The sequence below is a fragment of the Subsaxibacter sp. CAU 1640 genome, from assembly GCF_023156585.1.
Lineage (GTDB): Bacteria > Bacteroidota > Bacteroidia > Flavobacteriales > Flavobacteriaceae > JBPOFM01.
In genome coordinates this window covers 173,015-634,387 of sequence record NZ_JALNMI010000001.1, presented here as the reverse complement: position 1 = coordinate 634,387, position 461,373 = coordinate 173,015, and the positions used below count along the sequence as shown (strand labels likewise).

Genomic DNA, 461,373 nt, shown 5'->3' with positions numbered 1-461,373 from the left:
ATGGACAACAAATTTATAAAAGGAGGAAGGAAAAGTTCGAAAAGTGTTTATTTATTAGGGCTAATTTAACATTCTCTCAAAAATACAATTTGTGGATATTCTTTGAAAGCCGTAAAAATCTAATTAAATTTATATAAATCAATGTATCAAAACCACATGAAACGCATCATTGAAAAGCCCTTGAAAATCAAAAAAATGAAGCTATTACGCTTTGGAAGGGACTTCAAACCCGACCAAGAGGTCATTTTAAGAGATTATTTGGCGATTGAGCGTACTCGTCTTGCCAATGAACGCACCTTGCTTTCTTATATAAAATCATCTCTTTATTTGCTTTTGGGGGGAATTACAGTTTTGCAACTTAAAAATTACCCTGAATTGGAATATCTGGGAATAACAGCCTTGGTTTTTAGCGCCATCTTCCTGTTCATTGGCATCTATAGGTTTACATTACTCAAAAAGAGCCTCAAGCGCTTATATTATATGTCTGAAAATAACGAAAGGGAAGATTAGAACTATTTTTAGCTATGTATTCCAATCCTGTTATAGAAACAATAATATTTTTTAAGCACCCATACTCTCAAAAAAAACTTTACTATCTTTCAAAAAAATAAAACTAACTAATATATGCTGGAATTAGCAGGAATCATCATTTTGGGCATATTGGCACAATGGTTCGCTTGGAAATTTAAAATCCCTGCCATTTTACCATTGATTTTGATCGGTCTTTTGGTTGGACCTATAGCTGCAGAATACTTATCGGGAGACGGAACCAAATGGATTGAACCCATATGGAACGGTAAGGAAGGACTGTTCCCCGGCGAAAGTCTCTTTTATTTTGTATCTCTTGCCATCAGTGTTATATTATTTGAAGGCGGATTGACCTTAAGGTTCAAGGAAATAAAAAATGTTGGGCCAGTTATAACCAAATTGATTACAGTTGGTTCTATTGTCACTTTTTTCGGTGCTGCTGTGGCTGCCCATTTCATCTTCTATCTTACTTGGGAAATGTCATTTTTGTTTTCGGCATTAATTATTGTAACTGGACCTACGGTTATCTCTCCAATCTTGAGAAATATTCCATTAAAACCTGATGTTTCTGCGGTTTTGAAATGGGAAGGCATTCTGATTGACCCAATAGGAGCTTTGGTTGCCGTATTGGTTTTTGAATTTATAAGTGTTGAAGGAGGTGGCGAATTCACAAAAACCGCAATGATAGAGTTCGGAAAGATTGTCCTTTTTGGAACCACCTTTGGATTTACGTTTGCGCACGGATTGAATTTTGCTATCAATAAACGCCTCATTCCTCATTATTTATTGAACGTTTTTGCCCTTGCCAGCGTTCTTGGAGTGTTTGTATTGTCAGATAATTTCGCGCACGAATCAGGACTTTTGGCAGTCGTTGTTATGGGAATGGTGCTTGGAAATTCAAATTCACCCTATCTCAAAGAATTGCTTTATTTTAAGGAATCTTTGAGTGTGCTGCTGATATCAATCTTGTTTATTCTGTTGGCAGCCAACATCAACATGGAAGATCTCATGTTGATTTATAATTGGAATACCGCGGTGTTATTTGCTGTGGTCGTCTTTGTTTTGAGGCCCGTAGGCGTTCTGTTGAGCACCATCAATTCACCATTAAAGTTGAATGAAAAACTATTCATTAGCTGGGTAGGGCCAAGAGGTATTGTTGCGGCAGGTATAGCATCCTTATTCGGTTTGAAGCTTGCTAAAGAAGGCGTGGAAGGCGCTGAATACATTACACCATTGGTATTTATGATTGTTCTTGGGACGGTGTTGCTTAATGCTACTACTGCAAGGTTTTTTGCAATCGTCTCTGGTGTGTTTTTGAAAAAATCCAACGGAATACTTATTGTGGGAGCTTCAAAAGCATCTCGTTTGATTGGTAATTATTTAGAGCAAAATGGAAGACATGTGGTGTTGATAGATAGTAACCAGACGAATGTAGCAAAAGCGAATGAAATGGGACTTGAAGCCATCAATTCCAATATTTATTCTGACAGTTTGGGTGATAACATCGAGTTGAGCGATGTTGGTTATTTAATAGCGTTGACCGGAAATTCAGAAATCAACAAATTTGCCATCAATAAATTTGGAAAGGAATTTGGAGAGAATGGTACGTTCAGATTAATCACCTCCGACGAGCTGAATGATCCAAATCATAAGCCAAAGCAAGGCATTTTCATTCAAACGGATGATTTTATCTCACTTACAGAAACGACAAGAAAATACCCAGCTATTCATGAGATTGATATCGATAACAAGGAACATTATGAAAGCCTTATTGAGTTGAGTGAAAAGGAAAAGGACATCATACCACTACTTTTAAAAGATGAAGAGGGTGAACTTCACATCATAGCCAATATAGACAAAGAACAAGAGGAGTTTACAGAGGGTTGGAAATTGGTATATCTAGGAAAAGCCTTTGATATAGAGAAGCTTCCGAAGGAAAAACCAGAAAACAAAGAAGCCCCAAAACAAGTTTGAGGCTTTCGACTTGATTTAAAATCGATTAATTGATTACGGTTCCATGAGGAATTGTGGCGCCTTTTTTGACCACTACAATCCCATCTTTAATGACATATGTGTCGGTTTCAATATCCTTTGAATTGGCACTCCCATTAATTCTCACATCATTCCCTATACAACAATTTTTATCAATAATGGCATTCTTGATAAAACATCTCTCGCCAATTCCCATAGGAATTTTGGAAGTAGATACAACCTCACTCAAGGTCTGATAACTATCAGAACCCATAATGTAAGCGTTTATAATGGTGGATTCATGTCCTATTCTTGCTCTAATTCCAATGACGGAATGCTCAATTTTTGCGGCGTTGATTATGCAACCTTCTGCTATGACGGCCCTATTGAGTGTGGTGCCACTTATTTTTGTAGTTGGTAGCATCCTTGCTCTTGTATAAATTCGGTTAACGTTATTGAACAAATCAAATTGAGGTATTTCATCAGTCAGCCCCAAATTAGCCTCAAAAAAAGAATCAATATTTCCAATATCTGTCCAATAGCCTTCAAACTGATAACTTAAGGTTTTGTGTTTTTCAAGTGATTGAGGAATAATTTCTTTTCCAAAATCGTTAGTACTAGGATCATTCATTAAGTCAATCAACAAGTCTCTATTAAAAATATAGATACCCATGGAACCCAAATGATTTCTACCCTGCGCCTTCATTTCTTTACTGACATCAGATGTCCATTCAGGTAAGAGGCTCTTATCGGGCTTTTCAATGAATGATGTTATAAAATTGTTTTTGTCTGTCTTTAAAATTCCGAAGGAAGTGGCTTCTTTTTCTTTAACAGGCATCGTTGCAATAGTTATTTCGGCACCAGCATCGCGATGGGCTTCCAGCATTTTATTGAAATCCATTTGATACAATTGATCACCAGAAAGAATTAAGGCATACTCAAATTCATGACTTAAAAAGTGATGCATACTTTGTCTTACGGCATCTGCCGTTCCCTGAAACCATGTGCTGTTAGAAATGGTTTGTTCTGCAGCCAAAACATCAACGAACGCCGAACTAAAGAAACTAAAATGGTAAGTATTTTTTATATGTTTATTAAGAGAAGCAGAGTTAAACTGCGTCAATACAAACATTCTCTTAATATCTGAATTGATGCAATTGGAAATAGGAATATCTACCAAACGGTACTTCCCAGCAATAGGAACAGCTGGCTTGGAACGAGATTCTGTAAGAGGATATAATCGCGAACCTTGGCCGCCTCCTAGAATGATCGAGATAACATTGTCGTGGAACATAATTATGACTGTATTGAATGATATAAGTTAATATAAGTTTGAGCAGAAGCATCCCAAGAATGGTCTATCTGCATGATTAATTTACGATTTTTTTTGAAATGTTCGGTAAAACCAGTGAATTCAATGGCTCTTCCTACGGCATGAACAACCTCATGAACGTTTGGACCACCGTGCCTGATACCGAAGCCTTTTTCCCCAACATCGATAACTGTGTCTTTGAGTCCACCAACACTATTTACAATAGGGACCGTTCCGTAGCGTAAGGCATACATTTGATTGAGACCACAAGGCTCCACCCTCGAAGGCATCAATATGAAATCAGCTGCAGCATAAAGGATATGTGACAATTGCTCATTGTAACCAATGTAATTATTGTAATAGCCATTATGAGAGTTTTTAAGACTTTCTAACTGATTCTCTACATTTCCATCACCAGAACCAAGCATCATAATAGAAAGCTTTTTGGACCTCAACACCGAATCAAAAATATAGGGTAGTAAATCAGCTCCTTTTTCTCCAACGAGACGACCGATGAATATAAACAAAGGTAATTCTGGACTCAACCCAAATTTTTCACAGACCCAATCTTTATTGCCTTTTTTACCTGATTCAACAGATTGTGTTGTATAGTTCTTGACAATATAACCATCTGTTTTAGGATTCCAAACAGAGGTGTCAATGCCGTTTAAGATTCCAACGCATTTATGGCTTTCTGATTGAAGAAGGTGCTCAAGCCCATTGGCTGCATATTTTAGTTCCTCCATATAGCTTGGAGACACCGTTGTAACTTTCCAAGAACATTTAATGCCTGCCGCTAGGGGATTCACCATTTTGTTCCAGTCCAACAATCCAACATTATTGAAGTCGAAAGGAGGAATCAAGTGTACCAAATCGTGACCGAACCAACCTTGATATTGACCGTTGTGAATGGTGATGACGGATGGTGTAGATTTTAGCTTTTGAAACGCATAACATTGAGACATCATAAAAGGAACTAAACCTGTATGATGGTCGTGGCAATGAATGACATCAGGCTTTTCCTGTAATCGAACCAACCAGTCTAGTGCTGCAATTTGAAATGCCAAAAAACGACCTGTGTCATTGCTTGAATACACATAATCCTTATACAGCAAATAGGGAACATCCACAAAATAAATATCAAAGCCTAAATCATTGTCTTCCAATGTTAACATTCGGAAATCCATAGGCATTCCCAAATGCAATTTTCCACTGTAAACTGTTTTGAAGTTATTAGAACGCGTGAATTTGTTATCATAGAAAGGCATGATAACACTACTTTTTTCTCCGAGTTTATTTTGATATTTTGGAAGCGCGCCTACCACATCACCCAAACCGCCAACTTTGGCAATCGGGTAGCATTCGGCGCTCAAGTGAAATATAGTCATTTTGCAATTTTAGAGTCGTTTTAAAACTACAAAATATTTGACCATCTCACGTTACGATACTTAAAAATTTAAGAGAATTTTTGGCGATTAATCATTCAGTTTTAATACTGCCATAAAAGCTTCTTGCGGAATTTCGACATTACCAACTTGTCGCATACGTTTTTTACCCTTTTTTTGCTTCTCAAGAAGTTTTCGTTTTCTCGAAATATCACCTCCATAACACTTGGCTGTCACATCTTTACGTAGTGCCTTTATGGTTTCGCGCGAAATGATTTTAGCACCAATAGCTGCTTGGATTGGAATATCAAATTGCTGACGCGGAATCAATTCCTTCAGTTTTTCGCACATTTTTTTACCGATTTGCTGTGCGCTATCAAAATGGATCAAAGCAGAAAGCGCATCAACAGGTTGTGAATTTAATAAAATATCAACCTTAACCAACTTCGATTCGCGCATTCCGATAGGCGAGTAGTCAAACGATGCATAACCTTTTGAAACTGTTTTCAAACGGTCATAAAAGTCAAAAACGATTTCCGCCAATGGCATATCAAAAGTTAATTCGACACGTTCTGGAGTTAGATAGGTTTGATTGGTAATCACACCACGCTTATCAATACAAAGTGTCATCACATTCCCAACAAAATCGGCCTTTGTAATGATGGAAGCCTTGATGTAAGGCTCTTCCACTCGGTCTAGGCCAGAAGGGTCTGGCAAATCAGATGGATTGTTGACAATAATAGGCGCATCCGGATTTTTCTTGCTGAAAGCGTGATACGATACGTTAGGAACCGTAGTGATAACGGTCATATCGAATTCACGTTCCAAACGCTCCTGAATGATCTCCATATGCAACATTCCCAAGAAACCGCAACGGAATCCAAAACCAAGGGCTGCAGAACTTTCAGGAACAAAAACCAAGGACGCATCATTGAGTTGCAGTTTTTCCATAGAAGCACGCAACTCTTCATAATCTTCAGTATCTACTGGATAAATTCCGGCAAAAACCATCGGTTTCACATCTTCAAAACCTCCAATGGCATTTTTGGTAGGATCTTTAGCATCTGTAATGGTATCTCCAACTTTGACTTCTTTCGCCTCTTTAATCCCAGTAATAAGATACCCTACGTCACCAGCTTTAATTTCTGGACGAGGAAATTGTTTCAGTTTTAAGGTTCCGACTTCATCAGCATTATAAGTTTTTCCTGTTGCGATGAATTTCACCAATTGATTTTTTTTAATTGAACCATTGATGACCCTAAAATAAGTTTCAACACCTCTAAAAGGATTATAAACCGAATCAAAAATCAAGGCCTGAAGCGGCTCATCAACGTTGCCTTTTGGAGGTGGAATGCGTTTGATGATGGCTTCCAAAATGTTATCAACACCAAAACCTGTTTTTCCACTGGCGTGAATGACTTCAGAAGGATCACAGCCCAACAAATCAACAATATCGTCCGTCACCTCTTCTGGGTTGGCGCTCGGCAAATCGACCTTATTCAATACGGGAATGATTTCCAAATCATTTTCCAGAGCCAAATATAAATTTGAAATAGTCTGTGCCTGAATACTTTGTGCAGCATCAACAATCAGCAATGCGCCTTCGCAAGCCGCAATAGATCGGGACACTTCGTAACTAAAGTCAACGTGACCAGGAGTGTCAATCAGATTTAAAATATAGTGTTCGCCTTCAAAAACATATTCCATTTGAATGGCGTGCGACTTGATGGTAATACCACGTTCGCGTTCCAAATCCATATTATCCAAAAGCTGATCTTGCTTTTCTCTATCTGTTACAGAACCTGTAAAATCCAACAATCTATCGGCAAGTGTACTTTTTCCGTGATCGATGTGCGCAATAATGCAAAAGTTTCTGATGTGCTTCATAAGTCAATAACTACAACCAAATATTTTGCAAATATAATTGAATTATTATGCTTTGAATGCTTTTATTTTTTTAATGAAATTCCTTGAATTGAAGAAAAACCGTAAAAAAATTTCTAAAACTATTTATATATTGCAATAATTAACAAGAAACGATTTGAAACGACCTACTTTTTCTCTTCTAATTTTCTGTGCCCTGTTGTCAACAACTTTAGGTTTTGCTCAAGAACTTTCAATTTCTGGGTTTGTTGACGATGCACAAGGAGAACCAGTGACGTATGCCAATGTGCTTTTGATGAAGGCACCAGACTCTACAATTGTCAACGGTGTTTCTACTAACGAACAAGGTTTTTTTCTTTTTGATAAACTTTCAAAGGACAATTATCTTGTGAAGTTCAGTTTTTTGGGTTTTAAGGATGTCTATCAATCTGTGGAATTGACAGAAAATATTGATTTAGGTACTGTTGTTCTTGAAGAGGACTCTGAACAGTTGGATGAAATAAATATCATTGCCAGAAAACCAACGCTTAAGAAAGAAGCAGACCGACTGGTGTTCAACATTGAAAACACAGCGTTGATAGAAGGCAATATGATGCAGGTTTTGAAAAGCACACCAGGTATTTTGGTGCTGGACAATAGCATTCAGGTGAAAAACACCACTCCGACAGTTTACATCAATGATAAAAAGGTGCATTTGACCAATGATGAATTGGCACAGCTTCTTGAAGGCTCTTCAGCAAGCAATATTAAATCGGTTGAGGTGATCACAAATCCATCGGCAAAATATGATGCCGAAAGTGGTGCGGTCATCAACATTGTAATGAGTAAAAACCTTATAACAGGTTATCGCGGGAATGTATTTGGAAATTATACGCAGGGCGTTTTTCCAAGGTATGATGCCGGTATGAGCCATTTCTTCAAGAATGAAAAAATTGATTTTTTTGCCAACTATACCTATTCACACGATAAAATCAACCGAGACCAAGACAACACAGTTAATTATTTGGACCAAAACAATCAAATCACAGATATTTTTAAGTCGCGAATCAACAGAAATACTTGGTCGAACACTCATAATTTCAATTTTAATTTTGATTATGCCATTGATGATTCCAACACGTTGAGTTTGTCCTCGAATATGCTCGTGATGCCTTATTTTAAATATTTGGTAAAAAACAATACAGATATTCTTGATGGTGCCCAAAACCTTGACTCGTATCTGTTTACAAATAATGCTTCGAACGATACAAAACATAATCTTGGATTTGATTTGGATTATGTACATAAATTCAAGAAAGCAGGAGAGAGGATAAGTGCAAACGCACATTACACAACGTTTGATTACAACAGAGACCAAAATGTTTTGAGCAATTACTTTGATGCCGACGACACTTTTCTTCAAAGCACAGCATTTCGAACTGATAATAATCAACACACCAATATTTTTACTGGACAATTAGACTATGTTCTGCCTTTGAGCGAAACATCTGTTCTTGAAGTTGGCGCTAAAACATCCAATATCCAAAGTGAAAGTTATATTACGCAATTCGACATCAATAATGGAATAGAAACTGTTGACGTCAATAACACCAATGCTTTTGATTATGACGAAACAATCTTTGCGGGTTATATCAATTATTCAAAAGATTGGGAAAAGTTAAGCATGTCACTTGGTTTGAGAGCCGAACAAACAGACATTAAAGGTTTTTCTGTTTTGGACGATGTGACGAATAAACAAGATTATTTAGAGTGGTTTCCAACGGCAAGCTTAAGCTATACGGTTTCTGATAATTTTTCGTTATACACCAATTATAAAAGAAGCATTCAACGACCTGATTATCAAAATTTGAATCCGTTTCAGTTTTATTTGAATGATTTTACAATTGTTTCTGGTAATCCGACGCTTCAACCTATTTTAACGGATCACGCGGTAATTGGTTCCTCATTTTACAAGTATTTTACTGTTGAAGCCTATTACAAAAGATCGAAAAACAATATTTACGAATTACCTAGACAAGATAATTCCAGCAATACCATCACCTATTTGCCTTTTAATTTTGATACTACACGTGAGTTTGGCTTTGACTTTTTAGCCAATTTCTACGTCACTAATAAATGGTCGGTTTATGCTGTGACCTCTTTCTATAATATTCAAGACAACGCTGAATTTGATGATGTAAATGTGCAACAAGACCAATGGTCTAATTATAGTATTCTTCAGAATGATTTTACATTTTTGAAGGATGGAAGCCTTAATGCGAGCCTTACGATGCTATATGTTGGTAAAAACATTCAAGGCTACAGAATCATAGAGGATAGAATTGTTTCGATGTTATCAGTTTCCAAATCTCTTTGGAACAATAAGGCGATCATTTCGCTATCAGCTGAAGATATATTCAACACACAGGATTTTGACGAATCTACTAGATATTTGAACCAGTTTAGTTCAGCGCATTTAGATATGGACAACCGTTTTGTGAAATTGGGCTTCCGTTATAAGTTCGGAAACACCAATTTAGAAACTAATCAGCGTACCAAAGCACAACAAGAAACGGAGCGTTTGGAAATCAAAAACAACTAAAATTTAGTCTTGCCATTCGGCAATAAACAAATTGGTGTCTCTTCCGCCACCATTGTTTCTATTGGAAGAAAAAATCAACTTTTTCCCATCGTTTGAAAACACAGGAAACGCATCAAATGTTTCGCTGTGCGTCACGCGCTCAAGACCTTTTCCATCAATGCCAATCATATACAGATTGAATGGAAAACCACGTTCGGCCTCAAAATTTGATGAGAAAATAACACGCTTTCCATCTGGCAAAAAGAACGGACTCCAGTTGGCATTTCCAAGATTGGTCAATTGGCGCAAATCGCTGCCATCTGCATTACAGATGTACAGTTCCATTTCGGTAGGTTGTACCAATCCTTGACTCAACAAATCTTTATACTCTGCAATTTCAGCTTCGGTTTTAGGTCTTGAAGAGCGGAAAATGATTTTGGTACCATCAGGAGAGAAGAAAGCGCCTCCATCATAGCCCAATTCAAATGTGATTTGTTTGACATCGCTTCCGTCGAGGTTCATTGTATACAGGTCAATATCACCATTTCGTGTTGAAGTAAACACAATTTTATCTCCTTTTGGAGAAACGGTTGGTTCGGCATCATAACCCTTTTCATTGGTCAATTGGGCTGTGATATTGCCTTCCAAATCTGCCACAAAAATGTCGTAACTCTCATAAATTGGCCAAATGTATTTACCGTTGACTTTCATTGGCGTTTCTGGACATTCTTCGGCACCAAGATGTGTTGAAGCATAAATAATGTGCTTATTGTCCGGCAAAAAATAAGAACAAGTGGTACGGCCTTTTCCGGTACTGATCATTGGCGGAACTTTGCTTTCAAAGGTTTCGTCGGCATTCATCAAGAACATTTGATCGCAGCTCACATTCCATTTTGTATTATTGGATTGAAATACGATTTGTTGGTCGTCAAAGCTCCAATAAGCTTCAGCATTATCGCCACCAAACGTAATCTGTTTAAGAGATTTGAAATGTTTTTCCTCTGGAAAAATCAAGAAGTCTTTTGAGTCTGTTGCGACCGTTTCTGAACGTTTGTTTTGAGACTTCAATTCCTTTTCATTTTTACAAGACAGGAATGAAATGGCTAATACAAGAGAGAGAATATATTTCATATTGCGGAATAGGTTATTGCAAAAGGCTAAAACCTTGCGGGCTTATTTAAATAATGACTAATTTTGCGCAAAATTAATATATATCAAGATGAAATCCATATACCTATTGTTTTTTTTGGCGGTGTTCGTTTCCTGTAAAAAAGAGAACCAAAAAACCGATATTTCTATCAAAGAAGATGTGACTGTTTTATCCGCTGACAGCTATGAAGGCAGGGAAACTGGCACCAAAGGAGAACAGGAAGCGGCAAATTATATTTCAAAACGCTTTAAGGAAATGGGTTTGCAACCAAAAGGAACAGATGGATTCTATCAAACATTCAGTTTTAAGCCGAAAACAGATCCACATAGTGAAGTGTCTTTCACCACAATGAAAGAAGATGGAACCATAACTGGAACAAATGTTTTGGGCTATATCGACAACAAAGCGGAAAACACCATTATCATTGGTGCGCACTATGATCATTTGGGTTTTGGAAGCGAAGGCTCACTTTACAGAGGTGAGGAGAAGGCCATCCATAATGGCGCAGATGACAATGCCAGTGGTGTCGCCGTGATGCTGAATCTTGTCAATAAACTTAAGGATGCCAATAAAGGCAACAATTATCTATTTATGGCTTTTTCCGGGGAAGAAATGGGCTTATTGGGAAGCAATTATTTTGTGAAGAACCCGACATTCGACATCACAAAAGCTAACTATATGATTAATATGGATATGGTGGGACGTTTGAAAGCTGATAGTACTTTGGCAGTTTATGGCGTTGGAACCTCACCGCGTTTTAAACAGACATTGACAGCCAATAACAACAAGTTTAACTTAATTGAAAAGGAATCCGGTGTTGGCCCTTCTGATCATACCTCGTTTTATTTGAATGACATTCCTGTGTTACACTTTTTCACTGGTCAACACGAAGATTATCACAAGCCAACAGATGATTTTGATAAGTTGAATTTTGAAGGGATGGAATCCATTTCCAACTATATTTTTGACATCATTTCTGACTTGGACAAGGCAGGGAAATTGGCTTTTAGAAAGACAAAGAATGAAAGCGAAGAAGTTCCTCGTTTTAAGGTTGGTCTTGGAGTGATCCCTGACTATTTGTTTGATGGCAAAGGAATGCGTATTGATGGCGTCAGCGAAGATAAGCCAGCTCAAAAAGCAGGACTCCAAAAAGGTGACATTGTGGTAAAATTAGGCGATAGCACCATCGTCGATATGATGAGCTATATGCGAGCATTATCTGTTTTTGAAGAAGGTGATCAGACCAAAGTTATAGTAAATAGAAATGGCAAGGAAATAGAAGCGGATTTGAAGTTTTAGAGCATCATCATACTTCCGCAGACTCCTAGACTGATTAATAGATAAACAGCCGCAATTATAAAACATACTTTTGCTGTATATCTCCTTTTCTTAAAATTTGCCACACCAACAATTGTAAATAGAATTGGAGGACCAAACATTATACACAATACAATTACTATTATTCCAGTATAGTCGGCGTCAAGCATTGAAGTTCTCATCATTTAAAATTGTTGGTTAAACTATATAATATAGTGCCACAAATTCCCAAGCCAATCAAAAGGTAAACAACAGCTACAATATAGTAAACTTTCGCCTTTTTTTTATCGGTTTGATTGTTGCCAATAACCGTCAATACAATAGGTGGCCCGAACATTACAAGTAAAATGATTGCAATTAAATCCATCTAAACTTGATTTTGAAGTTTATGAAGAAACTCTTTTTTGTCATCTCGATAAAAGAGGTTCATCGTTTCAAAAGGTATGATTTTATAATCCTTATCCACAATATGCACACAAGATTTTTTGATGGCTCGCACATCAAAATTGTAGGCATCAATAAACTGCATAATAATCACCCTAAACAGGTTATCATAACCCAAGTTTGGCGCATCGATGTTTGGCAAACAGCACATAATCGATTTCAGGTTTTCTTCAGCAACTTCTACCGAGTTTCCTGTACTGAAAAGCTCAATCATTTTACCGTGTAGTACTTCATCCTGCTCATAAACAATTGTGTTTTTGCTGTTGTCCAATAAGTCGTTAGGGTTAATGTAGCGTGTCAAAGGATAAACCTCTCCATCTAGTTTCAAGGCATAACCCATTACCAAAGCATCTGGATTGCAAGGCACAGGCAATAAATCATCACTATTGAAAACAGAGGTTTGCTCTAAAATTTTTCGCCTCACTTCAGTTAAAGTGATACGGTCGGTTTCAGGGTTGAAATGGTCCAAGCGACCAGCAATTTGTGTGGGTTGAAAGGTGACACCTCTCACACATTTTTGCTTTAAGGCAAAATCGATGATTTTTCCTATTTCGTGGTCATTCAAACCTTTTTGAAGTGTTACCACAAGTGTTGTGGAAAGGTTCAACTCGTTTAAATTATCAAGTGCTTGCTGACGTATGTTTGCCAAATCTGCGCCACGCAATTCCCGGAGAACATTGTCTTCAAAAGAATCAAACTGAAGATAGATTTCAAAGTCAGGCGTATATGTTTTCAATTTTGCGGCAAATGTTTTGTCCTTTGCGATTTTGACGCCGTTGGTATTGAGCATCAAATGCCGAATGGGCAATGTTTTGACATAGTCCAAAATTTCAAAAAACTCGGGATGAATAGTGGGTTCGCCACCTGAAATTTGAACCACGTCGGGTTCCTTTTCATTTTTTACAATCGTATCCAACATCTTTTTGATTTCGTCCAACGTGCGATGCCTTCCATAGGTTGGCGACGAACCAGCATAACAGGTTGGACACGTCAAGTTGCAACGGTCGGTCACTTCCACAATGCTCAAACAAGAATGCTGCTCGTGGTCTGGACACAAACCACAATCATAAGGACAACCATAATGCGTTTTGGTATTGAATGTATAAGGCGTTTCCGATGGTTTGTTGTAATTGCGGATGTTTTTATAATAGTCGATATCATCAGCAATCAAAATCTTACTGTTTCCGTGTTCATTACAACGCTTCAACATATAAACCTTTTCATTTTCAAAAACAATTTTTGCATCTACACGTTTCAGGCATTCGTGGCATAGACTTAAGGTAAAATCATAGTATGTGTATTTTCTAACTGGCACGTTTCAATAGATTTAAAATTGTTGTTTGATAATATAGTAGACAAATTAGGCAAAGAATTTGAATGGTGCTCAATCCGATTACAAAAAAAGTATTTGGTTTTAAAAATTCAATTAAAAACCTGAAGCCGAAATACAGTATCATAAAATATTTGAAAATCATTCCATTCTCAAGTGTTTTTACCTTTTGAAGCCATTTCAAAAACCCAAAAAGGAGTAATAAAAATATCAATTCATAAAACGCAATAGGATGTCGTTTTAAACCATCGCCCAAATCCATTCCCATAAAAAAAGAAGTGGCTTTCCCGTAGGTAAATTCATTGATTCCTTGAAGGAAACAACCAATTCTGCCAATGAAAATCCCGAGAATAATCGGAAAAGTGAACAAATCTCCTGAAGATTGTTTTTCGCCTATAATCTTTTTGGAAATTTCTACCCCAAGCAAACCTCCGAACAAGCCTCCCATTATGGTTTTTGTGTTCAACACTTGAATAATGTTTTCCTTGCTAATTTGAATCAAAGGATTTTCCAAATACCCAATGAGTCGAGAGCCAATAAGTGCGCCAATGACTGCGCCAAGAATGATTGACAGACGATTCATTGTGTTGATTGGATCTTGGCTTTTCTTTCTCAAATACATATAATATCTAAAAGCCACGAAAAATGCCAAATATTCGAGTATCAAATGAGTATTTATGGGGACACCAAATGCGCTCGGTTCAAAAGGAATATTCAAAGAGTATCAATTTGAGTTTAAGTTTGATGAAGATACACAATTAGACAAAATAATGTAATTTTGCCTCAAAATAGAATCGATGCCAAAAATAGGTGACATACAACTTCCTGATTTTCCATTGCTTTTAGCGCCAATGGAAGATGTGAGCGACCCACCGTTTCGAGCGTTATGCAAGGAGCAAGGCGCTGACGTAGTATACACGGAATTTATCTCGAGTGAAGGATTGATTCGTGATGCTGCCAAGAGCGTTATGAAGCTCGATATCTATGAAAAGGAACGTCCTGTGGGTATTCAAATTTTTGGTGCCGAATTGGATAGTATGCTTCAAACGGTTGATATTGTTGAAAAATCCAATCCAGACATCATTGATATCAACTTTGGTTGTCCTGTAAAAAAGGTAGTTTGCAAAGGCGCTGGCGCAGGAATTCTTAAAGATATCGATTTGATGGTGAAGCTTACTGAAGAAATGGTAAAGCGCACCAAACTACCAATCACTGTTAAAACCCGATTGGGTTGGGATCACGATTCCATTAGAATTGTAGAGGTTGCCGAGCGACTTCAGGATGTAGGCTGCCAAGCCATCTCGATACACGGCAGAACAAGAGCCCAAATGTATAAAGGCAATGCTGACTGGAAGCCGATTGCAGAAGTGAAGAACAATCAACGTATGCATATTCCTGTCTTTGGCAATGGCGATGTGGATTCGCCAGAAAGAGCGATGGAGATGCGCGACGTTTATGGTTTGGATGGCTGTATGATAGGGCGTGCCAGCATCGGGAATCCTTGGTTTTTTAGGCAAGTCAAACATTTTTTCAAAACAGGAGAGCACTTTAGGCCGATTACTTTGGAAGAACGCGTAGATGCCGCAAGAAGGCATTTACAAATGTCTATTGACTGGAAAGGGGAGAAGCTTGGTGTTTTTGAAACCAGACGTCATTATACCAATTACTTCAAAGGCATTCCAAACTTCAAGGAATATCGAATGAAAATGGTGACCAGTGATGATTCTGTTGATGTTTTTGCTGCTTTCGATGAGGTGCTTGAGGCGTTTTCAGGATATGAATTTGCGTAAAATCAACTTCTAACCAAAGTTTCACTAATTCTGCTAGATGCGATTTTAGAAGCCAATACACCTAAAACGACAATTGTTATCAATACAATTGCTGCATTCACCAACTCTAATGTTACAGGATAGGGAAGAGAGGTTGTGAGCATTAACAATGAAAATTTCTGTTGAAGAAATACAACGATGATTCCCAACACCACACCAATGATTCCGCCCAGAATAGTCATCAAACTACCTTGAAGGAAGAAGATTTTTTTGATGTCCTTGGTTGTTGCTCCCAAATTAAACAGTGTGTGAAGCGACTGTTTTTTGTCTAAAATCATCATTATTAAAGCTCCAATAACATTGAATAACGCAATGATTATCACTAAAGTGAATATCAAATACACCGCAAGATTTTCGGTATTCAACATTTTATACAACGCATCATTGAGTTGCGCTCTGTTTTTAACAATGACTTTGTCACCAAGACTATTTTCAATTGCAGCGATGACTTCTGATTCGTCGCTATTGGGCATCAATTTTAATTCTATGGCGCTTACCTGGTCTTTATTGTAATTCATCAAATAACGCGCGTTCACAATATCAGTGAATACGTAGGTGTTATCCAAATCTTCATTTATTTGAAACACACCAATATTTAAAGCTGTTAATGAGTTGAAAGCCCCTTTTACAGAACTGATTTGCCCTTTTCCTGGCTTGGGCACATAGATGCGAGGGTTTTTGCCATAATCCAAAATTCCCATTGATAAATTATGGGCTATTCCCCATCCACTTACCATTTGACCCGAACCAGATTCAAACCAATTCCCCTGAATTATCATTGAATCTATTTTAGTCACATCTAGATAATTGGCGTCGACGCCTTTTAGTGTCACCAAGAGGTTTTTATTGTCAAATTCTACAATGACTCTTTCCTCAATTATTTTTGAAAAGGTTGAAATACCCTTGATATTGGCTAATGAAGCAGAATCTTTTTCCGTAAGCACAAAAGATTTGCCTTTTGCAGGAAGGATTTTAATATCAGGATCGACAACGGATGAAAATCCTAGGCTAAACTCTTTCAAGCCACCAAAACCAGACAATACGATGAACAAGGCCGCGGCAGCCACTACCACTCCAAAAGCGGCAATGATGGTCATAATGTTGATGGCATTGCTGCTGCTTTTTGTGAATAAATAGCGCTTGGCGATGTAGAGAGCGAAGTTCACTTAAGACTTTTTGCGTTTTTCGAGCAGGTCGTTGTCCTTAATAGGATCTTCCTCCCTTTTTAAGGATTTCTCAATTCTGTCAATATATTCAAGGGAATCATCAATAAAAAATTCCAAGTTCGGCATACGCCGCAATTGATTTTTAGTACGCTGCGCCAATTCGTGACGAATCAAAGGCGTGTTTGAACGAATTCCTTTGAGCAATTCTCCAGCCTCTTTATTAGGGAAAATACTCAAATATACTTTTGCAATCGACAAATCTGCCGTGACATTCACCTTGCTCACCGAAATGATGACCCCTTTCAGACCGCCTTTGGTGGCAGCGCCTTGAAGCACTTCTACCAAATCTTGTTGCAGTATGCCTCCTATTTTCTTCTGTCTTTGACTTTCTTCCAAAATATTCCAATTTTAATCAAACCAATCCATCAGATGTTTCAATTTAAAAAATAAACATCAATAATTGATTGTTCGTCACAAAAATAGAGCATATTTGAGGATTATCGTATTTTTGAAGAACAAAGTTGACAAGCTCTTCATTAAGAGTGTTTATTTGAACCGGAGATTTTGTTTAATTTAATGAGATTCCCGTTTTCACGGGAAGTTGGAATGAAAAAAATAGAACACATAGGGATTGCGGTAAAGAATCTAGATGAATCAAATCAATTGTTTGCCAAGTTGTTTGGCGAATCCCATTATAAAATAGAGAAAGTTGCGAGCGAAGGTGTCAAAACGTCTTTCTTTAAGTCAGGACCCAATAAAATAGAGTTGCTTGAAGCAACCAACCCTGAAAGTCCTATTGCAAAGTTCATAGAGAAAAAAGGCGAGGGGATTCACCACATCGCCTTTGCTGTGGATGACATTGAGGCCGAAATAGAACGGCTATCCGAGGAAGGGTTTGTAGTTTTAAATAGAACTCCAAAAAAGGGAGCAGACAACAAACTTGTGGCGTTTCTTCATCCAAAAACGACCAATGGCGTTTTGATAGAATTATGCCAAGACATAAAGCCATAAAATTGTTGTGGCATATTAAAATATATATTAGATTTGCATCCTCTTAACTGGTCCTATAGCTCAGTTGGTTAGAGCACCTGACTCATAATCAGGTGGTCCCTGGTTCGAGCCCAGGTGGGACCACAACAAAATTTAAGCCCTTCTTTTAGAAGGGTTTTTTGTTTTACTGCAAATTATCATTCATGCAATTTGTTTCTATGGTCAATCACCAATACAGGTTTGCGACTCCTTGCCGGAAATTGTAATTTTTGAATCGCAGCGATGTCGTGGAATTCAATGGTAGGTTTTACACGTAATTTTGCCCTAAAATGGTCTTGGACTTCCTGAAGAAAAGCTTCGGTAGGTTCGTGTGTAGCAATCTTGATGATGAGGTCATCGGTTCCGAGATCTGTGTGTTTTAACTCGATGACAAAAGATTCTATAGCTTCAAATTGATTTAATGCGTTCAAAAGCGCTGGTGGATAGAGGGTTGTACCTTTATACTTAATCATCTGTTGTTTTCGGCCTATGACTGAGCTTAAGCGCAGCGTATTTCTTCCGCAGCCACAAGGTTTTTGATATGCACGAACCATATCTCCTGTTTGGAAACGAAGCAAAGGCAACCCTTCAACCGCCAACGTAGTTATTGTGAGTTCTCCCAATTCACCTTCCAAAACAGGTTGGAAGTTCTCGTCAAGCACTTCAGCGATGATCAATTCAGGAATCAAATGACCGCCTTGTTGCGCTGAACATTCTGTGAATGCCGTGCTCATTTCAGTAGACGCATAGGTGGAGAATAATTCAATGTTCCAATCTTTGGTTATTTTTTGGCCCAAGGCGTTCAGTGAAAAATCCTCATTTCGAATGGGTTCACCGATGCAAATGGCTGCTTTAATCGAGTTATCTTTTAGAGAGATGGCGTGTTTTTTGGCGTGGTCAATCAATTTCAATAAAAATGAAGGCACTCCAATCAAATAGGTCGGATTAAACTTTAAAATTGAATCCCATTGCAATTCTGGCACACCTGCGCCAACTCGAATGATGCTTGCTCCCAATTTACGTGCGCCTAAAAAATATGCCAATCCTGCCATAAATCGACGGTCCATTGTTGTCATCAATTGAAGAATGTCATTGGAATCGACTCCCGCACAAGTGAACGACCTCGATTCGTTGTATGCCAAACGGTTCAAATCTTTGTCTGTCAAAGCAAACGTTACGGGTTCTCCCAAAGTTCCTGAAGTGGTGACATAATCGATGATGTCTTTCTTTGGCACGCACAAAAAGTCATCGTTGAACTGTTGTAAATCATCCTTGGTCGTTGTTGGGATTTTTACCAAATCCTCCAAAGTCTTGATTTCAGATAAATCAATGTTATGTTTTTTAAAAAGCTTTTGATAAAATGGAGAATTCTCCTGCAGATATCGTAACGCGATTGTTAACTGCTCTTCCTGATAACTTTTGATGTCTTGGATGGATTGTCTTTCGATATCGGGATTCATCAGTTTGCTTTTCGTTTTGATTTCTTGATGAATTTACGCAATTCTTTTTCATCTACAGCCGTAGTAACGACCTTGGAATTTGCCATTTCAAAGTTTTTCAATGCTTCTTTAAAGTTTTTATTTTGATAGTGATACTGACCAACCAAATTGTAGGCTTTCCAATAATCTGGATTTAATTTAATCAAAACCCTCAAGTCATCTTCATTAATATGCGATTTGTTTTCGATTGCCAGTTCCACTTTATGCTCCAATAGACGATATTGCTCATAATCTTGAAACGCTTTTGTTTGAACGAATCCATCTTCAGGAATATTCATTTCGGATATTGACAGACTTTTGATTGACGGATTATTTTCTCTGTTCTTAAAAACAACATTCAAATTATATGCTACAAATTCTCCCAATTGATAGGGATTTGAGGATACCCAAACCTTCAATTCCTCTGGTTTGAAAACAATGCCGTGATGTGCCAACAATTGATTGATGGCCTTTTCGTTGCCATAGCCAAGCACTTTATCATTCAATCCATTTTTGTTTCTTAAAATCTCTACAGCTTTTTTAGGCGTGAGTTTTTGTTCTTTGGATAGCAATTCTTCCATACGCTCATATCGATATTCGGAATGGCTATTTTCAATAGCTTTTTGATTGCGACGTTCGTCTTCAAACGCTTCACTCTGAAAATGGTTAGAGCAAATCAATTCATCACTGTTTTCGACTTCATACACTCCAAAGTTGTTCGGCGACACTTCAATCAGAATGGCTTTATGGTCTGCGGCACTTCCTATCATAATCGCTTCAGAAACAAAAACCTCACGCTTTTTTGCAATGGCGACGGCTTCGTCAATATTCGACGCATATTGTAAAATTTCCCTTGCTACGATTGAAATAGGCGTTTTTGCTACCAAAGGAATTTTGGATTTTCCAGCATTAATGGTAACTGTCAAACCTTTCTCATTCATACCAGACACCACACCAATAAATCCGCCCCAAGTAACGGACATAAAATCATAGCCTTCATCAGGATTTACAAAGGCGATAATTTTATTTTCCGCAAAAGCATCACCTGCATAAAAATCAAAATTTCTACCCAGAAGCAATTCGCCATCTTCTGTTTTTTCATCCCAAGCCGCGAACGATGTACAACCTACCAACGCCAAATCCTGCAAGGCGTGCCCAATGTCGTGCGCACCGTGAAGGTACAAAGAGCGTAAATAGGGCGTCGAAATAGTGTTAAAATCATCCGACGCATATCTAGATACGCCATAAATTTCAGATTTATATTCTTCTTGAACGTGCCGGTACATTTTGCGATTGTACCAAGACAGAAATTTGCGAAGGAACTTCTGTTTGCCTTCCGAAGGCACCAACTCGTTGATTTTGTCAAAAAAAACCTTTTCTTGGGTGTACATCAATTCTTGGGTCAAGCTTCCGGTCAGCAATCCAATTTCTAACGGGTCACCTTCTACGTACAGTTCCCATTGCCCTTGTTTGTTTTTGGTCAAAAAACTATTGCCAGCAGTATAAGTCGAATCATTGATTTTGATGCGCTCTGGAATGTTGGCATTATAGCCTGAAATATCCGGAAGGTTGTTGATGGACTTCTTGATGCCGCAGGAATTGAATAAAAAAAGGGCAACAAAAAGATGTGAAAAACAGACTATGTATCGTTTTTTAAGCACTTGGATGCTTTTTGTGATAGTTTTTGTTCATACGTTGCACCATCTTTTCCTCTTTGTAATCGACCCAACCTTGCCCAACAATACGACGCATCATATTTTCAAACGTTCGCATAAAGATGATATTTTTGAACAGTTTTGCCAATCGAAGCGGTTTTCTTGGAAACGCACGAAGCGTTATGGAAAATCCACCATCGTCATAGGTAATGTAATGCCAATAACCGCTTGGCATATACAATGCATCGCCGTGTTTCATCTTCACCGAAATACCTTCTGCCGATTGAAGCGCAGGATATTTCTCAAAATCAGGATTGTCCATATCAATCGTTTCCAGATTATGAACCGTAAAAGGCACTTTGTAAAGATGTTTGGCCTGTTCTGGAGCGAATAATGTAACGTGTTTATTGCCGTGAAAATGTACGTGGACCAAATCGGCCAAATCCATATCGTAATGAGCCAATACTTTTGAACCTTTTCCGCCAAAAAACATTACAGGCAGTTTTTTAAAGAAATTCAAACCAATGTCTGGGTAAGAAAAATCCTTTGTCAGTTCTGGCATTTTTTGAAGCACGTTGAAGAAAAACATTCGTAAATCGGTAGGTTGCGTTTTTAGAATGTCGATATAGTCGTAGAGCTTCATTTTTTTTGCAGGCACTACAGAGTTTTGTCGTCCTTTCGTGGGCTCATTGTTGTAAAGCGGCACGATTTGGTCGCCAGACAAACTTTGAATGTAGTCAAGATTCCACTTTTCATACGCTGGCCAATCCTTCGTTAAATCTTCAATCAATACAGGTTTTTGAGGCTTATAATAGCGCTCGATGAATTCCTGTTTGCTGATAGATTTAATCCGCTCAATCGGTATGGTTTTAATCGTTCCCATAAGTTACTGATGACGCTTCCTGTCAAAAATAAGAAGTTTAAACAATAATGGCTGAATTGTAAACGCAATTAACATAGCGATGATGATTCCTATCATAGAAACTACCGATATGGAATGTAGCGCAGGATGCTTGGCAAAAATAAGCACTCCAATGCCTAAAATAGTTGTCAATACCGATAGTAACACGGACGTTTTATGTGTCGCTAGTGTATTTTCATTTGCTTCTTGCTGTTGTTTTAGTAATCCATTGGTCATAAAAATACTATAGTCAACGCCGAGTCCAAAAATGAAAGAGGATATCAAGATGCTGAAAATGTTGAATTCTATTCCCAATAAACCAATCACACCAATAGTAATAAACCAAGTGATGATGATGGGAATCACAGTCACAAGCGTCAATTTGATATTTCGGTAGAACAGCAGCAATAACACAAGCACCACCATAAAACAATAGATGATCAAATGGTTGAAATCGGTTTTTAAATGTCCAAGTAAGGTCTCGTTGAGGTTTTGTCGGTCGATGACTATTACATTATCTTGGTTTTGAAAAGTTTTTTTGACTGCTTGAATGTTATCATCATCAACTTTCAAAATGGAAGTAATCGTATGAAAATCGCCTGAAGACGCCACAAAATCTTCCAATGGGATATTCGAAACCTTCTTAAACTCTTCCAAATCGAGCGGTTGAAATTCTTTGTTCAATAACCTATGAAATTCTTCAAAACTGTTCTGTTTGAACCCTTGAGTTTGTCCGCTAGCTCGCAAATCGCTTTCGGTTTGTTGAATTTTTTCAGATGTCCAAAAATTCTGCCAGCGATTGATTTTTTCTTTTTGGGACTTTTGGGAAGGCACAAGAGCTGCAATGGAATTAAAACTGATGATGTCCTTGCTAGTTTCCAATTCTTTTAACTGCTCGAATAACTCATCATTGGTTTCCAAAACGTTTTGAATCTCATTTCCATTGGCAATCACATACAATGATTTTGAGGTTTCATTGGTCAATTCGTCCAAATGTTGCTCGGCATCCTTCAGTTGTTGCGATTCATAATTTAGATTGGACAAATCATTATTGAAACCGACTTTGTTGTAGGTAAATGCACTTACTATAAGTAGCAGAACCAAACCACCTATCAACCATTTATTTTTATGAAAGGCATAATTGGAAGAACTATCAATAAAAGACCTTTTGCCTAAAGCCTTCGCAGCTTTTCCTTTATAAACCTGTGGAATGAACACCAATGCAAAAAGAGACGCTCCCAAAACACTAATAGCTGCAAATATTCCCAAATCTTGCAAGGCTTGGGAATCAATAAAAAGCAGACAAAGAAAGGCAAGCGCAGTCGTTAGGCTGCTCATTAAGATGGGTTTTGCGACATCAGCATACAAACGTTCGATGGTCTCATTGTTGCGGATGTGCGTCAAAATATGCAAGGAATAGTCCAAAGTAACTCCCAACAAAACAGCTCCTATTCCTAAAGAAATGGCTGAAATTTCCGTTCGAATCAAATACAAAATAGCAACCGATAACAATCCACCAAAAATTGTCGGAACCAATAAAATCAAGGGAATCGTCAGCTTTTTATAAAAAGTGATGAACAACACCAATAACGCAATCATTGCTATCGTCACGGTCCATTGGATGTCCTTTTTAATTTGTTGGGCATTCGCCACAGCAATCAAGCTTCCGCCAAAAGCCTCACTACTGATTTTGCCCTTATATTCCTGATTCAGATGTTCTTGAAATTGATATAATTGTTCAGCAAATAGTTCATTCTGATTGGTTTCACTCGATTTGAATTTTGGCGTGATGAACAAGAGAATATGGTTGCCATCCTTGCTGACCAAAAAACCATCTTTTAACTCAAAATCCTCATTAAAACCCAATTGTTTCAAATTCTGAACCGCCAAAATCGAAACACCAAGAGGGTCCTTGATGATAGTTTGTTTTGCAACGATTCCTGATGGTGATGCCAAGAGTTTGTAATTCGCTTCAATTGTGGCATCAATGGAATCTTTTTGTGTTTTGCGGACAAGGGTTTGATAATCACTATCCGTCAAAAACAGAGGTGCATTTTCGAATGCAAAATCCAAAGTCTCAAAAATGGTTTCGTCTTCAACTTTACCCTGAATATTTTTAATATAATTATTTGAATGCTCATTTAAACTATCCAATAATTGCTGTGCGTAATCCGTTAGGTCAACCAAATCAGCATCCTTCTCTTTTTTGATATTGATGATGATTTTGTCGCTGAATTGTGCCGTGTTTAGCACTTTTTGAAGTTGCGCATTGTCTTCATTTGAAGGAATCAATTTGGAAATATCCTCATCAAATTGAATTTTTGAAGCCACCCATATCAATCCAGAAAGCAAGAGCAATAAGCCTATGAGGTAAGCCTTCTTATTTTTTCGAATGGAATGAAATATTGAGTCGAACAAATTAGCCATAAATGACCCTTGTTTTTTTATCAAATATAGAAAATAGCATATAACTCAACACTCCAAAAACCAGCGCACTAGAGGTCGACAATGTGATGCTGCCAATAAGATAGGCCTTTAAATTTTCAAGAATATCAAAGTTTTTCAAGATTGTATCCAGTTCATAATGCGTTTCAATACCCAACACCCAATTTCCCGTTTGTAGACTTATCAGCAGTACAAAAGGTATAAATGGTGGTAAACTGATGTTTGAGCACGTAAAAGCAATCACTTTATTGAGATTCATTGCCAATGCACAGAACAGTACAATCACAGTATGAAATCCCCAAAGCGGCGAAAGACCAATAAAAACTCCCAAGGCAACGGATAGCGCTTTCTTTTTTGGCGAATCGTGATTTCTTAAGATGTCCTCCACTAAAAAACGTTTCAGTCCCTTTTTCCTAAAACTCCGATAGGCATCTCGAGGCATAATGACGAACAAACGCACCAACAGAAACCAAATATAAAGAATGACCATACGAGCGATGTCCATAAATGGCCTAAAATGCGACACGCGCTCTTTCATATCGTACAGCACCTGAATGGGCACGTGCACTACATCAATGCCTGCCCAATACGATTTTACAATCGCTTCAATCTCAAACTCAAACTTTTTGGTCGCATTCATAAAGTGAATACGATTCATTTGTTTGATAGGGTAAAGCCTAAATCCCGATTGGGAATCGTTCAATTTCAAGCCTGTTGCAGCTTTCATCCAATACGTGGAAACACGATTACCTTTGGCGCTTCTTGCCAAAACATCAGCCTCATTCATATTGCGGTCGCCAATAATTAGGATATTTTTGTTGTCGGAAGCATCAAGCGCAGCAATGAAATTGGGAATGTCTTCCGGAAAATGCTGCCCATCTGTATCCAACGTAATGGCATATTCATAGCCTAACGACACCGCATAACGAAATCCTGTTTTTAGCGCGTGACCCTTTCCAACATTTTTCGGCTGGTGTAACGTTATGATTTGAGAATATTCTTTTAAAATATCTGTCGTTGTATCTGTAGAACCATCGTTAACTACGATTATTTCAGAAGTGTAAACGAGAACGCCGTCAAGAACTTTTTTTAGCGTTTTTGGGTTGTTATATGTGGGAAGAACAACGCAGCAATGATAGGCTTTCAGTTTGGATTTGATGTCGGTAAGCTCCATTGCAGCAGTTCGTGGGATTTATTTTTTTACAAAGGTAGCATTACATTTCAATACCGAGCTTCCGTCTTTGAAAGAAGTATTGTTTTTGATTTTGATGCTTTCGTTTTCAACGGAATAATTTATAGTGAATATCAACATAGTTTGCTCATTAGGATTCACCAATTGCAAAAATTTGATGTTTGAAGATGACTGGAGCAGTAAGGATTGGTTGAGGTGTATTTCCAGACAGTTTTTGATGATTTGCAACATCGCTACACCAGGCGTGATGGGATAATTTGGGAAATGGCCTTTGAAAATAGAATGATTTTTATGGATGTCTACAGTAACATCCAGCGTGTGATGCTCGCTAGTTTTCAAGTCCAAAATTTTGTAAAAATCCTCAAGAACCATTGCTAATTATTAAAAACGGAGTCAGAAATTGAAACATTTGTCTGTTTGTTTTTGAAAATTATCGTTGTAAAATCTTTGTTGGGTTCCATCAATTTCACTTCAGAAACTTGAGCTGAAGACTTTTCAAATTTCAACTCAAACGCAGCAATAAATTTTTTCAAACGCTTGTCTTTTGGAACAAAATTTACCATATATCCATCGGAAATTCCGAAATAGGAAATGTCAAATTGTGTCTCATCAAACATATCTCCTTTGATACTATTGACAATCAAAGTATTCAAACTTCTAAAGAGACGGTTGGCGCTTAAATCCATTTCGTCTTTTTTACCCTCATTATTTACGAGAAGTTTATCATTTTTGAAAACAGCAACATTTTGAAAAGGCTTGATGTATTCCCATTTGACCAGATTTGGTGATTTGAAATACAATTTGCCTTCAGAAACCAATTCATTTTCCAATACGCTTAAGTGTTTGGTTTGAATGAAATCGCTTTGGATGCTTTTGGTGGATTGAGCAGCCTTCAACACCTTTTGTTTAAAGGCTTTTTGTTCGCTGTCGGATAACTTTGTTTGTGAATATCCAACCAAACCGAGCATAAAAATCAATATAAAAAACGCCTTATTTTTCATTCATAAGTTCATTTATGGTAACCATTTGATAGTCTTGTTTTTTCAGAAATTGCAACAACTGTTCCAAAACGATTTCGATGCGTTCGTGTTTGTCGTGCAATAGAATAACAGCTCCAGGTTTGATTTGTTTAGTAATTCGATTTAGAACGTTTTTTTGGTTTTTGATAGCCATATCATACGGTCGAATGTTCCATCCTATAACTTTATGTCCAGTAACTTTGATAGCCTTTGCCAAATGTGGCGTGGTCACACCATAAGGTGGGCGAAACAAGTCGGGCTTATGATTCAACACCTTGAAAATTGCTTGGTCCGTTTTTTTGATTTCGTCGAGCCATTCTTCCGTCGATTTAAAACCAATGGTGGTGCTGTGCGTAGAGGAGTGGTTGCCGATGACGTGACCTTCCGCGTATATGTTTTTTAAAAGTTCCGGATGTTTATTGATCTGTTTTCCAACACAAAAAAAAGTGGTCTTTGCATTATAATCTTTCAATAATTGCAACACTTTCGGAGTAAATATATCATTCGGACCATCATCAAAAGTGATGGCAATTTTTTTTTCTTTGATGGATGAATTGTGCGTGAATGCTTTTAAAAACAAACCCCAACTCATCGAAAAACTTCCAATAAGAATCACCCAAAAAAGCGCTAAAAACAATAGCACATACCACCAAACGGAGACATATACAAACGGTTCGCAAATGAGAAGAATTCCCAAGATGCCAAAAGCTGTTCCAAGAATGAATTTGAATTTTAGCATTGTCTCAAAAGAATAAAACTATGGTCGCGACCTTTAAACTGATTGTATAAAAGTATTGTTTTTAAGGATGTTTTTTGTGCTTTATGTTGTAATAATGTTTCGGGGATTTGCTGTGATTTTAAAATTTCACAACCTAAAAACAATCCGAAAGCGGATGCCGTATAAAATTCTCCGCAGAATTGCTTGTAAGATAAGTTTATGGTTTCCTGTGGAAATGCTTTGGAGGCTTCATCATAGTAATCGTCGAAACTATCGCCATTGTTTCCTAAAATGAGAACGTCGATACTGTCAGGTTTCAAATGATGATGACTCAAAAAAGCTATCAATTCATTTTGTAAAGAATGGATGGACAGTTTGCTAGAGGTTTTTATTCCCAATAATTCAACAACATTATGTTTCTTTTCGGAAGACAGCACAAAAAAGCTCGCTCCTTCGCCAATTGGCACTTTAATTCCATTTGGATTTTGGTCTTCCAGCATCCGAACGTAATCAACAAATTCAGTCCCCAATTCGTCAACGCCACCTACCAATACATTTTTTGTCTCTTCATTTTGAACCATCAAAAGACCATCCAACAATGCTGACTCAAAAGACAAGGCTCCGTGTACATAAGTGTTGTTATAGGCTTTGCATTGCAATCCCAATGCGATTTGGGCACCAACGGTATTATGCGTGGATTGAATAAAAGACGTTGGTGTCAAGAACTCTTCATCATTGGCAATGATACTGTTCAGGAATTTTTCCGTGTCTTCAATGCAGCCCATTCCTGTACCTGTCAAAATCGCGTTTGGCTTATCGATATTAGCATTTTGAAGCGCTTTTGAAGCAGCTGCAACACCCATTTTAACTCCAGTTGCCATACGACGCAATACCATCGGCGAAATATACTCTTTATAATTGGGAGCAATGGCTTCTACGTTTTTGCCTGAAATTTCAAAAAGTTCCAAGAATTCCAACTCAAAGCTATTTTGAGCTGAAATAGAAACGGCACTATGAATGTAACAGGAATTCATCGTTTTGAAAAAATCAAGGTGGAGCAATTTCCCCCAAACCCAAATGAATTGGACAATACATTTTGGATGTTTTTTGTTTTTAGAACGCTCGTTGGCTCCAATCCTGTTTCCTCTATTTTTGTTCTAAAATTAAGATTTGGCCAAACGGTCTGTTCTTGAAGCGCCATTACCGAAAACACAGCTTCAATGGCTCCGGCAGCAGCCAGGGTGTGTCCCGTAAAAGATTTCGTCGAACTAAAATCAGGCATAGGTTCTCCGAATATTCTGGTTAGGGCCATACTTTCGGACAAATCATTGTTAGGTGTTGCAGTGCCGTGTGCGTTTACGTAATTGATGTCAGAAGATTTTAAATCAGCAATCTGTAAAGCTTTTTGCATAGCGAGAAAAGCACCTTCACCAGTTTCTGATGACGCAGTTTGGTGAAATGCGTCGTTGGCATTTCCATAGCCTGTGAGGTAGGCCAATACGTTTTTGTTTTTAGTCATTTCATCCGATTCCAAAACCAAATATGCGGCAGCTTCACCGAGATTTAAACCTTTTCTATCCTCATCAAAAGGCGTGCAAACGTCATCAGACAAAATCATCAGGGTTTTAAAACCGTTGATGGTGAATTTGGACAAAGCATCCGTTCCACCAACAATAACGCGGTCTAATTGTCCGGATGTAATCATCCTCGCGCCTAGCATAATTGCGTTAGCTGCAGATGAACAAGCGGTACTAATTGTCGTCACAAAGCCATTGATTCCAAGTGCATCTGCGATTTTTTGTGTGCTGTCACCTGCGTGGTGACTCGATACGTATTTTTGGGTTTCTCTTTTTGACGGGAAATCTTTCAGGTGAATTTCGGTTTTATCCATTCCGCCAACAGACGTTGCAGAGATAAAACCCGTTTCGATAGAAGCATCTATCGAAATACCCGAATTTTTGACGGCTTCTTTGGCAGCGACCAAACCCAACAAAGCGGTTCGCGTAAAATTGTTGTCTTTAGGGAGATTGAGTTGGTCAATCAACTCGTCATTGGTCAATTTGACCTCTCCAACTTTAATTTGCGAAGCTTGTTTGGTTTTTATTTGTGTGACATCGCCAATTCCGGATTGTGAAGACAACAAGGATATTCTGTTCTCTTCAAGCGTGTTACCAATGGCTGAAATGATTCCTATTCCAGTGATGGCAACACCTTTACGGGCCTTATTTTTTTCTATGTTCGGCAATATAATCCGCTAAAACTGAAATGGATTTAAAGATTTCCTTGCCTTGCTTCGGGTCTGTCAGTTGGATCCCAAAGTCTTTGTCCAACATCACAATCAATTCCAGTGCATCGATGGAATCCAAACCTAATCCGTCCCCAAATAGGGCATCATTATTATTTATATCGGAAGGTGAAAGGTCTTCCAAATTCAAAATATCTATGATTTTTTCTTTTAACTCTTGCTTTAATTCGCTCATTGTGCCTACAATTTTGAACGGTATCGTCTTGAAATTTCATCAACCGTGTGTGCAATATTACCATTTTCTGAAACCAAATATAAGAAAGCTTCATAATTTTTATCATCAAAATCTACCCAACCACAAAGAACAGTTTCTGCCTTTTTATGATGCAAAAGATATTCCGTATTGCCGTGTAAATGCTCTGGGTTGAATTTATCAAAAACAAAAAAACAATTTTCAGAATGCAATTGATGCTTGATGCTGATTTCTCCCAAGCAAATATTTGGCAACGTATACACAAAAATAGAAGGGCTTGGATAGTAGTTGTTGGTATCTGAAATAGATGCTTGGTGCTTCCTGTCGGTGTCCAAACTTGAAGCTCTGTTTGAAAAAACAAGTGCTGTATCAGATTGGGCTTTTTGTTCAGATAATATCGCATCAGCTGCCAAAGAGGCCAGTTTGCTCAAATTATCCATTTTATACAATTTGGGATAACTCGTATTCAGATGTTTAGCTGCGGATTTTACAAAACCCGAAAAATCCTGTGAGTCATCTGAAAACAATACATTTCCATTGAATGAAATGGTATTGTTCTTAACGTGACAATAGGATGATATGAAAAGGTTTTTGCTCAACAATACTATTTTTTACAAACCAACATCGTGTGAAATTCTCCAACAGCAGTGTCCTCAACAATTGTCAGACCAGCTTTTGCGACAAGATTTTTAAACACTTCGGAATTATACATTTTGCTATTGCCGTTGGCCATTACCGTAAAATAAAGAGATGTTGCTTCCAAAACGAACTTGGCATTATCAAACTTTTGTCTGTCTGTGAAGGTTTCTATGATGATGAGTTCCGTTTCCGAATTCATTGAAGCGACACAGGTTTTGAGTATTTTTATGATTTCTGCTTCAGAAAAACAATCCAAAAACTGGCTCATCCAAATGACATCAGCACCTTTCGGAATCGACAGATTGTCGTGAAGCCAGTTGATTTCATAACCTTTGGCACGATGCTCAAATCCTGCTTTTTTGATGTTTGCCAAGGCTTTTTTAAGTTGGCCAGGCAGGTCGAAAATAGAAATGTTTACCTCGTTGTTATAATTCAAACAATGCTGGGCAAATTTGCCTGTGTTGCCTCCAATGTCGAAAAGTGTTTTCGGATGATTTTTAAAAACTCGAGTGAGCGCTTCTTCAAAAATGCCATCAGAATAGTGATGGTCAAATTCAAACCACGATTTTTGTACGTCTGGCGTAAGCTGTGACAAGCCATCATAAATTGTGTCCCAATCACCAAGTTCTTTCAACCCTTCTGGCTTGCCATTTTTTATGGCATCATTCAAATGAAATAATCCTTGATAACAGACATCATTTGTGAAATTTAAATTGACTTCAACCGTTCTGTTGTAATTCAAAAAGTAGCCCGTTTTGGTCAGTTCAAATCTGTTGTCGGTATCTTTCGAGACAATACCATAACTCTCGGCAATTTCCAACAATACACCAAGACCATATTCGCTGATGGAGAGTTTTTTTGAAACATCTTCAATGGAAATGCCGCCATTGGAACGCTCGTTAAATATCAAGTCAAAAACTCCCAATTTCCGCAACGACATTGTTGTCTGAAAAATAAAAGGCGCAAAGGCGATTTTTTGGGCATCTTGTAAAGCATCAACAGCTCGAATAGTCTTTTTTGTCATACGTTTACTTTTTTGAATATGGCAGCGGTGTTACATCCACCAAAACCAGAGGCTGTTTTAAGAAATATGTTTAAGTCGCTTTCTCTTGTCCTGTCAATGATATTGATAGGTTTTGAAACCCCTAAAGTGTCAAATCCTGACGAGGCAAATAAGGTGTTTCGATGCAATGAATGCATTCCGACGATGGTTTCCAATAAACCCGATGCCCCAAGAGTGTGCCCGAAATAGCCTTTTAGGCTATTGGTTGGTATGTGGTTTAAACGCAATCGGTCAAATGCAATGGCTTCCATTTCGTCATTAAATGGTGTTGCTGTACCGTGTGCGGAGATATAGTCAAGTTCATTCGCCGAAACCTTGGCTTCTTCCATCGCTTTTTTCACACTTTGATATAAACCTTCACCTGTTCGCGAAGGTCCGGAAATATGATTGGCATCATTTCTTGTGGCGTCGCCCAACAATTCTACGGATTCTTTTGTAAGTTTTTCTTTATCTGAAGTCACCAAAACGGATGCTGCAACTTCGCCTAAATTGATTCCGGAACGCTTGATGGAATAAGGCTTGCAAGGTTCATTGGATAAAGCTTGAAATGAATTGAAACCAGACACTACAAATTCTGAAATTAAATCACCACTAACGACGAACACATTATCATAAATTCCTTGGACAAGATATCTTTTTGCGACGGAAATTGACAAAAGCCCAGATACACAAGCATTGGAGACAATGATGGGTTCGTTTTTAAACCCGAAAACATCTCGAATGGTTTTTCCTAAAACACTTAAATAGGCACGTTCTGCTGGAAAAGGACTGCCTTTTTCAAGCACATCAATATTTCCTTTGGTTGTGGAAATGATGAGTCCAACTTTTTCCGTCAAGGGAATATTGGCAGAATGGATGACGTTGGTTAAAGACACTATCATCATTTTTTCCAACGTAGTGAAATTGCCCTCTACCTTTAAATTTTTTATGGCACGCTCCAGGTCTGCTGAATCTATCAAGGAACCATAAAACGAATTCATAAATCTAGAAGAATCATTTACTTTTTTAACCCCAGTTTTCCCTGATACAATGGCATCAATGACGTCTTCAGAACTAAAACCGAGCGAAGACACACTATTGTTGTATGAAAGGTAAACGTTAGTCATCCAGTAAGTTATATTTCTGCTTCCACTTCTTGAAAAATTCCGGATTGGTCAATGCCATTTCACCAGTTTCTATTGACGTAAAGACTTGAACTGTTTCACCTTTACAAACCACTTGATTTTGATGATTCTTGATGACATATTCAAAAATTATTTTTGCTGCTTGTGTATTCTTGAAAGCGGTTTCTATGATAGCTACATCGCCATATTTTAAAGGCAACATATGATCGGTTGAGGTTTTGACAATAGGCACCGCAAAGCCCTGTTTTTTGATGTCCAAATATGAGATACCAAAGGTTTTTCCGAATGCTTCACGCCCTTCTTCAAAATAAGAAATATAATGTCCGTGCCAAACAATGCCCAAGGAATCCACTTCATTGAATCGGATAGTAATTTGGTGTATTTCCTTTAATTCTTTCATTCATCTTCTTTTAAAACCAAGGTCATTTCGGCGGTTGCTACAATTTCACCTTTCACTTTTGATGAAAGATTGACCATCGTCATGGTTGCCACTTTGTATGTAACAGTAACTTCCGTTTCAACAATATCATTGACGTTTGGCAAGGCTTCAATCTTTAAATTCTTTATGGCTGCAATAAAACCTTCTTTGACAGGCAGGTTTTCGGATTGATGTTTGTAGCCCGTCAACAAAGCAGCGGTTTGCGCCATATTCTCAATCAATCCGGCTTCAAGAAACAAATTGTCTTCAACGAATATATTTGAATCCAATATAGTCAATTTAGAAATCGCTTTGGTACCATCAAAATATAGCAAACCATCTACCATTAGCATCGGCTCACGATGAGGCAAGAACTGCTTGATGGTTTCAAGTTCCAAAATTGGGTTTTCAAGTAAATTCTTATTTGGCATCTTCCCAAAAATCATAAAAATTAAACCATTGTAGCGGATATCGTTTCAACAACAATTCTAAATTACGTGTATATTTTTCCAATAAATCCTGTGCGTTTCGCGATTTGATTTCGACACGTCTTGCATATAAATGATAATGACGTTTCGGCTCGCGCATCACACAAACAAACAGCACAGGCACATTCAAGCGACTTCCCAAATGAAAAGGTCCCATTGGGAATTTGGCTGTTTTGCCCAAAAGTTCAGCCTCCATATATTTGGTGTTGTGCATATATCGGTCGCCAGCAATGCAAATGATTCTATTTTGAGACAAAGCCGTATTGATTTCAAAAATATGTGACAAATCTTCTTTGACGATGATGAATTGCATCTCGTCTTTTTTCAAATATTGATTGAGATAGTCCTTGATGTGTTGATGGTCTTGGTCCGTAATGACAATACTGATGGACGCTTCATTCAATCGACCTTTGAAAAAATATTGCGCTAATTCAAAATTGCCAACGTGAGCCGAAATCAAAATACCTCCTTTGTTCAACTTTAAGACTTCATGAATAAGATGTTCACCATCAAATTCATAGGTGTAATTACTTCGCAGGCCAGAGGAAATGGCGACTTTGTCAACAAGGGTTTGCCCAAATACATAGTAGGTTTTGTAGATGCTGACAGCCGTTTTGAACCAAGAATAATTCAAGCGCTTTCTGAAATAAAAGCGAAGCCCTCGCACATTTTTACGTGAGAAAAAACAAAAATAGGGAACAGGCAAATGCATCAAGTTGTAAGCTGCTTGAATACCAAAATTCTTGATGAAAAAGATAAAGACCTTAAACCCGAAAACTGTTCCTCGAGATTTCCCGTCCCATTCTGTTGCCATTGATGCGATTGAAATTATGCTTATTAGGTAAGCGATTAACTAAAATGTAAGGGTAAATTTAAGGTAAATCTATCAATTAATTCCGCCATTGATGTTGATGATCTCGCCGGTTATGTAAGACGCTTTTTCCGAAGCGAGAAACGAGACAACGTGTGCCACCTCTTCTGGCTTACCAAATCGATTTACTGGAATTAGTTTTTTCAGTTCCTTTTCATCAAAATCCTTGGTCATATCACTTTGGATAAAACCTGGAGCCACCGCATTGACCGTAACATTTTTTTTAGCGACTTCTTGCGCCAATGATTTTGTGGCTGCAATCACGGCGCCTTTGGCGGCAGAGTAATTGGTTTGCCCAGAAACACCTTTCAAACCAGAAACGGAAACAATATTGATGATTCTACCATATTTATTCAACAACATATCCTTAATCAAATGATTGGTAACGTTGAAAAAACCGTGAAGACTTGCGTTGATGACATCGTGCCATTCAGAGGATTCCATCCAAAGAAACAGATTGTCTTTTGTGATGCCTGCATTGTTAACAATTACTTCAATAATGGATGTATTATTATTTTTTTTCCAATCATCCAAAGCGGTCTTAACTTGTTCTGAATCACTCACATCAAATTGAATAATTTCACCAGAACCACCAGTGTTTTTGATATTTTCTAAAGTGATATTGGCTTCTTTTTCGTTTGAATTATAGTTGATGAGAATATGATAGTCAAAATCCTTTGCCAATTGAACGCAAATTGCCCTTCCGATACCTCGAGAACCACCAGTTACCAATGCACATTTTTGTTTCATCGGACTTTCTTGTTTTCGTTTGACATCAAAAATTCCTTGATTTTGTTGACATAAGGATACATCACTTCATCCTCTTTGAATTTTGGAAATAACTCACGGATATCTTCATAAACCTTTCTCGTTTTAGAAGATAAACTTTCATTGTCATCCAAATAGTCAATAGCTTGAACAATAGTCATCAACTCGATGGCGACTACTTCAAAACAATTTTCAATCACTTTTTTGGTAATCAATGCCGCATTGGTTCCCATACTCACAATATCCTGATTGTCATTGTTGTTGGGAATGCTGTGCACGTACATCGAATTTGAAAGCATCTGGTTTTCTGCCGTTGTTGAGGTGGCAGTAAATTGCACACCTTGCATTCCAAAATTTAGGCCCAATTTGCCAAGATTTACAAAGGCAGGCAATACGTTATTCAACTTCGGATTCAATAAATAATTGAGTTGTCGTTCGGCAAGCATACTCATTTTTGTCACCACCAATTTCAACTTATCCATTTCAAGGGATACATAATCACCGTGAAAATTTCCGCCGTGATAGACATTTTTATTCTCGACATCTACAATCGGATTGTCATTGGCAGAATTGATTTCCTCTACCAAAATCCTTTCGACAGTATTCAAAGTGTCCAAAATCGGCCCTAAAATTTGAGGCACACAGCGCAATGAATAATATTCTTGTACTTTATCCTCAAAAACCGATACATTTTTAGTGTCTGCATACAGATGATGTTCGCGTTTTCGAGTGCGAGCACTATCGTTAAGATGTTCTCGCATTTGTTCAGCAATTTTTCGCTGTCCTAAATGTTGCTTGGATTCATTCAATTCAAAAGATAAATGGTCGTCAAAAGCTTGCACAATTTCGCTGATGGCCGATGAACAAACAATCATCCAATCTAGAAGACGTCTGGTTTGTATGGTATTTACAATTCCTATTCCAGTCATTACCGAAGTGCCATTCATCAACGCCAAACCTTCACGAAGCTCAACTTTGATGGGCTGTAAACCTTCGGCTTCAAAAACCTTTTTTGTCACTCGCCTTTCACCTTTATAAAAAACCTCTCCTTCGCCAATGAGTGTTAATGCCAAATGCGCCAACTGCACCAAATCGCCACTCGCACCAACGCCTCCGTGTTCATAAATGACAGGAGTTATATTTTTATTGATAAGTTGAGCCATCAACTCAATAACGGAACTATGAACCCCAGATTTTCCCAGTGACAATGTATTGAGGCGAGCCAACATTGCAGCCTTAACATATAGTGGAGGAATGATGTTTCCCGTTCCAGAAGAGTGGCTACGAATTAGATTGTATTGAAGTTGAATACGTTCAGAATCCTTGATTTTGTACTGCGCCATTGGGCCAAAACCAGTATTCACTCCATAGATAACCTTGTTTTCTGAAAAAGATTTTAAAAAATCAAAGCTTTTTTGAACAACGATATTAGTTTTCTCATCTATTTCAATTGATTGTCCATCAAATACCACTTGACGAAACGATTCGATGTCCAATGTGCCTTTTATTGATACCATTTATTGTCTGTTCACAATATTTTGAATAATTTACAAAAACAAAAAGTAAAGTAGTTACTTTGGTGGCAAATTTAGAATATTTAATGGTTTAATATAGTGAGATGCTATGAACAACTTTGAAGTTGACGTTTTGATCATTGGAGCTGGGCCATCAGGTTGTGTAGCGGCTGCCTATTTGCAAAAGCAAGGTTTTTCTATTAAAGTGGTTGAAAAAAGTAGATTTCCTCGTTTTGTAATTGGCGAAAGCTTGTTGCCTCGCTGTATGGACCATTTTGAGGAAGTCGGTTTGTTGGACTGCCTGAATAGACAAGGTTTTGAAATCAAACGTGGTGCTCGATTCATAAGGGAAGATGTCATTTGTGAGTTTGATTTTAGTGAAAAGTTTTCTGATGGTTATGATTGGACTTGGCAAATTCCTCGGGCTGATTTTGATAATGTCCTAGCCCAAGAATTAATCAAAAAGGGCGTCGAAATCGCTTTTGAGCAGGAAGTAATTGACGTCAAATTTTCAGAAAATGGCACTTCAACAACTACTGTTAAGCCCTCAAATGGAGAAAATTACACTATTTCGGCAAAGTTTATCATCGATTCAAGTGGTTATGGACGCGTTCTTTCGAGATTATTGGAATTAGACAAGCCTTCAGAAATTCCAGAACATTCTTCCATATTTGCTCACGTCGAAGATTTAAATAGACCAGATGGAAGAGAGGGCACTCTAATAACATTTGATGTTTTGGATAAAGATACCTGGTTTTGGGTTATTCCTTTTTCAAATGGAAATACCAGTTTGGGTTTTGTGGGGAAAACGGATTATATCAATTCTTTTGAAGGTTCTCCTTCTGAAAGATTAATGCAGATGATAAAAACTTCGGATTATTATTCAGAGCGATTTCGAGATGTCGAATTTTTATTTGAACCTAAAATCATTCAAAATTATTCGACCTCTGTTAAACAATTATATGGGAAAGGCTATGCACTCACAGGAAATAGCGCTGAATTTTTAGATCCAGTATTTTCATCAGGTGTTACATTCGCAACAGAATCTGGATTGAAGGCTGCGAAATTGATTTCTGAAGAATTAAACAACAAGACTGTAGATTGGGAAAATGATTATTCCAATTATATGAAAGAAGGCGTCAATGTGTTTGCCACCTATGTAAAGGAATGGTATACAGGAAACCTACAAGCTATATTTTTTGAAAGCAAAATGAATCCCGAAATCAAAAAGCAAATTTGTTCAGTGCTTGCTGGATATGTTTGGGACAAGAACAATCCATTTGTGAAACATCATAATCGACTTGTAAAAACCCTCGCAGAAGTCATTAAGCTAGAAAATAAACCCGTCTCCTAATTATAGCATTGTCGACAGTAAAAGTGTCCCAACAACCAGTAAGATTATCGACAACATTCCACCAATAATGACAAAGTGTCTGAAACGATATGCGCCCGTACCATAAATCAGTGTATTAGTTTGATAACCCATTGGCGTAAAGAAACTGAAATTGGCAGCGAACATTACTGCAAGTATAAAAGGTTTGGCAGGCAAATCCAATCCCGCAGCTAAAGTAATGGCTATGGGCGTTACAATTACGGCAGTGGCATTATTCGAAATAAACCCACTCATCAACATTGTGATTGCGAACAAGACTCCAAGAATGATGATATGATTTTGCCCCATTAATAAATCCAATAGATGTTCTGATATCCACATGTCTGTACCAGAGTTGTTCATTGCTATGCCAAGCGGAATCATACCTGCCAATAAAAAAATGATTTGCCAATTGACTTTTTTATAAATTTTGGACAGATTGATACAATCGGTTATGAGCAGAATCGCAACTCCAGTAAGTGCGCTGGTTAAAATCGATAAAACTCCGCTTGCAGCAAGACCGACAACAGCGATCAGGGCAAAGAGACTGATGGCACGCTTGTACGGATTGATGTGGTAATCTTCTTCATGATGTCTCAAAACAATAGTGTTGTCCAATGAGTATAAGTGACTTATTTCATTTTTATTGGCCTTCAATAAAAGCTTGTCCCCAGCTTGAAGGTTTGTGTTTTTGATCAGTTTGGGAAGCTTGAAGCGCATTCCCTTCTTAAACTCTTGCGTATTTTGTATGCCCAGTGGTGTCGCTATGTTGTAGAGCAATATTTTGATTTCAGCAAAGGACTTATCAATAAATTCTGAGCCTGGAAGTATCAGCAGTTCAATATAGCTGAATGCATTTTTTTCTTTTTTTTCATCTTCATCTGCTGGCTCTTCAGAAAAAAACACTTCATTTTCGGCGGATAATCTAAAATCTTCCTTAGAAATACCGGCATAGGCCTTAACGTCGCTCAAGAGCACCAATTGATCATTAGCTCGAAGTGTTGTATTCGGTCCTGGAGAAGTGTTTACAATATCTTCTCTAATGAGTTTTAGAATTTTGATGTCGGGATTTTTGAAAAATTTCACTTCCGACATCGGTTTGCCAATCCATCTGGAATCGTCCTTTACGGTCAGTGTAAAAACGAAATTATTATCAACATAATTTTCTACAAGTTCATCATTGCTAGATTTTGGTAGCCATCTGCTGGCAAAAGTCATGAATATGATACCAACAGCAAGAAGAACCAATCCGTACATTGTAAATTCAAAAAATGTGAAGGCTTCCGCACCTAGCTTTTTTGAAACCGAATTCACCAAAAGATTGGTTGATGTTCCCATTAATGTACAGCTTCCCCCAAGAATACCGGCAAAGGATATTGGCATTAAAAGCTTGGGTGCGGAAAAATTGTATTTTTCGGAAAGTTGCGCAATTATTTTAATAAAAATGACGACAACTGCTGTCGTACTAATAAATGATGATATGGATGCCGCTACAAGCATGAAAGCTGGCACCATTAACAGCATAGGCAAAATTTTTAAACGCTTGATGGACTGCGTCAGCAAATCTATAACACCATTGTCTTCCAAACCGATGGATAAAATCATTAGCATTAGAATGGTAATCGTGGCTGGGCTGGAAAAACCGCTTATGGCTTCCTCTGGTGTTGTAAGACCAAGTAAAACCAAAGACACAATGATGAGAAATGCGATTTTGTCGATAGGAAGAAACTCGGTAGCAAACAACAAAATCGTCACACCTATTATAACAAAGACCAAAATGATTTCTAGACTCAAAATTTAAGGTTTATGCTTTATTTGAATTATTATATAGAATATAACATTCATTTAGAACAAAAAATAGTTCAAATAATGAAATAATCAAAGCAGCTAATGTATGATGTGTGATATTAGCTTTTTAACTTTTATAGAAACTTATTTAACTGAAAAACTGATTGTACTAAAAATTCGTAAATATTAAGGTTGATCGACTTAATATCACTATTAATAAATCTCTAATCCATAAATATTTATGGCCAAGATTAACAAATTGATAAATTCAAAAAAAACCGTGGCCAAAGCGTGTAGAGTGTTAGAAAAAACATATATTTGGAGAAATTAAGCAGACTAACAAGAAATTCATTAAGTGCATTTAACCGATGTTTTTTGCATTTCATGGATGTTTTTTTTGAAATATATTTTGTTAACTCGCTTTTTTTTATACATTTACAGCATAAATTTCGCAATGAGAATACAAAACAAGCAATTTTTAGCCTCGATCTTATTTGTACTAATAAGTTTTGTATGTGAAGCGCAAGGTGGTGTCAATCCGCCGCCGCCAATGCCTCCACCACCTCCTGGGTTACCTATTGATAACTCTATCTATATTCTTTTTATAGCTGCTTTAGTATTTGGTATAAGCAGAAAAATAAAGTTAGCAAAGAAATAACGATTCATCTTTGAAGCGATATAATTCGTTGTACATATTTTCCTAAAACATCAAATTCAAGATTAACTGTTGAACCTTTTTTCAACTGCTTTAGGTTTGTATTCTCAAATGTATAAGGAATAATTGCGACACTAAACTCATCTTTGCGAGAGTTGACAACGGTTAAACTTATTCCGTTTACAGTAATTGAACCTTTTTCTATAGTAATATTATTCAACGAGCTATCATATTTAAAAGTGAAAATCCAGCTGCCATTTTGGGATTCGATGGAGATGCACTCCGCAGTTTGATCAACATGTCCCTGAACTATATGGCCATCTAGCCGATCGCCAAGCTTCATGGCTCTTTCAAGATTGACGATGTCATTAATTTCAAGACCGCTTAAATTGGTTTTATCAAGGGTTTCTTTAATCGCAGTCACGGTATATTTATTACCATAAATTGCAACGACAGTGAGGCAAACACCATTATGGGAAACGCTTTGGTCGATTTTTAGCTCTGAAGTAAAATTGCATTTTAAAGTAAGGTGAAGATTGTCATTTTCATTTTTCAGATCGGTCACAGTGCCTAAATCTTCAATAATACCTGTAAACATAATGTCGAATAAATGGTTAAATTTGCATGCTTAATCATCACGATTTTTAGCGTGATACAAAGATAGTATATAATAATGAAGAAGGCAGAACTTATAAAAGTTGGTATTTCAATTGGTGATTTGAACGGGATTGGTTCAGAGATTATTCTCAAAACCTTTGAAGACTCTAGAATGCTTGAGTTTTGTACACCTGTCATTTTTGCGTCTATCAAAACCATGTCATTTTATAAGAAACATTTTGATAGCGCCATCAATTTTCATGGTATAAATGATGTCAATCAAATAGTTGAAGGCAAGGTGAATGTTCTGAATGTTTGGAAGGAAAATCCAACTATTGAATTCGGGAAAGAAGATAATGATGCAGGATTATATGCAGTTAAATCTCTAGAGAAAGCCACCGAAGCATTAAAAAACGAGACGATCGATGTCCTAGTCACGGCACCTATAAACAAACTGACCGTTCAATCAGATAATTTTAAGTTCCCTGGGCATACTAATTATCTTGCAAAGGAATTAGGCGGAACAAGTCTCATGTTTATGGTGACGGAAGAATTAAAAGTGGGCTTGCTTACCGATCACGTTCCAGTGAAAGATGTTTCCAGCAATATTACTTCAAAATTGATAATGGATAAGGTCGTTGCTGTTTATACTTCTTTAGTACAGGATTTTGGGATTAATAAGCCTCGAATCGCCATTTTGGGAATCAACCCTCATGCAGGTGATAGTGGAGTTATTGGCGCAGAAGATGATGAAGTTATGAGGCCTACTCTTGAAAAGATAAGAGAAAAAGGCAAATTGGTTTACGGACCATATTCTGCAGACAGTTTCTTCGGGTCTAAAAATTATAAAAATTTTGACGCTATAATTGCCACATACCATGATCAAGGCTTAATTCCTTTTAAAACAATTACTTTTGGGAGTGGTGTCAACTTTACAGCCGGCCTTAATAGGATTAGAACTTCTCCAGACCACGGAACGGCATTTGAAATTGCAGGCAAAGGAGAAGCTGATGAAAGTTCGTTTAAGGAGGCGGTTTTTATGGCAATAAAAATTTTCAACAACAGAAAAGAATATAAAAAACTTTCCAAAAACCCTTTAAAGCGTTCGCCAAAAAAGATATAAACAATTTTTGTTCATATCACTTTTCAATATAGAAAATATTTGTATATTTGCGGGCTCAAAATGAATGTGAGAATGAAGCCCTTAAAGGAATATACCATACAATTTGTTGGTTTAAAAACAGGAAAGCATCATTTTGAATATCAGATTGATAATAAGTTCTTTGAGCATTTTGAGTTTGATGAGTTTAACGATATCAATGTTAAGGTAGACTTGTTTTTTGAAAAAAAGACAACCCTTCTAGAGTTAAACTTTAAGGTGTCGGGTACTATAAACGTTAATTGTGATACTACCAATGAACCTTACGATCAAAAAACTAAAGGTTCTTTTGATTTGGTTGTGAAGTTTGGTGAGGAATATAATGATGAAAATGAAGATATTTTGATTATACCTCATGGGGAATATGAAATCAACGTGGCACAATATATTTATGAGTTGATTGTATTGTCAATGCCCACAAAAAGAGTTCATCCAGGCATCGCAGACGGAACCTTGAAATCAGACATACTTAAAAAACTTGAAGAGTTGAGTCCAAAAGGACCACAAGAAAAAGATAAGACGGAGGAGACCGATCCTCGTTGGAATACATTAAAAAAACTATTAACGGATAAATAATTATATAAAATGGCACATCCTAAAAGAAAAACCTCGAAAACCAGGAGAGATAAGAGAAGAACACATTACAAAGCATCTGTTCCAACAATTGCAACGTGTCCTGCTACAGGAGAAGCACATCTATTCCACAGGGCTCATTGGCATGAAGGAAAACTCTATTACAGAGGACAAGTGCTTATCGATAACTCTGAAAAAGAAGAGAATTTAGCATAACTATTATGCACGCATACAATAAAACGCTCAACCTTGAGCGTTTTTTTTATGATTAATTTTCGAAAGTCTTAAAAACAACTTAATTTGCATCATCTTTGGTCGAATTTTCACTAAATTGAAGGATAATTCCCTTTTTTTTACGCTTTTTGGTCATTTTTGAGGTCATTTTAATACACTATAATGAGTAAAATCACTGCTGCAATTACTGCCATTGGAGGATACGTTCCAGAATATGTATTGACAAACCAAATTTTGGAAACTTTGGTAGAAACTAATGACGAATGGATCACCACACGTACGGGAATTAAGGAACGAAGAATTCTAAAAGAAGATGGCAAAGGCACTTCATATTTGGCCATTAAAGCAGCTCAAAATTTAATAGATAAATCAGGGATTGATCCGAAAGAAATCGATTTGGTCATTGTTGCAACTGCAACACCAGACATGAAAGCGGCTTCAACTTCAGCTTACACCGCAACTCACATTGGTGCAACAAATGCATTTTCCTTCGATTTGGAAGCAGCTTGCTCAAGTTTCTTGTATGGAATGTCTGTTGCGTCTAGTTATATCGTTTCTGGGCGTTATAAAAAAGTACTTTTGGTAGGTGCAGATAAAAATTCTTCCATGATTAATTATAAAGATAGAGCCACTTGTATCATCTTTGGAGATGGTGCAGGAGCCGCGTTATTTGAGCCAAATCATGAAGGTTTCGGTCTTCAGGATGAATTGTTAAGAAGCGACGGTTCAGGCAGAGAATTTTTACAAGCAACTTATGGAGGTTCATCTTATCCTTCAACTCCAGAAGCTGTAGCCGAAGGAAAGCATTATGTTTTTCAAGAGGGAAAAACAGTATTTAAAAATGCAGTTTTTAATATGGCTGATGTTACGGTGAGAATATTAGAGCGTAATCATTTAAACAAGGAAGATATTGATTGGCTAGTAGCTCACCAAGCAAATAAACGTATTGTGGAAGCGACTGCAAATCGAATTGAACTGGATGAAGATAAGGTAATGATGAACATCCATAAATATGGAAATACAACTTCAGCAACGTTGCCTTTATTGTTAAATGATTATGAAACTCAACTTAAAAAAGGACAAAAACTGATTTTTGCTGCTTTTGGTGGTGGCTTTACTTGGGGCTCTATCTATTTGACATGGGCCTATAACTCATAACTAACCAACTAACTATAAATAATCAAACAAATTAAGTATTATGGATATAAAAGAGATTCAAAATTTGATCAAGTTTGTAGCCAAATCTGGTGCAAGCGAGGTTAAACTGGAGATGGACGATATCAAGATCACCATCAAGACCGGTGGTGAGGATAAAGGTGAAACCATGACCTATGTTCAGCAAATACCTATGAATGCGCCAGCCCCTCAAGCAGCGCAAGCACCAGCAGCGGCTCCTCAAGCGCCAGCAACGCCTGCGGCAGCTACAGATGACAATTCTAAATATGTCACCATCAAATCTCCAATTATTGGTACATTCTACCGTAAGCCATCACCGGACAAACCAGTTTTTGTTGAGGTTGGAAAAACGATCAAAGAAGGAGATGTGCTGTGTGTAATTGAAGCAATGAAATTATTCAACGAAATCGAATCCGAAATTTCAGGTAAAATCGTCAAGATTTTAGTAGATGATTCTTCTCCAGTTGAATACGACCAACCATTATTTTTAGTAGATCCATCCTAATCAATTTTAAAATTCCAAAAAACAAATCCCATTACAGGGAATTTGGAATTTGAGATTTTAAATTTATAAAGGTATGTTTAAGAAAGTATTAATAGCCAATAGAGGTGAGATTGCACTTCGAGTCATTAGGACTTGTAAAGAAATGGGCATCAAAACCGTGGCAGTTTACTCAACGGCTGATGCCGATAGTTTACACGTAAAGTTTGCTGATGAAGCCGTTTGTATCGGACCACCAGCAAGTAGCGCTTCTTATCTCAAGATGTCAAACATAATTTCTGCTGCAGAGATTACCAATGCAGATGCCATTCATCCAGGATACGGTTTTCTATCAGAAAACGCTAAATTTTCAAAAATCTGTGAAGAACACGGTATCAAGTTCATCGGAGCATCTCCAGAAATGATTTCTAAAATGGGAGATAAGGCCACAGCAAAAGCAACGATGAAAGCTGCTGGTGTGCCGTGTGTTCCTGGTAGCGATGGAATTATCAAAGATTTTGAAGAGTGCGAAAAAATAGCCAAAGAGACCGGATATCCTGTGATGTTGAAAGCCACGGCTGGTGGTGGAGGAAAAGGTATGCGAGCTGTTTGGAAACCAGAAAATTTAAAAGCAGCATGGGATTCAGCACGTCAAGAATCTAAAGCTGCTTTTGGTAATGATGATATGTATATGGAAAAGCTCATTGAAGAGCCTAGACATATCGAAATACAGATTGTAGGTGATTCTACAGGAAGAGCCTGCCATTTGTCAGAACGTGATTGTTCTGTGCAACGTCGTCATCAAAAATTGACAGAGGAAACACCTTCTCCATTTATGACTGACGAACTTCGCGATAAAATGGGTCTTGCAGCCGTAAAAGCTGCAGAATTCATCAATTATGAAGGGGCAGGAACCATTGAGTTTTTGGTAGATAAACACCGCAATTTCTATTTTATGGAAATGAACACGCGTATTCAAGTTGAGCATCCAATTACTGAACAAGTGATTGACTTTGATTTGATTCGCGAGCAGATTTTAGTGGCGGCAGGTGTGCCAATTTCAGGTAAAAACTATACACCAAACTTGCATTCCATAGAGTGTCGTATCAATGCTGAAGATCCTTATAATGACTTTAGGCCTTCACCAGGAAAAATCACAACCTTGCACGCTCCCGGAGGTCACGGTGTGCGTTTGGACACACACGTGTATGCAGGTTACACGATTCCGCCCAATTACGATTCTATGATTGCAAAACTGATAACCACAGCCCAAACGCGTGAAGAAGCAATCAATAAAATGAAACGTGCGTTGGACGAATTCGTCATTGAAGGTATCAAAACAACCATTCCATTCCATAGACAGTTGATGGACCATCCAGATTATTTGGCAGGAAATTACACCACCAAATTTATGGAAACCTTCAAAATGGAAGAACCATCTGAAGAATAATAGAGAACTCCGAAAGCAATTTCGGAGTTTTTTTATGGTGTTCACTTGCTTTTCTAACCAAAAGCAAGTGTCAGGCTATCCGTTCTATCTTTTTTGTGGAACAAAAAAGGATGCCACTACTATCCTTAACACAAAATCACTAATTTTACTATTACCAACAACTAACAACCACTGAAGATGAACCTTTCTTATTGGGAAATCAAATCATATCTATCCAATATCGACTTCACGATTATTGGAAGTGGAATAGTTGGCCTTAATTGTGCATTGAATCTTAAGGAACGATTTCCAGAAGCCAATATACTTGTTCTAGAAAGAGGTATGTTGCCGCAAGGCGCAAGCACCAAAAATGCTGGCTTCGCCTGTTTTGGAAGTTTAAGCGAAATCATAGATGACCTTGATTCTCATTCGGAAGAAGAGGTATTCGACCTTGTCAAAAAACGATTGGATGGGCTGAAATTATTACGACAAACACTCTCTGATAAAACAATAGAATATTATCAATATGGTGGTTGCGAACTTTTTGATTCAAACGATGATGAGTTTTATGACACGTGTCTTTCCAAACGAGAAGTCATTAATAAATTATTATTTCCGTTCTTCAAATCTGAAGCATTTATCTTGAAGGAAAATGTCTTTCAATTTAAGAATGTAAAAGAATATTATAGTTTCAGTCCTTTTGAAGGCCAATTAGATACTGGGAAAATGATGGTTGCCTTGACCAATTTGGTATTGAGTAAAGGTGTAAAAATCCTGAATTCCGTTTCTGTGGAAAGTTTTCAGGATTTAGGCGGATCAATTCACGTTAAAACGAATCATTTCGAACTTAAGACCAATAAATTGTTGATTGCCACCAACGGTTTTGCAAAACAATTGATGGATGAAGAAGTAAAGCCAGCAAGAGCACAGGTTTTGATTACAAAGCCCATTGAAAATCTTCATATCAAAGGAACATTTCATCTCGATAAAGGGTTTTATTATTTTCGTAATATTGACAACCGAATTTTGTTTGGAGGCGGAAGGAATCTGGACTTCAAAACGGAAGAAACGACAGTGATGGAACAGACCAGACTCATTCAAGATAAATTGGAAGAATTACTGAAGACAACCATTTTGCCGAAGACGCCTTTCGAGATTGAACATCGATGGAGCGGTATAATGGGTGTGGGAAATCAAAAAAAACCGATTGTCAAACAATTGTCAGGCAATGTGTATTGTGGTGTAAGACTAGGAGGTATGGGAGTTGCCATCGGGAGTTTAATAGGAAAAGAATTAGCAGAACTTTTGAATTGATATGGTAAAACGAATATTTAAATTTTTATTGAAGGCATTTTTATGGTTTTTGGCCATTCCATTGATTGCGGTGATTGTCTTCAAATGGGTTCCCGTGCCTGTTACACCATTAATGGTCATAAGAAGCTATGAACAATGGCAAGAAGACAAACCGATTGTGTGGGAACACGATTGGGTATCTCTTGAAGAAATTTCAAACCATTTAGAGTTGGCAGTAGTGTGTACAGAAGACCAAAATTTTCTAAAGCACAATGGCTTTGATATGGGAGCGATTGAAAAAGCTTTAAAGCACAATGAAAAATCGAAGAAAAAAAGAGGTGCAAGTACGATAAGCCAGCAAACAGCAAAGAATGTATTTTTATGGCCAGGCAGAAGTTGGGTGCGCAAAGGCCTAGAAACATATGTAACCTTTTTGATTGAGGTGTTTTGGTCAAAAGAGCGTATTATGGAAGTCTATCTCAATAGTATTGAAATGGGAGATGGCATTTATGGAGCAGAAGCAGCCTCACAACGATGGTTCAAAAAATCAGCTATCAAGCTCAATAAAAGCGAGGCAGCTGCAATAGCTGTCATACTTCCAAATCCAAGAAAATACAGGGCTAATCCTGCTACGTCGTATATTTCTGGGCGTAAGGCTTGGGTGATTAGACAAATGGGTTTTCATGGAGGAAAACTGGATTACGACAAAGTTTATAAAGATTGATTTTTGCTAAAAGAGATTTTACATAAACAATGCTCGGAATTTGTTGAAAATCGTTTCAGGACAATTAACAATTCGATTGATGAAGTTCAATCGGCATTGATGTCAGAAACCAAAAGTACCGCTGGAGATAAGCACGAAACCGGACGTGCCATGCTTCAGCTAGAACGGGAAAAATTGGGCAAACAATTGCTCGAGATCGAAAAACTACAGGAGATATTGTCTAAATTGGACAGCTCTACTTCTTCAAAAACCATCGGTTTCGGAAGCATAGTACATACAACCCAAGCGAACTATTTTATAGTCATTAGCGCGGGAATTCTGAAAGTCAACTCCAAGATGTATTATGCTATTTCTTCTACCACACCTATTGGATTGTTATTGATGGGAAAGCAGAAAGGAGACATCATTACTTTTAAAGAAGAATTTACAATTTTAGAAGTTCTATAACTGTTTTTCCAAAAACACGATGTTACCTTTTGTTAGAGCTTCATAATGTTTAAAAAACACTTTTTCATCATTCAAAAATGCCTCAATCAAATAATAGTCGCCTTTAAAGTAGGAATGATTGATTGTAACTTTCAAATCAGATTTTTCGACAAGTTTTAGTTGATGTGCGTAGATCAATTCTCCATTTATTGAATTGAATTCACCAAAAAAGGAGGCAATCAAAGGAGTATTTGGATTGTTGTATAGATTTTCAGAAGAATCATTGGCAACAATTGAAGCATTATCCAACACAATCATTCTATCAGCATAACCAAGGACGTCTTCAGAATCATGTGTGGCGACAATGCAGGCTATTTGTTGCTCTTTCAAATAATTGAACACATTCCTTCGAAGAGATTGTTTCTTAAAGTTATCAATATGGCTAAAAGGCTCATCCAAAAGCAATATTTCGGGCTTTTTTGCAAGTGCTCTTGCCAGTGCCACGCGTTGGTTTTGACCACCACTTAACGTTTTCACCTTAACATTCGCAAAATCTTCAAGCTCTACCACCTTTAAAAGCTCTTGTACGCGTTGTTTTTTTTCTTCTGGAAAGAAATTTGACAAATGTTTTCCCACATTATCGCCAACAGTGATGAACGGCATTAAATCAAACTCTTGTGCCACATACTTCATGAACTCATAGCCAACAACAAGGTTGAATTTTGGGCCTAAAATTTCGGTGTCCTTCCAAAATATCTGCCCTTCATCTAGATCATATTCGCCATAAATGAGCTTGAGCAATGTAGACTTTCCAGAGCCGCTTTCGCCAATCACCGAAATATGCTCGCCAGATTGAACATTAAAACTGACCCGTTGTAAAACAGGCGCACCATCATATTTAAATGAAAGATTTTGTACGCTTAACATAGAGCAAAAATACCATAAAAAAAGTCGCTCAAAATGTGAACGACTTTTTTATTATGTAATATGTGAAGATTAATTTTTGATGAACTTCTTTTGAACTGATGTTCCGTTTGATTCCAATCTTAAGAAATAAATTCCACTTTGAAGTGACGATACATCTATGGAATCATTCTCTAATTTCAAATTCAATACACGTTTTCCATTCACATCAAAAATGGTTGCAATTTTACCTGATAAACTAGCAGGAGTTGAAATTTGCAAGATGTTCTTTACAGGGTTTGGATGAATAATAACGCCTTCCAATGACGGGTCGGAAACATTTAAAGTTGCACCTTCCACGATTGTATGGGTGGTATTGATGTCAGGATCAATAACATTATCAACGATACCTGAAGGCCAATAAATGATTATGTTGTTGATCGCTGTTTGTGTTCCGATTCCAAAGTGAGTATTTAATGAACTCATGAACTCGAATCCTTCACCACTTCTTACGTCCCTAATTTGAACACCTGCTGACGTGTAAAGTTCAACTCTAGCACCTATACCATTGACGTTGCTTTGCACACCGACAGTATTGATTTTCACCCAATTATTTGGAGTTGTACCATTCATATAAATAACACCATTGTAATAGGCATCTACAAAACCATCATTATTTAGGTCTCCGAAAGAACCATTTTTATAGTTCAATTCATCTGAATCAACTTCTGTAAAAGTCAAATCACCGTTTCCATAGAGAATCACACCATTACAAGCAACGTCAAGGTTTCCATCATTATCAAAATCGTAGCTTACACTTTCATGGCCTAAAGTTGTAACAACACTAATTCCAGAAGTCGAAGTGACGTTTGTAAATGTGTTGTCGCCATTATTTCTCATGAGCTTGTGAGGATCTGAACTACCACCGATGAAAACATCCATATCTCCATCGTTGTCATAATCTCCCCATGTAGATGACCAAGTTTGCATAGGGTCGGCTAAACCTAAAGCAGCTGCATTTTCGGTAAAAGTTCCGTTTCCATTGTTTGTTAGCATGACATTGGTTCTTCTGGCTGTTTCTCCACCACATTTTGCAATGAACATATCTAAATCTCTATCATTGTCGTAATCAATCCAAATAGAGCCGTAGTTGCCTCCTGAAGGGTAATCACCTAATCCGCCTTGATTGAAAGTGAAATTACCATTACCGTCATTGATATAATAAACATTTGGTTGAACATCATGGCATACAAAAGCATCTAAATGGCCATCATTGTTGATGTCAGCAAAGTTTGACCTTTGAGAAAAAACATACTCACTACTCGATACTTGAGTAAATCCTGTTCCAGTTGCATTGGCTTTCATAAAAGTCACCCCACTTCCACTCCCGTATAATAAATCTGTATATCCGTTTCGATCAAAATCTGCCGCAGCCATGCTCCAGGTTGGTAAATAGTTGGCACTTGGAGTTGGCAATGAAACATGGGTAAAACCGCCACCATCTTGTTGATAGTAAACGTTGACATTATTGGATGAGGCCGAAACAATGTCATCTAAAAAGTCTCCGTTCATATCTACTACGGTAAGATCATAACTTCCAGCGACCGATATATTTTGTCTTATAAAATTTACCCTCGAAGGTGCGAGTGTTGTAAAATTTACGGGGCCAATCCAATTGCTAAAATCTCCACCACCACAATTTCCTCTTACATATACCTCATATGGTGTATTTTGTGCCAGACCAGTAAGTTGATGAGGATTATTGTCAAAGGTTTCTTCACCTGAACCTGTTGGTATACCGCCACCAGGAGACTGAACAACCACTTCCCATAAGCTCTCGTCGCTACCTGCTTGCCAAGAGACATCTGCGGTATTAACATTTACATTGGAGACGCTTAAACCGGTAATATTGGGACAGGCAGGTGGTGTTTGAGAGGTAACTGTTGGAGAATCTAAACAAAACCCCCAACCCCAGTTGCCATCATCATCATATAAAATTCGATACCTAAAACCACTTAATTGAGAGGCATTGAAAGGAGCAATATTCAAAGGCGCTACAACAGCACTAACCTTATTCCCACTACAATAATTATTATTTGGAGCACCAGTAGTTCCAGATAGTTCAGCACCCCAATTCAGCCAACTACCAGTTGATGTATCCCAATACTGAACTATCAATATTTCACTGACTCTATTATAAACATATAGACTGTTGAAAGATATCCAAGTTTCACCAGCTGTGTGCGCTGCCGTCAAATCGATTACGGGGGATTCTGCCGCAATTAGGTCAGAATGCCCATTTCCTGCATCGTCATCATCATATGCAAAATTCGAAGATGTAGTAGGGTTTGCTTCAAAAACATTTGTGTCTGTTAGATAACTTCCTGTTATCGACCAATTGGAATTAGGCCAGTTAGCCGGTTGATTCAAGACCTGCGCATTCAGGCTTTTTAAGGCGAATACAAAAAATAGTAGTAAGGTAATTTTTTTCATAGGAGTATAGTTAATTAATTACATTCATTAGTTAAAGAGTTAATCCATTCCTCGATTAAACGGACTCCTTCATCATGTTTGATGGTTCTGCCCAGAAGTGGCATTCTATACTGTTCTTCAGTTGTACTTATTCGAAAATGGAGAAGGGAAAGATCAGAATTATGTGGAACGATAATTTTTGTATATGGAGCAATCTGCGTTTCAGGATCTACACAAATGCCTTTATTGGTGTCGTCTGAATTTTCATGAAATGCAAACCGCATTGGCCTATACTCACAATAACTTTCTTCAGAATGACAATGCCCACAGTTAATATCTAAATATGATCTAACGCGCATTTCTAAAGGCTGAGATTCATCGTTCCAAGCAACAGTAGATGCAATGGATTGAGGGATGTTAGCATCAAGGTAACCTTCACTAATCCACTTGCTTAATTGATTCCTTGCGCCTTCTGTGTAAGAATAATTTCTATTTAAATTTTGAGGCTTAGGACCAATCGGGAGGGGAGTTCCAAATTTATTGTGGCAAGTAAAGCATTCTGCTTGTGACGGAATGCGGTAATTGGTGGTTTTCGTTTGGTTGCCTTCAATCCATGTCAAATTTACGAAAGAACCGGCGTTTGTGAACGTGGCTTCCGTTTGTTCTTCATTCCAAACATATTTTGCAAAATGCCAGCCATCATCCTTTTTGTACATGAGTCTAGTTTCCAAAATTTTGGTGGTATTGGATGGCTGAATATTTTCGTAATAAAAATTTTTAATCAATACAGCTCCGGTTGGAAAATTAAGTGGACTGTAATCATTATCGTAGGTTGCCTTCACATCATTGGGCATCCAGACAAAGCGCTTTTTGTGCGCATAATCACTGAAAAGGGAAGAATTCAAATCATAAGGCAGAACGCCAACAGCGGGTTCTAAATCTTTCAATTGACCGTTAAAAAAACCATATTTAGACAGAGAATCATAAGGCACTTCATTCAATTCAAAGTTAACTGGAGATGAAGGTTCTTCAACATACGAATCGTCTCCGGAATTACATGAGCTCATCATGTTAAAAAGAGCTATGAAAGCAACTAGATGTAAAACTTTTCTAACCGTCAAAATGTTTTATTCTTTGTATAGAATTTTAGTTCAGAAGATTTTAGGGGATGGAAATTTATGAAAATTTGACAATAAAACAAGCGTTTTTCATGTTGTTTTTCCTCATATAACAACTTAATCGTTAAAGTTCCTACCAAATATTAAGATTATGTAAAAAAAACCCACCATGATCTGGTGGGTTTTTTAATATAAATGTAAAACTATTTATTGCTTTATAAATTTCTGCGTTTTTATAGAATTGCCAGACATCAATCTCAAAATATAGTTGCCAGAGCTCAATTCAGAAACGTCAATAACGTTATTGGTCAATTTAGAATTTAATACTCTTCTTCCATTCAAATCAAAAACAGTATAAATGGCATCTGATAATAGTTGTGAAGAGTTTAAATTCAGAACTGATTTTGTCGGGTTTGGATATAAAATCAAATCGTCCACTAAAGTGTCATTCAAACTCAATGTCGCACCTTCATTAATTACTAAAAGTTCATTGATATTAGGATTAATGATATTATCAACAATACCTGAAGGCCAAGTAACTTTTACATAATTGATGGACGTATTAGTGCCAATGCCAAAATGAGTATTTAAGCTGTGCATGAATCTGAAACCTTCACCGCTTCTTACATCTCGAATTTGGATCCCAGAATCTGTGCTTATTTCTACACGGGCACCAATACCATTAATATTGCTATAACCTGGGCCAGTTTGACCTACAGTCGCAATTTTAATCCAATTATTACTGTTGCCACTATTAGTAAAAATACTTCCATAAAAGAAGTCTAAAAAGCCGTCGTTGTTGAAATCTCCTGTACAGCCTATATCTGGAATGGTAAGGGAATTATTTACTGTAAACGTTAAATCACCGTTTCCAAATAGAATCGAACCGTTGGAGTAAACGTCGAGATTGCCATCGTTATCAAAATCACCAGGTACATTTTCATGACCAATTTCAGCGGTACCAATATTAGCTGTCGAGGTGACATTGGTAAACGTATTGTCACCATTATTTCTCATAAGTTTATGATCATAGCCAGTACTCGAGCCGACATAGACATCCATGTCTCCATCGTTATCAAAATCTCCCCAAGCCGAAGACCATGTCTGGATTATATCAGCTAATCCAGCAGAAGCTCCTATTTCAGTGTAGGTTCCATTTCCGTTGTTTCTATAAAGTTGATTTGTTCTTCGAGCTTCATTACCACCACATTTAGCCATAAACATATCGATATCACCGTCATTGTCAAAGTCAATCCAAACAGATCCATAATTTCCACCTGTAGCGTAGTTTCCTAATCCGTTTGTGTTTTCAAAAATAAGATTATTGGACCCATCATTGACATAAGATACGCTTGGGGCGACATCATGGCATACAAATGCATCTAAAAAACCATCATTGTTTATGTCAACAAAATTTGAGCGCTGTGAAAACACATCTTCAGGTCCAGATATTTGAGTAAAAGCAGTCCCAGTAGAATTAGCTTTCATAAATGTCACACCATTTCCATCTCCATATAATAAGTCATTATAACCGTTTCCATCCCAATCACCGGCAGCCAGGCTCCATGACGGTTGATAGGTGGCCGCTGTAGTCGCGATATTTACATTATTAAATCCTCCTGTAGATAATTGATAATTAATATTGATGTTTGTTTGACTAATTGAAACCAAATCATCTAAAAAGTCTCCATTCATATCTACAATAGCTCTATCAGAACCAGTGGCAGGAATACTTGATTGAGTAAATGTTATAGGAGAATCTTCGGGAGCCACGGACTCATCCTCAACCAGAGTGAAGTCAAAATCACTGCTATTAGACCATTTGTTGTCCCACACAATATAGTAGGTCTGTCCAGAAAAAACATCGAAAGTGGCTCTTGAAAGATATGAGTTGCCATTGCTACCGGTGAAAGTTCCTGAATCATCATCACCTGAAACACAAGTCAATGAACCGCAGGTTCCAGTAAATACGTGAAACCTTGTGTCTTTGTCGCCATTAACGGAAAGGTCTGAACTAACAGTGACAGAAAAATCATCCGTTGGAATATATTTTATCCATTCGCCAGCAGTAACGTTGTTGCCATTCCCTCCATCGCAAAAACTTGGGGGCATATCACCATTTAAAGTTCCTACATGAAAAGTTCCGGCGGTGATTGTGGTAGACGCAAGTGCGTCTGAACACGAATCATAGCTCTGTGCATTCAGAGCGTAAGATGCTAAACAAATAGCAGTAGAGAGTAAAAATTTCTTCATAATTCAAAATATAATATTAATTGCAGTTTTCTGTTAAAGAGTTAATCCATTGTTCAATCAGTAATACTCCTTCATCGTGTTTAAGTGTTCTTCCCATCAAAGGCATTCGAAGCTCTTGAGCAACAGAATTCAATCGTACAGCCATGATTGACCTTTCTGAATTTCCTGGATTTACAATATAAGTCAATGCAGGATCAAATATTTCATGTGCTTGTACACACACCCCTAAATTTGTGATATCTGATGATTCATGAAAAGCAAATCTTACGGGTCTGTAATCACAATGTCTATTATCGGAATGACAATGGGCACAGTTAATATCTAAATAGGAGCGAGCTCTTATTTCTAGAGATTTTGTACCATCTTCCCAATCAACAACGGTTTCAATATTTGATGGATAACTATTTGATAAATATCCCATTTCCACCCATTTTTCCAATTGGTTCATGCTGCCATCAACATAAGAAAAAGATCTATTGAGATTTTGGGGCTTTACTCCAATAGGAGTCCCAATATCATTTTCAGATTTGTGGCAAGTTAAACATTGGGAACCCGAAGGTATGAAATAATTCACACTTCTTTGAGTATCATTATCTATAAAATCCAATGGCACATAGCTCCCGTTCAAATCGTAAGTCGCCTGTGTTTGATCTGGATTCCATTTATAATTGGCAAATACCCAACCGTCCTGCTTTTTTATCTGTAAACGTGTTTCAAGAATTCTAGTGTTTCCTTCTGGCTGAACATTGTCGTAATAAAAATTCTTTATCAGAACTGTTCCAATAGGAAAATCTAAAACCGAAAAATCATTAACATAGTCTGCACTAACCCCAGAGGGCATCCATATAAAACGCTTTTTGTGTGCATAATCAGAGAACAATGGAGAAATCAAATCATAAGGCAACACACCATATACAGGAATGAGGTTTTTAATATCTCCTTCAAAAAAATTATATTCTGTTAAGGTTTGATAAGGTACTTGATCAATTTCAAAAACTACTGGAGAAACAGGAGTAGGGTCATCATCTGTGACCGACACATAACCATCATCGTTGCCACATGAATAAATTGTCGCTATCAGTAATAGGCACAAAAATTGTACGTAATTTTTGAACATTAATAGTAAAATTTGGAGCACTAATATAGCTAATTAACAGCAATGTTAATCAATTAATTAGGTGTAAGACACAAATTTCTGATTAGATGAGCCTATCTACAGCAACCAAACGAAAAAATATTAAGTTTTATAACAAATTATTTTTCAAAAGATGTTCTGCAATCTGAACGGCATTTGTAGCAGCGCCCTTGCGCAGATTGTCACTGACTATCCATAGATTTAGGGTATTGGCTTGTGAGCCATCTCTACGAATACGTCCCACAAAAACCTCGTCTTTCCCGTTGGCATATAAAGGCATGGGGTATGTATTAGTGTCTGTATTGTCTTGAACCACAATGCCATCGGTATTACTCAATAATTGTCTTACTGCACTTATGTCAAAATCATTTTCAAATTCAACATTTACAGCTTCACTATGTCCTCCAGAAGTTGGGATTCTTACTGCGGTTGCAGTTACGGCAATGGTTCGGTCGTCTAGAATTTTTTGAGTCTCACGAACTAATTTCATTTCCTCTTTGGTGTATCCATTTTCCTCAAAAACGTCGCAATGAGGTATAGCGTTTTTGTGAATTGGGTAATGATAAGCCATTTCGCCTTTGATACCAGCAAATTCGTTTTCAAGTTGTTTGACGGCCTTTAGCCCGGTTCCTGTAATTGACTGATAAGTTGAGACAACAATTCGCTTAATTCTATATTTTTTGTGCAAGGGAGCCATCACCATCACCATTTGAATGGTTGAACAGTTGGGGTTTGCAATAATTTTATCATCCTTTGTAAGCTGCGAGGCATTGATTTCAGGAACAACCAATTTTTTGGTTTGATCCATGCGCCAAGCGGAAGAGTTGTCAATAACAGTTGTGCCTACTTCAGCAAATTTAGGCGCCCATTCCAAGGATGTTCCGCCACCAGCAGAGAACAATGCAATATCAGGTCGCAATGAAATGGCTTCGTTCAAACCAATGACCTTATAATCTTTGTTTTTGAAAGAAACAGTTTTACCAATAGATTTTTCTGAAGCTACCAAAAACAATTCGGTCAATGGGAAATTACGCTCTTCTAGAACTTTCAACATCACTTCGCCAACCATGCCTGTGGCACCTACAACTGCTACTTTCATTTTTTTGAAATTTGATGGTGCAAAAATAACGAATTCATCAAATCAAAGTTTTAAAATAAAGACAAAAAAAGAACCCGATTTTTTTGAAATCGGGTTTAGGTTAGAATATGTGTGTAACGGCATTTATTTTTTTAGTGCATCTCTGATTTCTTTCAACAAATCAATTTCGGTAGGACCAGGAGGTGGTGCAGGAGCTTCTTCTTTTTTGGCTCTTACCTTACCATAAGCCTTTACGATCATGAACAATACGAATCCAACAATAATCAAATTGATGATCGAATTGATCCATTTTCCATACATAATGGCATTTTCAGGAGTGGTAACGGTACCGTCAGCCGCAACAACTGCAGGTGATAGTACGTACTTCATGTCTGAAAAGTCAACGCCTCCAGAAACGGATCCGACAATTGGCATCATGATGTCGGTCACGAAGCCATTAACGACCATTCCGACAGCACCAGCCAATAATACCGCAACCGCTAAATCAATAACATTTCCGGTCATAATAAATTCTTTAAATTCTTTCCACATAATAGTTGTATTAAGTTAGTTATTAGAAATCTAATGTAAGAAAAATAAATAAATGTTAAAATATTCTTGTTGAAATTTATTTTTTCACAATTCGCTTTACCCTCTGCGACACTGCAGTGATTAATTCATAAGAAATTGTATTGGCATTGTGAGCTAAATCATTTGCTGTATGATCTGCATCAAATACAATCACCTCATCACCTTCTTCGCAATCAATACCTGTCACATTAACCATAATCATATCCATGCAAACATTGCCAACAAGGGGTGCCTTTCTACCATTGATGATAACATATCCTTTGCCGTTTCCATATATTCGACTGATGCCATCAGCGTGTCCTATAGGAATGGTTGCTGTCTTCTGCTCCGCATCACTTTTAAATGCTCTATTATAACCAACCGATTCCCCTTTTTCTATGTGGTGAATTTGAGAAATGACTGATTTTAATGATGCAATTGGTTTGAAATTTTTATCCTCTTCTTCAGAATTTCCAAACCCATAAAGACCGATGCCGCTTCTAACCATATCAAAATGTGCTTCTGGGTAGTTTAAAATGCCAGATGTGTTGCACATGTGGATCAAGGGAAGAAAACCAAAGAGCGATTCAAAATTTTCTATAATACTTTTGAAGGTAGAGATTTGATTTAAAGTGAAACTGCGCTCGTTTAAATCTTCGCTAGCCGCCAAGTGAGAAAACATCGACTTGATTTTTACTGTTGCCGTGTTTTCTATTTTGGAATGAATAGATTCCAAATCAGAAATACTGAAACCAAGGCGATTTAAACCAGTATTAAATTTTAAGTGGATAGGATAATTGGTCTGTCCTTCGTTCGTGGCCACTTCAATAAACTCACTTAAAACTTTATGGTTATAAATGTTGGGTTCCAAGCAGTTTTCAATTAAGGCTTTAAAACTGACTGGTAGAGGATGTAATACTAAAATAGGCTTTGTTACACCAGCTTTTCGAAGATGAATACCTTCAGAGGTGTAAGCTACAGCAAAATAATCTACGTTTAATTCTTGAAGATACAGAGCAATTTCTTCGGCATCGTTACCATAAGCAAATGCTTTAACAACGGCCAAAAATTTTGTACTTGAAGTAATTTTGGATTTAAGATAATCAAGATTGTGCTTAACTGCGTTTAAGTCAATCTCGAGAACGGTTTCTTGTGCTTTAGGCATCGGAATCTTTTGGTTTGGAAACAATTTCTTCGGCATCATTTACTTTCATGTTTCTTACCTTATCGCGTAACATGGCTTTATAGAATGCTGCCCTGCTTAAAGGTTCATATTCATCAACTTCCCCTAACAACACAAGTGCATCACTTTTAGATTTTCGATAACTGTATTGTGCCAAATTACCCGTTCTTGTGCAAATGGCATGAACCTTTGTAACATATTCCGCAGTTGCCATTAAATTAGGCATAGGGCCAAAAGGATTTCCCTTAAAATCCATATCGAGACCAGCGACAATCACTCTAACACCTTTGTTGGCCAAATCGTTACAAACCCTAATGATTTCGTCATCAAAAAACTGGGCTTCGTCAATTCCAACTACGTCACAGCCATCGGCCAATATAGGAATGTTTGCGGCAGCAGGAACAGGAGTTGAACGGATTTCATTGGCATCGTGCGAAACTACCATTTCCTCGTCATAACGTACATCAACGGCTGGTTTGAATATTTCAACCTTCTGTTTGGCAAATTGAGCTCGTTTGAGACGTCTTATCAATTCTTCGGTCTTGCCAGAAAACATTGAGCCACAAATAACCTCAATCCATCCAAATTGTTCTTTCGGATTTACTGTATTTTCAAGAAACATTTTGTAATTTTAACACTAAAACGAAGTCTATCTACGTTTTTATAAAGGTGGCGTAAATTTATTAAAAATCAAAAGCAATAATCGGATTTAAAGGTAAAAAAGTTATGAAGAAGAAGTTGGAGTCGGAATTGATGAGCATTGCTCACAGAATTTTGAAATTGAAAGGAAAGGAAGATGTATTAAAGATGCACACCGAGGTCAGTCAGCTTTATGAAAAGCTATCAGTCCTAAAGTTTGCACACGAAAATTTTGAACAGGGAATGCCAACCATTGGAAGTGATTCATCTTTTTTCGGTATGCTTGATGAAGCTTTCAATAATAAAATAAGTGACAATGTGGAGCGCGAAGGTAAAATCTATATCAATCTAGATGAGGTAGAAGATGATGGCATTATGGAGCCCGTTATGGAAAAGATTAAGGATATGGTTGCCCAAATGCCACAAGAAACACAAAAAATTGATGATTTTTTCAATCAGCCTATTCCCAAAACAGAATCAAAGAAACAAGATTTTGAAGAATTGACTGCTGACTTTAAGGATATTCCTGTCTTTGATCCTGTATCTACAACACAGCATGCAACGAGAGATGAAATCAAAAAGTCAAAATCGCTCAATGATAAGCTCAAAACAGGCGGTTTGAACATAGGTTTGAATGATAAAATCGCCTTTATCAAACATTTATTTGATGGAAGCCGTGAAGATTATGATAGAGTTTTGTCACAAATCAACACTTCGGATTCTTTCAAAGATGCTAAAAATCTTATTCAGAATATTATAAAACCAGATTACAACAATTGGAAAGGTAAAGAAGAGTTTGAAGAGAGGTTTATGGAAATAGTTGAGAGTAAATTCTAATAGTTGAGATACACCCAACCTACCATTGCTTCAGGAAATTCTGCAATTTCCATTATGTAATAATAAGTTCCTACTGGAAGCCGTTGTGAAATTTTAGGAAAACCCATATTAGCTTTGCCGTCCCATGTGTTTTGATAATTTTGGGCTTCATAAACTTGAACACCCAATCTATTGAAAATTTTCAATTTGTTATTTGGAAAATTTTCAATGCATGGAATAAAAAACACGTCATTCATACCATCGTTTGTCGGAGAAAATCCTTGAGGGATTTTTAAACAGTTACCAATCATTACTTCGGCCGAATCTTCATTGTTTGTTTCATCGCGATCAACTTCATTTAAATCTTGAAGAAAAGCAGAATTCAGCAAATTGTTTGAAGAAATAATTTTGGCTGTCACAGTAAGAGTTTCTGATTGGTTGGCATCTAATAGTGGGATGCTCCATTCGTTATTGACAATACTATAAAACCCGTTCGAAACTATCGAATTTACATATTCATAACCCATCGGAAGGCTGTCATAAATGATAACATCTGTTGCTTGGGTAGTACCAATATTGGTTATTGTAATGGAGAACTCTACTTCGTCTCCCAGATTCGCTTCTTCAGGAGAAACATTTTTAATAACCTCGATATCAACGTTGGTTGTGTCTTCTATCACATTCAAAACTGCAAAAGCTTGAGACGTATCAATATTTATTTGATCAGAAAAATTTTCATCAGCATTTATATACTGGCCAACACTGTTTGAAGTCACAGTAACTGAAAACGAACATGTAGCTGTTCCTTGAGGAAAGACTAAATCGGTGACACCAACAAAATCATCACCTGAAACTCCCAGAAACGTTGCGGTACAACCATTACTATTTACCCAATTTGGTTGACCAGTAAGAGTTAATCCTGCAGGCAGATAATCTGTAAATGAGATGTTATTTTGAGAAGGATTTGATGCCAAATTACTTATAGTAAAAGTCAACGTGGATTCTTCCCCAACATAAATAGTTTCTGGTGAAAAGCTTTTCATCAATCTTGGCGCAATGACTTGCACATTACTTATGGAAGTATTTGTTTCGGGAGTCAACTCCTCATTGTATTCGGTATTAGGAAAAGCATTGGCAGTATTATTGAAAGCTCCTCCAAAATTTGGTGCTGTAACTGGAATCCTGATTCTTACACTAGAGTTTGCCTGCATATGCGGGATGGTCGACGTAACCGTTGTGCCTGTAACGGTAAATGAATTGACACATGTAGCATTTCCAGTAACTATTTGACAAGTAGGTGTTCCTGTTATGACAAAATTAGGATCCAAAATACTTTCAAGGTCAATATTCACTGCATTTGAACTGGTGGCGCTGTTGCTAATATCAATAATCCAATCGAATGCTTGATCTACAAAAACTGCAGTAAATTGTGGATAAGTTTGAACAACCAAATCGACGCATGGAGCAAAATAAGTTATTTCAGTAGAGCGGTTGTTTGTGCTATTTGGATCTGTAACAGAAGCACTCGCATGATTAACACGCACACTATTTGTTGCAGGAATCGCACTCTCTGAACATTCGGGAAACCAATCAACTACAACTCTAAAAGTTACTGAACTTTGCGCTGGAAGCTGCCAATGGTCCTCAGGCAAAATTTCCCAAAACGTATCCAACAATCCATTTTCTACGACGCCATCCAATAATACGCCAACATATAAATGTTCAAGCGAAAAACATTGGGCAGTTCCGGTGGTTGAAACACATTCTACAGAGACCAAAGCTCCTTCAACCAATGGGTTAGCGCCTTGCGGAATATAATCATACAATTGTATTTCAGTATCCAACACTCCATTGTTGTAGACTGTAATTTCATAAGTAACTGGACCCCAAGCAGTGGGTTCTTGGTCGCTTCCTCCTTCAGGTAAAATGGGTTCAATCTGTACTTTGTTGACCGACAAATCAGTTGAAGGACAAGGTTGGCCAGGAGGTAAAGTCAGATAATCACTTTCAAAATTATTGTTGAGATTGCTGTCAATGATACTTGTAGTCAATATATTGGTCCCACTTCTTACATGTCCCGAATTGTTGTTTTGGGTAGAAGAACAACCAGGTTCAAGAAAAATAATTACGGACCTGATGGTAATCGTCGCTCCAACAGGCATTGTAAAATCATTTGTATTCCAAAATTGACCTTCATCATTCAATATAATATCGTTGCACGAAATAGCTCCTGTTGTTCCAATACATTCTATGGATATGATATCCCAAGGTATTCCGAGAGAAAGGTTCTGCAAATAAAATCGAATAGGAGCTTCCAATGGCCCACTATTGCATACTGTAGTTTCGAAAGTCACTTCCTCGTTCCAATTTATGAATGTTCCAACAGATGGATTTGTCTGAATGGTCTGAATGCAAATGTCTGTGAATTCACATAATTCTGCCATCAACAAATTAGTCAAAACATAGTTTGAGTCATTTGAAGAAATGTTGTCGTGCTGCAAATCAATGCTCACAAAACTGTTCACACTCATGGGTTGTAGTTCAATGCCGCAACGAGGCTCCAAATAGCGATAAGTTATCTGAAATGTCAAACTGGCATTAGGTGGAAAATCTATTTGTGCGCCAAACGTGAATACAGATTGGGTAGAGGTAAGGATAACTTGTGGGCCAGTAACTGCAGAAACATCAGGGCAATTTACCCCATTTGTTCCACCAATGCATTGAATGGCTTCTAATTGCACAACAGGTTTCCCATAATCAGCACTGGTGACCAATTCCAAATTGCCTGAAAAACCAGCTAATGGATAAGTGATAATACTATTATTGGTTATTGTGAATTCATAGGTGACCAAATCGTTCCAGGCACTGATTCCTGTTCCCTGAACTGGAGATATTTGTGAATGTTCTACAGTGAAATCAATGATCACATCTACAACATCAATAGAAATAATAGATTGATTGTTGGAAGGATTGGCGTCTTGAGTGCCTTGTGGTGGTGAGACAGACACCGAAGTCGCTATGCCTCCCAAAACTTGTGGCGCTTTCACAACAACCTTTACTTGAACACTTGAAGTATTTGGCAAATTTTGAATATTCCCTGTTAAAGTTGTTCCATTGAGAGTAATGTTGGTCACATCACTTGCACCTCCCGAGTTGTTTTGAGAGGTGTAGGAAATGACAGTGACGTTCTGGTTTAATGTTTGTGAAAATGTTGAGTTTGTGACGGTATTTCCTGAATTTATAATGGTGATTATATATTGAAATTCTTGATAAATTTGAACTTGAGAAACACCTGTGCCATTTAAATCCTGTGCTTCAACCACCACCGCCAAATCTGTTGTTTGTGAACTAACAACTGCCGAAGCCATAAAAAAAAGTACAAGCAGATAGATCTGTTTAATCATTAGCGGCCTTTAATAGATGATGCACAATAGTTTAAAAGGTTGCGTGAATTTACTTATAAAGATTGTAAATTTGATAATAAATCTAGCCAAATGAAACTTTACATCGTGCCAACACCTATTGGAAACCTAAAAGATATGACCTTTCGTGCTGTTGAGGTCTTGAAGTCGGTAGATTTGATTTTGGCAGAAGACACGCGCACTTCCGGAAAATTGTTGAAGCATTTCGAAATTGACACACCCTTGCAGTCGCACCATATGCATAACGAGCATAAAACGGTTGCCAATCTCGTCCAAAAGATAAAAAGTGGAACCAATGTGGCTTTAATCAGTGATGCAGGAACACCAGCCATTTCCGACCCAGGATTTTTATTGACACGAGCTTGTCTAGAAAATGAAATTGAAGTCGATTGTTTACCAGGAGCAACCGCCTTTGTACCAGCGTTGGTCAATAGTGGCTTGCCAAATGACAAATTTGTTTTTGAAGGATTTTTGCCGGTAAAAAAAGGCAGACAAACACGTTTGACTATTTTATCGGAAGAAACTCGAACGATGATTTTTTATGAATCGCCTCATAAATTGATTAAAACCTTGACCAATTTTTGCGACTATTTTGGGGAAGACAGACCAATTTCAGTTTCCCGGGAATTGACAAAATTATATGAAGAAACCATCAGAGGCACAGCTAAAGAGGTTTTGGAACATTACACTAGCAAGCCGCCTAAAGGCGAGATTGTGATTTGTGTTGGTGGGAAGAAGTAAATTTTCATTCAGAACTTGCTTCACAATCTTTTTTAATCTTTGATGGATTAACAATGTTCACTTGTGATTTAGATTTCTTCTCATAATTGCCTATTGCTTCAACTTTTGAATTATCAATGTGCTTTAAAAGTTTAATTCTCTTGCTTTTTTCTTTTTCTCTAATTATTGTTACCCAAACCCAAGCGATTGAATAAATTATACTTGAAATTCCTACAGAATAATATAGCTTCTCCATTGTTTTGTCTTTTTAGCTAAATTAAATCGGTCTAAAACGTTTTGCTGTGTCGTGACATGACCAAACAATCTAGCTGTCGTGCATGAACCAAAGCTATACCAAGGGTTGTTTAAAAAAAAGGACACTAAAAAAAAACCTCACCATTTCTGATGAGGTTTTGCATTTTAATAATTTGACATTCAATTATTTGAATATTTCCAAGTCGGAACCCTCAATCCAAGTTTTGTGTTCGTCTCCGTAATATAGATACACAGTGCTGGCAGGAGCTTTGTAGGTTCCTGCAATATCAGCTTTTAGGTCTAGACGGATATTTTTGGTTTCAGAAGGCCCAAATTCTTTCCAGTAGAACACCAAATAATTGTCGAAGACCTCATAATAAGCAAATTTGTTCTGTTCCAATAACTCTTTTAATTGCCAAGGTTGAGCTGTTGTTCCAGAAGGAATGCCGATAATTGCCGTAGCCATTCCCAAACGTTCATTTCTGACATTCGAAACTTCAATTGACATACTTACATTGTCTCCAACTCGATGGTCTTTTTCGGTAATTGTAGTTTTCAGATTAAGTAAACATTCATTTGAAGAATCAGGAACGTAGTTATCCCATTTAACATTCAAGGTATAGGGAAATGATGTTTTAGGGTTGGTAAATCTAACACTGACATTTTGCTTTCCAGAGTTTAATAAATCAGAGATTCCATCAATCGTTATAACGCCAAGATTGTTCAATTTTAAGGCTCTATTCAAAGCGGTTCCATTAATCGACAATTCTACGGAATCACTGCTGTTGATAATGACTTGCTTTTGCTGTTTGGTATATTCAATCAAGGCTTTTAAGGCCATCGCAGTTGATTGTGTAGAACCAAAACGATTATGTTGTCTTTGAGCCACCAAGTATTCAATGCCTTGCGCTACGAGTGCTACATTTTCCGAGCCTTCTTTCATCAATGCCAAAAGCGACAATGCATTGGTCTCAATGTTTTTAGCATTTCCATAAGACCTGGTAATAGTATTTTCAACTGGCAAATCTTTAAAGCCATAACGTTCTATATTCGCCTTGATTTTTTGAAGGAGAAGTGTTGCCTTTTGTTGTTTGTTGAGATTGTAACTTGCCAATGTCATAAGTGCCATTATGTAGGTGTCGTTGCTGTTAATGGCGTCGTTATAGGCAGTGTTGAATTCCAAATCGATGTCAATCTTTAGTTTTGCCTCACTTAATGCGTAAACAATGTAAGCATTCGCAACATCTACAGGAGAGCTGGCAAAACTGTCATATCCCTTTTCGCTTTTTTTGAAGCCACCTTTACCATCCTTTCTACTCAACAACCATTTGACTGTTCGGTCTATCATCTCTTGGTCCACACCACTGTAAATCTCTTTCATTTCAGTGAACTCCAAAATGCCGTAAGCGGTCAAAGTTTCGTGTGGTGGTGTATGTCCGAACCATTCAAAACCGCCTTCACGTGTTTCAAAACCTATCAATCTGTTGTAGCCTTGTTTGATAAAGTTCATAGCCTTGCGTTCAATTTCAGGATTGTTTTTTCCTGATTCTTTCAAATATTTCAAAACCAAAATATTTGGATAAGTTGTTGAAGATGTTTGCTCAAAACATCCATAAGGCTGACTTATTAGGGATTCAATTCCGTTCATAACGTCTCCGACAACATCGGTATAGATATTAAAACTAGTTTCAATGCTTCCTTTAACAGGATTATTGATTTCGAAATTGTAGAATTTCGATTCTGAACCAGAAAGAGACATTTGCGTTGGAAAATAGGGACTTAAAATAGTCACCTCTTTTTTGACAACATCTGAATAATCTTTAGATTGAAGACTCATCGATATTATCGCATTTTCGGTTTTTTCAATGGGAATGACTTTCACCGTTTTTAATAAAGTGCTGTTTGGAGCAATTTTTATAGTTGAATCGAGAGTTTCAGCAAGTTTCAGATGCTTTGGAAGCTCGATGGACAATTCGGCATTTATGTTTGAATCTGTTTCATTCGAAATGGTTACTGGCAATAGCACAACATCGTTGAGTGCCATATAATTCGGCGCTTTAAAGTCAAGATTCAACAGTTTTTTTGTCGCATAAGTTTCTTCCTGCCTGCCAACCAAACCGTTGTATCCAACACCTTCAGCAGTAATTTTAAATGAGGTTATGGCATCCGAATTATAAAATTCCAACTCTGCTTTGCCTTGCTCATCAGTTTGCACAACAGGATTCCAATAAATGGTCTGGCGAAAATCAGTTCGCTCTTCGGGCAAGTTTGAACCATCATATTGTGGAACATAAAACTTTTGCGCTGTGTAAGTGTTTATTTGTCTGTAGTAAGAGAATTGATGAACAGCGTAATTATTGTATTTTGCCTTGTTCAATATTTTTTTTCCGTAATTATAGATGTATGGAGCGTTTTTTGTGCTTACAATGATAACGCCATTTGAAGCCATACATCCATAAAGTGAAGTAGCGGCGGCATCCTTTAAAATCGATACAGAATTCACTTGACTGGCATCAAGGTCTGAAAGCATTTTTTGGTCAACTGGAACACCATCAACAACTATCAGTGGCTCATTGTTACCAGAAATTGAAGATACTCCACGTATGACTACAGTCGCATCAGTTCCAGGCCTTCCATTGTTTTGCGTCACTTGGACGCCAGCAACCATACCTTGAAGTGTATTTGGAATGGACTTTCCTTGTTGCATTATCTCTTCTGCAGTTACAACGCTAACGGCACCAGTAAGATTTGATTTTTTTTGAATACCATAACCTACCACGACTACCTCATCAAGTGCCGAAGCGTCTTCTGTCAAAGCAACAGATGCTACCGCCTTTTGTTTGATGGGCTGATTTACGGGAATTTCCATTTTAGAGAATTCTTTCACCTTCTCGTTGTTCGGTTTTGAAATCGCTGTACTAGCGGGAGAATATCGACCTTTAAGCACGTCGGTTGGCCTAATGCTTAACGAAGTTCCATCATCCCTGTAAGCCATAAGTATCAAGTTGTTATCATCAGAAAATTTAAAAGAGAATGTGCCATCATCTTTTGTGTCAAAGACCAATACTTTGTTGCCATATTGGTCAAAAAGAAGCAAATGTGCCTTGGTTGGATTACCTTTTTTATCGAAAACAACACCGTTTTGAACAGAATATCTTTCAGGTAAGAATTCTGCGATATCCAAAGTAATTTCTGGGCTGGAAACATACGTTCTCCAGCCGTGGGTCAACATTAAATAATCAATGGCAGTGATTGATTTTGGTTCTTTCGGATTGAGGTAAAAACTTGGCTTGTAAATGGAGCCCTTTAACTCTGAAGAAAGCAATAAATACGATAGAATATGGTCTTGTTTATCGTCTGCAAAAGACAGTAATTTATTATCCGCAACCGAAATAGATAGGTTTGATGGAATTGGGTTATTGTTTTCATCAGTAGTTGTAATTGAAAGTTTCACCTTCTCTCGGGTATTGTAAACTTCCTTATCTGATTGAATTTTAACTTTTAAAGTTTTGTTTGCATTCAAGAAAGCCAATCGTTCGGCCACAATAGCTCCTTGTTTGTTTTTCAAAGTGAATTTGGTGATGCCCATCGGAAATGCTTCCGTCTCCAAAACAACATCTTTCATCGGCTTTATGGACTTCTCCAAAAGAACTTTTGATGCATTCGATACCTCAAGAAATAAGCGTTCGTTATCGGTGGAAAATATAGATAACTTGGTTTTAAGGCTATCAGTATTCAAAGAAAATCTTGTGCCTGATGTTTGAACTGTTGGAAGTTTGATATTGCGTTCAGAACGAAATGGCTGCAAAATCCTGGCGTAATAGGTGGTGTTAGGTTGAATATTGATTTCAAAACTTCCCATTCCATCGTGAAAACTATCAAATGTGCTGACCACATTCATCTGTTCATCAAGTATCTGTCCGCTGACATCAACAGGTTTTGCAAATTCGCTCAATGCCTTAAAAGCGACAGTGTTTATAGTACCTGCAACAAGGTTTCCACTTTCTGGGAAAAATTGCAAATCAATGGTATCCAAAACCACAGGAACAGCTCTAGAAATGGATTCTGTGGTGCCTTGATAAGGAATTAGAATATTTAGCACCACGTCAGATGACTGTAAATCATCAGGCAATCGGAAACTTGGGTTTGCCTTGCCTTCATCGTCAGTGCGAAAGCTTTTTGTTAGAAATGGTTTGCCTTTAATGCTTACTTCAAAAGTCATTTCTTTATCAGCCAAAGGAAAATTCTTTAGGTCTTTAACTTCAAAATTCGCCACAACATCTGACGCTTTCCCGTAGCCTTCCTTTTCAAATTTCAATGTCATTAACAGATTGGGTTGCACCACTTTTTGAACAGTAATTTTCTTTGTGAAAAAAGACTCCTCACCATAATTCCGCATCCAGTTGGTGTAAACTTTAAGTGTGTAAATGCCTCCTACCCAATCTTCATCAATATAAAAATCGCCATAAGAATAGCCTTCTTTGATGGACAGATTTAAGGAAGAAACGACAGAGCCTTTTGGAGAAATAAGTTCGGCGTGCATAATGTCACTCAAATTAGAAACCGTGTTGTCTTGCTCAACAACATATGATTTAAACCAGATGGTTTCTCCAGGAAAGTAGAAAGGTCTGTCAGTCTGCGTATAGATGCTTTCTGAAGGCGTATTAAACCCGTTCATTATCTTGAATGAAACAAGAGAAATGAGCACAAAACTTCCTATTAATATAAGCGAAAGGTAATGTTTGAATGTTTTCATAATTATATTTTTAATGTGATGGTTAATCCGATTTCCGTCGCCATAGGCGCATTGAAAAAATTCAATCCTTGCCCAGAATGGGAATCATATAAACTGCTGTAGGGCGAAGCACCTCTGAATTGTGAAACTGTAAAAAGATTGTGAGCATACATCCCAACATCAAATTGTCTAAAGAAGCCTTTTGGATTTGTGCCTACAAAACTGTAAGAAACATCAATGGTTTTTAAGTTGAGGTAACTGGCATCTTCTATAGCGTCTTCAGCAACGCCATCAAATCCGTATTTAACAAAACGATTCGACTCCATTCCGTTTGAAGGATTATAAAAATCAACGGAAGTTGTATTTGTGTCACCTTGTTGATTAACGCCTTGAAACACAAAATTGGTAATGGTTCTTTGTTCTGCTGACTGTTGGGAAGTTCCAAAATAATTGAGCACGTTTTGAGTGCCATTCCAGACATCGCCACCATTTTGGTAATCCAATACAAAATTTAGTTTGAATCGTTTCCATTTAAGCTGATTTGAAAATCCAAAAGTGAAATTGGGCGTTGGGTCACCAATGATTTGCTGCTCATTGGAAACAATAGGAAAGCCAGTTTCATCAATAATCATATTGTTTTGTGCATCTCTTGCATAAGATGAACCCATAATAATTCCTGCCGGTTGCCCAACTATGAGATTCTTTGAAATGGTTGCAAATCCTGCAATGGCGACTCTTTCTTCTGGAACAAGAAGCTTCAGAACTTTGGTTCTATTGGTGGCAAAAACAATTTTTGAGGATATTTGAAATTCATTTGATGTGTAAAATGAATTTTCTAAACTCATCTCAAAACCACGATTTCTGATGTTAGCAACATTTTCCAATGAAAATTGCTCTCCATTGTTTATAGGGAAAACGCTCCCTTTGGTTTCGGTTTCAAAATAGTTGGCATCAAACTCAAAATATGTATCAAACAGCCTGAATCCGATGGACGCACCAATGGAGTAACTTTGTTTTTTCTCGAGTTGCAAAGCATCCGACAGAAAAAGGTCATTGTTGGCTGTATAAGTCAAACTTTGTGAAGGTGTTAATAGAAGACTGTTATGGCTTTGGTTGGTATAGAACAGCGGCATATCATTGATGTCAAATGATGTTGATGTGGTGAGATTGAAATGGTTGATATCATACATATTGAAAATATCATCCAAATTCAAGCGTAACTGAATGCTCGGTAGAAACCACTCATTTTTTTGTAGCGAAGACAGATAACTGTTATTGCCAAAGGTGATTTCAGAATTGACATCATTCCATTCAAAACTGAATTGATTCAACAGTCGAAAGGTATTTCGATTCATTTGATGCGAAACGGAAGTACTGTTTTCTGGTGATGAAAAACTGAAATCTTCAAAACCAGATGATTCTTTCAAGCGATATCTTAAGTCTTCAAAGGTGTAATTGACTATTGAATTGATTTTTAGTTCGTAATCATTCTTGCGGTTTTCAAAGTCAAATTTTATTAGACCATTTAAATTGTTTTTTTGAATATCCTTCTCGCTCAAATAGCCATCTTCAAAGCCAACGGTTTGAGTTACCAATCCAAAGTGTTGCTCATTTTTTGAATGATTATAATTAAGATTGCTTTCTAAATTGAAATCTCCTAAATCTATCTTATTTTGAACACTTCCGATAAGGTAATCATAACTTTCAGAATTACGATTGTTTTCCAAAAGCCATCGAGGATTGTTATAATTGTTAGGGCTAAAGCTACGTTGGGAACCATTGTCCAAAACCGCGCCTTGGCTGTTTTCAAAACTAGGTGGCGTAATCCACGTGTTGAGTAAAACATTGTTTTGAAAGCCATTGATGTTCGGTTGATTATCAGTTTTATTTGAATATTTTAAAAATGCATCCCACTCTAACTTACTTGTTTGGTAGTCTTTGTTATTAAAGTTGAGAGTGATATCATTTGACTTGCTGCGCTCCCTTCCAAAAACATCTTCATTGGTTTTGTGAGATATATTCAGGCCAACGAGCAGATTGTCCGTAGAGACATTAAAAAACATAGTATTGAATGTTTTTAAAGACGTTTCGAGAATGTTGTTGTCAAAAGTATAAGCACTATCGTCAAATTCTAGCGAAGCTATTTTTGGACCATATGAAAAAACGTTCCCTGTTTCAGGTCCGAGGAATGTCAATTCTCCGTTTTGAGAGGCCCCTTGACTGAATGTAGATTGTAATTTTGGTAGATTTGAGTTTTTTATGAATTGTAACGCAGTAGTAGATATATACCCAACCTCATAATGTAGGTCGCGATTGAAATAGTCCAAAACCACTTCATTCGGTTTTACTTTAATCGATTTAATCCGGTTATATTCAAAATAATTTTTTTTGTTGTAAGTGCGTTCAGAACCTTCCATAGTTGGGATGAAATGAAGCGTATCCTTGTATGTTTTCAAAGCTTTTTTGTAGGCATCATTTTGGATAGGCTCTACTGCATTTTTTTGAACCGAAAAATTGTTCGATATCTCACTGAACATATTTTTGGTCACCTTAACTTCTTTGTTTTGCATACCTACAAAGCTGAATACCAGAACATCACCTACTTGACATTTTATGCTGTAAAAACCATCAAAATCTGTTTGCGTGCCTTTGGTTGTACCTTTAATGATGACATTGACACCAGGAAGCGGGAATCCGTCTGTGTCTGAATTTAAAACTCCTGAAACGATTCCCTCTTGACAAAAAGCATATGTAGAAGTGAGAGTGAGAAATATAAAAAAGATGGTTTTTGATAGTTGATGTCTCATAGTTGGATGTTTTATAAATCCAAACCTAGCCCAATCATCTTTTTTTTAAAACCAAGAATTAGTGAACTCATTATTTGAATGAGTAAACTGGTAAAAAAACAACCCCACCATTTCTGATGAGGTCTTAAATTTTAAACTCACAAATTTCTGCCAACTGCGACTGAACACTGTCAACTATCAACTATGCTTCCCTTTATCCCAACCATATTTACCTAAATACTGATTGCCGCTTTGTACAGCGCCTTCTTCTATTGAAGTTCCCATTGAGTCATTCCAACGGTTCAAATAACCAAAAAGCGAAATCACGCCTAACATTTCCACAATTTCGCCTTCATCCCAATGTTGGTACAAACGTTTTTTGATGTTGTCATCAACAGCATTCGGCACTTGACTGGCAGCCAAACTAAAATCAAGTGCAGCCCTTTCGGCTTCACTGAAAGAGGGATGGGTACGATAATCCCAAATATTGTCCAATTGTTCCTGTTCTGCACCATAACGCTCTGCGGCTCTAATGGCGTGCGCCTGGCAATAGCGACAACCCGCGGCATTGCTGCTGACCCACGCAATCATTCGCTTTAAAGCAGAAGTCACTCTACCTTCATTAGCCATCACGGCTTTATTAAGGTTGATAAACGCTTTGGAAATGGCAGACCTTCTTTGCATAGTCAGTACTGAATTTGGACAAAACCCGAGGGTTTCATTGAAGAATTCTGCTAGTTTTTTCGTCTCTAAATCGTGGTCTGCAGATAAAGGCTTTACTAAAGGCATAATGTTGTTTTTTAGTATGAAAGTATTTAAAGTGCCTAAAATTATAAGTGTACTAAAGTTTAAAAATACTTAAAAACGAATACTTTTAGATATATCTTTGTTTTTTATAAGAAACACTAACTTTAAATACTTAAGACACTTACAACTTAAAACTTATAATAATGGCACATAAAGTAGTCACGCATTGGAAAGGCAATTTGCAGTTTGAAGCGGACAATCCTAATGGAAAAACGGTATTAATGGATACGACTCCTGAACACGGCGGCCATAGCTCGGGATTGAGTCCAAAAGCGATGATGTTGGGTTCTTTGGCAGGTTGTTCGGGCCTGGATGTTATTATGATTCTTGATAAAATGAAAGTAAAGATTTCAGATTTCAGAATCGACACTTATGGTGAATTGACCGAAGACCATCCTAAATATTACCATACTGTTTCGGTGGAATATCATTTCTATGGAGAAGATTTACCGGAAGACAAAATTAAAAAAGCCGTTGATTTATCCATTGAAAAGTACTGCGGTGTTATGGAAATGTTCCGTCGATTTGCCACTGTGAAAACGTCTATCCATTATCACGATAATTAGTGTATAAAGTGAACTAAAGTTAGAAGTACTTAAAGTTTATAATCACAAAACTTTAAGTACTTTAGACACTTTTAACTTACAACTTTTCTATGCGTTGGACCATCAAACCCAAACCAGAAGCTTCCAAAATAAAGACCTTGTCAGAAGCGCTTCAGATCGAAGAATCAATAGCGAAATTATTGATTCAACGTGGTATCGAAACGTTTGATGAAGCCAAACAATTTTTTCGCCCAAGCCTTGATGATTTGTACGACCCATTCTTGATGAAAGATATGGACAAAGCAGTGGACAGAATTGAAAAAGCCATTGCAGAAGGTGAAAATATACTTGTTTTCGGCGATTATGATGTAGATGGTACAACATCTGTGGCTTTGATGTCTTCCTATTTAAAAACACGGACGGAAACAGTCGCTACCTACATTCCAGATAGATATGAAGAGGGTTACGGAGTTTCCTATATGGGAATTGACTTTGCACACGATAATGATTTCACGTTGATTGTTGCACTGGATTGTGGTATCAAAGCCGTAGAAAAAGTAGTGTATGCAAAAGAAAAAGGCATCGACTTCATCATCTGTGACCATCACAGGCCTGGAAACGAATTGCCAAAAGCTGTTGCAGTTTTGGACCCAAAGCGAGATGATTGCTCATATCCTTATGATGAACTCTGTGGTTGTGGAATTGGTTTTAAACTGATTCAGGCATTGGCAATCAATGAAGGCAAGTCTGTTGAAGATTTAGTGGAGTATCTAGATCTTGTGGCAACAGCAATTGGTGCAGATATAGTTCCTATTACAGGTGAAAACAGAACACTTGCCTATTTTGGACTGCAAATTATCAATCAACAGCCACGACCTGGCATCAAAGCTTTGATTGCCCAAGTGAAGAAAAAAGAATTGACCATTACAGACGTCGTGTTCATTATTGCTCCTCGTATCAACGCTGCTGGTCGAATGAAACATGGCAATCACGCTGTAACGCTTTTAACAGAAACTGATTTTAATTTGGCAATGCGCTATGCGATTGACATTGAGCAATTCAATTCTGATAGGAAAGAAGCTGACCAACAAATTACTCATGAAGCATTGCAACAAATAGAAACCTGCAAAGAACAAGAGCGTTTTACGTCGGTTGTTTATAACGAAACTTGGCATAAAGGCGTCATTGGTATTGTGGCTTCACGATTGACGGAAACTTATTATCGTCCAACATTGGTCTTTACCAAAAGTGGCGATAAATTGGCAGCTTCAGCTCGTTCAGTCAGTGGATTTGATGTCTATAATGCCATTGAAGCTTGTTCGCAATATATTGAACAGTTTGGCGGACATAAATATGCTGCAGGCTTGACTTTGAAGGAAGAAAACTATGAAGCCTTCAAGCAAGCGTTTGAGGATGAGGTTTCAAAAACTATCGATAGAACCTTGTTGACTCCCGAAATCAAAATCGATATGCAAATTGATTTGAAAGACATCACTCCAAAGTTTTATAGAATTCTGAAACAATTCGCGCCTTTCGGACCAGGAAATATGACACCTGTTTTTATGACCGAAAATTTAAGAGACACTGGTTACGGCAAATGTGTAGGCGAAGATGATAAGCATTTGCGCGTTACAGTTACGCAACCCGATGCCGATAAAATTGTTGCCATTGGTTTCAATCTCGGAGATAAATGTGATTTGATAACGGATAGAAAACGATTTAAAGCTGTCTATTCCATTGATGAAAATGAATGGCAAGGCACTGCGAGTTTGCAATTGAAGTTGAGGGATATCAAAGAATAATTCAAAAACAAACCTCCTTTTTCACTATTTGATAAAAATCTTTTTTCTCGAAGTTAATTTTTGTTAAAAACAACATAACATGAAAGCATATCCTATTTTTGCATCAGATTTTAAACTCACGATTTTGTGTTTAAAATGAGCTAACCATATGGAAAAACCCATCAAAAAAGACCCTTACGCAGCACTTCGCTTTAGGGAATTCAACATATTTTTATTAGTAAGGTTTGCACTCGTTTTTGCTTGGTCAATGCAATTCATTGTAATCGAGTGGGAAGTCTATTCGCTTACTAAAGACCCTTTGTCGTTAGGAGTTATCGGACTTATGGAAATCATTCCAGCATTGTCAATGTCACTATTTGCTGGCCACATTGCTGACCAACGTGAAAAACGAAATCTATTGGCCATCTGTATTGCTGCCTTCTCACTGATTAGTTTTGGTCTATTCTTGTTGACTTGGCCTGCGATTGTATCAGATTGGTCTACAAAAACCATTTTGTATTGTATTTATGCATTGGTGTTTTTTGGCGGATTCGTGCGTTCATTTTTTGGGCCGACAATCTTTTCTTTGGTGGCACTCATCGTTCCCAAAAAAGCGTATCCAAATGCAGCTACTTGGAGCAGTTCCACTTGGCAGATGGCTTCGGTTTTGGGTCCAGCCTTTGCTGGATTTTCCATCAATTGGATAGGTGTACACTGGACGCTGTGTTTTATCTTCGGATTGGTGATGTTTTCGTTGATGGTTCTATTTAGAATAAAGAAAAAGCCAGTTCTGAATCCGAAAATTGGCGAACCGATTATGGATAGCCTTAAAGAAGGATTGAATTATGTGTTCAAAACAAAAGCTATTTTAGGAGCCATTACGTTGGATATGGTTGCAGTTCTTTTTGGTGGAGCAGTAGCCTTGTTGCCAGTTTTTGCACAAGATATTTTAAAAGTGGGACCCGAAGGATTTGGTGTGTTGAGAGCAGCGCCCGCAGTCGGAACTTTTTTAATGCTCATCCTCACCGCTTACATTCCAATCAGTAAAAACGCTGGTATGAAATTGTTGGCAGCCGTTTTTGGTTTTGGCGTTTCAATCATCGTCTTTGGACTTTCGAACATTTTCTGGATTTCTGTATTGGCACTGTTCTTTAGTGGATTGACAGATGGAGTTTCTGTAGTAGTAAGGCAAACCATCTTACAGTTGAAAACTCCAGACCATATGCGAGGTCGTGTTTCTTCGGTAAATTCGATGTTCGTTGGGTCGTCAAATGAATTGGGAGCGTTTGAAAGCGGATTGACAGCCAAATTAATGGGAACAGTTACAGCCGTTGTTTTTGGAGGTTCAATGACATTGCTTACGGTCATCACAACGGGAATCGTATCTCCTTCGTTCAGAAAACTAGATTTGAGAAAGGATATGGAAGAAAACGAGAAGGAAGACTAATAGGTTTTCAACTCAAAAGTTGCTCCATCAAAAACGCCGTACGTATAGTAGCCTATCCAGTCGCCAAGGTTGAAATAGGTTGAAGTGTCATTCAATTTGATTTCCAAAGGCAAATGACGATGCCCAAACACAAAATAATCGCGATGTTTTTCCTGAAGCTTTTTTCTTGAATATTGTACCAACCATTCGTTGTCTTCTCCCAAAAACTTGGCATCCTCATCACCAGAAATCAATTTGTTTTTGACACTCATATATTGCGCCAGTTTCACACCCAAATCAGGATGTAACCATCGAAAAAACCATCTTGAAAACGGGTTGGTAAATACTTTTTTCATCCGTTTGTAACCTTTATCGCCAGGTCCTAAACCGTCACCGTGGCCTATAAAAAAGGTTTTGTCATTAAATGTGAATTCTTTCGGTGAATGATAAACAGGGATATTGAGTTCTTCCTCAAAATACCCGTGCATCCACAGGTCGTGATTACCAACAAAATAATACACAGGAATTCCCGAATCAGTGATTTCGGCCAACTTTCCCAAAGTTCTTGTAAAACCTTTTGGAACAACTGTTTTGTATTCAAACCAAAAATCAAATAAATCGCCAAGCAAAAATATGGCTGCAGCATCTTTTTTTACGTCATCCAACCAAGCCACGAACTTCTGCTCTCTGGGACGAGAGGCTTCCGTTGTTGGTGCGCCCAAATGATTGTCGGATGCGAAGTATATTTTTTTACCAGCTGGAATGTTCATAGAGTAAATATAACAAATTCCTGCGCAGGCAGGAATCTAATAAAAGGTTCTTTAATTTTCTATAAAGGAAAGCATAAAAACAATGTTTTTACTGCCAAATGCTGCTGAATAATGCCTACTGATTATCCGAAGCATACCATTCAGCAAAACTCGTTTCGGTTTCCTGAAGTTTTAAGGAATACAGTTGAATATTTTCAGGTAAATGTTTCTTGATTTTTTCAGCAAAATCAACCACCATCATTTCACTGGTAGGCTGATAATCAACCAATAACACATTGTGACCTCTCTGCTCCAATTCATTTGCCAGCTCTACGTGAGGCGTATTTTTGTTGAACACCGTGGCGTGGTCAAACACATCAACTATCTCGATTTTCACAATTTTCTTCAAATCACTGAAATCGATGACCATCCCATATTTTACGTTTGAAGTATCTGTAATTGGAGACCCAATAACAGTGACCGATAATTTATAACTGTGTCCGTGCACATTCTTGCATTTGCCATCATAGCCATACAGTGCGTGGCCAGTTTCAAACGAAAATTGTTTTGTGATACGAATGGTATTCATTGTAATGTCATTTTCAGTACAAAGATAATTGTTTTGTAAAAGCAATCAGTTTTTAGATTACATTTGCGCACTTTTATCCAAATTGAACTATGAATCAGCTTTTTGAAGAAATTGAATTTGTCGAGAATTTGCAATATGAGCAAATCATTGAAGACGTCATTTCGAAGAAATATTCCATTGTTGAGGACTTTTTTTCTGCGGAAGAAGTATTGGCTTTGAGAGCTTCATTGTTGGAAAAACACGAAGAAGATCGTTTCAAAAAAGCTGCCATTGGCAATTACACCAATGAAATCATCCTAAAATCGGTTAGAGGCGATATCATTTTATGGATTGATGAACTAAAATCCAATACTGCCGAAGCACTTTTCTTCAAGAAAATCAATAGCTTGGTGTCCTATTTAAACAAAACTTGCTTCTTGGGGATTTTGCACAAAGAATTTCATTATGCATTGTACCCAACGGGAACGTTTTACAAGCGCCACATTGATACGTTTCAGAATGATGACCGTAGGAAATTGTCTTTTGTGTGCTATTTGAACGAAGATGGTTGGTTGCCAGAAAATGGAGGTGAACTGGTTTTATATCTCGATGAAAATGGACAAGAAGTGGAAAAAGTAATTTATCCGTTTCCTGGTCGCGTCGTTATTTTTGAGAGTCAAATCATAGAGCACGAAGTAAAGCCTGTGAATACCGAGCGATTGAGTATCACAGGTTGGTTAAAAACCAGATAGTTATCTGTTTTTTCTTCGGTTGTAGAAATAGACAATAATAAGTACGACGGCAAGCAGGAGAAAAAGGCCGTTTCCGCTTAAAAATTCCAAGAGATTCATAGATATTCGACTAAATGTTCTGTCGCCAAAGTTAATCGTTTTGTGCACTTGGCAAAAACAGACTTCTAAATTTTAATATCAACGGAATTCCTCTGGCAATAATCCACGCCGTAAACGCAATAAAAACAGCATAAAGTTTTAAATCCAAGCTATCAAGCCAAAACAGGAGAGGCACAAACACCAAAAAGGTTGAAATCAAAAGCAAATTCCGCAGATATTTCATCATTCCCAAACCCTTGAACATTCCGTCAAAAATGAAAGCCAAAGCACAAAACGGTTGCATTGCCAAAACAATCCAAAAGATTGAATAGAACTGATTCAAAACTTCTGGGTCATTGGAGAAAATAGTTCCTAAAGGATAATACAGAATCGCTCCGACAACCGCCAAAATCATTCCCACTACTATGCCATATTTAATGAGTTTGTTACTCAATTTAATGAGCAAATCAGGCCGATTTGCTCCTAAAAGTTTCCCCGAAAGTATATTTCCTGCACTCGCGTAACCATCCACAATAAAAGCACCCAAAAACCAAAAGTTAATCGCAATGGTATATGCTGCAATGTACTGTTTTCCGTAGCTGGTCGAAAAGGCGTTGGCATAATACAGCGTGACATTCAACGCCAAAGTTCTTACAAAAAGATTCAGAATCATCAGAAGAAAACGCTCAATTTCCTTGTTGAATGGGAATGTGCCTTTCAAAGGAATTTCGGTCTTCTTCAATAAATAATAGGCTGAAAAAATTGCCATCAAAGCTTGAGCGATAAGACTCGAATAGGCAGCACCTTTGATATGCATTGGCGATATAAATCCATCGATGCCATAGACCAAAACAACATCTAGAACAACATTGGTAAAAGTACCAATCAATGCAATAATCATAGGATAATAGGTGTTCTGCAGGCCGCGGAACGCTCCAAAAACAGCAATAGTGAACAGCGTAAATGGAAATCCGAGCACGCGAATTCGGTAATAATCCACGCAATTCTCAAGTATCAATCCACTTGCATTGTAAAGTTTAAAAATGGCTTCAGCAAAAGGGAATGTGCCTAAAATAATCAAAACACTCAATGAAGTAATGATGAAAATTGCTTGAGATGGGAGCGTTTTTACATCCTCCAATTGATTAGCGCCAACATATTGCGAAACGATTGAAGAAATGGCACTTCTGGTCTGGCCCAAAACCCAAATCAGCATCGAGATAAAAGCGCCCACAATTCCCACTGCCGCCAAGGATTCTGTGGCATTTACATCCATATTTCCTACAATTGCCGTGTCTGTGATGGAAAGTATGGGTTCTGACACGCCAGAAATCAATGCAGGTATGGCAAGTTTGTTAATATGTTTAAAGCTTATGGTCGAATTCACAATACGTATTCATAGCAATAAAAAGGATGTTCGCTTTGTTTGGGAAAATAAATGGAACCCAATCGCTTGTAGCCACGAAGTTCGTAAAATTTTTGGTTTCGTTTGTTTTGTGAGAAAGTATCCAGCCTAATCGAACATTTCTTATCGGTTTTGGCCTTCGTTTCGGCGAAATCCATCATACGCTGCGCCAAGCCTTTTCCTTGAACATCTGGATGCACTGCAAGTCGATGAATGTAAAGATTGTCTTGAGTTGGTGTCAGCCATTCCACAGAACGATATTCCTCATCCATAAAAGTTGAAATGACAATACAGCCAACGATTTTTTCATCGATTTCTGCCACATATAGCTCTTGCCTGTCAATATCATTTTCGAAAGCTGATTGATTGGGATAATGCTCATTCCATTGAAAAATTTCATTTTCAATCATATGCTTTGAGCACGCTTGAGTGAGTTTCAAAACACTTGTAATATCAGAGTGTGTGGCAACACGAATCATTAATATTGTTTATTTTTGCGTTAATTTTAGGTAAATTTAGTTTTAATTTTTGACGATGAAGAATATTTTAGTTCCTGTTGGTTCATCAAAAAATGCGGTTAGCCATCTGCAATATGCGGTTGATTTTGCGAAGGAATTTGGTGCAAAGCTTTATGTTATTCAAATATTTAATGTGTATACAAAAGCTGGGACGATGATGAAAGTTGACCATATTCTTGAAAGAGAGAGCTTGGCGTTTCTAAAATCGCACGTGGCAAATGTAGATACCAAAGGTGTTGAGGTGATTGTAAAAACATTCAAGGGGAAATTGATTGATACATTGGAATTGGTTTGTCAAGCAGCAGATATCGATTTGATTTTGATTGAACCAAGAACAACTTCCATCAAAGACGAAGTCTTTTTGGGAGAAACTTCCGGAAAAATCATCAAAAGAACCAACATTCCTGCACTAATTGTTCCTGAAGGTTATACTTATAAACCTGTAAGCAGTGTTTTAATGGCTCTCAAATCGGCTATAGTTAAAAAGGATGCCGCCTTAACGCCGTTGAAAGAGATTCAAAATCATTTTAAAGCAAAAATCAATCTATTGTTGGTGAAAACACCTTTTCACAACGAAGGAGATTTTGATGTCAATAAGGAACTTGCATCGATGGTTGAAGATATTATTTATACCGACAATCCAACCACCTATCAAGGGGTTTTGGAGCATTATAAAACCAATGATCCAGATTTGCTGTGTGTTGTTCGCCGTAAGCGAGGATTTTTCACCAAGTTATGGGAGAATAATACCATTCTGAAGAAAGAATTTTACACTACATTACCTGTTTTGGTTTTGGGTGGACTTAAATAAATGTTGATTTGTTTCTGTGTTTTTTCACAAAAGGAATGTTAAATGTGATGATGTTTATTTTTTTATTACTTTCGTCAAAATTTTGGGGATGTAGCTCAGTTGGCTAGAGCGTTTGGCTGGCAGCCAAAAGGTCGTGGGTTCGAGCCCCATCTTCTCCACATTGAAGCAACCAATCGGTTGCTTTTTTTATTTCCAGCCCGAAAAACATCGACAAAAAGCACAAAAATCAGATTAAAAATCATTTTTTCTGAAAAATTTTACTTTCAATCAGTTTTTATTCGTATCCTTGTATGTTTTAGTCCCCCAAACTATGAAACAACTAACCGTAATAGCTTGCCTGTTTGGCCTATTTTTGCACGCCCAAACACCTACTTATAATCCCGAAAACAGCAAGGGAGAACTTTTTGAATATGCTGAATTTATCGACGTAGGCGATAAAGATTTGGAGTTAGAAGAACTCCAAAATAATCATTCATATCATTATCAGCCTCTTGAGTCAGACAATCACAGTGTTGGCTTTACTACTAGCAATTATTGGGTAAAATTCAAATTGGAAAATTCCAGTAATCGCGTAAAAACCTATTACCTTGAGACAGCGAGACCAATCACAGATGTGGCCGAATTGTATCAATTGAAACCGAACGGAAGTCAGTTTTTTGAAAGTGGTGACCAAATTCCCTTTGAAAATAGACAGGTAAAACATCGTTCAACAGTTTTTAAGGTAGATCTTGAAGAAGGCAGTGTAAACGAATTCTATCTACATTTTAGTAGTGATGGCGAAACCATTAATATGCCATTAAACCTTTATAGTGAAGCCGATTTTTGGCAAACTAACTATAAACAACAGCTATTTTTAGGGCTTTTTTATGGATTGCTCTTCCTTGCTGGAGTCATTTATCTGTTTTTTTATACAAGCTTAAAGGAAAAATCATTTCTCTATTATGGTTTATATGTGTTTTCCATCGCATTTATGCAAGCTGCGTTAGATGGACTGATTTTTCAATATATATTTCCGGGAGGAGGCTTTTTCAATGATAGGGCAGTGATGATAACTGCTTTGTTTTCAAATTTTTTTCTACTAAAATATTGTGAATACTTCTTACAGGTAAATGATAGGTTGCCATCATTTCAAAAGCTATTTAAGTCTGTATATGTCATTCTAATAGGATTGTTTGCGATGGTGTTCATCAATTCCAAAACTCTTGAGCTGGTTTATCCTATTGCAAACCTTAATGGATTGATTAGTTTAATTTTAATACTTACGGTGGTGTTTGTAATGCGTTTTAAACAAATGAGAATTGACGCTTATTTCTCGATAGGTATTTTCTTTTTGGTAATCGGTCTGCTTGGTTTTGTAATGAATAATTTGAGTTTGTTGCCAAACAATTTTTACACACTCAACAGTGCCAAATTTGGTTCAGGATTCGAGGTGATATTTCTATCTCTTTCGATGACCAATTTGATTCGAAAATTAAGACTGGAAAAGGAAAAATCTCAAGAAGAAGCCTTGCAAAAATCGTTGGAAATAAGTGAGCTGAAAACCTATTTTATGTCGAATATGAGCCACGAGTTGCGAACTCCTATTAACGCCATTATGGGAATTGCTGAAATCCAATTGGCAGAACAGACAACGGTTGAACAACGAAAGCAATTTGAAATTATAAAGAATGCCTCTTTAAGCTTGTTAAGCAACGTCAATGATATTTTGGATTTCGAAAAGATTGAGAAAAATGAACTTCAATTAAAAAATGAAGACTTCAATCCTTCAATTGCGCTGCATCAAATCAGCAATAATTGGAAAACAGAAGCTGAAAACAAAGGCTTGCGCTATGATTTTGAAATGGATTACGAAATCCCGACCATTGTTAATGGTGATTCGGAAAGATTCTTGCAAATTATAAATAATGTATTGGGTAATGCAGTAAAATTTACTGTTGAAGGAGGCGTGTCATTCAAATTAAGATGCAATTCACAGCCTGGTGATATCTGTCGTTTTTCATTTCAGGTCATAGACACAGGAATTGGAATGAGCAAGGAAGCTCAAAAAAATGTTTTCGATAGTTTTAATCAAATGAGGCTTAATCATAAACGACAGTTTGGAGGTATTGGGCTTGGCTTAACCATCGTGAAGCATTTGGTGGAGCTTTTTGAAGGCAAAATCAGTATTGAAAGTACCGAGGGGAAAGGCACAGAAGTCTATGTAGATTTGCCATTGAAAGTAGTTTCAAAAAGCAGTAGCAATGCAAACATCAACACTAAAATTTCAACAGAAGTAAAGCCTTTACACGTATTGGTGGTTGAGGATAATTTAATGAATCAAATGGTAATGAAGAAACTTTTGAACGGAATGACCAACGTGAGTTTTGCGGTCGTCAATAACGGTTCAGAAGCGCTTGAAGCTCTCAAGAAAGATGTTTATGATATGGTGTTGATGGATTTGCAGATGCCGATAATGGATGGTTATGAAGCGACAAAAATCATCCGCAGTGGAGAATTGGGCAAGACCATTATGGAAATTCCAATTATCGCCGTAACGGCCGATGCAATGCAAGAAACAAGACAGCGCGTTCTTGACCTTGGAATGAATGATTATATGACAAAACCGGTAAACAAGGATTTATTGTCAGAAAAAATGTATCAATGCAGCGATAGCTTACTGAAAATTGCTTAAATAATTTAATCAAGCAGTTTTTCCACAAAATCAATTTCTGGATTACAGATTTCTGAAATCAATACTACTAGTTGTGTTTCAAACGCTGTTAGAATTTCGGAAGAGATTGCAAATTCCTTTTGCGCGCCGCGTCCAGACTTATCTTTTTTAGCAAATTTCAGAAAATAATCGCCCTGAAGATTTTTAAAGGATATAATTCCCGCTTCAATTGGGCTAGAAAAAGCTTCCATAGCATTTAATATGTAAGCGTATGTCAACACTTGGAAGCTTTTGGAGTACTTATCATAATCGGTCAGAATAGCTTCCCAATCAACAACCTCAACCTTATGCTGTTCAACCTTGCCGGTTTTATAGTCAATAATACGTTTTGTACCATTAAACTCATCTATCCTATCAACATTTCCCTTGATGGTTATTGGAAAATCGATGGCTGCTATTCGTATTTCGGTTTTAACCTCTTGTTCAAGCGCCAAAATCTTGATGCTGTTTCCAGCTTGAATGGATTCCAGTTCTTTATTCAAGAAATTATTCACATATCGTTTTGCAATTTCAAAAATGATAAGGTTTTTGCCTTTATTGATAGTTCCTTCCTTGTAATGAGCTTTAAAAAACTTCTCGACTGTTGTGTCGATAAAACTTTTCATTTCAATGATATGTTTCTCTGTGAGAATTTGACCGACAACAGGTTTGTAGAACTCTTCTAAAGTTTCGTGAATGATGGTTCCCAAAGTATTGTCAGCTACAGTTTCTTCTATTTCTTCATAGCGTTTGATACCAAGAATTTTTTCATAATAGAAATCTATCGGATTACGAATGTAATTGGTCAACGATGAAGGCGAAAACCCTTTTTCGGCAACAGATTTTATTTTTTGGAGAACATCGTCAGTTTTTTTTACCACTTTCAGCGAAGGTGAAATGGGAGGTACAATCGGCGCTACCATATAATGATTGATGTCGTGAAGCTTTTCGATTTCCAGTTGAGTTATAAATCTGCTCTTTTCGCCTCCATTCAACACATCAGGCTCTGTGTTATAAAGAATGTAAACATTTTTCGCTCGTTGCAGCAGTCGATAGAAATGGTACGTATAAACGGCATCCTTTTCTTTGTATGTAGGCAATCCGTTTTCAATCTTCACATCATACGGAATAAATGAATTATTGCTTTTTCCTGCAGGAAGAATCCCTTCATTAACAGATGATATGATGACTGTTTCAAAATCCAGGACACGAGATTCCAACATTCCCATAATTTGCAACCCTTGAAGTGGCTCTCCTTTGAAGTCCAATGTTTCGTTCTTTAAAAGTTCTTTGTACAAGCTCAAGAGTACCTGGATATTGTTTATATGGTGATGAGCTAAATTGAGTTGGTTCAGCTCATTGAAAATTTCGTTGAAACGATACAAATATTCCAGTTCCAAAAGATTTCTATCCTTTTGTATGGAAAGATTGTTTTTAATAGCAATGATTAACTCGGAACATTGTTTTATGGCTTTTTCAGGCAAATTATCCCAAGATTCAAATAGAAAGCTAATAATGTGCTTTTTTACGCCGCAGAGCTCTTCTAATTTATGTAGCGAGACGTAAACGATATTGTTCTTTAAAATATGGTTTATAATTTCGTCAGAGTAATTGACCGTTTCAGTCTGGAACAAAGGTTTGACGAATTGATGCGACAGAATGGACACTACGTCTTTATAATAAAATTCATTCTTACGATCATTTTTATGAATCAAGAACAACTCCTCAAATAAGGTTGCCAATGGAATCGATTTTAGAGGCAATCCCATCGTGATGTTGATAGCATCAATTTCAGCAGGAATACTGTTTAACAAAGGCAACAACAAGGTCTCATCACCCAAAACAATAGCAGTGTTTTCCAAACCAGTTTGTTTGGTGTGTAATTTATCTAGAAGTTCGCCTATGTATTTGACTTGCCCAATGTTCTTTGGAATGCCTACAACTTCAATATTCTTTTGTGATTGGTAATGTGTGTTTGTCCAATTAAATGGATGTTTTTCAAAGTACGACCAAGTAGCCTTATGATTACGCATAAATAATCCTGCATCGTGAATTGGATTTTTTATGAATGTCTCATCAATATCCCAATAAATATAGGCCAGCTCTTGCTGAAGTAATTCTTGAATGATAATTTCTTCGGCTTTATTGAGTGCATTAAAACCTACAAACACGTGCCTTTTGTTAGGATTATTCGCCACATAATGTTCAACGCCTTCGACAGCTTCGCGATACACAAGACCTTGGTAGCCCTTCTTTCTTTCAGTTAAGCAATCTTTAAACTTGAAATAAAAGGTTTGTATGTATGACCAAAAGGATATATAATTTTTGGTTGCATCCGTTTGATTTTCTGATAATGACCAATGATTTAGTTCCTTGATGGCTTTAAGATATTCAAAAATGTTTTCTGGTTCAATAAGATACCTATCAATCTCATTAAAATCTTGTAGAAGAATTTGAGCCCATTTTGAAAACTTGTCAAAGGGTTCTAGTTGCTCTTTTGGAATGACGTTGCTATAAACACCATAAAAATCAAACAGCAGTTCCGTATTAGTGGCGTATTTGAGTTCTGAAAGGTTTTCAACAAACTCTTCTATCGAGATAATTTCTGGAACAAAAATGGTCTTTTTAAGAGCTTTTGATAAACTATGGGTTAGGAATAGTCCAGCTCTCTTGCTAGGTAACACAAATATGAGTTGAGAAAAATCAACATCTTTTTTCTGAAGGTCTGCAATGACATCTTGAAGGAAACTTGTCATAGCATAAAATTAAAAAACGCCCCGAATATCGGAGCGTTTTTTATTATTTATTTGATAACTTCTTATTTAAGAAGTACCTCAACACGTCTGTTGTTTGTTCTTCCACCAGCAGTTTTATTAGAATCAATTGGCTTAGATTCACCAAAACCTCTTGCTTCTAATCTATCTTTGTCAATTCCATTAGCAATTAACCAATCTCTAACAGCGGTTGCTCTTCTTTCAGAAAGCAATTGATTAGATTTTTCAGAACCTACGCTATCAGTGTGACCATCGATGTAGAAGTCAGCTTTTGGATATTCTTTAAAGATTGCATTCATTGACTCTAAAGTTTGAATAGATTCTTTCTTGAAAGTAGCTTTTCCAGTATCGAACAAAATAGTTCTAGCGTACTCATTCAATTGCTTCATAACTTCAACAGTAGGCTTAACTTCAGGACATCCGTTGTTCGCAACAGTTCCTTTTTCGTTAGGACATTTATCATCTTTATCTAGCACACCGTCACCATCAGTATCTGGCCAAGGGCAACCTTTGTTAGCAGCAGGACCAGCTTGGTTAGGGCACTCGTCATCTTTATCAGCAACTCCATCACCGTCAGCATCAGGACATCCAGCCAAAGCTTTCAAACCAGCAACTGTAGGACAAGCATCTTGATTGTCTGGAACACCGTCGCCGTCAGAATCAGGACAACCGTTGAATTCAGCTAAACCAGCTTCGTTAGGACAGTCATCTTTAGCATCTTCGATACCATCACCATCAGAATCAGGACAACCATTGAAAGCTTCAAGACCTGGAACTTCAGGACAAGCATCATCTTTATCGTAAATACCATCACCATCAGTATCTTTTCCGCCAAATTTGATGGCTAATGCAACTGTGTGTTGGAAATGTTTTGCTAAATAGTCTTCAAATGCATGTTTGTAAGAAGACTGAACAGAAAGACCCACGTTTTCAGTGAACCAAAAATTTAGACCCACAGTACCATTCAATGTTCCAGCACCAATCTCATCAACCCAAGTGTAACCACCACCAACACCTAAATAAGGATCTAACCATGATTTATTTAGTAACTTACCAAAACTATACTTAATTGTACCATCAACGGCATAATATGATAAATCAGCAGCTGAAGCATCGCCCACTTTATCAATTTCATTAATCGTTCCGGCGGCAGTGAAGATAAATCCATCGCTTAAATATCTTGAAACTGAAATTGAAGACAAAGAAGGTAGAAAATTGTAATGGTCTGATAAATTAAAGTATTCATCAAAATACTCACCAAGTGGAGCATCCTCACCTACAGGGTAGAAGTCAACGGCATTGGCACCAACTCCTATAGCCCAAGGATTATTCTCATCCTGTGCATTAGCGTTGCTGAAGCTCAATAAAAGCAACGTTGCAATAAATAATCTGCTAAGATTTTTCATATTCTAATAATTTAATTTTAAGTGTTAATTGTAAGCAAAAGTAAGTTGTTAAATTCTATTAACAAAGACAAATATATAAAAATATTGATTATTTGCCCTAAAATGTGCGATTTTGGATTGATTTTAAATAATTTCCAAAGCCTTACCAACTTTGGTAAAAGCTGAAATGGCTTTATTCAAATGATCTTTGGTATGAGCCGCAGATAACTGAACCCGTATCCTGGCTTTGTCTTTTGGAACCACAGGAAAAAAGAATCCTATGACATAAATACCTTCTTTCAATAACATTTTAGCCATAGTTTGAGACAGTTTGGCATCATATAGCATTACTGGAACTATAGCAGAATCTCCATCTATGATGTCAAAGCCAGCTTTTTTCATTCCTGCTTTGAAATAGGCCGTGTTTTCTTCCAACGTATCTCTTAATTTTGTATTGTCGGCAAGCATTTCAAAAACCTTAATGGATGCTCCAACGATTGCTGGAGCCAAAGAATTTGAAAAAAGATATGGCCTAGAGCGCTGTCTCAACATATCAATGATTTCTTTTTTGCCGGTTGTATAACCTCCCATAGCTCCACCCAGTGCTTTTCCGAGGGTACCAGTAATGATATCAATTCTGCCCATAACGCCTTTGTCCTCTAGAGTTCCTCGGCCAGTTTCTCCTATAAACCCTGCCGCGTGGCACTCGTCTATCATCACCAAGGCATCATATTTGTCGGCCAAATCACAAATTTTATCCAACGGAGCGACCAGACCATCCATTGAAAACACCCCATCTGTCACGATAATCTTGAAGCGTGAGCCTCTATCGTTTGCTGCAATCAATTGTTCCTCCAAATCCTTCATATTGCTATTTTGATAGCGATATCGAGCAGCTTTGCACAACCGAACCCCATCAATAATCGATGCGTGATTTAAGGAATCAGAAATAATGGCATCTTCTTCTCCAAGAAGCGGTTCAAAAACACCTCCATTGGCGTCAAATGCCGCTGCGTAAAGGATGGTATCTTCTGTGCCATAGAAATCAGCAATCTTTTGCTCTAAAGTTTTGTGAATATCTTGAGTGCCACAAATAAAACGAACAGACGACATACCAAAACCGTGTGTATCCATCGCATCTTTTGCAGCTTGAATCACTTCTGGATGTGATGACAGGCCTAAATAATTGTTCGCGCAAAAATTCAATACCGTTTCACCAGTGTTCAGTGTGATTTCAGCCCCTTGAGGTGATGTGATGATGCGCTCTTCCTTGTAGAGACCATCATTTTTAATTTTTTGTAGTTCTTCTTGTAAATGTTGTTGTAGTTTTCCGTACATAGGTTTTTGAGTTTATTACAAATTTAGAATTCTTTTATTTGAATGTCCTCATTTATGTAAATCAATATTTTTTTTGTGACGTTAAAGCCCATTTCTTCCAAAACTGATTGGTAGCTCAAAAGTTGTTGAAAATGCGAAGGCTTTTCATTGCCAGTCTTGTAATCAATGATTGCTGTTTCTCTGTTTTGAGTTACAACAATTCGGTCTGGACGCAAAATTATGCCTTCTTTTGTGATGATATCTCTTTCATTGTAAATGATCAAATCATCAGCAAAAAACTGCTTTAAATTGTCACCTTCAACTATTTGGGCAATCGCCTTTGATAGTTCCTCAAACTGTTCTTCATTCAGTTTTCCAGATGAAACAAATTCATCCATCACAAATGGAGCATCGCTGACGGTATGTATCTGCGACATAATGTTGTGCACCAAATTTCCTTTTTCTTGTGCCTTTTCCTGTGCAGTGTCCCATAAATATCCTGAATTTGTAACAATGTTCAAGTTGTGGCTCTCTTTTGGAGTACAGATGAATTCTTTTTGAGTGACAGCAGTTTTCGATTCTTTTGAAGACAATTGCCTTTCCGGGTTGCCAAAAATATATGTGTTTTCAAGGTTATTCCATTGATTAATGGATTTTAGATAATTAATAAACAAACCAGAATAGAGGTTGAGTTTTTCATTTTGCTTAGCATCCAAATCCAATTCAGAAATAACGTAAAGTTGCTCTACTGCACGCGTCAAAACTACATACAACAAATTTATGCTGTCCAATTCCAATTCTGAACGATAATTGCTATAAATGCTGAAACCCAGCTCTCCAAATTCCTCAAGATCTTTGTTGAGATTGATGAACAAATTTGAAAAACCGCTAAAATCATCCTCACTCACAGGAAACCAAGTTTTTGGAGACATATCAAAATATATTTCCTGATTGGCATAAGGGAAAATAACGACAGGAAATTCCAAGCCTTTAGATTTATGTATGGTCATAATCTGAACGGCGTTATTGGCTTGAGGAGAAACTACGCTCAACTTATCTTTCTTTTTGTCCCAATGATTGATAAATCCGAGTAAACTTGAATTGTGTCGTTGTGAATAATCCAAAACTTCATCCAAGTAAAACTGCAGATAAGCATTTGATGCATCATTCAATTTAAAACTTCTGATGATGTTTTCAACAGCTTCATAGATAGGTGATTTCAGAAATTTGTTAAAATCAAAATAAAAATGGTGCAAAGCCAAAGCAGCGAACATAGAATTAACCTCCAAACGGTACAAACCATTGTAAAAGGAATGTTTATCTTCTAGTTGAAGCTTGAATTCTGCTAGGTAGGACAATACTTCGATTTTGAGTTGTTCGTTTTCTGGTTGGGTTGATAAACCGATAATAGCTGATATAAAACCGATTTCAGGAGAATTTTTGAGCAAAAGAGATTCTGAAGAAACAATAGGTATTTGATGCGAACTCAAATATTCTGCTATGGCAATACCTTCTTTTGATTTTCGAGTGATGACACAAATGTCTTTTAAATCGAAACCCTTTTGTTGAGCCTCTTGTATGTTTTCAAGTGTTTTTTGACAATGCAATAAATCTTTGCTATCGTTTTCTTCTAAATTTTTGACATCCAAAAATGATATTTCCACAAAACCATCAGCATCAACAGTACTGTCTTGTTTGCTCGCTTCATAAATGGCCTGATGTTCAGAGTTTGAAAACACGAAGCTAGATAGATGTTTAAAAAATGAATTATTAAAATTCACCACTTGCTTTGAACTGCGATAGTTTGCTGGCAAGTTTTTGACACACTTTTCAATGTAGAAAGGATTGCCATCCGTATACAGGTCAATGAATTGTTCTGCTTTGCCGCCTCGCCAACGATAAATGGCCTGTTTAGCATCGCCAACAATCATCGCAGAGCCTGATTCTCCCTTAAAATTCTCGCCAGAAAGTGCATTTCCAATCAGCGGAATCATATTTTGCCATTGCATAGTTGAGGTGTCCTGAAACTCATCAATAAAATAATTCTTGAATTTTTCACCAATGCGTTCGTAAATATAAGGCGCTGGCTGATTTTTTATTTCTCTGCTGATGAGCGCATTAAATTCAGATATCAATAACAGATCATCTTCGTCTTTGAGTTCTTGAAGTGATGTGTTGATTTCGTTTAAAACCGATAAAGGAGTTATGTTGTTCAGAACATTTTTAACGAATTTATATTGAATGACTTGTTGTTTTGTTTGATTGAAATTTTCCAGAAGTTTTGGTTGAATGGAATCAATCAAGGCGGCAGTTTCACTAGAAACTCGTTTAGGATAAAGTGTTGAACCATCCTCTAAATCTTCTTGCCATTTCAATCCAAAATTCACGTCAAAAGATCCATCGACCAACTTCTGAAAGTATTTAGGCAAGTAGCCGCTTGAGAAATCATTGAACTGTAAGCCGTAATTCACAATGAGCTCCAATGTTTCCCTTGCAGTATTAATTAATTTAGATTCGAGAAGTGTCATCGTTTTTGTTAGTTGCGATTTCAATTCTTTAAAATCTTCAAGGGTTTTTACTTTGAGCGAATCAATAAATCGCACATCATTTTCACTGATTAGCAATTGCGCAATGTTGTTAAAATCATACGACACGTCCCAACTCTTATCATTATCTGCCTTTTCAATGGCAAAGTCCACAAGCACTTTAGTAAGGTCTTTATTGGTGCCAGCCTTGTCGATAAGTTTGTCAACGGCCTTATGTAGTAGATTGATAGTGTCTAATTCAACCTCAAAATTGAGCGGCAACTTTAGGTCATAAGCAAAAGTTCGAATAAGCCTATGATTAAATTTATCAATAGTCGAGACATCGAAGGAGGCGTAATTATGGGCAATATTCAACAAAATGTGCTTTGACTTCTGATGTAGAGAAAGGGCATCCATATTTAACACTTTCTGCAATTCTTCAAACATTGGGTTTGAGCTGCTCAAAATTTGTTCATCAGAAAATTGCATAAGCATTTTCACAATTCGCTCTTTCATTTCGGCGACTGCCTTGTTGGTAAATGTGAGAGCCAGGATATTTTTAAAGGCCAAGTTTGATTTGGACTTACAAAGGATCTTTAAATATTCCATAACCAGAGTATAGGTTTTACCACTTCCAGCGGAAGCGTTATAAATCGTAAAAGCACACTCTTTTGACATCGATTAAAATTTCATACAAGATAAAAACTCTCTATGATTTAATAACAATTAATTATTTTTTAATGTGGCGTATTATCTGTATTATGAGTAAATTTGAAAGAAATTAATTATTAACACATAAAATCAAAATATTATGGCTTTCGAATTACCGAAATTAAAATATGCATACGACGCTTTGGAACCAAACATTGACGCTCGTACAATGGAAATACATCATACAAAACATCATCAAGGTTATACAAACAATCTTAACAGCGCTATCGAAGGAACAGATTTAGAAGGAAAGACCATTGAAAACATCCTTATTAATCTTGATATGGAGAATAAGGCAGTTAGAAATAATGGAGGAGGTTTTTATAATCATTCATTGTTTTGGGAAGTGATGAATCCTGAAAACAAAGGAAGACTTTCAGGTGAACTAAAAGATGCCATCGAGGCAAAATACAAATCGTTTGATGCTTTTAAAGATGAATTTAGCAAAGCTGCTGCCTCAAGATTTGGATCTGGATGGGCTTGGTTGTGCGTTCACAAAGGCGGAAAAATTGAAATTTGTTCAACACCAAATCAAGACAATCCACTAATGCCAGGGACAGGATGTGGTGGAACACCGATACTTGGATTGGATGTTTGGGAACACGCATATTATTTGAATTATCAAAACAGACGTCCTGACTACATTAATGCATTTTTTAATGTGATCAATTGGAACGAAGTTGAAAGAAGATACGCAGAAGCCAAATAAATAAGGTTGTATACTCTACTAGAAAAGCAAACGCGAAAGTGTTTGCTTTTTTTATTGTGTCAAACGCTGGGAATTGTTTTGAGATTCCTGTTTCCGCAGGGATGAAATGAAAAAAGGTGAACGAGTGTTCACCTTTTTTGCCCCAAATCTACCATAAACTTAACCTACTTATGTTATGGTTGAAGCAAATATATGATGAGTTAATTCGATTTGTTAAATTTTTTAGACAAACGACTTATAAATTAGGCTAAAAGAAATTTAATCGACGAACGGAAGTGTTTTGCGGCGTGAATCAATGAATAATTAAAAAAAGAAGTCCCAAATTACAGGTAGTGCAATAAAAAAAGGTGAACAAGTGTTCACCTTTTTTTGCCCCAAATCTACCATGAACTTAACCTACTTATGTTATGGTGACACTAAAGTATGCGGAAATTAGTTAAGAAGTTCAAAATATTAGACAAAATGCATTTTTATCCGATAAAAAGCTATTTTTCTAGGTGAAGTGAATTTTTGCAAGTTCTGAATATTCAATAACCCTTTGACTAATAGGCCCTTTCGTCGTTCCCTTCATAGAAATTAATGAATGCTCGATTAACAACTCGGTTTCCACCAATTGTTGGATAATCTCCCGTGAAATACCAGTCACCAAGATTTTTAGGACAAGCTTTATGTAAATTATCCACAGACTGAAATATAGTTTTCACCTCTGCTTTAACTGAAAAATCAGAGATAAGTTCTGCGATTTTGTCTGAGATTTGCTCGTCTGTAAATTCAGCGTAAAGTTCTTTCACATAATTATGAACGTCTTTATCTTCAAAATCTACTTGAGCTTTACATTTTTGATAAACTTCTTCTACCAAATGATATTTGTTGTTTTCTTTTAGCAACTCCAGCATCGCTCTAAATGCAATTAATCCTTCAAGACGCGCCATATCGATGCCATAACAATCAGGATAGCGTATTTGGGGCGCAGATGAGACCACGATAATTTTCTTTGGCTTTAAACGGTCCATCATTTTGATGATACTTTTCTTCAAGGTTGTTCCACGAACAATGCTATCGTCAATGATCACCAAATTGTCGGTAGGTTTAATGACGCCATAAGTAATGTCATAAACGTGGGCGACCAAATCATCTCTACTGCTGTCTTCTGTTATGAAAGTTCGCAGCTTTACGTCCTTGATGGCGATTTTTTCAATACGAGGCCTTTCGGATAGAATTTGGGTTACTTTTTCAGCAGATAGTTTGCCATTGCCATCAAGAATGGCCTGTGTTTTCTTTTTGTTTAAATGATCCTCTACAGTTTCAATCATTCCAAAAAAAGATGTTTCAGCCGTATTTGGAATGTAGGAGAAAACAGTATTTTTCGTATCGTAATCAATCTCTTCCAAAACTTTTGGCATCAACAATTTACCCAGTTGCTTGCGCTCTTGATAAATTTCAGCATCGCTTCCTCTAGAAAAATATATCCTTTCGAACGAACAGGCTTTTCTTTCTAAAGGCTCAAGGATTTTTTTGATAGATGTATCACCAGATTTTTTTGTAATGATGGCATGTCCAGGATCCAGCTCTTTAACGTCATTATAATCGACATTAAAAACCGTTTGAATTACAGGGCGTTCTGATGCGACCACAACAATCTCATCATCTTTGTAATAATATGCCGGCCGAATACCTGAAGGGTCACGAAGCACAAAAGAATCACCATGTCCTAATAGACCAGCCATGGCATAACCACCATCCCAATTTTTGGAAGCCTTCTTAAGAATTTTAGCAACATTCAATCGGTCAGCAATCAATGGGCTGCATTCCATTTTTGAATAGCCTTCTTTTTTCAGTTGTTTGTATTTTTTCGCCACAGCATCATCCAGAAAGTGACCAATCTTTTCCATTATGGTAATGGTATCTGCCTTCTCTTTTGGGTGTTGCCCTAATCTTACCAATCCTTCAAACAACTGATTCACATTGGTCATATTGAAATTACCTGCAACAATCAGATTTCTGTGCATCCAATTGTTTTGTCTTAAGAAAGGATGAACGCTCTCAACGCTATTTTTACCAAAAGTTCCATATCTCACGTGACCTAAAAGCAATTCACCTATATACGGAATGTGTTTTTTCTGAAGTGCTACATCATCCATATACTCTGGATGTTCCTTAAAATCTTTGTTGATGCGATCATTTATCTGGGCAAAAATATCCTGAATGGGTTGCTGTGCAACTGACCTTACACGGCTGATATATCTTTCACCGGGAGCTGTATCCAATTTTATACTGGCAAAACCTGCACCATCCTGCCCACGATTGTGCTGTTTTTCCATCATCAAGTACATCTTATTGACACCATAAAACGCACTGCCATACTTTTCTTTATAAAATTCTAAAGGCTTTAATAATCTAATGAGTGCAATGCCACACTCATGCTTTAACATATCGCTCATTCGCTTTGTTAGATTTTAGATTCGGTTTTTGTGATATACCATTGTCGAAAAAACTTCTATAAATTTACAAACAATGGTGATTAAAAAACGCGCTCGTAATGGAGCGCGTTTGTTTATGCTAATTCTATTTCAAACTGTGTGAGTTGCTTAAATTGTTGCAAACGCTGATGCACTTCCTTATAACTCAAATTTTCCATTCGCTCTGTACCAAATTTTTCCACACAGAACGATGCTAAAGTGGAGCCATAAATCACAGCACTTTTCATATTTTCAAAAGAAACATCTTCGGTTTTTGACAAGTAACCCGCAAAACCACCGGCAAAAGTATCTCCTGCTCCTGTTGGATCAAATACTTCTTCCAATGGCAAAGCTGGCGCATAGAACACGTTATCATCGTGAAACAATAACGCTCCATGTTCTCCTTTTTTGATCACTACATATTTTGGACCCATTTCGTGAATCTTACGAGCTGCAACTACCAGAGAATATTCGCCTGTCAACTGTCTTGCTTCTTCATCATTGATAGTAATGACATCTACCTTCTTGATAACTGCCAATAAATCTTCCAGAGCACAATTCATCCAGAAGTTCATTGTATCTAGGATTACCAATTTTGGTTTTTTCTCCATTTGCTCCAAAACACCCATTTGCACTAAAGGGTGCAAATTACCCAACATTACAATTTCTGAATGTCTGTAATCTTGCGGCACAACAGGTTTAAAATCGGCCAATACGTTTAACTCTGTCACCAATGTATCTCGCGTATTCATATCATTGTGATACTTACCGCTCCAGAAGAATGTTTTTCCCTCCTTTACAATCTCCACTCCAGAAACATCAATGTTTTTATTGGAAAGCAAATCCAAGTATTCTTGCGGGAAATCGCCACCTACCACTGACACAACTGCTGCATCAACATTAAACTGTGATGCTGCCAAGCCAATAAAGGTTGCAGCGCCACCTAAAATTTTATCTGTTTTTCCGAAAGGGGTTTCAATGGCATCAAACGCAACTGTCCCGACGATTACTAATTTGCTCATGTTGAGGTTTCAAAATTTGGTGCAAATATAGTGTTTTTATAGAGTAATAAGCTAATTTATTTCCTGCCGAAGTCTGCCGGAATTTCTCCCCAAGCTTTGGTTTCCCATTTGACAATTGGAGTATTATAAGTATTCGTTTTTAGCCAGGATACGGCCCTGTCTACGAGCTCAAATAGCGCTTGATTTTTTGCATTGCGTTCCAATTTCGTGTTGCAGGTCTTTTTTCTGACCCAACTGATTGCCGTTTTTGAATCTGTATAGATGATTCTGTCGCTGCTTTGTTTTTTCAATAAAGCCAAACCGTGCACAATAGCCAAAAACTCTCCTATGTTATTGGTGCCTTCCTCAAAAGGCCCTTGAATGAACAATTGCTTTTTCGTTTTGGTGTCCACACCGCGATATTCCATTTTTCCTGGATTGCCGCTGGAGGCTGCGTCTACCGAAATGGAATTGTAATTAGGCTGTCCAATTTTTTTTAGTTCGGCATCAGACAGTTCACTTTTAAACTTTCCTTTCGAAATATAATCTTTATAATTACCTTTTAAAGCTTGTTTCGCTGCATCAAAGGTTTCAAAAGATTTGTATTGTGCGCCTTCAAAATCTTTAATTTGCGCCTTACAATCATCCCACGATTCAAAAACTCCCGTATGACGCCCTTTCCAAACGGTGTAATATTTCTTTTTCTTCTTGCTCATTTTACCAAAAGAGATTCCACTACTTCTGGAAAATGTTTCATTTCCAGTTGATGAATTTTGGCAGCAACGTCTTCAGCAGAATCGGTGGAGTCAACATCACATTTAGCCTGAAAGATGATGGCACCTTCATCATAATTTTCATTGACATAGTGAATAGTAATACCTGTTTCTTTCTCCTTGTTGGCAACCACTGCTTCGTGAACAAAATGACCATACATTCCTTTGCCACCATATTTGGGCAGAAGAGCAGGGTGTATGTTGATGACCTTATTCGGAAAAACGTGAAGAATACTTTCAGGAAATTTCCATAAAAACCCAGCCAAAACTATAAGGTCAGGATTTGATGATTTGAGAATATTGAGAACATCATCTGTTTTGTAGAGCGCTATTCTATTGAAAGACAATGCGCTAATGTTCAAATTTTTAGCTCGTTCCAAAACTTTGGCATGAGGATTGTTAGTCAACACCTGAATGACAGAACCAGTTTCTCTGTTTTGAAAAAACTTAATTAAATTTTCAGCATTAGTACCACTTCCGGACGCAAAGATTACCACACGTTTCATCTACAGATATTCTTGTTCAATTATTCAGAAACAAAAAAAGGAATAATTATTAACAATTAGAAGGCAAAATGGAAATTCTTCAATGGATTTTCATTAAATTACAATCACATTTAAAAATATAAGATGGGTTTTAAAATAAAGTTTTTTATTTTTGCCATCTAATTAAAACTTAAAATTAAAAAATTATGTCAGACATTGCATCAAGAGTAAAAGCGATTATCGTTGATAAGCTAGGAGTAGATGAAAACGAAGTCGTAACAGAAGCAAGCTTCACAAATGATTTAGGCGCAGATTCTTTGGATACTGTTGAACTAATCATGGAATTTGAAAAAGAATTTGATATTCAAATCCCAGATGACCAAGCTGAAAATATTGCTACTGTTGGTCAGGCTATCTCTTATATAGAAGCAGCAAAATAAGTAACAAAACTTTATGGAATTAAGGCGAGTTGTAGTTACAGGTTTAGGCGCTCTCACACCCATTGGCAATACCAAAGATGATTATTGGAATGCATTGGTGGAAGGTAAAAGTGGTGCTGCACCTATAACATATTTTGATACTGAAAAGTTCAAGACAAAATTTGCTTGCGAATTAAAAAACTTCGTTGCAACAGACTTTATAGACCGAAAATTGGCCAGTAGAATGGACAAATTTACGCAGTATGCTATGGTGGCTTCAGATGAAGCAATAGCAGATGCTAAATTGGACCTAGATTCCGTTGACAAACTACGTGTAGGTGTCATTTGGGGAGCTGGAATTGGAGGTTTGGAAACGTTTCAAGAAGAGGTTTTGAATTACGCTAAAGGTGATGGCTCACCTCGTTTTAATCCTTTTTTCATTCCGAAAATGATTGCTGATATAGCGCCAGGAAACATTTCCATCAAGCATGGGTTTATGGGTCCTAACTATACAACTGTATCGGCTTGCGCATCATCTGCCAACGCAATGATTGATGCCCTCAATTATATTAGATTAGGGTATTGTGATGTTGTTGTGACAGGTGGAAGTGAGGCCGCAGTTACCATTGCCGGAATGGGTGGTTTTAATGCCATGCATGCCCTTTCAACCAGAAATGAAAGCCCAGAAACAGCCTCACGCCCATTTGATGCAACCAGAGATGGATTTGTCTTGGGAGAAGGCGCTGGAGCCATCATTCTTGAAGAATATGAGCATGCCAAGGCAAGAGGAGCCAAAATTTACGCAGAACTTTTAGGTGGTGGTTTGTCATCAGATGCATATCATATGACAGCACCTCATCCTGATGGAATAGGTGTAATGGCTGTAATGAAGAATTGTTTGGAAAACGCTGGGTTAAATCCAGAAGATGTTGACCATATCAATACTCATGGAACATCAACACCACTTGGTGATGTTGCCGAACTTAAAGCTATTACTGAAGTTTTTGGAGAACATGCAAAGACCATGAATATCAACTCTACTAAGTCTATGACTGGTCATTTATTGGGAGCTGCAGGTGCAATTGAGGCCATTGCCTCTATCCTTGCGATAGAACATGGTGTAGTACCTCCTACCATTAACCATTCTGTAGTTGATGAGAACATTGATCCTGAATTGAATTTAACTCTAAACAAAGCTCAAAAGAGAGATGTAAAAGTAGTTATGAGTAATACCTTCGGATTTGGAGGCCATAATGCTTGTGTGTTGTTCAAAAAATTAGATTAATTATCGAATGAAATAAACCTTGTTCTTTATGTTATTTTATGTAAATACAGTGAAAATGGTTTATAACATCTGACCAAATCATATAATAGAAAATATCAGATGAATTACATTCGTAACATATTAAATTCCCGTTCAAGTAGTAACGGGAATTTTTTTTTGCAACTTGAAAAAATAATTGGTTTCAAGCCAAAAACAAAGAGTCTTTACGTGAAGGCGTTCACTCATCGCTCTATGAACGTTAAAGACAAAAATGGAGCCGCCGTAAACTATGAGAGGCTTGAGTTTGTGGGAGACGCCATGCTTGGAGCGGTGATTGCATCGTATTTATACGGTGAAGTTCCACAAGGAGATGAAGGATATCTAACAAAAATGCGCTCAAAGGTAGTCAGTAGAGAGCATCTCAATGAATTGGGCAAAGAGTTGAACCTAATCAACTTTGTAGAATCCAAAATCCCAAAGAATAATTTCGGAAATAATATCCATGGTAATTTGTTCGAAGCTCTAGTTGGAGCAATTTTTTTGGATAGAGGTTATAAATATTGTGAAAAATTCATTTACAAAAGGGTGATTGACGCTCATGTAGACATTGAAACACTTGAAGGAAAGGTGATCAGTTACAAAAGTTTATTAATTGAATGGTGCCAAAAGGAAAAAAAGACCTTCGATTACAATGTCTATGAAGACACAGGGAATGATGACATCAAACATTTCAGCGTCAAACTCTCAATAGACAAAAAAGTTGTTGCAAAAGCACGTGCGACTTCCAAAAAAAAAGCAGAAGAAAAAGCATCCAAAAGAGCCTTTTTTGCGCTCCAGAATAAAATCTCGAGGCCTTTTTAAATATTTGAGTCAGAGCTTTCTTTAAAATCGCTCAAACTATAACGTTTTCGTGTGTTTTGTTAGTTAAGAATAACAAAAACTTCATACTGCAGTGATGATAAAATACTATATTTACCACTCATAATTGTATAATTATGGCTGTACATAAACTGCTTGTCGATGATTTTTATGACCCTTCTTTTTCCCTAATTGCCATTCACTGTAGGTTAGAGGACTATCGAATGGCGTATCTCCTCAATAAGCATTTAAACATTAAACTTGTTCGTTTACCAAATGATTTGGATTACAGATATCTAGATTCAAATTACTCTGTTTATGAATGGGAAGATGTACAACAGCAAACCATATGGAATTTGATTTCAAACGTCTGCAAAAAGGAAGAAGCAAGTTTACAAAGTTCAGGTTCGCTGTTTAATACAGAACAAATAGTTTTAAAAACATACCATCTGTTGCCAGAATTCAAAAAAGTAGATTATTTCATCAAAATATCTACTGATGAAGGCTCAATAGATGAGAAAGAATTACTAAACAAATTACAAGACATTCCGCATTTGGTTACAAGTTATAGTGTCGATGTAGAAAATATAAAATCAAAAGACAATTTAATTTTTTAATACATGTCAAAAAGAAAGAAAACCAAGATTGTAGCCACTTTAGGACCAGCAACTAGTACGAAAGAGGTGTTGAGAGCTATGATGGAGGAAGGTGTCGATGTGTTTAGGGTCAATTTTTCGCATGCAGATTATAAAGATGTGGAAGAGCGCATTACTATGATACGTGAACTGAATGAAGAGTTTGGCTATAATGTTGCCATTCTTGCCGATTTACAAGGACCTAAACTACGTGTCGGTGTTATGAAAGGTGAGGTCGTAGTTAATGAAGGTGATGAAATCATATTTGCTACCGGAAAAAAGTTTGAAGGCAATAAACAACGTGTTTATATGACCTACGATAATTTTCCTCAAGATGCAAAAGCTGGAGAGCGAATCCTTCTTGATGATGGAAAGTTGATTTTTGAAGTGGTTTCAACCGATAAAAAATCAGAAGTGAAGGCAAAGGTTATTCAAGGTGGTCCTTTGAAATCAAAGAAAGGTGTCAACTTGCCAAACACCAATATTTCACAGCCAGCTTTGACCGAGAAGGATATTGAGGATGCACTTTTTGCCATCAAGATGAAAGTTGATTGGATTGCACTTTCGTTTGTAAGACACGCAGAAGATTTGATGCAATTGGAAGAATTGATTAAAGAACATAGTGATCATAAAATTCCGATAATTGCAAAAATCGAAAAACCAGAAGCTGTTGAAAACATTGATAAAATTGTCGCTTATTGTGATGGTTTGATGGTGGCTCGTGGAGATTTGGGTGTTGAAATTCCAGCTGAAGAGGTTCCATTGATTCAAAAGCAATTGGTTTTAAGGGCAAAAAGAGCAAGAATCCCTGTGATTATTGCAACTCAAATGATGGAAACGATGATTTCAAGCCTTACACCAACAAGGGCAGAGGTCAATGACGTTGCCAATTCAGTCATGGATGGTGCCGACGCTGTGATGTTATCTGGTGAAACGTCTGTAGGTAGTTACCCGGTTCAAGTCATCAAGCAAATGTCGAACATTATCAAAAGTGTTGAAGATTCTCCGCTGATTAAAGTGCCTCAAATTCCACCACATATTCGTACCAAGCGTTACATTACAAAATCAATTTGTTATCACGCTGCACATATGGCAAATGAAATCAATGCAAGAGCCATTTCAACATTAACAAATAGTGGTTATACAGCGTTTCAGATTTCCGCTTGGAGACCGAGTGCTCATATATTGGTTTTCACCTCAAATAAGCGTATTTTAACGCAACTCAATTTGCTTTGGGGCGTAAAGGCTTTTTATTATGATAAGTTTGTCAGCACTGATGAAACCATTGAAGATGTAAACGCCATTGCCTGTAAGAAAGGCTATTTGGAAGTTGGAGATATGTTGGTGAGTCTTGCGGCAATGCCTATTCAAGAAAAAGGGATGGTAAATACACTTCGTGTGACTGAAATTTCGAGTTGTAGTTTTTAATTCGAATTAAATAATTAATAAGAAAAGCGGGAATAAGTTCCTGCTTTTTTAGTTCTTGTAAATCAGATACGAAATAGGAATTCTTGTGATTTCAATATCTTCTTTATTGGTAGCATAAGAAACATATAGGTAATCGTCCCAAATAATGCTTTTAGGATAGCTGTAACCGATTCTTTTGTATTTTCCATCGTATCGCATAGGCTGCAGGTTTTCATCTCCAGAACGTATCAAATATGCCTTGTCAAACACAAAACCATCTTTGCTTAAAGTGATTGCCAAAGGAAATCGATTTTTATTCCCTGAAGGATTGTTAACCATAAAAGCCGTTCCGTCAGATAAATTTCCTGCACTTTGTTTTGCCCTTGAATCTGGAGTGTCGATTAATTGTGGCTGCGTCCAAGTTTCCCCATTATCATAACTTACAGCAGCCAGTTTTTTGAATGAACTATTTTGATCTCGAAACACCATAACAATCGCAGCATCCTTTCTATAAAACCAACTGGGCTCCAACTCTCGGCTCATTAAACTATCCTTTGCTGTCATATTTTGCATTCTTCCAACTTTCCAATTGGAAATTCCTAAAGTGTCATCTGAATAAAATGGTTTGGCATTTAATCCAGGCTGCATATGAAATGCAGTAACGAGTCGTCCGTTTGGCAATGCGCGAACATCCTGTTCTATAATTCCAGGAATAGGTTTGCCGTCAGAATCAGTTACAGGAAGCGGTTTACTCCAAGTCAAACCATCATTGGAACTTACATATTCGGTATATCCTTGCTTGATCTCATTTGAAAAATTTGGCCAAACGCAGATATAAGCAATCAAAGTGTGGCCTCCACTATACCATCCACCATTGGTTTTGATACCATTTTCATAAATTTCTGTCAATTTCATCGGCTTTTCCCAAACCTTACCATCTTTACTTCTACTATAGAACACTTGTGTATCCTCACCATCTTCATCTACAGATGAACTTTGCCACTGCGCATAGAGATACCCTTTGAATGGAAACAGAACTGCTCCGTGATTGTATTTGTTGCCATCTTTTTGCGGTGAAAAAACCGTGAAAGTTTCAGCTTTTTCGACGAATTTTAAACCGAGTGTTTCAGGTTTGCTCATATCGAACAGCGAATCAACCGTAAAAGGAATTTGATGTTCTTGTGAGAATAGACTCGTCAGTTGAAATAAACTAATCGCCAAAACGATATTTATCTTTTTCAAACCCATCAAAATTCAAATTTTAATTGCACGCTCACTACTTTTTCCTTCTCTTCAGATTCGGCTTTTTTCTCACTTTCTGTATTTAAATTGGACATTGAAATACCAAGTAAACGGACAGAATTGTTGAGTTTTTCCTGATACAGCAAATCTTTCGCTGTTTCAAGAATCACATCTTTATCGTTGATAAAATAAGGAACCGTTTTACTACGCGTTTGAAGAGTAAAATCACTGTATTTTATTTTCAAAGTCACCGTTTTCCCAGACACTTTGCTTTTTTCCAAGCGTTTTGAAACTTCTTTGGCAATTTTCTCCAGTTTTCCCATCATAAATATTTCGCTGGATAGATTTTCATTAAAAGTTCGTTCAGCTGCCAATGATTTTCTGATCCTACTCGGCTTGACTTCGCTGTTATGAATGCCTCTGACAATAAAGTAATAGTAACTACCTGATTTCCCAAAATGCTCTTCAAGATACTCGATGGATTTTGATTTCAAATCTTTTCCGGTGAAGATTCCCAATTGATACATCTTTTCGGCCGTGACTTTTCCTACACCATAAAACTTTCGGATATCCAAATGCTCCAGAAACTCTAATACTTCTTCGGGATTTACCGTTTTTTGCCCATTGGGTTTGTTATAGTCGCTTGCAATTTTGGCAACAAATTTATTGATAGAAATTCCTGCGGAAGCTGTCAGGCCAACCTCATTCAAAATTCTATCGCGTATTTCTTTCGCTATCAATGTCGCACTCGGATTGCCTTTTTTGTTTTCAGTAACATCAAGATAGGCTTCGTCAAGCGACAATGGTTCTACCAAATCGGTATAGTCATAAAATATCTTTCTTATTTTCTTTGAAATTTCTTGATATCTGTCAAAACGCGGTCTCACAAAAATTAAATCTGGGCAATTGCGCTTCGCCTGAACACCACTCATCGCACTTCGAACACCAAATTTTCTCGCTTCATAACTTGCAGCACTCACTACGCCTCGTTTTTCGCTTCCACCAACAGCCAAAGGTTTCCCTTTTAATTCGGGATTGTCCATTTGTTCCACAGATGCATAAAACGCATCCATATCCACGTGAATAATCTTTCTTATTGGTAAATCGTTTGGCATAACGTAAATTTAGGGATTAAAACCCTTTTGCTATACTTATTGAAATGGAATTTTAAGCCGAAACTTCGATATCCAAAAGGAACCCATAAAAAACAACAGACTATGTCTAAAACAGCCATTATTTTAGGAGCTACAGGTTTAACAGGAAGCCATCTGTTGCAATTGCTGTTGGATGACGAACGGTATGCACGGATTATTGTTTTTGGAAGAAAAACCTGCGGTGTTGGTCACTCAAAGTTAACAGAACACATCGTAAATGTATTGCATCTTGAAAATCAACAAGAGCTATTTCAGGCAGATGAAGTGTTTTGCTGCATAGGAACAACTAAAGCCAAAACACCAAATAAGGACATTTATACCAAGATTGATTATGGAATTCCTACAGCTGCTGCAAAATTGTGTAAAGAGAATGGTATAGAGACATTTATGGTGATTTCTGCTCTGGGAGCCAAAAAGAAAAGCAAAATATTTTATAATAGAGTGAAAGGTAAGATGGAAGAAGCGGTTTTGAGCTTCAATATCAAAAACACCTATATTTTGCAACCCTCTTTGATTAGCGGTGAACGAGACGAAAAACGAATTGGCGAATCCATAATGAAATTTTTGATGTCAATGTTAAAGCCGTTACTTCGATTTGGTGATTTGGAAAGGTATCGTCCTATTCATCCCAAAACCATTGCCAAGTGTATGGTTTGGTTGGGAAATAACGAATACCAACCAGGACGTGTAGAGTCAAAAATTATTCAAGAGATAACAGATGATATATGATTGAGATAGAAAGAAAATTTTTAGTGACATCGGATGATTTTAAAGAAGAGGCACAATCTGAAACAAGGATTGTTCAAGGCTTTTTGAATTCTGATAAAGAACGAACAGTTCGTGTAAGGATTAAAGACAATCAAGGTTTCTTGACTGTAAAAGGTGCATCAAATGATGGCGGTTTGTCTCGTTTTGAATGGGAAAAGGACATTTCAAAAGAAGAAGCTGATTCACTATTGAAGCTATGTGAAGAAGGCATCATTGACAAAATAAGATATAATGTTCAAGTTGAAAATCATCTGTTTGAAGTGGACGAATTTCTTGGTGAGAATGAGGGTTTGGTTGTCGCAGAAGTGGAATTGAATCACGTATCAGAAATTTTTAAAAAGCCAAACTGGTTAGGTAGAGAAGTCACGGGATTATCAAAGTACTATAACTCTCAATTAAGCAAAAACCCTTTTAAATACTGGAAATTATGAAAACAATGTTCGCCATATTTTTTAGCTTGATCCTTTTTGTTTCTTGCAAAGAACAAAATCAGGAACAAACTATCGAAAAAGAGTCAGTGGTTATTGAAAAAATATCAGAAAAATCAATTACGGATATTAAGGAAGGTCTGACTTCAAAAGGGTACAAAATCTTTGATTATGTAGATGAAAAAACAAAAGACACCATCTTGATGCAACAGTATTTCATAGCTTTCTTAAAGAGGGGAACCAATCGTTCACAAAACAAAGCAGAATCAGATAGTTTGCAAAACCTACATTTAGCACATTTAGGAAAGATGTATGAATTGGGTTATGCTGATATTTCCGGTCCATTTGGAGACGATGGCGATATTAGAGGCATCACCATTTATAACGTGCCAACCATCGAAATGGCAGACAGCCTGGCCAATGCTGACCCAATGGTAAAAGCGGGTAGATTGACCATTGAAATCCATCCTTGGTGGGCAGCTAAAGGGTTTCCTTTGAGATAAAAAAAAAGCCACTTGTAAAAAGTGGCTTCAAATAATATTTTTTTTGAGGATTATTGTTCTTCTGAAAAAGACTCCACAGTTTTCATATCTTTCACAGAATACATTTCGCCAGTTTTCTTCACCACTGCTTCCAATGATTGTGGTGTTACTTTAGCATCATCATATTCCACCATCGCCAGTTGTTTGTCAAAATCCACTTTTGCAGACTTAACGCCATCCATATTGGCAATTTTTCTTTCAATAGTTTTTGCACAACCCATAGCACAAGTCATTCCTTCGATGCTAAATTCAGCTTTGGCGTAATGTGCATTTGGATCCAAAGTATTTTCGTTCAAAGCTACTTCGGTATCAACCGTTTTAACTTCAGGCTGTTTGTCATTTTTACAGGCAAGCGTAAAAATTGAAACGATTGCAACAAGTGCTATATTTTTTACTGTGTTCATATCTATTATAAATTGCGTTGAGCACAAATCTAATAAATATTGAAACTTAATGACTATACTTTAACGATTTTTAAGATTGATGGATGAAGGCAAAAAAAAATCCGAAGCATTAAATCTTCGGATTTTTATGATTGTATGTGAAATCAATTATTTAAAATCAGCTTCGGTCACGCCTTCGTTAACTTTTACATTGGTAATGTTCAAATTAACGACTTGTGGTCCAGCTTTGATAGATTGGCTATAAGGGAATTTTAAACCACTCACATCAGAATAGTTATCATAATCAACTACTGTGGTAATTGATTGTCCTTGAGCTTCTTCAGTAGATTCAACTTTCACTAATAGATTCGATTTGGCATCATAATATCTAAAAGAATCTTTACCATCTTTAGAAACCTTAACTTTATAAGCGTCGCTACCATCAATCGTGGTAACGCTTTCCAAGCTGATATTTCCAGCTTCGTAATAAAGCTCTGGGAAAATTGACTTTTTAACTTTTGCTTCCGCAATTTCTTCAGCAGTCAATTCTTTACGCATACCTTGCTGTTCCTGGTATCCTGTTGTGCCATCGAATTTTTGCTTCATCAACGTACCCATTCCTTCAGCAGTCATTTCCATAGACTCCATATTAGGCGCCATAGCTTTTAATTCAGCTTTCAAAGGAATTGGCACGCCTTCAATTGTAACATTGGCAGTGCTGTGAACACTTTTTACAGTTTTGGCTTTGTCTTTTCCTCCAATAGCTGTCAAGTAATTGTCAATTACAGTTTGAGCAGTCAATCCTTCTGGGAGTGGTTTTGAGAACACAGGTTTATCAACAGGATTTGCATATTTATCAAAATACATAATTGGAATTCCCGTTTTTTCCAAGTTTTCAATCACATCACTTCCTTTACCAACTACAACAATACGTGAGTTTTCAGTTTTGAAATATTTGTTTGCTACACGCATAACATCATCAGCAGTTACTGCATTGATTTTTTGAAGGTATGTTGAATAGAAATCTTTAGGTAAATCATTCAATTTGATATTCAATGCATAACGTGCAATGGTTTGTGGACTTTCAAGAGCCAATACAAAATCTCCTACATATTTAGCTTTTGCATTTGCTAAATCTTCAGCCTTTACAGGTTCTGTTTTGATTCTGTTGATTTCTTTCAGAATATTCACAACCGAACTATCCGTCACCATATTTCTTACTGCAGTACTTGCAGAAAATTGTCCAACATACTTGTCGGCATCAATTCCTGAACGAGCTCCATATGTATAACCATGCTCCTCACGAAGGTTCATGTTCAAATAACTGTTAAAACCGCCACCTAAAATTTTATTGGCAATCAACACAGCGTGATAATCAGGATTGTTCATTTTCAAATCAACATTATGCTTTAAGCTAATGTTAGATTGAACGGCGTTTGGCATATCCACAAAATTGATTTGCGTGTATTGAGCATTTGCTTTTGCTGCAGGAACAGTGGTTTCTACAACAACCGATTTTTTCCACACACCAAAACGTTTTTCGATTTCAGATTTAACATCCTTGAAATTCACATCACCTACAACAACCAAATAAGCGTTGTTTGGATTGAATTGTTTTTGATAAAAGGCGTAAACATCTCCATAATTGATGTTGTTTACAGTTTCTTGAGTTGTAAATTCACCGTAAGGATGATTAGTACCATAAGAAAGCGCATCGCCTACACGTCCTGCAGCTGCATCAACGCTTTTTTCTTCTGATTTTAGGTTTTCAAGAAGCTTATCTTTTTCTTTTTGAAATTCTTCTTCAACCAAAAGAGGATTCATTGCGGCATCAGCCATCAATTCTAAAATTCTATTTGAATATTTAGTAAGTGAAGCAGCGTAACCTCCAGATGAACCAAAATTGATGGTTGCTCCTAGAAAATCAACCTCTTCATTGAATTTGTCTTTTGGGATCGATTTGGTTCCATTCCCCATCATACCAGCAAGTATACTTGAGACACCATGTTTGTCGCCATCAAGGGTAGGCTTGTTGTCGATATTAAGACTGAATGAAACTCTAGGGAGCTTATGGTTTTCCACTACAAGAACTTTCATGCCATTTTTAAGAGTGAATTCTTGTGGAGATTTTAAATCAATTTTTGGAGCTGGTCCGGGTTTTGGCGCTTGCGAACGGTCTATCTGTGCCTGTGCACCGAAAGCCAAAAAACAAACCATTAAAAATGCTGATATATAAGTTTTCATAATTTTCATTGTTTTTTATTATTTATCATCCTTTTTTGGTAAGTATTCCAAAACCAAGCGCTGGTTCGGATTTAAGTATTTTTTTGCAGCCGCTTGAATTTCTTCTCTAGTAATAGAACGATAAATGTCTATTTCATTATTGATGAGGTTCACATCATCATAAAGCATATAATAAGTTGCCAGAGAGCCGGCAATACCTGCAATGCTGGAATTTGAATTCACAAATTGGTTCTCAAATTGATTTTGAAGTTTTTGATAATCTCTTTCGGAAATTAATTCTGTTTGTATTTTTACAACCTCTTCATCCATTTCAGACAACAATGTTTCTAACTTAACATCTCCCAAAGGAAGCGCAAATAGAGCGTAGGTACCATAATCCTCTTGGCTGATGTTTACGGCTTGTACTGCAAGTGCCATTTTTTTCTCATCAACTAATTTCTTGTAAAGTACAGAGCTTTTTCCACCACTTAAATAGCTAGAGATCATATTCAAAATATATGAATCTCTACTTTTTTGAGAAGGGGTTCTGTAGGCTGCGATAATTGCAGGAATTTGAATATTGGGATCATAAGCTGTGGCTTTCAAAGTCTCAGTGATAGGTTCTTCGCGCTCAAGATCTCTCCCTACTTCAGCACCTCTAGGAATTGGACCAAAATAATCTTTAATCATTTTTTTGACTTCAGATTTATTGATGTCTCCTGCAACGACTAAAACCGCATTGTTAGGCACATAGAATTTTTTGTTAAATGCCTGGAACTCTTCAAGAGTAGCAGCATCTAAATGATCCATAGAGCCAATCGTAGCCCAACGATAAGGGTGTTTGAAGAACAAATTCTTTTTAATTTCAGCCAAAAGATTTCCGTAAGGCTGATTGTCAACTCTTAATCTTTTTTCTTCTTTTACCACCTCATTTTGAGTATCCACACCTATTTGGTTGATGATGGGATGCATCAATCGTTCCGATTCCATCCATAGTCCCAATTCCACTGCATTGGAAGGGAACACTTCATAGTAATAAGTTCTGTCATCTGTTGTGTTGGCATTGTTACTGCCGCCATTTGAAGATACTATGTTGAACCATTCACCACGTTTAATGTTTTCGGTTCCTTCGAATAAAAGATGTTCAAAAAAATGGGCAAAACCAGTTCTTTCAGGGTTTTCATCTTTAGCACCTACATGGTACATTACTGAAGTGATCACTACTGGAGCGGTATTGTCCTGATGCAAAATGACATGCATACCGTTGTCAAGATCATACTCTTCGAATTCAACTTTTTGAGCATTGGTCATAAAACCAAAAAGCATCAAAGAAGCTAAAGAAAATAAGCCTTTTTTCATTGTGAGTTTGTTTTAAATATTAGTTTGTATGTAATGTAAGTCTATGATTAGACTAGAATGTTACATTATTCGCACAAAAGTATAAAATCATAAGATAGATTTTTAGGTTTTAATTGTGAAAAGAGTATTAAAATTTGTTGGAATCATTAATTTTTTACGAACTTTATGGAAAACCATCTAAAAATTATGCCATGAAAAAAATGATTCTTCCTATACGATATGCTTTGGCATTGAGCGGTTGTTTGATCGCATATTTCCTATTACTTGCTTTAATGGGTTTGCATACAAATCCTGTTTTCAGTTTTGTAAATGCTGCAATTTCAGCATTTGGAATTTACGCAGCCATAAAATCATATAAGTTGGAACAAGGAAATGAATTTGATTACTCAAAAGGTTTTACAGTTGGAATTTTGACAGGCTTTATTTCCACATTGATATTTACCATTTTTTTCGCATTTTATGCTACAGAGTTAGATAAAGATTTTCTGCCAGCACTTCTTGAGACTGTAGACAGAGAATACGATGATAGTATTGGTATTATATCTTTTGTGGTCGCAATAATGGGATTCGCTACGAGTGTGGTTATCACTCTCACGTGTATGCAACTTTTCAAAAAGAGCCATAATGTTGGTCAACAAGAAAATCTGTTAGAGCATAATAGAGAAGATGATCTCGCCAGTTGATTTGTTCTGCTTTAATAACATTTATTTTAATAAAACTCACCTCGACCTTATTTAAATTGACCGGTGCCGACAAAAAACGTTTGTAGATTAATAATTTAGGTGTATATTTGCACCCATTTTATAATAATTAATTTAAACTTAAACGTTACGCTATGTACGCAATTGTAGAGATAGCAGGGCAACAATTCAAAGTTGAAAAAGACCAGAAAGTGTTTGTTCACCGTTTAGCAACAGAAGAAGGTAAGAAAGTTTCTTTCGATAACGTTCTTTTGATTGGTGATGGCAAGAATATTACTTTAGGCGCCCCAGCTATAGACGGAGCTCAAGTAGGAGCAAAAGTCTTAAGTCACCTTAAAGGTGATAAAGTGATCGTTTTCAAAAAGAAAAGACGTAAAGGTTACCGTATAAAAAACGGACACCGTCAAGCTCTTACTGAAATCGTAATTGAAAGCATTGTAGCTTCAGGAGCAACAAAAGCTGAAAAAACAGAAAAAGCGAAACCAGCTAAAGCTGAAAAAGCTGCTCCAGCAAAAGAAACCAAAAAAGCTGAAGCGAAACCTGCAACTAAATCTAAAAAAGAAGAGGTTGAGGTAAGTGAAAACCTAATCACTCGTGCAGAGCACCGCGCAGAAGATGCACACATCGAAATCAACATCGATAAAATTCTTCATAGCATTGGTACTGCAACTAAAGCTGAAGCTGATGATTTGAAAGAAATCAACGGAATTGGCCCTGCTTACGAGAAAAAATTGAACGAAGTAGGTATTTATACATACGAACAAATCAGCAAACTTAAAGCAGCTGATAGAGATGAACTTTCTGCTATTGACGGTATCACACGTGAGAAAATCGAAGCTGAAGAGTGGGTGAAACAAGCGAAAGCTTTGTTGAAAGATAAAAAATAACAATATAAAACCTTAAGACAATGGCTCATAAAAAAGGAGTTGGTAGTTCTAAAAACGGTAGAGAATCAGAATCAAAACGTCTTGGCGTAAAGATTTTTGGTGGTCAAGCTGCTGTGGCTGGAAACATCATCGTAAGACAAAGAGGTAATACACACCATCCAGGTGAAAATGTATATTCTTCAAAAGACCATACATTACATGCCCAGGTTGACGGCATCGTAAAATTTGAAAAGAAAAAAGACAACAAGTCTTATGTGTCAGTGGAGCCGTTTGAGGCTTAATTAGAGACTTTCTTTAAAAGTTTAAAAACCCTTTCTAAATAGAGAGGGTTTTTTATTACACAATATCCATCTTCTTCAACAAAAAGCTTGCATTCATATTGCTGCAAACACCTTTCTTGAATTGGTAGTCAAAATGAAGTTCATCATTGATGATTTCTGCATCGAAATAATAGTTTTTAACTTCTTGCAACTCATTTTCAATCTCACATAAGCTCAAATCGTGCGTTGCAATGATTCCTGTAGCTTTTAAGGCGACCAGCTTTTCAACAAACTTTTTAGAGCCAATCGCTTTGTCTGTGCTATTGGTTCCTTTTAAGATTTCATCCAAGACAATAAAATAGGACTCTTCTTGAATGGCGTCTACAATAAACTTTAAACGTGTTAATTCCGAAAAGAAATACGAACTCTCATCAGTTAAAGAATCGCTTGTGCGCATACTCGTTATGAGCTTTACGGGATGATAATTGCTTGAAGCCGCACAAACAGGCAATCCAACATTTGCCATCACGATATGTATTGAAACGGTTCTTAAAAATGTACTTTTTCCAGCCATATTCGCTCCTGTGATGATGAAAAATTGCTCATTCTCTATAAGTAAATCATTGTCGATTCGTTTTTCTTCTTTCAACAAAGGATGTCCCAATTGTTCAGCATTGATGACATTAAGTGAATCGGTGATTTTTGGATACACATAATTTGGATGATTGAATGCATAGTTGCCAAAACTGTTGTAGGCATCAAAGAAGGAAACCACTTCAAACCAGTCATTAATTTTGTCTTTATATGTCGCAATCCAACGTTCGATTTTATAACTGTTTTTCAAGTCAACCAAAAAGTAGCCATTGCCGAAAATTGCGGAAATCATATTGTTCCTATTGTCTAAAGCATCCAAGTATTTGGAAAGCTTTTTAAATATGTCAGATGCTTTTTCAGTTTCGTTTCGAATGAAATCTTGTTTTTTAAGTAACAATTCGGAATGGAATGTTTCATTTTCAATTTGATTCAATAGTAAAGCATATTGTTTGAAGGTATCCTTAACTTTTTGAGTATTCGACGATAAAACATTGATTTTTTTTAGATAGCGACCAGTAATCATTAGCCCCAAAAGCAACCAATAACCCACAAATTCGATATCAATCACCTTAAAAATAAAGAGCGCAAAAACTGCGAACGTACCTATAGAAAAGGCAATAGGTAGCCACTGAATGTTTCTGGGTAAAAATGATTTGTGGTTTTTTAGCCAGCCGATGATTTGTATAGCAGGAGTGTCAACTTCAATCAAACTGGCATTTGCTGAATATAATTGTCGCCAGTCTGGTTTTGACGCCAACTCCTTAATGGCTTTTTGGCGTAACTCAACATCGTTGGTGTCGTTCGCTTTCAATGCTTCTGCCAACAAGGCGGTTCCTTCATTTATAGACGTTCTGTTGATAAATTGAAAGAATGAACCTCTTCCGAATAAATCAATATCCAAAGCATAAAAATGGTTTGGGTCTTGAAATTCCAAACCTTTTGGTCTGGAGTAATAATGTCCGTTAAGAATTTCTAACTCTGTTTTATTAATGTTTTCTAAAGCTGATTTCAGCTGTTTTTCACTTTTGACATCTGAATATCGAGACAATAAATAAATGAAAATACCTGCACCTATGATTCCAATAATTGTTGGGGCGAGCCAATGGTTTATGAAAAAATAAATTCCTAAAGCCGTGAGCAAAAAAATGAGGAGACGCAAAGAGCTCAACATCGTCATCTGCTTTGAGAGTTTTTCGGCTTCAGATTTGTATTTTTCTTGATTCTGTTTATAAAATGAGAATGGTGTATCCATCGTTTAAATTTGAAATATAAAGAAACAAAAAATCCCAAGCGTTCACTTGGGATTTAAGATTTTATTAGAGGATTTTAGCCTTTTAAACTTGCTGCCAAATATTCTCTGTTCATTCGAGCGATATTTTCAAGGGAAATACCTTTAGGACATTCCACCTCGCAGGCACCAGTATTTGTACAGTTACCAAAACCTTCTTCGTCCATTTGTTTTACCATATTCAAGACGCGTTCTGTAGCTTCAACTTTACCTTGTGGCAAGAGCGCAAATTGTGAAACTTTAGCACCAACAAATAACATCGCTGAAGAGTTTTTACAGCTTGCCACGCAAGCGCCACAACCAATACACGTTGCTGCTTCAAATGCTTCGTCAGCATCGTGTTTATTGACTGGAATATTATTGGCATCAACTGGACGTCCAGAAGTATTTACTGAAATAAATCCACCAGCGTGTTGAATACGGTCGAAGGAACTTCTATCGACCACCAAATCCTTAATGACAGGGAATGCAGTTGCCCTAAATGGTTCTATAAAAATGGTATCACCATCCTTGAACATTCGCATATGCAATTGGCAAGTGGTTACGCCTCTATCAGGTCCGTGTGCTTCACCATTGATATATAAAGAACACATACCACAAATACCTTCGCGACAGTCGTGGTCAAAGGCTACAGGGTCTTCACCTTTGTTGATTAAATCTTCGTTTAAAACGTCTAGCATTTCAAGGAAAGACATATCAGGAGAAACGTCGCTAATCTTGTAATCAACAAGTTTTCCTTTATCGTTGGCGTTTTTTTGGCGCCATATTTTTAACGTTAAATTCATAGCTTTCCTATTCTTATTTATAACTTCTTTGTTTCAACTCAATATCTTTAAATTCCAATTCTTCTTTATGAAGAACAGCATCACTTGGTTCGCCTTTGTATTCCCAAGCAGCCACATAAGCGAAATTTTCATCATCTCGTTTTGCTTCACCTTTTTGAGGGCCGTCTTCTTCAACGGATTCTTCTCTAAAGTGTCCTCCGCAAGATTCTTCTCTATGTAAAGCATCTTTTGCAAACAATTCGCCCAATTCCAGAAAATCAGCCACTCTTCCGGCTTTTGCCAATTCTTCATTGAACTCTTCATTGGTTCCTGGAACTTTCACATCTTTCCAGAACTCTTCGCGCAAGGCTTTAATTTCAGAAATGGCTTCTTTCAAACCTTGTGTATTTCGAGACATTCCAACTTTGTTCCACATAATTTTTCCTAATTTCTTATGGAAATAATCTACAGAATGTGTTCCGTTATTATTGATGAAACGGTTGATGCGTTCTCTCACATTGTTCTCTGCCTCATCAAATTCCGGAGAATCCGTTGGAATTTTACCAGTTCTAATATCTTTTGATAGATAGTCACCAATAGTGTAAGGCAATACAAAGTATCCATCAGCCAAACCTTGCATCAGAGCTGAAGCACCCAGACGGTTGGCTCCGTGGTCAGAGAAGTTGGCTTCTCCTATGCAATACAAACCAGGAACGGTTGTCATTAAATTATAATCTACCCAAACACCACCCATTGTGTAGTGTACCGCAGGATAAATCATCATTGGCGTTTCATATGGGTCTTGGTCTACAATTTTTTCATACATCTGGAAAAGGTTTCCGTATTTTTCCTTGATGACTTCTTGACCTAATTTTTTAACCAAAGCTTTATCGTTTACGTCCAAATGCTTAATGGTAGCCTGAACTTTTCCGTAGCGCTCGATGGCTGAAGCGAAATCTAGATAAACCGCTTCACCAGTTTTGTTAACACCGTAACCAGCATCGCAACGTTCTTTGGCCGCACGAGATGCCACGTCACGAGGCACAAGGTTACCAAAAGCTGGATAACGTCGCTCTAAATAGTAATCTCTATCTTCTTCAGCGATTTGTGTAGGTTTTAGTTTTCCCTCACGAATGGCTTCAACATCTTCCATTTTCTTCGGTACCCAAATACGTCCGTCATTACGAAGTGACTCTGACATCAATGTTAATTTTGATTGATGGTCGCCAGAAACAGGAATACAAGTTGGGTGAATTTGCGTATAGCAAGGATTTGCAAAGTAAGCACCACGTTTGTGGGCTTTCCAAGCAGCTGTTACGTTACTTCCCATAGCATTGGTAGACAAAAAGAAAACGTTACCATAACCACCAGTTCCAAGCACTACGGCATGTGCCGAATGACGCTCAATTTCGCCAGTGATAAGATTTCGTGTAATGATGCCGCGCGCTTTTCCTCCAACTACTACAACATCCAACATTTCGTGTCGGTTGTACATTTTGATTTTACCGCGACCAATTTGACGGTTCATTGCAGAATAAGCACCCAGCAACAATTGCTGTCCAGTTTGTCCTGCAGCATAGAATGTTCTGGAAACCAAAACACCACCAAACGAACGGTTGTCCAACAAACCTCCATATTCACGAGCAAAAGGAACACCTTGCATTACACATTGATCAATAATGTTACCTGACACTTCTGCCAAACGATAGACATTGGCCTCACGTGAACGGTAATCGCCACCTTTTACAGTATCATAAAACAAACGATAGATGGAATCTCCATCGCCTTGATAATTTTTTGCAGCATTTATACCACCTTGAGCAGCGATTGAGTGCGCACGACGTGGCGAATCCTGAAAACAAAATGCTTTTACGTTATAACCCAACTCTGCCAAAGTTGCAGCAGCAGAACCTCCTGCCAAACCAGTTCCTACAACAATGACGTCAATCAATCGCTTGTTTGCTGGGTTAACGAGGTCTATGTGGTTTTTATAATTGGTCCATTTGTCTGCAATAGGACCGGAAGGTATTTTAGAATCTAAAGCCATTTTAGATGTGATTTTAATGGTTGAAATGGTGATAAAGTGCTATGAAAACAAATCCTAATGGTATCAGGATGGCATAAGCTTTACCAAATCCTTTTAATCCTTTTGTATACTTATTATTGGCTCCAACTGATTGAAATGCCGAGTTAAAACCGTGTAGCAAGTGCAGGGATAGAAATACAAAAGCTAGGCAGTATGCCGCAACCCTTAATGGATTTTCAAATTTATGATGTAATTCTTCGTAATAACGAAAATTACCATCTGGTAATAAACCTGTCATATCCCCTTGAAAATATTTTGTGCTAATTTCTGGAATCCAAAAATCAATAAAATGGAGCACCAAAAAAGCCAGTATGGTGAGACCGCTCCAAATCATATTTCGGCTCATCCATGTGGAGTTGGCGCCACCATTGTTTTTGACATAACTGATTTTTCTGGCATTTCGATTGCGAATTTCAAGTACAAACCCCATTATGAAATGAAAAATCACACCAAAAATAAGTACGGGCTGAAAAATATATTGCACAACCCAAAATGTACCCATAAAGTGGGAGGCACTATTAAACGCCTCTTCACTAAACACAGAAAGGATGTTGATTGCAAAATGTTGTAATAAGAAAATCATTAGGAAGAATGCCGAAAGTGCCATGGCAAACTTTCTTCCAATCGAAGAATTAAAAATTCCGCTCATCTGTTGAAGTTAATTTATATCTCACAAAGATACACCTCAAACATTTGAAAGCCAAAAAATAGCTTCAATAATGAATATTTAGAATGATTTTAATTTACATAAACAATGTATTAATTTCCCACTAAAGGAATCAGACCTCGAAGTCCCATATCGACCACTTGCTCTCCAGCTCCAGGTTCATACTGCCCGTCAAAATTTACTTCCGTCCATTCAAAACTATCGTTTATTGAAAATGAAAGTGTTACGACCACATCTTGAGTTTCATTGCCGGTAATTGTCAATCCGTTTTCAAATTGTCCCGTTACAACACAAGAACCTTGAGGTATGGGAGATGAATTGAACAATGGATTTGGAACTGTAGTAGCACCTGCGGGAGCTTGGCCTTGCGCTGTGAAACCAAGGGCTTCAAACGCCCAGAATCCTTGGAGCCTGTTTGCATTCACCTCAATCGCGCTTCCATTCAAATCAAAAGAAGTAATGTAAGTGTTATAACCAACAAAACTAGCCAATGTGCCAGTATACGAATTGCCATCTGTAGCTTTAAAATTTATATCACCTTCTTGATAAGCCAAGGACACTCGGACCCATTCATAGTTGCCATTGGCAACCTCACTTAACGGAATGGTTAAAAAAGTTTCATTGTTACCAGCAAACATTGCGTTTTGAAAATTGATAGCATTGCCACCGCCCGCAGTGGTTTCATCCCCTGAAAAGATAATTTCCCCTTCACCCAACAACGTTGTAGCACTTGGCGCAAACTCAATATAATTGGCACTCATCTGCCTTACAGTAGGTGATTGAGCAGCGTTACTTGATGGAATGGTCGAAGGTTGGCCAAGGTTGTTGAGTCTGGCCTGATTAGGATTAAACTTTAATTTGATAATCAGTTGTGGTGATTCAGTAGGAGGATTGTTGTTATCATCGCTTGAGCATGAAAACAATAAGAGAGCAACAACGACGAAAGATAGTTTTAAAGGTTTCATAATGATTTGGAGTTTAACAGTATAACTTCGAAAACCGAAAATTATTATTTTATCTCAAGTTTTGTTTTTTGGTCATCAATTTGAATAGTGTAGACACCTTTTGGCAAATAGTACAATCCATTACCCGATTTGTTGATTTCGACGCTAGTGTTTTCTTTTTCAAGCGCTTTTTTTCCTGATTCGGTTATTGACAAATCGTAAGATGAGGTGTTAAAACCTTTGTCGGCCTCAACTTTTAACTCGTTGAGAAGCGTATTCTTTTCTGAAAGAATTTTGATAGTCTTTTGACCTGAACCATTCGAATAATATTGAATTGAAACAGATGGTGTATAGACCTCTGACCAAGAATTGAAAGAACTGCCCCAACGATTTGAAAAACGTACACTTTCCACAGGAAACAACGTAATTGCAGACTTCATCACTTCTGAAGTCATTTTTTGCAAATTTTCGATATTGGTTTTATAGATGCTTCTGCCATGTGTTCCCAAAAGTAGATCATTGGCTTCCGGCTGAATGACGATATCATGGAAGGCCACATTCGGAAGTCCTTTGCTGAATACCTCCCAAGACGCTCCTCTATCGAACGACACATAAGCACCATTGTCTGTGCCAACAAACAATAAGTTCTCATTTTTTGGATCTTCTTTAATGACGTTTACAGGTGAAGTGGGAATACCACTTGCTATGCTTTTCCAGGTTTGTCCATAATCTTCACTTGCATATAAATACACCGAAAAATCATCCCATCGGTATCCATTGAGTGCAGCATAGACTCTTTCTTTTTTATGTTTGGACGCAATCACTCTGCTCACCCATAGATCTTTTGGTAAAGTTGATGAAACATTTTTCCAAGCGCCTCCAGCATCTTTTGTAACATAAATCAGTCCATCATCACTTCCAGTATAAATCAATCCGAATTGAAAAGGTGATTCGCTAATGGTCGTGAGCGTGCCATAGGCTACATTTCCTTTTTTCCCGCCATTAGTTAAATCATCGCTAATGGCTGTAAAATCGGTTCCTTGGTTCATAGAACGCATTAATTTATTTCCACCTAAATATAAAATATCCTGATTATGAGGTGATAACAGAATAGGTGTTTGCCAATTGAATCGATATGGATTTTCACCTAATTCGTGCTTCGGTTGAATATAAGTAGTTTCGTCGGTTTCACGATTGATCCTGAAGTAATTACCAAACTGAAACCCTGTGTAAACTATGTTTGAATTTCGACTGTCTATCTGAACCTGCATACCATCACCACCCATAATCGCTTCCCATGGATATTGACCGCTTTGATGCCAACCAACATCTTCCGAAGCATTATGAGGACCAACCCAAACCCCATTGTCTTGAAGTCCTCCGTAGACGTTATAAGGCTTTTCATTGTCAACATTAATAGCATAAAATTGTCCAACAGAAGGCGAATTGTTTTTGATCCAATGTTCACCATCATCATATGTGATATTCACACCACCATCATTTCCATTGATTAAATGATTTGGGTTTTCAGGATTTATCCATAGGGTATGATGATCGGCATGAACATTGTCGGCATCCATAGAGGAAAACGTTTTACCGCCATCTTTTGACTTTAAAATAGGCACACCATACACATAAATATGCTCCGCGTTTTTAGGAGAGACATAAATATGTCCAAAATAGTAACCATAACTGTAATATAAGCCATCCAAATAACCGTCATGGGTTTTCTTCCAAGTAGTTCCGCCGTCAATACTCTTGTAAACTTCCGCGCCTATCACTGGAGTGTCAAACAACATCGAATTGGCATCTTCAAGATATTTTGCTAAATCTACTGGCTTTACATTTCCACTTCTCACCATTTGTTTGACGTTATCAGCACGATATTTTTCCTGAAAATCATTCGTTTTTAAAAAATCATTCAATCTTTTATCATCCAATTTCAAAAAAGTTTCCATAGACATTGTTTTGAAATCATCTTTTGTCAAAACATTTGAATCACTCTTTTTTTGTTCTTCTGGTCTTCTAAATTGGTTATCATGAATAGCATAGATAGTCTCATCATCATAAATTGCCAAACCGATTCTCCCAACGCCATTTCCTGTTGGAAAACCACTCTTTTCAGTTGAGACCTTGGTCCAGGTTTGTCCAGCATCAAAGCTTTTGTAGATGGCTGAATTGTCTCCATTTCCATCAAAATTCCACGCCTTTCTATCTTTTGTCCATGAGGAGGCAAACATGATGCTAAAATTGTCTGGAGAATGTTGAAGGTCAATAATGCCACTCATCGTGTCGGCAAACAGCGTTTGGATCCAAGTTTTTCCACCATCTACGGTTTTATAAATTCCACGTTGATTGTTAGGCGAATATAAATGTCCAGTGACACCTACTACGACTTCATCTGGATTATTAGGGTTTATAAGAATACGACCAATATGGTGGGAATCAGTAAGCCCTACATTTTCCCAAGTTTTGCCATTGTCTGAAGATTTCAAGATTCCAATGCCGGCATAGCTAGAACGGGATGAATTATTTTCTCCAGTTCCAACCCAAATGGTTTTGTTTTTCCAGTCGACGGCAATGTCTCCAATATTCTGTGTATCTGAATTGTCGAGTATTGGAGTAAAGGATGTACCATTGTTTGTTGTATGCCACAAACCACCAGATGCATAGGCCACATAAAATTCCGTGGGATTTTCAGGATTGACAGCCAAATCAGTCACACGACCACTCATTACAGTTGGGCCAATATTTTTGAACTCCACATTTTTAACGAGAGAGTTTTGAGTCATTGTCTGCTTCTGTTTTAAAGAATTTTCAACGGTTGAAGCTGGTGTTGGTGGTTGTTGCGAGTAGCAATAGAATGATAGGACCAAAAAAGTAAAAACTATTAATTTTGAAATCTTCATGAGCATGGTTTTTTACATTCTGAAAATTAGCAATTATGCAGGTGCAAACAAAATTTTGAATAAAGTTCTAAACAAAAAAAGAGCGCTGTTTGGCGCTCTTTTTTATTTTCAGAAGTAATTATTCAATTACTATTTTCTTTGTTAGTACTTTTCCTTCGATATCAATGTTTACCAAATAAACACCATTTGATAATTCACTGACATTTAACGAGTGAAGGCTGTTTGAGTTTTCTAATCTCGAAACTTTCACAACTCTCCCCGTTATATCATACATTTCAATTTTGTCTATTGAGACATGATAATCATTTCTGATGAAAATTTCATTTTTAGCAGGGTTTGGATAAATCGATACAAGGTTTTGAAGCTCTGATTCATTAATTCCTAATGAACAACTATGATCCGTCATAAGGCCTCTAAAACAAACTGGAGTCGTTGTGCTTCTGTCTTGTACATCGTTACCCCCCAAGATATCATTTGTAGATAACACTCTATTGCTCACGCCGCTTCCTACAGCGTAATGCATAATAGCGTTGGGGTCAATTACATGAGCTAATTGATGTCCATGGCCTAATTCATGCACTGCCACGGTTTCAAAATCGATCTGTGATGAAGTTGGAGCTCCAGGTCCATATTGCCAATTGGTGCCACTATCAAAAACAATATCAAGTTCTGAAATATACCATTCGGTTCCGCCAGAACATCCGCTAAAATATGAGGTGTTTCTTCCTAAAACCCCAGCAGGGAGTTCAGTAGAATTATCAAATCGAATGATATTTGTGTTGTCCAATGCAATAGTGTTGATAGTTGTAAAAGAAGGGTCTAGATCCCAATTAATGCCAGTTTCACATCGCCAAGTATCAAAAGCTCTAGTAAAAGATTGATTGGCATCATTGTTCAGAAAAAAGGTTACATTCATTGACCAAGTATAGCCGCCGTTTCCATTGTCGTCAACATGTTGTGTTGGATATGCGATATCACTTGAAGTTGTCACGTTTATTTCAGAATAAGGAATTACAACAGGGTTGCCAGAGTTATTAAATCCTCCGCCGGAATTGACTACTCTAAAAGTGCCCGTGCCAGCTCTGCTAGGCACTTCAACCAGTATTTGGGTGTCGGACCAACTAATTATTTGAGAGTCTAATGACGTAAAATATGTTGATCCTCCACTGTTGGCATCTCTAAACAATACATTACCCATAGTGGCTCCAAAACCAGCTCCATTAATTGTCAAAATTGATCTGGTCCCTCCAGTTATCGAACTTGGACTGAAATCTGTAATGACCAAACCACCCAATCGATTAAATGAGTGATTCCTAATATGGTTATCAATATCGAATGAACTCATTACAATAAAATCCGATTGGGTTTGACTTGTCACCTTTGGATAGAAATTATCACCGATACCATCAACACTTAAATAGGGATTCGAAACGCGATTTTCTTGTAGATCATATTTGTAGAATCCTTGAATGGCACTGTAAGATTCAAATTTATTTGAAAATGTGATGTCATCATAAAAACGAACATTGGAATCATGAAGCATAAAAACTCCTATGTCTCCAACTGCCAGTTCCAAACTTAAAGTGGTTATTTGGGCAGTCATATCAACCACACCTCCTTCTGTAATAATTTGGAGTGTTGTAAGGGCTTGGCCTTTAAACACTTTATATACTTCCACGATATTCACAGTGTAAATATTTTGGTGATTAAGATCCCAAAACGAGTTTTTTGAGATAACTTTACCTTCGACAATTTGGTTAGAATTAGAAACTTGATTGCTCAACGGGATCTCATACATCATTTCTTGGGCAGAGCAGAAGATAAGACCAACAAACAATGAGCAAAGGGTTGTAAATAATTTCTTTTTAAATGTAATCTTTCGCATTTTGTATGTTTTATTCAATTTTTTGAGGTTGTAAAATAAACGATAAATGACGATGAAACCAAACAATTTAAAGTTATTACCTTTATAAACTCAATTATCTCATAAAATATTGTGAAATTTAGAATTTCAAATTAGAATGTCAAAAAGATATAAAATGAAATATCATCCAATCAAGAACCAGCTTTTCATAAAAAACCGCAAAAATTTCACCGCTCAAATGAAGCCTAATAGTATTGCGTTTTTCAACTCCAATGACATTTATCCGATTAGTGCAGACAGTACGATGCCTTTTCAGCAACATAGAGATATTTTCTATTTAAGTGGTGTTGACCAGGAAGAAAGTATTTTGGTACTGTTTCCTGATTGTCCAAAAGAAAAGCATCGTGAAATATTATTTCTGAAGGAAACAAATGACCATATTGCTGTGTGGGAAGGTGAAAAGCTGACCAAAGAGGCTGCTTTTGAAACTTCAGGTATCAAGACTGTTTATTGGTTGAAAGATATGGAAAAAATCATATTTGAATTAATGACTCAATGTGATACTGTCTATATTAATACCAATGAGCATTATCGCGCCAATGTAGAAACCGAAACGCGGGAAGATCGTTTTACAAAATGGTTGAATGATAAATATCCAGCGCATAGTGTCGCCAAAAGCAATCCTATTCTTCAAAGGTTACGTTCCGTAAAAGATAAAATTGAGTTGGATTTGATGCAGCAAGCCTGTGATATCACTGAAAAAGGTTTTAGAAGATTGCTCAATTATGTAAAACCAGGTGTTTGGGAATATGAAATAGAGGCAGAATTGATGCACGAGTTTTTGCGTAATCGTTCAAAAGGATTTGCGTACACACCAATTGTAGCTTCTGGCAATAATGCCAATGTGCTCCATTATATCCAAAACAATCAGCAATGTAAAAAAGGAGACTTAATCTTGTTAGATGTGGGAGCGGAATACGCCAATTATTCAAGCGATATGACAAGAACAATTCCTGTTTCCGGAACATTTACCAAACGTCAAAAGGAGGTTTATAATGCCGTAAACAGAGTGAAAGATGAAGCTACAAAAATGTTGGTTCCAGGAACACTTTGGGCTGATTACCACATTGAAGTAGGTAAGCTTATGACTTCGGAATTGTTAAATTTAAAATTACTTGACAAGGCAGATGTGAAAAACGAAGACAAGGATTGGCCTGCCTATAAAAAATATTTTATGCATGGTACAAGTCACAATATAGGGTTGGATACTCACGATTATGGGATTTTAACGGAACCTATGCAAGCAAATATGGTATTTACTGTAGAACCTGGTATTTATATTCCGGAGGAAGGTTTTGGAATCCGATTGGAAGATGATGTGGTGATTCAAAAGAAGGGCGAACCTTTTAATTTGATGAGAAATATTCCGATTGAAGCAGAAGAGATTGAAAGTTTGATGAACAAAAAATGACACTCAATTTTAAGGAAACGGAGATACATTTCGAGGATTACGGCTTCGGTAAAGCTGTTGTATTACTCCATGGCTTTCTTGAAAATTCTACAATGTGGGATAATTTCATTCCAATATTTTCAAAAAAAAATAGAATTATTACCATTGACTTGTTGGGCCACGGTCAAACAGGTTGCATAGGTTACGTGCATTCAATGGAATTAATGGCGGAATGTGTTAATCGAGTTCTCGAGCATCTTGAGATTGATGAAGCACTTTTAATTGGCCATTCTATGGGTGGATATGTGGCATTGGCGTTCGCTGAACTCTATCCCGAAAAAATAAATGGTCTCTGTTTGATGAATTCTACGGCTGCAGCAGATTCGGAAGAACGAAAGTTAAATAGAGATAGGGCTATTAAGGCTGTAAAGCAAAATCCAGGGACTTTTATCAGTATGTCTGTTGCAAACCTATTCGCTGAAGATAACCGAAAGAAGTTTTCAAAAAAAATTGATGAGGTTAAGAAAGAAGCGTTAAAAATGCCTGTGCAAGGAGTGGTGGCGGCTCTTGAAGGCATGAAAGAACGTAAGGATAGAAGCGGACTGTTTTCTACGGTATCATATAAAAAAATGATTGTTATAGGAGAAAAGGATCCTGTTTTGGACTATAAAACTGTGATTGATCAAATGTCGTCAAACACTATCGAAATAGTACAGTTTTCCGATGGACATATGAGCCATATTGAAAATAAAAAAGAATTATCTTACAAATTAATTCATTTCATCGAAAAATAATTCCATTTAACGCATTGGTTTGATTATTTTATTAGTTTTGAGACTATTAACCAATGCACCATGAGTAAATCGCAATCTACTTCAGCCCCTTTGAAACTATATTGCAGTCTTTTTGGACATCAATACGAAGTTTCTAAAAAAGTTACACGCCATGTAAAAGAATATACGTGCAAGTGTTGCAAGCGACAATTAACCACAAACGGCAATGGAAACCTAATTGAGTTAACTCCTAAATTTAGAGAAATCAATGCTGTTTTGGAAGATATTTATATGCGCCGAAAAATGCGTTTGCAGCAAAAAACATTCACTTCATCGATATATTTGAGCAATGCTGTAGGTTATTGATTGATTTTGTTATATTTAAGCATCCTCTTAAATAGTAACTAAAATTAATAGACCAGTGAAAAGCATTTATTGTTCAGTATTTGGGCACCAGTATGTAATTTCTAAAAAGGTAACGTATTATGTCAATGAATACAAGTGTACTCATTGTAATGTTGAAATGACAACCAACGGCAAAGGCGAGCTAACTCCTCTAACCCCAAAATATAAAGAAATCAATTCAGTTCTTGAGCGTATTCACGAAAAAAGAAAATCTAAAAAGTTAGAAGGTCTATTGGTTTTTAAGCATTAAAGGAATTCCAGCCTTTTGCTATTAATGGAATGAGTGTTTCTGCTCTAGTCACCAGATTCATACCGTTTTCTTTATCTGTCATATATCCAATTACGGTTAAGTTTGGGTTCCCTTTAATTTTCGGATAATCTTCTTGTGATATAGTCATCAACAATTCATAATCTTCACCACCATTTAACGCTATTGTAGTACTATCAATATTAAACTCCTCACAGGTAGAGATTACTTGAGGGTCCAAAGGAATTTTATTCTCATAAAGCTCGACACCTACTTTGCTTTGCTTGCACAAATGAATCACTTCAGAAGACAATCCATCACTGATATCAATCATAGACGTTGGTTTTATTTTCAATGCCTCCAAAAGATTCACAATATCTTTTCGCGCTTCAGGTTTTAGTTGGCGCTCAATAATGTAAGTATACATATCCAAATCTGGTTGATTGTTTGGATTTACCTTAAAAACCTCTTTTTCCCTTTCCAAAATCTGCAATCCCATATAAGCGGCGCCCAAATCTCCTGTTACCACCAATAAATCATTGGGTTTTGCGCCATTTCTATAAACAATGTCACTTTCATCAGCTTGGCCAATAGCTGTTACAGAAATAATCAATCCTGTGGTTGACGATGTGGTATCTCCTCCTATCACATCAACTTCATAGATTTTGGCAGCAGTTTCAATGCCAGCATATAGTTCTTCCAAAGCTTCTAATGGAAAACGATTGGAAACAGCTATAGAAACAGTTACCTGTGTGGCCTTGGCGTTCATTGCATATACATCCGACAGATTGACCATAATGGCTTTATACCCTAAATGTTTTAAAGGCATATAGCTCAAATCAAAGTGTACCTGCTCTATCAAAAGGTCAGTGGTGACCACAATTTTTTTCGATTTAAAATCCAAAACAGCTGCATCGTCGCCTATTCCTTTGATGGTGGTTTTCTGTTTGATTTCAAAATTTTTGGTGAGGTGATCTATGAGGCCAAATTCGCCCAATTCACTTATAGAGGTTCGCTGTGGATTTTTATCTTCTATCATTCTGCAAAATTACCAATTATCAAAATAAATAACCCTAGCTTTCTGTATTTAATTCGTATTTGCAAAACCTATTAATCCATTTGCTAATATAATGTTAGGTTCTATGGTAAAACAGGACTTAAATCGTATATTTGCAGTCTTATTTAGACCTAATTTACAGTATAAATGATTAAAGTTTCTGAAACAGCTAAAAAGAAAGTCATTGAGCTTATGAGCGAGGATGGCTTTAACTCTGCAACAGACTTTGTGCGCGTTGGCGTAAAAAGTGGTGGTTGTTCAGGCTTGTCTTATGATTTGAAGTTTGACAATGCTCAACAAGATGATGATAAGGTTTTTGAAGACAATGGTGTTAGGATTATCGTAGACAAAAAAAGCTTTTTGTATTTGATTGGCACTACATTGGAGTATTCAGGCGGTTTGAATGGCTCTGGTTTTGTATTCAACAATCCAAATGCCAATAGAACTTGTGGCTGTGGAGAAAGCTTCTCTCTTTAAAATAAAACAATGAGTAAATATACCGAAGACGATTTAAGGGAAGAATTAAAAACCAAGGAATACGAGTATGGTTTCTATACTGATATTGAATCGGATACATTTCCTGTTGGATTAAATGAAGATATCATCAAGGCTATTTCTTCGAAGAAGGAAGAACCGCTTTGGATGACCGAATGGCGATTGGAATCGTTTAGAGCTTGGAAAGAAATGCTTGAGCCAGAATGGGCAAATGTTAATTATGTTAAGCCCGATTTTCAAGCGATATCATACTATTCTGCTCCAAATAAAAAACCGAAATACGATAGTTTGGATGAGGTAGATCCAGAACTGTTGGAAACCTTCAAAAAACTTGGGATTTCCCTAGATGAGCAAAAAAAGCTTGCTGGTGTGGCGATGGATGTAGTTGTAGATTCAGTTTCAGTAGCAACGACTTTCAAAAAAACTTTGAACGAAAAGGGAATTATTTTTTGTTCCATTAGTGAAGCCATTAGAGAATATCCTGAACTAGTCAGAAAATATATTGGAACCGTCGTCCCTCAAAAAGACAACTTTTATGCAGCTTTAAATTCGGCTGTTTTCAGTGACGGAAGCTTTTGCTACATTCCGAAAGGTGTAAAATGTCCTATGGAATTGTCAACCTATTTCCGAATCAATCAAGCAGGAACAGGTCAGTTTGAGCGCACCTTGGTGATTGCGGATGAAGGTAGCTATGTGAGTTATTTGGAAGGATGTACAGCTCCAAGTCGTGATGAAAATCAATTGCACGCAGCAGTCGTGGAATTGATTGCTTTGGAAGATGCCGAAATAAAATACTCTACAGTACAAAACTGGTTTCCTGGCAATGCCGAAGGAAAAGGCGGTGTTTACAACTTTGTAACAAAGCGAGGTCTTTGCGAAAAAAACGCGAAAATTTCGTGGACACAAGTAGAAACAGGTTCGGCAATTACGTGGAAATATCCAAGTTGCGTCTTGAAAGGCGATAACTCTGTTGGTGAATTTTATTCGATTGCAGTTACCAATAATTTTCAGCAGGCAGATACTGGAACGAAAATGATTCACCTTGGAAAAAACACAAAATCAACGATTATTTCCAAAGGTATTTCTGCTGGAAAATCCCAAAACTCTTACCGAGGATTGGTTCAGATAAGTTCAAGAGCAGACAATGCGCGTAACTTCTCCCAATGTGATAGTTTGTTGATGGGTAATGAATGTGGCGCTCATACCTTTCCATATATCGAAGCAAAAAACAAAACGGCTAAAATCGAGCACGAGGCAACGACCAGTAAAATTGGCGAAGACCAAATTTTCTATTGTAATCAAAGAGGAATTGATACGGAAAAAGCCATTGCATTAATCGTAAACGGATTTAGTAAAGAGGTTTTAAACAAGTTACCGATGGAGTTTGCTGTGGAAGCTCAAAAATTATTGGAAATAAGCCTTGAAGGCTCTGTGGGATAATTAATCATTTTAAAGTCAAATATTTAATGAAAAAAATAATTTCACTTTTGGCAATTGTTATCGTCCTTGTAAGTTGTAAAAGCGACAAGAAGAATGAAGTTGAAAATGAGGTTGAAACCATCGAAACACCTCTAACTTCTGATGAAAGCTTGGTTTCAGGCAATTTTATGTATTATGCCGATGCTGCAGTATTTCAAACTAAAAGTGAATTGTTCGGAGTTGTAGAAAATCAAATGCTTCAAGATTTGATCATACAGTCTGAACCTCTTAAAACTGATGCTACGGATGAAGTTAAGGTTACTTTAAGAGTAAAAAAATCAAAAAAACCAGAAAACGAAGAAGGTTGGGACAATAGAATCGAGATCTTGGAAATCATCAAGGTTTCAATGGCAGACCCAAACGACAATAATATTATAAAATTAGGAAAAGATAGTAATGCTAAAAATCAATAATTTACACGCAAGCGTAGAAGATAAATCCATTTTAAGAGGCATTAATTTGGAAGTAAAACCAGGAGAAGTACACGCCATTATGGGACCGAATGGTTCTGGTAAGAGTACCTTGGCTTCAGTCATTGCAGGAAAGGAAGAATATGAAGTCAGTGAAGGAGAAATTCTCTTGGATGATGAGAACATAGATGAATTAGCTGCCGAAGAGCGTGCGCATAAAGGCATCTTTTTATCATTTCAATATCCAGTTGAAATACCAGGCGTAAGTGTCACCAATTTTATGAAGGCTGCCATCAATGAGACCAGAAAGGCAAAAGGGTTGCCTGATATGCCAGCTAACGAAATGCTGAAAATGATCCGTGAGAAATCTGAAATGCTGGAAATTGACCGTAAATTTCTGTCACGTTCCTTAAACGAAGGCTTTTCAGGTGGAGAGAAAAAGCGTAATGAAATTTTCCAAATGGCAATGTTGGAGCCGAAATTGGCAATTCTCGATGAGACTGATTCAGGTTTAGATATTGATGCCCTTCGAATTGTGGCCAATGGTGTCAACAAGCTTAAAAGTAAAGATAATGCAGTGATTGTAATCACACACTACCAACGTTTGTTAGATTACATCGTACCGGATTTTGTACACGTTCTTTACGATGGTCGTATCGTAAAATCAGGAGGCAAGGAACTAGCTCACGAACTTGAGGAAAAAGGTTACGATTGGATTAAGGAAGAAGTAAACGCATAATTTAAGTATGCAGTTCGCAGTAGCAGTAAACAGTGGAACTGAAAACTGTGACTGCGACTGAAAACTAAACAAAATGGAATTAAAAGAAAAACTCATATCATCCTTTATGGCATTTGAAAATCTGGTGGATGTAGATTTACCAGTACACGATGTTAGGAGTGAAGCGATAAAGAGATTTGAATCTCAAGGATTTCCATCAAAAAAAGAAGAAAATTGGAAATATACATCTCTGAATAATGTGTTAAAACACAACTATAGCGTTTTTCCAAAACACGATAATGCCATTGAATATAACGATGTCAAAAAGTATTTTATACACGATATAGATACCTATAAAGTGGTCTTCATCGATGGAAAATATGCTTCGCATTTATCACAGACCACCCACGAAGGTATTGATGTGTGTTTGATGTCATCCGCCTTGTCAAAACCTAAATATCAACCGATCATTGAAAATTATTTTGACAAAGTCGCTACCAAAGATGGCCTTACGTCTCTCAATACAGCATTTTCTTGCGAAGGAGCTTATATTCATATCGGAAAGAATATATCTGTAGCAAAACCTATTCAAATTGTACATTTTTCTACAGGAAGTGAAGCAGCTTTAATGTTGCAACCTCGTAATTTAATCGTTGTTGATGAGAACTCGCACGTTCAAATCATCGAGCGTCATCAAAGTTTGACTGACAATCCTGTATTGACCAATAGCGTTACAGAAATCTATGCAGACAAGCGCGCCATCGTAGATTATTATAAAATTCAGAATGACAACGAAAATGCATCGTTGATAGACAATACTTTTATCGACCAAAAACGAGAAAGTGTTACTTCAGTGCATACTTTTTCTTTTGGTGGTAAGTTAACGCGTAATAATCTCAACTTTTATCAAAATGGCGAACGTATCGATTCAACGTTGAAAGGCGTTACCATTATTGGTAATAAGCAGCACGTGGATCATAACACTTTGGTACATCACATTGAGCCAAACTGCGAAAGCCATCAAGACTATAAAGGAATTTTTGGAGACAGCGCAACAGGTGTTTTTAATGGCAAGGTCATTGTCAACAAGGAAGCACAAAAAACCAATGCGTTTCAAGCCAACAACAATATCCTTGTGAGCGATAAGGCAACCATCAACACCAAGCCGCAACTGGAAATTTTTGCAGACGATGTGAAGTGTTCGCACGGCTGTACCATCGGTCAGTTGGATGAAAGTGCTATGTTTTATCTTCGTTCAAGAGGAATTCCTGAAAAAGAAGCCAAGGCGTTGTTGATGTATGCGTTTAGCAACAATGTTTTGAGTTCAGTGAAAATCCCAGAAATCAAGCAACGAATCACTAAAATTATTGCCACGAAGCTGGGTGTGAATATCGGTTTTGATCTTTAGAAGCAATTTCCAGCTTTCGGCAGTCGCTTTTTGCTTTGCAAAAGAGCTCCAACAATGCCTCAATCTGGGCTAAACGTAACAAGATGCTCAACATAGAAAACATAAGAAAAGATTTTCCCATATTTTCCCGTAAAGTCAATGGCAAGCCTTTGGTGTATTTTGATAATGCCGCAACGTCCCAAACACCAACACAAGTCATAGACGTCATTGTAGATTATTATTCAAATTATAACGCAAATATTCATCGTGGTGTTCACAGCTTAAGTCAAGAAGCTACTGACAAATATGAGCAAGCTAGATTAAAAATCCAAAAGCACTTTAATGCCAAACACAGCCACGAAATCATTATGACCTCTGGTACAACGCACGGCATTAATCTCGTTGCAAACGGTTTTTCATCCTTTCTGAAAAAAGGAGATGAAGTGTTGGTTTCTGCATTGGAACATCACAGCAATATCGTGCCTTGGCAAATGCTCTGTGAGCGAAGTGGTACCACATTGCGTGTCATCCCGATGAATCAAGATGGGGAGTTGATAATGTCAGAATATGACCAATTACTTTCGGAGAAGACAAAATTGGTTTTTGTCAATCATATTTCGAATGCTCTAGGCACTATAAATCCTATCAAATATATCATCGACAAGGCACATAGTTTTGGCGCAGCTGTTTTGGTTGATGGAGCGCAGGCGTGTCCCCATTTAAAACCAGATTTACAACAATTGGATGTTGACTTTTATGTAGCATCAGCACACAAAATGTGTGGCCCAACAGGTGTAGGAATGTTGTATGGAAAAGAAGAATGGCTTAAAAAGTTGCCTCCATATCAAGGAGGTGGAGAAATGATTGCCGAAGTAACGTTTGAAAAAACCACCTATGCTGATTTGCCACATAAGTTTGAAGCCGGGACGCCAAACATTTGTGGAGGAATTGCTTTCGGAGCAGCTATTGACTACCTCAATCACATCGGTTTTGATGCCATTGAATCTTATGAGCACGAACTTTTGGAATATGCCACAGAAAAACTCTCTGAAATTGATGGTTTAAAAATCTATGGAACTTCAAAACATAAAACATCTGTTGTTTCTTTTAATTTGGAAGAAATTCATCCTTACGATGTAGGCACAATTTTGGACAAAATGGGAATTGCAGTTAGGACTGGACACCATTGTGCACAACCTATTATGGATTATTTCAAAATTCCAGGTACTGTGCGAGCCTCCTTTGCATTCTATAATACCAAACAAGAAATTGATGCTTTGGTGGAAGGCGTTAAAAAAGCAAAAGCGATGCTTTCATAAGTAACTCATAGTTAGTTTGTTATTGTTAAGCACCTTCTTAAGTGCTTTTTTAATTTCCAAATAGATTTGCATTTCATCGAAAATCTTATGTTTAATTGAATAAAAAACCAAAAAATTGGTTGTTTAATTATATATTAAGCAAATTTTTTAACCAAAACATCAACAAAATGAAAAAAATGATTTTAAGCATGGCTGCCCTTGCCATGATTTTTACGTCTTGTAACAAAGATGAAGAAGCGCCAAATCAAGAACAAAGTAAAGTTGACATGAGTGATTTTTATGTTTACACAGATTCTGATTCAGAAGAAGCTGCAAGAGTAGCTGAAGGTTCCAAATCTTGCTATTCAATGGTAAATCTTAACAGATTACTCAATGAAAACGAAGGTTTATATAAAAAAATGTATGATATAGAGTACAACACGCGTAAGAGTATTGCTGCAAAAAAACCTGATGGGGCGGGCAATGGCAATGGTAATGGCAATGGAGGTTCTGATCCTGACCCCGGAACCGGTGACAATTTAGGAGTTATTACAATCCCCGTATATGTTCACGTAATATATAGTACTTCTGCGCAGAATATTAGTGATACTCAAATTAACTCTCAAATAACTGTTCTCAATAGAGATTTTAGAAAAAATAATTCAGACAGTAACCAAGTTCCTTCATTGTTCTCTGGTGTGGCTACAGATTCTGAAATTGAGTTTGTATTGGCAGGTACATTTAGACATGCCAATTCTCAATCTTCTTGGGGGACAAATGATGCCATGAAAGCTGCTTATCCTCCAGTGACTCCGCAAACACATTTGAATATATGGGTCTGTAATATAGGTGGAGGCATATTAGGTTATGCACAATTTCCTGGTGGTCCTTCTTCAACAGATGGCGTGGTTATTTCCCCACAATATTTTGGAACAACAGGATATGTTTCAGCGCCTTTTGACAAAGGAAGAACAGCAACACATGAAGTTGGTCACTATCTAAATTTAAGACATATTTGGGGAGATGGAAGATGTAATAGGGATGATTATGTTTCGGATACTCCTTCGTCAGATAGACCAAATTATGGATGTCCTTCGTTTCCAACAAATCATTGCAATTCTACAGATATGACCATGAATTATATGGATTATACAGATGACGCTTGTATGTATATGTTTACCGAAGGTCAAAAGGCAAGAATGAGAACAATCTTTGAATCTGGAGGCCCAAGAGCGTCTATGATTAACTAATTTCAAAGCTTACTAATACTGAAAAGACGCCACATTGGCGTCTTTTCAGTATTATACATTTGTTTAGCAGTTTGTGTGAGGTAAAATTTTGATACTTTTGTTCATGAAAACAGAAAGCTATACTCATGCAGTTTTTTTCAAAGATTAAATTGAGACAAAATTCTTTTGGCTTCGTTTTTGTATTAAATATAGAAACACTTAAATCATGAAATTACTATTTGCCATACTTGCTATTTTTATGCTCAACAAGGATTGTGAGCAAAATAAAGCATCAGAATTGACTATAGGCAGAGACAATTCTGAAAAAACATCTCACGACATGTCACAAGAAATTAAAACTATCTGGTATGAAGCTTCAACACGCGGTTTTTATGAGCGCATCTGGGTGTCTAAAGATTCCACAACCATCACAATGGACAGAAACCATGTTTCAAAAATGACATACCCAACTTCAGAAGGTGATTGGAATGAACTTATGGAGAAATTAAACAAAGTAAAAGTCAATGAGCTGCCTAATCTCGAAGCACCAACATCTATGAGACAGTATGATGGTGCTGCATTTGCCACTTTGGGTGTGGTTGAAGGTAAATCGGAAACAACCAGCAACAGTTTTGATCACGGACATCCACCAAAAGCTATTGAAGCAGTTGTTAATAAAGTGTTATCCATAAAAGCATCTCACGAAAAAAATTAGATAAAGCGTATCTTTGCGTAAAATTTTGAAATGACAATCAAGGAAATACAAGAAGAAATAATAGATGAATTTTCAATGTTTGAAGATTGGGAGGAACGCTATCAATATATGATTGATTTAGGCAAGACTCTACCATTGATTGACGAACAATACAAAACTGAAGAAAACATCATCAAAGGCTGTCAAAGCAAGGTTTGGGTGTACGCGGAAATGGAAAATGATAAAGTGATTTTTACAGCCGATAGCGATGCCATTATCACCAAAGGAATTATTGCAATTTTGATACGAGTGTTTTCAAATCAAAGCCCCAAAGACATTATTGAAGCTGATACAGGTTTCATAGATGAGATAGGTTTAAAAGAACATTTGTCACCTACTCGCGCCAACGGATTAGTGAGTATGATCAAGCAGTTAAAAATGTATGCTATCGCATACCAAACACAATTAAATTAAACATTCAAAATTTAAGATTTCTTTTTGATTCAACTTTGAATTTTGAACTTGGAACATTAGAATATGAGCGAAGCAACTATAGATACAAATGCATTGGGCGAAAAAATAGTGAAGGTTTTGAAAACTATTTATGATCCTGAAATCCCAGTGGACATCTACGAACTTGGGTTGATATATGACGTTTTTGTCAATGAGGATTACGATGTCAAAATCTTGATGACCTTAACGACGCCTAATTGTCCCGTGGCCGAAACTTTGCCAGTGGAAGTTGAAGAAAAAATCAAATCCATTAATGAAGTAAAATCTGCCGAAGTTGAAATCACGTTTGACCCACCTTGGAGCCAGGATTTGATGAGTGAAGAAGCCAAGTTAGAACTTGGAATGCTCTAATTTGATGATAATTAATGCCTAGGCCAACTCCTAAATCGCTAAAAGATAATAGCAAAACAAGCTTAAGACAGTCTTTTAGCGCTCTCATATTTATTCCTCGATTTTTCAAGGAAATTTGGAAGACCAATAAGAAAATGTTCCTGATGTCTGCGGTTTGCAGATTGATCGGAGCATTATTGCCTGTGGTCATTCTTTGGATTGGAAAAGTCATCATTGATGAAATCGTACTGCAATCTAAACTCGAAGTATCAGACTTAACAAAACTCTGGACCTATGTAGCCATTGAATTTGGCTTAATAATTCTTTCTGATTTGGTCAGTCGTGCCATTTCATTGACAGATAGTTTGCTTGGTGATGCTTATTCCATAGATTCTTCGGTATCAATCATCAAAAAAACCAATCAAATTGACATCAGCTTATTGGAAGATTCCGAGTTTTATGACAAATTGGAACGCGCCAGAATTCAAACAGCTGGCCGTGTCAACTTAATGTCGAATGCACTTGGCGAAGTTCAAAGCTTGATATCCATTGCGACATTGGTTGCGGGTTTGATTTATTTTGAACCTTATTTGATTATTCTTTTGGTGTTGAGCATCATTCCATCGTTCATAAACGAAATTTGGTTCAGTCAACAACAATATTCTCTTGCACGTGGATGGACGGCAGAACGTCGTGAATTGGATTACTTGAGATTCATTGGAGCCAACAATATGACTGCCAAAGAAATCAAATTGTTTGGCCTGACAGATTTTATCGTAGATCGATTCAAAAATCTTTCAAACGAATATTTCGATCTTAACAAAAAACTGGCAATCAAGCGCTCGGCACTAGGGTTTTTGTTCAATGTTTTGGGAACGTTGAGTTATTATGGCGCCTATATTTTCATCATCTATCGAGTGATATCTGGCATCATCACTCTTGGTGAGTTGACATTTTTGTCCGGAGCTTTCAATCGTTTGACGCGTAACCTTCAGGAATTCTTTTCAAAATTCACTCGTATTACAGAAAGTGCGTTGTACCTAAAAGATTATTTTGAATTTTTGGATATATCTGTTGAATCTAAAACGGTTGAAGACATTCCGTTGCCTATTAAAATTCAAACAGGTTTTGAATTTATAAATGTACGATTTTCTTATCCCGATTCAGACAATGAAATTCTGAAAGGCATCAGTTTTAAGATTGATGTTGGAGAAAAAATGGCATTTGTTGGGCAAAATGGTGCAGGAAAAACAACCTTGACCAAATTATTGCTTCGGTTTTATGAACCAACATCAGGAGAGATTCTTTTGGATGGCATCAATATCAATCGTTTCAATAAGGCAGACTATCAAGAATTTTTCGGTGTTATATTTCAAGATTTCTATCGTTATGAGTTTACGGTTAGGGAGAATATTGCCATTGGTGATATTGACGAATTGGAAAATGATGAAAAAATTAAAAATGCTGCAGAGTTGAGTCTTGCAAATGAAGTGGTTTCTGAATTGAAAAAAGGGTATGAGCAGCAGTTGGGCAAACGATTCTACAAAGGGCAAGAGCTTTCTGGAGGCCAATGGCAAAAGGTAGCGCTTGCTAGAGCTTATATGAAAGATGCTGAAGTGATGATTCTGGACGAACCTACATCAGCCTTGGATGCTAAAGCCGAAAGTGACGTTTTTGATAGGTTTATTGGGTTGACAAAAGGAAAAACAAGTATCATCATTTCGCATAGATTTAGTACTGTACGCCAAGCAGATCGGATTTTGGTATTGGACGAAGGCAAAGTTCTGGAAGTTGGTACGCACGAAGAATTGATGGGCAATCATTCTCTTTATGCGGAATTATTCAAACTGCAGGCCGAAGGATATCAATAAAAACGCTAATTTTATAGTATGGAAAACGAAATCGTTAATAGAGTAGCGAACAGCAAACTGGTGGTGGTTGACCTTGAAGATTATTATCCGAAGGGCAACAGAATTGTATTTGATATTAAGGATTGGTTGTTTGAAGGATTGGTGCTCCGCGAGAAAGATTTCCGCGAGCAAGTCGCTAACCACGATTGGTCGCAGTATGAAAATGCATATGTTGCTTTAACCTGCACATCTGATGCGATTGTACCAGCTTGGGCTTTTATGCTTTTGACGATGCATTTGCAGCCTTATGCCAAAAAAGTAGTCATTGGAAGTCTGGAACAATTGGAAACATCGCTTTATCAAGACATTATCAATAGGTTGGATATCACGGAATTTGAAGATAAATCCTTAATTATAAAAGGATGTACCAATAAACCCGTTCCTGCAAATGCCTATATTCTGTTGTCAGAAAGGTTGAGACCTGGTGCGAAATCCATTATGTATGGTGAAGCTTGTTCGTCAGTGCCATTGTTTAAAAGGAAATGATCCTTTAAATCTGATGTGACATTCATTTTAAAACGTGTCCAATCCTTATATTTGCATAATTCAATTAAACTTAAAAACGATGAGAAAAACATTAATTTTATTTGCATTATTTATTGGAACACTCTCAATAAACGCGCAGACAAAAGAAGAACTTGAAGCTCAAAAGAAAGAAAAACAAGCTGAAGCAGATGCTGCACAAAAGGAAGCCAATGCTTTACAAGCACAAATTGATGCCTTGCCAGGATGGCGTGTAGGCGCTTTTGGAGTTATCGGTGGAAGCCTTTCAAACTTTAATAACTGGTATTCACAAGGCGCACCAAATAATTCATCGGGAAATATTGGAATTACATTTAATGGGTATGCTAATTTAATTCAAGAGAAGTATTTCTGGAGAAATTCATTGACAACCAATCTTAATTGGGTAAAGCTTGATAATAAAGATACTGATTTGGATGATGACAGCTTTAACCCAACAACAGATGTCTTCAATTTGTCGTCTTTGTACGGTCGAAATATTACAGATAAATTGGCAGCATCTGCATTAATGGAATACAGAACCACGCTTTTGGATAATTTTAATGATCCTGGTTATTTAGATGTGGGTGTTGGTTTCACTTGGACACCAGTAAAAGATTTGATTGTTGTTGTTCACCCACTTAACTACAACTTCGTGTTTGCTGATAATGATGCGGTTTTTGAATCATCTCTTGGTGCTAAAATCGTTGCTGATTATACAAGACAAATCGGCGCCATCAATTTTAAAACAAATCTTTCTGCATTCCAAAGTTACAAGAGTTCAGACCTGTCCAACTGGACTTGGACCAACTCGTTCAGCTATACTTTGTGGAAAATGATTGGTGTCGGATTTGACTTCGGGTTGAGAAGCAACAAGCAAGAAGCCTTGAACTATGCTTTAGGACAATTTGATCCAATGGCCGTGCCTGCTGAAGAAGTTCCAACGTTTGATAATGTGGATAACGATCTGCAAACCTATTATACACTTGGTTTGAGCTACAAATTCTAAACAGTTCAAAGAATTTATATCAAAAAACGCATCCCAATTAGGATGCGTTTTTTTAATCTTCGTTTTCTTCATAGTCTGGATACAAGAAGTGATTGTATGGAAATCGCTGCACGTGAATTTTCCTGACCTCATCATAAACTCTTTTCTTGAATGCCTCAAGATTTTCTTTGTTGAGAGCTGAAATAAAAATAGCATCGTTACCTACTTTATTCATCCAAGTTCGTTTCCATTCTTCTAGTGTGTAATTAGGTTTGGTTTTTGTTGCCACCAAATCATCTTCATCAAACGGTTGCGGTTTGTAAGCATCAATTTTATTGAAAACCATAATCGTAGGTTTGTCTATAGAATCAATTTCACTCAAAATTTTATTGACAGAATCTATATGTTCCTCAAAATTGGAATGTGAAATATCAACTACGTGAAGTAAAAGGTCGGCTTCTCGCACTTCGTCCAAGGTGCTTTTGAAGGATTCCACCAATTGTGTTGGCAACTTTCGTATAAAACCTACGGTATCACTCACCAAAAAAGGAAGATTCCCGATGACGACTTTGCGCACCGTTGTGTCTAAAGTTGCAAAGAGTTTATTTTCGGCAAAAACCTCACTTTTGCTAATGACGTTCATCAATGTAGATTTTCCCACATTGGTATAGCCCACCAATGCGACTCTTACCATTTGGCCTCGGTTACCACGCTGCACAGCCATCTGTTTGTCAATGGTTTTGATTTTGTCTTTTAGCAATGCGATTCTATCACGAACGATACGTCTATCAGTCTCAATTTCCGTTTCTCCAGGACCACGCATCCCGATACCACCTTTTTGTCGCTCCAAGTGAGTCCACATACCTTTCAATCGTGGCAGTAAATATTCGCATTGAGCCAATTCCACCTGCGTTCTCGCATAACTGGTTTGAGCTCGTTGTGCAAAAATATCGAGAATCAGATTGGTTCTGTCCAACACTTTGCAATTCAATATTTTACTAATATTACGTTCTTGAGCGGCTGATAATTCATCATCAAAAATGGCAGTGCCAACTTCGTTTTCTTGGATGTAGTTTCTCACATCTTCCATTTTACCACTTCCAATAAAAGTCTTTGGATTTGGCATTTCCATTTTTTGGGTAAAACGTTTCAGTACTTCACCACCAGCAGTGTATGTAAGGAATTCCAATTCATCCAAATACTCTTTAGATTTTTCTTCATCTTGCTCTTTCGTCACGACACCTATAAGTACGGCTTTTTCTAATTCTATATCTTTCTTTTCTAACATATTCCTAAATAAATGACAAAGTTACACAATTGAATGCACTCGTTTCCCTATTTTTAGAACTTAAAATTCTAATGTAATTTCTAACAACAACATACATACTATTGCATTTTACAATGTCGAAAATCTTTTTGATGTATTTCTTGATGAAAGAACAAATGATAACGATTTTCTTCCTGTTTCAGCTAAAAACTGGACCAAAAAACGCTATGACACTAAAATTTATAAAGTTGGTTCAGTTATTTCCAAAATTGGTTTTGAATCAGTTGGGAAACCGCCTGCTTTAATTGGTTTGGCAGAGGTTGAGAATGATTCGGTTTTGCAAGACTTGATAAACAGTGAGCATTTGAAAAACTTCAACTATGATTTTGTGCATTTTGATTCACCAGATGAAAGAGGTGTTGATGTAGCATTGCTTTATAATAAAGATGTATTTTCTGTTGAGGACTCAAGAGTTTATCCAATTTATATAGAAGAGGAATCTGGTAAAAGAGATTATACACGCGATATTCTATTGGTAACCGGTTATCTTGGCGGGAAAAAACTTCATATTTTGGTTAATCATTGGCCATCAAGGCACGAAGGTAGAGATGAAACGGATTTTAAGCGTGTCATTGCAGCAACACAATTGATAGAAGTCGTCAACTTTTTAAAAAATGGAGATTATGATGCACAAATAATAGTTTTGGGCGATTTTAATGATAACCCAAATAGCAACAGTGTTTTGAGTCTCAAAAGAGAGACAGGTTTGATAAATGCTTTAGAAAAAGTATGGTCGTATAGTAGAGGAAGCGTGAACCATAATTTTGCATGGATTATGTTTGACCAAATTTTTTTGACACCAAATTTTTTAAAGGAAGGCGAAGGGCCATTCAAAGTTATTAAGTCTGATATTTTTGATGAAAAATTTTTGACACAATATGATGGAAAGTATAAAGGGCAACCATACCGTACTTATGTTGGCAAGAAGTATAAAGGTGGATTTAGCGACCATTTTCCCGTCTATGCTCAAATAGAAAATTATAAAGAAATTTGACCCAAAAAAACGGCTCCTTTTCATCGATTAATATTGCCGTTCATCTATTATAGCATTGTTAATACTTTGTTAAGTGGCAATTTTTTTATCTTCGGTTAATTATCCAATATCGATTTAGATATTGGGATTTCAACAAACAAACGCTTTTAGTCACATTTTAACTATAAGGTATTTATAATCAATTATTTGTAAATATCGAATTTAAAATATTTAATTAACCTAAAAAATTCAAATGAAAAAAGTTACTTTTCTAATTGTTTTACTGGCTCTCTGTTTTAGTTGGGATAGTACAGCTCAAATTACCTCTTATCCATATTCTGAAGATTTTGAAGCTGGTGATGGAGGATGGGTCGCAACCAATGGAGCCAATGGCACATGGGCTTTAGGCACGCCATCTGCAAGTGTTATCAACAGTGCGGCTTCTGGAGTGAATGCATGGGCCACCAATCTTTCAGGAAACTACAATAACAGCGATAATTCATTCGTGCAGAGCCCTGAATTCGATTTATCAGCTTTATCTGCACCTTCTATCCAGTTCAGCGTTTGGTGGAATTCTGAATTTAGTTGGGATGGATTGGTATTGCAGTCTTCAATTGACGGAGGAGCTACTTGGCAAAATGTTGGTGCTGCAGGAGATCCAAATAATTGGTATAATGATACCACTATCGGAGGAAATCCAGGAGGACAACAAGTTGGATGGACAGGAAGGAATTCTTCAAGTAATGGGTCCAATGGATGGGTGGTTGCCAGACACGCTTTAACTGGTTTAGCTGGTCAGAGTAGTGTGTATTTTAGATTTGCTTTTGGCTCTGATACCTCTGTAGTAGATAATGGTGTTGCTTTCGATTTGATTTCGGTATTTGAAGTAACGTGCCCTGAACCTTCAGGATTAACTTTTGTGAGTGCAACCTCAAATTCTGCGAATATATCATGGACACCTGGAGGTGGAGAAACTAACTGGGAGGTTGCAGTACAACCTGATGGTACAGGCAATCCATCTGGCAGTGGAGATCCTACTGCCAACAACTCTCCTTATATGGCAATGGGTTTAAATCCTGCTACACAGTATGAGGTTTATGTTCGATCTTCTTGTGGTGGAGAGTTTAGTCCATGGGTTGGTCCATTAGATTTTGTAACCGAATGTGTTTCTTATACAGCACCATATACCGAAGGATTTGAAAACGCTGGCACAATTCCATTGTGCTGGAGCATGAGTGGGGGTGAAGTATGGAGATTCAGCAATACAGGTGCGGGTAATCACATTGGTAACAACGGTACGATTACAGGTACAACAGCTACTAATGGATATTTCGCTTGGGTTGACTCATCTGGAACGGATGCGCCGGCAACACTTTTGAGCCCGTTAGTTGATGTTTCTACATTGACTGTTCCAGCATTATCATTTTATGAAATAAGTAATAATGAAGGTAACGCCAATTCCACATTGACTGTGGATGTTTGGGATGGTGCAGCTTGGAATAATGTTGGGGTTTACAACACAAATACTTCTGGATGGGAATTGAAGATTATTGACTTAAGTGGATTGACTATCACGGGAGATATTCAGGTGCGATTCGTATTTTCTGAAACAACCGCTAGTGATTTTTATGATGATATTGCAATTGATGATGTACGTATTGACGAAGCCCCATCATGCATAATTCCAGCTGGTTTAGCTGTAAATAATGTTGCTGGTACAACTGCTGATATTTCTTGGTCACCTGGAACAGGGACTGCTTGGGAATATGTAATTCAACCAGCGGGAACAGGAGTTCCTTCAGGAAATGGAGCGCCACTTACAGTTACTACAGTTAATGAAACGGGATTGGATTATTCTACTTCTTACGAAGTTTATATAAGAACTGATTGTGGTGCAAATGGATTTAGTGATTGGGTTGGCCCATTAACTTTTACCACAACCATCCAAATGGATTTTACAGTTGATTGTACGGCCGGACCTGTCAATTCAGTTACATGTTATGATTCTGATGATGGTATAGGACAAATGATCACATTTACAAGTCTAGATGGAACTACACCTTTGAGTTTAACTGTGAATTCTGGAAATGTTGAATGGAATACTTTTGGTGGGGAGCCATATGATGATTTTATTGTTTTGGATTCTGATGGAGTTACAGAACTCTATAATGGAGGTGGAAATCTTGGAGATCTTACAGGATTGAATTTTCAATCAACAGGTCCTACAATTTCTTTTTATGTCGAAGCTGACTTTACAATTAGCTGTCAGTCTTCAACAACAATCAATCCTATAGACATTAGCGTAACATGTGCTACATGTGTCAATCCTACAGCCACGTATGCTGTGAGAAGCGATTGCTTTACAGGACCGCAATTCTATGTTGATGTAGATGTAACAAGTTTGGGGTCGGCTACATCATTGACTTTAACAGATAATCAAGGTAGCGCTCCTCAAACTATCAATAATACTGGATTAGTTTCTTTTGGACCTTATCCTAATGCAACGAATGTTCAAATAACTGTAGCTAGTGACGATGACACCAACTGCGTTAGAACAAGTAATATTTTAACACAACCATTTTGTTTAGATACTTTGGTTAATTGTAATGTAGGACCTGTTTCTGTGAGCTATTGCTACCAAAACAGTGATCCAAATGTTTTTTCATATACAAGCTCAGATGGCTCTCCGTTAAACTTAACTATTAATTCTGGAGAGATCGAAGGGGCTCCATTCGACTTTTTGATCATACTTGATTCTGACGGTGTGACAGAACTATATAATGGGGAAGGTAATGATGGAGACATTTCTGGATTGACTTTCCAATCTACAGGAGATACTATTTACTTCTCAATAGATTCAGATACTTCTGTAAGCTGTACCAGTGGTTCTTTTCCTGATGGAATTGACTATACAGTAGCGTGCGCGACTTGTATCAACCCTACAGCAACATATACTATCATAGATGATTGCGATAATGGACCACAATTCTTGATTGATGTAAATATTACAAGTCTTGGAGACGCAACATCATTAACTGTTACGGATAATCAGGGATCTGCGGGAGTTCCTGTGACATCTACAGGTGTAGTACAAATGGGACCGTATCCTTTTGCGACTCCTATTATAATAACTATTTCAAACGATCAAGACGTTAATTGTGTAATTAACAGTTCACCTTTACAGGTGGCAGCTTGTCCTCCTGCTAATGATAACTGTCCAGGCGCAACCGTAGCGGTTGTTAATCAAGCGGCTAATTGTGATAATGTAACACCTGGGACAGTACTTGCCGCAAATCCATCTGGCGTGCCAAATGGCTCTTGTGCAGGAAATCCTGACGACGACGTTTGGTTTCAGTTTACGGCGCTTCATGAGGTAGAGTTAATATCTCTAATAAATATTACGGGAGGAACTACTAATTTAGACCATGCGGTTTACAGTGGAAGTTGTGGTTCATTGACTGAACTATATTGTTCACCAAATAATTCTAGTTTTACACCTGTCTTGACTATAGGTTCAACCTATTACATTAGAGTTTTTTCTGGCGGAAGCGTTCCGGAATCAAGTACATTTGATCTTTGCATACAACCTGCACCTGAAAACACAGTGTGTGAGCAAGCTGCAAATTTCTGTAGTGCTGGAGGCTCCTCAACAGGACCTAATATAATTGGTTTCCCTAACAATAGCTCGATAGCTTGTTTGGGGACGGCACCTAACCCATCATGGAATATAATTCAAGTGGGTGATCCAGGTTTGATAGAAATAGAGATTAGTCAATACAATAATGCAAGTCCTCCTGCAGGTTTGGATGTGGATTTTGTATTATGGGGACCTTTTGATACTGACACTGACTTTTGTAGTTTGGGCCTAGAGGTTGATTGCCCTACCTGTCCAAATAATACTTCAAATCCAAACTTTTATCCTTTTGGAAATATCGTAGATTGTAGTTATGACCCAGCATTTATTGAAAATTTAACTATACCAAATGCTCAAACCGGTGAAATATATGTCCTATTGGTTACCAACTTCTCTAATCAATCTGGAAATATTACAATAACTCAAACTAATTCAGGACCTGGTGCTGGTTCAACAGTTGCTGAAATACAGGTGGATTTAGGTGGTGATCAAGCTCAATGTGGAGTTAGTTCAGTCGTTCTGACTGCGGACTCTCCTTTTGCCGACACTTACGAGTGGTATGCAGACGGATTTGTAATCGAAGGAGAAACTGGACCAACTCTAACTGTTACTGAAACAAACACCTATACAGTTATTGTGTATGATTCCCAATGCGACGTATATGCAGATGATACGGTAACCATTACTTTAGGTACAGAGCCTGTTGCTAATGCGGTTCCTGACATTGTTACTTGTGACGATGTTTCTGGAGATGGTGTTGAAGAATTTGATTTGGAATCTCAAACTGCAGGAGTATTGGGCGGACAAGATGCTTCTTTATACAACGTAACGTATCACGCTACGTTGGCAGATGCTATAAACGGTGTTGGAGCTTTAACATCACCATACACTAACATTGCTAATCCACAAACCATTTACGTTAGAGTCGAGGACGCGAATGCTACAGCATGTGTTGCTAGGACAACTTTTGATTTAGTGATTACAGGTGCCACTCCTACAGCGACTTCAGCCGATATGGAGATTTGTGATGATCCATCAGGTGACGGTTTTGAGTCATTTGTATTAACCGACAACGATGTGAATATTCTAAATGGCCAGAGCTCTACAGACTATGCGGTCACATATTATTTGTCTCAAGCTGACGCTATGGCTGGCACTGGTGCTTTGACATCGCCATACACAAACATTACGAATCCTCAAACCATTTGGGCACGAGTAGATAATGTAAACGCTACCAACTGCTATGCTTTGATTGATTTCGATTTAATTGTAACACCTATTCCAACTGCCAATGCCTCACCTGATGTGGCAGGTTGTGATACCGATGATAATGGAATTGCCGAATATGACCTTACTGTAAATGAAAATATTATCACAGGCGGTCAGACTGGTCTGGTACTTACTTATTACACTTCAATGGCTGATGCCGACGCAGGGACGGGCGCTATTTCTCCTTTTGATTATGAAACAACCTTAACTACTATTTACGTCAGAGTGGTTGATTCAGTGACTGGATGTTATGCTCTGACCAGTTTTAATTTGGTTGCCGGTGAGTTGCCGATGACAACGTTTACCACTGATTTTGATTATGAGGTTTGTCCAAACGCTACCGTTCCAATTGTCATTACCGCAACACCCCAAAATTATTCAACTGCAGATGTTAGTGTAGTTTGGTATCAAGACGGAGGAGAAATACCAGGTGAGACAGGATTGACATTGCCTGTTTTGGTTGCTGGTACTTACACTATTGAAGTGACATTTAATGAAACTGGTTGTAAAAACTCTACATCTCAAGAAGTAATTGAGCTTGAAAATTGCATCATTCCACAAGGGATTTCACCAGACGGTGACGGTAAAAACGACACGTTCGACTTAAGTAGTTTTAATGTAAAGCGTATTGAAATTTTCAATAGACTCGGAACACTTGTTTATTCTAAAGATAATTATACAAATGAATGGCATGGACAAACCAATAGCGGAGATGAATTGCCTGTAGGTACTTATTTTTACGTGATGGTTTACGAAGGAGGAGCGAAGCAAATGAGTGCTTGGGTATATTTAAACAAATAAAAAACGAATCGATATACAACTAATTAATTAATATGAAAAAACTAATTATCATTTTAATATTGCTCATTGCCATAAAAACGCAAGGGCAACAAGACCCTCAATATACGCAGTACATGTATAACATGAATGTTATGAATCCGGCGTATGCAGGTTCTAAAGAGAACTTATCGTTCGGTTTATTATATCGTACACAATGGACAGGTTTAGATGGTGCCCCTAAAACGGGTACTTTCTTCGGACATATGCCCGTTAGTGATAAAATAGGAGTAGGATTATCTGTCATTACTGATGAAATTGGTCCTGTAAGAGAAACCAATACCTATGCAGACGTATCATATACTTTGAGACTTGCAGGCGAACATCGTTTAGCCTTTGGTATTAAAGCTGGTGCTACATTTCATGATTTAGGATTGGCTGATCTTGATTTAATAGATCCAAATGACCCTTATTTCAATGATGTTTCTGGTGTAACGCCCAATATTGGAGCAGGAGTTTTTTATTATACAAATAATTACTATTTGGCTTTTTCAGTACCAAATATCTTAAGTTCAGTGAAGTTAGATGCAGAGGGTACAGAGTATGGCACAGAAACAAGTCACTATTTTTTGACAGGAGGTTATGTATTTCAACTTTCTGAAAACACCAAGTTGAAACCATCATTTTTAGTTAAATCTGCGTTTACAGCACCTACGTCATTTGATGTGAACTTAAATGCTTTGTTTTTTGAGAAGTTTGAAATAGGTGCCTCTTACAGATTAGATGATTCTTTTTCTGGGTTGGTAAATTTTGCAATTACACCAAACATAAGAGTGGGATATGCATATGATAGCGTTACTTCTGACATTAAGAGATACGCACCAGCCTCTCATGAATTCATTTTGTTATTTGATTTGAATTTTGCCAAAAAGATCTCTCGTTCACCAAGATATTTTTAACCAGTTAAGCTAAACAAACATGAAAAAAATTAACTTATTAATTACCCTCACAATTTTGAGTAGTTTCAGCTTAATTGCTCAAAATAAAGACACAAAAAAAGCTGATAAACATTTCAATCAACTTGAATTTGTTGAAGCAGCGAAAGATTATGAAAAACTTGTAGAAGACGGAAAAGCCGACAACTACGTTTATGCACAGTTGGCAGAATCATATTATAATGTATTCAATACAGAAAAGGCTGAACTTTATTATTATAAAGCTTTAGAAAATAATCCAGCCCCAAATTCAGAAATGGTTTATAAGTATGCTCAAATGCTAAAAGCCAATGGGAAATATGCTCAGTCCAATGAATGGATGGCCAGATTTGCTGATATTCGTCCTGACGATCATAGAGCAATGGCCTTTAGAGATAATCCTAACTATATTCCTCAAATTCTTGAAAGGGGAAAGAAGTTTAGGGTAGAGAATATGGATATCAATTCAAAGTATTCGGATTTTGGTGGGACCCTCAAAGATGGCAAACTTTATATCACTTCTGCAAGGGATGTAACAGGCAGCAATTACGGATGGAATGATGAGCCATATTTAGATATATTTGTTACCACAAAAAATTCGGAAGGAGGGTATACAGCTCCAGAACCTGTTGATGGAAAAATCAATACCAGCTATCATGAAGGTGTGGTCGCATTCAGCCCCGACGGTGAAACAATGTATTTTTCTAGAGAAAGTTTCTTCGAGAAAGAATATGTTAAAGACTCTATTACCAAAAACAAATTCGGTTCTATTCATATGTATAAAGCGACTTCGCTTGGTGACAAGTGGGACAATGTAGAAGCTTTAAATATTACTAAAGATTATTCTGCGAAAAATCCTGCATTGAGTAAAGATGGGAAAACACTTTATTTCGCTTCTGATATGCCTGGTGGATATGGACTTTTTGATATTTATAAAGCACCAATCAATGAAGACGGAACGGTAGGAGAACCGGTTAATCTAGGTCAAAAAGTAAATACCGAAGGACAAGAAATGTTTCCATTTATAGGAGATGATGGCACGCTTTACTTCTCTTCTAACGGACATTTAGGTCTGGGAGGCCTTGACGTATTCTTTACTAAAGAAATCGACGGGAAAATGGCTCCCATTCGTAATGTTGGCATCCCAATCAACAGTAATGCCGATGATTTTGCATTCCATATTGATGATGAGAGTGGTGAAGGGTTTATTTCTTCTAATCGTGCTGGTGGTGTAGGCAGTGATGATATCTATCGCACCATGAGATTACAACCTCTTTGCGATGTACTGGTCACAGCAACTGTGATAGATGATAAAACAGGAAATCCAATTAATGGAGCAACCGTAACACTTTTTGACGATCAAGGAAATAAAATTGTTTCTAAAACCACAAGTGCGGAAGGAATCGCTGAATTTATTGTAGAATGTGACAAAGACACCGAGTTGGAGGTTGTCATGGACGATTTCGAAAGTAAACGTACGACCGTAAAAGGAACTCAAGACAAAGAGGTAAATGTTCAAATATCTTTAGAACCGATAGACAAAATTATTGCTGAAGGAGCTGTAGAATTGCAGCCAATTTATTTTGAGTTTGACAAATCGAACATCACTTCACAAGCAGCATTTGAATTGGATAAATTGGTGCAAGTGATGAACAAATATCCGGATATGGTTATTGATGTATCCGCTCACACTGATAATAGAGGTTCTGACTCTTATAATATGAGATTATCTGATAGAAGAGCGAAAACTACTGTTCAATATGTTATTTCAAAAGGAATTGACAAAAGCAGAATTTCTGGTGCGGGTAAAGGTGAAACTATGCCGAAGGTAGATTGTGGTTCTAACTGTACTGAAGAGCAATATCAAATGAATCGTAGGTCAGAATTTAAAATTGTTTCCGGAGGGCCTGCTTCTCAAACGGAATAATTGGAAATATACTTAATCTTTAAAATAAAAAAAATCCTATCCTATTGATAGGATTTTTTTATAGCCTTGTGTAAATCAAAACAGCCAAAATTAAACAACATAACGGCATAAGCCACAAGGTAAACTTTCCGTAGGAACGTTCCCTTGTAATGTAGATGTTTGCCTTAACTACTTTACCCTTTTTTCCACTATATCTTATAGAGTTATGAAATAATAGGGCTGATGCTGCAATGATAAATAAAAACCACGCTTTATCTTGTTTCATTGTTCTAACATTCATTTCATTCAGAAAAAAGGCTAAACAGATTCCAGAGAGAAACAGCAAGCTTATTTGAAGAAAGGAAATATAATAGTACGCAATAGATTTTGCTTTGGATTTATATAATGCTTTGTATTCATTTAACATGTTGAAATAAAGCCTGTCAAAACAACTCATAATTCTCTATTGATTAAAAAAGCCTGCTAGAATTATCTAACAGGCTTAAATTTTATTATTTAAAGGATATTATAAACCTAATACCGCAACGTTATCTAATTCAAAAGTAGCAGCAGCACTCGTAGTAGACGTATATTTAAAAGCGATATAAACAGTTTGACCGTCAGCACTTGAAATATCTATGGTGCCAGAGTTAGTCCAAGTGTTCCAGGCGCCAGCATTTGGATCAATGATGGCATCTAATTGAGTCCAAGTTCCATTTGTATTCGGGTTTCCTGTTCCTGAATAATTGGTAGAATAATAAACTTCTAAATCGTTACCATCATAACGTTTGTCCGTTTCAAAGAAGAAAACAGTATTTGTAACACTGGATAAGTCAATTGCAGGAGAAATTAACCAATCTTCATTGTTTTGAGCACCACTTTGAAAACCGTTCATATAGGCACTTGGTGCAGGGTTTCCAAAATTGGTTTGTCCCCATACTTGAGCGCCTAATGCATTAAATGTAGTCCAGTTACTTATGCCAGTTGAAAAACCATCTTCAAATACCACTGTAAAGTCATCAATGTTTAATGGTTCGCAACGTTGTCCATCCATATTTACATCTTCAGTTGTATTCAATGTAAGGATTAATACATCTCCTTCAAAAGTTTTGGTTATAACTCCAGAAATATTTCCATTTCCAGTAGGTAATAATTCATTTGCAAAAGAGGCAAACGAACTTGTTTCCAATATAAAGTTGCTATAGCCAAAACCAGCGCAAGTTTGTAACGTTCTAGAAGTATCGAAGTCCTCCATTGGATCGAAGTAGCGAAGTCCATTTAGGTTGTCAGCAAACTGTACACCATCAAACTTAACGTACAAACCAATATCATCAGAGCTTACACCTGCAAATGTTTTATTTAAAGGAACCATTTCGAATGTGTTTTCTGATCTGAACATTTTTGCAGCACGCTGATTATTGGTCATTTGAGTTACGGTAGTACCAAAATTATCAGTCTCTGTTCCTCCACCAATAGTAATAACTTCATTTTCCAAACGCTCTTCACCTACATAAAGACCTTTAAGATTGATATAAACCTCACGTCCAAAATTATATTGGTTATAGCTCTCTACTTGATTAAAAATTACTTTAATTGCCGATGTAGGGTTTTCAGGAGAATCCTGTAAGAACATTTCTTTATAAAAATTTCCTGTTCTGTCAGAGGAACTCACATAACCTTTAACATAAATATCAGTTTCAACAAATACTGGCGCATTATCTCCAGGATCTGATTCTGTTAAATACATTGCTTTTAATTCAGCTATAGTAACTTCAGAAGCATTACTGGCCAGAAGTGCTCGCAAACCTGCATTTTCTTCGGTTCCTAATTCAGTCGGAACCGAGAAATCATCGTCTTGTACACACGAAGTCATAGCAAAAGTCATCGCTATAATCGTGAAAAGTTTAAAAATTTTGTTCGTTTTCATATTTACAATATTATATTTTTTCACAGTTAATTTTTATTAAAATCTAAAATACACATTTAGGAAGTAAGTTGTGCCACGACCGTACCAATATTTTGAACCAAATACCGGCTTATCATTACTTGCATCATCACGTAACTCACGGAAGTTTGCGTTTCTACCTTGTTCAAATCCACCCGTTTTGTAAACTTCGTCAAAAAGGTTATTGATACTGGCAAAGAAACCTACAAAGTAATCATTGATTTTCCAAGATTTCCCCCCAACGAGATTAACTACCATATAGTCATCAAATTTTTCTTGCTTAAGCAACTGTCTTGCTAATTCAGGATCGTAATCGTTGAACGGCAAACCATCGGCATCAGAATAGAAGTTTCTGGTTCTTGTTAATGGACTGACGTCGACATATGCGTTGTCGAAGAAGTTAGCTGTAGCACCAACCCACCAGTAATCAGGGTCGCGGTACTCAAAACCTACAGAGTAGGCTGTTTGTGGCCCACCAGACAATTTATAGTCTTTCAAACTAGCTTGCCCAAGGTCAATACCATTAGGGTCTGTAAAATCTGATGATGTTAGGTAAAGATTAGGGTTGTTATCGTAAGTGTATTGCCCAACTGCTGCAACACCTTTCAACTTTATAGTAGGCGTTACTTGAGCTTCAATTCCGAATTCACCGCCAATATGTCTTTTGTCAATGCCTTGTAAAATCTCTTGAACGAAAGCTGAAGTTTCACTAGTTGTAGTTCCATCTTCATTTCCGATACCGTAGCTTACCAATCCATCTGCATAGTAGAACGAAATTTCGTTGGCGTCTTCAATTTTAGTATAATAACCTGTCAACTTTGCCTTTATTTTAGATGAACGGAAGATATAACTTGCATCAACGGAGTTTATTTTTTCCTCTGTAATGTTCTTAACAATAGCGTGATTTTCTCTTGAATTTGAGTAAGTATTTCTTAAAGATGGCGCTTTTGTGATGTAAGCTGCATTAACGTCTATTAAATGCTTCCCACTGATTTTATAAGTAAAACCGGCTTTACCTCCTAAACCAGAAAAACTTAACTCACGGCCTTTACCAAAAGAACCTCCTTGACCTTCACCAGGATAGTTGGCATTTTCATAGAGACCATCTCTTTGGTAAGTGGTATTTGAAGCCATTGCTGAAACAAAAAAGTCAATCTTTCTGTATTTAAATTGTGCTTGAGCAAATCCAGAGATAATGTCAGAATACAAATCGTAATTGTATCTTATTTTTCCACCTTCCCCTACTATCTCATCAGGATTTCTTAAATCAAATGGGATATTGTCAAATGAATCATTGTTCAAATAACCATTAGAGCCTAAAAGATCAATGATTTCTGCAAAGTTTTCAGATTTTTGCTTGTTATATGTGATATTACCACTGATTGTAATGTTATCTGTAATGTCTGACGTCAGAATAGTATTAGCAGTTAACTGTGTCTCGTCATTTCGGTCTTCGTACAAAACGAAAGCTGCTGGTAATCCTGAAGCATTGTTGGTAATGTTCGCATCATACATTCTGTTCCAGTCTAACTGACCGTTTGTAAGGAATTCTTGCTCCGCTTCGTAAGCACCTGCAAAGTCTGGTCCATCTGGATCTGCCAAGAAATAACTTGGAAGTTTTTGATAGTATGTAGGGCTAGGGTTTGCGCCTCCTGGAAAATCCAAACGGCTATTTCCAATTTTACCAAATTGGTAAGCAACGTTTGTGTTCAAAGTCGTTCTTGGGCTGATGTCCCAATAATGATTCAACATCAAGATAGGCTCATTCACTTCTTTAACTCGTGAATTTCTCTTTTCACCATCTTGCCAACCCCAATATTCGTTGTATTCAATTCCTTTTAAATCGTATACTTCTTGTGTATTTGGAGATGATTTACCTCTTCTATTCGGAGCATAAATCGAGGTAAAGTTGATGCTGTGTTTTTCGCTTAATTTCTTTTCAACTGAAAGAAAGAATGAATTCGCATCATAAAAAGTAGCCTCTTGGAAACCTTCATCACCCCATCTTCTTCCTACAGCAGCCGTTACAGACCATCCACCATTCATCATCCCAGTAGCATAGCTTGCTATCACTCTATTAGTATAACTTCTGTCTGAAGAAGAGTAAGTGATACGACCACCTTTTCTATATTGAGAAGCTCTAGTATTAATATTGGTTGTACCTAATACACCACCAAAGCTATAATTTGAAGGTGATAAACCAATGGCTAATTCTTGATTTCTTACGACATCGTTCAATCCGCCCCAATCACTCCATTGAGGTCTACCATCGAATAATTTGTTCATTTCAATACCATTGATCAATACAGTCCCGTTTTCAGAATTAAGACCTTTAATATTAAAGAATGACGAACTGAATTCAAAAGCCGCAGTATTTTGAAATACATCTTGAGACGATTGTAACAATCCAGAGATGTTGTCAGCGCCACCTGTATCATCATTTAATTCATCGTCGGTTAAAGTTACGAGGAATAAATCTTCACTTTCGGTGACGTCAATATCCAACATCATTCCTGAAATATCAACAGTTTTACCTTCATTCACAATGATAGGATAACGTTTTGTGATGTATCCCAGCTTTTCAACAACCAAAACCTGTTCTCCTAAAGGTACATTACTTGTAAAGCTGAACTCACCATTTGCATCAGTCTCGGTAGAGAACTCTGTACCTTCAATGGTAATTGTTACACTTGGAATTGGTTCGTCAGATGCAGCATCAAGGACACTACCTTTTACAACCGTCTGCGCAACAGTCGCAGCCAATGAAAAAATTCCGAATAAGAAAATAAAAAAACTTTTTTTCATGCCTAATTTTAAAGTTAATAGTATTTATAGCATTAAATAATAGTTATTTAAAGCGTGCAAATTTACATTATTTATAATAATTACATACTTTTGGCGCAAATTTTGTAAACATCATAACAAAAATATAATATAGCATTTATGAAATCATTAAAAACTCTTATTGTTCTAGCATGTATCTCATTGACTTTCAGTGCTTTTTCTCAAGAAAAGGAAGTCAAAAAGTTTAAAATTAGAACGATTGCTTTTTACAATCTTGAAAACCTTTTTGATACCATTAATGACGTAAATAAGTTTGACGAGGCCAGTCCAATCATGGAAATGAATACAGGAAGAGAGGCTGCTTATAAAAAGAAAGTGCACAACATGGCAAGAGTTATTGCTGATATTGGAGCAGAGGAAGCCCACGATACACCTGCTATTTTAGGAGTTTCTGAAATTGAAAATCGTGATGTATTGGTTGATGTCGTTAACGATCCTTTGTTGATTGGTAAAGATTATGGCATTGTACACTACGATTCGCCAGATGCCCGTGGTATTGATGTAGCTTTAATATATCAAAAGTCATTGTTTGTTCCAATCAGTACAAGCTCGCACGAATTAAAAATCTATGATGATCAAACTAGAGAGCGTGTTTACACGAGAGATCAGTTATTGGTTACAGGAAAATTAGACGGAGAGGTCATTCACGTGATCGTCAATCACTGGCCATCTAGAAGTGGTGGAGAAGCTAGAAGTCGCTCTAAACGTGTGGCAGCTGCTAAATTGAATAAGCATATTATTGATTCACTTCAAGTTATTGATCCTTATGCCAAGATTTTCACAATGGGAGATTTAAATGATGACCCAACTAATGATAGTGTAAAAAAGGAGTTGAAGGCGAAAGCAGATCAGGATGACGTCGAGATAAAAGGTATTTATAATCCTTATGAAAACTATTATAAAAGAGGATTGGGAACCACTGCATATCGAGATGCTTGGAGTTTGTTTGATCAAATTCTTGTGACCAAACCATTGATAGAAAAAGATTATTCGGGTTACCAACTTTATAAAGCAAATATTTACAATAAGTATTATTTGACTACCAAAAGAGGTCGATGGAAGGGTTATCCATTCAGAAGCTGGTCTGATGGTGGTTTTTCAGACGGATTCAGTGACCACTTTCCGGTGTATGTTTATGTCATTAAAGAAGTAAAGGAATAAAACCCTTGAGATTACACATAAAAAAGCCCAAATTTTAAAATTTGGGCTTTTTCAGTTTATGATAATCTGTATATTAATTCAACCAATTACTCCAAGGAATTCTAGATAATACTGACAGCAATCCAATCGTGTAAAAAATTGCCAGCATTTTGAATTTTGGTTTTGAGGTCAATTTCTTTTTATGTTTTGAATAACCAATCGTAATGCATACAACAGCCAAAATACCTACAAAAGGATGCTCCACCGCCAACAGTCTAGAAAACGAATCCAATCCACCCATTCCGTTTGCGCTGATGTTTTTGAAACCGAAAGGTGATACAAAATAAAGTATCAAACCTAATAGCAACTGAATGTGCGTTACAATCAATGCAAAAAGGGAAATTCTAAAATCTTTGGCGTGAAATTCCTTATTGCCAAAAAACTTAAAAAGCGCATTGAAGGTTGCCAAAACCAATATCAATAGGACTAAATAAGCCCAATACGAGTGTAAAATTTGAATAGTTTGATACATAGTCTGAAATTGTATAAAGGTTAGTAGACAAAAATAGTGAATTTTTATTGCGAAATCTCAATCCAGCGTTTTGCTTCATTACCAAATTCATCAACAACAGTCAGAAGGTGTTTACCATAGGTTGGTTGCATCGCAAATTCGTGAATGTCTTTTGTGGTGCCGAGAAATGTACTATCTAAATACCAATACACCAACGATTCAGGTTTTGAATGTGCAACTTTCAAAATGAGGTCATTTGGTTTGCCGTTGAAATCCTTCGGAAGGAAAATAACATTGTTATCATTGGGATAAATAAATTGAATGGTGACAGCATTTTCTCCCAAACAATCCTCACGAAATCTTGGCAGCGATTTATAAAATGGATTTTTTGCCTTGTAATAATATTCCATCAAAGGTGGGAGTACGAACCAAGATTTATGAACCATTGTGCTAATATCTTCACACGAAGAATTCACTTGAAACTGTTCATTTTTATCCAAATGCACTAATTTATGAAAAGGACAAGGCGCTGTTTTCAAACCACTCACTTGGACATATTTTTGCTCAATATCATCACAGGTTGGAGATGCACGATACCCGCTTTTTTTGCAAATGGAAACCTCTTGCATTTCATCAAAAGGTTTGGCAAACCAATCGCTATTCGGAAGCAAATCGAAAACATCAAACAGAATTGGAGCTGCTGTTTGAACTCCCACCAAGCCTGGACGACCTTCACCATCGGCATTTCCTACCCAAACACCAACTACATAATCTTTCGTTGTGCCAATGGCCCAAGCATCACGAAATCCAAAACTTGTTCCCGTTTTCCAGGCAATTTGCTTCGAACTATCATAAAATTCCCAATTGTCGTCTCCTTCAGGACGATTGACATCTTTCAAACTTTCATAAGTGAGATAGATGGAACCAGCATCAAACAAGGACTTCTCTGAACTTTTTCTTCCAAAATCAACATATCCATCTTCCAAATAAGTTGGTTCAACAAACTCATTAGAAAAATATTCACTTGAGCTTTCATTGAAATGATTCAAGGTTGAGGATAATGCAGCGTAACTTTTGCACAAATCCCAAAGATTACTTTCTGCACCACCCAAAATCAGCGAAAGTCCATAATGATTGGCATTATACTTCAAATCTTTCAATTTTAAGGCTTCCAAGTAATGATGAAAACGGTCAAGTCCAAATTCCTGCAACATCCTAACAGCAGGCACATTCAACGAACGCGATAAGGCTCGGCTTGCAGGCACAGCGCCATCATAACCTTGGTCGTAATTTTCAGGATTGTAACTACCAAACTGTGTAGGAACATCAGCCACCAACGTATTGGGTAAAATATCGCCAGCGTCCAACATTGCCGCGTAAAGGAAGGGTTTCAGAATACTGCCCGTACTTCTGGGCTTGTCAATGACATCCACATCTTTTTGATGCTCGCTATCTGTTGGAGAATTGCCAACATACGCCAAAACCTTTCGAGTGTTGACATCGAGAACTAAAACAGCGATGTTATGTATTTCGTTCTGTTTCAAAAGGTTGTAGTGGTTAGAAACGATTCGATTGGTTTGTTCTTGCAATGATTTTTTCAAGCTGGTTTTGATGTGTTCGCCAGTATTGGTAAGCGCCACTTTTTGTAATAAATGAGGCGCAATTTGTGGAAGTGCGTAAGGTTTTTGCGGTAATTCTTCGGCAATGGACAAGTCGTAAGTCAAGGAATCGATGATGTTATTTTGAAGCAATTTCTGAAGTAGTCGATTGCGTTTGTTCAAAAGTGTTTCTTGGTTTTTTCCAGGATAAATCAAACTTGGTGCATTGGGTAATACAGCAAGCGTGGCACTTTCAGCCCAAGAAAGGTCATTTGCATCACGATTGAAATAACGCCAAGATGCCGCATCCAAACCAACCACATTGCCACCAAAAGGTGCATTGCTGCTGTAATAAGAAAGAATTTTTTCTTTGGATGCTCGAAATTCCAGTCGAGTGGCAAGAATGATTTCCTTTATTTTTTCGAAATACGTGCGCGATTGATTTTTTCTCGATAGCCGAATGACTTGTTGTGTCAACGTACTTCCGCCACGTTTGACATCATTGGATTTGATGTTCTCCTGAATTGCTTTAAAGATTGAAACTGGATTAAAACCTGGATGTTTGTAAAAATATTCATCTTCAAACTGAATAATACACGTTTTGAATTTCTCTGGAATACTGTCGTTGTGAGGAAAACGCCATTGACCATCTTTGGCAATCATTGCGCCAAGCAGCTCGTTTCTGTCGCTTGTAATCACTGTTGCTGTTGGGTCTTTGAACAATTGCCTTGGCAAACAAAAATAATACACCACCAAGAGTATGAAAATGATGGCAGATTTGATTTTGTGGCGTTTTATGTAGTTGATGAATCGATTCACTTTGAAAATTCATACGCTCGTTCCACTCTACAGATTCGAACTTTGTACCAACTGTACCAATCTGTTTTTCCCTTTCTTTGCGCGATGAGGTGGTCGGTTTGTTGTTTCCATTGTTTGATAGATTCCAAACTTTTCCAATAACTTACAGTAATTCCGAGGCCCGAATTGGGCGCAGTCGAAATGTCATTTCTGGCACTTTCAATTCCCAAAAAGCCTTCTTGTTGTTTTGCTAATTCTTCCATCAATACTGCCATTTCTGAATAACCATTGTCGCCTTCGGTTCTGGTTGATGTAAAAATAACGGCATAATACGGTTCAAAAGAAGAATTCATAAAAGATGTTTTCGTTTATCCCAAGTCAGCACTTTCACGCCTTCAGAATAATGTGCTTTATCAGGTTGATTGTTGATGAGGTGATTGAATTTTGGATAATCAATCTTCAATTCTTTCAAATCAATTTGTTCCAAAGGCCATTCCACGTGATGCACGTCATACTCAATCAATTTATTTCGGTGTTCTTGAAAAACAGCATAACGTTCGGTTAGCCAACGGTCGGTTTTGTTCTTTTGAGCAGGTTTCATTTTGGTTCTGTAAACCATTTCAAAGGAGTTATTATGTATTGAATTTTTAGATTTATAACTAAAGTCGTTTCGCTTCATTTTTGAATGTACATACGGAAATTTTGAGATAGCTTTCAAAATATTACACGAAGAGCGCTTGCTTCCCTCCATACTCAAAAAGTAAACGCTTGGTTTGTTTTTACATTTTATATAGGTGCGAATATTTATTTCGTGAAAATCTGAAATATGAGGCAATTTTGGAAGACTTCTTATACCAATATGGTTCATATCAAAAGCTACCAGACTTACCCAAGCTTTTCCATCAATGGTATCCAATGAAACACTTTTTGGAATCAATGGATCAACAATCTCTGGCTCTAGTTCCCAATGCAAAAAAATGGCTTTGTTCCATTCCTGATAGAATTTCCAAGCTCTTTTCGGACATTCAAAATCGCGATGATGGGTAATATTTAAGATTTCTGAAGCTCTCATTTTATGAATATTCTTCAAAGACTATTGAAACGAAAACGTTTGCGCTTGCCTCATTCTGTTAATCTTTCTACTAATATAATATATTGAAAGAATTTTAATGTCAGTTTATGTATTTTTAAAACGTGAAATCCCTATTAAAAATCGCTCTTTTTACGCCCATCATTTTCGGAATACATAATTCCGCTTATGCTCAACTTGGTTTCTGCACAGGTAATTCTGGCGACCCAATTTTTATTGAAACTTTTGGAACTGGTACAATGGATGGACCAGAGTTAGCTCCAGGAACAACAACCTATCAATATGTTGGTTCAGGTTCTCCCAATGATGGTCAATATACCATATCCAGTACAAGCAATTATTTTGATTGGCACAATACACCTGACCATACACCAAATGATACCAATGGAAAGATGTTTGTCGTGAACGCTGATTTTACTGCTGGTGAATTTTTCAGAAGAAATATTACAGGTTTATGTGAAAACACTTCCTATGAGTTTTCTGCGTGGTTGGTGAATTTGCTTCCGTCATCAGGATGTGGAGGGTCAGGAATTCCCATAAATGTAAAGTTTGAAATTTGGGATATAACCGACACTACCTTATTGGCGTCAGGTGATACTGGAGTCATTCCAAATACAAATTCGGCCAATTGGCAACAATATGGATTGACGTTCCAAACTTTACCTGCCCAAACAGCAGTAATTCTGAAAATGAGAAACAACGCAAATGGTGGCTGTGGTAATGATTTGGCTATTGATGACATTATTTTCAAAACTTGTGGTGACAACATTGCGATTGAAGATATCAACACAAACAACACCATTATTGCCTGCGAACAGAATACACCCATTCAAACACAATTATCGGCAATTCCCGATTTTTCAATTTATAACACTCACGCTTACCAATGGCAAGAAAGTACTGATAATGTGAATTGGGCTGATATTCCTGGTGAAACCAATCAGAATTTTACAACTCCAGCTTTGACGTCGACTAGATATTATCGTGTGAAAGTTGCGGAAGATGCCGTGAATTTGGCAAATCCGTTGTGCAGTTCGTTGTCTGATGTCTTTGAGATTCAAATTGTGCCGCAACCTGCTGCGCCAGTTTCTGATGGTGATATTGAAAATTGTGGAGGTCAGAGCGAAATTCTTTCTGTTTCTGTCCCTACTGTTGTAACTGTCAATTGGTATGATGCTCTCAATGGAGGAAATCTTTTATTGGAAAATAGTTCAACGTTTGAAACTGAAATTGCAGGTACTTATTATGCAGAGGCTGTTTCTGAAGTTGGCGACTGCATTTCGAATTCAAGAACATCTGTAACGGTGAACTTTCTGCCGATACCCATTGTTGAAGATGAATCTACCTTTATTTGTGAAGGCGAAACAAAAACATTGTACGCCAATTCGCCTAACAACACTTATTTGTGGAGTACAGGCGATGCTATTTCCCAAACCACTGTGGATGCTCCTGGAATTTACACCGTAATCGTCACCAATGGAAGTGGTTGTTCTGTCACAAAAACAGTCACAGTCACACAGATTGACAGGCCTATCATCACTTCAATTGTTTCCGATGGAAGTGATATCATTGTAAATACCCAAAATATAGGAGATTTTGAATATTCATTGGATGGTGTAAATTATCAATTAAGTAATATTTTCTTCAATACCGAAGGCGGTTTGTATACTGTTTATGTCAAAGAACGAAATGGTTGCGGTGAGGTAACCCAAGAGTTTTTGCATTTTGTGATTCCAAAATTCTTCACACCAAATGGTGATGATGAAAACGAGCTTTTCATTTTGAAAGGCATTGAACATTACAACCAATCTGAAGTTTACATTTTTGACCGAATGGGAAGATTATTAGTAACGTCTAAAAATCAACCCTTCTACTGGGATGGTACCTTTAAAGGCAAACCATTACCTTCATCAGATTATTGGTATGTTATCACCATTAATGGGCATCAGTTGAAAGGGCATTTTTCGCTTAAGAGATAATATCCAAAGAATCTCCTCCTTCAATCGCCTTCCCTTGAAAAAAGGAAAGGAATCTTTTGTTTTGTGTTACTTCCCAACCTCAACCCATCGACCTTTGGTTCTTACCAAAAATTCATTGTCATACATCGCTTCAGCTTGAACGCCTGGTAAATAATAGGTGCCCAAATAGGAAGCATTCAGCATCACATTGAATGTCTTGCTATCGTATTTGCCTTTTTTGCTTAAATCAAAATAGAAATTGACACGGTCATCACGAATATCTGTATAACGTGCTTGACTTGTGGTGGTGTCTCCAAAATCAGTAAAACGTGTATTGACGATTTCCCAACCGGAAGGGAAGATTTGCGTCAGCGCCACATCATTCACATCTGAATTTTTGAGATTTCTTACCGTCACAGAAGCTACAAAATCTTGACCTTGCAACAGTTTGCCGATGTCAATTTTATTGCCATTCAAATCTTTGTATTCTACAGAAACGCTCAAACCACGTTGTTCGGCAATTTCTTGTCCCAATGGCAATTTACCAGAATTCAGGACTCTCACATACACCACATTCTCCTGATTGTTTTTAAAGCTAAATGTGTTGCTTCCATCTTTTACTGACAACTCTCGTTGCGCAACGGCACTTTTGGTATCAATAGTTTCTTCTTTGCCATTGAAGGTATATTGTACTTTCAATGACTTGCCACCATTCGCTTCGACCATTTTTGCCATTGCTAATAGACAATACGCTGTGGTTTGTGTGCTCATCCATTCATCGCTGGACAAATCTTTGGCGATGTCCTGTGCCAATTCGCGCTGTTTTGAATTTTGGGTCAACACCATTGTTTCCAAAGCCATCGCGCGATTTCGGTCCACAGAGCCATAGGTATAATAATTATAGCGAGGCGGCTCAAAGTTGATGTTGGCCGTACTCGAAATCTTGGTACTAGCTTCTTTTTGTCCTGCCAAAGCATAAGCTGCTGCCAAGCGCCATTTGGCTTCATTGGAAATTTCGCTGAATTCGCGCAGACGGTTCATTGCAGCTAAATCAGGACTTCCAGCCAATGCCAAGGTATAAAGGCGGTAGGCCTGTGCTAAATCTGAATTGTAAGTTCGGTAGCTTGGTCGCCATTCCTGCGCTGCTTGTTTTTGGTACTTCAACCAATTGTTTTTAAAGGTCAACGGCAACACAAACCCTTTTTTCTCGGCTTCTAGCATAAAATGTCCGGCATAACTTGTGCTCCAATCGTTGGCAGTGTTCTCGCCCATCCAATAGCTCATTCCACCATTCGGTTGCTGGAACATTCCAAGGCGTTTGATACCGTTTTCGATGTTTGATTTGATTTCTTGTTTCTTTTTATAAGGCAAATCAAAAATATCACTCAAATACAATTGTGGAAATACACTCGATGTGGTCTGCTCCAAACAACCGTGAGGATATTGTACCAGATATTGCAACCGTCGCGAGAAATCCATTGGAGGCATCGTGGAGAATTCAACCGTTGCAAAATTGGTTCCAGGAACGCCAAAGGTTGAAAAATCCATAGAAACCGTACTGTTAGGCTCTAATGTTTTGTCCAAAGCTTTTGATGTGATAGGATTTGGATTGTAAACATCGATATCTACTTTATAAGACGATGTTTCACCATTGCCATTTGCGACCACTTCAATCGTATTAAATCCTTTTGCTTTGCTGACGTCCAATTCAAAATAAGTCATCTGCTCGTCTGGTCGTGAAAAGCTCATAGACTTCGTTCTATCGCCTACCACTTCAATACCGTTGCTCAATTTCAAACTGATGTTCACGTTTTTCACGTTTGGTTCCATCGCAAAAACTGTGACTGGTAAGGTGACTTTTTCGCCAGGACTCAATTTGCGTGGCAAGGACGCCAAGACCATCAATGGTTTTTTCACCTGAACTGATTTGTCTGCACTTCCATAAGCTTCGGTTTTGGCATTACCAGCAACCACCATCATTCGGACGGCTCCGATATAGTTTGGCATTTTGATGTTGTGCGTTGCTTTACCGCCAGCTTCCAAATTAAAAGGCCCCAAATATTTTACAACTGGTTTAAAGCGATTCGCCTTTTGATTTTTTCCAGCGGTTGCACTACCATCACCACCAATCGCAAATACTTGGTCGATGCTTCTGGAATAGGCGCCTATGACATCATCAAAAACATCCCAAGTTTTAACGCCTAATGCTTCGCGAGCATAGAATTCATCCCAAGCATTCGGAGTTTTGAAACGTGTCAAATCCAACAGACCTTCCTCAACCATCGCAATGGTGTAGGTCATCGCTTTTTTGTTTTTCTCTGAAACCGTCACTTTAAATTCCTGTTCTGGTTTGAGGGAATTCGGCATCTGGATTTCTGGTTGCAGTTTGGTATTTTGGTCTTCTACCATCATTGGAATCACACCGTATAAACGAATTGGTAGATCATTGGCAGTAATGGCGTGCGGTTGCAACAAGGAAATATTAACGAACACATTAGGCGCCATATCTTTTGTTATCGGAATATTTACTGTGGTTTCGCCCTGCGTGGTTTTGACCCATTTGTAAGATAGTACATCCGAACCGTTTTCTACGCTAATCAAAGCGCGACCTTCATTGCCTGATGGGAACTTGATTTTAGCGGTTTGACCAACATTATACTGTTCTTTATCTGCAGAAAATACGAGCATTTTAGCAGCTTCCTTGTCAGTTGAAGGTGAAATATTACTCCAGTTTTTGTAGAAATAAGCTGTTCTTCCTGTGGCGTGACCACTGCTTGGGTCCACAATTCGGATGAGGTAACGACCGCGTTCGTTTTCAGGAATTTTTAGAGTGAATTTTCCTTTGCCATTGGCATCTGTATTCACTTTTTGGTCAAGATACGGTCTGTGATAATTGCTCGACACATAGCTCGACAGGTTGTCATAAGATGAATTCCACCACCATTGCCATTCAATTTTATAGACTTTTACTTCAAGACCATTTCTTTGAATTGGTTTTCCTTGGGCGTCGACCACCACGACATCAAACGTTTGGTTTTCATCCGTGAAAAATGAACCATATTGATTGCCTTTTGGTGATTTCAAACCGACAAACGATTCGTAAGGCGCATAGGTTTTTGTAAAAGCATCCAACGAAAAATCACCGCCATTTTCAAAGGCTCTGACCAAAAATTGAGCTGTCAACAAACCTGGTGCATTTTGCCCAACATTCAACTTACTGTTGATGTTTGCCTTACCATTTTCGTCCAAATTGCCTTCGAATACATTAATGTCTTCAGAAGAAAAGGAACGCGTCGGGTCAATGAATTCATAATCTTTATAATTTTTGAACCCTTGATACGATGTGCTGAACTTCGCCTTGATTTCAGCTTTAAGGTTTTTGGCTGGTGCACCGTGAAGCCAAGCGACATCCAAAGTTCCATTTAATGGTTGGTTGCTGGTCAAAATTTCATCTTCAAAATCAACCTTGATTTTCAATCGATTTGGTTTGACGGTTTCCACACGAAGACTTTTGTAAAATTGTGCGCCACCAACAGACACTCGCGCGCTGTAGCTTCCTGTTTTTCCTTCAGAATCGGTAGGAACGGTAAAACGATAGACATTATTGACGTGGTCGCTCGTGATGTTTTTGTAAATCAATTTACCATTTGGGTCGTTGATTTCCATTTTCACAGGATGGCCTTTTGGCAATTTGTTTTCGGCATCATTCAACATAAAAGTCAAGAATAGTGAATCGCCAGGACGCCAAACGCCACGTTCGCCATAAATGTAACCTTTCAAGCCTTTTTGCAGTGTATTTCCAGACACATCAAATTTGCTCAAGGACAAGGAATTGCCGTCAGCCAACTTCACATAGGTTGTATTCTTTCCGTGATAAGCAATCGCAAACGAGGCATATTTGTTCGCTTTAATTTTAGCCAAGCCGTCGCCATCGGTATCGACACGTCCAATTTCCTGTTGCTGGAAATTATAGAGTCGAACGCTTGCACTTTTCACAGGTTCGGTAGTCAAAATATCAGTTACAGCAAAATAGTAATGGTTGTTGGCGCCTTGTTTGGCAATCACACCAAGATTGGATGCCAAGAAATTCTGGGACACTACACGATTTTCATTGTAATAGGCATCGTGGCAAGGATTGTCGCGCTGACGCCAATTGTAACTGTAGTTTCGGTAATTGTAGATGCGATTATCCCAATATTCCTCTTCGCGCAAATCTTCATCTTCTGTTGATGATTCGCCATAATTGCCTTCGTAGTAATAATCATCCTCATAATAGTAGTCATCGTAATAATCTTCGCCATCTTCTGTATTGGTGATATTCGAATAATTTTCACAATCAAAAACGGAATAGTCCTTCTTGAAGCTCAATTCCACACGATACAAAGCGCCAGGGTCAGCCTTGAAAAATTTGGATAAGTCGATGCTGTAGGCTTTCCAGCGACCATCATTTTGAACATCATCTGTTTGAAGTGTGATAGTTTGCTTGGCAATACGGCGGCCTACACGACGGATTTCATACAGATTATCACTTTGTAATTCATTATCCTGAAGAAATTGCAGCACATTGTCCTCAAAAATCTTGATGATGCGAACGTCCACAGCCTTTAAACTGACGGCTTCAAAATTGAACTGTAATTTTTCGGAATTAGGTAAAATAGTTCCATTACTTATCAATCTCACCTGTGGTTTGAGCTCTTCAAAGGAGATAATTTCAGAAAAAGGCTGCTTCAATTTAAAGCCATCTGTACTTGTGATACCCTGGAACACATCAACCGTCAAATCACCAACCAATTTGTTCTCTGGATACACCTTAAGCACATTGCCATCGACCACAAATTTCGAGCCTGTTGCTTTTTGAATGGTCACCAATCCGTCGAAATTTTGCTGTTTTTTCAAAGGGTCAGAAAAGTTGATGGACAAATATTGTTCAGGCGATTGGATGACATCGAGATCCACAATGGTGAAGTTGTTTTTGCCTGGAATAGTGACTTTGTTTTCGCCCTTGCTATCGGCTTTGATGGCTTTACCGTTCCATTTTACCAGGATTTCAGAATCTTCGGTTTTACGGTTGATGCTGTCTATTTTGAATTCAAACAATTTAGAATTTTGATTGGCTTCATTCCATTGCAATTTCAATTTTTTGTTGCCTTGCCACGCTTCCACCAGCTGTTTAGCGTCTTTCAACGCAATGACATCCGCAGACCTTAAAACTGCTTCGACATATAGCCATTCCTTGCTGTAGGACTGTAAATTATTTGTAACAATATTGAAATTTGGCTCAATCGTTTTGAACGAAAAGGTATAAACTTCAAACTCTTTGGGTTGGTTGTTGTAAATCTTGTCCAACTTCACAGAAACCGTGTATTCTGTATCTGGTTTTAGGTTTTCATCTGGTTTGAATGCAAATGTGTGTGCATTAGTTGCCGTCAATTTTCCTTGAACATGAGGAGAAACGGACACAATTTTGTCATCCAACGCTTTTCCTGCTTCCCAGCCCTCCACATCTTTCGAGAGATTGACGACGATTGGGTCAGCAATAGAAACCCGTCCAGCCGTTGTGTAGCTTATATAGTCTCTAAATTTGAAAAGGTTGTCAGTTTCTTGATTACTGTCATCATCTTTTTTGCAAGAAAAAAGTATCAGCAGTACTAATGTTGAGAGCGAGAGTAGGTGTTTTGATTTCATAAATTTAGAATGTTGTAACGACTATAAAATTACAATAGGCTGATTGATTTTGGACTGGAATTCTAGTATTCGTAGCACTTCAATTAGAATTTGAATGTTGCATTAAAGTTAAGCCTTTTTAGGATGCCCAATATTTAGTAAGCAGTATTTTATTGTTATCTTCGCAGAAATTAATACTAAAAATTAAAAATAACTCAAATATGCAAGCAGTTGCTACAGATTTCGGAATCGAGAAAGCCTTAAAGGAATTAGGGATTAACGATATAAATGAAGGTACTTCAACCGGTTCGAACAGTTTTTCGAATGGAGACATTTTGGAAAGCTATTCACCAGTGGATGGACAATTGATAGCAAAGGTGAAATCAACCACCAAAGATGATTATGAAAAAGTAATGAATGCCGCCACCGAAGCGTTTAAGACTTGGAGAGTAATGCCAGCGCCACAACGAGGTGAAATCGTGAGGCAATTCGGAGAGAAATTGAGAGCTAAAAAAGAAGCTTTGGGCAAACTCGTTTCTTATGAAATGGGCAAATCCTATCAAGAAGGTTTGGGCGAAGTTCAGGAAATGATCGATATCTGTGATTTTGCCGTTGGATTGTCGCGTCAACTTCACGGTTTGACAATGCATTCCGAGCGTCCAGGGCACAGAATGTATGAGCAATACCATCCGCTTGGTGTTGTTGGGATTATTTCGGCATTTAATTTCCCTGTGGCTGTTTGGTCTTGGAACACGGCTTTGGCGTGGATTTGCGGTGATGTATGCGTTTGGAAACCTAGTGAAAAAACACCATTGTGTGGAATTGCTTGCCAAAATATTGCTGCAGAAGTTTTCAAGGCAAATAATCTCCCAGAAGGCATTTCTTGCTTAATCAATGGTGATTATAAAGTAGGCGCATTTATGACCAGAGATGCCCGAATTCCTCTGGTATCTGCAACGGGTTCTACTCGTATGGGTAAAATTGTGGCACAGGAAGTGGCTGGACGTTTAGGAAAATCACTCTTGGAACTTGGAGGTAACAATGCGATTATCGTTACGCCTGATGCTGATGTAAAAATGACTGTGATTGGTGCCGTGTTTGGTGCTGTTGGAACGGCTGGGCAACGTTGCACTTCCACTAGGCGTTTGATTATCCACGAAAGTATGTATGACAAAGTGAAGGATGCTATTGTGGACGCTTATAAACAATTGAAAATTGGGAACCCTTTGGATGAAAAAAATCACGTTGGGCCATTGATTGATAAAGATGCTGTAAGAATGTACAACGAAGCGCTTGAAAAAGTGGTTGAAGAAGGAGGAAACGTGATTGTAGAAGGAGGTGTTTTGTCTGGTGATGGTTACGAGAGCGGTTGCTATGTAAAACCTGCTATTGCTGAAGCGAAGCCAAATTATAAAATTGTACAGCACGAGACGTTTGCACCTGTTTTATATCTTTTGAAATATTCAGGGGATGTTGAAAATGCCATCGACATTCAAAACGGTGTTGCTCAAGGACTGTCATCAGCCATAATGACGAATAATCTTCGTGAGGCTGAACGCTTTTTGTCGCACGCTGGTTCTGATTGTGGTATTGCCAATGTGAATATTGGAACATCTGGTGCTGAAATTGGAGGTGCTTTTGGTGGTGAAAAAGAAACTGGTGGTGGACGAGAGTCTGGTTCTGATGCTTGGAAAGTGTATATGAGACGCCAAACCAATACTATCAATTACACAACAGATTTGCCATTGGCGCAAGGGATTAAGTTTGATTTGTAGTCAAGAATAAAAATTGAAAAAAGCCGTTTCAAATTGAAATGGCTTTTTTTATGGAATGGAAATACACTGGATACATAGTTTTAATAAGCTTCTTGCTTACAAATTGTATTGCTTATTTAGATGAAGGCATTCGAACTTTTGATTATTTGATGCGCTTATCAGATTGGGTGGCGCTGTTCATTTACACTGCACTTTTTTTGTTGCTACCCTTTGCAATTTTTTTCATTTCAAAAAGTAACATCAAATGGAGGTTTTCTAAAGCGCTTTTAGGATTTGCTCCAGCAATCATTTTGATTATGTTGATGCTTTAAGCATTTGTATAAAAAACAAAAACCCTATTTCAGTGCCGAATTTTTATCGGGAGAAATAAGGTTTAATTGTAATTGATTAATAGCACTGTAAAAGTCTAAAAAATATGCTACCCTCAAACAAAAAAACTATGATTGGTAAAAAAAACTGTATGAATGGTAGGATTTCACTTTTTGAGCTAACAAATTGATGTATAAAGCAAAAACCTCATTTCAATGCCGAAACTTTATCGGGAGAAATGAGGTGTTATGAAATTGATTAATAGCAGTACAAAAGTCAGAATTTCTTCTCGGACTAATGTGTCTAAATTGAAAACTTTGGGTTAAGGTTTAACTGTATTTTACTTTCCGCAAGATGCGAAGGGAGTCTTTATAGTTTTCATAAACGTCTTTTCCGTAGGCTTTCAAGAATGGTTTAGCTTCATTCAGTTTATCAATGGCTTCGTGGAAAAGATTCAAATAACAAATCAAATAAGTGGCTGGAAGATTCAATAAATCTTGCTCCTCGTGTTTGGTGAGTGTGATACCTTTCTTCAACTTATCAAGAATTGCGTTATTTGAATTATAAATATGATGAAGCACTTTTTTGTCGAATTGTGGCGCCTCAAACAATAATTTTGTGTCAATGTGATAGTTAGCGTTGTTCCCAAATTGAATAAGGGTTTCTTCCAGAGGATAATATTTATATGAGTTTTGAAGCCCCAAACTCACATATTCAACAATTTTAAAGGAATCTTCATCATAGGTAATTGAAACTTCATCTAAAGTTGAAAAGAACAATCTGACCTGTTCATTCACCAATTCAATATCCACACGACTGAAAAAGGTTTCATCTTTAACAACCTTTTTTTGTCCAGCCCAGCACAGCACAAAATATTCTTTAAACACTTTATATTGAGGGTTATAATCTCTTCGCTTGTTCATAAAATCGAAAACACCGTCAAGAGTATATTCTATATTGTTCTGTGCGTGGTTTTCAATGGACTCTACAATTTTTGAATTGACATCCTTGATTTCAATATCAAAAATTTTAGGCATACTCATACTTCCATCCCTAAAAAAAACAGAGCCGCCATAGTATTTCCAGATGTTTTTCCGCAAGGCTGTCAATTTACCCATCGGTCGAATGGTTACCAATCCAACAACCTTGTCATCAGGAAGGTGAGGAAAAGGAATGTTCTCGTAAGAAACAATAGGAGGATTGGTCAAATAAGCATTGATGAGGTTTTGAATCTTGCTGTCGTCAAAAAAGTCGACACCAACAATTTTGTTGTCTTCATCATCAACTCCTATGACAATAAAAGAATTGTTCTTTGGATTGCTATTGGAAAGCGCACAAATATGTTTCAGGAATTTCGCCTTGCCTTCTTTTTCACTGATGTCGATTTTACGCTTTTTGTCATAAAAACTGTTTTCATCATTGTGAGCAAGTAGGTTTTTTATAAGTAGGCGTTTGTTGATCATATCCAAATTCCTGCGAAGGCAGGAATAATCTTTTTCATTGTTCTTTTTTCACGGTTGTGCTATTCGCTTGAGCGGTAGGAAATACCAATAAATCCGCAATATTCACGTGCGCTGGTCTCGATATTGCAAAATATATAATTTCTGCAATATCTTCTGGCTGCAAAGCTTTGTAACCTTTATACACAGAATCAGCAATGGCATCACCTTTGAATCGCACTTGAGAAAATTCTGTTTCCACTAATCCTGGATTGATGGCGCTTACTTTGATGCCAAATGGATTTAGGTCTATCCGCATTCCTTCTGTGATTGCTAAAACGGCGTGCTTACTGGCGCAATACACATTCCCTTTTGGATAAACTTCCTTCCCAGCTGACGATCCAATGTTGATGATATGTCCAGATTTCCGTTCAGTCATTTGAGGAATTATGGCCTTGCTGACATACAACAATCCTTTTACGTTAATGTCCATCATTGCATCCCAATCGTCTGTACTGCCACTTTGTATTGGGTCCAAACCGTGTGCATTTCCGGCGTTATTGATAAGGATATCAATGTTTTTAAAATCTTCGCCAAGTGAAGCAATTGCTTTTTTCGTGGCTTGGTTATCCCTTACATCAAAATTCAATGTTTGCACATTCGTTTGACGTTCCAAGGCATTCTGAATGGTATCCAAGCGCTCTTGTCTTCGTCCGCAAAGCACCAAATTGATACCTTGTTTTGAAAATTCGTGTGCTGTTGCCCTTCCAATACCGCTTGTGGCTCCAGTGATTAATGCTGTTTTTCTATCCATCTGTTTTGCTGTTTACTGCTATGTATACTGAATACTAGCTACGGTACTTTATGTCCTTGACTTGCAACCAATATCAAAAACCAATCTTCTAAATCCAATTCAATATCCAAAACCTTGGCTGCATCCATAATTCGTTGTTTATTGGTCGTCCCAACCACAGGATGAATATTGGCAGGATGTTTTAAAATCCAAGCTAGCAATAATTGGTCTTCGGTAGCATTATACTTATCTTTTAACGCGCCCAATTGTTTATGAATACGTCTTGTCTGTTCTGTATCATCTTTGAATACGAAACCTAAAGGAGACCAGGACATTGGCGTAATGTTTTTAAGCATCATTTGGTCTAAAGTGCCATCGTGCATCGCAGAATGTTGTGTCAACGAAAACTCAATTTGATTAACGGCAATTTCTGTTGATTTTGAAATGAGTTCCATTTGTGAAGGTGTGAAGTTTGAAACTCCAAATGACCTGATCTTTCCGTCTGCTTTCAGATGTGAAATGGCTTCAGAGATAGCGTCGGGCTGCATCAAAGGACTTGGTCTATGAAGCAATAACAAATCCAAGTAATCAGTTTTTAAATTTTTTAATGATTCTTCAGCCGACCAAATAATGTACTCTTTACTATAATCATAATGCTTGACTTTGTTATTTCTGTTTTCTGAAAGATATTGAATGCCACATTTTGAAATTAATTGAATGTCTTCACGCTCAATGCCACTTTCGGCTAAAGCTCTACCAAAATCATTTTCAGTCGTATAACCACCATAAATATCAGCGTGGTCAAAAGTTGTAATGCCGTTTTCAATACAATGATGCATCATCGAAATCATTTCCAGTGAAGAAAATTTCTTTCCCCATTCGCCCCAAGTCATCGTTCCTGCAATAATTCTAGAATAATTCAAATTTTAATTTTTAGTGGTTTCTTTCTTAATTCATTTATAAAAATACTTAAATCGATACGAAATCCACCTCATCATTTTAGAATAGTTATACACTGTTGAAAGTTAAAGGTTTAACGTATTTAAAATCGTGTTCAAAGATTACACAGTCAATGTTTTTTGGTTATGAGCTAATGGTTTCTAAGGCTAAATCATAGTTTTGACCGTATTTTATATATAACTTAAAATTTCTTTAATATGAACTATTTTAAAAAATTAGCACTACTAACCATACTTTCTATAACCTTTTTTAGTTGTGGAGACGATGATTCATCATCTACTACACAAGGCACTTCTCAAATATCAGTAAAACTTATGGATGCTCCTGGTGATTTTGAGCACGTTTACGTAGAAGTTGTTGATGTTATGGTGAAAGTGAATGATGATAGTGACGATGATAGCGGATGGCAGAGTTTGAACGCCATTAACACGGGAACATATGATTTGTTGGATTTGACAGGTGGCGTTAATGTATTGTTGGTGGATGATTTTGAAGTTTTGGCAGGAACGTTGAACCAAATCCGTTTGGTTTTGGGTGATGACAATACTGTTGTTATTGACGGAGAAACATTTCCTCTTAATACGCCAAGTGCGCAGCAATCTGGCTTGAAAATTCAAGTGAACCAGACATTGTTGCCAAACGTTGGCTATACGTTCCTTTTGGATTTTGATGTGGATGAATCTATTGTTATAGCGGGTAATTCTGGTAATATTAATTTGAGACCAGTTATTAGAGCTAATGTGGAAGCAGTGACAGGTATTATTTCAGGTTCAGTGTTGCCATTAGGTGTTCAAACTGAAATCACGGCTACAAATGGGATTGACACAGTTTCGTCTTATGCTGATGCAGATGGAAATTTTGTTTTAGTAGGTCTTACCCCTGGAATTTATACTGTTACAGTTACTCCAGATCCACTTTCCGGATTTTCGTCATTTGTGATTGAAAACGTTGAGGTGACCGTAGAAAATAATACCACTTTAGGAGCCATTACATTAGAGTAATTGCTTAAATCATAAAACTTTATTAAAAGAGCAGTGCTAATGGTGCTGCTCTTTAATTTTTAACCAATTGTTAACAGCACGCATCGATAAATTTTAACAAATTTGAATCCCAAAAAAAATAAACCTATTTTGGGCTAAATTAAATTTTATTGAAGATGGAAGAAACTGTTGCAGTTGATATTAAATCAATCAACGAGAAAATTGAAAGAGAAAGTGCCTTTGTCGACTTGTTGATGATGGAAATGAACAAGGTCATCGTTGGGCAAAAGTATATGATTGAAAGATTGCTCATTGGCTTACTTGGACAAGGTCATATTTTACTTGAAGGGGTGCCAGGATTGGCAAAAACTTTGGCCATCAACACACTTTCACAGGCCATCGATGCGAAATTCAGCAGAATACAGTTTACGCCAGATTTATTACCTGCCGATGTTGTGGGAACATTGATTTACAATATGAAAATCAATGATTTCTCAATAAAAAAAGGACCTATTTTTGCCAACTTCGTTCTTGCAGATGAGATCAATCGTGCGCCAGCCAAAGTACAATCGGCTTTGCTTGAGGCGATGCAAGAGAAACAAGTAACCATTGGTGACGAAACATTTAAGTTAGACAAACCGTTTTTGGTAATGGCAACCCAAAACCCAATTGAGCAGGAAGGAACATATCCTTTACCAGAAGCGCAAGTGGACCGTTTTATGTTGAAAACCGTTATCGACTATCCAAAACACGAAGAAGAGCAACTAATTATTCGTGCCAATTTAAAAGGTGCTTTTGAAAAAATCAATGCCATCGTTTCTACAGATACCATTCTGAAAGCGCAACAAGCGGTCAGAGAGGTGTATATGGATGAGAAAATTGAAAAGTATATTCTAGACATTATTTTCGCCACACGTTACCCAGAAAAATATAAATTGTCAGACATAAAACCGCTGATTTCGTTCGGAGCATCACCTCGTGGTAGTATCAACTTGGCTTTGGCCGCTAAATGTTACGCCTTTATCAAACGACGTGGTTATGTGATTCCTGAAGATGTCAGAGCTGTGGTGCACGACGTATTGCGTCATAGAATAGGCATTACTTACGAGGCTGAAGCAGAAAACGTCACTTCTTTGGACATCATCAACAAGATTGTAAACGAGATTGAAGTACCTTAAATCAGTTGGCAGTATTCAGTGGCAGTGAGCAGTCGCTTTTTGTTCTGAATTCTTGATTTACTAAAGACCAACTGAAGACTGCGATTTTAAACTGCAGACTAAATAAATGGATACCAAAGAACTTCTTAAAAAAGTACGCAAAATTGAGATCAAGACACGTCGATTGTCTGATCATATTTTTGGAGGTGAGTATCATTCCACCTTCAAAGGTCGTGGTATGACTTTTAGTGAGGTTCGTGAATATCAATTTGGAGATGATGTCAGGAATATCGATTGGAATGTCACGGCACGTTACAATGAACCATTTGTAAAGGTTTTTGAAGAAGAACGAGAGCTGACGATGATGTTGATGGTGGATATTTCCGGGTCAGAATGGTTTGGATCTGAAGAACAATTTAAGAACGAAATTATCACGGAAATTGCAGCCACTTTGGCATTTTCCGCCACTCAAAACAATGATAAGATTGGTCTGATTTTGTTTACCGATCAAATTGAACTTTACATTCCGCCGAAAAAAGGACGATTCCACGTACTTCGAATCATTCGTGAATTGATAGAGTTTCAACCCAAAAGTAAAAAGACCAATTTGGCAGAAGCTTTGAAGTTTATGTCGAATGTGATGAAAAAGAAAGCGATTGTCTTCATTTTATCAGATTTTATTGTGGACGACTACAAGCAAACTCTTAAAATCGTCTCTAGCAAGCACGACATCACAGGAATTAGGATATACGATAAACGCGAAGAGGAAATTCCAAACCTTGGAATGGTTCAAATTGAAGACGAAGAAACAGGAGAATCAATGTTGGTCAACACATCTTCACAAAAAGTACGGATGAACTATTCAAATTATTATAAAGAGAAAGTAGAATATTTTAAAGATAGCTTTTCAAAATCTGGAGCAGGTTCTTTGGATTGCAGGGTTGATGAAAGCTACGTAAAAAAGCTTTTGGGTTATTTTAAAAGAAGAGCGTAACGATTTATGATTTACGATTTAGGACATAAGAACAACAAATCTTCGGGCTTCCGACTTCACGCTTCTGACTCTATGGTCATCGGTCATCGGTCATCGATCTTTTTGTCAATTCTATTTTTTCTTATCTCTTGGTGCTCATTTTCCCAAGTTTCTTCTTCAATCGATTCAACAAAAATCAAAATTGGCGCTCAAATTACCTATAAAATTCAGGTAGAGGCCGATACTACAGATTTGGTTGTGTTTCCAGAAGGTCAAACGTTTGCTCCATTGGAAATTATTGAATCTTACAAAGTTGATACTACAAAAAACAGTGCCAAATACAATCTCATCAAAAAATATGGACTGACGCAGTTTGATTCTGGCCGTTATACCATTCCACGACAAAAAATCATCATTGGCAATAAAACTTTTTATACAGATTCGTTGAAAGTTGAGGTGAATAATGTGGTTGTAGACACAACGAAACAAGGTCTTTACGACATAAAACCGTATATCGAAGTCGAGAAAAGCGCTAGCGATTGGTGGAAAACAGCATTGATTGTTTTGGGTATTTTGTTGTTGGCTGCCTTTTTGTTGTACTGGTTTATTTGGCGCAAAAAACCATTGACTGAAGAAGAAGAAATCGCTTTGTTGCCACCTTACGAACGTGCAAAAATGGCGTTGAAAAAGCTGGATGAAAGTGATTATCTGCAACAAGCTGAATTGAAAGGCTATTACTCTGAATTGACTTTCATCATCAGAAAATACCTCGATGAAAAAGTGTATGACAGAGCGTTGGAAAGCACGACAGATGAACTTGTTGCCAGGCTTAATTTACTGAAAGATGGGAATCAAATTGAATTGAGCAAAGAAGACATCCGCAACATCGAAACCATTTTGAAACGTGCCGATTTGGTAAAGTTTGCAAAATCAGCTCCAGATGTTGAACTGGCAAAAATTGATAGAAACACCATCGATTTGGAAATTGATCACGTTAAGGAAGCGCTTCCAGAACCAACTGAAGAAGAAAAACTGTTGGATAAACAATATAAGGAAGAGCAAGAACGTAAGAAGAAACGACGAAAAATTATTGCAACCGTCGTCATCAGTGTATTCTTGATCCTGACAATTTTTACTGGTTTTGTCGTAAAGTATGGGTTTGATTATGTGAAAGATACCATCGTTGGAAACGATAGTAAAGAATTGCTCGAAGGAGAATGGGTCAACAGTGCATACGGTGTGCCGCCAATATATATCTCAACTCCAGAAGTATTGGAACGAGTGGAATCTAAAGCGTTTGATACCATTGCTCAAGCGAAAACCACAATGTTTGGTTACGGTAAGTTGTTGGGTGATGTCAGTATGGCTGTGAGCACCACAAAATTCAACGTTCCTGACACCACTAAAATAGATTTGAATATTTCAATTGAAGGATCTTTGAGAATGCTTGAACAGAACGGCGTTAAAAACTTGATTACAAAACGAGACCAATTCATAACTCCTAATGCAGCTGAAGGTTTGAAAGTACACGGAACTGCTGATTTCCCCAGACCTCTATCAGAAGAATATGTAAAAGGAAATTATGTGATGTTGGCGTTTACAACTCAAAATATTCTGCAACAGGTGATGCTCGTTTGGAAAGCGGACGACGAATATGCAGATCAAATTATGGAGCGTGTACTTAATTCTGTAGAACTAAAAAAGGTTGAATGATGTTTGAAGGAATTGAGTTTTTAAATAAAGAATTTTTCTGGTTGTTATTGTTGCTTCCATTGGCAATCCTATGGTACGTATTCAAACATAAAAAACAAACGGCAGAGCTTCATATGTCAACCATTAAAGGTTTTAAACTTACCAATAGTTGGCTGCCGAAACTGAAACATTTGATGTTTGCCTTGAGATTGTTGGCATTAGCATTGCTCATAACAGCTATGGCAAGGCCTCGCACGGTAGATGTTTCATCAAAAACAAAAACCACGAGAGGTATTGATATTGTAATGGCAATTGATGTGTCTGCAAGTATGTTGGCTAAAGATTTGTTGCCCAATCGTCTTGAAGCATTGAAAAATGTGGCTTCAGATTTTATCAAAGGACGTCCGAATGACCGTATTGGTATTGTAGAATATGCTGGTGAAAGTTATACAAAAACACCAATAACAAGTGATAAAGCAATCGTCTTGCGTTCGTTGGAAGATGTAAGGTACAATACCGTTATTGATGGCGGAACAGCCATCGGAATGGGATTGGGAACCAGTGTCAACAGATTGAAAGATAGTAAAGCGAAAAGCAAAGTCATCATTCTATTGACAGATGGTGTCAATAATTCTGGGCAGATTGACCCAAAAACAGCAAGTAATTTGGCTGTTGAATATGGCATAAAAGTTTATACTATAGGTTTAGGAAGTAATGGTATGGCATTGTCACCTATTGGTATATTACCAAATGGAACCTTTCAATATGGACGGATTCAGGTGGAAATTGATGAAGCGCTATTGAAAGAAATCTCAAAAGTGACAGGAGGAAAATATTTTCGAGCCACCAATAATAAAAAGCTTGAAGAAATCTATGACGAAATCAACAAGCTTGAAAAAACAGATGTAGAAGAGTTTAAATTCTATAATTACGAAGAAAAATATCGTCCTCTTTTGTTGTTAGCATTGGGATTATTGGTTTTGGAATTTTTGTTGCGTTCCACGTTATTTAGAAGTTTCAATTAGAAAACAATCAAGGATGCAAAAAAAATATATAACAACTGAAAAAAGACATTCGTGTATTCGTGGCTAAAAACCAAATGAAGATATCGACTGAAAACTGAAAAAATGTATCAATTAGACGAAAAAATATGGTTTTGGGTATTGGCAATCATTCCAATAGTTCTGCTGATTTTTCTTGTGCTCCAACTATGGAAACATAGAGCACAAAAAAGATTTGCCCATAAACCAATGTTCAGGAAATTGAGCCCAAATACATCTCTTTTTAAATCTATTCTGAAGATTGTAATGCTGTGTTTGGCCTTCGCATTTTTGGCAATTGCACTCGTCAATCCAAAAATTGGTACCAAGTTGGAAACCGTAAAACGTGAAGGTGTCGATATCGTATTTGCAGTTGATGTTTCAAAAAGTATGTTGGCTGAAGATGTTGCTCCAAATCGTTTGGACAAAGCAAAGCAATTGGTTACGCAAATCATCAATAATTTGGCGAGCGACCGAGTTGGAATTATTGCCTATGCTGGTAAAGCATTTCCCCAACTTCCCATCACAACCGATTATGGCTCGGCAAAAATGTTCCTTCAAAGTATGAATACCGATATGTTGTCTTCACAAGGAACAGCTATCAACGAAGCCATCAATTTGGCAAAGACCTATTATGATGATGACGAGCAGACCAATCGAGTTCTCATCATTATTTCCGACGGTGAAGATCATAGCAATGCTTCTGCAAATGTAGCTGAAGAAGCTGGCGAAGAAGGCATCCGAATTTTTACAATAGGTGTGGGAACTGCAAAAGGAGACCGAATCCCAGAAAAACGCAATGGAATTTTGCTCAACTACAAAAAAGATCAAAATGGCGAAACGGTCATTACACGTTTGGATGAAGAAACTCTAAAATCCATTGCCAAAGAAGCAAATGGAGTTTATATCAATGGAAATAAAACCAGTGTTGTGGTCGATGAAATTCGCGACATTCTCAATAAAATGGATAAAACAGAATTTGAAGCAAAACAGTTTGCCGATTTTGAGTCACAATTTCAATGGTTTTTGGGCGCAGCCATTTTGTTGTTATTTATAGATATCTTTTTGTTGGAAAGAAAGACAGCGTGGCTAAAACGCTTGAATTTGTTTAACGAAAACCTATAAAATTTTTAAGAAAACATTATAATTGGCGTACAGATAGATTTTTTAGTTTTATAGACTATTTGAAATGAGAACATTACTGTCCATATTATTGCTAACTACCGCTTTTGTTTCCTTTGCTCAAGACAAGGATAGAGAAGCTGAAGCCCTTTTGATTCAGAAGAAAGCAAATAACTTCGTGCATCAAGGCAACGAAATGGTATCTGAAGATAACTTCATTGCCGCTGAAAAGGAATACAGAAAAGCAATTTCTGAACAACCGACCAATATTGCTGGAACTTATAATCTTGGCAATTCATACTACAAAAAAGGGAATTACGACGAAGCACTTTTCCGTCAGCAACAAGCTGCAAAAAACGCTACCGAAAAAAGTGACAAGCATAAGGCATTTCATAACATTGGTAATATCTTGATGAAAAATAAGCAATGTAAAGAAGCGGTTGAAGCTTATAAAAATGCCTTGAGAAATGATCCTACAGATGAAGAAACACGTTACAATCTTGCTTTAGCAAAAGATTGTGCTGCACAACAGCAAGACCAAAACAAAGATCAAGACAAGGATAAGCAGGACGAAAATAAGGACGAGCAAGATAAAAAGGATCAAGAAAATAAAGACCAGGATAACAAAGGCGACCAGGACAAAAAGGAAGGTGATGATCAGAAAGATAAAGGTCAGCCTAAAGAAGATCAGCAAAATAAAGATAAAGGAGACGAAAAGAAAGAACAACAGCAACAACCTCAACCAGGCCAGTTGTCACCGCAGCAGATAAAAAATCTTTTGGAAGCAATGAATAACCAAGAGCAAAAAACTCAAGAGAAGATCAACGCCGAAAAACAAAAAGGCGTTAAGGTCAGAACTGATAAAGATTGGTAAGAAAATAGTTTGCAGTCACAGTATTCGGTTTACAGTAAATTAAAATGAAATTAAAAGCATACATATCATTACTTCTATTTCTAGTTAGCACAGTAATTGCTTCTGCTCAAATAAAATTTGAGGCAAAGTTGAGCAAAAACAAATTGGGAGTCAATGAGCGTTTACGTGTTGATTTCGAAATGAATAAGGATGGAGATAATTTCAACCCCCCAAGTTTTGAAAACTTTACAGTAATTGGAGGTCCTAATCAATCTGTGAGCCAATCTTGGGTGAATGGTGTGCGCTCCTTTTCAAAAACATACAGCTATTTTCTGGCGCCGAAAAAACAAGGTAAATTTACTATTGGCCAAGCTACCATCGAAATTGATGGTGAAACTTACAAGACTACACCTGTGGCGGTCGAAATTACAGGAGCAGTTCAAAGACCTAACGACCCGGACAATGCTGTCGCCGTAGCTGATGATAATATTCATTTGGTAGCAGAAATATCCAAAACCAATCCGTATTTAAACGAAGCCATTACAGTTGTCTATAAGCTTTATGTTTCTGCAAATACTGGAGTTAGTAACTGGCGAGAAATTGATAATCCGAAATACAATTCATTCTGGAGTCAGAACATCGATATTAAAGGAATGAAGGTGGAAAATGGAACTTATAATGGTGAAGATTATCGCTACGTTGTTCTTAAGAAAACCGTTCTATATCCACAGAAAACGGGAAAACTTGAAATTGAACCTTTAAGCTTGGATTTGACAGTTGAGGTTCCAACCAATAGACGTGATATTTTCGGCGGAAGATTGATGACCCAAGTGCATAAAACAGTTTCTGCTGGAAGTAAAACCATCAATGTAAAACCGTTGCCCGAACAAGGTAAACCTGCCGATTTTACTGGAGCCGTTGGCAATTTTGATTTTAAGGTAACAACGTCAAAAACCAATTTGAATGCTACTGAATCTTTACAAGCCACAGTTCAAGTGTCTGGAAATGGAAACCTGAAGCTGTTTCAACTTCCTAAATTGACATTGCCAAGTTCTCTTGAAGTTTATGAGCCAGAGCACAATGAAAATATAAGAACAGATTTAAATGGTATGCAAGGAAGTATTTCTGATGATTATACCATTGTGCCACAATTTAAAGGGAAATATCCTATTCAGAGCGTGTCATTTTCTTATTTCGATTTAAAGACAGAAACATACAAAACCATTTCATCCGGCAATATTGTGATTGATGTCTTGGAAGGACCAACCAATTCTTCCACATCTGATAATAATTTTGCATCCTCTGGAGTAGGAAAGCAACGTGTGGTGATGAATGATAACCAATTTGCATTTGTAAAAACAGATGCCAATTTAACAGATATTAAACCAAACTATTTCTTCAAAACAGATATGTTTTGGGTGTCATTGTTGAGTCCATTATTGTTGATTCCATTAGCTATTGTGTTAAGACGGAAAAAGGAAGCACGTGATGCAGATGTTTATGGCAATAAGATAAGAAAGGCTGATAGGCTTGCGAAGAAATATTTGGGCGAAGCAAAGAAAACTTTGGGTCAAAAAGAAGCATTTTATGTTGCTTTGGAGAAAGCACTTCATAATTATTTGAAGGCAAAACTTTTTATTGAAACTAGCGAATTGAGTAAAGACCGCATCAAAACATTATTATCTGAAAGAGGTGTTGACAGTTCAATCATTACAGAATTCATAGGGATTTTGAATAATTGTGAGTTAGCAAGGTATACACCAATTACTAATGTTGAGATGCAAAATGACTATGAAAAGGCAGCCAAAACCATTTCATTAATCGATAAACAATTAAATTAAGAATGAAAAGGATTCTTTTTGCCATAATGTTTTTTGTGTCTTTGTTGGCCTTCGCTCAAAATGAAACACTGTTTGAGCAAGGCAATAAGCTATATAATGATGGCAACTACGAGCAAGCTATTTCAAAATATGAAGAAATTTTGAGCAATGGAAAGCACTCCGCAGAACTCTATTTCAACTTGGGAAATGCTCACTACAAGCTCGATCACATAGCTCCAAGTATTTTCTATTACGAGAAGGCGCTGCAACTCAAACCGGACGATAAAGAAATCAATGGCAATATTGCTTTTGCACGAAATATGACCATTGATGAGGTAGATACAATCCCAGAAGTTGGTTTCACAAAATTTGTAAATAATATATCCAAAGCGCTTGCTTTTGAGAGCTGGGCTTATCTATCGATAGGTTTGGTGATACTGTTTGTGGTGCTATTTTTAATATATTATTTTGCTGATGGTACTATTCAAAAACGAATGGCTTTTGTAGCAAGTTTGATTATGGTGATTTTTACTGGTCTTGCTCTGTCATTTGCATTCCATAACTATGATCTTGCGCAACAAGATCAGCCTGCCATAGTTTTTGCTCAAGAAAGCCAGGTAAAAAGCGAACCGAATTTGCGTAGTACAGAGTCGTTTAAGTTGCACGAAGGAACCAAAGTGCAAGTGCTTGATACCGTTAATAATTGGAAAAAAATTAAGCTTGCTGACGGCAAGACGGGCTGGATTTCTTCGGATGATATCAAGGTACTTTAAAATTTCTTTAACGATTTTCTCACTTTCATGTTTTATATTTGCATCTGAATGATATTAAATTCATGCAAAAAAGAACGATTTCATATTTTTTCTTGATTTTGTTTACGTTGTTCATTGCAGCGCCAACAGTTATTTCTGTGGTTGAAAAATCATTTGATACTTCTATTTTTTATAGTGTCAATGAAGAGGAAAATAAAATAAATGAAACGTTGAAGGTTTTTGAAGTGAAACTTTCGGACCACGAGAAATTTTGCATCTCTATTTCAGATCTTGAAAAGGAAAAATCATACATCTTTTGCATTAAAAATTACACTTCAAAGGACTTGGAGTGTCTATCCCCTCCTCCAGAATTAAGTTAATTATATTTTTGATGGTCAAAACAGTATTTGCACCATTCTATTCTTTTTCAAACTTATAATTAACAATTCATTACATGTTTAAATATATTAAGAGCGACTTGCCAGCGAGTATAGTCGTATTTTTCGTTGCTTTACCTTTGTGTTTAGGTATCGCACTTGCCAGTGGAGCACCGCTTTTTTCAGGACTTATTGCTGGAATAGTTGGCGGTATTGTTGTCGGGTCTTTAAGTGGCTCAAAAATTGGAGTCAGTGGACCAGCCGCGGGCTTGGCGGCGATTGTTCTTGCTGCTATAGCTACTTTAGGTAGTTACCAAAATTTTCTGGTAGCTGTCGTTTTAGGAGGTGTCATCCAGCTATTGTTTGGTGTATTAAGAGCAGGCATTATCGGATATTATTTTCCTTCTTCTGTTATTAAAGGAATGCTAACAGGTATTGGAATAATAATTATTCTAAAACAAATACCTCACTTCTTTGGATATGATATTGAACCAGAAGGAGCAGACAGCTTTCTTGAAGCATCCGGAGAAAATACTTTTTCTGCATTATTAAACGTTTTTGACCACATAACTTTAGGATCTACGATAGTTGGAGTAATAGGTCTTGCAATTCTAATACTGTGGGACAAAGTCCTATCAAAGAAAGGAAAAATATTTCAATTGATACAAGGTCCTTTGGTGGCAGTAGTCATTGGAATAATTTTTTATGCATTGACACAATCTGATGGAAGCCTAGCTATTTCTGAATCACATTTGGTAAGTGTTCCAGTTCCGGAAGATGCAACTTCATTTTTGGCCCAATTCAGCTTTCCGAATTTTAGCGAAATAACAAACCCAGATATTTGGGTAGTGGCATTTACAATCGCTCTTGTCGCAAGTCTAGAAACTTTGTTATGCGTTGAGGCAACTGACAAACTTGATCCACATAAAAACGTAACTCCTACTAATAGGGAGCTTTTAGCCCAAGGCACAGGTAATATTCTTTCTGGATTGATAGGCGGTTTACCAATAACTCAAGTCATAGTTAGAAGTTCAGCAAATATACAATCAGGGGGAAGAACAAAAATGTCTGCAATCATACATGGTTTTTTGTTGTTGATTTCTGTTATTCTCATACCGCGACTTCTTAACATGATCCCATTGTCTGTGCTGGCAGCCATTTTGTTAGTGGTTGGTTACAAATTAGCGAAGCCTTCGCTATTTAAAAAAATGTATGAATTAGGTTGGAAACAGTGGGTGCCATTCGTTGTCACTGTATTGGGAATCGTCTTTATAGATTTACTTTATGGTATTGGTTTGGGATTGATGGTGGGAATTGTTGTAATTTTAATAAAAAGCTACCAAAACAGTCACTTTTTACATATTGAAGATCAAAGTAATGGTAAGCACCGCATCAAAATGACTTTGGCGGAAGAGGTGACTTTTTTTAATAAAGGAGCCATTTTAAAAGAATTGGATAGTTTGCCAAGAGATACTTATCTTGAATTGAATCTACTAAAAACAAGATATTTAGATCATGATATTATCGAGATTTTGGAAGATTTTTATATAAAGGCAAAAGAGAGAAACATTGACATCAAATTAGTCTCGAAAAGAGGAGTTGTAGAGAATCCCTCCAGTTTTATAAAGTTTTTTAGAGAAAACCCGAAGTCCGATTTAAGTTTAAGTTGAAAAAAGATTAACTATCAATAGATTTTTAATCGTTGATATAACAAAGAAATAATGAAAGCACATACTAAAGAAACGCAGGCTACAATGACGCCTCAAAAGTCATTACAGTTTTTAAAAGAAGGAAATTTAAGATTTCAAAATAATCTAAAGGCAAACAGAAACTTGCTAGAGCAGGTCAACGATACTAGCGAAGGACAGTTTCCTTTTGCGACCATTTTAAGCTGCATCGATTCGAGAGTTTCGGCGGAGTTGGTATTCGATCAAGGATTAGGAGATATTTTCAGTGTCAGGATTGCCGGAAACTTCATCAATGAAGATATCCTGGGAAGTATGGAATTCGCATGTAAACTTGCAGGAACAAAATTAATTGTTGTGTTGGGTCATACAAGCTGTGGAGCCGTTAAAGGCGCCTGTGATGATGCCAAAATGGGGAATCTTACAGGAATGTTGTCTAAAATAAAGCCAGCCGTAGAAGGTGTTACGGAACCTAAAGATGCAAATTTGAGAAACTCAAAAAACTTGGAATTTGTTGACAATGTAGCAAAGGTCAATGTTAGCTTGGCTATTGAGAACATCAGAAAGCAAAGCCCTATTTTGAAAGAAATGGAAGATAAAAATGAAATCGATATTGTTGGTGCCATGTACGATATTAATACAGGTGCCGTAGACTTTTTCGAATAAAGAATAGAGAAATTGATTTTAATGAATATTAAATTGAAAACGGTAGCATTGACAGCCATGTTGATGCTACCTTTTTTTTCAACAGCACAAGACAGCAATTTTGGAAATTGGTTGATTTATTTTGGTAATAAGCAATTCAATCAAAAATGGAATCTCCATCACGAAGTGCAGTATAGAAATTACAATGTTATTGGCGACCTAGAGCAACTGCTTTTGAGAACAGGATTGGGCTACAATCTTTCTGATGATACAAATATTTTATTGGGTTATGGCTATATTCTTTCTGAAAATTACATAGGTGACACAGACGACAAGGTCAGTGTAAATGAGCATAGAATCTATCAGCAATTCATCAGTAAACAAAAGGTCATTGGTATTTCGATGCAACACAGATATCGATTTGAGCAGCGTTTTTTAGAGGATGATTTCAAGATGCGCTTTCGATATTTTCTGGGTTTGAATATTCCATTAAGTAACAAAGAGACAAACAAATTTTATCTTTCTGCATATAACGAAATCTTTCTCAACACAAAATCCTCTATCTTTGATAGAAATAGACTTTATGGTGGTTTAGGCTATCGTATTAATTCAAATGTTAGAGTTGAGGCTGGGTATATGAACCAATTTTTTGAAACGAGCGGAAGGGATCAGTTCAATATCATGACATTTGTGAATTTTTAATCGTAAACGATTGATTTATTATGGATTTAAAAGAGGTTTTCAAGAACAACGAAGAATGGATTAAGAACAAATTGAATGTTGATTCGAATTACTTCCATAAGTTAGGGCAAGGTCAAAATCCAGAGCTATTGTATATTGGTTGTTCAGACAGTCGTGTCTCTGCAGAAGAGATAATGGGTCTTGAGCCAGGCGAGGTTTTTGTTCATCGTAACATCGCAAATATGGTCATAAGTATCGACCTAAATGTGATGTCTGTCTTAAACTACGCCGTTAATCATTTAAAAGTGAATCACGTTGTGGTTTGCGGTCACTATGCTTGTGGAGGGGTGAAAGCTGCAATGCAATCGGCAGATTTGGGGATTTTAAACCCATGGTTACGTAACATTCGAGATGTATATCGCTTGCATAGAAATGAGCTCAACGCCATAGCTGACGAAGACAGAAGATATAACAGATTGGTCGAATTGAACGTACAAGAGCAATGTGTCAATCTTATTAAAACCGCTGCGGTACAAAAAGCCTATAGAGACAGAGGTCTAAAAGTTTATGGTTGGGTGTTTGATGTCCATACGGGAAAACTCATTGATTTAAATATCGATTTTGATACTATTCTTAAAAACATTATGGAAATCTATCATTTAGATTGAAACAGAAAAGCCACTCATTTGAGTGGCTTTTTAGTGATTTTTTAACCTGTATTAAAACGTAGTCAAACCTGCATTTGGTTGATACACATAGTTAAATGTATAAAATTGAGAATTGCTCAACTCTGCATTTGGTTCTCCATTTTCATAATAGCTCAAGATCTCAACTTTTGCGTATTTTCCATCATTGGTTTTAACAACAATGATTTTTCCAGCAATAGGAGAAATAACGTGTGTTGTTGGATTGTAATTATACCATCCACTGCCAGAGCCGGTTGGTATGGCCAATCCGCTTGTTGAACTGTCAGAATTGAACAATGTTTCATCTACAGACGTAACGCTTGCCAATGTTCCTGTTGCAATGTAAGCACCACCATTTCCTGTTCTAGAAGGTTGGTCAGTAGCAGTAGCTTCTCCGCCATTGACGATAATTGTTGAACCTCTAAAAGCGATATCCCAATCATCACCTGTGGTGGTTGCTCCTGTTTCAAAAGAAAATTTGATGTATTCTCCTGTTATGGTTGGAGGATTTGTAGTATAATCTGCGCTTTGAGTAGCTTGCAAATTAGATACCAATTCAGATTCTACTTCTAAAAGTTGTGTTCCATTATCATCGTCGCTACTGCAAGATGTGAAACCGATAAAAAGTACTGCTAATGTTAAAAATTTGATTGTGTTCATAATATGAAGTTTATAATTGTTAAAAATGAATGTTCAGTTTTCCGTAAATGATTCTACCAGCAATATTGCTGATGTTTTGTGTATCTGTAAATGCAAATAGATTGTCCACACCAATACCTATTTGATAATTTTTGTAAATGGTTTTGTTTATGGCAAAGTCCCAGATGGCATATCCATCTACATAATCATCATAGACATCTAGATAAGTATTGCCATTGGTGTCAAATAGGCCATATTTACTGCGATAGGTGCCACGTATATTGGCATCCAAATTCCATTTGGCAAATTCATAAAACACTTTTAGGTTTGCCATATGGCGCGAACGGTTGTAAAGCCCAAAATAATCGTCTTTCTTCAGTTGAAATGACGGCGAACTTGGTGATTCCCTTGCATAGACCTCGCCATTTTTAAAAGCTTCTTCCGCTGCCTTGTCTTTGGCAAACAATAGCTGATAACCTCCAGAAATCTTTAATTGATTGTTCAGTTTCCAAGTGCTGTTAAATTCCAGTCCTTGAGTGTAGACTTCATGAACATTGTAATAACTGAACACGTTTTGACCATTGGTTTTATTGGCAATGACGCGTGTATCAATTAAATCGTCTATGTTGTTTCTAAACACATTTAGGCCAAATTTTAAACTTGAAATAGGGTTGTAGTCTGCTCCAATATTGATGCCAATGGAATTTTCTGGGTTGAGCTCGTTTTCAAATTCTGAAAGTGGCACGACGACATTGGCAATCTGTCCTTCTTCCTGAAGTTGCGGAATTGCTGTAGTTACTGCATTGTATCCCAAAACAGTATAGCCGACGGTGGCATTGGTAAAATCAAAGTATAATTGTCTAAAATCAGGTGCTTTAAACCCATAACCAATAGACCCTTTTACTGCCAAATTTTCTGTTAACTCATAACGAAGGGCAACTTTTGGACTGAATTGCGATTTATATTCGCTATGGTCGTCAAATCGTGCTCCAAGGATAACATTTAACTTATCTGTAGGATTCGTGTCAAACTGCAAATAGGCATATGGTGAATCAAATTTTGGATTGGTTGAAAAATCAGTTCTGTCCAAGGTTTCGCGATTCCAGCCCAAACCACCAATAAAAGCACTTTTTTCAGATGGATTGTAAGTCGCTCTTATTTCTGGTCTTAAAAGCAATTGGTTGAAATAGCTGTCGCTAAAGCGTGAATTATCAATTGTGTTCAAATATTCTTCCGCCTTGTAGCGTGTAGCGTACAGTTCAAAATAGCTGCTCCATTTTTTGCTATAGGTATGACTCAATTTTAAATGCGTATTCCATTCATTGATGTCACTTTCTCCATTTAAATCTTCAGAAGCTACATAATCTTGATTTTGAAGATAGTATCTGCCAGAAATAAATAGGTTAGTGTTGTCATTAAAATTGTAGGTAAGCTTCGTGCTGAAGGTGTAATTTTCGTAAGGTTCAACGGTGTTAAGCGCATCATTGTCATTCAAGTCATAACCTTCACTTCTAAAATTGTTTATGAAAGCGCTGATACCAATTTTCTCTTTTTTATATCCAATATTGGCACTTGTGTCATAGGTCTCAAAACTTCCCACTCTGGAATTAAGGCTACCGTTAAAGCCTTGTTTCGGATTTTCGGTGATGATATTGATAACGCCTCCAAGGGCTTCACTGCCATATAAGCTGGACGATGCGCCTTTAACGATTTCTATTTGTTTGATATTGCCAACAGTTATCCGACTAACATCCAACGTTCCTGCCGAACGACCTATCAACGGTACACCATCAATCAAAATCAAGGTATATTGAGAGTCCAAACCTTGCAATTGAATACCTTCGCCTCCTCCAAAATCAGGAATAGTTATCAGACCTGTTTGTTCGTTCAAGATGTCGTTCAAACGTAACGAATTGACACTCTGTATTTCTTTTTTGGAAACCAATTGAACTGGAAGCGGCAATGAAGACAATTGTCGAATAGTACGTGTAGCACTCACAACAACTTCATCTAAAGATTGAGCCTGTGTAGAATCTAGAACGATGCCTTTTTCTTCTTGGGAGAAACTCACTTCACATAAAAAAAGTAGAAAAAAAAGTAAATAATTGTTTTTATTTAGACTCATTCTTGATAAATTTGCTGCAAATATAAAAGCTTATTTTAATTCAATCTAAATAAGAATAGAATTATTTTGAGAATTTTTCAATCACCAAAATCAAATATTTAATAATGAAAAGATTAGCCCTTTTGTCAATGTGCTCGCTTATATCTATTTTAAGTGTGAATGCTCAAAACAAGAAAGCACAAGACCAGAAAGCCATTAAGAGTATGTGTGGCTGCTACGAAGTCACGTTTAACTTTGCAGAGACCTTTGAGTATTCAAATGACTCTACTTACCAACCTTCCAAAACCAAAATTGAAAAGGGAACAGAATGGGTACAACTAGTTGAAGACAAAGACAATAAGATTGTGATGCAACATTTATTGATAGTGGGTCCTCCAACCAAACCAATGATTGTAAAACACTGGAGACAAGACTGGGAGTTCGAAAATACCAACCTTTACACCTATAATCACGATAACAAATGGAATTATGTGAGTTTACCAAAAAATGATGTTAAAGGTCAATGGACTCAAAAAGTGTTTCAGGTAGATGACAGCCCTCGTTATGAAGGTTCTGCCTCTTGGGTGCACGTTGATGGCAAAAGTTATTGGGAAAATACAACAGACGCTCCACTTCCAAGACGTGAATATACAACCAGAGCAGATTATAACGTAACTGTAAGAAGCAACAGGCACGAAATTACCAAAAATGGTTGGATACACGACCAAGACAATGATAAAGTAATTCGTGAGGATGGCAAGGAAGATGTGGTTTTGGCAAAAGAAAAAGGCTATAACACGTATGTGAAGGTTGAAGAAAGTAAATGTAAGCCAGCACAGGACTATTGGAACGAAAATCAAGCAAAATGGGCTACAGTGCGTGCAAAATGGGACCAAGTATTTGCAAGAAATAAGGATTTGGTGTTAGAGGAAAAAGTGGATAACAAAGATTTATTCAAATATCTTTTGGATGATGAAAACTATAAAACCAGCGAACAAATTGACCCAGTTATTGAATCATTCGTAAGAAAATAATATGAGAAAGATTTTAATAGTATTTATTGCTTTTGCTTTCGTAAATCAAAGTTTTGCACAAGACAATGTATTTTTAAAGCGTGAGTTTTGGGATTCCAAACCAACTGTAGAAACCATTGATTTAAAAATCAAGGAAGGCAACGATATTGCTGAAGCCAATAGCAACAATTTTGATGGTGTGGTATATGCGATTTTGCAAAATGCTCCAAATGCCACCATTCAATATGCCATATCCAAAGAAGACAACGATGTCAATAAACTCACGCACGACGGAAGAACCTATATCTTTTGGGCCGCTTACAAAGGCAATGTAGAGTTGATGCAGTTTCTGTTGGATAAAGGCGCAAAAACAGATTTGACTGATGATAAAGGCAATACGATTCTCAATTTTGCTGCTGGTTCTGGACAAAGTGATACGAAGGTCTATGATTTAATGTTAGAGCGTGGTGCCAATCTTCAAAAGGATTTGACACCATCTGGCGCAAATGCATTGCTTTTGGCTGCGCCATATGACAAAGATTTTTCGTTGATTAATTATTTTACTTCGAAAGGTTTGGATATCAATAGCGTCGATTCTAAAGGGAATGGTGTTTTTAATTACGTTGCCAGAACCGGAAACATCGATTTGATGAACCAGTTGCTGAAAAAAGGCGTGAAAGGTAATGACAACGCCTTCATTTTCGCTGCGCAAGGCACTCGTGGTACCACCAATGGTCTCGAAGTTTATTCGTACTTGGAAAGTGTTGGTTTAAACCCGAAAGCAGTCGCTAAAGATGGCGAAACGCCTTTGCATATCTTGGCTTCAAGAAGTAAGGATTTAGAGGTCATCAATTATTTCCTCAAGAAAGGAGTTGATGTCAACCAAGCTGATGCTGACGGAAATACGCCTTTTCTGAATGCCGCAAGTCGCAATACTTTGGAAATCGTGACCTTGCTTTCTAAAAACGTGAAAGACATTAACCATCAAAACAAAAAGGGTCAATCGGCTTTGAGTTTGGCTGTAGCGAATAATTCTTCGGAAGTTGTTGATTTTCTTCTGAAAAACAAAGCAGACATCAAAATTGTAGATGCTGAAGGCAATGATTTAACCGCTTATTTGATGGAATCTTTTTCAACGAAGCAAGAATCGGTTTTTAAGCAAAAATTGGATTTACTTCAGAACAAAGGGTTTAAATTCGGAAAAACCCAGGCCGATGGCGACACTTTGTATCATTTGGCTTTGGATAAAAACGATTTGTTTGCCATCAAATTTGTAGAGCAATTCAAAGTAGATGTCAATGCGAAAAATAAAGAAGGTTTGACACCTTTGCACAAGGCGGCAATGACTGCCAAGGATTCAGAAATCTTGGAATACTTGATTTCCATTGGCGCCAAAAAAGATTTGGTTACTGATTTTGATGAAACCGCTTACGACTTGGCTTCTGAAAACGAAATCTTAAAACAGAAGAATACCTCAATTGAATTTTTAAAATAAAATGTCCGTTCGAGCGCAGTCGAGAACTTTCAGGTAGGTCGCGACTCTGCTCGACCCGACAGAAAACACACAACAGATGAAGCTAAAATATATTACGATTCTCGGATTGCTTTTTATAGCAATGACATCGCATACAATGCAGCCACCATCCACAAAGTATAAATGTATGATTCAAATGACGAATTATACTGGTGAAGGTGCTTATGTGGTGATTTCTTTAATCAATCCGAAGGGAGATTACGAACAGACATTATATGTTCAAGGTGACGATGCAGAATGGTATAATACGGTTGAAGAATGGTGGAAGAAATTCTACGGAAAAAAACGAACTAACATTGATGCCATTACAGGCGCAACGATTTCTGGAGGCAAACGAACCGTAAGCGTCATTGATATTGATGATTCGAAATTAAACTCTGGATACAAGATTCGTTTCGAAACAGCTGTTGAAGACCAAGAATACTATAAAAGTGATGTGGAGTTTGAACTGACTTCAGAATCTGTAAAAGGTAAGGTTGACGGTACTGGTTTTATTCGTTATGTACGAATAATGCCAAATTAGACGGAAGACGGAAGACCGAAGTTTCAAAAAAGCATCTTGATTCTTGGCTCTTTATTCCTTAAAAGAGATTTGTTATGACCATTTCCATTTGGAGATATAGCCATCTTGCACTGGCTATATCTTCTTTTGTTTTTATATTTCTTGCTTCCGTTACCGGAATCATTTTGGCATTTGAACCAATTTCGGAACAAATCCAGCCGTATAAAACGGAAGGTTTCAATGATATTACTCTGGCGGAAACCATCGATGCTTTCAAGTCAAAATATCCTGAAGTGATTAGCTTGGAAGTGGATGCTAATGACTTTGTTGCTGCGTCTGTCATCACGGAAGAAGGCGAATCGCTCGATGGGTATTTCAACCCAAAAACAGCTGAATATCTTGACAAAAAAATTGAGTCATCCCAGTTTTTTCAATGGGTCACCAATTTTCATCGTTCGTTATTTTTAAAAAGCACAGGACGCTTTTTTGTAGGTCTTTGTTCGTTTTTATTGTTTTTGATTGCCATTACAGGAATAATTCTTATTCTAAAACGTCAACGAAGTCTCAAAAAGTTCTTTTCACGGATTGTCAATGATAATTTTGCCCAATATTGGCACGTTGTTTTAGGGCGTTTGTCAGTGATTCCCATCATCATCATTACGCTTACGGGCGTTTATTTGTCTTTGGAAAAGTTTGATTTGTTGCCTAAAGACAAAAGTCAACATCAAATCGATTTCGATAATCTCTCTGAAACTCCAAAACTTGAAGTCAGCGAGATTCCGATTTTCAAGAACACCAAACTTTCCGAAGTCAAATCTGTTGAATTTCCTTTTTCTGAATTTGTTGAGGATTATTACACCATCAAGTTGAACGATAGGGAAGTTGTGGTGAATCAGGTTAATGGTGAGATTTTAAGCAAGATTGATGATTCGTGGGTTGCGATGTTTTCAAATTTGAGCCTCAATCTTCACACTGGAAAAGGCAGCATTTTGTGGTCAATTGTTTTGGCAATAGCTTCTGTAAACATTCTGTTTTTTATTTATTCTGGATTTGCAATGACCATCAAGCGTCGTCAGGCTAGACTGAAAAATAAGTTCAAGAAAAATGCTTCAGAATTTGTCATTTTGGTTGGCTCTGAAAATGGAGGCACACTTCCGTTTGCAAATGCCTTTCAGAAACAACTATTGGCACTCGGTAAGCGTGTTTTTATTGCTGAATTGAACAGTTATTCAAAATTCAAAAGCGCTGAACATCTTGTGGTGATGACGTCCACGTATGGTGAAGGTGAAGCGCCCACAAATGCAAACAAATTTTTAGAGTGTTTGAAAAAAATCAAACAAAACCAAAAGTTCAGCTTTTCGGTTGTAGGATTTGGTTCACTCGCATATCCTGATTTTTGCAAATTTGCTTGTGATGTAGATACAGCATTGTTAGAGGAAAACGCAACGCAATTGTTGCCGCCATTCACGATTAATGACAAATCGTTCGAGAGTTTTGAGCAATGGGTCCAATTATGGTCTGAAAAAGTTGGATTGAAACTTTCCATCCCAAAAGAAAATCTGGTATCGCGACCAAAGAACACCAAGCTGTTTGAGGTGGTTTCAAAAACAAAGGTCGAAGACAATCCTGATAATACGTTTCTCATCACTCTCAAACCAAAGCAAAACGTTCATTTTGTCTCTGGCGATTTGTTTTCGGTCTATCCAAAAAACGATTATCACGAACGATTGTATTCCATCGGAAAAGTCAATGGCAACATTCAGTTGAGCGTCAAATATTATGAAAATGGTCTTGGTTCAACCTATCTGAATAATTTCAAAATTGGTGATACATTCAAGGCACGATTGATTGAAAATGCGCATTTCCATTTGCCGAAAAAAGCTTCAAAAGTCATTATGATTTCCAACGGAACAGGCGTGGCACCTTTCTTGGGAATGTTGCACGACAACAAAAAAAGAATCACGACTGATTTGTGTTTCGGAATCCGAACAGAGCAATCCTTAAACCTTTATCAAGCGCAGTTGAATCAACTTTTGGAAGAAAAAAAGCTCACAAAACTGAATGTCGCTTTTTCTCAACAACACGAAAAGGTATATGTTCAGAATCTTCTGGGAAGAGATGGCGAATCCATTGCACAGGCTTTGGAGCAAAAAGCTGTTATTATGATTTGTGGTTCTTTGGCAATGTATAAAGACGTGATGGAAACATTGAATGAAATTTGTTTAAAGTATAAAAACAAGCCGTTAAGCGTGTATTCAAAACAAATTAAATCGGATTGTTATTAGTAGTTTCAGTTTCTGGAACTTCTTCTTCCGATGACTCTTCCAATTCTTTTTTCTTTTCGAGAATTGCAGGAAAAATCAGTGGCACCAAAGATTTCACGGGATTGTAAAGCACAGAATCTTCGATGGTTTCTTCATCTGTAAACGGAATGGCGCGATTCATACTATCAAAAACAATCAGTACAACACTCAAAATCACAGCGATTTTTAGTGCACCAAATAAGCCTCCAAGGATTTTATTGACAATACCCAAAGCCGCAAAATCGGCCAATTTTGTCAAGGCTTTTCCAGCAAGCGCTATCACCAAAACGATGATGACAAAAGTAATGGCAAACGCAGCAATATTGACGGTTTTTTCATCCCATTCGGTTTTGTTGGTCAAAAATGTCGCCGCATAATTGCTGAAATGAATCGCACCATACACACCAGCAACCAAAGCCACCAATGAGGCAACTTCCACAAAAAGCCCTTTCATAAGCCCACGTACAAGACCAAAAAGAATCAAAGCTGCCAAAACAATATCCAAAAAGCTCATAACGATAGAATTTTATCAAATATAAGTTAACTTTGAACCAAAATAAAATTGAACCTGAAATTGAACTTCAAGTCGAAATTCGATTTCATTTTCAACTTCAAATTCGACTATGTCAAGAGATGAACAATTAAAACAACGCTGGGAAATGGTGGTTCAAAAACTGTCTGCCCAATTTGCCGAAGGCGATATATTGGATTTGGACGCCATCATCTATTTGATTGGTGTGCAAGAACTGGGTCAACCACATAGAAAGTTCAAAAAAGACCATAAACTCGATTTGATGCATATTGCCATCTGTCGTTTGCTGGAGCCTTATGGGTATTATGAATTTGATTTTTATGATGATGATAAATGGCCACATTACAAAGTAAAAGAGCAGCTACCACACTTAAAAGCTGGCGAACAAAGCGTCTTGATGAAAGAAGCCATTGTCAACTATTTTTTGGAATCAGAATACATTGAATGATTTTTAATTCATTCAATTTGAATAAAAAATGTATGTTTGCCCGCAATTAAAATCATATAAAATGAAAAGATTATTTTTACTTTTTGCCCTTTTTGGTTTATTGCTAACCTCTTGTAGCAATGATGATGATTCTTCTCAAGACAGAATTGTCGGAACTTGGACGTATCACAAAGCGTTTGAAAATGGTGTTGAGATTGTGTTGTCAGATTGTGAAAAACAAGAAACCTATATTTTTAGATCTGATAACACGGTCGATTACAAATATTATGAAGAAGACATGTCATCAAATTGCTTGTTGGAGGAAGACATTTCTGGTACGTGGTCCGTTGCTGATGGAAATATTTACACACTTGACTTTGGATTCGGTTCAGCCAGCCAGGCGTTGACATTTGAAGATGATACATTCTTTTATGACGATACCTTTGAGGACTTCACTTATAGAGATGTATATATAAGAAATTAAATCACCACAAACTGTACGCCTTCCTTGTCGAAGGCTTTTTTTATGCAAAAAATCCCTAAATTTGCCATTCATTTTTTTGAACCATGATAGACAAGCTAAAAGAACTCATTGCTGAAGCGGAAGCATTTAAAGCCCAATCCAAAGAAGAGGTTGAAGCGTTTCGTATTAAATTTTTAGGGTCTAAAGGGCTTCTAAAAGAGTATTTTGCCGAGTTCAAAAATGTTGCCAATGACCAAAAGAAAGAATTTGGTCAGGTTATCAATAAATTAAAAACGACTGCCGAAGACAAAGTCAATGCTTTAAAGGAAGAATTGGAAGGCAAGGAAGAAGTCAAAGGCATTTATGGCGATTTGTCACGTCCAGGCGAGCCGGTAGAAATAGGTGCTAGACATCCAATTTCCATAGTGAAAAATCAAATTATTGATATTTTTTCCCGTATTGGTTTCAACGTCAGCGAAGGACCAGAAATTGAGGATGATTGGCACAATTTTACAGCATTGAATTTGCCGGAATATCATCCAGCGCGCGATATGCAGGATACCTTTTTCATCCAGACCAATCCAGATATTTTGCTTCGTACGCATACAAGTTCAGTACAAGTGCGCTATATGGAAAATAACAAACCGCCAATTCGTACGATTTCTCCAGGTCGCGTTTATAGAAACGAGGCTATTTCAGCGCGTTCGCATTGTTTTTTCCACCAAGTGGAAGGTTTGTATATTGATAAAGATGTAAGTTTTGCCGATTTGAAACAAACTTTACAATACTTTACGACGGAAATGTTCGGAAAATCAAAAATCCGTTTGCGTCCGTCCTATTTTCCGTTTACAGAACCGAGTGCCGAAGTGGATGTCTATTGGGGATTGGAAACAGAAATTGATTACAGAATCACAAAAGGAACCGGTTGGTTGGAAATAATGGGTTGCGGTATGGTAGACCCAAATGTTCTCGAAAACTGTGGCATCGATTCAAAAACCTATTCAGGATTCGCCTTCGGAATGGGTATTGACCGAATCACCATGTTGCTACATCAAATTGGTGACATTCGGTTGTTGAGCGAAAATGACGTACGGTTTTTGGAGCAGTTTAAATCAGCTTTGTAAAATCACATTTAGATATTTAAACCGATGTTAACGCATCGGTTTTTTTTATTTAACAATCATTTAACTTCGTTTAGTTCGGTTTGTTCCGAACTAATATTAATTTTGCTAAAATTATTGCAATTATGACACACGAAGTATGTTTAAAGAAACAGGCTCTTGTTGAAAAACTAGGCGTCGCCATTGAAAAAAAGGACCAACTGGCACCTGTGGCCGCTCGTATACTTTCTTATATCATCCTGACAGGAAAAGCTGGAACTACGTTCGAGGATTTGGTTGAGAAACTCTGCGCTAGTAAAAGTACTATTTCAACACACCTCAATCATTTATCGGATTTGAAGAAGGTGGTTTATTTCACAAAGCCTGGCGATAGAAAAAAATATTACATCATCAACCAGGACAACATCTGTTTGAGTATTGATGCTATGGTTGAAACTTGGAGTTCGCAGAAAGAATTACACCAAGAGATTCGAGAATACAAGCAAGAAGCAAATAAAACTAGAGATGAAGCATCTAAATTCGAACTCGATTTTCACAACGATTATATCGAATTTTTAGAGGAAGCTATGCAATCCGTATTAAAATTGAAATCAAAAATCACAGAGAAAAACAATAAACTTTAACTATAAACCAATGAAAATCAATAAAATATCATATATATTATTTTTAGGATTGTTCTCCGCCATATATAGCTGCGGCGATAAACAGGAATCTCAACAAGCACCGCAAGGTCCGCCACCTACTTTTCCTGTTACACAACTACAAAAGAAAACAGTAACAGGATATACTGAATATCCTACAACCCTTGAAGGTATTGTCAATAGTGATGTACGTGCAAAAACTTCTGGTTACATTCAGAAAGTATTGGTTGATGAAGGCCAAAAAGTGCGCAAGGGACAAGTATTGTTTAAATTGGAGACAGAATCCTTAAGTCAGGATGCTGGTGCGGCAAAGGCGCGTATTAATGTGGCGCAAGTTGAGGTGGATAAATTAATTCCTTTGGTAGAGAAGAACATTATTAGTCCTGTACAATTGGAAACTGCAAAAGCCAATTTGGCGCAAGCAAAAGCAAATTACAGCAGTGTCGCCGCTACTATAGGTTATGCGACCATTACAAGTCCTGTGGATGGCTACGTAGGTGCGATTAATTTTCGTGAAGGCACCTTGGTAAGTCCGAGTGACCCGAATCCTTTAACGACTGTGAGTGATATCAAAAAAGTCTATGCATTTTTTAGTTTGAATGAATCCCAATATTTGGATTTTCTGCAAAATGCTGAAGGTAAAACATTGGAAGAGAAATTGGCAAATTATCAAAATGTTAACCTAGTATTGGCAAACGGTAGTGTTTATAATCAAAAAGGAAAAATTCAAACAAGTACAGGTCAAGTCAATCAAAATACAGGAACAGTAAGTTTGAGAGCTGTTTTTGAAAATCCAAATCAACTGTTGACTAATGGAAACAGTGGAAAGATACAAATTCCTACCGTTTATGAGAATGCTATTGTTGTTCCTCAAGAAGCTACTTATGAACAACAGGGCAATGTGATGCTGTTTAAATTGGGAGCAGACAATGAAGTGGTCAACACCATTGTAAAGGTGAAAGCATCTGTAGACAATCTTTATGTGTTGGAATCTGGTGTTACAGCTGATGATAAAATCGTGACTACAGGTGTTGGAAAACTGAAGGATGGCACCCTTATCACACCGCAGGAAGTGCCTTTTGAAGAAGTTACCAAGCCCATCGAAACACTTTTTAAAAACTAGAAATCCGTAGATTATGTTAAAAACATTTATTGAAAGACCTGTTCTTTCGACCGTAATATCTATCATAATAGTGATGCTTGGGGCTATAAGTATCACCAGTTTACCGATAGAAGAATATCCTGATATTGCACCACCTACCATAAAGGTAGCGGCATCGTATCCTGGAGCCAATGCGGAGACCGTTTTAGAAAGTGTGATTATTCCCATTGAAGAACAAATCAATGGTGTGGAAGGAATGACTTATATCACCTCAACAGCCTCAAACAATGGTACAGCAGATATAACCGTATATTTTGACCAGAGCATTGATGCTGATATTGCAGCCGTGAACGTTCAGAATCGTGTGGCACGAGCTAATCCTTTATTACCTCAAGAAGTTATTCAAACAGGTGTTACCACACAAAAGCAAGAAACCAGTGCCTTGATGTTCTTGTCTACTTATACGGATAGCGAAGAATATGATGCCACATTTATTCAGAATTATTTAAAAATCAATGTAATTCCTGCCTTACAGCGTGTGAAAGGCGTCGGGGATGTGAGTGTGTTTTCGCAGCAGGATTACGCGATGCGAGTATGGTTGAAGCCCGAAAAATTAGCCGCCTATAATTTAATTCCTTCGGATATCACTGCGGCTTTAAGGGAACAGAATTTGGAAGCTGCCGCAGGTGCATTGGGACAAAATAATGGAGAGGCATTTTCTTATGTATTAACCTATAGTGGACGTTTTAAAGAAGCGAAGCAATATGGAGACATTGTCGTAAAAGCCTTGGGCAATGGTGAATTTTTGAGATTGAATGACGTCGCCACCATTGAATTGGATGCACAGTCCTATGCTGCAAATGCTGAAAGTTTGGGACATCCTGCAGTGTTTATGGGGATTTTTCAGACCAAGGGGTCTAATGCACAGGAGATTATAGAAAACATTAAAGTTACATTGGACGGTATTGAAAAAGATTTACCAAAAGGCTTGCATATTTTTATTCCCTACGATACCAGCTTATTTTTAAATGCGTCCATAGAAAAAGTGGTCAGTACTTTATTAGAAGCGTTTTTATTGGTGTTTTTGGTGGTGTTTTTATTCTTGCAAGATTTCCGCTCTACCCTGATACCTGCCATTGCGGTACCGGTTTCCATCATCGGAACTTTCTTTTTCTTGAGTGTTTTTGGGTATTCCATCAATTTATTGACGTTGTTCGCTCTAGTACTAGCGATTGGAATTGTGGTAGATGATGCCATCGTTGTGGTGGAAGCCGTCCACGCCAAAATGGACCAAGGTGAGAAGAATCCAAAATCTGCAACGTTGACTGCAATGAATGAAATATCTGGAGCCATCATATCAATAACCTTGGTTATGGCTGCTGTATTTATTCCGGTAACTTTTATAACAGGACCAACGGGTGTATTCTATGAGCAGTTTGGTGTCACCTTGATTATTGCCATTCTAATATCTGCCGTTAATGCATTGACTTTAAGTCCTGCTTTATGTGCTTTGGTTTTAAAAGAACATAAGCACGATGAAGAATTAAAAGGAAAGAATTTTTTACAGAAGTTTTATGCACGTTTCAACAGAGGATTCAACGCAACTGTCAATAGATACGGGAAATCCCTAGAGTTTCTATATAGAAGAAAATGGGTTTCAGCGGTATTATTGGTTATCGCTGCTATTGGAATCTTTTGGGCAGCAAAAACAACGCCAACAGGATTTGTCCCGAATGAGGATAGAGGAATTGTCTTCGTCAATATTGAACTTCCAGCGGGTTCTTCTTTGGACAGAACAGATGTAGTAACGAAAAAACTATATTCAAAGATCGATGGAATGCCTGGAGTCGTTGGGATATCGTTTATTAAGGGCCGAAGTTTAATCAGTGGTTCGGGTAGTAATTACGCCATTGGATTTGTCAAATTAAAAGATTGGAGCGAACGAAAAGATGAATCACTATCATCCCAAGCTACAATAGGAAAGCTGTTTGGAATTGCCTCCACCATACCAGAAGCAAATATCATCTTCTTTTCACCTCCGAGTATTCGAGGTTTTGGTAATTCTGCTGGATTTGAAGTGAACTTGTTGGATAAATTCGGTGGAGAGTTTACAGAGTTGGATAAGGTGAATCAGGAATTTGCGATGGCATTGATGAAACATCCAGAGATACAGTATGCTCAATCTGCTTTCAACACGAAATATCCACAGTATGAAATGGAAGTCAATGTACCTTTAGCAAAAGAAAAAGGAGTGCCAATCAACAGTATTTTCTCTACGTTACAAGGCTATATTGGCGGAGTTTACGCGTCAGACTTTTCCAGATTTGGAAAACAGTTTAGGGTTTATATTCAATCCTTGCCAGAAGATAGAGCTGATGTTGATGACTTAAATGGAATGTATGTGAGGACGGATAGTGGGGCAATGACGCCTATCACACAGTTCGTGACACTCAAACGTGTTTATGGTCCGCAATCGGTTACCCGTTTTAATCTGTTCAACTCAACAACCATTACAGGTGCCGTAAATCCTGGGTTTAGTACAGGTGATGCCATCAGAGTCATTGATGAGGAAGTGCAGAAATTACCAAGCAATTATACCGTCGCTTATTCTGGTTTGACTCGTGAGGAGGTCAATGCTGGTAATCAAACAACCTTCATATTTATATTGAGTATTTTATTTGTGTATTTCTTATTGAGTGCACAGTACGAAAGTTATTTGTTGCCGTTAGCGGTTGTCTTATCCTTGCCATTTGGGGTGTTTGGAGCCTATGTCAGTACAAACTTGTTGGGTCTTCAGAATAACATTTACTTCCAAATTGCATTGATAATGCTGGTTGGTCTTTTGGCCAAAAACGCGATTTTGATAGTGGAGTTCGCATTGCAAAGACGAAGGAATGGAGAATCTATTGTCAACGCTGCGATTCACGGAGCAAAGGCACGTTTGCGACCAATATTAATGACTTCTTTTGCCTTTATTTTAGGATTGATGCCTCTAGTGTTAGCAAAAGGTGTTGGTGCAGAAGGAAACAATTCCATTGGTACTGGAGCCGCAGGTGGTATGTTGATTGGAACCATCCTCGGTGTATTTGTCATTCCAATTTTATTTATGCTTTTCCAATGGCTGCAAGAAAAAGTAAGTAGTAAACCAGCCATTGTAACTCAACAACAACAAGAAGATTAATCATATGAACTCAATTATTAAAAATAGAAGACTTCAGATAGGACTTGTTCTAGTTGTGTCCGCCTTTACATTACAAAGCTGTTTTGTGGCAAAGGACTATCAACGTCCAGAACTTCCTGAAACAGAAAATCTCTATAGAACGGATAATTTACCAACGGACAGTATTTCAATGGCTGATGTGTCGTGGAAAGAGCTATTCACTGACCCTTATTTGGTGCAATATATTGAAGAAGGACTTCAGAATAACATTGATATCCGTATCGCGATTCAACAAATGTTGGCTGCCGAAGTTTATGTAAAACAAGGTAAGGCAAGCTATTTTCCAACCTTATCCGCAGGAGCTTCAGTGACGCACCAAGAATTGTCTAGAAACAGTCAATTTGGGTCATTTTTCAATGGCGCCATAGACCAATATGCCGTTACTGGAGATTTATCGTGGGAAGCTGATATTTGGGGAAAGATCAGAAGTAACAAACGTGCATTTGAAGCAAGTTATCTTCAAAGTGTTGCGGCGCATCAGGCAGTAAAAACACGTTTGGTGGCTAGTATAGCTTCCACGTATTATCAATTGTTATCATTGGATGCTCAACTTGAAATCACCAAGAAAACCATCAATGCAAGAGATAGCAGTGTGACGACTATTAAAGCTTTAAAAGATGCTGGACAAGTAACGCAAGTAGCCGTTGACCAAAATGTTGCGCAATACAATAATGCAAGGGCTTTGCAGGTGGATTTGGAAGCAGCTATTTTTCAAACAGAAAACACTTTGAGTATTTTGTTGGGAAAAAGTCCGCAACAGTTTGAGCGCAGCATTCTAGAAGACCAAAGTTTAAATTCTGAATTAAAGTTAGGCGTACCTTCAACATTGTTGAGCAATCGACCAGATGTGATTGCTGCAGAATATGGTTTAATCAATGCATTTGAAATGACCAATGTGGCACGAAGTAATTTTTATCCGTCATTAACACTGACTGCTACAGGAGGTTTACAAAGTTTGGATTTTGATGAATTGTTCAGTGCAAATTCTTTATTTGCAACCGTAATAGGAGGTTTGACGCAGCCAATCTTCAATCAAAGAAGAATTAAAACACAGCACGAAGTTGCGAAATTGCAACAAGAACAAGCATTGCTAACCTTCAAAAGAACCTTGTTAACCGCTGGTAACGAAGTTTCCAATGCCTTGTACGCTTACAATGCTGAAACCGAAAAGTTTGAATACAGACAAAATGAAGTGGAGGCCTTGCGCCAGGCAGAAAGTAATTCAGAAGAATTATTGAAAAATGGGTATGCCAATTATCTTGATTTATTGACAGCTAGACAAAGTGCATTGAGCGCTGAATTGAATGTGATTGATAATAAATTACAACAACTGTTGAGCGTCGTGGATTTATACGTAGCTTTAGGAGGCGGTTGGAAATAATAAAATGATCAGTAAAGAGGAACTTTTGGAATGTTCAGTAGCGAATTTTACCACCTTTGGAAGCAAACGCTTTACAATGGACGAGTTGGCTCAAAATTTGGGCATTTCCAAAAAGACCATTTACAAATATTATAGTAGCAAAGAGGATCTTGTGGTGGCAAGTGTTGAATTATTGGTGGAAAATTTTAATGCCAACGTCAACACCATCATTCAAAATCATCAAGATCCTATGGTTTGCATTATTGAAATATATAAAACAGGGTTTGAATACTTAAAACATTTCAAACCCTCTTTTGTATTCGGGCTTAAAAAATACTATCCGAAAGCAAACAAAGTGTTCGATGGTTTTAGAAATACCATTGTAAATACTACCATTTACGGATTGCTAGAGAAAGCACAACAGACTGGAATTATCATTAAAACTGTAGATTTAGATTTGTTTTGCGAACTCTATTTTCATCGGTTTGAAGAGATTGCTTTCAAAAACAACAAACTGTTTGACATCTATAGCAATGATGAACTTTTAAATCATTTTGTGATTTATAATTTGAAAGGAATCAGTGCACAAAACTATTCAAATGATTACTTTCTCAAAGTTTCTTGAAACAATTTAAAGATGCGTCTGTATTCATCACTCCAACTGGAACTTTCTACAAAGCTGTGGTCTTCCAAAGGAAATACAGCCAACTCCCAATTTTCTTTCTTCAATTCAATCAGGCGTTGCGATAAGCGTACAACATCTTGAAAATGGACGTTGGTGTCAATCATTCCGTGTAGCATCAATAAATTACCCTTTAAACCTTCTGCAAAATAAATAGGTGAGCTTTGCTCGTAGGCTTTCGGGTCTTCAACAGGTGTATTCAAAATATTGGCAGTGTAACCGTGGTTGTAATGTGCCCAATCTGCTACAGAGCGCAATGCAGCACCGCTTTTAAAAGTTTCTGGCGATGTAAACAATGCCATCAGCGTGATGAACCCACCGTAGGAACCACCGTAAATACCAAGTCTATCTTTATCGATGCCTTGCTGTTCTACCAAATATTTTGCACCATCAACTTGGTCATTGAGGTCTTTGCCTCCCATATGTCTATAAATACCAGTTCGCCAATCGCGACCGTACCCGGAACTTGCCCTAAAATCGATGGCCAAAACGGTATAGCCATTATCAACCAAGATGTTGTGAAACATATATTCCCTGAAATAAGAAGGCCACCAATAATGCACATTCTGTAAATAACCTGCGCCGTGCACAAAAATGACGGCAGCGCCATTTTTCTTGTCGGTTTTTGGTTTGTAAAGCGTTGCAGGCACACTGGCACCATCTCTTGCGGTGAAGTTGATGATTTCAGAATCTATCCAATTATAAGACTCAAAATCTTTTGTGGTTGATGTGGTCAATTGCGTCATTTCGGCGCCAGCTTTGTTGGGCATTACAAACAATTCCCAAGGTTTATTGGTGTATGAATAGCGAATTGCCAACTGCTTTTCATCTGGTGAAACCGTTACCTCGTGACCACCTTTTTTTGAAGTGATTTGTGTCATTTTTCCACCTGAAGTAGGCAAATGATAAAAGTGCTGTTCGTGCGGACTCACTTTATTGCTGATGAGGTAAAAGGTTTTCTTGTATTTGGAAAGGTTAACGTCCAAAATTTCAAAGTTTCCTTCGGTCAAGGCTTTGATTTTTCCTGAATTGACATTTGCGGAATACAAATGCGCATAACCAGTTTTTTCTGATTTGAACCAAATGGTTTCATCATCGAGCCATCCCATTGCAGGAGACGAAAACCAGCCCACTCCAGGACCGCCTATCCAAGCGTCGTCGTGTTGTCTGTCAATTAATTTTAGACTTCCATCAGATAAATCAACGGTCATAATCCAACGGTCTTTATAATCTGATGAGGTGATGTTGACCAAAGCTTTTCCATCTTCAGAAAACATAGGATTGCTGATTTCTACCTCTCTCGGATTTTCGTATTCTTCTTTATATTCCGAAGGATTTTCGGCATATTCCTTTAAGAATTTCGGTTTGTCCTTGATGCCTTCTATGTCATCGGTTTTAATCTGATAGTGTTTGCCTGTTTTCACATTAAAAATCCACGATTCATAGGTGTATTGCTCGCTTCCCACTTTTGGTCTGGTGTTTAAATCGGTAGTATAGCCGCTTTCAGTAACATAAGAAGGTACATTGGTATTTTTATTGTTGGGAGCAGCATACAAACGATACACAACATAGTTCAAATCTGGTGAGATATTCAATCCGAAGAGGTTTTTATCACCGTAATAAACCGTTTCAGGACGCTCGAACTGGGCTTTTTCCCTTCTATATTTTCGGGCATCGCTCTCGTTTTTTCGTTTTCCTAAAATCGTTATGTTTTCAAATTGGTCGTCTTCCAGCCATTGGTCTTGCTCGTTGAGTTTGCTTTCCGGTTTTTCTTTCCCACTTTTGAAATCGGTCAATTGTTTGGTGGTGCCATCTTCAATATTCCATTGATATAGATTATTGCTTTGTTGGTAAATGATTGATTTTTGGTCGCCAGAAAATTTTGGGTTTGATTCCCTATCCAAGGTATTGGTGATACGTTTTGAAGTGAAGTCAGTAGTATTCTGAAGAAACAAATCACCTCCTTTTTCGTACACTTTCCATTTGAAATCTTTTGAAAAGTCACCTGAACTTGAGCTGTTCTTTAATGCTTCAAACGAGCGTTTGTTGATTTTTTTAGTGTTGATATTCACTTCATACGTAGAACGAATGGTATCGTTATCAGGATTCCAACTGAAATAAATGTTCTTGCTATCATCAGACCATTCAATATCTGTAGGAAGATAGCCTACGAAATCTTCGCCTTGCATAATCTGGTCAATGGTGAGGGATGATTGGTTTTCGGTTTGGGATAGACAAAGACTTGTAACTAAAAACAGTAGGAGGAACGTGAGTTGTTTCATTTGAAATAGGGATAATTATTTAAAAGAATTATTTTTGCCCTAATTTAACTGTTTTCTGAAGAAGCAAGAAATTAGATGAAAAAAGATATTCAAATTCCGAAGGTTGAAGGCGTTTATATAGCTGTTGTCAATGAGTTTAACGAGGTCTACAAAACGCAAGACTGGAATGCCTATATCATCAATGATAAAACCGTCGATTTGGACGTGGTATTGATTGTGACCAGTGGTTTTTCAAAAGAAAAGACAACCTCTGTTTTCAGAAAAAAGTTAGATAAACTTCCTGCAAAAAGTTTTGCCAAAATAGAATTGATGCCAGAAGAACTGTTTGCGTTGAACAACGAATTTAAAGTCAGTTTTTTTGAAGGCAATCAAATGTTTGATAAAACCTATCTCTTCCGGAAAAATACCATCAATGAAAAAGCCTTACAGACCATTCCGTTGATGAAGGTGAAAGGGGTATTGGTGAAGTAGCCTTTAGCTTATAGCCTTTTGCCTTTGGCTTGACAACGATTGATGATTAAAGGCTAAAATGCATCAGTGTTAAAAAATTCAGCAAATTTTTAAATCTGTTTATTTTCAATACTTTATAGTGAGGTGGAACAGCTCTGCGTAAAAATGGAACGCCTCTGCGTAACTTTAGAACGCTTCTGCGTAAAACTGGAACGGCTGTGCGTAAACCTAGAACGCGAGTGCGAAACTTTGGAACGGCTCTGCGTAAAACAAGAACGGCTGTGCACTAAACTGGAACAGCTCTGCAACAAAGTAGAACGCTTCTGCGTAAAAAAGTTGAGATTCCTGCGAAGGCAGGACTGCGTTAATTTAACTTCTCCGTGAGCTTTTTAAACGTACTTTTTGGGTCTTTCCCTTCGTATAGGATGTCGTAAACGGCATTGATGATGGGAAGCTTCGTCTTTTTCTTGTTTTTTTCGTTGAGGCGATAGGCGCTCTTGGTAGCATAATAACCTTCGGCTACCATACTCATCTCCATTTGGGCTGATTTTACAGTGTAGCCTTTACCTATCATATTGCCAAACATTCGGTTTCTGGAAAACACGGAATATCCTGTTACCAATAAATCGCCCAAATAGGCAGAATCGTTGATGTTGCGTTTCATTTTGTGCATTTTCTTAATGAAACGTTTCATTTCGCGAATGGCATTGCTCATCAACACACTTTGGAAATTATCGCCATAACCGAGTCCGTGGGCGATACCAGAAGCAATGGCATAAATATTTTTAAGCATTACGGCATATTCCATACCGATGATATCATCGCTTGTGGTGGTTTTAATATAATCGCTGGACAATTTTTTGGCGATTTCCTTTGCTTTGGATTCATCAGCACAGGAAATGGTGAGGTAGGACAGACGCTCTAACGCCACCTCTTCTGCGTGGCAAGGTCCTGCAATGACCGCAATGTTTTCAAACGGCACCTTATAGATGTCGTGAAAATGCTCGCCTACCAATTTGCCGGATTCTGGCATAATCCCTTTTACGGCAGACACAATGATTTTGTCCTTGACATCGACCGTTATTTTTTCAAGTTCAGAATGGATAAACGCCGAAGGAATCACAAATATGAGCACATCTGCATATTCGGCAATTTCGTTGATATCGTTGCTCAACTTCAATTGGTCCAATTTGAATTCCACAGAACTCAAATAACTCGGATTATGCTGTTCTTTGAGCAAATGTTCTTTGATATAGACACTTCGCATATACCATCCTACTTCGTCTAAATTTTCGCAAAGCATTTTTACAATGGCTGTTGCCCAACTACCAGATCCAAAGACAGCATATTTTTGTGGTTTTCCCATTCCTGTTTCATTAAATGATAAGTTCAAAAATACATAAAATTTAAGTCTTTGTCAGGATTGCCTTGAAGCGGGTTTTTAATTTTTGGCACGCGTTTTGAAACTTCGTTAAACAGTAACCCTAAAATTATTGGATTATGAAGACATTAAAACTACTTTTCGGATTTGCCCTAGCCACGACCCTTTTGACTTCTTGTACCAGAGAAGTGATTGTTGACGACTACCATCCAGTACCAGGGATTACTTTGAATCAATTATTGAATTCTTATGAATTATGGTATGTAGACGTTAATCAGACCGTAGGATATGGTGAAACACCATTTTTACAGATAGCCTTTACCGTATCATTTAGAAATGGTGTGCTGTATGCCAATAATAATTTGGTTGGTTTCGGGAGCCAAGGCAATGGCTTCGGAATTCCTGTAGGTGATTATGATGCCTACGATATGATACTAGACGTGTACCACGATATTGATGGCTATGAAACCTTTGATGTGTATCAGGTTGATAACAATACGATTGAATTATACAATCCGTTTAATGACACCTCTTACTTTTTACACGGGTCGCAGCGTTCTACGTTTGATTATGACTTTGTGTTTTATGATAACATTCATTATTTCCTTCAGGAATATGAAGCTTGGGAAAAGACCTTTACCAGTCAGGTAGGCGCATTGAATGAGTTTGACAATGAGAATTATTTACAGTTTTTGGCTGGAGGCAATGACTCTACCTTTAGAAGTTCGCAAGACGTGAACATCAACAATCCGAACAACATCTACTGGGATTATACAGGTGTGTATGGTGTAGGGAATGTCTCTGGAAATATGTATTTGAAAACACTAACATTAGATTATGACTTTTTCGACAATGAATTCTTTGAATTGAGCGTTATTAATGACCAAAGAATTGAACTTTACCACCCTTCATCAGGAACGACCTATCAGTTTACAGGTCGTGGTTACATTCAATATTTGAGAGAAAGCAATGCGAAAGGCGAAATCACCAAAAGAACGACAGAGCCTAAAAAACGTAAGCAAAAAACCGTCAAGAAAGACAATCCACGCATAAACGAAAGAAGCTAGATTTTGGTTGGTTATTTAGTTTCGAGATACGCTCGTCCGATTCATTTTGGATGAGCGCTATCTTTTTTAGTTCAACCCATCCAATACCTCTTTAAGAACATTTAAGTCTTCCGGCTTTGCGATGATTTTTTTGTCTTTATCCAACACTAAATAGGTGGGCGTAGAATTGACACCATAGGCTATGGCTACAGGATTGTTCCAATGCTCAAGACCCAAAACGTGTATGAATTCTGGAAATTGAGAAATGGTTTTGGACCAATTGTCTTTTTCATCTTCCAGACCGAAAGCCACTACCTTTAAGTTTTTAGGATTTTCATTTAAATAGAATTTCAACTGTGGCAATTCATTTAAACAATGACCACACGTGCTGCTCCAAAACACCAAAATGTAGTGCTCGAATCCGCTCAATTTATGCAAGCTGGTATTGATAGGTTTGCCATCGGCTTCATACGTGATGGGAAAGTCCATAGCAGTAGCACCAAGCGCGCTGTTTTTATAGACCATCAACGATTTATAAAGTTCTTGGTTGTTGGTGTCCCTTGCCAGTTTGAACAGATAGGTGTCGCTGATGTAATTGGCCACTTCAATATTATTGGCGTCAATCATTTTTCCCCAGATGTTTTCCAACAGAGACGTTTTTACAAATAGATCTTTGTCGTTAATAGCAGCAACTACTGTATCTATATTTTTTTTGTAATCGTCGTTACTGTTGGTTGCCGACATCCCGAAAACATACGCCAAAACTCTATCTGTCAAAAAATCTGAACTTTGAAGGAGCGTGTTGCTGAAATCTACGTTTTTGAAAAAGGTATTTTTCAGGTTGTTTGAATAGGTAGAAATATCCTCGTAGTCCGTTGGAATATAAGGTCTGTTTGCTTGGATGAAAGTTGCAGCCATTGTTCCTTTGGACGCATCTTCAAAGGCAGCTTGTGTATCTTTGAGCGTCTTGAAAATTTCCTTAAAAGCCTTTTTATTCGAGCTTTCCTGTTGGTAGAAATTGCTGATGGTCATATTTACCAACTCCATACTTTTGGTGTAGGATGCCCAAAGTTTGTTTTCAGACGATTCCTTGAATTCGAGACCATCGTTTAAACTAAACGTCAGGATGATGTCTTCTTTGCCGTTGTAGATAAAGTCGAAATTGTTTTCACTTTCCGGCACACCATAGACTATTTTGTACATCCCAGCGGTGATGGTAGAGTCCAATTCAATCTTAAAAGTACCGTTTTCATCAACCTTGCCTCTGTTGAGGTAACTGATGTTTGTAGGGTTTGATTTATACAAGAAGGCGTACGTAAAATTTTCTGCCGGTGAGAACGTACCCTGTATTGAGTGTTGTGAAAATATAAAGGTTGGTATTAGGACAAAAAGAAGAGAAAGTTTGTTCATTAAAAAAGGTTTTATGTTTTTAAGTTTTCGGCAACTTTACCGATTAGTATAAAGTGAGTCCTCACTATTTAGTACATAGGTCGTAAAGCCAAAAGGTGGAAAAATTATTGCGATGGTTCATATCTTTTATTTACGAGGTTTGTCATTCTTCGTTTCTGATATTGGTGATGATATCTGTGGTCAATGCCCAATCAACACCCTTATTTTGAAGTCCTTTTATTAACTTTTTGTCACCTGTCCATAGTGGCGATTTCAACTCCAATGCAAGTGCAATGAAAGGAGCGTCAAATTCATCTATATTTTGTGTCAGCTCGATGGCCTTTTCCCAAGTAACATCTTTTATTGATTCCAAATCGATGAGATCTATCTTTTTTAAGAGGCTTCGCTGAAGGTAAACCAGTTCTTTTTCTGAAAACCCAGTTAACTTTAATATCTTCTCTTTGTGATTATCCAGTTCCTCCAACACGAAGGAAGGTGAATAAAAATCGAATGTATTCGAAGAATTCAGCAAAAGGTCGCTTATCACTCCTTTTGAACTTAAAAGTCCGCTAAAAATTATATTGGTATCAACTACAATTTTCACTTTACAAAACGACTCTTGTTTTTGTTCCACCAGGAGGATTTGGAATCGGAAGAAAGTTCGTCGATTTGTTTTTGGGAAGCCTTACTTTGAGATGCAATTTCTCGGAATTTTAGATAGTCTAAAATACGTTGAAGCCCAACCAGATCTGTATCGGAAGATAGCCGGATCAATATTTCTTTCTTTGTTCGTTCTATTTGCATAATTGAATGTAAACAAAATTTTCTATCACACCTAATTTTTTTTCAAATGCTTTCAGGCTTTTGACTCGAGGTCATTTGTAATCTTTTTCAATATTTTAAGGAATCGCTTCCATTCAAGTGTTATGTTTAATCTATGATTGGTTTTAATACAGACAACGCCTGCTTTACGGTTTTAATATGTTCAAATGTCAGCAATAAGCGCAAACCAGCACGTGTCTGTTTTTCTTTCATTTTAGCAGCTTGCGGATGCGTTTGTACATATTGAAGCACTTTTGTAAAGCCGTGACTTTGATAAAACGCACTCTGCTGGTCATTGATGAAATATCCTATCAATTTGCCTTGCTTCATCACCACTTTTTCAAGACCGATTTTCGTGGCAACCCACTTGATGCGGACACTGTTCAATAAATCTACCACCTGTTTTGGCATTTCACCAAAACGGTCGATGAGGTCTGTTTCAAACTTTTGAAGTTCCTCTTCGGTTTTGATGTCATTCAGTTTTGTGTACAGATTCAGGCGTTCGGTGATGTTGTTGACATAATCATCTGGGAACAACAGCTCAAAATCAGTGTCAATAGTGATGTCTTTCACGTATTCTTTATCCTTTTGATCCTCTTGATAGAGATCCTTGAATTCGTTTTCCTTCAGTTCCTCAATGGCTTCATTCAATATTTTCTGATAGGTATCAAAACCGATGTCATTGATGAATCCACTTTGTTCGCCACCGAGCAAATCGCCTGCACCTCTTATTTCCAAATCTTTCATTGCAATGTTGAAACCACTTCCCAATTCTGTAAATTGCTCCAATGCCGAGATACGTTTTCTAGCATCTGTAGTCATTTCTGCATAATCAGGCGTGATGAAGTAGCAAAATGCTTTTTTGTTGCTTCGACCTACACGACCACGCATTTGGTGCAAATCGCTTAAGCCGAAATTATTGGCATTGTTGATGAAAATGGTATTCGCATTTGGTACGTCCAGACCACTTTCAACGATCGTAGTGCTAACGAGTACATCAAATTCGCCATTCATAAAGGAGAGCATCAATTCTTCCAGCTTTTTGCCATCCAATTGTCCGTGACCAACACCAATTTTAGCATCAGGCACCAAACGCTGGATCAAGCCAGCCACTTCGCGAATGTTCTCAATGCGATTGTGGATGAAAAACACTTGTCCGCCACGTTGAATCTCATAACTAATGGCATCTCGAATGGTCTCCTCATTAAAACGCACCACGTGACTTTCGATAGGATATCTATTGGGAGGTGGTGTGGTGATGACAGACAAATCACGAGCCGCCATCAAACTAAATTGGAGTGTACGAGGAATAGGTGTGGCCGTCAGCGTCAGAACATCGACATTCTCTTTGAGTGTTTTGAGTTTTTCTTTGACGCCAACACCAAATTTTTGCTCCTCATCTACAATCAACAATCCCAAATCTTTGAACTTTACATTCTTGTTCACTAATTGATGCGTGCCGATGATGATGTCCACACGACCATTCTCCAATCCTTCAAGTGTTTCGCGTTTTTCTTTAGCCGTTCTAAAACGATTGACGTAATCTACTGTCACTGGAAAATCCTTCAAACGCTCTGTAAAGGTTCGGTAATGTTGATAGGCCAAAATGGTGGTTGGCACCAACACAGCCACTTGCTTGCCATTGTCGACAGCTTTGAAAGCAGCCCTTATGGCGACTTCCGTCTTCCCAAAACCAACATCACCACATACCAGACGATCCATCGGACGTTCACTTTCCATATCAGCTTTGATATCGGCTGTTGAGGTCATTTGGTCAGGCGTATCTTCATATATAAACGATGCCTCCAACTCGTGCTGCATATAGCTGTCAGGATTGTATTGATAGCCTTTTTCGAGCTTTCTTTTGGCATACACTTGTATCAAATTGAAGGCAATTTCCTTAACTCGTGATTTGGTTTTCTGTTTTAGGTTTTTCCAAGCGCTACTGCCAAGCTTGTAGATTTTAGGCGGTTTTCCATCCTTGCCATTGAACTTGGTAATCTTGTGCAGTGAGTGAATGCTCAAGTAGAGGACATCGCGCTCGCCATACACCAATTTGATGGCTTCCTGTTTTTTTCCTTCTACATCAATTTTTTGAAGACCTCCGAATTTTCCAATCCCGTGATCGATGTGCGTCACGTAATCGCCAATTTCGAGATTTGTCAGCTCCTTCAGCGTAATTGCCTGCTTTTTGGCATAGCCATTTTTGAGATGAAATTTATGGTAGCGCTCGAAGATTTGATGGTCTGTGTAGCAAACAATTTGGTGGTCGTGGTCGATAAAACCTTGATAGAGCGTTAGGACAATGGTTTGATAATGCACATCTTCTTCAACATCCTCAAAAATATCGTGAAATCGTTTGGCCTGTTGCTCGCTGACGCAGACGATATAGTTGGTGTAACCCTTATCATGATTGGTGTTCAAATCTTCAATCAACAGATTGAACTGCTTATTGAAAGACGGTTGCGGTGAGGTATTGAATTGTATTGTATTTCCGTTAAAATAACTTCCAGAACCAAATTCCACCAATGTAAAATCGAGAAATTGACGCTTCAATAGATCGGAATTGCAAAACAATTCTTCAGGGGAGGCGTGTTTGATTTCTTTTGATAGCTTCTGAAATGCCTCTTCCGCTTTTCCGAAAAAATCATCAATTCGAGAAAATAACAAATCGGCATTTTTGGTAAACACTACCGTTTTTGAGTTGATGTATTTCAAAAAGCTTTCGCGACTTTCCTCCAAGAACTTGTTTTCAACATTCGGCATAATGTTGATTTTCTTTACTCGTTCTGTAGATAATTGCGTCTCCACATCAAAGGTTCGGATGCTATCGACTTCATCGCCAAAAAATTCAATACGATACGGCTCATCGTGAGAAAACGAAAAGACATCCACAATACCACCACGCACAGAAAATTCGCCAGGTTCCGTTACAAAATCCACACGTTTGAATTGGTACTCAAATAACACTTCGTTTACAAAATCGATGGAGAGATTGTCGTTTAATGAAATTTTTAAGGTATTGCGCTCCAATTCCTTTCTGGTCACCACTTTCTCAAATAAGGCATCAGGATAGGTGACGATGATTGCTGGTTTTTTACGAGAGTTAATGCGATTCAACACTTCTGCGCGCAACAACACGTTGGCATTGTCCGTTTCTTCGATTTGGTAAGGACGTCGGTAACTTCCGGGATAGAACAGCACATCTTTATCATTGATGAGCAATTCCAGATCATTCAAATAAAATGCAGCCTCTTCCTTATCATCAAAAATGAGCAAAAAAGGCAAGTCGGACTGTTTGAAAGCCTCGGCAGTTACAAATGAAAGCGAGGAGCCTACAAGGCCTTTGAGATGTACTTTACTTTGATTTTGGGCAATAGTATTTTGCAGATTTTGCAGTTGCAAAGCCTGTGCATATGTTTGCGAGAGATAAGATTTACTCAAGACAATTTATTTTGAGACAAATATAAAGTTTACAATTTAATGGAAGCGTGAATTTAATCTTAAAAAAGCTCTATTTTTCGTTTAAAAAATGAATGAAGTTTGACTATATTTGCACCACTTTTAAAAACAAGAAGATTATGTCAATTTCAGATTTATTTGATAGCGGATTTAAAAAGCGTAACGAGGACCATTTTGCGGCCATCGTTAGAGTAGCAATGGATGATGGAATTATCACAGAGGACGAAAAAGCGTTCTTGGACCGTTTGGCACGCAATCTTGACATCAGTGAGGCTGATTACAAGCAAATTCTAAAGGATTACCAATCGCACCCAATCAACCCACCAACGTCTTATGACAGACGTTTGGAGCGTTTATATGATTTGGCACGTATGGTGTATGCAGACCACATCAAAGGTGAAAAACAAGTTCTTTTGTTGAAGAAAATAGGAATTGGTTTAGGATTTTCTCCTAACAATGTGATGTATGTGGTGGACAAAGCTTTGACTTTAGTAAATGACGGTGTGGATTTGGACACCTTTATGGAAGAAATTAAAAATATGAATCGATAGTTGAAGAGACTTGAGGTGTTAGACTTAAGATTTTAGACTTGGGTCTCTATAAAAAGCAAAACCGTTCCAGAATTTGGGACGGTTTTTTTATTGGCGTTTAGAACCTTTAACTCTGAATTTTAAACTTTGAATCTTATTGCGCGTTTCTCATAAATTCTTCGCACTTCTCCACCATATTTCTGCTGCCACAAATGAATGGTACACGTTGATGCAATTCGGTTGGTTGAATATCCAAAATACGTCTGAATCCATCACTCGCTTTGCCATTGGCTTGTTCGGCAAGAAAAGCCATTGGGTTGCACTCATATAAAAGTCGCAGCTTCCCTTCTGAATTTAGAGAGCTTTTAGGATACAGATAGATACCACCTTTAATCATATTTCTATGAAAATCAGACACCAAAGAACCAATATAGCGAGACGTGTACGGTCGGTCTCCTTCTTCCATTTGGCAGTATTTGATGTAATTTTTGACACCTTGAGGGAAGTGGATGTAATTACCCTCATTTACAGAATAAATCTTTCCATCTTCTGGGAATTGCATATTTGGATGTGATAGGTAAAACGTTCCAATTGCTGGATTCAATGTAAACCCATTCACGCCTGCACCAGTGGTGTACACAATCATTGTCGAGGTACCATAAACCACGTAACCAGCAGCTACTTGTTGGTTGCCAGGCTGTAAGAAATCATCAATCGTCACTGGTGTTCCAATAGGTGTCACGCGTCGATAGATGGAGAAAATGGTCCCAACCGAGACGTTGACATCGATATTTGAAGAACCATCCAAAGGGTCAATCAACACCACATATTTATTTTGATGGTTTTCATCTTGACTATTAATGGCGATGAAATCATCTTCCTCTTCACTCGCAATGCCGCACACAATGTTACGGTTGGTCATTGTCTGGATGAATTTCTCGTTGGCATAGACATCCAATTTTTGTTGGTCTTCACCCTGCACATTCGTTTCACCTGCTGCACCAATGATATCTACCAAACCAGCTTTGTTCACTTCATAATTGACCACTTTTGCAGCCAATCTGATGGAATTGATTAAACTAGATAATTCGCCAGAAGTATATTTAAAAGCAGCTTGGTTTTCTATGATAAATTCGCCGAGAGTTTGATGTTTTTTAGCCATTGAACGTAAGGATGGTTTATAGAAGCATTGATGGAATGCTGATTGGTTTTTTAACGCTACAAATATCGTATTTTTTGTGAGACTACAACGTTTTCGTTGAGATTTAATGCTTTTATATCTTTAAGTTTAAATTATCTTTACTTAAAATTTCAAGGATGAATTTTTCAATACGATTGGCTACTAAAGATGATATGGCGCAAGTTCTTTTGCTCATCAAGGAATTGGCCGTATTTGAAAAAGAACCAGATGCCGTTGAGGTCACCGAGGATGAGCTGATAGCGAATGGTTTTGGTGAGCAACCAACCTTTACGTGCTTTGTAGGTGAGGCCGATCATAAAATTGAAGGCATCGCATTAGTTTACAACCGTTTTTCCACTTGGAAAGGCAACGTATTGCACCTTGAGGATTTGGTGGTCAGCCAGAAGATGCGAGGCCACGGACTGGGAACAGCATTGCTGGATGAGGTTGTGAAGTATGGCAACCAATTAGGAGTCAAAAGAATCAGTTGGGAAGTTTTGGATTGGAATGAACCAGCAATCGAATTTTATAAAAACAAAGGAGCAGATGTGAAACGCGATTGGGATGTGGTACATCTCAATGAGCAAGGTATCAAGAATTATATTTCAAAATTGTAAATGCAAGTATTCAAATTTGGTGGTGCATCGGTAAAGGATGCCAAGGGTGTAAAAAATGTTGCGAATGTACTTCAAAAAGTAGGCTATCAGGACACACTGATTGTGATTTCGGCTATGGGTAAAACTACCAATGCCATTGAGGTTGTGATTGATAATTATTTCAACAATAAAAGTGAATTACAAAGCTCTCTTCAAGATGTCAAGAAGTATCACAATGAAATACTGCTTGAGCTTTTTGATAATGAGAGACATCCTGTTTTTCAGAAAACATCAGAATTGTTTGATGAATTGAAGAGTTTTTTTGATAGAAACAAATCACCCGATTATAACTTTGTGTATGACCAAACTATTGGTTTTGGTGAGTTGGTTTCGACTGTGATTGTGAGTCATTATCTCAATGAAATTGGCCTTTCAAATCATTGGATTGATGCGCGCGATTTCATCAAAACAGATAATTATTACCGTAGAGCCAATATCAATTGGGAAGGTACGCAAGAGCAAATCAGTGCAAACTTTGATAAAAAGCGACTCAACATCACACAAGGATTTATAGGTAGTGATGCCAATAATTTTATGACCACTTTGGGACGAGAAGGTAGTGATTATACTGCTGCTATTTTTGCCTATTGTTTGAATGCCGAAAGTGTAACCATCTGGAAAGATGTTCCAGGTGTGTTGAATGCTGATCCACGCTATTTTGAAAATGCACAATTGCTCAATCAGATTTCTTACAGTGAAGCTATTGAGTTGGCATTCTATGGCGCTTCGGTCATTCACCCGAAAACATTGCAGCCCTTGCAAGCCAAGGAAATTCCGTTGTTTGTCAAATCATTTGTGAATCCGGAACAACTGGGAACTATGGTAGGGCGAGGTAAGAAAATTGAGCCCAATATTCCTTGTTTTATTGTCAAAAAAGGACAGGTGTTGATCTCATTATCTTCTTTAGATTTTTCCTACATTGTAGAAGAAAACATCAGCGAAATTTTCAGTTTGTTGCATTTGTATAAGATGAAAGTCGATGTCATTCAGAATTCTGCCATCAGTTTTTCGGTTTGTGTAGATAATATCTATAACAACCTTGAAAAGTTGTTGCAACACCTGAAGGCCAAATTCAAAGTCACTTGCTATGAGAACGTTTCTTTGTACACCGTTCGTCATTACACCAATGAGGCCATAAATGATTTGGAAGACGGAAAGAACGTGCTTTTGAAGCAATTGACGCAAGAAACGGTACAGATGGTTACTAACTAACATTTTATTATTTTTGTAGGTATGACCAAACCACCAGAAACTGGATTAGTAACAGCCAAAGAAGTGGCAAAAGCCATCAATGCGGATAAGTATGGCATTTTTGGAACTTTTACGGGATGGTTACTTATGAAAGTCCTAAAGATTTCTACGCTCAATAAAATCTACAATCGTAACAAGCATTTAAGCAACGTTGAATTTCTGGATGCTATTTTAGATGATTTCCAAATCAAGTTTGAAATTCCCGAAGAAGACTTTAAACGATTGCCAAAAGATGGTGCTTATATTACCATTTCCAATCATCCACTTGGAGGTATTGATGGTATTTTATTATTGAAATTGATGCTGCAACAACGGCCAGATTTCAAGATTATGGCCAACTTTCTCCTGCATCGTATTGAACCAATGAAGCCATACATTTTAGCGGTGAATCCGTTTGAGGAGCATAAAGATGCAAAGTCTAGCATCGCTGGTTTCAAAAGCGCCATTACACACTTGCGGGATGGTTATCCTCTGGGAATTTTTCCTGCAGGAGAAGTATCGACTTATCGCGATGGCAAATTGGTCATAGACAGGCCTTGGGAAGAAGCAGCTATGAAATTGGTTCAAAAGGCTGAAGTGCCGGTGGTTCCTATCTATTTTCACGCAAAAAACAGCAAGTTATTCTATAAACTTTCAAAAATTAGCGATACGTTCAGGACTGCAAAATTGCCTTCAGAATTGTTGACGCAAAAGCGAAGAGTCATCAAGGTACGCATTGGAAGACCGCTTTCTGTTGCAGACCAAAAAGAGCAAAAAACGTTGCAGGAGTTTTCAGAATTTTTAAGAAAGAAAACTTATATGCTATCCAATTCCTTTGATCAAAAAGGAAATGTTTTGAGTTCCATTTCATCAACATTGAAGGTTCCCAAACCTGTTAAAAACATCGTAACTCCTGTAAGTGTCGATTTGATGAAGAAGGAGGTAGATCAGTTGAGAAAAACGGACTGCAGGTTACTCGAAAGCAAGAACTACGAAGTTTTCTTGACGGATTCTAAAGCCATCCCAAATATTCTACGCGAGATAGGTCGATTGCGCGAAATAACATTTAGAGAAGTTGGCGAAGGAACGAATGAAGCCATCGATTTGGATGGTTTTGATAATTATTACCATCATATGTTTCTATGGGATAATGACACCAATAAACTGGCTGGTGCCTATCGAATGGGCTTGGGCTCCAAGATTTTTTCTAAATATGGCATCGATGGTTTTTACCTGCAAGATTTATTTAGGTTTGAGCCGGAACTTTATAAAATGATGAGCGAATCCATTGAGATGGGACGTGCTTTCATAATCAGTGAATATCAGCAAAAGCCTATGCCTTTATTTTTACTTTGGAAAGGCATTGTTCATACCACGCTTCGCTATCCAGAGCATAAATATTTGATAGGCGGTGTCACCATCAGTGATAAATTCACGAATTTCTCAAAATCGCTGATGATTGAGTTTATGAAATCAAACTATTACGACCCTTATGTGGCGCAATATGTGCATCCGAAGAAAGAATTCAAAGTAAAACTGAAGGATGCTGACAAAGATTTTGTGTTTGATGAAACAGAAGCCGACTTGATGAAATTTGATAAAATCATTGATGAACTGGAGCCAGGAACTCTACGTCTGCCTGTTTTGATCAAAAAATATATCAAGCAAAACGCAAAAGTGATTGCTTTTAACGTCGATCCGTTATTTAACAATGCTGTTGATGGTTTGATGTACATTCGCATAGCAGATTTACCGGAAAGTACCGTAAAACCAGTCTTGGAAGAGTTTCAGGCAGAAATGGAACGTAAATTTGCTGATAATGGCAATGATTAAACGGTATCTGCTTTTCTTTATAGTTTTTTCTACCGTTTGTTTACTTCAATCTCAAACCTTAAAAGGTATTGTTTTGGATGCCAAAACCAATCTTCCCATAGAAAGTGCTGCCATTTATTTTGATGGAACAACTAAAGGAACATCAAGTAATTCTGAAGGTAATTTTAAAATTACGTTGGTGGAAGGTGTGACTTCGCCTTTGATTATTTCCTTTATGGGTTATCAAAGAGTGGTGGTAAACTCTTATAATCCAGATCAGTTTTATAAAGTGATGATGGCAGAAGATGTCAATACGCTTGAAGAAGTTGTTATTTCTACCGATGATGGTATGTCAAAAGCCGAAAAGCTTAAACAGTTTAGGAGGGAATTTTTGGGTGTTACAGAGAATGGCAGATCGTGTAGGATTTTAAATGAATCTGACCTGAACCTGCGCTACAATCAAAAGAAGAAACAATTGACGGCAAGTGCTCGTAGGCCTATTATGGTTGAGAATGACAATTTGAAATATCTAATCAGTTTTGAATTGCAAGATTTTGTTATTAATTACAGCTACGTCGATTTGCTTGGGAATTATTTCAAAACACATTCGGTTACATATTTAGGAACCAGTTTTTACACAGACCAAGATACGTTGCAAAGTAAAAAGACCGTAAAGCAAAGAGAAAGAACTTATGAAGGCTCGCATATGCATTTTATGAGGTCGCTTTCACACAAGAGATTGAAGGAAGATGGTTATAAAATTTTTGACAAGAGTTTTGAAGTGCCTCCCTATAAGTTTATCCAAGTTGATAGCATTGAGGATAGCAAAAATGTGAAAATATCAATTTCAAAACAACTGAATATTTTATTTGACAAAAAGAGACAATCAAAGATTGAGCTTTTAGGGGAAAGCTTCGTAATCGATCAATATGGCAATTACGCGCCTATAGAAAATGTTCTTTTTAGTGGCGATTTGGGTACACAACGTTTGGGAGACGCGATGCCGTTTGATTATCAATTGATGGATAAAACATCAACTGATTGATATTGAGTTTAAGTATAATGAAATAACGCCAAGTCTGAATAACTTGGTGTTTTCTTAATTTTTATAGTGATTTAAACCAGTCTTGAAAGTAAGCACCAAGACCAGGCGTTAATTTCTTTTCACCATTTACGGCTCCTATTAGGCTTAAAATCCAAAGTATTAACATTCCAAGGTTTAGAATCCAACCTACAAACGGGATAAAGCTTAACACAAATGCGATAATCATTAGGCCTAACATTTGTCTTATGTAGAATGAAGCAAACTCGCTTTTTGAATTATTGTTCATCACAAGTGCGACGATCCAGCCAATTAAAGTGATGTGAGCAATTAATGCTATATTTTTTCCGTCGTTCATATTATTGTTAGTTTGGTTTTCAAAATCATTTGCAGTTTGTTTGGCACCTTCAGAAAATTCATTTGCACCTTTTTTCGCGTCATCCAACATATCGTCAAGATCGTCGCCTAAATTTCTATTATCAGACATATATAATTTTTTAACGGTTAGAGACTAAAGGTAGTAAAAAAAATAATTGGTTTACAAAAAGGCCTTATCAACTGGTTCCCAAAGCTCTATCTTATTGCCATCGTTATCCATAATCCATCCGAATTTGCCGTACTCATACTCTTGCATTTCATCAATGATTGTGACACCTTCTTCCTTTAAAGTTTTTAAAAGTTCTTCTAGGTTTTCGACTCTATAATTAAACATAAAGTCTTTTTTTGACGGTTCATAATACTTGGTGTCTTCTGCAAACGGACTCCATTGTGTGGAGCAATCATTTCCTTCTTTGTCTTTCCACCAAAATGTACAACCGTAATCATCTGTATTGAATCCCAAATGTTTTTTGTACCATTCTTTTGCTGCTTTCGGGTCTTTGCTCTTGAAGAACAAGCCACCAATTCCTGTAACTCTTTTTTTCATATTAATTTCCCGCGAAAGTGGGAATCTTATTTAGTTAAACTTTACTTTTTAAGTGCTTTTTCATAAATAGCAATCCATTCATCGACAGTAAGTTTTTTGCACAATTCGCCAATCAAATCAAAAGGAATGTCATCCATATTTTTAAAACGGATACAACTTTTTCCCATATCGAGTTTTCTTTTGGAATGCTTCGGATATTCGCTTACAAACCAATCGTGAATTTCAGGAACGGCATAAATGCCACTATGATAGAGATTCACAGAATTTTTTTGTGATGCAAAACTCATAAATGGCAAAGGTTCCGAAGGCGTACAGTGATAACCATCAGGATAAGTGCTATGAGGCACAAAATATCCAATCATTCCATATTGAATGCCTTCCTCAAAACCTTTTGGCAAATTGTCCTTTACCGTTTTACGAAGTTTTTTAAGCGTTGCCTGACGTTCTTCAGGAACCTGACTGATGTAATCTTCAGGTGAAGTAGCTTTATATTGCATAATGGTTATTTTTTACGTTGTAGAATTAATCCAGATATCAAGGAGATTACAAATCCAATCAACACAACAGTTACAAACATTAAGGCAGCCATAAATCCGGAGCCACCATAATCTTGCATTTGTTGAGTCAATTCAGCTTTTTTCGCTTCCAATTCTGCACCAGAATACATTGCTTCATGAGATTTCAGCATCGTGTCTAAATATTCTGAAGCGAAATCTGGATTGATGACGGTTGTGTAAAGATAATCGACAATTGCAATTCCCAGGCCTGTCAAAGCCGAAATCAACAATCCAATGAGAAGCGCTTTCCCAAAACTGACCTCACCATTGTTTACATTATCTCTGTAATGCTTGATGCCAAAAAAAATAAACAAAAGCGATACAATCATAGACGTGTAGCCTAAAACTTCTTGTGCCGAATAACTTAATCCTTTTCCGAAGGTCAAGGATAACAAGAACAAAGCGGCAGCTGTGAGTAAGCCATAACCACCATATTTTAAAACAGTTTGTTTCATTTTTCAGATTTTTTATATTAAACGTGCTGGTCGATTAAAATAGCATTACCATCAGGATCCATCACTACAAGGCTTGCAGGTCCTGAAGTGCTTTCATCTGCTTCAGAGGTCAACTCAATATGTTTCGACTTCAAATGTTTTTGAATATCCCTAACATCAGTAAATGACTCCAAAGGATCAGCGTTTTCATCCCAACCTGGATTAAAAGTCAAAATGTTATTTTCAAACATCCCTTGAAAAAGCCCTATCAACGCATTGCCATTTTTCATAATAAGGTAGTTGCGTTCCATAGCTCCAGCAAACACGTTAAATCCTAGATTTTCGTAAAATTCTTTTGAGACTTTAAGGTCATTGACGCTTAAACTCATTGAAAATGCTCCTAAATTCATCTAATTGTTTTTATAGTTAATTGTGATGTCAAAAGTACAGACAAGCGTAGAATAGACACTCATACTAAAGTACCAAACCCCTCGTACTTTCGTCTAAAAGTACTAATTTTTAGAGTATGTTGAGTTCTTGTGCAATTTGTACTGCTTGGGTACGACGTTTGGCATTTAGCTTCACCAGCAGATTTGAAACGTGCGTTTTGATGGTGCTTTCAGATAAAAATAATTTGTCCGCAATCTCTTTGTTGGATAATCCCGAAGCGATTTCTTGAAGCACTTCGTACTCCCGAGAGCTGATATCGAGTTCCTTGATTTTTTGATGGTCAATTTCAGTGGTAGTATTGACTGGTTTATGAAGACTTTTTTTGTTGATGAAAACTCCGACAATGAAGAAAACAATTGCAATAATGGCTACGATGATTTCCACATCTAGAGCTCCAGAAACCATAGAATATTTGCTCAATTGAAACAGCAGCAGAATGGCCAGAATGAGCAATCCGAAAACCAAAATAGTTTTTTTCAAAATCTACGAATTATAAAATTCAGCCTTTATTTTATCGACAATCGTTTGTGCCAATTTTTCTTTGCTTTCAACGGTCCAGCCAGCAACGTGAGGTGTCAACAAAACATTATCAGCTTTGATGAGGTAGTCAAACGCTTCTGGCATCTCGACTGCGCTCGATGTGGCATCCATTTTAAACATATCTTCAAAAGATGACTTTTCGTATTCCAACACATCAAGTCCAGCACCAAAAATTTTTCCAGATTTTAGCGCAGCAACCAAATCATTGGTGATGACGCTTTTGCCACGTGCTGTGTTTATAAACCAAAACGGCTTTTTAAAATCATTGATGAATTTTGAATTGATCATACCGACAGTTTGAGGCGTTTGAGGTGTGTGAAGGCTCAAAACATCACTCTTTTTTTGAAGTTCTTCCAAAGATACTTGTTTGGCGTTACCATCTTCAACATTAGATTTAATGTCATAGCACAAAACCTCTACATCAAAACCTCTCAACTTTTTCGCAAAAGCTTTGCCCATATTTCCATATCCAATAAGGCCAATGGTTTTACCATCCAATTCAATGCCTCTGTTCGCTTCACGTTGCCAAAGTCCTTGTCTCACTTCGCAGTCTGCCTTGTTCAATTTGTTGATGAGCGAAAGCAACATTCCCAAGGCGTGTTCGCCCACGGCATTTCGATTGCCTTCGGGCGCTGCTATGAGTTTGATACCTTTTTGAGTTGCATAATCACAATCGATATTCTCTAATCCTGCGCCAACTCTTCCGATAAATCTCAAGTTTGTTGCAGTATTCAAAAACTGTTGGTCAATAGAAAATCGGCTTCGTAAGATGATGCCATCATAGTGTGAAATTTTGGATTCAATGATTTCTTTAGAAGACGTGTAATCTTCATCATTTGTGAATCCCAAATCATTCAATTGGGTAATCAACAAAGGATGATTGGTATCGAGGTGAAGAATTTTCATTTAAAATCCTAAAATCAGTTTTGCAATCAAAAAGTACATCAAAATACCGAACACATCATTACTGGTAGTGATAAATGGCCCTGTAGCAACGGCAGCATCGATGCCTCTTTTGTCTAAAAATATTGGGATGAATGTGCCTATCAAGGCAGCCATAATGATGACGACAATAAGTGCTACGCAAATGGTCAAAGACTCTAGATAGGTTGTATTAAAGGCAAAGTGACTAATAAGCAACACAATACAGGCAATTGCCAAGCCATTTACCAATCCTAATAGTGATTCCTTCAAAAGACGATTGAGAATATTGCCATCTATAGAATCATTGGCAAGACCTTGTACCACGATGGCTGAAGATTGTACACCAACATTACCTGCTGTCGCCTGAATTAAAGGGACAAACATCAATAACGCAGGGAATTTAAACATCGCATCGCTAAATCCGTTGATGATACTTGCAGCTCCTATGCCTCCGAACATTCCTATCAACAGCCAAGGCAAACGTGCTCGTGTCAATTCCCAAATGCTGTCATCGGCTTCAACGTCGCCAGTAATACCTGCTGCCAATTGATAATCTTTATCAGCTTCTTCTCTTAAAACGTCGACGATATCATCGATGGTAATTCTACCCAACAAGGTCATTTCATCATCCACCACAGGAATTGCTTCCAAGTCATATTTTGCCATCACTTTTGCAACTTCTTCCGGATCTTCATCCACCTTAACATAATCTACATTTTTGATATAGATATCTGCGATTTTCTCATCGCTCTTGGCGACAATCAAATCCTTTAGAGATAAGCGACCAATCAGTTTATTTTGTTTATTGACAACGTAGATAGAGTGCACTCTTGTGACATCTTTCGCCTGACCTCTGATGCGACGTAAGCAACCAGCAACCGTCCAGGTTTCAAATACTTTCACAAGCTCTTTTGCCATCAATCCACCAGCGGTGTCTTCGTCATAGCGTAAAAGCTCGGTGATTTCTGCCTTGTGCTCCTCGTCTTCAATGTGACCAATTACCTCTCGTTGACGTTCTTCGGAAAGCTCGGCAATGATATCAGCCGCATCATCTGTATCCAGCTCTTCAATTTCTTCGGCAATTTCCTTTGCAGATAAATTTTCAAGGACTTTCTCTCGATTGTCGTCATCGAGTTCCATCAACACATCTGAAGTAGTCTCGGAATCCAATAGTTTGATGACATACATCGCCTCTTCCAGATTTACTTCATCTAGAATTTCAGCAATATCGGCATAGTGGAAACCTTTTAGCAGTTTTCGAAGTTCCCTATCGTTTTTTTGTTCGATAAGTTGTTCTACTTCCGCGATGAGGTCGTCCGTAAGCTCAAACTGTATGTTTTCGTTTTCTTCAGACAAGGGTATCTTCAATTAAAAATTTAGAGTTCCTTTTCAATGAGTTGCGTGAGTGTGATGAATTGTTCAACACTCAACTGCTCTGGGCGTTGGTCAAAGATAACATTTGCTTTTAAATTATCTGATAAATTGAATGTTTTTAAACTGTTACGAAGCGTTTTTCGGCGTTGTTGAAAAGATGTTTTTACCACCTTAAAAAACAGCACTTCATTACAAGGAAGTTCATAATTTTCTTTTCGCTTTAACAGCAGCACTCCAGAATCGACCTTTGGAGGTGGATTAAAAACACTAGGAGGTACGGTAAAAAGATAATCGGCATCATAGAAAGCTTGTGTCAAAACCGAAAGAATGCCGTACACCTTGCTACCTTCTTTAGAACAAATACGCAAGGCAACCTCTTTTTGAAACATTCCTGAAAATTCAGGAATTTGGTCACGCATTTCCAGAGTTTTGAATACTATTTGCGAAGAAATATTGTACGGATAGTTTCCAATGATGGCGAACGGTTCATCATTAAAAACCTTCTTTAAATCATATTTTAAAAAGTCTTGCTCAATGACTCTATCGGCCAGATTGAGATAGTTTGCCTTGAGATATTCAACAGATTCTGTGTCAATTTCAATAACGTGTGTTTTGATATCTTTCTTCAGAAGATATTTGGTCAAAACACCCATTCCAGGGCCGATTTCCAACACATTTTTATAGCCTTCCAAAGACAATGTATCAGCAATTTTTGAAGCAATGTTTTCGTCATTCAAAAAATGCTGGCCAAGATGCTTTTTTGCTTTTACTTGATGAGAATTGGAATGATTTTGATGATGTGCCACGAATTTATGAATGATTTTGATTGAAAAATGAAGCTATAAATTCAAAGATACAAGAAATGAACTGATACCTTATGATTCAATTCAATCAAACTTCACGGAATATTCGTCCATAACCTCAAGTTCGGTTCTAAAAGACAAGACCTTGTCTCCAAACAGTTGAAGCGCATCCTTTCGCAAAGCATTGGCATAATTATTATAATAACGTTCCAAATCTTCTCTGTTTTTTGCGTGATATTGGACAGAATAAGTGACGCCTTGATGCTCATCAACTAGAACCCTTGTGAGTTTTGCTTTCGTAAAACAACCTGATGCCAACACTTGTGGGATGTGTTCTTTAATCCATATCAGCCAATGTTCGTGAACCGATTCTTCTATGTTTGAGGTAACGTTGTAAATAATCATAAAGTTGTTTTTTCGCTGTCTAATTCTTTTGCAAATAACAGAAGTTCATCGTCATCTTCAAAAGGTTTTATCTTTTTCTCGTATTTGAGGCCAAGTTTTTCCAGTAATTTAATGGAGTTCAAATTGTTTTCTAAAGTAATGGCCAAAAGTTTTTTCAAATTAAATTTGTTTTTTGCTAAATCCATAATAGCCACTGAAGATTCATAACCAAAACCTTTCCCTTCATATTCAGGAAGGAAAGCAAATCCAATATCGACGTGCTCCAATTGCTCTCGCTTTATGAGACCAGACGTACCAATGATTTTGTTATCTTCAGATTTAAGTAAAAGTTTGTAAAATCCAAACCCAAAGTTTTCGTAACTTTTTAAAATGCCATTTTGAAGATAGATTTCAGCTTCTTCCAAGGTTTTGACGTTTCTATCACCAATAAATTTTATCCAATTTGGCGTGTTGAGCAGTTCCAAAATAAATGGCGCATCCTCCAAAGTGATTTTGGCAATCAAAAGCCGGTTGGTTTCACCAATAACCATAAATTTACTTAATGTAAGATGTTATTTGATACTTCAAAACTGCCTACTGTTACCGCATATTGCGAACTAGTTAATAGCGTCACCACGCAACATCCTAAATTTTTTCCGAGCTTCTACAGAATAAATACTGTCTTCGTGCTTGAAAATAATTTGTTCGTAAAGTTCTTTAGCTTTTTCAGGCTCTGCCAAATGATTGTTGTAAAGTTCTGCCAGAAAATACAAAGCATCATCAGCCAAAATCTCTTCGGAATAATTGGCAATAATATTCTTATAGTTCGTCACAGCTTTTTCATATTGTTTTTTCTTTTCAAACAATTGCGCTTGCTTCAAAAGTGCTTCATCTTCCACACTTTCTCCTTTGTGTTCGGTCAAAATTTTGCCCAACAAATCAATGGCTTCATCAGTTTTATTCTGAAAGGCCATCAAATCGGCTTTTGCATATAATTTTAGTGCAACGTGAAGGGAATCTTCATATTTATTGTCGGAAATGAGAAGTTTTAAATCCAAAGCATCATTGGCAATGAGTTGCGATGTTGATGATTTGAGTATTTTCAGTTGTGATTCAGCCCATTCAAAATCACCTTTGTAATAACTAGTTTTAGCAACCTTAAAGCGAGCTTCTTGCGAAATGGTACTGTTTTTCAAGTTCGCTTGAATTTGAGAATAGTAAATCAAAGCTTCATTGAATTTTTCCTGCAACACCAGAATGTCTCCGAGTTTCAGCTTTACACTTGCTTCTTGAAATGGAGAAATGTTCAATTTTAAGCTTTTCTTCAAAAAGTTGCTTGCTTCTTGAGGCTGCTTAAGGTAAAAAGCCAAAAAGTTTCCGTAAGAAATTTGAAGAGATAGCGTCTGCTCAAAGGTTCCATAAGTCTCAAAAATGTCTAAATATTTTTTGTTAATAGAAGAAAAATCTTTCTCTTGGGCGTTTTCCACTTCGATATCCAGAAGATATTGATTTGCCAATAGTTTGGTGTCAACGTCCTGTGCTGTTTCCAAGACAAAACTAAAAATCTCAACGGCAGCTTCATCTTGTTCGTCTTCGTTAGCCATTACACCCAATTCTATGATTCTGCTTAAGCTTTCGGGATTTCTTCTATACAAAGCCTTTTCCTGAACAAACGATTTTGAGAAATCCTTTTCCTGTACGAACATCCAACTCAATAATTCATACCAGTAATCGTGAGGTTGCGATTGTAGATTTTTAAGAAGCAATTTTTTTAGAATGAGATTATTTTCATTCTCTTTGTTTTCTGAAACGAAATCACTAAACGCACGTTTAGCGTTATTGATAAAGGCTGGTTTTGTTTCGATATAATCGAGATAATTGGAAAACATTCCTTCCACATCGCCTTGTTCACCATAAATTTGTGCCAATTGAATGTTGAAATTGAGATTTGGATTAAGCTCCATCGCTCTCTTATAAGCTCTAATAGCCTCTTCAAGCAATGAATGGTCTTCAAATTGATGTGCTATGCCGAACACAAAATTTGGATTTTCTTCAATCTTTGAAAATGCTTCATCGTAATATTTTTTAGCAGATGCTACATTTTCCTGCAATTGATAGTTGTAACCAAGCTCCACCAGTAATTGAGGATTGTTGTTAATGGCAATTTTTTCCAAAAGAAGCTGTTGCACCGCATCGTACTGTTTTAACTGCTGATGCGATTTTATGAGTTGGAAAAGGTAATTATTATTCGACGGATTTTTTTGATACAGTTGCTGATAGCCAATGAGTGCTTTTTCAAATTCACCTCTTTTGAAATAATCATCAGAAAGTTGTTCGCTTTGCGAAAAAAGCAAAGTGCTTGTAAATAAAAAGATAAAAGCTAACAACTTGTTCATAGGATGAATTTGTGTAAATATAACAAATGAGAAAGTTTCTTATTGTGAATGTTATGATAAAAAAATGCCTGGACTATCAGTCCAGGCATTACCATCAAAATAAATGTGCTATTAATCATTACTTTAAAATGATTCAATTATTCTGCTAGTGCATTTTCTATGTTTTAGCTTCTAGTGGAGCAAAAATGTGTTTCTAAAATAAAATTTTACTTACCATAACTACTAAAGATGCAAGTAAAACAAGACGCATAATGTTTTTCATAATAAGTAGGTCTTCAAATTACGTCACTAACATCAAAATTATTTTGGAAAAAACAAAAGAAAAGCAAAAAAAATCGTTGAACAACGTAAAATTTTAGCATTTCAACGATTCATCATAGAATTATTCCTACAAATTATATTTTATCAAAGCCCGTATAAGGAACTAAAACATCAGGAATTTTGATGCCATCTTCAGTTTGATAATTTTCTAAAATTCCAGCCAAGACTCTTGGAAGCGCAAGAGAACTGCCGTTGAGTGTGTGAGCCAACTCATTTTTACCTTCAGAATTTTTGAATCGCAGTTTTAAACGATTTGCCTGAAACGTTTCAAAATTTGATACTGAAGAAATTTCCAACCAACGATCCTGCGCTGTTGAAAACACCTCGAAATCATAAGTAAGTGCAGAAGTAAAGCCTAAATCACCACCACATAAACGTAAAATCCTGTAAGGCAATTTTAGTTCTTGCAAGATGGTTTTGACGTGCGCTACCATTTCATCAAGCGCATCATAAGAACGAGAAGGATGCTCGATTCTTAATATTTCAACCTTGTCAAATTGGTGCAAACGGTTCAATCCTCTTACGTGCGCACCATAACTTCCAGCTTCACGACGGAAACAAGGCGTATAACCAGTAATTCCTATTGGCAAATCACTTTCATTAAGCAATTCATCTCTGAAGATATTAGTACCTGGAACTTCGGCCGTCGGAATCAAATAAAGATTGTCAGCAGTAACGTGGTACATTTGTCCTTCTTTGTCAGGCAATTGCCCTGTTCCAAAACCAGAAGCTTCATTAACCAAATGAGGCAATTGATACTCACTATAACCAGCAGCAGTATTTTTATCGAGAAAGTAAGAAATCAATGCACGCTGTAATTTGGCACCTTTTCCTTTGTAAACAGGAAATCCAGCACCTGTAATTTTGTTGCCCAATTCAAAGTCAATGATGTCATACTTTTTTGCCAGTTCCCAATGCGGTAAAGCATCTTTGTGCAAAACAGGAATGTCACCTTCTCTAAAAACCTCTTCATTATCAGTTTCAGAAGTTCCCGCAGGAACCAAAGAGCAAGGTACATTCGGGATTTTATACAAAAGTTGGTTCAAAGCTTCCGCTTTTGCATCAAGTTGTTCTCCCAAAGATTTTGAATCATCTTTTAATTGAACTGTTTTTTCTTTGAGTTTATTGGCTTTATCTGCTTCACCAGATTTGTACAAGTTTCCAATTTCTTTGGACAGGCTGTTGGATTCTGCCAAAACATTGTCCAATTGTGTTTGTAGATTTCGTCGGTCTTCATCCAATGAAATAACTTCGTCTATCATTTGGGTGGCATCGATGTTTCGTTTTGCCAATCCTTTAATAACAGTTTCTTTGTTGTCTCTGATGTAAGATACTTGTAACATTGATTATAAATTTGAAGGCAAAAGTAAATAAATTTTGTACTTCAATTGGCAGTATTTATGGAGGAATTTTCGAATCAATAACTATTATCAAAAATCACTGTCTCCTAGGCTGTTCATCTTGAACGGAAGGGAGCAACCAATCACTGTGTTTTAAAGGGTGCCAATCAACATTTGCTAAATCCACTTGTGGATCAGTAAGACGTTGCATTTTTCCGCTATTAACCTTTATTCTTGAATCCACAAAAACTTTTACATCCATACCTTTTTTGGTGAAATCTTTTTTAAGATATTGCGCAAATTGCCAAATAACATCGGGTTTTGTGCTTGCCGTGCGTTGTTGACTCATTGTGAGATAGTCATTTAAATTTATAGGGATTTCCACGTTGGTTTTTTTGTCCACCACTCGATATGTTGTGTAACCGCTTTTAGAGCGAAGCATCATTCTCCAAGATAATCGATGGCCTTCTTCTGTCCAAAGGACATCATCTTTGAAGAAATGATGGCGAAGGGGCAGCCCTATTTGAATTATAAAATAAAGGATTAAAACAACCATAAAAGGTGTTTTGTAGCTTGGGACAACCACTTCATTTTCAGAATAAAACGGTTTGTTTTTCAAAAATATATTTCGAATGGTTTTTGGTTCGAAAAAGAATACTGAAAATGCTATGGAGAGATATGGAAAAATTCCTATTTGAAATACAAAAGAATTGAACAAATGAAAAAATAGTGATACAAGGAATGCCCATTTTCTCGTCGGTTTAAAAAGAAGTAATGGGATAATTAGTCCATCAAATAGAATTCCCCCGTAACTTAAAACATAATGCAACCATTTTTGTTGTAACAAATCACCAACTAGAGCATAATCGCTTTTACCTCGAAGAATGGTTTCCATAACAGAGGTGTTCAGCCAATCTGGATACAGCTTTGCGATAGATGCATAAGTATAGACAATGAACATTTGTAGAATGAATACCCAACTGCACCATTGAGGCATTGACATATCTTTGATGCTCGGATTTAATTTTGCATCCACCGAAAAATATCTATTGGCAGGTTGAAATACCATAATGGCATTCAAAAGAATCAATAGATAGTAATGGTTGTTATAGGAAGACTTTTGCATTAAATAGGTTGCGGCCCACATCAGCGAAAATGCAATGATGCTCAATCTATATTTGTAACCAATCATCACCAACAGCCCAAAAATTCCCATCACCGCGTAGAACACATACATCCAATTCCCAGGAAGTGGTTGAAGCCACTCAAACCCAATGAATGAAAATGTAAATTTGGGTTGCATCAGGTTTCGACTTACCCAGCCCGTAAAGATAGCTCCAACACTTTCCAGAAAGATCAAAAGCCCAAAAGCGATTCGAAAAACTATGAGAGGGCTATTATCGATACGCTTAAAAAGGAAGTTAACCATGATTTCGAAGTGAATTTATTGTCTCCAATTTATCTTTTTTAAGTTGATCTTGCAACAATTCTACAGACTCAAACTTTTGCTCGTCTCTCAAACGGGATATAAATTCAATTTTGAGAGATTTGCCATAAATGTCTTCATCAAAGTCAAAGAAGTTAACTTCAATTGTTTTGTTGGAACCGCCAACTGTGGGGTTATTGCCGATATTCATCATTCCCAACAAAGGCTCATCGTTCAGGTTTGATTTTATGGCATACACACCATCTTTAGGAATCAATTTATAATCTTCAATCACTTCAATATTAGCAGTTGGGAAGCCGATTTTTTTACCAAGACCTTTACCTTTAACTACAATACCATTTATAAAATAGTTGTAACCGAGATAGGCGTTGGCTACAGTTATGTCGCCTTGGTTTAAAGCTGTTCTTATTTTAGTAGAACTAACAGCAACATCTTCTACATCCTGTGCAGAAATTTCCTCAACAGTAAAGCCAAATTCCTTCCCGAAACCTTTTAAATCATTGATGTCGGCACTTCTGTTTTTTCCAAATTGATGGTCATAACCTATGATAACATGTTTGGCTTGGAGCTCTTCCACCAATATAGTTTTTACAAACTCATGAGCAGACAGATTTGCAAAGTCTTTTGTGAATGGTTTAACTATCATCTCATCTAGGCCTAGATCCTTAAGGATGCTTTCTCGCTCATTTATAGTATTTAATAGTTTTATATCGGAATGTTTTTGTAAAACCATTCTAGGATGGGGAAAAAAAGTCAGCACTACTGATTTTAATTTTTTTTCCTTTCCGGAATTTGTCAGTCTTTTAATGATTTTTTGATGGCCTATATGTACGCCATCAAAAGTACCAATGGTAACGACACTATTACTTTTATAAATTTTAGAATGATGGGTTTTAGGTTGTTGCATTAATATAAAAGGTATTTTACCGTATTATTTGAAATTATGACTTAAACGTTTCAAATTTAGTAAATGAGTATGAAAACATCACCAAATGCCAATTTTTAGAGGATACTATTTTGTTTAAATAGTTCTTCAAAAAATATTTGCTAACATTCACGAAATAAAAGTATTCAACTATTGGGATTACCGATATTTTCAGTATTTTAGGCCCCACCTTAATAAATAAATAAAATTATCATGATTAGAACAATTACCCATAATGCTAAAAATGTTCTATTTGCCGCAATTTTTGCTTTGAGCTGTTCATTTTTATCAGCGCAAGAGAGAACATGTGGAATGGATGCTTATATGCAGCAACAAATGACAGATCCTGAATTTGTCAGAGAATATGAAGCAAATCAATTGAAGTTTAGAGAAGAATTAGAAAAAGTATTGCAAAGAGGTGCTACTTCAAATAGAAGAAACCCTGTTGTTATTCCTGTTGCCGTGCATTTTCCCACGGGCAATGAAGCTAATCGGGCATGTTTAGAGGCACTTGCTCAAAATCAAGTGGATATTTTAAATAAAGACTATACTGCTACAAATACGGATATATCTTTGTGGAATGCTGCTAGTGTGTTTTATCCAGGAGTCAATCTAGGTTCAATAAACTACTATTTCTGTCTAGCAACCATTAATCACCCAACGAATACTGATACAGACTTGGTTGAAGGAGGCCCTGCTGTTACTATTGGGTGGCCTTTTGGAGGTGCGGGAGGAAGTAATACTGACTCAAGATGGTCTGGCTATATGAATTTTGTAATAAGGAATATTAGCGATTTAGGTTTTTCTCCATTGGGTGGAAGTATTGCGGCGGGTCAAGCCGTTACAATGGATAACAATGCTTTTGGTTCAGGTGCTGGTTGTGCGGGATTTGCTCCTGGAGCACCTTACAATCTAGGAAGAACTGTAACGCATGAGTTGGGGCATTTTTATAATTTGAACCATACATTTGGGAACACAAACGGTTGTGGTGCGGATGATGATGGTCTAGCCGATACACCTCAAGTGGCAGCTCCCACTTTTGGATGTCCATCAAATGGTTCAGTTAATGGTTGTGTTTCAGGTCAGAAGGCATTAACAATGAATTATATGGATTATACCAATGATGCTTGCATGTATATGTTTACTGCAGGTCAAGCTGCTGTAATGGATGCTTATTTGAATGTTTTGCAGGCTCAATTTAAACCAAATGTGACAGAATGTACTTTTGGACCAAATTTTACGATGGTTGCATCAAACAGTCCTCAAACCGCCTGTCCATCAGCAGGTTCTGTAACTTATAATTTTACATTTACTTCTCAAGAAGGGTTTAATGAAAATACAGTGTTTTCAGCGATGGGACAGCCTGCAGCAGCAAGTGTTACTTTCAATCCTACTTCTAGAAGTACAACTGGGCCATTTACAATGACCGTTTCTAATTTGGGCAGCGCTCCAATTTCTGATTATACGATTACTGTTACAGGTACTTCAACTTCCATAACAAATACACAAAATGTTGTTTTGAATTTAAGAAATACACCCTGTACATCAAATGGAAATATGAGTTTTAACACCAGCACAACAGGAGTCACTTTCAATACAATAAATAATCTAAATTCTGGTAAATCAGCAGGAGGTTATGGCAATTTCACTGGGCAAGTTACTACGGTTAATAGAAATTCTACATATGCTTTATCAGTAAGGGTGAATACCGACGGTAATTATCCAACTCAAACTAAAGTGTGGATAGATTGGAATCAAAATTGCAGTTTTGGAGATTCTGGTGAGGAATATATTTTAGGAAATGCGGCGAATGTAACAAATGGTCTTACTAGTGCCTCACCTTATTCAATTACGGTTCCGGTTGGAGCAACTTTAGGTAATACCGTGATGCGAGTGGCTACAAAATACGTTAATACTGACGATCCAGGCTTACCTATGGCGTGTTTAACGGGTTATGATGGAGAGACTGAAGATTATACATTGAACGTTGATGTTCAATTGGGCGTTGATGAATTCGGACTAGATAACTTCTCCATTTATCCAAATCCTAACAAAGGACAGTTTAACATCAGTTTGAATTCTGGTTCAAATGATAATGTAAAAGTCACTGTTTACGATATGAGAGGTAGAAAAGTGTATGAAAATGCATTTGAAAATTCCTCAAATTTTAACCAAGTGGTTAAAATGAATAACGTTCAATCTGGAATGTACTTGGTAAAAGTAAGTGATGGCCAGAAACAAGCAACCAAAAAGATTATTGTTGAGTAAGCAATAATTGTAATAAATAAAAAGGAGAGGTTTTTGCCTCTCCTTTTTTTATGATCCATTAAAAGTATTCATGGTGATATTAACACCTGCTGTTCCGAATGATTTTATAAGTTCGGTCGCTTTTTCTAAGCGTTCAGGGAGTTTCTGCGCTTCTGCATCTGTCCAATGACCTAAAACATAGTCTACTTGTCTTCCTTTGCTGAAGGCATCACTGATTCCAAATCGAAAACGATTATAATTAGTGGTTTGCAGTTTATCTTGAATATCTTTCAATCCGTTATGACCACCATCGCTCCCTTTAGTTTTGAGACGAATGGTGCCGAAAGGCAGATTGAGGTCGTCTGTAATGACAAGTAAGTTTTCCAAGGGGATATTTTCTTTATTTAGCCAATACAGCACCGCTTTACCGCTTAAATTCATATAAGTGTTTGGTTTGAGTAAGATAAATGCTCTACCTTTAAATTTATAGATAGCAATATCTCCCAGTTTTTGGGTTTCAAAAGATAGCGATTCTTGTTTTGCCAAGAAATCCAAAACTTTAAAACCAATGTTATGACGTGTATTGGAATAATCGTCACCTATGTTTCCTAAACCAACAATTAGATATTTTTTCATATCATTTTCTTCAGAAGCTTTTCTGTATTTAGAACGACTAAAAAGATTGTACAAAAGCTTAAACATAATTTTGGGTAAAAATAAAAAAGCATCCTGAAATATCAGAATGCTTTAAATGTAATATTAAATCGAATGATTTATTCTTGTCCTTCTGAAGATGTTTCTGTAGTAGCTTCTGCAGTCTCTCCAGCTTCAGCTGCAGCCTCTTCAGCCGCTGCTTCTTCCTGTTCTTCTTCAAATTCAGCAACACTTGCTCTAGAACGTCTCACTTGACACACCACGGTGTTGTCTGGATGTAAAAATTTGTAATCAGGATTAACCAAAGAAGTAATGTAAAGTTTACTTCCAATTCTTAACGGAGTGATATCAGCCTCAATAAAATCGGGTAAATTGGCAGGCAAAGCCTTCACTTTCAACTTACGTTGATTTCTACGAAGAACACCTCCGTTTAACACACCTCTGGATGTACCAATAATATGTACTGGAATTTCCATGGTGATTTCTCTATCTTCAAATAACTGATAGAAATCTATATGTAAGATTCTGTCTGTTACAGGATGAAACTGGATGTCTTGCATAATAGCATTGTAAGACGTTCCGTTTTCTAGCTCAATCACAACTGTATGCGCATTCGGCGTATAAACCAGTTTAGAGAAAGCCAATTCAGGTGCAGAGAAATGCACTGGTTTGTCTCCTCCGTATAATACGCAAGGAACCTGACCAGCATTACGTAAGGCTTTTGTTGATGTTTTGCCCACGCTTTCTCTTTGAGATCCATTGATTGTAATTGATTTCATTGTTTGTGTTTATATTAATATTAATTTACATTAAAAATTTAGAGCTGATAGACTTGTTGTAATGTACATTGTGCATTACTCCTGCAAATAGATCAGCGCAGCTAATCACTCTGATTTTATCACATTTTTGTTTTAACGGAATAGAATCAGTGACAATTAACTCTTCAAGCTTAGAATTCTCCAAACGTTCATAAGCATTGCCAGATAAAATAGGATGTGTACAAATTGCTCTGACACTCAAAGCGCCCCTTTCCATCATTAAATCAGCAGCTTTTGTTAAAGTTCCGGCCGTGTCCACCATGTCATCTACTAAAACCACGTTCTTACCAGTAACATCACCTATCAATTCCATGTGAGAAATAACATTGGCCTTTGCGCGTTGCTTATAACAAATCACTACGTCACTTTCCAAAGCTTTTGAATAGGCATATGCTCTTTTGGAACCTCCCATATCTGGAGATGCAATAGTCAAATTGTCAAGGTTCAAACTTTGCAAATAAGGTAAAAACACAGTAGATGCAAATAAATGATCCACTGGTTTTTCAAAGAAACCTTGAATTTGGTCAGCATGCAAATCCATCGTGATGATCCTAGTAGCACCTGCTGCTTCTAGCATTTTAGCTACCAATTTTGCCGCAATGGGCACTCTTGGTTTATCTTTTCTATCTTGTCTTGCCCAGCCAAAATATGGCAATACTGCTGTAATATGTCGAGCAGACGCACGTTTGGCGGCATCAATCATCAACAACATTTCCATTAAATTTTGAGGTCCAGGATGAGTAGACCCAATAATGAAAATTCGCGTTCCTCTTATTGATTCTTCATAAGAAGGTTGAAACTCACCATCACTGTAGGTTGATGTTATGACATTACCTAGAGGAGCACCAAAAGTGGCTGCGATTTTTTCAGCAAGTTCAGTGCTTTGTGAACATGCAAAAATTTTAGCTTCTGTAGCAACTTCGGGCATTGATAAAAGTTTGTTTTATAACGAATTAATCGTTGTTTTGATTATCAGGCTGCAAATTTAGGAATTTATTTGGACTGCTAAAGCATAAAAGTCACAAATTTTAATTGTTAGTTATAAAATATTTTATAATTTTGCAGTCCAATAATTCAATAATGCTCAAGTGGCGGAATTGGTAGACGCGCTGGATTCAAAATCCAGTTCTTCGGAGTGTGGGTTCGATTCCCACCTTGAGTACATTTAATTCTTTAGAACGCCCTATTTACAATAAGTTTGTAGATAGGGTTTTTTATTTGTGCCGACATAGTGTACAACATTTAATCAAAACCTAAAAAATCTTATCTATTTTATATAGATAAAAATCCTTGCTGATGTTTTGATGCTAGTTTCAAAAAGTTGTTACCTGAATTGAATATAGATGTTATATCCTTTAATGATAGTTCGCGAGGTAAAATGCTCTTTGGGATTTGGGATAAATATTCCAAATAATAAAAATGTACGCATAAGAACAAAGCTCCAACTGAATGCAAGACATTTTCCAAAGTAGCCAGGTGATAGTATTCATTTCTACTATGTTTGACTAATTGATAGTCTTTCCACCATTTAGGCGTAGTGTCTTTTTTCCAATCAACCCACGGCGTTACTGTTTTTTTAAAACCAATATTCACAATCTCATCAAGCATTTGAGGCCTTTCAGGTTTAATTATATTTCTATACTGCGTTATATTTCGTGGCTCCGAACTATCGTTTAAAATCTTGCAGAACTCTTTTAAAACCACCTCAATTTCTGAACAAGTTGATAAATACAGTCGCACCAATTCTATAGAATAAGTGTTTAGGTTGTTGTCATTTAACTCAATATACCTTGATAACGTTTTTAAATCGAATTCTATGGCATACATAAAATCCCAGTAATGCATTTGAAAATCACTATTTAAATTATGTTCCATAACTCGTCAATTTTATTAAAGATATGAAAATATAAATATTGATTTAATCGAAGTAACCCCCCCCTAATAAAAAATTGTCGTGTATAAAATTCTGACTAAACAGCGATGTAGGAGCAATATTTATCGTAGTGATTTTACCCCATATCCCTTTAATAAATCAAAATCATTTTAGCGAAAGGTATATACACTATCTTTTAAATTATAGTATTAATTATATTATATAATACACCTGTAGGTTAATACCAATGCACCTGTAGGTTAATACCAATACACCTGTAGGTTAATACCAATGCACCTGTAGGTTAATAGTATTAAGAACACTTTTTAAAGAAATCAATGGTATCTCTTTCAATATCATTTCGAGTTGTCCATATCTCATTATTGCAATCACAAACAAATATTTTATTGTTTAAATTGTCAAAGAATACAAACCCAGCGTCCTTGTCGAAGTCTTTATTAACACTTAACAACCTTTTAAAATTGTCGTGTTCAATATTTAGAAAAGTTTTGTTTGAAAGGTTTGAAATACTCTTGTTTATATGTTTTATTGTCACATTAAACGTTGATGCAAAGTACTGGTCATTGGCATAACACGGAGCCTTTATACTTAAGCCTTTAATCAAACAGAATAGTTCGCGCTCAAATGGAGTTAGAAAAATAGGAGATTTTCTGTTTGAGGTCATTTTTATTAACCACGTTGGTATGGTTATATATTGTTCTTTTTGTGTATCTTGTTTTCGGTAATTCATAAGTATCGATTTTGTATATTGCCATTGTTTTAACGTGGTCCGTTATTACAAACATTTGAACAAACTAAAGAGCTGTTTAACGGCTCTTTTTTTGTTGCAGGATGTTCTTTGATGTGGTCTTTGATAAAGTGTTTTAAAATCTGTTTTTTCCTAATGTAGAAGTCTTTGAAGATATCAACAATCAAATAAGAATGTATGTCAGCACTTTGAACTATCACCAAATGTTGAGGTGTCTCAAAGTTTTTGCCTTTGGCTGTTTTAGTGGAAAGGTTTAATTCCCTCGATATATTGCCCTCAAGAATATAGTTGAAGTCTGTTTTTGCTAATCCAGTACGTGCGCACCTTTTCCAGTTGGTGTCATTTCTGAAATAAAGCCAGTAATCAAAATACCTACTTCTATCGTGAAAGCCGTTATCAAGTTCAAGTCTCACAATTGGAGTGAACAAAGGTTCATCAATAACCTCATCATTGGCCAGTAGATTATATTCAATGATTGTATCATTTACTTTAGATGAGGTCTTTGAATAGATAGCCCTCAAAAATTCAATTTCGGCCGTTTTCATCACTTCGATTTGTTGGAGCTGTAAATAGTCTCGGTAATCTCTTTACGACTGAAATACGTTTTGTTACCCATCTTATAAGGATGTAATATGCCTTTGTTAATCCAGTCGTGTAATGTTACCAACGATATTTTAAGAAGTTTAGCCGTTTCATTCCGTGACATAAATTCTTCCGGTTCTTTTGGCGTGAAGTTCTTTTTAAGGTCATCTAATTGCTCTTTTAATTTCTCATCAATTAGATTAGCCAATGCGTTTGGACTGGTGTTTAAAAATTGGATTGTTTCCATAACTCAAAACATTTAAAATTAAAGTTATGGCAAAATTGAGTAGTGATTAATTCAATATTATATCAATCTAATTCATTTGTTTTGAAGTGATAGAAATTCCTTATAAAGTTCTATTAGATGTCGTTCGTGAGTTAAATAAATTGGATTGTCGGAGTTGTCAAAATTCAATCTACTGAATTTTTGAGGTAGTGATGTGTATTCTCTAACAAAAGACTGGTATTCTACAGCTGTAGCCCTTATGAGGTTTTTATATCTCAAAAAATGATACAGAATTGTATATTTAGTTGTTAACGCCCTATCCTTGTCGGTAAAATGAGTATTCAGATAATCAAATGCATCTAATCCAGTTTCAAAAAAATGCCTTTCGTGTTTATTTCGTACGGCTCTAACTTCAATACTGTTTAAAATAAATTCCCTCAATCTTACAAACTGGTAATAGTTGAATTCCTGATTAACTCTTTCAGCCCAGTATTCAAATTGTCGATTAGGCAAGTATTCATTAGGATAATTATAGTCGGAATTTACCATTAATACGCCGTTTATAGTGCCTAAAACGTCTTGTATTCTATTGTCGATGTGTTCTAACAGCTCTTTTTTTAAAACCTCATCGCAACGATTTACTCGTTCTGGAATTTCAGAAATTGCCCTTAAGTGGTCTTGCAATTCTCGATAACTGGTTTTAAGTGTATTATTTGACATTTGAACAAAAGTATTTATTGGCTATTTTGCCATTGTTCGTAGTTCTTAAAGAGTTTTCTGCCTGTGATGTATTCAACTTGAGTATTCAGATAATCAAATGCATCTTTATTGGTTTTATATTGTGGCAAAAGGTCAAAATATGTATTGAAAAAACCTATTGGTGTTGTTATGTCTTTTGATGTTTTCACGCTGTTTGTGTTTTAATTAGATTTAGATGAGGTTTTTGAAGTTTCTTTTGTTCCTGGACTTGCCAAAATTCGTGTAAAACATTGGCGTTGTCCTTTGCCGTTTTGCCTATGTAGTTCAAAAACATTTTTTCGGTTGTATGTCCAGTAACAGCCATTATAACAGGCGTAGGTAGTTGTCCGTAATGGTTAGTGGCAAAAGAACGACGGCAAATGTGAGTAGAAACTAATTCGTATTTCGGGTAATGGCCGTTTTCTTTTCGCCAAATTTTATTTTTAACCTCAACTTGTTTGGATCCTTTGACAACCTCATTTAGTCCAGCTGTCTTACAAACAATCTTTATATAGTCATTGAGTTTTTGGCTCGAAATCTCTTTAGGAAATTCGCCGTTGAGGTTTTCTAAAATTTCTCTAACGTGTGGATGCAAAGGCAAAATGATTTTTTGTCCAGTCTTTTTGGCTGTATATTCAATAAAACCGTTTTGGATGTTGTTTTTAGTGAATTTTAAAAGGTCGCTAACACGTGCGCCAGTCCATAGGCCAATGATTAGCCAGTTTCTCGCATTATCCAAATAAGGTGTATTGCTGAAATCGTGTTTAAAAATCGTGTCGATTTCGGTTTTTGATAGCGTGATAAAATTAACAGGTTCTTTAGTTGGTCTAAATTCGCCATTTAGCACTACTGGATTAATCTTGATGCCGTATTTTTTAGCATCTATGCATATCGTTTTGATATAATTGATATAACGGCCAGTAGTATTTAGGTTAAGATTTTCAACTTTGATTAGATAGTTTTTGAAATCCTTGTAAAACTTCAAATCAATCATTTCAAAGGTGTATCGTTTCTTTTGATGAGTTTCAAAGGCGGTAACTTTATTGATGATGGTGTTATAGCGTTTAAGAGTGTTACTGGTCACGCCAGTTTTACCAGTCGATTGTACTTTTGAAGTCAAATTGTCTTTGTAGTACTGTGAATAATCCAAAAAGTAATTCAAATCGGTTTTACCGTCTTGCTGAAAATACTGTTTTACGGTTTGGTTTAGCCATTCGGCGTTAATGATGCCACCTTTTGAATAATGTTCGTTAAAACTGTTTAAAATAGCCGTCTTTAATCCGTTGAGGTCGTTTTGTAGGTTCTTTTTATCGGCGTATTCTGAAATTTGTTTAACAGCTCCTTTGGTTGCATTCCAGTATTTCGGATTTATGAGTAAAGAAGTTGAGCGTTTTAAATCGATTTTACGGCCTTGAGTGAAGCGTAAATAAATTGTCGTAGGGTTTTGGTTTCCCTTAATGAAGTACTTTAAAGAAGCCATTATTTATAATCTAACATTTGAACAAATCAAATATAGTCTAAAATTCCATAGTGCCGACATAGTGTACAACATTTACCTAATTTAGATTAATTATTTAGAACCTCAACTAATTTTAATAACATCGCAAAACGTTTGTAAGTAGTAATAAAATAAGGGTGTTGTATGTATTTTTAGAGCGTTTAAGAAACTATCAAAATTAAATAGGTTCAATTCCCACCTTGAGTACAAAAGCCTTAACAGAAATGTTGAGGCTTTTTTTTATTCTGTGTCTGAATATGTTTCTAATTGAACGCGATTTTTATGAGTAATTAATGCGCTTTTGAGGATGCCATTAGTTTCTGCAGTTTCCTTTTGGGGAATTAAAAACCTTTCCAAGTCAATGGAATGTACTATTTGTTCAGATTTTTCTATAAATCCATAGCCTAAATACGCACCATTTTTAATTAAGATGAACGCTTCTTCTTCAATATTTCGCCCTTTTTCCTTCAATATCAAATTTTCGTTGGAAGAATGTATATGATTTAGTGCTAAATTGACACGTTCATTATAATTCATAACTGATTCTTCATCTCTACAAACGCCTTTGCAATTCGTCAATTTATAATGAGAACAGGTCCAAACACTTTCTTGTAGATGACAATATTTTGGACATAATTCAAATTGCTCACAAATTTGCTCTAAATAAAGTCGGCAATCTCTAATACTATGAAATACCTGCAACGGATTTGGAGTAGCTTTTAAAGTATTGAAAGCTAAATGTATGACGCCTCGTCTGTCTTCATAACTGAAAATGGCATAAGGTTTTGGAGGACGTTTTGCGGCACGATTGTAAATAGGAAAATGATGTTTTATGGCAGCATCTTCCATAAGTCGAGCGATGAGGTCGCTACCGGAAAGTTCAAAATCGATATCAGCCGTTTCACGACAGAGGTTCAGTTCCTTGTCAGATTTATCATAGAAATGGCCAAGCACACGCTTTTTAAGGTTGATGGCTTTCCCGACATAAATAATTTTACCTTTTTTATTTTTGAAATAATAAATACCTGGCGCATTTGGAATATCATTAAATACTTGACTTTCCAAATGTGGCGGAAGTGTAGCCTCCTTGGAGTTTTTCTTTAAAAATGAAGCAATTGTCTTTTTTGAATATTGATGTGCCAAAATCTGTTCGAAAAGTATTGTAGTCGCTTCGGCATCGCCTCTTGCACGATGTCTATCAACCAAATCAATATTCAATGAATTGCATAATTTCCCCAAACTGTAAGAGCGAAAACCCGGAAACAAACTCCTTGAAAGTCGTACGGTACAGAGTTTTTTTCTTCTGAAATCAATATCAATCGCTTTAAACTCATTACGAATCACATTGTAATCGAAGTTGACATTGTGCGCCACGAAAATGCTATCCTTCGTAATGTCAAGGATATCTTGGGCTATATCAGAAAATGTTGGTGCATTGGCTACCATAGCGTTATCAATGCCAGTCAATGCTGTGATGTAGTCAGGAATTAAGGCTTCTGGGTTGACGAGTGATGTAAATTCGTCAATCACTTGCTCACCATCGTGTTTAAAAATGGAAATTTCAGTGATTTTGTTGCCACGTCCAGTGGTTTCTACATCGATAATGGTATATATAACCTTGGTTTTTGCCATTATGCAATATTTTGAACGGCTTCCAATTCTACTTTTAATTCTTGAAACATCGTCATAATACTACTCAATTTCAACTCTTTCTCGTCATATTCCTGTGTATTGATGCAGCAAGTGAATTCCCAAACTTCCAACACGTTTTCAATAGAAACTTCGTAGGGTTGATAAGCTTTGTTATCACTACTTAAAAGTAACGATTGTTTCTCCTGAATCAAATTATAGATACGTTTATAAACCAAGCCATCCTCTTTTGTTAAAATAATGTAGGTGCGACCGTTTTTGATATCTTGTATGTCTTCAACAAATTTTGCAACCACAAATGAACCATCTTTCACTGGCAACATAGAATCTCCTTTGATGGGAAACGCACGATGCGTACCTGTCGGGAGGAAAGGCAATTTTATCTTTTGAAGTTGTTCAATGTATTCTGGGTCATCATAACCAGCTAAATAACCTGCGGAAGCCGACGTCGGGATAATTTCGATGAGGTCTTCATTGTTTTCATTGACAGTTACGGGAAATAGAACGCGCTTATTGCCAATTTCAATAAATGAAGTGTCTTTTGCCAATCGTAAATCATTTCTCACCAAAATATCAATAGGAATATTGAAATAGTTTGACAAATCAATCAATCGGTCAATGGGTGGCTCGGAGCGACCTTCTTCGTAAGAACCTACAATGGAACGCGACCAGCCCAATTCGTCTGCAAAACGCTCTTGGGAAAGTTCCTTTAAAGCTCTCAAATGCTTAAGGTTGGCTTGGATATATTTCATTTTAACACTATTTGCTACAAATGTAAGCAACTACAACTACATATAATAGCTAAATTTGTTAAAAATTATTTTATGTACCTCAATTGCCATAGTTATTTCAGTTTGCGATACGGCACCATCGAGCCGGAGCAGTTGCTTGCCATTGCTTCAAAAAATGGTGTGCAGACCTTGGCATTGACGGATATCAATACAACGGCAGCTTGTTTGGAGTTTATGCGCTTGTCGTCCAATTACGACATAAAACCTGTACTGGGTGTCGACTTTCGGAATGGTGTTCAACAGCAGTTTGTTTTGCTTGCCAAAAACAATAATGGGTTTCAAAATATCAATGCTTACCTATCTGATTTTTTGCATAATTATGAATTGAAAATACCTGAAACCGCACCTGAACTGGAGGATGTGTTTGTCATTTATCCTTATGTACATAAAAAGGAATATCATCTGAAGGAAAATGAGTTTTTGGGCATCAGACCACAAGATTTGAACCATTTGAAATTCTCAAAATGGAATATCTTCAGAAGCAAATTGGTGGTGTTACAAACCGTTTCGTTTCAAGATAAAAAGGATTTCAATATACATCGATTGCTGCGAGCGATTGACAACAATACGCTGTTGAGCAAACTCCCGAAAAGTGAGGAAGGCAAAGAAACCGACTGTATGCTGCCTTATCAAGAGTTGTGTAATCTATATCAGGAGTTTCCAGAGTTTTTGAAAAATACATCAAGGATTTTGGAGAATTGCAACGTTCGTTTTGACTTTGAAAAACCGACTCCAAAAAATCAAAAATCACTTGTCGGTACTGAAGAAGAGGATTTTCAAAAGTTGGAGAAACTGGCTTATGATGGTGTCGCGTATCGATATCCCGATTACGATGAAAAGGTCTTTAGTAGGATTGAAAAAGAACTTTCCATCATCAAGAAACAAGGTTTTGTCTCTTATTTTTTGATTAATTGGAAAATTTTGGAATATGCGCGAAGCAAGGGCTATTTCTATGTGGGTCGTGGCAGTGGCGCCAATAGTATCGTGGCATACTTGCTTCGGATTACAGATGTTGACCCGATAGAGTTGGATTTGTATTTCGAACGGTTTATCAATGTATTCCGGCAAAATCCACCCGATTTTGATATTGATTTTTCTTGGAAAGATAGGGATGATATTACCGATTTCATTTTCAAGACCTTTAAAAACACAGCACTTCTGACGGTTTACAATACCTTCAAATTTAGGGCTGCTGTGCGCGAATTGGGAAAAGTTTTTGGACTTCCAAAGTCTGAAATGGATGTACTCACAACAGGGAAATATAATCTCAATCAATTGGATAAGCTATCCAGGTTGGTTATCAAGTACAGCACTTATATACAAGGGTTTCCCAATTATTTGGGCATCCACGCTGGTGGCATCATCATTTCAGAAAGACCGATTCACTACTATGGTGCGACGTTTTTGCCTCCGAAAAATTATCCGACGACGCAGTTTGATATGCATTTGGCGGAAGACATTGGGCTTTATAAGTTTGATATTTTAAGCCAACGAGGACTCGGAAAAATCAAGGAAGCCACGGAGATTGTGGCTTACAACCATCCGCAGGAGCCACCTATTGATATTCACGATATCAAGCGGTTTAAAGAAGATAAAAAAATCAAACACTTATTGAGAAACGCCAAAGCAATTGGCTGTTTTTATGTGGAATCGCCTGCGATGCGTATGCTGATGAAAAAATTGCAGGTAGATGATTATTTGGGACTGGTTGCGGCAAGTTCCGTCATACGCCCTGGTGTTGCCAAAAGCGGGATGATGCGCGAATATATACAACGATATCGTCATCCCGAACGTCGCAATGAAGCACATCCTAAATTATTGGAAATTATGCCCGAAACCTATGGTGTGATGGTGTATCAAGAAGATGTCATAAAAGTGGCCCATTATTTTGCAAAGTTAGATTTAGGCGAAGCAGATATGATGCGTCGCGGGATGTCGGGGAAATTCCGTTCGCGTGAGGAATTCAATAAGGTGAAGCAAAAGTTTTTTGATAATTGTAAGAAGGATGGAAAGCCTTACGAATTGGTGGTTGACGTTTGGCGACAAACTGAAAGTTTTGCAGGTTATGCCTTTGCAAAAGGACATTCGGCATCTTATGCGGTGGAAAGCTATCAGAGTTTGTTTTTAAAAGCCTACTTTCCTTTGGAATATATGGTGGCAACCATCAATAATTTCGGTGGGTTTTACAGTACCGAATTGTATGTACACGAAGCGCGAATGCACGAAGGCATCATCGAGCCACCTTGTGTCAACACAAGTTTTACGCAAACGGTCATCCACGGAAAAACCATTTATTTGGGTTTTATGTTTTTGCAATCCTTTGAGTCAAAAGTGATGGAAAGAATCCTTGATGAACGAAGCAAAAACGGCAGCTTTCAAAGTTTGGATGATTTTTTGGAACGCGTGCCAATTTCCATAGAACAGATTTCCATTTTGATAAAAATCAATGCGTTTCGTTTTACAAACACCCATAAACGTGAATTGCTTTGGGAAGCCCATTTAAAAATTAGCAAACACCAAGTTCAAGAGCAGGAAATCACTCTGTTCAGAGCAGAACGTGTTAACTTTAAAACACCAGAATTGCCGAGTACAGCTTTGGAAAATGCCTTTGATGAAATTGAATTGTTGGGCTTTCCGTTGTGCAATCCGTTTGAGCTTTTAAAGAAGACTTCTACAAATCCATTACGAGCACGGCATTTAGAATCTTTGAAAGGGAAAATAGTGACCATTGAAGGCTATTTGGTTACCACAAAAGACACCAAAACATCACGAGGCGAACTGATGCATTTCGGTAATTTTTTGGACAGGGATGGCGATTTTGTGGATACCGTGCATTTCCCACCTGTGGTTGAGCAATTCCCGTTTCGAGGAAAAGGCATCTATAGTATTACGGGAAAAGTGATGATAGAATTTGATTGTGTAAGCGTGGAAGTCATCAGTATGGAGCATTTAGCTATGATTGAAGACCCGAGGTATGCGGAACAACAAATGAGTTCATCCAATAAAAGCGTAGCAGAAAATTTGAATATACACGTGTAAAATTTTTAAAAATAACACGTATAATTGGTTTTTTGATTAATTTTGAAAAAAGACAATTATTATGAGTACAAAATTGACATTGACAATCGAAAAAAAAATCATAGAGAAGGCAAAGCGATATGCAAAGGAAAAAAACCGAAGCTTATCCGATATCATTGAAAATTATCTTAAAATATTGACGATGGAGGAACGGAAACGAGATGAACCAGAACTTAATCCTATTGTAAAATCATTGAAGGGCTCCTTTAAAACGTCCAAAAAAGTGGATTATAAAAAAGAGATTAAAAAGCGTTTGGAAGAAAAATATTTATAAAATGGACGATGTATTGATAGACACCGATGTCTTATTGGATTTCTTTTTTGACCGTGAACCGTATTCCCAATATGCGGCACAAGTGCTTAATTTATGTGAAGAAGGAAAAATAAAGGGATTCACTACGCCAGTCGTGATTTCAAATGTGTACTATTTATTAAGGAAGATAGGAAAGCATCATTTGATTATTGAAAAGTTGAAACAACTCTTGACCATCATCGATATTGCTGATATGGATAAAAAAGTAGTGCTGAATGCGCTTAATTCAGATTTTACAGATTTTGAAGATGCCTTGCAGAACTTTTCGGCTTTGGAAAATGGAAAGATTCGAGTATTACTCACAAGAAATATAAAAGATTTTAAAAAAAGCACTCTGGCCGTAATGACGCCTGAAACTTATTTGAGAGGAAGACTCAATAAGTAAATATTTGATACTTCGTCCCAAACTGTTTATATCGAAAATGGATAAGAATCGCTCAATAGTGCATATGGATTTAGATACCTTTTTCGTGTCTTGCGAACGAAAAAGGGACAGTAAACTGAATGGAAAGCCTATTCTTATTGGTGGCACCAGCGATAGGGGTGTGGTTGCATCCTGTAGTTATGAAGCTCGAAAGTTTGGTGTCTACTCTGCAATGCCGATGCGTATGGCCAGACAGTTGTGCCCAGAAGCCATTATATTAAGAGGTGATTCTGGGTTGTACACAGAATATTCAGCGGAAGTCACTGATGTTATCAAAGAAAGTGTGCCGCTGTATGAAAAAACTTCCATTGACGAGTTTTATATTGATTTAACGGGTATGGACAAATTTTTCGGTTGTCATAAACTCGCTTCTGAATTGCGCCAACGCATCATCAAGGAAACAGGGCTTCCGATATCTTTCGGATTGTCACTTAACAAAACGGTTTCAAAAATCGCAACCGGAGAAGCAAAACCCAATAATGAACTTCGGATTGCTTCGGGAACGGAAAAGCCATTTTTGGCACCTTTATCTGTAAAGAAAATCCCGATGGTGGGAAGTGTTACCTATAAATCTTTGTGTGATTTGGGCATCAAACAAATCAAAACCGTACAAGAGATGCCGATGGAATTGATATATAAAGTGCTGGGGAAAAACGGTTTGACCATTTGGAATAAAGCCAATGGCATTGATAACTCTCCTGTCATACAATACCACGAACGAAAATCAATTTCCACAGAACGAACGTTTGATAAGGACACAATTGATGTGGCGATGTTGAAAGGCATCGTGATTGCTATGACTGAAAATCTAGCGTATCAATTGCGAAGAGGCAATAAATTGACAGCGTGCGTAACTTTTAAGATTCGTTATTCTGACTTTCAGACTTATACTCAGCAACAACACATTCCGTATAGTTGTATGGACCATAGCTTGATTCCGACAGTGTTGAATTTATTTGAAAAACTCTACAATCGACGTCTATTGGTGCGATTGGTAGGCGTGAAGTTTAGCCATCTGGTAGAAGGAGGCCATCAGGTAAATTTATTTGAAGATGACACCAAATATTTGAACTTAAGCAGTGCCATCGACAGAATGCGTGAACGTTACGGTGACAGAGCTGTCATCAGTGCTGCAGGGATGGAGGCAAAAACCATCAGCCGTTGGAATCCGTTTACAGGAGAGCCACCACCATTGTTGGCAAATAGACGGTCTTGATTTGCCCTAAATATATTTTGCAACAATACAGTTTCCTTGTACCTTTGAATTTGCCCAAATTCATAGACTTATGCTAGACAATTTTTGGTTCAACGTGCGTTATGGCATAGATCATATTCTCAATGTATATGCCTATCATCATCTTCTGTTTCTGATAGTTTTATCCGTTCCATTTTTATTTAAGGATTGGAAACGTTTGCTGCTTTTGGTTTCACTTTTCACGTTGGGTCATACGCTTTCACTTCTTATGGCAGTGTATGGCATTATTAAAGTGAATCTTAAACTAATTGACTTTTTGATTCCTTTAATCATATTGGTCGTCGCGCTATATAACGTTTTCACCGCTGGAAAGAAAGCAACTAGCGAGAAGATAGGAATATTGTTTTTGTCTTCTCTATTTTTTGGGCTGGTTCACGGTCTTGGTTTTGTAGGTCTTTTTTCCAAACATATCAATCAAACCATTGGTAAATTGGTGGCTTTATTGGAATTGGCTTTGGGAATAGAATTGGGGCAACTAATTGCGGCTTTTATTGTGGTGTTTTTAGGCTTTTTATGCCAAACGATTTTCAGGTTTTCAAAACGAGATTGGGTTGTGGTGCTTTCGGCAGTGGTAGTAGGAGTGCTTATCCCAATGCTTATCAATAATGGCTTGTTTGCCTAAATTGCTGGCAATCACGAAAATTTTAACTCTAAATTATATAAATTAAATAACGAACCTCCTATATTCGTTATAGATTTGCGTTAGGGATTGCAGCGGCATCCTTTTTGTCATATAAGGCTGACTTTTTTTGACAAAAAGATATAGCGGAAAGCCCGACCGAAGGGAACGCCCAAACACTTTAAAAATTTAATGCCAAAGAAAAAACAACTACGATACGATAAAGCATATTTAAGAATTGCGAGAGAATGGGGAAAGTTATCCCACTGCAAAAGAAAGCAGGTTGGAGCGATTATTGTAAAGGATAGAATGATTATTTCCGATGGTTATAACGGCACGCCAACAGGCTTTGAAAACCATTGTGAAGATGAAGAAGGCTATACCAAATGGTATGTGCTGCACGCCGAGGCCAACGCTATTTTAAAAGTGGCAGCCTCAACACAATCGTGTAAAGGTGCAACACTTTATTTGACGCTTTCTCCGTGCAAAGAATGCAGTAAGTTGATACATCAAGCAGGTATTGTACGTGTTGTGTATCTTGAACGTTATAAGGACGATTCTGGCTTGCAATTTTTGGAAAAGGCAGGAATTGAATTGGAACGAATAGAAGATTTGAGTGCAGAATGAAATTAAGTAGAAAATATATTCCACTTATTGTAGGTTTCGCCATTGCGATAGGCGTTTTCATTGGTGGTAAGCTTAATTTTACTGATACTTCTGATCGTTTATTTACTTCCAACAGTAAAAAAGATAAGCTCAACAGACTGATAGATTATATTGATTACGAATATGTTGATGATATCAATACGGACAGCATTGTCGATGTGACCGTAAATGGCATTTTGAATAATCTTGACCCTCATTCTACCTATATTCCCCAAAGTGAAATGCAGCGTGTTACTGAAAATATGAAGGGTGATTTTGTGGGAATAGGCGTGAGTTTTTATACCTATAAAGATACGATTGCTATTATCAGGCCTGTTGAAGGTGGTCCAAGTGAAAGAGCAGGAATCAAAAGTGGCGACCGAATTATTATGGTGGATGGTGATTCCATTTTTGGAACGACGATGAGCAACGATGAAATTATTCAAAAACTGAAAGGTGAGAAAGACACGAAAATTCGATTAAAAGTTTACCGTCGTGGAGAAAATAAATTGCTGGATTTTACCGTAAAAAGGAGCGACATTCCTATCAATAGTGTCGATGCGGCTTATATGCTGACTCCAGAATTGGGTTACATAAAAATCAATCGGTTTGCGGAATCGACTTATAAAGAGTTTAAGAAAGCTTTGGATCGGCTGCAAGACCAAGGTGCTACTAAATTGGCGTTGGATTTGAGAGATAATCCTGGAGGTTTTTTAGGTATTGCAGAACAGATAGTGGATGAATTTTTGGAAGATGATAAATTGATTTTATTTACCAAGAATAAATCTGGGAAAATAGAAAAGAGTTACGCCACTCGTAGAGGAGATTTTGAAGAAGGCGAAGTTTTTATTCTCATCAATGAAAATTCAGCTTCTGCAAGTGAAATTGTAGCTGGTGCATTGCAAGATAATGATAAAGGAACTATTGTAGGAAGGCGCAGTTACGGAAAAGGTTTGGTACAGCGCGAAATGGCTCTTGGTGATGGTAGCGCTGTGAGACTTACGGTTTCTAGATATTACACACCAACAGGGCGTTCCATTCAGCGACCTTATGAAAACGGTAAGAATGAAGATTATTACAACGATTATTACAAAAGATTGAGCAATGATGAGTTGATTGATGAATCGCACATCAGAATTGCAGATTCGTTGCGTTTTGTCACCCCAAAAGGAAAAGTGGTTTATGGTGGTGGCGGAATCATTCCTGATATTTTTGTACCATTGGATACCAATGTACATAATGAAACCATCAGTTACATCAATAATAGAGGTTATATCAGTTATTTTGTGTTTGAAGAATTGGATAAAGACAGGTCAGCCTTTGAAGGTGTTACTCGAGCTGATTTCATCAAAAATTTTGAAGTAAGCGATGATATTGTGGTGCGTTTCCAAAACTATTTGAGTTTGAAGGAACGTGTACAAATCACTTTTGTAGCATACAACGCTGAAATAAAACAACTTATAAAGGCTTCATTGGCAGACCAGTTGTTTGGTCACGACGCTTACGAAGAAATTATGAATACCACTGATGATATGATAGAAGAAGTGATAAAGTTGAGTAAAAATCAGTGATTTTAGATTTTATCGTGTACTTGGCTGTCAATGCCATCATTCCATAAAGTCAGAATATCTGTTGCTACCTGCGCACCACTACCTGTAGCAATTGCAAACTGACTTCTCCAGCCAGCCAAACTTCCAGCAACATACAGCCCATTTTCAATTAAATGATCCGTATTTTTTAACCAAATCCGTTCTTTTGCAGCAACTGCTCTGGGATGTGGCTCTATATAATCTTCGAGACCTTTGATATTGATGAGGTTTGTATAACCCACAGCTACAACTACTAGTTTAGAGCTATACGACGCTTTATTGGTGATGATTATGAAATGATCTTCTTCCCTTCGGATTTCCATTACCTTTTCACCTTTAATTTGAAGCACACTTGAATAAAGATTTGCCAATTGAGATTTACCTTCCTCTAAAATAGATTGACCAGTAGTACCAGGCTTCAATCCCAATACATTGTTGAAAAGTGCACTTTGAAGATGCGATGTCCTTTGGTGAACGATAATTCCAATTTTCTTGTCTTGAGCGTAAGGTTTGTTTTGAGCTGAACCTAATACCAATGCACAAGAAAGTCCAGCAGCTCCACCTCCAATGATTAAAGCGTCAAACATTAATTTTTCTGTTTTGAAAGTTTCTCAATTCGTTTTGACGTCCATAAAATCTGAAGGATCAAAATGGCACAAAGTGATGCGAGAATCATAATCGCAGCAATAAGACTTTCTCCTTTAAAAAGCGCGTCAAAATTTAATCTTGTCGCGTTAAAAACAATCAATCCTACAGCCATTATGGAAAGAATAATAGATGCTATTTTCATAATAAGAAATCTTTTTAAGCTACTTCGAACAAGGCCTTGATGTTATGTGCAAAAAGCTTTACGGCAATTGCCAATAAAATCACACCAAACACTTTACGGATGATGCTAATACCGTTTTGGCCAAGCAGTCGTTCAATCTTGGCAGACGTTTTCAGTACCATAAAGATAATGATTACGTTTAAGATGACGGCTACAATTATATTTTCTATTCTGAATTCTGCACGTAGGGAAAGTAATGTTGTCAAACTTCCGGGACCAGCAATCAAAGGGAACGCCAAAGGAAAAACCGAGGCCGTGGAAATATCAGTTTCTTCGTGTTTATACAATGTGATTCCCAAAATCATTTCCAAAGCAATAAAAAATAAGATAAAAGCACCTGCAACTGCAAAAGAGTTTACTCCAATACCAATGAGAGACAGGATGTTTTGCCCCAAAAACAAGAAAAGAATCAATATGATACCAGCAATAATCGAAGCTTTTTCACTTTGAATATGACCCACTTTTTTGCGCAAATCAATAATAATTGGAATATTGCCGATAATATCAATCACCGCAAAAAGAACCATAAAAGCCGTAAATATTTCTTTAAAATTCAGGTTCATCGCTTTAACGCTTTAAATTTTTTGCAAAAGTAGGTCATTAATCCAGAATTTGAGCGTTAATAAACAGTTAACTTTAAGTATTTTTGCCGGATGTTTCAACTAGGAAAAACCATCATATCCGAAGATATTATCAAAAAAGATTTTGTGTGCAATCTTTCTGCGTGCAAAGGAGCCTGCTGCGTAGATGGTGATGCAGGAGCCCCATTGGAACTGGAGGAAACAAAAATCTTGGAAGCCATTTATCCAAAAGTGAAGCCATTTCTTCGCAAAGAAGGTATCGCTGCAATTGAAGCGCAAGGAACATTTACTACCAATGATTGGGGTGAACACGAAACAACACTTATTGATGGAGCTGATTGTGCTTATGTTATTTTTGATAAAAAAGGTACAGCACTTTGTGGTATTGAAGAAGCATATAATCAAGGCGCCGTTGATTGGAAAAAACCTGTCTCGTGCCATTTATATCCGATAAGGGTTAAAGATTACACCGAATTTTCAGCTGTTAATTATCATAAATGGGAAATTTGTGATGATGCCTGCACTCTGGGCATAGAATTACAAGTGCCAGTTTATAAATTTGTAAAACAAGCTCTTATCAGAAAATTTGGAGAAGATTGGTATATGGAATTGGAGAAAGTCGCAGAAAAATTCAAGTAAATTCTACCGGAGTCTAAGCAATTTTTAAAACATTGGACCTTATGGGAATATTTACTATGACTCTTGTGCCTTCGGCCTTTCCGGCTGCATCATAAAGATCTTCGATATTAATCTTGTAATCACTTGTAAAACCCTTCGAGAAATTGGCCAAACGAGCTTTGGTAATCGCAATTCCTACAGATTTTCGTTTTAAAATTTTATTGTTGTTGATTCGGCTAGATTCTTTTCTTCCCACACCATTGTCAGTAATTGTAATACTGATGTAATCTTCGGATGGTTTGGTAACATTCAAAATGATAGATTTATTATCTTCTTTTGAAGACAATCCGTGCCAAAGTGCATTTTCCAAGAACGGTTGAAGAATAAGGGAAGGAACTCTTATGTTAGATGTATTGATGGATTTATCGACTTCCACCTGAAAATCGATTTCATTTGAAAATCGGATGTTTTCAATATTCATATAGAGTTTCATCGTGTCCAATTCATCTTCAAGAGTCATTTCCTTCTCGGTTGAAGCAATCAGGATTTTACGAATGAGTTTTGAGAATTTATTGAGATAATAAACTGCATTCTCCTTTTCATTGTTGATGATGTAAAGTTTGATGGAATTAAGCGAATTGAAGATAAAGTGTGGGTTCATCTGGCTTCGCAGCATATCCTGTTCAAGGGTCAAAATTTGCTTTTCTTGCTTCAATTGTTGGTTTCGGTTGAAGGCAATCACCAAGCCAGCAAGTATAATTAGACCTAATAAGGTAAACCAGAATATTTTTTGATTGCGCTCTAATTTTGATTTTACAATCTCGTTTTCACTTGCCAATGCTTTTATTTCATTGTTTTTTGCTTCATTTTCATATTGAATAATAATGTCGCTGACATATTGCATATTTCGTTCGTTGAATATGGTTTTTTCCAGCTCAACCGACTTTTTATAATTGGTCATCGCTTCTTTGTAGTTGCCAGTTCTATTGTAAAGTTCTGACAGTTTTGAACTGGCCTCAACTATGGCTGATTTCAGGCTGTAGTTTTCGGCAATTTCAAGTCCTTTTTTCAAGTTTTCTTCGGCAGACTTATAAAGCTTCATTTCCATTTCTGTCCATCCAAGATTGATGTAGGAAGAGGAAATATAAAACTGATCATTGATATTAATGGCTTTCTTTAATCCTTCTTCAATGATCACTTTGGCATCACCATATTTTTTCTGTTTGATGTAAACTTGCCCAATACTGTTGTAGCATATGACGCGCCCAACTTCGGAGTTGATTTGATTGTTATAATCCAAAGAGCGTTTGTAGTTTTTCAAAGCCAATTCCAATTTGCCCAGAGCTTCATCAGCATAGCCTAGATTTTGATAGTTGATTGCCAAACCTAATCTATTATTGAATTCTTTTTCGATTATCAAAGATTTCTCAAACTCTTTGATGGCCAAATCATATTGTTTCAAAGTGAGATAGATATTTCCCATACTGTTTTGGGATACCGCAATGCTCGCCTTAAGTCTATCAGATGGATTTTCTGCTCTGTTGGCTATTTCAAGTGCTTTTTTATGATAATCTAGAGCAGGTTTAATGGCATCCATTCGTCTGTAAACCACACCAATCATGTTTAAACTTATAACTTCCAGTTCTACATTATTGGCCAATTCGGCAAGCATATAAGCCTTTTGGTGCACATCTAGAGCTTTTTCATAATGAGAAATATTTCTGTAAATGACGCCCAGTGAATTTTGTGCATAAGACTCCGCCTCTAAATATTTAATAGATTTTGCTTTATATAAAAGGTCTTTCATCTTGAGACTGTCTTTGCTAAATTCAGCAAAAAGGGAATCTATAGCCTCATAGTTTTTTGGTTTTGTTTTAATGACTTCCTCCAAAGCCTGATCAAAAACCGAATCTTTGGGAGTTTGCGAATACGTATGTAAGAAGTTGCTTGTGATTGAAAAAATAACACAAAGGAAAAATTTGCATCGTATAGATGCTGCTATTTTAGGGAGCAAATGGTACATAAATCGTTATAACTTTTCTAAAAAGTCTGATTTTCGTTGTCTTGCGACAGGAATTTTATGATTTGATTCCATGACGACGTAGCCTTCATTTTTTATAAACTCTTTTATTTTGTTAAGGTTGATGATATAAGAATTGTGAATCCTGAAAAAATAATGTTCGGGTAAAATATCATTGACCTCTTTCAATTTTTTGGTAATCAATATCTTTTGTCCATCAGCAGTAACAATGGTACTATAATTACCATCTGACTCTACAAACAATACATCGTCAATATTTAAAAATATTAGTTTTCCATCAGTATTGATGGTGATTTTTTTCTGCTCGTACTTGGCATTGAAGTTAGACAAAGCTTCCTCAATTTTTGCCGAATTGAAAATTTTTGCATTATACCTCTTGATTTTTGAAATAGTATCTTCCAAATCATCCGAATCAATCGGTTTTAGAAGGTAATCAATGGCTTCATGTTTCAAAGCCTTGATTGCAAACTCGTTGTAAGCAGTTGTGATCACCACTGCAAAATTGGTATTGTTCAATTTACTCAAAAACTGAAATCCATCCATTGTGGGCATCTGTATATCCAAAAACAAACAATCTGGCGTGTTGTAGTTGAGATATTCAATGGCATCTTCAGGATTGGAAAACGCATTCACAACCTCTATCTCATTGCTGAAATGAGTGAGCTCCCAAGATAGACTTTGGATGGCTTTTGGCTCGTCGTCTACTATTACTGCTTTGATCATAATTATAAAGATAGCAATATTAACAAATGTAAAGCATTACAATTGTGTAGTCAGTACGTTTTTCTGTGTAATGGGTTACATTTGTTTGATTTTTAAAATACATAATTGAATCCGAAACTGTCCTTTCAAGACACCAAAATTTTAAACTACCAACTATACAGTTTTTATTACCAACTATACAATTGTGTGTTTTGGTAAGAATTTAAATATAGATATTTGACAAAAGATTTTAATTCATCGGCTAAAAAACATAAAGTACAGAGTGATCGTGGGGATTCACTTTTAAATTTGATTAAATGCTATTAATCAATCAGAAAAAAGTCAGGTGTAAAATCCTGACTTTTTTATAGCTACGTATAAGACTTTATTCTTCAATTTAGTTTTAGTTAGTTTAGTTAATTATTGGGGTAAAAAGAGAGTTTGTTGACTCTCTTTTTTTATGGCAAATTTTTGTGATTCATAAAGTCTTTTCTTTTATGGTCTTTCACCCTTTGTAAAGCAAGTTAATTTTTTTAAAGTTTTGAAATTCAGAAATATATAATATTTGTAAGAATATTTTCAAAAGCCATCAATAAAGCTCTGTTGTTAAAAACTTGTTGACATTGTTTATAAAAATGGCTTTCATTTTCAACCTCATTTTTGAATCTTTGTTAGTCACGAGTTGAACCATTTTTTTCTAATTTTTTCAATTTTTTTACAATGTCTCAAACTACAGAACCCATTTTACAAGAAAACAAAGATCGTTTTGTAATATTCCCAATTCAGCATCACGATATCTGGGAATGGTATAAAAAATCAGAAGCTAGTTTTTGGACAGCTGAAGAAATAGATTTGCACCAAGATTTATCAGATTGGAAAAACAAGCTGAATGATGATGAGCGCTATTTCATCAAGCATATTTTGGCATTTTTTGCTGCAAGTGACGGTATTGTAAATGAAAATTTAGCAGAAAATTTCGTAAACGAGGTTCAGTATAGCGAAGCAAAATTCTTCTATGGGTTTCAAATAATGATGGAGAACATCCATAGCGAAACCTATTCTTTGTTGATTGATACTTATGTAAAAGATGAAGCGGAAAAAAGTAAACTCTTCAATGCGATAGAGAACTTTCCAGCCATTAAGAAAAAGGCAGACTGGGCTTTGAAATGGATTGAGTCGGATTCTTTTGCGGAACGCCTAATTGCTTTTGCAGCCGTTGAAGGTATTTTCTTTTCAGGAGCGTTTTGTTCCATTTTTTGGTTGAAAAAACGCGGGTTGATGCCAGGTTTGACCTTTTCCAATGAATTGATATCTAGAGATGAAGGGGTACACTGCGATTTTGCAGTTCACCTTCACAATAAACATTTGGTAAATAAAGTTCCAAAAGAACGTATTAGAGAAATTTTGGTCAATGCTTTGGATATTGAAAGGGAATTTATAGTAGAATCACTTCCTGTAAGTTTGATTGGGATGAATGCCAATTTGATGTCACAATATTTAGAGTTTGTTACTGATAGATTACTGACAGAGTTGGGTTGCGAGAAAGAGTATAATACCGCAAATCCATTCGATTTTATGGATATGATTTCTCTTCAGGGAAAAACAAATTTCTTTGAAAAGCGTGTATCAGAGTATCAAAAGGCAGGTGTTCTTAATAAAGAAGAAGAAAAAGACAAATTCAGTTTTGACGCTGATTTCTGATAGTACGATGTGATGTTGTAATCCATACATCAAAATTAATTAATCTAATATTTTGGTTTCAAGAAATTACCGTATTTCGACATAACGGGAATAGTCGTTTAATCCTTGAAATTAAAGTGCAACCAACTAAATAATAACCGATTTTCTGAAACGGTATTCAGAAAATAAAAAAAGCTCAAGAAATTATGTTTGTAGTAAAAAGAGATGGCCATAGAGAGCCAGTGATGTTCGATAAAATCACAGCTAGAGTTAGAAAATTGTGTTATGGACTTAACGAACTTGTTGATCCAGTAAAAGTTGCTATGCGTGTCATTGAAGGCTTATATGATGGCGTTACTACAAGTGAGTTAGACAATTTAGCGGCAGAAATTGCAGCTACGATGACAACGGCTCATCCTGATTACGCAAGGCTTGCCGCGAGAATTTCGGTGTCGAATCTTCATAAAAACACGAAGAAATCATTTAGTGAGGTGATGGAAGATTTGTACACATACGTTAACCCTCGCACAGGTAAAAAAGCACCTTTGCTGGCGGATGATGTATACGAAGTCATCAAAAACAATAAAGAAAAACTGGATTCTACTATTATTTACAATCGAGATTTTGGATACGATTATTTTGGCTTTAAAACTCTGGAGCGTTCATATTTGCTGAAATTGAACGGAAAGATTGCAGAGCGACCACAACATATGTTGATGAGAGTAGCGGTTGGGATTCATTTAAATGATCTGGATTCAGCTATCGAAACCTACGAGTTGATGTCCAAGAAGTATTTTACACACGCCACACCTACACTTTTTAATGCAGGAACACCAAAACCTCAAATGTCATCTTGCTTTTTGTTGACAATGAAGGAAGACAGCATTGATGGTATTTACGACACCTTGAAACAAACAGCAAAAATATCCCAATCTGCTGGAGGTATAGGATTGTCCATACATAATATTCGTGCAACTGGAAGTTACATAGCTGGCACCAACGGTACAAGTAACGGAATTGTGCCAATGCTCCAAGTGTTTAATGACACGGCAAGGTATGTAGATCAAGGAGGCGGTAAGCGCAAAGGAAGTTTTGCCATTTATATGGAAACCTGGCACGCTGATATTTTTGACTTTTTGGATTTAAAGAAAAACCACGGAAAAGAAGAGTTACGTGCTCGTGACCTTTTTTATGCTATGTGGATTTCTGATTTGTTTATGAAGCGTGTTCAGGAAGATGGGCCGTGGACATTGATGTGTCCTAATGAATGCCCAGGGCTTTATAATGTTCACAGCGAAGAGTTTGAAGCTTTGTATACAAAATATGAATCAGAGGGTAAAGGTCGTAAAACAATCAAGGCACGAGAACTCTGGGAGAAAATTTTGGAATCTCAAATTGAAACTGGCACGCCATACATGCTTTACAAAGATTCGGCAAACAGAAAGTCGAATCAGAAAAATTTGGGAACAATCCGTTCATCAAACTTGTGTACAGAGATTATGGAATACACCTCTCCGGATGAGATAGCGGTATGTAATCTAGCTTCCATAGCATTGCCAATGTTTGTGAAAAATGGAGAATTTGACCATAAAGAATTGTTCAGAATCACGAAGCGTGTTACCAAAAACCTAAATAAAGTAATTGACAGGAATTATTACCCGGTTATTGAGGCTGAAAATTCTAACTTCCGCCACAGACCAATCGGTTTGGGTGTTCAAGGATTGGCAGACACTTTCATTATGTTGAGAATGCCTTTTACAAGCGATGAAGCAAAACAATTGAATCAGGACATCTTTGAAACGCTTTATTATGCAGCTGTAACAGCCAGTATGGAAGAAGCTCAAAAGGAAGGGCCATATCAAACCTACAAAGGTTCACCAATGAGTGCAGGAGAGTTTCAGCATAATATGTGGGGAATTAAGGATGAAGAATTGAGCGGAAATTGGGATTGGGCGAAATTAAGGAGGGATGTCTTGAAGTATGGTGTTCGTAACTCACTGTTGGTGGCTCCGATGCCTACGGCAAGTACTTCTCAAATTTTAGGTAACAATGAATGTTTTGAGCCATACACGTCAAATATTTATACTCGTCGTGTTCTTTCTGGTGAATTTATTGTGGTAAACAAACATTTGCTGGAAGATTTGGTTGAGCTTGGTCTATGGGACGAAAGCTTGAAACAAGAGATTATGAGAGCCAACGGATCCATTCAAGATATTGATATCATACCACAAGACATCAAAGAATTATACAAAACTGTTTGGGAATTGAGTATGAAAGATATCATCGATATGTCACGCCATAGAGGTTACTTTATAGATCAGTCACAATCCTTGAATTTATTTATGGAAGGTGCAACAATGGCAAAGCTAACTTCAATGCATTTCTATGCTTGGAAAAGTGGCCTAAAAACGGGAATGTACTATTTAAGGACGAAGAGCGCTGTTGATGCCATTAAGTTTACACTGGATAATACCAAGAAGCAAGAACCGGTTGCAGAAACTGTTGAAATAGATGAGACAATTGAAGTGAAGAAAAAGCAGGCTGCCAAAACCGCTGCAAAGTTGTCTAAAGAAAATGCGGTTGAAGTTGAACCATTGACCGCAGAAGAAATGAAAGCCTTGATTGCTCAAGCTAAAGAGTCCGAAGGTGATGACTGCCTAATGTGCGGTTCATGATTTGATTTAAGTGTAAAAAAGCCAACTCGTTAGGGTTGGCTTTTTTTTATCTTAAAAGCAATGGTGAAACGGAAAGAGTCTTATATTACAAGAAATAAATTTATATGGAGTTTATAGTAGCTGAAGATATGCTGGCCAGCAAGTGGAAGAGGTTTGCCAATCATTTGGTTGATTTAGTTCCACAATACGCTATTACGTATGGATTGGCCTATGTTTTCTTTTATATCGGTGAATTTACTGGAAATTATACATTGAATGATTTTTGGAATAATTTACCTGTGTTAGTTGATTATATTTTTGGATATGTATTATTGGTGTTGTATTATTTTATTTTCGAACGAGCAACCTTTAGGTCTTTAGGGAAATATGTTACCAATACAAAAGTTATTATGACCAATGGTGATGAACCCACCACAAAAGCTTTACTTATCAGAACGCTGTGTCGATTGATTCCTTTTGATGCACTTTCTTTTCTAGGTACAAACGGAAAGGGCTGGCACGACAGCATTTCAAATACTTATGTAGTGGATATTGCGAAATTTGATTCCAAACGTTTGGTTGCGGAAGAATTGGAGAAACTAGGGCAAAATACTGAAATAGATGTCCAGGTTTAAAATAAAAAGCCTGGATGATTTCCAGGCTTTTTGTTTTGATTCATCTTATATTATTCAATAATAATTTTTTTGATTACTTTTTTCTCTCCATCGCTAATTTGTACCATGTAAATTCCAGATTGTACGTTATTTAAATTAATGTTCTGGTTGAAATTGGCAGTATTTGTATAAGAAGTTTTGAAAATTTCTCTGCCTCTAATGTCAAATACATCTATATTGATTTTGCTGCTCGAAGGGGAGTTTAATTTAATGTTGAAAGAACCATTATTCGGGTTAGGGAATATACTGAATCCTTCAAACACATTTTCTGCAACAGACAGTGGTGGCTCAACGCATAGTTCCAATCTCCAAAAGTTTAATTGTCCACCATCTTGTGATGCATCATCTATAACTCGTAACGTCCAATTGCCTGAAGCATTTTGACCATTAAAACTTGATAAATTCCCTTCTGGTATAAAGGTTCCTGTAAATGGTGATGTTCCACTTGTGATAGGTGTTGTGGCCTGTTGATCAAATACCGTGTTTGTGTAATTCTGTCCTGCGATACCTCCATTATCAGAAGTTAACTCTACCATTGTTCCTGAAGGGCTAATTAGGAAGATATCCAAATCAGCATTCCAGGTATGTGTGATATCAATAGTCACATTTACATCAATTATATCACCTCCTCCAGTAACATTCATTGTTGAGTTGTAGGTGGCACCAGCACCGGACGAGATGGCGATTGGTGTGTTATTAGTCTGCGTAGTACAAGCAGGACAATCATCTCCCGATAAAACAGTTATAAAATCGGTTTCCGTTAATTCTGTAGTTCCATATGAATTAGTAGCGCTTAAAGTAACATTGTAAGTGCCTTCAGATGCATAGGTGACAATTGGGTTTTGAACAGTGGACGTTGCTGGAGTACCGCCTTCAAATGTCCATAGCCACGAAGTTCCGGCAGGAGAGGATGTATCCATAAAATTGACTGTATTGATGTTGTCTAAACAAATTGACGAGTTATCAGCCGAAAAAGATACTATTGGAGGACCAGGCAATGCAGGCAAAGTATAACCACATGCTTCTAACGAATCGTGAATGGCTACTAGCTGTTGCTGTGTGTAATTAAGACTTAATGCCGCTTGGTAGACAGCATTTGCTGCATCATTTTGATTAGATGAACTATTGGTCATTGCTAAGCCTTCATAAAAAATCAAATCCATTTCTTGCTGACCAATTTGATCCCATATCCCCATTAAGCAACTTGACCATATCTGACCATCAGTATGTATTTGACCAACCAGTCCAGAAGGATATACCGCAGTATAATTTGTAATTCTTCCATTCCAACAGGGATTATGTCCATCCCAATTAAAAACCCAATTGTATTGAGGGTTTGCAGATGTCCAATTACCGAGACTTCTATTATAAGATTGTGCGATATAATCACCACAGCCTTCACTTAAGCCATTTACTTGGGATAAACTGCCAGATGTAACCCAATCATGTAAACCATGTCCCAATTCATGATGGATTACGTCTGAATCTTCGGCATCGTCGACACATCCTTCGCCAAAGGCAAGGCGCCCGGCTCCACTGGTATAGTAAGAATTGTCTGCCCCGTTAGCAGCATGAGGGTCGTATCTAACACCACCATTATATTGATATGGGGTGATATTTAACCCTAATGTTTCATTGACATAACCCATCATGTAGTCAATATGATAGTAAGCGTTTACAGCTTCGAAACCTTGTTCTTGTCTATTGAAATTAAATACAGATGAAGTTTGAGTAAATAATCCTGTGGTTGGTCCTTCAAAATCAATAATTTCGGCACGCGGGCCTTTTAATTTATAAACACCAGCAGTCAGGTCAATATCCCTTAAAACCACATTGAACCTAGCGTTGTTTAATTGAGTGGTAGCGGCATCATTACCATCAACATAGCCTCCACCATATACAACTTGGTTAGAAGATAGAGGGTCAGGGTTGAATACCAAACCTGTACCATTTACAGGAGCTGCAGCTCTATCTGCGGTTTCGGTTGATTCATTTTTTTTGTCTTTATCTTTATCCTTGTGATAATGTGCCATATCAACAGCTTTGAATATTTGCTGCGTTTGAGCGTCAATAAATACGTGCCATTCTCCTGACAGGCCTTCAGCCGAAAGGACTACTTCGTAAGCGAGACGAGTCATTTTGGTGTTTTTATATATCACAAGGTTGTTGTCAGTATACATGATACGTCCAGTAATATTTAGATAGTTAAGAGCGAGGTTATAGGCAGTTTGAGCGGAAATATTAGGTTGAATATTTCCAATATTTATATTTGTTTCATAACTGTTCATTACAAAAACAACTTTATTTTGAGGCGAAATGCTAATGGTAACTTCAGCTTTGTTTACCGGATATTGACCGAAATACTGGCGATATCTTACAACTGAACCAGCTCTGGACGTTCTAGTGGCATGGTGTCGTAAATTTTGCAGGTCATTTTGAGGAATTCCAAGCTTTTCATGTTGATGCTGCAAATAATATTGTGCCATTTCTTCAGGCGATCCTTCTGGAACATCAAAATTAACCTGATAAATCGCCATAGGGAAACCCGTATTAAGGTTGATACTCATGTTGCCTCTCACTTCAGTTTCAATCTTTTCAATGTCTCCAAGGTCTATTTCAAATGGTTTTTTGTCTTTTGGTTTTTGAGCATTGGCAAAAACAACTAAAAACATAACTGATGGAATTAAAAAGCAATTTTTGCCTTTTAAAAAGATTTTGTAAAGGTTTTGCATAAAAACTGATTTAAATTGAGCCATAAAGATATGGAAATATTAAATCCGATTTAATTTTATTAAATCAACTTATTTTTGAATGTTACCTGTAGAAAGAGTGGCAGGTTTTACTGTACTGTCATGAGCATTGTAATATTCTTGAAGAAGATTCATTGTGGCATTCAGCAAGTCTTTGGTTTCTAGCAATATATTGAAATACAGAGTAGTGTTTTTTGGACTTGATTCCTCGCCTCGGGTTCTTTCAACTTGTTTTTGAATTTTGTCTGTAACCAAACTCATTATTTCTTGACGTCTACCCAATATGATCCCAATTTCTTCAAAAGAAAGTGATTCAAAGGCTGTTTGAGTGTTGTTGAAGAAGCGTTCAAAACGTTCGTCTACTTCCTTCAACTCTTTTATTTGACTAAACTTAAGTTTTTTATGATTATTGTTGATATGTTTATGGCTTATTTTGGAAATATATTCCAATGATTGGGCCATATCCTGTAGGTAACCAACGACATTCAAATAAAAATTACTTGCTTCAACACTCGGTTCTTCTAAATTCTTTATGAAGTAGTAGACATTATCGTTTAATTCGTCGATCTCATTTGAAAGTTTGTCAATGTTTTTCTTATTCTTTTTTAAGGCGCTTAAATTTTGAGTTGCCAAACCATTGATGGCACTTGTATAAATCTTGTTGCCACGTTTTACAACATTGGCAATGTTTTTAGCGCTCTCTACAATAACACCTTGAGTAGAGCTGCTTTCAGCCTTTTGAAGGCTATCTGCTTCTTTGATTTGTCTAGACTGCTTTCTGTGCGAAATAAAATTTTTGATCAATAACAAGGCTGCAAAAATCAATAATCCTGTTAATGCATAACCTCTGCCATAATAAAGAATTACAGCCATGATTGCCGCTGCAACAAATGCGCTTATCGCTGTAAAAAACCAACCTCCTATAACGTTAAGTACTCCTGCGACTCTGTAAACTGCACTCTCACTGCCCCAAGCCCTATCGGCGAGAGAAGTTCCCATTGCAACCATAAAAGTTACATACGTGGTCGATAGTGGAAGTTTCATGGATGTTGCCAATGAAATCAAGACGCTTGCAACCATTAGATTCACTGCAGCCCTTACAAGGTCAAAAGCAGGCAAATCGCCTTTCTTGTCTAAAGAAAGAGTAACTAATGGTTTTTCAAACTGTTTGTTGATTTTATCATTAATAAAGTTTGGCAAAACATAGGTAATACTCGCTCCCAATGCTGCGGTTCCTCTCACAATCCCTCTTGACAAAAAATTGGGTTCAAAGCGTTCTTTTACGTCCTCTTGTCTTGATAGGTCTACAGAGGTTTTTACAACAGATCTAGCTTTACTGGAAAACCACAAGGTCAATACCATCACCAAGCCAGCTATCAAAAGCAAGAAAGGTTGGGTTTGTATTTGACCTTCCAAAATTTCCATGCTATAATTCATTGGTAAAACACCGCTAGAAGACCACGCTTCCCAAGAATTATAAGCAGCAATGGGTACACCAATGAAATTCACCAAGTCATTACCAGCGAAGGCCATGGCAAGGGCGAAAGTCCCTATTATAATAATAAGGGTGTAAATATTAGTTTTAAAAATCTTAATCAATAAAAATGAGATTAACGTCCAGAAAACAAACCCTCCAAAAACAAGAATGTTTGTATCTGCAGCAACGAAATCCATTACAGCTGGGCTCATAAACGAAGCACTCTTTAAGCCTTTTATGAGTATGAAATACATAATAGAAGTAATAGCTATTCCGCTAAATATGGCACCATACCAGGAAGGTTTTTTGTCATATTTAAACGTCAACAATATTCTTGAAACAAATTGAACCAAAGCTCCAACAGTAAAAGCAATAACCACTGATAAGAGAATACCGAGTATAATTTCTATGGCTTTTTCATTGTTGATATATTGACCAAGATTGAAAATTGTTTGGGCATCATTTGCCGAAATCTTCAATAATGCGATACACACTGCTGCGCCAAGCAATTCAAATACAATTGATACTGTGGTAGAAGTTGGTAATCCTAGAGTGTTAAAGAAGTCTAGCAGCAATATGTCAGTAAGCATCACCGCTGTGAATATGATCATTATTTCGTCAAACATAAACTCTCCAGGATTAAAAATCCCTTTCCTAGCTACTTCCATCATGCCGCTCGAAGACATTGCTCCTAAAGCCACGCCAAGACTAGCAACAATAATTATTGTTTTGAATGAAACCGCTTTAGAGCCAATGGCCGAATTAAGAAAGTTGACGGCATCGTTACTAACACCGACAACAAGGTCTGCAATGGCCAAAACGCCCAACGCCACCAACATATAGATATAGATGTTTTCCATTTAAATAAGTAAGTCTATCTAAATGGCAAATTTCATCTTTTAAATTGAACGCAATGTTATCAAAACGTTATGTTCTGTGTAAAAATCATGATTAGATGATAGTTATAATATTCATACATGACAGTTAAGAACAACGTTTTTCTAGTCTCTAATGTTAAATATTTGATATTTAAATTATTGTAAATCAAATAATTATATATTCAATGTTAATTTATTGTTACGTGAATGTTTCAATAATGTAAAAAAATACATATATTTGTTAAGTGAACATTAATTATAATACCTACTGATATGAAGAATTTAGTTGTTATTGCCATTTGCCTTTTTGTCTCTACTTCTTTTTCTCAAAATAAGAGGGTCTTGACTGAAAATAAGGACACCAATTTGATCGAGGTGGTTTATTATCATACTAATGGTGAAGTAAGTCAAACAGGAAGTTACACTATTGATGGAAAACTTCAGGGAGATTGGTTGAGTTTTGACATCAATGGAAAAAAAATCGCATCAGCGACGTACGATAATGGAAAAAAAGTGGGCAAGTGGTTTTTTTGGAATGGAGATACTTTAAAGGAAGTCGATTATTCCAATAACGTTATAGCAAGCGTAAGTGAATGGTCCAATAAGAACACCATTGTCTCCAGAAATTAAAAAAGATTTAAAACAATAAAAAAGGCATCCAAATCTAGGATGCCTTTTTTTGTTAATGACTTATAATGTTTATTCAATTGTCCAACCAGCTCCCCAAGTGGCATAGTCTGTTCCGGTAGCGTTGGATGCATTTCCTAAAATCACGTCGTTTTGGGTAACAGGATTTACTAATCCACTACCTGTGTAAGCAGTTGTAACGTTAGCAGAGAAAAATACATCTGTCATCGATAGATTTCCATCCACAACATTTTGACTTGTAGGATAATCCATTTGATCATCTTCCAATACAACACCACGGCCGAAGTTGTCAATCATTATATTGGTAAATATTCCAGCAGTTCCAGCTCTTAATCTAAATGCACGACCTGAATCTCCGTCACCTATAACTGTTACATTAGTAACTGTAGGTTGAGACACATATCCACCCTCATTAGAAAAATCTGTATTGAAACCGTCCATCTCAAAACCACTGTCATGATCAGATCCTGCATTTTGCTTAACATATATGTCTGTTAATGTTCCCATGAAGCCTTCTGTCCAATCGATTGAATCATCTTCTGCATCTACCACAGAAAGATGGCTTGCATTTACTGTTCCGCCAAAAAATTCAAAACCATCATCCGACCCTTTGTACGCTTGCACATAGTCAATAGTTGTTCCGCTACCTACAGCATACAATGATAAGCCATTCAATTCGGCATTACCGTCAATAGCTCCACCTGCATACTCGATTCTCACATATCTAATAATACCAGAATTATCATTTGGTGTATTTCCTCCGTAAGAAAGACCACCAACTTCAGTAGTTGCAGTATCAGTTGAGCCGTCAGCAGTAGAGTTAATAGGAGCATTTCCACAAATAACCACTCCACCCCAGTTTCCTGAAGCTGGAGAAGCTGCGTTTGATGTGAATACAATTGGATTTGCAGCGTTTCCATCTGCAATAATTGTAGCACCACGCAAGATAGCGATATAAGCATTAACTCCTACAGGAGCAACTTTAATGGTCATTCCGGCTGGAATAGTCAATGTTGTACCTTCAGTCATTAACAATGGACCGTTTACAACGTAGCAGTTATTGGCATCAAGAGTCAAATCTGATGTGTACACACCGCTCAAGTTAATACAATCGTTGCTTGGATTTGATCCACCACCATTATTGTTTGTGACACTATTGTCGTTGATGATGATATCGGAAGTATCATCGCTTTCGCATCCCATGAAAATCAAAGCAAAAGCTAGTAAAAAAAATAAATTAGTTTTCATCATTTTGTTAATTTTAATATTTAAGTTTTTGGTGTTCATTGTAATTTTTTTTAGAATTTATATTTAAGAGATGCACTGATTCCGGCACCCATTTTATACTCATTGATTATGATATCTCCATTACCAGTATTTTCTCTGATAAATGAAATTTTAGGATTTAACAAGTTTCTTGCCGAAACACTCAAATCCAGTTTTGTTGTAATTGGACTTTTGAAAACAAAATCTAAAGTTGTTACGCTCTTCTCGACTATATTGCCCAAGCTTCCAGAACCAATAGAATATATTCGGTCAGAGAAATAAGAGGCAACTAATGTAGCTGATGGCTTGTAGTTTTTAAATGTAGGACTATAAGCGATGTCAGAGTTGAAAACCCATTTTGAGGCGCCTTCAAGTTCTTCTGTATCTCTGTTAAAGGCTGTAGTAAATGTTCCAGAAATATTTTTTAAATCTTGTTCTGTAAATGTGTATGATCCATTAAAACCGAATGTAAGTACTCCATTATCATCTGCATCTTTCAATAATTTCTTTCTCAACTCTAGCTCAAGGCCATATACATCTGCTGATTCTCCTGTTCTAAAATATCTTTGTGTTCCTGTGGCATCGGCTGCTACGACCCTATTTACTGGGTCATTAATTCTCTTTGCGAAGGCAGCAACAGAAAATATTTCACCACTCGATAAAAACCACTCATATTTCAAATCCAAGTTGTAAATTTCAGAATAGGTAGGTCCATTGCCATCAACCCCACCCAATAGGTCCGGATTACCTCCATAACGTACTGTCACATCTTCATAAACAAAGGGCGCCACTTCCTTAAACTCTGGCAATGATGCTGTTTTGCTCAATGCCAATCTCAAATTTGAATCTTCGTTCAAAGCATATTTAATGTTTAGACTAGGTAAAAAGATATTTTCATAAACAGATCTAAATCCAGGATCATCATCTCTAATATTGATAACATCATAAGTGATATTTTGAGAAAAAGATTCAAGTCTCACTCCAGGTACAATGAGCCATTTCTCACCTAAATTGATCTCTGCATTGAGATAGCCAGCATTGATTTCTAACTCACCATTATAGGTATTTTCAGGTAGACCTGGTCTGTTTGTGTTTCCTATATCATTGTTGATAGGATTTAATACGATTAAATTATACAAACCTGCGCCATCTGGAATATTGATATTTTGAACATTGAAAATCGAGTTGAAATTATTAACATCTAAAACTGGTGTGTTATTTCTATCTACGATGTCGTATCCATATCTAATGCTGTTAAAACTTCTTTCTTTGTCACGACCATTATATCCAAAGTTGATCTTAAAGTTATCTGAAAAAGTATGTTTTAAATTCACGAAGCTATTATATTCATCATCTTCGATACTTTGAAAAAAGCGTTGATTGTCGAAAGGAATATTTGTATAAAATATAGGATTTGTAGAAGGGTCGTTATCCAGTGCAAACTGATAGTCTTCTAGCGTGATACGCTTTCTATCTGGTTCATCAGAAAATACTTTGTTATATCCGAATCCCCAATCGAGATTCCACTTATCGTTGTTCGTTTTGTGTGAACCTAAAACTTGATTAACGAACACTCTGTCTTGATTGAATTGGACGTTCATTGTATAAAATCCTTCGTCACTGGCAATGGCGTCTCTACTGAAACCTAATCCTTTAGTTCCGTAATATCCTACTTCGTCACTAGAGCTATTGATGAATAAAGAACTATACTTGAAAGTATTATTATTGTCTACTTTAAATGTTGCATTCAACAGAGCCGTAGTATTCGTTGAGTAATCATATTCCGAGACATTTGGAAAATCTGTTTTCAAAACATTTGTAAAATCCCGAGCTTCTCCTTCTCTATATTCGTAACCATTTGAGAAACTTGCAGTGGCAAAAAAGCTCAATCTAGTATCATCATCAAAATCGAATGTATATCCGCCTTCCAAAGCCCCATTGAAATTGATATTACCTTCAGATTCTTGAGGGTCAACTCCGTGCGAAAGTATAACAGCAAATGGGTTATGGTCATATCTATTATAGTAGCCAAAATAACTCGGGCCTTCACTTCTCACAAAGTCTTCTCCTATGGCATTAGTATTTAGTCCACTACCTAGACTGATGTTTAGAAATCCTTTTCCTGTATATTCTTTAGAATTAATATTCACATTTCCAGCAGCAAAATCACCATAAAATGAAGCGGTGTATGCTTTACTCACTGAAATGTTTTCGATGATATCTGTAGAGAATAAATCTAAATCGATATTTTTCTTATTGACATCAGTAGAAGGAAGGGAAAGATTATTTAGAGTTGTGTTTTGATAGCGATCGCCTAAACCTCTCACATATACATTGCTGTTTCCTCTCTGCTTTGAGATCCCAGATATTTTTGAGACTGCTTCTCCTGCATCTCCAATACCTTTTCTAGTTAACTCTTCAGCACCTATACTTTGCTTAATTTCAACGGCTTTTTTCTGATCAAGCAATAAAGCAGCTTCACTTTCTTTTCGTGCCGTTGTTGTAATGACTACTTCATCCAATGAGGCAGAGCTTGCTCCCATTGGAACATTTACAGTTGTAACTTTATTTGCAACAACCTCAACCGTGATTTCTTGACTTTCATAACCGACAAAACTAAAAACCAAAGTATAAGAGCCGGGTGAGAGGTTGTCAAATCCATAAAGACCATCAATGTCTGAAGTAGTACCTGTAGTAGTACCTTTGATAACAATGTTGGCAAATGGTAAAGGTTCGTTGTTGTATTCTTTATCAGTAAGTTTTCCTGCGATCGAACCCTTAACCTGTCCAAACATGATCGATGTGGTTAAGAGAGCAAAAAACACTATTAATTTTCTCATTTGTTAGTGGTGATTTATTTGTGGCAAAGAAACTCACGTAATGTAAAGTCGGGGTTAACTCAAGGTTAAAACTGTTTCATAAAAAAGTTATCTAAACGTTAAGTGAAAGGTTGGAAATTCCAAAATAGACATGTTGTGTTAACATAGAAAAAAGTTATCTTGCAAACCAATTATTTAAATATGAATTGGGAACAATTATTGTCTCTGAAGCGATATGGTGATACCAACAAACGCTTAAGGAAAGAACAAGATGAAACAAGATTAGGTTTTGAGGTCGATTATGATAGAATTATTTTTTCTTCAGAGTTTAGAAGCCTTCAAGATAAAACACAGGTTATACCTTTATCAAAAACAGATTTCATCCATACACGATTAACACATAGTTTAGAGGTTAGCGTGGTTGGCCGTTCTTTAGGTCGAAAAGTGGGACAAAGACTTCTGGAGAAATATCCTCATCTTAAGAATATCCATGGTTATCAAATTAATGATTTTGGAGCGATTGTAGCAGCTGCCGCATTGGCTCATGATATTGGCAATCCTCCGTTTGGACATTCCGGAGAAAAAGCAATAGGCGAATATTTTAAAACGGGGAATGGTAATAGATTTAAGTCCGAATTGACAGCGAAAGAATATCAAGATTTATGTGATTTTGAAGGTAATGCTAATGGGTTTAAAATTTTGACGGAAAGTAGGAAAGGTAGGGGAGGTGGGCTTCGCTTGAGCTATGCAACTCTTGGAGCCTTTACAAAATATCCAAAAGAGTCACTACCCAAAAAACCTACTTCACATATTGCAGACAAAAAATATGGTTTTTTTCAAAGTGATAAGGAGGCGTTTATGGATGTAGCTACAGAACTGGGATTAAAGCAGACTAGAGATGGTAATGATATCAGTTTTGCAAGGCATCCATTGACTTTTCTTGTGGAAGCTGCTGATGATATCTGTTATACCATAATAGATTTTGAGGATGGTATCAACTTTGGTTTAATACAAGAAGAATATGCTTTAGAGTACTTAATCAATTTGGTTAGGGATACAATCAACAAAGACAATTATAGCTCTCTCACCAATACAGAAGATAGAATTAGCTACTTAAGAGCGCTTGCAATTAATACCTTGATAAATGAGTCAGTTGAGATTTTTATGAGTAACGAAGAATCCATTCTTAATGGTACCTTTGAAAATGCGCTCCTCGATATGAGTAGATATAAGGCACAAATCAAAGACATCATCGACATAAGTGTAAAAAATGTCTATAATTCTATGGATGTTATTGATAAAGAAATTGCGGGTTATGAAGTGATTAATGTGCTTTTAGATTCATTTGTTTACACTGTTTATAAACATCATAAAGGAAATTTATCTAATTATGATCAGCTCATATTGAAAGTTTTGCCCGAGACGTTAGACTTAAAGGACAATGCGTTGTACCATAACATTTTAGATATTTGCAATTTTGTGGCAAGGTTTTCAGACAGCAATGCCATTCAAACATACAGAAAATTGAAAGGAAACCATTTATAATAAATACAGCATGAAAAAGAGATTACTATTAGGCGCAACCGTTTTTTCACTTATTCTATTAAGTATTGGGTGCAGTACATCAAATGAATACTCTGAAATTGAAAAATTAAGAAAAAAACATCAAAACTTTTTAGAGAATAGTCCATTTAAGGAAACTCAACATATCTCAAGAAAAGAAAGAAAAAAAATGGGGATTCCACCAAACGCCTATTTTGAGCAATTGTGGGATTTGACAATGGATCCAAATACAGGGCGTCCAATGCCAGAACGACTGGAGGAAGTACGTTCAGAATTAAATGATCAAAGATTATTTTATAGAGGAATGTCAGGTGAGAGTACAACATCCTGGATAAATAGGGGACCCAATGATCAAGGAGGTCGCACAAGAGGTATTATGTTTGACCCAAATGATGTTGGTAATCCAAATCCTGCCGATGACTATACAAGAGTTTTTGCGGGAGGCGTTTCTGGAGGACTTTGGGTTAATGAAGATATTACAAATCCAAGTTCATCATGGACATTGGTAACCGGCATGCAGGCCAACATTTCGGTTACAACAATTATTTCCGACCCAAACAATTCGAACATTTTTTACATAGGTTCTGGAGAATCTTTTGTTTCCGGAGATGTGGTAGGAAGAGGTGTTTGGAAGTCTACTGACGGAGGTGTCACTTGGAACAATATATTTGGGGGTTATGATAGTTTTAGCAACGGAAATGTAAATGGTATATTTTACATAAATGATATTGTAGCTAGAAATGTCTCTGGGACAACAGAATTATATATTGCTGTGGCAAATGCTTTTTATGGTTCTGCTTCCAGTCCAAATAATTTTCATAGTGTTGCTGAAGCCGGTGTCTATAAATCAACAGATGGAGGAAACAATTGGAATCGATTTAATATAACACACAATAATGGCAATTATAAAAACCCATGTGATTTAGAAATTGATGTCAATAATAATATTTGGTTTACCACAACGAGCAATGTGTTTGGCAACCCAGGTGGCGATATTTATAGATCTTCCGATGGAATCAATTTTTCTTTGATAAGAAATATTCCTAATGCATCGAGAACTGAACTGGAAGTTTCAAGTACAGATGCTAATCGTTTATGGGTTGCCGCAAACGTAAATGGAGCTGCCGATCTTTTTACAACAACTGATGCCTTTGCGACAATAACATCCATGCTAGAACCAAATGATGCAGATAATGGAATTTCTTCGACCGATTATACAAGAGGTCAAGCATTTTATGATTTACCAATTGAGGCAGACCAAAATGGAAAACTTTATGTGGGCGGAATAGATTTGTTTGTATCCCTTAATAATGGGATTACATGGAATCAAATATCTAAATGGTCTAATAATGCTAACTTGAACACTTTAACAGTCCCTTTTGTTCACGCAGACCAACATGCAATTGTTTTTAGGCCTGGTAGTAATGGTAATCAAGTTGTTTTTGGAACAGATGGAGGTGTTTATTATTCCAACAATATTTCAGCTACGGCAGGAAACCCAGCAGCGATTCAACAGCGAAATATAAATTTTGTGACGACACAATTTTATTATGGTACGATAGACGGTGTTGGAGGTGGAAATGGAGATGACATTGCTGGAGGTACACAAGATAACGGAACACAAGTTTTGGTGAATGGAAATGCAGGGCTAAATCCCTTTTTTGACCCTGCTGGAGGTGATGGCGGTTTTACTGAAATAGACGATATTGGAGTTCAATATATGATTACCACTTATCCTGGGAACAATCATGTTTACTTCAATTATCCAACGTTTACAAATGGGTATGCAATTACAAGTGGGAATGGGGGGAGTTTTATAAATGAAGCGGCTCTCGATAAGAATCAAAACGTTCTTTTTTCGAATGCGTCCTCGGGTGGCAGTCGTGCCATAGAAAGAACAACAAATTTTATGAATGGAGCTGCAAATGTTGTAAATGCTAACCTTACAAACACATTATTGAATTCATCGCCAAGCGCTTTAAAAGTTTCTCCATTTACCACAGCCACCTCTACACTTTTTGCGGGTTTAAGAAATGGTAGATTACTTAAAATTACTTTTGCCAATTTAGGACCTTTTTGGTCCAACATTTCAGGACCGGGATTTGTCGGGAGCATCTCGGATATAGAGTTTGGGCAAAATGAACAGGAAATTTTTGTAACCATGCATAATTATGGTGTTCAAAGTATTTGGTATACAAGTAATGGAGGAACTTCATGGAGAAGTCTTGAAGGAAACCTTCCTGACATGCCGGTAAAATGCATTTTGCAAAACCCTTTATTGCCAAATGAATTAATTATAGGAACCGAACTTGGTATTTGGGCAACGCCCGACTTTACTCAAACCAATCCTACATGGATTCCTGTATTTAATGGTATGAGCGACGTGACAGTTTTAGATCTGGATTTAAGAGCGTCAGACAACACCATTTTAGCAACCACATACGGAAGAGGTTTATTTACTGGAACTTTTACAGCTACACCTTTAAGCGTTCTTGATAGTGAAGCTATAAATAAAAATATTACAGTTCATCCTACCGTATCTAATGGAAATGTTCGTGTTTCTTCAAAAGCCAATCTAGGTAAGGTAAACATGGATATATACAGCTTAAGCGGAAAGAAAGTCTTTAACCAATCTCTCAATCTATCTACTAGCAATCAAAGCTTATCTCTTGAACTGAGTTCTGGAATGTATTTAGTTCAATTTAAGGGAAATAATTTCACCGAAAACTCGAAAATAGTGATTAAATAACGATAAGATTATCATTAATATTTAACTAGGGAGCTTCAGGGCTCCCTATTTTTTCAAAACATTTCATCGAAAAAATTTGCATTTAAACGATAAAGTGTTATATTTGAATCCGAATCAAAGTTAAAACCTCTTATCATGAAGAAGAATCTACTGGGTGCTATTGTTATTTTCTTTGTAACTCTAGCTTTTTTATTGGTGATCGACGACATCTCTAAAAGTAAAAGTCCGCAGCCGCAATCTACAGTTAACGTTTATGAAAAAGGTCAACAACCAGAAATGGTTACGACTGATCATGAAGACGAATAATCTCCTGTATAATACTTGCTAAGCTTTTAGAATCAAGTTTTTGTTGATGAAATAATTTTTCAACGCTGCCGTGCTCAATGAACTCATCGGGCAATCCCAAAACTGTTATGGATGTTATATACTTGTGTAGAGCTGCAAACTCTACAACTGCACTGCCGAACCCTCCTTTTATAGTGCCATCTTCGATAGTGAGAATGTACTTATAATCACTAAAAATTTTGTGAAGCAACGTCTGATCAAGAGGTTTTACAAAACGCATATCGAAATGTGCAACTAATTCTGGTTTTGATAAAGAATCTATAGCTTCACTGACATTTTTTGAAATACTTCCAATACTTAACACGGCTATTTTTGTTCCTTTCTGAAGCTCAATACCTTTGCCGATTTCAATTTTTTGAAAGGGTTGTTTCCAATCCAGCGAGGTGCCTCTGCCTCTTGGATAACGTATCGCAATTGGATGTTCAAGGCCCAATTGAGCTGTGTACATCATATTTCGTAATTCAATTTCATTCCGCGGAGCGAAAATAATTAAATTCGGAATGCATCTTAAATACGCCAAATCAAAAACACCATGATGCGTTGCGCCATCTTCACCAACCAAACCAGCTCTATCCAGACAAAATATCACAGGCAAATTCTGCAATGCCACATCATGAATAACTTGGTCATAAGCTCGCTGAAGGAAAGTAGAATAGATATTACAGAAAACCACCATACCTTGTGTTGCCATTCCAGCAGCTAACGTAACCGCATGCTGTTCTGCAATTCCAACATCAAAGGCGCGTTCAGGCAATTCATCCATCATCAACTTTAGAGAACTTCCAGTTGGCATAGCAGGTGTGATACCGATGATTTTTTCATTTTGTTTCGCAAGTTCCAAGATAGTTTCACCAAATACATCCTGAAATTTTGGAGGTAAATCCTCCTTTTGAGAAGGAACAATTTCCCCAGTTAAGGCATCAAATTTCCCTGGCGCGTGATATTTCACCTGTTGCTCTTCGGCTTGTTTTAAACCTTTTCCTTTAGTGGTAATTACGTGCAAAAGCTTTGGGCCTTTCACCTCTTTCAGTCGTTGTAACTCTTCGAGAAGTAATTCCAAATTATGGCCATCAATAGGTCCTGAATAATTGAAATTCAATGCTTCAAAAATGTTGTCTTGTTTTTCGGTCCCTTTTTTAACGTTGGTAAGATACTGTTTCAAAGCACCAACACTTGGGTCAATGCCAATGGCGTTGTCATTCAAGATGATTAGAATATTGGCATCGGTAACTCCTGCGTGATTGAGCCCTTCAAACGCCATTCCGCTAGCAATTGATGCATCGCCAATAACTGCAATATGTTGTCTATTTTCACCTTTTAATTTGGATGCAATCGCCATTCCCAAAACAGCCGAAATGGAGGTGGAAGAATGTCCGACGCCAAAAGCATCATAAACACTTTCGCTTCTTTTCGGAAAGCCGCTGATGCCACCAAGTTGTCTGTTGGTATGAAAAATTTCCTTACGACCCGTCAAAATTTTATGACCATAGGCCTGATGGCCAACATCCCAAACCAGCAAATCCTCTGGCGTATTGAACACATAATGCAAGGCAATAGTGAGTTCCACGACACCAAGGCTTGCTCCCAGATGACCTTCCTTGGTCGCAACGATATTGATGATAAATTCGCGAAGTTCTTTAGCCAGAATAGGAAGTTCGCTCGGAGTTAAGTGTCTTAAATCTGAAGGGGAATTGATATGGTTTAAGAATTCGCTCATGTTTTGCAAATGTACCATTTGAAATCGTATTTTTACTCCAAACGATTTTGGATTTTATGATGTTAGAACCTTTTGATGACACCTACTTTATGAAGAAAGCGCTTCAGGAAGCTGAACTCGCTTATGCAAAAGGTGAAATACCTGTGGGAGCAGTTATTGTGATAGATAATCGAGTTATTGCGAGAACGCACAATCTCACCGAAATGCTTGTAGATGTGACGGCTCATGCGGAAATGCAGGCCATCACAGCAGCATCAAATTTTTTAGGCGGAAAATATCTTCATAATTGCACATTATATGTAACGTTAGAACCTTGCCAGATGTGTGCAGGCGCTCTGTATTGGAGTCAAATTTCCCGAATTGTATATGGTGCAAAGGATGAACAACGAGGTTATACAGCTTTGAATGCTAAATTACACCCAAAAACAGTCATGTTAGGTGGTGTTTTAGAAGAAGAATCATCGCAGTTACTGAAACGCTTCTTTATTGAAAAACGAAATCTGAATTAACGACGCTTATCTCCTTCTCGCTCGCGCATCTTTTTCAAGTTTTCTTTTGTGAGCATATAATCTTCCACTTTTTTGTCTTTCCAGCGATACCAAGAAAACAATGGAAATGCAATGATGAACAAACCTGCAACGCCACCACCAATCATTTTTTGCGAGAAGTCTGTTTCCCATAAAAACCCAAGAATGATACTGGCAATACTTAAAATAAACGAAAGGGCTATGATGTATTTCATCAGTGTGTGATATTGATTAGCTTTCTTCGGTACATCGTCAGTAACTTCGATTTGGAAATAAATCCGACGTAAATATCATTTTTAACAACAGGAAGATTCCAGGCGTTGCTATCTTGAAACTTTTTCATAATATCGGTCATTTTATCTTTTTCAATATCGATGATATCTGGCGGACTTTGCATCACGTCGCTTGCATACACTTCGTTATAAAGGCTTTGGTCAAACATAATCGGTCTGATATCATCCAAAAGAATGACGCCTTTTAGTTTTTCAGTGTTTTCATCGATTACCGGAAAAATATTTCGGCTGGATTTTACAACGGCTTCATGAACAATGCTTCCAAGTGTCATCGTTGTGGTCACTTTTGCAAAATTATTTTCTACCACTTTGTTGATATCCATCAGGGTTAATACTGCGTGGTCTTTATCGTGCGTAATCAATTCACCTTTTCGACCTAATTCCATTGTGTAAACAGAATGTGGATGAAAACTTTTAGTGATTCCAAAGGAAATAGCCGCGGTCAACATCAGCGGGATAAAAAGTTCGTAACCACCTGTAACTTCGGCTATCAAGAAAATGGCTGTCAATGGTGCGTGGAGCACGCCAGCCATCAATCCAGCCATCCCTACAAGCGTAAAATTACTTTCGGAAACAGGATGATTTGTCAGCCCAATATTGTTGATGATTTTCGCAATGCAATTGCCCATAATGCTTCCCATAAAAAGTGTTGGCGCAAAAATTCCTCCAACGCCTCCAGCACCAAAAGTCAGAGCACTGGCAATGATTTTGAAAAACACCAATCCAGCCAAAAGACCAATAATAATCCAAATGTTGGTCACTTCGAGATGAAAAATATTGTTTTCCAGTGCTTTCTCTGGATTGCCAGCTATGAGATTATTTATGACGTCGAATCCTTCACCATATAAAGGTGGAATAAAATATATGAGAATTCCCAAGCACACACCACCTATGATAAGGCGTTTAATGGGAGAGTCTATCGTATCGAAAAATCGTTGAATTCGGTCATAAACTTCAGTGAAATAGATTGAAACGAATGCCGCTACGACACCTAAAATTGCATAAAAAGGCGCATCCGATAGTTCAAAATGGTCTTCAATACGAAAAGGCAATAAAATATCGTCACCAAAGAAAAAATAGGAGGTCAATATTGCTGAAAGTGATGCCAAAAGCAGTGGCAACATCGACGCAATCGTCAAATCGAGACTGAACACTTCAATTGCAAAGATAATTGCAGCGATTGGAGCCTTGAAAATCGATGACATCGCTCCTGCGGCTGCACAACCAATCAATAGGTTTCTGGTGCTTTGGTTTACGTGAAATAAACGAGATATGTTACTGCTGATGGCTGAACCCGTTGCAACCGTTGGTCCTTCGAGACCGACGGAACCTCCAAAACCTACCGTAAAAGGAGCCGTTAGAATGGAACCAAACATCTGATATTGCTTCATAATACCTTTTCTTTTTGAAATTGAAAAGAGCGTTGAAGGAATGCCGTGACTCACCTTATGGCGAATTACATATTTAATGATGAGGTATACCAAGGTCAAACCGATGATTGGGAACAAAAAGTAAAATGCGTGATGGTAATATTGGACCAAATTACCTTCGAGAATGTGCTGTATAAAGTGTGTTAAGTTTTTCAGTACAACCGCACCAACACCAGACGTAAAGCCAACCAATATGCTCAAAACAGCTACAAACTGCTTATGGGAGATGTGTTTTGCTCTCCATATCAAAAACCGTTTGAAAAATGAGCGGTTAGGCATTGTTCTTTGAAATAAAAAAATCCTGCATCGCAGGATTATCTTGTTATGATTGAATGTTCAATTTTAAACTTAATTCAGCCAATTGTTTGTCATCGATAGGAGCAGGAGCATCTATCATCACATCGCGACCAGCATTGTTTTTAGGGAACGCAATGAAATCGCGAATTGTTTCCTGTCCACCCAAAATGGCAACCAATCTATCCAACCCGAAAGCCAAACCTCCGTGTGGTGGTGCTCCATATTGAAATGCATCCATCAAAAACCCAAACTGCGCTTTTGCTTCTTCAGGTGTAAACCCTAAATAATCAAACATCAAAGCTTGTGTTTTTTTATCGTGAATTCTGATGGAACCACCTCCAATTTCGTTTCCGTTCAATACCAAATCATAGGCATTTGCTTTCACGGCACCAGGATTGGTTTCCAAAAGCTGAATCTGTCCTGGTTTTGGTGACGTAAATGGATGGTGCATTGCGTGGTAACGCTCGGTTTCTTCATCCCATTCCAAGAGAGGAAAATCCACCACCCAAAGCGGTGCAAATTCGTTCGGTTTGCGCAATCCAAGTCGTGTTGCCAACTCCATACGCAAAGCACTCAATTGTGGACGTACTTTGTCCTTGTTTCCTGAAAGCACACAAATCAAATCACCAGCTTTGGCACCTGTGACTTCGGCCCATTTTGCCAAATCTGCTTCATCATAAAACTTGTCAACAGAAGATTTATAAGTTCCATCCTCATTGCATCTTACATACACCATTCCCATCGCACCAATTTGTGGGCGTTTTACCCAATCAATCAATTGATCAATCTCTTTTCTTGTGAAGTTATTTCCGCCAGGAACAGCGATACCAACCACTAATTCTGCATTATTGAAAATACCAAAATCTTTGTGTTGTGTTACGTCATTCAACTCGCCAAATTCCATCCCAAAACGAATGTCTGGCTTGTCGTTTCCGTATTTTTGCATGGCTTCGTCGTAGGTGATACGTGGAAACTTTTCAATTTCAACACCATTCACTTCTTTCAAAAGATGACGTGTTAAACCTTCAAAAGCATTCAAAATGTCTTCTTGTTCCACAAACGCCATTTCGCAATCAATTTGTGTAAATTCTGGTTGACGGTCAGCACGTAAATCTTCATCACGGAAACATTTCACTATCTGGAAATACTTATCCATTCCGCCCACCATCAACAGTTGCTTAAATGTTTGAGGCGATTGTGGAAGCGCATAAAATTGACCTTCGTTCATACGAGAAGGTACCACGAAATCGCGAGCGCCTTCAGGAGTGGATTTAATCAAATAAGGTGTTTCAACCTCAATAAACCCTTCCCTGGAAAGATAATTTCTAACCTCTTGTGCCACTTTGTGACGGAACATCAAACTGTTTTTGACAGGATTGCGACGAATGTCGAGATAGCGATATTTCATACGCAACTCTTCACCACCATCGGTTTCATCTTCAATAGTGAAAGGCGGAAGCAAAGCGGAGTTCAAAACGGTCAATTCTGAAACTAAAATCTCGACATCGCCTGTTGGCATATTTGGATTTTTGGAAGCACGCTCAATAACAGTTCCTTTTACTTGAATTACAAACTCACGACCCAATTTCTGGGCTTTTTCCATCATCTCTTTTGAAGTGCGTTCTTCATCAAACACTAATTGTGTGATTCCATAACGGTCACGTAAATCGACCCAAACGATGAATCCCTTATCACGTGACTTTTGCACCCAACCTGCCAAGGTTACTTCTTTATTGATATGCGATGAACGCAGTTCGCCGCAGTTATGACTTCTGTACATATTTTTTGAAACATTTTACATCGAAACGCTAATGTTTTGATGTTAGAGGATGCAAATTTAAGGAAGTTAAGCTATTATTGAATAAAAAAGCCTCAATTCTTATTGAGGCTTTTTGATAATTTATTCTAAACTTGCGACAGGTTCATCATCCAGTTCTTGATTGACTGATTTTATTTTTCCTCGCAGCCACATTTTAAATTTCATCGTTAGGAAAAACATCACTGGCACGACAATCAAGGTCAAGAATGTTGCGACAAACAGACCGTAGATGACAGTCCACGCCAATGGTCCCCAGAATACGACGTTATCACCTCCCATATAGATATTTGGATTGAAATCTCTAAATAATGTAAAGAAATTGATATTCAACCCAATTGCCAATGGAATCAAACCCAGTATGGTAGTAATAGCCGTTAAAAGTACTGGACGCAAACGTGCTTTACCTGCTCTCACAATGCTTTCAAATAAATCTTCTGTTGAAAGATGTTCACTTTCATCTAAATCCAAGTCGTTTTTCTTTCTGTCTATCAATAATTGAGCGTAGTCCAAAAGTACCACACCATTATTCACCACAATTCCTGCGAGAGAAATAATTCCCACCATCGTCATCATAATCACGAATGCACTTCCTGTAATCACAATGCCTCCGAATACACCAATAAAACTCAAGAATATGGCAAGCATAATGATTGCTGGTTTAGAAACAGAATTGAATTGGAAAATCAAAATGAAGAAAATCAACATCAATCCTGTAAAAAATGCACCCATTAAAAATGCCATTTGCTTGTTTTGCTCTTCAATTTGTCCTGTGTAATCAATCTTGATATTTTCAGGGAGACCTTCATAGCTCTTCATTTCATTCTGAATTTGGGTGACGATAGCTTGTGCATCTGTATAACCAGGCGCCAGAGCAGAATATACAGTCACCACACGTCGTGTTCCAGCGTGTTTAATGGCACTAAAACCACTATTATTTTCTTGTTTTGCCAGCGTAGATAGAGGAATGACCTTTAACTGACCAGTATTGTCCCTAAATGTGATGTTTTGATTGAAAAGCGCACTGGTATTGTAACGCAAATCTTCATTAAAACGAACATAAATGTCAAAATCATCACCATCTTCTTTGTAAATTCCGGCTTTAGCTCCAAAAATTGAGTTTCGTAATTGCTGACCAACTTGTGAAGCGCTGACGCCAAGCTCGCCTGCCTTTTTTCTGTCTACAGTCACTCGCATCGTTGGTTTATCCTTGTTTACATCAATCTTGAGTTCATCGATTCCTGCAATGTTTTTCTCATTGATAAACTCGCGCATATTTTCGGCAGTTGCAATCAATTCATTATAATCATCACCTTCAATCTCAATGTTAATTGGTGCACCTGCTGGCGGACCGTTGGCATCTTTCTCCACTGAAATCAAGACTCCTGGGTAAATACCAACCAAAGCTTTTTGAACTTTTTGACGCAACAATTCACTATCCTCGCCTTCACGATATTTGTATTCTCGCATTGATGCTGTGATTTTTGCCTTATGTGGCATTTCGGCCGTTGAACCACCTTCTGTTTGCGGATTTCCAGCACCTTCGCCTACTTGCGACACAGCACTTTCTACCAAGAAGTTATAATCACCTTTTTTATATTGATTGTCATCTAAAACATCATATACACGCTTCTCGATTTCCTTGGTGATGGCATTCGTTTTTTCGATGGCTGTACCTTGAGGATATTCTATGTAAACAATGATTTGATTCGGCTTATTATCTGGGAAAAACTCTACTTTGGTTCGTTGTGTTCCTAATGAAATTCCGAAAGCAATAAACGCTGCAAACAATAATATGACTGTTCCGATGGTCAAAATGTATGGTTTGCGACCTGAAAGCGCACGACGTAATTGTCGCTCGTACCAGTTTTCCAATCTTACCAATGAATTGTTCTGGAAATTATTTGCCCATTTACGCAAAAACAAACGATACACCCAAAGCATAATGGCTGTAAACACCATCAAAGTTCCCAAAGCACGATATTCGCCTGCCACCAAGAAGACCAGAATACCCAACCCAGCCATAACGCTCGTGGTGATAATGATTCTTTTCAAAGGCATATCTTTATCTTCGATATTCATATATTGAGATACCAACACGGAATTGAAAAATATCGCCACGAACAATGATGAACCAAGAACAATGGAAAGCGTAATCGGCAAAATCATCATAAATTCTCCCATAATTCCCGGCCAAAGACCTAATGGAATGAATGCCGCAACAGTAGTCGCCGTTGAAATGATGATAGGAAAGGCAATCTCGCCAATTCCCTTTTTGGCTGCTTCCATTCGGCTCATACCCTCTTCGTCCATCAATCGATAGACATTCTCCACTACCACAATTCCGTTATCCACGAGCATTCCCAGACCCATAATAAGACCGAAAAGTACCATCGTGTTCAAACTGTGACCGAGTAAATTCAGAATCATCAAAGACATAAACATCGACATCGGAATCGCAAATCCTACGAAGATGGCGTTTTTGAATCCAAGGAAGAACATTAGAACGGTTACCACGAGAATGACACCAAAAATGATATTGTTAACCAAATCATCTACTTGACCAATTGTTACTGAAGACTGGTCGTTTGCGATGGTGATAGTCAAATCTGAAGGGAATTCGTTCTTCTTTGCATCTTCAACAATAACCTTGATTTGCTCAACGGCATCCACCATATTTTTACCAGCACGTTTTTTGACATCGAGCATTACAACAGGATGACCATATTCTCTAGCAAAGGTGGTTTTGTCCTCTTCCTTGAACGATACTGTAGCCACATCTTTTAGATAGATGGCATTTCCGTTTTCTGACTTTACAACAAAATCTTCAAGTTCAGAAGGTGATTCAATTTCACCCAAAACTCTTATGGTTCTTCTTTGTCCACTGGCAATCAAATTTCCAGCAGACATTGTGGTATTTCCACTATTGATGGCTCCGATAATGTCATTGAAAGTAACATCAGAAGCCATCATTTTATAGATATCCACAGCAACCTCAACTTCTTTTTCCTGTGCACCACGAATATCTACTTTCTTTATTTCCAATAAATCTTCAATTTCATCTTGAAGATATTCGGCATAATCCTTTAGTTTTTCGACTGGATAATCACCAGAAATATTGATGTTTAAAATTGGCATTTCTTCCGAAAGGCTTAATTCAAATACATCTGGCTCCACTTTGGCATCATTGAAGGTTGGCCAATCTTCACTGGCAGTTTCACTGTCGATTTCGTCCTTTACCTTTTGCTTTGCTTGGTCAACGCTTATGCCTTCATCAAATTCGACAACAATCATCGAATAATCTTCTTGAGAAGTTGAGGTAATGTCCACAACATTACTGACCGTTTTCAGTTGGTCTTCCAATGGGTCTGTAACCAATTTCTCGATATCTTCAGCTGTATTACCTGGATACACAGTGCTGACGTAGATTTTGGTCTCATTGACTTCCGGGAAATTTTCTCTAGGCATACTGAAGAATGCCGTAACTCCCAAATAGAAGATGACCAAAATAAGGACATACATTGTGGTCTTGTTGTTAATCGCCCAAGACGACAGACCAAACTCCTTGTCGACCTCTTTTTTCTTTTTAGTTTTCGCCATTGGTGTTTGATTCAAATGTTATTACTTTCACTGATTGTCCATCTTTTACGCTTCTTGCGCCTTCTTTGATAAGCTCTGCTCCATCGTCAATTCCTTCCAAGACCTCAATGACATCACCTTGTGTTTTTCCTGTTTTGATGATTACACGATTTGCAATGCCTTCACCTTCACCATTTTTGTCTTTGACGATGTAGACATACTGCTCACCGTCTGCATTTTCAGAAATGATGCTTTGTGGTATCAACAATGCTTTTTCACTAGTGTAGTCATTGATTTTCAACTTGGCAGTTAAATTAGGTTTGATGGATTTTTCCTTATTCGGAATTGCCACTTCAACTCTAAAAGTTCTATTGGCTGGATTGATGAAATCGCTTGCCTGACGAACTTTTGTATCAATGGTTTTTCCAAGTACAGGAAATTCAACTTCCACTTTTTTACCAGCAGTGACGTCTGCTACATAACGTTCAGGCACTTCCGTTTCGATATACATATCGTCTAGGTTGACGATACGCATCAGTTGGGTTTGACCAGCAGCAACTACACTTCCTTGTTCGGTAATTACGTCATCAATCGTTCCTGAAAAAGGCGCACGCACTGTGGTTTTTGCCAATTGAGATTTCAACTGATTAACCGCTTCAACTTGCGATTCATACGATGATTTAGCCTGTAGATATTGAATTTCACTTCCTATTTTTTGGTCCCATAGACGCTTTTGACGTTCAAAAGTTGTTTTTGCTAAATCAGCTTGAATTTCCAATTGCGCCAATTGTTGACCCAATCCACCATCATCGATTTTTGCTAACGTTTGACCTTTCGAAACTTTTTGTCCTTCTTTCACATAGACATTTGTCAAAATCCCGTTGTATTCAGGTGTGATGACCAAAAGATTTTTTGTAGTCACGTTTCCTTGAAGTTCAAGCATATGCACAAATTCTTCTTGTGTGGCTTTGAAAGTCGTAATCAAAGGAACATTTTTAGTGGTGTCCAATGCAGCGATTTTTTCATCCAATTGTTTGATTTTTGAATGAATAGCTTCTTGTTCATTCACAAGTTCAGCACGTTTTTTTCTAATAGTTTCCAGATTATTGCTTTCCAGAACCTTTTCCACTGAATTCTTCTGCTCTTCTCCACAAGAAGTCAAAATGAACGCAATAGTTAAAATTGATAATATATGTCTCATTTTATGGTTGTTATTGATTGATTGTTGTATTTAAAACGGTTTCTAATTCTGCTTTTTTATTGATGACATCTAGCATCGACTGCAAAAATTCTTGCTGCGCTGTGTATAATTGTGTCTGTGCTTGGCGTAAATCAAAACTTGTGGAAATGCCTTCGAAGAATTTCGTCTGATTTTTATTTTCGATGCGTTCTGCCAATGCTAGATTTTCCTTTTTATTGTCGTAATCCTCAATGGCGAATTGGTAATCGCTTTTTGCTTTTGCGATATTCAAAGTGATTTTCTGTTGCGTTTCCAAAAGGTCAGTTTCTGCTTTTTCCAAATTGATTTTCGCACGTTGCGTGGCAGAATTTCGCATTCCAGAACTGAAAATTGGAATATTCAGGCTAACTCCGAACAACGATGAACCAAACCAGTCTTGGTCTTTATCCAAGAATGAAAATTCATCACTAAATGCAGAATATCCTCCATTTAAAAATCCGTTCAATGTGGGAAGTGCTTTGCTTTTTTCAAGTTTTAGAAGTAATTCCTTTGAAACTTTGTCATTTTCGGCAATTTGATAGTCGATGGTATTTTCAGCATTAGCATCTGCTTCAAGTAAACCTAAAGAGATGTTTTGTGCTGTTAAAGTTTCAAGGCTATCGGTCAAAACCGTTTCGTGATACACATCAAGGCCAAGCGTAATATTCAGCATTTGATAGGCCAAGGTTTTCATCCGATTGGTGTTGTTCAAACTGCTTTCCACGCCAGATAAAGTGATTTTCAATTGCTCAACGTTTTCTTCTTCCGTCAGACCATTTTCATAGATTTTTGTGGTCTCGTCGAGGTTCTTTTGCAACACTTCGAGGTTTCTTTCCAGAATTTGGATGCTTTCTTCCGCAAGCAAAACATTTCCATACGCATTGATGACAGATTTTCGAACTTCCAAATCGGTTTTTGTCTTTGCATTCTGTGAAATTTCCAAAAACACTTTCGCCGATTGCAGTCCGACAATGTAAGAACCATCAAATATCTTTTGGTTCAAAGTGGCAAAGGCTGTCATATTTTGTTTGGTTCCAAAAACCACTTCAGCAAATTCTCCTGGTTGTCCACCGAAAAACTCCGCTGGAATAACCTGAACTTGCTGCTTCAAGAAATTTTGATAATCGACAGCAGCGCTTATTTGTGGCAAACCGCTGGCTGTGGTTTCCCATTTTTGGGCTTTGGCAGCATCAATGTCGCGAGCAGCATTGATGGCTGTTCGGTTGTTTTGAAGTGCGAAATCGATGGCTTCCTGCAAACTGAATTGCGTAGGCGTTTCTTGCGAAAAGCCGAAAGAAGTCATCATTAAAGTTGTGATAAATATGAGTGTTTTTCTCATTGGCGTTTATTGATTGTGATTGGTTTCTATATAGTTATCTAATAATTGTAGGCCTTTTGGTGTGCAAATGCCTCTTAAATGGTATTCCAAATAATTGTTCATCAAGTTTCGCATTGAGAAATTGTTCAAAGGGAACAGTTCTTTATCTTTCAATGCCATCATACAAGTGAAATAGATTTTTGAAATGAATTCCACATTGATGCTGTCTCGGTACAATCCGTTTTTAACACCACGTTCCAAGTTGCAAGCCACGCAATCTTCCATAACGCAAAATTGCTTTTCCTTGATGTCCTTAAATATTTTCGGATAATACTTTTCCAACTGATATTGAGGCGATGACTTTTCGTCTTTCAAGTTTCTCATCAAGAAACGCTTGATTTCAAAAATCTCATCAATCGGGTTTCGCTCTTCTTTTCGAATGTCTTCGATTCCTTCGGAAATCAACTTGAACATAAATAAAGTAGTTTCTTCCACTAAATCATTTTTGTTCTCAAAGTGTTGGTACACAGTTTTTTTTGATATTCCCATTGCATTGGCAATATCATCCATCGTCACACTCTTAAACCCATAGGTCAAGAATAATTCTGCAGCTGTTTTTAAAATATCTTCTTTCATAATCGGGTACAAAAGTAAGTATGGAAACTTTAAAAACAAAAAAAGTTTCCAAAGTTTTAATGATTTTTTAACATTGCACTCTTAAACTGAATTTTATGACTGTTTCATTTTAAATTCAAAGATTAGTACAATCAGCCCAATTACATTATTTTTGTCCGATGCAAAAAATTGAATTCTATCAGAAGGCATTTCGTGAGTATCTTGAAGCTTTCGCCACGAAAAAAGAGCCAAAATCCCTGTATGAACCTATCAACTATATATTGATGTTGGGTGGCAAACGTTTACGTCCTGTACTCACGTTAATGACGGCAGATATTTTTGAAGGAAATTATCAAAAAGCGATGGATGCTGCATTAAGTGTTGAGGTCTTTCATAATTTTTCATTGGTTCACGATGATATTATGGATGATGCGCCTTTGAGACGAGGCAAAGAAACGGTTCACGAAAAATGGGATGTAAATACTGGGATTCTTTCTGGTGATGCGATGCTGATAATGGCGTATCAATTGTTTGAAAATTATGAGCCAAAAACGTTTCAATCATTGGCAAAATTGTTCAGCAGAACAGCTTTGGAAGTCTGTGAAGGTCAGCAATATGATGTCGATTTTGAAGTTCGGGACGATGTGACGATAGAAGAATATTTGAAGATGATTGAATATAAAACAGCCGTTTTGGTAGCCGCAGCGATGAAAATGGGTGCTATTGTTGCTGGAGCAACTGAAGCAAATCGAGATTTGATTTATGGCTTCGGAAAAAATTTGGGCATTGCGTTTCAGTTACAGGATGATTATTTGGATGCGTTTGGTGATGAAGCCACTTTTGGAAAGCAGATAGGAGGTGATATTATTGAAAATAAAAAAACGTTTTTATATCTGAAAGCTTTAGAATTTTCGAATGATGACGACAAACTTCAATTGGAACATTTATATGGCATCAGTCCTTCTGATTCGAGACAAAAAATAGAAACAGTGAAACACTTATTCGTGTCCAGCGGTTCAGCTGAAGCTACTCAAATGGCTATTAAAACTTATACAGACAAGGCTTTTTCTGTACTAGACACGTTGTCCATTTCAGACGATAATAAATTGATGTTGAGGAAATTTGGAGAGCAATTGATGAACAGAAATGTTTAAGACAGAAATGAAGGATATTGCTACATTTCAAGACTTGATTTCGGAAGCCAATTATTTGGAGTTGTATCCAAAATTGATTGCACAACTCAACAAAGATTTACTGTTTGCTAATCTCACTTTGGAATTTGAAGAAAATGTATTGCCTTCAAGTTTGAAGTTGATGCTTCAAGAAACCATCTATAAATTGATTCAGGAACGATTTATGGATTATCTCAATCTGCTCTACATCGTGGATGTTTCCGAAGAAAAAGTAAGGCAGTTGGATGGCAATGATACGCTTCAATTATCGGAAGACATTACATTTCTCATTTTGAAAAGAGAATGGCAAAAGGTTTGGTTTAAAAATAAACTCTGACAAAAGGCGCCCAAGGGTCGGCATAGATGCTCTTGTCTCGGTCATAAAGTACATCATATCGAATGCCAAACGCTACATTTTGAGTGCGATAACCTACACCCATAAACAAAGCAGGATACCAATAATTTTCATCAGCAATGCCGGTGGCATCTTCCCAATTGCGCTGAACATTGAGTTCTTCCAATTCGGCCGATAGTTGAATTTCCTGAATTGGATTAAAAAGTGCAATCAAGCTGCCTCCGAAGATAGTTGATTTAAAGAAATTCTTCCGAGAATTGTAAGTGCCATTTAAGCCTATTCCCAAAGCAAATTGTGGATTGAATTCATATATGGCGCTCGGAGCCAATGTTCCACTAAAAAAGCCATCGCCAAAACTTAAACCGATACCTCCACCGAAGCGTACGTGTTTCCAAAATTCGTTGGAATCAGACCTGGTATTTTGAGAAAAGGTGAGAGACGTAGAAATTACTAAAAACGCAAAAATCAAGGTCTTTTTTTGAAGAGTTTGAGGCAACATAATCGATTCAAGATTTAGATAATACAATATCATATAAATATACTAAAACCAATTCTAATTATGGTAAAAGTTGTATTTTTGGGGAAAATTTGAAAAGACTATAAAGTTTCAGAATTTATAATGGATAAATATTCTTTCCTCAATGCCGCGCATACAGCATATTTTGCTGATTTATACGACCAATATTTACAAAATCCCGATGCCGTTGAACCAAGTTGGAGAGCCTTTTTTCAAGGTTTTGATTTTGGTAGTGAAAATGCCGATCTAAATGGTGTTTTAGCAGAAAACTGTATTACTCCAGAAATTCCGGAGCACATGCAAAAGGAATTCAATGTGGTACGTTTGATAGATGGTTATCGTAATAGAGGCCATTTGTTTACAAAAACAAACCCTGTAAGAGAGCGTCGCAAATACGAGCCAACTTTGGCGTTAGAAAATTTCAATTTATCCAAAGACGATTTAAATACAGTTTTTTCTGCTGGAGAAATTCTCGGTATCGGAGCTCAAACTTTGAGTAGCATCATTGATCATCTGGAAAAAATTTACTGTTACTCCATAGGAGTGGAGTATATGTATATCAGAAATCCGAAGGAAATTCAATGGATTCAAAATAAACTGAATATCAATGACAATCAGCCAAAATTTTCTGTTGAACAAAAAAAGCATATCCTCAAAAAACTCAATGAAGCAGTGTCATTTGAAAACTTTTTGCACACAAAATATGTTGGTCAAAAACGTTTTTCACTTGAAGGTGGTGAATCTCTTATTCCAGCTTTAGATACCGTCATCGAGAAGGCTGCCGATTATGGTGTGCAAGAATTTGTAATGGGTATGGCACATCGTGGCCGTTTGAGTACTTTGATCAATATTTTTGGTAAATCTGCAAAAGATTTATTCAGTGAATTTGACGGTAAAGACTACGAGCAAGAAATATTTGATGGAGACGTCAAATACCATTTGGGCTGGACCAGCGATAGAGAAACCAAGGGAGGTAAAAAAATCAATTTGAATATAGCGCCTAACCCTTCGCATTTGGAAACCGTTGGTGCAGTTGTGGAAGGTATAGTTAGAGCCAAGCAAGATGATAAATATCCTGACAATCCATCACAAGTACTGCCTATAATTGTTCATGGCGATGCCGCGATAGCCGGACAAGGTATCGTGTATGAAATAATACAAATGGCGAAATTGGACGGTTATAAAACAAACGGAACCATTCATATTGTAGTAAATAACCAAGTTGGTTTTACTACAAATTATTTAGACGGCCGTTCCAGTACTTACTGTACAGATGTCGGAAAAGTGACGTTGTCACCAGTACTCCATGTCAATGCAGATGATGTTGAGGCAGTTGTTCACGCTATGTTGTTCGCTTTAGATTTCCGTATGGAATTTAAGCGAGATGTCTTTATCGATTTATTAGGTTATAGAAAATATGGTCATAACGAAGGTGATGAACCTCGTTTCACGCAACCAAAATTGTACAAGGCGATTGCCAGACACGATAATCCGAGAGAAATTTACAATAAGAAATTGTTGGCTGAAGGAATTATCGACAAAGATTATACGTCAAAACTTGAAGAAGAATACAAAGCATCTCTTGAGGAAAAACTTGAAGATTCACGTAAGGTAGAAAAAACCGTCATTACACCATTTATGCAAAATGAATGGAAAGATTTTGTAAATGTCACGGAAGTTGAAATGATGAAGCCTGTAGATACAAAAGTTTCAAAGGATAAATTATCTCAAATAACAGATGTTATTTCGTCATTGCCAAAAGACAAAAAGTTCATTAAAAAAATTGAGCGTCTTATAGAGTCGCGTAAAACAATGTTTGATGAAGATAAACTCGATTGGGCGATGGCAGAGCATTTGGCTTATGGAACATTGCTTGAAGAAGGTTATGATGTTCGTATTTCGGGTCAAGATGTAGAACGTGGTACCTTTTCACATCGTCATGCCGTTGTAAAGGTTGAAGATAGTGAGGAGGAAGTAGTCTTATTGAATCAAATAAGCGATAAACAAGGAATATTTTTCATATATAATTCGTTATTGTCAGAATATGGCGTTGTTGGTTTCGATTATGGTTACGCGATGGCAAGCCCAATAACTCTAACCATTTGGGAAGCACAATTTGGAGATTTCAGCAATGGAGCACAAATAATGATAGACCAATACATTTCTGCAGCAGAGGATAAATGGAAACTCCAAAACGGATTGGTGATGTTGTTGCCTCATGGATATGAAGGACAAGGTGCAGAACATTCCTCTGCCCGCATGGAACGTTATCTTCAGTTGTGTGCTGTGGACAATATGTATGTCGCAGATTGTACAACACCAGCAAACATGTATCATCTGCTTCGTAGACAAATGAAATCCAATTTCAGAAAACCATTGATTGTATTTACGCCAAAGAGTTTGTTGAGACATCCTAAATGTGTATCCACAGTTGAAGAGTTTGCCAATGGAAGTTTCCAAATGCTGATTGATGCTGAAAATGCGAAAGCTGAAAAAATCAAAACATTAGTGTTCCTAACAGGTAAGTTTTATTATGACTTGTTTGAAGAGCGCGAAAAATTAGGTAGAGACGATGTCGCTTTTGTACGGATTGAACAATTATTCCCATTACCTTCCGAAGAAATTAGAAGCGTTTTGAGAAAGTATAAAAATGCTGATGATGTTGTTTGGGCACAAGAAGAACCAAGAAACATGGGCGCTTACAGCCATATGTTGATGCATCTGGACGAAGCAAAATCCTTTAGGGTTGCTTCCTTAAGACCTTACGGAGCGCCTGCTGCTGGTAGTGCTATCCGCTCGAAGCGTCGTCATCAAGAAGTAATAGACTTTGTCTTTGATAAAACTAAAAATAACCAACGATAATTTAACAAAACACTAAAATAAAGAGTACGATGATTTTAGAAATGAAAGTTCCTTCGCCAGGAGAGTCCATCACAGAGGTTGAAATCGCAACGTGGTTGGTAGCTGATGGTGATTATGTGGAAAAAGATCAGGCCATCGCGGAAGTTGATAGCGATAAAGCTACTTTAGAATTGCCTGCCGAAGCAAGCGGAATTATTACTTTGAAGGCTGAAGAAGGAGATGCAGTTGCTGTGGGAGAAGTGGTGTGTTTAATCGACACCAGTGCTGAAAAACCTGATGGTGATTCACCTGCCAAAGAAGACCAAAAAGAAGAGACTAGTTCTAAAGAGGAAACGCCTAAAAAAGAAGAATCAAAACCTACTGTTGAAACTAAAACTTATGCTACAGGAACTGCAAGCCCTGCAGCAAAGAAAATATTGGCTGAAAAAAACATGGAGGCGTCTAATGTAAAAGGTACAGGAAAAGACGGACGAGTTACAAAGGATGACGCAGTTAAAGCTACGCCATCGATGGGTACACCTACAGGTGGAAATAGAGGAACTTCACGAAGTAAAATGTCCATGTTGCGGCGAAAAGTTGCTGAACGTCTGGTTGAAGCTAAAAACACAACGGCAATGCTGACAACTTTTAATGAAGTTGACATGTCGCCCATCTTTGCACTTCGTGAAGAGTATAAGGAAACTTTCAAAAACAAACACGGTGTAAGTTTGGGCTTCATGAGTTTCTTTACATTAGCAGTGGTTCGAGCATTGAAAATGTATCCAGCGGTCAATTCCATGATTGATGGTCAAGAAATGATAAGTTATGATTTCTGTGATATCAGTATAGCAGTTTCAGGACCGAAAGGCTTGATGGTTCCGGTAATTAGGAACGCTGAAAACTTAAGTTTTAGAGGTGTTGAGTCGGAAGTGAAACGTCTGGCCATAAGAGCGCGCGATGGTCAAATTACGGTGGATGAAATGACTGGAGGTACCTTTACTATTTCAAATGGTGGTGTCTTTGGAAGTATGTTGTCTACACCTATTATCAATCCTCCACAAAGTGGTATTCTAGGAATGCACAATATTGTTGAGCGGCCAGTGGCCATTGATGGACATGTTGAAATTCGCCCCATTATGTATGTAGCATTATCATATGATCATCGAATTATTGATGGTAAGGAGAGTGTTGGATTTTTGGTAGCTGTTAAAGAAGCTCTAGAAAACCCGACAGAACTGTTGATGGATAATGATGTTAAACGAGCATTGGAATTATAACAATCAACCTAAATGAACAAACTAAAGGGCAACTTCATCACAGTTGCCCTTTTACATTATTATAAACTCTAAAAAAAGTTAACAACGATATTTGCGGTTATAATGAGAACTGCACTCAAAATTAGACCGATGATCAAAATTGTGTTCGCGATACTATAATTGTTTTTTTTCATCGAAGAAATGAAACATCTTTAAGAATTTTTACTTCAAATAAAAACCCTGAATCAATGACAATTCAGGGCCCTTAACAATTACCCTAATAATTAACTAAAATAATAATGTAAATTTCGACATTACAAAAACACCAAACAATACGTAGAACTACGTATTTTTTAATGCTTATTGATTTATAGAGTCAATTATAGAAAATGAAAAAGCTCTTGATAAAAGAAAATCAAGAGCTTTTAATTTAAATAATCCCCCTAAGAATTAATAGCAATACAAATATCGTGGTTTAAATATTGCCAAACAATACGTAGAACTACGTATTTTTTAGGCCTATTATGTCATTTTCCTTATATTAAAAGCAAAAAGTTCAATCTGAATTTTCAGATTGAACTTCTTTCTAGATAATTAAACTAACTAATTAAAAATTAATAAGAATATTCATGGATATAATCAAAATTGAACTGATGATCAAACCAATAATAAAAAGCGTGTTGATTAAGCTGACCTTTGATTTCATTTGCCGTTTGTAAAACTTCTAGGGAAGAGCTCTATATCTATCGTTGATTATACAGAGCTCTTATCATCCTAAAAGGGAATTGATTAATAGCACTGTAAAGGTCGCAATAAATATAATATCGGTCAATACGTAGAACTACGTATTTTTACTCAAAAATTCTTCGTTTTCTTTTGCGAAAAGTGCCAAACTACCACCTTTAGATTCCAAATCAAGCTTTTTTATGATATGGCTTTTATGCTTTTCGACAGTTCTATCAGATATAAATAATATTTGACCAATTTCTTTAGCTGTTTTATTTTGAGCAATTAATTTTAATACTCGTCTTTCGGCGGGAGTTAGTAGCTCCAATTCTTCCGGAGCTTCATCAATTTCAAGATATTCTATCAATTCGGGACTAAAATAGCGGCTGCCCTCAAAAACCGAGGCTATACAGTTTTCTAATTCCGCAAGAGCAAATTCTTTCAGGACATAACCATAAATGTGAAGTGATTTCGCCTGTTTATAAATTGATTCTTCCTTTTCAAAAGTTATTAGAACGATTTTTGTTGATAGATTTTGTTCGTTACATATTTTTGCTATTTCGAGTCCGGTGAGATGGGGCATTCTAATATCTAAAACAGCGATGTCTGGCTCCAATTCTTTTATTAATTCAAATGCATCTTTACCATTCGTTGCACTTGCCAACACGTTGTAATCTTTTTCTACTAAAAAGTCATTAAGTCCTTTTAGGATTAAAGGGTGATCGTCAGCTATGATGATTGAAGCTTGCATGTGCTATTAATATGAGGGATTTGAAGTATAAAGATACTTACTTTTAACGAAAGGAAATGGATTACGCTACAATTTAAGATATAAATACTTTTTTTCGTAATCAATGATTGCTTTTCCCTTTTTCAATATATCAGCGCCAATAATACCGTCTACAGGTTTTGCCTGATGCGCGGTAAGTGCCATGTTAACATGGATTAAATTAAAAAGGATTAATGCTACTTTATCCTTTTTCCATTTACCGATTTTCACCTTGTTCTTTTTTGCAATTTGCGTAAGCATATCTGTCGCACCAGCGCCTGCAGCTTTTATCTCGCTATCTTTCGCTTTTAGTTTGAAAGTTTCTATCGCTTCAAAACCAACACAAGAGCTAGAGGCGCCAGTGTCTAAAATGAACAGACCTTTGACACCGTTGATGGTTGCTTTCATTTCAAAATGATTGGTCTTGGTGAGGGTCAATTTTATTTTGGTATAACCTTTTTCTAGAAGGAAATCTTTTAACGTTGTCATCATTTTATGTTTCTACAAATATAAAACGATTAATTTTGTATTATGATTATTACTGACACTCACACCCATTTATATAGTGAAGCATTCGACGAGGATCGTCATGACATGATTCAACGCGCTATCAATCTTAATGTTTCACGATTTTTTATTCCAGCTATAGACTCGACTTATACAGACTCAATGTTGCAACTGGAAGCTGATTTTCCTGAAAATGTCTTTTTGATGATGGGCCTTCATCCAACGCATGTCAAAGACAATTATAAGGATGAGTTGCATCATGTTGAAATGATGCTATCAAAGCGAAGGTTTTATGCTGTAGGCGAAATAGGCATTGATTTATATTGGGACAAGAGCACTTTACCAATTCAAATTGAAGCTTTCAAGTATCAAATTAAATTAGCTAAAAAGTATCAGCTCCCCATTGTCATTCATTGCAGGGAGGCGTTTGACGAGATTTTTGAAGTTTTGGAAGAAGAAAAGAGCGAAAATTTGTATGGGATTTTTCATTGCTTCACGGGAAATCTAGAACAGGCCAAAAAGGCAATTTCTTATAACATGAAATTAGGTATTGGTGGTGTTGCAACTTTCAAAAATGGTGGTATCGATCAATTTTTGAGCCAGATAGATCTGCATCATATTGTCTTGGAAACAGACGCTCCTTATTTATCCCCAAAGCCATTCAGAGGAAAGCGAAACGAAAGTTCATACATTGTTAAGGTGTTAGAAAAGCTTTCAGAAATATATGATGTTTCCGAAGAAAAAATAGCTGACATTACGACTCATAATTCAAAGGACATCTTTAAAATATAAGTATGCCAACGACTCAACCTAACATTTTGCTTATTTACACAGGAGGAACCATTGGAATGATCAAGGATCCAAATTCAGGTGCTTTGAAGTCTTTCGATTTTAACAATCTTCTCAAGAAAATCCCAGAACTGAAATTGCTGGATTGTAACATCAAAACAGTTTCATTTGAGAATCCTATAGATTCTTCGAACATGAATCCGAAGTATTGGATAAAGATGGCAGAAATCATCGAAGCTAATTACAATGAGTTTGATGGATTTGTTGTGTTGCATGGAAGCGATACTATGAGTTATTCAGCTTCTGCCTTAAGTTTTATGCTCGAGAATCTAACCAAACCTGTAATTTTCACAGGCTCTCAACTTCCTATTGGTGATTTGCGCACTGATGCCAAGGAAAATCTGATAACAACCATTCAAATGGCTTCCCAACAGTTAAACGGAAAACCGATTATAAGAGAAGTTGGGCTATACTTTGAGTATAAATTATACAGAGGTAATAGGACGACAAAAATAAATGCAGAACATTTTGAAGCATTCGAGTCTTTGAATTATCCCTGCCTGGCAGAGTCTGGTGTGCATTTAAAGATATATAAGGAGTATTTGTTAAAGCCAAACCCACGGAAAAAATTGAAAGTACACAAGAACTTTGGCACTAACATCGCGTTAATTAAACTCTTCCCAGGTATTTCTAAATCTGTATTAGAGAGTGTTTTAAACACAAAAAGCCTTGAAGGCGTTATCTTGGAAACCTATGGAGCAGGAAATACCACCACCGAAAAATGGTTTTTAGACCTTATAAAGCAAACATTGGTAAGAGGGTTGCCAATTATCAATGTGACACAATGTTCAGGTGGAAGTGTCATGATGGGACAATACGAAACAAGCTCCCAGCTTCTAACTTTAGGACTTATTTCGGGGAAAGATATTACTACAGAAGCAGCTATTGCAAAACTCATGTATTTGCTTGGTGAAAATATTTCCGCTAAAACATTCAAAACCATATTTGAAACGCCTTTAAGGGGAGAAATGTCTTAAAATTAACGCACAAAATTTTTTTGCACTGAAAGTTTTTTCGTTATTTGGCAGTCAAATTTTAAAAAACTAGAGAGGTGGCCGAGTGGTCGAAGGCGCACGCCTGGAAAGTGTGTATACGCCAAAAGCGTATCGAGGGTTCGAATCCCTTCCTCTCTGCAAAATAATTTAATTGAGATAAGAGGGTTAAATCAAATGTCTTTCATATCTTTGGAAATACCAATGATTTTGGGCGTTAACGAAATGTGAAATACCATACTCTATACCGTTAATTTATTTTTTAATTATAATTTTTTTTTATCTTTAACACTTTAACTAATAAAATTAAAACAGAACAATGAAAAGATTATTTTCTATCCTTGCCATAACAGGTATCATGGCTTTTGGAAATGTTAGTGCAACTACGTTTGCAACCACAACGGCAACGACTACAGTTGCAACTTTAGCTCAAGAAGAAGATGAAACGGCTGCTGCTCCTGCAGAGGAGGAATTAGGGTTTCACCAAGAGCTAAAAAAGCGTTTTATTGAAGGTGGACCTGGCTTTATGGGTATTGTACTTTTGTGTTTAATTCTTGGTTTGGCAATCGCTATTGAGAGAATCATATTCTTAAACTTATCTACTACAAATACCAAAAAATTAACTCAAGATGTTGAAGACGCATTGAATTCTGGAGGTGTTGAAGCCGCTAAAGAAGTGTGCAGAAACACAAAGGGTCCTGTTGCTTCTATATTCTATCAAGGTCTGGATAGAACTGATGAAGGTATTGATGCAGTTGAAAAAGCCGTTGTTGCTTACGGTGGTGTTCAAATGGGACAATTGGAGAAAAATGTATCTTGGATTTCATTGTTCATTGCTTTAGCACCAATGTTAGGTTTCATGGGAACTGTTATTGGTATGATTCAAGCATTTGATAAAATTGAGGCTGCGGGTGATATGCAACCATCTTTAGTTGCTGGTGGTATTAAAGTAGCGCTTTTGACCACGGTATTTGGTCTTATTGTTGCAATTATTCTTCAAATTTTCTACAACTACATCATAGCTAAAATTGATAGCATCGTTAACGATATGGAGGATGCATCAATTACTTTAATGGATATTTTGATCAGAAGAAGAAAATAATAAAAAAAATATTTTATTTGAATTATGTATAAAGTTTTAAAAATAATAGCAGCATTATTAAGCTTGGCAGGCATCATCTTCCTGATTATGATTATTGCCAAGGGAGATGAGGCTATCAAAGCAGCTTCTTTAGATGGAGATACGTCTGCAGTTGATCCTATGGCATTTGTCACATATATAATATTTGCTTTGACATTGGCATTCGTTCTGTTTTTTGTAGTAACAAATCTGTTTACGAATACTGCATCATTAAAAAATACGTTAATAGGTATAGGAGCGTTTTTAGTCGTTTTGGTGATTTCTTATGTGCTTTCTAGCGGAGCAGATGCAGGAAACTATTTTTATAATGGTGTAGCTGCGACTCCTACAGAGGCCAAAATGGCTGGGGCAGGACTTATTGCGTTCTATATTTTAGTCGTTGCAGCAGCAGCAGCAATGCTTTGGGCAGGAATTAAAAAAATGACAACTTAATATGGCTAAAAGAGCAGCACCAGAGGTTAATGCAGGCTCAATGGCAGATATCGCCTTTTTGCTACTTATCTTCTTCTTGGTAACAACTACTATTGAAACTGATACTGGTTTGAATAGAAAGTTGCCACCAATGGATGATGAGCAAACAGAGCCACCTATCATTAAAGAAAAGAACATCTTCACTGTTTTGATTAACGGTAAAAATCAATTATTGGTAGAAGATGAACTTATGGAACTTAAAGATTTGCGTAAAGCGGCTTTGGAGTTCTTGGACAATGGTGGAGGTACTGGAGATGACGCTTGCAGTTATTGTAAAGGTAAAAAAGATCCATCGTCTTCAGACAATCCTGATAAGGCCATTATTTCTTTAAAGAATGAAAGAGAAACAACTTATTCTACCTATATATCGGTTCAAAATGAATTGGTTGCAGCTTACAATATTTTAAGAGATAGAAGAGCTGAAGAATTATATGGGATGACCTTGGCCGAAATGGAAAAGGACTATGATGACGTTAATTTTCAAGGGAACAAAGACAAGCTCAAAGAAAAAATTGAGCGAATTAAGATTGAGTACCCGCAAAAATTATCGGAAGTACAATAATAATTTAGAAAACTAGAAAACTAAATGGGTAAGTTTAATAAAAAGAAATCGGGTGATTTACCTGCGATATCAACGGCTTCGTTACCTGATATTGTATTTATGCTCTTATTTTTCTTTATGGTGGCCACAGTAATGCGTGAAAACACACTGAAGATCAAGAATACATTGCCAAGTGCCGATCAGGTAGAGAAACTTGACAAAAAGGATTTGATCATGTATATCTACGTTGGTCAACCTCAAGAACGTTATCAAGGTCAATACGGAAAAGAGTCACGTATTCAATTGAATGACAAGTTTGCAGATATTGGAGACATTAAAGCTTTTATTGCTGCTGAACGTGCTTCTAAAAGAGAAGAGTTAAGAGACTACTTAACAACAGCTCTAAAAGTCGATAAAGATGCCAATATGGGTATTGTCAGTGATATCAAAGAGGAATTGAGAAAAGAAAATGCTTTGAAGATTAACTATACCACTCGTCAAGGTGATATTTCTCAAAATAAAGATTAATTTTATTGTTAATGAAAAGAAAACCTCCTGATTGACTTCAGGAGGTTTTTTTATGAATCTATTTTTCGAATTTTATGTAGCAGGATTCGGAATTCTACTGTGAACTTCTTCAATTGCATTCAAAACGTCCTTTTTTAAATTGATATGAATGCTGTCTATGTTTTCTTTTAGTTGATTCATAGTGGTGGCGCCAATAATGTTACTTGTTACAAATGGACGCTCTGTGACGAATGCCAATGCCATTTGGGATGGTTTCAATTCGTATTTTTGAGCGATTTCCAGATAGGCTTTTGTAGCTTCTGTTGATTGTTTAGAACTATATCTAGAAAAACGTGGAAACAAATTCAATCGAGAAGAATCTGAATCTGTGCCATTGATGTATTTACCTGATAGTACACCAAAAGCCATTGGTGAATATGCCAACAATCCTATGTTTTCTCTTAAAGCTATTTCTGCCATATCACCTTCAAAAACTCTATTGATTAATGAATAAGCGTTCTGAACGGTAATCATTCGAGGTAAATTATTGGTTTTTGATTCTTCAAGATAGCGCATCGTGCCCCAAGCTTTTTCGTTGGAAATTCCAATATGCCTTATTTTTCCAGAGTTGATAATGGTATCAAGCGTGTGGAGAATTTCGTTGAAATTATCTTTCCAGCCATCATTTGTGTGTTTATAATCTCTAGTTCCAAAAGTGTTTGTAGTACGTTCTGGCCAATGCAGCTGATATAAATCAATATAATCCGTTTTCAAACGTTTCAAACTTTGATTGACAGCATCTTTTAGAGCTTCTGGACTGAATCCATTTGTTCTTATGTGGGCTGTGTAATCGCCAGGGCCAGCAATCTTCGAGGCTAGAACTATTTTATTGCGATTGCCTGTTTTCTGAAACCAATTACCAATAATACGCTCGGTTTCTGCATAGGTTTCTTTTTGTGCTGGTACGGGATAGAGTTCTGCTGTATCAAAAAAGTTGATGCCTTGGTCTAAAGCATAATCCATTTGCTCAAAGCCTTCGCCCTGGGTATTTTGATTTCCCCAAGTCATTGTGCCTAAACAAAGTTTACTCACTTTAATGTCGGTATGTGGAAGTGTTGTGTATTTCAAAATAGTAAAGTTTTTAAAACAAAAACCTTTCAAGTTTATAGTTCCTGAAAGGTTTTTATAATATTTAATTTATTGTTTTAGTCATTTAAAAGTTTAGAGATTTCATCCAATTTTGGAGTGAGGATAACCTCGATTCTTCTATTCTTGGCTTTTCCTTCAGCAGTATCATTGGAAGCCACTGGAGCAAATTCGCCACGTCCAGCTGCCGTCAAGTTTTCAGGATTGATTCCCGCGTTTTCTCTTAATATTTCAACAATAGCAGTGGCACGTTTGGTTGATAAATCCCAGTTGCCTGAAAGCTGACCAGAACCGGTGTAAGGCACGTTGTCTGTGTGGCCTTCTATCAATACAGCAATGTCCGGATTTACGGCTAAAACACTTCCTAATTGCTTTACAGCTTCTCTACCATTTTTACCAACAGCCCAACTTCCAGATTCAAACAACAATTTGTTTTCCATAGATACATAGACCTTTCCGTCGCGTTGCTCAACAGTAAGACCTTTGCCTTCAAAATTGGTCAATGCTTTGGAAATGGCATCTTTCAATCTCGACATTGCTGCATCTTTAGAAGAGATGATGTTTTCCAGTTCTGCAATACGTTGCGAGCGAGCTTCCATATCTTTTTTCAATTTTTCAAGTCGCGCGTTTTCGGCAGCAAGAGCCTGTTCTTTGGCTTCCAATTGCGCCAATAATTCTCTATTCTTTTTAGCATTTTCGGCAATGGCAGAAGAACTGTTTTGTTCTAATGCATCATAGGATTTTTGCAAATTGTCGAGATTGGTAGTTGTGGCATCTAAATCTTTTTGAAGTTGGTCGCGTTTTGCAATGGCAGCTTCATAATTTTTTCGAAGTGTTGCCAATTCTGAATTCGCAGTTGCCAATGACTTTGACAAGGATGTTTTTTCGTCAGATAAATTCCGGTTTTCTTTTTTTAAAGCTGCATATCTGTTTTCTAAATCGGTATAGAGTTTTTTCGACACACAAGAAGTGGTCAAAATCAATACCAGCGCTATTAATGGCAATTTTTTAATCATTGTTGTTTAGAGATTTAAAGTTTTTTTATTAGTTGAATTAATTTTAATACGTTTATGCGACTGCGGCTGATAACTAATCTTCAATTTCAAGTAAAATAGGGCAATGGTCGCTATGTACAGCATCCGAAAGGATAACGCTTCGCTTCAATTTTTCTTGTAAAGGAGAACTTACCATTCCATAATCCAAGCGCCAACCTTTGTTATTTGCTCTCGAATTGGCTCTGTAACTCCACCAAGTGTAATTGTGAGGGTCTTTATTGAAATGTCTAAAAGAATCTATAAATCCATTATTGATAAATGCTCCAATCCATTTTCTTTCGACAGGCAAGAAACCAGAAACAGTTGATAAGCCCTTTGGGTTATGAATGTCTATCTCTTCGTGACAAATGTTGTAATCACCACAAACAATTAAGTTTGGAATTTCTTTGACAAGCTGATTTATATAGTCTTGGAACATATCCATATAATCAAACTTGTGTTGTAAACGAGCATCGTTGGTGCCTGATGGCAGGTATAAACTCATCACAGAAAAATTATCAAAATCAGCCCTCAAGTTCCGACCTTCATTATCCATCGATTCAATGCCTGTGCCATATTCCACGTGGTTGGGTTTAATTTTGCTCAAAATGGCAACGCCGCTATAACCTTTCTTTTGTGCACTGAACCAATAGTGATAGGTGTAACCAGCTTCTTCAAAAACACTGACATCCAACTGCTCTTTCATAGCCTTTATTTCCTGCAAGCATACTACATCAGCATTTGTAGTCTTTAGCCAATCGATAAAGCCCTTGTTTAGTGCGGCTCTAATGCCATTGACGTTATAGGAGATGATTTTCATAACGTATGTTTAGAATTTCAGCTAAATTAAATAATACAGTACTTTTATGCCATAACTTTTATGGACATTTTAACTGTAAAATATATTTGGCCTAAAGAAGTTTATATATTGAATGAAAATTACTGTTTCACTTGCTTTTATGTTGATGTGTTTTTGCGCCTTCGCACAAGAACCAATATCTAATTATAGAACAAAGAAAATTGCAGTGCGAGACAGTATTCAGGTTGATACCGTAAGCATCAATTCCAGCAAATTTGTTTTAAAGACAAAAGCAAACGTCGTCATCGACAGTTCATTTTACAACATCGACTTTTCAAAGGCACTTTTGACCTTTAAAAAACCACTTGAAACGGATTCCGTCATTGTAGATTATTTGCGTTATCCAGATTTTATGACACGAAAATATTTTCAGTTGGATGATAAAATCATTGTTGAGAACACCAGTAATATGCAGCGTTTGTATCAATTGTCTCAATCTACCATTACTCAAAATTTCACGCCTTTTGATGGACTTACGACTTCTGGTAGTATTTCAAGGGGTGTCACCATTGGAAATAATCAAAATTCGGTGTTGAACAGCGAACTCGATTTGCAGATTTCCGGGAAGTTGAGCGACAAGGTGTCGTTGCGAGCTTCGATTCAGGATGCCAACATTCCTCTGCAAGAAATTGGCTATTCGCAACGTTTGGATGAATTTGACCAAGTATTTATTGAATTGTTCAGTGATAAATGGAGCATTAGGGCAGGAGATATCGATTTAGAAAACAATAACACGTATTTCGGCCGATTCAGTAAGCGCGTGCAAGGACTTTTAGCCAACGTCAATATTGAAAAGGAAGAATCTCGAACCAATATTTTTGCGTCCGGTGCTTTGGTACGAGGTCAGTTTACAACCAGTCAATTTTTAGCACAGGAAGGAAATCAAGGACCATATAAACTTCGTGGACCTAATAATGAATTGTTCGTGCTCATAGTATCTGGTAGTGAAACGGTTTACGTCAATGGCTTGCCAATCAAACGTGGTGAAAGTGAAGATTACATCATCGATTACAATGCTGGAGAAATCATTTTTAATTCGACCTTTCCGATTACTTCTGAAATGCGAATTACCGTTGATTATCAATTTAGTGAACGGAATTTTTCTCGATTTACTGTTTTCGGTGGCAGCAACTATGAAACAGAAAAACTGAAACTTGGTGTTTCTGTGTATTCTGAAATCGATTCAAAAAATCAGCCATTACAACAAAATCTTTCACCAGAACAAGTGGCAATTCTTTCCAATGCTGGTGACGATGAATCCTTGATGGTAGCACCTTCTGGAGTTCCTGAAGTGTACAACGAAAACCGGATTTTATATAAAAAAGAACTGATAGATGGAGTAGAAGCTTTTGTGTTTTCGACAAATCCGGAAGATGAATTATTCAGCGTGAAGTTTCAAGCAGTTGGAGACAATCAAGGAGATTATATTCTTGTGAACAGTAATGCCATCAACAACATTTATGAATATGTGGCTCCAATTGCTGGAGTTCCTCAAGGTAATTTTGCGCCGATAGTACGATTGATAGCTCCTGAAAAGTTGCAATTGGCTGTCATCAACGGAAGTTATCGACCATCTGAAAAAACCGATATTTATTTTGAAGCAGCTGGAAGCAAAAATGACTTGAATTTATTTTCAAGCTTGGATGATGCCAACAACGATGGTTTTGCAGGAAAACTGCGTGTGAAACAACATATTATCAAAAAAGATAGCCTTTGGAATTTATCGGCTATTGTCGATGCTGACCTTATTCAAGAAAATTTCAAAACCATTCAGCGTCTTTACAATGCCGAATTTAATAGAGATTGGAATTTAGAATCGCCACGTGGTGACCAGCAATTGTTATCAGCCGGATTGGAACTTCTTCATCCTCAAAAGGGATTGGCTATTTATAAGTTTGAACATCTCAATTTTTCAGAAAACTTCAATGGGAATCGACATAACTTATTGGCAAGTTTGCGTTTTGATCGATGGAATGTTTTTTCAAATTCTAGCATTTTGAACAATCAAAGCGATGTGTCCACGTCTACCTTTTTGCGCTCATTCAATAGAGTGACGTATAGTTTTGATAAACAATGGATAGGTACAAAATTGGCGACAGAAGACAATGAGCAAAGAACAGTTTCAAATGACAGCCTTATGCCATTGAGCCAGCGTTTTAAATCTTATGAAATTTTCACAGGAATTGGCGACAGCACAAAAGTGTTTGTGGAAGTTGGTTACAAGCATCGCGTCAACGACAGCTTACGATTGAATAGAATCGAAAAAGTCAATACCTCAAATACCTATTACGTCAAGTCTAAAATCATTCAGAATGCCACTACAGACTTGGGACTTTTTGTCAATTATCGAAATTTAAAATCAGAAGATGAAACCATTGCGGATGAACAATCCCTCAACTCAAGGTTGACTTATAATCAGCAATTGTTCAATCAAATTGTGCAATGGAACACCATTTTTGAAACCAATTCCGGAAGCCTTCCACAACAGGATTTTACCTATGTTCAGGTCGAGCCTGGGCAAGGTGCTTACACTTGGATTGATTATAACGAAAACGGCGTTCAGGAACTCAATGAGTTTGAAATTGCACAATTTCAGGATGAAGGTGAATACATCAGAGTACTTTTGCCGAACCAGATTTTTGTTAAAACACATCAAAATCGGTTGAGCCAGACGTTGACTATCAATCCTCAACAATGGTCAGTTGAAGAGAGCAAATCGAAGAAATTCTGGTCGCATTTTTACAATCAAACGTCTTATTTGGTGGATCGAAAAATCAGAAAAGAAGGAAATGATTTTGATTTGAATCCGTTTGAAGGCGATGAAGATAATCAGCTGGCACTCAACAAAAGTGTCAGAAATGTACTTTTCTTCAATAGAGGGAAACAGCGTTACACAACTTCCTATACCTTTTTGACGAATACAAGTAGAACGCTACTTTCCATTGGTTTTCAAGAAAGCAAATTGAAAAGTCATCAAGTTAACTTTAACCACAAATTTACCACGAGTTGGTTGATAAATTTGACGTCTAGTTTGGATACCAATGAAAGTTTGAGCGAAAATTTTGCAACGAGAAATTATATCATAGATGAGGTGAGATTACAGCCAAAACTATCTTATTTATTCAGTGAAAATGCACGTTTTGATGTGTTTTATCAATATACGTCAAAAGACAATACCATAGGAAATATGGAGCTATTGCTTCAGAACAATTATGGCGTGTCTTTTACTTATAACAACGGTCAGAAGATAGCTTTGAATGGAGAAATCAACTTTTTTGACAATGATTTTGAGGGCAATGCAAATACTCCAGTTTCATATCAAATGCTCGAAGGTTTGCAACCAGGAAAGAACTTTACGTGGAGTTTATTGGCTCAAAAGAAATTGACAACCTATTTGGATTTGAATCTGAATTACTTCGGAAGGAAAACAGAAACTTCAAAAACCATCCACACAGGAACGATTCAATTGAAAGCGTATTTTTAAACAAAAAAGCTCGAGCAAATACTCGAGCTTCAATATAATTTTGTTTTGAAACTACATCTTCATCAACCAAGTTTTCACATCGACTTCTTGCTTGATTAAATCTCTCAATTCTTCAATTTTTACACGTTTTTGCTCCATTGTGTCTCTATGACGAATGGTCACAGTGTTGTCAGATAGTGTGTCGTGGTCAACAGTGATACAAAATGGTGTTCCGTTGGCATCTTGTCTTCTGTACCTTCTACCTACAGCATCTTTTTCATCATAATCAACGTTAAAATCCCATTTCAGTTCGTCAACGATTTGTTTGGCTATTTCTGGCAAACCATCTTTTTTGACAAGCGGTAAAACTGCGGCTTTCACAGGCGCCAAGACAGCAGGTAGTTTCAAGACCGTTCTTGTGGTATTGTTATCCAATTCTTCTTCAACCAATGAATTTGAGAATACAGCCAAAAACATTCGGTCTAAACCAATGGAGGTTTCAAGAACATATGGCACATAGCTTTCGTTCATTTCGTGGTCAAAATACTGAAGTTTTTTACCTGAATATTCTTCGTGCTGTTTTAAATCAAAATCTGTACGAGAATGTATGCCTTCCAATTCCTTAAATCCAAACGGAAATTTGAACTCAATATCTGTAGCAGCATCAGCATAGTGTGCCAGTTTCTCGTGGTCGTGAAAACGATAATTTTCGGTTCCAAGCCCTAAAGAAATATGCCATTTCATACGAGTTTCCTTCCAATGCTCAAACCATTCCTTTTGTGTTCCTGGCTTGATGAAAAATTGCATCTCCATTTGTTCAAACTCGCGCATTCTAAAGATAAACTGTCTGGCAACAATCTCATTTCTGAAGGCTTTTCCAACTTGAGCAATTCCAAAAGGAATTTTCATACGTCCCGTTTTTTGAACGTTCAAGAAGTTTACGAATATACCTTGTGCTGTTTCTGGCCGAAGATATAAATCCATTGCATTTTCAGCAGAAGCACCTAATTTAGTTCCAAACATCAAATTAAACTGTTTGACTTCGGTCCAATTTCTACTTCCAGTCAATGGGTCAGCAATTTCGAGTTCTTCGATAAGTGCTTTCACATCTGCCAAATCTTCTTTTTCAAGAGATTTTGCCATCCTTGAAAGTGTGGCGTTAATTTTTTCTTGATACTCAACGACTCTTTGATTGGTTGCTAAAAACTGCTCTTTGTCAAAAGCATCACCAAATCTTTTGGCTGCTTTTTCTACTTCCTTGTCAATTTTAGCTTCAATTTTGGCGCAGTAATCTTCAATAAGAACATCAGCTCTGTAGCGCTTTTTGGAATCTTTATTATCAATCAATGGGTCATTGAATGCATCTACGTGTCCAGAAGCTTTCCAAGTGGTAGGATGCATAAAAATGGCTGCATCGATACCTACTATATTATCGTGCATCTGTACCATCGCTTTCCACCAGTAATCGCGTATGTTTTTCTTTAATTCGGCTCCATTTTGTGCATAATCATAAACTGCACTTAAGCCATCGTATATTTCGCTGCTTTGAAATACATAACCGTATTCCTTTGCGTGAGAGATAACTCTCTTAAATTGATCGTCTTGGTTTGTCATGGTGCAAAAATAAAAAACCGTTCCAATAGTTAGAACGGTTTGCAAAATATATTTTTATACGTTTTAGTCTAGTATAACTTGAGTTGATCCTAATTTACGGTCTTTGTAAAAAACTGATACAAAATAAGTGCCTTTTGACCAAGGTTGGTCAGAAGGATCAGACATCACATTCGTACAAACATCAACTACTTTGTTGTTGTAATTAACAACTGTTTTTACACTGTATATTAGAGATGAGTCACCAAACTCTATCGAACCCTTATCCGCAACTACATTATTCTTTGGGTTCACGATCTGTACATAAAGCTCTTTGTCTCCTTTTTCAGTTAATGCATTCTCTGCCAAAGTGAAGCAAACTTCCATGGTTTCTGCTTTGTTGGCTCTTTTTGTTTCATGCAGACGACCATTTTTATTCAAATAAGCTTTTGCCTTAAACGAATTAGCAGTCAATAAAGCGCCTTTTTCAATTGTTTTGCTTAAGGATTCATTCATTTTAGTCAGTGAAGAATTGGCATCCAATTGTTTTTTTAATTCGTTATGAGCCAGTAATTTGTCTTTTTCGAGATTTTCATTGATTTCGTTTAGCGAATCAATAGTTTCAAACAGTTGTTTGTTTTTACTCTTGAAAATTAGTAGTTGGGCTTTGTAACGAGCTATGACAGAAACGTCACTTTTCAACATTCGGAGTGAGTCAAGAGCACGTTTTGTATCAGTTCTGGCATCTTTAAGTTGTGAAGTCAAATATTCATTTGTGCCAGCTACTTCATCATAACGTTCTATCATTTGCGATAGTTCGTTTTCTACCAATTCTTTTTCTTGTTCTAAAAATTGTTGATGCTCTCTAACAGATTCATAGTTTGTGAAACTAAACACTGCCAATACAGCAATTGCAACAACCAAAGAACCGATAATTAATCTGTAGTTAAAAAGTTGAGGGTTAACTATCATCAGAAATTATTGAGGGGTAATATGGATTATTTAATTAACAGGAGCGAAAATAAATATTATGTTTGTGTTGTCTACTTTTTTATCGATAAAATGGTAATAAATTTGTTAAACTTGTTTTTCCCTTCTCTCTGCTTTGCTTGTGAATCTCATTTGAATGATAATGAGAAGGATATTTGTACATTTTGTCGCAATGAATTGCCTGTCACAGATTTTCATTCCGACCAAAATAATGCGGTAGCCAATAGACTTTATGGACGAGTCAATTTTGTATATGCAACAAGTTTACTGTGGTTTAGTAAGAAGGGGCTTGTTCAGCATCTCATACATAACTTGAAATACAAGGGATTTGAACAAATTGGTGAATCACTTGGCAAATGGTTGGGGCAGGAACTGATTGAAGTCGAAGGGTATAAGGGTATTGATGTTGTGATTCCAGTACCGTTACACAAGTCCAAACTAAGAAAGCGTGGTTACAATCAAGTTGATAAATTTGGAAGAGAAATTGCCAAAGCATTGTCAGTTGAATTTAATTCAAAAGTCCTCATCAAAACCAAGGCTACAACAACGCAAGTTTTCAAGGATCGATTAAGAAGAATTCAAACTCATCAGGAAGATTTTGCCATTTCAGACTATGAAACCCTAAAAGGCAAGCATATTCTTTTGGTTGATGATATTATTACCACTGGTGCCACAATTGAAGCTTGCGCCAACCAGCTTTTGGCGATTGAAGGCGTTAAGATAAGTGTAGCTACTATGGCAATTGCAGAGTGATTTTTACGCTAGAATCCCAAATAAGTTGTTTCTTTGCTTAAAATTTGAAAATACGAATGCACAGTAATTTTTTTAAAATTTTTATTTGGATTTTGATGGGCATTGCTGCCGTGTCCTGTGCCAATAGAGGGACTCCCAGTGGAGGCGAAAAGGATTTAATTCCTCCAACCATCATTAGATCAACACCAGAAAACTTTTCTACCAACTTTGATGCAAAGGAAATCCGAATCTATTTTGATGAATATATCAAAATCAAGGATTTGCAGAAGCAATTGATAATTTCTCCACCTATGGATCCAGAGCCTGATATCACTCCTTTGGGCACTGCCAGCAAATACATAAAGATAATTATCAATGATACCTTGGACGCCAACACTACCTATGCTTTCAATTTTGGTCAAAGCATTGTCGATAACAATGAGGAAAATCCATATCCTTATTATAGATATGTGTTTTCAACAGGGAGTTACATTGATTCTCTATCGGTTAAAGGCTCTATTATGGATTCGGAAAAAAGGGAGGCTGATAAATTTGTTTCTGTGATGTTGTATGAAATGGATTCAACGTTTACAGATTCCATCATTTACAAGAAAAAACCTAAATACGTAACAAACACTTTAGATAGTGTCACATCCTTCAGTATTGATAATATCAAGGCTGGAAAATATTTGTTAGTGGCTTTAAAAGATGAAAATCGAAATTTCACCTTTCAACAAAGAACAGACAAAATCGGTTTTTATGAGAAACCTATTACTATCCCCTCGGATACAACATATAATATCAAATTGTTTAAAGAGCAATTAGATTTTGATGTCGAACGTCCAAAACAAAGTGCAGGTCAAAAAATTCAATTTGGGTATTCCGGTGATGCCAAAGACATTAAGATCGAGATACTCGATACAGTTCCTCAAGATTTTGAAACACGCATAACAAAGGACAAAACGACTGATACACTCTACTATTGGTACAAACCAAAACTTGAGCTAGATTCAACGCTATTCGTGGTCAGAAATAAAACATATATAGATACTTTAAAGCATCGATTCAGGGATTTGGAAAAAGATTCGCTCGTAATTAGCCAAGTACAGTCAAAGAACCCTAGTTTTGAAGATGATTTTATGGTTTCAGGTAATATTCCCTTTGTAAATATTGATGAAAAGCGTATTAGCATTATGAATAAAGATTCTGTGAATGTCGACTTTACCATATCTTACGATTCTTTGAGCAATAATTTTAGTTTGAAATTTCCGAAGAAAGAGGCAGAAGATTATAAAATACAGATACTACCTGAAGCTTTCACTGATTTCTTTGGAAACGTAAATGATACACTTAATTTTTCAGTTCGGACAAAAGCTTACGATCAATATGGGAATGTTAGGGTGAGATTGGTCAATCCGGTTTATCCTATGATTGTACAGTTGACAGATGATAAAGGTGCTGTGAAATATGAAAAATTCGCCACGGAAGATCTACTGTTTGATTTTAGGTACATCAATCCAGGCACTTACTACTTAAGAGTGATTTTTGACACAAATGGCAATCAAAAATGGGATTCTGGAAATTATTTGCAAAAGAGACAAGCGGAAAGAATTAGTCATTATCCAAACTTGTTGGATGCACGAGCAGGTTGGGATTTGATAGAGGAATTTATTCTAGAGAAAACGAATCCCGATCCGATAAAAAATTGAGTTTCGAACGGTAGGTTTCAATCTCCGCTTTATTCAACTCAACTATCTCAACAGCTTCTTTACTTTTAGGAAGGGTATCAATTCGATTACCAAGCACATCATATGCTGCTGAATGTCCTGAATATTCGTGATTGTTACCGTCGAGTCCCACACGATTCACTCCTATACAATAACACATATTTTCAATAGCTCTTGCTTGCAGCAGTGCATCCCAAGCAGCCATTCTTGCCTTTGGCCAATTGGCAACGTAGATTAAAACATCATAATCTTCAACATTTCGAGCCCAAACAGGGAAACGTAAATCATAACAAACAAGAGGGCATAATTTCCATCCTTTGTAATCCAAAATCAATTTTTTAGAGCCCGCTGTATATACCTTATCTTCACCAGCTAACGTAAACGTATGGCGTTTGTCATAGATTTTAAATGTACCATCAGGATAAACAAACAATAACCGATTGTAGAAATTATCATTTTCTTTAATCACAACACTTCCTGTGATAGCCAATTTTTGTTTTTTGGCAAGCGCCACCATCCATTTGACGGTTTCACCATCCATAGTTTCCGCGACTTCCCTGGCATTCATTGTAAAGCCTGTAGTGAACATTTCAGGTAATACTACCAAATCAACTTTATGTGGTAGGTTTTCGATATGTTTGGTAAAATTCAACCTATTCTGTTCAGGATGTTCCCAAACTAAAATAGGTTGAATTAGTGCTACTTGAAGCGTGTTTGACATGTTTAGCTTTTCTTTAATTCTCGTTCGGCTTTCTCCATTTTAGACTTTAGTTTTTCTAAACGTTTTGCCCATTTTTCTTCGCCATTTGGAGATAATTTTCCAGCGTCGTGAAGTTTTTGATACTTTTCTTTTTGACTTTTGTATTTTGAACTCGCACCAATAAAATCTTCACGTAATTTTTCTTTCCTTTTGGCTGCTTTTTCAAGGGACTTTTGCTCTTTTTCAGCTTTTTTCAAAGCTTCCTCCGCTTGTTTCAACGCTTTTTCCTGTGCTCTTTGTTCTGTTTCTAAAGCTTCCTTTTGAGCCTTGACTTCTTGCTCTAAAGCCAATCGAGCATTGAGCGTTTGACGAATATTTGATTTTTGTTCGTCGCTTAAGGTTTCGGTTATTTTATCACTTCCATAATAAATTTCGTCACCTTTAATTTCATAAACTTTGCCATCATATATGACTTGTTCAGAACTTCCGCAGGATAAAAATAAAAAAGAAAATGCTAATATAAATGTGTATTTCATGATTAAAGTTTTAAGCATTACAGATTGATCAGTGTTTGACCGATTCTATGATGAATTATAAATATGATTGTAAATAAGCGATTTAAAGTTTTTTCTTCGCTTTATCTAATGAGGTTTGGAGTTTATCAAGCTTGTTGAGCCATTTTTCCTCATCATTTGGAGAGAGCTTACCTTTACGCTTTAATTTCTCGTATTTTTCTTGGTTTTGCTCCAACTTTTTAGTGACTTTTTCAAAGGCTTCTTGTGCTTTTTCTTTTTTCTTCAATGCCTTTTCAGCTCTTTTTTGTTCTTTTTCGGCTTGTTTTTGGGCTTTTACAGCTTTTTTAATTGCTCTTTGAGCTTCTTTTTGCTCTTTCTCGAGTTTTGCAGCAGCCTTTTCAGCTTCTTTTTGTTCTTGAGCGGCTAATTTTGCTTTGGCTTCGGCTTCTAGGGTGGCTGCTTTTGTTTTGTCAAAAATAGCTCGAATTTCTTTTCTTTTTTCTTCTGATAATGTTGAAGTTACATCCTTTCCGTCTTTCAAAATGGTTTCACCTTTGATCACATACTTAACACCTTCGTGTTCCACTTCTTGTGCGTTTACCATTAATCCTAATCCTAAAAAGATGAATAAAATCCAGAGTCTCATAATTTATTAGTTTTGTTTACTTATTGAACCCATAAAATAAGAAAAAGTCACTTGTTTAGGCTTAATTTAACATAGTTTTGAGGATTCAAAAATAAGTCTTTCAATCAAATTCGGTTCAAAATATCAGCAGCTTTTTTAAGTGTCTCATCAGTTTTGGCAAAACAAAATCTCAAAACTTTAAAGTCTTGTTGATTTTCATTAAAAACAGACATTGGAATTGATGCAAGTTTATATTCTATCGTCAATCGCTTGGCAAAATCAATATCTGTTTCATCAGTTATTCCTGAATAATTCAGCACTTGAAAATAGGTGCCTTTTGAAGCTGTGATGTTGAATCTGGAGTTTTCAATTAAACTTAAAAATAAATCGCGCTTCTGTTGATAAAATTCAGATAATTCCAAATAGTGATTGGGTTCTTGGAGATAATCTGCCAGCGCTTTTTGCGTGGGATGATTTACACAAAACACATTAAATTGATGCACTTTTTGGAACTCAATCATTAATTCTTTTGGCGCACAGCAATAACCCATTTTCCATCCAGTATTATGAAATGTTTTTCCGAAAGAAGCGACTACAAAACTTCTCGATTTCAAATCTGGAAAAAGACAAGCACTTTGGTGTTTCTCACCATCAAAAATAATGTGTTCATACACTTCATCACTCAAAAGAATAACGTCTGTGCCTTTCAACAATTCTTGCAGTTTCAACATATCCTCTCTTGAAAATACAGTACCACTTGGATTTTGTGGTGTATTAATGATGACCATTTTGGTTTTTGGATTGATGAGTTGTTTTACGTCGTCCCAATTGACTTTGTAATCTGGTGCTTTCAGTTGAACGGAAATAGTCTTGCCGCCATTGAGCTCAATCGCAGGTTCATAACAATCATAAGCTGGTCTAAAAATTATTATTTCGTCATTTGGCTTCACGAACGCAGAAATTATGGTGAAAATCGCTTGAGTGGCACCAGCAGTGACCGTAATTTCCGTATCAGGATTGTAGGATGTGTTGTAAAGCTTTTCAAATTTATTGGCAATGGCGACGCGCAATTCCATACTTCCCGCCATTGGCGCATACTGATTGTAGCCGGAATTCATCGCATTGTTCACCAAATCAATCAATCTCTGGTCACTTTCAAAATTCGGAAAACCTTGAGATAGATTAATGGCATTATGTTCATTGGCAAAGGCGCTCATCACCGTAAAAATCGTGGTGCCGACATTGGGCAGTTTTGAAGTGTGTGTCATATCTGTTAAATGAACTATAAAATAATGAAAAAATATAATTTAATGGGTGGCTTTTTTATCTTTGATTTTTACAAAATCAAAAGTTATGAGATTCATTAAAATTATAGTTCTTTTTATCACACTTCAAATGTCTGCCCAACAAGGAGGTATGTGGATTCCGTCATTGCTGCAAGGTATGAACGAAAGCGAAATGCAAAGTTTGGGTAGCAAACTTACCGCAAAGGATATTTATGATGTCAACAATTCCAGTTTGAAAGATGCCATTGGTCATTTTAACGGAGGTTGTACGAGCGAAGTCATTTCTGCAAAAGGCTTGATATTGACCAATCATCACTGCGGATTCAGTCAAATACAATCGCATTCGTCTTTGGAAAATGACTATTTGAAAGATGGGTTTTGGGCGATGAATCTCGATGAAGAATTGCCGAATGAAGGCTTGTATGTTGAGTTTATCGTAAGGATTGAAGATGTCACAAAGCAAGTATTGGAAGGCATAACGGATGATATGACCGATAGAGAACAGCAATCCAAAATAGGGACCAATAGCAACGCCGTGGAAAGGGCGGCAAAAAAGGAAGCTTGGCAAGATACCAGAATCAAGGCGTTTTATAAAGGCAACCAATATTTCTTGTTCGTAACCGAACGTTATGAAGACATTCGTTTGGTTGGTGCGCCTCCAAGCAGCATTGGAAAGTTTGGTAGCGATACTGATAATTGGGTTTGGCCACGTCATACAGGCGATTTTTCATTGTTCAGGATTTATGCTGATAAAAACAATCGACCTGCAAAATACTCAAAAGACAATGTGCCATTTACACCAAAACATTTCTTGCCTGTCTCGTTAGATGGCATCAGTGAAGATGATTTTACAATGGTTTTCGGGTTCCCAGGAACTACTGATGAATATTTGCCTGCCATCGCCGTTGAGCAAACTGTGAAGAAAGTCAATCCTGCCAATATTGCGATAAGAGGTGCTGCCTTAAAAGTGATTGATGCTTATATGAAAACCGATGACCAAATTCGTATTCAATACGCATCAAAACAAGCGCGTATTGCCAATGCTTGGAAAAAATGGATTGGTGAAAATCAAGGAATAGAAAAGAGTGGCGCCCTTGCCATCAAACGCAAAATGGAAGCTGATTTTACGCAACAGTTGAAGGTAAAAGGGTTGGAAAGTAAATACGGAACTATTCTGCCAGAATTGGAACGACTTTACAAAGAAATTGAAGATGTTCGGGTGAAAAGAGGCCAATTTGTTGAGGTATTTGTTAGAACCAATGAATTGATGCAGTTGATGTTCCGTTTGTCACAAATGGAAGCTGCTGCAGCCAATGGCGAAGAGGCGTTTGACAAGGCAAGAGCTTCAATGCTTGCACGATTGGAAGGTAGTTTTAAGGATTTCAATGCAGAGGTTGACAAAGGTGTGTTTGAAGGCGTGATGCCTTTGTACACCGAAAATGTAGATGCGTCGATTTATGACAAAACGGCTTTCACATCTTTGGAAAGTGCTAAAAAAGTTTTGGAAGGCTATTCATCTGAAGTATTGGAAAAATTGAACAAGGACGCTGCTTACAGCTATGCAAAGCCATTAATCGTTGAGTTTTATACCGAATTGGACCCCAAATTTCAAGCTCTGAATGACCAAATCAATGCACTCGAAAAGCAGTATATGAAAGCGTTGATGGAAGTATTGCCGAAACAACGTTATTTTCCTGATGCTAATAGTACGCTCCGTGTTACCTACGGAAAGGTAAAAGGGTATGAACCAAGAGATGCGGTGTACTATGAGCCTGTGACCTATTTGGATGGTGTGATTGAAAAATACATTCCAGGTGATTATGAGTTTGATTTACCGGAAAAGCTGATGGATTTATATGCTAAAAAAGACTATGGTCAGTATGCAGATGCCAATGGAAAATTGCCTGTGTGTTTCATCGGAACTAATCATACGACAGGAGGAAATTCTGGAAGTCCAGCGATTGATGCCAATGGAAATCTGATAGGTTTGAATTTTGACCGTGTTTGGGAAGGTACAATGAGTGATATGTATTACAGCCCTGAAATCTGCAGAAACATTATGGTCGATTTACGCTATGTGTTGTTCATTGTCGATAAATATGCTGGTGTCAAACATTTGATAGACGAAATGAAATTGGTACATCCAAAGAAGAACAAAAAGAAAAAGTAGCAATAGAACCTGACAGGTTTTCAAAACCTGTCAGGTTTGAATCAGTCGTTTTGTCCAATGGCGATAAACACCAAAACATCATTGATGCATTTGTCCAAATCCCGTTTGATTTCGTGGTCCCAAAATCGAAATACGGTATAACCCATTTCTGCTAATTGTCTATTGACTTGCCTATCGCGCTGCATATTGCGCTCTATCTTCGGAATCCAAAACTTACGATTGCTTTTAATGAGGTCTTTTCGTTCATCCCAATTGTAGCCGTGCCAAAATTCACCATCAATAAAAATGGCCAATTTGTATTTTTCAATGGAAACATCAGGTCGACCGGGAAGTTTTTTGCTGTCCACACGATAGCGCACATGCTTACGCCAAAGTGCTTTTCTGAAAAGCATTTCGGGTTTGGTGTTCTTCCCACGAATTTTGCTCATAATCTTTGATCGTTTCTTTGTGGTGTAGAAACCTGATTCTTCGCTGAATCTTGGGACGATTATGTTTTCTTCATCATAAACCATTGCAAACTAAAGTTAAGCATAATTTGTAAGGTTATGGTTTAATCTATAAATAAAAAACCCTCACATCTCTGCAAGGGTCTTATATCTAAAAGCGAAGCGCTCTATTTAGTATCTGTAATATTCCGGTTTATATGGACCTTCAACAGGAACACCAATGTATTCTGCTTGCTCCTCACGAAGCTCTGTCAATTCAACACCGATTTTTTCCAAGTGCAATTTTGCAACTTTTTCATCCAAATGCTTTGGCAGCATATACACTTTGTTTTCGTAAGCATCTCTGTTGGTCCACAATTCAATTTGTGCCAACGTTTGGTTGGTAAACGAGTTACTCATCACAAAACTTGGGTGACCCGTAGCACATCCTAAATTCACCAAACGACCTTCAGCCAAAATGATAATGTCTTTTCCGTTTACAGTATATTTATCAACCTGTGGTTTGATTTCAACCTTCGTGTTTCCGTGGTTTTTGTTCAACCAAGACATTTCGATTTCATTGTCGAAGTGACCAATGTTACAAACGATGGTTTTATCTTTCATCATTTCAAAATGCTTCCCTTGAACGATGTCTTTGTTACCTGTAGTAGTAATTACAATATCAGCATTGCTAACCACAGTTTCTAAACGTTTTACTTCATAACCATCCATCGCAGCTTGCAGTGCACAGATTGGGTCAATTTCAGTAACAGTCACAATACTTCCAGCGCCTTTGAAAGAAGCTGCAGTACCTTTACCAACATCACCATAACCACAAACTACCACACGTTTTCCGGCCAACATTACATCAGTTGCACGACGTACAGCATCTACAGCACTTTCTTTACAGCCATATTTATTGTCAAATTTAGATTTGGTAACAGAATCATTCACATTGATTGCAGGCATTGATAGAGTGCCTTTTTTCATACGCTCATAAAGTCTGTGAACACCAGTTGTGGTTTCTTCAGACAAGCCGTTGATGCCAGCCATCAATTCAGGATATTTATCAAATACCATATTTGTTAAATCGCCACCATCATCCAAAATCATATTCAAAGGCTTTCTGTCTTCACCAAAAAACAAGGTCTGCTCGATACACCAGTCAAATTCTTCCTCATTCATTCCTTTCCAAGCATACACTGGAATTCCAGCAGCAGCAATGGCAGCAGCAGCTTGGTCTTGTGTAGAGAAAATATTGCAAGAACTCCAAGTCACTTCAGCACCAAGAGCTTTCAAGGTTTCAATCAATACCGCAGTTTGGATGGTCATATGCAAACATCCAGCAATACGAGCACCTTTCAAAGGTTGTGAATCTCCATATTCTTCACGAAGGCTCATCAAACCTGGCATTTCGGCTTCAGCTAATTCTATCTCTTTTCTTCCCCAGGCCGCAAGCGACATATCTTTGACTTTGTAAGGTACGTAAGGCATTGTTTTTGTTTCCATAATTGTATATTTGTTATCTTATTTCATTAAGCGAGTGCAAAGATAATCAATAACTTCGACAAATCTAAATGCCATTATACAAAACCCTTACGCCAAATTCCTATACGACTGTTAAAATTTGGAAGATTACAGAGTCTTATGAAGAGTTGATGAAACCAATCGACCTGCGCGATGTGTGTATGCAACGGGTTTTGGGTATGAAAAGTGAATTGCACCAACGTGGCTTTTTAAGTGTGAGGCATTTGCTTGCGGAATTCGGTTATGAGGACAAAGATTTGTATTATGATGACAATGGAAAACCACATTTAAGAGACGGAAAGCACATCTCCATCACACATTCGTTTACGTTTTCTGCAATTATTGTAAGTGAGGAGGAAGTTGGGATTGATATTGAAAAACAACGTGAGAAAATCAAAATCATCGCGCATAAGTTTGTAGATTATGAATTTGATTATTTAGACAAGGAAGCAGACGATTACATCAAAAAACTGACTGTCATTTGGGGCATCAAAGAATCGCTATATAAACTATTCGCCACGCCTGGAATGCTGTTCAGAGAGCATTTTTTCGTAATTCCATTTATGTTGGAAGATGGTGAAACGGTTGCTTGGATTGATTATGAGGAAAAGAAATACAGATACAACACGCACTTTTTGGAATTTGAAGGATTTACTTGTGCGTATGTTTGTTAAGTTTGAAAAGTAAGGCATCAATTATAAGAAAAACATTCGTGAATTCGTGGCTCAAAAAGAATTTCATCAAGATATTATAAATTCAGTTTCAATAGGAAAACGACTTCTGGCCATATTGATTGACCCAGAAAAGATGAAGTTAGAAAACGCTTCAAATTTCCTCTCAAAAGTCAATGACACCATTGCCACGCACATTTTCGTGGGAGGAAGTACGGTTGATGAGCACGATACAGGCCTTTTGGTTTCCGAAATCAAGAAACATACTTCGTTGCCAATTTTTCTATTCCCAGGCGATGTCACCCAAATCACAGATAAAGCAGATGTGTTGTTGTTTTTATCCTTGATTTCTGGACGAAATCCAGAGTATTTGATAGGAAAACACGTCGAAGCGGTTTCAAAGTTGAAGCACACGAACCTAGAAGTCATCCCAACAGGTTACATTCTGATAGAGAACGGTAAGGAAACGTCTGTGCAGACAGTCACCAACACAAAACCGATGCCGCGAACAGATGTTCAACAAATCATTGACACAGCAAAAGCAGGCGAGTTATTGGGAATGAAACTCATCTATCTTGAAGCGGGAAGTGGTGCCTTACATTCGGTGTCGTCAGAGATTGTCTCGCAGGTAAAAGCAAATATTTCAATTCCGTTGATTGTCGGAGGAGGCATCAAAACCAAAAAGCAATTGGAAAATGCTTATGATTCAGGAGCAGATATGGTGGTCATCGGTACAGCTTTTGAAGAGAATGAAGATTTTTTCCTTGAACTGCAAAAGACCGATAAATCAGCTCCTACAAAAACATACTATGTAAAATCAAACATCTAGAATCTCAAATCTAATCATATGAAAATATCCGTAGAATTAACCTTAACACCTTTACACGATGACTACGAACCTAGCATCATTCACTTCATAAAAAAACTGCGTCTGTCTGGCTTGAAGGTTATGGAAAATCCTTTGAGTACACAAGTGTATGGCGACTATGATGACGTCATGAGAATCTTAACCGTGGAAATAAAGGAAGCATTTGAACTTATCGAACGTGGATTGCTCTATATGAAAATCGTCAAATCGGACCGACACGATTATGAACCACATTTTTGAGTTTTTCCTTGAGCCGTATCGCTCCACACCAACGTACCTAATCGTTCTCGAGGCCATCGCTTTCATCTTCGGAATAATGAGCGTTTGGTTTGCAAAAAAAGAGAACATTTTAGTGTATCCAACAGGTTTGATTGCAACGGTCATTACGGTCTATTTGCTCTACATCGCAGGCTATTTGGGCGATATGATTTTGAATTTTTACTTCTCGATTATGAGTATTTATGGTTGGTGGAATTGGTCCAGAAAGAAAGACGGAGAAACTGTTGTGCCTATTTCAAGAACAAACTTCAAAGAGAAACTCATCGGTGTCGGAATGTTTTTAGTGACAATGCTTTTCACATACATCGTCTACCGAATTTACAACGACACGATTGAAATAGCCAATTACATCGACATCTTCACATCAGGTTTGTTCTTTACGGCGATGTGGTATATGGCCAACAAAAAAATCGAGAACTGGACGCTGTGGATTGTCGCCGACCTCATCACCATTCCACTCTATGCTTACAGAGGATTGGGCATTTTGTCGCTTCAGTATTTATTTTTTACTATTTTGGCAATCCTAGGCTACATTGAATGGAAAAAAAGCATACAGACATCCTGAAAATTGTCCTTTTTGGTCCTGAATCCACCGGAAAATCGATGCTGGCGCAACAACTGGCGCAGCAGTACAACACGGTTTTCGTTCCAGAGTACTCGCGCATCTATGCCGAAATGCAATTGCTATGCGGAAAAGAACTCACGCAAGACGATGTCGTGGAAATCGCCAATGGCCAACTCAAATTGGAAACAGAACTTATCACAAAAGCTAATAAAATTCTCTTTTGCGATACCGATTTGCTTGAAACCAAAGTATATTCCGAAATGTATTACGACGGATATTGTCCACCGCAACTCGAAGATTTTGCGCAGCGTAAAACTTGTGATTTATATTTACTGACAAATGTCGATTTGCCTTGGGTGGCAGACAACATTCGCGATAAGCCCGAAGGCCGTCACGAACAATTCAATATCTTTGAGAACACGCTCAAAAGGTATAACAAACCCTATCAAGTCATTAGTGGCAATGATGATGAACGACTGGAGAAAGCAATAGGTTTTGTAAACGATTTAATAAAGAAACAGTGAAATTTACAGAAGAAGATATACAACAGATAGAGCAAAAAGGATTGACTGTTAAGAAAGTCCAGAAGCAAATCGAACTTTTCAAAACAGGGCTTCCGCCTATCAACCTCAAAGCCGCGGCAACGATTGATGATGACATCAATGGCATTAAAAAGCTATCCGACGAGAAGAAGCAGCATTTCATCAATCATTATGACACCAAACGCGATGCCATTTCGATGATAAAATTTGTGCCAGCTTCTGGTGCAGCCACGCGTATGTTCAAAACCTTGTTTGGTTTTGCAGATGATTATAACCCAGATGAAGAAACAATCAACTCCTTCATTAATAAGAACAAGGATTTAGATTTGTCACTTTTCTTTGTTGGGCTTGAAAAGTTGCCGTTTTATGAGTTGGTGCTGAAAGAAATCGAAAAACACTATCCAGAGTATGCAGCGATGACCATCGACAAGCAACGTTACATCTTTGTAAAGACGATGCTCGACCAGGACAAACTGAATTACGGCTTCTATCCGAAGGGATTGTTGCCATTTCACAAATATAAAAGCCACATTGCAACGGCGTTTGAAGAGCATTTGTTTGAATCGTCATTCTATGCATCAAGCAATGGTGAAGCAAAGCTACATTTCACCATTTCCGAAAAATATCAGGACATTTTTGATGATGAATTTAAACGAATTGAAGACATCGTAGAGCGTAAAACAAAAACACGTTTCGATATCAGCTTTTCATTTCAAAAGGAATCTACCGATACCATTGCAGTAACTCCAAAAGACGAACCATTCAGAGGTGAGGATGGTCGCTTGGTCTTCCGTCCGTCTGGTCACGGCGCCTTGTTGGAAAACCTCAACGACCTTGATGCAGATATCATCTTCATCAAAAATATAGACAACGTCGTAGTGTTTAATTATGAGCAGGATGTGGCAACGTATAAAAAAGTGTTGGGAGGAATGTTGCTAGAGTTGCAAGAACAAAGCTTCAACCATTTAAGGTCGCTTGACGAAGCAAACATCACCGATGAAAAAATCCTCGAGATTGCCGAATTCCTCGTGCAACGTTTGAATGTAAAAGTCAGCCACGAGTTTGAAAAGTATTCAAAGAAATATCAAATTGAATACCTTCAGGAAAAACTGAACCGCCCTATTCGTGTCTGCGGAATGGTAAAGAACGAAGGTGAGCCTGGTGGTGGTCCGTTTTGGATTAAGGAGGAAAGCGGAAACATTTCCCTGCAAATTGTTGAGTCGGCACAGATTGATAAAAAAAGCAAGAGTCAAAAAGAGATTCTGAAAAATGCTACGCATTTCAATCCGGTGGATTTGGTGTGCAGCGTTCGGAATTATAAAGGAGAGAAGTTCAACCTTAAGAAATACTCTGACCCTAAAACTTCGTTTATTACGATGAAAACAAAGGTAGGGAAGGACCTAAAGGCGTTGGAACTCCCTGGACTGTGGAATGGCAGTATGGCCAACTGGAACAGCATCTTCGTTGAGGTGCCATTGATTACCTTCAACCCTGTCAAGACCGTCACCGATTTACTAAAAACCACACATCAAATCAAACGTTGATGGATGTTGAGGTACTGAATAACGAGTTGCAGTTCAAGGCCGTCAGAAGTTCTGGTGCAGGTGGGCAGAAGGTCAATAAAGTCTCTTCAAAGGTGGAGTTGACCTTCAATCTTGAAGCATCCAACGGACTTTCGGACGAGGAAAAAGAGCGTCTCAAAACCAACATCAGCCATCGACTTACTAAAGACAACCTCTTACTGATGCAATGCGATGAAAGCCGCAGCCAACATAAAAACAAGGAGCTCGTCATCAAGCGTTTTTTTGAGTTGCTCGAAGAAGGACTCGTTGTTCCCAAAGAACGCAAGGCCACCAAAGTCCCAAAAGCCGTCGTCAAAAAACGACTCAAGGCAAAACGCCAAACTTCCGAAAAGAAAGCCAATCGCAAACCACCTGAAATAGAGTAAGTGTCCAGTGTGCAGTGGTAGTTGGCAGTGGCATCACAAAAAAATCATCAATTATTCCTAATTAATTCTTCATCATTAATTACCTTTGCAGCGTTCTCAAAAAAGGGGTGCCTAATATCGGCTGAGATCATACCCAATGAACCTAGAACAGGTAATGCTGTTTAGGGATTGTGAATTAAGGACGAAGCCATGCGTAGTCTTTAATTCAGTACATAAATCATTTATTAACAAAGAATAATGACCTCTTTTTATTCGATTAAATTTATTTTTTCGGATGAAAAACAATTTTTCACAATTTGCTCAATTCCTGCGCAGGCAGGAAGCTCGTACAAAAGTTTCAGTAGTGCTTTTGTCGCTGGCAGCCTTCTCTGGCGTTGCCCAAGAAACGCAACAAGACTCCACAAAAGTCGAAACGCTCGATGAGGTCCTCGTCAAATCCGTAAGGGTGGACGCAACCTCGCCCATCACGCACTCAAACGTCACTAAAAAAGACCTTGAGAAGCGCAACCTCGGGCAGGACATTCCCATCCTCCTCAATTACTTGCCTTCAGTGGTGACGACTACCGATGCAGGCGCAGGGGTGGGCTACACGGGCATCCGTGTGCGTGGTATCAATGCCCAATCCACCAACATCACCATCAACGGCATTCCGTATAACGATGCGGAGTCGCTCGGAACTTTCTGGGTCAATCTCGGAGACTTCGCATCGTCCGTGGAGAGCCTTCAGTTGCAGCGTGGTGTCGGTACGTCTACCAATGGTGCTGGGGCGTTCGGTGCCAGTGTTAACGTTCTTACAGATGCAGTATCCAAGGAGGCGTCTGGCGAAATCGCCAACAGCTTCGGGAGCTTCAACACGCGTAAACACACCGTCAAATTCAGTACGGGGCTGCTTAATGACCACATAGAAATCGCTGGTCGTCTTTCCAACATTCAATCAGATGGCTATATCGATAGGGCAAGCGCCAACTTAAAGTCGTATTTCCTTCAAGCATCGTATGTTGATGACAATACCCTCATCAAGGCCATTACTTTTGGTGGGTCGGAGTTGACGTATCAGGCGTGGAATGGCATTGATGCCGAGACCTTGGCTAATGACAGAACCTTCAACCCTTCGGGTATCTATACGGATGAAAATGGCAACGTGCGTTTTCACGACAATGAGGTCGATGACTATAAACAGGACCATTACCAATTCCTCTGGAATGAAAAACTCAACAATCGTTGGTCGACTAACCTTGCGTTGAACTACACCTACGGCCGTGGCTTCTTCGAGCAGTACCGTGAGGACGAGGATTTTGCCGATTACGACTTAACACCCATCGACATTGGTGGCGAAACCATCAGCAGTACCGATTTGATTCGCCGTCGTTGGCTCGATAACGACTTTTACGTGGCAAATGCCAGTGCTAATTACAAAAACAACGAGCTCAACCTCACCTTTGGTGGCTCGTACAGTTCGTACATCGGTGACCACTTTGGCGAAATCATCTGGGCGCGCTTCGCCAGCGATAGTGAAACGGGCGACCGATATTATGAGGGCGTCGGCAAGAAGAAAGATTTCAACGTTTTTACAAAAGCCACCTACCGTTTGAATGACAAAGTGAGCTTGTATGGCGACTTGCAGCTGCGTTTGGTAGATTATCGCACGACTGGGTTGAACTCGGACAGGATTCCTTTGGAGATTGATGAAAACTATAGTTTCTTCAATCCAAAGGCTGGGATTACCTATGAGTTGAACAACAAAAACAACGTCTATTTCTCTTATGCACGCGCCAATCGTGAGCCTAATCGCGACGATTTTGAAAACAACGCCACCGTAAAGCCCGAGCAACTCAACGATTTTGAGTTAGGGTGGAGGCATACTTCGGACAAGTTCACCTTTAACAGCAATGTGTACTATATGCATTATAATGAACAGCTGGTGCTTACGGGTGCTGTGGACGGTGTGGGCAACCCGGTGCGTACCAATAGCGGCGAAAGCTACCGCCTTGGTCTCGAACTCGAAGCGGGCATCAAACTCACCAAGACGTTTGCCTTGAGGCCCAATCTGACCTTGAGCTCCAACAAAAACAAGGAAACCATCGTGCCTTTGGATGGCGCATTGGTCAACCTTGGCAAGACCGACATCTCCTTTTCGCCCGAAGTGGTGGCAGCCAACGCCCTCATCTTTCAACCAAAGGAAAACTTTCAAATCGCTTTCTTGAGCAAGTACGTCGGGGAGCAGTTTATGAGCAACACAGAGAGCGCCATCTCCAAGTTGGACAGCTATTTGGTGAATGATTTGAACATCACCTACGAATGGAACACCAACAAACTCTTTAAATCCATCGTGTTTACGGGCTTGGTGAACAACATTTTCAACGAGAAGTACGTGTCAAACGGTTACTATTACACCTATGATGATGATTTTTCCGAGCCAGGCACCATCACCACTATTGAAGGAACTGGGTATTACCCGCAGGCAACGACTAATTTCTTATTGGGCGTGACACTCAAGTTTTAAGTCACCACCATCCGAAAATCTGTCGTTACACTCGGCAGAGGGCTTACTAAAACAGCAAAAGACAGCGTGTAGCAAAACACCGCTGTCTTTTGTATTTATAGATTTGTAATTGGCAAAAAAAAGGTTTCTTTCTACTGATTGCACAATGCGCTCATATGCCAAATCGTTTAAGCCTACTCCCCATCAGGCAGCAACTCCCGCGTTTTGGCTTCATAGGTAATATAACCTTCAGGTCCTGGCGTATAAAAGGTATCCGTGTCCCATTGCGCTGTGGCGACGTTTTCTCTAAAACGTCCCACCAAATCAGGATTGGAAATGTATAATTTCGCAAAGGCTACCAAATCAGCATCGCCGTCTTCTATCACCTTGTTACCACTATCTTGGTCAAAGCCAGAATTGATCATCAACGTACCCTTGTACATCGGTCTGTAACGCTTCGCAATGTGTGGCTCGGCAAATTCCACGTCCGACACATCATTGAAGGGTTCCGAAAGGTGAATGTATGCCAAATCATACTCGTCCGACAGTCGCTTGATGATATAATCAAAGGTAGGAATGGTGTCTTCATCCATCGTCATTCCGAAGATATTATGCAGACTCGGGTTAAATCGTGCCCCAATACGCTCTTGCGGTATCACCTGCTTAATGGCATCGAGCACTTCAAAGAAAAAACGTGCGCGGTTTTCAATGCTGCCGCCATACTCGTCCTCACGATGGTTGCTCGTGCCATTAAAGAACTGATGAAACAGATACCCATTGGAAGAATGGATCTCCACCCCGTCAAAGCCTGCATCCACCGCATTCTTGGCAGCCTGTTTAAAGTCGTTCACAGTAATTTTAATCTCTTCCAGCGTCATGGCCTTTGGCGTCACAGTGTCCTTAAAGCCGTCAGGCGTGTAGGACTTCGCATGCGGATTGATGGCCGATGGCGCCACAGGCAACTCCCCATCGTGAAAATCAGGATGCGACATTCTGCCTACGTGCCACAGCTGTATAAAGATCTTTCCACCGGCATCGTGTACCGATTGCGTCACCTTTTTCCAGCCTTCCACCTGCGCTTGCGAGTGGATGCCAGGGGTATTGATGTAGCCCACGGCTTGTTCAGACACTTGCGAGCCTTCGGTAATGATGAGGCCAGCCGTGGCGCGCTGTGTATAGTACGGCACATGGAGGTCTTCAGTGGGTGCTTTGTCCTTATTGGCGGCACGACTACGTGTCATCGGTGCCATGACGATTCTATTTTGTAATGGTAAACCATTCAGGTCGAATGGTTCCAAGAGGGGTTGTTTTTTCATAAGATGATTGTTTGAGAGATTAAATTTCAGAATTTTACATAGGTATCCTTGACTCTAAACGAGTAAGGCTTGACTCTTATGGCGAAGGCACCGTGACTATTGGTCGCCCTTCTTCACGTCTTTTGGATCAACGACTTTCAAAGGTTGATAGTCATACTTCAGTTTTTTGTAAAGTCGGTATTGCGGCTGCGTCAAGATGTCGTTCATTTGGAGGGTTTCTCTGGCTTGCAATTCTACAAGCGCATCCAGTTCAGCTTTGCCGTCTAATCGGGCTTTGGCATCATCCGCCAGTTTGATGTATTTTTCCACCACTTCCTTAAACAGCGGCAGTTGCACACCCGTCAGCGCCAATTGACTGTTGTAGCGTTCCGTGAGTTGGTCTGCTTGGTAGGCCACATTGCCTCTGTCCGATTCCGTTTTGGGAAACTGCGCATGTGCAACAGAAAAAGTGAATAGTAAAGTAAATGTGAAGAGTATTTTTATAGTTTTCATAATGGTATGATTTTAATTTACCATAAGATAACTAAAGGATCAGCGCAAGTCAATGGTTTTAAGAGTTGTTAACGCGGATTTAGGAAAAGATTAACCGTTGTCGGCTAGCTGCTCTAGGGGCATCAGTCATCACAATGTCCACATCGGTCACTGCACATCACAGATACCTAACTACAACCCCCAAAACAGTCAAGGAGCACCCCACATCTGTCGCGTGTGGTCAAACATCTGTCGTGTGTGGTCGCACATCGGGCATGTGTTGTCCTACATCGGGCGTGTGTTCCCGCCTTCCGTTCATGTGTTGCGGTACATCTGTCATGTGTTGCCCTTTACCCGGCGTGTGTTCCCCTTATCCCGTCGTGCGTTGTCCCTTACCCGGTATGTGTTCCCCTTATCCCGGCGTGTGTTGTCCCTTACCCGGCGTGTGTTCCCTTTATCCCCGCGTGTGTTGTCCCTTACCCGACGTGTGTTCCCTTCATCCCCGCGTGTGTTCCCTCAATCCCGTCGCAAAGGTCCAACATCCCGTCATTACCGCACCACATCCCATGCTCATAACCCCTTGTAACTTCGACGTTTCCACCAAAACAATCTCATAGTCTCCCCTCCTTGGGAGGGGCAGGGGGAGGACGCTTCAACGAATAATTCCTAACTTTCATCGCCTAACAAAACCAACCAAACAAAATATTCCCTATGTTTATAGCTCTCCCTAGTAATTCAAAGCAACCAGTTTTTTTGGTATGCGGTTTTCCGCACATCTAGGTGTTGCAATGTCATTAAATTTGAATTTGTCACTGTTAATGTATTGATTAAGCTTCATTAGCTATCATGTTAAAGCAGAGCCTTAAATTAAATGAACCTCTAATTAATAATTTGATGAAAAGAAAATTACTTGTATATAACTTGGGATTACTGATATTAATGGGTTGTACTGATGTACAACAAATATCTGAATTGCAAAATGAACTTGAGAAAACCAAGTCAGAACTAAAAGATTGCTCTGATGAACTCGTAGAAATTAAGAATACAGCGGAAAACAGGATTATCAGAGCAAGAAAACTTCTTTCAGAGAATGACCTAAAGGGAGCTAAAGTTGAATTTCAGGGAGTTGTTGAAAACTATGTAGGAACCAATAATGCTGATATTGCTTCCAAGGAAATAGAAAAAATTGATGCCACAATAAAACAGCAAGAACTTGAAGCGGAAAGGAAAAAGGCGTTAGGTTTTAAAATTCTGACTCCAAATTCAACAGTAAAATATGATGAATTAACATTAAAATTCGAAAAGATATGGATTGGTAAACGTTGGACTTTTGACGATTACGGACATCAATATTTTTTACGTGATGCGCAGAGAGGCAATAACCATGTTCTAGCAAGGGTTTCTGTTACATCAGAAAATAATGATCCAGTGCTTCCACCTATATTCGTATATAAAATGAACAATGGAGAATTGAGTTTGTTAGGAACTTTGAAATATAAATTCAGAAGGTGGAAAGATTATGGTTCTTATCTTGGTAATTATGCTGATTACGGGAATGACTTTGCTCATTCAAAAACAATTCCCTTTAACTGTGGACTCGAACTTTCAGAAGACGACCTTAAAAAAGGAACAGTCTTCATTGTTCTTAAAAAGAAAGGCTGCTTTAATAGAGTAAAATCGGATTATGGAAATCCAGAAATATCCTATGTAGAAGCGCTATGTGACCCAAAAAGTATATTAAGAATAGACGATTTTGATAATGATTATGTATTATTAAGTAAACTGTGAATTTAAGTAGAACATAAAGCTAATGTAAATTTTGGCAAAAAAATCCATGACAGTAATGTCTAAAAAAAATAACTATACTATGGAAGTAGCAATAGGAATAAGGGTAAGTCCTAATAAAGTTTATTTTTCGGTTGTTAGCGAATGGGAAGATGAAGTTGAAATAAAGTTAATAGACCATATAGTAATTCCAAAATCTTTGGAAACTCCTGAACAGCTGAAATTTTTAAGAAGTACTATGAGTGATATAATTAACGAAAACAAAGTGCTTTTAGCTTGCATAAGGATAACTGAATCAAATGCTAGAACAGTAAATGTTCCAAGAATCTACATGGAAGGAGTTATACAGGAATTGATAGCCAGTTCATCAATAAACAAATATTACGTTGGGCAGATTTCAAATATCAGCGCAAAATTAGGAATCAACAGGGCCGATTTTAAACCCTACGCAAATAATAATGAAGTTTTTATGGATTTTGATTTTTGGTCTGAAATATCCCTAGAAGAAAGAGAAAGTATAATGGCAGCTTTTAGTGCTTTAAATTTATAAATTATGCCTTTAGGATTACAAACAGCTCAACTAAACTTTGAAACTATTAAAGATATTGGCCAAGAAGGTAGAAACTCAAGTGTTTTTATTGCTCATGACAAGCAATTAGATGGACAAATAGTTGTGAAACAAATTGAGAAGGCCAAACTGTCTAATCCCTCTGAATATTATAGAGAGGCGAAAATTTTATATGCTTCCTCGCATCCATTTGTTGTTGGAGTTAATTATGGCTGTTCAGATAATGATAATATATACATAGCAATGCCATATTACAAAAATGGATCATTGAAATCGTCAATGGATCGACAACATTTGACCATAAGAGAAGTTATTAGATATTCAATACAATTTTTATCAGGTCTTAATAATATACATTCAAAAGGTTTGATGCATTTCGATGTAAAGCCCGATAATATATTATTATCAGATTCAAATGAAGCTTTATTGTCTGATTTTGGTTTGGCAAAAGCTATGGATAATCTTGGGTTTGCAAGCCCTGACAAAGTGTATGCAAAGCAAATGCCTCCAGAAGTATTTGCAAATACTGATAAAACTATACAGTTCGATATTTATTTAGCTGGTCTTACGATCTATAGATTATTGAATGGAAACAATCATTATTATGCACAATGTTCTTTTCCAAATCAGGCAGCTCAAATTAAAGCTATTCAAACAGGAAATTTTCCTGATAGAAATGCTTATTTACCGCACGTTCCTTTAAAATTACAACGAGTAATCAATAAAGCTTTAAATGTTAATATTAAGGATAGGCATAAAAATGTTTTAGAGTTAATAAATGAATTAAGTGATATTGATGAAAATTTGGATTGGAGATATGAGAAAAATGGTGCTGTAACTACTTATGTCAAGGACTTAAATGATCGTACATATCAAATTCAACTTGATAGCTCTAATATTAATAATCCATTACTTTCTTCAACCAAAACTATGAAGGCAAGCGGTAATAGCACGAAGATTAACTCCCATTCACATAATAATCTTACTAAAAACAACGTTTTATCAAAGTTGAAAAAGGCCTTAAAAGAAATTTGACAAAGAAAAAGATTACATATAATCCAAACGGACTGAAAAGATGCGATAATATTTATCCAAAACAATCAACACCCAAACGAGATTTGAATATGGAAAATATTAATGTAATAAAGGATGGGCATTATTGGCGAGTACAAAAAAAATAAAATTTTACTTTCCCTAGGCTCTGAGAAGACCTTCAACTTCGCAACAATCAGCCCCCTTAATACAAATAAACCTCTAACTACTGAAGTCATGAGAGGATAAATTTCTGATTTCATTTTACGTCAAATATATTTTGTATTAACTAAAAAGTTAGTGCTATAATAATTGAGTTCATTTATTAACAAATATTACAACAATTTGAATATTAGTTATTTATAATTATTTCTTGTTAATAGAAACATAGTTATATCTAATTACGAACTGTTAAATATTGTTTACATTTGTACTGTCAGCAATTAAATATTCTTTGACTTCAGAGGGAGTTTTAAATAGTTTGTTGAATAAAAAAAACGCCAATGCTGGTACATTGACGTTTCTCTTGGAGATAAAGTTTTGGAAGCTTTATCGACAATCCCGTTTAACCCATCAGCCACTTTGGACATGGCCAATTTATTGTGGTTAAATCAAAATCATTGTTTCCAACTCTAGAAGCACTTCGTAGATGAGGTGCTTTTCTTTTGGTAAAATTAGATTAAATTACTTTCAAATGAATGACATTTTTATAAACAATGTTAACTAGTTCTTAACAACGTAGTGTTTGCCTACTCTACGTTGTCTCCCGTCTTCACTGCAACTCTTGTCCACACAACCAATAAACACCTAACCCCACCCACATAAAAAGTAATCCTATAAATGACTATATTGGGTACGCAATTCATAACACGTTAGCCACTTAATATAACATGGGACTATTTAAAAAACTATTCGGCAAAAGCAACAAAAAGGACTTCTCAACAGAAAGCCCAACCAAAGCGGCCATGCATTCAAAGTCCATCTACTTTGAAGCCATTGTGGCATTTATCGACAACTTTGATAACCCAGATGCCATTCAAGATAAAATTTTAAAGCTCACCAAATCAGATAACAAAACCACCCTGATATACCTGTTCATCCCCTATTTCTTTACTAGAAAAGTCATTCCAGAAGTCCAATGGACAGACTATTACAACATACAAACCGAAGACGGCGCCACCACCAGCCATAAATTCAAGGACTCACAAACCCTAATGGAACTCAAAAATGACATAGATGAACATTGGCAAACCTATTGCGGTATGGACATCAAGAAAATCCTATTCCATAGTGGCGACTTTAAGGCCATCAACGAGCTGCTGCACAAAGGTTCCAACCTCGAAAATTTAGAAGCCGTACCACCTACCATTTTAGGATAAGAATAGATAGTATGAGATGCAACATAAACTCATTGCCGCCGCAGGCGGCAATACACGCCCTCGGTTTTGACTTCGGGACCCGTAGAGGTGACAAAGCGAAAAAAACAAAAAGCTGTTTGAGGGTTTGCAAAGCAAACACGAGTTCTTTTTGTTTCGCTTTTCACATCGTAACGGGTGAACAAAAAACCGCAGGCTAGACCTTTTTTGTTACTTTTTTAGGGCAATGAAAACTGCGAAGCACATCATGAGGTCCAATAGCAAAATAAACATGGACGAATAAAAAAGCAAGTAAGCTTTTTTTGGATTACAACTGCGCAGCATATGGACGAATACTCCGCTACCGCACGAATCCTTTCGTGTGGTCATTGCATCCCCCGCTAGCGCTCGTTTGCAACGAGTGCCGTCAAGTGTAAGACATTATATTAAGCCAACCACCACCAAACTAAAACCTACACGTGCAAAAACAATCTAATCCAAAAAACAAAAAGTTAATTATGTATATTGGTCACCTTAAAAACCCTTGTTCCATGAAGCATATATACGCATTGGTTTCGTTCTTTTTTGCCCTGTCATATGGCAACGCACAAACCGTTAACATACCTGATACCAATTTTCTTAATTTCTTGATAAGCATTGGGGCAGACCTAGATGGTGATAATCAAATTCAATATTCCGAGGCAGAAACGATTGATTTTTTAACCATTACAAATAACGACATCGTGGACATGACAGGTATGGAAGCCTTTACGAATCTAACCGCGCTTTCGATATATGGGTCATCGCTATCATCGTTGAGTTTAACGGGCAATACCGCCTTAATTGATCTGGAAATAACAGCCACCCAACTTACAAATCTCGATTTTAGCAATAACACCTTGTTGGAAACAATCTATCTAACATCCAATGTGTTTACCAGTCTAGACTTTAGCAACAATCCCAACCTAGTACAGTTATATATCCACAATCACAGTATGCTGACCAACGTAGTATTGGCGGACCATCCTGTCATGGAGTTTTTGGAAGTATCAGGCAATGAGCAGTTAACCTATCTAGACTTAAGTACACTATATTCCTTAACAACCTTGATAGTGCCAGTGAATCAATTCACCGATATCAACGTCAGTACACTAACTGATCTAGCGTTTCTGCAAGTATACAACAACCAATTGACCGCTTTAGATGTCAGTAACAATAGCGCCCTGATAGAGATAAATGCCATGTTTAATGAACTCACTGGTTTAGACTTAAGTAACAATTTCAATCTAGTTTGGTTGAACGTCAGTAACAATGCACTGGAAACAATGGACGTGAGGAATGGCAACAATCAAAATATCGTCAATTTTAATGGTAACATCAATCCAAATTTGACATGTATCTATGTAGATGACCCCACAGCATCGTATCTTCCTAATTGGAATGTTGATGCCTCAAGTACGTTCGTCGAAAATGAAGAAGAATGTAATGCATTATCTATAAACGATATTGAAAAGGCACCAACATTAAGAATATATCCGAACCCTGTCGTCGAACAACTTACCATTGAGAGTACAACTTCAATAGCGGCTATTGCTATTTACGATATTAATGGAAGACTGCTACAAGAGTACAAACCAGAATCAAATACCCATACACAAATCGATTTTCAAGAGTTCAGTAAAGGTATCTACCTCTGCAAAATCATATCGAATAATAAACAAACCTGTGTAAAAATAATAAAGCAATAAATCCTACGGTCGCCTAAAAAAAGACCTCAAACAAAAAAAACCACAGCCCCTTTTACAGAGCTGTGGTTTTTTTGAAGTCCTCCTTGTGAGAGGTGTTGGGGCTATCTTATTTTCATAAAATATAATCCCTTTACACGCTTATACTCTAGGCTTTTAAACCCATAGTTAGCAAGTACCACCTTCTTTGAGGTCATAAACACATCCACAAGTCCAGTCACATCAGCGTTAAAGAAATTGTTGCGTGCCGTAATCGCAGCTTGCCACTCCGCTTTTGAAGTTATCACATCCATATTCGCAGTGCCCATAGACTCAAGTTCACTCTCCAGAGCAAGCAACTTCAAATCATCAATCACCGGGTTATAATCATCATCTCCAGCCAACATTGCTATAAGTCGCGCAAAGTTTGCTACTACATCGTCAAAATTAGTCTGGCTCGCACTATTATAGTCAGAGTCAGGTTTTTTAGGATCTTTAGCTACAGCTCGCTCACCACGCAACTTTCTAATAATACTTTGTACCTGTGCCACAGTAATGTCGGAGGCACCACTCAAAATAAGCTCTGCACGTATACGCGACAACTTAATTTCAAAAGCATCAAAAATATCCTTACGGTAAGCCACCGCATAGCGCCATTTGGCCTCTGAAGTAGTGACGCCCTCCACAAGTGTATAACCTTGTGTGCGCATCAGCTTAAGGTTCACTGGCTCATAAAGTTCACGGTTCACCGCATACCCGGCCATCAAAGTAACATGAGCAATAAACTCATCACAACTAGTCAAAGTATTCGCAATACTACGTGCATAGTTATGCTTCGTCTTCTCCTGTTGGGCTTCCTCTTTGGTTTTGCTAGTTTCTGCATCGGGACTATCCGTCTTTGCAGTCGGAGCTTGTGGCTCCTCACCCTGTAGCACCTCCTCCATAAGCTGGTTGGATTGCTGCAAACCATTGCTGGTTTCATGACCCAGGGTTGGGTTGTCATGGCCGATTTCAAGGTCCGGCGTGTGACCGTTGATATGGGTTGTTTCCATATACGTTGGGGCACCATAGCTTGTGGGTTGATGCGCCTACACTGGAGAAGCCATGGTTTTAGGACTCCGTAGTGTGTAGGGTATGGTATCCTCACACCTCATGGTATGATGGATAGCATCGCATTAAAAAAAAATAAAATTGTAATAAAAGACTTAAGTCGTCTTGTGAAGTCTTGAGGGCTTTTGTACATCAAGCATTTGGGGCATCACTTAACAGGTACGAATTAATGCTAAAGTTTTGACATGGCAAAATATATTTTTTTGTAAACTACTAAAAACTAGTAATTTGCATTATTGAAAATGCAAAATTTGGTCAAAAAGGCGGGGCGAAAAAATTGTTTTGTCAGAAAAAGAGCTGTTTTATTAGCAAGAATGATTTAAATCGATTAAAAGTAAATAAATTCGATAAAAGTGATTTTGAGGTAGAAAAAGGTGGAGAATTCGTTGAAATGCTGCTTTTTGATGGATTTTTTTTAACACAGACTGTTAAAGTTTGGTCTGTCAAGGGCTGTTTCATTACGGTTTTTCCGTAAAATGCGCTTGTAAGCTCTTAAAACTGGTAGGTTGCTGATTTTAAACAAATTATGTCAGAAAATTTTGATTTTATTCTTTTTTTGTTTTACTTTATGATGTTGGAAAGTGAATGTTGGGGGAAGTAAGAAGTCACCTTGGCACTACCGGACAACAAACTGTTGCAGCATGACAAGCGCTTGTTTTTTTAATTACCCCTAATAATTACAATAGCGCAAAAATGACTTCTTAATTTTATTGACTTCTTATAACACAGACTTCTTAATTTTTAGACTTCTTAAACAGCTATGTTTAACAAATGCCTTTGCAAATAAATGCAGGGTTTAAAATTTAGAAATTATGAAAAATATTTTAAAAATTGTGCCAGTATTGTTTTTAGGAATGTGGACAACAAATCATGCTGCTAGCGAGCTGAATTCAGTTACAGAAAATATAGATGCTTATACTGTAAGCGACTGTTCATTTGAAGAAAACCTATTAGCCATAGACTTGATATATTTTGTTGATATTCGTTTACAAGGGTCATTAACGATTAATGGTTGTGTTATGACGTATGATATTACTGTCAGTTATAGCATTTTAAAGAATGAGGTTACCAATGTAAGTGGCAGTTTATCTTTCAGTGGTGCTTGCTCTGGCTCTGTTAATTTTGATATAGAAATGAGGTCTAATAGTGATCATACAATTAATGAATTGCCAGTCTTCGATGATGTGCATGTTAATAATAAAAAGGAATTTGAACAGCTCCTTGTCAGAGAAATCAATCAAGCTATAATCCGTAATAATTGAATATAGCGTTGTCATTGTCATGAGCCATTCTATTTTAAAATGGCTCTGTTTTTTTTAATTTAGATAATTTTAAAACTGAACATTATGAAATCTATAGAATTAAGCTTTACTAGTGGTTTAGTGACAGTGTTTTTGTTACTTTGTCAAGTTTCTTCATTTCCCGATGTATCTTCTCTCCAAAGTTCTGGGCAAGATTCAAAAAAATTTGTGCCTTCCTACTTTTCATACAAAACATTTAATACAAATGATTTTGGAAAAGATATTTCTTTAGAAGAAAATATCGCTAAATCTGCGTTTGATAATTTTCAAAGGAATTTTATAGCAAACTCAAATGTTCTCCTTTTAGATGGTTATATTTTTCCTAATCTCGATCCTGGTATATCGGCAAATTTTGAGGATGAAAATTTCGTATTCTCTTATCGACAAGGAAATATAAAATTAGATGCGTCATCTGATCAATGTTACGAATTAGAACCTGTCAAATTTAAAAAAATGGAAAAAACGGATCTATTCGAGCTCAAACCTACAGAAAGTGCTTATGTTCACGAAGATGGTAATTTTATGATAGTTATCGATACCACTTTGGATTGGAAAATTCAACCTGCCCTCTTTGTAAGTCAAATGTTTCCTTATGGTATATCTCAAGTCTATGATAAAAAAAACAAAACACTAACAAAGCTCATTCATGTTGAAAACGCAACATCCGAACAAATCTCAAAATTGGAATTAAATGATTTTAGTTCTACCAATTGCACTAAAATTAAACCATTTTTTTTGTAATGTAAAGTAAAGCTGATTAAGTTAAGTATAGTGGAATTTTTTCATGTGACTTTGAGAAAATGTGGACGTATTTGTTTGCATCATATCCATAAGGTAGAAAACGAAAAGCCGACAAAACAAATTTTTTCCAGTGAGCCCATTAAAACAATGAATACCATCAGTATGACATTAAGGCAATAACCTTAATTATAAACCCTAAACATATCAGTACCTATACTCTCCACACGGTACTCGCGCATCAAACACTCGGAACTACCATTAACGGGTTGGCCAGTTAAAAGACTGTATTCATTTTCATCACTACAGCCACAGGTGCCGATGCCGCTTACATTGTTGAGTCGGGAGCAAGAGGTAGGTGCGTGCGCCGGGTCAGCAGCATCAAAAGCTCTCAAATTTCCGTTGCCTGCATTCGATACAAAAATACCAGCTATCCCTTGATTTTGGATGTAGATGGTGTTGCCTGTAAAACGTAAGGGCTCGTATTGAGGCAAATTGAGGTTGATATCGGCATCAACCACCGCATTGCTGACTAAAAATCGGCAGCCGTCATCGCGGTCACTTCTACTGCAAGCACTTAAAATTAAAAGAGATATCAAGACTAAAATTCGGTTCATTGGGCTAAAAAATTTGAGTTGCAATTTACGACAAAATATAGGTTGCAATAAATATTTCGTATATTTGTGTTTCAATCTCGTGTGAGCGGGATTTTTTTTATGCTGAACTCTCATCCCAATGAGGGACGAAGAATAGCAGAGATTATTATAAGTAAACGATGAAGTCATGAGTAAAGTATCTTATTACACTGCAGAAGGATTAAAAAAATTAAGAGAAGAGTTGAATCACTTAAGAGATGTGGAGCGCCCAAAGGCGTCGCAGGCCATTGCCGAGGCAAGAGATAAAGGTGATTTGAGCGAGAACGCTGAATATGATGCGGCCAAAGAGGCTCAAGGCATGCTCGAAATGAAGATTGCCAAGCTAGAGGAAATCCACGCCAATGCGCGTTTGATAGACGAGTCGCAACTAGACATGTCGAAGGTATTGGTATTGTCTAAAGTTAAAATCAAGAACCAAACCAACGGTATGGAAATGACCTATACCTTGGTGGCAGATGGCGAGGCCGATTTGGCGTCGGGTAAAATCTCTGTGAATTCACCTATTGGGAAAGGCCTTTTGGGCAAATCGGTAGGCGAGGTGGCAGACATCCAAGTGCCTAATGGTGTGATGAAGTTTGATATTTTGGAAATATCGAGGTAAAATAGCGCACATTTTTATCATAACAATCCTGTTCAGAGCTATTCGGACAGGATTTTCTTTTTATCTTTACGTGAGACTTAAGACATAAGATATGAGACTTAAAACTAATCTGTTCTAAATGTCTTTCATCAGCATCTCAAGTCTAACGTCTAATATCTAACGTCTATCTCATGGCATCAATTTTCACAAAAATCATCAATGGCGACATACCTTGTTACAAAGTAGCCGAAACGAAAGATTTTATTGCCTTTTTGGATGTCAACCCAAATGCCAAAGGTCATACCCTTTGCGTACCAAAAATAGAAGTGGACCAATTGTTTGATTTGGATGAGGTGACCTATGTGGGCTTGATGGAGTTTTCACGCAGTGTTGCCATTGCGCTTAAAAAAGCAGTGCCTTGCAAGCGTGTGGGTGTGTCTGTGATTGGTCTGGAAGTTCCTCACGTACACGTGCATTTGATTCCGTTGAATTCTATGGACGATGCCCGTTTTATCAATAAAGTAACGCTCGAAAAAGAAGAGTTTGAAGCTATTGCCAAAAGCATCAGCGACCGACTTTAATTGTTGAAGAGATACACATTTAAGAGTACTACAATAGCTATCACCACTACTAGTATAATCCAGGTAAGATTCTTGAGTTTAAAAGTCGCTGCTTTAGGTACAAAGGCGCGTTCTTGATATTCCACGACGCGCTCCAAATCATCTGTCCACTGCACAGGATAGATATCAGTACCACAGGTTTCGCAGACAATACTATGCTTGGTATCTTTAGAGATGGCTCTATAAAACGTGTTTTCCACAAACTTTTGTTTAAAGGTTAGCCGCAAGCCATCTGTAGAATAACATTCTGGACAATGGTTATTGAGAGCGACCTCTTTGACTGTGAAAAACTTATCTTCCATAAGGTGATAAATATACTAAACTATTTTTAAAGAAATTTGCATCGTAGTGCCTTTGCCTACTTCGGAATGCAAGACCTTGATTTTGCCATTGTGATAATCTTCAATGATGCGTTTTGCCAAGGACAACCCAAGTCCCCAACCACGTTTTTTACTGGTAAAGCCAGGTTCAAATATCTTGTGATAAAGGTTTTTTGGAAGACCTTTACCGGTGTCTTCAATAGTGATTTTCACAAACTTATCTGTTTGAATCATGGCGACCTTCAGCTTGCCCTTGCCTTTCATGGCATCGATGGCATTTTTGACCAAGTTTTCAATGGTCCAACTAAATAATTGTGTATTTAATTCGACGTAAATGGGATGTTGAGGAACAGAAATATGGAAATCAATCAAATTGGAAGAACGCGCTTTGAGGTATTCATAAGAATCGACTGTCGCCTCTACAATGTCAGCTTTCTGAAGCGTGGGCACCGAGCCGATTTTACTAAAGCGGTCGGTGATGGTTTGCAGTCTGGTAATGTCTTTTTCAATCTCCTCCAGATAGGAAGGGTTCACGTTCTCCGACTTCAAGATTTCTGTCCAACCTACCAGCGATGATAAGGGTGTACCAATTTGGTGTGCGGTTTCTTTCGCCATTCCCGTCCATAGTTTGTTTTGCGTGGCAATCTTCGAACTTCTGTAAAAAAAGTACACCACAGCTCCAAACAATACAATAATGAGCAATAAGGCTAGCGGATAGTATTTGAGTTTGTTGATTAGAGGAGAGTTGCCATAGTATATGGTGGAATAGACGCTATCACCGTATCGAACTTCCAGAGGTTTGTTTTCGCTTTTAAATTTTATGATTAGCTCTTGAATATAAACGGAATCTTTTGCTTTTTCAGGATTGATATTATTATGCTCTATACTGCCGTCCTTGTTTACTTTAATCATTGGAGTTGTAGAGTTGCTGGACAAAATTTGTATGGGCAATTCTCCAATATCTGTATCCAAATCCGTGTTTTTGCTCAACTCCTTCTGTGCTAAAGACCAATTTTGCATTTTGGTGCGCTCTTCGGCTTTAAAATGTTGAAAAAATGTATAGGTATTCCAAAGGATCAACGAAATGATGATAAACGATGCCATGATGATGAGCCATCGCAAAATATTTCGGTTCATTTTAAAGGTCATCCAAATGATTTTTTCAATTTTAAATATAATGCAAATATGTTAATATTATTGTTAGATAATAGGTTAAATCATTTTTATAGGTTTGCCAATATCGTTACATTTGCTTTCTAACAAATTACAGATGATTTCTTTTGACCCTAAAGACCTTTCTACAGGAAGACTTCATGGTTATTTATTGAGTGCAGTGGCGCCTAGACCTATTGCTTTTGCAAGCACCATAGATGCCGAAGGCAACCCTAATTTATCGCCATTTAGCTTCTTTAATGTTTTTAGTGCCAATCCGCCGATTCTGATTTTCTCACCTGCGCGTCGCGTGAGAGATAATACAGTCAAACATACCTTGGAAAATGTTCAGGCAACAAAGGAAGTGGTCATCAATGTGGTGAATTATGACATTGTGCAGCAAACCTCATTGAGTAGTACGGAATATCCAAAGGGCATCAATGAGTTTGAAAAATCAGGGTTGACGATGCTGAAATCTGATAAGGTAAAACCATTTAGAGTGGCAGAATCACCCATTCAGATGGAATGCAAAGTCAATGACATCATCTCCTTAGGCGAAGAAGGTGGCGCTGGTAATTTGGTGATTTGTGAAGTGGTAAAACTGCACATTACAGAGGAAGTTTTGGATGATGATAATGTCATTATTCAAGAGAAACTGGATTTGGTAGCAAGAGCAGGAGGCAACTATTATAACCGAGCCAAAAGCGGCTTTTTTGAGATTCCGAAGCCTTTGCAGAATCTTGGAATTGGTGTTGATGCCATTCCAGAAGAGATTAGAGGCAGCATGATCTTGACAGGGAATGACCTAGGGATGCTTGGCAATGTTTCAAAACTGCCCACACAGCAAGAAATTGATGAGTTTGTGGTGGAAGTGAGCGAACGCTATCCAAACATCAAGGAAATGTCAGTCAGGGAAAAGCATAAAATTGCCAGTAACTATTTAAGCTATGGTGATGTGGTAAGGGCTTGGAAATTATTGCTGTCCTAATCAGAAAATAAAGAATAGAAATTTAGAATAAATAATTTAGAGTAAGATGGAAGTACAAGGAAAAATTAAAATGGTAGGCGACACCCAAACATTTGGAAACAATGGTTTTAGGAAAAGAGAAGTGGTGGTCACTACAGAAGAGCAATACCCTCAACATATTATGATTGAGTTTGTTCAAGATAAATGCGACCTACTTAATAACTATCAAGTTGGTCAAAATGTGAAAGTGAATATCAACTTAAGAGGTCGTGAGTGGGTGAATCCGCAAGGCGAAACAAAATATTTCAACTCCATCCAAGGATGGAGAATCGAAAGCCTTCAAGAGGGTGCACAAGGTAATATGCCTCCTGTAGCTCCAGTTCAGGCATTTGAACCAGCGAATGACCTAAATGAAGACGATCACGACGATTTGCCTTTTTAAGAAAGTCAGCAAAATTTAAAAAAGACCTCAATATTGCAAGATGTTGAGGTTTTCTATTTTTGGCAAAGAAAAAGTCCCAATCTTGCAATTGGGACTCCAAAGTTGTGGTTTTAGGTTTGACCTTTATCAGCAAACTCAAAAAAGCAATGATGAACAAATTTAAAAGATAAAGGTCATTTCAAATATGGTTAAAAATCTTTGATAATCAAAGCTCAAGAGCTGTTTTAACAGTCAAAAATCTACGAAAACGTTATAGTAATAAATGTTTTATTTAAGCGATAAATTGGTGTTTCCTGATGTGTCTTTTGCCACTGAAGATGGCTTGCTGGCATTTGGTGGTGATTTGTCGCCCGAACGCTTGTTGTTGGCCTATAGGAAAGGTATTTTTCCATGGTTCAATGAAGAAGAACCTATTTTGTGGTGGTCACCAGATCCGCGTTTTGTACTGTTTCCAGAAAACCTGAAGGTCTCTAAAAGTATGCGTCAAGTGATGAGAAATAAGGATTTTGTGGTCACTGTCAATAAAGACTTTCAAAGCGTCATTTCAGAATGTGCAAAGGCAAAGCGTTATGGACAAGACAGCACTTGGATTACCGATGGTATGCAAGAAGCCTATCTAAAGTTACACCAATTGGGTTATGCCAAATCTATTGAAGTGTGGCTGGATGATGACCTTGTAGGCGGTTTGTATGGTGTGGATACAGGCAATGGCGTGTTTTGCGGCGAAAGTATGTTTAGCAAGGTCAGCAATGCTAGCAAGGTTGGCTTTATTTCTTTCATCCAAAACACTAACTACAAGTTGATAGACTGCCAGGTATATACGGAACATCTTGAAAGTTTGGGAGCAGAAGAAATTTCAAGGGAAAAGTTTTTAAATTACCTTAAATAATGTTACCAACTGCTTAACTTTTCACGAAGCGTTTCAAGATCCTCTCTTGAAAAGCGTCGGTTGTCGATATAGTTACTCTCGCAGTAAGATAAACTCTGTTTTGCTTTAGATTTTAAAACCTGTTTTTTTATTGCGATTTGAGCAATATAATAATGGAAGTATAATGTTAATTCTGGATTGTCAACAATTGATTTTTCAAGAAATGAAATGGCATCTTTTGGTCTGTCAAGTTTAAATGCCAACAGATAACTGGGCCGTTGGTAATAGAATGGTGAAAAGGAAATTTTTTCCAAATTCTTTTTCCATAGCTTCAGCGCCTCTTTGTTCATTCCCATTCGTTCATAATCCTGTGCCATCATCGAATAGCCTTCCATTTGGTTATAAAACGAAAATTTGCTAAACTTTTGTTGGATTTCATTGTACAGAATGGTGTCTTGTTGGTTGACAGCCATATCAGTCAGGGCATAAAAATCATAATCGTTCATTTGTAGCTCGATACCATAACTATTGACGATTTTTGTCGTGTAGCCTTCCCAAAATTCAATCGGGTTTGTTCTGGATTTACTTAAAGAATCGGTAAGTTTTGGATTATTCAAATGCGTGTAATCCTTAAAAATGAACTGTATGCCATCCAGCAATGATTTTGCCACCAAATCGTTGTGGTCTGCGGCGTAGGTCAATTGTTTGTGATGTATCAATTTATTTGGGTTTGCAACTATGGTGCTGTCTATGCTTTTTCCCGATTCAATTCTAAATTCTGAATCAAAAGTGCCGTTTGCAACAAACCAATACAAATCTTTTTGGTTTTTATAAGACTTTACAACTTTTGCAATATCATCAATTTGTGTCCCAAAAAGAGCTTCGCTTATACCTATGAAGCCTCTAAATGGGCAATTTTCTGAAGTCATTAAAAGATGGGTAAAAGTTGCACCATCTGAATGGCCAATTATTGTATTGAATCCGGAAGTGCTATAGATTTTATTGATATACGGAACAAGCTCGTCGAAAATAAAATCTTTAAAACGCTTGCCTTTTTCAGAAAAATAGACATCTAATTCGTCATTTCTTGATTCCTGGTCAATACCTACCACAATGCACGGAGGTACTACAGAAAAATTAACCAGTTGAGAAATATACTGAACAGCAATTTCAAAATTGGGAAGATAATTAGCATCTGTCAGATAAAATACTGGATATGTATTGTTCTCGTCATAATCTTCTGGAAGGTATATTTTTATACGGCGCTTTTGGTTTAAATGCCTCGATTCAATTGTTTTAAAAGCGTAGTCCTTTATAAAAGCATCCTGTGAAATGGTGTCCATCCACCCTTTTACAACAAAGTCGTACACATTTTTGGCATACATTGGAATTATGATGTTGGGGTTGTCATCTATGCTTTTGATAATTCCTTCGCTTTCCCAACTGCCACGGGTAAATTTTAATTCGGCAGGAAGATCAAGACTTAATGTGAGACTAAACTGGGTGTCCGAAACCTGCTTCATTTTAACCATTGAAGCATCCCAATTTCCTAGGGCATTTTGGTTTCCCGTGACATACACTTGGTCTGTCCCTGCTGGTACTGTGACGTTTATGGTTATGTTCGATTGTGCTTTGAGCAACTGAACACTAAATAGAATAACGAGTACATTTAAATAGGAGTTCATTTCAAATGGATATATGACTTAATTAAAAATCCAAATTTAGGGTTACCGTTTCTGAAAAAATTGGAGATTTTGGACATTTAGTGGTTGCTGTTCCAAAACAGTTCCTGATTGCCGTATTGTGTGATATCCTTAAAAAGACGTTTGGGGTTGATACCTGTTATTTTTTTAAACTTATTTATGAATTCTGCCTGGTCGTAATAGTCAAAATTGTTTGCCAATGCAGTCAAACTCAAAGGATTTTCATTTTTAAGGTAATGATTGAGTGCCTTTCTAAACTGCACAATATCTATGTAAGTCTTGATGCTACAGTTGAGATGTTTTTTGAATTTTCTATGAAGCGTTTTGTGACTAACACCAAGTTGTGTCACTAAATCCTGAACAGATACTATGGGTTCGCTTTCATCAATTAGTTGAATGGCACTTGTAAGGCACTCATCAAGAAACGGATGTTGATTCCTGCTGAAGTAGGCATCTAAAAGATTGACCTTTTCTTCTATATCATTTGAGGTATTGACCTGCTCCAATACAGGTTTCATGTTTGAACTAAAATAGTCAAAGTGCAAATCGTCGTTTTTAGAGATTAAATCTGATAATGGAAGCTCCAAAAATGCGTTAATACCCAAAGGTTTAAAGGCTATGCCTATTCTTGTAAAAGGCGTGTTCATCTCCGCAACCCTGAAATACTTCTGGATGCCTCCATAACAAAAATCATACTCATTTTTTTGGCTTGGTCGGGCCAAAGAATGAGTTTCTTTAAAGTAAACTTTAGAGTTTTTATAGATAGTTAGTGCATTAACAGGGTTGGGGTAATAAAATATTCGCTTTAGTTGGTTGGGCTTTGTTATGGAGTGAAAGTAATAATAAGCAATGTTCTTTTTCAAAAGCTTATTTTTTGGCTCTCTTGTCTCAAATGTTTCTGTTTCTAACATTTATAAATTTTAAAGGGCTATCACTAAACTTCATTATACCTAAAACAATTCACCTCATGGTCATTTACCATTCCTGTGGCTTGCATATGCGCATAAATGACCGTTGAGCCCACGAACTTAAACCCTCGTTTCTTTAAATCTTTGCTGATAGCGTCGCTCAAATCGGTTTTTGGTGGTGCCGATTTGTAATTGGTCAAGGCATTTTTGATGGGTTTGCCATCTACAAAGCCCCAAATGTAATTGCTAAAGCTTCCAAACTCCTTCTGAACTTCCATAAAGGCTTTTGCGTTGGTGACCGTTGCATTGACTTTTAGTTTGTTTCGGATGATGCCAGCATCTTCAAGCAGACTATCTATTTTTTCCTGTTGGTAGTTGGCAATCTTTTTGTAATCAAATTCATCAAATGCCTTTCTGAAATTGTCTCGTTTTCTCAAAATGGTAATCCAGCTCAAACCAGCCTGAAAGGTTTCCAAAATCAAAAATTCAAAAAGAGTATCATCATCTTTGACCGGAACACCCCATTCGGTATCGTGATACGCTTCATAAATTGGGTCGCCAAGGCACCAACCACATCTGTGTTTTTCCATAGTGTAAGGTATTTTGATTTGTGCTACTAATGTAACAACTGTTACCCAAAAAACAGTCAGTAAGCTTTAAATTTACATCAAATTAAAAACACTCATGGAACTCACACAAGATATCACCACACAAACCGCCATAGAAGAAGGATTGACCGAAGGAATCTCTTATTCGCAATACAGAGACGAGGTTTCGAACTTTGTGGACAATGACGACACATCAGGTACGAACAAAACAGAAGCGTTGATTAATTACACTATGTTAAATGACCGACGCATGAAGCGTTGGGATAAGACCATCAAAGTATCAGATGAGGTAAAAGAATGTATTGCGAAATTTAAAGGAAATGTAACTTGGTTGGTGCTTACCGAAAGTTGGTGTGGCGATGCAGCACAGGTGCTACCGTTTGTAAATAAAGTTGCCGAGCTTTCAAATAACATTGATTTGAAATTAGTGTACAGAGACGAAAATGAGGCGCTTATGGACGCGTTTTTGACCAATGGAGGCCGTTCCATCCCAAAACTGATTATGATTGATAATACATCTGGAAACGTTCTTGATACCTATGGACCGAGACCTAGTATAGCAACGCAGTTGGTCAATGAGTTTAAAGAAACGTATGGCATTTTAACGCCTGAATTCAAAGAAGAATTACAACTATGGTACAACAAAGATAAAGGTCATACAACCATTCAAGATCTATTAGAACTCTTGAAAGTTTAGTTTTTGCCTACAAAGATGTAGGTAATGGTTCCAATCTGATTTGGATTGGATGCAGTGTCAAACCTCGCATCGTTAGCATATTCCAAAGCACTGTCTATCAAACATTCGTTGGTAGAGGTTGATGCAGCTTTGTTTAAAGAAGTGCTGACCACTTTTCCATCAGAATTGACAGAAATATTGATGACGATTTTACCGTTTTCCTCACATAAATACACAGGTGGTGGAAGGTGTTCGTCTTTTCTGCCTTTTAAGGAATAACTGACACTACTGTTGCGATTGGCAGAGGAATTGGCACCCACTTTATTGGACGAATTATCCCCATTGGAAGCTGCCGATTTTCGTTTTTCAGCAGAACGCATTGAGATGACTTTATTGATTTTGCTGTAAGACGACAGTTCGTCTTCGTTGATGGAAGATTCAGCTGTTGTTTCAGTCGTTTTTACATCAGTAACCTCTTCAACTTCTTCGGTTTCTTCGGTTTCGGTTTGCTTTGTCGTTTTATCAAAATCATTCGAACTTAAAGACTTGAAGTTTTTCATCATCTCTTTAAATTCGTCAGTCTCATTGAAGGCTTTATTGGTAGATTGAGCAGCGGCCTGGTCATTTAATGCCAATTGCTCTAGCAACTTTTCTTCTGGCGTTTTTTCAGGTTGAAGTTCATAATAGGTTTCTGCCATACGCTCGCCTTCGCTTATCAAACTTAAGTTGAATAAGGTCAATATAAACGTACCCATAATCAATATGGTGATGAGGAATGCTTTATGTTTATCAAGTAATTCCAAAGCAGGTTTTAAGATTTTTTCGGGTCAATTAGGTACTATTATATACGGTAAATTAACGAAAAAAGATTAAAACGGCGTGATTTCCTTAAAATTTGACGAAAGATTAAGAAATTATTCCGAAGGCAACTTGGCAATAAAATCTTCAAGTGAAAGTGCGTTGGACAAATCGAAATCACCAATTTTGGTTCTGCGAAGTGCAGACAAATGCGCTCCAGAATTCAAAGCTTTTCCAAAGTCGTGCGCTAAAGAACGAATGTAGGTACCTTTGCTGCAAACGACCCTAAAATCGACATTCGTACCATCAATCTTGGTAATCTCAAATTCTGAAATGTGAATGGTTCTTGACTTCACTTCGACCGCTTCACCAGCACGAGCGAATTCATACAATCGCTTTCCATCTTTTTTGATGGCTGAAAACACGGGCGGAAATTGCTGAATGTCGCCAATAAATTGTTTTGTGGTTTCGAGAATAAGTGCTTCTGTAATGTGCTCGGTTGGATATAGTTGGTCAATATCTGTTTCCAAATCATAAGATGGCGTTGTGCTTCCAAGAACAATCGTGCCTGTATATTCCTTGATTTGTGCCTGAAAGGTATCAATCTTTTTGGTCATCTTTCCTGTGCAAATCACCAACAAGCCTGTCGCTAAAGGGTCCAAAGTCCCTGCGTGGCCAACCTTGATTTTCTTGATGTTAAAAGCACGTCTGATTTCCCATCGCAATTTATTCACCACTTGAAAAGACGTCCATTGCAACGGCTTGTCAATCAATAATACCTGTCCAGAAAGATAGTCTTCAGCCGTCACATCAATTGGTATAAAGTGAAACGCCTATGGCAACCAAACCTACAATGGCACAATACACGGCGAAATAGGTGAGTTTGCTGCGTTTGACAAGTTTAATCATCCACGTACAGGCAAATAATCCAGATACAAAAGCAGCTATAAAACCAATGGAAATTGGTAAAAAGTTAGTGCTTTCATACGTCAATTCGCCACTTAATAGGTCTTTTGCAATTTTTCCGAAGATTAATGGCACTACCATCAAAAATGAAAATCGTGCTGCCTTGCTTTTGTCGTTTCCTAGCAATACAGAGGTCGAAATGGTCGCTCCCGAACGGGAAATACCAGGAAGCATCGCAATAGCTTGTGAAATACCAATGACAAAAGCATTGCCAAAACTGACTTTTTTGTCGGTATCCTTTGCTTTGTCGGCCAAGAACAGCAAGGCTGCTGTGACCAAAAGCATAAAGCCTACCAAGAGAATATTTCCACCAAAGAGCGATTCTAATTGTTCTTCAAACAACAAACCGACAATCACCGCAGGAATCATCGAAACGATAATTTTTGCTGCCAATTGCACATCGTCATTCCATTCAAACTTAAAAATTCCTTGTAGAATGCTCCATATATCTTTTCTAAACACCACCAAGGTGCTCAAAGCAGTGGCAAAGTGCAATACCACCGTAAAAAGTAAACTTTCTTTGGGAACAGAATGGTCGCCTAAAATCGCTTTGCCAATTTCAAGATGCCCACTGGAAGACACAGGTAAAAACTCTGTAAGGCCTTGAATAATTCCGAGAATTATTGAATCAATAACGTCCATATGATTGAATTTTCAAAAAACAAATGCCAAATTCCAAATGGGTTTTGGTTCATTTTTTTTGGAGTTTGGAATTTTAAGATTTGGAATTGTTTTCTTTGTCTGGATTCAACAATATGGCAAAAACCTCAATACCAAAACCAATCAACACAAGTGTGGGTGCCAATCTGATTCGCCTCCAATGGAAAATGGATTCGTCAAAAACGTTAGGGTCGTCACTGCCACCGCCAGCCATCAATATAAAGCCAAGGGCAATAAATCCGAGACCTATCAGCATAAACTTATAATTTCTTTTTCTGAAGATGAAATTGTTTTTGGCTTCTTCTTTTCGTTTTTTTTCTCCCATTGATTTTATTTTAAAAAGGACGTTGCAAAGTAAGGGATTTATTTTTGAATTAGCTCCCGGATATCTTTCTCAATTTGAGATGAAAATCCGTGATATTCTTTTTGAATTATTCCGTTTGAATCAATCAAAAAATATCTTGGTAAACCATTATCCAGGCTAAATGCTTTATATAGCTCCTTATTTCCAATTAAATTCAAAAATGTAGTTCCTTTATGTTTAACTAATTTTATCGCGTTTTCTTTGTTATCTGAAACTATTCCAACGATATTCAAATCGGAAGAAAATGTGTTTTTAAGATTTTCAACTTTAGGAAATGAGGCAATACAAGGACTGCACCAGACTTCCCAAAAATCAATCAAAGTAATTTTGCCTGTTTCTATTTCAACAGTTTCATTTTCATCAAGCAAGTTTTTCAAAGAAATTAAGGGTAATTTTTTATTTAAAAGATGGTTGGGTGTAGCCTCTTCTTCTTTCAGTAGCTCGTATTGATTTAGGCCCTGAATGAATTCACTTATGCTTTTATCAACATCTTGATTGATTTTAAAATTGTCAAAATCATAGATTGCCACATTCCTACTACCAAAATCAGGTTGTGATGAATAAACTATTTTTCTTGGTAAAAATGTATACTTACTTAATTCTAGCTGTTTAGTTTTATTGGTTATTTTATTTTTCAAATCATCTTCGAATACAAAATTCAGAATAAAGCTATTTTCAGTTTCAGTAATATTTACACTTTTGTAAATTCTATCCAGTTTAAAAAGGTCTCTATACACCATTGGCCCACCATACCTATCTAAAAGTGAATGCTCTGCTTTAACTTGTCTAAAATTGTTTTCGTTATTTGAAATTAAGAACCCTAAACCGTTTTTGTATATCGTTGATTTGTTGTTATTCGTTTTTATTCCGTAAAATGAAAATCCAAAAATGGTGTCATTGGGTTCTCTTTCAATTATTGCAAAACCAACATTTTCTGACACATTTCCATCAGTAAATGTCATTTTACTCTGAACATAATATTGTATCTTTTCTATAGATTCAACATTTTCGTAAAATTTTTCAGATATGTAGTGGATATCAACCGTCTCTTTTTCTTTGCAACTTACAAGTAATATGACAGCCAATGATGTAATTGATATGTTTTTCAAAAAATAGTTTCTCAATATTTTTCTACTAATAATACAGTGCATCCGTCTTCAAATTCAAGAAACGTTGGGTTGCAATAAAAGTACTGACCCAAGTAATTAAAATTCCCAAGGCAAAGATGCCTACAAACAATCCTGTCAACAATACTGGATTTTTCGCCAATTCCAATTCTGGAAATGTTTGGTTAAGATAATACAGCACAATAGCCATCCCTATCATCGCCACAATAGAACCAATGATGCCCAGTTGTACGCTTTTAAATACGAATGGCCTTCTGATAAAGGATTTTGTAGCGCCCACCATCTGCATCGTCTTGATAATAAAACGTTTGCTATATACTGCCAAGCGAATGGAACTGTTGATGAGCAACACAGCAATCAAGGTGAAAATAGCACTGATGACCAAGACCCAAAATGTGATTTTCTTGACGTTGTCGTTCATCAATTCCACCAAATCATTGTCATAACGGATTTCTTCAATAAACTTTTTATCTGATAGTTCCTCTGTGATGCCTTCCAAGGTTTCTGTTGTGACGAAATCAGCCTTTAAATGCACATCAATAGAATTTTGCAATGGATTATAGCCAATAAAATCCATAAAATCTTCACCAGATTCTGCCTTCATGGATTCGGCAGCCTCTTCTTTGGACACATAATGCGTACTCTTGGTGTATTCTGCCATTGCCAAACTTTTCTCTAGTTGGTTGACCTCAACTTCTTTGGCAGTATCATTCAGATAAATAGTCATTACCACCTGCTCCTTGAAATGGTCAGCGATTTTTTTGGCATTGAGAACCAACAAGCCAAGGCAACCCAATAAAAAAAGCACCAATGCAATGCTGATGACAACAGAAAAATAAGAGGAGATTAACTTGCGTTTTTGATATCTATCAAAGGATGAACTCATGGAAAAATTAGTTGATGCTGTAAAAATATAAAAGAAATCTATTCTGTTTAGGTTTACAACGTTTAAACTTTCAACATTGTTATAATAAGCTTAAATTTGCCGTTTTAAAGGCTCGCAGAGTCGCAAAGACACAAAGTTTTCTATACTTCTTTGCATCTTTGCGCCTTTGCGAGAAATCAAGCATCATTTCTGTCTGTTCGAGCGCAGTCGAGAACTATGTATATAATAAAAATTTAAAAAGATACCTGCTTTCGCAGGCATTATTATGACTTACAATTTCAACGAGATAGAAGCCAAATGGCAAAAATATTGGGCAGAAAACGAAACTTTCAAAGCCTCAAACCATAGCGATAAGCCAAAATATTATGTGCTGGATATGTTTCCGTATCCAAGTGGTGCAGGTTTGCACGTAGGGCATCCGCTAGGTTATATTGCTTCGGATATTTATGCACGATACAAACGCCATAAAGGATTCAACGTTTTGCATCCACAAGGTTATGATAGTTTTGGATTGCCTGCGGAACAATATGCCATTCAAACAGGGCAGCATCCTGCGGTAACGACAGAAGAAAACATAAAAACGTATCGTCGTCAGTTGGACCAAATTGGTTTTTCGTTTGATTGGAGTCGTGAAGTGCGAACATCTGACCCGAGTTATTACAAATGGACACAATGGATTTTCATCCAATTGTTTGAATCGTGGTACAACAATAAATCCAACAAAGCTGAATCAATTGAAACTTTGAAATCGATTTTTGCTTTTGAAGGAAATGCCAATGTCGATGCAGCCTGTGACGATGATACACCTCAATTTTCAGCAGAAGAATGGCAATCGTTTTCTTCGGAAAAGCAACAGGAACTCTTGTTAAAATACCGTTTGACCTATTTGGCAGAAACGGAAGTCAATTGGTGTCCGGCTTTGGGGACGGTGTTAGCGAATGATGAAATCGTCAATGGTGTGTCAGAACGTGGCGGACATCCTGTGATTCGCAAGAAAATGACGCAATGGAGTATGCGTATTACGGCGTATGCCGAGCGTTTGCTGAACGGCATTGATTATAATAAAGAAGCGCTTGACTGGACAGAATCCTTAAAGGAAATCCAGCGCAACTGGATTGGAAAATCCGTAGGAGCGAGCGTTAGTTTTAATGTCAGACCAACAAGTAGCAGTCAAGAGTCTGCAACCATAGAAGTGTTTACCACACGCCCTGATACGATTTTCGGTGTATCGTTTATGGTGCTGGCGCCAGAACACGATTTGGTTTCAGATATTACAACACCTGAACAAAAATCAGAGGTGGAAGCCTATATCGAAGCGACCGCAAAACGTAGCGAGCGCGACCGAATGGCAGATGTCAAAACCATTACAGGTGTCTTTACAGGCGCTTACGCCGAGCATCCTTTTACAAAAAAGCCTATTCCTATTTGGATAGGCGATTATGTGTTGGCTGGCTACGGAACTGGCGCCGTGATGTCTGTGCCTTGTGGCGACCAACGTGATTATGACTTTGCAAAGCATTTTGACTTGCCAATTCCGAATATTTTTGAAGGCGTTGACATCAGCGAAGAAGCATTTTCAGATAAAGAAAAAACCGTCATAACGAATAGCGCTTTTCTTGATGGGTTGAATTATAAAGAAGCGACCAAAAAAGCGATAGACGAACTCGAAAAGTTAGGACAAGGCAAAGGAAAAACCAATTACCGTTTGCGCGATGCTGTTTTCAGTCGCCAGCGCTATTGGGGCGAGCCGTTTCCAGTGTATTATGTCAACGGTATGCCGCAAATGATTGATGCGAAGCACTTGCCAATCAAGCTTCCAGAGGTTGAAAAATATTTGCCAACCGAAACTGGTGAACCACCTTTGGGTAACGCTAACGTTTGGGCTTGGGATACCGAAAGCAATTCAGTGGTTTCAAATGATTTGATTAACCATAAAAATGTGTTTCCGCTGGAATTGAATACAATGCCAGGTTGGGCGGGAAGTTCGCAATACTTCAACCGCTATATGGACCCACATAATGATGCAGAAATCTTTTCTCAAGAAGCTGTCAATTATTGGAAGCAGGTTGATTTATACATTGGTGGAAGCGAGCACGCGACAGGTCATTTATTGTACGCACGTTTTTGGCAAAAGTTTATGTTCGATAAAGGATTGGTGCCAGTTGAGGAGTTTGCCAAAAAATTGATTAACCAAGGGATGATTTTGGGAACGAGTGCGTTTGTTTATAGATTAAAGTTAGAAAATCATTCAGACCATTTAGCGAATGTAATTACTGGAAATGACTTTACCGAAGCAGAAAAATCAAGAATAAATTCTTTTATTGAAATTTATAATAATAAAATCTTTGCTTCATATGAATTGGTAGAAAATCATCCATTTAAAGATTTGATTCCTGTTGAAGATAGGGGAACGCTACATACTTATATGCCGGATATTTATCAGGCTTTGAAAAGTCATTTTAAGGATATGTCCAAAGTGATTGAAGGTATAGGCTTTACTGTTTCAAAAGTGCACGTAGATGTTTCTTTTGTAGATTCGTCAAACAAATTAGATATAGAAGCCTTTGAAAATTGGAGGGTGGATTTTAGTAATTCAGAGTTTTTGAAGTCTGGTAGCTCGTTTTTTGTTGATCGGGAGCCAGAAAAAATGTCCAAATCCAAATATAATGTCGTCAATCCAGACCAAATCTGCGAAGAATATGGAGCCGACAGTTTGCGTTTGTACGAAATGTTCCTTGGACCCTTGGAGCAATACAAGCCTTGGAATACTGCTGGAATCACTGGTGTTCACGGTTTTCTTAAAAAGCTATGGAAGTTGTACGTGGGCGAAAATGGTTTGAACGTGACGGATGCACAACCAACAGCGGACAACTTAAAAACCTTGCACAAAACCATCAAAAAAGTAGGGGAAGACATTGACAACTTTTCATTCAACACCTCGGTGTCAACCTTTATGATTGCCTGCAATGAACTAACGGCTCAAAAGTGTACCAGCCGAGAGATTTTGGAACCATTATTGGTTTTGATTTCGCCGTATGCACCTCATATTGCTGAAGAATTGTGGAGTCAATTGGGTCATAATGAATCCATTTCCACGGCGCTTTTTCCAAAGTTTGAAGAGAAATATCTGGTAGAAAGCAGCAAGAATTATCCAATTTCATTTAATGGTAAAATGAAGTTCACGATGGAATTGCCATTGGATTTAAGCAATGACGAAATTGAGAAAGCGGTGATGGCGCACGAAAAAACACAAGAGCAATTACAAGGGCGAACACCTAAAAAAGTGATTATCGTTCCTGGGAAAATTGTCAACATCGTAGGATAGACATTATGAAAAAAGTGATTTTTATTTTTGCTTTTATCCTCTGTGTTGCTTGCAAAACAGAAGAAAAACAAGTCGTTGAAATTTCTTGCGGTCAATGTCAGTTTGGTTTGACCTCACAAGATGGTTGTGATTTGGCGGTTCGTCTCGATGGCAAAGCGTATTTTGTAGATGGTGCTGACATTGATGATTTTGGTGATGCCCACGATGAACAAACTGGTTTTTGTGAAGTGGTTCGAAAAGCAGAGGTGATAGGTAATGTCGAAGACAATCGCTTTAAGGTGTCTTCTGTCAAGCTAATAGATTAGATTTATATAAAACATATAATTTTTAAACCATACCCCTAAAATTTTAGGGGTATTTTGTTTTATATCGTAAAAATAACAACTATTACCCTATTTATTTTGCAGTATAACTTATAAATGATTTAATTTATATAAAATTAGAAACTATGGTAATAGGTGTCCCAAAAGAAATCAAAAACAACGAAAATCGCGTTGGAATGACGCCAGCAGGCATTAACGAGTTGGTAAAAAACGGTCATACCGTATTTGTGCAGACCACTGCTGGTGACGGAAGTGGTTTTTTTGATGCTGATTATGAAGAAGTCGGTGCGTTTATTCTTCAAACTATTGAAGAGGTTTACGAGAAGAGTGATATGATTGTGAAGGTCAAAGAGCCGATTGAACAGGAATACGGGCTCATCAAACCAAATCAGGTGTTGTTTACCTATTTCCATTTTGCCTCCAGTGAAAAATTGACCTTGGCAATGTTAAAAAGTGAAGCAATCTGCATTGCTTACGAAACAGTTGAGGATGACGATGGCACGTTGCCATTGCTAACGCCAATGTCGGAAGTGGCTGGTAGAATGGCCATTCAACAAGGTGCCAAATATTTGGAAAAACCTATTAAGGGTCGTGGCGTATTATTGGGTGGCGTTCCTGGAGTTCCTCCTGGACGTGTGTTAGTGTTGGGCGCAGGCGTGGTTGGCATTCAGGCGGCTAAAATGGCTGCCGGACTTGGGGCGCACGTGACCATTATGGATATCAATATGAAACGTCTTCGTTATGTGAACGACATTATGCCGAGCCACGTCATTACCGAATTTTCGAGCGAATATAATATCCGAAAGCACATCCAAAGCCACGATTTAGTGATTGGTGCAGTCCTTATCAAAGGAGGAAAAGCTCCAAAATTGATTACAAAAGATATGTTGAAATTGATGCGTCCTGGAACTGTGATTGTAGATGTGGCTGTGGACCAAGGCGGTTGTTTTGAAACGACAAAGGCTACCACGCACGAAAATCCTACCTATATTATCGATGACATCGTTCATTATTGCGTGGCGAATATGCCTGGAGCTGTGCCTTACACATCCACTATGGCGCTGACTAATGTGACCTTGCCTTATGTGTTGAAGCTTGCAAATGAAGGTTGGGAAAATGCCTGCGCACAAGATGCGCTGCTTGCCAAGGGATTAAACGTGGTGAAAGGCGAAGTGGTTTATGAAGGTATTTCGGAGGCATTTGGCTGGGCCTCCACAGTATGATTTTTGAGCTTACTGACAAAATTGCATTTCTTTAAATTGGCTTACTTTTTGCTATCTTTATGAAAACAAATTAATTTAAAGAATATGAACGGAATGTTAGGTTATTATGTGTTGATTGGAGCCATTGCTTTGGTTAGCTGGTTGGTTAGCAATCAATTAAAGAGAAAGTTTGCCAAATACTCCAAAGTGCAATTGCGTAATGGTATGAGCGGAAAGGAAATTGCAGAAAAAATGTTGGCAGATAATGGCATTAGAGATGTTGAAGTCATTTCTGTTGCCGGACAATTGACAGACCATTACAACCCAAAAAACAAAACAGTCAATTTAAGTGAACCAGTATATCACCAACGTAATGCTGCTGCTGCTGCAGTTGCGGCGCACGAGTGTGGACACGCTGTGCAACACGCCCAGGCTTATAGCGCATTGCAAATGCGTTCGGCATTGGTGCCTGTAGTGAGTGTGACCTCTGGAATGTCGCAATGGTTGGTCATTGGTGGCTTGATTTTGGGAGCTGCTGCTGGTGTTGGATTAGGGTTCTACGTTGCAATCGCAGGTTTGGTGTTTATGGGAATGGCAACATTGTTTAGCTTCATAACGTTGCCTGTGGAATATGATGCCAGTAATAGAGCATTAGCGTGGTTAAAAAACAAAAATATGGTGACGCCAGAAGAATATAAAGGTTCGGAAGATGCACTTAAGTGGGCGGCAAGAACTTATTTAGTGGCAGCTATTGGTGCATTGGCATCCTTGCTGTATTGGGCTTTGCAGGTTTTCGGAAGTAGAGATTAAGGACTATTATTTTAATAAAAAGCCGAATTTCGACGAACGGTTGAAATTCGGCTTCTTTTTTTACTATTTTTAAAACCTAACTAAAATTGAATTTTATGGAAAATCATACAGAAAGTCCTTTTGACAATTTTGAACAGAAGTTGTTATTGAATGCTGTTTCAGATGCAGAGCGTGTCGAATTTTACAAAAAGACCTATGCACACGTGGCAGGAGGTGTTTTGGCCTTTGTCATTTTTGAATTTTTGTTACTTCAGAGCGAAGCAATCGTCTCTTTTGCGCTATCAATGACGCAAGGCATCAAATGGCTTTTGATGCTTGGCGGCTTTATGTTGGTGACCAATTATGCCGAAAGTATGGCGATGAGAACGCAAGATAGAAACAAGCAGTATCTGGCTTATGGACTTTATATTTTGGCGGAAGCATTCATTTTTGTGCCGTTGATATTCCTCGCTATGGTATATACTGATTCAGGTTCTGAAATGCTGTATCAAGCATCAATCGTAACCTTGGCATTGTTCACAGGGCTTTCAGCAGTTGTGTTTTTAACGAAAAAAGATTTCTCTTTCTTAAAAACTGGTTTGACCATTGGCTTTTTTGTGGCAATTGGTTTGATAATCGCTGGGATGTTATTCGGTTTCAACCTCGGACTTTGGTTCTCTGTAGCGATGTGTTTGTTGGCTGGTGGCAGTATTTTGTACCAAACATCAAACTTGGTGAATAAATATACAACGGAAGATTATGTTCCAGCAGCTATCGGATTGTTTGCATCATTGATGCTATTGTTCTGGTATGTGTTGAGTATTTTCCTGTCGAGAGACTAATGCGTGTCCGTTCGAGCGGAGTCGAGAACTAAAATGCTCAAATTGGAAATAGGTTTCGACTGCGCTCAACCTGACACTCATAATAACTAAAAGGTTTCAAGAAAGTTTTGAGGCCTTTTTTTATACCTTAATTTGTCTATCAATCTGCTGCGCTAAAGACACGAAAGTTTCCGTTCGTGAGACACCTGGAATGGATTGTATTTCCTTATTCAACAGAAACATCAAATGTTCATTGTCTTTACAAAGAATTTTGATAAAAATACTCCAGTTTCCAGTCGTATAATGACATTCCAAAACTTCTGGTATTTTCTGTAATTGTTTGACGGCTTCCGGATTACTAATCGCTTTGTCCAAATAAATTCCAACAAATGCCATTGTGGTATAGCCCAATACTTTTGGATTGATGACAAATTTAGAGCCTGCAATCAACCCAGATTTTTCAAGCTTGCGTAATCGTTGATGGATAGCGGCACCAGAAATACCAACCTTTCTCGCAATTTCCAAGACAGGTGTGCGTGCATCTTCCATCAAAGCACGTAGAATTTCCTTGTCGATACCGTCTATTTCAATATTTTGATTGACTATTTTCAAATATTCAAAGGATTATAGCCCAAATAGGGAACATCGTAAAGGTTGAATTTAATATCATAAGCTTCCAATTCTTTCAAAATTGGCTCATAAACTTCGGCCGTAATTGGGATTTGAACGCCTGGAGTCGTTATTTTTCCGTTTAGAATTGCCAAAGCAGCAATGGCGACAGGCAATCCAACGGTTTTTGCCATTGCTGTATAGGTTTGGTCTTCGCCAATAGTAACCATCGTAGAGTCAATCTGATGTTTTTCACCATTCAGTTCATATCCAAACTTATGATACATCACAATCATATCCTTGTCATCTTCTTGGAGCGTCCAGCTGTCCATCAATATTTTTTGGAGAATTTCGGCAGGTGTCGCTTTTTTAAGTTCAACCATTTTGTTTGGATTGAAAATATCCAGCTCCAAGACTTTGTCCCACATTAAATCGTCCTGCTCAATTTTTAGTTGATAACGGAATTTCAACTCCACCGAATCGGTAGGGCTGTACGGTAGAAATGCATTCACAAAATCGCGATAGCTCATATTCTCACTATCATCAATCGTATAGCTATCATCGGTCATTCCGAGTTGTACAAACATATTCCACGCTCGGCTAAATCCTACACGTCGCATCGTACCTCGATAAAGCGTTTTGACATTGTCGAGACCATAAACAGACTGATATTTTAACGAATCTCTATTAGCATAAGCCTCAAATCGTCCAAAACCTTCTACATCCAAAAACTCTGTACGTCTGAATAATCTATTATAAGGAATATATTTGTAGGTGCCTTCTTGGATAAATTTGGCAGCGCCTCCTTGGCCAGCAACCACCACGTTACGAGGATTCCAAGTGAATTTATAGTTCCATAGATTATTATCACTTTCAGGAGCAACCAATCCGCCAGTAAAAGACTCAAACAAAATCATCTTTCCTCCTTTTGCGCGAATGGCATCAATTTCTTTCATTGCGCTCATATGGTCTATGCCTGGATCTACACCGATTTCATTCATAAAAACCAATCCTTTGTTCTTGACTGCGACATCAAGATCTTCCATTTCTGGACTGACATAAGAAGCTGTCACCATATTTTTCCCATAAGAAACGCAGTCTTTGGCAACTTCAATATGATATCTTGCAGGAAGCATCGAAATGACAATGTCTGAATTTTCAATGGCGCTCTGACGCGATTGCTTATTGAAAACATCAAGCATAATTGCCTGTGCATTTTCGTGGTTACCAATCAGCTTTTTGGCGTTTTGAATACTTATGTCACCAACAATGATATGTAGCTCTTCAGATACTGATTTGTCCAACAAATATTTGATGAGATAGGATGTCGATTTACCAGCTCCAATGATTAAAATCTTTCGCATAGTGGAATTTCTTGAGTAATTTTGTAGGTACGAATTTACTAAATACAAAGGGTTATTAAAACCTGGATAACATAAATTATATGAACAAAACGATATTGATCACGGCATCTATTTTAGGGATTTTAGGAATTATTTTAGGTGCTTTCGCTGCCCACGGATTAAAGCAACTTATTACTTCAGAAGCCATTCAGACGTTTGAAACAGGAGTGAAATATCAAATTTACCACGCTTTTTTTCTGTTGATTATTGGAACTTCAAATTATGTTCAAAAGAAGTTCAAAACCATCATTTTTTATCTCACCTTGATCGGAATTATATTTTTTTCTGGGTCTATTTATGGATTGGCAACCAATGATTTGAGCGGCTTTGACTTTAAAACAATAGGATTTATAACTCCAATAGGAGGCTTGCTTCTGATCATAGCTTGGGTGATATTGTTGATAAACTTTTTAAAAATGAAAAAGGATAACAACTAAAATTAGTGTGTACTTTAAAATATTGTTTAATTTTGCACCAATAAACAATACAACATTATTATGGTAGATCATACCCAAACTACGAAATCGATTTCGTTAGAACAATATGGAATTAAAAATGCCAAAGTAAATTACCAACTTTCCCCTGAAGAACTTCACAACATCGCAATCAAAAAAGGTCAAGGCGTTGAGGCCTCGTCTGGTGCCTTGGCAATCAATACTGGCGAGTTTACAGGACGTTCTCCAAAAGATCGTTTTATTGTTAAAGACAGTATCACAGAGGATAAAGTTTGGTGGGGAAATATCAATATTCCTTTTGATTCGGACAAGTTTCAGAAATTATATGATAAAGTTGTGGATTATCTGTCTGGCAAAGAAGTTTATGTGAGAGATAGCTATGCCTGCGCGGATGAAAAATACAAATTGAACATTCGAGTGATTACCGAATATGCTTGGAGCAATCAATTTGCTTATAATATGTTCCTTCGTCCTACAGAAGAAGAACTCGAAAACTTTAAACCAGAGTGGACCATTGTCAATGCTCCAGGGTTTATGGCAAATCCTGAAGTTGATGGTACCCGTCAGCACAATTTTGCGATTTTGGATTTTACCAGAAAGATTGCATTGATTGGAGGAACTGGTTATACTGGTGAAATCAAAAAAGGAATTTTTTCTGCTTTGAATTTCATCCTTCCTGTTTATAAAAACACATTGCCAATGCACTGCAGTGCGAATGTGGGCAAAGATGATGATACAGCTATCTTCTTTGGATTGTCAGGAACTGGAAAGACGACACTTTCTGCCGACCCAAATCGCAAGTTGATTGGTGATGATGAGCACGGCTGGACAGCTGAAAATACGGTTTTTAATTTTGAAGGTGGATGTTATGCGAAAGTCATCAATCTAACAGAAGAAAATGAACCAGATATCTACAACGCCATCAAGAAAGGGGCTATTTTAGAGAACGTGATTATGGATTCTAAAGGTGTCGTCGATTACGAAGATATCTCGATTACACAAAATACACGTGTCAGTTATCCAATAGATCACATTAATAATATTCAAGTGCCATCCATTGGAAAGAATCCAAAGAATATTTTCTTTTTGACGGCTGATGCTTTTGGAGTATTGCCTCCAATCTCAAAATTGACTCCTGGTCAAGCTGCTTATCATTTTATCTCTGGCTATACCGCTAAAGTAGCTGGTACAGAAGCTGGAATTGATGAGCCGACGCCTAATTTTTCAGCTTGTTTTGGTGCACCTTTTATGCCACTGCACCCAACAAAATATGCCGAAATGTTGAGTGCTAAAATGAAAGAAACTGGTGTTAACGTTTGGTTGATCAACACTGGATGGACGGGTGGTGCCTATGGTGTGGGTAGCCGTATCAAGTTGAAATATACCAGAGCCATGATTACCGCAGCACTTAATGGCGATTTAGATGAAGTAAATCCGCAAACTTACAGGACTCATTCTGTCTTCGGGTTGTTGCAGCCGAGAACCTGCCCTGGTGTTCCTACCGAAGTTTTGAGTTCAAGACAAACTTGGAACAATGATGAGGAATATTATAAGACTGCGTACAAATTGTCAGAATCCTTTAGAGAAAACTTCAAGAAGTATGAGGAGTTTGCCAATGAAGAAATTTTGGCTGGCGCACCTAATGTGAAAAGCTAATTATCCTATAGGTTGAAAATAAAAACGCGATTCAAATTGAATCGCGTTTTTTTATGTTTCAAAACCAATTTTTTATTTAGCCTTATTTACTTTTTCTATATATTTTTCCAAAGCCATTGTCATTGAAGGCGTATCAGGCGTTGGCGCAGGAATGTCGCAACGTAAACCGTGTTCTTCGACAGCTTTGCAAGTAGTACTTCCGAAAGCCGCAATGCGCGTATTATTCTGTTTGAAATCTGGAAAATTATGGAATAACGATTCAATTCCTGATGGGCTGAAGAATACTAAAATATCATAGTACACATCAGCCAAATCAGACAAATCACTGATCACAGTTCTGTAGAAAATAGCTTCCTTCCATTTGATTCCCAAAGCGTTCAACGTTGCCGGAACTTCATCCTTTAATTTATCAGTTGTGGGAAGTAAAAAATTCTCGTCTTTATACTTTTTGATTAATGGAGACAAATCTTCAAAACTACGTTTTCCAACATAGATTTTACGCTTTCTGTACACTACATATTTTTGAAGGTAAAAAGCAACTGCTTCCGATTGACAAAAATATTTCATCGTGTCTGGCACCTTAAAGCGCATTTCTTCGGCTACTCTAAAAAAATGATCTACAGAATTTCGGCTCGTAAGGATGATTGCAGTATAGTTATTCAAATCAACTTTCTGTTGTCTGATGTCTTTGGCAGGAACGCCTTCAACATGAATAAATGGTCTGAAATCAATTTTTACTTTTTGCTTTTCCTGAAGATCAAAGTAAGGCGAATTTTCTATTTTAGGTTCTGGTTGAGACACTAAAATTGTTTTCACTTTCATAGGCCGAGGGTCTAGTTTTGCTTAATGATTTGTAATAATTTTATATAAAATCAGATAGGGTCCAATTTCAAGTGCGCAAAGATACAAAATAAAATAGAATAAGTTATTTAATATCAACTTTTGATGATTTTTAAAAGTGGTTATGAGCCCAAGACAATTGACTAAAAGAATGAGTCCTATGCTAATGTAAAGTATCCATTTTGAAGGTGTTACAGCATAGAGCAATAAGGCATTAATTGGTAGCAGTATAAACCCGCTGAAATTCAAGTAGCTGGTTTTTTGAAATAGATATTGGTCAATCAATTTATCAATATCAAAAAGACTTCCTATAAGGCGCTCAAACAATACCTTTATCAGTACCAAGGCAGCTACGCCGAATAGAATTTTCGAAAACAATACGATGTCGAACTGTAAAGGTTCTACAAGGGTTGAATAAGATAAAAATCCAAAAATCGACAAAGAAATGATAAGGTTAAAGAAAAGCAAGCTATCAAAGCCATCAATGAATTTTTGGTCTCTTGAATAGATTTTCAAATATTTTGAATTACCCAGAACTTCTACAAAGTCATTAAACCGAACGGGGAACAGTTGTTTTGACAAAGCAATAGAAAGTAGTCCCAAAACTATGGAAACCGTAAACCATTCATTGTAGATAATCTCTCGTAGCATGGTGGCTAAATTATAAAGAATTTTTGTCTCTTTAACGTTTATTTATGCCTTATCCCATAAAGTTTATACTTTAAAAAAACTTACTTTTGTCAAGTTGTTTTGGCGGCATAGTTCCCAAAGCAAAATATGTTATCCATGCAGGACGCTATAGTCATCATACCAACCTTTAACGAGATTGAGAACATAGAAGCTATTATAAGGGCTGTGTTTGCTCAAGAAAAAATGTTTCATATTCTCGTGGTTGATGATAATTCGCCAGATGGCACAGGTGCCAAAGTAAAAGCATTGCAAGAGGAGTTTGCCGAAAAGCTTTTTATATTGGAACGCCAGCATAAAACAGGTTTAGGAACGGCTTATATCGATGGGTTTAAGTGGTGTTTGAATAGAGATTATCTCTATATTTTTGAAATGGATGCTGATTTTTCTCATGACCCAAACGATTTGATAAAACTATATAATGCCTGTCATATTGATGGTGCAGACATGTCTATAGGTTCTCGATATGTCAAAGGCGTGAATGTGGTAAACTGGCCTATGAGCAGAGTCTTGATGTCTTATGGCGCTTCAAAATATGTGCGTTTTATCACTAGAATGCCCATTTGTGATACAACTGCTGGTTATGTATGTTATAAGAGACAAGTGCTTGAAAGTATCAATTTGAATACTATAAAATTTGTGGGTTACGCATTTCAAATTGAAATGAAGTTTAAGGCATATCTCAAAAAATTCAAAATTGCTGAAGTGCCAGTGATTTTTACAGATAGGAAGAAAGGCAAATCAAAATTGAGTGGAGGCATCATATCTGAAGCAATTTTTGGTGTCGTCACGATGAAATTTAAAAGTTTGATAGGAAAGGAATAACAATGCAAGAGAAAAGAACATTATTGAAAAATGCCAAAATCGTTAACGAAGGCCATATTTTTGAAGGCGATATCCTTATCGAAGGCGATGTCATAAAAGAAGTGGCAGATTCTATAAGTGCAAAGTCTTCGCAAGATGTCATTGTGGACTTGGAAGGCAATTATGTTTTTCCTGGTGTCATTGATGACCAAGTGCATTTTAGAGAGCCTGGGTTGACACATAAAGCAACCATTGAAACAGAATCAAGAGCCGCAGTCGCTGGAGGAATTACCTCATTTATAGAAATGCCTAACACCATTCCGCAAGCAACCACTATAGAGAAGCTCGAGGAAAAATTTGCCATCGCCCAAAAGTCCTCTTTTGCTAATTATTCCTTCATGTTTGGAGGAACAAATGATAATCTAGAAGAAATTTTAAAGGTTGACCCTAAAAAAGTGGCTGGTTTAAAGCTTTTCTTGGGTTCTTCTACAGGAGATATGCTAGTTGATAATCCAAAAACACTAGAAAATATCTTCAGCAAAACCAGACTGCTGATTTCGGCTCACTGCGAAGACGAAGCAACCATCAAAAGGAACATTGAAGCGCATTTGGAAAAATATGGAGAAGATATTCCAATTGAATGTCATCCTATCATCCGCAGTGAGGAAGCTTGCTACATTTCTTCTTCAAAGGCGATTGAACTGGCCAAAAAGACTGGAGCAAGATTGCATGTATTTCATCTTTCAACAGCAAAGGAAACTAAATTGTTTTCAAATAAGGTTCCATTAAAGGACAAGAAGATTACAGCAGAAGTATGTATCCATCATTTGTGGTTTTCTGATGAAGACTATAACTCCAAAGGCACATTCATAAAGTGGAATCCAGCGGTGAAAAAGGCAAAAGATAGAGATGAACTTTGGAAGGCACTTTTGGACGACCGCATTGATGTCATTGCTACTGACCATGCACCACATACGCTTGAAGAAAAGAAAAATACTTACACAAAAGCGCCTTCAGGTGGGCCTTTGGTGCAACATGCCTTGCCAGCAATGCTTGAGATGCATCACAAAGGAAGAATTTCACTCGAGAAAATTGTTGAAAAGATGTGCCACAATCCTGCTATTTTATTTCAGATTGAAAAACGTGGCTATATTAAACCTGGTTACTTTGCTGATCTAGTGGTTGTGGATTTGAATAGTCCTTGGGCCGTTAAAAAGGAAAATATTCTTTATAAATGCGGCTGGTCTCCTTTTGAGGGAGTCACTTTCAAGTCAAGAATAACACATACTTTTGTTAATGGAGCATTGGCATACAAGAACTTTAAGTTTTTGGACGTTAAAGCTGGTAAACGTTTGAATTTTGATAGATGAAAAACACCATTTACATACTAGTGTTGACATTCATGGTTAGTTGTGGCGATTCAGACAGACCTGCAAAGCCGGATAATTTGATACCACAGGAAACAATGTCCAATATCATATATGACGTGTTTTTGTTAAATGCTGCGAAGGGAATCAATAAGCAGGTTTTGGAAAAAAATAATGTGTTACCGCAGGACTACGTTTATAAAAAATACAGTATCGACAGTCTTCAATTTGCATTGAGCAATGAATATTACTCATACGATACTAAAACCTATGAGACTATCATGGATAGAGTAAAATCGAGATTGGAATTTGAAAAGAAGAAGAATGATTCCATTGGTGAGATAGAAAGAAAAACTAAAGATTCATTGGATAGAATTAAAAGATTAATTCCAAAACCAGATTCACTTCCACTAGAAAAACCAAAGTTAAAGCCAAAAGTTTTTGGTCAAGGTGATTAAGATGCTTTGTGATCATCTATGAAATAAGCACATACGTTCTCTATTGAACTGTCAATTGGTTTAAATTTGAAATTTAATGTGTTCTTGATTTTTGAATTATCATAAATGGTTTTGGATAAAGCAGTGTTTGCCATTTGCTTTGAGAGCTTCCTGCGCTTTCCTAAAATTTTATGGTTTAACCAATCGAGCCTCCATCCTAATTGCAAAAGAAAGGTTCCTGCTTCTTTTTGAGCAACTTTCACACCTAAAGCTTTCGCTACTTTACTTTGAAATTCCCTGAATGTCAAGTTTTCAGAAATCACAATAAACGATTCATTTTTGACATCACTTGCCATAAATTGTGTCATAGCCGAAATTACATCATCAACATCTACATATGCTGTGCTTCCACTTGTATAGTATGGAAACCCTTTATAAATCCGATAAATCAAACTTCCACTACCACCATCTTTCCAAAAACCGGGTCCTAAAATAATTCCAGGGTTCACAATCACAGCGTCTACGCCTTCTTGAGTGCCACGCCAAACTTCCATTTCGGCACCATATTTTGTGATGGCATAGACACTATGGTCATCTTCCGGATTCCATGCAGTTTGTTCCGTGATTGGTGTATCAGAATCCAGTTCATGCCCTATAGCTGCTATGGATGACACATAGCAAAGCTTTTCGATATTGTTAGAAATACACAAGTTCACAATGTTTGCAGTACCTTCAATGTTGATTTTTCTTAATTGGTGGTATTTGTCTGGCTCAAAACTCACAAAAGCAGCACAATGGTAAACGTGAATTACATTTTTGAAAGCAATTTCCAGAGCAGGAATGTCATTCAAGTCAGCCTCCATCCACTCGATTCTATTGTAAAGCGTATCAACATCATCTGTATAATAAGCAAAGACTTTTTTAACGCTTTCAAGTTTATGGGCTCTTCTGTAAATGGCTTTCACTGAAGTGTTGTTGCTCGTCAACTTAAAAAGTAAATGAGAACCAACCAAGCCTGTGCCTCCTGTAACTAAAATCATAGGACTAAAATAACTATTTTATCATTAGTAATTGAGCATTGATTTTTATCTTTGGCGAAAATTAATTTCAGATTAAAAAAACATGACAAACGCATTTGTTGAAGAACTACGTTGGAGAGGAATGGTGCATGACATTATGCCTGGCACGGAAGAGCAATTGAATAAGGAAATGACCACTGCCTATATCGGTTTTGACCCAACATCAGATTCGCTTCACATTGGGAGTTTGGTTCCTATAATTTTGTTGGTTCATTTGTATAAAGCTGGCCATAAACCCATTGCTTTAGTAGGAGGAGCTACAGGTATGATTGGTGATCCTTCTGGCAAAAGTGATGAGCGTAATCTGCTAGATGAAGACACATTGAATCGAAATGTTCAAGGTATCAAGAATGTGTTGTCGCGTTATTTGGATTTCAATTCTACAGAAAAGAATGCTCCAATTTTGGTGAATAATTATGATTGGATGAAAGATTTTAGCTTCATCGATTTTGCACGAGATGTAGGGAAACGTATTACTGTAAACTACATGATGGCAAAAGATTCCGTGAAAAAGCGATTTTCTGGTGACGAAGGTAGCGTGGGAATGTCTTTTACTGAATTCACTTACCAATTGATTCAGGGCTATGATTTTTACCATTTATACAAAACCCAAAACTGTTTGTTGCAAATGGGAGGAAGTGATCAATGGGGAAATATCACTACAGGAACTGAATTGGTGCGACGAATGACCGTTGGAGAGGAAGCAAAAGCATATGCCATGACCTGTCCGTTGATTACCAAAGCCGATGGTTCTAAATTTGGTAAGAGTGAAGGTGGCAACATTTGGTTAGATGCAGATAAAACTTCTGTCTATAAATTTTATCAATTTTGGTTGAATACTTCTGATGAAGATGCCGAAAAATACATCAAAATTTTTACCTTTTTGGACAAAGAAATGATTGATAATTTAATTGAAGAACACAAACAGATGCCTCATATGCGTTTACTTCAGAAGCGATTGGCGGAAGAGGTCACGACATTTGTACATTCAAAAGAAGATTTTGAGAATGCAGAAAAAGCTTCTGGCATTTTGTTTAGCAATTCCTTTAAAACGGATATTAAATCTTTGAATGAAGCCACTTTTTTGGATGTCTTTGAAGGTGTTCCGCAAGCTGAAATATCTCGTGAGGAGTTTGGCCAAGGATTGGATATGATAGCAGCATTGTCTGCAAAAACAAATTTTTTAACGTCAAATGGTGAAGCAAGAAGAGCCTTAAAGGAAAATTCCATTTCCGTCAACAAAGAAAAAGTAACAGAGGATTATCAACTTTCTTCGGAAGATTTGATTAATAATCGCTACATCATTATCAATAAAGGGAAGAAAAACACCTACATCATCAAGGTGAATTAAATAAAAACGCCTGACGAAGAAGCCTTCTGTCAGGCGTTAAAAAACCAACCAATCAACTTAAAAACTTTTCTTTTTCAATAGCAAATCAAAAATGTCGATTTCCTATTAAGAGTCAGTTTTTTTGTTGCTATTTCAGTCGGAATAACTTCATTTTGATTACAAAAATTAACAAAGATTTATAATACCATCAGGTTGCAGCCTCTAATGTCTGATGTGTCAAATCTTCCTATAATTTCAAACGACCCATTAGTATAGACTTTACCCAAATCTTGAGTGGCAATAAAGGAGCATGAATTGATATTTGCCAAATCAATAACATTGATGCCGCCAGTTTTGTTTGAAGGCAGAATAGTGAGCGCATCTTCCGTATCTCGCGTAAGGATTTTCATCCATGCTGGGCATTCAAAAACACCATTTCCTTTAGAATAAGCTTGACTCAAAAGTTCGGTCATTCCATATTCGCTATGGATTGTTTCCAAACCGAATCCATCTTTCAAAATAGTGTGAAGTTCATCACGGATCAGTTCTTTTCTTCTTCCTTTCATACCTCCAGTTTCCATCACAACAGTATTTTTCAATTGAAATTGATGATGCTCAACCAAATCCAATAAAGCAAATGATACACCGATGAGCAGTACTTTTTGTCCATCAGTATCCAGATTTATTAAGGTGTCTTTTAATTCAGAAAGATTGTTGAGGTAAAAACCACTTTTCGGATTTTTGGAATCTTTGATAAGTTGATCGACCATGTAAATCAAAGATGAGCCCTCACGCTCCAAATAGGAAGGCAACAAGGCCAAGACCGTGTAATCTTCAATAGGGCCATAGAAATAATCAAAAGCCTTGGAAAAGCTTTCTCTGTAAACTTTCAGGTCAGTTATAAGATGTTTACTTGTAATACTTCCTGTGGTGCCCGAACTACTGAAAACTGTTTCAATTGGGTTTGAATTGCTCACCACTTGGTGACTTTTAAAAAACTGAATTGGTAAAAAGGGAATATCCTCAATTTTAGAAACGTCACTAGGATGGACATATAGCAAATCACAAAAAGAGCGATATACGGCATTATTTTCAAATTGATGTTTGAAGATTTTTAGAGCTACATCTTTAAAATCTTCTGATGTTTGAATACTGAAAATATCACTGTTTTGAATCATCGCAGTAAAGGTAGATAAAATAAAAAAGCGCTGCCAATCAAGGCAACGCTTTTAATATGTATTGTGAGCGACTTTGCTTATTTAATCACTAATTTTTTAGTGATAGTTGCATTGTCTTGAGAAATTTTCATAATGTAAATTCCAGATTTCAAAGACGCCACGTTCAAACGGTTGTTGTTTAATGTTTGATTTAAAACTTGTTTTCCTAATACATCAAAAACAGAAACAGACATTGCAGCAGTGTTAGTGCTTGCAATGTTTACGTATCCTACGGATGTAGGGTTAGGGTAAATTTTGAAATCAGTAATTGAGTTCTCACCTACAGAAAGTGTTGTAGGCGTTACTGAAGCCCAAGTTGTACCAATTCTTAACTCGTCGAACAAAATAGCTGGAGTTTCACCATCAGAATCCTGTCTTAAAATAAAACTGTTTAGTGAAGAAGCAGGAGACGCGTCCACAGCTGTAATAGTAGCAGTTGGAGCTGATCCAGCGCCAAAAGTTCCACTATCAGGATTAATCCAAGCGCTGATGTTACCAGTAGCAATATCATAACTCATTACAGCAAAAATATTTGTTCCTGTTGTATAAGTGCCAGGAGTTACTGTTGGTAGGCCTGTATTTCCAACACCAATATCGAATGTGTTGCCACTTGCATCCGGGTTTGGTCTTACCCATAAGCGGGCATCATATGCAGTATCGCTAGAAGAAATACCAGCAAAATAACCTCCGTCAGTCAAATCGGTCACTGCAGATTGATCGGTAACCGTAAATATGAATGACGCATATACAGTTCCTGAACTTACAGGTGTATATTCTAACACATCATCAATACCGATACCTGCAAAACTAACGTGGTTTCCAGTTCCTGATGAAGATGCCAAACCTGGATAGGTTAATCCTCCAGGGCCTCCAATAAGAATTTCATCACCAGAATTGATGTTTCTCCAATTAGGTTGGTCACCTAAATTTGCTCCAACTGTGTAGTTGAAACCTTCATATAATGGAAGAGTGTTGGCAGGAACACAACTTGGAGATGTTGCAGATGTCATTAAATCACACAAACCGCCATCTCCAATAGAAACAGAGACGTCAGTGCCTTCCGAAATTCCATTAATTGTAATGATTCCATCGGCAATTAGAGAAGGATCATCTCCACCTACAGTACCGACTGAAGGGGTAATGGTGTAAGTAGAAGTTCCACCACCAGTATAAACTATAGAAACTGAATAAGTATCTGTTCCAGCAGTAAATGCATCGCAAGCCGCTGTGGTTGAAATCAAGCTTAAATCACAAACCGCAGCATCATTTTCAGCTCTAAATGTAGGAGCTTTTGTTTCATAGGTGCCATCCATTTTTCTTTGGATTGATTCGGTTGCACTTGCACTATTCGCACTTTCATCATATTGAACTGTTTCACCTAAACCTGTTAAAAGTTCCATATCATCGGCGTCAGCCGTTCCGTAAACTAAGGCATCTACCAATCCAGTAGTGGTTACAGAAGATCCATCTGGAAATGAAGCTGCAGCTGCTTGATAAATTGCAACAGCATCAGCACCGTTTTGAATAAATCCTGAACCACCAGCAGGCAACACAACATCTTGACCTGCGGCTAAACTTTCATTAGCCAATATGAAAAAACCTGCTGCATCAGTAGTTTTTCCAGCTAGATCTATTGTAGCGTAGCTTAAATCATTGCTGCCATTAAAAAACACAACAATATATCCATCCAAAGCAGTATTTGGCGTCCATTTTAACTCAAGAAATTCAGCGGTGTCAGAACCAGGAGTATCGGCGTCAATTTCATTAATAACCAGTTGTCCAAAAGACAATGAGCTAATTAAAAGAGTAAGTAATAAAAAGTAAATTTTCTTCATAATTCTAATATTAAGTTTGTACAAATATATGAATTATAAAGACATAAAAAATGAAGTCATATGTTAATGACAACTCATAACAAAAAAATAACAATCAATTTATTTTACAACCAATTTGCGTGTAGCAGAACTGTTGTTTTCTTTGATTTTGAGGATGTAAATTCCTGAAGTTAATTTGGAGATATTCAATTCTTTTCCAAACAAAGAAGTGGAGAAAACTTTTTTTCCAAGCACATCAAAAATTTCGATCTCTTTTGTGAGATTCTCTTTTGTGGTAATGTAAATTTTACCGTTGCTTACAGGATTTGGGTAAATGTTCAAATCCTCAATGGTTTCCGTTTTGGATGTATTTGGTTCAGCCACTTGCGAGTAGCTGATGTTGGAAGCACTTAAAAAAGCCAACAGGCCGACGATGTATAAGTAATTTTTCATCAAATATTAAGTTCTCTTGTTTAAATGTAATAAATAATCACAAAATATGTACCAAAAAAATGTTAAACCAAACAAGTAATCATTTAAACGCTAGGAAAAACTCATCACAAGGTTACCATATTGTTATGATTGAGTGAGTTGTTATAACTTTTTGTTATTAATTCTATCTTTACATTGTCTAATTTGTTCTAACTTTAAGCAATGAAATGAGCCAAAGTAACAAATCAAAGTAGCACTTGGCAAATTACATCTGTCTTTAAAAAACAAATAAAAATTTACAGATGAAAAAAAGAGAAATTAAGATATTATTGGTCGATGACGAACCAGATATTTTAGAGATAGTAGGATACAACCTTTCTTCAGAAGGCTACAATGTCATCACAGCTGAAAATGGTATTGAAGCCGTAAAAAAAGCCAAAAAAGAAAAGCCTCACCTTATAATCTTGGACGTAATGATGCCAGAAATGGATGGTATTGAAGCATGCGAGCAGATTAGAAAAATCCCAGATTTAAGCGATGTCATCATCACCTTTTTAACAGCAAGAGGCGAGGATTATTCGCAAGTTGCTGGGTTTGATGCTGGTGCAGATGACTATATTACAAAGCCAATTAAACCGAAAGTTCTCGTAAGCAAAGTCAAAGCTTTGTTGAGACGATTAAAAGAAGATGATACGGCAGAATCAGTCATGAAGATTGGATCATTGGTCATCAATAGGGAAGAATACAAGATTTCTCATAAAGGAGAAGAGATTATCTTGCCTCGAAAAGAGTTTGAATTGTTATCTTTGTTGGCTACAAAACCTGGCAAAGTATTCAAGCGAGAAGAAATCCTAGACAAAGTTTGGGGCAATGAAGTGGTTGTTGGTGGACGTACGATTGATGTACATATTAGAAAACTTCGTGAAAAAATCGGCGACAAATGCTTTAAGACCGTCAAGGGTGTTGGGTATAAGTTTGTTGATTAATGCAAAAAAAACTTAAAAAGACTTATAAGTTTGCGATTAAGACATCGCTCTACATCACTATTTGTCTTACGCTCCTATTGAACGTTTTTTTATACGTTGGTAATACCTTCAACTGGTTTGTGGTTTTGGGATTTATCCCTATTTGCTACGCCATTTGTTTCTTTATTATTCAGTATCGCGTTGAGCGATTTATCTACAGAAGAGTCAAAAAAATCTATGATGACCTAACGCTTCTAGAATCAGCCTCTTTGATCAAACAACCAATAACAACAGATATGGCGACTTTGACTCAAGAGATTGACAAGTTTGCCAAAGACAAAAAACTGGAAATAGAAACTTTAAAAGTTAGGGAGGAGTACAGAAAGGAGTTTTTAGGTAATGTGTCGCACGAGTTGAAAACACCTCTATTTACTGTCCAAGGGTATATTTTGACCCTTCTCGACGGTGCCATGGAAGACGAGCGTATTCGTAAAAAGTACCTCGCTAGGGCGAGTAAAGGTGTGGAAAGACTCATCTATATAGTGAAAGATTTGGACATGATTACCAAGCTCGAAGTAGGTGATTTAAGTCTGAAAATTGAAGAATTCGACATTATTGAAGTCATTCAGAGTGTTTTTGATTTGCTCGAGATGAAGGCTGCCAAGAAAAAAATCACATTGATGTTTGATATGGATTATAATACTCCAATATTGGTGAAGGCTGATAAAGAAAGAATTCAGCAAGTTCTGACCAATCTTGTAGTCAACTCCATAAAGTATGGTAAAGAAAAGGGCACTACCGAAGTAAGTATCGAAAACTTAATAAAAAACAAGGTCATTGTGCGTGTGACCGATAATGGTGAAGGCATCTCGAAGGCCAATTTAAAACGTCTTTTTGAGCGATTCTTTAGGGTTGATAAAAGTGGTTCTCGTCGCGAAGGAGGTTCAGGGCTTGGATTGTCTATCGTTAAGCATATTATGGAAGCACATGACGAAAAAATCTATGTTGAGAGCGAACCTAATGTAGGAAGTGAATTTTCATTCACCCTTGAAAAGGTGAAATAATCTTTTAAAATTCACTTCATAATCAAACGTTTCTAGGCCTTTGTGATTTTTCACTTCATCTAATTTCTCGATTTTAAAATGATCTTGTTTACAACTAGGGACAAACCCATCTTCTGTAAGGCGTTTTGCTAAATATTCCTGTTCAAACTGGCCAGGCGTCGGAATGAAGAATGCTTTTTTTCCCAATTTTGCCAAATCCATGATAGTTGTGTATCCAGAACGAGAAAGGATGAGCCTGCTTTCGTTCAATGCCTTTTCAAGTTCTTTTCCCATTAAAAAATTATGAATGGTCATGTTGCCTTCAACCGATTTTTGATGTTCTTTTTCAACAATTCCCTTTACAAAAAGAACCTTTCCAGAGTAATCTTTGAATTCAGTAAGTAGTTTTTTCTCGAGAAGACCTCTTTGAGGTTCAGGTCCAGAAAGTAAAACCATAACATCATAAATCTTTTCGCAATCCAATTTATTAAAGCGGCTCAAAGGACCAATGTATTTTACGCTTTTATGCGATAAATGCGTGTGTCCAAGTTTCCCGCTTAAATTTGGTTCTCCTACATTGTCAGGAACCCAGCATTCATCAAACTTTGTCATTATTTTTTGATGCATTTTCGTACTCAACCATGTGGTGTTTCCGCTTAAAACTTGCAGTTGATGCGTAATGAAAACAGAAGGAACGTGCTTATTGTAAACACCCAAGCGGTTATCGGAGATTATACCTTTGATATTATAGTTTTCAATGATGTCTTTGGTGGCTTTTTTTTCTGCTTTTATGGCATTGATCACCTTCGGAGAATCTTTCAAAAGCTTAAGTTTCAAAAAGCACCCTTTTTTCGAGTATTTGATGTCGTAACCAGGCAACTCAATACACTCTAAATCTGGAAATTCTTTCTTCAGCAACTCCAGCGCAACACCATCACTTGCTATAACAGGCTCAAAATCATTATCTATTAGCGCATTGATAATCGGAATGCATCGCGTGGCATGACCCAAACCCCAATTTAATGGCGCAACCAATATTCGTTTTCCCATACATCTTTTGGGCGTGACCACAAGGGTCGGGCTTTCGGCAGTCGCTTTAAACTATTTTTTTTGAAATAGTTTAAGAGCTTCAACAATGCCTCAATCCCTCACGCAAATTAGAATAACAATCAAAGATACGTATAATAACGCTTTCAAATATTTCCTTAATTTTGCCAAATTATTAATTCTACAGTCAAAATTCAATAATCTAACTCAACATCAGTGGGAAGCAAAAACAAATTAAAGCGTTTCAGGGAAAACGAAACCTTTGGAAACGTGATACAGCCAACTCGAGACGAATTGGTCCATCACCAATTTGATTTAAAAGGGCAATGGAACAAGAGCTTTTTTAAGAATTCAAATCCTTTAGTGTTAGAATTGGGTTGTGGAAAAGGAGAGTACAGCATTGCATTAGCCAAAAGATATCCAAATAAAAATTTTATTGGCATTGATATCAAAGGCGCACGGTTTTGGAGAGGTGCGAAAACTGCAGTAGAAGAGCAAATTGAAAATGTCGCTTTTCTACGCACACAGATTGAATTGATTGATTTGGCTTTTGACGAAAAAGAAGTAGACGAAATTTGGATAACATTTCCCGACCCTCAAATCAAATACAAGAGGACAAAACACCGCATGACCAATTCCGAATTTTTAAAACGATATAAGAAAATTTTAAAGGATGATGGCGTTGTGAATCTAAAAACAGATAGCGAGTTCATGCATGGCTATACGTTAGGGCTATTGCATGGAGAAGGGCATGAGGTGTTGTATGCCAATCATAATGTGTATAGACAAGAAGGTAGTCCAGATGAGGTAACAAGCATTCAAACACATTACGAAGGACTTTATTTAGAGAAAAACAAACCAATTACTTATATTAGATTTAAAATCAAATAGTTTTGAATATAACAGTCCTATTCTTCTTGGGTTTGATTATTGCACTCGTTGGTGTCATTCCTCCTGGACTGTTAAATATGACTGCTGCCAAAATTAGCCTAAAAGAAGGCTACAGTAGAGGCATCATGTTTTCTGCAGGTGTTTGTGTCATTGTATTTCTTCAAACGTATATTGCATCGATGTTTGCAAGGTATCTGAGCAACCATCAAAGCGTTATAGAAGTGTTGCAGCGCGTGGCATTTGTGATTTTTGTCTTGATTGCCATTTATTTTCTTTTGATAGCCAAACCAAACCCAAAGCCTGATATCGATACACCTTCAAAAAGCAAACACAGTCGTTTTTTTCAGGGCATGTTTTTATCAGCTATCAATATTTTCCCGATTCCATATCAAGCTTATATGACCATAACAATTTCGTCTTTCGGATGGATGGAATTTGAACGTACTTCCATTATTTCCTATGTTTCTGGAGCTGCAACAGGTACATTTGTCATGCTTTACGTTTATATTTTCTTCTTTGATAAAATAAAAGGTAAAAACTTCACCTCACAAAAAAATATGAATTACATCATAGGAGCCATCACAGGCATTATCGCAGGCGTTACCTTAATTAATATTTTGATGGAACTGTGATGAAGCAAGAAACTCTCAATTTTTTTGATAAAGTTTATGAGGTTACAAAACTTATTCCATATGGAAGAGTTACGAGTTATGGAGCAATTGCTACCTATCTTGGTGCAGCAAGAAGTGCCAGGATGGTTGGTTATGCTATGAATGGTTCAACAGGAAAAGACGTTCCAGCGCATCGTGTGGTGAACAGAAAAGGTTTGCTAACAGGCAAACATCATTTTGATGGCACTAATTTGATGCAACAATTATTGGAAAGCGAAGGAATCAAGGTTAAAGACAATCAAATTTTGAATTTTGAAAAGGTGTTTTGGGATCCTTTAAAAGAACTATAATTATTTTTTTAAGATTCGTTTAAAATGCTCACCATTAGAGGTGCCAAGTTTCAAAATATAAATTCCAGAAGGTAAATCATCAAGTCTTATTTGTACATCATTTGTCCTTCTGTTTTTATTGGATGTCACTTCACGCCCAAACATATCATAAACGATAATTTTATCTAAAATAAAACTTGATTCAATAGTTATAAGTCCGTTTGTTGGATTTGGGAAGATAGAGATTTCGCCATTGGTATCAACTTCAGGCACACCCAGGTTTCCGCAATTGGAATCTATTGTCAAGCTTGTATAACCATATACATTTGCAAGATATTCTGCAATATATAATTCAGATTCGTCAGCACATATATAATTCAAGTTCGGGCAATTGTCGAACTGTAAATACCAGTTCCCACAGCATCCAGATATATCGGCACCATTCTTAATGTTAATCGATGCAAGCAATGGCATGTTGTCACATACTAAAGCACTTCCATTGGGCAATGTTGTAAAATCAATTGATTCCAACAAAGTATTGCTGCAAAGTAGATAGGAGAAGACGTCACTAGCTCCTAAATTGATTTCCGAGAGAGGGTTATCCGAACACCATAAAGTATAAAGTGTTGGAAAATTTGTAATGTCAATACTTTCAATTTGGTTTCCAATGCAATTAATATTTGTGAGATTTGTAAGGTTTTCTAAACCCACTCCATTTATGGTAGTCAGTTGATTTCCTGCAACATTTAATTGTGTGAGGTTAATGAAAAATTCAATTCCCTCTATAGATGAAATGCTTTGACCTATCATATAGGAACCGAGATTAGTCACCTGTTCGGCTTCAGATACTTGAATTTGATTATCACCATTTGAGTCTATTCCTGCAGCTATTAGAGCATTTTTAAAATTTTGGTCTGGAATATTGATGATTTGGGCCTGTAAACACAAGCAAATAAAAAAGCAAAAATAAAAGAGGCTGTTTTTCATTGTATCAGGAAAATATTGGAGCTTCTAAAATAGGAAAGAATCAGTTGCTTTCAAAGCTTCATGATATAATTAGACATTTATAAGGAATATAAATTCACCCATAAAAAACTAAAATAACCATACTTCTCTCTTCAATCTTTATTAAGTATATTTGCATTTTAGAACAATTCTAAATTTAAGTTAAAGATAGAGATAGAAAATTGAGATTGAAACAGCTGTTTTTATTTCTTCCATATCAATAAAAATGAAGTTACATAAACAAGATATTTTTAAAGCTCTAGAGACCATTTCTGCTCCTGGTGAAGGACAAAATATGGTTGAAAGTGGTGCTGTTACAAATGTTGTTACTTTTGCTGATGAGGTGATTGTGGATATCACTATTTCAAATCCAAGTCTTCAAGCAAAGAAAAAAACCGAGGTTGAAATCATGAAAACCATCCATGATTTGGTGTATGAAAAGGCCAAAGTGAAAGTGAACGTTAAAGTGGAAGCACCTGCAAAACCAGCTACTATTACTATAAAGGGTAAACCAATTCCTGGTATCCAAAATATCGTAGCGGTCGCTTCAGGTAAAGGTGGTGTTGGGAAATCTACAGTCACTGCAAACTTGGCCGCAACATTGGCCAAAATGGGTTTCAAGGTAGGTGTTTTGGATGCTGATATTTATGGACCGTCCATTCCAATCATGTTTGATGTTGAAAATGAACGTCCTTTGGCTGTCACTATAGATGGGAAATCTAAAATGAAACCGATAGAGAACTACGGCGTAAAAGTGCTTTCCATCGGATTTTTTACACAACCTAACCAAGCGGTTGTTTGGCGTGGTCCAATGGCTGCGAAAGCGCTAAACCAGATGATTTTTGATGCACATTGGGGCGAACTTGATTTTATGCTGATAGATTTACCACCAGGAACAGGAGACATTCACTTAAGTATCATGCAATCACTTCCTATTACTGGTGCTGTCGTAGTTAGCACACCTCAAAATGTAGCCTTGGCAGATGCCAAAAAGGGTGTTGCAATGTTTCAACAAGAAAGCATCAACGTTCCGGTATTGGGAATTATAGAAAACATGGCGTATTTTACTCCAGATGAATTGCCGAACAACAAATACTATATTTTCGGCCAAGAAGGTGCCAAAAACCTTGCGGAAGATTTAAACGTACCATTTTTGGGAGAAATTCCGTTGGTTCAGAGTATCAGAGAGGCAGGAGATGTTGGTCGTCCTGCAGCATTGCAGACTGCTACGACGCTCGAGCAAGCCTTTGAAAAATTGACTCAAAATGTGGTGACTCAAGTTGTGAAAAGAAACGATGATTTACCACCTACAGAAGCTATAAAAATCACAACAATCGCTGGATGTTCAGCAGTTAAAAAATAGTTATGACCACAGAAGAATTAAGACTTAATATCGAAAAGGCACTTGATGAGATCCGTCCGTTTTTACAAAGCGATGGTGGCGATATTTCGCTGTTGTCAATTGAAGATGACAAGCTGGTGAAGGTGCAGTTGCAAGGTGCTTGTGTGGGCTGCAGTGTCAATCAAATGACCTTAAAATCTGGTGTAGAGATGACCATCAAGAAATACGCGCCTCAAGTTGAACAGGTTATAAATGTTGTTGCATAATTGGGCGTGACCACAAGGGTCAGGCTCTCGGCAGTCGCTTCCTGCTTGTGGCGGGAGAGCTCCAACAGTGCCTCCATCCTTCACGCAACTGACAATTATCATAAAATAGTTTAAGGAAACCTCATAATTTTGTTTCCATAAAGTTGAATAAAAATTCCTGCCCAGATTCTTGGGCATCAAAATATGATTAAAACTGACATACTCATCATAGGAGCTGGACCAACCGGACTGTTCGCTGTTTTTGAAGCAGGTTTATTAAAATTGAAGTGCCACCTTATAGATGCATTGCCACAACCAGGTGGACAATGTTCAGAAATTTACCCTAAAAAGCCTATTTACGATATACCAGGATTTCCAGAAATTCTGGCGGGCGATTTGACGAATAATCTAATGGAGCAATGCAAGCAGTTTGAGCCTGGATTTACTTTGGGCGAGCGTGCAGATACTATCGAAAAGCAAGAAGACGGCAGCTTTATTGTGACAACCAACAAAGGCACCAAGCATCAAGCTCCTGTAGTCGCCATTGCTGGCGGTTTGGGTAGTTTTGAGCCCAGAAAACCATTGATTGACAATATTGCCTATTTTGAAGATAAGGGTGTAGAATATTTCATTAAAGACCCGGAAATTTACAGAAACAAACGAGTAGTTATTTCAGGAGGAGGTGATTCTGCACTCGACTGGAGTATATTTCTTTCTAATGTAGCTTCCGAAGTGACATTGATTCATAGAAGAAACGAATTTCGAGGTGCATTGGATTCCGTTGAAAAAGTTCAAGAATTAAAAAATCAAGGCAAAATAAAACTGATAACTCCTGCTGAAGTGATCAATGTTGTGGGTCATCATAAAGTTGAAGCTGTGGTAGTCAGTCAATCTGATAAAATTCATATTGATAAAGAATTTGAGATCGATTGCGATCATTTTATTCCGTTGTTCGGATTGTCGCCAAAACTTGGACCAATAGCAAATTGGGGACTTGAAATTGAAAAAAATGCTATCGTGGTCAATAATGCTTTGGATTATCAAACAAATATTCCTGGAATTTTTGCCATTGGTGACGTCAATACGTATCCTGGAAAGCTGAAACTGATACTTTGCGGTTTCCACGAGGCCACATTGATGTGCCAAGCAGCTTATCAAATTATCAATCCAGGAAAGAGATACGTCCTTAAATATACAACGGTAAGTGGTGTAGATGGATTTGATGGTACACGTAAAGAAGCGCCTAAACAGGTTGTAAAATCAATTGATTGATGACTCAAGATATCACAATCAAAATAATAGATAGAAAAGGCAACGCTCATAAAGTATTGGCACCAACAGATATGGCAATGAATCTGATGGAAGTGGTTCGCAGTTATGAGTTGGCTCCAGAAGGAACTATAGGAGTCTGTGGAGGTATGGCTATGTGTGCTTCGTGCCAGTGTTATGTAATGAGTGATACGCTATTACCAGAAATGCAACCTGATGAAGAAGCGATGTTGAGCGAAGCTTTTTATGTGAAAGACAATTCACGTTTGGGTTGTCAAATACACATCACTCCAGAACTTGATGGGCTAGAGGTTGAGTTGGCTCCAGAAAGCTAATCTGTCTTATAATCTATTAATTTTCTCGGCCCTTCAAGCAAAATCCTTACTATTTGCAAAATACCATCATCATTGGTTTCTATTTGCCATTTGATTAGTGAAATTTCTCCTTTTTCAATTTCAATACCTGTAATGCATCTAGGATGAACACAACTTCCATCATTAAAAAAGGCAATATCTCCCGGATTTGGAAAACGAGGCCTGTGTGTATGACCAGTTATAGTTAACAAATTGTTATTATCAATAATCCATTTTTTGGTGCGTCGTTCCACTTTGATCAGTTCCTTATAATTTTTCGCAGGACTTGTAGGGTCAGCAATGCCCATAACATTCAACGGTTTCCATAGAATTCTAACTAAAAATCGACTCCATTTCCAAAAAGTATAGTTCCACCAATCTGCCTGATGGCCGTGAGCCAGAAAAATTTCTTGCTGGGTATTGGCGTGCTTTAAAATCAGGGCCTCATGCATTTCAATACTTGGAAATAGAGGTTTGTCTTCACCTGTGCGTTCGTCAAAATAAGTGAATAGATATTTCTCTACGTATTTTTCGCTTTTATACACCATATCGTGGTTTCCCCAAATACGATATAATCTCTGTTGGTTGTAAAACAATTGCATTAATTCATAAACATTCTTATGAGCTTCAAGAATAGGTTGAAATGCAATATTCTCCCAAAGTTCGTCTCCGTCTCCCAATTCTATATATGTGAAACCTTCCGCATAATAATGTTTAAGTGCATGAAAATAAAGATTACGATTGTTTGCAAAATCATCCGCAAAACTATTGTCGCCGCGATGACAATCACTGAAGAAAATGAATTTGCTCTCATCGTCAAAGCCAATGGTTTTGGCTCCGTGATAGGCTCTATCCAATCTAGTTTTGGAAGACATAAGGTTAGTTTTGTCTAAAATACCAAAACTTACTGTAATTTTGCGGTTGCAATTGGAATTAATCGTTCTACAAACTTTGAGTAGGCCAATTCGGAAGGATGCAAACCATCTGAAGCCACAAGCTCTGGTTGCTCTAGACCGAGTCTTGTGATATCAGTAATATACACATAGGTTATGTCATTTGCTTCACAGTATGATTGAGCAAAATTATTATACTGATCAATCTCTGTTGAAATGGTTTGAGCATTTGAGTTTCCCTGTCCAAATGGTGTATAAGCATAGTCTGGTATTGACACTACAATAACTCGATTTTTATCTCCATTTGCAGCCTCAATCGCTTTATCAACTAATGTTGGAAATTCAGTTTCGTAAAGTGAGAATGGCTTACCTTGATATTGATTATTGACTCCGATTAATAAAGTAACCAAATCAAAATCAGTGTCAGGATTCTGTTGAGCTACAGCATTTAACAAATTTGTGGTAGTCCATCCTGTCGTAGCGATTATTTCTAAAGTGAATTCTGTGTTGGTAAAGCTGTTAGTCAAACTATCTTTTAATTGAGCAGGAAATCGACAAGTTTCGCAAACGCTTTGTCCAATAGTATAACTATCTCCTAATGATAAAATTTTTAATGTTGTTGAATCTGTACCTGTAGTATCTACTTCTTCGCCACTATTCATATGATTATCTGGCATAATGGAAGATTCCAAATTGTTATGCCTACATGCCCCAAAAGTTACACCGCTAATTATTAGTGCAAAAATTATCCTTTTCATAAATCTATTTTATTGCTTTACATTTAAATATACGATTAATAATCTGTAATAGTTTTAATAAAAAAACGCTTCTATGATAGAAGCGTTAAATTGATATGAATTGCAAGAAAGAGATTATTTAAACGCATTCAAGCCAGTAATATCCAATCCTGTAATAAGTAAATGTATGTCGTGTGTACCTTCATAGGTAATCACACTTTCTAGATTCATTGAATGGCGCATAATACTGTATTCCCCTGTGATTCCCATTCCTCCTAACATTTGTCTTGCTTCACGGGCAATGTTGATGGCCATATCTACATTGTTACGTTTGGCCATTGATATTTGGGCGGAAGTGGCTTTGCCTTCATTCCTTAAAACTCCTAAACGCCAAGTCAAAAGTTGTGCCTTTGTGATTTCAGTAATCATCTCGGCCAATTTTTTCTGTTGCAACTGAAACTGACCTATCGGTTTTCCAAACTGCATGCGCTCCTTGCTGTATCTCAAAGCGGTATCGTAGCAATCCATCGCAGCACCTATAGCTCCCCAAGCTATTCCGTAGCGAGCAGAGTCCAAGCATCCAAGAGGTGCTCCTAGACCAGATTTGTTTGGCAATAAATTTTCCTTTGGAACTTTGACATTATCAAAAATCAATTCACCTGTTGCAGACGCTCTCAACGACCATTTGTTGTGTGTTTCTGGTGTCGAAAAACCTTCCATGCCACGTTCAACAATCAATCCATGGATTCGACCTTCTTCATCTTTCGCCCAAACTACTGCTACTTGCGCAAAAGGAGCATTGCTGATCCACATTTTGGCACCATTTAAAAGATAATGGTCGCCCTTATCCTTAAAATTGGTCACCATTCCACCCGGATTACTCCCATGATCTGGTTCTGTTAAGCCGAAACAACCCATCCATTCTCCTGAAGCCAGTTTTGGTAAGTATTTCTTGCGTTGCTCCTCGTTTCCATATTTCCAGATAGGATACATTACCAAAGATGATTGAACAGAAGCCGTACTTCTCACGCCAGAATCACCTCGCTCTATTTCTTGCATGATGAGACCGTAAGATATTTGGTCTAGGCCAGCACCTCCATATTCTACAGGGATATAAGGTCCAAAAGCGCCAATTTCCGCCAATCCATTTATGATTTGTGAAGGAAATTCTGCTTTTTGGGCATAGTCTTCAATAATTGGAGATACTTCACGCTTCACCCAACTTCTGGCAGCGTCTCTTACTAGTTTATGTTCTTCAGTTAAAAGCTCATCAAGATTGTAGTAATCTGGAGCTTCAAATAAATCTGGTTTCATCCGTAGAAAGTTATTTATAATGAATTGCAAAAGTAACGAAATCGTTTTCAGAACACAATTTAATCCCTACATTTTGACATAGAAATCCTTCGTAAGACGAATGTATGCGTCAGTATATTTGTGCCTTTCGGTTTCTATAATCAATTCATTTGGGTCAATGGCCATTTCTTCAAATGAAAATTGAAGTAAACTTCGTTTAATTTCACTTGTAGGAGCTCCTTTGACCCTCAAAATTTTACTGGGAAACAAATGTTCTTTGGACGCCAGTGCAATGAAATTTTTTTCTTCTGAAAAGGGAATGACTACCGAAAAAGTTCCTTGATGTGAAAGCAATTTGGAAACACTTTCAATCAAATGCCTGAACGGAAGCGCATCAACAAACCTTGCTAAATCGCGCTGTTGATTATCACTTTTATAGCTGTCTGAATAGAAAGGTGGATTTGAAATGATGAGGTCATACTTTTCTTCAATTTCAGCCACAAATTCTTGCAGAGAGGCATGATAGCAAAAAAGCCTATCACTCCAAGGTGATTGTTCAAAATTCTCGACACATTGCTCATAAGCTTCATCATCAATTTCAATCGCGTCAATAAGTTCGGCACCACTTCGTTGAGCTAACATTAATGCCAAAACACCCGTTCCAGCTCCAATGTCCAAAATACTTTGAGGATTCTTGTCAATGGAAGTCCAAGCACCTAGCAATACAGAATCTGTACCAATCTTCATGGCACATCGGTCTTGATGTACTTCAAACTCCTTAAATTGAAACGACTTGTTCATGGCATTAAAATTTAACCAAGGTACAAATCAATCAATCCTTCAGGTGTGTCTACAGTGATGACCTTTTTTTTCTTATCTACTTTCTTGATAAAATCATCATTCATAGGAATCAATATCTCTGTACCATCTCTATCAATCTCAAAAAGTGATTGCGATGTAGAATCATTGATAGATTTTATAATGCCAACGGTACCAAAGTTGACATCTTCCACTTGAAATCCGATGATTTCATGAAAATAAAATTTATCATCTTCCAATTTTGGTAGAAATTCCAACGGAAGGTACAAGTCTGATTTCAAAATGGCATCTGCATCTTGTTCTGAATCTACATCTTCAAATTTCACCCGAAGCAGTTCAGATTTATGGAATTTTGAAGATTCAATAAAGAATGGAACTAAATTCCCACGTAGCTCGAGGAATACTGATTCCAAGTTGTCGTATATCTCCGGCTCGTCGGTGTCGAGCTTTATCAAAACCTCTCCCTTAAAGCTATACTTTTTTACAATCTTTCCTAGATAAAAGCAATCTTCTTTATTCATATGTCTTGAAATAAAAAAACTCCGATAAGATCTTATCGGAGTTTAAAAGTATAAAAAATTAAATTCTTTATTCCTCTGTTTTTTCTTCTGCTTCACCTTCAGCAGCAGTTTCTTCAGCAACAACTTCTTCTGTTGCAGCTTCAGCTTCTACAGATTCAGTGGTTTCAGCCTCTTCAGGAGCATTTGCAGCAGCTTCAGCATCAGCAACTGCTTGAGCAGCTTCAGCTTCACGTTTAGCATTTACTTCTTTTTCAGCAGCTAATGCTTTTTCTTTTGCATCTGCTTTCGCTTTTGCTAAATTTTCTTTTTTGGCATCAACAAGACCCGCTTTTTCGTCTAACCAAGCATTGAATTTTGCTTCCGCTTGCTCTTCAGTTAAAGCACCTTTTCTAACACCTCCTGCCAAATGGTTTTTCAATAAAGCTCCTTTGTAAGACAAAATTGCTCTTGCAGTATCAGTTGGTTGTGCACCATTCTGAAGCCATTTTACAGCACCATCAACATCTAAATCGATAGTTGCAGGGTTAGTGTTTGGATTGTAAGCACCTAATTTTTCTAGGTATCTACCATCTCTTTTTGACCTTGAATCGGCCGCTACGATCCAGAAATAAGGTTTCCCTTTTTTACCGTGTCTTTGTAATCTAATTTTTACTGGCATATAAATTAATTTGTGAGGTTCACGACCTCGATTATTAATAAGTGCGCAAAGATACTGTTTTTTTGACAATTGACGATTTTTTATTCATAATTTATCAATCATTTAATTTTATTGTAATTTTTAACCTTTAAAAACGTTATTTTTTCTTTAATTAGCGGTTCAAAATTTTCTAGGAAAAAAGAAATTGATGAAAAAGATTGCCTTACTTTTCTTGACCTTACTAACTATATGGAGTTGCGGAGATGAAGTAGAGTTTAATACACCCGGATTTTCAGGGAATAAAAACTACAACCTTTGGCGAGCAACTTATTTTAGTGCATTTATTCAAAATGGTAATTTGAAAATTATTGCTGGTAATAATAATGAGGAGATGAGTTTTTATCTGTCTTCTTCAAATGCCAACACATATGTGTTATCTGATACAAGTGCTTCAAGGGCAGATTTTGTAGATTTTGAAGACATTGAATATTCAACTTCAAACCCACCTGATCCGAGTGTCTCTCTGTATCCTGAAATTGGACAAGTGGAGATTACTGAATCTACAGCTAGCTATGTTACAGGAACATTCAGATTCATTGCCTTTACAGACGATGGGTTGCAGTCTGTAGGTTTTAACGAAGGAGATTTCTATAGAATTCCGATTAATGGTGGAGGAGGTACTGGAAGTAATGTAAGTTGCCAGCAGGCGACAAATACTTTAGCTACAGCACAGGCGAACTATGCTGAAGTAATGCCAGGTGATGATAATTATACAGCTCGTTGCAATGCTTATAAAGCAGCGCTTCAACAAGCGAAAGCTTCATGTGGAGATGATACAGGTGCATTTCAGGCAATTATTGATAGTTTAGGAGATTGTAATTAGCAATTGAATTTTAAAATATATAAAGAAGAAACGCAATCCTAAAGATTGCGTTTTTTGTTTACAACTGTTTATAACTTTTGGGTTCAAAAAGTTTAAATTTTATGTAATTTTAAAAACTTTTCTTGTAAAGAAAAACACCAACAATTTAAAGAATTTCATTAAAAATTATTCGTGTATTCGTGGCTAAAACGACTAAACGACAAACTCTACAACAACAAAGTTAATAGATGTATTTAATCTTCGATACCGAAACAACAGGACTTCCCAAAAGATGGGATGCTCCAATTTCTGATGTAGATAATTGGCCAAGATGTATTCAAATTGCATGGCAACTGCATGACGATATGGGTAATTGTATCGATCATCAGGATTATTTGGTACAACCAGAAGGTTTCAATATTCCTTATGATGCCGAAAAAATTCATGGTATCTCCACTGAATTGGCGCAACAGGAAGGTGTTCCATTGATGGAGGTGTTGGATAAATTCAACACCGCTTTAAACAAGACTAAATTTGTTGTAGGGCAAAATTTGGGATTTGACCTAAATATTATGGGAGCAGAGTTTGTAAGGGCTGATGTAGCAAACAAACTTCAAGAGATTCCTGTTTTGGACACGTGTACCGAGCATACGGCTGAACTGTGTCAGTTGCCAGGCGGACGTTATGGGAAATTCAAATTGCCGACCTTGACGGAGTTGCACGAGCATTTATTCAATGAGCCTTTTGCTGAAGCACATAATGCTACGGCTGATGTGGAGGCTACAACACGCTGCTTTTTGGAATTGGTGCGTCTGGAAGAATATACCAAGGAAGAATTGGATGTGCCTGCTGACTATTTTGAAAATTTCAAAAAGGCAAATCCATCCACCATTCAGCTAATCGGTCTTAAGCACATCAACCTTAAACAGGAAAGTGCGAAAATCAAGAAGCAGATTAAAGCGCTTCAAGGATCGGATGAGCCTTCAAAAGCCGAGATTGCTCAAAATATTGAGGAATTAAAAGACTTGGATTTTGTGCATCTGCACAACCATTCTCAATTTTCGGTACTTCAATCTACCATCAGCATAAAAGATTTGGTGGCCAACGCGGTCAAACAAAAAATGCCTGCTGTAGCCTTGACAGATCACGCTAATATGATGGGAGCGTTTCATTTCGTAAGAGAAGTGAGCAATCACAATAAATCGGTGAAAGCTAAAAACGACGCTCTCATTGAAAAAGGTGAGAATCCTTCAGAAAGAGAACTAAAGCCAATAATAGGTTGTGAGTTTTTCGTATGTGAAGATCGACTCGATAAAACTCGAAAGGACAATGGTTATCAAATCGTCTTTTTGGCAAAGAATAAAAAGGGCTATCATAATCTGGCAAAACTCTCTTCTGTCGCTTACACCGAAGGGTTTTATTACGTACCTCGAATTGACAAACAAATCATTCAAAAATACAAGGATGATTTAATCGTTTTGACAGGGAATCTTTATGGTGAAGTGCCAAGCAAGGTCTTGAATATTGGTGAGAATCAGGCTGAAGAAGCACTTTTATGGTGGAAGGAAGAATTTGGTGAAGATCTATATATTGAATTGATGCGTCACAACCAAGAAGATGAGAATCGTGTGAATCCTGTCTTGATTGAATTTTCTAAAAAGCACAATGTAAAGGTAGTTGCTACCAACAATACCTATTACGCTGAAAAGTCTGACGCCAACGCTCACGATATTTTATTGTGTGTCAAAGATGGTGAAAAGCAAGCTACTCCTATAGGTCGTGGACGAGGTTATCGCTACGGAATGCCGAATCAGGAATACTATTTCAAATCTTCGGAGGAAATGAAATCCTTGTTTAAGGATATTCCTGATGCCATTTCAAATACTGAAGAGATTGTCAATAAAATTGAAAGCTATCAACTGGCAAGGGAAGTTTTGCTTCCGAAATTTGATATTCCTGAAGATTTTGAAAATGAAGATGATTATTTGCGTTATCTAACGTATGAAGGTGCAAAAAAAAGGTATGGTGAACTGACAGATGACGTCAAGGAGCGACTCGATTTTGAGTTGGATGTTATCAAAAATACTGGATATCCTGGTTATTTCTTGATCGTTGAAGACTTCATTCGTGAAGCCAGAAAAATGGATGTTTCCGTAGGTCCAGGACGTGGTTCAGCAGCAGGTTCTGTGGTAGCCTATTGTTTGTGGATTACCAATATCGACCCAATTAAATACGATTTACTATTTGAGCGTTTTTTGAATCCAGACCGTGTAAGTATGCCTGATATTGATATCGATTTTGATGATGAAGGTCGTGGTCGAGTTATGGACTATGTCATCAAAAAATATGGAAGCAGTCAAGTTGCGCAAATCATAACTTATGGAACGATGGCTGCAAAATCGTCCATTAGAGATACTGCTCGTGTTTTGGATTTACCGTTGTTTGATGCTGATAGAATCGCCAAATTGATTCCAACAATGTCAAAACTCGGAAAGATTTTCAGTTATGACGAGAAGCAATTGAGCAAAGTGTTTCGTGCTGAAGATTTGGAGAAAGTCAATCAACTGTTGAATATTTCCGAAGGACAAGATCTGGAAGCCGAAACGGTCAACTTGGCAAGAACCCTTGAAGGTTCAGTAAGAAATACTGGTATCCACGCTTGCGGCGTCATTATCACTCCAGACGACATCACCAATTTTGTGCCTGTAGCAACCGCAAAAGATTCTGAATTGTATGTGACTCAATTTGACAACTCCGTTGTTGAAGATGCTGGTTTATTGAAAATGGATTTTTTGGGTCTGAAAACGTTGACCCTAATAAAAGATACCGTCAAAATTGTTAAAGCAAAACACGATATCACGCTCGACCCAGATAATTTTCCTCTGGATGATGAAAAGACCTACGAGTTGTTTCAACGAGGAGAAACAGTCGGAATATTTCAGTATGAGTCGCCTGGAATGCAAAAACATATGAAAGACCTGAAACCTACGGTTTTTGATGATCTCATTGCTATGAACGCCTTGTATCGTCCGGGTCCAATGGAATACATTCCGAGTTTCATCCGCAGAAAACACGGCGATGAAGAGATTGTATACGATTTGGATGATATGGAAGAATATCTCAAGGAAACGTATGGAATTACAGTCTATCAGGAGCAGGTGATGTTATTGTCCCAGAAATTGGCAAATTTCACTAAAGGTGAAGCTGACGTTTTGCGTAAAGCGATGGGAAAAAAGATTTTCGCTGTACTCGAAAAAATGAAACCCAAATTTTTGGAAGGTGGCGAAAAAAACGGCCATCCAAAGGACGTTCTCGAAAAAATTTGGAAAGACTGGGAAGCTTTTGCGAGTTACGCTTTCAATAAATCGCACTCCACTTGTTATGCTTGGATAGCCTATCAAACCGCCTATTTAAAAGCGCATTATCCTGCTGAATATATGGCAGCTGTACTTTCAAATAATATGAATGATATCAAACAGGTAACATTTTTTATGGAAGAATGCAAGCGAATGAAATTGAACGTACTTGGACCAGATGTCAATGAATCTTACTATAAATTCTCTGTAAATAAAGACAATGCTGTCCGATTCGGAATGGGAGCCATAAAAGGTGTTGGTCAAGGCGCAGTGTTGACAATTGTTGAAAACAGAAAAAAAGATGGTCATTACAGATCCATTTTTGATATGGCCAAACGTATTGATTTGCGTGCTGCCAATAAAAAAGCCTTTGAAAATTTGGCATTGGCTGGAGGTTTTGATTGTTTCAAAGAAACCCATAGAGCACAATATTTTTCTGATGATGGTGACGGTGTCACGTTTTTAGAGAAAGCAATCCGTTATGGTAGCAAACATCAGGAGAATGAAAATTCTGCCCAAGTGAGTTTATTTGGAGATGCGAGTGATGTTCAAATTGCAGAGCCTCAAGTGCCACCTTGTGAAGAATGGGGAACGATGGAAAAATTGGCAAGGGAAAAGGAGGTAGTCGGTATTTATATTTCAGGGCATCCTCTGGATGATTTTAAAATTGAAATGACTACCTTCTGCAATGCAAGTCTTGCTCATTTAAAAGATTTGGAATCTTATGTGAATCGAGAGCTTTCTTTTGGCGGTGTTGTGACGGATATTCAACATCGAGTCAGTAAGCAAGGAAAAGGCTGGGCATCTTTTATGGTTGAGGATTATACAGACAGTTACGAGTTTAGGATTTTCGGAGAAGAATATTTGAAGTTTAGGCATTTTCTAGTGAAAAATTCATTTGTTTATGTCAAAATAAGAATTTCGGAAGGCTGGACCAACAAAGAAACTGGCAAGAAAAGTGATCCTCGCATTCAGTTTAATAGTTTCCAGTTATTGCATGACGTGATGGATACTTATGCGAAGAAGCTATCGGTACAGTTGGATATCAGAGATTTGCAAGAAAAACGTATACAAGTGCTAAACGATTTATTCAAAATGCACGAAGGTAATCATGCGTTGAATTTTGTAATTTATGACAACGAAGAAAAGCTAAAATTGAATATGCCAAGCCGAAAACAAAAAGTAAAAATTTCGCAAGAGCTTTTGGATGAATTGTCAAATCATGATGTGTATTATAAATTGAATTAACTGTCATAACAGCAGTCAATCTGGCAATAATCAAAACAAATGTTAAGCACGTAAGGTTTGGCAGAATTTTTGACTAATTTTGCATATTGATTAGAAGTAAAACCTAAAGATAGAAATTATGGCATTAGAGATAACAGATGCAACGTTTGAAGAAACAGTATTAAAAAGCGATAAACCAGTAATGGTTGATTTTTGGGCTGCTTGGTGTGGACCATGTAGAATGGTTGGGCCAATCATTGACCAAATCAGTCAAGAATATGAAGGAAAAGCAGTTGTTGGTAAGGTTGATGTTGACGCAAACCAAGAGTTTGCTGCAAAATACGGTGTGAGAAATATACCAACAGTTTTGGTGTTCCAAAATGGAGAGGTCGTAGGAAGGCAAGTAGGTGTGGCACCTAAAAATGCTTACACTGACGCAATCGATTCTCTTTTATAAATAAGTATCCAAAAGAAATGATAAAAGGTTTGCTGTAATGGTAAACCTTTTTTTATTTTAGTTAAAAATTAAAAAACAATGAGTAATAAAACTAAAATACAAGACGCCATAGACAGTAAATTGATTGAAGAAAGAAAGGTTTTTCTTTGGGGAATGGTGGACGATAAATCAGCAAAACACGTCATTGACCGTTTGATGTATCTCGATGCTTTAGAGACTAAAGACATTCATCTTTATATCAATAGTCCTGGTGGTTATGTCACTTCAGGCTTTGCAATGTATGACTGCATGAAATCTTTAAAAAGTGATGTGTCGACCATTTGTACTGGTTTTGCCGCTTCTATGGGTTCAATTTTGTTGTCAGCAGGAGAAAAAGGCAAACGTTTCATCCAGCCACACGCTCGTGTGATGATTCATCAACCAAGTGGTGGGGCAAGAGGTGTTGCCAGTGATATCGAAATCACGGCACAGGAAATTCTAAAAACTAAAGAATTGAGCGCTCGTCTTTTGGCCGAAAACTGTGGACAATCTATCGAAAAAATTATGAAAGATTTCAACCGTGACCATTGGATGGGAGCACAAGAGTCTGTTGAATACGGCATTGTCGACCAAATTTTAAAATAGTACAATTTGAATGGATTTACAGCAAGAACTGAATAAAACAGGAGGTTTTAAAAACCTCGAACTTCTCGCCAAGCAGGTTGTTGAAGGTTTTATTGCGGGAATGCATAAAAGTCCATTTCATGGGTTTTCGGCTGAGTTCGCTGAACATAAAATCTACAATCAAGGAGAAAGCACCAAGCATATCGATTGGAAACTATATGCCAAAACGGATAAGCTTTTCACCAAAAGATATGATGAAGAAACCAACCTTCGTTGCCATTTGATCATTGATAATAGTAGTTCCATGCATTATCCTAGAATGAAGGAATTCGGCATCAACAAGCTCAATAAAATAGCCTTTTCAGCGTTGGCATCGGCAAGTTTGATGCACATCCTCAAAAAGCAGAGAGATGCGGTTGGTTTGAGCATTTACAGTGATGCCTATGATTTTTATTCACCGGAAAAAGGAAGTGAACGTCATCATCAGATGCTTTTGGGCCAATTGAGTAACATGGTGGCAACTAAACCTATAAACAAGCAAACAGAAACCTATACTTATTTACACCAAATAGCAGAAAATATTCATCGACGCTCTTTGATCTTCTTTTTTACGGATATGTTTCAAACCTCAACAGATGAGACAAAGTTGTTTGAAGCCTTACGACACTTAAAACATAACAAACATGAAGTTGTGCTTTTTCATGTATTTGATAGTGAGAAAGAATTGAAATTTGATTTTGACAATGCTCCTAAACGCTTTATTGATGTTGAAACTGGCGAACACATCAATTTATATCCTGATTCCATTAAGGATAATTATGAATCAGATGTTCAAGCTTATTTTGATGAATTGAGATTAAAATGTGGTCAATATCAAATTAAATATGTGGAAGCCGACATTACGAAATCATTTGATAAAATACTCACAACCTATATGGTAGAACGCGGTAAATTCAAATGATTAAAAATTTTAAAAAAATTAGAGCAAAATATTTGCGTTATAAAAAACAGAACGTATATTTGCAACCGCAATTATGCGAACGGTCTGGTAGTTCAGTTGGTTAGAATGCCGCCCTGTCACGGCGGAGGTCGCGGGTTCGAGTCCCGTCCAGACCGCAAAAATTGCTGAAAGCTCCAAAATGTTTGGGGCTTTTTTTGGCAGTTAAAAGTAGTTGTGTTGTTTCCGGAGTAATATTCGGAAAGTAGTGATGCCAAATTGTAGTTTGGTATTGCCAATGAAAGGCTTTCCTTGTTTCGACTCGTTCGGAATTTGGGATGCTTTTTTGTTTTAGGGCTCCATAGTTCAAGGGATAGAACAAAAGTTTCCTAAACTTTAGATCCAGGTTCGAGTCCTGGTGGAGCTACAATTCTTCAGCATTTGACAAGAAAATGCATTAAATTTACATTTATTAATTCAAACTGTTTAACATGAATTATCTGTTCAAAGTGCTCACTCTCGCAATATGTTTTACCATATCAATGCCATCTTTTGCCCAAAAAAAATCTGTAGAAAAAATTATAATTAAATCTATTGACAAAAGTAATGCAGAAGCATTGGATTTATTGCGAACAGCTGTAAACATCAATAGTGGTACCATGAATTTTGAAGGTGTGAGGAAAGTGGGAGAGCTCTTTAAAGCAGAATTAGATGAACTTGGATTTAAAACTGTGTTGACATCAGGTGATGATTATGGTAGAGCAGGGCATTTAATTGCAAGAATAGAAGGAGGTAAGGGACCAAAATTTTTATTGATAGGTCATTTGGACACGGTTTTTGAACTAGATAGTCCATTTCAGGAATACAGAATGGTAAACGATTCTATTATGAATGGTCCAGGTGTTTCTGATATGAAAGGAGGTGATGTCATTATCATTCTGGCCATGAAAGCACTAAAGGATGCTGGTGTTCTGAATAGTATGAATATTGAGATTGTTATGACTGGCGACGAAGAAAAGAGTGGAAAGCCTTTGGAACTTTCCAAAAAAGATTTGGTGGAAGCTGCGAAATGGGCTGACATAGCTTTGGGTTTTGAAAATGCCGATGGCAATCGTCAAACTATTGTTACTTCGAGAAGAGGATCTACCGATTGGGAATTAAAAGTCAATGGCAAGCCAGCACACTCCTCTCAAATTTTTACAGAAAATGTGGGTGTAGGAGCTATTTATGAGGCATCTCGTATCTTAAATGAATTTTATTTAAAGCTGTCCAAAGAAGAAAATTTGACCTTTAATCCTGGCTTTATCATAGGAGGAACATCTTTAGATAAAAATAAAGATTTGACAGGTGGTCATGCGCTCGGCAAAACAAATGTCGTTGCACAGGAGGTAGTTGTGCGGGGAGACATTAGAGCAATTTCACCAGAACAACTTGAAAATGCCAAATTGGAAATGATAAGCATAGCTTCGAAAAGCTACAACGGTACAGTGGCAGAAATAATTTTTGGTGATGGTGGATATCCTCCTATGGCTTCAACAGTAGGTAATAAGCAGTTGTTGGAAATCTATAGCCAAGTGAGTCAAGATTTGGGTTTTGGGGGCATCACTCCTGTCAATCCACGCAATGCTGGTGCTGCTGATATTTCGTTCACTTCTGGGTATGTTGATATGGCTATCGATGGACTTGGTTTAACCGGCGGTGTTGATGACCACACCATTAGAGAAACAGGTAATTTGAATAATGTGTCTGAGCAAGCAAAAAAGGCTGCAGTTTTGATTTACAGAATGGCTTTTAAAAAATAGCTTGCCTATCTAACACTAGCGCAAATTGTTCATAAGTTTTTAATAAAATCATTCTTAAATGTTATTTCATCGATAAAATATTGCTTTTAATCGATTAATTTTTATTTTTGTGTTGTGATTAACATATATTAGCAGTCCTTCTTAAGCCCCAAACACTTATTTAGGACATATTTAATCCATTTTTTTTGCAATTTAGGTTGCCTGTAGTTTCCCTCATTTTATTATAATACTTAATTGGTATTATATTTTGAATAATTAATAATCCATTCTTCCCTCGAAAGGCATTTTTGCATGCCCTAAAATTATTAATTAACTAAATCTAATATATACTAATGTATAACTTTAAAATGAATCCCATGAAAGCCCTAAAAATTACTCTATTATTAGCATTATTTGTAGCTGTTTCAAGTCAAACTGAAAAGAAGACTGATAAAGATACAGTCGATACTTATGAAACAACAAAAGCTCATTACGATTTGATTGCTCACTCTCGCAATGAGGTGAAAATACCAGACCAAGGTTAATAAATTTTAGAATATATTTTAATTAGCTCTCGCCTTAATTGTCGAGGGCTAAATGTCTTTGTATTACGCTCAAACTTTAAATTTTCTTAAATTTCATTATTTCTCTTACCTTTGAGAGTATAACCACGGATTTTAAGAGTGTCTCGAATTTCATTTTTTCTTCTGTTTTTTTTTGCTTGGAATAGCAGTATTTGTCTTTCTCAAGAAGCCAAAAATAAATCTGTTTATGATAGCGTAATTTTCTTAAGAAGTCAAGGCAACAATAAAAAGCTGAATCTTCAAGATCGTGTGAAATATGCAAATCGTGCGGTTTCATTATCAATAAAACTTAAATCTGACACAACCCTTTTAAAGAGTAGGCGTGTATTGTCAACAGCTTTACTTTACAGTGGAGATTACGATGGTTTTAGGCTTCAAAACCGAAAAACATTGTTGCTAGCGGAAAAATTGAGCGACACTTTGGAGTTGGGTCAATCAATGCATAATTTAGGCTGGTATTATTATCAAAAAAGAACACAAAATGATAGCGCCTATTTTTATTTAACCAACGCTATTGAATTATACGATAAGGTAGATAGAAAATCTAGCCAAGTTGAAATATTACAAAATCTTTCTGAAATCCTGCAATATGAAAAGGATTACTTGGGAAGTGAAGAAAATGCTATAAGAGGATTGAAATTGCTATCAGAACTGCCAAAAACGGAATCTAATTTAATTTCAACTTACCAACTTTATACTAATCTCGGAATAATTTCATTAGAATTAAACCGTTATGATGAATCTATTGATTATCATCAAAAGGCCCTTGAAATAGCTAAAAAACGAGAAAATGGTTTTTTGCCAATGTTATACTCTATAAACAACGAAGCATTTGTTCATAGAGAAAAAGGTGATAAGCAGACTGCACAAAAACTCTACAGAGAGATACTTGAAGAAGACAATCTTTTTAATCTAGATCCCACGTTCTATGCTTTGGTTTCTGACAACTTGGCCTATACGCAATTTCTAAATGGAGATAAAGATTATGACAAACTGGAGAAAATTTTCAGGCGTGCTTATAAAATAGCGGATAGTCTAGAGGATCCAATCACGAAATTGGCAACAACCATTGACATAGCCCATTTCTATAAAGCTCAAAGTAAGATCGACAGTTCGCTACATTATGCGAAAGAAACTTATGATCTGGCTAAACTTACTTCAGAAAATGATATGCTGCTTGAGTCGTTGTTGTTGCTTTCAGAACTGAAACCTGGAGAAGAAGGAAAGAAATATCTTAATGAACATATCAAATTAAGTGATAGCTTGCTTCAGAATGAACGAGGGTTTCGAAATAAGTCTGCTCGGGTTCAATTTGAAACCGACCAAATTGAGCAGGAAAATGAGCGTATTGCTACGCAACGATTTTGGCTTTTGATTGTCTCCATTGTATTATTGGTTACCTTGTTTTTATTGTACATCATAATTTCTCAAAGAACCAAGAACAAAGAGCTTCAATTTGAAAAAGATCAACAGCAAGCCAACGAAGAAATTTATAATCTGATGCTATCCCAGCAAGATAAAGTGGATGAGGCCAGAGCACAGGAAAAAAAGCGAATTTCTGAAGAAATTCATGACGGTGTTCTGGGCAGATTATTCGGAACACGGTTGAGTCTTGATACATTTAATTTTAAAGATGGACCAGAAGCTGCAAAAACAAGATTACAATACATAAATGATCTAAAAGATATTGAACAAGATATTCGAAAAATATCTCACGACCTAAATACAGATTTCGTTGCAGGCTCTGGTTTTATGGATATTGTTGAAACATTGGTACAAAATCAAACTCAAGCTTATAACCTCAAGTATGAGTTTTATTACAGTGATGATATCAATTGGGAGGTAATCCCAAATAAAACAAAAATCCATATTTATAGAATCCTACAGGAATCTATGCAGAATATCTATAAGCATGCCGAGGCAACCCATATAAAAATTAGTTTTGAACTAAAAAATAATGTAATTTTAATGACCATCAAAGATGATGGTAAAGGTTTTGTTTTCAATAAAAGTAAAAAAGGAATAGGTCTAAAAAACATCAATTCACGTGTGGAGGAAGTTAATGGTTTGGTTGAATTTGATTCTGTAATTGATGAGGGTACGACTATTTCAATAAAAATCCCCTTCTCGAACAACCAACTATGAACCAAGTAATCAATATTTTGATGGTTGACGACCATCCGATTATTATCGAAGGCTATCAAAACACCTTGATGGCTACCAAAAAAGACAATCAGACCTTGATTATCGACACTGCGAATGATTGTGACACGGCCGATTTGTTGATGAGAAGGGCAGCTCGGGAAAAGCCATACGACGTATTGTTTTTCGATATTAGAATTCCACCCTCAAGAGATGGATTGTTGACTTCAGGTGAAGATTTGGCAAAGCTTTCAAAACAGCTGATGCCGAACGCAAAAGTGATCATTCTGACTATGTTTAATGAATCTTATCGTATTCATAACATCATTAAAAACATCAATCCAGATGGCTTTCTGATTAAAAGTGATTTGACCTCAAGTGAGTTGGCGGAGGCATTTCAGCATATTATGGTCTCTCCACCTTATTACAGTAGCACTGTGAATCAATTTTTAAATAAGTTGGTTGTAAATGAGATTCAAATTGATGAAATCAATAGAAAAATTCTTTACTTACTTTCCCAAGGCATCAAAACACGAAGTTTGACCGAGCATATCGATCTTTCAATGAGCTCTATTGAAAAGAGAAAAAAACAGTTAAAAGAACTTTTTTCAATAGATGATGGTAAGGACGAAACCCTTATAAGTGAGGCCAGAAAAAAAGGTTTTATATAAAATCACGACAATTTTTCTGATTTTCTACAGATTTTTTCAATTTTATTTGCTGTGTAATCCATTACTATACTTGAATATTACGGTTTTTCCGTAATGAGGTTACGGTTTTTCCACGTCAAAAAGTTATATCACTTTCCTATATTTGACTTGTCAACAAGCAAATAGTAATCCCTCTAGTAATTTGTTGAATTAATAGCAAAAAAGAATAAACCCGATATTTCAATTCTGATGTATCGGGTTTTATTTTTCAACTTACTTCAATAATTTTAACTAAAAATTTAGTTTAAACTAAAAAATTAGTTATATTTACAATTCCAACTACTTAATTTTTAAGAATATGAAACAATTGACAAAAGCGGAAGAAGAAATTATGCAGATATTGTGGCAACTTAAAAAGGCTAATGTGAGAGCCATTATACACGAATTGCCAGAGCCAAAACCAGCATACAATACTGTTTCAACAATTGTCCGAATTTTGGAGAATAAGCGTTTTGTGGATTATGAAAAAGAAGGGAAAGGTCATCTGTATTTTCCTGTAGTGCAAAAACAAGAATACAGTAATCAGAGCTTGCATACACTCGTCGACAACTATTTTCAAGGATCTTTTAAAAGTATGGTGTCTTTCTTTGTGAAGAAAAATGACATCAGTTTAAATGAGTTAGAATCAGTTTTAAAGGAAATGAACAAAAAACAAGATTGATATGCTACATTATATATTACAAACCGTCGCTTTTCAGTTGTTTTTCTTGATCATTTATGATCTGCTACTCAAGAAAGAAACATTTTTTAATTGGAACCGTTTTTATCTGCTTTTTACAGCTTTGGCTTCCGTTCTGTTACCTTTCATAAAATTTGAAGTTGTCAAAACCATTGTCCCGCAGCAATTTGTAGTTCGTTTGCCAGAAGTTATTATTGGCAACATTTCCTCTGCGCCTGTTGAAACCGTTGGAGGTATTTCACAGCAGGCCAATGTCAATCCGGGTTTAATCTGGGATTGGAACTATTTGCTGTATTTCGGAATGGCTGTGGCTGCACTAATTCTGGCTTATAAGTTTATTAAAATTAATAATCTCATAGAGAAAAATCCGAAACGATGGAAACGTAATTTCGTCATCATCAGTTTAAAGAATAGTAAGGAAGCATTTTCATTTTTTAACTATGTTTTTTTGGGAGAACAAATTGATCAAAATGAAAAGGAAACGGTTCTAAAGCACGAATTGGTACACGTCTCGCAAAAACATAGTTGGGATTTGATGTTCTTTGAAGTGTTGAGGATTTTATTTTGGTTCAATCCTTTAATTTATATGTATCAAAGTAGAATTGCCACGCTGCACGAATACATAGCGGATGAACAAGCTTTGAAACAAAGCGATAAAAAACAGTATTACGAAAAGCTGCTTTCACGAGTTTTTGACACCAATCAAATCTCCTTTACAAATACTTTTTTCAATCAATCATTAATCAAAAAACGACTAGTTATGTTAAACAAATCAAAATCAAACCGTATCAATTTAGTTAAATACGCGCTCTTAATTCCAATGATTTTTGGAATGTTAATTTACACATCCTGTCAAGACGAAACTGAAATTGCAAATGAAGAAATTTCACTTGATAAATATTCCTATACGTTAAAAATGCCAGGGCAAATGAATGATGAACAACGCAGAATCCATAAGGAATATGAATCATTTTTAAGAAATAATCCTGAATATGTAGCTTGGGCTTTTATAGATTATCTTAAGGACGAAGTGCATTATTCGGTACACAAAAAAGAAAAGCCAATTCCAGAAGGATTTATTGAGCTTAAGGTTGAAGGTCCTAATGATGAAAAGCCATATACTATGTTTATGAATCTGAAAAATTCAACAACAACGAATACATCTGATATTAAGTTTGTACCCAATGATTATGAAGACGCAATCGAAGTCCCATTTTCAGTTATAGAAGAAGCCCCGACTCTTTCCCAATGTAATGACCTTGCTACCAATGACGAGAAACGTGACTGTTTTAGAGATTTTGTTAATGATTTTGTCAATAAAAACTTTAACACCAATATAGCCAAAGAATTTGGTTTAACGGGAAGACAACGTATTTCCGTTTTGTTCAAAATTGATAAAGAAGGAAATATTGTAGATGTGATGTCTCGTGCGTCACATCCACAACTTGAAGCGGAAGCCATACGTGTCATCAAAAGCTTACCACAAATGATACCTGGAAGACAGAAAGGTAAAACAGTAGTTGTTCCGTACAGTTTGCCAATTATATTCCAAGTCAGTGAATAGGTTTTCAATAATGTTTTTAGTGTTAGTAGTTTTCAAAGCCGAAGCCCAAATTTCGGTTTTGAAGCTTGCTGATAGTTTATATGCTACTGGCAATTATTCCAAAGCCATTGAGCATTACAAAAAAGTTGATAATGCTGCCGAGGTGCAGGAACAGATAGCCAAATCATTTTTAGCATTGGGCAATTATGACGCAGCACTATCAAGCTATAAGAGCGCTCTGGAAGCCCATCCGCAGGATGTATTATTGAAATTTGATTATGCCAAATTACTTCGTTCCACAAAACATAACAAGGAATCTACTGCGCTTTTGAGGGAATTGGTACAAACCGATGACAAAAATCCAAATTACCATTATGAACTAGGTGTTACGCTCGAACATTTGAATGATTCCACAGCAATGAATCATTATCGTTTGGCTTTTGAATCTGATAACACTCATCAAAAAGCCATTTATAAAATCGCAAGGCAATTATTGTCTAAACGCAAACACCAAGAATCACTTCAATTTATCAAAATTGGTTTGGATTCTTATGAAAATAACATAGAACTCATCAGTTTAAAGGCCCAAAACTATTATTGGATGGAAGATTATCGAGAGTCGGCCAAATGGTTTGAAAAATTGATAGAATTGGGTGAATCCTCACAATTCATTCACGAAAGTTTGGGTTATTGTTATATGGCGCATTACAATTACAAAAAGGCTGTAGAGCAAGGATTGTTGGCTTTAGAGTATGACCCAAAACATTTCAAAAACCTCTTCATTCTTGGTCAGGCGTATGAAGGTTTGGAAGATTTTCCCAATGCCGAAAAATATATGGCTTTGGCGCTTGAAATAAGGGATGTTCCATTGGACGACGAATATACAAGGCTTGGTAAGGTGCTAAATAGACAAGAAAAATACAAGGAGGCGATTGAGGTTTTGCAAAAGGCATTGAAAATCAATCCGAATAATGACTTTGCACAATTCTATCTGTTAATGGCAAAAGAGCGATATTATGGCGACCTGAAAGTAAAACTTAAGCTTCACGAAGATTTTAAAACCAAATACCCGAAAAATCCTTTCATTTATTGGGTAGATAGACATATCAAAGAGTTAAAGGAAGAAATATTCTTGAATGCCGAAGATTGAAGCTTGAATGCCATCACAAGTTGAGCCTTTGTAGGCAATGCATCATTAGATATCAAAAAAAATTGTACTTTTCGGTTTCACTATCAATCTGAATGAAACGACTTGCCGTAATTGTATGTTTTGCAATGTTGATGTCTTGCAACTATTTCGACAAAAAGAAAATCGATACCAAAGAGATTCTTGACGAAGAGTTGAAATCCATCAATTGGAATGATGTCGATGAATATCCAACTTTCAGTATTTGCGATGCTTCACCTGATAAGAAAATCTGTTTTGAGGATTTTCTTCGAAACAAATTGAACGAGAATCTATTGAAGCAAAACATTGTCATTACTGAAGATGTCAATGATACAGTCATTTTAAAAATTCATATAGACAAAGAAGGCAATTTCAGCATCAAAGATGTGAAAAGTAGTGATGTCATAAAGACTCAAATACCCAAGCTAGACAGCATTTTGCGCCATAGTTTTGACTCTCTACCTCAAATACATCCAGCTATTAAACGTGGACAGCAAGTTGCTACAGAGTTTAATCTCCCAGTAATTGTGAATAGCAATTGATACCGTTTACAACTGCATTTTATAGCCAACGGTAAAGTCGGTCGAAAAGTTATCTTGATTGTCCAAAAACGCAGCGAATAATTGATTGTATCCAATGGTAACAAAACTCTTGTCTGACACTCTAATATCTGCTCCAATTCCGAAGATAAAAGGAACATCAAACGCTGTGTCCGTAACTTCTTCTAACATCACAGTGCCACTATTTGCAACAGCAATCGTCGCTTTTGAAAAGTTAAGTGTAGCTGCTTTAACATCAGCAAACAAATTAAAACCTCTAGATTTTACAAATCGAAAACGGTACCCTAAAGATAATTCGGTTGTGGAATACGGAAACTCATCCTTGTCTTCCAAGACGTGGCGAACTTGAAAAAAGCCAGAATGACGAGGTGATTCACGACCTTCAGAAACTTCCAGCTCTGCTCCGAAAAGTGGTGTCTTCACATTGTCTGGATTCTCAACAAAAGGACTATTGGTAATGCCTCCAAACACCATCAAACGCAATTGTGCTTTGCTCTTTGAATGTGTCGATTCAAAATTGGAATCTTGACTTTTATTGTAATCTTCAATATATGAGATAAGACTTGGAAGTGTCAAATTCACTTTGCTGGCAGACATTCCTGATGTAGCATTTTCAAGAGTGGCTTTGTATTGTTCCTGATAATTGTCGTTATCATCGCGTGTATTGACAAGTTCTTTAATGCTTCCATCAGATGTTTTTATGAAATAACGATACTCATTGTCAATAATATTCCAAAGCAAATCAAGCTTTCCGTCAACTTCGGTTTTAAGTTGAATCGTTTCACCATCAATAGAATAACTTTGTTGGGCTGTCAAAGTTGAATAACTTAACACAAAGCACATCAAAAAAAGAATCTTTCTCATAACAAAGGCAATTTTATAGAGTAAATCTAACGAAAATAAATGAGTTAATCACTATTTGATATAGTTGCGACCCTTCCATTTGTAACCTCTAAAAACAGATGCAAACACCACATAAACACTAAAGAAAGGATATGCCAAAAACGCAAAAAAGTAAGATGGCATCACTTCTTTTTGATTGGTAAAATTGGCTGTTTTGTAAATCAGAAGAAAATCAACGCCAAACTTGATGACCAATAGATAGAGCAATACATTCATTTTGATAATACCTATGAGTGCTAAAAGGGAAAATACAATCATTCCACCATTCATCAGAAAAACGATGATGCCTACGATTTTACTGAACAAATTCTGATACGCACTTGATTTTGCAGCCCAGCGAACACGTTGTGAAATCAATTCCTTGAAGCTTGGTTGCGGCAACGTACTGACGATGGACTGTTCAGATTTTAAAAACATTACTTTCTCTGGAATGGATTTTACTGCTTTCTCAAGCAGAAAAATATCATCACCGCTTGCAATGGTTTCATTGCCTTCAAAACCCTTTAATTGCTGAAAAAGTTGCTTTGTGTAAGCTAAATTGGCGCCATTGCAGAGAAATGGCTTGTTGATTCCAAAACCTCCAATGGTACTTCCTTGCAAACTCAAAATATCCAAGAGCTGAAAACGATGCAAAAACGAGTTCAATTTACGATAGGTGATAGGAGCCACGATAAGTTCCGGTTGCTTTGATTGTATGAATTCATCAAAACTGTCCAACCAAAATTTTGGCAAAACACAATCAGCATCTGTAGTGACAATCCATTCATTTTTAGCATTGGAAATAGCTGTAGCAATAGCATCTTTTTTTGGCGATTGACTGATTCTTACATTTGAAATGATGGAAACATCCACTTTTGATGACTTCAGAAAATGGTTGATTATTTTTACGGAATCATCATCAGATTCATCGTCGACAAAAATAATTTCAAAAAGCTCTTTTGTATAATTCAGATGTTTGATGGATTCCAAAAGCGACTTTAGATTTTTTTCCTCATTTCTGAAAGGGATGATTACTGAAAATTTGGTTTTAGCCTTTAAATCTTTTAGATGAAAATCATTCACTTTATCAAAACCTATAATAAAACTTCCAATCAAAAATAAATAGAGTATAGCGATGATGATGGCGATGATGGTCATAGTGAATCTTCAGATTTTGGAAAGTTAAAATTCAAAACGTAATAGCTTCCAAAGATACTTGGAATGACAAAATTAAGAATCCACATCAGCATCACAACACATAACACGGTCAAATTGTTGACACCTACAAAAGAAAACAGATAGACTGCAACACTACCTTTAATGACCACATCAAAAATTGAAATTGACGGCACTACAGAAGCAACCAAATACATCGAAGTGATAACCATTATCGCTTGGAAATATCCTATTTCTGCACCAAATGTTTTCAGTAGAACATAAAACTGAAACGAGAAAATTAAATAACGACCAACGGAAAGTGTTAATCCTTTGAACCACAAATTTGAAGGAATGGATTTGAGAAAGCCCTTGATTTTCTTGGCGGAAAAACCTTTGATTTCGAATTTATCGGTTTTCAACGCAAAAACTATGAGTAGCGCGACTATCAAGAAAATAGCTATCAAAATGAATACTAGTGTATAGTTCAATTGCAGATGATAAAACTGCATCAACAACACTATTCCTACAATTCCAAATAGAACAGTTGCAGTCATTTGCATCATATTGCCAAGCAGGTTGAGCAACATAATTTTTTTTCGAAAAGGCTTTGCATAGTAAATTGCTTTTGCGCCATATTCACCGATTCGGTTAGGTGTTAATAACGACGCTGTCAACGCTCCTAAACTTTGTTCAAAAGTATTTTTTAATGAAATTGGAATCACCAAAGACACTAAAGTTTTCCATTTTAGAATTTCCAGAAACCAATTAAAAACGGTCAAAATCAGTAAAAAAAAGATGGTTTTTACCGAAAAAAAGCTCTTTTCGCGCAAAAATTTAAAAAATGTTTGAAATTCGAGTTCGTCGTTGGAGGTCAATTTATCTATAATCACATAAAATGCGCCAACAACAATGCTTAATTTAAGCAGCACAACCAAGAATTGTTTAGTTTTGTATGGCAAGGTCATAAGCATTGCACAAATTAAACCAATTATAATTAGATACTGATGTTCTCAAAAAAATATATCCTTTCGGTTTTGGCACTTTGTTGCTGTTTATTTGGTTTTTCGCAAAACGCAAAAAGCGTCTTAAAAGCACAAATAGCTATTGGTGTCAATAGTCCGTCTTCAAGCGGATTTGTAGCGCCATTTGAAGCAAAACCTATCAATTTTCCAACAGTCAATTTGGGTGTTCAATATATGTTCAAAGAACAGTTGGGAGCCAAATTTGATTTCGGATTTAATCGCTTTTCGAATTCGGATGAGTCTCCGGAATTCAAAAATAATTATTCAAGGTTAAACCTTCAATTTGTATACGATGCCACACCTTTGAATTTTTTGCCACCAAGAATCGGTTTGGTCGCGCACGCTGGTCCAGGATATACATTCTTAAAACCTTTGGGAAATTATACAGACAACAAACACTCATTTCTGAATTTAATGGGTGGTTTGGAAATACATTATGGAATGACTGACACGATTTCGTTGTTCACAGATGTTTCTTATATCTACGGATTTGCAAAGGATTTCGACCCAGCCACGGATGGTTATGGATCTTTCAATGGTAATTTAACCACCATTACTTTTGGCATTTCATTTTCTTTAAGTGGCTGTTATTATTGTGATTGATGAGTAAAGAAAAAATCATATTGGGCATTGACCCAGGAACGACTATTATGGGTTTCGGACTAATAAAAGTCGTTGGCAAATCGATGCAGTTTATGCAACTCAATGAGCTGGATTTAAAAAAATATGATGACCATTACCTAAAATTAAAACTGATTTTTGAACGAACAATCGAGTTAATCGATACGCATCATCCAGATGAAATAGCCATTGAAGCGCCTTTTTTTGGTAAAAATGTTCAAAGTATGTTGAAACTGGGTCGTGCACAAGGTGTTGCGATGGCTGCCGGTTTGAGTCGTGAAGTTCCAATTACAGAATATTCACCAAAAAAGATTAAAATGGCGATTACAGGTAATGGAAACGCAAGTAAGGAGCAAGTGGCAAAAATGCTTCAAAGTCTTCTCCATTTGAAAACGTTACCAAAAAATCTCGACGCTACGGATGGATTGGCAGCTGCTGTTTGTCATTTTTATAACGATGGCAAAGTTGAGGTTGGTAAGAGTTACTCTGGTTGGGCTTCTTTTGTGAAGCAAAATCAGGAAAGAGTTAAGAAATAATGGCTGGAATCTACATTCATATTCCATTTTGTAAACAAGCCTGTCATTACTGCGATTTTCATTTTTCTACCTCTTTAAAAAAGAAAGATGAATTGGTAAACGCTTTAGTGAAGGAGCTGCGATTGCGAAAGGATGAATTTCAGAATCAAACTGTTGAAACCATTTATTTTGGAGGAGGAACGCCATCATTATTGACGATTGACGAGTTGAGATTATTGATTTCTGAAGTTTACAGAAATTTTAAGGTTGCTGAAAATCCCGAAATCACTTTAGAAGCAAATCCTGATGATTTTGTGTCTGTTCGAGCAGGTCACATCGAGCGTAGTCGAGATGCGAGAACTATTTTCGAAGAATACAAATCAATTGGTATCAATCGCCTTTCCATTGGTATCCAATCATTTTTTGAAGATGATTTGAAATTGATGAATCGCGCGCACAATGCGGCAGAAGCAAAAGAATGTTTATCTGTAGCTACACGCTATTTTGATAATATTTCCATCGATTTGATTTATGGAATTCCAGGGTTGAGCAACGACCGTTGGTTGAAAAATATTGAAACTGCGTTGGCATTCAATATTCCACATATTTCGAGTTATGCGTTGACAGTGGAACCCAAAACGGCGTTAGAATCATTCATTAAAAAGGGAATTGTGGAAAATGTAGATGATGATGTGGCGCAAGAACAATTTCATCTATTGATTGAAACATTGGAAGCAAACGGATTTATTCAATATGAATTATCCAACTTCGGTAAACCTGATTATTTCAGCAGGAATAATTCTGCCTATTGGCTTGGCAAACCTTATCTGGGAATTGGCCCATCAGCCCATTCTTTTAATGGTATGCAACGTGGTTGGAACGTCAGAAACAATTCAAAATACATTCAATCATTAGAGAAAAATATAGTGCCAATAGAGGTTGAAACATTGACTGTAACCGATAAATACAATGAGTACGTGATGACTGGTTTGCGGACGGTTTGGGGAGTTTCTCTGCAAAAAATTGAGCAGGATTTTGGAATGCAATATAAAAATTATCTTCTGCAGCAAGCAAAAAAACATATTGAAGAGCATTTGTTGTATCTTGATGACGCCAAACTCTTGGTCACAAAAAAAGGCAAGTTTTTGAGTGATGGTATAGCTTCTGATCTTTTTATGTTAAACCTCAATGGCAACAATCGATAACCCATCTTTATGTAAAAACTGTGAACAAACACTTGTAGGTAAGTATTGTCACTTTTGTGGTGAGAAAGTGGTGGAGGAGAAGGATTTCTATTTCAAAACACTTTTGAAAGAAAGTGTAGATGGAATTTTTAATCTAGATTCCAAAGTGTTCAAGAGTTTCTACTATTTAATCTTCAAACCAGGTGAATTGACGGTTAATTACGTAGAAGGGATTCGAAAACCGTTTATGAAGCCCATACAACTATTCCTCCTCATCAACGTATTGTTCTTTTTATTTTTGACCCAAGCTGATATTTTACGAATTCCGGCTGAATATTATTTCAGAAATGATAATCAAACGGCTTTAAACCAAATGAGTGAACAAGTTGGTATTTCGGAATTGGAGTTGAAACATCAGTATGATTCCAACACAACCAATTTTTCCAAGGCTGCAATTATCGTTTTGATTCCGTTTTTTGCCTTGATTTTACTTATGGTGAATTATAAAAAGCAAATTGCGTTCGGAAAACATATGATTTTTGCTCTGCATTATTTTTCATTCTTTTTAGTCTTTTGTGTTCTGTTGATTGTGGTGAGTAAACTCGGGAATGTCGTACTTCAGATTTCAATTGTAGCAGTTAATTTTCTCTATTTGTTTTTTGCAATCAAAAAATTCTACAAGAATAATATGTTCTTTTCTGCTTTAAAGGCTTTTTCTATCTTGGTTTTATTTCTTACATTGATTTTGCTATACAGACAACTTATCAGTGATGTAACATTTAAATTGATGCCATAATGCTAGCAACCATTCAGTACAACTCAAAAAAACTTCAAATAGATTTATCAAAACCTTTGGATATTTCAATACCTATGCGAGCATCAAAAAGCAATGTCAACGCGTGGTATGTTGACGAGCCAAAAATTGAACCCGTACGGTTTGACGACTGGGTAGGTAGCGTCAAAGAAGGTGCAGATGTGAATTTCAATAATATCCTCTTCAATCCGCACGCTCACGGCACACATACCGAATGTGTAGGTCATATTACGAAGGAGTTTCATTCCATCAATAAAAGGTTGAAAAACTTTTTTTTCTTGGCAGAAGTCATTACAGTAGCTCCTGAAAAAAAGGGAGATGATTTTGTGATCTCGAAAAAGCAGATACAAACAGCACTTGGGAATAAGAAGCGCGATGCAGTGGTGTTAAGAACGCTACCAAATACCAAAGACAAAAAATCGAGACACTATTCAAATACAAATCCACCATATTTATTGGAAGAAGTGGCAACTTATTTAGTAAGCAAAGATGTCAATCATTTGCTAATCGATTTGCCGAGTGTTGACAAAGAAAAAGATGAAGGAAAATTGCTGTGTCATAATGCATTTTGGAATACAAAAGGCAACATACGCCTAGATGCAACAATTACTGAATTTATTTATGTTTCAAATAAAATAAAAGATGGTTGCTACGTGCTGAATCTTCAAATTGCACCTTTCGAAAACGATGCGACACCAAGTAAGCCAATTTTGTATGCTATTTTAGAATGATAGAAATCTCGACAGATAAAGCAAAGCTGCAGGTTGAATTGATTCATCAATTTTTAGCAACAACCTATTGGGCGAAAGGCAGAACTTTAGAAGAGGTTCAAAAGACGATAGACCATTGTTTGTGTTTCGGAATCTACATCGACGATAAACAAATTGGTTTTGCGAGAGTTGCTACAGATTACACCGTTTTCGCTTATTTGATGGATGTTTTTGTGTTACCACAGTTCCGAGGGAAAGGTTATTCTAAACTATTGATGGAGGCTGTGCATATGGAACCAAAACTTCAATCGTGTAAGGTATGGATGCTAAAAACTTCAGATGCACACGGTCTTTACGAGCAGTTTGGCTACACCCAAGTCAAAAATCCTGAAAGGCTAATGGAACGTTTATTATGAATATAGACCAACTTCGAGATTACTGTCTAAATAAAAAAGGTGTCACAGAAGATTTTCCTTTTGATGAACACACCTTGGTTTTTAAAGTATTGGGAAAGATGTTTGCGCTTATTGGACTTGAAAAGTGGGAGGTTGGCGATAGATTCATCAATCTTAAATGCGATCCGGACTATGCAGAAGAATTACGTGCCGAGTATGACAGTATTTATCCTGGTTATCATATGAGTAAAGTACATTGGAATTCTGTTTCATTGAATTCTGGTGAGATTTCTCCAAAATTTCTGATGGAACTAATTGACCATTCCTATGATATGGTAGTAAAAGGGATGACCAAAAAAATGAGGGATTCTCTCGAATAAAATGATAAGTTTGCAATACAGTAAATTTACTTCCGAAATTATAACTATCAATCAATATGAGTGTCCTTCAAATGCTTCGAGACAGGAGCAACAATACTTGTGAATTGTGTACATCAATTGAAAATCTTCAACAGTACACCATTCCTCCATCATTAAATGAAAATGTGGCCAATGATATTTTGGTCTGCAATACATGCTTAGCGCAAATCGAAGGCGATACAGAAATGTATCCAAATCATTGGCGTTGCTTAAATGATAGTATGTGGAGTGAACATGTGGCAGTACAAATAATGGCTTGGCGAATGCTGCAAAGGCTCCGTAATGAAGGTTGGCCAAAGGATTTACTGGATATGATGTATCTCGATGATGAAGCATTGGCATTGGCAAGAGCCACAGGTGAACATGAAGACGAATCTTCAAAAATAATACACAGAGATGTCAATGGTGTGGTATTGGAAAATGGTGATTCAGTGGTTTTGATTAAAGATTTGAAAGTAAAAGGTTCGAGTATGGTTGCAAAACAAGGCACAACTGTGAGGAATATTCGTTTGGATCATGACAATGCTGAATATATCGAAGGCAAGGTTGATGGTCAACAAATAGTCATCATTACAAAATTTGTAAAGAAAACCTAACAGATTTAAAATATACTCAAAGAAAAGACTTACATTAATTTGTAGGTCCTTTCTTATTTCATAAATAATTGAAATTCAAATAATTGATAATTATTTTTTTTGTATATTTGTAACTCTCCACAAAAAATTAGTAGCATTATTTCATCTAATCAAAGATTGTCCTGAATCTTGAGTGAGTAACTATTTTTTATTAATACTAACACAAATTTTTCATTATGAAGACAATCAACCGTTTTTTCATAGTAATGGCTATAATGCTATTATTATGCAACACAAAAGCCAGTGCCCAAGAGCAATCAAGACCAGCGTATGTGACAGTGACCACTATGCACTGGAACATGAATAACAAAGATTTTAAAATGGACGAATGGAAAGCTGTAGAGAAAGAGTTTTTAGACAAAGTGACCATGAAGAATGAGCATATCATGAGTGCCTCGTTCTATTTGCATAATATGACTCCCGACAACACAGAATTGCTTTATGTGCAATCTTACAAAAACTGGGATGCCATAGGTAAAGCAGCTGACAGAAATGCGGAATTGGCAATGGCGGCTTGGCCAGATGAAAAAGCACGCACGGCATTTTTCAAAAAAAGAAGTGCTTATTATTCTGATCAACATTCAGATGAAATCTATGCCACAATGCCAAACGCAAAGCCAATGGCAAAAATGCCAGACAAAGATATGGTGTGCTATGTGAGAAAAGGACATTTTGCTTTTGAGGAAGGTACCGACGAAGAATTTGAGGCACTCGATAAGGAATATTTTGACAATGTGACCTTTAAAAATGAATACATCAAGGCCTATTATCCTATGGCCCATGCTTGGGGTTCCGACAGGACCGAATTTGTGGAAGCAATTTTTGTGGACTCTTTGGCTGATTTGGAAAAGATGCTTAAAAAGGACACAGAGCTTTTTGAAGCCCATTGGAAAGATGAGGCCTCTAGAAAAGACATGGGTGAGAAAAGCTCCAAATATTTTACCAATACGCATGGCGACTACGTCTATACCTATGTAGCAGGCTTGGCAAAATAAGTCGGAATAATTTCAGTAATGTAAAGGCCAACAATAGTGTTGGTCTTTTTTTATTTCATAAATCCAAATTGAGTATTTTTATTGTAATTATTTTATCCAAGAATGAGCACAAATATATTCGTTTGCATCGATGCACATACCTGCGGAAATCCTGTGAGAGTTATTAAGGAAGGTGGTCCACTTCTCGTTGGAAATACTATGAGCGAAAAGCGACAACATTTCTTGAAAGAGTATGACTGGATTCGCAAAGGACTGATGTTTGAACCTCGCGGTCACGATATGATGAGCGGCTCTATTTTGTATCCACCACATGATCCTCAAAATGATTTTGCGATATTATTTATTGAAACGTCAGGTTGTTTGCCAATGTGCGGTCACGGCACCATCGGAACCATTACCATTGCTATTGAAGAAGAACTGGTTGTCCCGAAAACTCCAGGAAAGATCCGGATGGAAGCACCAGCAGGATTGGTCGAAATTGAATATCATCAAACAGGTAAAAAAGTGGAATGGGTAAAGCTCACGAACGTAAAAAGTTATTTAGCTGAAGAGGGGTTATCCGTAGAAAGTCCAGATTTGGGTGAAATTGTATTTGACGTCGCTTACGGTGGAAATTTCTACGCCATTATCGACCCACAAACTAATTTTTCAGGAGTGCAAGATTTTTCCGCTTCCAAAATTATTCAGTTTTCACAATCGATACGACAATTGATCAATGAGAAGTATCCCAATCAATTCATTCATCCAAAAAATGAAACCATCAAAAATGTGACTCATTTACTTTGGACAGGTAATCCTATCGATCCAACGTCTTCTGGACGAAATGCCGTTTTTTATGGTGATAAGGCAATCGATAGAAGTCCTTGTGGAACAGGTACTTCAGCTCGTATGGCACAATTGCATGCAAAAGGGAAACTCAAAATTGGTGAAGATTTTGTTCATGAAAGCTTTATTGGCAGTAAATTTATTGGACGTGTTGAAAAAGAAACAACATTGGATGGTAACTTGGCAATCATTCCAAGCATCAAGGGATGGGCAAAGATTTATGGGTACAACACCATCACGATTGATACGGAAGATGACCCGTATGCTTACGGATTTCAAGTTATGTAAACAATAGTTTAATGAATTAATTCTTGCAAGATTATTGATTTTTTTTTTGTTAAACTCAATTCTTATTTTTCACTATCTTTCAGCTACTTAACCTTAAAATCACAACGCAATGAAAACGTCACTCAACAAATACTCAATAATTCTACTGGTCATATTCGTAACCCTATCTTGTTCAAAAGAAAACAACCCAATAGCAGTTCCAGAACCAACAACACAAGAATTGCTGTTAGGCTTATGGAAGGTAGATAGTGCCTTGGCTGGTGAACCATATAGAGAATTTATATATGATTCTGGGGATTTAATTTTAACATTTAGTGAAAACTCTATTTTGGTTGAAAATAGTTCGGGTATGGATGTGCCTTTTCCATTCGATGAATTAAATGTCACTTATGAATTGAACAAATTATGCGATGAAATTGGAAACATTGATTGTGATGAAGATATGAAAAATGATTATTTGACATTTGATAATTTCAATTATCAAGTCCTCCACCCTCCTATGGAAAACATATTGGTTTTTGGTAATGACCCAATGCATCAATTTACATTTTATTTAACAAGAGTTATTAATTAAGTACTTTATCATAATTCAACTTTTCCCACTTTTCATTTAAAAACTGACCAAACTATGAAAAATGTAAAACTCTTTTTTGTTTTAGTATTTTGCTTGTTAATTAAATCGGTTTACTCACAAGTCGAATCTTGTAGACTCACGGAACCTCAAGCTTCAAAAGCTATTTTTAATTCTAAAACCATATTAAGATCTGGTGGAACAGTTTGTGTTAATGTTCAATTTCATATAGTTAGAGAAACAAATAGCACTGGAGGTTTTAGCGTATCTAATTTGCCAGGGATTATTAATGAGCTAAATAATTGGTATAATGGTTTTGGTGTGTTTTTCAAACAAATAGGATATGATGAAATTAGTAATTCTAACTACTATAGAGGTCTTGTCTCGGGACGTTTAGATTGCGCTGCAAAGCAGTAAGCAGTTGTGGGTTTACCTATTATAGTGATAAGCAGGTGACTGTGGTCAATTATCCCTGTCCACCACAAATGATGCTCTCCCCAAATCCATCATCTGATGATGTTACGGTAGATATGATGGGGCCAGCGCCTTGTAGATTAAGCCAACCGATCACAAAATGGGAAGGTCAGATAACATATACCTTCTATACCAATGCGGGGATTTTGGTATTCAAAAAAGAAAAAGCAAATCTTCAAGAAAGTTTTAACATTAAAAATCTGAAAGAAGGTATGTACTATATAGAAGCAATTCTGCCTGATGGACAACGCCTTTCCAAACCCTTGTTAATAAATTAAAACATAGAAGCGGTCCGTTTATGCAAAACCTGTAACTTTAACCAACCTTGGTAAATCAGGTATGAGTAAAAATGTTATTGTCATAGGTGGCGGAATCATCGGGTTGTGTTCCGCATATTACCTTCATAAGGAAGGTCACAAGGTTGCAATCATAGACCAATCCAACATGGATGGAGGCGCGTCCTATGTGAATGCAGGCTATTTGTCACCAAGTCATATTGTTCCCCTATCAGCTCCAGGTGTCATGAAAAAAGGTCTGAAATGGATGTTCAATCCAGCCAGTCCATTGTATATCAAACCTAGACTGGATTCCGACTTTATTAAATGGGTGAAGGCTTTTAACCAATCCTGTAACTCCAACCATGTGAAAAAAGCCATTCCTGCAATCAAACGTATTTCACTGTTGAGTCAGGAGCTTTATGATGATATTAAACAAAGTGAAAAATTTTCATTTCATTATGAGAAGAAAGGCTTATTGATGCTTTGTCAAACAGACAAAATGCTGGAAGAGGAAATAAAAACAGCTCAATTGGCCAAAACTGAAGGCTTGGATGTTTCTGAAATTAGTCTAGAAGAATTAAAAGTCTTGGAACCAAAGGTCGACTTAAATGTCAGCGGAGCTGTATATTACAAATGTGATTCGCATACCACACCACATGAGTTTATGGCTGAAATGAAAGCTTATTTGAAAAATGCAGGAATTCAATTCTTTTTTAACGAGAAGGTAGAAGATTTTGAAATTTCAAATGGAAAAATAATATCAGTGAAAACACATAATCAAATATTAAAAGCTGATGAGTTCGTCTTGGCTGCTGGTTCATGGAGCCATCATTTAAGTAAAAGATTGGGCTTAAAATTGTTGTTGCAAGCAGGTAAGGGCTACAGAATTAATACGGAGCAACCAACAGGCATTCAAATACCTTCAATTTTGGCAGAAGCAAAAGTTGCAGTGACGCCTATGAATGGATTCACACGCTTTGCAGGCACTATGGAGATAGCGGGTATCAATCATCATATTAATAAAATTAGAGTTGAAGCCATTGCAAATGCAGCTTCACGCTATTATCCAGATATTCGTTTATCCGAAGATGAAAAAAATGCTGCGGCATGTGGTTTAAGACCTGTCACTCCTGATGGTTTGCCGTACATTGGTAAATCATCAAGATGCGAAAACCTAACAATTGCCGCTGGTCACGCAATGATGGGCTGGAGTATGGGTACTGGCACGGGAAAATTGGTTGCAGAAATCATTTCAAAGAAAATGCCTTCTATGTCGTTGGAAATGTTCAATCCAGACCGGAAATTTTAAGAGATATATCTTGAAGCTGAACTTTTATCGATGAATCTTACAAGGTAATTCTGTTTAATACCTTCAAATCGCTTTTTGTCGAAAAACTTTTGAGACGTCATTTTATATACGGATATTTATTTCATAATCCCCTGATTAATAGCACCAAATCTCTAGTTTCAATTTTAATTAGGTTATTATGAACATCGAAATTACTAGCTACAACAACCAGTTTAAAATCAGAGGTGTACTAAACCGACAAAATGTAGGTGTGTTCATCAGAGAATTTAAGGACGTTTTCGACAAGTTTAACTCACTTACTTTAAGTATTGAGGGTTTAACGAGTATTGATCGTTATGGCGTGAATGCATTGGCACAATTGCACAATGAATCAATTTCAAAACAAAAACGTCTTTCCATCATAGGAATGGGTTGTGACGATTTGTATGAGCACTTTAAGTCTGAAGAGACTGCCGCTTAAACAATCTATCTACAATGCATTTTTCTGATGTTTGAAGAAAGCATCGGCTTGTAATTGCATTAATTCTCTAGCTTTTTTACGCTTGTAGGTGTACAGTTCATCTTCATCGGCAATGTCATTGTAAATTTTATTGTTGATGTCCATGTCTGTTTTCAAGAGTATTTTGCGCTCGTTGACCTTTTGTTCTACCCAAGTTTTAACAGCAGTTTCTTCGTCTTCAAGTTTGAAATCATATTGTCCTTTAGGCGATAATAATTTGGCGAAAATAGGAGAGGTTTCAATCGCTAAAAACAATAGAAAAATGAAGAATGACGGCAGCCAAGGTAACTCACCCAGTGCATTGACACGAGCCATCAAGCCATCAAAACCATCAATTATGGGTTGTGATGTATTCACTTTTGTACTGTAATCATTTTGGAGTTGCGCAACTTGTGTTTCAATCGCTGCAATTTTTTCCTTGTTTTCAGATTTTAATTGTTGCAATTCGGCTAAAGCGGCATCATGTTTTTCTCTTTTTTCCGCATAGACAGGTCCTTTACCCAACAATTTGGTCCCTGCTGTCCCTTCCGCTTCGTTGATATAAATGTCGTACAGTGCATTCACTTCAGCTTCCTTGGTTTCCACTTGAGATTGCAACGTTTTGATATCGTTTTCTAATCCTTCAATGGTAGGTGTAAACTGTGCTGCAATCTGATCTTTATTGGCAAGTGTCAACTCATTTTTTTGCTCTAATAGCACCTGATTGATTTCCTTTTCAAAAATTTTCAATTCCAACGGCTTTGAAATCACTACAGCTATAATCACTGCCAAAATAATTCTAGGTGAAGCCTGAATGAATTCATCCATAAAACTGTTTCGCTTTTTAATGGTCGAAACTATAAAACGGTCCAAATTGAAAATAAGCAAGCCCCAAACCAAGCCAAAACCTACTGCAGTATAATAATTGTCAAAAACAGTATAAAGCGCATAGCTGGCTGCAATAAACGCCATAACAGCTGTGAAAAACACTGTAGCGCCAATACCAGCATATTTATTTTGTTCGCCAATGGAACAATTGTCCAGAATATCAGTGTCAGAACCTGAACAGATGATGAAGAATTTTTTTAACATAACAAATTCGATTTTTGGTTGATAGAGTATTAGAACGTTAAGTTAGTCAATTTGTTACATTATTTGGAATAAAAAAACTCACAAGTAATAAAAGCTTATGAGGTTTTATGTTTAAGATCAATGAAGGTTATTTTATTTCTACGAATATTGGTGGATGAACTTCATCTTTAGAATTCTTAATATCGAATAATTGTGCACCAGAGCCTATTGCCGTTTCCTTAATTTGAGATTTTGCATCGTCGTTTAAACGATTTCCTTTTATAAAGAGCGTGGGTTTACCAGGTACTTTAAATTTAAATTCAGTAATTGTTCCTGCTGCAATTGAAAGTTCAATATCACTCAATTCCGGACCTGTAAATGAAAAAAATCCGTCTTTTGAAGATTTACCATTGATCATTACCTGTTCTTTAGTTTTAGCATGTTGTTTAAAAACAATTGGTTCTTTAGAGATATAAACTTTCGGTTCTTTGGAATCAGACTCTTTTGTTGCGATGTTTAACTGCTTATTTTCTTTTAAAAGTTTGATTGCATCATCAGACGAAATTAATTTACCCTCATAATAAAATTTTGCATTCTTTTTTGCCATTTCTATCACATGGTCTAAAGGTGATTTGGGAGCAGGTGGTGGAGGTGGAGGCGGTGGGAAATTTGGAAAAGGTTCAGCATTTGCCTTTTGCTCTTTAGACATTTTTTTATAAAGGTATTCCATGCGTTCAAAATCCTTTAGTTTGATAATACGGAGATTCTCGGGTTTATCATTATGTTGGGAAGCCAATTTGTTATACTCTTTAACTTCTTCAGGTGTGGCTTTTTGTTGATTTTGCTCAATTGCATAAGGTGTATTTACTTTTCCATAATTCTGTTCTTTTTCGTTCATGTTAAGATTTGGAAAGGGAAATTTAACGGATTGATCTTTCTGTTGCGGAGACATCCTTTTATATATCTCTGAAAATTTTATCAATTCTTGTTCATCCACAATTGGTAATAATGTAGCATTTTTTGAAATGATAGTACTTTCACCATGGATCTTTTTTGCCCAAGTATTATAAGCATCAATTTCTTCCGGTGTGGCTTTTTCTTGATGCTCATTGGCTGTCGTGTCTCCGATAATATAAGCATCCTCATCAAGTCTAATTTGCTTCAAATTACCATCAAGTTCTTCCATTATTTGATTGATAAGGCTCATATTAATACCTCCAACAGTCTTTATCCTTAAATCTGATTTTTCATTATTAGCGGCTTCAGTAAAATCTCTTTTTAGTCTTGAAAGAGAGGTTCCTTTACCATTAAGTTTAAAAACATCTGGATTGAATGAAACTTCCAACACTGGAAAGGATTCAATTGACGCAGTTTTTGTAATTTTTATGATAGCACCTTCGCTTAAAGGCTTTTGTCCATCTTTATATAATCTGTCGTATTCCTGATTAGTATAAAGGCTCACTTGAAAATAGTGTTTGCCATAATTGACAGCATTTTTTTCAAGTTTGCTTACGTAATACAGCCCAAAATCGGATGGTTTGTAGGATGCCAAATCTGAATTTTTGATACGCTTGCTATCGACCCAAACACCAAATTTCTTACTGTCTAGCCACGATTCCAATTCAGATTGTAAAGGTGTTTTCTTTGCAGGCTTTTTGGGAGGCGAAGGAAGTTGCTGTTTTTCTTCTTCTGTTAATTCTGTGTATTTTTTTGTGGCGATTACATTCTTTTGATTATCAACATACTCAATGGTTGTATTTTGATAATAATAATCCTTGTCTGGGTCAGGTTTGGAGTTTTTCTCTTGCATTGGTACAGGTAAATCAATGCTTAAAGAAGCAGGTTTTTCTATAATTCTTCGTTCACTAAACCCATAAAGCGTTAATCCTAAAAGAGGAAGAATCAAAATACAACTCAACCAAATTTTCTGTTTTGATGTGTGTGTCTTCATAACTGTAAATCGTTTTTTGATGGATGAATAATTAATGGCATGTGCCAACTGAGTGTTGGTGACGTTTGATGAGAACGTCAATAATAATTCTTGATAATTGGATGGAGAGAAGCCATCTTTCAAAACGGCTTCGTCTGCAAGAAATTCATGATTTAATTTGATGCTGTGTTTTACAAAATAAATCAACGGGTTGAACCAAAATAGTATCTGAAGCAACTCCATGAATAAAATGTCTAAACTGTGCTTTTGCCTTGCATGTGCTTCTTCATGAATAAAAACTTCTTGAGGAATCTGTTGTGATTCATACTTTTCCTTGTTCAAAAAAATGTAGCTGAAGAAGGTATGAGGAGTCATCAGTTCCTTCAATAAGATGAATGTAAACTGTGCTGTTCTTTGCTTTGTATTTTGTTTGATTCTTTTGAAAATCTGAATTAAATGGATGATAAATCTCAAGGAAAACATCAACAAGCCTAAACCGTAAACACTCCACAAAATTATGGGCCAATGGTTGACGGGTTCTTCCACAGCTTCAGTATCAAATTCAAATTCTGGAATGGTTAGCAGCTCGGAACGATTTGAGGCAACAGGTTCTACTTCAATATAAGTCGTGAAAGTTATCAATGGAATGCTTAATGCAAGAATCACTATTATCAATAGATAAAAACGCTTCATGACGTGCATTTGTTCCTTTTCTAAAAACAATTTGTAGAAAGTCCAAAATATGGCTAAACAGACGCTGAATTTCAAGAGATACATCCACATAACTATTTCTTTTTGATTTCGTTGTCAATCAATGCTTTTAAATCTTGCAATTCTTCTTTGGTCAAATCGGTTTCTTTTGCAAAAAAAGAGGCGAATTGTGAAGCGCTGTCATTAAAGAAGTTTTTTATTAATCCGTTCACATGTTTTGAGAAATAATCTTTCTTTTTGACAAGAGGATAGTATTCGCGAGACTTACCGTAAAGATTGTAGCTTACAAATTTTTTATCTGTCATTCGTTTGAGAAGTGTCGCAACAGTGGTTGTGGCAGGCTTTGGCTCCGGATAGGCTTCCAGCAGATCTTTCATAAAGGCTTTTTCCAATTGCCACAAATGATTCATTAGCTCTTCTTCTGTTTTTGTCAATTGCATGTTCTACATTTTTAGAGTAAGTTCTACAAATGTAGAATAAAAATTGGATATTCCAAATGCATTCGTATTAATTTTATTTAAATAGATTATCTTTGCCATTAAAATTGCAAGGTTTCAGAAGATGAAAAATTTGATTTTCAAATTGTTAGCTATTATGCTGTGCTCTATTTCTTCGCATGCGCAAACAATCAATGACTTGATCAATAAAGTGAATCTTGACACCTTGTCACTTAAGGTTCAGGAATTTAGTGGTGAAGTTTCTACGGTCGTAAATGGTAATACCGTAACTGTCTTAAATAGACAAAGCAATAACAACGATTTGGCTGCAGAATACATTAAACAACAGTTCTCTAGACTCGATAATTTGACTATTACCGATCAGGTTTATAGCACAAACGGTCGTAATATTATTGCCACTCAACTCGGAAAAACCAATCCAAATAATATTTATGTTATTTGTGCGCACTATGATTCTGTGGCTAATTATTGTGCAGATGACAATGCCAGCGGAACAATAGCCGTACTCGAAATAGCTAGGATTTTATCGACGCAGTGTTTGGACAATACTATCATCTATGCACTTTGGGATCAGGAAGAGAACGGTTTGATTGGATCCAACTATTATGCACAACAAGCTGCTAATAATGGTGATAATATTCTTGGTGTCCTAAATATAGATATGATGGCGTATGATGGAGACAACGACAATGATTTTGATATTGATGTTAGGAATATTGGAGGTTCATTGGCAATGAAAGATGATATCATATCTGTACTCAATAACCCAACGTACGGATTTACATTGAATGTAAATGTTGTAAATCCTGGAACCACTGCAAGTGATCATTCTAGATTTTGGAATCAAGGTTATTCCGCAGTGTTGGTCGGAGAGGCTTGGTCTAACAACGATCGAACACCTTTTTATCATACTTCAGGAGACCGATTCAGTACGTTAAATTTACCCTATTATCATGAATTGGCTAAGCTTATCATGGGTTATATGGCTACAAAAGCTGGTTTAATCAATATTGATAACAGTATAGCCGCAGATGCAACCACAATAACCGCAACACAAACTGAAGGAAGTTACCAGTGGTATAATTGTGATAACGGTCAGCCTATTTCAGGTGCCAATTCCAGAAACTATGCGCCTCCAACAAATGGTAATTACTATGTTGAAGTTACATTAGGTGGTTGCTCTGAAGTAAGCGACTGTTACGCATTTACAACGTTGGGCGTGGAAACCTTCTCTGATGGTGAATTGAATATTTTTCCTAACCCAGTTAGAAATACCTTAAAAATTGAATCCGCTAATGTTTCAGATTTGAGAATCAACTTGTTTGACCTATCAGGAAAATTGATTAGGTCCGAAACACTTCAAGTTCAATCAAATGAGTTAAACTTGAAAGGACTATCTGCAGGTATTTATCTTTTGAATGTCAAATCTTTAAACAAATCCAAAACGTTTAAGATTGTAAAACAATAACCATTAGCTTTTCAATTTACTTCGAAAGCTCCGTAAAATATTTGTAAAACAAAGGAATCGTTTCAATCCCTTTCAAGTAATTCCAAATTCCAAAATGTTCATTAGGAGAATGAATAGCATCGCTGTCCAAACCGAAGCCCATTAGAATGGTTTTACTATTGAGTTCTTGCTCAAAAAGAGCTACAATTGGGATGCTTCCGCCACTTCGTTGTGGAATTGGCTCTTTTCCAAAGGTTTCTTCGTAAGCCTTTGAAGCAGCTTGGTAACCAATGCTATCAATAGGAGTTACATATCCTTGCCCTCCATGATGCGGTTTTACAACTACTTTGACACCGTTGGGAGCAATTTTTTCAAAATGATTTTTAAACAACTCGGTAATTTCTTCCCAATCTTGATGCGGAACCAATCGCATGGAAATTTTAGCGTACGCCTTGCTAGCTATGACTGTTTTGGCACCTTCACCAGTGTAGCCTCCCCAAATTCCGTTCACATCTAAAGTTGGCCTAATGGAGTTGCGCTCATTGGTAGTGTATCCTTTTTCACCATAAACATCCTCAATATCCAATGCCTTTTTATAGTTGTCCAAAGAAAATGGAGCTTTCGCCATTTGGGCACGTTCATCATCAGAAAGGTTTTCTACTTTGTCATAAAACCCAGGAATGGTAATATGATTGTTTTCATCATGAAGTGAGGCGATCATCTTGGAAAGCACGTTGATAGGATTGGCAACCGCACCTCCATAAAGTCCCGAATGTAAATCTCTATTCGGACCTGTAACTTCGACTTCCACATAACTTAAACCTCTTAATCCAGTTGTAATGGATGGCGTGTCTTTTGAAATCATTCCAGTATCAGAAATCAAAATGACATCATTCTTTAATTTTTCTCTATTGTTTTTGACAAATGTTCCCAAATTTTTACTCCCAACTTCCTCTTCACCTTCTATCATGAATTTTACATTACATGGCAATTGATCTGTCGAAGTCATAAATTCCATTGCCTTTACATGCATATACATTTGTCCTTTGTCATCACAAGCGCCTCTTGCAAAAATGGCGCCTTCAGGATGAAGTTCTGTTTCTTTGATGATAGGTTCAAAAGGAGGTGATGTCCAAAGATTCATTGGGTCTGGTGGCTGCACATCATAATGACCATAGACTAAAACGGTCGGCAATTTTTTATCAATTATTTTTTCACCATATACAATTGGGAACCCATCGGTTTTACAAATTTCAACATGCTCGCATCCAGCTTCTTCTAATTTTGATTTGATGGCATCAGCTGTTTTTAAAACATCTTTTTGATAGGCTGAATCTGCACTCACTGATGGAATTTTGAGCAGTTCTATCAATTCTTTAATGAATCTATCTTTATGTTGATTGATGTAGGATTCTATGTTTTTCATGTGTTTTTCGGATTTGTTCAAAAATACAAAAAATGAAAATGTTTTTTTCCGTTTTAAGCTATTTGTATATTCAAAGGAATGTTTATATTTGCATCCCGATTATTATCGGACCTGATGCAGGCGTGGTGGAATTGGTAGACACGCTAGACTTAGGATCTAGTGCCGCGAGGTGTGGGAGTTCGAGTCTCCCCGCCTGTACTTAAAGGAAAAGCTTCAACTTATGTTGAGGCTTTTTTTATTCAAGACTTTTTCTGATTCCCATTTCAAGACCTCTTAATTCCGCAAGTCCCCGGAGTCTACCAATGGCCGAATAACCTGGATTGGTCTTTTTGCCTAAATCGTCAAGCATTTGATGGCCGTGGTCTGGACGCATCGGAATATTGAAATCTGTTCTTCCGGCATTTTTTCTTCGATTTTGTTCGTTGATAATGGCTTTCATCACTTTGAACATATCGGTATTGCCTTCCAAATGATTTGCTTCATAAAAATTACCTTGGTCATCACTTTGAACATTTCGTAAGTGTAAAAAATGAATTCTTTCACCCAACTCCTCAATCATTTTGGGTAAATCGTTATCTGCTCGAACACCGAATGAACCTGTACAAAATGTCAATCCGTTGTGCAGACTGTCCACAGCTTTAAAAAGATGTAAAATATCTTCTTTGGTGCTTACAACTCTTGGTAAACCTAAAATCGGGAATGGTGGGTCGTCAGGATGAATGCACATTAAAACATTGGCATTTTCTGCCGTAGGAATTATCTGTTGCAGAAAATAAACAAGGTTATCTCTTAAAATGTGGTCGTCTATTTCGGCATAAGTATCCAAAATGTCATTGAAATCTTCCAACGTGTAACCTTCTTCCGAGCCAGGCAATCCAGCAATTATATTATTTATGAGGTTCTGTTTTTTATCATCTGAAAAAGTGTTGAATCTTTCTTCCGCTTGTGTAATTTTTTCTTTGGAATAGCGAGTTTGAGCATTTGGACGTTTCAACAAAAACAATTCAAATACAGCAAAATCAATGACATCAAACCTTAAAGCGGTTGAACCATCATCCAATCGATAATGTAAATCTGTGCGTGTCCAGTCGAGTACAGGCATAAAATTATAGCAAACAGTTTTGACACCACATTCACTCAAATTGATGAGTGTTTGTTTGTAATTTTCAATATAAGTTTGATAATTTCCTGTTTTGGTCTTGATGCTTTCGTGGACAGGCACACTTTCAATTACAGACCATCGTAACCCAAAAGATTCAATTTCATTTTTTCGCCTTTTAATTTCAGTAATTGGCCAAACATCTCCATTTCGAATATGATGCAAAGCCGTAACAATGCCAGTGGCACCTGTCATTTTGATGTCAGATAAACTAACTGGGTCGTTCGGACCAAACCAACGAACTGTTTCTTCCAATTTCATATCAAACTCCTGAAAACGCACTAAATCCACCATCCACGTGAACAACAATACCAGTTACAAATCTAGACGCATCCGAAGACAAAAACAATGTGGCACTTATTAATTCTTCTGCTTCACCAAAACGTTTCATCGGTGTATTGGCAATAATGGTTTCGCCTCTTTTGGTCAATGAGCCATCAGTATTCAGCAATAAATCTCTATTTTGTTCTCCAATAAAAAATCCGGGTGCTATGGCATTGACACGAATTGGATTATTGTGTTTCTGAGCCATTTCCACAGCCATCCATTTGGTGAAATTCTCTACAGCAGCCTTCGATGCTCCATAACCGACCACACGAGTCAATATTTGTTGGGCTGAAATTGAAGAAATGTTGATGATGCTGCTTTGTGCTTGTTTTGCCAGTTCTTTTCCAAAAACCAATGTCGGCAATACAGTACCCTTAAGATTCAATTGTGTCACTGTATCAAAATCTTCCATTCTCATATCAAAAATAGTTTGCTCTGGTTGAATAGTGGCTCCTTTTACATTCCCACCAGCAGCATTGATGAGGATATCAATCTTTCCAAATCTCTCTAGAATAACCTCCTTTGCGGCTTCAAGGGATGCTTTGTACAAAACATCTGCGGTCACACCCAAAGCATTACCACCATTTGATTGAATGGCATCGACCATTGTATCCACAGTCGATTGCGTTCGACCAAGGATGACAACATTCATTCCTTCTTGAGCCAATCCTTTGGCAATGGCACCTCCGAGAGCACCTGAACCGCCTGTTACGACAGCAACTTTATTTTTATAATTATGTTGAATCATATTGTTTTTACTTTGTTGTCAATTTCAAAATCGTTGAAATTAAAATATTTATAATTTTCGGCTGAAAAAACTGATAATACGAAAATTTTTAGGTTTTAAAATAATTTATTCTATATTTGTGTAATCGATTACAATAAACCAAAATTATGACCAATTACAGTTTTAGATATGCTTCACATCCTAATGATGCCAATAAATATAACACAAACGAATTACGCGAACATTTTCTTATTGAAAAATTATTTTCAAAAGGAGATATCAACCTCGTGTATTCAATGTTTGACCGTTATATTGTTGGTGGTGCGATGCCTTCTGAACAGTCACTGAAATTGGAAACCATACCGTATTTAAAATCAGAGAATTTTTTGGATAGGAGAGAGCTCGGCATTGTGAACGTCGGCGGAAAGGGTTCGGTAAGTGTCGATGGAACCGTCTATGATTTGGATAAAAAAGAATCATTGTACGTTGGCCAAGGCGCCAAAGAAGTAGTATTTTCTTCAAATAAAGGTGAGCAGGCATTGTTTTATATCAATTCTGCTCCTGCCCATAAAAGTTTTCCAACAAAAAAAGTTGGTAAAAAGGATGCTGAAGTGATTGAATTGGGTGATGAAAAATCTGCGAACAAACGCATCCTCAATAAATTGATTGTCAATAGCATTGTGGAAACCTGCCAATTACAGATGGGTTTGACCGAATTGTTGCCCGGTAATGTTTGGAACACGATGCCAGCGCATACACATTCCCGACGTATGGAGGCCTATTTCTATTTTGATTTGGAGGATGGTCAGACGATTTCGCACTTTATGGGTGAGCCTCAAAACACACGTCACATTTTTATGCAAAATAACCAAGCGGTGTTATCACCAGAATGGTCTATCCATTCGGGTTGTGGTACCTCCAACTATTCCTTTATTTGGGGAATGGCTGGCGAAAACTTGGACTATGGTGATATGGATATTTGTGCGCCAAACGAACTTAAGTAATTATGGAATTGTTCAACCTAAAACATAAAAGAGCGCTCATTACTGGCGGTACGCACGGTCTGGGAATGGCAATGGCGGAAGGACTTGCGAAAGCAGGTGCCGAATTGGTCATCACGAGCACCACGCCGTCAAAGCTTGCCGATGCACTCTACTATTATAAAGAGAAAGGCTACAAAGCGTCCGGTTACATTTTTGATGTAACCGATGAAAAAGTCGCTGCCGAAAAAGTGACACAAATCACAAAGGAAGTTGGTGACATTCATATTTTGGTCAACAATGCAGGCATCATTAAACGCGTTCCTGCGGCTGAAATGGCAATTTCTGAATTCCGTCAAGTGATTGATGTGGATTTGGTTGGACCGTTCATTATGGCGCAATTGGTGGCGAAACAGATGATTGAGCGCAAAGAAGGCAAAATCATCAACATTTGTTCGATGATGAGTGAATTGGGACGCAATACCGTCAGCGCTTATGCGGCTGCAAAAGGCGGATTGAAGATGTTGACACGCAATCTTGCTACCGAATGGGCAAAGCACAACATTCAAGTGAATGGCATCGGTCCAGGTTATTTTGCGACTTCCCAAACAGAACCCATCCGAGTGGATGGCCATCCGTTCAACGAATTCATTATCAATAGAACACCTGCGGCACGCTGGGGAAATCCGGAAGATTTGGAAGGCACTGCTGTGTTTTTGGCATCAAAGGCCAGTGATTTTGTAAACGGACAGATTATATATGTCGATGGCGGCATTTTGGCAACCATCGGGAAACCTTCTAACGAAGCTTAATTTATGAGCAAGAACTTCATACACGATAATTTTTTGCTGGAGAATTCTTTTGCGGAAGAATTGTATCACACTTATGCAAAGCACCAGCCGATTATCGACTACCATAATCATTTGCCTCCGAAGGAAATTGCAGATGACAAGATTTTCGGGAACCTTACCAATGTTTGGATTAATGGTGACCACTATAAATGGCGTGCGATGCGAACTTTGGGCATTGATGAAAAATTCGTCACTGGTACTGGTTCGGAAAAGGAAAAGTTTATGCATTGGGCGAAGACGGTACCATACACGATGCGAAATCCGTTGTACCATTGGACGCATCTCGAACTTGCACGCTATTTTGATATTTATGATTTGCTAAATGAAAAATCGGCAGATAAAATTTATAACGAGACTTCTGAAAAGTTAAGTTCGAAAGAATACAGTTGCCAAAATTTATTGTTGAAGGCGAATGCGGAATTGGTCTGCACGACTGAAGACCCAACCGATACCTTGGAGCAGCACCAACGATTGGCGAAAAGTGATTTCAAAGTGAACGTCAGCACGGCTTTCAGACCCGATAAAGCGATTTTGATTGGGAATGATGGCTACAATGCTTATATGGATGCGCTGGAAAAATCAGCAGACATTGCAATTGAAACCTTTGACGATTTATGCGACGCGCTCAAAAAACGCATCGATTATTTCCACGAGAATGGTTGCCGACTGTGCGACCACGGTTTGAATCAGATTTACTTTGAGCAAACAAACGAGGCGGAAGTCAAAACGATTTTCCGTAAGAAGCGAGAAGGTCAAGATATTACTGAAGCCGAAGCTTTAAAGTTCCAAAGTGCTATTTTATTGTTTTTAGCGGAACAGTATCACGCTAAATGTTGGGTGCAACAGTTCCATTTAGGAGCTTTGAGAAACAACAATGCCAGAATGCATCACATTTTGGGACCAGATACAGGATGGGATTCCATCGGAGACTATCCGCAGGCGGAAAAATTATCTGCTTTTTTGAATGCATTGGACAGCAAAGACACCTTGGCAAAAACCATCATTTACAATCTCAATCCAGCCGATAATGAGGTTATGGCAACGATGATAGGTAATTTTAACGATGGCAGTGTAAAAGGAAAAGTGCAGTTTGGTTCCGGCTGGTGGTTTTTGGACCAAAAAGACGGAATGACCAAACAGTTGAATGCCTTGTCGAATATGGGATTGATAAGCTGTTTTGTCGGGATGTTGACAGATTCCAGAAGCTTTTTGTCTTTTCCTCGACACGAATATTTCAGACGTTTGGTCTGTAATCTTTTTGGAGATGAAATCAAACGAGGTGAATTGCCAAACGATATGGAATGGATTGGAAAGCTGATTACGGATATTTGCTATTCAAACGCCAAGAATTATTTTGAGTTTTAGACGGTTGTGATGGTAAATGAATCTACATATTTCACGAAAAATGTTCAGGAATGGGAAATCATTGATGCGTATGTAAAGCGTCGCATCGTGAGCTATGATGAGACGATGATGATGGTCTATGTTCACTTTCAAAAGGATGGCATCGGACCAATACATCACCACTACCATACGCAAAGCACTTACATAGCTGAAGGGAAATTTGAGGTCACAATCGATAATGAGACCCAGATTTTAGGAAAAGGTGATTCATTTTTTATACCTTCATCTATCGAACACGGTGTGAAATGCCTTGAAGAAGGGATGCTCATCGATGTATTTAGTCCTATGAGAGAAGATTTTATTTCCAAAACAAATGAATAAAGTAGTTGCCTTCGGAGAAATTATGCTGCGCTTGTCAACCGAGCGTCATTTGCGCTTTTCGCAGGCGAAGTTCTTTGCCGCGTCGTATGGAGGTGGCGAGTTCAATGTAGCAGTGTCATTGGCGAATTACGGCATTCAAGCGGAATTTGTAACACGAGTTCCTAAAAATGAAATTGGCGCCTGTGCATTGAAAGAAATGCGAAAACTGAATGTCGGTTCCAGTAATGTGGTGCAAGGCGGCGACCGTTTGGGCATTTATTATTTGGAAACTGGTGCAGGCACACGCGGTAGCAACGTGGTGTATGACAGAGCCAATAGCGCGATTGCCACAACAAGTCCTGGTGATTTTGATTGGGAAGCCATTTTAAAGGACGCCACTTGGTTTCATTGGAGCGGCATCACGCCAGCCATTTCCGAGAATGCAGCTAAAGCCTGTTTAGAAGCTGTAAAAACAGCGCATAGATTAGGTTTGACAATTTCTTGCGATTTAAATTACCGCTCGAAATTATGGCAATATGGCAAAGAACCTAAAGAGGTGATGCCAGAATTGTTGAAATACAGCCACATCGTTTTGGGCGATATTGATACGGCCAATTTTATGTTGGGCATCCCAAAAGTAGACCCAAATTATCAAGATGAGGCGTCATTACCAGTCTTATATGATAAACTATTTGAGTTGTGCCCGAATTTAAAAACCGTGGCAACAACCTTGAGATATTCTGTAAGCGCTTCACACCAACGCATTGGAGGAATTCTGTATGACGGAAAAAGCGTTTATAATGCTGCCATTAAAGAGGTAACACCTGTTGTGGACAGGGTAGGAAGTGGCGATGCCTTTATGGGCGGACTCATTTATGGCCTTTTGGAATACAAAAACAATCAGCAAAAAGCCTTGGATTTTGCCGTGGCTGCTTGTTGTTTGAAACATACCATTTCAGGTGACTATAATTTGGTAACCGTGGAAGAAGTTGAAAAAATGTTAAGTGGCGATGCCACTGGAAAAGTATCGAGATAGGATGATGACCTTGAAGAAAATATCGCACCTCACAGGTTTTTCGCCTTCCACAGTATCGAAAGCGCTGAACGATAGTTTTGACATCAGTACAGATACCAAAAAAATCATTCAGGATATTGCCTTCAAGTATAATTATTCACCAAACAAAAATGCCATTGCCTTGCGCAAGAGCAAATCGAATATCATTGCGGTCATTGTGCCACAAGTGAACCATCCGATTTATAGTGATACGCTTTTTGACATTCAGAAAAAAGCCTCGCAATCTGGATATCGGATTATGTTGTACCAATCCTTTGAACAAGCTTCGATGCTGAAAGAATTGTTTGAGGAAATCAATGATGGTAGTGTGGATGCGGCAATTGTTCTTTCCACCAATGAAAACATTCAACCGATAGGACATATTCCTATCGAATGTTTACAGATTCTTGAAAATCAATCGACAGATGATTTAAAGGAACGTTGCAAAATCAATTTTGAAAATTTATTACAACGAATCAAATAATATGGCACAATTTACACGAATAGAAGTTGCACAAACAATGGCCTCCACAGGGATGGTTCCATTGTTTTATCATCAAGATACCGAGTTGTGCAAGCAAGTGCTCAAAGCCTGTTACGATGGTGGCGCACGATTGCTGGAGTTTACCTCAAGAGGCGATTTTGCACACGAAGTGTTTGCCGATTTGATGAAATATGCCATCAAGGAATTGCCAGGGATGATTTTGGGCGTTGGTTCTGTGACCGATGCGGCTGCCGCGTCTCTATATATGCAGTTGGGTGCCAATTTTATCGTGACACCAGTGTTACGGGAGGATATTGCCGCAGTGTGCAATCGTAGAAAAGTCCTATGGTCACCAGGTTGTGGCTCGCTGACGGAAATTGCAAAAGCAGAAGAATTGGGCTGCGAAATCGTGAAATTGTTCCCTGGAGATATTTATGGACCTCAATTTGTAAAAGCGTTGAAAGGTCCTCAACCCTGGACAAGCGTGATGCCAACTGGTGGTGTCTCACCAACAGAAGAAAATCTAAAAGGTTGGTTTGATGCTGGCGTTACCTGCGTGGGAATGGGCTCGCAACTGATTTCAAAAGACATCATTGCAAAAAAAGATTTTAATGGTCTAGAGCAAAAAGTGAAAGAGGCTTTATCCATCATAAAAAACGTTCGAAAATGAGACGAATCCAATTCAACATATGGATAGTTTCCTTGATGATGTTCTGCTTTTTTACAAGTTGTGACACCACCAATGATGTACGCACGATTAAATTGGCGCATAGCTTGGATGTTGGGCATTCCGTACACAAAGCGATGGTGAAAATGGGTGAGGATTTGGAACAGATTTCTGGTGGAAAAATGACATTGGAAATTTATCCGAGCCAACAGTTGGGTACCGAGCGTGAATGCATTGAGTTGCTTCAGATTGGAAGTCTGGATATGACGAAAGTTTCCGTGGGCGTAATGGAAAATTTTGCACCACGAATGAAGGTTTTTGGACTGCCTTATTTATTTAAGGACAGACAACAGTCTTTCAATGTTTTGGACGGACCGATTGGTCAGGAATTGTTGGATGAAGGTACACAATATTGGATTAAAGGTCTTGGGTATTATGATGCTGGAAGCCGAAGTTTTTATACAAAAGATAAGCCCATCAATTCACCGGCAGATTTAAAAGGTTTGAAAATTCGTGTGATGGAAAGTGTCACAGCGATGGATATGGTAAAAAGTCTCGGTGGTTCGGCAACGCCTATTTCTTGGGGCGAGCTTTACACATCGTTGCAGCAGGGTGTTGTGGATGGAGCTGAAAACAATCCGCCGAGTTTTTATTTATCAAGACATTACGAAGTCTGTAAATATTATTCTCTGGATGAGCATACCATGTTGCCAGACGTTTTGATAATTGGCACACACATTTGGGAAAAACTTTCCGAACAAGAGAAAAAATGGCTAAAGGAAGCCGTTGATAAATCGGTGGTGTATCAAAGAAAGCTTTGGGCAGAATCCGAAAAAGAAGCTTTGGATGCTGTGCAAGAAGCAGGTGTAAAGATTATTTATCCTGATAAATCTCTATTTGAAAAAGATGTAGAATCGGTCTATTCTCAATACAAAGACGATAAGGATATGTCATCTTTAATCGAACGAATTAAAAATACCAACTAATATGGCTTTTAGAAAAGCAGTCGATAACGTTTTGAGTAAAGTGCTGATTGTCATAATGGGTGTTATGGTCATTAATGTGCTTTGGCAAGTGTTCACACGCTTTGTGATGGGTACACCGAGTTCATTTACAGATGAACTGGCACGTTATCTTATGATTTGGCTGGGTATTTTGGGAGCTGCGTACGTATCAGGACGAAATATGCACGTCGCAATTGATGTGTTGCCATTGCGCTCTAGTACGGAAACCCAAAAGAAATTGAAGCGAATTGTTTATGTATGCATTATTCTGTTTGCATTCTTTGCGATGGTTGTAGGAGGTTTACGCTTGGTCTATATCACATTTGTGTTAGACCAACATTCACCAGCCTTGCAAATCCCTTTAGCAGCAGTGTATTTTGCCATTCCGTTGAGTGGTGCGCTCATTATTTTCTATAAAATTTCAGACATCCTAAATACCAAATAATTATGGAGTATATTCCAATTCTTGTTTTAGTCATTAGTTTCGTTGGTTTATTGGCCATCGGAACCCCTGTGGCGTGGAGTATTTCCATTTCGTCGGTACTGACGATGATGGTCAGTATACCTGCATTGCCAGCGTTTACAACCGTTTCACAACGTATGGGAACTGGTTTGGACAGTTTTGCACTGTTGGCAATTCCCTTTTTTATTCTTTCGGGACAATTGATGAATAAAGGAGGAATTGCTCATCGACTCATCGCTTTTGCAAAAACCTTGGTTGGCTCACTTCCTGGAGGTTTGGCATTGATTAATGTCATTGGCGCGATGTTAATGGGAGCGATTGCTGGTTCAGCGATGGCATCGGCTTCGGCAATGGGAAGTATTTTGGGTCCAGAAATGGAGAAGGAGGGCTATTCCAAAGAATTCGGCGCAGCCGTCAATATTACGTCAGCAACCACAGGTTTGATTATTCCGCCCAGTAATGTATTGATTGTCTATTCCTTGGCGAGTGGTGGTGTCTCTATCGCTGCCTTATTTTTGGCAGGCTATATTCCTGGACTTCTTACAGGATTGTTCTTGATGATTGTGGCCTATTTCTGGGCAAAGAAGAAAGGTTTTAAAGTTGGTGAAAGAAGTTCTATTAAAGCAGTTGTAAAAACATTTTTCGATGCTGTACCAAGCTTATTTCTGTTGGTAATTGTCATTGGAGGTATCGTTACAGGTGTTTTCACAGCGACAGAAGCATCTGCAATTGCTGTTTTGTACACCTTGATTTTGGGCTTTATATATAAAGAAATTACTATAAAATCATTACCAGAAATCCTGTTGGATTCTTCCGCTACAACGGCTGTAGTAATGCTATTGATTGGTGCTTCGATGAGTATGTCCTGGGTAATGTCTTTTGAGAACATTCCACAGGATATCAGCAGCACATTATTGGCAATTAGCGACAATCCAATCATCATTTTATTGATAATCAATTTGTTGTTGCTTTTTGTTGGAGTTTTTATGGATATGACTCCAGCCGTATTGATTTTCACACCGATATTTTTACCGGTTGTTACTTCAATTGGAATGGACCCAGTTCACTTCGGAATTATTATGGTGTTGAACCTATGTATAGGACTCTGTACACCACCCGTTGGTTCGGTATTGTTTGTCGGCGTAGGAGTTGCTGGTACCACTATCGAAAAAGTGATAAAACCATTATTGCCACTCTTTTTGGCAATGCTTGTTGCCTTGTTTTTAGTGACCTATTTCCCTCAATTGACCCTTTGGTTGCCAAGTTTGTTTGATTTATAATTTAGGATGTGATGACAGAATTAACCGAAAAAAAGAAACCGCTTAACAGAAAAACAACTGATGCTGGGAAGACATTGCCGATAAAAGTGGTTCAATTTGGCGAAGGCAATTTTTTAAGAGCTTTTGTGGAATATGCCTTTCAAACGCTGAACAAAAAAGCAGGTTTCAATGCAGGAATCGCCGTTGTGCAACCCATCGATAGAGGTATGGTGAGTATGTTGAATGACCAAGATGGTTTATACACGTTGTTTTTGAAAGGTGTGCAAAAAGGTCAGGAAATTCAGCATCAGGAATTGATTACGAACATCGTAAAAGGCATCGACCCTTATATCAATTTTAATGACTATTTGAGCTTGGCTAGAGAAGAATCACTCGAATTTATCATCTCAAATACTACCGAAGCTGGCATCGCTTATGTGGCTTCCGATACAAAGGAAATGCAACCTCCGAGCTCTTTTCCAGCGAAGTTGACAGTGCTTCTCTATGAACGATTCAAACATTTCAATGGAAGTGCCGACAAAGGTTTGACCATCATTCCCTGTGAGTTGATAAATCATAATTCTGAAACGCTGAAAGAAATCATTTTAAAATATTCAGACGATTGGAATTTGGGAGAGGACTTTAAAACGTGGATGAATGTTCATTGTTCTTTTCACAGTACTTTGGTGGATAGAATTGTTCCTGGGTATCCAAAGGACGAAATCGAAGCGTACAACGCGCAATTGGAATATAAAGACAATTTGATTGTGGCGGCAGAAGCATTTTTGCTTTGGGTGATTGAAGGTGATGATGCATTGAAAGCAAAATTACCATTTCACAAGACGGATTTGGATGTGAAAATCGTGAAAGATATGCAACCGTATCGCACGCGCAAGGTCCGAATTTTGAATGGTGCACATACTGCTATGGTGCCAATGTCTTTGCTCTATGGAAATTCAACAGTCAAAGAGACTGTCGATAATTCGTTTACTGGAAACTTCGTCAACAAAGCGATTTTTGAGGAAATCAATGAAATTCTTCCAATGAACCGTGAGGAATTGGACAGCTTTGCAGAAGAAATTTTGGACCGTTTCAGAAATCCGTTTATCAAACATCAATTGGCGGACATCGCATTAAATTCCATTTCAAAATTTAAAGTCCGCGTCTTGCCAAGTTTGTTGGAATATGATGACAAACATCAAAAATTGCCAACGCATTTGACCTTTGCATTTGCTTGTTTAATTCGTTTTTACAAAGGCACTTGGAATGGTCAACAGTTACCAATAAAAGACAGTGAAGACATTGTGGATTTTTTCAAAACCGTTTGGAAAGAAAACAATTATCAACTCGTGGCGACATCTACTTTGGCAAACGCATCTTTTTGGGATAAAGATTTGAATACGATAAACGATTTGACGGAAGCGATTGCTTTTGCCTTAAAGGAATTGGACGACAAAGGTGTTGAGAAAGCATTTGAAAGTTTTAGCCAACGCTATTAAGAATTTAAAACTATGCAAAAGAAACTGATAAAAGTACATCCATCGGATAATGTCGCTGTTGCTTTGATAGACATTGCAAAAGATGATGTGATTTCTTTTGAAAACCTATCGATTACAGCAGTAACGGATGTCAAGGCCAAACATAAATTGGCTCTGACGGATTTTGCTGTGGGAGATAACATTTATATGTATGGCGTTTTGGTCGGAAAGGCGAGTCAGCCTATTCTAAGAGGCGCTGTGCTGAATACGGAAAATGTGAAGCATCAAAGCGCTAAAGTTTCCCAGAAAACGAATACGATAGGTTGGACAGCTCCAAATGTTGACAAATGGAAAGACAGAACGTTTATGGGCTATCATCGTGAGGATGGTCAGGTTGGGACTGCCAATGTTTGGTTGTTTTTCCCTTTGGTGTTTTGTGAAAATCGAAATATAGAAATCCTTAAGGATGTTTTTGAAAAGGAGTTATTGACCCAGAAAACCAACAGCTATCGAAATTTGTTGCGCTCATTGGTGCATAACAATGGCGAAACCTCTTTGATTGAAGAAGAGCAGTCGGAAAAAGTTTTTGATAATGTTGAGGTGAAATTCATAACGCATCCTGGTGGTTGCGGTGGCATACGTCAGGATTCTGAAAGTTTAGCGAGATTGTTGGCAGGTTATGTCCACAATCCGAATGTGGCTGGAGCGACGGTATTGAGTTTGGGATGTCAAAATCTTCAAATTGATATTTTCAACAAGGCTTTAGAAGCTATCAGTCCGAACAATACCAAACCCGTTTTGATGTACGAACAACAAAAAATGGGAACGGTTGATGAGATGTTGAGCAGTATCATAAAGAATTCGTTTGAAGCTATTAAGGAAGCCAATAAAATCGAACGAAAACCAGCACCTTTGTCCAAATTGAGATTAGGTCTGGAATGTGGCGGTTCTGATGGATTTTCTGGGATTTCTGCGAATCCTACATTGGGCTACACATCAGATTTGTTGGTGGCTTTGGGTGGAACAGCCATATTATCAGAATTTCCAGAATTGTGTGGCGTGGAGCAGGAATTGGTCAATCGTTGTGAAACAGAAGCGACAGCCAATCGTTTTTTGGAATTGATGAAAGCCTTTGAAAAATCTGTGGTAGACGCAGGTTCTGGGTTCGATATGAATCCTTCACCAGGAAACATCAAAGACGGATTGATTACTGACGCAATGAAATCGGCTGGTGCAGCCAAAAAGGGTGGAACATCCCCAGTAGTGGATGTTTTGGATTATGGTGAATACGTGACAAAACCTGGCTTGAACCTGTTGTGCACGCCTGGTAATGATGTTGAAAGTACAACCGCTATGGTGGGTTCTGGAGCAAACATAGTTTTGTTTACTACCGGTTTGGGAACGCCAACAGGTAATCCGATTGCGCCGATTGTGAAAGTATCTTCCAATTCTGAATTGGCAAGACGTATGAGTGATATTATTGATATTGATACTGGTGGAATCATTAAGGGTGAAAAAACCATTGAAGAAATGGCTGAAGAAACCTTGAATACCATCATAGAAATAGCAAGCGGACGAACGCCTTCAAAGGCAAGTCTCTTAAATCAGAACGATTTTATTCCATGGAAACGTGGTGTTTCCTTGTGATTTTGATTGATAGCAGAAAGAGAAAAGACCTTTAAAAGGTCTTTTTTTATTTCAATTTTGAAGAAGATTTACGAACCATTAATTCTGGTGTCAATACAATCTGCTTTTGCATCTTGATTTTTTTGCCATTATTGACTTCCTCCAAAAACACCTGTGCTGCAATACGACCCATTTCAATCGGCGATTGGTCTACAGAAGTAATTGAAAGTTCCATAAAACGCGTGAAAGGCTCATTACTAAAACCAACCACGCAAATATCTTCTGGAATTTTAAGTCCGTGTTCCTTTATTTCCTGAATAGCTCCCAAAGCTGTAAAATCACTTGAAGAAAAAATAGCATCTGGCGGACGTTCCATACTCAAAAACTGTTTTGTGATTCGTCGTCCTTCATCCACTTTACTCGCAGTTTCTATAACCAAACTTTCATCGCACTCCAATCCATGGTCTAAAAGTGCCTGTTTGTAACCCATATAACGATTCTTAAAGATTTCCAACGAACGGTCATTGGAAAGATGTGCGATGCGTTTACAACCTTGTTGAATGAGGTGCTTTGTGGCTTCGTATGCACCATTAAAGTCATCGATGGTCACTGAACTAACACCATCAATATCTCGTTTTCTATCAAAGAAAATCAGCGGGACATGTTTGGCGAATAAATTGTTGAAGACTTTATTTTTGGTCTTTGCATTCGAAATCGACATCAAAATACCATCTACTTGGGCGTTTAGGAGCGAGTTGATATTCCCAGTTTCCAAATTTTCTTGGTCGTGGGTTTGGCATACAATGACGTGGTATCCTTGCGGATAGAGTTCTTCCTCAATCCCTCGAATGACGGATGCGAAAAAGTTGCTGTCCATACGAGGTACAACGACACCTACGTTGTAACTTTTGCCGCTTTTAAGTGCTCGAGCAAGTGTGTTTTGCTCATAATTCATTTCTAAAGCAGTCTCCTGGACCAGCTTACGTGTGCTCTCGCTTATCTTTTCATTATTGTTGAGCGCTCGTGATACTGTCGCTGCCGTTAGGTTTAGCTTTTCAGCAATATCATAAATAGTGGTTTTTTTCTTCATTTGACCAGTTGGTAGTGAGAGGATAAAAATACATTTTTATTTATAAAGTTCTAGACTTTTAAATCCTAATTCAGTATTTTTATGCAATCGATTACCCAATATAAGAATTTGTTTTGAATTTTAAAGATTAGAATGATGTTAAAAAGAAGAAAATTGTTTGTAAACCTGTTGGTTATACTGTTACTTTTAAATTGCAGTAAAGACGATGCAAGCAATGATAACGACCCTATTGTATTAGTGAGTTCAATAATTGTCAATGGCGATAATATTTTGGATGGTGGCTCAACTCAATTGAGTGTAAATGTCGTTCCTGCCAATGCGACTAATGCATCGGTCAGTTGGAGTACTTCACATGCACAAGTTGCAACGGTTTCGCAGACGGGACTTGTGACTGCAGTATCTAATGGCGATGTCATCATCAAGGCTACGGCGTCGGATGGTTCTGGCGTTATGGGGCAAAAAACCATCAATGTCTCTGGTGTTAGTGGTGGGGTAAATGGGACTGTTGTTCAATCTTCAGCGGAATTTTTATCTGCAATTGCAACAGCTTCGGCTGGCGAAACCATTTATGTGAGAGGAGGAAACTATGTTTTCAACTCGCCAATCCAAGTTTCAGGAAATGGCTCAAACGGTAATTTTATTTCAGTATTGCCATATCCATCAGACACTGAAAGACCGAGATTTGATTTCTCTTCTATGTCTGAAAGCTCATCCAACAGAGGAATCGAATTATCTGGCGATTACTGGCATATCAAAGGAATTGACGTATTTTCCGCTGGTGACAATGGAATGCATATCACTGGAGATAACAATCTGATAGAGTTTTGTACGTTCAGCGAAAATGCTGATACAGGCTTGCAATTGGATAATGGCGCAAGCAATAACACCATTTTAAATTGTGATTCATTTTTCAATGCCGATTCGACTCTCGAAAATGCCGATGGTTTTGCCGCTAAATTAAATGTGGGCTCTGGAAATAAATTCATAGGTTGTCGCGCTTGGCAAAATCTAGACGATGGTTGGGATGGTTATTTGAGAGATACAGACAACGTTACGACCTATTATGAGAACTGCTGGGCATTTAAAAATGGCTATTTGCAGAATGGAACGGTAGGGTCTGGAGATGGTAATGGTTTTAAAACAGGGGGTAGTGACGATAAAACCCTGAAGCACAATGCTAATTATAAAAATTGTGTAGCAGCAGGAAATGTGTATGATGGTTTTGACCATAACAGTAATCGTGGTACGATTGAAATCTATAATGGTTCTGCATTCGATAATGGAAGGAATTATAGCTTTAGTTCAACCAATATTGCAATGGCTTTGACCATTAAAAACTCGGTTTCATTGAATAGTGGAAGCACCAATAGTTTCAATGCGACCACAACGGATATTACTAACAACGGATGGCAGAATGGATTAACTACGACGGCAGAAGATTTTGCGAGTTTGGATATCAATCTACTTGCAGCACCTAGGAACGCCGACGGAAGTTTGCCAAATATGGATTTTATGAGATTAGTGTCTTCTAGCGATTTGATTGACCAAGGTGTGGATGTAGGATTACCATTCAATGGAACAGCCCCAGATTTAGGAGCATTCGAATTTGAATAAATTTAAGTTAATCCCTTAAAGTTTTATTTAAAAACTTAACCGTGTAATTCAATGTAGTTTCAAACCAAGGTTGCACAAGCCAAAAGGAATGTGGACTGTCTTCAATGGTGAAGGTTTCATTGTAGATTCCGAAATCATTCAGAAGAGCAACCATATCATCTCTTCCAGCGTGAAAACGTGGCTGCGAACTGTTGATGAACAAGATAGGGGGAGAGCTCGCATTGACATATTCCAAAGGTGATGCTTCTTTCCAATTTTCGAAATTTTCATCTCTGGTACCATTCAACCAGATGCTTGCCATTTTTCCTTCGGATGCAGCTTCGGGATGGATGAATGAGACGATGCCATCAACATTTACAATTGCTTGGACGTCGTCAGAAACATCGGCATCAAATCCGAACACTTCTGAATTAGGGGTAATGCCAATTAATGTGGCCAATTGTCCGCCAGCAGAAGCTCCTAAAACGGCGATTTTTTTCGAATCAATCGAATATTTTTTATCATTCTGACGCATCCATCTGATGGCATCTTTCAAATCGTGAACGGCTGCGGGATAAGGGGATTCCAAACCTAATCGGTAAGAAGCTGTCACAGCCACAAAACCATTTAATGCCAAATGTTGCGCCATCACACGTTGATTTTCCTTGCTTCCAGTCAGCCAACCGCCACCATGTATCAACAATACCGCAGGATAGGATTTTAATGTGTCTTTTGGCGTATAGATGTCCAATTTTAGGAGGGTATCTTCAATGCTTTTGTAAACAATATCTTCATTGGCAAGGATGTCTTTTGAAACCAATGGTTCAATGGGAGTGATGAATGGATGGTATTTTTTTAGCTTTTGATAGGTGGATTCAATTGTATATGGTTTGAATTCTGGTTCTTTTTCTTGAGAATAGAGATGAATATCGATGCTAGTCATCAATAGACTACAGAAGAATATATTTTTCCATATTGACGAATTTATCCTAATCATCCGAAGGTTTTAACTTTAAATTCAATTCTTTTAGTCCTTCATATACAAGTCTGGCAACTTCCGTGGCACCTTGTGGTTGAAAGTGAGTATTGTCTTTTAATCCTTCTGGATATGCTTCATATTTACCTTCAGGTAAGTTCATAAAGTATGTTTCTGAAACATAAGTTTCACCCTTTTTTGTAAAAAAGTCTCTCGATTTTTTATTCAAATCGATAAGCATTGCATTCATCTCAATGCCAATATCTTTAGGCGCTTGGTCATACTCGCCATGAACGTTTTGAAGCTTGCCATCCTTCCAAGGATAATTTCGTGCCACAGGTGTCAAAATGATGGGAATGGCTCCTTTTTCCCTTGTTTGATTGACGAACAATCTTAAAAATTCTTTATAACCTTCAATATTAACGTAACGTTCGGTCTTCTGTTCTGCGGCATCATTATGACCAAATTGCATAATGACCACATCATTTGGCTTCAAACTATCATAAACTGCGCGCCATCTGCCTTCCTGAAAAAAAGTACGTGTGCTTCTGCCACCTCTTGCTCTGTCATCCACAATGACACTATCTGTTTTGATGATATTTTTTAAAGTTGAAAGACTATCCGATATCAAAAATTGTTGGAAGACTTGGCCCCAACCTGCTATAGGATATCTAGTTTTCATATAATCCTTGCCAAGGTCGTAATATCCAGTATAATCCGCCATAGTAGAATCTCCGATGAGGTAGACTTTTGTAAAAGTTTGAGTTTTGTTATCGGAAGCACAGCCAACTATGAGTAAGCTGACACATATGATATGTAAATAATTGACTTTCAAATTAATCTATTTTGTGATTTCAAAATAATCTACATCGGCATATCCACCTCGTTTGGCTTCTTGAGTACTAATCGAAAATAATCCGACCTTGGCACCAATCCATTTTCCGGGTTGGGCTTTAAACGATTTGCCAATTTTTTTGAAGGTCTTTCCATCTTCAGAATAACTGAATTGACACATCGCATCAGGCGCAACTACTTCCACCTTAAAAAAAGCTGAATTCGATTTTAAACGTTGTGATTCGTTTACTTTTTCTTCAGAACCAGCAATGGCATCAATGGCTTCCGTTTGCTGAATAAAAAAGCCTTTATCATCATGCGAAATGCTTAATGTGGCATAATCAGTACCCATAATGATGAGTCCGGCAGTTTTGCCATTTTTTGCTTCTTCAGGATGTAACGTGATTTTTGTAGATGCTGTAAAATTGGGCGCTGGAAATTTTTGTAGCAAGAGATTTGGCACCATCCAAAGGTTTTTCGAATCTTCTGGAACTTTAATGGAGAACAATCTCAAATAATCATTCCCAGGCAATTTTGCATGCCAGACGACATTTGGATTCGCATTCCATTGCCATTGAAGTCCTATATTGAAACCTTTAAAATCATCAGTTTCTACAGGTGTTTGAATTTGATAGGATTTGCCAATGGAAGGTTTTATATGGGATTTTACTGGTTTGCCGATTCCATTTCCATCCAAGTCCTTACCCATCACAGGCCAATCATTTTTCCAGGTCATCGGTTGCAAATGCACAACACGTCCATAGGCGTCTACATCCTGAAAATGATAAAACCATGATTCACCACTCGGTGTGTCCACCCAGGCACCTTGATGCGGACCATTGATGTTCGTGCTACCTTGCTCCAGAACAACTTTTCGTTCGTAAGGGCCGTAAATGGTTTTCGACCGTAAAACCACTTGCCATCCAGTCGCAACCCCACCTGCTGGTGCAAAAATGTAGTAATAACCATTCCTTTTGTAAAATTTAACACCTTCAATGGTATCATCTTCATCATGACCATCATACACGTGAACTCCTGCATCAAGCACTTTTGTGCCTTCGGGATTCATTTTATTGACGGACAAAAGACTTTTCACGCCAGCACGACTGCCAGCGTAAGCGTGCACCAAATAGGCATTACCATTATCGTCCCAAAGCGGAGAAGGGTCAATCAAACCTTTACCTTCCATCACCAAGACTGGCGCTTCCCAATTGGCCAATGGGTCTTGAGTTTTCACCATATAAATTCCAAAATCTGGGTCGCCCCAATAAATGTAAAATTCGTTGTTGTGATAGCGAATACTCGGTGCCCAAACACCGTTACCGTGTTGAGGAATGTCAAACGTTTCTTTGGGAACAACTAGAGGCAAGGCATAATTGACCAACTTCCAGTTGACCATATCTTTCGAATGTAAAATTGGTAAACCCGGAACGGCATTGAAACTAGAAGCCGTCATATAATAATCATCACCAGCACGAACGACATCTGGGTCTGAATAATCCGCATAAATGATTGGATTTTGGTATGTACCATCGCCATTATCAGCCACCCAAACTTTAGATATGTAAGGTTTGTCTGCTTGTGCCAGTATGGTTGCAGAAATCAATAAAACAACAAATTTTAGGTAAAACTTCATTCAACGTTTATTTGTTCAATTCCAAACTTGCCATGATGAATGGTCCCGTTCCTTTTGGGTCATTCGGACGAATGATTTCACCGATGTAATATTCGTAGGAACCATCTCTGTAAGGTTCGCCGCCCAAACCTGCCACACCACAAACTTGGTTGAGGTTGACGAGTCCGTTGTCTTCTACCGTAATTAATTGATTGATGATACCATCGTATGCTTTGTTTGCATTTTCTAAATATTTTTCGACCAAATAACCTTTACGAACACCTTTTGCCAAAGTATAAGTGAACATTGCTGAACCGGATGCTTCCAGATAATTTCCTTCACGATTGCCTTGGTCCAAGACCTGATACCATAAGCCAGATTCGTGCTGAACTTTCACAATAGCTTCTGCATACTGATTCAAATAGTTGATGATACGCTCACGGCCAGGATGCGTTTCAGGCAAAAAGTCCAACACATCTACCATTGCCATCCCATACCATCCCATACCACGCGACCAAAAATGTTGTGAGTTTCCAGTCTCTTTGTTGGCCCAACGTTGCTCCTTGCTTTCGTCCCAGCCATGATACAGCAAGCCACTTTTTTCATCGCGACTATGCTTCTGGATGAGGTCGAATTGGTGCACAACATCGTTATATACTCTTTGAATTTTAGCATCGTCCTTAAAATATTGCTGTGCGTATCGAATGTGAAAAGGTTCAGCCATGTACAAGCCATCGAGCCACATTTGATAAGGGTAGATTTTCTTGTGCCAATAACCTCCATCTGATGTTTTTGGCTGTGACTCCATTTGGCTGTCTAAAGTCTGCATGGCAAGCAAAAACCGTTCTTCTTTTGTTTTTGGGTACAAATACAACAACACATCACCTGATTTTATCATATCAAGGTTTTGATTGGACAATTTATAGGTTTCGATGGTACCTGTGCTATCAATCAATTCATCGGCGTAGTTGTAAATGTAGTCGTAGTAAATTTGTTTGTTGGTTTCTTCATAGACTTTCGCGCATGCGCTCAAAACCAAACCATTTGTGTAGCTCCACCGTGGTTTTTTGACGAAATCAATCATTGATGCCTTTGGAACACGATGCATTTCGGATAACATCATTCTTTCGGACCATTTCAGGTTTTCAGGAACCACTTTTTCCGTTGATGTACTTTCGTTTTGTTCAGATCTATTTTCTTTTGATTGTTTGCAAGATGCTGTCAATGCCAAGAGAATCAAAAGAATGTATGCGTTTTTTAACCTCATTTGTTTGATGTTTAAAGCGTGTTTGAATTGTCAAGTGTTTGCAATTTGGCGTCCAAATCATTAAAAAAATCTGCTTCTGTTCTGATACCATTTGGCTCTTGTTCCCATGCTCCCAAAAAGTAGTAGGTTAAAGTTTTAGTAGTAGGTCTAAATACCACCAAATGGTCATGCTCGCCTTCTTTTTGTTCAGATAATTCATCCAGTTTATAAAAAACAGCCATACCGAGTTTGTCCGTTTCGCTCACCAATGTTTGTGTTCCATAGGTTGCGATATAAGCCCATTTTTGACCTTCTTTCTTTTGCAATGGAATGTCCTTAAACTTTACAATTCCCGTGCAGAGACCTGCAATTTCTTTTGAAGGATTCAGTTCAGCCTTGGTATATCTATCTTGTGGATAAATGGTCAGCTTACTTTCCAAATCAATGCTGTCATCACCTGTTTTCCAATCTTTATAGGAAATATGAACCGTTGAAGCATCGTCAGAATTCTCAACTTTTGCGAAGGTGTTTTTGACCGAATTGAAGTGCGCAACCGTATCATTCATCAATCGACCATAGCCGCCTATTCCCATAGATTTTCCTGCTTTAAGAATATCCTGTCCCCATGGTGACGGTTCGTGATAGGAGTCGAAACCATCTTGTCCCACGTAAGGCAAAACCATACTGTCGACTTTCTTCCCAAATATGTCAATGGCATTTCTCCAATCGAGATACAAACGATAACCAACCTGACTATTCTCCCAGCCAGGACCTTCGTAACGGATATACCACGAATGGTCCGTATGCTCTTTGGGAACATCAATAGAATTCACATTTTTAAAGGAAGTACCATTTGCAAATTCTTTATGACCTCTTGGGCCATCAACCCATTCGCCACCTTGTGCAATAGAGATTTCAGCATAGGTTTTTGGAGTGGTTTTTTCTGTTGTTTCCGCTGGCGAAGTTTCTTTTTTAGTGTCGTTGCAAGCGTAGAAGCTGACAAGTAGCAGTGCTATAAATCCTAATTTTTTCATGATGATTTTTTAATAGTTTTTTCCGTTGATGGTCGTGTTTTTAAAGATGATAGGTTCTGAATTTTCAACAGACAAATCTGTTTTGGCACCTTTGATGGTGACATTGGTGAGCGTTACGTTTTGAACAGGGCTTTCAGGACGACCTTTAATCAAAACGCCAAATTCACCTCCGTTTTCAACGGTGATATTTTCCAAATGAATGTTCTTAATCGATGGCATAAAGTTGCCTTCTTGGTTGGCATAGGTTCCATAATACGTGTTGATTTTTAGGACAGCTTCTTTCACTTGCCCCACCTGAATGTCGCGTACAAACACATTTTCCACAAAACCACCACGCAATGTATTGGTTTTGATTCTGATGGCACGGTCCAATTCTGGGCTATCCATTTTACAGTTCCGAACATATACGTTTCTTACACCTGCTGAAATTTCACTTCCCATGACTACACCGCCATGGCCATCTTTCATATCACAATTTTCGACCACAATGTTTTCACTTGGAATATTGACAACCCGACCGTCATTGTTACGACCCGATTTAATTGCGATGCAATCATCTCCTGTATCAAATATGCAGTTTTTGATATGAACATTTTTTGCATATTCTGGGTCGCAACCGTCATTGTTTGGCCCATGGCTTTTCACAGTGACACCATCAACCGTCACATTATTTGATTTTATGGGATGAATTACCCAAAAAGGGGCGTTTGTAAATGTTACACCTTGAATCAGAACATTTTCGCACTCAAAAGGTTGTATGAATTGTGGTCTCAATTGATGGCCTTCGCCAAATACACGTTCAGAAACTGGAACGTTGTCATCTGACATTTTCCACAAGCGAGGCAAATTGTGGTCATCTTGCTGTTTTGGTGTGCCATCTACATAACCATAGACATCTTTTCCGCACCATGCCCACCAGTTATCATTACTGGCTTGTCCGTTGAAGGTTCCTTTTCCGGTAACGGCAATATTTTTCTCTTTGTAAGAATAAATCAATGGCGAGTAATTCATCAATTCTTGACCTTCATAAGACGTATGGACCACTGGTAAGTATTCTTTTGCATCTGTTGAAAACAATACTTCAGCACCTTCTTCAAGATGAAGGTTAACATTGCTTTTTATATAAATGGGTCCAGTGAGGAATTTGCCAGAAGGGACAATCACCTTACCTCCACCTACTTTCGAACAGCTGTCGATGGCTTTTTTGAAAGCTTCTGAATTACTTGTAGTTCCGTCAGAAATTGCTCCAAAATCGATAATGTTGAAAGTCTTATCTGGAAAGGTTGGAACGTTAATGTTCCTGATGATATCATCAGCGGCAGCAAATGTGTCTGGTTTTTCAACTGTCTTTTTCTCTGCATTTTTACAACCAAATGCAAATAGTAGCAATATGGTCAAACCAATAGAAATAAGATAGACTGATAAAGGTTGTTTTTTCATAGGGAGAATAATGATCTTTTGTGTTAAAATTAATCAATCAGAATTGAATTTTCGATCTCAAAGGAATAGGTTGCTAATCTGTTTTAGTAAAAAAAGAGGTATGCCAAGAATGCACACCTCTTTTTAGGCTAACTCATGCATTAAAATTCTTTATCTCCAGCGAGGATCACCAATTTGATTATCAATAATTGTTTGATTTGTAACTGTAAAGTCTCCAGAAGCAGGATCTGCAAAGCCTGGGTCTAATGTTAAATACGTTGTTGATGTGTCAAATCTGGCTACTGATGGGTCATACAAGGTAGGTGCATTGAAGTAATTGTTGTTGTCAAAAACAATAGTCTCATCTGTAGAGCTTTGGTCTGAATAAGCTTCAACAGCAGTATCTGTAATTAAATTATTTCTAGAGGTAATTTCATTTGCATTGAATCTAACATAGAAAATTCTTCTGCTGTTACTGTCCGCACAAGCATAAAGTGTACAAGACTCTAAGAGAATGTTTACCGTTGCGCTTCCATTAAGATTTCCAGCCGCATCAACTCTGAAAAAATCTCTACCAGGCATGGGCGCACAATGGTCAAAAGTGCTGTTTGATACTGAAATGTTTAGGGCGTTCGTATTTCGAAAATCGATGAAATCACCTCCATTTGTAATAACATTAGTCACTACACAATTGTTGATTTCTACTGAATTGACTGTAGCACCTGCGACATTTCCAGCCACGAAGGAACGGTCATAGTCGTGGACATTGCATCCTCTTATTAGTAATGAATTAAAATCACCAGCGGCTGAAAATCTTACGACATCTGTTAAACTTGTTGGCAAATCACCTGTCAAGTCTAAATCGATCAAACTCACGTCAGTGGCTCCTGTAACAATTGAAACACTTACCTTCAACATAGGCTTGTCGTAACTATAACGAGCGCGAATGGTTAATGATTTATCCAAAGTAATTGTACCAACTTGAGCGGTGTAATCTCCAGGCTCCAAGATCAGAACATCCCCAGGGCTTGCATTAGTTACTCTTTCAAATATATTATCTGATGGAGTTATCACGGTTCCTGTACTTGGGTCTACTTCTGTTGTAAATGACATTCCACCTCTGACATTACTACCGTTTAATAGTATAGCCGTATAAGTAGTTTCTCCAGAAAGGCCTGTAATGGTTGCCATTCCATCTGCCATTTCTTGAGGCGTAATATCATAAACTATACTTCCTGGTTCTACAGTAATCTGTGTAACCACGCTGTTAGGAACCCATCTCAATGTTGCCTGGTTATACAAAATATCTCCTGGCTGTATTGGTAGGAAGAGTTGCTCTGCAAAAGTCTGTGCGGTAATTGTTGACCAATTGGAATCGGCCAAACCTCTTGAACTAACTGCCTTAACACGGATATAATAAAACGTTTCTGCTGCCAAAAGAATTTGAACTGGAATCTCATTTGAGGACACATTTACTGATTCAACCAAGTTAGAAAAATCTGCATTTTCACTAACTTCAACTACATAATTGTCAACATTGTCATCTGTATTCCAGTGTAATTCCACCGTAGTTTGTGTACGTATAAAGAACTCTAGGCCAACTGGAGCAAATTCCCTACTGATATCTAAATTTTCGATCAATTCATCATCAGTGGTGCAACCCAAAGCGGTTAGCATTAGGAGCGATAAAGTTAGGATTCTTTTAAGAGGAAATTTTATTTTCATAATCATAATAACTTATTATTAAGTTCAATTTTTTTAATAACCGTAATCATTGACTAGTTGGCCGTTACTGGCATCAATAAATACTTGCCAAATAGGCCAGAACTGTCTATTATCTGGATCAACCCCAACTTGAAAAAGGGAATTAATTTGTATATCGGTCAAAGATGTCCAGTCAAAACTCGAATATTCTGGACCTGGGTTAGTGTTCTCATTTCTATTAAGACCATATATATCTAGCGTTTCACCGTCAGCTTCATACTTATAGTACAACGTGGAAGGAACATTGGCATATTCACCCGTTCTGTTGCGAAGATTTGTCATTTTGACTTTAGCTTGTGCTAAATTATCACCTAAAAGATTCCATCTAATTAAGGCTTGTTTACGTTCCATTTCACCTGTAAACTCAAATTCATGTTCTTTCACAATAGCATTAAACATTGCCTGACTGGAAGTTAAGCTGTTGACATAATTATCCACTTTCTCCGCATGAAGGGCAGGTGGAAATGCGCGCATTCTAATTTCCTTTAAATAAGGAGCTGCTGCTCCAGGGCCTTGCAACTCATTTGCCGCTTCTGCTGCAATTAATAATACTTCTGCATAACGCATATAAATTTTATTGATACCATCATCATTAGTTGATGTTACTCTACGAGTCATCCATTCATAACGATATTTTCCAAAATACCATGTATCTAAACCAACAAGTTGTTGCTGTGCAAATTCATTGACAGGATTGCCCCATTCATAAGGAACGCAGGTGACATCTCTTCTTAAGTCTGCTTCATCATAATCATAGAATACAGTTGGTAGCGGCCCTGCAATGCCTCCTCTTGGCTGTGCCGTATGTTGATCAACTCCTCTATGTCTTACAGCAAATGAGAACAAAACTCGTCCACGGCCAGCTGCAAATGGAATTTCCCAAAGGGATTCTCTACCCGCAGCTAAAACTTCTTCATTAAGATTTCTCCATAAAGTTTCAAAAGAAGGTGTAAGTTGTGCAGTCCCACTATTTATAACATCCAAACATTCATTTAGAGCCAGTGTATACATGTTTGCGACTGATAGTTCAGGATCGTTACTCCTTCTAACACCATCAGGATATTGTTGGAATCCACTTGCTACCATTGCTAATCGAGCTCTAAAGCCCTTTACAAAAGCTTTATTCACACGTTCAACAGAAGTGGTGGCTGAAGTTTCATTAGGCCAAGCAACTAAAGTTGAAGCTTCTTCCAAATCAGCTATAATCTGTTTATAAATAATGTCTCTGTTTGTTTTAGGTAAATAAATTGTCTCTGTGCTAATTGGTTCAAAGCGAGCCGGAACATCTCCCCACGCTTTCATAAGATCAGCATAATAAATTGCTCTATAAGTTAAGGCTTCTCCTAATAATTGTCCGAGTGCATTCCCAGGTTCAGGGTTACCATAAGCACGAATTCCGCGAATACATATATTGGCACGTTCAATTCCTGAGTACATCATTGCCCAAGCATTGTTGTCAGTGTTCATTTGAGTATTGGTAGGATCTGCATCATAAGTACATAGCTCACCAGCTGCGTTGCCGGGCTCATCAGAATTGTAATTCCATTCGGCATCAGTATTAAAGCCATAGTATGGAATAAAGCGACCACGGTAGGAATTGGTTTGTCCCATTGGCTCTAGAATCCCATCTACAGCACCGCGAGCAAGATCAGCATTTGAGAATATGACAGGTTCTTCTAAACTAGAAGGGGCAGGAGCATCAAGAAAATCATCTTCTACTTCTTGGCATGAAGCTAAAAGTATTATTGTTAATATTCCTGCAATTATTTTAAAATTTCTCATCTTTTTTAAATATAATTAAATTAGAAACTAAGATTTAATCCAAATACGAGTTGTCTAGCTCTTGGATACGCTGAATAGTCAACACCTGGAGTAAGTGGCGATCTTCTTCTTGTTGAAACTTCCGGATCTGGGCCACTGTAATTGGTCAATACAAAAACATTGTTTGCAGTGAGGTAAAACCTCAATCTTGAAACACCCATTTTCGAAGTAATAGATTCTGGAGTGGTGTAACCCAAAGTAAGCGTATTAAGTCTTAAAAAGGATCCATCTTCTATTGCCCAATCACTTAAAACATAACGATCCATAAATGGTGACCATAATGTAGTGTTTGCATTCAAAGCAGCCAATTGATCAGGGTCTGTTACAAGTTGACCTGAATTGGGATCAAGGTTGGTCCATCTCACACCATCTGCCATTACAGAACTTAAATTACGATAGGTACTGTTTGCGTTAGCAGTTGTAAATTCGATTTTATTGGCGTTGTAAATATCATTTCCAACACTCCAGTTAAATGCAGCAGAGAGATCAAATCCGTAGGCATAGGCGTTCAATACAATACCACCTGTATGTTTTGGATTTGCGTTACCTATAACGGTCCTGTCGTTCACATCAATGATGCCATCACCATTTAAATCTTTCAATTTCATGTTTCCTGGCATTGGTTCCCCGACAACATCTTCGTCACGAACTACACCCTCATTTAGAATATAGCTTTGAGTATCTGAATTATAAGTGAAGTCAGAGATTTCATATCGACCGTCATTTACATATCCATACATCATTCCTAATGTACCACCTTCACTTAATATAAAATCTCCTGGTATTTGTGAAGAAGCCCAATCAGAATAAAAGATAGTTTCATTTAGCCCACCGAGAGAATTTATTCTCTGTTTGTTAAAATTGATGTTGAAAGAAAAATTTAACCCGTAATCGGCATTTTCTATAGCTATAACATTCAATGTTGCTTCTATTCCAGTATTTTGCAATTCGGCAGCATTACGAAATTGACTTTCATATCCTGTTCCTGGAGTTGGGTATAGAAACAATAAATCTGTAGTAAGATTTTTATAAGTCTCGATCGTTCCATTAATACGTCCTCGTAATAAGTCAAAATCAAAACCAAAATTTTGAGTGGTAGTGGTCTCCCATTTGAGATTTGGGTTGGCCAAAATATCAGAAGTTGCCCAATAACTATTAATTCCATTTAAATAGCCTGTGTTATAGGATTGGAATGTCTGTCTTGTTTGACCTGTAAGAATATTATTATTACCTACTTCACCGTAACTAGCTCTCAACTTCAAAGTGTTAATCCATGAAACATCTTTTAAGAAGTTCTCTTCACTGATTTTCCATGCCACAGCCGCTGATGGGAAATATCCCCAGCGGTTATTGCCAAGGAATTTACTGGAACCATCTGCGCGGAATGTACCTGTAACAAGATATCTGTTCTTGTAATCATACTCTAATCGTCCAAAGAAAGATAATAATTTATCATCAGGGCTATTAAAGTTGTCAATAGAAAATGGATCACCTTGAGTAGTCAAATTTACCGAGGTCTCGAAATCAAAATCTGCCGGAAACCCGTGGAGTTCACTTGTGACCCTGTTATCTTTTGTCACAATCATTTCTTCACCTAGAAGCAATTTTAGTGAGTGGTTTTCTCCAAGTATTTTTTTGAAATCGTAATTTAGTGTATTTGCATTTCTGAACGTTTCCCTTTTACGGTCTCTCGTGATAAGACCTGGAAGCCCTTGGTTTTCTACTTCAGGTCTGTTTGATGAATAATAGGTTGAACGACCATAAAATCGATAATCCAAATCATATCTGTTATCAAGACCTAAATCCATTTTATAGGTTAAATCATCAAGAAATTCCCATGAAAAACTACCAAGCATATTGAAGTTTTTTCTGAATTGACGACGCTGATTGTCATCCACTGCGATGAAAGGGTTGGTTAAGTTTCCAAAAATCGCTTCATCTGTATTTGTAGTGGTAACCCCAGGAACCGGAATTGGAGAGTATCCAACGGCATGTTTCAAACGTGAATCTTGAGACGACACTTCATTTTGTTCATTGGCACCTCCACCATTAATTTCAGTATCAGAATAACGCATGGTGAAATTTAAATTCACTCTATCATTTGGTTTAGCTTTTAAGGATAATGACAGATTGTCCCTTTTGAAATTTGAACCTACCATTATTGCCTTTTCATCGTAGTGAGCATAATTGAAATTGAAATTGACCTTTTCTGATCCACCTCTTATAGCTAAATCGCGACTTTGAGTTTTCCCTAAACGACCATATATCTGTTTTTGCCAATTATTGCCTTCCATGCCAATATACTGATCGTAGTCTTGCCATGTTCCGAAATAATCTTCATAAAGATCGGGGTTATTTCTCAATAGTGAATATTCATATTGCCATTTCACGTAGTCTTCAGGCTCTAATACATCGATAAAATTTTGCACTTTTTTAACTCCATAAAACATGTTGAAGTTAACACTAATTTTACCTTCTTTACCACTTTTAGTGGTTATGATCACAACACCGTTGGCACCTCTGGAACCATAGATTGCAGTAGACGAAGCATCTTTCAAAACCGAAATGTTTTCTATATCAGAAGCTGCAATATCGGAAAGATTACTGATAGGAAATCCGTCCACGATAATTAATGGAGAACTGTCTTGAGTTAGGGATGAGCCTCCACGCACCCTAATATTAATTTCAGCGTCTGGAGACCCTTCAGTTGATACAACAGATACTCCAGCTAAACGACCCGTAAGCGCTTCACCCACATTTGATATCGGCTGTTTAGTAAGTGCTGAACCGTCAATAGTTACAACTGACCCTGTCAAATCAGATTTTTTAGTTGTACCATAACCGATAACTACAACCTCGTCTAATGATTCTAAACTAGGTTTAAGATCTACGTTAATAGTTTTACTAGTACCAATATTTACCTCCTGTGTAATGTAACCGACATAGGAAAAAACCAAAATGGCATTAGAAGTAGTTACATTTAATGTATAATTTCCATCAAAATCTGTTACTGCACCATTTGATGTTCCTTTGACCAAAACTGTAACGCCAGGTAAGGGGCCACCAATATCTTCGGCTGTCACAGTTCCTGTGACAGTGGTATTTTGAGCAAATACAACTGAATTATTAAAAGTTAAAAGAAGGAATAATACAATCAATGAGGGCTTAAATAATGAAACCTTCATAGGTTTTCTTTTCTGTGATTTGAAAAACAAATAATCAATTAAATTGTTACACATGAAAACTGTTAGTTAAGTTAATATTTAAATGTAATCGATTGCACAAATTTATTATTATTTTTTAATTACGCAAATTTTTGAATAATATTTTTTGAATATCTAAATATTTCAGCTCAAAAAATAAGGATATTGAAGTTTTATATTAAAAACGAAAATGTTAATTTTTTTATAGACAAGAAAAATGTTCAAATAAAATCTTATGTTTGTGTAATCGATTACAAGAATGTTGTGTTAAATAATAGATCCGCATTGATGAAAAAAACTTTACTTCTACTTGTCTTAACATTATCATTTACATCATTGTTAGCTCAAACATATTATATGGCCTCACCAGAGGGTTTTGGTGCAAATACAACTGGAGGTGGAAATGTTTCTCCTGTAACCGTTTCAAACTACACTGACTTTAAAGCAAACATCCGTTTATCCACTCCGCAAGTGATTTTGGTTTCTGGCACCATAACTATACCTACCGGTCAACCCATAAGTGAAGTGGTAATCAACAAAACTATTATTGGGCTTCCTGGTGCAAGATTGGTAAATAATGACCTTACTCCATCTGGTTCGGGAATTCTCAATTTAAAGAATGGCTCTAACAATGTTATCATCAGAAATTTAATTTTTGAAGGGCCTGGAGCGTATGATGTGGATGGGCGCGATAATCTTACCGCGGACGGATGTACCAATTTATGGGTTGATCATTGTGAATTTCAGGATGGTATTGATGGGAATTTTGACATTAAAAATAATTCGGACAACATTACCGTTTCTTGGTGCAAGTTCACTTATTTAAAGCCTCCTATAACAGGTGGTCCTGGTGGTTCCAATGATCATAGATTTTCCAATCTTATAGGATCCAGCAGCAGCAATGCTCCATCAGATGGGCATTATAGTGTCACTTTTCAAAATTGTTATTGGGCTAGTGGATGTAAAGCGCGAATGCCGCGTGCAAGAAATGCAGAGCTACATATTTTGAACTGCTATTATAATCCTGGCGTTTCTGGTTCAGCGGCTTTAGGCCTTGGCGGAGGAACGAATAACTTAACGTGTTATGTTGAAAAATCACATTTCAATAATGTCACTAACGTTTATCAAAATGCAGGTTCAGATGGTGGTATGGTGTCGCTACAATTTAATGATTGTATAAATAACGTGTCTAATTTGGGATCTGTTTCAGCACCTTCCTATACCTACACATCTTTTCCTGTGACTGATGTTTCAACGGCAGTAACAGATACCTCTTGTGGTGCAGGTGCAACGCTTCAGGTCAGTGCATCTGGTGTTATATCATCGTCTTGCGACAATTTGGGTGTTGATGATTATACAACTACAGGCATAAAATACTATCCTACGGTAATTGAAGATAAGTTAAACATAAAGCTTGTTGAAAGAAATAATAGTAGGGCTGAAATATCAATCTACTCAT

At 37.3% G+C, this 461,373-nt stretch carries 405 protein-coding genes, 7 tRNA genes and 1 riboswitch (1 of these 413 running past the window's edge); of the genes, 215 read left to right on the top strand and 197 right to left on the bottom strand.

Translation table 11 applies throughout. The features are described from left to right. Window positions 1-156 precede the first annotated feature (156 nt). Both M0G43_RS02715 and M0G43_RS02710 read left to right on the top strand, forming a co-directional pair. Window positions 157-510 (top strand): DUF202 domain-containing protein, encoded by a 354-nt coding sequence (locus M0G43_RS02715; protein ID WP_317231409.1) that lies wholly within the window; start codon window positions 157-159, stop codon window positions 508-510. 114 nt (window positions 511-624) lie between these two features. Then, a complete protein-coding gene (locus M0G43_RS02710; protein WP_248023318.1) occupies window positions 625-2,502 on the top strand; it encodes a cation:proton antiporter in 1,878 nt (625 codons plus the stop codon). 25 nt (window positions 2,503-2,527) lie between these two features. On the opposite strand, the gene M0G43_RS02705 is transcribed toward M0G43_RS02710, so the two are convergent. The 3 genes from M0G43_RS02705 to lepA form a co-directional block, all read right to left on the bottom strand. Continuing rightward, on the bottom strand, window positions 2,528-3,793 hold the full coding sequence (locus tag M0G43_RS02705; RefSeq protein ID WP_248023315.1) for a glucose-1-phosphate adenylyltransferase: 1,266 nt from the start codon (window positions 3,791-3,793) through the stop codon (window positions 2,528-2,530). A gap of 2 nt (window positions 3,794-3,795) precedes the next feature. Continuing rightward, on the bottom strand, window positions 3,796-5,199 hold the full coding sequence (locus M0G43_RS02700) for a glycogen synthase (RefSeq protein ID WP_248023311.1): 1,404 nt from the start codon (window positions 5,197-5,199) through the stop codon (window positions 3,796-3,798). Window positions 5,200-5,286: 87 nt separating this feature from the next. Next, window positions 5,287-7,083 (bottom strand): translation elongation factor 4, encoded by a 1,797-nt coding sequence (gene lepA / locus M0G43_RS02695; protein ID WP_248023309.1) that lies wholly within the window; start codon window positions 7,081-7,083, stop codon window positions 5,287-5,289. A gap of 154 nt (window positions 7,084-7,237) precedes the next feature. Here lepA and M0G43_RS02690 point away from each other — a divergent pair, with 154 nt between their 5' ends. Further along, the gene (locus M0G43_RS02690) at window positions 7,238-9,661 is read left to right on the top strand and encodes an outer membrane beta-barrel family protein (protein WP_248023308.1); all 2,424 of its coding nucleotides are present in this window, start codon (window positions 7,238-7,240) and stop codon (window positions 9,659-9,661) included. A gap of 3 nt (window positions 9,662-9,664) precedes the next feature. On the opposite strand, the gene M0G43_RS02685 is transcribed toward M0G43_RS02690, so the two are convergent. After that, a complete protein-coding gene (locus M0G43_RS02685) occupies window positions 9,665-10,771 on the bottom strand; it encodes a TolB family protein (RefSeq protein ID WP_248023307.1) in 1,107 nt (368 codons plus the stop codon). 88 nt (window positions 10,772-10,859) lie between these two features. On the opposite strand from M0G43_RS02685, the gene M0G43_RS02680 reads away from it, so the two are divergent. Next, on the top strand, window positions 10,860-12,089 hold the full coding sequence (locus M0G43_RS02680) for a M20/M25/M40 family metallo-hydrolase (RefSeq protein WP_248023305.1): 1,230 nt from the start codon (window positions 10,860-10,862) through the stop codon (window positions 12,087-12,089). Between the two features lie 199 nt (window positions 12,090-12,288). Here the strand turns inward: M0G43_RS02680 and M0G43_RS02675 are convergent, their stop codons facing one another. The 3 genes from M0G43_RS02675 to M0G43_RS02665 are packed head-to-tail and all read right to left on the bottom strand — an operon-like array spanning window position 12,289 to window position 14,599. Continuing rightward, window positions 12,289-12,474, bottom strand: a complete 186-nt coding sequence (locus tag M0G43_RS02675) for a hypothetical protein (RefSeq protein ID WP_248023304.1) — start codon at window positions 12,472-12,474, stop codon at window positions 12,289-12,291. Further along, the gene (locus M0G43_RS02670; RefSeq protein ID WP_248023303.1) at window positions 12,475-13,866 is read right to left on the bottom strand and encodes a radical SAM protein; all 1,392 of its coding nucleotides are present in this window, start codon (window positions 13,864-13,866) and stop codon (window positions 12,475-12,477) included. Further along, window positions 13,856-14,599, bottom strand: a complete 744-nt coding sequence (locus tag M0G43_RS02665) for a prolipoprotein diacylglyceryl transferase family protein (protein ID WP_248023301.1) — start codon at window positions 14,597-14,599, stop codon at window positions 13,856-13,858. Before M0G43_RS02665 ends, M0G43_RS02670 begins: the two co-directional genes overlap by 11 nt. A 79-nt stretch (window positions 14,600-14,678) precedes the next feature. On the opposite strand from M0G43_RS02665, the gene dusB reads away from it, so the two are divergent. After that, a complete protein-coding gene (gene dusB / locus M0G43_RS02660) occupies window positions 14,679-15,671 on the top strand; it encodes a tRNA dihydrouridine synthase DusB (protein WP_248023300.1) in 993 nt (330 codons plus the stop codon). A gap of 2 nt (window positions 15,672-15,673) precedes the next feature. On the opposite strand, the gene M0G43_RS02655 is transcribed toward dusB, so the two are convergent. Then, window positions 15,674-16,876 (bottom strand): ABC transporter permease, encoded by a 1,203-nt coding sequence (locus tag M0G43_RS02655; protein WP_248023298.1) that lies wholly within the window; start codon window positions 16,874-16,876, stop codon window positions 15,674-15,676. Next, window positions 16,877-17,272 (bottom strand): 30S ribosome-binding factor RbfA, encoded by a 396-nt coding sequence (rbfA, locus tag M0G43_RS02650; RefSeq protein WP_248023297.1) that lies wholly within the window; start codon window positions 17,270-17,272, stop codon window positions 16,877-16,879. A gap of 210 nt (window positions 17,273-17,482) precedes the next feature. On the opposite strand from rbfA, the gene mce reads away from it, so the two are divergent. Both mce and M0G43_RS02640 read left to right on the top strand, forming a co-directional pair. Continuing rightward, a complete protein-coding gene (gene mce, locus M0G43_RS02645; protein WP_248023296.1) occupies window positions 17,483-17,887 on the top strand; it encodes a methylmalonyl-CoA epimerase in 405 nt (134 codons plus the stop codon). A gap of 49 nt (window positions 17,888-17,936) precedes the next feature. Beyond that, window positions 17,937-18,010 (top strand) — tRNA-Ile (locus M0G43_RS02640). A 53-nt stretch (window positions 18,011-18,063) separates the two neighbouring features. On the opposite strand, the gene M0G43_RS02635 is transcribed toward M0G43_RS02640, so the two are convergent. The 19 genes from M0G43_RS02635 to hutH form a co-directional block, all read right to left on the bottom strand. Continuing rightward, window positions 18,064-19,365, bottom strand: coding sequence for a phenylacetate--CoA ligase family protein (locus M0G43_RS02635; protein WP_248023293.1), 1,302 nt, complete (start codon window positions 19,363-19,365; stop codon window positions 18,064-18,066). Then, window positions 19,365-21,044 carry a C45 family autoproteolytic acyltransferase/hydolase gene (locus tag M0G43_RS02630; protein WP_248023292.1) on the bottom strand — a complete coding sequence of 560 codons (1,680 nt, stop codon included), beginning with the start codon at window positions 21,042-21,044 and terminating at the stop codon, window positions 19,365-19,367. Before M0G43_RS02630 ends, M0G43_RS02635 begins: the two co-directional genes overlap by 1 nt. Continuing rightward, window positions 21,037-21,921, bottom strand: coding sequence for a cupin-like domain-containing protein (locus M0G43_RS02625; RefSeq protein ID WP_248023290.1), 885 nt, complete (start codon window positions 21,919-21,921; stop codon window positions 21,037-21,039). The genes M0G43_RS02630 and M0G43_RS02625 overlap by 8 nt, the downstream gene beginning before the upstream one ends. Window positions 21,922-21,924: 3 nt before the next feature. Beyond that, window positions 21,925-24,366 carry an MMPL family transporter gene (locus tag M0G43_RS02620; RefSeq protein ID WP_248023289.1) on the bottom strand — a complete coding sequence of 814 codons (2,442 nt, stop codon included), beginning with the start codon at window positions 24,364-24,366 and terminating at the stop codon, window positions 21,925-21,927. Continuing rightward, the gene (locus tag M0G43_RS02615) at window positions 24,359-25,558 is read right to left on the bottom strand and encodes a DUF2062 domain-containing protein (protein WP_248023288.1); all 1,200 of its coding nucleotides are present in this window, start codon (window positions 25,556-25,558) and stop codon (window positions 24,359-24,361) included. The genes M0G43_RS02620 and M0G43_RS02615 overlap by 8 nt, the downstream gene beginning before the upstream one ends. Window positions 25,559-25,576: 18 nt before the next feature. Continuing rightward, complete coding sequence (locus M0G43_RS02610) at window positions 25,577-25,921, bottom strand: 3-hydroxyacyl-ACP dehydratase (RefSeq protein ID WP_248023287.1); 345 nt, start codon at window positions 25,919-25,921, stop codon at window positions 25,577-25,579. 29 nt (window positions 25,922-25,950) lie between these two features. Next, on the bottom strand, window positions 25,951-26,577 hold the full coding sequence (locus M0G43_RS02605) for a LolA family protein (protein WP_248023286.1): 627 nt from the start codon (window positions 26,575-26,577) through the stop codon (window positions 25,951-25,953). After that, window positions 26,567-27,334, bottom strand: a complete 768-nt coding sequence (locus M0G43_RS02600) for a polysaccharide deacetylase family protein (protein WP_248023284.1) — start codon at window positions 27,332-27,334, stop codon at window positions 26,567-26,569. The genes M0G43_RS02605 and M0G43_RS02600 overlap by 11 nt, the downstream gene beginning before the upstream one ends. Next, the gene (locus tag M0G43_RS02595; protein WP_248023283.1) at window positions 27,328-28,347 is read right to left on the bottom strand and encodes a beta-ketoacyl synthase chain length factor; all 1,020 of its coding nucleotides are present in this window, start codon (window positions 28,345-28,347) and stop codon (window positions 27,328-27,330) included. Before M0G43_RS02595 ends, M0G43_RS02600 begins: the two co-directional genes overlap by 7 nt. After that, complete coding sequence (locus M0G43_RS02590; RefSeq protein ID WP_248023282.1) at window positions 28,344-29,558, bottom strand: beta-ketoacyl-[acyl-carrier-protein] synthase family protein; 1,215 nt, start codon at window positions 29,556-29,558, stop codon at window positions 28,344-28,346. Before M0G43_RS02590 ends, M0G43_RS02595 begins: the two co-directional genes overlap by 4 nt. Next, a complete protein-coding gene (locus M0G43_RS02585) occupies window positions 29,536-29,793 on the bottom strand; it encodes a phosphopantetheine-binding protein (RefSeq protein WP_248023281.1) in 258 nt (85 codons plus the stop codon). Before M0G43_RS02585 ends, M0G43_RS02590 begins: the two co-directional genes overlap by 23 nt. Before the next feature lie 5 nt (window positions 29,794-29,798). Further along, complete coding sequence (locus tag M0G43_RS02580) at window positions 29,799-30,410, bottom strand: 3-oxoacyl-ACP synthase (protein WP_248023280.1); 612 nt, start codon at window positions 30,408-30,410, stop codon at window positions 29,799-29,801. A 5-nt stretch (window positions 30,411-30,415) separates the two neighbouring features. Beyond that, window positions 30,416-31,474, bottom strand: a complete 1,059-nt coding sequence (locus M0G43_RS02575) for a methyltransferase (RefSeq protein ID WP_248023279.1) — start codon at window positions 31,472-31,474, stop codon at window positions 30,416-30,418. Continuing rightward, complete coding sequence (locus M0G43_RS02570; RefSeq protein WP_248023278.1) at window positions 31,471-32,619, bottom strand: beta-ketoacyl-[acyl-carrier-protein] synthase family protein; 1,149 nt, start codon at window positions 32,617-32,619, stop codon at window positions 31,471-31,473. Before M0G43_RS02570 ends, M0G43_RS02575 begins: the two co-directional genes overlap by 4 nt. Continuing rightward, the gene (locus tag M0G43_RS02565) at window positions 32,612-33,037 is read right to left on the bottom strand and encodes an acyl-CoA thioesterase (protein WP_248023277.1); all 426 of its coding nucleotides are present in this window, start codon (window positions 33,035-33,037) and stop codon (window positions 32,612-32,614) included. Before M0G43_RS02565 ends, M0G43_RS02570 begins: the two co-directional genes overlap by 8 nt. After that, entirely contained in the window at window positions 33,034-33,486 is a 453-nt protein-coding gene (locus tag M0G43_RS02560; RefSeq protein WP_248023276.1) for a hypothetical protein, read from the bottom strand. Before M0G43_RS02560 ends, M0G43_RS02565 begins: the two co-directional genes overlap by 4 nt. Beyond that, complete coding sequence (locus M0G43_RS02555) at window positions 33,476-34,357, bottom strand: lipid A biosynthesis acyltransferase (protein ID WP_248023275.1); 882 nt, start codon at window positions 34,355-34,357, stop codon at window positions 33,476-33,478. Before M0G43_RS02555 ends, M0G43_RS02560 begins: the two co-directional genes overlap by 11 nt. A 72-nt stretch (window positions 34,358-34,429) precedes the next feature. Further along, complete coding sequence (gene fabG / locus M0G43_RS02550) at window positions 34,430-35,164, bottom strand: 3-oxoacyl-ACP reductase FabG (protein WP_248023274.1); 735 nt, start codon at window positions 35,162-35,164, stop codon at window positions 34,430-34,432. Further along, window positions 35,161-36,699: a histidine ammonia-lyase gene (hutH, locus tag M0G43_RS02545; protein ID WP_248023273.1), complete on the bottom strand. Its 1,539-nt coding sequence runs from the start codon at window positions 36,697-36,699 to the stop codon at window positions 35,161-35,163. Before hutH ends, fabG begins: the two co-directional genes overlap by 4 nt. A 106-nt stretch (window positions 36,700-36,805) precedes the next feature. On the opposite strand from hutH, the gene M0G43_RS02540 reads away from it, so the two are divergent. After that, a complete protein-coding gene (locus M0G43_RS02540; protein WP_248023272.1) occupies window positions 36,806-38,050 on the top strand; it encodes an NAD(P)/FAD-dependent oxidoreductase in 1,245 nt (414 codons plus the stop codon). Here the strand turns inward: M0G43_RS02540 and M0G43_RS02535 are convergent, their stop codons facing one another. Continuing rightward, complete coding sequence (locus M0G43_RS02535; RefSeq protein WP_248023271.1) at window positions 38,051-39,862, bottom strand: SLC13 family permease; 1,812 nt, start codon at window positions 39,860-39,862, stop codon at window positions 38,051-38,053. 656 nt (window positions 39,863-40,518) lie between these two features. After that, entirely contained in the window at window positions 40,519-41,109 is a 591-nt protein-coding gene (locus M0G43_RS02530; protein ID WP_248023270.1) for a riboflavin synthase, read from the bottom strand. 75 nt (window positions 41,110-41,184) lie between these two features. Between M0G43_RS02530 and pdxA the strand changes: the two genes are divergently transcribed. From pdxA to M0G43_RS02485, 9 genes are all read left to right on the top strand, one after another. Next, window positions 41,185-42,231 (top strand): 4-hydroxythreonine-4-phosphate dehydrogenase PdxA, encoded by a 1,047-nt coding sequence (pdxA, locus tag M0G43_RS02525; protein ID WP_248023269.1) that lies wholly within the window; start codon window positions 41,185-41,187, stop codon window positions 42,229-42,231. Window positions 42,232-42,303: 72 nt separating this feature from the next. Then, window positions 42,304-42,843 carry a YceD family protein gene (locus M0G43_RS02520; RefSeq protein ID WP_248023267.1) on the top strand — a complete coding sequence of 180 codons (540 nt, stop codon included), beginning with the start codon at window positions 42,304-42,306 and terminating at the stop codon, window positions 42,841-42,843. Window positions 42,844-42,852: 9 nt separating this feature from the next. Continuing rightward, window positions 42,853-43,056: a 50S ribosomal protein L32 gene (rpmF, locus tag M0G43_RS02515; RefSeq protein WP_248023265.1), complete on the top strand. Its 204-nt coding sequence runs from the start codon at window positions 42,853-42,855 to the stop codon at window positions 43,054-43,056. A gap of 180 nt (window positions 43,057-43,236) precedes the next feature. Next, entirely contained in the window at window positions 43,237-44,232 is a 996-nt protein-coding gene (locus tag M0G43_RS02510) for a beta-ketoacyl-ACP synthase III (RefSeq protein WP_248023263.1), read from the top strand. 40 nt (window positions 44,233-44,272) lie between these two features. Next, window positions 44,273-44,755 carry an acetyl-CoA carboxylase biotin carboxyl carrier protein gene (gene accB / locus M0G43_RS02505; protein ID WP_248023262.1) on the top strand — a complete coding sequence of 161 codons (483 nt, stop codon included), beginning with the start codon at window positions 44,273-44,275 and terminating at the stop codon, window positions 44,753-44,755. Window positions 44,756-44,828: 73 nt separating this feature from the next. After that, window positions 44,829-46,181, top strand: coding sequence for an acetyl-CoA carboxylase biotin carboxylase subunit (accC, locus tag M0G43_RS02500; protein WP_248023261.1), 1,353 nt, complete (start codon window positions 44,829-44,831; stop codon window positions 46,179-46,181). A 177-nt stretch (window positions 46,182-46,358) separates the two neighbouring features. Beyond that, the gene (locus M0G43_RS02495; RefSeq protein WP_248023260.1) at window positions 46,359-47,474 is read left to right on the top strand and encodes an NAD(P)/FAD-dependent oxidoreductase; all 1,116 of its coding nucleotides are present in this window, start codon (window positions 46,359-46,361) and stop codon (window positions 47,472-47,474) included. A 1-nt stretch (window position 47,475) separates the two neighbouring features. Beyond that, entirely contained in the window at window positions 47,476-48,177 is a 702-nt protein-coding gene (gene mtgA, locus M0G43_RS02490) for a monofunctional biosynthetic peptidoglycan transglycosylase (RefSeq protein ID WP_248023259.1), read from the top strand. Window positions 48,178-48,276: 99 nt separating this feature from the next. After that, window positions 48,277-48,624 (top strand): 3-oxoacyl-ACP synthase, encoded by a 348-nt coding sequence (locus M0G43_RS02485; protein ID WP_317231408.1) that lies wholly within the window; start codon window positions 48,277-48,279, stop codon window positions 48,622-48,624. Here M0G43_RS02485 and M0G43_RS02480 read toward each other — a convergent pair. The 9 genes from M0G43_RS02480 to M0G43_RS02440 form a co-directional block, all read right to left on the bottom strand. Further along, window positions 48,619-49,530, bottom strand: coding sequence for an ABC transporter ATP-binding protein (locus M0G43_RS02480; RefSeq protein ID WP_248023257.1), 912 nt, complete (start codon window positions 49,528-49,530; stop codon window positions 48,619-48,621). The two genes, M0G43_RS02485 and M0G43_RS02480, sit on opposite strands and share 6 nt — an antisense overlap. Before the next feature lie 69 nt (window positions 49,531-49,599). Continuing rightward, window positions 49,600-51,999: an FG-GAP-like repeat-containing protein gene (locus M0G43_RS02475; RefSeq protein WP_248023255.1), complete on the bottom strand. Its 2,400-nt coding sequence runs from the start codon at window positions 51,997-51,999 to the stop codon at window positions 49,600-49,602. A 14-nt stretch (window positions 52,000-52,013) separates the two neighbouring features. Then, a complete protein-coding gene (locus M0G43_RS02470) occupies window positions 52,014-53,048 on the bottom strand; it encodes a hypothetical protein (RefSeq protein ID WP_248023253.1) in 1,035 nt (344 codons plus the stop codon). 255 nt (window positions 53,049-53,303) lie between these two features. Further along, window positions 53,304-55,349, bottom strand: coding sequence for an FG-GAP-like repeat-containing protein (locus M0G43_RS02465; protein ID WP_248023251.1), 2,046 nt, complete (start codon window positions 55,347-55,349; stop codon window positions 53,304-53,306). Window positions 55,350-55,365: 16 nt separating this feature from the next. Continuing rightward, window positions 55,366-56,466 carry a hypothetical protein gene (locus M0G43_RS02460; RefSeq protein ID WP_248023249.1) on the bottom strand — a complete coding sequence of 367 codons (1,101 nt, stop codon included), beginning with the start codon at window positions 56,464-56,466 and terminating at the stop codon, window positions 55,366-55,368. Window positions 56,467-56,593: 127 nt separating this feature from the next. Next, the gene (locus M0G43_RS02455; RefSeq protein WP_248023247.1) at window positions 56,594-57,583 is read right to left on the bottom strand and encodes an aspartate-semialdehyde dehydrogenase; all 990 of its coding nucleotides are present in this window, start codon (window positions 57,581-57,583) and stop codon (window positions 56,594-56,596) included. A gap of 123 nt (window positions 57,584-57,706) precedes the next feature. After that, the gene (gene mscL / locus M0G43_RS02450; RefSeq protein WP_248023245.1) at window positions 57,707-58,114 is read right to left on the bottom strand and encodes a large conductance mechanosensitive channel protein MscL; all 408 of its coding nucleotides are present in this window, start codon (window positions 58,112-58,114) and stop codon (window positions 57,707-57,709) included. 76 nt (window positions 58,115-58,190) lie between these two features. Continuing rightward, complete coding sequence (alr, locus tag M0G43_RS02445) at window positions 58,191-59,297, bottom strand: alanine racemase (RefSeq protein ID WP_248023794.1); 1,107 nt, start codon at window positions 59,295-59,297, stop codon at window positions 58,191-58,193. Then, complete coding sequence (locus M0G43_RS02440) at window positions 59,290-59,937, bottom strand: thymidine kinase (protein ID WP_248023243.1); 648 nt, start codon at window positions 59,935-59,937, stop codon at window positions 59,290-59,292. Before M0G43_RS02440 ends, alr begins: the two co-directional genes overlap by 8 nt. A gap of 104 nt (window positions 59,938-60,041) precedes the next feature. Between M0G43_RS02440 and M0G43_RS02435 the strand changes: the two genes are divergently transcribed. Beyond that, window positions 60,042-60,791 carry a hypothetical protein gene (locus tag M0G43_RS02435; protein ID WP_248023241.1) on the top strand — a complete coding sequence of 250 codons (750 nt, stop codon included), beginning with the start codon at window positions 60,042-60,044 and terminating at the stop codon, window positions 60,789-60,791. Here M0G43_RS02435 and M0G43_RS02430 read toward each other — a convergent pair. Continuing rightward, complete coding sequence (locus tag M0G43_RS02430; RefSeq protein ID WP_248023240.1) at window positions 60,788-64,174, bottom strand: gliding motility-associated C-terminal domain-containing protein; 3,387 nt, start codon at window positions 64,172-64,174, stop codon at window positions 60,788-60,790. The two genes, M0G43_RS02435 and M0G43_RS02430, sit on opposite strands and share 4 nt — an antisense overlap. A 90-nt stretch (window positions 64,175-64,264) precedes the next feature. Between M0G43_RS02430 and rsmI the strand changes: the two genes are divergently transcribed. After that, window positions 64,265-64,933, top strand: a complete 669-nt coding sequence (gene rsmI / locus M0G43_RS02425) for a 16S rRNA (cytidine(1402)-2'-O)-methyltransferase (RefSeq protein WP_248023239.1) — start codon at window positions 64,265-64,267, stop codon at window positions 64,931-64,933. Window positions 64,934-64,937: 4 nt separating this feature from the next. On the opposite strand, the gene M0G43_RS02420 is transcribed toward rsmI, so the two are convergent. From M0G43_RS02420 to M0G43_RS02405, 4 genes are all read right to left on the bottom strand, one after another. After that, window positions 64,938-65,168 carry a hypothetical protein gene (locus M0G43_RS02420; RefSeq protein ID WP_248023238.1) on the bottom strand — a complete coding sequence of 77 codons (231 nt, stop codon included), beginning with the start codon at window positions 65,166-65,168 and terminating at the stop codon, window positions 64,938-64,940. Window positions 65,169-65,351: 183 nt separating this feature from the next. Further along, a complete protein-coding gene (locus tag M0G43_RS02415; protein ID WP_248023237.1) occupies window positions 65,352-69,923 on the bottom strand; it encodes a TonB-dependent receptor plug domain-containing protein in 4,572 nt (1,523 codons plus the stop codon). Window positions 69,924-69,925: 2 nt separating this feature from the next. Further along, window positions 69,926-72,709 carry a carboxypeptidase-like regulatory domain-containing protein gene (locus tag M0G43_RS02410; protein ID WP_248023236.1) on the bottom strand — a complete coding sequence of 928 codons (2,784 nt, stop codon included), beginning with the start codon at window positions 72,707-72,709 and terminating at the stop codon, window positions 69,926-69,928. 177 nt (window positions 72,710-72,886) lie between these two features. Then, on the bottom strand, window positions 72,887-73,477 hold the full coding sequence (locus tag M0G43_RS02405) for a carboxymuconolactone decarboxylase family protein (RefSeq protein ID WP_248023234.1): 591 nt from the start codon (window positions 73,475-73,477) through the stop codon (window positions 72,887-72,889). Between the two features lie 161 nt (window positions 73,478-73,638). Between M0G43_RS02405 and M0G43_RS02400 the strand changes: the two genes are divergently transcribed. The 3 genes from M0G43_RS02400 (at window position 73,639) to M0G43_RS02390 (ending at window position 77,268) form a co-directional block, all read left to right on the top strand. Then, window positions 73,639-74,061: an OsmC family protein gene (locus tag M0G43_RS02400; RefSeq protein WP_248023232.1), complete on the top strand. Its 423-nt coding sequence runs from the start codon at window positions 73,639-73,641 to the stop codon at window positions 74,059-74,061. An 89-nt stretch (window positions 74,062-74,150) separates the two neighbouring features. Beyond that, the gene (recJ, locus tag M0G43_RS02395) at window positions 74,151-75,842 is read left to right on the top strand and encodes a single-stranded-DNA-specific exonuclease RecJ (protein ID WP_248023230.1); all 1,692 of its coding nucleotides are present in this window, start codon (window positions 74,151-74,153) and stop codon (window positions 75,840-75,842) included. Window positions 75,843-75,990: 148 nt separating this feature from the next. Next, window positions 75,991-77,268, top strand: a complete 1,278-nt coding sequence (locus tag M0G43_RS02390; RefSeq protein WP_248023228.1) for an MFS transporter — start codon at window positions 75,991-75,993, stop codon at window positions 77,266-77,268. On the opposite strand, the gene M0G43_RS02385 is transcribed toward M0G43_RS02390, so the two are convergent. Both M0G43_RS02385 and M0G43_RS02380 read right to left on the bottom strand, forming a co-directional pair. Beyond that, a complete protein-coding gene (locus M0G43_RS02385) occupies window positions 77,265-78,017 on the bottom strand; it encodes a UDP-2,3-diacylglucosamine diphosphatase (protein ID WP_248023227.1) in 753 nt (250 codons plus the stop codon). The genes M0G43_RS02390 and M0G43_RS02385 overlap by 4 nt on opposite strands. Before the next feature lie 115 nt (window positions 78,018-78,132). Further along, window positions 78,133-78,585, bottom strand: coding sequence for a 6-pyruvoyl trahydropterin synthase family protein (locus tag M0G43_RS02380; RefSeq protein ID WP_248023226.1), 453 nt, complete (start codon window positions 78,583-78,585; stop codon window positions 78,133-78,135). An 89-nt stretch (window positions 78,586-78,674) separates the two neighbouring features. On the opposite strand from M0G43_RS02380, the gene M0G43_RS02375 reads away from it, so the two are divergent. After that, entirely contained in the window at window positions 78,675-79,316 is a 642-nt protein-coding gene (locus tag M0G43_RS02375; RefSeq protein WP_248023225.1) for a 2OG-Fe(II) oxygenase, read from the top strand. A 130-nt stretch (window positions 79,317-79,446) separates the two neighbouring features. Here the strand turns inward: M0G43_RS02375 and M0G43_RS02370 are convergent, their stop codons facing one another. Then, window positions 79,447-80,781 (bottom strand): MATE family efflux transporter, encoded by a 1,335-nt coding sequence (locus M0G43_RS02370; RefSeq protein ID WP_248023224.1) that lies wholly within the window; start codon window positions 80,779-80,781, stop codon window positions 79,447-79,449. Then, window positions 80,778-81,278, bottom strand: coding sequence for a GNAT family N-acetyltransferase (locus M0G43_RS02365; protein ID WP_248023223.1), 501 nt, complete (start codon window positions 81,276-81,278; stop codon window positions 80,778-80,780). Before M0G43_RS02365 ends, M0G43_RS02370 begins: the two co-directional genes overlap by 4 nt. Before the next feature lie 55 nt (window positions 81,279-81,333). On the opposite strand from M0G43_RS02365, the gene M0G43_RS02360 reads away from it, so the two are divergent. The 3 genes from M0G43_RS02360 (at window position 81,334) to M0G43_RS02350 (ending at window position 84,799) form a co-directional block, all read left to right on the top strand. Beyond that, window positions 81,334-82,128, top strand: coding sequence for a universal stress protein (locus M0G43_RS02360; protein WP_248023222.1), 795 nt, complete (start codon window positions 81,334-81,336; stop codon window positions 82,126-82,128). An 84-nt stretch (window positions 82,129-82,212) separates the two neighbouring features. Beyond that, window positions 82,213-82,286, top strand: a tRNA-Ala gene (locus M0G43_RS02355). 152 nt (window positions 82,287-82,438) lie between these two features. Continuing rightward, window positions 82,439-84,799 (top strand): hybrid sensor histidine kinase/response regulator, encoded by a 2,361-nt coding sequence (locus M0G43_RS02350; RefSeq protein ID WP_248023221.1) that lies wholly within the window; start codon window positions 82,439-82,441, stop codon window positions 84,797-84,799. Window positions 84,800-84,804: 5 nt separating this feature from the next. On the opposite strand, the gene M0G43_RS02345 is transcribed toward M0G43_RS02350, so the two are convergent. The 4 genes from M0G43_RS02345 to M0G43_RS02330 all read right to left on the bottom strand — a co-directional run bounded on the left by M0G43_RS02345 (window position 84,805) and on the right by M0G43_RS02330 (window position 93,496). Continuing rightward, window positions 84,805-87,573: a PD-(D/E)XK nuclease family protein gene (locus M0G43_RS02345; protein WP_248023219.1), complete on the bottom strand. Its 2,769-nt coding sequence runs from the start codon at window positions 87,571-87,573 to the stop codon at window positions 84,805-84,807. Between the two features lie 62 nt (window positions 87,574-87,635). Beyond that, complete coding sequence (locus tag M0G43_RS02340; RefSeq protein WP_248023218.1) at window positions 87,636-88,997, bottom strand: OmpA family protein; 1,362 nt, start codon at window positions 88,995-88,997, stop codon at window positions 87,636-87,638. Between the two features lie 123 nt (window positions 88,998-89,120). Continuing rightward, the gene (gene kbl, locus M0G43_RS02335; protein WP_248023216.1) at window positions 89,121-90,314 is read right to left on the bottom strand and encodes a glycine C-acetyltransferase; all 1,194 of its coding nucleotides are present in this window, start codon (window positions 90,312-90,314) and stop codon (window positions 89,121-89,123) included. A 23-nt stretch (window positions 90,315-90,337) separates the two neighbouring features. Beyond that, window positions 90,338-93,496, bottom strand: coding sequence for a UvrD-helicase domain-containing protein (locus M0G43_RS02330; RefSeq protein WP_248023215.1), 3,159 nt, complete (start codon window positions 93,494-93,496; stop codon window positions 90,338-90,340). 133 nt (window positions 93,497-93,629) lie between these two features. On the opposite strand from M0G43_RS02330, the gene M0G43_RS02325 reads away from it, so the two are divergent. After that, window positions 93,630-94,238, top strand: coding sequence for a superoxide dismutase (locus tag M0G43_RS02325; protein WP_248023213.1), 609 nt, complete (start codon window positions 93,630-93,632; stop codon window positions 94,236-94,238). 542 nt (window positions 94,239-94,780) lie between these two features. Here M0G43_RS02325 and M0G43_RS02320 read toward each other — a convergent pair. From M0G43_RS02320 to M0G43_RS02305, 4 genes are all read right to left on the bottom strand, one after another. Further along, the gene (locus M0G43_RS02320) at window positions 94,781-96,679 is read right to left on the bottom strand and encodes an amidophosphoribosyltransferase (protein ID WP_248023212.1); all 1,899 of its coding nucleotides are present in this window, start codon (window positions 96,677-96,679) and stop codon (window positions 94,781-94,783) included. Window positions 96,680-96,792: 113 nt separating this feature from the next. Beyond that, complete coding sequence (locus M0G43_RS02315) at window positions 96,793-97,719, bottom strand: PfkB family carbohydrate kinase (protein WP_248023211.1); 927 nt, start codon at window positions 97,717-97,719, stop codon at window positions 96,793-96,795. A gap of 56 nt (window positions 97,720-97,775) precedes the next feature. Then, window positions 97,776-98,414: a viroplasmin family protein gene (locus M0G43_RS02310; protein WP_248023210.1), complete on the bottom strand. Its 639-nt coding sequence runs from the start codon at window positions 98,412-98,414 to the stop codon at window positions 97,776-97,778. Next, window positions 98,411-98,977 carry a phosphoribosylglycinamide formyltransferase gene (locus M0G43_RS02305; protein WP_248023209.1) on the bottom strand — a complete coding sequence of 189 codons (567 nt, stop codon included), beginning with the start codon at window positions 98,975-98,977 and terminating at the stop codon, window positions 98,411-98,413. Before M0G43_RS02305 ends, M0G43_RS02310 begins: the two co-directional genes overlap by 4 nt. A 185-nt stretch (window positions 98,978-99,162) precedes the next feature. On the opposite strand from M0G43_RS02305, the gene M0G43_RS02300 reads away from it, so the two are divergent. From M0G43_RS02300 to pyk, 5 genes are all read left to right on the top strand, one after another. Beyond that, window positions 99,163-99,396: an acyl carrier protein gene (locus M0G43_RS02300; RefSeq protein ID WP_007647141.1), complete on the top strand. Its 234-nt coding sequence runs from the start codon at window positions 99,163-99,165 to the stop codon at window positions 99,394-99,396. 13 nt (window positions 99,397-99,409) lie between these two features. Beyond that, window positions 99,410-100,660 (top strand): beta-ketoacyl-ACP synthase II, encoded by a 1,251-nt coding sequence (gene fabF, locus M0G43_RS02295; RefSeq protein ID WP_248023208.1) that lies wholly within the window; start codon window positions 99,410-99,412, stop codon window positions 100,658-100,660. Between the two features lie 99 nt (window positions 100,661-100,759). Continuing rightward, on the top strand, window positions 100,760-101,500 hold the full coding sequence (gene rnc / locus M0G43_RS02290) for a ribonuclease III (RefSeq protein ID WP_248023207.1): 741 nt from the start codon (window positions 100,760-100,762) through the stop codon (window positions 101,498-101,500). A gap of 134 nt (window positions 101,501-101,634) precedes the next feature. Then, complete coding sequence (locus M0G43_RS02285) at window positions 101,635-102,114, top strand: IPExxxVDY family protein (protein WP_248023205.1); 480 nt, start codon at window positions 101,635-101,637, stop codon at window positions 102,112-102,114. Between the two features lie 3 nt (window positions 102,115-102,117). Continuing rightward, window positions 102,118-103,560: a pyruvate kinase gene (gene pyk, locus M0G43_RS02280; RefSeq protein WP_248023204.1), complete on the top strand. Its 1,443-nt coding sequence runs from the start codon at window positions 102,118-102,120 to the stop codon at window positions 103,558-103,560. A gap of 48 nt (window positions 103,561-103,608) precedes the next feature. On the opposite strand, the gene M0G43_RS02275 is transcribed toward pyk, so the two are convergent. Both M0G43_RS02275 and dinB (M0G43_RS02270) read right to left on the bottom strand, forming a co-directional pair. Continuing rightward, window positions 103,609-104,781 carry a sialidase family protein gene (locus M0G43_RS02275; protein WP_248023203.1) on the bottom strand — a complete coding sequence of 391 codons (1,173 nt, stop codon included), beginning with the start codon at window positions 104,779-104,781 and terminating at the stop codon, window positions 103,609-103,611. A 5-nt stretch (window positions 104,782-104,786) separates the two neighbouring features. Next, window positions 104,787-105,896 carry a DNA polymerase IV gene (gene dinB, locus M0G43_RS02270; protein ID WP_248023202.1) on the bottom strand — a complete coding sequence of 370 codons (1,110 nt, stop codon included), beginning with the start codon at window positions 105,894-105,896 and terminating at the stop codon, window positions 104,787-104,789. A 102-nt stretch (window positions 105,897-105,998) separates the two neighbouring features. On the opposite strand from dinB (M0G43_RS02270), the gene M0G43_RS02265 reads away from it, so the two are divergent. Genes M0G43_RS02265 through M0G43_RS02255 form a run of 3 tightly spaced genes read left to right on the top strand, consistent with a single transcriptional unit; the run spans window position 105,999 to window position 107,634 of the window. Continuing rightward, window positions 105,999-106,664, top strand: coding sequence for an NAD-dependent epimerase/dehydratase family protein (locus tag M0G43_RS02265; RefSeq protein ID WP_248023201.1), 666 nt, complete (start codon window positions 105,999-106,001; stop codon window positions 106,662-106,664). Continuing rightward, window positions 106,661-107,134: a CYTH domain-containing protein gene (locus tag M0G43_RS02260; protein WP_248023200.1), complete on the top strand. Its 474-nt coding sequence runs from the start codon at window positions 106,661-106,663 to the stop codon at window positions 107,132-107,134. The genes M0G43_RS02265 and M0G43_RS02260 overlap by 4 nt, the downstream gene beginning before the upstream one ends. After that, window positions 107,131-107,634: a YciI family protein gene (locus M0G43_RS02255; protein ID WP_248023199.1), complete on the top strand. Its 504-nt coding sequence runs from the start codon at window positions 107,131-107,133 to the stop codon at window positions 107,632-107,634. Before M0G43_RS02260 ends, M0G43_RS02255 begins: the two co-directional genes overlap by 4 nt. A gap of 50 nt (window positions 107,635-107,684) precedes the next feature. On the opposite strand, the gene M0G43_RS02250 is transcribed toward M0G43_RS02255, so the two are convergent. The 3 genes from M0G43_RS02250 to M0G43_RS02240 form a co-directional block, all read right to left on the bottom strand. Beyond that, window positions 107,685-108,077, bottom strand: coding sequence for a heavy-metal-associated domain-containing protein (locus M0G43_RS02250; RefSeq protein ID WP_248023198.1), 393 nt, complete (start codon window positions 108,075-108,077; stop codon window positions 107,685-107,687). A 147-nt stretch (window positions 108,078-108,224) separates the two neighbouring features. Beyond that, the gene (locus M0G43_RS02245) at window positions 108,225-110,300 is read right to left on the bottom strand and encodes a M16 family metallopeptidase (RefSeq protein ID WP_248023197.1); all 2,076 of its coding nucleotides are present in this window, start codon (window positions 110,298-110,300) and stop codon (window positions 108,225-108,227) included. 18 nt (window positions 110,301-110,318) lie between these two features. Then, on the bottom strand, window positions 110,319-111,638 hold the full coding sequence (locus M0G43_RS02240; RefSeq protein WP_248023196.1) for a M16 family metallopeptidase: 1,320 nt from the start codon (window positions 111,636-111,638) through the stop codon (window positions 110,319-110,321). A gap of 137 nt (window positions 111,639-111,775) precedes the next feature. Here M0G43_RS02240 and M0G43_RS02235 point away from each other — a divergent pair, with 137 nt between their 5' ends. The 3 genes from M0G43_RS02235 to rpmA all read left to right on the top strand — a co-directional run bounded on the left by M0G43_RS02235 (window position 111,776) and on the right by rpmA (window position 113,507). Then, a complete protein-coding gene (locus M0G43_RS02235; RefSeq protein WP_317231407.1) occupies window positions 111,776-112,321 on the top strand; it encodes a DUF4199 domain-containing protein in 546 nt (181 codons plus the stop codon). 152 nt (window positions 112,322-112,473) lie between these two features. After that, complete coding sequence (gene rplU, locus M0G43_RS02230; protein ID WP_248023195.1) at window positions 112,474-113,226, top strand: 50S ribosomal protein L21; 753 nt, start codon at window positions 112,474-112,476, stop codon at window positions 113,224-113,226. A 20-nt stretch (window positions 113,227-113,246) separates the two neighbouring features. Continuing rightward, window positions 113,247-113,507 (top strand): 50S ribosomal protein L27, encoded by a 261-nt coding sequence (gene rpmA / locus M0G43_RS02225; protein ID WP_248023194.1) that lies wholly within the window; start codon window positions 113,247-113,249, stop codon window positions 113,505-113,507. Between the two features lie 55 nt (window positions 113,508-113,562). On the opposite strand, the gene M0G43_RS02220 is transcribed toward rpmA, so the two are convergent. From M0G43_RS02220 to M0G43_RS02190, 7 genes are all read right to left on the bottom strand, one after another. After that, window positions 113,563-115,332: a MutS-related protein gene (locus tag M0G43_RS02220; RefSeq protein ID WP_248023193.1), complete on the bottom strand. Its 1,770-nt coding sequence runs from the start codon at window positions 115,330-115,332 to the stop codon at window positions 113,563-113,565. A 74-nt stretch (window positions 115,333-115,406) separates the two neighbouring features. After that, window positions 115,407-116,153: a succinate dehydrogenase/fumarate reductase iron-sulfur subunit gene (locus M0G43_RS02215; protein WP_248023191.1), complete on the bottom strand. Its 747-nt coding sequence runs from the start codon at window positions 116,151-116,153 to the stop codon at window positions 115,407-115,409. A gap of 13 nt (window positions 116,154-116,166) precedes the next feature. Further along, window positions 116,167-118,179, bottom strand: a complete 2,013-nt coding sequence (locus M0G43_RS02210) for a fumarate reductase/succinate dehydrogenase flavoprotein subunit (protein ID WP_248023190.1) — start codon at window positions 118,177-118,179, stop codon at window positions 116,167-116,169. A gap of 13 nt (window positions 118,180-118,192) precedes the next feature. Continuing rightward, on the bottom strand, window positions 118,193-118,867 hold the full coding sequence (locus M0G43_RS02205; protein WP_248023186.1) for a succinate dehydrogenase cytochrome b subunit: 675 nt from the start codon (window positions 118,865-118,867) through the stop codon (window positions 118,193-118,195). A 110-nt stretch (window positions 118,868-118,977) separates the two neighbouring features. After that, window positions 118,978-119,850, bottom strand: coding sequence for a hypothetical protein (locus M0G43_RS02200; RefSeq protein ID WP_248023184.1), 873 nt, complete (start codon window positions 119,848-119,850; stop codon window positions 118,978-118,980). A 44-nt stretch (window positions 119,851-119,894) separates the two neighbouring features. Further along, window positions 119,895-122,738, bottom strand: a complete 2,844-nt coding sequence (locus M0G43_RS02195) for a VPS10 domain-containing protein (protein WP_248023181.1) — start codon at window positions 122,736-122,738, stop codon at window positions 119,895-119,897. A gap of 118 nt (window positions 122,739-122,856) precedes the next feature. Continuing rightward, window positions 122,857-124,623 (bottom strand): T9SS type A sorting domain-containing protein, encoded by a 1,767-nt coding sequence (locus M0G43_RS02190; RefSeq protein WP_248023180.1) that lies wholly within the window; start codon window positions 124,621-124,623, stop codon window positions 122,857-122,859. A 154-nt stretch (window positions 124,624-124,777) separates the two neighbouring features. Here M0G43_RS02190 and M0G43_RS02185 point away from each other — a divergent pair, with 154 nt between their 5' ends. From M0G43_RS02185 to M0G43_RS02175, 3 genes are read left to right on the top strand one after another with little or no spacing between them, the layout of a single operon-like run. Next, complete coding sequence (locus M0G43_RS02185; RefSeq protein ID WP_248023177.1) at window positions 124,778-126,073, top strand: aminopeptidase P family protein; 1,296 nt, start codon at window positions 124,778-124,780, stop codon at window positions 126,071-126,073. Continuing rightward, complete coding sequence (locus tag M0G43_RS02180; protein WP_248023176.1) at window positions 126,070-126,846, top strand: alpha/beta fold hydrolase; 777 nt, start codon at window positions 126,070-126,072, stop codon at window positions 126,844-126,846. The genes M0G43_RS02185 and M0G43_RS02180 overlap by 4 nt, the downstream gene beginning before the upstream one ends. Before the next feature lie 60 nt (window positions 126,847-126,906). Then, on the top strand, window positions 126,907-127,191 hold the full coding sequence (locus M0G43_RS02175) for a hypothetical protein (RefSeq protein ID WP_248023175.1): 285 nt from the start codon (window positions 126,907-126,909) through the stop codon (window positions 127,189-127,191). A gap of 278 nt (window positions 127,192-127,469) precedes the next feature. Here the strand turns inward: M0G43_RS02175 and thiL are convergent, their stop codons facing one another. Continuing rightward, window positions 127,470-128,516 (bottom strand): thiamine-phosphate kinase, encoded by a 1,047-nt coding sequence (thiL, locus tag M0G43_RS02165; RefSeq protein ID WP_248023172.1) that lies wholly within the window; start codon window positions 128,514-128,516, stop codon window positions 127,470-127,472. A gap of 165 nt (window positions 128,517-128,681) precedes the next feature. Between thiL and M0G43_RS02160 the strand changes: the two genes are divergently transcribed. From M0G43_RS02160 to M0G43_RS02100, 13 genes are all read left to right on the top strand, one after another. Further along, entirely contained in the window at window positions 128,682-129,011 is a 330-nt protein-coding gene (locus tag M0G43_RS02160) for a HesB/IscA family protein (protein WP_248023170.1), read from the top strand. Window positions 129,012-129,020: 9 nt separating this feature from the next. Next, window positions 129,021-130,469, top strand: a complete 1,449-nt coding sequence (sufB, locus tag M0G43_RS02155) for a Fe-S cluster assembly protein SufB (RefSeq protein WP_248023169.1) — start codon at window positions 129,021-129,023, stop codon at window positions 130,467-130,469. Window positions 130,470-130,495: 26 nt separating this feature from the next. Beyond that, window positions 130,496-130,921 carry a hypothetical protein gene (locus tag M0G43_RS02150; RefSeq protein WP_248023167.1) on the top strand — a complete coding sequence of 142 codons (426 nt, stop codon included), beginning with the start codon at window positions 130,496-130,498 and terminating at the stop codon, window positions 130,919-130,921. After that, entirely contained in the window at window positions 130,905-131,657 is a 753-nt protein-coding gene (gene sufC, locus M0G43_RS02145; RefSeq protein ID WP_248023165.1) for a Fe-S cluster assembly ATPase SufC, read from the top strand. The genes M0G43_RS02150 and sufC overlap by 17 nt, the downstream gene beginning before the upstream one ends. Before the next feature lie 73 nt (window positions 131,658-131,730). Then, window positions 131,731-133,044, top strand: a complete 1,314-nt coding sequence (gene sufD / locus M0G43_RS02140; protein WP_248023163.1) for a Fe-S cluster assembly protein SufD — start codon at window positions 131,731-131,733, stop codon at window positions 133,042-133,044. Between the two features lie 83 nt (window positions 133,045-133,127). Beyond that, window positions 133,128-134,342, top strand: coding sequence for an aminotransferase class V-fold PLP-dependent enzyme (locus tag M0G43_RS02135; RefSeq protein WP_248023159.1), 1,215 nt, complete (start codon window positions 133,128-133,130; stop codon window positions 134,340-134,342). Window positions 134,343-134,509: 167 nt separating this feature from the next. Next, window positions 134,510-135,571, top strand: coding sequence for a zinc metalloprotease (locus M0G43_RS02130; RefSeq protein ID WP_248023157.1), 1,062 nt, complete (start codon window positions 134,510-134,512; stop codon window positions 135,569-135,571). Between the two features lie 205 nt (window positions 135,572-135,776). Next, complete coding sequence (locus M0G43_RS02125) at window positions 135,777-136,265, top strand: hypothetical protein (protein ID WP_248023155.1); 489 nt, start codon at window positions 135,777-135,779, stop codon at window positions 136,263-136,265. Between the two features lie 30 nt (window positions 136,266-136,295). Beyond that, on the top strand, window positions 136,296-136,718 hold the full coding sequence (locus tag M0G43_RS02120) for a SufE family protein (protein WP_248023153.1): 423 nt from the start codon (window positions 136,296-136,298) through the stop codon (window positions 136,716-136,718). Between the two features lie 63 nt (window positions 136,719-136,781). Then, entirely contained in the window at window positions 136,782-137,108 is a 327-nt protein-coding gene (locus M0G43_RS02115) for an SUF system Fe-S cluster assembly protein (RefSeq protein ID WP_248023152.1), read from the top strand. 14 nt (window positions 137,109-137,122) lie between these two features. Beyond that, window positions 137,123-138,958 carry an ABC transporter ATP-binding protein gene (locus M0G43_RS02110; RefSeq protein ID WP_248023150.1) on the top strand — a complete coding sequence of 612 codons (1,836 nt, stop codon included), beginning with the start codon at window positions 137,123-137,125 and terminating at the stop codon, window positions 138,956-138,958. Between the two features lie 18 nt (window positions 138,959-138,976). Beyond that, complete coding sequence (locus M0G43_RS02105) at window positions 138,977-139,483, top strand: DUF2480 family protein (RefSeq protein ID WP_248023149.1); 507 nt, start codon at window positions 138,977-138,979, stop codon at window positions 139,481-139,483. Window positions 139,484-139,562: 79 nt separating this feature from the next. Next, window positions 139,563-140,507 carry a DUF3078 domain-containing protein gene (locus M0G43_RS02100; protein ID WP_248023148.1) on the top strand — a complete coding sequence of 315 codons (945 nt, stop codon included), beginning with the start codon at window positions 139,563-139,565 and terminating at the stop codon, window positions 140,505-140,507. A gap of 52 nt (window positions 140,508-140,559) precedes the next feature. Here the strand turns inward: M0G43_RS02100 and hflX are convergent, their stop codons facing one another. Further along, a complete protein-coding gene (gene hflX, locus M0G43_RS02095; protein WP_248023146.1) occupies window positions 140,560-141,774 on the bottom strand; it encodes a GTPase HflX in 1,215 nt (404 codons plus the stop codon). A 76-nt stretch (window positions 141,775-141,850) separates the two neighbouring features. Between hflX and M0G43_RS02090 the strand changes: the two genes are divergently transcribed. From M0G43_RS02090 to M0G43_RS02075, 4 genes are all read left to right on the top strand, one after another. After that, a complete protein-coding gene (locus tag M0G43_RS02090) occupies window positions 141,851-142,807 on the top strand; it encodes an endonuclease/exonuclease/phosphatase family protein (protein WP_248023790.1) in 957 nt (318 codons plus the stop codon). Between the two features lie 232 nt (window positions 142,808-143,039). Then, window positions 143,040-148,490 (top strand): gliding motility-associated C-terminal domain-containing protein, encoded by a 5,451-nt coding sequence (locus M0G43_RS02085; protein WP_248023135.1) that lies wholly within the window; start codon window positions 143,040-143,042, stop codon window positions 148,488-148,490. Window positions 148,491-148,522: 32 nt separating this feature from the next. Further along, window positions 148,523-149,425, top strand: a complete 903-nt coding sequence (locus tag M0G43_RS02080) for a type IX secretion system membrane protein PorP/SprF (protein WP_248023132.1) — start codon at window positions 148,523-148,525, stop codon at window positions 149,423-149,425. Window positions 149,426-149,444: 19 nt separating this feature from the next. Next, window positions 149,445-151,367, top strand: coding sequence for an OmpA family protein (locus M0G43_RS02075; protein WP_248023129.1), 1,923 nt, complete (start codon window positions 149,445-149,447; stop codon window positions 151,365-151,367). A 505-nt stretch (window positions 151,368-151,872) separates the two neighbouring features. On the opposite strand, the gene M0G43_RS02070 is transcribed toward M0G43_RS02075, so the two are convergent. After that, complete coding sequence (locus M0G43_RS02070; protein WP_248023127.1) at window positions 151,873-153,273, bottom strand: DUF5689 domain-containing protein; 1,401 nt, start codon at window positions 153,271-153,273, stop codon at window positions 151,873-151,875. Window positions 153,274-153,309: 36 nt separating this feature from the next. Continuing rightward, window positions 153,310-156,096, bottom strand: coding sequence for a TonB-dependent receptor (locus M0G43_RS02065; protein WP_248023125.1), 2,787 nt, complete (start codon window positions 156,094-156,096; stop codon window positions 153,310-153,312). A gap of 138 nt (window positions 156,097-156,234) precedes the next feature. Here M0G43_RS02065 and M0G43_RS02060 point away from each other — a divergent pair, with 138 nt between their 5' ends. After that, the gene (locus M0G43_RS02060; RefSeq protein ID WP_248023122.1) at window positions 156,235-157,296 is read left to right on the top strand and encodes an endonuclease/exonuclease/phosphatase family protein; all 1,062 of its coding nucleotides are present in this window, start codon (window positions 156,235-156,237) and stop codon (window positions 157,294-157,296) included. A 73-nt stretch (window positions 157,297-157,369) separates the two neighbouring features. Here the strand turns inward: M0G43_RS02060 and M0G43_RS02055 are convergent, their stop codons facing one another. From M0G43_RS02055 to M0G43_RS02040, 4 genes are read right to left on the bottom strand one after another with little or no spacing between them, the layout of a single operon-like run. Beyond that, on the bottom strand, window positions 157,370-157,807 hold the full coding sequence (locus M0G43_RS02055) for a hypothetical protein (RefSeq protein WP_248023121.1): 438 nt from the start codon (window positions 157,805-157,807) through the stop codon (window positions 157,370-157,372). A 44-nt stretch (window positions 157,808-157,851) separates the two neighbouring features. After that, window positions 157,852-160,203 (bottom strand): penicillin-binding protein 1C, encoded by a 2,352-nt coding sequence (pbpC, locus tag M0G43_RS02050; protein ID WP_248023120.1) that lies wholly within the window; start codon window positions 160,201-160,203, stop codon window positions 157,852-157,854. Further along, a complete protein-coding gene (locus M0G43_RS02045; protein WP_248023116.1) occupies window positions 160,200-160,535 on the bottom strand; it encodes an antibiotic biosynthesis monooxygenase family protein in 336 nt (111 codons plus the stop codon). Before M0G43_RS02045 ends, pbpC begins: the two co-directional genes overlap by 4 nt. Next, window positions 160,532-161,254, bottom strand: coding sequence for a YqjF family protein (locus tag M0G43_RS02040; RefSeq protein WP_248023115.1), 723 nt, complete (start codon window positions 161,252-161,254; stop codon window positions 160,532-160,534). The genes M0G43_RS02045 and M0G43_RS02040 overlap by 4 nt, the downstream gene beginning before the upstream one ends. Window positions 161,255-161,376: 122 nt before the next feature. Here M0G43_RS02040 and M0G43_RS02035 point away from each other — a divergent pair, with 122 nt between their 5' ends. Beyond that, window positions 161,377-163,251 carry a T9SS type B sorting domain-containing protein gene (locus M0G43_RS02035; protein ID WP_248023114.1) on the top strand — a complete coding sequence of 625 codons (1,875 nt, stop codon included), beginning with the start codon at window positions 161,377-161,379 and terminating at the stop codon, window positions 163,249-163,251. Window positions 163,252-163,317: 66 nt separating this feature from the next. On the opposite strand, the gene M0G43_RS02030 is transcribed toward M0G43_RS02035, so the two are convergent. After that, window positions 163,318-168,915, bottom strand: coding sequence for an Ig-like domain-containing alpha-2-macroglobulin family protein (locus M0G43_RS02030; protein ID WP_248023113.1), 5,598 nt, complete (start codon window positions 168,913-168,915; stop codon window positions 163,318-163,320). 200 nt (window positions 168,916-169,115) lie between these two features. On the opposite strand from M0G43_RS02030, the gene M0G43_RS02025 reads away from it, so the two are divergent. Next, the gene (locus M0G43_RS02025; protein WP_248023112.1) at window positions 169,116-170,669 is read left to right on the top strand and encodes an aldehyde dehydrogenase family protein; all 1,554 of its coding nucleotides are present in this window, start codon (window positions 169,116-169,118) and stop codon (window positions 170,667-170,669) included. A gap of 38 nt (window positions 170,670-170,707) precedes the next feature. After that, on the top strand, window positions 170,708-170,980 hold the full coding sequence (locus M0G43_RS02020; protein WP_248023111.1) for a hypothetical protein: 273 nt from the start codon (window positions 170,708-170,710) through the stop codon (window positions 170,978-170,980). 327 nt (window positions 170,981-171,307) lie between these two features. Here the strand turns inward: M0G43_RS02020 and M0G43_RS02015 are convergent, their stop codons facing one another. Genes M0G43_RS02015 through M0G43_RS02005 form a run of 3 tightly spaced genes read right to left on the bottom strand, consistent with a single transcriptional unit; the run spans window position 171,308 to window position 174,133 of the window. Further along, window positions 171,308-172,441, bottom strand: a complete 1,134-nt coding sequence (locus M0G43_RS02015) for an ATP-binding protein (RefSeq protein ID WP_248023109.1) — start codon at window positions 172,439-172,441, stop codon at window positions 171,308-171,310. A 34-nt stretch (window positions 172,442-172,475) separates the two neighbouring features. Continuing rightward, a complete protein-coding gene (locus M0G43_RS02010) occupies window positions 172,476-173,231 on the bottom strand; it encodes an SDR family NAD(P)-dependent oxidoreductase (RefSeq protein WP_248023107.1) in 756 nt (251 codons plus the stop codon). A 38-nt stretch (window positions 173,232-173,269) separates the two neighbouring features. Then, entirely contained in the window at window positions 173,270-174,133 is an 864-nt protein-coding gene (locus tag M0G43_RS02005) for an aldo/keto reductase family oxidoreductase (protein ID WP_248023101.1), read from the bottom strand. Window positions 174,134-174,367: 234 nt separating this feature from the next. Between M0G43_RS02005 and M0G43_RS02000 the strand changes: the two genes are divergently transcribed. The 14 genes from M0G43_RS02000 to M0G43_RS01935 all read left to right on the top strand — a co-directional run bounded on the left by M0G43_RS02000 (window position 174,368) and on the right by M0G43_RS01935 (window position 188,615). Beyond that, window positions 174,368-175,171: a DUF4382 domain-containing protein gene (locus M0G43_RS02000; RefSeq protein ID WP_248023099.1), complete on the top strand. Its 804-nt coding sequence runs from the start codon at window positions 174,368-174,370 to the stop codon at window positions 175,169-175,171. Between the two features lie 155 nt (window positions 175,172-175,326). Further along, the gene (locus M0G43_RS01995; RefSeq protein ID WP_248023089.1) at window positions 175,327-176,328 is read left to right on the top strand and encodes an AAA family ATPase; all 1,002 of its coding nucleotides are present in this window, start codon (window positions 175,327-175,329) and stop codon (window positions 176,326-176,328) included. A 106-nt stretch (window positions 176,329-176,434) separates the two neighbouring features. Next, the gene (locus M0G43_RS01990) at window positions 176,435-177,301 is read left to right on the top strand and encodes a DUF58 domain-containing protein (RefSeq protein ID WP_248023087.1); all 867 of its coding nucleotides are present in this window, start codon (window positions 176,435-176,437) and stop codon (window positions 177,299-177,301) included. 72 nt (window positions 177,302-177,373) lie between these two features. Next, window positions 177,374-178,993: a hypothetical protein gene (locus tag M0G43_RS01985; protein ID WP_411039845.1), complete on the top strand. Its 1,620-nt coding sequence runs from the start codon at window positions 177,374-177,376 to the stop codon at window positions 178,991-178,993. Beyond that, window positions 178,993-179,997 carry a vWA domain-containing protein gene (locus M0G43_RS01980; protein WP_248023788.1) on the top strand — a complete coding sequence of 335 codons (1,005 nt, stop codon included), beginning with the start codon at window positions 178,993-178,995 and terminating at the stop codon, window positions 179,995-179,997. Before M0G43_RS01985 ends, M0G43_RS01980 begins: the two co-directional genes overlap by 1 nt. Before the next feature lie 102 nt (window positions 179,998-180,099). Continuing rightward, the gene (locus tag M0G43_RS01975; RefSeq protein ID WP_248023083.1) at window positions 180,100-181,137 is read left to right on the top strand and encodes a vWA domain-containing protein; all 1,038 of its coding nucleotides are present in this window, start codon (window positions 180,100-180,102) and stop codon (window positions 181,135-181,137) included. Between the two features lie 64 nt (window positions 181,138-181,201). Beyond that, window positions 181,202-182,008 carry a tetratricopeptide repeat protein gene (locus tag M0G43_RS01970; RefSeq protein ID WP_248023080.1) on the top strand — a complete coding sequence of 269 codons (807 nt, stop codon included), beginning with the start codon at window positions 181,202-181,204 and terminating at the stop codon, window positions 182,006-182,008. A 44-nt stretch (window positions 182,009-182,052) separates the two neighbouring features. Further along, complete coding sequence (locus M0G43_RS01965; RefSeq protein WP_248023079.1) at window positions 182,053-183,828, top strand: BatD family protein; 1,776 nt, start codon at window positions 182,053-182,055, stop codon at window positions 183,826-183,828. 2 nt (window positions 183,829-183,830) lie between these two features. Continuing rightward, a complete protein-coding gene (locus M0G43_RS01960; protein ID WP_248023071.1) occupies window positions 183,831-184,580 on the top strand; it encodes a tetratricopeptide repeat protein in 750 nt (249 codons plus the stop codon). A 62-nt stretch (window positions 184,581-184,642) separates the two neighbouring features. Then, window positions 184,643-184,939, top strand: a complete 297-nt coding sequence (locus tag M0G43_RS01955) for a hypothetical protein (RefSeq protein WP_248023062.1) — start codon at window positions 184,643-184,645, stop codon at window positions 184,937-184,939. Between the two features lie 74 nt (window positions 184,940-185,013). Further along, a complete protein-coding gene (locus M0G43_RS01950) occupies window positions 185,014-186,606 on the top strand; it encodes a SulP family inorganic anion transporter (RefSeq protein WP_248023055.1) in 1,593 nt (530 codons plus the stop codon). A gap of 51 nt (window positions 186,607-186,657) precedes the next feature. Beyond that, window positions 186,658-187,287, top strand: a complete 630-nt coding sequence (locus M0G43_RS01945) for a carbonic anhydrase family protein (protein WP_248023052.1) — start codon at window positions 186,658-186,660, stop codon at window positions 187,285-187,287. A gap of 21 nt (window positions 187,288-187,308) precedes the next feature. Next, window positions 187,309-187,968, top strand: coding sequence for a DUF2490 domain-containing protein (locus tag M0G43_RS01940; RefSeq protein ID WP_248023050.1), 660 nt, complete (start codon window positions 187,309-187,311; stop codon window positions 187,966-187,968). A gap of 20 nt (window positions 187,969-187,988) precedes the next feature. Continuing rightward, on the top strand, window positions 187,989-188,615 hold the full coding sequence (locus tag M0G43_RS01935; RefSeq protein WP_248023047.1) for a carbonic anhydrase: 627 nt from the start codon (window positions 187,989-187,991) through the stop codon (window positions 188,613-188,615). A gap of 51 nt (window positions 188,616-188,666) precedes the next feature. Here the strand turns inward: M0G43_RS01935 and M0G43_RS01930 are convergent, their stop codons facing one another. After that, window positions 188,667-189,293, bottom strand: coding sequence for an HmuY family protein (locus M0G43_RS01930; RefSeq protein ID WP_248023044.1), 627 nt, complete (start codon window positions 189,291-189,293; stop codon window positions 188,667-188,669). 19 nt (window positions 189,294-189,312) lie between these two features. Next, window positions 189,313-191,397, bottom strand: a complete 2,085-nt coding sequence (locus M0G43_RS01925) for a TonB-dependent receptor plug domain-containing protein (protein WP_248023042.1) — start codon at window positions 191,395-191,397, stop codon at window positions 189,313-189,315. Window positions 191,398-191,501: 104 nt separating this feature from the next. Between M0G43_RS01925 and M0G43_RS01920 the strand changes: the two genes are divergently transcribed. The 4 genes from M0G43_RS01920 (at window position 191,502) to M0G43_RS01905 (ending at window position 196,710) form a co-directional block, all read left to right on the top strand. Continuing rightward, window positions 191,502-192,410 (top strand): DUF6607 family protein, encoded by a 909-nt coding sequence (locus tag M0G43_RS01920; protein WP_248023039.1) that lies wholly within the window; start codon window positions 191,502-191,504, stop codon window positions 192,408-192,410. Between the two features lies 1 nt (window position 192,411). Beyond that, entirely contained in the window at window positions 192,412-193,884 is a 1,473-nt protein-coding gene (locus tag M0G43_RS01915) for an ankyrin repeat domain-containing protein (RefSeq protein ID WP_248023037.1), read from the top strand. 76 nt (window positions 193,885-193,960) lie between these two features. Further along, a complete protein-coding gene (locus tag M0G43_RS01910; protein WP_411039832.1) occupies window positions 193,961-194,446 on the top strand; it encodes a DUF2271 domain-containing protein in 486 nt (161 codons plus the stop codon). Between the two features lie 74 nt (window positions 194,447-194,520). Next, window positions 194,521-196,710: a PepSY domain-containing protein gene (locus tag M0G43_RS01905; RefSeq protein WP_248023034.1), complete on the top strand. Its 2,190-nt coding sequence runs from the start codon at window positions 194,521-194,523 to the stop codon at window positions 196,708-196,710. On the opposite strand, the gene M0G43_RS01900 is transcribed toward M0G43_RS01905, so the two are convergent. Beyond that, window positions 196,691-197,242, bottom strand: a complete 552-nt coding sequence (locus M0G43_RS01900) for a CvpA family protein (protein WP_248023022.1) — start codon at window positions 197,240-197,242, stop codon at window positions 196,691-196,693. The two genes, M0G43_RS01905 and M0G43_RS01900, sit on opposite strands and share 20 nt — an antisense overlap. 109 nt (window positions 197,243-197,351) lie before the next feature. On the opposite strand from M0G43_RS01900, the gene M0G43_RS01895 reads away from it, so the two are divergent. From M0G43_RS01895 to M0G43_RS01860, 8 genes are all read left to right on the top strand, one after another. Next, the gene (locus tag M0G43_RS01895; RefSeq protein ID WP_248023020.1) at window positions 197,352-197,708 is read left to right on the top strand and encodes a hypothetical protein; all 357 of its coding nucleotides are present in this window, start codon (window positions 197,352-197,354) and stop codon (window positions 197,706-197,708) included. A gap of 61 nt (window positions 197,709-197,769) precedes the next feature. Further along, a complete protein-coding gene (locus M0G43_RS01890; RefSeq protein ID WP_248023017.1) occupies window positions 197,770-198,171 on the top strand; it encodes a lipocalin family protein in 402 nt (133 codons plus the stop codon). Between the two features lie 83 nt (window positions 198,172-198,254). Next, the gene (gene pheS, locus M0G43_RS01885) at window positions 198,255-199,274 is read left to right on the top strand and encodes a phenylalanine--tRNA ligase subunit alpha (protein WP_248023014.1); all 1,020 of its coding nucleotides are present in this window, start codon (window positions 198,255-198,257) and stop codon (window positions 199,272-199,274) included. Window positions 199,275-199,396: 122 nt separating this feature from the next. Beyond that, entirely contained in the window at window positions 199,397-199,894 is a 498-nt protein-coding gene (locus M0G43_RS01880) for a GbsR/MarR family transcriptional regulator (protein ID WP_248023010.1), read from the top strand. Window positions 199,895-199,904: 10 nt separating this feature from the next. After that, window positions 199,905-201,035 (top strand): efflux RND transporter periplasmic adaptor subunit, encoded by a 1,131-nt coding sequence (locus M0G43_RS01875; protein WP_248023009.1) that lies wholly within the window; start codon window positions 199,905-199,907, stop codon window positions 201,033-201,035. A gap of 13 nt (window positions 201,036-201,048) precedes the next feature. After that, complete coding sequence (locus tag M0G43_RS01870) at window positions 201,049-204,195, top strand: efflux RND transporter permease subunit (RefSeq protein WP_248023001.1); 3,147 nt, start codon at window positions 201,049-201,051, stop codon at window positions 204,193-204,195. Between the two features lie 4 nt (window positions 204,196-204,199). Further along, window positions 204,200-205,615 (top strand): efflux transporter outer membrane subunit, encoded by a 1,416-nt coding sequence (locus M0G43_RS01865; RefSeq protein WP_248022989.1) that lies wholly within the window; start codon window positions 204,200-204,202, stop codon window positions 205,613-205,615. 4 nt (window positions 205,616-205,619) lie between these two features. Next, the gene (locus tag M0G43_RS01860; RefSeq protein WP_248022981.1) at window positions 205,620-206,219 is read left to right on the top strand and encodes a TetR/AcrR family transcriptional regulator; all 600 of its coding nucleotides are present in this window, start codon (window positions 205,620-205,622) and stop codon (window positions 206,217-206,219) included. Here M0G43_RS01860 and M0G43_RS01855 read toward each other — a convergent pair. After that, on the bottom strand, window positions 206,198-208,558 hold the full coding sequence (locus M0G43_RS01855) for a prolyl oligopeptidase family serine peptidase (protein WP_248022978.1): 2,361 nt from the start codon (window positions 208,556-208,558) through the stop codon (window positions 206,198-206,200). The two genes, M0G43_RS01860 and M0G43_RS01855, sit on opposite strands and share 22 nt — an antisense overlap. 75 nt (window positions 208,559-208,633) lie before the next feature. Here M0G43_RS01855 and M0G43_RS01850 point away from each other — a divergent pair, with 75 nt between their 5' ends. Continuing rightward, complete coding sequence (locus tag M0G43_RS01850; protein WP_248022976.1) at window positions 208,634-209,029, top strand: hypothetical protein; 396 nt, start codon at window positions 208,634-208,636, stop codon at window positions 209,027-209,029. Between the two features lie 343 nt (window positions 209,030-209,372). Here M0G43_RS01850 and M0G43_RS01845 read toward each other — a convergent pair whose 3' ends face one another. Continuing rightward, complete coding sequence (locus M0G43_RS01845) at window positions 209,373-210,374, bottom strand: NAD(P)H-dependent glycerol-3-phosphate dehydrogenase (protein WP_248023786.1); 1,002 nt, start codon at window positions 210,372-210,374, stop codon at window positions 209,373-209,375. Between the two features lie 134 nt (window positions 210,375-210,508). Between M0G43_RS01845 and M0G43_RS01840 the strand changes: the two genes are divergently transcribed. Continuing rightward, window positions 210,509-211,456 carry a nicotinic acid mononucleotide adenyltransferase gene (locus M0G43_RS01840; protein ID WP_248022973.1) on the top strand — a complete coding sequence of 316 codons (948 nt, stop codon included), beginning with the start codon at window positions 210,509-210,511 and terminating at the stop codon, window positions 211,454-211,456. Window positions 211,457-211,522: 66 nt separating this feature from the next. Here the strand turns inward: M0G43_RS01840 and M0G43_RS01835 are convergent, their stop codons facing one another. From M0G43_RS01835 to mfd, 3 genes are all read right to left on the bottom strand, one after another. Continuing rightward, a complete protein-coding gene (locus M0G43_RS01835; RefSeq protein WP_248022971.1) occupies window positions 211,523-212,845 on the bottom strand; it encodes a TlpA family protein disulfide reductase in 1,323 nt (440 codons plus the stop codon). A gap of 142 nt (window positions 212,846-212,987) precedes the next feature. Beyond that, the gene (locus tag M0G43_RS01830) at window positions 212,988-213,458 is read right to left on the bottom strand and encodes a PIN domain-containing protein (RefSeq protein WP_248022969.1); all 471 of its coding nucleotides are present in this window, start codon (window positions 213,456-213,458) and stop codon (window positions 212,988-212,990) included. Window positions 213,459-213,754: 296 nt separating this feature from the next. Continuing rightward, entirely contained in the window at window positions 213,755-217,090 is a 3,336-nt protein-coding gene (gene mfd, locus M0G43_RS01825) for a transcription-repair coupling factor (protein WP_248022967.1), read from the bottom strand. Window positions 217,091-217,227: 137 nt separating this feature from the next. Between mfd and M0G43_RS01820 the strand changes: the two genes are divergently transcribed. Continuing rightward, window positions 217,228-217,659, top strand: a complete 432-nt coding sequence (locus M0G43_RS01820; RefSeq protein WP_248022963.1) for a TerB family tellurite resistance protein — start codon at window positions 217,228-217,230, stop codon at window positions 217,657-217,659. A gap of 133 nt (window positions 217,660-217,792) precedes the next feature. Here M0G43_RS01820 and fbp read toward each other — a convergent pair whose 3' ends face one another. Next, the gene (gene fbp, locus M0G43_RS01815; RefSeq protein ID WP_248022961.1) at window positions 217,793-218,800 is read right to left on the bottom strand and encodes a class 1 fructose-bisphosphatase; all 1,008 of its coding nucleotides are present in this window, start codon (window positions 218,798-218,800) and stop codon (window positions 217,793-217,795) included. A gap of 155 nt (window positions 218,801-218,955) precedes the next feature. On the opposite strand from fbp, the gene M0G43_RS01810 reads away from it, so the two are divergent. From M0G43_RS01810 to M0G43_RS01795, 4 genes are read left to right on the top strand one after another with little or no spacing between them, the layout of a single operon-like run. Then, complete coding sequence (locus M0G43_RS01810) at window positions 218,956-219,435, top strand: GNAT family N-acetyltransferase (protein ID WP_248022959.1); 480 nt, start codon at window positions 218,956-218,958, stop codon at window positions 219,433-219,435. Further along, window positions 219,436-220,686, top strand: coding sequence for an aspartate kinase (locus tag M0G43_RS01805; protein ID WP_248022957.1), 1,251 nt, complete (start codon window positions 219,436-219,438; stop codon window positions 220,684-220,686). A 21-nt stretch (window positions 220,687-220,707) separates the two neighbouring features. Beyond that, window positions 220,708-222,537 carry a GNAT family N-acyltransferase gene (locus M0G43_RS01800; protein WP_248022955.1) on the top strand — a complete coding sequence of 610 codons (1,830 nt, stop codon included), beginning with the start codon at window positions 220,708-220,710 and terminating at the stop codon, window positions 222,535-222,537. Then, window positions 222,530-223,561, top strand: coding sequence for a carboxypeptidase-like regulatory domain-containing protein (locus M0G43_RS01795; RefSeq protein ID WP_248022953.1), 1,032 nt, complete (start codon window positions 222,530-222,532; stop codon window positions 223,559-223,561). Before M0G43_RS01800 ends, M0G43_RS01795 begins: the two co-directional genes overlap by 8 nt. A gap of 61 nt (window positions 223,562-223,622) precedes the next feature. Here M0G43_RS01795 and M0G43_RS01790 read toward each other — a convergent pair whose 3' ends face one another. From M0G43_RS01790 to M0G43_RS01720, 15 genes are all read right to left on the bottom strand, one after another. Then, on the bottom strand, window positions 223,623-224,045 hold the full coding sequence (locus M0G43_RS01790) for a DUF4870 domain-containing protein (protein WP_248022951.1): 423 nt from the start codon (window positions 224,043-224,045) through the stop codon (window positions 223,623-223,625). Between the two features lie 51 nt (window positions 224,046-224,096). Continuing rightward, complete coding sequence (locus M0G43_RS01785) at window positions 224,097-224,483, bottom strand: VOC family protein (protein ID WP_248022949.1); 387 nt, start codon at window positions 224,481-224,483, stop codon at window positions 224,097-224,099. 41 nt (window positions 224,484-224,524) lie between these two features. Then, window positions 224,525-224,980 carry a DUF1801 domain-containing protein gene (locus M0G43_RS01780; protein ID WP_248022947.1) on the bottom strand — a complete coding sequence of 152 codons (456 nt, stop codon included), beginning with the start codon at window positions 224,978-224,980 and terminating at the stop codon, window positions 224,525-224,527. Between the two features lie 5 nt (window positions 224,981-224,985). Further along, window positions 224,986-225,495 (bottom strand): DUF4199 domain-containing protein, encoded by a 510-nt coding sequence (locus M0G43_RS01775; RefSeq protein ID WP_248022945.1) that lies wholly within the window; start codon window positions 225,493-225,495, stop codon window positions 224,986-224,988. A 17-nt stretch (window positions 225,496-225,512) separates the two neighbouring features. After that, window positions 225,513-225,884, bottom strand: a complete 372-nt coding sequence (locus M0G43_RS01770; RefSeq protein WP_248022943.1) for a VOC family protein — start codon at window positions 225,882-225,884, stop codon at window positions 225,513-225,515. A gap of 109 nt (window positions 225,885-225,993) precedes the next feature. Then, window positions 225,994-226,404 carry a response regulator transcription factor gene (locus M0G43_RS15805; RefSeq protein ID WP_317231405.1) on the bottom strand — a complete coding sequence of 137 codons (411 nt, stop codon included), beginning with the start codon at window positions 226,402-226,404 and terminating at the stop codon, window positions 225,994-225,996. A gap of 3 nt (window positions 226,405-226,407) precedes the next feature. After that, entirely contained in the window at window positions 226,408-227,370 is a 963-nt protein-coding gene (locus M0G43_RS01760; RefSeq protein ID WP_248022941.1) for a 2-hydroxyacid dehydrogenase, read from the bottom strand. Next, the gene (mgtE, locus tag M0G43_RS01755) at window positions 227,371-228,744 is read right to left on the bottom strand and encodes a magnesium transporter (protein ID WP_248023785.1); all 1,374 of its coding nucleotides are present in this window, start codon (window positions 228,742-228,744) and stop codon (window positions 227,371-227,373) included. Between the two features lie 20 nt (window positions 228,745-228,764). Continuing rightward, window positions 228,765-229,568 (bottom strand): 16S rRNA (adenine(1518)-N(6)/adenine(1519)-N(6))-dimethyltransferase RsmA, encoded by an 804-nt coding sequence (gene rsmA / locus M0G43_RS01750; protein ID WP_248022935.1) that lies wholly within the window; start codon window positions 229,566-229,568, stop codon window positions 228,765-228,767. Between the two features lie 81 nt (window positions 229,569-229,649). Then, entirely contained in the window at window positions 229,650-229,970 is a 321-nt protein-coding gene (locus M0G43_RS01745; RefSeq protein WP_248022928.1) for a DUF4286 family protein, read from the bottom strand. Then, window positions 229,967-230,473 carry a GNAT family N-acetyltransferase gene (locus tag M0G43_RS01740; RefSeq protein WP_248022925.1) on the bottom strand — a complete coding sequence of 169 codons (507 nt, stop codon included), beginning with the start codon at window positions 230,471-230,473 and terminating at the stop codon, window positions 229,967-229,969. The genes M0G43_RS01745 and M0G43_RS01740 overlap by 4 nt, the downstream gene beginning before the upstream one ends. Window positions 230,474-230,566: 93 nt before the next feature. Further along, on the bottom strand, window positions 230,567-232,345 hold the full coding sequence (locus M0G43_RS01735; protein ID WP_248022922.1) for a tetratricopeptide repeat protein: 1,779 nt from the start codon (window positions 232,343-232,345) through the stop codon (window positions 230,567-230,569). Between the two features lie 395 nt (window positions 232,346-232,740). Then, window positions 232,741-234,009 (bottom strand): serine--tRNA ligase, encoded by a 1,269-nt coding sequence (serS, locus tag M0G43_RS01730; RefSeq protein ID WP_248022915.1) that lies wholly within the window; start codon window positions 234,007-234,009, stop codon window positions 232,741-232,743. 94 nt (window positions 234,010-234,103) lie between these two features. After that, on the bottom strand, window positions 234,104-235,435 hold the full coding sequence (locus M0G43_RS01725; protein WP_248022905.1) for an HTTM domain-containing protein: 1,332 nt from the start codon (window positions 235,433-235,435) through the stop codon (window positions 234,104-234,106). After that, entirely contained in the window at window positions 235,428-236,360 is a 933-nt protein-coding gene (locus M0G43_RS01720; protein ID WP_248022903.1) for a bifunctional riboflavin kinase/FAD synthetase, read from the bottom strand. Before M0G43_RS01720 ends, M0G43_RS01725 begins: the two co-directional genes overlap by 8 nt. A 231-nt stretch (window positions 236,361-236,591) precedes the next feature. Here M0G43_RS01720 and M0G43_RS01715 point away from each other — a divergent pair, with 231 nt between their 5' ends. Next, window positions 236,592-238,646 carry a T9SS type A sorting domain-containing protein gene (locus M0G43_RS01715; protein ID WP_248022900.1) on the top strand — a complete coding sequence of 685 codons (2,055 nt, stop codon included), beginning with the start codon at window positions 236,592-236,594 and terminating at the stop codon, window positions 238,644-238,646. Window positions 238,647-238,694: 48 nt separating this feature from the next. On the opposite strand, the gene pth is transcribed toward M0G43_RS01715, so the two are convergent. The 3 genes from pth to M0G43_RS01700 form a co-directional block, all read right to left on the bottom strand. After that, window positions 238,695-239,327: an aminoacyl-tRNA hydrolase gene (pth, locus tag M0G43_RS01710; protein ID WP_248022898.1), complete on the bottom strand. Its 633-nt coding sequence runs from the start codon at window positions 239,325-239,327 to the stop codon at window positions 238,695-238,697. A gap of 71 nt (window positions 239,328-239,398) precedes the next feature. Beyond that, entirely contained in the window at window positions 239,399-240,058 is a 660-nt protein-coding gene (locus M0G43_RS01705; protein ID WP_248022890.1) for a 50S ribosomal protein L25/general stress protein Ctc, read from the bottom strand. Window positions 240,059-240,083: 25 nt separating this feature from the next. After that, window positions 240,084-241,025 carry a ribose-phosphate pyrophosphokinase gene (locus M0G43_RS01700; RefSeq protein WP_248022882.1) on the bottom strand — a complete coding sequence of 314 codons (942 nt, stop codon included), beginning with the start codon at window positions 241,023-241,025 and terminating at the stop codon, window positions 240,084-240,086. A 154-nt stretch (window positions 241,026-241,179) separates the two neighbouring features. Between M0G43_RS01700 and M0G43_RS01695 the strand changes: the two genes are divergently transcribed. Then, window positions 241,180-241,259 (top strand) — tRNA-Leu (locus M0G43_RS01695). 110 nt (window positions 241,260-241,369) lie between these two features. Here M0G43_RS01695 and M0G43_RS01690 read toward each other — a convergent pair. The 9 genes from M0G43_RS01690 to M0G43_RS01650 form a co-directional block, all read right to left on the bottom strand. Beyond that, a complete protein-coding gene (locus M0G43_RS01690) occupies window positions 241,370-241,972 on the bottom strand; it encodes a hypothetical protein (protein WP_248022879.1) in 603 nt (200 codons plus the stop codon). A gap of 311 nt (window positions 241,973-242,283) precedes the next feature. Continuing rightward, complete coding sequence (locus M0G43_RS01685; RefSeq protein ID WP_248022876.1) at window positions 242,284-242,721, bottom strand: hypothetical protein; 438 nt, start codon at window positions 242,719-242,721, stop codon at window positions 242,284-242,286. A 29-nt stretch (window positions 242,722-242,750) separates the two neighbouring features. Then, window positions 242,751-243,284: a hypothetical protein gene (locus M0G43_RS01680; RefSeq protein WP_248022873.1), complete on the bottom strand. Its 534-nt coding sequence runs from the start codon at window positions 243,282-243,284 to the stop codon at window positions 242,751-242,753. Beyond that, window positions 243,284-243,568: a helix-turn-helix domain-containing protein gene (locus M0G43_RS01675; RefSeq protein ID WP_248022870.1), complete on the bottom strand. Its 285-nt coding sequence runs from the start codon at window positions 243,566-243,568 to the stop codon at window positions 243,284-243,286. The genes M0G43_RS01680 and M0G43_RS01675 overlap by 1 nt, the downstream gene beginning before the upstream one ends. Window positions 243,569-243,640: 72 nt before the next feature. After that, on the bottom strand, window positions 243,641-244,267 hold the full coding sequence (locus M0G43_RS01670) for a hypothetical protein (RefSeq protein WP_248022868.1): 627 nt from the start codon (window positions 244,265-244,267) through the stop codon (window positions 243,641-243,643). A gap of 14 nt (window positions 244,268-244,281) precedes the next feature. Next, window positions 244,282-244,455 carry a hypothetical protein gene (locus tag M0G43_RS01665; protein ID WP_248022867.1) on the bottom strand — a complete coding sequence of 58 codons (174 nt, stop codon included), beginning with the start codon at window positions 244,453-244,455 and terminating at the stop codon, window positions 244,282-244,284. Further along, window positions 244,452-245,765, bottom strand: coding sequence for a site-specific integrase (locus M0G43_RS01660; RefSeq protein ID WP_248022866.1), 1,314 nt, complete (start codon window positions 245,763-245,765; stop codon window positions 244,452-244,454). The genes M0G43_RS01665 and M0G43_RS01660 overlap by 4 nt, the downstream gene beginning before the upstream one ends. Before the next feature lie 258 nt (window positions 245,766-246,023). Further along, on the bottom strand, window positions 246,024-247,415 hold the full coding sequence (locus M0G43_RS01655; protein WP_248022864.1) for an exonuclease domain-containing protein: 1,392 nt from the start codon (window positions 247,413-247,415) through the stop codon (window positions 246,024-246,026). Continuing rightward, window positions 247,415-248,185, bottom strand: a complete 771-nt coding sequence (locus tag M0G43_RS01650; RefSeq protein ID WP_248022851.1) for an XRE family transcriptional regulator — start codon at window positions 248,183-248,185, stop codon at window positions 247,415-247,417. Before M0G43_RS01650 ends, M0G43_RS01655 begins: the two co-directional genes overlap by 1 nt. 72 nt (window positions 248,186-248,257) lie before the next feature. On the opposite strand from M0G43_RS01650, the gene M0G43_RS01645 reads away from it, so the two are divergent. The 7 genes from M0G43_RS01645 (at window position 248,258) to M0G43_RS01615 (ending at window position 256,129) form a co-directional block, all read left to right on the top strand. Continuing rightward, entirely contained in the window at window positions 248,258-251,263 is a 3,006-nt protein-coding gene (locus M0G43_RS01645) for a DNA polymerase III subunit alpha (RefSeq protein WP_248022847.1), read from the top strand. A gap of 61 nt (window positions 251,264-251,324) precedes the next feature. Beyond that, complete coding sequence (locus M0G43_RS01640) at window positions 251,325-251,576, top strand: DUF6364 family protein (RefSeq protein ID WP_248022843.1); 252 nt, start codon at window positions 251,325-251,327, stop codon at window positions 251,574-251,576. A gap of 1 nt (window position 251,577) precedes the next feature. After that, window positions 251,578-252,000, top strand: coding sequence for a type II toxin-antitoxin system VapC family toxin (locus M0G43_RS01635; protein ID WP_248022842.1), 423 nt, complete (start codon window positions 251,578-251,580; stop codon window positions 251,998-252,000). 37 nt (window positions 252,001-252,037) lie between these two features. Further along, window positions 252,038-253,255 (top strand): DNA polymerase IV, encoded by a 1,218-nt coding sequence (dinB, locus tag M0G43_RS01630; protein ID WP_248022841.1) that lies wholly within the window; start codon window positions 252,038-252,040, stop codon window positions 253,253-253,255. Between the two features lie 70 nt (window positions 253,256-253,325). Further along, window positions 253,326-253,916 carry a HupE/UreJ family protein gene (locus M0G43_RS01625; RefSeq protein WP_248022839.1) on the top strand — a complete coding sequence of 197 codons (591 nt, stop codon included), beginning with the start codon at window positions 253,326-253,328 and terminating at the stop codon, window positions 253,914-253,916. Window positions 253,917-254,105: 189 nt separating this feature from the next. Next, window positions 254,106-254,540 carry a deoxycytidylate deaminase gene (locus M0G43_RS01620; RefSeq protein ID WP_248022838.1) on the top strand — a complete coding sequence of 145 codons (435 nt, stop codon included), beginning with the start codon at window positions 254,106-254,108 and terminating at the stop codon, window positions 254,538-254,540. Next, entirely contained in the window at window positions 254,537-256,129 is a 1,593-nt protein-coding gene (locus tag M0G43_RS01615; RefSeq protein ID WP_248022837.1) for a S41 family peptidase, read from the top strand. The genes M0G43_RS01620 and M0G43_RS01615 overlap by 4 nt, the downstream gene beginning before the upstream one ends. Window positions 256,130-256,131: 2 nt before the next feature. On the opposite strand, the gene M0G43_RS01610 is transcribed toward M0G43_RS01615, so the two are convergent. Genes M0G43_RS01610 through M0G43_RS01600 form a run of 3 tightly spaced genes read right to left on the bottom strand, consistent with a single transcriptional unit; the run spans window position 256,132 to window position 257,539 of the window. Next, the gene (locus M0G43_RS01610) at window positions 256,132-256,734 is read right to left on the bottom strand and encodes an FAD-dependent oxidoreductase (RefSeq protein ID WP_248022835.1); all 603 of its coding nucleotides are present in this window, start codon (window positions 256,732-256,734) and stop codon (window positions 256,132-256,134) included. Continuing rightward, window positions 256,734-256,937 carry a hypothetical protein gene (locus tag M0G43_RS01605; RefSeq protein ID WP_248022834.1) on the bottom strand — a complete coding sequence of 68 codons (204 nt, stop codon included), beginning with the start codon at window positions 256,935-256,937 and terminating at the stop codon, window positions 256,734-256,736. Before M0G43_RS01605 ends, M0G43_RS01610 begins: the two co-directional genes overlap by 1 nt. A gap of 14 nt (window positions 256,938-256,951) precedes the next feature. Then, complete coding sequence (locus M0G43_RS01600; RefSeq protein ID WP_248022833.1) at window positions 256,952-257,539, bottom strand: MarC family protein; 588 nt, start codon at window positions 257,537-257,539, stop codon at window positions 256,952-256,954. A 90-nt stretch (window positions 257,540-257,629) separates the two neighbouring features. Here M0G43_RS01600 and M0G43_RS01595 point away from each other — a divergent pair, with 90 nt between their 5' ends. Beyond that, window positions 257,630-258,196, top strand: coding sequence for a DUF3109 family protein (locus M0G43_RS01595; protein ID WP_248022831.1), 567 nt, complete (start codon window positions 257,630-257,632; stop codon window positions 258,194-258,196). Between the two features lie 13 nt (window positions 258,197-258,209). On the opposite strand, the gene M0G43_RS01590 is transcribed toward M0G43_RS01595, so the two are convergent. Further along, window positions 258,210-259,982 (bottom strand): tetratricopeptide repeat protein, encoded by a 1,773-nt coding sequence (locus M0G43_RS01590; protein WP_248022830.1) that lies wholly within the window; start codon window positions 259,980-259,982, stop codon window positions 258,210-258,212. 222 nt (window positions 259,983-260,204) lie between these two features. Beyond that, window positions 260,205-260,939, bottom strand: a complete 735-nt coding sequence (locus M0G43_RS01585; RefSeq protein WP_248022829.1) for a LytR/AlgR family response regulator transcription factor — start codon at window positions 260,937-260,939, stop codon at window positions 260,205-260,207. Between the two features lie 699 nt (window positions 260,940-261,638). Between M0G43_RS01585 and M0G43_RS01580 the strand changes: the two genes are divergently transcribed. The 3 genes from M0G43_RS01580 (at window position 261,639) to M0G43_RS01570 (ending at window position 265,887) form a co-directional block, all read left to right on the top strand. Next, window positions 261,639-262,619, top strand: coding sequence for a ribonucleotide-diphosphate reductase subunit beta (locus M0G43_RS01580; protein ID WP_248022827.1), 981 nt, complete (start codon window positions 261,639-261,641; stop codon window positions 262,617-262,619). A gap of 185 nt (window positions 262,620-262,804) precedes the next feature. After that, entirely contained in the window at window positions 262,805-265,273 is a 2,469-nt protein-coding gene (locus M0G43_RS01575) for a ribonucleoside-diphosphate reductase subunit alpha (protein WP_248022823.1), read from the top strand. 104 nt (window positions 265,274-265,377) lie between these two features. Then, the gene (locus tag M0G43_RS01570; protein ID WP_248022820.1) at window positions 265,378-265,887 is read left to right on the top strand and encodes an RDD family protein; all 510 of its coding nucleotides are present in this window, start codon (window positions 265,378-265,380) and stop codon (window positions 265,885-265,887) included. 50 nt (window positions 265,888-265,937) lie between these two features. On the opposite strand, the gene M0G43_RS01565 is transcribed toward M0G43_RS01570, so the two are convergent. Both M0G43_RS01565 and M0G43_RS01560 read right to left on the bottom strand, forming a co-directional pair. After that, a complete protein-coding gene (locus M0G43_RS01565) occupies window positions 265,938-268,658 on the bottom strand; it encodes a proprotein convertase P-domain-containing protein (protein WP_248022819.1) in 2,721 nt (906 codons plus the stop codon). A gap of 69 nt (window positions 268,659-268,727) precedes the next feature. After that, a complete protein-coding gene (locus M0G43_RS01560) occupies window positions 268,728-271,013 on the bottom strand; it encodes an inorganic phosphate transporter (RefSeq protein ID WP_248022817.1) in 2,286 nt (761 codons plus the stop codon). Between the two features lie 291 nt (window positions 271,014-271,304). On the opposite strand from M0G43_RS01560, the gene M0G43_RS01555 reads away from it, so the two are divergent. Beyond that, window positions 271,305-271,661: a toxin-antitoxin system YwqK family antitoxin gene (locus M0G43_RS01555; RefSeq protein WP_248022816.1), complete on the top strand. Its 357-nt coding sequence runs from the start codon at window positions 271,305-271,307 to the stop codon at window positions 271,659-271,661. 69 nt (window positions 271,662-271,730) lie between these two features. Here the strand turns inward: M0G43_RS01555 and M0G43_RS01550 are convergent, their stop codons facing one another. Continuing rightward, window positions 271,731-272,927, bottom strand: coding sequence for a multidrug transporter (locus M0G43_RS01550; RefSeq protein WP_248022815.1), 1,197 nt, complete (start codon window positions 272,925-272,927; stop codon window positions 271,731-271,733). A gap of 50 nt (window positions 272,928-272,977) precedes the next feature. Beyond that, complete coding sequence (locus M0G43_RS01545; RefSeq protein ID WP_248022812.1) at window positions 272,978-275,785, bottom strand: TonB-dependent receptor; 2,808 nt, start codon at window positions 275,783-275,785, stop codon at window positions 272,978-272,980. 180 nt (window positions 275,786-275,965) lie between these two features. Between M0G43_RS01545 and M0G43_RS01540 the strand changes: the two genes are divergently transcribed. The 3 genes from M0G43_RS01540 (at window position 275,966) to M0G43_RS01530 (ending at window position 280,382) form a co-directional block, all read left to right on the top strand. Then, window positions 275,966-277,309, top strand: coding sequence for a deoxyguanosinetriphosphate triphosphohydrolase (locus tag M0G43_RS01540; RefSeq protein ID WP_248022811.1), 1,344 nt, complete (start codon window positions 275,966-275,968; stop codon window positions 277,307-277,309). Window positions 277,310-277,319: 10 nt separating this feature from the next. Beyond that, complete coding sequence (locus M0G43_RS01535) at window positions 277,320-280,076, top strand: T9SS type A sorting domain-containing protein (protein WP_248022809.1); 2,757 nt, start codon at window positions 277,320-277,322, stop codon at window positions 280,074-280,076. Between the two features lie 135 nt (window positions 280,077-280,211). After that, window positions 280,212-280,382 (top strand): hypothetical protein, encoded by a 171-nt coding sequence (locus M0G43_RS01530; protein WP_248022808.1) that lies wholly within the window; start codon window positions 280,212-280,214, stop codon window positions 280,380-280,382. On the opposite strand, the gene dxs is transcribed toward M0G43_RS01530, so the two are convergent. Next, window positions 280,357-282,138 (bottom strand): 1-deoxy-D-xylulose-5-phosphate synthase, encoded by a 1,782-nt coding sequence (gene dxs, locus M0G43_RS01525; protein WP_248022806.1) that lies wholly within the window; start codon window positions 282,136-282,138, stop codon window positions 280,357-280,359. The two genes, M0G43_RS01530 and dxs, sit on opposite strands and share 26 nt — an antisense overlap. A 59-nt stretch (window positions 282,139-282,197) precedes the next feature. Here dxs and M0G43_RS01520 point away from each other — a divergent pair, with 59 nt between their 5' ends. Beyond that, window positions 282,198-282,647: a nucleoside deaminase gene (locus tag M0G43_RS01520; protein WP_248023784.1), complete on the top strand. Its 450-nt coding sequence runs from the start codon at window positions 282,198-282,200 to the stop codon at window positions 282,645-282,647. Here the strand turns inward: M0G43_RS01520 and M0G43_RS01515 are convergent. The 7 genes from M0G43_RS01515 to M0G43_RS01485 form a co-directional block, all read right to left on the bottom strand. Beyond that, window positions 282,644-282,880 carry a hypothetical protein gene (locus tag M0G43_RS01515; protein ID WP_248022804.1) on the bottom strand — a complete coding sequence of 79 codons (237 nt, stop codon included), beginning with the start codon at window positions 282,878-282,880 and terminating at the stop codon, window positions 282,644-282,646. The genes M0G43_RS01520 and M0G43_RS01515 overlap by 4 nt on opposite strands. Continuing rightward, a complete protein-coding gene (locus tag M0G43_RS01510; protein ID WP_248022802.1) occupies window positions 282,880-284,667 on the bottom strand; it encodes a chloride channel protein in 1,788 nt (595 codons plus the stop codon). Before M0G43_RS01510 ends, M0G43_RS01515 begins: the two co-directional genes overlap by 1 nt. A 43-nt stretch (window positions 284,668-284,710) precedes the next feature. Continuing rightward, complete coding sequence (gene aspS / locus M0G43_RS01505) at window positions 284,711-286,465, bottom strand: aspartate--tRNA ligase (protein ID WP_248022801.1); 1,755 nt, start codon at window positions 286,463-286,465, stop codon at window positions 284,711-284,713. 120 nt (window positions 286,466-286,585) lie between these two features. Continuing rightward, window positions 286,586-290,101: an efflux RND transporter permease subunit gene (locus tag M0G43_RS01500; RefSeq protein WP_248022800.1), complete on the bottom strand. Its 3,516-nt coding sequence runs from the start codon at window positions 290,099-290,101 to the stop codon at window positions 286,586-286,588. Further along, window positions 290,088-291,281, bottom strand: a complete 1,194-nt coding sequence (locus M0G43_RS01495; RefSeq protein ID WP_248022799.1) for an efflux RND transporter periplasmic adaptor subunit — start codon at window positions 291,279-291,281, stop codon at window positions 290,088-290,090. The genes M0G43_RS01500 and M0G43_RS01495 overlap by 14 nt, the downstream gene beginning before the upstream one ends. Before the next feature lie 10 nt (window positions 291,282-291,291). Beyond that, window positions 291,292-292,638, bottom strand: a complete 1,347-nt coding sequence (locus tag M0G43_RS01490) for a TolC family protein (protein ID WP_248022798.1) — start codon at window positions 292,636-292,638, stop codon at window positions 291,292-291,294. A gap of 6 nt (window positions 292,639-292,644) precedes the next feature. After that, window positions 292,645-293,253 carry a TetR/AcrR family transcriptional regulator gene (locus tag M0G43_RS01485; protein WP_248022797.1) on the bottom strand — a complete coding sequence of 203 codons (609 nt, stop codon included), beginning with the start codon at window positions 293,251-293,253 and terminating at the stop codon, window positions 292,645-292,647. A gap of 158 nt (window positions 293,254-293,411) precedes the next feature. Between M0G43_RS01485 and M0G43_RS01480 the strand changes: the two genes are divergently transcribed. After that, window positions 293,412-294,386 carry a polyprenyl synthetase family protein gene (locus M0G43_RS01480; RefSeq protein WP_248022796.1) on the top strand — a complete coding sequence of 325 codons (975 nt, stop codon included), beginning with the start codon at window positions 293,412-293,414 and terminating at the stop codon, window positions 294,384-294,386. Beyond that, complete coding sequence (locus M0G43_RS01475) at window positions 294,379-294,741, top strand: hypothetical protein (protein ID WP_411039831.1); 363 nt, start codon at window positions 294,379-294,381, stop codon at window positions 294,739-294,741. Before M0G43_RS01480 ends, M0G43_RS01475 begins: the two co-directional genes overlap by 8 nt. Here M0G43_RS01475 and M0G43_RS01470 read toward each other — a convergent pair. Continuing rightward, window positions 294,725-295,258, bottom strand: coding sequence for an alpha-ketoglutarate decarboxylase (locus M0G43_RS01470; protein WP_248022795.1), 534 nt, complete (start codon window positions 295,256-295,258; stop codon window positions 294,725-294,727). The genes M0G43_RS01475 and M0G43_RS01470 overlap by 17 nt on opposite strands. A 120-nt stretch (window positions 295,259-295,378) precedes the next feature. Here M0G43_RS01470 and M0G43_RS01465 point away from each other — a divergent pair, with 120 nt between their 5' ends. Both M0G43_RS01465 and odhB read left to right on the top strand, forming a co-directional pair. Continuing rightward, window positions 295,379-298,138 carry a 2-oxoglutarate dehydrogenase E1 component gene (locus tag M0G43_RS01465; RefSeq protein WP_248022793.1) on the top strand — a complete coding sequence of 920 codons (2,760 nt, stop codon included), beginning with the start codon at window positions 295,379-295,381 and terminating at the stop codon, window positions 298,136-298,138. Window positions 298,139-298,167: 29 nt separating this feature from the next. Further along, a complete protein-coding gene (gene odhB / locus M0G43_RS01460; protein ID WP_248022792.1) occupies window positions 298,168-299,394 on the top strand; it encodes a 2-oxoglutarate dehydrogenase complex dihydrolipoyllysine-residue succinyltransferase in 1,227 nt (408 codons plus the stop codon). A gap of 820 nt (window positions 299,395-300,214) precedes the next feature. Here the strand turns inward: odhB and M0G43_RS01455 are convergent. Both M0G43_RS01455 and M0G43_RS01450 read right to left on the bottom strand, forming a co-directional pair. After that, a complete protein-coding gene (locus M0G43_RS01455; RefSeq protein WP_248022791.1) occupies window positions 300,215-300,850 on the bottom strand; it encodes a response regulator in 636 nt (211 codons plus the stop codon). A 66-nt stretch (window positions 300,851-300,916) separates the two neighbouring features. Then, complete coding sequence (locus M0G43_RS01450; RefSeq protein ID WP_248022790.1) at window positions 300,917-301,357, bottom strand: TIGR02281 family clan AA aspartic protease; 441 nt, start codon at window positions 301,355-301,357, stop codon at window positions 300,917-300,919. A gap of 42 nt (window positions 301,358-301,399) precedes the next feature. Here M0G43_RS01450 and M0G43_RS01445 point away from each other — a divergent pair, with 42 nt between their 5' ends. The 7 genes from M0G43_RS01445 (at window position 301,400) to M0G43_RS01415 (ending at window position 305,897) form a co-directional block, all read left to right on the top strand. After that, the gene (locus M0G43_RS01445; RefSeq protein ID WP_248022789.1) at window positions 301,400-302,167 is read left to right on the top strand and encodes a TatD family hydrolase; all 768 of its coding nucleotides are present in this window, start codon (window positions 301,400-301,402) and stop codon (window positions 302,165-302,167) included. Between the two features lie 2 nt (window positions 302,168-302,169). Then, window positions 302,170-303,201 carry an asparaginase gene (locus M0G43_RS01440; RefSeq protein ID WP_248022788.1) on the top strand — a complete coding sequence of 344 codons (1,032 nt, stop codon included), beginning with the start codon at window positions 302,170-302,172 and terminating at the stop codon, window positions 303,199-303,201. A 68-nt stretch (window positions 303,202-303,269) separates the two neighbouring features. Beyond that, window positions 303,270-303,357, top strand: a tRNA-Ser gene (locus tag M0G43_RS01435). A gap of 178 nt (window positions 303,358-303,535) precedes the next feature. Next, complete coding sequence (locus tag M0G43_RS01430) at window positions 303,536-304,318, top strand: MotA/TolQ/ExbB proton channel family protein (RefSeq protein ID WP_248022787.1); 783 nt, start codon at window positions 303,536-303,538, stop codon at window positions 304,316-304,318. A 24-nt stretch (window positions 304,319-304,342) separates the two neighbouring features. Then, complete coding sequence (locus tag M0G43_RS01425) at window positions 304,343-304,789, top strand: hypothetical protein (protein ID WP_248022785.1); 447 nt, start codon at window positions 304,343-304,345, stop codon at window positions 304,787-304,789. 1 nt (window position 304,790) lies between these two features. Further along, window positions 304,791-305,390 (top strand): ExbD/TolR family protein, encoded by a 600-nt coding sequence (locus tag M0G43_RS01420; protein WP_248022784.1) that lies wholly within the window; start codon window positions 304,791-304,793, stop codon window positions 305,388-305,390. Window positions 305,391-305,414: 24 nt separating this feature from the next. Continuing rightward, a complete protein-coding gene (locus M0G43_RS01415) occupies window positions 305,415-305,897 on the top strand; it encodes an ExbD/TolR family protein (protein ID WP_248022782.1) in 483 nt (160 codons plus the stop codon). Between the two features lie 72 nt (window positions 305,898-305,969). On the opposite strand, the gene M0G43_RS01410 is transcribed toward M0G43_RS01415, so the two are convergent. From M0G43_RS01410 to M0G43_RS01400, 3 genes are all read right to left on the bottom strand, one after another. Beyond that, complete coding sequence (locus M0G43_RS01410) at window positions 305,970-307,004, bottom strand: NADP(H)-dependent aldo-keto reductase (RefSeq protein ID WP_248022780.1); 1,035 nt, start codon at window positions 307,002-307,004, stop codon at window positions 305,970-305,972. 77 nt (window positions 307,005-307,081) lie between these two features. After that, complete coding sequence (locus tag M0G43_RS01405) at window positions 307,082-308,038, bottom strand: OmpA family protein (protein WP_248022778.1); 957 nt, start codon at window positions 308,036-308,038, stop codon at window positions 307,082-307,084. 73 nt (window positions 308,039-308,111) lie between these two features. Next, complete coding sequence (locus M0G43_RS01400; RefSeq protein ID WP_248022777.1) at window positions 308,112-308,876, bottom strand: exodeoxyribonuclease III; 765 nt, start codon at window positions 308,874-308,876, stop codon at window positions 308,112-308,114. 112 nt (window positions 308,877-308,988) lie between these two features. Between M0G43_RS01400 and M0G43_RS01395 the strand changes: the two genes are divergently transcribed. Next, window positions 308,989-312,399: a hypothetical protein gene (locus tag M0G43_RS01395; protein WP_248022775.1), complete on the top strand. Its 3,411-nt coding sequence runs from the start codon at window positions 308,989-308,991 to the stop codon at window positions 312,397-312,399. A gap of 51 nt (window positions 312,400-312,450) precedes the next feature. Here M0G43_RS01395 and M0G43_RS01390 read toward each other — a convergent pair whose 3' ends face one another. Both M0G43_RS01390 and M0G43_RS01385 read right to left on the bottom strand, forming a co-directional pair. Beyond that, the gene (locus tag M0G43_RS01390) at window positions 312,451-313,992 is read right to left on the bottom strand and encodes a glycine--tRNA ligase (RefSeq protein ID WP_248022773.1); all 1,542 of its coding nucleotides are present in this window, start codon (window positions 313,990-313,992) and stop codon (window positions 312,451-312,453) included. 63 nt (window positions 313,993-314,055) lie between these two features. After that, window positions 314,056-314,940 carry a hypothetical protein gene (locus M0G43_RS01385; RefSeq protein ID WP_248022770.1) on the bottom strand — a complete coding sequence of 295 codons (885 nt, stop codon included), beginning with the start codon at window positions 314,938-314,940 and terminating at the stop codon, window positions 314,056-314,058. A 21-nt stretch (window positions 314,941-314,961) separates the two neighbouring features. On the opposite strand from M0G43_RS01385, the gene M0G43_RS01380 reads away from it, so the two are divergent. Both M0G43_RS01380 and M0G43_RS01375 read left to right on the top strand, forming a co-directional pair. Further along, window positions 314,962-315,711, top strand: a complete 750-nt coding sequence (locus M0G43_RS01380) for a ComF family protein (protein WP_317231404.1) — start codon at window positions 314,962-314,964, stop codon at window positions 315,709-315,711. 56 nt (window positions 315,712-315,767) lie between these two features. Beyond that, complete coding sequence (locus M0G43_RS01375; RefSeq protein ID WP_248022769.1) at window positions 315,768-317,399, top strand: Ig-like domain-containing protein; 1,632 nt, start codon at window positions 315,768-315,770, stop codon at window positions 317,397-317,399. Here the strand turns inward: M0G43_RS01375 and M0G43_RS01370 are convergent. The 4 genes from M0G43_RS01370 to M0G43_RS01355 all read right to left on the bottom strand — a co-directional run bounded on the left by M0G43_RS01370 (window position 317,359) and on the right by M0G43_RS01355 (window position 320,525). Continuing rightward, on the bottom strand, window positions 317,359-318,138 hold the full coding sequence (locus tag M0G43_RS01370; RefSeq protein WP_248022768.1) for an amidohydrolase: 780 nt from the start codon (window positions 318,136-318,138) through the stop codon (window positions 317,359-317,361). The two genes, M0G43_RS01375 and M0G43_RS01370, sit on opposite strands and share 41 nt — an antisense overlap. Window positions 318,139-318,140: 2 nt before the next feature. Continuing rightward, window positions 318,141-318,653, bottom strand: coding sequence for a hypothetical protein (locus M0G43_RS01365; RefSeq protein ID WP_248022765.1), 513 nt, complete (start codon window positions 318,651-318,653; stop codon window positions 318,141-318,143). 82 nt (window positions 318,654-318,735) lie between these two features. Continuing rightward, window positions 318,736-319,173, bottom strand: a complete 438-nt coding sequence (locus M0G43_RS01360) for a hypothetical protein (RefSeq protein ID WP_248022764.1) — start codon at window positions 319,171-319,173, stop codon at window positions 318,736-318,738. A gap of 209 nt (window positions 319,174-319,382) precedes the next feature. Continuing rightward, window positions 319,383-320,525, bottom strand: coding sequence for a methionine aminotransferase (locus M0G43_RS01355; protein WP_248022762.1), 1,143 nt, complete (start codon window positions 320,523-320,525; stop codon window positions 319,383-319,385). An 85-nt stretch (window positions 320,526-320,610) separates the two neighbouring features. On the opposite strand from M0G43_RS01355, the gene M0G43_RS01350 reads away from it, so the two are divergent. Beyond that, window positions 320,611-322,713: a S46 family peptidase gene (locus M0G43_RS01350; RefSeq protein WP_248022761.1), complete on the top strand. Its 2,103-nt coding sequence runs from the start codon at window positions 320,611-320,613 to the stop codon at window positions 322,711-322,713. Window positions 322,714-322,754: 41 nt separating this feature from the next. Here the strand turns inward: M0G43_RS01350 and M0G43_RS01345 are convergent, their stop codons facing one another. Continuing rightward, window positions 322,755-323,225, bottom strand: coding sequence for a very short patch repair endonuclease (locus M0G43_RS01345; RefSeq protein WP_262917129.1), 471 nt, complete (start codon window positions 323,223-323,225; stop codon window positions 322,755-322,757). 105 nt (window positions 323,226-323,330) lie between these two features. Further along, window positions 323,331-324,647, bottom strand: a complete 1,317-nt coding sequence (ahcY, locus tag M0G43_RS01340; RefSeq protein ID WP_248022759.1) for an adenosylhomocysteinase — start codon at window positions 324,645-324,647, stop codon at window positions 323,331-323,333. 68 nt (window positions 324,648-324,715) lie between these two features. Here ahcY and M0G43_RS01335 point away from each other — a divergent pair, with 68 nt between their 5' ends. From M0G43_RS01335 to M0G43_RS01300, 8 genes are all read left to right on the top strand, one after another. Next, entirely contained in the window at window positions 324,716-325,339 is a 624-nt protein-coding gene (locus M0G43_RS01335) for a 4'-phosphopantetheinyl transferase family protein (protein WP_248022756.1), read from the top strand. Window positions 325,340-325,385: 46 nt separating this feature from the next. Next, entirely contained in the window at window positions 325,386-326,165 is a 780-nt protein-coding gene (locus M0G43_RS01330) for a geranylgeranylglyceryl/heptaprenylglyceryl phosphate synthase (protein ID WP_248022752.1), read from the top strand. Between the two features lie 18 nt (window positions 326,166-326,183). After that, window positions 326,184-326,444, top strand: coding sequence for a thiamine-binding protein (locus M0G43_RS01325; RefSeq protein WP_248022747.1), 261 nt, complete (start codon window positions 326,184-326,186; stop codon window positions 326,442-326,444). Then, entirely contained in the window at window positions 326,428-327,048 is a 621-nt protein-coding gene (pnuC, locus tag M0G43_RS01320; protein ID WP_248022745.1) for a nicotinamide riboside transporter PnuC, read from the top strand. Before M0G43_RS01325 ends, pnuC begins: the two co-directional genes overlap by 17 nt. Then, window positions 327,021-327,572: an AAA family ATPase gene (locus tag M0G43_RS01315; protein WP_248022735.1), complete on the top strand. Its 552-nt coding sequence runs from the start codon at window positions 327,021-327,023 to the stop codon at window positions 327,570-327,572. Before pnuC ends, M0G43_RS01315 begins: the two co-directional genes overlap by 28 nt. Beyond that, a complete protein-coding gene (locus M0G43_RS01310) occupies window positions 327,569-329,134 on the top strand; it encodes a DUF4301 family protein (RefSeq protein ID WP_248022733.1) in 1,566 nt (521 codons plus the stop codon). Before M0G43_RS01315 ends, M0G43_RS01310 begins: the two co-directional genes overlap by 4 nt. Then, window positions 329,134-329,538, top strand: a complete 405-nt coding sequence (arfB, locus tag M0G43_RS01305; protein ID WP_248022730.1) for an alternative ribosome rescue aminoacyl-tRNA hydrolase ArfB — start codon at window positions 329,134-329,136, stop codon at window positions 329,536-329,538. Before M0G43_RS01310 ends, arfB begins: the two co-directional genes overlap by 1 nt. A 93-nt stretch (window positions 329,539-329,631) precedes the next feature. Then, window positions 329,632-329,723, top strand: a riboswitch (TPP riboswitch). An 89-nt stretch (window positions 329,724-329,812) separates the two neighbouring features. Next, complete coding sequence (locus tag M0G43_RS01300; protein ID WP_248022728.1) at window positions 329,813-332,041, top strand: TonB-dependent receptor; 2,229 nt, start codon at window positions 329,813-329,815, stop codon at window positions 332,039-332,041. A gap of 173 nt (window positions 332,042-332,214) precedes the next feature. Here the strand turns inward: M0G43_RS01300 and M0G43_RS01295 are convergent, their stop codons facing one another. Together M0G43_RS01295 and M0G43_RS01290 are read right to left on the bottom strand one after the other, a co-directional pair. Beyond that, complete coding sequence (locus M0G43_RS01295) at window positions 332,215-333,336, bottom strand: alkene reductase (RefSeq protein ID WP_248022726.1); 1,122 nt, start codon at window positions 333,334-333,336, stop codon at window positions 332,215-332,217. A 96-nt stretch (window positions 333,337-333,432) separates the two neighbouring features. Continuing rightward, the gene (locus M0G43_RS01290; protein WP_248022725.1) at window positions 333,433-333,828 is read right to left on the bottom strand and encodes a hypothetical protein; all 396 of its coding nucleotides are present in this window, start codon (window positions 333,826-333,828) and stop codon (window positions 333,433-333,435) included. 873 nt (window positions 333,829-334,701) lie between these two features. On the opposite strand from M0G43_RS01290, the gene M0G43_RS01285 reads away from it, so the two are divergent. From M0G43_RS01285 to M0G43_RS01265, 5 genes are all read left to right on the top strand, one after another. Further along, window positions 334,702-335,595: a hypothetical protein gene (locus M0G43_RS01285; RefSeq protein ID WP_248022724.1), complete on the top strand. Its 894-nt coding sequence runs from the start codon at window positions 334,702-334,704 to the stop codon at window positions 335,593-335,595. A gap of 79 nt (window positions 335,596-335,674) precedes the next feature. Further along, complete coding sequence (locus tag M0G43_RS01280; protein ID WP_248022723.1) at window positions 335,675-336,142, top strand: hypothetical protein; 468 nt, start codon at window positions 335,675-335,677, stop codon at window positions 336,140-336,142. 3 nt (window positions 336,143-336,145) lie between these two features. Beyond that, entirely contained in the window at window positions 336,146-337,195 is a 1,050-nt protein-coding gene (locus M0G43_RS01275; protein WP_248022721.1) for a serine/threonine-protein kinase, read from the top strand. Between the two features lie 887 nt (window positions 337,196-338,082). Continuing rightward, on the top strand, window positions 338,083-338,571 hold the full coding sequence (locus M0G43_RS01270; protein WP_248022719.1) for a hypothetical protein: 489 nt from the start codon (window positions 338,083-338,085) through the stop codon (window positions 338,569-338,571). 527 nt (window positions 338,572-339,098) lie between these two features. Next, the gene (locus M0G43_RS01265) at window positions 339,099-340,295 is read left to right on the top strand and encodes a T9SS type A sorting domain-containing protein (protein ID WP_248022717.1); all 1,197 of its coding nucleotides are present in this window, start codon (window positions 339,099-339,101) and stop codon (window positions 340,293-340,295) included. A 101-nt stretch (window positions 340,296-340,396) separates the two neighbouring features. Here M0G43_RS01265 and M0G43_RS01260 read toward each other — a convergent pair whose 3' ends face one another. Continuing rightward, window positions 340,397-341,206, bottom strand: coding sequence for a hypothetical protein (locus M0G43_RS01260; protein WP_248022714.1), 810 nt, complete (start codon window positions 341,204-341,206; stop codon window positions 340,397-340,399). 987 nt (window positions 341,207-342,193) lie between these two features. On the opposite strand from M0G43_RS01260, the gene M0G43_RS01255 reads away from it, so the two are divergent. After that, window positions 342,194-342,643 (top strand): hypothetical protein, encoded by a 450-nt coding sequence (locus tag M0G43_RS01255; protein WP_248022713.1) that lies wholly within the window; start codon window positions 342,194-342,196, stop codon window positions 342,641-342,643. Between the two features lie 84 nt (window positions 342,644-342,727). Then, on the top strand, window positions 342,728-343,423 hold the full coding sequence (locus M0G43_RS01250) for a hypothetical protein (protein ID WP_248022711.1): 696 nt from the start codon (window positions 342,728-342,730) through the stop codon (window positions 343,421-343,423). A gap of 182 nt (window positions 343,424-343,605) precedes the next feature. Here the strand turns inward: M0G43_RS01250 and M0G43_RS01245 are convergent, their stop codons facing one another. After that, window positions 343,606-344,037: a hypothetical protein gene (locus M0G43_RS01245; RefSeq protein WP_248022709.1), complete on the bottom strand. Its 432-nt coding sequence runs from the start codon at window positions 344,035-344,037 to the stop codon at window positions 343,606-343,608. A 166-nt stretch (window positions 344,038-344,203) separates the two neighbouring features. Between M0G43_RS01245 and greA the strand changes: the two genes are divergently transcribed. Then, window positions 344,204-344,677 carry a transcription elongation factor GreA gene (gene greA / locus M0G43_RS01240; RefSeq protein WP_248022708.1) on the top strand — a complete coding sequence of 158 codons (474 nt, stop codon included), beginning with the start codon at window positions 344,204-344,206 and terminating at the stop codon, window positions 344,675-344,677. A 170-nt stretch (window positions 344,678-344,847) separates the two neighbouring features. Continuing rightward, window positions 344,848-345,237 (top strand): HIT family protein, encoded by a 390-nt coding sequence (locus M0G43_RS01235; protein ID WP_248022706.1) that lies wholly within the window; start codon window positions 344,848-344,850, stop codon window positions 345,235-345,237. On the opposite strand, the gene M0G43_RS01230 is transcribed toward M0G43_RS01235, so the two are convergent. Together M0G43_RS01230 and M0G43_RS01225 are read right to left on the bottom strand one after the other, a co-directional pair. Further along, the gene (locus tag M0G43_RS01230) at window positions 345,234-345,578 is read right to left on the bottom strand and encodes a hypothetical protein (protein WP_248022704.1); all 345 of its coding nucleotides are present in this window, start codon (window positions 345,576-345,578) and stop codon (window positions 345,234-345,236) included. The two genes, M0G43_RS01235 and M0G43_RS01230, sit on opposite strands and share 4 nt — an antisense overlap. 15 nt (window positions 345,579-345,593) lie before the next feature. Further along, the gene (locus tag M0G43_RS01225) at window positions 345,594-346,745 is read right to left on the bottom strand and encodes a sensor histidine kinase (protein ID WP_248022702.1); all 1,152 of its coding nucleotides are present in this window, start codon (window positions 346,743-346,745) and stop codon (window positions 345,594-345,596) included. A 121-nt stretch (window positions 346,746-346,866) separates the two neighbouring features. On the opposite strand from M0G43_RS01225, the gene M0G43_RS01220 reads away from it, so the two are divergent. The 3 genes from M0G43_RS01220 (at window position 346,867) to aat (ending at window position 349,046) form a co-directional block, all read left to right on the top strand. After that, window positions 346,867-347,736 (top strand): flavin reductase family protein, encoded by an 870-nt coding sequence (locus M0G43_RS01220; protein WP_248022700.1) that lies wholly within the window; start codon window positions 346,867-346,869, stop codon window positions 347,734-347,736. 46 nt (window positions 347,737-347,782) lie between these two features. Further along, window positions 347,783-348,157, top strand: a complete 375-nt coding sequence (locus tag M0G43_RS01215; RefSeq protein WP_248022699.1) for a DUF3127 domain-containing protein — start codon at window positions 347,783-347,785, stop codon at window positions 348,155-348,157. Window positions 348,158-348,419: 262 nt separating this feature from the next. Continuing rightward, the gene (gene aat, locus M0G43_RS01210) at window positions 348,420-349,046 is read left to right on the top strand and encodes a leucyl/phenylalanyl-tRNA--protein transferase (protein WP_248022698.1); all 627 of its coding nucleotides are present in this window, start codon (window positions 348,420-348,422) and stop codon (window positions 349,044-349,046) included. A 2-nt stretch (window positions 349,047-349,048) separates the two neighbouring features. Here the strand turns inward: aat and M0G43_RS01205 are convergent, their stop codons facing one another. The 3 genes from M0G43_RS01205 to M0G43_RS01195 all read right to left on the bottom strand — a co-directional run bounded on the left by M0G43_RS01205 (window position 349,049) and on the right by M0G43_RS01195 (window position 352,226). Continuing rightward, the gene (locus tag M0G43_RS01205) at window positions 349,049-350,710 is read right to left on the bottom strand and encodes an alpha/beta hydrolase-fold protein (protein ID WP_248022694.1); all 1,662 of its coding nucleotides are present in this window, start codon (window positions 350,708-350,710) and stop codon (window positions 349,049-349,051) included. A 77-nt stretch (window positions 350,711-350,787) separates the two neighbouring features. Further along, window positions 350,788-351,639: a helix-turn-helix domain-containing protein gene (locus tag M0G43_RS01200; RefSeq protein WP_248022690.1), complete on the bottom strand. Its 852-nt coding sequence runs from the start codon at window positions 351,637-351,639 to the stop codon at window positions 350,788-350,790. A gap of 23 nt (window positions 351,640-351,662) precedes the next feature. Continuing rightward, window positions 351,663-352,226, bottom strand: a complete 564-nt coding sequence (locus M0G43_RS01195) for a DNA-3-methyladenine glycosylase I (RefSeq protein ID WP_248022688.1) — start codon at window positions 352,224-352,226, stop codon at window positions 351,663-351,665. Window positions 352,227-352,320: 94 nt separating this feature from the next. On the opposite strand from M0G43_RS01195, the gene M0G43_RS01190 reads away from it, so the two are divergent. Further along, complete coding sequence (locus M0G43_RS01190; RefSeq protein WP_248022687.1) at window positions 352,321-352,941, top strand: thioredoxin family protein; 621 nt, start codon at window positions 352,321-352,323, stop codon at window positions 352,939-352,941. Here M0G43_RS01190 and M0G43_RS01185 read toward each other — a convergent pair. From M0G43_RS01185 to M0G43_RS01160, 6 genes are all read right to left on the bottom strand, one after another. Then, on the bottom strand, window positions 352,938-353,723 hold the full coding sequence (locus M0G43_RS01185; protein ID WP_248022686.1) for a hypothetical protein: 786 nt from the start codon (window positions 353,721-353,723) through the stop codon (window positions 352,938-352,940). The two genes, M0G43_RS01190 and M0G43_RS01185, sit on opposite strands and share 4 nt — an antisense overlap. 111 nt (window positions 353,724-353,834) lie before the next feature. Then, window positions 353,835-354,527, bottom strand: a complete 693-nt coding sequence (gene truB, locus M0G43_RS01180; RefSeq protein ID WP_248022685.1) for a tRNA pseudouridine(55) synthase TruB — start codon at window positions 354,525-354,527, stop codon at window positions 353,835-353,837. Between the two features lies 1 nt (window position 354,528). Then, window positions 354,529-355,326, bottom strand: coding sequence for an undecaprenyl-diphosphate phosphatase (locus M0G43_RS01175; RefSeq protein ID WP_248022684.1), 798 nt, complete (start codon window positions 355,324-355,326; stop codon window positions 354,529-354,531). Window positions 355,327-355,399: 73 nt separating this feature from the next. Further along, on the bottom strand, window positions 355,400-355,669 hold the full coding sequence (locus tag M0G43_RS01170; RefSeq protein ID WP_248022683.1) for a DUF3098 domain-containing protein: 270 nt from the start codon (window positions 355,667-355,669) through the stop codon (window positions 355,400-355,402). A 38-nt stretch (window positions 355,670-355,707) separates the two neighbouring features. Continuing rightward, window positions 355,708-356,817 (bottom strand): TlpA family protein disulfide reductase, encoded by a 1,110-nt coding sequence (locus M0G43_RS01165; RefSeq protein WP_248022682.1) that lies wholly within the window; start codon window positions 356,815-356,817, stop codon window positions 355,708-355,710. A gap of 25 nt (window positions 356,818-356,842) precedes the next feature. Beyond that, window positions 356,843-357,721: a cell division protein FtsX gene (locus M0G43_RS01160; RefSeq protein WP_248022681.1), complete on the bottom strand. Its 879-nt coding sequence runs from the start codon at window positions 357,719-357,721 to the stop codon at window positions 356,843-356,845. Between the two features lie 265 nt (window positions 357,722-357,986). On the opposite strand from M0G43_RS01160, the gene M0G43_RS01155 reads away from it, so the two are divergent. From M0G43_RS01155 to M0G43_RS01135, 5 genes are all read left to right on the top strand, one after another. Next, window positions 357,987-361,046: a leucine--tRNA ligase gene (locus M0G43_RS01155; protein WP_248022674.1), complete on the top strand. Its 3,060-nt coding sequence runs from the start codon at window positions 357,987-357,989 to the stop codon at window positions 361,044-361,046. A gap of 5 nt (window positions 361,047-361,051) precedes the next feature. Continuing rightward, a complete protein-coding gene (locus M0G43_RS01150; protein ID WP_248022672.1) occupies window positions 361,052-361,351 on the top strand; it encodes a DUF6370 family protein in 300 nt (99 codons plus the stop codon). Between the two features lie 143 nt (window positions 361,352-361,494). After that, window positions 361,495-362,592 (top strand): alanine dehydrogenase, encoded by a 1,098-nt coding sequence (ald, locus tag M0G43_RS01145; protein WP_248022670.1) that lies wholly within the window; start codon window positions 361,495-361,497, stop codon window positions 362,590-362,592. Window positions 362,593-362,685: 93 nt separating this feature from the next. After that, window positions 362,686-363,381, top strand: a complete 696-nt coding sequence (locus tag M0G43_RS01140) for a zinc metallopeptidase (protein WP_248023780.1) — start codon at window positions 362,686-362,688, stop codon at window positions 363,379-363,381. Between the two features lie 95 nt (window positions 363,382-363,476). Further along, window positions 363,477-364,202 carry a Bax inhibitor-1 family protein gene (locus M0G43_RS01135; protein WP_248022668.1) on the top strand — a complete coding sequence of 242 codons (726 nt, stop codon included), beginning with the start codon at window positions 363,477-363,479 and terminating at the stop codon, window positions 364,200-364,202. Window positions 364,203-364,322: 120 nt separating this feature from the next. Here the strand turns inward: M0G43_RS01135 and M0G43_RS01130 are convergent, their stop codons facing one another. Further along, window positions 364,323-364,793: an Lrp/AsnC family transcriptional regulator gene (locus M0G43_RS01130; protein WP_248022666.1), complete on the bottom strand. Its 471-nt coding sequence runs from the start codon at window positions 364,791-364,793 to the stop codon at window positions 364,323-364,325. Continuing rightward, entirely contained in the window at window positions 364,790-366,154 is a 1,365-nt protein-coding gene (locus tag M0G43_RS01125) for a saccharopine dehydrogenase family protein (protein WP_248022658.1), read from the bottom strand. The genes M0G43_RS01130 and M0G43_RS01125 overlap by 4 nt, the downstream gene beginning before the upstream one ends. Before the next feature lie 80 nt (window positions 366,155-366,234). On the opposite strand from M0G43_RS01125, the gene M0G43_RS01120 reads away from it, so the two are divergent. Both M0G43_RS01120 and pckA read left to right on the top strand, forming a co-directional pair. Then, on the top strand, window positions 366,235-366,630 hold the full coding sequence (locus M0G43_RS01120; RefSeq protein WP_248022656.1) for a DUF423 domain-containing protein: 396 nt from the start codon (window positions 366,235-366,237) through the stop codon (window positions 366,628-366,630). Window positions 366,631-366,690: 60 nt separating this feature from the next. Then, entirely contained in the window at window positions 366,691-368,304 is a 1,614-nt protein-coding gene (pckA, locus tag M0G43_RS01115; RefSeq protein ID WP_248022654.1) for a phosphoenolpyruvate carboxykinase (ATP), read from the top strand. Window positions 368,305-368,376: 72 nt separating this feature from the next. Here pckA and M0G43_RS01110 read toward each other — a convergent pair whose 3' ends face one another. Both M0G43_RS01110 and M0G43_RS01105 read right to left on the bottom strand, forming a co-directional pair. Next, complete coding sequence (locus tag M0G43_RS01110) at window positions 368,377-369,126, bottom strand: uroporphyrinogen-III synthase (RefSeq protein ID WP_248022653.1); 750 nt, start codon at window positions 369,124-369,126, stop codon at window positions 368,377-368,379. A gap of 21 nt (window positions 369,127-369,147) precedes the next feature. After that, a complete protein-coding gene (locus M0G43_RS01105) occupies window positions 369,148-369,795 on the bottom strand; it encodes a DUF4271 domain-containing protein (protein ID WP_248022652.1) in 648 nt (215 codons plus the stop codon). Between the two features lie 135 nt (window positions 369,796-369,930). On the opposite strand from M0G43_RS01105, the gene M0G43_RS01100 reads away from it, so the two are divergent. From M0G43_RS01100 to M0G43_RS01090, 3 genes are read left to right on the top strand one after another with little or no spacing between them, the layout of a single operon-like run. Then, the gene (locus M0G43_RS01100; protein WP_248022651.1) at window positions 369,931-370,656 is read left to right on the top strand and encodes a polyprenol monophosphomannose synthase; all 726 of its coding nucleotides are present in this window, start codon (window positions 369,931-369,933) and stop codon (window positions 370,654-370,656) included. A 2-nt stretch (window positions 370,657-370,658) separates the two neighbouring features. Next, the gene (locus tag M0G43_RS01095) at window positions 370,659-372,005 is read left to right on the top strand and encodes a dihydroorotase (protein ID WP_248022650.1); all 1,347 of its coding nucleotides are present in this window, start codon (window positions 370,659-370,661) and stop codon (window positions 372,003-372,005) included. Beyond that, on the top strand, window positions 372,002-372,460 hold the full coding sequence (locus M0G43_RS01090) for a DUF4296 domain-containing protein (protein ID WP_248022649.1): 459 nt from the start codon (window positions 372,002-372,004) through the stop codon (window positions 372,458-372,460). Before M0G43_RS01095 ends, M0G43_RS01090 begins: the two co-directional genes overlap by 4 nt. On the opposite strand, the gene M0G43_RS01085 is transcribed toward M0G43_RS01090, so the two are convergent. Beyond that, window positions 372,457-373,479, bottom strand: a complete 1,023-nt coding sequence (locus M0G43_RS01085) for an NAD-dependent epimerase/dehydratase family protein (protein WP_248022648.1) — start codon at window positions 373,477-373,479, stop codon at window positions 372,457-372,459. The genes M0G43_RS01090 and M0G43_RS01085 overlap by 4 nt on opposite strands. Before the next feature lie 82 nt (window positions 373,480-373,561). Between M0G43_RS01085 and tyrS the strand changes: the two genes are divergently transcribed. Then, window positions 373,562-374,869: a tyrosine--tRNA ligase gene (gene tyrS / locus M0G43_RS01080; protein ID WP_248022647.1), complete on the top strand. Its 1,308-nt coding sequence runs from the start codon at window positions 373,562-373,564 to the stop codon at window positions 374,867-374,869. A gap of 176 nt (window positions 374,870-375,045) precedes the next feature. Here the strand turns inward: tyrS and M0G43_RS01075 are convergent, their stop codons facing one another. From M0G43_RS01075 to M0G43_RS01065, 3 genes are all read right to left on the bottom strand, one after another. Next, window positions 375,046-376,026: an acyl transferase gene (locus M0G43_RS01075; RefSeq protein ID WP_248022646.1), complete on the bottom strand. Its 981-nt coding sequence runs from the start codon at window positions 376,024-376,026 to the stop codon at window positions 375,046-375,048. A 77-nt stretch (window positions 376,027-376,103) separates the two neighbouring features. Next, entirely contained in the window at window positions 376,104-377,900 is a 1,797-nt protein-coding gene (locus tag M0G43_RS01070) for a T9SS type A sorting domain-containing protein (RefSeq protein ID WP_248022645.1), read from the bottom strand. A gap of 99 nt (window positions 377,901-377,999) precedes the next feature. Beyond that, entirely contained in the window at window positions 378,000-378,332 is a 333-nt protein-coding gene (locus M0G43_RS01065; RefSeq protein ID WP_317231403.1) for a T9SS type A sorting domain-containing protein, read from the bottom strand. Between the two features lie 281 nt (window positions 378,333-378,613). On the opposite strand from M0G43_RS01065, the gene M0G43_RS01060 reads away from it, so the two are divergent. Both M0G43_RS01060 and M0G43_RS01055 read left to right on the top strand, forming a co-directional pair. Continuing rightward, window positions 378,614-379,297 (top strand): response regulator transcription factor, encoded by a 684-nt coding sequence (locus M0G43_RS01060; protein ID WP_248022643.1) that lies wholly within the window; start codon window positions 378,614-378,616, stop codon window positions 379,295-379,297. After that, window positions 379,297-380,340: an ATP-binding protein gene (locus M0G43_RS01055; RefSeq protein WP_248022642.1), complete on the top strand. Its 1,044-nt coding sequence runs from the start codon at window positions 379,297-379,299 to the stop codon at window positions 380,338-380,340. Before M0G43_RS01060 ends, M0G43_RS01055 begins: the two co-directional genes overlap by 1 nt. Here M0G43_RS01055 and M0G43_RS01050 read toward each other — a convergent pair. Continuing rightward, entirely contained in the window at window positions 380,314-381,369 is a 1,056-nt protein-coding gene (locus M0G43_RS01050; protein WP_248022641.1) for a glycosyltransferase, read from the bottom strand. The genes M0G43_RS01055 and M0G43_RS01050 overlap by 27 nt on opposite strands. Window positions 381,370-381,582: 213 nt before the next feature. Here M0G43_RS01050 and trmB point away from each other — a divergent pair, with 213 nt between their 5' ends. From trmB to M0G43_RS01035, 3 genes are read left to right on the top strand one after another with little or no spacing between them, the layout of a single operon-like run. After that, window positions 381,583-382,257: a tRNA (guanosine(46)-N7)-methyltransferase TrmB gene (trmB, locus tag M0G43_RS01045; protein WP_248022640.1), complete on the top strand. Its 675-nt coding sequence runs from the start codon at window positions 381,583-381,585 to the stop codon at window positions 382,255-382,257. A gap of 2 nt (window positions 382,258-382,259) precedes the next feature. Further along, a complete protein-coding gene (locus tag M0G43_RS01040; RefSeq protein ID WP_248022639.1) occupies window positions 382,260-382,889 on the top strand; it encodes a LysE family transporter in 630 nt (209 codons plus the stop codon). Then, the gene (locus tag M0G43_RS01035) at window positions 382,889-383,218 is read left to right on the top strand and encodes an MGMT family protein (RefSeq protein ID WP_248022638.1); all 330 of its coding nucleotides are present in this window, start codon (window positions 382,889-382,891) and stop codon (window positions 383,216-383,218) included. Before M0G43_RS01040 ends, M0G43_RS01035 begins: the two co-directional genes overlap by 1 nt. Here M0G43_RS01035 and M0G43_RS01030 read toward each other — a convergent pair whose 3' ends face one another. Then, on the bottom strand, window positions 383,219-384,184 hold the full coding sequence (locus tag M0G43_RS01030; protein WP_248022637.1) for a T9SS type A sorting domain-containing protein: 966 nt from the start codon (window positions 384,182-384,184) through the stop codon (window positions 383,219-383,221). A gap of 244 nt (window positions 384,185-384,428) precedes the next feature. On the opposite strand from M0G43_RS01030, the gene M0G43_RS01025 reads away from it, so the two are divergent. The 4 genes from M0G43_RS01025 (at window position 384,429) to M0G43_RS01010 (ending at window position 387,393) form a co-directional block, all read left to right on the top strand. Beyond that, entirely contained in the window at window positions 384,429-385,565 is a 1,137-nt protein-coding gene (locus M0G43_RS01025) for an Mrp/NBP35 family ATP-binding protein (RefSeq protein ID WP_248022636.1), read from the top strand. Window positions 385,566-385,567: 2 nt separating this feature from the next. Then, entirely contained in the window at window positions 385,568-385,810 is a 243-nt protein-coding gene (locus tag M0G43_RS01020) for a NifU family protein (RefSeq protein ID WP_248022635.1), read from the top strand. Between the two features lie 183 nt (window positions 385,811-385,993). After that, on the top strand, window positions 385,994-387,061 hold the full coding sequence (locus M0G43_RS01015) for an NAD(P)/FAD-dependent oxidoreductase (protein WP_248022634.1): 1,068 nt from the start codon (window positions 385,994-385,996) through the stop codon (window positions 387,059-387,061). After that, on the top strand, window positions 387,061-387,393 hold the full coding sequence (locus M0G43_RS01010; protein ID WP_248022633.1) for a 2Fe-2S iron-sulfur cluster-binding protein: 333 nt from the start codon (window positions 387,061-387,063) through the stop codon (window positions 387,391-387,393). Before M0G43_RS01015 ends, M0G43_RS01010 begins: the two co-directional genes overlap by 1 nt. Here M0G43_RS01010 and M0G43_RS01005 read toward each other — a convergent pair. The 6 genes from M0G43_RS01005 to M0G43_RS00980 all read right to left on the bottom strand — a co-directional run bounded on the left by M0G43_RS01005 (window position 387,390) and on the right by M0G43_RS00980 (window position 392,332). Further along, the gene (locus M0G43_RS01005) at window positions 387,390-388,286 is read right to left on the bottom strand and encodes a metallophosphoesterase (RefSeq protein WP_248022632.1); all 897 of its coding nucleotides are present in this window, start codon (window positions 388,284-388,286) and stop codon (window positions 387,390-387,392) included. The genes M0G43_RS01010 and M0G43_RS01005 overlap by 4 nt on opposite strands. A gap of 29 nt (window positions 388,287-388,315) precedes the next feature. Next, on the bottom strand, window positions 388,316-389,062 hold the full coding sequence (locus M0G43_RS01000) for an SGNH/GDSL hydrolase family protein (protein ID WP_411039830.1): 747 nt from the start codon (window positions 389,060-389,062) through the stop codon (window positions 388,316-388,318). A 114-nt stretch (window positions 389,063-389,176) separates the two neighbouring features. After that, the gene (locus M0G43_RS00995; RefSeq protein WP_248022631.1) at window positions 389,177-390,355 is read right to left on the bottom strand and encodes an acyl-CoA dehydrogenase family protein; all 1,179 of its coding nucleotides are present in this window, start codon (window positions 390,353-390,355) and stop codon (window positions 389,177-389,179) included. Between the two features lie 66 nt (window positions 390,356-390,421). After that, window positions 390,422-391,135 carry a tRNA1(Val) (adenine(37)-N6)-methyltransferase gene (locus M0G43_RS00990; RefSeq protein ID WP_248022630.1) on the bottom strand — a complete coding sequence of 238 codons (714 nt, stop codon included), beginning with the start codon at window positions 391,133-391,135 and terminating at the stop codon, window positions 390,422-390,424. An 11-nt stretch (window positions 391,136-391,146) separates the two neighbouring features. Next, a complete protein-coding gene (gene rimM, locus M0G43_RS00985) occupies window positions 391,147-391,674 on the bottom strand; it encodes a ribosome maturation factor RimM (protein WP_248022629.1) in 528 nt (175 codons plus the stop codon). A 67-nt stretch (window positions 391,675-391,741) separates the two neighbouring features. Further along, a complete protein-coding gene (locus tag M0G43_RS00980; protein ID WP_248022628.1) occupies window positions 391,742-392,332 on the bottom strand; it encodes a 30S ribosomal protein S16 in 591 nt (196 codons plus the stop codon). 187 nt (window positions 392,333-392,519) lie between these two features. Here M0G43_RS00980 and M0G43_RS00975 point away from each other — a divergent pair, with 187 nt between their 5' ends. The 15 genes from M0G43_RS00975 (at window position 392,520) to M0G43_RS00905 (ending at window position 408,902) form a co-directional block, all read left to right on the top strand. Next, on the top strand, window positions 392,520-393,194 hold the full coding sequence (locus M0G43_RS00975) for a DUF6252 family protein (protein ID WP_248022627.1): 675 nt from the start codon (window positions 392,520-392,522) through the stop codon (window positions 393,192-393,194). Between the two features lie 227 nt (window positions 393,195-393,421). Next, on the top strand, window positions 393,422-397,777 hold the full coding sequence (gene dnaE / locus M0G43_RS00970; protein WP_248022626.1) for a DNA polymerase III subunit alpha: 4,356 nt from the start codon (window positions 393,422-393,424) through the stop codon (window positions 397,775-397,777). 118 nt (window positions 397,778-397,895) lie between these two features. After that, on the top strand, window positions 397,896-398,213 hold the full coding sequence (gene trxA / locus M0G43_RS00965; RefSeq protein WP_248022625.1) for a thioredoxin: 318 nt from the start codon (window positions 397,896-397,898) through the stop codon (window positions 398,211-398,213). Between the two features lie 78 nt (window positions 398,214-398,291). Further along, window positions 398,292-398,837: a ClpP family protease gene (locus tag M0G43_RS00960; protein ID WP_248022624.1), complete on the top strand. Its 546-nt coding sequence runs from the start codon at window positions 398,292-398,294 to the stop codon at window positions 398,835-398,837. A 10-nt stretch (window positions 398,838-398,847) separates the two neighbouring features. Beyond that, complete coding sequence (locus M0G43_RS00955) at window positions 398,848-399,777, top strand: DUF58 domain-containing protein (RefSeq protein WP_248022623.1); 930 nt, start codon at window positions 398,848-398,850, stop codon at window positions 399,775-399,777. 81 nt (window positions 399,778-399,858) lie between these two features. After that, window positions 399,859-399,932, top strand: a tRNA-Asp gene (locus M0G43_RS00950). 176 nt (window positions 399,933-400,108) lie between these two features. Further along, window positions 400,109-400,180: transfer RNA gene (locus M0G43_RS00945), tRNA-Arg, on the top strand. Between the two features lie 64 nt (window positions 400,181-400,244). Continuing rightward, window positions 400,245-401,555 (top strand): M20/M25/M40 family metallo-hydrolase, encoded by a 1,311-nt coding sequence (locus M0G43_RS00940; protein WP_248022622.1) that lies wholly within the window; start codon window positions 400,245-400,247, stop codon window positions 401,553-401,555. Window positions 401,556-401,911: 356 nt separating this feature from the next. Further along, the gene (locus M0G43_RS00935) at window positions 401,912-402,079 is read left to right on the top strand and encodes a hypothetical protein (protein ID WP_248022621.1); all 168 of its coding nucleotides are present in this window, start codon (window positions 401,912-401,914) and stop codon (window positions 402,077-402,079) included. A 138-nt stretch (window positions 402,080-402,217) separates the two neighbouring features. Continuing rightward, window positions 402,218-404,263, top strand: a complete 2,046-nt coding sequence (locus M0G43_RS00930) for a tetratricopeptide repeat protein (protein ID WP_248022620.1) — start codon at window positions 402,218-402,220, stop codon at window positions 404,261-404,263. Continuing rightward, window positions 404,260-404,931, top strand: a complete 672-nt coding sequence (locus tag M0G43_RS00925; protein WP_248022619.1) for a response regulator — start codon at window positions 404,260-404,262, stop codon at window positions 404,929-404,931. Before M0G43_RS00930 ends, M0G43_RS00925 begins: the two co-directional genes overlap by 4 nt. A 337-nt stretch (window positions 404,932-405,268) precedes the next feature. Continuing rightward, the gene (locus tag M0G43_RS00920; protein WP_248022618.1) at window positions 405,269-405,631 is read left to right on the top strand and encodes a BlaI/MecI/CopY family transcriptional regulator; all 363 of its coding nucleotides are present in this window, start codon (window positions 405,269-405,271) and stop codon (window positions 405,629-405,631) included. A gap of 1 nt (window position 405,632) precedes the next feature. After that, window positions 405,633-407,213, top strand: a complete 1,581-nt coding sequence (locus tag M0G43_RS00915; RefSeq protein ID WP_248022617.1) for a M56 family metallopeptidase — start codon at window positions 405,633-405,635, stop codon at window positions 407,211-407,213. A 19-nt stretch (window positions 407,214-407,232) separates the two neighbouring features. Then, window positions 407,233-408,342, top strand: coding sequence for a tetratricopeptide repeat protein (locus M0G43_RS00910; RefSeq protein ID WP_248022616.1), 1,110 nt, complete (start codon window positions 407,233-407,235; stop codon window positions 408,340-408,342). Window positions 408,343-408,434: 92 nt separating this feature from the next. Continuing rightward, window positions 408,435-408,902: a hypothetical protein gene (locus M0G43_RS00905; protein ID WP_248022615.1), complete on the top strand. Its 468-nt coding sequence runs from the start codon at window positions 408,435-408,437 to the stop codon at window positions 408,900-408,902. A 6-nt stretch (window positions 408,903-408,908) separates the two neighbouring features. Here M0G43_RS00905 and M0G43_RS00900 read toward each other — a convergent pair whose 3' ends face one another. Genes M0G43_RS00900 through M0G43_RS00890 form a run of 3 tightly spaced genes read right to left on the bottom strand, consistent with a single transcriptional unit; the run spans window position 408,909 to window position 411,889 of the window. Next, complete coding sequence (locus M0G43_RS00900) at window positions 408,909-409,784, bottom strand: hypothetical protein (protein ID WP_248022614.1); 876 nt, start codon at window positions 409,782-409,784, stop codon at window positions 408,909-408,911. A gap of 51 nt (window positions 409,785-409,835) precedes the next feature. After that, window positions 409,836-410,960 (bottom strand): glycosyltransferase, encoded by a 1,125-nt coding sequence (locus tag M0G43_RS00895; protein WP_248022613.1) that lies wholly within the window; start codon window positions 410,958-410,960, stop codon window positions 409,836-409,838. Continuing rightward, window positions 410,957-411,889 carry a lysylphosphatidylglycerol synthase domain-containing protein gene (locus M0G43_RS00890; RefSeq protein WP_248022612.1) on the bottom strand — a complete coding sequence of 311 codons (933 nt, stop codon included), beginning with the start codon at window positions 411,887-411,889 and terminating at the stop codon, window positions 410,957-410,959. The genes M0G43_RS00895 and M0G43_RS00890 overlap by 4 nt, the downstream gene beginning before the upstream one ends. 75 nt (window positions 411,890-411,964) lie before the next feature. Between M0G43_RS00890 and M0G43_RS00885 the strand changes: the two genes are divergently transcribed. The 15 genes from M0G43_RS00885 to M0G43_RS00815 all read left to right on the top strand — a co-directional run bounded on the left by M0G43_RS00885 (window position 411,965) and on the right by M0G43_RS00815 (window position 422,475). Further along, on the top strand, window positions 411,965-412,585 hold the full coding sequence (locus M0G43_RS00885) for an outer membrane beta-barrel protein (RefSeq protein WP_248022611.1): 621 nt from the start codon (window positions 411,965-411,967) through the stop codon (window positions 412,583-412,585). Next, the gene (gene ruvC / locus M0G43_RS00880) at window positions 412,585-413,139 is read left to right on the top strand and encodes a crossover junction endodeoxyribonuclease RuvC (RefSeq protein ID WP_248022610.1); all 555 of its coding nucleotides are present in this window, start codon (window positions 412,585-412,587) and stop codon (window positions 413,137-413,139) included. The genes M0G43_RS00885 and ruvC overlap by 1 nt, the downstream gene beginning before the upstream one ends. After that, window positions 413,139-414,323, top strand: a complete 1,185-nt coding sequence (gene hemW, locus M0G43_RS00875; RefSeq protein WP_248022609.1) for a radical SAM family heme chaperone HemW — start codon at window positions 413,139-413,141, stop codon at window positions 414,321-414,323. Before ruvC ends, hemW begins: the two co-directional genes overlap by 1 nt. Then, the gene (locus M0G43_RS00870; protein ID WP_248022608.1) at window positions 414,307-415,098 is read left to right on the top strand and encodes a DUF3667 domain-containing protein; all 792 of its coding nucleotides are present in this window, start codon (window positions 414,307-414,309) and stop codon (window positions 415,096-415,098) included. Before hemW ends, M0G43_RS00870 begins: the two co-directional genes overlap by 17 nt. Then, on the top strand, window positions 415,098-415,847 hold the full coding sequence (locus tag M0G43_RS00865; RefSeq protein WP_248022607.1) for a cyclase family protein: 750 nt from the start codon (window positions 415,098-415,100) through the stop codon (window positions 415,845-415,847). The genes M0G43_RS00870 and M0G43_RS00865 overlap by 1 nt, the downstream gene beginning before the upstream one ends. Next, complete coding sequence (locus M0G43_RS00860; protein ID WP_248022606.1) at window positions 415,844-416,242, top strand: GNAT family N-acetyltransferase; 399 nt, start codon at window positions 415,844-415,846, stop codon at window positions 416,240-416,242. The genes M0G43_RS00865 and M0G43_RS00860 overlap by 4 nt, the downstream gene beginning before the upstream one ends. Further along, window positions 416,239-416,601, top strand: a complete 363-nt coding sequence (locus M0G43_RS00855) for an MmcQ/YjbR family DNA-binding protein (protein WP_248022605.1) — start codon at window positions 416,239-416,241, stop codon at window positions 416,599-416,601. Before M0G43_RS00860 ends, M0G43_RS00855 begins: the two co-directional genes overlap by 4 nt. 56 nt (window positions 416,602-416,657) lie before the next feature. After that, on the top strand, window positions 416,658-417,236 hold the full coding sequence (locus tag M0G43_RS00850) for a PhnA domain-containing protein (protein WP_248022604.1): 579 nt from the start codon (window positions 416,658-416,660) through the stop codon (window positions 417,234-417,236). Window positions 417,237-417,451: 215 nt separating this feature from the next. After that, window positions 417,452-418,270, top strand: coding sequence for a hypothetical protein (locus M0G43_RS00845; protein WP_248022603.1), 819 nt, complete (start codon window positions 417,452-417,454; stop codon window positions 418,268-418,270). 102 nt (window positions 418,271-418,372) lie between these two features. Further along, window positions 418,373-419,383 carry a 4-hydroxyproline epimerase gene (locus tag M0G43_RS00840; RefSeq protein WP_248022602.1) on the top strand — a complete coding sequence of 337 codons (1,011 nt, stop codon included), beginning with the start codon at window positions 418,373-418,375 and terminating at the stop codon, window positions 419,381-419,383. 109 nt (window positions 419,384-419,492) lie between these two features. After that, entirely contained in the window at window positions 419,493-419,957 is a 465-nt protein-coding gene (locus M0G43_RS00835) for a hypothetical protein (RefSeq protein WP_248022601.1), read from the top strand. 54 nt (window positions 419,958-420,011) lie between these two features. Then, window positions 420,012-420,371, top strand: coding sequence for a hypothetical protein (locus tag M0G43_RS00830; RefSeq protein ID WP_248022600.1), 360 nt, complete (start codon window positions 420,012-420,014; stop codon window positions 420,369-420,371). A gap of 41 nt (window positions 420,372-420,412) precedes the next feature. Beyond that, window positions 420,413-420,706 (top strand): T9SS type A sorting domain-containing protein, encoded by a 294-nt coding sequence (locus M0G43_RS00825; protein ID WP_248022599.1) that lies wholly within the window; start codon window positions 420,413-420,415, stop codon window positions 420,704-420,706. 61 nt (window positions 420,707-420,767) lie between these two features. Next, window positions 420,768-422,015, top strand: a complete 1,248-nt coding sequence (locus M0G43_RS00820; protein ID WP_248022598.1) for an NAD(P)/FAD-dependent oxidoreductase — start codon at window positions 420,768-420,770, stop codon at window positions 422,013-422,015. Window positions 422,016-422,193: 178 nt separating this feature from the next. Beyond that, window positions 422,194-422,475, top strand: coding sequence for a hypothetical protein (locus tag M0G43_RS00815; protein WP_248022597.1), 282 nt, complete (start codon window positions 422,194-422,196; stop codon window positions 422,473-422,475). Between the two features lie 9 nt (window positions 422,476-422,484). Here the strand turns inward: M0G43_RS00815 and M0G43_RS00810 are convergent, their stop codons facing one another. The 3 genes from M0G43_RS00810 to M0G43_RS00800 form a co-directional block, all read right to left on the bottom strand. Beyond that, window positions 422,485-423,585, bottom strand: coding sequence for a DUF4407 domain-containing protein (locus M0G43_RS00810; RefSeq protein WP_248022596.1), 1,101 nt, complete (start codon window positions 423,583-423,585; stop codon window positions 422,485-422,487). Between the two features lie 127 nt (window positions 423,586-423,712). Then, the gene (locus M0G43_RS00805) at window positions 423,713-426,187 is read right to left on the bottom strand and encodes a M56 family metallopeptidase (protein WP_248022595.1); all 2,475 of its coding nucleotides are present in this window, start codon (window positions 426,185-426,187) and stop codon (window positions 423,713-423,715) included. A gap of 92 nt (window positions 426,188-426,279) precedes the next feature. Further along, window positions 426,280-426,645, bottom strand: coding sequence for a BlaI/MecI/CopY family transcriptional regulator (locus M0G43_RS00800; protein WP_248022594.1), 366 nt, complete (start codon window positions 426,643-426,645; stop codon window positions 426,280-426,282). A gap of 121 nt (window positions 426,646-426,766) precedes the next feature. Between M0G43_RS00800 and M0G43_RS00795 the strand changes: the two genes are divergently transcribed. Then, window positions 426,767-428,131, top strand: coding sequence for a M28 family peptidase (locus M0G43_RS00795; RefSeq protein WP_248022593.1), 1,365 nt, complete (start codon window positions 426,767-426,769; stop codon window positions 428,129-428,131). Window positions 428,132-428,147: 16 nt separating this feature from the next. On the opposite strand, the gene M0G43_RS00790 is transcribed toward M0G43_RS00795, so the two are convergent. Continuing rightward, a complete protein-coding gene (locus tag M0G43_RS00790; protein ID WP_248022592.1) occupies window positions 428,148-429,536 on the bottom strand; it encodes a dipeptidase in 1,389 nt (462 codons plus the stop codon). Window positions 429,537-429,652: 116 nt separating this feature from the next. Between M0G43_RS00790 and M0G43_RS00785 the strand changes: the two genes are divergently transcribed. Next, window positions 429,653-429,734: transfer RNA gene (locus tag M0G43_RS00785), tRNA-Leu, on the top strand. A 37-nt stretch (window positions 429,735-429,771) separates the two neighbouring features. On the opposite strand, the gene uxuA is transcribed toward M0G43_RS00785, so the two are convergent. Together uxuA and M0G43_RS00775 are read right to left on the bottom strand one after the other, a co-directional pair. Then, window positions 429,772-430,950: a mannonate dehydratase gene (gene uxuA / locus M0G43_RS00780; RefSeq protein ID WP_248023778.1), complete on the bottom strand. Its 1,179-nt coding sequence runs from the start codon at window positions 430,948-430,950 to the stop codon at window positions 429,772-429,774. A 7-nt stretch (window positions 430,951-430,957) separates the two neighbouring features. Beyond that, window positions 430,958-431,770 carry an SDR family oxidoreductase gene (locus M0G43_RS00775; RefSeq protein WP_248022591.1) on the bottom strand — a complete coding sequence of 271 codons (813 nt, stop codon included), beginning with the start codon at window positions 431,768-431,770 and terminating at the stop codon, window positions 430,958-430,960. A 146-nt stretch (window positions 431,771-431,916) separates the two neighbouring features. Between M0G43_RS00775 and kduI the strand changes: the two genes are divergently transcribed. The 12 genes from kduI to M0G43_RS00715 are packed head-to-tail and all read left to right on the top strand — an operon-like array spanning window position 431,917 to window position 443,340. Next, complete coding sequence (gene kduI / locus M0G43_RS00770; protein WP_248022590.1) at window positions 431,917-432,753, top strand: 5-dehydro-4-deoxy-D-glucuronate isomerase; 837 nt, start codon at window positions 431,917-431,919, stop codon at window positions 432,751-432,753. Between the two features lie 2 nt (window positions 432,754-432,755). Continuing rightward, window positions 432,756-433,541 carry a gluconate 5-dehydrogenase gene (locus tag M0G43_RS00765; protein WP_248022589.1) on the top strand — a complete coding sequence of 262 codons (786 nt, stop codon included), beginning with the start codon at window positions 432,756-432,758 and terminating at the stop codon, window positions 433,539-433,541. A gap of 3 nt (window positions 433,542-433,544) precedes the next feature. Then, window positions 433,545-434,945 carry a glucuronate isomerase gene (uxaC, locus tag M0G43_RS00760; protein WP_248022588.1) on the top strand — a complete coding sequence of 467 codons (1,401 nt, stop codon included), beginning with the start codon at window positions 433,545-433,547 and terminating at the stop codon, window positions 434,943-434,945. 9 nt (window positions 434,946-434,954) lie between these two features. After that, window positions 434,955-435,305, top strand: coding sequence for a cupin domain-containing protein (locus M0G43_RS00755; RefSeq protein WP_248022587.1), 351 nt, complete (start codon window positions 434,955-434,957; stop codon window positions 435,303-435,305). Next, window positions 435,298-436,320, top strand: a complete 1,023-nt coding sequence (locus tag M0G43_RS00750; RefSeq protein WP_248022586.1) for a sugar kinase — start codon at window positions 435,298-435,300, stop codon at window positions 436,318-436,320. The genes M0G43_RS00755 and M0G43_RS00750 overlap by 8 nt, the downstream gene beginning before the upstream one ends. Beyond that, the gene (locus tag M0G43_RS00745) at window positions 436,295-436,822 is read left to right on the top strand and encodes a LacI family DNA-binding transcriptional regulator (RefSeq protein ID WP_248022585.1); all 528 of its coding nucleotides are present in this window, start codon (window positions 436,295-436,297) and stop codon (window positions 436,820-436,822) included. The genes M0G43_RS00750 and M0G43_RS00745 overlap by 26 nt, the downstream gene beginning before the upstream one ends. 1 nt (window position 436,823) lies before the next feature. Further along, window positions 436,824-437,492, top strand: a complete 669-nt coding sequence (locus M0G43_RS00740) for a bifunctional 4-hydroxy-2-oxoglutarate aldolase/2-dehydro-3-deoxy-phosphogluconate aldolase (RefSeq protein ID WP_248022584.1) — start codon at window positions 436,824-436,826, stop codon at window positions 437,490-437,492. After that, entirely contained in the window at window positions 437,489-438,475 is a 987-nt protein-coding gene (locus tag M0G43_RS00735; RefSeq protein ID WP_248022583.1) for a TRAP transporter substrate-binding protein, read from the top strand. The genes M0G43_RS00740 and M0G43_RS00735 overlap by 4 nt, the downstream gene beginning before the upstream one ends. Before the next feature lies 1 nt (window position 438,476). Continuing rightward, entirely contained in the window at window positions 438,477-438,938 is a 462-nt protein-coding gene (locus tag M0G43_RS00730) for a TRAP transporter small permease (protein ID WP_248022582.1), read from the top strand. A gap of 2 nt (window positions 438,939-438,940) precedes the next feature. Then, window positions 438,941-440,236: a TRAP transporter large permease gene (locus M0G43_RS00725; RefSeq protein ID WP_248022581.1), complete on the top strand. Its 1,296-nt coding sequence runs from the start codon at window positions 438,941-438,943 to the stop codon at window positions 440,234-440,236. 11 nt (window positions 440,237-440,247) lie between these two features. Continuing rightward, window positions 440,248-441,714, top strand: coding sequence for a tagaturonate reductase (locus M0G43_RS00720; protein WP_248022580.1), 1,467 nt, complete (start codon window positions 440,248-440,250; stop codon window positions 441,712-441,714). Window positions 441,715-441,726: 12 nt separating this feature from the next. Next, complete coding sequence (locus tag M0G43_RS00715; RefSeq protein WP_248022579.1) at window positions 441,727-443,340, top strand: UxaA family hydrolase; 1,614 nt, start codon at window positions 441,727-441,729, stop codon at window positions 443,338-443,340. Window positions 443,341-443,386: 46 nt separating this feature from the next. Here the strand turns inward: M0G43_RS00715 and M0G43_RS00710 are convergent, their stop codons facing one another. Continuing rightward, window positions 443,387-444,409 (bottom strand): LacI family DNA-binding transcriptional regulator, encoded by a 1,023-nt coding sequence (locus tag M0G43_RS00710; protein WP_248022578.1) that lies wholly within the window; start codon window positions 444,407-444,409, stop codon window positions 443,387-443,389. A gap of 132 nt (window positions 444,410-444,541) precedes the next feature. Between M0G43_RS00710 and M0G43_RS00705 the strand changes: the two genes are divergently transcribed. Beyond that, window positions 444,542-446,023 carry an Ig-like domain-containing protein gene (locus M0G43_RS00705; protein WP_248022577.1) on the top strand — a complete coding sequence of 494 codons (1,482 nt, stop codon included), beginning with the start codon at window positions 444,542-444,544 and terminating at the stop codon, window positions 446,021-446,023. Window positions 446,024-446,030: 7 nt separating this feature from the next. Here M0G43_RS00705 and M0G43_RS00700 read toward each other — a convergent pair whose 3' ends face one another. The 9 genes from M0G43_RS00700 to M0G43_RS00660 all read right to left on the bottom strand — a co-directional run bounded on the left by M0G43_RS00700 (window position 446,031) and on the right by M0G43_RS00660 (window position 459,896). Further along, window positions 446,031-446,999: an alpha/beta hydrolase gene (locus M0G43_RS00700; RefSeq protein ID WP_248022576.1), complete on the bottom strand. Its 969-nt coding sequence runs from the start codon at window positions 446,997-446,999 to the stop codon at window positions 446,031-446,033. Next, window positions 446,992-447,813 (bottom strand): rhamnogalacturonan acetylesterase, encoded by an 822-nt coding sequence (locus M0G43_RS00695; RefSeq protein ID WP_248022575.1) that lies wholly within the window; start codon window positions 447,811-447,813, stop codon window positions 446,992-446,994. The genes M0G43_RS00700 and M0G43_RS00695 overlap by 8 nt, the downstream gene beginning before the upstream one ends. A 6-nt stretch (window positions 447,814-447,819) precedes the next feature. Further along, window positions 447,820-449,448 (bottom strand): glycoside hydrolase 43 family protein, encoded by a 1,629-nt coding sequence (locus M0G43_RS00690; protein ID WP_248022574.1) that lies wholly within the window; start codon window positions 449,446-449,448, stop codon window positions 447,820-447,822. Between the two features lie 7 nt (window positions 449,449-449,455). Then, a complete protein-coding gene (locus M0G43_RS00685; RefSeq protein ID WP_248022573.1) occupies window positions 449,456-450,694 on the bottom strand; it encodes a glycoside hydrolase family 105 protein in 1,239 nt (412 codons plus the stop codon). Between the two features lie 11 nt (window positions 450,695-450,705). Next, the gene (locus tag M0G43_RS00680; protein ID WP_248022572.1) at window positions 450,706-451,707 is read right to left on the bottom strand and encodes a DUF4861 family protein; all 1,002 of its coding nucleotides are present in this window, start codon (window positions 451,705-451,707) and stop codon (window positions 450,706-450,708) included. A 9-nt stretch (window positions 451,708-451,716) separates the two neighbouring features. Continuing rightward, complete coding sequence (locus tag M0G43_RS00675; protein WP_248022571.1) at window positions 451,717-453,147, bottom strand: glycoside hydrolase family 28 protein; 1,431 nt, start codon at window positions 453,145-453,147, stop codon at window positions 451,717-451,719. Between the two features lie 150 nt (window positions 453,148-453,297). After that, complete coding sequence (locus tag M0G43_RS00670) at window positions 453,298-454,851, bottom strand: DUF5123 domain-containing protein (RefSeq protein ID WP_248022570.1); 1,554 nt, start codon at window positions 454,849-454,851, stop codon at window positions 453,298-453,300. Window positions 454,852-454,884: 33 nt separating this feature from the next. After that, window positions 454,885-456,672: a RagB/SusD family nutrient uptake outer membrane protein gene (locus M0G43_RS00665; protein WP_248022569.1), complete on the bottom strand. Its 1,788-nt coding sequence runs from the start codon at window positions 456,670-456,672 to the stop codon at window positions 454,885-454,887. A gap of 20 nt (window positions 456,673-456,692) precedes the next feature. Beyond that, window positions 456,693-459,896: a SusC/RagA family TonB-linked outer membrane protein gene (locus M0G43_RS00660; RefSeq protein ID WP_248022568.1), complete on the bottom strand. Its 3,204-nt coding sequence runs from the start codon at window positions 459,894-459,896 to the stop codon at window positions 456,693-456,695. 306 nt (window positions 459,897-460,202) lie between these two features. Here M0G43_RS00660 and M0G43_RS00655 point away from each other — a divergent pair, with 306 nt between their 5' ends. Then, on the top strand, window positions 460,203-461,373 hold the 5' portion of the coding sequence (locus tag M0G43_RS00655) for a polysaccharide lyase family 1 protein (protein ID WP_248022567.1). 143 nt of this gene lie beyond the right edge of the window; 1,171 of the gene's 1,314 nt are visible here — the first part of the coding sequence; it begins with the start codon at window positions 460,203-460,205; the stop codon falls past the right edge of the window.

Excerpts from the sequence above, each read along its gene's own strand:
- M0G43_RS02715 (WP_317231409.1), top strand. The coding sequence starts at position 157 with ATGAAACGCATCATTGAAAAGCCCTTGAAAATCAAAAAAATGAAGCTA.
- M0G43_RS02710 (WP_248023318.1), top strand. The coding sequence starts at position 625 with ATGCTGGAATTAGCAGGAATCATCATTTTGGGCATATTGGCACAATGG.
- M0G43_RS02705 (WP_248023315.1), bottom strand. The coding sequence starts at position 3,793 with ATGTTCCACGACAATGTTATCTCGATCATTCTAGGAGGCGGCCAAGGT.
- M0G43_RS02700 (WP_248023311.1), bottom strand. The coding sequence starts at position 5,199 with ATGACTATATTTCACTTGAGCGCCGAATGCTACCCGATTGCCAAAGTT.
- lepA (WP_248023309.1), bottom strand. The coding sequence starts at position 7,083 with ATGAAGCACATCAGAAACTTTTGCATTATTGCGCACATCGATCACGGA.
- M0G43_RS02685 (WP_248023307.1), bottom strand. The coding sequence starts at position 10,771 with ATGAAATATATTCTCTCTCTTGTATTAGCCATTTCATTCCTGTCTTGT.
- M0G43_RS02680 (WP_248023305.1), top strand. The coding sequence starts at position 10,860 with ATGAAATCCATATACCTATTGTTTTTTTTGGCGGTGTTCGTTTCCTGT.
- M0G43_RS02675 (WP_248023304.1), bottom strand. The coding sequence starts at position 12,474 with ATGGATTTAATTGCAATCATTTTACTTGTAATGTTCGGGCCACCTATT.
- dusB (WP_248023300.1), top strand. The coding sequence starts at position 14,679 with ATGCCAAAAATAGGTGACATACAACTTCCTGATTTTCCATTGCTTTTA.
- mce (WP_248023296.1), top strand. The coding sequence starts at position 17,483 with ATGAAAAAAATAGAACACATAGGGATTGCGGTAAAGAATCTAGATGAA.
- M0G43_RS02635 (WP_248023293.1), bottom strand. The coding sequence starts at position 19,365 with ATGAATCCCGATATCGAAAGACAATCCATCCAAGACATCAAAAGTTAT.
- M0G43_RS02625 (WP_248023290.1), bottom strand. The coding sequence starts at position 21,921 with ATGGGAACGATTAAAACCATACCGATTGAGCGGATTAAATCTATCAGC.
- M0G43_RS02620 (WP_248023289.1), bottom strand. The coding sequence starts at position 24,366 with ATGGCTAATTTGTTCGACTCAATATTTCATTCCATTCGAAAAAATAAG.
- M0G43_RS02615 (WP_248023288.1), bottom strand. The coding sequence starts at position 25,558 with ATGGAGCTTACCGACATCAAATCCAAACTGAAAGCCTATCATTGCTGC.
- M0G43_RS02605 (WP_248023286.1), bottom strand. The coding sequence starts at position 26,577 with ATGAAAAATAAGGCGTTTTTTATATTGATTTTTATGCTCGGTTTGGTT.
- M0G43_RS02600 (WP_248023284.1), bottom strand. The coding sequence starts at position 27,334 with ATGCTAAAATTCAAATTCATTCTTGGAACAGCTTTTGGCATCTTGGGA.
- M0G43_RS02595 (WP_248023283.1), bottom strand. The coding sequence starts at position 28,347 with ATGAATTCCTGTTACATTCATAGTGCCGTTTCTATTTCAGCTCAAAAT.
- M0G43_RS02585 (WP_248023281.1), bottom strand. The coding sequence starts at position 29,793 with ATGAGCGAATTAAAGCAAGAGTTAAAAGAAAAAATCATAGATATTTTG.
- M0G43_RS02575 (WP_248023279.1), bottom strand. The coding sequence starts at position 31,474 with ATGACAAAAAAGACTATTCGAGCTGTTGATGCTTTACAAGATGCCCAA.
- M0G43_RS02570 (WP_248023278.1), bottom strand. The coding sequence starts at position 32,619 with ATGACTAACGTTTACCTTTCATACAACAATAGTGTGTCTTCGCTCGGT.
- M0G43_RS02565 (WP_248023277.1), bottom strand. The coding sequence starts at position 33,037 with ATGAAAGAATTAAAGGAAATACACCAAATTACTATCCGATTCAATGAA.
- M0G43_RS02560 (WP_248023276.1), bottom strand. The coding sequence starts at position 33,486 with ATGCCAAATAAGAATTTACTTGAAAACCCAATTTTGGAACTTGAAACC.
- M0G43_RS02555 (WP_248023275.1), bottom strand. The coding sequence starts at position 34,357 with ATGGCAACAGAATGGGACGGGAAATCTCGAGGAACAGTTTTCGGGTTT.
- fabG (WP_248023274.1), bottom strand. The coding sequence starts at position 35,164 with ATGAAACAAAAATGTGCATTGGTAACTGGTGGTTCTCGAGGTATCGGA.
- hutH (WP_248023273.1), bottom strand. The coding sequence starts at position 36,699 with ATGGTATCAATAAAAGGCACATTGGACATCGAATCGTTTCGTCAAGTG.
- M0G43_RS02540 (WP_248023272.1), top strand. The coding sequence starts at position 36,806 with ATGAACAACTTTGAAGTTGACGTTTTGATCATTGGAGCTGGGCCATCA.
- M0G43_RS02530 (WP_248023270.1), bottom strand. The coding sequence starts at position 41,109 with ATGTTTACAGGTATTATTGAAGATTTAGGCACTGTGACCGATCTGAAA.
- pdxA (WP_248023269.1), top strand. The coding sequence starts at position 41,185 with ATGAAGAAGGCAGAACTTATAAAAGTTGGTATTTCAATTGGTGATTTG.
- M0G43_RS02520 (WP_248023267.1), top strand. The coding sequence starts at position 42,304 with ATGAAGCCCTTAAAGGAATATACCATACAATTTGTTGGTTTAAAAACA.
- rpmF (WP_248023265.1), top strand. The coding sequence starts at position 42,853 with ATGGCACATCCTAAAAGAAAAACCTCGAAAACCAGGAGAGATAAGAGA.
- M0G43_RS02510 (WP_248023263.1), top strand. The coding sequence starts at position 43,237 with ATGAGTAAAATCACTGCTGCAATTACTGCCATTGGAGGATACGTTCCA.
- accB (WP_248023262.1), top strand. The coding sequence starts at position 44,273 with ATGGATATAAAAGAGATTCAAAATTTGATCAAGTTTGTAGCCAAATCT.
- accC (WP_248023261.1), top strand. The coding sequence starts at position 44,829 with ATGTTTAAGAAAGTATTAATAGCCAATAGAGGTGAGATTGCACTTCGA.
- M0G43_RS02495 (WP_248023260.1), top strand. The coding sequence starts at position 46,359 with ATGAACCTTTCTTATTGGGAAATCAAATCATATCTATCCAATATCGAC.
- mtgA (WP_248023259.1), top strand. The coding sequence starts at position 47,476 with ATGGTAAAACGAATATTTAAATTTTTATTGAAGGCATTTTTATGGTTT.
- M0G43_RS02485 (WP_317231408.1), top strand. The coding sequence starts at position 48,277 with ATGTCAGAAACCAAAAGTACCGCTGGAGATAAGCACGAAACCGGACGT.
- M0G43_RS02480 (WP_248023257.1), bottom strand. The coding sequence starts at position 49,530 with ATGTTAAGCGTACAAAATCTTTCATTTAAATATGATGGTGCGCCTGTT.
- M0G43_RS02475 (WP_248023255.1), bottom strand. The coding sequence starts at position 51,999 with ATGAAAAAAATTACCTTACTACTATTTTTTGTATTCGCCTTAAAAAGC.
- M0G43_RS02470 (WP_248023253.1), bottom strand. The coding sequence starts at position 53,048 with ATGATGAGCTCATGTAATTCCGGAGACGATTCGTATGTTGAAGAACCT.
- M0G43_RS02465 (WP_248023251.1), bottom strand. The coding sequence starts at position 55,349 with ATGAAGAAATTTTTACTCTCTACTGCTATTTGTTTAGCATCTTACGCT.
- M0G43_RS02460 (WP_248023249.1), bottom strand. The coding sequence starts at position 56,466 with ATGTTCAAAAATTACGTACAATTTTTGTGCCTATTACTGATAGCGACA.
- M0G43_RS02455 (WP_248023247.1), bottom strand. The coding sequence starts at position 57,583 with ATGAAAGTAGCAGTTGTAGGTGCCACAGGCATGGTTGGCGAAGTGATG.
- mscL (WP_248023245.1), bottom strand. The coding sequence starts at position 58,114 with ATGTGGAAAGAATTTAAAGAATTTATTATGACCGGAAATGTTATTGAT.
- alr (WP_248023794.1), bottom strand. The coding sequence starts at position 59,297 with ATGCCTAAAGCACAAGAAACCGTTCTCGAGATTGACTTAAACGCAGTT.
- M0G43_RS02440 (WP_248023243.1), bottom strand. The coding sequence starts at position 59,937 with ATGTTTCTTGAAAATACAGTAAATCCGAAAGAACAATTTGGATGGATT.
- M0G43_RS02435 (WP_248023241.1), top strand. The coding sequence starts at position 60,042 with ATGAAGAAGAAGTTGGAGTCGGAATTGATGAGCATTGCTCACAGAATT.
- M0G43_RS02430 (WP_248023240.1), bottom strand. The coding sequence starts at position 64,174 with ATGATTAAACAGATCTATCTGCTTGTACTTTTTTTTATGGCTTCGGCA.
- rsmI (WP_248023239.1), top strand. The coding sequence starts at position 64,265 with ATGAAACTTTACATCGTGCCAACACCTATTGGAAACCTAAAAGATATG.
- M0G43_RS02420 (WP_248023238.1), bottom strand. The coding sequence starts at position 65,168 with ATGGAGAAGCTATATTATTCTGTAGGAATTTCAAGTATAATTTATTCA.
- M0G43_RS02415 (WP_248023237.1), bottom strand. The coding sequence starts at position 69,923 with ATGAAAACATTCAAACATTACCTTTCGCTTATATTAATAGGAAGTTTT.
- M0G43_RS02410 (WP_248023236.1), bottom strand. The coding sequence starts at position 72,709 with ATGAGACATCAACTATCAAAAACCATCTTTTTTATATTTCTCACTCTC.
- M0G43_RS02405 (WP_248023234.1), bottom strand. The coding sequence starts at position 73,477 with ATGCCTTTAGTAAAGCCTTTATCTGCAGACCACGATTTAGAGACGAAA.
- M0G43_RS02400 (WP_248023232.1), top strand. The coding sequence starts at position 73,639 with ATGGCACATAAAGTAGTCACGCATTGGAAAGGCAATTTGCAGTTTGAA.
- recJ (WP_248023230.1), top strand. The coding sequence starts at position 74,151 with ATGCGTTGGACCATCAAACCCAAACCAGAAGCTTCCAAAATAAAGACC.
- M0G43_RS02390 (WP_248023228.1), top strand. The coding sequence starts at position 75,991 with ATGGAAAAACCCATCAAAAAAGACCCTTACGCAGCACTTCGCTTTAGG.
- M0G43_RS02385 (WP_248023227.1), bottom strand. The coding sequence starts at position 78,017 with ATGAACATTCCAGCTGGTAAAAAAATATACTTCGCATCCGACAATCAT.
- M0G43_RS02380 (WP_248023226.1), bottom strand. The coding sequence starts at position 78,585 with ATGAATACCATTCGTATCACAAAACAATTTTCGTTTGAAACTGGCCAC.
- M0G43_RS02375 (WP_248023225.1), top strand. The coding sequence starts at position 78,675 with ATGAATCAGCTTTTTGAAGAAATTGAATTTGTCGAGAATTTGCAATAT.
- M0G43_RS02365 (WP_248023223.1), bottom strand. The coding sequence starts at position 81,278 with ATGATTCGTGTTGCCACACACTCTGATATTACAAGTGTTTTGAAACTC.
- M0G43_RS02360 (WP_248023222.1), top strand. The coding sequence starts at position 81,334 with ATGAAGAATATTTTAGTTCCTGTTGGTTCATCAAAAAATGCGGTTAGC.
- M0G43_RS02350 (WP_248023221.1), top strand. The coding sequence starts at position 82,439 with ATGAAACAACTAACCGTAATAGCTTGCCTGTTTGGCCTATTTTTGCAC.
- M0G43_RS02345 (WP_248023219.1), bottom strand. The coding sequence starts at position 87,573 with ATGACAAGTTTCCTTCAAGATGTCATTGCAGACCTTCAGAAAAAAGAT.
- M0G43_RS02340 (WP_248023218.1), bottom strand. The coding sequence starts at position 88,997 with ATGAAAAATCTTAGCAGATTATTTATTGCAACGTTGCTTTTATTGAGC.
- kbl (WP_248023216.1), bottom strand. The coding sequence starts at position 90,314 with ATGTACGGAAAACTACAACAACATTTACAAGAAGAACTACAAAAAATT.
- M0G43_RS02330 (WP_248023215.1), bottom strand. The coding sequence starts at position 93,496 with ATGTCAAAAGAGTGTGCTTTTACGATTTATAACGCTTCCGCTGGAAGT.
- M0G43_RS02325 (WP_248023213.1), top strand. The coding sequence starts at position 93,630 with ATGGCTTTCGAATTACCGAAATTAAAATATGCATACGACGCTTTGGAA.
- M0G43_RS02320 (WP_248023212.1), bottom strand. The coding sequence starts at position 96,679 with ATGAGCGATATGTTAAAGCATGAGTGTGGCATTGCACTCATTAGATTA.
- M0G43_RS02315 (WP_248023211.1), bottom strand. The coding sequence starts at position 97,719 with ATGAGCAAATTAGTAATCGTCGGGACAGTTGCGTTTGATGCCATTGAA.
- M0G43_RS02310 (WP_248023210.1), bottom strand. The coding sequence starts at position 98,414 with ATGAGCAAGAAGAAAAAGAAATATTACACCGTTTGGAAAGGGCGTCAT.
- M0G43_RS02305 (WP_248023209.1), bottom strand. The coding sequence starts at position 98,977 with ATGAAACGTGTGGTAATCTTTGCGTCCGGAAGTGGTACTAATGCTGAA.
- M0G43_RS02300 (WP_007647141.1), top strand. The coding sequence starts at position 99,163 with ATGTCAGACATTGCATCAAGAGTAAAAGCGATTATCGTTGATAAGCTA.
- fabF (WP_248023208.1), top strand. The coding sequence starts at position 99,410 with ATGGAATTAAGGCGAGTTGTAGTTACAGGTTTAGGCGCTCTCACACCC.
- rnc (WP_248023207.1), top strand. The coding sequence starts at position 100,760 with ATGAATTACATTCGTAACATATTAAATTCCCGTTCAAGTAGTAACGGG.
- M0G43_RS02285 (WP_248023205.1), top strand. The coding sequence starts at position 101,635 with ATGGCTGTACATAAACTGCTTGTCGATGATTTTTATGACCCTTCTTTT.
- pyk (WP_248023204.1), top strand. The coding sequence starts at position 102,118 with ATGTCAAAAAGAAAGAAAACCAAGATTGTAGCCACTTTAGGACCAGCA.
- dinB (WP_248023202.1), bottom strand. The coding sequence starts at position 105,896 with ATGCCAAACGATTTACCAATAAGAAAGATTATTCACGTGGATATGGAT.
- M0G43_RS02265 (WP_248023201.1), top strand. The coding sequence starts at position 105,999 with ATGTCTAAAACAGCCATTATTTTAGGAGCTACAGGTTTAACAGGAAGC.
- M0G43_RS02260 (WP_248023200.1), top strand. The coding sequence starts at position 106,661 with ATGATTGAGATAGAAAGAAAATTTTTAGTGACATCGGATGATTTTAAA.
- M0G43_RS02255 (WP_248023199.1), top strand. The coding sequence starts at position 107,131 with ATGAAAACAATGTTCGCCATATTTTTTAGCTTGATCCTTTTTGTTTCT.
- M0G43_RS02250 (WP_248023198.1), bottom strand. The coding sequence starts at position 108,077 with ATGAACACAGTAAAAAATATAGCACTTGTTGCAATCGTTTCAATTTTT.
- M0G43_RS02245 (WP_248023197.1), bottom strand. The coding sequence starts at position 110,300 with ATGAAAACTTATATATCAGCATTTTTAATGGTTTGTTTTTTGGCTTTC.
- M0G43_RS02240 (WP_248023196.1), bottom strand. The coding sequence starts at position 111,638 with ATGAAAAAAGGCTTATTTTCTTTAGCTTCTTTGATGCTTTTTGGTTTT.
- rplU (WP_248023195.1), top strand. The coding sequence starts at position 112,474 with ATGTACGCAATTGTAGAGATAGCAGGGCAACAATTCAAAGTTGAAAAA.
- rpmA (WP_248023194.1), top strand. The coding sequence starts at position 113,247 with ATGGCTCATAAAAAAGGAGTTGGTAGTTCTAAAAACGGTAGAGAATCA.
- M0G43_RS02220 (WP_248023193.1), bottom strand. The coding sequence starts at position 115,332 with ATGGATACACCATTCTCATTTTATAAACAGAATCAAGAAAAATACAAA.
- M0G43_RS02215 (WP_248023191.1), bottom strand. The coding sequence starts at position 116,153 with ATGAATTTAACGTTAAAAATATGGCGCCAAAAAAACGCCAACGATAAA.
- M0G43_RS02210 (WP_248023190.1), bottom strand. The coding sequence starts at position 118,179 with ATGGCTTTAGATTCTAAAATACCTTCCGGTCCTATTGCAGACAAATGG.
- M0G43_RS02205 (WP_248023186.1), bottom strand. The coding sequence starts at position 118,867 with ATGAGCGGAATTTTTAATTCTTCGATTGGAAGAAAGTTTGCCATGGCA.
- M0G43_RS02200 (WP_248023184.1), bottom strand. The coding sequence starts at position 119,850 with ATGAAACCTTTAAAACTATCTTTCGTCGTTGTTGCTCTCTTATTGTTT.
- M0G43_RS02195 (WP_248023181.1), bottom strand. The coding sequence starts at position 122,738 with ATGAAGATTTCAAAATTAATAGTTTTTACTTTTTTGGTCCTATCATTC.
- M0G43_RS02190 (WP_248023180.1), bottom strand. The coding sequence starts at position 124,623 with ATGCGAAAGATTACATTTAAAAAGAAATTATTTACAACCCTTTGCTCA.
- M0G43_RS02185 (WP_248023177.1), top strand. The coding sequence starts at position 124,778 with ATGAAATATCATCCAATCAAGAACCAGCTTTTCATAAAAAACCGCAAA.
- M0G43_RS02180 (WP_248023176.1), top strand. The coding sequence starts at position 126,070 with ATGACACTCAATTTTAAGGAAACGGAGATACATTTCGAGGATTACGGC.
- M0G43_RS02175 (WP_248023175.1), top strand. The coding sequence starts at position 126,907 with ATGAGTAAATCGCAATCTACTTCAGCCCCTTTGAAACTATATTGCAGT.
- thiL (WP_248023172.1), bottom strand. The coding sequence starts at position 128,516 with ATGATAGAAGATAAAAATCCACAGCGAACCTCTATAAGTGAATTGGGC.
- M0G43_RS02160 (WP_248023170.1), top strand. The coding sequence starts at position 128,682 with ATGATTAAAGTTTCTGAAACAGCTAAAAAGAAAGTCATTGAGCTTATG.
- sufB (WP_248023169.1), top strand. The coding sequence starts at position 129,021 with ATGAGTAAATATACCGAAGACGATTTAAGGGAAGAATTAAAAACCAAG.
- M0G43_RS02150 (WP_248023167.1), top strand. The coding sequence starts at position 130,496 with ATGAAAAAAATAATTTCACTTTTGGCAATTGTTATCGTCCTTGTAAGT.
- sufC (WP_248023165.1), top strand. The coding sequence starts at position 130,905 with ATGCTAAAAATCAATAATTTACACGCAAGCGTAGAAGATAAATCCATT.
- sufD (WP_248023163.1), top strand. The coding sequence starts at position 131,731 with ATGGAATTAAAAGAAAAACTCATATCATCCTTTATGGCATTTGAAAAT.
- M0G43_RS02135 (WP_248023159.1), top strand. The coding sequence starts at position 133,128 with ATGCTCAACATAGAAAACATAAGAAAAGATTTTCCCATATTTTCCCGT.
- M0G43_RS02130 (WP_248023157.1), top strand. The coding sequence starts at position 134,510 with ATGAAAAAAATGATTTTAAGCATGGCTGCCCTTGCCATGATTTTTACG.
- M0G43_RS02125 (WP_248023155.1), top strand. The coding sequence starts at position 135,777 with ATGAAATTACTATTTGCCATACTTGCTATTTTTATGCTCAACAAGGAT.
- M0G43_RS02120 (WP_248023153.1), top strand. The coding sequence starts at position 136,296 with ATGACAATCAAGGAAATACAAGAAGAAATAATAGATGAATTTTCAATG.
- M0G43_RS02115 (WP_248023152.1), top strand. The coding sequence starts at position 136,782 with ATGAGCGAAGCAACTATAGATACAAATGCATTGGGCGAAAAAATAGTG.
- M0G43_RS02110 (WP_248023150.1), top strand. The coding sequence starts at position 137,123 with ATGCCTAGGCCAACTCCTAAATCGCTAAAAGATAATAGCAAAACAAGC.
- M0G43_RS02105 (WP_248023149.1), top strand. The coding sequence starts at position 138,977 with ATGGAAAACGAAATCGTTAATAGAGTAGCGAACAGCAAACTGGTGGTG.
- M0G43_RS02100 (WP_248023148.1), top strand. The coding sequence starts at position 139,563 with ATGAGAAAAACATTAATTTTATTTGCATTATTTATTGGAACACTCTCA.
- hflX (WP_248023146.1), bottom strand. The coding sequence starts at position 141,774 with ATGTTAGAAAAGAAAGATATAGAATTAGAAAAAGCCGTACTTATAGGT.
- M0G43_RS02085 (WP_248023135.1), top strand. The coding sequence starts at position 143,040 with ATGAAAAAAGTTACTTTTCTAATTGTTTTACTGGCTCTCTGTTTTAGT.
- M0G43_RS02080 (WP_248023132.1), top strand. The coding sequence starts at position 148,523 with ATGAAAAAACTAATTATCATTTTAATATTGCTCATTGCCATAAAAACG.
- M0G43_RS02075 (WP_248023129.1), top strand. The coding sequence starts at position 149,445 with ATGAAAAAAATTAACTTATTAATTACCCTCACAATTTTGAGTAGTTTC.
- M0G43_RS02070 (WP_248023127.1), bottom strand. The coding sequence starts at position 153,273 with ATGAAAACGAACAAAATTTTTAAACTTTTCACGATTATAGCGATGACT.
- M0G43_RS02065 (WP_248023125.1), bottom strand. The coding sequence starts at position 156,096 with ATGAAAAAAAGTTTTTTTATTTTCTTATTCGGAATTTTTTCATTGGCT.
- M0G43_RS02060 (WP_248023122.1), top strand. The coding sequence starts at position 156,235 with ATGAAATCATTAAAAACTCTTATTGTTCTAGCATGTATCTCATTGACT.
- M0G43_RS02055 (WP_248023121.1), bottom strand. The coding sequence starts at position 157,807 with ATGTATCAAACTATTCAAATTTTACACTCGTATTGGGCTTATTTAGTC.
- M0G43_RS02045 (WP_248023116.1), bottom strand. The coding sequence starts at position 160,535 with ATGAATTCTTCTTTTGAACCGTATTATGCCGTTATTTTTACATCAACC.
- M0G43_RS02040 (WP_248023115.1), bottom strand. The coding sequence starts at position 161,254 with ATGAGAGCTTCAGAAATCTTAAATATTACCCATCATCGCGATTTTGAA.
- M0G43_RS02030 (WP_248023113.1), bottom strand. The coding sequence starts at position 168,915 with ATGAAATCAAAACACCTACTCTCGCTCTCAACATTAGTACTGCTGATA.
- M0G43_RS02025 (WP_248023112.1), top strand. The coding sequence starts at position 169,116 with ATGCAAGCAGTTGCTACAGATTTCGGAATCGAGAAAGCCTTAAAGGAA.
- M0G43_RS02020 (WP_248023111.1), top strand. The coding sequence starts at position 170,708 with ATGGCTTTTTTTATGGAATGGAAATACACTGGATACATAGTTTTAATA.
- M0G43_RS02015 (WP_248023109.1), bottom strand. The coding sequence starts at position 172,441 with ATGATCAACAAACGCCTACTTATAAAAAACCTACTTGCTCACAATGAT.
- M0G43_RS02010 (WP_248023107.1), bottom strand. The coding sequence starts at position 173,231 with ATGGATAGAAAAACAGCATTAATCACTGGAGCCACAAGCGGTATTGGA.
- M0G43_RS02000 (WP_248023099.1), top strand. The coding sequence starts at position 174,368 with ATGAACTATTTTAAAAAATTAGCACTACTAACCATACTTTCTATAACC.
- M0G43_RS01995 (WP_248023089.1), top strand. The coding sequence starts at position 175,327 with ATGGAAGAAACTGTTGCAGTTGATATTAAATCAATCAACGAGAAAATT.
- M0G43_RS01990 (WP_248023087.1), top strand. The coding sequence starts at position 176,435 with ATGGATACCAAAGAACTTCTTAAAAAAGTACGCAAAATTGAGATCAAG.
- M0G43_RS01985 (WP_411039845.1), top strand. The coding sequence starts at position 177,374 with ATGGTCATCGGTCATCGGTCATCGATCTTTTTGTCAATTCTATTTTTT.
- M0G43_RS01980 (WP_248023788.1), top strand. The coding sequence starts at position 178,993 with ATGTTTGAAGGAATTGAGTTTTTAAATAAAGAATTTTTCTGGTTGTTA.
- M0G43_RS01975 (WP_248023083.1), top strand. The coding sequence starts at position 180,100 with ATGTATCAATTAGACGAAAAAATATGGTTTTGGGTATTGGCAATCATT.
- M0G43_RS01970 (WP_248023080.1), top strand. The coding sequence starts at position 181,202 with ATGAGAACATTACTGTCCATATTATTGCTAACTACCGCTTTTGTTTCC.
- M0G43_RS01965 (WP_248023079.1), top strand. The coding sequence starts at position 182,053 with ATGAAATTAAAAGCATACATATCATTACTTCTATTTCTAGTTAGCACA.
- M0G43_RS01960 (WP_248023071.1), top strand. The coding sequence starts at position 183,831 with ATGAAAAGGATTCTTTTTGCCATAATGTTTTTTGTGTCTTTGTTGGCC.
- M0G43_RS01955 (WP_248023062.1), top strand. The coding sequence starts at position 184,643 with ATGCAAAAAAGAACGATTTCATATTTTTTCTTGATTTTGTTTACGTTG.
- M0G43_RS01950 (WP_248023055.1), top strand. The coding sequence starts at position 185,014 with ATGTTTAAATATATTAAGAGCGACTTGCCAGCGAGTATAGTCGTATTT.
- M0G43_RS01945 (WP_248023052.1), top strand. The coding sequence starts at position 186,658 with ATGAAAGCACATACTAAAGAAACGCAGGCTACAATGACGCCTCAAAAG.
- M0G43_RS01940 (WP_248023050.1), top strand. The coding sequence starts at position 187,309 with ATGAATATTAAATTGAAAACGGTAGCATTGACAGCCATGTTGATGCTA.
- M0G43_RS01935 (WP_248023047.1), top strand. The coding sequence starts at position 187,989 with ATGGATTTAAAAGAGGTTTTCAAGAACAACGAAGAATGGATTAAGAAC.
- M0G43_RS01930 (WP_248023044.1), bottom strand. The coding sequence starts at position 189,293 with ATGAACACAATCAAATTTTTAACATTAGCAGTACTTTTTATCGGTTTC.
- M0G43_RS01925 (WP_248023042.1), bottom strand. The coding sequence starts at position 191,397 with ATGAGTCTAAATAAAAACAATTATTTACTTTTTTTTCTACTTTTTTTA.
- M0G43_RS01920 (WP_248023039.1), top strand. The coding sequence starts at position 191,502 with ATGAAAAGATTAGCCCTTTTGTCAATGTGCTCGCTTATATCTATTTTA.
- M0G43_RS01915 (WP_248023037.1), top strand. The coding sequence starts at position 192,412 with ATGAGAAAGATTTTAATAGTATTTATTGCTTTTGCTTTCGTAAATCAA.
- M0G43_RS01910 (WP_411039832.1), top strand. The coding sequence starts at position 193,961 with ATGAAGCTAAAATATATTACGATTCTCGGATTGCTTTTTATAGCAATG.
- M0G43_RS01905 (WP_248023034.1), top strand. The coding sequence starts at position 194,521 with ATGACCATTTCCATTTGGAGATATAGCCATCTTGCACTGGCTATATCT.
- M0G43_RS01900 (WP_248023022.1), bottom strand. The coding sequence starts at position 197,242 with ATGAGCTTTTTGGATATTGTTTTGGCAGCTTTGATTCTTTTTGGTCTT.
- M0G43_RS01895 (WP_248023020.1), top strand. The coding sequence starts at position 197,352 with ATGTCAAGAGATGAACAATTAAAACAACGCTGGGAAATGGTGGTTCAA.
- M0G43_RS01890 (WP_248023017.1), top strand. The coding sequence starts at position 197,770 with ATGAAAAGATTATTTTTACTTTTTGCCCTTTTTGGTTTATTGCTAACC.
- pheS (WP_248023014.1), top strand. The coding sequence starts at position 198,255 with ATGATAGACAAGCTAAAAGAACTCATTGCTGAAGCGGAAGCATTTAAA.
- M0G43_RS01880 (WP_248023010.1), top strand. The coding sequence starts at position 199,397 with ATGACACACGAAGTATGTTTAAAGAAACAGGCTCTTGTTGAAAAACTA.
- M0G43_RS01875 (WP_248023009.1), top strand. The coding sequence starts at position 199,905 with ATGAAAATCAATAAAATATCATATATATTATTTTTAGGATTGTTCTCC.
- M0G43_RS01870 (WP_248023001.1), top strand. The coding sequence starts at position 201,049 with ATGTTAAAAACATTTATTGAAAGACCTGTTCTTTCGACCGTAATATCT.
- M0G43_RS01865 (WP_248022989.1), top strand. The coding sequence starts at position 204,200 with ATGAACTCAATTATTAAAAATAGAAGACTTCAGATAGGACTTGTTCTA.
- M0G43_RS01860 (WP_248022981.1), top strand. The coding sequence starts at position 205,620 with ATGATCAGTAAAGAGGAACTTTTGGAATGTTCAGTAGCGAATTTTACC.
- M0G43_RS01855 (WP_248022978.1), bottom strand. The coding sequence starts at position 208,558 with ATGAAACAACTCACGTTCCTCCTACTGTTTTTAGTTACAAGTCTTTGT.
- M0G43_RS01850 (WP_248022976.1), top strand. The coding sequence starts at position 208,634 with ATGAAAAAAGATATTCAAATTCCGAAGGTTGAAGGCGTTTATATAGCT.
- M0G43_RS01845 (WP_248023786.1), bottom strand. The coding sequence starts at position 210,374 with ATGGGAAAACCACAAAAATATGCTGTCTTTGGATCTGGTAGTTGGGCA.
- M0G43_RS01840 (WP_248022973.1), top strand. The coding sequence starts at position 210,509 with ATGAAGACATTAAAACTACTTTTCGGATTTGCCCTAGCCACGACCCTT.
- M0G43_RS01835 (WP_248022971.1), bottom strand. The coding sequence starts at position 212,845 with ATGAACAAACTTTCTCTTCTTTTTGTCCTAATACCAACCTTTATATTT.
- M0G43_RS01820 (WP_248022963.1), top strand. The coding sequence starts at position 217,228 with ATGTCAATTTCAGATTTATTTGATAGCGGATTTAAAAAGCGTAACGAG.
- fbp (WP_248022961.1), bottom strand. The coding sequence starts at position 218,800 with ATGGCTAAAAAACATCAAACTCTCGGCGAATTTATCATAGAAAACCAA.
- M0G43_RS01810 (WP_248022959.1), top strand. The coding sequence starts at position 218,956 with ATGAATTTTTCAATACGATTGGCTACTAAAGATGATATGGCGCAAGTT.
- M0G43_RS01805 (WP_248022957.1), top strand. The coding sequence starts at position 219,436 with ATGCAAGTATTCAAATTTGGTGGTGCATCGGTAAAGGATGCCAAGGGT.
- M0G43_RS01800 (WP_248022955.1), top strand. The coding sequence starts at position 220,708 with ATGACCAAACCACCAGAAACTGGATTAGTAACAGCCAAAGAAGTGGCA.
- M0G43_RS01795 (WP_248022953.1), top strand. The coding sequence starts at position 222,530 with ATGATTAAACGGTATCTGCTTTTCTTTATAGTTTTTTCTACCGTTTGT.
- M0G43_RS01790 (WP_248022951.1), bottom strand. The coding sequence starts at position 224,045 with ATGTCTGATAATAGAAATTTAGGCGACGATCTTGACGATATGTTGGAT.
- M0G43_RS01785 (WP_248022949.1), bottom strand. The coding sequence starts at position 224,483 with ATGAAAAAAAGAGTTACAGGAATTGGTGGCTTGTTCTTCAAGAGCAAA.
- M0G43_RS01780 (WP_248022947.1), bottom strand. The coding sequence starts at position 224,980 with ATGCAATATAAAGCTACTTCACCTGAAGATTACATCAGTCAGGTTCCT.
- M0G43_RS01775 (WP_248022945.1), bottom strand. The coding sequence starts at position 225,495 with ATGAAACAAACTGTTTTAAAATATGGTGGTTATGGCTTACTCACAGCT.
- M0G43_RS01770 (WP_248022943.1), bottom strand. The coding sequence starts at position 225,884 with ATGAATTTAGGAGCATTTTCAATGAGTTTAAGCGTCAATGACCTTAAA.
- M0G43_RS01760 (WP_248022941.1), bottom strand. The coding sequence starts at position 227,370 with ATGAAAATTCTTCACCTCGATACCAATCATCCTTTGTTGATTACCCAA.
- M0G43_RS01745 (WP_248022928.1), bottom strand. The coding sequence starts at position 229,970 with ATGATTATTTACAACGTTACCTCAAACATAGAAGAATCGGTTCACGAA.
- M0G43_RS01735 (WP_248022922.1), bottom strand. The coding sequence starts at position 232,345 with ATGAACAAGTTGTTAGCTTTTATCTTTTTATTTACAAGCACTTTGCTT.
- serS (WP_248022915.1), bottom strand. The coding sequence starts at position 234,009 with ATGTTACAAGTATCTTACATCAGAGACAACAAAGAAACTGTTATTAAA.
- M0G43_RS01725 (WP_248022905.1), bottom strand. The coding sequence starts at position 235,435 with ATGGTTAACTTCCTTTTTAAGCGTATCGATAATAGCCCTCTCATAGTT.
- M0G43_RS01720 (WP_248022903.1), bottom strand. The coding sequence starts at position 236,360 with ATGCAACAACCTAAAACCCATCATTCTAAAATTTATAAAAGTAATAGT.
- M0G43_RS01715 (WP_248022900.1), top strand. The coding sequence starts at position 236,592 with ATGATTAGAACAATTACCCATAATGCTAAAAATGTTCTATTTGCCGCA.
- pth (WP_248022898.1), bottom strand. The coding sequence starts at position 239,327 with ATGTTTAAGCTTTTGTACAATCTTTTTAGTCGTTCTAAATACAGAAAA.
- M0G43_RS01705 (WP_248022890.1), bottom strand. The coding sequence starts at position 240,058 with ATGAAATCAATTACAATCAATGGATCTCAAAGAGAAAGCGTGGGCAAA.
- M0G43_RS01700 (WP_248022882.1), bottom strand. The coding sequence starts at position 241,025 with ATGCCCGAAGTTGCTACAGAAGCTAAAATTTTTGCATGTTCACAAAGC.
- M0G43_RS01690 (WP_248022879.1), bottom strand. The coding sequence starts at position 241,972 with ATGGAACATAATTTAAATAGTGATTTTCAAATGCATTACTGGGATTTT.
- M0G43_RS01685 (WP_248022876.1), bottom strand. The coding sequence starts at position 242,721 with ATGAATTACCGAAAACAAGATACACAAAAAGAACAATATATAACCATA.
- M0G43_RS01680 (WP_248022873.1), bottom strand. The coding sequence starts at position 243,284 with ATGAAAACGGCCGAAATTGAATTTTTGAGGGCTATCTATTCAAAGACC.
- M0G43_RS01675 (WP_248022870.1), bottom strand. The coding sequence starts at position 243,568 with ATGGAAACAATCCAATTTTTAAACACCAGTCCAAACGCATTGGCTAAT.
- M0G43_RS01670 (WP_248022868.1), bottom strand. The coding sequence starts at position 244,267 with ATGTCAAATAATACACTTAAAACCAGTTATCGAGAATTGCAAGACCAC.
- M0G43_RS01660 (WP_248022866.1), bottom strand. The coding sequence starts at position 245,765 with ATGGCTTCTTTAAAGTACTTCATTAAGGGAAACCAAAACCCTACGACA.
- M0G43_RS01655 (WP_248022864.1), bottom strand. The coding sequence starts at position 247,415 with ATGGCAAAAACCAAGGTTATATATACCATTATCGATGTAGAAACCACT.
- M0G43_RS01650 (WP_248022851.1), bottom strand. The coding sequence starts at position 248,185 with ATGAAATATATCCAAGCCAACCTTAAGCATTTGAGAGCTTTAAAGGAA.
- M0G43_RS01645 (WP_248022847.1), top strand. The coding sequence starts at position 248,258 with ATGTACCTCAATTGCCATAGTTATTTCAGTTTGCGATACGGCACCATC.
- M0G43_RS01640 (WP_248022843.1), top strand. The coding sequence starts at position 251,325 with ATGAGTACAAAATTGACATTGACAATCGAAAAAAAAATCATAGAGAAG.
- M0G43_RS01635 (WP_248022842.1), top strand. The coding sequence starts at position 251,578 with ATGGACGATGTATTGATAGACACCGATGTCTTATTGGATTTCTTTTTT.
- dinB (WP_248022841.1), top strand. The coding sequence starts at position 252,038 with ATGGATAAGAATCGCTCAATAGTGCATATGGATTTAGATACCTTTTTC.
- M0G43_RS01625 (WP_248022839.1), top strand. The coding sequence starts at position 253,326 with ATGCTAGACAATTTTTGGTTCAACGTGCGTTATGGCATAGATCATATT.
- M0G43_RS01620 (WP_248022838.1), top strand. The coding sequence starts at position 254,106 with ATGCCAAAGAAAAAACAACTACGATACGATAAAGCATATTTAAGAATT.
- M0G43_RS01615 (WP_248022837.1), top strand. The coding sequence starts at position 254,537 with ATGAAATTAAGTAGAAAATATATTCCACTTATTGTAGGTTTCGCCATT.
- M0G43_RS01610 (WP_248022835.1), bottom strand. The coding sequence starts at position 256,734 with ATGTTTGACGCTTTAATCATTGGAGGTGGAGCTGCTGGACTTTCTTGT.
- M0G43_RS01605 (WP_248022834.1), bottom strand. The coding sequence starts at position 256,937 with ATGAAAATAGCATCTATTATTCTTTCCATAATGGCTGTAGGATTGATT.
- M0G43_RS01600 (WP_248022833.1), bottom strand. The coding sequence starts at position 257,539 with ATGAACCTGAATTTTAAAGAAATATTTACGGCTTTTATGGTTCTTTTT.
- M0G43_RS01595 (WP_248022831.1), top strand. The coding sequence starts at position 257,630 with ATGTTTCAACTAGGAAAAACCATCATATCCGAAGATATTATCAAAAAA.
- M0G43_RS01590 (WP_248022830.1), bottom strand. The coding sequence starts at position 259,982 with ATGAAAGACCTTTTATATAAAGCAAAATCTATTAAATATTTAGAGGCG.
- M0G43_RS01585 (WP_248022829.1), bottom strand. The coding sequence starts at position 260,939 with ATGATCAAAGCAGTAATAGTAGACGACGAGCCAAAAGCCATCCAAAGT.
- M0G43_RS01580 (WP_248022827.1), top strand. The coding sequence starts at position 261,639 with ATGTCTCAAACTACAGAACCCATTTTACAAGAAAACAAAGATCGTTTT.
- M0G43_RS01575 (WP_248022823.1), top strand. The coding sequence starts at position 262,805 with ATGTTTGTAGTAAAAAGAGATGGCCATAGAGAGCCAGTGATGTTCGAT.
- M0G43_RS01570 (WP_248022820.1), top strand. The coding sequence starts at position 265,378 with ATGGAGTTTATAGTAGCTGAAGATATGCTGGCCAGCAAGTGGAAGAGG.
- M0G43_RS01565 (WP_248022819.1), bottom strand. The coding sequence starts at position 268,658 with ATGCAAAACCTTTACAAAATCTTTTTAAAAGGCAAAAATTGCTTTTTA.
- M0G43_RS01560 (WP_248022817.1), bottom strand. The coding sequence starts at position 271,013 with ATGGAAAACATCTATATCTATATGTTGGTGGCGTTGGGCGTTTTGGCC.
- M0G43_RS01555 (WP_248022816.1), top strand. The coding sequence starts at position 271,305 with ATGAAGAATTTAGTTGTTATTGCCATTTGCCTTTTTGTCTCTACTTCT.
- M0G43_RS01550 (WP_248022815.1), bottom strand. The coding sequence starts at position 272,927 with ATGAAAACTAATTTATTTTTTTTACTAGCTTTTGCTTTGATTTTCATG.
- M0G43_RS01545 (WP_248022812.1), bottom strand. The coding sequence starts at position 275,785 with ATGAGAAAATTAATAGTGTTTTTTGCTCTCTTAACCACATCGATCATG.
- M0G43_RS01540 (WP_248022811.1), top strand. The coding sequence starts at position 275,966 with ATGAATTGGGAACAATTATTGTCTCTGAAGCGATATGGTGATACCAAC.
- M0G43_RS01535 (WP_248022809.1), top strand. The coding sequence starts at position 277,320 with ATGAAAAAGAGATTACTATTAGGCGCAACCGTTTTTTCACTTATTCTA.
- M0G43_RS01530 (WP_248022808.1), top strand. The coding sequence starts at position 280,212 with ATGAAGAAGAATCTACTGGGTGCTATTGTTATTTTCTTTGTAACTCTA.
- dxs (WP_248022806.1), bottom strand. The coding sequence starts at position 282,138 with ATGAGCGAATTCTTAAACCATATCAATTCCCCTTCAGATTTAAGACAC.
- M0G43_RS01520 (WP_248023784.1), top strand. The coding sequence starts at position 282,198 with ATGTTAGAACCTTTTGATGACACCTACTTTATGAAGAAAGCGCTTCAG.
- M0G43_RS01515 (WP_248022804.1), bottom strand. The coding sequence starts at position 282,880 with ATGAAATACATCATAGCCCTTTCGTTTATTTTAAGTATTGCCAGTATC.
- M0G43_RS01510 (WP_248022802.1), bottom strand. The coding sequence starts at position 284,667 with ATGCCTAACCGCTCATTTTTCAAACGGTTTTTGATATGGAGAGCAAAA.
- aspS (WP_248022801.1), bottom strand. The coding sequence starts at position 286,465 with ATGTACAGAAGTCATAACTGCGGCGAACTGCGTTCATCGCATATCAAT.
- M0G43_RS01500 (WP_248022800.1), bottom strand. The coding sequence starts at position 290,101 with ATGGCGAAAACTAAAAAGAAAAAAGAGGTCGACAAGGAGTTTGGTCTG.
- M0G43_RS01495 (WP_248022799.1), bottom strand. The coding sequence starts at position 291,281 with ATGAGACATATATTATCAATTTTAACTATTGCGTTCATTTTGACTTCT.
- M0G43_RS01490 (WP_248022798.1), bottom strand. The coding sequence starts at position 292,638 with ATGAGAAAAACACTCATATTTATCACAACTTTAATGATGACTTCTTTC.
- M0G43_RS01485 (WP_248022797.1), bottom strand. The coding sequence starts at position 293,253 with ATGAAAGAAGATATTTTAAAAACAGCTGCAGAATTATTCTTGACCTAT.
- M0G43_RS01480 (WP_248022796.1), top strand. The coding sequence starts at position 293,412 with ATGCAAAAAATTGAATTCTATCAGAAGGCATTTCGTGAGTATCTTGAA.
- M0G43_RS01475 (WP_411039831.1), top strand. The coding sequence starts at position 294,379 with ATGTTTAAGACAGAAATGAAGGATATTGCTACATTTCAAGACTTGATT.
- M0G43_RS01470 (WP_248022795.1), bottom strand. The coding sequence starts at position 295,258 with ATGTTGCCTCAAACTCTTCAAAAAAAGACCTTGATTTTTGCGTTTTTA.
- M0G43_RS01465 (WP_248022793.1), top strand. The coding sequence starts at position 295,379 with ATGGATAAATATTCTTTCCTCAATGCCGCGCATACAGCATATTTTGCT.
- odhB (WP_248022792.1), top strand. The coding sequence starts at position 298,168 with ATGATTTTAGAAATGAAAGTTCCTTCGCCAGGAGAGTCCATCACAGAG.
- M0G43_RS01455 (WP_248022791.1), bottom strand. The coding sequence starts at position 300,850 with ATGCAAGCTTCAATCATCATAGCTGACGATCACCCTTTAATCCTAAAA.
- M0G43_RS01450 (WP_248022790.1), bottom strand. The coding sequence starts at position 301,357 with ATGACAACGTTAAAAGATTTCCTTCTAGAAAAAGGTTATACCAAAATA.
- M0G43_RS01445 (WP_248022789.1), top strand. The coding sequence starts at position 301,400 with ATGATTATTACTGACACTCACACCCATTTATATAGTGAAGCATTCGAC.
- M0G43_RS01440 (WP_248022788.1), top strand. The coding sequence starts at position 302,170 with ATGCCAACGACTCAACCTAACATTTTGCTTATTTACACAGGAGGAACC.
- M0G43_RS01430 (WP_248022787.1), top strand. The coding sequence starts at position 303,536 with ATGAAAAGATTATTTTCTATCCTTGCCATAACAGGTATCATGGCTTTT.
- M0G43_RS01425 (WP_248022785.1), top strand. The coding sequence starts at position 304,343 with ATGTATAAAGTTTTAAAAATAATAGCAGCATTATTAAGCTTGGCAGGC.
- M0G43_RS01420 (WP_248022784.1), top strand. The coding sequence starts at position 304,791 with ATGGCTAAAAGAGCAGCACCAGAGGTTAATGCAGGCTCAATGGCAGAT.
- M0G43_RS01415 (WP_248022782.1), top strand. The coding sequence starts at position 305,415 with ATGGGTAAGTTTAATAAAAAGAAATCGGGTGATTTACCTGCGATATCA.
- M0G43_RS01405 (WP_248022778.1), bottom strand. The coding sequence starts at position 308,038 with ATGATTAAAAAATTGCCATTAATAGCGCTGGTATTGATTTTGACCACT.
- M0G43_RS01400 (WP_248022777.1), bottom strand. The coding sequence starts at position 308,876 with ATGAAAATCATCTCCTATAACGTCAATGGCATTAGAGCCGCACTAAAC.
- M0G43_RS01395 (WP_248022775.1), top strand. The coding sequence starts at position 308,989 with ATGAAAATTACTGTTTCACTTGCTTTTATGTTGATGTGTTTTTGCGCC.
- M0G43_RS01390 (WP_248022773.1), bottom strand. The coding sequence starts at position 313,992 with ATGACAAACCAAGACGATCAATTTAAGAGAGTTATCTCTCACGCAAAG.
- M0G43_RS01385 (WP_248022770.1), bottom strand. The coding sequence starts at position 314,940 with ATGATAGTTAACCCTCAACTTTTTAACTACAGATTAATTATCGGTTCT.
- M0G43_RS01380 (WP_317231404.1), top strand. The coding sequence starts at position 314,962 with ATGGATTATTTAATTAACAGGAGCGAAAATAAATATTATGTTTGTGTT.
- M0G43_RS01375 (WP_248022769.1), top strand. The coding sequence starts at position 315,768 with ATGCACAGTAATTTTTTTAAAATTTTTATTTGGATTTTGATGGGCATT.
- M0G43_RS01370 (WP_248022768.1), bottom strand. The coding sequence starts at position 318,138 with ATGTCAAACACGCTTCAAGTAGCACTAATTCAACCTATTTTAGTTTGG.
- M0G43_RS01365 (WP_248022765.1), bottom strand. The coding sequence starts at position 318,653 with ATGAAATACACATTTATATTAGCATTTTCTTTTTTATTTTTATCCTGC.
- M0G43_RS01355 (WP_248022762.1), bottom strand. The coding sequence starts at position 320,525 with ATGACACACACTTCAAAACTGCCCAATGTCGGCACCACGATTTTTACG.
- M0G43_RS01350 (WP_248022761.1), top strand. The coding sequence starts at position 320,611 with ATGAGATTCATTAAAATTATAGTTCTTTTTATCACACTTCAAATGTCT.
- M0G43_RS01345 (WP_262917129.1), bottom strand. The coding sequence starts at position 323,225 with ATGGTTTATGATGAAGAAAACATAATCGTCCCAAGATTCAGCGAAGAA.
- ahcY (WP_248022759.1), bottom strand. The coding sequence starts at position 324,647 with ATGGAAACAAAAACAATGCCTTACGTACCTTACAAAGTCAAAGATATG.
- M0G43_RS01335 (WP_248022756.1), top strand. The coding sequence starts at position 324,716 with ATGCCATTATACAAAACCCTTACGCCAAATTCCTATACGACTGTTAAA.
- M0G43_RS01325 (WP_248022747.1), top strand. The coding sequence starts at position 326,184 with ATGAAAATATCCGTAGAATTAACCTTAACACCTTTACACGATGACTAC.
- pnuC (WP_248022745.1), top strand. The coding sequence starts at position 326,428 with ATGAACCACATTTTTGAGTTTTTCCTTGAGCCGTATCGCTCCACACCA.
- M0G43_RS01315 (WP_248022735.1), top strand. The coding sequence starts at position 327,021 with ATGGAAAAAAAGCATACAGACATCCTGAAAATTGTCCTTTTTGGTCCT.
- arfB (WP_248022730.1), top strand. The coding sequence starts at position 329,134 with ATGGATGTTGAGGTACTGAATAACGAGTTGCAGTTCAAGGCCGTCAGA.
- M0G43_RS01300 (WP_248022728.1), top strand. The coding sequence starts at position 329,813 with ATGAAAAACAATTTTTCACAATTTGCTCAATTCCTGCGCAGGCAGGAA.
- M0G43_RS01295 (WP_248022726.1), bottom strand. The coding sequence starts at position 333,336 with ATGAAAAAACAACCCCTCTTGGAACCATTCGACCTGAATGGTTTACCA.
- M0G43_RS01290 (WP_248022725.1), bottom strand. The coding sequence starts at position 333,828 with ATGAAAACTATAAAAATACTCTTCACATTTACTTTACTATTCACTTTT.
- M0G43_RS01285 (WP_248022724.1), top strand. The coding sequence starts at position 334,702 with ATGAAAAGAAAATTACTTGTATATAACTTGGGATTACTGATATTAATG.
- M0G43_RS01280 (WP_248022723.1), top strand. The coding sequence starts at position 335,675 with ATGGAAGTAGCAATAGGAATAAGGGTAAGTCCTAATAAAGTTTATTTT.
- M0G43_RS01275 (WP_248022721.1), top strand. The coding sequence starts at position 336,146 with ATGCCTTTAGGATTACAAACAGCTCAACTAAACTTTGAAACTATTAAA.
- M0G43_RS01270 (WP_248022719.1), top strand. The coding sequence starts at position 338,083 with ATGGGACTATTTAAAAAACTATTCGGCAAAAGCAACAAAAAGGACTTC.
- M0G43_RS01265 (WP_248022717.1), top strand. The coding sequence starts at position 339,099 with ATGAAGCATATATACGCATTGGTTTCGTTCTTTTTTGCCCTGTCATAT.
- M0G43_RS01255 (WP_248022713.1), top strand. The coding sequence starts at position 342,194 with ATGAAAAATATTTTAAAAATTGTGCCAGTATTGTTTTTAGGAATGTGG.
- M0G43_RS01250 (WP_248022711.1), top strand. The coding sequence starts at position 342,728 with ATGAAATCTATAGAATTAAGCTTTACTAGTGGTTTAGTGACAGTGTTT.
- M0G43_RS01245 (WP_248022709.1), bottom strand. The coding sequence starts at position 344,037 with ATGAACCGAATTTTAGTCTTGATATCTCTTTTAATTTTAAGTGCTTGC.
- greA (WP_248022708.1), top strand. The coding sequence starts at position 344,204 with ATGAGTAAAGTATCTTATTACACTGCAGAAGGATTAAAAAAATTAAGA.
- M0G43_RS01235 (WP_248022706.1), top strand. The coding sequence starts at position 344,848 with ATGGCATCAATTTTCACAAAAATCATCAATGGCGACATACCTTGTTAC.
- M0G43_RS01230 (WP_248022704.1), bottom strand. The coding sequence starts at position 345,578 with ATGGAAGATAAGTTTTTCACAGTCAAAGAGGTCGCTCTCAATAACCAT.
- M0G43_RS01225 (WP_248022702.1), bottom strand. The coding sequence starts at position 346,745 with ATGACCTTTAAAATGAACCGAAATATTTTGCGATGGCTCATCATCATG.
- M0G43_RS01220 (WP_248022700.1), top strand. The coding sequence starts at position 346,867 with ATGATTTCTTTTGACCCTAAAGACCTTTCTACAGGAAGACTTCATGGT.
- M0G43_RS01215 (WP_248022699.1), top strand. The coding sequence starts at position 347,783 with ATGGAAGTACAAGGAAAAATTAAAATGGTAGGCGACACCCAAACATTT.
- aat (WP_248022698.1), top strand. The coding sequence starts at position 348,420 with ATGTTTTATTTAAGCGATAAATTGGTGTTTCCTGATGTGTCTTTTGCC.
- M0G43_RS01205 (WP_248022694.1), bottom strand. The coding sequence starts at position 350,710 with ATGAACTCCTATTTAAATGTACTCGTTATTCTATTTAGTGTTCAGTTG.
- M0G43_RS01200 (WP_248022690.1), bottom strand. The coding sequence starts at position 351,639 with ATGTTAGAAACAGAAACATTTGAGACAAGAGAGCCAAAAAATAAGCTT.
- M0G43_RS01195 (WP_248022688.1), bottom strand. The coding sequence starts at position 352,226 with ATGGAAAAACACAGATGTGGTTGGTGCCTTGGCGACCCAATTTATGAA.
- M0G43_RS01190 (WP_248022687.1), top strand. The coding sequence starts at position 352,321 with ATGGAACTCACACAAGATATCACCACACAAACCGCCATAGAAGAAGGA.
- M0G43_RS01175 (WP_248022684.1), bottom strand. The coding sequence starts at position 355,326 with ATGGACGTTATTGATTCAATAATTCTCGGAATTATTCAAGGCCTTACA.
- M0G43_RS01170 (WP_248022683.1), bottom strand. The coding sequence starts at position 355,669 with ATGGGAGAAAAAAAACGAAAAGAAGAAGCCAAAAACAATTTCATCTTC.
- M0G43_RS01160 (WP_248022681.1), bottom strand. The coding sequence starts at position 357,721 with ATGAGTTCATCCTTTGATAGATATCAAAAACGCAAGTTAATCTCCTCT.
- M0G43_RS01155 (WP_248022674.1), top strand. The coding sequence starts at position 357,987 with ATGACTTACAATTTCAACGAGATAGAAGCCAAATGGCAAAAATATTGG.
- M0G43_RS01150 (WP_248022672.1), top strand. The coding sequence starts at position 361,052 with ATGAAAAAAGTGATTTTTATTTTTGCTTTTATCCTCTGTGTTGCTTGC.
- ald (WP_248022670.1), top strand. The coding sequence starts at position 361,495 with ATGGTAATAGGTGTCCCAAAAGAAATCAAAAACAACGAAAATCGCGTT.
- M0G43_RS01140 (WP_248023780.1), top strand. The coding sequence starts at position 362,686 with ATGTTAGGTTATTATGTGTTGATTGGAGCCATTGCTTTGGTTAGCTGG.
- M0G43_RS01135 (WP_248022668.1), top strand. The coding sequence starts at position 363,477 with ATGGAAAATCATACAGAAAGTCCTTTTGACAATTTTGAACAGAAGTTG.
- M0G43_RS01125 (WP_248022658.1), bottom strand. The coding sequence starts at position 366,154 with ATGCGAAAGATTTTAATCATTGGAGCTGGTAAATCGACATCCTATCTC.
- M0G43_RS01120 (WP_248022656.1), top strand. The coding sequence starts at position 366,235 with ATGAACAAAACGATATTGATCACGGCATCTATTTTAGGGATTTTAGGA.
- pckA (WP_248022654.1), top strand. The coding sequence starts at position 366,691 with ATGGTAGATCATACCCAAACTACGAAATCGATTTCGTTAGAACAATAT.
- M0G43_RS01110 (WP_248022653.1), bottom strand. The coding sequence starts at position 369,126 with ATGAAAGTGAAAACAATTTTAGTGTCTCAACCAGAACCTAAAATAGAA.
- M0G43_RS01105 (WP_248022652.1), bottom strand. The coding sequence starts at position 369,795 with ATGCTACGAGAGATTATCTACAATGAATGGTTTACGGTTTCCATAGTT.
- M0G43_RS01100 (WP_248022651.1), top strand. The coding sequence starts at position 369,931 with ATGCAGGACGCTATAGTCATCATACCAACCTTTAACGAGATTGAGAAC.
- M0G43_RS01095 (WP_248022650.1), top strand. The coding sequence starts at position 370,659 with ATGCAAGAGAAAAGAACATTATTGAAAAATGCCAAAATCGTTAACGAA.
- M0G43_RS01090 (WP_248022649.1), top strand. The coding sequence starts at position 372,002 with ATGAAAAACACCATTTACATACTAGTGTTGACATTCATGGTTAGTTGT.
- M0G43_RS01085 (WP_248022648.1), bottom strand. The coding sequence starts at position 373,479 with ATGATTTTAGTTACAGGAGGCACAGGCTTGGTTGGTTCTCATTTACTT.
- tyrS (WP_248022647.1), top strand. The coding sequence starts at position 373,562 with ATGACAAACGCATTTGTTGAAGAACTACGTTGGAGAGGAATGGTGCAT.
- M0G43_RS01075 (WP_248022646.1), bottom strand. The coding sequence starts at position 376,026 with ATGATTCAAAACAGTGATATTTTCAGTATTCAAACATCAGAAGATTTT.
- M0G43_RS01070 (WP_248022645.1), bottom strand. The coding sequence starts at position 377,900 with ATGAAGAAAATTTACTTTTTATTACTTACTCTTTTAATTAGCTCATTG.
- M0G43_RS01065 (WP_317231403.1), bottom strand. The coding sequence starts at position 378,332 with ATGAAAAATTACTTATACATCGTCGGCCTGTTGGCTTTTTTAAGTGCT.
- M0G43_RS01060 (WP_248022643.1), top strand. The coding sequence starts at position 378,614 with ATGAAAAAAAGAGAAATTAAGATATTATTGGTCGATGACGAACCAGAT.
- M0G43_RS01055 (WP_248022642.1), top strand. The coding sequence starts at position 379,297 with ATGCAAAAAAAACTTAAAAAGACTTATAAGTTTGCGATTAAGACATCG.
- M0G43_RS01050 (WP_248022641.1), bottom strand. The coding sequence starts at position 381,369 with ATGGGAAAACGAATATTGGTTGCGCCATTAAATTGGGGTTTGGGTCAT.
- M0G43_RS01035 (WP_248022638.1), top strand. The coding sequence starts at position 382,889 with ATGAAGCAAGAAACTCTCAATTTTTTTGATAAAGTTTATGAGGTTACA.
- M0G43_RS01030 (WP_248022637.1), bottom strand. The coding sequence starts at position 384,184 with ATGAAAAACAGCCTCTTTTATTTTTGCTTTTTTATTTGCTTGTGTTTA.
- M0G43_RS01025 (WP_248022636.1), top strand. The coding sequence starts at position 384,429 with ATGAAGTTACATAAACAAGATATTTTTAAAGCTCTAGAGACCATTTCT.
- M0G43_RS01020 (WP_248022635.1), top strand. The coding sequence starts at position 385,568 with ATGACCACAGAAGAATTAAGACTTAATATCGAAAAGGCACTTGATGAG.
- M0G43_RS01015 (WP_248022634.1), top strand. The coding sequence starts at position 385,994 with ATGATTAAAACTGACATACTCATCATAGGAGCTGGACCAACCGGACTG.
- M0G43_RS01010 (WP_248022633.1), top strand. The coding sequence starts at position 387,061 with ATGACTCAAGATATCACAATCAAAATAATAGATAGAAAAGGCAACGCT.
- M0G43_RS01005 (WP_248022632.1), bottom strand. The coding sequence starts at position 388,286 with ATGTCTTCCAAAACTAGATTGGATAGAGCCTATCACGGAGCCAAAACC.
- M0G43_RS01000 (WP_411039830.1), bottom strand. The coding sequence starts at position 389,062 with ATGAAAAGGATAATTTTTGCACTAATAATTAGCGGTGTAACTTTTGGG.
- M0G43_RS00995 (WP_248022631.1), bottom strand. The coding sequence starts at position 390,355 with ATGAAACCAGATTTATTTGAAGCTCCAGATTACTACAATCTTGATGAG.
- M0G43_RS00990 (WP_248022630.1), bottom strand. The coding sequence starts at position 391,135 with ATGAACAAGTCGTTTCAATTTAAGGAGTTTGAAGTACATCAAGACCGA.
- rimM (WP_248022629.1), bottom strand. The coding sequence starts at position 391,674 with ATGAATAAAGAAGATTGCTTTTATCTAGGAAAGATTGTAAAAAAGTAT.
- M0G43_RS00980 (WP_248022628.1), bottom strand. The coding sequence starts at position 392,332 with ATGCCAGTAAAAATTAGATTACAAAGACACGGTAAAAAAGGGAAACCT.
- M0G43_RS00975 (WP_248022627.1), top strand. The coding sequence starts at position 392,520 with ATGAAAAAGATTGCCTTACTTTTCTTGACCTTACTAACTATATGGAGT.
- dnaE (WP_248022626.1), top strand. The coding sequence starts at position 393,422 with ATGTATTTAATCTTCGATACCGAAACAACAGGACTTCCCAAAAGATGG.
- trxA (WP_248022625.1), top strand. The coding sequence starts at position 397,896 with ATGGCATTAGAGATAACAGATGCAACGTTTGAAGAAACAGTATTAAAA.
- M0G43_RS00960 (WP_248022624.1), top strand. The coding sequence starts at position 398,292 with ATGAGTAATAAAACTAAAATACAAGACGCCATAGACAGTAAATTGATT.
- M0G43_RS00955 (WP_248022623.1), top strand. The coding sequence starts at position 398,848 with ATGGATTTACAGCAAGAACTGAATAAAACAGGAGGTTTTAAAAACCTC.
- M0G43_RS00940 (WP_248022622.1), top strand. The coding sequence starts at position 400,245 with ATGAATTATCTGTTCAAAGTGCTCACTCTCGCAATATGTTTTACCATA.
- M0G43_RS00935 (WP_248022621.1), top strand. The coding sequence starts at position 401,912 with ATGAAAGCCCTAAAAATTACTCTATTATTAGCATTATTTGTAGCTGTT.
- M0G43_RS00925 (WP_248022619.1), top strand. The coding sequence starts at position 404,260 with ATGAACCAAGTAATCAATATTTTGATGGTTGACGACCATCCGATTATT.
- M0G43_RS00920 (WP_248022618.1), top strand. The coding sequence starts at position 405,269 with ATGAAACAATTGACAAAAGCGGAAGAAGAAATTATGCAGATATTGTGG.
- M0G43_RS00915 (WP_248022617.1), top strand. The coding sequence starts at position 405,633 with ATGCTACATTATATATTACAAACCGTCGCTTTTCAGTTGTTTTTCTTG.
- M0G43_RS00905 (WP_248022615.1), top strand. The coding sequence starts at position 408,435 with ATGAAACGACTTGCCGTAATTGTATGTTTTGCAATGTTGATGTCTTGC.
- M0G43_RS00900 (WP_248022614.1), bottom strand. The coding sequence starts at position 409,784 with ATGAGAAAGATTCTTTTTTTGATGTGCTTTGTGTTAAGTTATTCAACT.
- M0G43_RS00895 (WP_248022613.1), bottom strand. The coding sequence starts at position 410,960 with ATGACCATCATCGCCATCATCATCGCTATACTCTATTTATTTTTGATT.
- M0G43_RS00885 (WP_248022611.1), top strand. The coding sequence starts at position 411,965 with ATGTTCTCAAAAAAATATATCCTTTCGGTTTTGGCACTTTGTTGCTGT.
- ruvC (WP_248022610.1), top strand. The coding sequence starts at position 412,585 with ATGAGTAAAGAAAAAATCATATTGGGCATTGACCCAGGAACGACTATT.
- hemW (WP_248022609.1), top strand. The coding sequence starts at position 413,139 with ATGGCTGGAATCTACATTCATATTCCATTTTGTAAACAAGCCTGTCAT.
- M0G43_RS00870 (WP_248022608.1), top strand. The coding sequence starts at position 414,307 with ATGGCAACAATCGATAACCCATCTTTATGTAAAAACTGTGAACAAACA.
- M0G43_RS00865 (WP_248022607.1), top strand. The coding sequence starts at position 415,098 with ATGCTAGCAACCATTCAGTACAACTCAAAAAAACTTCAAATAGATTTA.
- M0G43_RS00860 (WP_248022606.1), top strand. The coding sequence starts at position 415,844 with ATGATAGAAATCTCGACAGATAAAGCAAAGCTGCAGGTTGAATTGATT.
- M0G43_RS00855 (WP_248022605.1), top strand. The coding sequence starts at position 416,239 with ATGAATATAGACCAACTTCGAGATTACTGTCTAAATAAAAAAGGTGTC.
- M0G43_RS00850 (WP_248022604.1), top strand. The coding sequence starts at position 416,658 with ATGAGTGTCCTTCAAATGCTTCGAGACAGGAGCAACAATACTTGTGAA.
- M0G43_RS00845 (WP_248022603.1), top strand. The coding sequence starts at position 417,452 with ATGAAGACAATCAACCGTTTTTTCATAGTAATGGCTATAATGCTATTA.
- M0G43_RS00840 (WP_248022602.1), top strand. The coding sequence starts at position 418,373 with ATGAGCACAAATATATTCGTTTGCATCGATGCACATACCTGCGGAAAT.
- M0G43_RS00835 (WP_248022601.1), top strand. The coding sequence starts at position 419,493 with ATGAAAACGTCACTCAACAAATACTCAATAATTCTACTGGTCATATTC.
- M0G43_RS00830 (WP_248022600.1), top strand. The coding sequence starts at position 420,012 with ATGAAAAATGTAAAACTCTTTTTTGTTTTAGTATTTTGCTTGTTAATT.
- M0G43_RS00820 (WP_248022598.1), top strand. The coding sequence starts at position 420,768 with ATGAGTAAAAATGTTATTGTCATAGGTGGCGGAATCATCGGGTTGTGT.
- M0G43_RS00815 (WP_248022597.1), top strand. The coding sequence starts at position 422,194 with ATGAACATCGAAATTACTAGCTACAACAACCAGTTTAAAATCAGAGGT.
- M0G43_RS00810 (WP_248022596.1), bottom strand. The coding sequence starts at position 423,585 with ATGTTAAAAAAATTCTTCATCATCTGTTCAGGTTCTGACACTGATATT.
- M0G43_RS00805 (WP_248022595.1), bottom strand. The coding sequence starts at position 426,187 with ATGAAGCGTTTTTATCTATTGATAATAGTGATTCTTGCATTAAGCATT.
- M0G43_RS00800 (WP_248022594.1), bottom strand. The coding sequence starts at position 426,645 with ATGCAATTGACAAAAACAGAAGAAGAGCTAATGAATCATTTGTGGCAA.
- M0G43_RS00795 (WP_248022593.1), top strand. The coding sequence starts at position 426,767 with ATGAAAAATTTGATTTTCAAATTGTTAGCTATTATGCTGTGCTCTATT.
- M0G43_RS00790 (WP_248022592.1), bottom strand. The coding sequence starts at position 429,536 with ATGAAAAACATAGAATCCTACATCAATCAACATAAAGATAGATTCATT.
- M0G43_RS00775 (WP_248022591.1), bottom strand. The coding sequence starts at position 431,770 with ATGATTCAACATAATTATAAAAATAAAGTTGCTGTCGTAACAGGCGGT.
- kduI (WP_248022590.1), top strand. The coding sequence starts at position 431,917 with ATGACCAATTACAGTTTTAGATATGCTTCACATCCTAATGATGCCAAT.
- M0G43_RS00765 (WP_248022589.1), top strand. The coding sequence starts at position 432,756 with ATGGAATTGTTCAACCTAAAACATAAAAGAGCGCTCATTACTGGCGGT.
- uxaC (WP_248022588.1), top strand. The coding sequence starts at position 433,545 with ATGAGCAAGAACTTCATACACGATAATTTTTTGCTGGAGAATTCTTTT.
- M0G43_RS00755 (WP_248022587.1), top strand. The coding sequence starts at position 434,955 with ATGGTAAATGAATCTACATATTTCACGAAAAATGTTCAGGAATGGGAA.
- M0G43_RS00750 (WP_248022586.1), top strand. The coding sequence starts at position 435,298 with ATGAATAAAGTAGTTGCCTTCGGAGAAATTATGCTGCGCTTGTCAACC.
- M0G43_RS00745 (WP_248022585.1), top strand. The coding sequence starts at position 436,295 with ATGCCACTGGAAAAGTATCGAGATAGGATGATGACCTTGAAGAAAATA.
- M0G43_RS00740 (WP_248022584.1), top strand. The coding sequence starts at position 436,824 with ATGGCACAATTTACACGAATAGAAGTTGCACAAACAATGGCCTCCACA.
- M0G43_RS00735 (WP_248022583.1), top strand. The coding sequence starts at position 437,489 with ATGAGACGAATCCAATTCAACATATGGATAGTTTCCTTGATGATGTTC.
- M0G43_RS00730 (WP_248022582.1), top strand. The coding sequence starts at position 438,477 with ATGGCTTTTAGAAAAGCAGTCGATAACGTTTTGAGTAAAGTGCTGATT.
- M0G43_RS00725 (WP_248022581.1), top strand. The coding sequence starts at position 438,941 with ATGGAGTATATTCCAATTCTTGTTTTAGTCATTAGTTTCGTTGGTTTA.
- M0G43_RS00720 (WP_248022580.1), top strand. The coding sequence starts at position 440,248 with ATGACAGAATTAACCGAAAAAAAGAAACCGCTTAACAGAAAAACAACT.
- M0G43_RS00715 (WP_248022579.1), top strand. The coding sequence starts at position 441,727 with ATGCAAAAGAAACTGATAAAAGTACATCCATCGGATAATGTCGCTGTT.
- M0G43_RS00710 (WP_248022578.1), bottom strand. The coding sequence starts at position 444,409 with ATGAAGAAAAAAACCACTATTTATGATATTGCTGAAAAGCTAAACCTA.
- M0G43_RS00705 (WP_248022577.1), top strand. The coding sequence starts at position 444,542 with ATGATGTTAAAAAGAAGAAAATTGTTTGTAAACCTGTTGGTTATACTG.
- M0G43_RS00700 (WP_248022576.1), bottom strand. The coding sequence starts at position 446,999 with ATGATTAGGATAAATTCGTCAATATGGAAAAATATATTCTTCTGTAGT.
- M0G43_RS00690 (WP_248022574.1), bottom strand. The coding sequence starts at position 449,448 with ATGAAGTTTTACCTAAAATTTGTTGTTTTATTGATTTCTGCAACCATA.
- M0G43_RS00685 (WP_248022573.1), bottom strand. The coding sequence starts at position 450,694 with ATGAGGTTAAAAAACGCATACATTCTTTTGATTCTCTTGGCATTGACA.
- M0G43_RS00680 (WP_248022572.1), bottom strand. The coding sequence starts at position 451,707 with ATGAAAAAATTAGGATTTATAGCACTGCTACTTGTCAGCTTCTACGCT.
- M0G43_RS00675 (WP_248022571.1), bottom strand. The coding sequence starts at position 453,147 with ATGAAAAAACAACCTTTATCAGTCTATCTTATTTCTATTGGTTTGACC.
- M0G43_RS00670 (WP_248022570.1), bottom strand. The coding sequence starts at position 454,851 with ATGAAAATAAAATTTCCTCTTAAAAGAATCCTAACTTTATCGCTCCTA.
- M0G43_RS00665 (WP_248022569.1), bottom strand. The coding sequence starts at position 456,672 with ATGAGAAATTTTAAAATAATTGCAGGAATATTAACAATAATACTTTTA.
- M0G43_RS00660 (WP_248022568.1), bottom strand. The coding sequence starts at position 459,896 with ATGAAGGTTTCATTATTTAAGCCCTCATTGATTGTATTATTCCTTCTT.